The sequence below is a fragment of the Shewanella sp. GD04112 genome, assembly GCF_029835735.1.
In the GTDB taxonomy this organism is placed as follows: domain Bacteria; phylum Pseudomonadota; class Gammaproteobacteria; order Enterobacterales; family Shewanellaceae; genus Shewanella.
In genome coordinates this window covers 3,860,914-4,322,286 of sequence record NZ_JAOEAL010000001.1, presented here as the reverse complement: position 1 = coordinate 4,322,286, position 461,373 = coordinate 3,860,914, and the positions used below count along the sequence as shown (strand labels likewise).

Genomic DNA, 461,373 nt, shown 5'->3' with positions numbered 1-461,373 from the left:
CTGAAGAGTTTATTAACACTGTTGCGGCTATCGCTGGCACCTTTGGTGGTATTAACCTCGAAGACATCAAGGCGCCAGAGTGCTTTGTTATCGAGCGCGAATTAATTGAGCGTTGTAATGTGCCTGTGTTCCATGATGACCAGCACGGCACTGCGATTGTGACGGCTGCGGGTATGATCAACGCCTTAGAAATCCAAGGCAAACTGATCAGCGATGCGACCTTTGTGTGTATGGGTGCTGGCGCTGCTGCGATCGCCTGTATGACCATGCTGGTAAAATGTGGTGCAAACCGCGCCAACATCTACATGTTAGATACCAAAGGTGTTATCCATACGGGTCGTACCGATCTGAATGAATACAAAGCCTTGTTTGCAAACGATACTGACAAGCGCACTTTGCAAGATGTGATTAAAGGTGCCGACGTATTCTTAGGTTTATCTGGCCCGAACGTGATTGGCGCTGAAGAAGTGGCCATGATGGCGGATAAACCAGTGATTTTTGCCTGTTCAAACCCTGATCCTGAAATCAAACCAGAGCTTGCCCACGCGACGCGCAGCGATTTAATCATGGGTACTGGTCGCAGTGATTATCCAAACCAAGTGAACAACGTACTATGTTTCCCATTCATTTTCCGTGGTGCCTTGGATGTGCGTGCATCTTGCATTAACGATGAAATGAAAGTGGCTGCAGTACATGCGATTGCTGGCTTAGCCAAAGAAGAAGTCCCAGCGAGCGTGCTTAAGGCTTATCCAAAGGTGAGTTCATTAAGTTTTGGTCCTGAATATGTGCTACCAAAACCTATGGACCCACGTTTATTACCTCGCGTTGCCCGCGCTGTCGCGCAGGCTGCGATTGATTCGGGTGTTGCGGCAATCACTACGCTGCCACACTACGCCGATTAAGAGCGAGTTCGACTAAAACCCAAAAGAGGCTAATTAGCCTCTTTTTTGTTTTTACTCGGGATAAAAATTCTGCCATGTGAATGCTTTGAGCGGCGTTGAAAACCAATCCTTGGTTGCCTTTTGGCTTATGCTACTGAATAATCTTGAGTAGCATTTGTTTAACTCGTGTTAAGAGTGCACCGATAATTATAATAATCCTGCAGGATAGCGGCTCGATGAAATTCACTCGAATGTTAACTACAAAATTAACCAGTTTTTGGTTAATGTCCTTGGCCGCTATCGCCTTTGTCTTTTTACTCAGCGCCATGATGAGCTTTGTGCAGTTGACCTATAAGTTTCAACAGCAAAAAGTGACTGAGCTGGAATCCCTTTTGATTGAACATTACCAAACTCAACCCGATTGGGAGTTAGAGTCTTGGTTGCCACCTATGCTGCTGGCGTACAACGCCGTCGAATTCCGTTTGACCATGAAGAGCGAAGTGCTCTTCGCCTATCAGGGCAACGTGCAAACACAAAATGCCATGGTCTATACCCATTTGCTCGATCCCCAGTCGGGATTGAATATGACCCTCACGCTGCCACAACCCTTCGAGCATTACAGCGTCAGTTGGTATGAATTGCTTATTTTAGGCGTGGGCTTACTGGCGGTGATTGCGCTGGTGCGTTTTGGCCATGTGTGGTTTTCGCAGCAGCTAGATGGTATTGAAGAGCTTGCTCAGCGTAGCCGATTGATTTTGCAAGGTAAACACGAGCAAGCCCTCGCAACGCCGGGCAATGGTAAACCTAGGCTCATCAACCGAGCCTTAACTAAGCTGCTCGAAGAGTTGCAGGATGCCCATAAAGAGCGCGGCCGTTTCGATAAGTTTATTCGCTCCAACACTTTTTTAGATGCGCAAACCCGTATCGGTAATCGGTTGTTTTTAAACAACCGCCTCGACGCCTTGAGTCATGACCAAGGCATGGTGGCCCACGGCGTGATTTATCTGTTGGAGATGGACGACCTCGATTTACTGCAACAAGCCAAAGGGGAGAGCGCGGTTAAGGAGTTGCTCCATGCGACAGTTAACAGCATTAATTCTATTTTGCAGACCTTACCCAACAGTATCTTTGCACGCCGCTCCCATAATCAATTTGCGATTGTCGTACCCCATGTGTCTTTGATTGAGGCCGATCAGCTCGCCAGTAAATTACTCAAAGTCTGTTTGAGCCAACCTTTGCCCGACGATGTGGAGAATCAAGACAACTTTTATCATTTGGGCTGTGCTTACTTTACCGCCGGGGATAATGTTAATCAGTTGCTTGATGAAGCCGATATGGCATTACGCGCCGCGCAATTACAAGGTAACAGTAATTGGTTTATGTACGACAAGGGCGCGATTGATGAGGAGTTTGCTAAAGGCTCGGTGCGTTGGCGCAGCTTCTTAGAGAATGCCTTGGTTCAGCGGCGTTTTTATCCTTTTAGTCAGCCAGTGATGGATTCCGACGGCGTTGAGCATCACAAGGAAATCTTTACCCGGGCGCGGGATAATCAGGGCGCGTTAGTGCGGGCGACGCTCTTTATTCCCATGGCAAACAAATGCGGTTTGATGCCCCAGATTGAGCGGCAGATGATTGAGCGAGTATTAGGTTTGTTGTCGCAAGAAAAACATAAAAATCAAGTCTATAGTGTGAACCTGAGCCTAGATACCTTAATGAGCCGCGCCTTTACCCAGTGGCTTAAAACCACTCTGCTCGAATATCGCCACCTGACGCCACAACTGATTTTTGAGGTGTCCGAGGATATCGTTATCCAACACCAAGATAAGCTTAAGCCTAAGCTGGATATGATCCGTAAGATGGGCGCGCGACTGTGTGTCGACCATGTGGGTCAGCAGGTGGTGGGTACTTACTATATTCGCGAGTGCCATTTCGACATGATTAAACTGCATAGGTCGATTGTGCGCCACATTCATTTGCGCCCAGAAAATCAATTGTTTATCCGTAGTCTTATCGGTGGCTTATATCGCACCGAAGTGCAAGTCTGTGCCGAGGGAATTGAAGTGTTTGAAGAATGGCAAACCCTACAAATCCTCGGTGTGGGTATGGCGCAGGGCATGTATTTTAGTGAGCCGATTGAGGTGCAATAGCGGGGAATTTTTTCCTCTGCGTATGTGATCACTGTGGAAGAATAGGGCCGAAATGTCGGATTTCTCTATATAATTCACTGATTAGCGGCTAAACTAGCCTGTGCCAAAATTATGACGCTGGATATGATGGGTTTCACATTTTACAGGTGATGTGCTTTATCCTTATTTCAGTTTTGGACGTTTGTTATTCGCGCTCTTATGACTCAAGCTTTAACTTTATCGGAAGACAGGCATTTTTATGGATAAAGGACTTTTTGCTCGGTTAGCCTTTTGGCGAGCCAAACAGGCTGGCTCGGCGCTCGGTGTTTATGTCTGTGCCGATAAACTGTGGGTCTATGCTTCCGCGACTGAAAGTCTTGCAGAACAATGGGTTTCCTATGAGCTGCAACAGGATCTGTGGCAACAGGCCTTCGCCGAACTTGCCAATGCCTTTCCCCACGCATCTTTGCAAATAGTTCTCGGTAGTGGCCGCTATCAGTTGCTCGTGGCCGATAAACCGAATGTCGATAGTGACGAATTATCCCAAGCTTTACTCTGGTCGATCAAAGACATGGTTAATATCCCTGTGCCGCAAATTCACTTGGATTACTTTGAGTCGCCTCTACCGAGCAATAAGCTCAGTGTGGTTGTGGTCGATAAAGAAAAGTTGCGCGCTATGGTGCAGGCCATCAGCGATCAAGGTTTAAGTGTGCTAGGAATTAGCATCGAAGAATTAGCCATGACTAACCTGTTTGATGAGGATAATCAGGCGAGATTAGTCGTGAGCCATCATTCAGGGCAAGAGTTGTTGCTGACTGTGGTCAAGCAAGGTCAGCTGTATATGCAGCGCCGAGTGCGCGGTTTTACCGAGCTGGATAAGGCCGAAGTGGATGAGCTTAACTACGGACTGGCGGATAACTTAAGCCTAGAAATTCAGCGTTCTATGGATTACTTTGAAAGCCAATTGCGTCAGCCTCCGGTCGCCTCAATTGAATTATTTGCCGACGGCGCAGTGGATGCCTTGGCTAAGTTGGTATCGGCTAACTTTAACCAAGCCGTTAATGTCGTTAATAAGCGTGCCGTGGGCGCGAGCATGGCGGGATTAGCCTTTTGTGAACTTTCACGAGGTGCCGAGTGATAAAATCGAGAGTCAATCTATATTCTGCGGCATTATTACCCCCAAAGCAGAGCCTAACCTTTTCGAAATTAATGAGTTATACCCTAGGCTTGGTTCTGGTCTGCGCCATACTTGCGGCGTTTAGCTATTGGCAATTGGCCGAGTCTCAGCGGGCGCTAAGCCAAGCCTCGGCGCAAAAACAGCAATTCAATCAGCAAAAAGCGGAACTGGAAGCGCAAATCGCCGCCCGTAAACCCGATGCAGAGTTAGTCGCGCGCGTCGAGCTAGAGTCGCAGCAGCTCGAGTTAAAACAATTATTGATGAATGAGCTGGCACTGCGCTCATCCCTCACCAGCCGAGGCTTTGCGCCCGTGCTGAAGGATTTAGCAATGGTGGCCGATGCGAGTGTTTGGCTGAACCATATTGTGATTAACGAGCAGCACTTTATGTTTGAAGGCTTTGCCGATCATCCGCAGAGCATTCCTCAATGGGTGGGCAAGTTAAAGACAACGAACACCTTAAAAGGTCAGGCTTTTTCGTCTATGACCATGGATCGCGGTGAGGATAAACCGCTGGCTTTCACGCTAACGAGTGAGACCCCAGAGGAGCAGGCGCGATGAAAGCCCGATTTGAACAGTTAGCGCAAAAGTTTGATGTTCTCAGCCAGCGTGAGCGCGGGCTTATCGCTCTCGCCGTGTTAGTGCTGGTCGCCATGTCGGCCTATATGCCTATCGAGTCGCTGTGGAAACAACAGCACTCGACGGCGCAACAAGTGAAGGCGTTAGAGCAAGAAAACAAGATTTCGACGCAACAGATTGATTTATATCAGCAGCGATTGGCTATGGATCCTAATCAGGACTATCGTCAGCGTTTAAACTTGTTGCAGCAACAGAATCAAGAGATTGATGCTCAGCTCAATGAGCAGATGGTGGATATGGTGCCCGCCGATTATATGCCTGAGCTATTAGGTAATCTGCTTGGGCAGGTTCAAGGTATTAAATTACTTAAGTTTACCTCGGTTACGCCCGTGCCACTTCTTGCCGTGGGTGAAGAGAAAAAGCTGAATCTCTACAGCCATGGAATACGCATGAGCTTGGAGGGGGATTATTTTTCTGTGCTGCGCTTTGTTGAAGCGGTAGAGGCTATGCCCGACAAACTTTACTGGAAACGACTCGACTATAAAGTAGCCGATTACCCTAAGGGGAAAATCGATATTGAGCTTTATACCTTGAGTATCAATAAGGACTTTATCAGTGTCGCTAAATAAGCCTTATATTTTCATTGCATTATTGGGGTTGTCGGCCCACTTATCGGCCGAAACCTTAAGGGATCCGACCTTGCCCGGTAAAGGCTACTCGGCCGCCGGCGCCGTGACTCAGAACCAAAACAAAGCCCTAGTGCTTAACAGCATTGTCAGCTCGGGCAACACGGCCTATGCCGTGATCAACAATAAGATTGTGTCCGTGGGAGACAGCATTCAAGGGGTCAAAGTGGTGCGTATCACCCCCTCGTCGGTCTCCTTGTCTGACGGACGGAAATTAGCATTATTTCAAGCAATAATAGAGAGATAGGGAATAACACTCAGATGACAGCCATTAAATATATTACGCCTCTACTCTCACTTTGCCTTATGGCCTGCCAAACCACGGATAGACCGCAGCCCGTTGCTTCAAAAGAAGCGCTGGCCACCTCGATGCAAACCGCGAGTCAGCCAACGCCACCACCACCGGCCACTATGCCCGATGCGGTGCAGCGTGAGCTGAATGCCAATGCCATGATGGGTGGATTAACTCCGCCAATGGAAACAGAGCGTCGTATCGATGTGTCTGCCCATGATGTGGATGCAAGGGTGTTTTTCCCAAGCCTAGTGCAGGGCACTCCCTTTAGTGTGGCAGTGCATCCCGATGTGCAGGGCACGATTTCATTGTCACTCAAAGGCGTGACACTGAGTGAAGCCATTCAAGTGGTGGAAGATATTTATGGTTATGAGGTGAGCCGTGAAGGGCGCATCCTGCGCGTGTTCCCCGCGGGCATGCGGACTGAGACTTTCCCTTTAAATTACTTATACATGGAGCGTGATGGTCTCTCGTTGACCTCTGTGAGTTCTGGCCGGATCTCCGACAATAACAACTCGAATAACAATAACTCCAATAACAACAATTCGAACAACGGCAATTTTGGCAATAACAGCAACAATAACAATTCCAACAACGGTAATTACGGCAACAATAACAGCAGTGATAGCACTAACGGCACCTTTATTCGCTCGCGCACTAAGACCGATTTTTGGGGTGAATTGAAAGAAACCTTGAGTGCCATTATTGGTGACACTGGCGGTGGTCGTCAGGTGGTGGTGACGCCACAGGCGGGATTAGTGACTATTCGTGCCTATCCTAATGAGTTACGTCAGGTACGTGCCTTTTTAAATTCCGCCGAGAGCCATCTGCAACGCCAAGTGATCCTCGAAGCGAAGATCCTCGAAGTCACTTTGTCTGATGGTTATCAGCAAGGTATTCAGTGGGATAACGTATTGGGCCACGTAGGTAATACCAATATTAATTTTGGTACCTCTGCGGGCGCAGGCTTGAGTGATAAAATCACCGCTTCCCTCGGTGGCGTGACGTCCTTAAGTATTAAAGGCTCAGATTTCAATACCATGATTAGCCTGCTCGACACCCAAGGCGATGTGGACGTGTTGTCCAGCCCAAGGGTGACGGCATCGAACAACCAAAAGGCGGTGATTAAGGTCGGTACCGACGAGTACTTTGTCACCGACGTTTCATCAACCACAGTGGCGGGCACTACGCCTGTGACCACGCCTCAGGTAGAGTTAACGCCGTTCTTCTCGGGCATCGCATTGGATGTGACGCCGCAAATCGACAAAGACGGTAATGTGTTGCTCCATGTGCATCCTTCCGTTATCGATGTTAAAGAACAAACCAAGGACATTAAGGTCAGCAGTGAATCCTTAGAGCTGCCGCTGGCGCAGAGCGAGATCCGCGAATCCGATACCGTTATCCGCGCGGCTTCTGGCGATGTGGTGGTGATCGGTGGTTTGATGAAGAGCGAAAATACTGAAGTGGTTTCTCAAGTGCCACTGCTCGGTGATATTCCGCTCGTGGGCGAATTATTTAAAAACCGCAGCAAGCAGAAGAAGAAAACCGAGCTGATTATTATGTTAAAACCGACCGTTGTGGGCGGGGATACTTGGAAAAACGAGTTAGAGCGTTCTAAGACCTTACTCGACCGTTGGTATCCAGAAAATAAGTAAGCTTCCATGTATTTGAAGCACTTTGGACTCAGTCAAACGCCATTTTCGTTAACACCTAATACCGGATTTTTTTTCGGGTTATCCCCGCACGTAGAGGCGCTGCAAGTGTTGCAGACCGCCCTACAAACCGGAGAGGGTTTTATCAAAGTCACTGGCGAAGTGGGCACGGGCAAAACCTTAATCTGCCGTAAGTTGATTAATGAGCTGCCGCAGGGCTTCCATTGTGCATATCTTCCTAATCCTTATCTCACCCCCGCCGAGCTGCGCTGGGCGGTGGCCAATGAACTTGGATTAAAATACACCAGCGAAATCGATCAGCAGCAACTTACCGGACTTATCCAGCAGCAATTACTTGCTCTGAGTGCCCATGGTCACGCCATCGTATTAGTGCTGGATGAAGCGCAGGCCTTGCCCGATGAGAGCCTCGAAGCGCTGCGACTGTTTACCAATCTTGAAACCGAAAGCCGTAAGTTATTGCAAGTGGTGCTCTTTGGTCAGCCCGAATTGGATGAGCGATTAAAGCGCCAAGCCTTTAGACAATTGCGGCAACGCATCACCTTTAGCTACAGTCTGCGGCCGTTAACCTGGGATGAAACCGATGCCTACATCCGTTACCGCTTAGCGGTGGCAGGTTATGCGGGACAAGCCTTATTTGGCCCTAAACTCACCCGTAAGATCGCCGAGGCATCTCGTGGGATCCCAAGATTGATCAACATTTTAGCCCATAAAGCCCTGATGCTCAGTTTCGGCGAAGGCGCAACTCAGGTGCGTATGGCCCACATTAAGGGCGCGATACAAGATACCGAAGATGCCAGTCGCGGCTCACAAAGGTGGCCAGCGTATATGGCGATCGCACTGATAGCATGTGCAGCGGCAATTGGGGCATTACTGCTCTCTGGCGTTAACCTGCAACAGTTGTGGGGAGGTGTAGCATGAGTGTGATCAACAAGATGCTGCAGGATCTCGAAAAGCGCCAGCAGGGCCATTCCCTTAGCAATGTGGCTGTGCATCAGGCGCAGTATTTAGGGCGCCCCAATCCATCGCGCAAGTGGTTAGTAATCAGCTTAGTGTCGCTGCTGGTGGGCGGCTTATCGGTATATGCCTTTCAGGCGAGTTACGGCGTAAAGAGCGTCGCGGATGACAGTGTAAATCCTGTAGCGAGTGCGCAAACTCAGCCGGATAACGCCAGCCCACAGATAGATACGAGTCCTCTGGAAACAGAAACGACTAAGTCAACAGAAACGACGACACCAACTGAGCCAACAGCAGATATGGAACAAGTGAGTCCGCCGTCAACAGCAGCTCCTGCAAAGGGGATCTCTGCGTCAGCGGAATCTTCCCTAAGTGTGGCTCAATCTGCCCGTGTCAACGCGGCGGCCGTTGAGCCAACAAGTGAGCAGGCAACCGAATCGATTGCGGTACACTCCTCAACCGATACAGCTAACAAAGCGGTATTAACCCAAGAGTCGGCGCAGACCCAAAGTGAGTCACAACAGGTTACCGCTACAGCAAATCAAGCAGACGTTAACGCAAATCAGAGCGAAGTAAAAATAACTCAAACAGAGCCTAAGGCGAGTGAGTCAGTCGTGCCTGATGCGACTCAAGCTTCGAGCCAAGCTTCAAGCCCAGCTTCGGCTCAGGCTCAGTCAGCGGGGCAAATGGCGATTCGAGAAGTGAAGTTATCCCCAAGCCAACTCGCGCAAAAGCAGTTAGTGTTAGCGGCGGATGCCGAAAAGCAGGGGCAGCTGGTTAAGGCGATGGATTACTACGCTAAAGCACTCAAGCTCGATCCAAGTTTGCACGAGTCGCGCAAACAACTGGCGGCGCTGCATTATGGTCAAGGTGAGCTGGCGCAAGCAGCCGAAGTGTTGGCGCAGGGACGATTGCTTTATCCGCAAGAGTTTGAATTTGCTTTGCTATTGGCAAGGGTGCAACATGCTATGGGCGAGACAGATTCGGCTCTTGCTAGCCTTGCTCAAATCCCCGATAGCCATAGCTTGGCGAGGCAAAAGTGGTTAGCGCAAACGGATTTGGCCCAAAAACAAGGCCAATATCCGTTAGTTGAACAGGCTTACCGCAAGTTATTGCAGCAGGAGCCGCAGCAGGGGAAATGGTGGATGGGATTAGCCTATGCCCTCGATTCACAGCAGCAATTTGGTCCCGCCAGTCAGGCCTATCGCACCGCCTTAAGTTATTCAGGCCTGTCGACCCAAGCCACGGCTTTTATTGAACAACGTTTACAACAACTAGGAGATAGCCAATGAAACCCAGATTAAAGATGCGTTTGGGCGATCTGTTAGTTCAAGAATCGATTATTACCGAAGAGCAGCTACAACAAGCTTTGGGAGAGCAGCGCAAGACTGGGCATAAGCTCGGCCGCACCCTGATTGAGTTGCGCTCTATTACCGAAACCCAACTATTGCAATTTTTGTCGCAGCAGCTCAATCTGCCGCTGCTGGATATCAGCAAACGCCCCATCCCCGCCGAAGTGGTGAACCTTATCCCCGAGGTGCAAGCGCGGCGTTTTCGCGCCCTCGCGGTGGAAGATCGGGGTGATACGGTATTAGTGGCCATGAGCGACCCGGCGGACTTGCAGGCGCTCGACCATTTAGAAATTTTAATCGCACCGAAAAAGCTCAGTGTTGCGGTCGCCCCCGAACAGCAATTACTGCAAGCCTTCGATAACCTGTATCGTCGCACCGACCAAATCGCGCAAATCGCCGGTAAGCTCGAAGAGGAATATGCCGCAGATCAAATGTTTGATCTGGCGAGCCTGACCTCAAGCGATAGCGATAATGAAACCACAGTCGTTAAGCTGCTGCAGTCGATTTTTGAAGATGCGGTGCAAATGCGCGCCTCGGATATTCATATTGAGCCTGGCGAAAAAGCCCTGCGGATCCGCCAACGTATCGATGGCCAGTTACACGAGACCATTCTAAATGAGGTCAATATCGCGGCGGCCTTAGTCTTGCGCCTTAAGCTTATGGCTGGGCTAGATATTTCTGAAAAACGTCTGCCGCAGGACGGTCGTTTCCATATGGAAATTAAGGGCCACAAGATTGACGTGCGTATGTCGACTATGCCGATCTACCACGGCGAATCTGTGGTAATGCGTCTACTCGACCAATCCGCAGGCTTACTGACGTTAAACGAGACAGGGATGCCGCCGCATATTTTGGCGCGTATCCGTAAGCAGATTAAACGTCCCCACGGCATGTTGCTGGTGACTGGGCCTACGGGTAGCGGTAAAACAACCACCTTGTATGGCATCTTAAGTGAGCTCAATACTGCGGATCGCAAAATCATCACGGTAGAAGATCCGGTCGAATACCAATTGCCAAGGATCAACCAAGTTCAAGTTAACCATAAGATTGGACTCGATTTTTCGAACGTGCTGCGCACGACTTTACGTCAAGACCCGGACATTATCATGGTCGGTGAGATGCGTGACCAAGAAACGGTGGAGATTGGTCTTCGGGGCGCACTTACGGGTCACTTTGTGTTGTCCACCTTGCACACTAACGATGCGGTGACCAGCGCGCTACGTTTGCTCGATATGGGCGCTGCTAGTTATTTAGTTGCGAGTGCGCTAAGAGTGATTATCGCCCAGCGCTTAGTGCGCCGCGTGTGCCATAACTGCGGGGTGGAATATCAGCCTACGGTGCAGGAAAAAGCCTGGCTGAATAGTGTGAGTCGTCAGGACTTTTCATCGGCTAAGTTCCGCATTGGCACTGGTTGCCAAAGCTGTAACGGCAGTGGTTATCGCGGCCGTATCGGTATTTTTGAGATCCTCGAATTGGATGAAAAGATGATCGATGCGATGCGTACCGGTAACCCACAGGATTTTGCCCGTGCAGCCCTGCAAAGCCCTAACTTTACTCCGCTTGCCGAGTCGGCACTGCAATATTTGAGCGAGGGCATGACGACCATTGAAGAGGTGGCTAAGCTTGTTGAGGACGTGAGTGAATCGCAAGTACCACTCTCGCGGGATATTATCAGTCAGCAAGGCGTTGAGGCGTAATTATGCCGGTTTATCAATACCGTGGACGCAGTGGACAAGGTCAGGCCGTAACGGGTCAGCTCGATGCTGCCTCCGAGGGCGCTGCGGCCGATATGCTGTTAGCCCGCGGCATTATCCCGTTAGAAGTCAAAGTCGCTAAAGAAGCTAAGTCCTTTACCTTGGCGCAGTTGTTTAAGCGCAAAGTCGGCTTGGATGAACTGCAAATCTTTACCCGGCAAATGTACTCGTTAACGCGCTCGGGGATCCCTATCCTGCGCGCCATTGCAGGCTTATCCGAAACCGCCCACTCCCAACGAATGAAAGATGCGCTGAATGATATTTCAGAGCAGTTAACTGCGGGGCGCCCACTGTCATCGGCTATGAACCAACATCCGGATGTGTTTGATTCTCTGTTTGTTTCTATGGTGCATGTGGGTGAAAACACCGGTAAGTTAGAGGACGCTTTTATTCAGCTCTCGGGCTATATCGAGCGTGAGCAGGAAACTCGTCGCCGAATTAAAGCCGCGATGCGATATCCCATATTTGTATTGATTGCTATCGCGCTGGCCATGGTGATTTTAAATATCATGGTGATCCCGAAATTCGCCGAGATGTTTGCCCGTTTCGGTGCCGACTTGCCTTGGGCGACTAAGGTGTTAATCGGCACATCAAACCTGTTTGTAAACTACTGGCCCCTGATGCTGATTATACTGCTTGGAACCATTATTGGGATCCGTTACTGGCACCATACGGAAAAAGGCGAGAAACAATGGGACCAATGGAAGTTACACATTCCCGCCGTGGGCTCGATTATTGAGCGCTCGACCCTCTCCCGTTATTGTCGCAGCTTTTCGATGATGTTGAGTGCGGGTGTGCCGATGACGCAGGCGCTCAGTTTGGTGGCCGATGCGGTGGATAATGCGTATATGCACGACAAAATTGTCGGGATGCGCCGTGGTATTGAGTCTGGCGAATCTATGCTGAGGGTTTCCAACCAGAGTAAATTGTTTACGCCACTGGTGTTGCAAATGGTCGCGGTAGGCGAAGAAACCGGACAGATTGACCAACTATTAAATGATGCCGCCGATTTTTACGAAGGTGAGGTCGACTACGATCTTAAAAATCTCACCGCTAAGTTAGAACCGATTCTGATCGGAATTGTGGCTGCGATTGTATTGGTGCTGGCGCTGGGTATTTACCTGCCGATGTGGGACATGCTCAACGTAGTCAAAGGCGGGAAATAATGCCGAATCGAGAATTTAACTCAATTAGGATCAAATAGATGCAGAGCCAACAGAAGGCCGAAAGCGATCTATTACGTGTGTATGGGCGGCTCGTTAGCCTGACCTTGATCTTGATTATTCTCGCTGTGATTGGATTTAAATATTTTGCGACTATGCCACAACTGGCCGCCCGCAATGTGGAGTTAGAGCATACGCGCTTCTTAAACGTGTTGGCTATGGTGCGTTCTCAATGGTTGTCCCTTGGCAAACCGCCGCAAATGCGACTAGATTGGGAAGTGTTTAGCGAACAAAGCACAAATAATGAACAAACCTTTGTGATGATGAATGCGCAGGGTTGGCCACAACCTAGCCAGTTGGATGACCAAGCGTGTCAGCGATTGTGGCAACAATTAATGGGGCAGGAGCAGGGGGACGAATCCCTTATCGGCTCGTATTTTGCTAAGGATAATAGCTGCCGTTACCGCGCGCAAAATGGGGACAGTATCGGCTATCAGCTCAACTCTGGCAGGGTCATTTTTTTGACGTTTCCGTAAAATATTGTTAAGTAACGGGCTTTTTTAAACTGATTTAGCTGTTAGAATGGACTTTCATCAAGATAGGGAGAGACGAATGAAGACTAAGCAAGATGGTTTTTCATTGATTGAACTGGTCATTGTGATCGTAATTTTGGGTCTGTTGGCCGCAACCGCGATCCCTCGTTTTTTAAATGTCACCGATGATGCTGAAGATGCCAGTGTGGACGGAGTCGCGGGTGGTTTATCCACCGCAGTGAGTTTTGTGCGTTCACAATGGGAAGTCGATGGTCGCCAAAATAGCAGTGTGATCTTAGACGGTACCTCAGTGTCCCTCGACCCGCGTTTTGGTTATCCAACGGGCACCTCTGGTACCGATGCAACGGCGATGACCGATGCAAGCTGCCAGCAGGTATTTAATACTGTGTTGCAAAGTGCACCGCGTAACGTGCTTTATTCGCAGGATGCGCGCAATCAACGTTATACAGTGCGCGTTATCGATGGTGCGGGCGGAAGCTCAAATGCGATTAATGGCACATCCGTAAGCGGTTTAGACCTGTGTGTATATCACCAAGTGGCTTCACTGGTGCTAAACCAAACCACAGGTGTACCGACGCCAGCGCCAGATTTATCCACTACGGGCGCTAAAGGGGTGGTGTATAACCCAGGTACGGGCAAAGTATTAAGTTTCACTCAAACACCATTTACGCCTTAATTATTTAAGCGTGAATTTTACGTATTTAGAATTGTTATTACATAGGTAGTTAATGATGAAAAGACAACAAGGTTTTACCCTAATTGAGTTAGTCGTAGTTATTATTATTTTAGGTATTCTTGCTGTCACAGCAGCGCCTAAGTTTATTAATCTTCAATCTGATGCATACGCATCTACTTTGAATGGTGTCAAAGCGTCTTTGCAAGGTGCTAATTCGCTTGTTTATTCTAAGGCGGCGATTCAGGGGGTTGAGAGTAAGGATGAATCTAGCATTATCATCGATGATAAGGGTAATTCTGATGCGACTGACGATGTTAAAGTTAACGGTGTTTATGGGTATCTGAAGCAAGCAGCAGCTGATATGGTGTTAGTCCTTGATTTAGATACTACTAACGAGTGGGCTATTGTTGATGCGCCAACTGTCACAACGACACTTACATCGCCTGTGATTATTCATCCTAAAAAGTTGACACCTTCAGATACGGCAAAATGTTGGGTTGAATACAAACAGGCAGATTCTAGTAATCCTCCTAAATATCATGTTGAGTCATCTGGTTGTTAAGTAAGGGTTTTAAATGAAAAAGCAAAGTGGTTTTACCTTAATCGAATTAGTGGTCGTAATTATTATCCTAGGCATTTTGGCTGTTACTGCAGCGCCTAAATTTATCAATCTACAATCGGATGCTCGTGCTTCAACAGTGAAAGGATTAGAGGCAGCTATTAAAGGTGCTGATACCTTAATTAACTCAAAATCGTTAATTGCGGGCAATAATACCGTAGCAGGGGCTGAAACTGATGGCCCAACTGTAACTGTTGAAACTGGTAAAACAGTTTTGATTAACTATGGCCATGCAACGCCTGTATGGACAGGCTCTCTTGAGAACGCATTAGATATTAATGCTGCTGATAGTGGTACAACAACTGAGTGGTTATATGAGTTAGCTACTGACAGCATTTATTTCTATCCTCAAGGACAAACTGTTCCTGATGGGACGGCTACTGGTGGTCAATGTTATGTTCAATATGTGAATAATCTAGATGCATACGGTCCTATCACTGTTAATACTGTTGTATCTGGTTGCTAGATATATTTCCATTAAAAGGCCTGCCTAGCAGGCCTTTTTTTTAGGTCAGCAATCAATCGGAGTGTTGGCTGTAATAAAATGAATTTGCTAATTATTTCTTTTGTTTAGGCGAAATATTTGCCTTAAGAACCAAGTTGGCAGAAACTGAACCTAGAACCTAGAACCTAGAACCTAGAATCACGGCAAAGCGGACAATGCGTAGATTTTCCAGCGGCAGACAGTTTGGGTTTACCTTAGTCGAACTCGTGACCACTATTATCCTGATTGGGATACTATCGGTGACGGTATTGCCGCGCTTATTTAGCCAGTCATCCTACAGCGCCTTTAGCCTGCGCAATGAATTTATGGCCGAGCTGCGCCAGGTTCAGCAAAAAGCCTTGAATAATACCGATAGATGTTACCGCGTTGTCGTGTCGGCGACGGGTTATCAAGTGAGTCAGTTTGCCAGTCGAAATACCACTGGTTGTACGGGCTCGCCATTGTCTCCTAACCCTTTATCCAGCCAAGCTTTTCAGGGGGGCGCGCAGTTAGTGCTTATCAGTAACAATGCTAAGAGCTTTTACCTTGATTTTGATATCAATGGTCGAGCATCGCTTGCGTGTAATGGGCCATGTATCAATGTGATTGCCAATGATACTGTGGCGATTAATATCTCCAGCGAGGGCTATATTTATGCGAATTAATCCTCGGCTGTTTTCGATAAGCACATATCTAAAAGCATCCTCAAAAGCTAAACAACAGGGGTTTACCTTAATCGAATTAGTGGTTGGCATGTTAGTCATTGCCATTGCTATCGTGATGCTCAGTAGCATGTTATTTCCGCAGGCGGATCGCGCTGCCAAGACCTTGCATCGAGTCAAGAGTGCCGAACTTGCCCACTCGGTGATGAATGAGATTTGGGGTAAGCGTTATGATCAAAATACCAATGCCAATGGCGGTGTGCCTGCTTGCGGGAGTCCATTAGGGGCACCTTGCTCAAGTGTGACCAATTTAGGGCCATCGGAGTGGGAATGGCCGGATGAGGGCGAAGGGCGTAACGATTTTAACGATGTGGATGACTATCACGGCTTAACTCAAAACGCCACTATGCTCAATTCCAGCCAAACTTATGCAGAGGTGTATCCGAACTATCAATTAAGTGTCTCTGTCGCCTATGGTTCTGCACCCAATACCAAGTTAGTGACCATTAATGTGACTACCCCAGATAACGAAGTGATCACTTACAATCTGGTGAGGAGCAATTACTAATGGGCGCTTTATCCGCAAAGCGCATAGCGCGCTCCTCACGGGGTTTTACCTTGGTCGAAATGGTCACTGTGATCCTTATCTTAGGCATTCTGGTGGTGGGTGTAAGTAGCTTTATTATTTTCGGCACGCGGATTTTTGTGGAGTCAAGCTCGGTCGATCAAGTGCTAAGCCAGAGTCGTTTCGCCATCGAGCGTATGACTCGTGAGCTGCGCAGCGCCGTGCCTAACAGTGTGCGGCTCAATGGTAATGGCTTAACCTATCAGTGCGTTGAATTTGTCCCTATTGAGGCGAGTACCACCTATTTAGCTATGCCGATTGTGCCGAGTGCCGCAGCCCTAACGGGGACTGTGATTTTAGATAATGTGACCAGCAAGATTGCGGCTAACCAGTATGTGTGGGTTTATCCCTTAACCGACCGTGATGTCTATGACAGCACTAAGCTAAAACGCGCGCAGATTAACAGCATTAGCAGCGCCGCAAACCAAGTAACCTTGACCTTCACTGCCAATGCGAGATTTGCTGAGGCATCACCGCGGCAAAGGATCTATTTTGGTTCGAGCCCTGTGAGTTATTGTTTTGAAAAATCACCATCCAGCAATGAGTTAACCCTAAAGCGTTATACTGGTTATGGGTTGAATGTCAGCCAACCCACGCCTAGCAGCATGAGCGCAGGAGTGTTAATGGCGCAGAATGTGGCCAATGCATTGAACGACAGTGCCGATTTACCGCTGATATTAACGCCATCCAGTCTAGTCAATAATGCAATGGTGCATTTACAACCGCGATTTAATGTCAACGGCGAGACATTTCAATATCGACATCAAGTGCAGGTGATTAATGTCCCCTAACTTATTTAGCCTATCGCGCTCAGCATATCGTCAGTGTGCGGCTCACCGCCAAGGTGGCAGCGCCTTAATCATCGGTATTTTTGTCATTACCGTGATGTTTTTATTGGCCGCCGCCTTAATCAATATAGTGGAAGATGCCGATACCGGATTAACTCAAGAAGTGTGGGGAACTCGCGCCTTAGCGGCGGCGAACAGCGGTGCTGATGCGGCGCTGGCGCAATTATTCCCATTAAATGCCCCCGCTAATGCGACGGCGACATGTACCAGTGTTGCAAGCTCTTGGACGCCACCCAATGTGGTGGGGTTTCATGCCTGTAGCGTGAATTTAAGTTGTGCATCCTATTCCGTCGGTACTGTCACTCAGTTTCGGATTAATAGCAAAGCGGTATGTGAGAGTGGGGATACCCGAGTGAGCCGCCAAGTAGAGGTAGAAGCCCGTGGCAACTAAGCTATCAAAAATGATATTTAACAAAATAATAGCCAAATTCCCATTAATTCTTTTGCCCATAATCATGGCATTCACATCCCATCTGGTGAAAGCTGATTGGACTACAACCTTTATAGAAGGTGTAAACAATTACAGTAGAAATGGTTCAATTACCTTCAATAGCTCTTATTTATATAATGCACCTGATAATGCGCTCATTTGGTATAGCTATTTACCAACATATAACTATATTCAAGGTGGATACAACCTTGATACTTTATGCTTGACGACTAATAACTCCTATCGTTGGTGCCGAGCAGGAAATTATATTGCCAGTTTACCTTCTAATCGTATTGATTTCTCTCAATGTTCGTCTTCAAGTGCTGTAAATGTCGGCCCTCCAACATGGAATAATACAAAAATTGATATCGTTGAAGGTGAATATAATCGTATTTTACTGGAGGGCGGTTCTGATAAGACAATTCGTTTTGTTAGTGAAGGTGGCATATATAAAATGAAGTCCCTTACAGCTACTTCGGGTCGGATCGAACTGGCTGCAGGGCAATATTGGATTGAAACTTTATCTATTAATGACGGTGTAACTCTGGTCTTTCCATCAACTGGTACTGTGTCATTTTTTATTAAGAATAACTATAGACATTACAACTTAAACACCATTGGCCAGGCTGAAAAATTTCTCATTTATAGCTATTCAAATTTCACTCTCAATGGAGGGGCATCTCTTAAATCCTATGTTGTTGCAGAAGGAAATGCGGTGCTAGACGGTAGTTCTTATTTGGAAGGAGCTATTACTGCAAGAAATATAAGTTTAGGTGGCAACAGTAGTATTAAATTTGATGATAATGCTGCAAAGATTGATGTTGTTCCAAATTGTAATCCTGCGCCCGTTTTAGAGTGCTTTAACGATAACTTCTCTCAGAGTGCCTTAAGTAACGACTGGGTAGTATCCCGTAGTAGTGGTACTTTTACCCCTGCTATTGTCAGTGGTCGTATGCGCTTAACCGAGGCAAAATCCAATCAATCCACGGCCTCGACCTATCAAAGATTATTCCCCGCGGCCAATAACTTAGTTGAGATCCAGTTTGATCACTATGCCTATGGCGGTAGTGGTGCCGACGGTATCGCGTTGGTGTTATCAGATGCGGCCATCACGCCCCAGCCAGGCGCTTTTGGTGGGCCTTTAGGTTATGGCTTTAAACCCGGTATCAATGGCTTTGCTGGCGGTTGGTTGGGTATCGGGATCGATGAGTTTGGTAACTTCTCCGGTGAAGGGGGCGGTGGCAGTATTGGTCAGCGTCGTCAGTCGGTTGTCGTACGTGGCTCTGGGGCAGGCACATCAGGGTATAATTATTTGCGGGGCACCTGTAATGACGGCAAAAGTAATACCAGTAGCAACTGTTTATCTCCCACGGTCGATGGCAATAATGTCTCGCCTGCCCATAGATATAAAATCACAATCGACTCGCAGGTCTCGGGCCAGTCGATGGTGAAGATTGAGCGTAATACCGGATCTGGGTTTGTCACCTTAATCCCTGCTTTTAATGCCATAGATCAACAAGGACAAGCGGCGACGCCGAGTGATTTCTTGCTGTCGCTTACAGGGTCAACTGGTGGCTCGAATAATAACCATGAAATTGATAACGTTCAAATTTGTGCCTTGAGGTCTAATCCCGTTGGCGCGCAAATCGATCATTTTGAGTTTGACCATACGGGGCAGGGATTAACTTGTAACCCCGAAACTGTGACGATTCGAGCCTGCGCCAACGCCAGTTGTAGTCAGCTTTTTACCGATCCTTTAGCGGCGACCTTGTTACCCGAATCCGCCTCCGAAGGCATATGGATTGGCGGCAATCAGGTGAGCTTTAGCAATGGCAGCACTCAGTTGCAGCTAAGACGTAACACCCCTGGCGTTGTGACCTTGGGGGTGAAAGGTTCGAGCCCGACAACCAAACCTTTAAGTAAAACTCTTTGCCGTATCGGGAATGGGGGCTTGAGTGAAAATAACTGTTCACTTACCTTCGCCGACAGTGGTTTTGTCTTCGATGTGCCCGATAAATTGGCTAATAAGCCCGTTGAGGTGCTAGTCAAAGCGGTGAAAAAATCCGATGTGACAAAGCAGTGTGTTCCAAGCTTTCAGGACCAGACCAAGATATTGAATTTCTGGAGCAGTTATCACACCCCGAGTGCGCCTATCTCGCCAAAAGCCGTCACTATCAACAATACGGCCATTGGCACTTCAAGCGCCTCGCCTACGGCGCTGAATTTGGTGTTTGATACTAACGGACAGGCAAACATTTCAGTGAATTATCCCGATGCGGGCAAATTACAACTCGATGCCCAATATATCGGCAGTGGCAACGAGCAAGGCCTGGTGATGACAGGCTCGGATCAATTTGTCAGTGTGCCTGCGGGCTTGTGCGTCAAACCCATGGATGCCAGCGCCAATTGCCCGAGTGCGGATATGAGCTGTAATGCCTACCGTAAAGCGGGGCAGAATTTTGGTTTGACGGTCCAAGCAATGGCTTGGGAGAAAGACGGCGATACGGACTTTTGTTCGGGCAACTTATCTACGCCTAATTTTAGTGACCAAGCCATGACTCTGGCCAGTAAGGTCGTGGCGCCAAACATTGCCAGCGGCGGCCATGATGGCGTATTAGGCGTGGCATCCTATAGTCATGCTATCCAAGCCAATAACCTTAATAGCATCACCAATCAGACGATTAGCGAAGTGGGGGTATTCCAAATCGCGGCGCAGGCAAGCCCTAACTATCTCGGTGTGGCCAGCAGCTTAAATATTCCGATTGGCTATTCAGCCAATATTGGCCGCTTTGTGCCCGATAGATTTTTAGTGGGCGATATTTCCGTCTTACCCGCCTGCGGCAGTTTTAGCTATATGGATCAACCCTTCCCAATGTCGATGAGTCTCAAAGCCTTAAATATCGGCGGCGCGGTGACGCAGAACTATTTCCCACCATTCTCCCTTGCGACCGCCAAATTGGTGGGAGAGAACAATAACAATGGTATCGATTTACAGAGTCGCTTAAGTGCCTTGCCCGTCAACGCGGCGAGTTGGGTTCAAGGTGTAGCGACGGTCGATGGCGCTTACCGCGCTAACTTGAGCCGAGTGACCCCGAATGTGGCGACGAATCTGTATCAAGACGGTCCCTTCGAGCTGCTCGATATTGGCGTGCAGTTGATGGATAACGATCCTCGGCCAAATGGACTTTACAGCTATGTGGCCTCGCCTGATATGGATGCGGCAACGACGGGCAATTGTACCAACTGCAATGCCAAGAAAATCACCACGCAGATCTTACGCCATGGCCGGGTGGTGATGGACAATACCTATGGCCCCGAGACTGAAATCCTGAGGATGCCGACCCGAGCCGAATATTGGAATGGGGCTAATTGGGTATTAAATGGCGATGATAGCTGTACCATTGCTACCTATGGCCTAGGGTCGCAGGTGGATAATGCAGCCCTTGGCTATAACTTTGACCCCGATTTGACCACAGGACAAAGCATTAATCGCTCGGGCGCTTCATCGGCTTTTCAAGCGGGGCAATTTGATTTGCTGTGGCGAGCAGTGACCTCCAGCGGCAACTTATATCGCGGCCAAGTCACCGCGCCTTTAGATGTACCAACCTGGTTAGAATGGTATTGGAACTGGAATGGGGTCTCCCCAACCAGCTTATCCGATCCCCGTGCGAGTGCATTTTTTGGTCGTTACCGTGGTCATGACAGAATCATCTACTGGCGAGAGGTCAATTAAAGCGGTTTTCAGTTCGTTTTTGCTGAATTGGTTTTCTGCTTTGGTGATAGATCATGGCGCGATGGTTTTAGGGCGACGTTGCAAAGTGTGATACAGGGTAAAAATGCAAGAAACAGGTTTTACTAATGTTGCGAACTTGTATTGAGAGTGGTTTTTAACTGTTGGATTTTTCACCAATAAAGCGCTTTTTTCGATTAAATAGTGTTTTTGAGCGGCACATTTGAAAAAAAATCACTCCATTAGCGATTGTTAACCTCAACGGTCTTGTGGAATCAGGGTGGCATTGATAAAGTTAGCTGATTTTTCTTTTCTTCTGACTCCACAGAATACAGGCTAGTTACATGTTCAAGAAGCTGCGTGGCATTTTTTCTAATGATCTATCGATCGATTTGGGTACAGCTAACACCTTAATTTATGTTCGTGACGAAGGCATAGTCCTCAATGAGCCTTCTGTTGTTGCTATACGTGGTGAGCGTAGTAGTTCTGGTCAGAAATCTGTTGCCGCTGTCGGTACAGAAGCCAAACAAATGTTAGGCCGTACCCCAGGCAATATCCAAGCAATCCGTCCGATGAAAGACGGGGTGATTGCCGACTTTTATGTGACAGAGAAAATGTTGCAGCACTTTATCAAACAAGTGCATAACAACAGCTTTTTTCGTCCTAGCCCACGCGTTTTAGTCTGTGTACCGGTTGGCGCAACGCAAGTTGAACGCCGCGCAATTCGTGAGTCAGCCATGGGCGCAGGTGCCCGTGAAGTCTATTTGATTGAAGAGCCAATGGCCGCAGCAATTGGTGCGGGTTTACCTGTATCTGAAGCTACCGGTTCTATGGTTGTGGATATCGGTGGTGGTACCACTGAAGTCGCAATTATCTCCTTGAACGGTGTGGTGTATTCCTCTTCTGTACGCATTGGTGGTGACAAGTTTGATGATGCCATCATCAACTATGTACGTCGTAACTACGGCAGCTTGATTGGTGAAGCAACGGCTGAGCGCATCAAGCACACTATCGGTACTGCTTACCCAGGCGATGAAGTATTAGAGATTGAAGTCCGTGGTCGTAACTTGGCCGAAGGTGTACCTCGTAGCTTCACGCTGAACAGCAACGAAATTTTAGAAGCACTGCAAGAGCCATTGTCTGGCATTGTGAGTGCCGTCATGGTGGCATTAGAGCAATCGCCACCGGAATTAGCGTCTGATATCTCTGAGCGCGGCATGGTATTAACTGGTGGTGGTGCCTTACTGCGTGATTTAGACCGTTTATTGATGCAAGAAACTGGAATTCCAGTCATGGTGGCGGACGATCCTCTGACCTGCGTTGCGCGTGGTGGTGGTAAAGCCCTCGAAATGATTGATATGCACGGCGGCGATCTGTTCTCCGAAGAAACCTAATCTAACTTCGGTATGGGGCGGCTAATCACCGCCTTAGCTTTCCTATGAAGCCTATTTTTGTTCGTGGTATTTCGAACCAGTTCCGTTTAACACTGGCAATTATCCTGTCGGTGATTTTGCTTGCCGCAAATCACCGTCTCGAGCCTGCCCGTGAATCCCTTTCAACTGCTTTAAGCCCCATCCAATACCTTGCGAGTGTGCCCAGTGCGATCCTCGATTGGTCATCGGAGAGTTTTGCTACCCGCAATATGTTGGCGTTGCAAAATAAAGAGCTGTTAAGGCAACAATTATTAATGAGTGAGCGTCTGCAGCGCTTCGAACATCTGCGTCAAGAAAACGAGCGTTTACGCGCTCTGTTGGGGTCGCCTGCCTATCAGGACTCCCGCAAGATGGTGGCCGAAGTGATGGAGGTGGCCAGCGATCCTTCCCATCATTATGTGGTACTCAATCACGGCTCGCGAAGTGGAGTGTTTGTCGGTCAACCCGTAGTTGATGCCCAGGGCGTCGTCGGCCAGGTTGTACAGGTCAGTGAGATGACCAGCCGCGTGCTCTTGCTCTCCGATGTTTCCCACGGTTTACCCGTGCGAATTACCCGTAACGATGTGCGTTTAGTGGCTAACGGTACCGGTGAGCTCGATGAGATTGAACTGCGCCATGTGGCCAAGAGTACCGATATTCGCGTCGGAGACTTATTAGTCACATCAGGCCTTGGTAATCGCTTCCCCGAAGGTTATCCAGTGGCGCGGGTCATGGAAGTCTTAACCGAAGATGGACAGAGTTATGCGCGTGTCACGGCTCAGCCATTAGCGGCGCTCGATAGGATTCGTTATCTGCTGTTGATTTGGCCATCCCCTGATTCTGGCGTGACTTTGCCGAATCAAATCCCTGTGCCAGCTGCGGATCATCCGGCAGAAGACGCTAAGCCCGATGCGGGCAATGGCAATGCGAATCCTCAAGGTGCGGCTACTAATGCGAGCGCGCCTAGCAGTGCAGCACCTAATACCACAGCACCTAATACGACAGTGCCTAATACTGGTGCATTGCCAAGCAATGCTAATGGTGCATCGAATGCTGCCACCACTCAACCGCCAGCCGAGGTGCACTAATGAGTTTACAAGCTGCTAATGGCAGACTCGTGGTATGGCTGACCCTCTTTGTCGGGCTCCTGAGCCAGATTATGCCGCTGCCTTCGATTGTCGAAGCCTGGCGTCCCGATTGGCTATTGATGATCTTAATTTATTGGTCAATTGCGCTGCCCCACAGATATAACATTCTCACGGCTTGGCTGATGGGATTAGCCCTCGATATTCTGCTCGGCGCCACCTTAGGCGTGCGCTCGCTGGCCATGTCGCTGGTGATTTATATTGCGATTTTGCATTGCCAGCGTTTACGTAACTTCCCTAAGTGGCAACAGTCGCTGGTGGTGATGGTGCTGATCGTTATCTATCACCTAATCATTTACTGGGTCGAGTTTGTGATGGATGGCGCTAAGTTCCATACGGATCTGTTTTTACCCGCACTATCGGGGCTGGCATTCTGGCCATGGATTTTTTGGATTTTACGTCGTGTTCGACGTCATTATAAGGTTCGTTAGTCGTGAATTTAGTCTTAGCCTCAACCTCGCCGCGCCGTAAAGAGTTATTGACTCATATTGGTTTAGGCCGCGCCGAGTTTCGTTTTACCCAAGTGGCACCGGATATCGACGAAACCCCGAGGGCAGGTGAGTTACCTCGCGACTATGTACAGCGCCTCGCGGCCGAAAAAGCCCAGGCAGGGCTTGCATTATGCTCAGGCATGTCACAGCCTGCCGTATTAGGTTCTGATACTATCGTCGTGCTTGAAAACGAAATATTAGGTAAGCCTGTAGATGAAGCCGATGCCAAACGTGTGCTACGCGCACTTTCAGGTAAGGCGCACACTGTGATGACAGCTGTGGCCTTAGCAAAGGCTGACCATACCTCTGTGCGTTTAGTTGAAACTTTAGTGCGTTTTTGCGAGCTGTCGGACGCGGATATCGATGCCTACGTTGCCTCAAAAGAGCCGATGGATAAGGCGGGTAGCTATGGGATCCAAGGTTTGGGCGGTTGTTTTGTCGAATCTATTGAGGGCAGTTACTCCTGCGTTGTAGGCCTACCTTTGGTGGAAACCCGTGAGCTGTTATCCGAGGCGGGAATACGCTAATCGACAGACTGGGCTACTCGCTAACGGAAGTCATCCTCGGCCTTAGTTGAGTATCCGCAAGACAAACATCTGTGATATTGGTTTTCAGGCTTATAACATACTGAGATTAATTTAATTTCCCTAATGGGGTGAGTCGTGAATACCGGTCGCTTAAATCCGAATAAAGTTCAGCGCAAGATGGGTTCAGAATTACTGATTAACGTAACCCCATCTGAGGCTCGTGTCGCTCTGGTTGAGCATGGGGTGCTGCAAGAAGTCCATATTGAGAGGCGCATGAAGCGCGGTCTAGTGGGCAATATTTACAAAGGCAAAATCAGCCGTGTGTTGCCCGGCATGCAAGCCGCCTTTGTTGATATTGGCTTAGATAAAGCCGCGTTTTTACATGCCTCCGACATAGTTCCGCACACCGAGTGCGTGGCCGATGTGGAAAAAGGCCATTTTGTGGTCCGTGATATCGCCGAGTTGGTTCGCCAAGGGCAAGATATTATGGTGCAGGTGGTAAAAGATCCGCTCGGCACTAAAGGTGCGCGCCTGACCACTGATATCACCCTGCCTTCCCGTTATCTGGTGTTTATGCCTGGCTCAAGCCATGTTGGGGTATCCCAGCGGATTGAGCTGGAAGAAGAACGTAGTCGCCTTAAGAAAATCACTCTGCCTTTTGTCGATGAAGACGGCGGCTTTATTATCCGCACCGCCGCCGAAGGCGTGGGTGAGGATGAACTTGCCCAGGATGCGGCCTTTCTGCGCCGGGTATGGTCTAAGGTCTCCGAGCGTCGTCAGCGCCGTGGTGTGGCACTCTTGTATCAAGATCTCGCTCTACCAGTACGCATTGTGCGCGACTTTGTGGGAACCGAATTAGATAGAATTCAAGTCGATTCGCGCCGCACCTTTGCCGAGCTGCAAGCCTTCGCCCAAGAGTTTATGCCGGAAATCGCCGACAAGATTGAGCACTATTCTGGGCCTGCACCAATTTTCGATCTCTACGATGTGGAGAATGAAATCCAGCGCGCCCTAGGTCGCAAGGTCGAGCTCAAATCGGGTGGCTACCTGATTATCGATCAGACCGAGGCCATGACCACGGTCGATATCAATACCGGCGCCTTTGTCGGCCACCGTAATCTTGAAGAAACTATCTTCAACACTAACCTCGAAGCCACTCAAGCCATTGCGCGGCAACTGAGGTTGCGTAATCTCGGCGGCATCATCATTATCGACTTTATCGATATGCTGAGCGACGAGCATAAAACGCGGGTACTCAATAGCTTAAATAGCGCGCTCGCGAAAGACAGAGTCAAGACGAATGTCAGTGGCTTCTCGGGGCTAGGCTTAGTCGAAATGACCCGTAAGCGCACCCGTGAGAGCTTGGAGCACGTGCTGTGCGGCGAATGTCCTGCCTGTCAGGGCACGGGCAGCATGAAAACGGTTGAAACGGTTTCTTATGAAATCTTCCGTGAAATCATTCGCTTGAATCGAGCCTATGATGCCGATGAATTTTTGCTTTACTGCTCGCCCGCTGTATATAACAGCTTAAGTGGCGATGAAAGTCATCTGGTCGCCGAGCTTGAGGTCTACATAGGTAAACGCATTCGCCTGCAAAATGAGCCCATGTATTCCCAGCACAAATACGACGTGGTGATGATGTAGTGGCAACGCTTTTTACTACGAAAAAACTCAGCCGTTTTTGCTGGCAATTACTGGCGCTGATCTTAGTCTTGTTTGCCCTGACGGTAAGCTTGATCCGCGGCTTATTGCCTCAAGTAGACGGTGTGCGTCAGCAGTTAGTTGAGTATGTAAAAAGCGAATATCAAATTGATGTGCAGGTTGGTGAGTTATCCGCCCAGTGGCAGGCCTTTGGCCCAGCGGTGACGGTCGATAATCTGGTGATCCCACCGCAGGAAAAACTCCCCGTTACTGTGCTGGTCAAGAACGTCCAAATTAAATTGGATTTTTGGCAATCGCTGCTAACGACCAGCCCGCGCATCGAAGATGTGAATTTTGATGGCGTTCATATTGCCCTCGATATCGATAAATTGTCGGGTAATAAAGCGCAGGGCGCGACCAATCAAACGGCGCAAACCGATTGGCTGTATAAGCTACTGTTAAAGCAGCTCGAGCGTTTCTCGCTGACGGATGCCTCGGTGCAACTGTTGAGCTTGCAGCATGAATATCGACCCATCCATATTCGCCACCTTAACTGGCGCAATAGTGGCGAGCGCCACCGCGGCGCGGGGGAAATTTACCTCGATAACAATGCTTCGGTAAATGAGTCCCTCAGTTTGCAGCTCGATATTCAGGGTGATGCAACTGCGCCAGATACCCTGAAGGGACAAATCTATCTCGCGGCTCAGTCCTTAGATTTGGGCGAATGGGCATCGCGCCAACCTAATCCCTATGATCCTAGCCAAAAGTTACCCTTAGAAGGGGTGGTCAATCTTAAGGCGTGGTTTGATTTTGCCCACCGCAGTTTAAGTGCTGGACTGGTGCAGTTTGAACCTAGTTGGTTGCAGTGGTCGATGGAGGATGCACCGCAAAAGTTTGAAATCCAGTCCGGCAGTATTAGTTGGGTTCCCAAGGATACGGGCTGGGAAATCAGCAGCACCGATCTTAACTTTGTCACTAACGGCGAGCATTGGCCCGATCTTAAGCTCGCGGCCAAGCAGCAAGATGATGCCTTTTATGCCTATGTGAGCCGCTTGGATTTACCGACCTTATTTCCACTCTTACCATTATTTCCGGGTGTCGATTTAGCCGTACTTGAGCAATGGTTCCATCTCGCGCCCGAAGGCAGTGTTGGGCCGATTCGCCTCTATCAAAGCGCCAAGCAACCCTTACTCGCCAGTACGCATATCAAGCAATTGCATTGGCAGAAAGTTGAAGGCATACCTAACACCAACCCATTAGACATTAAGTTGCAGTGGCAGAATGACAGCTTAGTGTTTTCGCTACCTGAACAGACCTATACCCTCGATTTTGGCGATCAATTTTCAGCCCCTCTAGTGCTGCATGGCGCTGAGTTAACCGGTGCCTTCGATACTCAAAGGGCGACCTTATCTGTGCCTGAGGTTCTGCTCGAAAACGACGATATTGGCGTGTCTGCCGCCCTAAAACTGGATTTTAGCGCCGAAGCCAGCATGTCACTCGCCGCCAATGTGGCCGTTAAAAATGCCGCTAATGCGGATAGATACTTCCCTGTCAAAGCCATGGGCGAGGCGCTGGTGGAGTATTTGGATGGCGCTATCAAGGCGGGTCAGAGCCAAAATGCCCAGGTGTTATGGCAGGGCGCCCTAGCGCATTTTCCCTTTGAGGATAATAGCGGAGTATTCCAAGCGGCCTTTACCTTAGATAACGCCGAGTACCAATTTCAACCGGATTGGCCAGCAGTCACTGAGCTTTCCCTCGACGCCTTATTTGAAAATGCCCGCATGGATATCTGGGTTAACCAAGGCAAATTGATGAATGTGGTGGCCGATGGCGCCCATGTATTTATCCCCGAATTAGGCGAGCATTCGCTGTTAAAAATTCAGGCCGATCTTGCCACCAATGGTAGCGCCGCCACCCAAGTGCTGCAGGCATCGCCGCTCGCCGATACTGTGGGCAAGACCTTAGGCGTCGTGCAAGTGCAGGGCGCGGTGACGGGGAATTTAGATATCAGTATCCCCTTATACGAGGGTGAGGCCGAGGATATCCGTGGTCAAATAGCCTTTGATAACACCCCCGTCTTTATTGCCCAACCTGGCTTACAGCTCAAGGCCGTGACGGGCACAGTGCAGTTTGCAAATGAGATTGTTGAAGGCAAAGGCATTAAATCCCGCCTATTTGAGCAGCCCTTCGAGTTTAGTTTTGCCACTAAACCCGAGGGCAAAGACTTTGCGCTAAATGTGGATATGAAGAGCCGTTGGGATCTCAGCCGTTTGCCACAAGAGTTGCAAAATCCCTTGAGTGATTTTTACCAAGGTAAATTCGCTTGGGGCGGTAACTTGAATATGGTGTTCGACGATAAAGGTTATCAAATTCAAGCCAATGTGGGCTCGGATCTGGTTGGTGCCACCTTGAAATTACCGGGCGCCTTTGCCAAACCCGAAGATGAACCAAGGCCCTTAATGGCGGAATTTTCTGGCGATCAACAAAGGGCAACGCTAAGGGTAAAACTGGATAAACAGGCCGAGTTTATTGGCGGCTTCGAGGCCGAAAAGGGCACTCAATTTAGCTATTTTGACTTGTTATTGGGCCGACTCTTCGATGCGGCCGAGGTACCTAATACCGAGCTTGGGCATATCAAGATTGATGTGACCAGTGGCAAGCTCGCCAATTGGTTACCTGTAATTAATGCCTTTGTCGGCACAGACAACAAGCCCACTCGCACTGGTATTTTAGTCGAAGAGGCGAGCCACTCGACTTTGTTCCCCTCGGTGGTTGGGATCGATGCCAATATCGGCAAGTTTGATTTATTAGGCCAAGGACTGACAGAGCTTAGATTGAGTGCTAAGCCGAACGAACATGGCTGGCGCTTCGATGCCAAGGCCAGCGAGTTTGAAGGCTGGGTCGATTTTTATCCCAACTGGATGACCCAAGGATTAAAAGTTAACGCCAGCAAGTTTTATTTCTCCCCCGAAGTGAAACCCGAAGGGGAAGCGGATTTCGCTGCGGATCAGGTGCTCACTAATTTACCGCCGGTTGCCGTGAATGTGGATGATTTTCGCTTTTTCGACAAAGCCTTCGGGAAGCTGGTCTTGCAGGCGAGCCCGCAACCTTTGGGCTATCGCATTCAGACCCTATCGTTAACGACGCCAGAGGTGTCCTTACAGGGCAACGGCATTTGGCAGCAGCAGAATGGTCAAAACCAAACTGAATTAACGGTGAGCTTAAACGCCAGTCAGTTTAATTATTTGAGTCAGCAATTGGGCATCGACCCAGGTGTGAATGAGGCGCCTTTGAAGGTGAATGCCGAGCTTAAGTGGCAAGGTGCGCCCTATGCTTTCTCCCTCAATACCTTAAACGGCAAGGTGAAGTTTGAGCTGGGTAAGGGGCATTTATCTCAGGTGAGCGATAAGGGCGCGCGGATATTCTCCTTGTTCAGCCTCGACTCCTTAGTACGTAAGTTATCCTTAGATTTCAGTGACGTGTTCGGCCAGGGCATGTACTTCAACTCCTTTAGCGGCAATCTGCAAATCGATAATGGCGTGGTTAAAACCACGGATACCGAAATGGATGCGATTGCGGGCAATATGAAAGTGCGCGGCTATACGGACCTCACCAGCGAAAGCTTAAACTACGATATCCGTTTTGTGCCACAGCTGGCGTCGAGTGTGCCGACCGTGGTGCTGCTCAGTACCAGTGCGTGGACGCTGGGGCTTGGCGCGTTTGCGCTGACCAAAGTGCTCGAACCTGTGATTGAGGTGATTTCGGAAATCCGCTTCCGAGTCACTGGCACTATGTCCGATCCTGTGGTGGAAGAGCTCGAACGTAAGAGCAAAGAGATTGAAATCCCCGAGTCGATTCTGCCTATGGTGGGGGGCGAATTGCCTGCGCCAACCGAGGGCGCAGACCCTAAGAATGATGCGGTGCCCGTCAAGAATAGCGCTCCGACTAAGACAGACGCTACGCCGCCCGTCGAGCCTGAAAAAAACAATGAGCAGCCTGCGCCAGGTGCTGATAAACCTAAAGAGGAACCAGTAAAAGCGGTCGAGGAAGAGGCATTGCCTCAAGCGCCAACGCTCCCCAAGGTAGAACCTTTAGAGTCATCCCAAGTTGAACCCGAACAGCCTAAGCCAGTGAGCCCCAAGATGGTATTGTCGATAAACACAATTCAAGGAGATAGTCATGCGCATCAGCCTGTTGCAATGTCAGAGCAGTCGCGACGTCAGCGCGAATCTGTTGTTTATCGAATCGCAGCTTGAGGAATTAACCCGTGAGCGCCTGCAATGGGACAAAGATGCCCCGCATTTAGTGGTGTTACCAGAATGCAGCCTGCTGTTTGGTGGCCATGAGAGTCAGCAACTCGCCTATGCGGGCGACAGTCATCTTAGCCCGTTAAAATCTGCCTTAAGTGCCTTAGCCGCCCGTTACTGCGTGTATATGGTGGCGGGAACCATCCCTGCGCTGGCGGAGGATGGACGCGTCTACAGCCGTTGTTATCTGTTTGATGATAAAGGTGATACCTTAGGGCAATACGATAAGCTACATCTGTTTGATGTGGATGTCGCCGACGGCACTAAGCAATACCGCGAGAGTGAAACCTTCTGCCCCGGCAATCATATCAGCGTCATCGACACCCCTTTTGGCAAAATTGGCTTGACCATCTGTTATGATTTACGCTTTCCGGACTTATTTAGGGCGCTGCGTCTCGCGGGAGCCGAGATTATTACCGTGCCTTCGGCCTTTACTAAGGTCACGGGAGAAGCCCATTGGCAGGTGTTATTACAGGCCAGAGCCATTGAAACCCAATGCTTTATTTTGGCTGCCGCCCAATGGGGTGCCCATAACGAAGGTAGCCGCGAAACCTGGGGGCAGAGCATGGTGATAGGCCCTTGGGGCGAGGTGATTGCCGAGCAGAAGACCGGTACAGGTTGGGTGCATGCCGATATCGATGTGACCGAGGTGCACAGCATTCGCAGTAAAATGCCTGTGGCGCAACATAATCGCTTTACTGCACCGAACCTTAAGCCTTGAACAGATCAAGCCTTGAACAGATTAAGCCTTCAACAGATTTAGATGAAATAGACTCACAGCGAATTTAAGTTATTTTAAAAATGAGTGAGTTGCCAATTTTAGCCAAGCTTTCAGAGAGAACCGCGATGCCTTTTTTAGCACAAGTAGAGCAAAGTTTATTAAAGGGTGGCTTAGCCCTCGATGGGTTACAGAGTTATTTAAACACCATACATCAACATAAAGTCGATTTTTCCGATCTCTATTTCCAAGGCAGTCGCCACGAATCTTGGGTGCTCGAAGATGGCATTATTAAAGATGGTAGCTTCCATATCGAACGCGGCGTCGGTGTACGTGCCATCAGCGGCGAGAAAACCGGTTTTGCCTATGCCGATGATATTACGCCAGCGGCATTAAGCGCAGCGGCCGAGGCGGCGCGTGGTATTGCAGGGGCGGGTGAGCAGGCCAAGGTGCAGGCTTTCAAACGTCAACAAGCCTTAGCGCTGTACGATAGTCTCGACCCTATCGCCGCCATGGAAGAAGTGAAAAAAATCAACCTACTGAAAGAGGCCGATGCCTATATCCGTAGCCTCGACAGCCGCATTATCCAAGTGGTCATTAGCCTAGCAGGTGTGCACGAAGAAATACTGGTTGCCGCCAGTGACGGTACTTTGGCCGCCGATATTCGCCCGTTAGTGCGCTTTAATTGCAGCGTTATTTTAGAAGAAAATGGCAAGCGTGAACGTGGCAGCGCCGGTGGCGGTGGTCGTCACGATTACAGCGTGTTTATGGTGACGGATGAAACCGGTTTACCTATGTGCTTTGCCTTCGCCCGCGAAGCGGTGCGTCAGGCGCAAGTCAATCTGAATGCCATCGATGCGCCAGCCGGAGAGATGCCTGTGGTACTGGGTAATGGTTGGCCGGGCGTGTTACTGCACGAGGCCGTGGGTCATGGCCTAGAAGGTGACTTTAACCGCAAGGGCAGCAGCGCCTTTAGTGGTATGGTCGGCGAGCAAGTGGCTTCGAAACTGGTGACTGTCGTGGACGATGGCACGCTTGCGAATCGCCGTGGCTCACTGAGCATCGACGATGAAGGCGTACAAACCCAGAGAACCGTGTTAATCGAAGACGGTATTCTCAAAGGCTATATGCAGGATAAATTAAATGCTCGCCTGATGGGCGTGGCACCGACGGGGAATGGCCGCCGCGAATCCTATGCGCATCTGCCTATGCCTCGGATGACTAACACTTATATGACGGCAGGCGAGTCTGATCCGAGCGAGATCATCAAGTCGGTGAAGAAGGGCATTTATGCGCCTAACTTTGGCGGCGGTCAGGTGGATATCACCTCGGGCAAGTTCGTGTTCTCCGCTTCTGAAGCCTATCTGATTGAAAATGGTGAAGTGACTCAAGCGATTAAGGGCGCTACCCTGATTGGTAATGGCCCAGAGGCCATGAGTCAGATCTCCATGGTGGGTAACGACATGGCCCTAGATAAGGGCGTTGGTGTGTGTGGTAAGGATGGTCAAAGCGTGCCTGTGGGTGTCGGTCAACCGACCCTCAAACTTGACCGTTTAACCGTTGGGGGTACGGCATAACCCGCTTGTTTACTGTCTAGGCAGCACTTAAGGCGGTGGGTTCTAGCCGCCTTCCATGATGGATGTTATCATTTGCAAAGGAAATTAGAGTAACTACTCTAGAGGTGTTAATGAAACTATCACGTTTGGCATGGCTGTGTTTATTGCCTTTGCCCTCGCTATTGCCGTTAGCGGCCAATGCCCAGCCCAGTAGCTTTACTGAGGCTTGGCAGCAAGTGCTTAAGGTGAGCGATAAACTCCAGGCCCAATCCCAAGAGGTTAATCGCGCCAAGGGCGAGCAAGAGGCGGGCGAGAGTTTAAATCTGCCGTCCCTCAGCCTGAATGGCAGTTATACCCACCTCGAAAAACCAATCGAATTAGATTTAAGGGATCTCAATCCCTTAGCCTCGCTTGACCCAGCGACCTTGCCTCCCGCACTTGGCGGCGCCTTGGCGAGTATTCCGGGTTCATTATTTGTCACGCCTTTTACCGAGCAAGATATTTTCCGCGCTAGCTTACAGGCTATGTGGCCAATTTATACTGGCGGCCAGATCACCGCGGCTCAAGGTATTCATGCCGCCATGGTGGCCGAGAAGCAACAGGAATTACAGTTAGCGACCCGCGACTTATTTACTCAGTTGGTTGACCGTTATTATGCCGTCGATGTGACTCAATCCCTCGTCAGCACCCAAACCGAGCTGGTGGCCTCCTTAACTAAGCATGTTGACCACGCGCTAGCGCTGGAGCGCGAAGGGCAAATTGCTAAGGTCGAGCGCCTGAATGCTCAAGTTGCCCTAGATAACGCTAAGGTCAATTTAGGCAGCGCCCGCCGTCAACATGAAATGGCTGTGATCGCCCTATCGCGCATGTTGCAGCAGAGCGATGTCAGCACTAACTCACCTTTATTTGTGTTGCCACAGGCGCCGTCATTGGGGGATTTGACCCAAGTGACCCTGAGCCAGCATCCTGCACTTAAACTGCTGGAGGCTAAAGAGGCGCAGGCGAATGGTTTGGTTTCCTTAGAGAAAGGTAAATACCACCCGACTGTATTCCTTTTTGGTAATTACACCTTATACGAAGATGACAGCTTATTTTCTAAGGTGGAGCCGGACTGGATGGTGGGTGTCGGCGTAAAAGTGCCCTTGCTGAGTCGCGATGGCCGCAGCGGTAAAGTGGAAGCGGCTAAGAGTGCCTTGCTGCAAGCCCGTTACACTAAGGCGCAGACCCGCCAAGACTTAAGTTTGCTGCTAGACCAAAGTTACCGCCAGTTATTGCAGGCTGAGGAAGAGGTCAAGGCACTGAATACCTCACTCGAACTGGCGAGTGAAAACCTGCGTTTAAGGGAAATTGCCTTTAACCAAGGGCTGTCCACTTCTATCGACAGGGTCGATGCCGAATTAAAACTGAGCGCCGTTAAAACTCAGCAGCTTGGCGCCAGTTATCGCTATGTGCAAGCCTATGCCAGATTAATGGCCATCAGTGGTCAATTAGATGAATTTATCGGTCGCAGTGCCACAGGCGCTCAATCGCAGGAGATTATCAATGCGCGCTAACAGAATCCTTGCCCTAACGGCGTTGGTCGCATTAGGCCTTATCTTAGCCTATGGACTCAAACTGGCTTACAGCCCAGCGCCGAGCCTGTTACAGGGGCAAATTGAAGCCCGTGAGTATAATGTATCCTCTAAGGTGCCAGGACGGGTAGAGCAGGTGCTTGTGCGCCGTGGCGATAGCGTCAGCGAAGGCGATTTGTTATTTGCCATTCATAGTCCAGAACTGGATGCCAAGTTGATGCAGGCTGAAGGCGGTCGCGATGCGGCCAAAGCTCTGCAACAGGAGGCGAATAACGGCGCCCGTACCCAAGAGGTGATGGCGGCTAAAGAGCAATGGCTCAAGGCGCAAGCGGCGGCAACGCTGGCGAAAACCACCTATACCCGAGTGGAAAATCTCTTCAATGAAGGGGTTGCCGCAAGACAAAAACGGGATGAAGCCTTTACTCAGTGGCAAGCGGCCAAGTACACAGAGCAGGCCGCATTAGCCATGTATCAAATGGCCGAAGAGGGTGCGCGGGTCGAAACCAAAGCCGCAGCGGCGGGTAATGCTCGTATGGCCGAGGGCGCGGTGAAAGAAGTCAGTGCCATCATGGCTGACAGTCAAATGCGTGCGCCTAAGTCTGGGGAAATCAGCGAAGTATTGTTGCAAGCGGGAGAGTTGGCACCGAGTGGCTTCCCTGTGGTCAGCCTTATCGACATGCAGGACGCTTGGGCAGTATTCCAAGTGCGTGAAGATCAACTCAAACGTTTTAAAAAGGGTGATAAACTGCCATTAACCATTCCTGCGCTGGATAAAACCGTGGAGTTCACCGTTGCCCATATTAGTGTGATGGGCGACTTTGCGACTTGGCGTTCAACCGAAAGTGGCCACGATTTTGATATGCGCACCTTCGAGGTGGAGTTGCGCCCAACTGCGCCGATCCCCGATCTGCGTGTCGGTATGTCTGTGCTGCTCAGTGCTGAGTAACGATTGTGGCCAAGTCACCGAGTGAGCAAACGCATGTGAGCGAGCCTAAGCCGTTGAATGGGCCTCAGAATGCGGCGCATCCAGCATCCTCTGGCTTTCTGGCGCAGTTAGTGGCACTCGTGCGCCGCGAGCTTAGGGCGCTATGGCGCGATCCTTGGCAACTGGCCCTGATCAGTTATATCCCGCTGCTGGGCATCTTGTGTCTCTGGTGGTTATTTAGTGCTGGGCTACCACGGCAATTACCCGTGGCGATTGTTGACCAAGACCACAGCCAGCTGAGCCGAATGTTGACCCGTCAACTCAAAGCCAACCCTGTCACCGAGCCGCGAAGTTTTACCGATCTCCCCTCGGCTGTTGCGGCTATGCAGCAGGCGCAGGTCTACGCCGTAGTGGTGTTTCCCCATGATATGAAAAAGGATTTACTCACAGGTCATAAACCAACAATCGATGTGCGTTACAACAGCCAGTTTTTGCTGGTGGGTAAGCTGTTGTCGAGTCAAATTCAGTTGAGTCTAGGCGATGGATTGTTGCAGGTCGCAGGCCTTAAGCAGCTGATGACGGGCACGCCAAAATCCCAAGTGGCGGTGAACTTAAGCCCAGTGAAAAGCCAAACGACCGCACTGTTTAACCGTAACAATAACTACATAGGTTTTTTAGTGCCGCCGGTATTGGTCGCGCTGTGGCAGTTATTATCCATGTTGGTGATGGCCAACAGCTTAAATCGCGAGTTGCAACTTAATGCCGCGCATTCAGAGGAGGGGCTCTCCAATCGATTGACCGAGCATTTTTGGCCTAAAGTGTTGGCTAAAATCCTGTTATTTACCCCGATATTGATGCTCCAAGGCGGGTTTATCCTCGCTTGGTTGTATCTGTATCTGGCTTTGCCTTTTGCGGGCAGTTTAGCACTGCTGCTATTTGCTCAGTTGTTCATGCTGCTGGCGGTGTGGAGCCTTGTGTTGTTTATCTTTGTGCTGATGCGTGATAGCGCGCGGGTCATCAGTTTTTGTACTGCGCTGTTTGCGCCAGCCTTTGCTTTTATGGGGATCACTTTCCCCACCCATGAAATGCCGCAACTCGCCCAGTGGTGGCGACTCATCATGCCATCGAGCCATTATATTGAGTCCCATGTGAGCGTGGTGAGTTATGGCGCGGCGTGGCCGACGGTAGCGCAGCAATTGAGTAGTTATTGGGGTTTTATCGGTTTATTGCCGCTGATTTCTCTCTTGGCTCACAAATTACTGCCGATGACGGTAAAAGCTCAGGCTGAAGCGGCGGAATACCACGCGGCGCCTCTGCCTGCGAAGGGGCAATAACATGAATTTATGGCAGTTAGTGCTGACAGAATTAAAGGCGATTGTGAGCGACAAGGCGATTGCCGTGACCCTATTCGGCGGAGTGCTGTTTTATTCGGTGCTCTATCCCTTGCCTTACTTGCACCAAGTCCCAACAGAACAACAGCTTATCGTGGTGGATTTAGACCATTCCTCCCTGAGTCGTCAACTTATTCGTCATGCGGATGCCAGCGCTAAAATCCAAGTCATAGGCCAAGTGGGCTCCATTACCGAGGCGAAGCGTTTTATCGAAACCGGCAAAGCCCATGGTTTATTGGTGATCCCTGAAGGATTTCGCCGCGACTTGCTGCTGGGCAAGGGCGTGACCTTAAGCTACGGCGGTGATGCCAGTTACTTCTTGATTTATTCGGCGGTGGCCGAGGGACTTGTCAGCGCGGGAATGGATGCGGGTAAGCAAGTGCAATTAATTGGAATGCTCGCGCAGGGGAAAAATCCGAAAGAAGCCGAGCAAAACCTGAATTCGCTGCACTTAAACAGCGTGCCTGCCTTTAACCCTAGCCTAGGTTATACCCCCTACGTGGTGCCAGGGCTGTTCTTACTTATCCTGCATCAAACCTTATTGATTGGAACCGGGATCCTCGGTGCGGGGCAGTGGCGCAACCGCAGTTATTGGCAGCAGGTGTCGCCGCTGCAATTGGTCTGCGGTCGTATTCTCGCCTTTATGTTGATTTATATGGTGTTTACCAGCTTTTATGTAGGGTATTGCTACCACTGGTATAAGGTGAGTATTCAGGCGAGTCTTGGTTTAGTAGCGCTATGGTTGCTGCCATTTTTATTGGCGACGGCGGCGGCTGGGGTTGCGATGAGCACGCTGTTTAGCCGCCGTGACCTACCGACTCAAGTATTGCTGTTGATTTCTATGCCGATTCTGTTTGTCTCCGGCTTTGTCTGGCCGATTGCATTAATTCCCGAGCCTTTGGTGCTGGGCTCGCAGATAATTCCTGCGGTGCCTGCCATTATGGGGATGTTGGAGCTGAACCAAATGGGCGCAAGCTGGGCGAGTGTGCTGCCAAAATGGTTACAGCTTTGGGGCTTGTTTGTGCTGTTTTTTGGTCTTGCGATGTTGGGGATCAAACGTCGGGCGCGGGCATTGGCTGAACTCAGTACATCTTAGACGGCGCTGTTATTCGTACCGACAGAATACTGATTTTTATGTTTGTATTAAATTTGTTATTGGATATTAGGCAGATATAGATATAATCGTCCGGCAAAAAATTAAACAGGGGCCGTTTAATTTCGAAGCAGTTGCTTCATTTTTTATCGCATCAAAAGGAAGATGAAATGCGTAAAATTACTTTACTCTCTTTGGCCATGGGTACTTGTCTGTTGGCCGCCTGCGCCGCTAAACCTCCCATCGTTGCACAAGAAAAAACCGTTGAAGTCGATGGTATCAACCTCGTCTTTGGTGGTAGCTACGATACTGAACGCAAAAATATTTCACTGTCGGTGAATGGCGACTCAGTGATGAAAGGCACTTTCCCACCTTACACGCCAACCCAAAACCTCAGCGGTAAATACAAGGGTTACACCATCTCTAGCCAATGTTATTTCGGCTCAGTGCTGAGCAGCCAAGGTGGCGCATTTGGTGCGATTGCTGGGGTGATCCAATCGACGAAATCTAGCTCTGGCGATAAATGCGACATGCTGGTTAACGGTAAAATCGTCGAAAGCCTGTACTTCTAAGCATCCCACATATCGCTACATGGCCCCTGTATCTTGTATTTGCCCCATGGTCATCACAATGACCATGCCGGGGTAAGTCTCTTTGCTAAAGTCTCAAGAAAATAAGTCCTCCTCACGCGCCACTAGGGTTGAGTTTATTCACGCTGTTCGACTCAACACGCGGGCATTTTTACATATCTTTGCTCTCTTTACCGTACAGACGACACAGATAGGCAACTTAATGCCCTTATTGGGTTGTCTTCGACTCTGTTTTGGGGGAGAATGCGCGCCGCAAAAATAACCGGGGTATTCAGTATCCCGGTTATTTTCTTTTTGTGTGTATAGGTTTTAAACCAATTGAGGCCGGTAAACATCCGGAAATGATATGAGGTTCGTTTGAACCTACTTTACTGAGGACAATTCAATGGGGCTGTTGTTTACCGGATGTTCGGTAGTTGCCGTAAATCAATCTGTTGCGTTTGCAATTCCACCTGCTGCAAAAGGAGGTTGTATATGAGCCAACAAAATCCAGGCTTAAAGCAAAGCCTTAGTCTGTGGCAAGTGGTTGTGATGGGATTAGCCTATCTCACGCCTATGGCCGTGTTTGACACCTTTGGCATTGTCTCCGAGATCACCTCAGGCCATGTGGCCACCTCTTACCTGCTCGCGTTAGCGGGGATCCTGTTTACCGCCTTTAGCTACGGTCACTTAGTACGTAAATATCCCTATGCGGGCTCGGCCTATACCTATGCGCAAAAAACCTTTAGCCCGAATGTCGGCTTTATGGTGGGCTGGTCATCGCTGCTCGATTATATGTTTATGCCGATGATCAATATGTTGCTGGCAAAGATTTACCTCACGGCCATGTTCCCTAACGTCGAGCCGTGGATTTTTATCTTTGGTTTAGTCGCTGTGATGACGGTATTAAACCTGAGGGGCATAGATTTAGTGGCGAATTTTAATGGCGTTATCGTATTCGCCCAGATTGCCATTATCTTAGTGTTTATCGGTCTAATGGCCCACAGCCTGTCCCTTGGCGAAGGCGAAGGTGTGATTGCCAGTGTACGTCCATTCTATTCCGAAGAGATAAGCCTTGCGCCGCTGTTTACTGGCGCGACCATTCTGTGTTTCTCCTTCTTAGGTTTCGATGGCTTAAGTTCGTTGAGTGAAGAAACCAAGGACGCTAAGCGAGTCATCCCCCGCGCTATCGTGCTAACTGCTTTGATTGGCGGCGTGATTTTTGTCAGCGTGTCCTATTTCTTGCAGCTGTTTTTCCCAGATATTTCTCGCTTCCAGCAGTTAGATGCTGTGCTGCCTGAGATTGCCCTGTATGTGGGCGGTAATTTATTCCAGTCAGTGGTGCTGGTGGCAACCACCATTGCGGTGTTGGCCTCGGGCATGGCCGCCCATGCGGGTGTGGCACGTATTCTCTACGTGATGGGGCGCGACAATATGCTGCCCAATAAAGGCTTTGGCTATATTCACCCCAAATGGCGCACGCCAGCATTTAACGTGATTCTGGTGGGATTACTGGCGCTTTCTGCGGTGTCCTTCGATCTCGAAATGGCATTGGCGCTTGTCAACTTCGGGGCGCTGGTGGCTTTTACCTTTGTGAACCTGTCGGTAATAGTGCAGTTTTATATCAAAGAGAAACGTAACCAATCCTTGAAAGAGCACTTGCAGTACTTCGTCTTACCTTTGTGCGGCGCGGCGACGATTGGCGTACTGTGGCTTAATCTTGAACCTCAGTCCCTAGAGCTTGGCTTAATTTGGGCGGCAGTTGGGATCTTGTATTTGGCACTGCGAAGCCTGCGTTTACGCAAGGCGGTAGAGTTACAGAATTAACTCGCAAATTGAGCTAGAAAGTAAAAGACCCGCTGTTGCGGGTCTTTTGGTTTTTACAGTGTCGGCACGGTAAAGCTGAGGGAGGTCTTAACTTGCTTGGGCGTAGTGGTCACTACGCTGATTTGACTCCCCGCAGAGGCGGTGAAACTGAGTGGTGTGCCTAAGCCATTCTTGCCGGTGAGAGTGTTGGCTACCTCAATGGTATCTGGCGTACCGTTACAATCGACGCAGAGCTCGATTTGGGTCTTAGCAGGCATAATTTGTTTGGCATTGTCATGTACAAACACCACAAACTTAGACTCGCTACCTGCGGCAACGGGTTTAATATCATTAACGCCTGCGAGTAACACACCGTCTTGCTGCACACTGATATAAGCCTGCGAACCAGACATGCTTAACACCAAAGCCTTACGCACATAGGTTTTGTTGGCTTGACCAGTGCCACAGAGGCTGCCTTCACATTGAGGGCCGTTAAACTTGCCATCGGCGGCGGGATAGGTCTCGCGGGCGAGGTTATCGAAATAAGGTTCACCGCTGTCGCGGCTAAAGTTTTCATTATCATCGCGAAACGCCGTTGGTAAGTCGCTAAAACCGCTATTGTGGAAGGTTTCCACATCCATTCCATTGCCGCTGCAGTGAGTTGCTACACCATTGAATAAGCAGGCGTTAGTGATAGCGCCACCATCGGCACTATCAAACTGATTGTTGCCGTTAGTGTCGAAGAAAGTTTCGTGACCCAAGGCGTAGGCCAAGATGGTAATACGGTGATCTTGAGGGCGATAAGCGCCTGAAGTCCAAGTCACGCTACAGGCGCCATTTTGCGTTAGGCAGCTTGGGGCGATTTGGCCACCTTCGGTGTTGAAGTTAACCGTAGTATCATCGGGCGCTGGGTTACCAAAGCTGTCCGACAGTCTGGCGGTAATAGTCGCGGTTTCACCGTCATAATCGCCCGCTTCGGGATTAAATATCGTCGTCGAAAGACTAAAGCCAAGTTGCTGTGGCAGGCCAGTATTAACCGTTAATTGCTCAGATTGGCTAGTGATCACTTCCTTGGTATCGGCATCCACTGCGCTGGCGACCACGCGAACTGGGGTTGGCACAGTACCCGAAAGCACACGTACACTGGCGATACCTTGGGAGTTTGTCAGGCTCTCTGCGCTGGCGCTGCCATTGGCAAAACTTAAACCGCCGACCACAGTATCTAAGCTAAAACTAACCTTTTGCTGCGCGGCTGGCTGGCCATTGGCGCTGGTGACTTTAAAGCTCACCAGTGATGATTCGCTCGACCCAGTCCCACCTGCGCCTTTAATACGAATTTGGTTGGGCTCGGCCGCTTCAAAGCTCAGACTGGCTAAGGTTTGACGTTGAAGCGTAAAGGGGAAGTTCGCCGTCAGCGTTTGATTACCCACGACTGTGGTCGCGACGATTTGATCGTTACGCTCGCTATTCCCGCTGCAACTGGTGTCTTGGAAGGTCGAGCTGGCATTGCCCGATAGCGTCGTGACAGGCGAGTCTAAGCTCGCATTATTACTGCTGGTGCAGTCAGAGCTGAAACTGATGGATGACGGCGTCTGTACGCGAGTGACAGTGCCATCACTAGCCTCTAACACTAAGCTTGCGGTCACGCCAAAGCTGCCGCCGGCGCTGATTTTATAGCTGCCATCGGCCTGCGCCGTTAACGTACTGGCCAGTTTTCCTTCCGTAAAACTGCCGCCATTAAAGGAGCCTAATTTTAGAGTGCCGGCTTCGTTAACTGCATCTTTGCTGAGCACTTCATACAAGCTGCTGCTTTGTAGCGATTGCCCTTGATAATCCACCGTTACCGTTAAGGCGTTGGCGCCTAATTCGGTGGCACTTGGGGTATAAGTGACTTGGGCAATACCTTGCTCATCGGTTAGCGCACTGGCCGGGGTTAAGGTCGCTGACCCCGCACTGAAGCTGACCTTAGCATCGGCAATACCTTTACTCTCGGCATCGAGGAAAATGGCTTGCAGTTGTACGGCTTCATCAACTTTAAAGCGAGTCACTACATTCGCGCCGCTTTGAATACTGGCGCTCAGTTTTGGGGCTATGGATGCGCCAGTGCCGTCGATAGTGCCTGTAAATTCAAAGTTGCGAGTCGCCGATAGCGCTGTGCTGGAATCACTTGGGGTGGTGGTTGCCGTAATCGTTCCTGCATTGATAAGCAAATCTGGATTACTCACAATAACAATGGCTTCACCATTGCTATCCGTGAGTTTGCTTTCCGGTGTTAACGCCCCAAGGTCGGTCGTAAAGTTAACTCTCTGGTTGCTGACCTTTGCAGAACCTTTGTTTAACTTGGCGACAGCACAAAAACCTGCGTCTTTAGGGAAACTTTGAAGTGAGGTAAAACTGCCGCATTGACTACCCGATAAGGTTTTAAAGTCGATAGACAGTTTGTAAATACCGTCGCTGGCATCTGTGCCACCGTTGTCTTCGTCAGAGGGGCCGTTACAGCCCCAAAGTCCAAATAAACCAATAGAAAGCAAAGTAAGATTGCAAAACGTGTTGCTAAATCGCATAAGCAAACATCCTTGTTGGTGCTGAGTTAATTAGTCTTGGATTTCGCTGCGTAGGTATTTAAACAGCTCTTTTGATGATTTGGACTCAGGGCCTTTTGCCAACTCTTTCGTGGCTTGGCGCACTAAGGTACGCAGCTTCTGTCTGTCCAACTGTGGGTAATGTTCCACTAAGGTTTGAATTTCGCTGTCGCCTTGGCTCAGTAAACGCTCGCGCATTTTCTCGAACATTTGCAGCTTAGCGGTTTCGTTGTTGTTTTTGTTCAGTACGATAGCGAGCGCGGCTTTAATCGGCTCCACATCGACGTTACGCATCAACTTACCGATATATTGCATATGGCGGCGATAGGCTTCGGTCTTCGGCTTAATCTTATGAGCTTGCTGGATGCTGTCGTATAAGTGCTCGTCCAGCTCGATTTTATCTAGCTGGGTCTTGCTGAGCGACACCAATTCCATACCGACTTTTTGAGCAGCTTCGCAGTCACGCTTGTCCTCGGTTTTGCTGACATACTCTTCGTCACTGTCATAGGGTTGTTTAAAATGCTCTGAATCACCAACAATCTTCATATAGATAAAACCTCAGTTAAATAACGGCCTAATAATAACATCTCCCGCCAAAAATCGCCTAACGAAAGCGCGTGCGCCATGGCTGAGATTGACGAAATAAGCGCGCAATAAATAATGAGAATGGCATGGGTGTTTGTTATGCTAACGCCATTGCCGACAACGAAAGAGTAGCTTTGTGTCTTTGAACAGAATCGATAGTGAATTGGCCGCGCTGAAAGATGCGGTTGCCGTGGCCCTCGAATATGCCAATAAATTAGGGACAAATGCCGCCGAAGTGGCGATCAGTAAACAACAGGGATTATCGGTTTCAACCCGCTTAAAAGAAGTGGAAACGGTTGAATTTAATAAAGATGGCGCCCTAGGGATTACGGTTTATCGCGATGGTTGCAAGGGCAGTTCATCGACTTCCGATCTCAGCCCTGAAGCCATTGCCTTGGCGGTGAAAGCGGCGGACGATATCGCCCGTTACACCTCGGCCGACCCCTTTAGCGGTTTAGCCGACAAAGCCTTAATGGCGACCGAGATCCGCGATCTTAAGCTCTATTATCCTGAAGATATTTCTCCCGACGAATTAGCCCAATTGGCGATTCGCGCCGAAACCGCGGCGCTCGATGCCGATCCGCGCATCAATAACTCCGATGGTGCCAGCGCAAACGCCCACACTTCGGTCAAGGTTTACGGCAATAGCCACGGCTTCTTAAATGGTTATTGCAGCTCGCGCTACAGCTTAAGTTGCAGTGTGATCGGTGAAGACAGCGACGGCAGCATGCAGCGGGATTACGATTACACTATCGCCCGTAAATTCAGTGAGATGTTATCTCCCGAATCGGTTGGCTTGAAAACCGCACAAAAGACAGTGAGTCGTTTAGGTGCGCGTAAGATTGCGACTTCGCGTTTACCTATTCTGCTTTCGCCTGAAATCGCCACAGGGCTCATCGGCCATTTAGTCGGCGCGATCAGCGGTGGCAGCCTGTACCGTAAATCCAGCTTCCTGTTGGATGCGATTCACACCCAAATCTTCCCCGATTGGTTCAACATTGAAGAACAGCCGCATCTGCTGGGCGCGCTTGCCAGTGCCAACTACGATAGCGAAGGTGTAGCGACGCAAGATAGACGCATCATCGACCGGGGTATGTTAGAAAGCTATCTGCTGACCAGCTATTCGGCGCGCAAACTAGGCTTAACCAACACAGGTCATGCGGGTGGCATCTACAACTGGACGCTGGCTCACACCGGCCAAAGTTTCGATGAGCTAGTCAAAGGCATGGGCACTGGCTTGATTGTCACTGAAGTGATGGGCCAGGGCGTGAATATGGTAACGGGGGATTATTCCCGCGGCGCTGCCGGTTTTTACGTTGAAAATGGCGAAGTGCAGTTCCCCGTCGAAGAGATCACTATCGCGGGCAACTTGAAGGATATGTTCCGTGGTATTCAGGCGGTCAGTAAAGACTTCGATTTACGTTCGTCTATCCGCACCGGCGGGATCTTATTATCCGAGATGAAGGTTGCGGGTAACTGATTGAGTTGACCCAATTGAGCCATTCAGTCTAACGGTTCGGCGTTAACGGAATGAGCTTTAAACAAAAGGGCAAATGCAACTGCATTTGCCCTTTTGATTTTATGTCGTTCTACTTTTTAGAAGCGATAGCTAGCATTAGAAGCGATAGCTAGCACCTAATTCAAATGAGCGACCCGAGCCTGCGACTTGGCTAAAGCCACCACTGCTATCAGCCTTAAATTCGGCAAGGTTGACACCACCCAGCGGTAGTTCGTAGTAAGTATCAAACAGGTTGTTGATCGCAAAGGTTAAACTCAGCTCTTGCCATTTGATACTGCTGCTTAGATTTAACAGCGAATAGCTGTCGGTCTCATTTTCTAAGCGGCGATCATCGACCTTATCCTTAGTCGCTACCCATTGCCATGACAGGCGGTTTTCCCAATCACCTAGTTGATGGCTAAGGGCTAACTCGGTTTGTAGCGGTTTGATTTGATAAAGCGGCTCGTTACCCTCATCTCGCTCGCCTCGGGTGATATTCAGCTTGCCCTGCATCTGCCATTTACCGCTGTCGGTATCGGCTAATAGGTAGTTCGCACTCAACTTAGCGCCATATAAATGGGCATCTTCGTTGGTAAATTTAAGGATATTGCGTTTACCGTTGGCAAGGCCACTACGGTTAAAGCTGCCAATCACCTCGGCATCAATATAGTCTGTCACTGCGCTATACCAAGCCGTGGTCGAGAATTGCCATTCATCGCCCGCAAACTTGTAGGCCGCGCTCAGGGTGTGCGCCGTTTCAGGCTTTAGATTGGGATTGCCCACATAACCGTTACCGTCGCCATACCAGCCGATCATTGTGGTTGCCATCACGCCACGGCCCCAGCTGTAACGCTCATACAGGTTTGGCGCGCGGTTTTTACGGGCTAAGCCAAATTCCAATTGTTGTTTGGCCGATAGCTGATAACGCGCCAGCAGCGTGGCGTCGATAAGGTTATCGTCTCGGCTTCTATCCATAGCATTAAAGGCTTTTGCGGCTTCGGCATCCATATTCGGCATGCCCATCATGGGCATATTGCTGTAGGCCTGCACTTCGCCCGTATCAGTGGTGACATATTCATAACGCACCCCGGCAGACAACCACCAGACTGGCGTGAGGTTTTGCTGCCACTCGCCATAAACTGCGGCGCGGCGGCGTTCACCGTCGTTGATATTGATATAGTCATTGGGGGCCATCATAGTGCCGGGCACTGCTGGCCAAGTATCATCGAGTTGATAGTTATAAAATTCCTGGCCGACGAGTAACGTGCTGTTATCGCCCATAGGTAAGCGCCAATGCAGTTGGTAGCTGTAATCGCTGCCTTCAGTGTTCATCGGCATCTTGCCGGTTTTTTCCGGAGTGAAGAAGCCCATTTCATGCTTCACACTGTGCCAGTTTAACTGGGCGCTAAATTCACCGTCGTTGTCTAAATCACGCAGATAACGGACTAGGGCACCGTAACTCTTGTTATCTGTCATATCCATGTATTGGTTCGGGAAACCTTGGAAAGGGATCGCCTGATGCGTTAGCTTAATCGCCAGTTGTTGTTTGTCATCACGCCATGCCGCTGTTAACGCATGGTTTTGGGCACGATAGAGGGTATCGAGCACTTTATCGCCGTGACCATCGTGGTAGCTATTGGCATCTTCATAGGCGCCTTGATAGCTGAAACTTAAGTTCTTACTGGCAATTCCAGCCTTAGCGCCGAGTAAGAAGGCATCGCTGGTGCTGCGGTATCCCGATGAAATCTCGCCGCTTTCGAAGCTGAGGTCTTCGCTGTCGCTAAATTTAGGATTCAGGCTATTAACCTTAATCACCCCGGCGATATTGTCACCGCCCGCACTGACAGGGGACACGCCCGCGACCACTTCTACCGAGCTGATTTGATTAGCGGAAACGTAGGAAAGTGGTGGGTTCATTTGGTTGGCACAGGAGGCGGTGATATCCGCGCCATCGACTAACACTTTAATGCGATCGCCCATCATGCCATTCAGCACGGGCAAGGCGGAAACGCCGCCCGCTTCGGAGAAATCCACGCCTTGGTCTTTCAGCAAGGCATCGGCCGAGCCTAAGGTGTTACGGCCAATACTCTGTTCGCCATGGACTTGAATACGTTCAATTTGCGTCTGATTTGTCTCGTCGGCCATGGCCTGTGAGGCAACCGAAGCGCCTAATGCTAAGGTCAGTGCGCTGGCGATTGCGGAGCATTTAAAGCAGTGGGGGATAGTTGAAGTATTTGCAGCCATCTTATTGTCTTCCATTCACTCGGATAAATTGCGCTGCATTATAAAGATCATCACAGTGTGACAGGTGCGGCATATTGTCGCAGAGCTTATAAAGACAAAGCTGAAATAACGGCCTTAAGTGCTCGCTAGCGCCAAGATGAAGATAAGTTAGCGCCAAGGTGAGGATTACAAGCGGCGCGGTTTAACACGCCCTTGGATTAACCGAAGTGATTGAAGTAGATACGCTGGGTTTCCCCTTCGGCGTCCATGGCGGCGAGTGCCTTGGCAAACTCATAGGCCTTTGAATCTTCGGCGAGTCTGTTGGGGCTGTTATCTGGGCTGACGGGTAAGTCTGCTCGGTAATTGGGGTTATGTTGCCCGCGAAAATGGCGGCTTTTTTTCGAAAAGCCCAGATACATGGCCTGAGGCTGCTGGCAGCAATTGGGGTGCAGCTTAAATTGGCTCATGTCCCGCTGTTTAAGGTAGTAGCTGATGGTGGCCTGATCGTAGATAAAAAAATCCCCTTGGCTGGCAAGCAGGTAATCTAAGGCCTTAGGCACATCGAGTTCTGGCGGTTTACGTACCGACATGGTTTCGGGGAGGCCGTTAAAGTCGTAGCTACCGGGGGCGATTAACAGTGTCATCCCGCTTTGGGACAACTGCTCTAACGAACGTATATCGGCGGCTCCTGCACGGCTTATGCCGATGGCGCGCTCCGACAGGCCATTAGGAATAAAAAAGGCAAATTGAGCGCGCTCCTCACTAAAACTCAGGCCTGGGTAAAAGTCGATATTACCGAGTTTTAAATCCCGCAAAATCCGCATCTTAGGCGCGCGGGTGATCCTGAGTTTGCAACCAATCCGCTCGGCGGCGGCTTGATAGATATCGTGGTAAAACCCTTGGTTATTGGGTTCGTGTTGGATAAAGGGAAGGCGCTCACTGGTGCGATAACCCATGGTAATGATGCACTCAGAGCTTGAAAAAGCCTGCGCTAAGCTGGGGAAGAGGCTGAGTAATAGGAAAACGAGGCTAAGTAAGGGCCGATAAATAACTGCAAATTGCAAAATGATCTCCTTATCCCGTGATTACAAAGGGTAATCTTGCCGCCAATGGGCGAGCTAAAAGTACAACTAAGGCGAAGGCTTGTTAGCCTAATGTATTATTTTTATTGAATTAATCTATCATACTTTTTGATAATAAAAAGCGTGATTCTTTGCACTACTGCACAAACTCTGTACATCCTGCCATATTGCGCTATAGTGTCGCCGCAGGTCGAGTGAGGTGTATTTGGCCTGTATGAAATTAATTGAGGAGTTCCTATGGCAAAGCTTAAAGAGACTAGCGTGCTCGAACATGAAAATGGTCGCGGCACTATTACCGACAACGCACTCAAGGCAGTGGTGACGAGTTCACTGTTTAGAATGCGCACCGAAAAGCCGAAAAAGGGCAAAGGGTCTTACAACCGTAAAGCAGCAAACCGAAAGGGGTATCAGCACAGGGGCGATACCCCTTTCGACTTTATGGGAGTTTGCCTCACTGGAGCCTAGTGTAGACCCCTTAACTTTACTCGCGCTGATTTGTTTTTCCCTTATCTCTGCTCGATTTCTCTTTGATGCTTATTCTGTAAACCTTTAACGCGCCATTCTCGAACTTATCCCTCGACTTATCTGCTGTGCCATTTGCTGCTGATATCCTTCAATGCCTATCACTAGGTCGGTAACGATTGCCCATAAAAAAGCGAGCCCCTTGACTATTAGTATTAATATCAGGGGCTCGCTATTGATGCTTTTAATCCGGCGAATCGAATGCGAAGGGCAAGCGCTTAGCGCGAATGCCTAAGCCTAGTGTTTAAGCCGAGTGCTTAAGCCTCGATATCATCTTCAGCGTCGGCGTCGACTAACTCGGCCCACAGATCGTGCTCGTCCGAGTGAGTGATTACAGCGCGAACTAACATGCCGGGTTCGAGTTCGGTTTCACCGTTGATAAAGACCATGCCGTCGATTTCTGGAGCATCGGCGAAGCTGCGGCCAATGGCGCCTTCTTCGTCTACGTCATCGATCAGAATATCCATAGTGCGGCCAACGAAACAGGCTAAACGCTCGGCGCTGATCTCGGCTTGGACTTCCATAAATCTGTGGTATCTGTCTTCCTTCACGTCTTCGCTGATAAGTTCAGCGATGGTGTTGGCTACAGCGCCTTCTACTTCTGAGTACTTGAAGCAGCCTACGCGGTCGAGGCGCGCTTCACGCAGGAAGTCGAGCAGCATTTCGAAGTCTTCTTCGGTTTCGCCTGGGAAGCCCACGATAAAGGTTGAGCGGATCACCAAGTCTGGGCAGATTTCGCGCCAGCGTTGGATGGCTTCTAACTGACGGTCAACACGGCCTGGACGCTTCATCATCTTCAGGATGCGTGGGCTGGCGTGCTGCATTGGAATATCTAGGTATGGCAGGATTAAACCTTCGGCCATCAAGGGGATCAGATCGTCAACCCATGGGTATGGGTAGATGTAGTGTAAACGTACCCAAGCGCCCATCTTGCCCAGCTGGCGAGCAAGGCTAGTGATGTCTTGCTTCACTGGCATACCGTTCCAGAAGTCGGTGCGACCGCCCTTGTCTTTGCCGTAGGCAGAGGTGTCTTGGCTAACGACTAAAATTTCTTGCACGCCCGATTCAACCAAACGCTTGGCTTCATCTAATACGCTACCCGCTGGGCGGCTGTCTAAATCGCCACGCAGAGCAGGGATGATGCAGAAGGTACAACGGTTATCACAACCTTCTGAAATCTTTAAATAAGCATAATGCTTAGGCGTTAACTTAACCCCAGTTTGTGGGATTAACGAGGTAAATGGGTTGTGCTCTGGTTTTGGCACGTACTTGTGTACATGCTTTAACACGGCTTCGTAGCTGTGTGGACCCGTGATTTCGAGCACGTCAGGGTGCACTTCACGGATTTGGTTTTCCTTGGCGCCTAAACAGCCGGTCACGATCACTTTGCCGTTTTCTTCTAGGGCTTCGCGCACCGCATCTAAGGATTCTTCAACCGCCGCATCGATAAAGCCACAGGTGTTGACGATAACCAGATCGGCATTGTCGTAGCTGTTGGTGACTTCATAGCCGTCGATGCGTAATTGGGTCAGAATGCGCTCTGAGTCCACTAGGTTTTTTGGGCAACCCAAAGACACGAAACCGATGCGATTCCCTGTAGCAGTAGAATCAGCACTCGCTGCTTCTAATGTCTTGGCTGGGGTCTCAAGCGTGGTTGTTTGCTTAGGATTAAAAGTTTCAACTGTCATGGTGTCTCGCTGATGCTGATAAAAGAGCGCCGTAAAAAGAGCGCGGATTATACCTGAAGTGATTAAAAGGTACAGTGTCTTTGGGTGAAAAGTGTACAGCCAAGAGTGCGTTTCTACCAGTTGCGGCGCGGCAGAGTCCGTAGCTTAGTTATCCCGCCGCATTTCATCTTGGATGAATGGCTTTAAGGTTTGAATGGCCCTGTGCACTGCCGCTCGCCACCGATTAAAAAATTTTCAAAAAAATTAACCCTTTTTATTTTTGCCTGCGTTTATAGGGGTAGTTTGCATGATGCGTGGCTATCGCAACGGACGACAAATCGGGCTGTTACATATTGGTACAGCGAGTCGCACTTTTAACCGATAGCCGCCGCGTCAGAACCACGGCAGTCTCGCCTTAAATGATTTAGTTGGAGTTAACAATGAAGCATTCTCTTTTAGCTGTATTAGTGGCTGGTGGTCTTTTTTCAGGTGTGTTTACTGCAAAGGCGATGGCCGCCGACGTAGATTTTCCCCATATCGAAACCATGGGCGTAAGCCAAATTCAGGTTGAGCCGGATATGGCAGAGCTTAATGTCGAAGTCGCCGTTACTGAGAAAGAGGCCAAGGCCGCTAAGGATAATTCGGATGCCGCAGTGGCGAAATTTATCGCCCGTTTAACCGCTGCGGGCATTACCAAGGAGCAAATCCAAAGCGCTAACTTAAATCTGCAGCCGCAATATGTGTATGCCCAGGATAAGGCGCCAGAGCTGAGTGGTTATACCGCGAGTCGCCAAATCACAGTTACCATTAGTGATTTAGCCCGCTTAAATACGATTTTGGACTCCGCCTTAGAGGAGGGGATTAACAGGGTTAATAATATCGCCCTTAAGTCGAGCAAAGAGGCCGAGTATGTGGCCAAGGCGCGCCAAGCGGCGATTGTCGATGCTAAACAAAAAGCCGAAAGCTTAGCCAAGGGATTTGGGGAGAACTTAGGTAAGGTGTGGCAAATTCGTTATTACGATCAACGCCCTGTGCAGCCCGTAATGTTACGGATGAATGCCAAGGCCGATGCCATGGGCGCCGCCGAAAGCTATCAATATGGCCAAGTGACTATCGAAGATAGAGTCGAAGTGGTTTATAAACTCAAATAAAACCGCGATGTGAGTATGACTCTCTATCGCAATGGGCTGCTCAACTGAGCAGCCCATTTTTATATGCTTGGCCGTAAAGGCATATCCCACTCAGCGAGCCGAGTTGAGAAAACGCCAGTCCCATCTTTTATCCTAGTTCGCTGTTTTATTGAATAAAATGGATTCTCGCGTTTTGCTCTCGACTCTAGGGCGGAATTGCGTGTATCGGTTCTAAGCCAACTGATATATCATGCGCCACCCTTAATTGCCTATGGCTCCTGTTTGCCGCTATGTCTTCTAACGCGCTTTATACCGATCTCTCCGGTTATTACGATCTCATGTGCTCCGATATCAACTATCAACAACAGAGTGCGAGCATCCATCGATTGCATCAGTTCTTAGGCAATAATGGCAAGCAACACCTCGATTTAGCCTGTGGCACTGGCCCGCATGTAAGGCATTTTATCGACCTTGGCTATCAGTGTCGTGGTCTTGATATTAATCAACCCATGCTCGATATGGCCATGCGTCGCTGCCCTGAAGCGCAGTTTAATCTACAGGATATGACCGCCTTTTATCTTGAGCAGCCAGTGGATTTAATTACCTGTTTTTTATATTCCATTCATTACAGTGCGGGCATTGAGCGCCTTAAGAGTTGTATTGCCAGTGTGCACCGCGCCCTGAATGACGGCGGGATATTTTGTTTTAACTCGGTTGATAAGTACCGCATCGATAACCGCTTATCGATTAAGCATTTTGCCGAGTTTGAGGGGCACCATTTTGCCTTTGAATCTGGCTGGCATTACAGTGGTCAAGGCGAAAACCAGTCATTAAACCTGAGTATTGCAAAGAGTCACCAGCCTTTTACTCAACAGACTGATTTAGAAGGGGATACAGATATATCTGCGCATCAGACTGAGTTATGGCAAGACCAACATACTATGGTCGCGACCAGTTTTGCGGAGCTGCAAGCCTTACTCGCGCCATATTTTGAAGTGCATATCTTTGAACACGATTATGAAAAAATCGTCCCATGGGATTTAAGCTCAGGTAATGCGCTGTTTGTCTGTGTGAAGATTTAGCCTTGGGTTGAAGGTAGCAACTGGGCGGTTAGCTTTGGCTGCTCTGATTTACACCCATATCCCATCTTTGCCTTTCACAATTTTCCTGTGAATAACTGTAGTCATTGCGGCCTAACGGCCGAGGTGAATCAAAGTCGTGGGGCTTCACCCCACACCCGACCAAGGAGGACTGCTCGTCCTATCCTCCTTGGATGCTCCAAGACGCCCCTAGCGAAGTTACATGCATTGGTTAGTGGCTTCGTGCTTATTCGAAAATCGCTAACGCTTCCGATGGGGCGTCCCTTCCCCCCCGAAAGCTACGCAGACGTCCTGTCTGCGTCACGCGCTATCCATTTAATAAAGAGTCTTCAACGCCCTTTAGCAACTTCTGAACTTTTGATGCTCTGATTTTAGCTGTGAATCTAAAAAGATTTATGTGTGTCCCATCTATTTCTATTTGTTATATATATCTATATGTTGCATTTCAGATAGTTAACTAAAGTTGATTTCCACAGTTCGTCGTAGAGTTTAGGATTTAGATTCGAAATTTTAGTTCCGTATTTGGTCATATAATCTGGGGTATAGTGTGGCATTCCTTTATTTATCAGATACGAACAGGCTTTGGCTTTTTCTTCAGAAGCCAAAAATTGGCTTAAGTAGTTTTCAAAATTATGTTGTTCTAAGGCGCTCAGCGTCCAAATAGAATCTTTCATGACTATATCGATAATGCCATGAGCTGTTTTATCATTCACTCTTAATGTATCAAAATAGGCATATGCACTTGCTGAAAAATAGTTATAAACGGCTAAGTCGTATGACTTGTTATTTATACAGGTCGTAAGCGAATGATATAAAGTAACGGGGGTCATCTCTGTGGTTATTTCTTCAGTATTAAGGCAACTTGCATTACCTTCTATTTGTGCATATTGTGGAACTATAGTTAGTTTTTCTTCTTTTTTTTCGGAGGGTATACACGAGGGAATTGGTGTTTCATTTAATACTCTAATATCCCAATCAGTCGAAATGCCAGTACGGTGTTGAGCTGATATTTCATAGCGAATGCACTCCTGAGCTACTAATGGGTATACTTTGGATTCTAATCCCTTCCCTCTTGCTGGGCCGGTTGTTTTTATGTGGATAGAGTGATAACCCGGTTTAATATTTTTCGAGGCTGTTCATAATTCTGTGTCAGGTTAATTTCACAGATCGATATGGTTTTCTAAGCGCCCCTCAAAATGGATTGAGAGCTGTGATAGCGTCAAATTCCAATTTTGGATGGGGTGAGTCCAGCGCTCAGAGGCCTTCAATATACCCGCGTAAAGCAGCTTGAGTAAACTGTTCTCGTTAGCAAAACCACCTTTGGTTTTAGTTAACTTTCTGAATTGGCGATGCACGGCTTCAACAGCATTGGTGGTGTAGATGGCGGTCCGAACGTAGTCAGGGTATTTGAAATAAACCGATAGCAGTGCCCACTTGTTGCGCCATGACTTAATCACTACAGGGTATTTATCACCCCATTTTGTCTCCAGTTCATCCAGTGCCATCTCGGCCGCATTCAAGGTGGCAGCCTTATAAACAGTAAGCGGTTAATGAACCAGTGAAGCCCTACTCAATTCCACTGAGATCAACATTCCATGGCATCAGATCCGACATATCATCGGCGATTGAACGCTTTGGCAACTCCGTGAACAGGTGCCGGAAGTAATAATAGGGGTTGATGTCATTCGCCCGACACGTCATGACCAAGCTATACAGATTGGCACTGGCTTTCGCACCACCGACTGACGTTGAGAACATCCAGTTTTTTCGCCCCGTCGTGAACGGCCGGATATCCCGCTCTGTCACATTGTTGTCGATGCTGATATGTCCATCTTCCAGGTAGGTCAGCAGCTTAGGCCACTGATTCTTGGTGTAGGTGATGGCCTGGCCTAATGCTCCTTTGGGCAGCACATTCAGGCTATCGAGCCACGCTTTGAAGTCATTCAATATGGGGAGGCTTTCTTGCATCCTCAGCTGTTGGCGGGCTTCGGCCGACAGCGTTTTGGCTCGCTTTTCTATCCCATACAGTTTGGCGATAAAGGCCAGGGCCTTTTCGGGTTTCCCTGCCTTTTTCGAAGGGGATGCCTTTTGAGCATCGGTGAACTTGCGGCGCACATGCGCCATGCACGCGGCTTGAGTGACACCGTCTACCGTGTCATACGCACTGTAACCATCTGACAACAGATAACCATGGTAATCACCAAGGAATTCGCGCACACAAGCGCCTGCTCGGCTGGGGTGATAGTCGTAGATGACGACGGGATTGGGGGTGAACTCGCCGCTGCGATAAACCCACATATAGGATTTGGACTGGGCCTGTCTGTCTTCTTCTCTGAGCACTTGCACCGTGGTTTCATCGGCGCAGATGAGGGATTCTTTTAGGAGCTGCGCTTTCATTGCATCGATAATGACCTGCACTTTACTGCCAAGCTGCACACACCAGTTGGCCAAGGTGGCGCGACTAATATCTATACCCGAGCGGTTCAGGATATCTACCTGACGGTAGAGCGGCAGTGCATCGACGTATTTGGCGGTGACCACGGCGGCGAAGGCCTCGGCACTGCCAAGGCTTTTAGGGAGCATACTCGCCGGTTTTGGAGCTGTGACCACTTTGCTGGTTTCGGCTGTTTGCTCGCAGTGGCGACAAGCATATTTGGTGCGCTCATGGCGAATGACACTCACTCGCTGAGGTAGGATTTTCAGGGTTTCGCTGATTTCCTTACCGCATTCATGTAAAGGCGCATCACAGCAGTCGCAATACGGCGCATTTAAGGTATGGGTTTGCACCTCGCGTTCAAGGTCAGCAGGCAGCGGTTTACGACCCGTTTTTCTGCGCTCTTTAGGTGAGGAAGGCAACGCGTTTTGCTGTTCAGCTTCGTTGAACGTTCCTTTGGCGACTTTTTCGCTTTGGGCAGCGAAGCGTTTGGATTTGCTGAGGTTGAGCTGCTCAACGAGCAATTGCACCTGCGTTTTGAGGGCGGCGACTTCCTCCTCTTTGGCCTGCAACAATGCATCCTTGGCAAGAAGCATGGCCTTGAGTTGTTCTATATCATCGGGGTAGTCGGTCACTGGGCATCATCTACAGCATTGTATGGTGCCCAGTGTGACGGTTAAAAAGGATCGTTCAAGTGCAAAATTACGATCAGTGTCTAGCATCACACTTCTAGCCCATTTAAAGGCCGATGGGCTTTGTTGTTCTCGAGTGACAGCCCAGAGAGCAACCAGTGAAGTTGCGGTTTGCTAATGACAATCACGCCCTGGGAATTCGGGCGAGGCCATTTGAAGGTACCGTTCTCCAAACGGCGATAGTAAAGCCAAAACCCGTTGGTATCCCAAAACAAGATTTTGAGTTTATCGCGTCCGCGATTACAGAATATAAACCAGGCCTCGCTGAACGGGTCCATGTCGAGTTGTTCGGCGACAATGAGCGACAGACCATCGATAGACTTTCGCATGTCGGTGACACCGGAGACCAGAAAGACCTTGCCGGAGGGAGTCATTGCAAGGCATCCACCCAGTGTTTGATCTGAGCGGTACTCAGTGTTGTTGGTAATTCAGCGCGAATACCATTGGCAAAAGTAATGATCACCGACTCAGCCTTCGTCTCTTCATATTCATTGAAAATAATAGGCTGAAGTGTTTGCGTTGCGTCAGGAGAACGCAATCGCTTAGACCAATAGTAGAAGGTTTGATAACTGATGCCGCTGTCTGCACAGAATTGCTTGATGGAAAGCGTGCTTTGTTTTTGTTGCTCAACAACTGTTGCCCAATGGGCGCGCTTTTGCTCTTGGTTCATAGTGCCTCCGATGAAAAAGGCACTATGTCAAAGTATTGGTATTATTGGTATGTGGGGTTTATTAACCGCTTACTATAAACACACTTTAAATCGGCCATGAAGGCTTTTTGGTGCTTGGACGCGACATACTTCATTGAGTTGCGAATTTGATGGATGACGCACAGCTGTACTTCCGTCTGTGGATATATGGTTTCAATCGCTTCAGGAAAGCCTTTAAGGCCATCCACACAGGCGATGAGGATGTCTTTCACCCCACGGTTATACAGGTCGGTTAGTACGCTTAACCAATGGTGAGCCCCTTCATTATCAGACAGATATAAGCCTAATAGCTCTTTCTTGCCTTCGACGTTAAGGGCCAGAATGGTGTAAACCGCCTTGCTGATAAAGCGACCATTCTCTTTGATTTTATAGTGAATCGCATCGAGCCATATGACGGGGTAAAGCGGCTCTAGCTCGCGTTCCCGCCATGCCTGAAGCTCAGGTAGTAACTTGTCAGTAATGGCGTTCACCGTGCCGTTGGACACCGACATGCCGTACATGTCTTCGATATGTGCACGAATATCTTGATAGCTGGTGCCTAATGAAAATAAGCCAATGATTTTACGCTCCATTTCATCGGTAAGCTGGGTTTGGTGCTTTTTGACTAATTGAGGCTCGAAGGTGCCCGCTCTGTCTCTGGGCGTGTTCAACTCAAAGTTACCAATGGGGCTTTTAACTGTTTTAGTGGTTTTACCGTTTTTACGATTAGCGCCTTCAGTGCTCGCCAAATGGCCATCCAACTCTGCGGCTAAGGCCGCTTCAGTGAGTTGCTTAATCAAAGGGGTTAAGATGCCATCCTTGCCGGTGAGGTCTTTACCTTCACGCAGCGCTTGAATGGCAGCATTGATATCAAAAGTAGGTGTGGTCATAAATCATCTCTTTTTGGTATAGCTTAAAGAAATGACACAGAAATTTGAACACTACCTATTTGAAGGCATTCAGATTACTGGAGAGTTGGTGGGATTAAGCATTGGCATGTAAGTGACCGTTGACGGTATGGTCACTCATTCACATCCATGTGATCGCAACATTCGCACTTCCGTATGTATCAGATGCCGTCGTCGAGCCCTCATGGATACTGCTTTTTTAAGATATAGGCGGCGTGTCACTGGAATGACAGTGCTTAATTATCAGCGTTGTATTGGTTAAGTGTTTAAATGACTCAAACAAAAAGGCGCCTAAGCGCCTTTTCTACATTTAGAGGTTAAGGAAAACTCCCTACCCCATCGAAATCTGATTAAACAATCAGATCATACTCTTCACGTAGGATCTTAATAATATCTGCCTTTGGATTGGCTGGCAGCGGAATTGCCGCGCCAGTCACCTTCTCGGCGATGCCGGTGTAAGTGCGTGACACATCCATCATGGCCTCTAATGGCAGGGCATTATCACGGGCGAGGGCTTCGCGCTCAGGCATTCTGTCTTTGTTGAGCAGAATATCTGGATCGGGGAAGTGGTTCAGCAGGAACTGACGGAAGCCTTCCTTAGAGTTTTCAAGGATTTTACCATCGCGGTAGGCGGCGCCGTCCCAAATGCGGGATGAATCTGGGGTGCCGACTTCATCCATATAGATCAGTTTTGAGTTGCCGTTTTTATCGGTCACATAACCAAACTCGAACTTGGTATCCACAAACACTTGGTCAAGGTCGGCCAGTGCTTTAGCGATCACCTTAAAGCCATCTTTTAACAGCTTCTCGTACAGGCCGATATCTTCTACCTTTTCAAAACCAAAGGCTTGGTAGTTGGCTTCGATATCGCTGCGGCTGATATTCACATCATCCTGCGCGGGCACACCGGGGATCCCAGTTAAGATGCCTTTGGTCGAAGGGGTGATCAGCAAATCAGGCAGTTTTTGATCTTTCTCTAAGCCTTCTGGCAGTGTGATACCGCAGAATACGCGCTCGCCCTTAGAGTAGGCGCGCCACATTGAGCCAGTAATGTATTGGCGGCAAATGGCTTCGACTTTAATCGGGCGGGCTTTTTGGACTATCCAAACGAAGGGATGCGGAATATCTAAAATGTGGCTGTCGGCTAAACCGTTTTCGGCAAATAACTTAAACCAATGATTAGAAATGGCATTTAATGCCGCGCCTTTACCTGGAATGCCTTTTAATCCGCCTTCACCGTGGAAGATGCAGTCGAAGGCGGAGATGCGATCGCTAATCACCATAATGGCAAGCGGCGTATCTTCGGGCACATTGTAGCCCTTGGTTTGAATTAAACGGCGGCTGTCGGCGTCGGTTAGCCAGTAAACGCTACGTACCTTGCCGCTATGGACTGGGCTGTCGGTGCGGATGGGGAAATCGTTGTTTACGGCTAATACGGAATCAGCAAGACTCATGACGAGTATTCCTTTGGATAGAGAGTGTAGGGACGAGTTTTTTATTCGTTGCGGTGTGCTTAAGCCGTAAATGCTTTGCCACCTTTTTATTATTGACCAACAACTTATCGCTAAGTGCGCACAAGAGATTGGTGAGGTTAAAACGTAAAGCGAATAGGATATTTTCGGGCGATAGACAGGAGAGAGAAGGTCGGGATAAGGGGTAAAAATAGCACGCAGAGCAAGGTTGGCGCCAGAGAGAATCTGGTCTGTTCAAGCGGGGAAACCCCGTGCCATTTTGCTCGAAAAGGCTAACCATTAATCCGAGAGAACCTTGTTAGACAGCCGCGAAAAGTGGCGCCATTTTACCTTTATTCGCAAAATTTTCCACGGCTATTTATGCACATCTGTGCGGCGTGTCGGGGTAAATTGGGCAGGGGAGCAATGCGGCGGCTGAAAATACTTCCCATGGAATCCGAGCAGAGGAATCGCCAACCTTGAGTTTATAGTGTGACTCGCTAAGCCTTAGAATGGTATTAATCCCAATATAGGCATGCAGTTAGCTCTGTAAATCGGGTTAGCATAGGCGGTCTGAATAAAGGTCGTGGCTAAGCACGATATACAGCGTGGCCTTGCGTTAACGCCCATTTTTTGTGAATTGAAAAACACAGTTTGCCCATCAGCCCTTAGCCTAAGGCAGAGGGCACAGTAGAGGTAGTCAATGACAGATGTAAAAACGCCGATGATGGCGCGCGCCGCTGCCGAGGGGCGATATTTTTTCTCGCAGCAATTTATCGCCTTGGCCGAAAGCCAAACCCAGTGGCAGGAGTTGGAGTTTGAAGAGTGCGAGTTCCACGATTGCCAGTTTAGCGATAGCACATTCCGTAACTGTAAGTTTATCGATTGCCGTTTTGTGGGCTGTAATTTGAGCCTGCTCAAGGTGCCCTTAAGCCAATTTAACGGTGTGCGTTTTGAAGAATGTAAGTTGGTCGGCATAGATTGGACCCGCGCCGCTTGGCCGAGATTATCCTTTGCGGCGCCTTTTAGCTTTAGCGCCTGCATCTTAAACGATTGCTCTTTTATGGGGCTTCAGCTCGATGAAATGGTGCTCGAGGGCTGTAAGGCGCAGGATGTGGATTTCCGTGAGGGCAAGTTTAATCGCGCCAACTTTAGTTACAGCGATTTTCGCCACAGCTTATTTGGTCGTACCGAGTTGATGGAGGCGGATTTCTCCGAGGCGACCGATTACGATATCGATATTTTTAACAATAAAATCAAGGGCGCTAAGTTTAGTCGCGACGAAGCGATTCGCCTATTAAATGGCTTAGAGATCACCTTGGTTGACTAACTCCCTTAGGCATTGGCCTTGCTTATGCCTAACTCCCTTTCAACCATTCCCCTCTGGGGGTGTTGTACTGGGCGAAACGCTTACCTCATACTCCGCGCGCACACGGCCATTCTAAATATGGGAGTGGTTTTTGAGGGTTTTTGAGAACTTTTTAACTTACCAAAGCCGCGAGCCAGTGCGCTGACTTAGTACAGGCTTAGTACAGGTTTAGGCCAAACAGGCTTATTGATCTTATTCACGATTTTTTAGAACAATTTTAACTTTTAGTTGCCGCAGATCACACTCAACTTGGCCATGTGGTTTACCACAATATCCGCCTCTTCCTTTCGGGATAACAATCACCCTGAAACAGCAAAATGCCAGCGTTTCTTAAGGCATTGGCACTAATAACTAAAAACCTGTGAGCGAATTTAGTCTTTAAACCGCAGTGGTAAGCCAAAGCCTAAGTTTGCGTGTGCCAAGTGGTGCATTAGGGTGGATGAGTGTGATGGAGGTAACCATGATTGAGCTTAATAGGCGAACCTTTTTAAAGGGCGCAGGGGCCAGCGGTGCAACATGTGCATTGGCTAGCCTGTTGCCGGGCAGCTTAGCGGCATTAGAGAGCAAGCAGCTAAAAGGAATGGGCAAAGACATTGCCAGTATCTGTGAGATGTGTTCGACTCGCTGCCCGATTTCGGCGCGGGTGATTGAGGGCAAGAACGTCTTTATCAGTGGTAATAAGGCGGCCAAATCCTTTGGTGGTAAAGTCTGTGCCCGGGGCGGCGCTGGCCATAGTTTGCTTTACGATCCACAGCGTATCGTGAAGCCACTCAAACGAGTGGGTGAGCGCGGCGAGGGCAAGTGGGCCGAGATCTCTTGGGATGAAGCCTATCAACTGATTGCTGATAATCTTAACAAAATCAAACAAGCTTATGGCCCTGAAGCCGTGGCGTTTTCCTCTAAGTCCGGTTCGCAAGAAAAACATTTATTCCATCTCGCCACCGCCTTTGGCAGCCCGAATACCTTTACCCATGCCTCAACTTGCCCCGGTGGTTACGAGATTGCCGCTAAGGCCATGTTTGGCACTAAGGTGAAGCGCGATTTAAGTAACTCCAAATACATCATTAACTTCGGCCATAACTTGTACGAAGGCATCAACATGTCCGAAACCCGCGGCATGATGGCGGCGCAAATGGATAAAGGCGCCAAGCTAGTGGTGTTCGAGCCAAGATTCTCCATCGTCGCCGACAAAGCCGATGAATGGTATGCGATCCGCCCCGGTACCGATGTGGCGGTGGCTTTAGCCTTATGCCATGTATTGATAGAAGATAATCTCTACGACAAGGCCTTTATCGAGCGTTATGTGGAAGGGTTTGATGCCTTCGCCGCCGAAGTCAAAGCCTATACCCCTGAGTGGGCCGAAACCATTTCCGATGTGCCCGCCAAAGATATTCGTCGTATCGCCCACGAATATGCGGCCAAGGCACCCCATGCTGTGGTGGATTTTGGTCACCGAGCCACCTTTACCACCGAAGAGTTTGAAATGCGCCGGGCCTTGTACGCTGCCAATATTTTGATTGGTAATATCGAGCGCAAGGGCGGTATCTACCTAGGTCAAAAGCCTGGCGACTATAACAAACTGGCGGGAGAAAGCGTGGCGCCCGTATTAGGTAAGCCCGGCGTAAAAGATATGCCTAAGCCTGCGGCGAAACGTATCGACCAAGTGGAAGAGCAGTACGCCATGATGTGGTCATCGGGCGGGATTTATCAAACGATTCTCGATGCGACCTTAAGCGCCGTGCCCTATCAATTACATGGCTGGGTGATGTCCCGTACTAACCCAATGCAAACCATGACCGACAGGGCGCGTGTGGTTGAAGCCTTGAAAAAGCTCGACTTTGTTGCCGTGTGCGATGTGTATATCAGTGAAACCGCCGCCTATGCCGACGTCATTTTACCCGAGTCGACTTACCTTGAGCGCGATGAAGAAATCGCCGATAAGTCGGGTAAAAATCCCGCCTACTATGTGCGCCAACGGGTGGTGGAAACCTTGGGTGACACTAAACCTTCATGGCAAATCTTTAAGGACATTGGCCATAAGCTCGGGCTAAGTGAATTCTACCCTTGGGATAACATGGAAACCCTGCAACTGCTGCAGGTGAATCGCGATACCGCACTGCTACGCCGCATCAAGGATGAAGGTTTTGTCAGCTTTGGTAAGCCCATCATGCTGCGCGAACCTAAGATGGTGGCCGAGTTTACTAAGGCCTACGCCAATGCCAAACCCGTGGATGAAGACGGCACCTACGGCAGTTTACTCAGCTTTAAAACCCCAAGCGGCAAGATTGAATTGACCTCGGCCAAGGTCGAGGCCATGGCGCCAGGACGCGGGGTGATTAAGTTCCGCGAAGTGCATTTGAAGAAAGCCGACGAGCTGTACTTTATCCAAGGCAAGGTCGCCGTGCATACCAATGGCGCGACTCACAATATCCCTATGCTGGCTAACCTGATGTCGGATAACGCCATTTGGGTGCACCCCGTCACGGCGGGCAAGTTAGGGATCAGCAATGGCGACCCGATTCGGTTAACCAGCAGTGTGGGTAGCGAAGAAGGCCATGCCTTAGTCACCCCGGGCATTCGCCCCGATACCGTATTTGCCTATATGGGCTTTGGCTCTAAAAACAAAGAGTTGGTTAGAGCGACTGGTAAAGGTATCCACTGCGGAAACTTACTGCCCCATCAAACAGCCCCTGTGTGTGGCATGAATATTCATACGACAGGCGTCACGCTGGCAAAACGCTAATTGGAGGCTCAAATGACGAAAAGATATGTGATGGTGCACGATGAGAACAAGTGCATCGGCTGCCAAGCCTGTAACGTGGCCTGCCGCAGTGAAAATGGCGTCCCCGAGGGCGTGACTCGCTTACAAGTGCGCGTAGAGGGCCCCTTTGGCGAGATGCCACACCTGCACTTTAAGTACCACAGGGTATCGTGCCAGCAGTGTGAAGATGCGCCTTGTGTGAAGGTGTGTCCAACGGGCGCGGCCTATGTGGGTGAGGATGGCATTGTCTCAATCCATGGCGATAAGTGTGTGGGTTGTATGTACTGCGTGGCGGCGTGTCCCTACAAGGTACGTTTTATGAATCCCGAAACCAAAGTGGCAGACAAGTGCAACTTCTGTAAGGACACGCGTTTGGCCCGGGGTGAAGAGCCTGCCTGTGTGACTGTGTGTCCGACCGATGCCTTAGTCTTTGGCGATGCCAACGATCCACAGAGTGAGGTGGCTATGCTACTCAACACTAAGATCACTTACCAAGATAAGACCCATTTAGGCACTCAGCCTAGGGTATATCGCGTTCCTACCAAAAGAGGGGGGATTTGATTATGAACAATACTTGGGGCGATATGGCGCAATATGATCCCGTCACTTGGCATTGGATCATCGCCGTGTATCTGTTTATGGCGGGCTTATCCGCCGGAAGTTTGCTGATTGGCATTGGCCTGCGTTGGTTTAATAAGGAGCAAGCGCAAGGGGAGACGAGTATTCTCAAGGCCGCAGCCATTATTGGCCCAGTGGCCATTTGCCTAGGCTTGGCATGTTTAGTGTTTGATTTAACTAAGCCTTTCCACTTCTGGCTGATTTTAATCAACTATAACTTCCAGTCTGTAATGGCGATTGGTGTCTTAGCACTACTGGCTTACTCCCCCTTGGCATTTGCCTACGCGATTCTTGTGTTGCGCGATGAGCTGCCAAAGTGGGGCTTAGGTTTCCTCGTGCCTATCGCTAAGCTGCTGATGCCCTTTAGAAAGCTGATTGAAGTGCTGCTGTTTATTCTCGCGATTGGCGTGGGTGCTTATACTGGCTTCTTAATTTCGGCCATGAATGCCTATCCGATGTTGAACACTGCGGTACTGCCAGCGCTGTTTTTAGTCTCTGGTTTATCGGCGGGCGCGGCGGCTAATGCGGTGCTGGCGCTGGTGATGTTCAAGACCGATAGCCACGACAAGACCTTAGCCAAAATGCATGGCTTAGAGCTGCCAGTGATGGCAATCGAAATCATGTTCCTGTTTATGTTGTTCTGCGCCTTGTATTTTAAGGGCGGAGCGGCGGCTGCGGCGCTGGCATCACTCACCTCTGGCGTGTGGGCGAGCGTATTCTGGATTGGCGTGGTCGGGATTGGTTTTGGTATCCCACTGCTATTTATGCTGTTGCCGACCGCGACGCGCCACAGCAAGGGGGCGATGATCATGGTGGCCTGCGCCAGCTTAACCGGCGTGTTAGCACTGAGACACTTTATTGTGTATGCGGGACAAAGCTATCTAAGTTAGTGTTTTGGTTAACGGCAATATCTATGGGGTGAATCATTTATCCCTTGCAAGCAAAAAGCACCGATTAACGGTGCTTTTTTTATGGGGGCGATTAGCAGGATTTCATTGCGGTAATTATTGCGGTAATTATTGCGGCAATAGCTCAATCACTGATTTCACCGTGAGCACTAAAGCACTGATAGCGCATAGGGCTAAGGTTGCCATCTTGGTCTTATGTTTATCCACACTCCCCACCAGTTTGCCCGCCACTAAATAGCCTAAAAACACTGAGGGCAATAGCATGAGTGATAACCACAAATGCTTGATTTCGAGTAGGCCCGTCACCCCAAGAATGACCAGGGCTATGGTCGAGCTGAAGATAAAGAAGGCCGACAGTGCGGCGCGAAATTTGGAGGCATCCTTACCCGCCAACAAAATCGCCATCGGTGGGCCACCAATGGCGGCAATATTACCAAAGATCCCCGAGACCACGCCCGCGCCAAACAGGGTTGCTTTGTTCACGGGGAGAGTCAATTTATACAGGCTCAGCACCACGGCGACTGCCACAATGCCAGCAATCGCTAGACCAAGAATCGGCTGCGGCGCAAACAGTAGCAGGCTGGCACCGATAAAACCTCCGGGTACACGACCGATTAGCGCATACTGCAAACCATTGAATTCTAAATGGCCGCGTTCACGCAGTAGGGTGAGTAGGGCGATGGAAAACCCCATCACAATCACGGGGGCGGGCACTAATTCGGGGTCGACAATATACAGCAACGGGCTCGCCACCACGGCAAGGCCAAAGCCTATCAGACTCTGGGTGAGGGCACCTAAAAACACAATCACAGACGCCATGGCGAGCGTTTGTGGATCTATCAAGGAGAACATAGGATTCCATCAAAACAAAATAGGGATCGTTACTCTAACCCATCAGGCAAGATGAGTATTAACGATCCCTAATGATAAGTAGGATATTGGACGCTTAAGCGTTACTCCATATCTTCCCACTCGATCCCCATTTCGTCCATCAACCGTTTCGCTTCGGCGGGAATGCTGTCTGGGCTATCTTTCGACAGATCGGCATCATCAGGCAGAGGCTGGCCGGTGTAGGCATGCAAAAATGCTTCACACAAGAGTTCGCTATTGGTGGCGTGGCGCAGGTTGTTCACCTGACGACGGGTACGTTCATCCGTGAGGACTTTTAGCACTTTGAGCGGAATAGACACAGTAATTTTCTTTACTTGTTCATTCTTCTTGCCATGTTCAGCATAGGGGCTGATGTATTCCCCATTCCATTCAGTCATTGACTCACCTGTTATAACGCTAAATTCGGGGCAGATTTTAAACCCTTACAGATAACAGTCAAATTATTGCTACTATTTCTTAGTGATTGCAAACAGATTTCTTTATGTTTAGACGTCTAAACGTCTTAACGCCTATTGACGATGCCACTGGGCTTAGGTACATTTAGACGTCCAGACATCTCTTTGCGAACTTAGGAGTTCCCGATGACCGCAGGCAAATTAGTGACCGAACGTCAATTAGCCACATTAGCAGTGCGTCAGGGTATCGAAAGTGATACTCAGTATGGCGCGGTGGTGCCGCCAATTTACCTGTCGACTAATTACGCCTTCGATGGTCATAAAAATCCTCGCGAATTTGATTACAGCCGTTCCGGCAATCCTACCCGCAGCATCTTAGGTGATGCCTTAGCTAAACTGGAAAAGGGCGCAACCGGTGTGGTGACTTGCACTGGCATGGCTGCCATTACTTTAGTGACTACCTTGCTCGGCCCCGATGACTTACTGGTGGTGCCCCACGATTGTTACGGCGGTTCTTACCGTTTATTCACTAACTTGGCTAAAAAGGGCCAATTTAAACTGCTGGTGGTCGATCAAACCGACGCCCAAGCGCTCGAGCAAGCCATCGCCCAACAACCTAAGATGGTGTGGATTGAAACTCCATCAAACCCTCTGCTGCGAGTCGTCGATATCGAAGCTATCGCGAAGGCGAGCCACGCCGTAGGTGCTTTAGTGGTGGTGGACAATACTTTCCTCTCGCCCATTTTGCAGCAACCGCTGTTACTCGGTGCCGATATCGTTATCCACTCCACCACTAAGTACATTAATGGTCACAGCGATGTGGTGGGCGGCGCGGTGATCGCCAAAGATCCTCAACTCGGTGAGACCTTACATTGGTGGTCAAACACCTTAGGCTTAACTGGGTCTGCCTTCGACAGTTATCAAACCCTGCGCGGTCTGCGTACCTTGGCCGTACGCATTCGCGAGCACCAAAGCAATGCCCAGCGTATTCTGGACGTGCTGACGAGCAGCCCTTTGGTGAGCAAAGTGTATTATCCAGGCCTTGCGGATCACCCCGGTCATGCCATTGCCGCCAAGCAGCAAAAAGGCTTTGGCGCTATGCTGAGTTTTGAGCTTAAGGGCGGCGAAGCCGAAGTGGTCGCCTTTTTAGATGCCTTAAGTTTATTCAGCGTGGCCGAGAGCTTAGGTGGCGTTGAGAGTCTCGTGGCCGTGCCCGCGACTATGACCCATAGGGCGATGGAGCCCCAAGCGCGTTATGAAGCTGGCATTAAAGACACCCTATTACGTTTGTCGGTTGGTATTGAAGATGCCGACGACTTAGTTGCAGATATTCAAGCAGGATTGGCCGCCGTTGCGGCTTGTCAGTAGAGGAATTCGAGATGGCACGTTGTCACTTACATAAATTTGGTGGTTCCAGCTTAGCCGATGCCGATTGTTATCGCCGAGTCGCCCATATTCTGTTAACCCATGGTCATAGTGATGATCTGGTGGTGGTGTCTGCTGCGGGTAAAACCACTAACTTTTTATATAAATTATTGTCCCTGCGCGATAGCAACCAATTATGGCAAGAAGAGTTGCAAGTTCTTATCAGCTATCAGCAAGGCTTGATTGAGCAGCTGTTATCCAATGAGCAAGCGCGGGATCTGCGTGAGCGTTTAACCACGGATAAAGCTCAGTTAATCAGTCTGTTATCTTTAGATTCCCGTAATGATTACCAAATTAACCATGTGGTGAGCTTTGGTGAGCGTTGGTCGGCGCGCCTGATGGCAGCGCTGCTGCGTGAATCGGGCGTGGCCGCAAGCCATGTGGATGCCTGCTCGATTCTTGTGGCCGACGAGGCCGCCGTACCGCAAATTCGTGTGCAAGAATCCCGCGCCAAAGTGCAAGCCTTACTGGCCGCGCATCCTAACGAGCGTTTAGTGATCACAGGTTTTATCTGTGCCAACGAGCGTGGCGATACCTTGCTATTGGGTCGCAATGGCTCTGACTTTAGCGCCAGCTTAATTGCCAGCCTTGCCGACATTGAGCGTGTGACCATTTGGACCGACGTTGAAGGGGTATTTAACGCCGATCCGAATAAGATCAACGATGCGAAATTACTCAAGAGCATGTCCCTCGCCGAAGCAGACCGCTTGGCGCGCCTAGGCTCGCCTGTTTTGCATTCGCGCACTTTGCAGCCGCTGTTTAACACTGAGGTGAGCCTAGCCGTACGTTCAAGCTACGCCTCCCATACCGATTTTACCCTGATTGCTCCCCACAGCTCCTCGGCGAGTGCGCCCGTGGTGACTAATCTAAACGCCGTGGTGTTGTTTGGTTTTAAGATCGCGGGCGATGTGGCTAGTCTGCTTGAGCAATTAGTCGAAGCAGGATTAACGCCACTGGCCCATTGGTTATCGGCGCATCAACGACTCGAGCTTGCCTATACCGCTGAAAACCAAAAACAAGTACAAAAGTTATTGGATGCGCAGGCCGAAGCCCTCGGCATTAAAGATCTGCAAATTAATACTGAACTCGGTTTAGTGGCGCTTGTGAGTGCCGATGCCGAGCATTATCGCCGCAGCTTTGCCCGTTTACTGAGCCGCGACGCTAAGCCCTTGTTCAGTGGTGACTTAAGTTTGGTGACCTTAGTGCCACAGTCGCAGGTTAATCTGCTGACGCAAAAAGTGCATCGCCGCTGCGCCGGTCCGCGTAAACGCATTGGCGTATTGCTGCTGGGTGTTGGCAATATTGGCGAGGCGTGGGTGAAGCTGTTTAAGTCAGTTTCTCCCTCATTAAATCAAGAGCTTGAAGCGCGTGTCGAACTCGTCGGTTTGGTAAGTTCCAGCAAAGCCCTGATCAAGTCTACGGCTGTGGATTTGGAAAACTGGCAGCAGGAATTCGATGCCGAGGCAACACCTTGGCAATATGAGCACTTATTCGAACAATTAGAACAACTTAACTGCGATGAACTGATTGCATTAGATATCAGTGCCAGCGCCAGTTTGACCCTACAATACCCAGAGTTTTTCGAGCGCGGCATCCATATGGTCAGCGCGAACAAGCTTGCGGGTTCTGGCCCGCTGCCGTTCTACCGCGAGCTGAAGGAGCAACTCGGTTATCGCCGTCTATTCTGGCGCTATAACGCCAGCTGCGGTGCGGGCTTACCTATTCAGCACGCCTTAAACGATTTGCGTAACAGTGGAGATACGGTTGAGGCCGTCGGCGGGATTTTCTCTGGTACCCTGTGTTGGTTATTCGAGAAATACGATACCAGCAAACCCTTCTCGGAATTAGTGGTTGAAGCGCGTGGCCTAGGGATTACCGAACCCGATCCCCGCGACGATCTCTCTGGGCGCGACATGCAGCGCAAGCTACTGATTTTGGCCCGTGAAATCGGTCTGGAAATCGAGCTTGAGGATATTGAACTGCGCTCCCTAGTGCCAGCCCATTTAGCGGATATTCCACTGGAGCAATTCCTTGCCCGTATCGCTGAGCTGGATGATGAATTGCAGCAACAATACGGTGCGGCCGCAGAGCAAAACAAGGTGCTGAGATATGTCGCCTCCTTGGACAATAGCGGCGCGGCCCTGAAAGCCGAGGTGGGATTACAGTGGATTGATGCGAATCATCCCTACGCTAACCTCACGCCTGGGGACAATGTGTTTGTGATCCGCTCTGCTTTCTACCAAGGTAATCCGCTGATTATCCGTGGACCGGGTGCGGGGCGTGAAGTGACTGCCGCAGCGGTGCAATCGGATCTGACGCAGATCTGTCGTGATCTGCTGCAAGAGTAGTCATAAACCTAGACACTTGAAGAAGTTAGCCTCCATATCTTCAAGTTGATTCGGCCAATATTCATAGACGTAAAGGACTCATTCGAGTCCTTTTTTTATTGGCGAGGATCAGGACTAAAATCAAGGTGGTCAACGAGGGATAAGAAAATGCCAAAAAGGGGGATTTTTTGGCTTGACTTAACGGCCAGTTTCTCTAGTATATGGACATATAGACGTCCAAACGTCCATATGGATTAAATTACTGCATTTATAAGTCGTACCAGCGCGATGGAGCGTCGCACTTGGGCGGTTGAGGAAATACACATGGCTTTTCATCACGCACAACATTCACATTCGCTAAACCAAAGTTTGTCTGAACTTAATGGCGATATTAATGTTTCTTTTGAGTTTTTCCCGCCATCAACCCCCGAAATGGAACAGATCCTGTGGAACTCTATCCGCCGTTTAGAGCCGCTGAATCCTAAGTTTGTTTCAGTGACCTATGGTGCCAACTCGGGCGTGCGTGACCGCACCCATGGTGTGATTGAACGTATTCAAAAAGAAACCAATCTGGTTGCCGCGCCGCATTTAACCTTAGTGGATGCCAGCGACGAAGAATTGTTAGATCTGGCGAAGCATTACTGGAAATCGGGGATCCGCGACATAGTGGCACTGCGTGGCGACTTGCCTGCGGGCAGCCCGAAACCGACTCGCTTTGCGGCGGATTTAGTGCGCTTACTGCGCTCAGTGGCCGACTTTGATATTTCGGTTGCCGCTTACCCAGAAGTGCATCCAGATGCGGCTAATGCTCAGGCCGATTTGATTAACCTCAAGCGTAAAATCGATGCCGGTGCGAGCCGTGCTATTACCCAGTTTTTCTTCGATGTTGAATCTTACCTGCGTTTTCGCGACCGCTGCGTTGCGGCGGGAATTGATGTCGAAATCGTCCCCGGCATTTTACCCGTGACTAACTTTACCCAGTTAAAACGCTTCGCGGGCATGACCAATGTAAGTCTGCCGAGCTGGTTGCATAAGCAATTTGATGGCCTAGAGAATGATGCGGGCACGCGTCAGCTGGTGGGGGCTAACGTGGCGATCGATATGGTCAAAGTGCTATCCCGTGAAGGTGTTAAAGATTTCCACTTCTACACCCTTAACCGCGCCGAGCTGACCTATGCGATTTGCCATACCTTAGGGGTTCGCCCAAAGGCGGTATAACGCAGTAAACATCCATAAAAAAACGCCGCTATTTAGCGGCGTTTTGTTTTTGGCTAGTGACTAATTCCTAAATCTTAAATTGGGAGAGCAGAGTCGTTAAGCGCATTGAAAGCTGCGCGAGTTCATCCCCGCCCGCGCGGTTTGCACTGAAGTTGCACTCGGAAAAATTGTTTTTAATCTCATAGGTTAATGAGATTGATGTCACCATCTTCTGCGTCTATTCCCCCCTCCCCAAGCGATATTACTACCGCCGTTTCATACCGTTTTGCGGATTTCGTGGCAGCGTGCACAGATCTTTTTTTCGTGGCGAATATTTACTTAGCCTGCTAACTAAGTATAATGCTTAGCAGGCTAAGTAAATGAGTAAGCATGATGCAGAAAGAATTAGAGCGATTAAAGGAGTTATCCCTAGCGGAACATTTAGGCCGCTTGCACCGACTATGGCGCACTGTGGCGGATGTGGAATTAGCACCACTCGGGTTAACTCATCCTCGTTGGACGGCATTGTGGAAGTTATTGCGTCTGGGCGACAACGTGAGCCAGAAGGTGTTGGCGGATGCGCTGGAAATTGAATTGGCTTCTTTGATGCGCACGTTAGGGCAGCTTGAGGAACAAGGTTTAGTCGAGCGTCATTGCTGCACTAAAGATAAGCGCGCGCGAATCGTATCGCTAACGCCCGCGGGAAAGGATGTATTAAAGCAAGTCGAAGCGCGGATTATTCAAGTGCGCGCAGAGTTGTTGGCTGGGATCAGCGCCAGCGAGCTTGGTGAGTTTGAACGCATCATTAGCCTAATCAGTGATAACGCCTTAGCCAAGTTGGCTAAGAGCACAGAAATTCTTGAGTGAGAAATAAGATGACACCGGATCAACAATTTGCCCGCCTCGTAAAAATCGCCATGCTCGGTTTTGTGGCTGTGTTTGGCTATTTTATGTTTGCCGACGCTATGATGCCCTTGACCCCACAGGCCATGGCAACCCGTGTGGTAACTAAGGTGACCCCGCAGATCAGCGGCAAGATTCAAACCATTAATGTGAAGAATAACCAAGTGGTCGCCAAGGGCGATTTACTGTTTCAAGTCGACCCAGCACCCTTTGAGTTAGCCGTGTCTCAGGCAAAATTGGCCCTAGAGCAAGTGCGTCAGGACAATGCCGAGCTAGATGCTTCGTTGTTAGCCGCCAAGGCGGAAGTGAATGCCAGTACCACTACGGCTCAACTAAAACGTCGCGAAGCCAAACGTTTAGATGCACTGTATGCCACCCATGGTGTGTCGCAGCAGCAACGGGATCAGGCCGATAGTGATGCGGACGCCGCCGAGGCGAATCTGTTAGCCGCTAATGCTCGTCTCGATAAACTCAAAGTCAGCCGTGGCCTCTATGGCGAAGAAAACCTAAGAGTGCGCCAAGCGAAAAATGCCTTAGAGCAAGCTGAGCTGAACCTGTCTTACACCCAAATTCGTGCCGACCAAGATGGGGTGGTGACCAACCTGCAACTCGAAGTGGGCAGTTTTGCCGCAGTAGGCCAGCCGCTACTCGCCTTAGTCTCTGATAAATTAGATATTATTGCCGACTTTCGTGAAAAGACCTTACGTGGCGTTAACGCATCTTACCCAGCATTAATCGCCTTCGATGGTGAGCCAGGCCGTTTATATCGCGCTCAAGTGAGCAGTGTCGACGCCGGTGTGAGTGCGGGGCAGTTTGATGCCAATGGCCGCTTAGCTGCGCCGCAGGAGTCCGACCGTTGGGTGCGCGATGCGCAGCGCTTAAGACTACATTTAGTGTTAGACGACGATGCGATGAATAATCTGCCAGCAGGTGCGCGTGCCACTGTGCAATTACTGCCTGACAATACGCTGTTTAGCCTGCTAGCCAAGGTGCAGATTAAGGTCATTAGCCTGCTCCATTACATCTATTAATCTCAAGGCCATTCGCATGTTGTTACGCCACAACCCTTTAACCACCAATGACTTACGCCAGTGTTTGCGCATTGCCACTGGCGGCACCATTGGCTTTACCCTCTGTAAGCTCTTTGGGTGGAGTAATGGGGTATTTTTTACGGTAACCCCAATGTTATTGCTGGGACTCGTCCCTGTGATGAGTGGCCATGCGATGCGGCAGTTACTGGCCTCATCGGCCATGGCGGGGCTTGAAGTCGGCTTACTCGGCGGTTTCTTCGGTAGTCACCCCGGATTGATGACGCCGATTGTCTTTTTACTGTTTTTATATCGTTTTGCGGCTATGTCCCGCGGTAGCCTATTTCTGTTTGGTGCCAATGGCGTGCTGAGTTTGAGCATTATGCTGCATTTTGCCAGCTATCCGGGCACAGATCTCAATGACTTAATCTTTAGTAATTTCTGGGCGACGGGATTGTCTGTGGTTATTGCTTATCTGATGACGGCACTCTGGCCGGATGTCGAGCCTCGTCCTGCCTACAAACCCGGTCCTAAGGCGCCGCACCGTATGCGCCACGAAGCTTTACTCGGTGCCAGTATTGCCACGCTCTCTTTCTTAGTGTTTCAAATTTTCGATTTGCGTGACTCCATGTCGGCACAGGCGACCACGCTGTTACTCCTGTTCCCCATGCATTGGAACGGGGCGCTGGATTATGCCCGTAAACGTGCGCTGGGCACTCTGCTTGGGGTGTCGTTTGGGGTGATGGTGCAACTCTTCCTCTACGATTGGTCCGGATTGTTGATCCTGATTGTGCCGCTGCTGTGGGTTGGGCTTATGTTGTTTGCGCAGGCCCATGTGAAGGAGGCGAGTGGCTCAGGGGTTGGCTTTGGTGCCATGACCACCTTAGGGATTTTGTTTGGCCAATACTTAACCCCTGGCAACGACCTAATTTTTAGTGCGCTGTACCGGGTGAGCAGTATTTTTGTGGCGATAGTGGCGACGTTATTCCTCTGTTACCTGCTTCATAAGTTATTGAATAGCTTTGAAGCGACTCGATTTGGTTATTAAGAACTTAATATTAGATTTTTTTAATGCTTGTTCAGTGGAGATTCGAGGAGTAAGGTACAAACTCGTTTAGTGTGGGCTAAACGTGTGAACGCACCACTCAATTATCTCTTTATAACGACCTAGGTTTAGGACTTGGCTATCACTAGAGCCGCTTAAGTTCTACTCAAGGTATGTTCAAGGATAGAAAATGAATATTAAAATTAGAACATTAGCCAAAGGCATCACGCTGATCTACGGCTGTGCCTTGACCTCTGTAGCCATAGCCAATCCAACCGCAGTCCCGCCAGCGGGACAAATCTGCGTGACCTGTCACGGCGCCGAAGGCGAGGGCATAGAACCCCTCGGCCCTCGTCTCGCGGGACTCTCGAAAGAATACATCACCACCCAATTACAACATTTTCAGGCCGGTGTGCGCCAAAACGCGACCATGATGCCGATGGCGATGACATTGCAAGGTGATGGCATCGAGCAAGTGGCGAGTTACTTCTCCGCCAAATCACCTAAGACTGAGGTCAAGCCGGTGATCCGTGGTGAGCAGGTGACCTTTAGCGACGATACCGCGCGCTTAGCCTATCAAGGTGATTGGTCTCGCGGCTTACCTGCTTGCGTGACTTGCCATGGCCCCTCGGGTTTAGGCGGCGGCCTGTTCCCACGTTTAGCGGGTCAGCAGGCCAGTTATATCAAGACGCAACTGTTGGCGTGGCAAGCTGGCACTCGTAAGGGAGATGTGGACGGCATGATGGCCAATGTGGCTAACAAGCTGACCGCCGCCGAGGTGGATGCCTTAGCGAACTACTTTGCGAATTTGAAATAAGGAGCCGGCCATGAAATCTTCTGCCATCTTACTATTGGCCGCAATGGGCGTGCTGACTGCTCAAGTGCAGGCTGCGAATGAGTTACCCGATAAACAAGCGCCACTGCCCTCAGTCCCTAAAAATCCTGATCAAAGTTATTTAACCCCAAGACCCTTAAGTGCGATTCCCGAAGGGGCCTTCGGCGATAAAGTACGCGCGGGTTATCAGTTATTTGTGAATACCCAGCAGCTGAGAGATAAGTATGTGGGTAACGAGCTTAACTGTGCCAACTGCCATATGGATGCGGGCCGTAAGGCGAATGCGTCACCGCTTTGGGGCGCCTATTTTGCGTATCCCGCGTACCGTAAAAAAGACGATAAAGTAAATACCTTTGAAGAAAGGGTACAAGGCTGTTTTAACTATTCGATGAACGGTAAAGCTCCCGCTGCGGGCAGCCCCGAGCTGGTCGCGCTATCTGCTTATGCCTACTGGTTAGGGATGAGTGGTTTAATGGATGCGGCTAACCTTGATGGCCCAGTGCCAGAACTCAGCGATGCCGAATTGGTAAAAGGCGCCAAACGTGAGGATTTCCAGCTGCCTGACACGCTAGCCAAAGCCATGACAGTGGATCAACGCGCAAATCTGCCTGGCCGTGGTTATCCTGAGATCCCAAAACCTGAGCTCGCGTTCTCACCCGAGCGCGGTAAAGCCGTGTATACCGCTCACTGCCAAGCGTGCCATGGCGCCGATGGTCAAGGCCAAGCGATTGCGGGTGTTTACTCTCTGCCGCCATTATGGGGTCCTAAGAGCTACAACTGGGGCGCAGGTATGCACAGGGTCAATACGGCCGCATTCTTCATTTATGAAAACATGCCCTTCGCTAAGAGTATGCAGCTGACTAATCAACAGGCTTGGGACGTTGCGGCTTACATTAACTCCCATGAACGGCCACAGGACCCCCGCAATAAGGGCGATGTGAAACAAGCGCAGGAGAAATACCATAACGACAATGACTACTACGGTGTCGAAGTCGATGGCAAAGTGCTTGGCACCGCCTCTTATCCGGTGTTTCCGAAAAAGTCTTAGTTGAGTCGCTTTGATTCACTGTTCTCGCGGTGAAATAAAGCGAGTGAATTAGTTAGGCAAAAAGCCAGCAAGTTTAAAGTTTGCTGGCTTTTTTATTGGGTAAAATGTGTTGGGGAATTTTAATTAAAGCTGTTTAATATCAGAGTATTAGACAATGCAGATTTAGCTTGTGAGCATCGGGTTAGTGTCAGCATACATGCTCAGCATATAGGCTTGTCATGGCATTCGCTCACCGACTCGCAGCTAGTCCATCCGTGGATGCTCGACCGCCCCGTCCATGGGGCGGACGGTCGTCTCGCTAACCACCATGACGCGCCTTTCGGACATCAGTGTGGTCTGTTGATTTCAAAACCAATCTTGAATACATGAAACGTATCGAGGGAGTTGAACCCTCTCTACGTTTTCTAAGAAGCTGATTTACGCTGGTTTTTGGTCAAAGGAAACAAACTCTTGTTACACCTTACTGTATAAATCTTTTGTTAGAAAGAACAAATGAATGCTCCGAGCCTTTCATCCCATTTCGTTAACTTCTCGGTATGTGAGGTTTCTCTACCAATTTGGTAATTTTAGTTTGTACCTTGAATGCTTTTGGTGCTAACCTGCTGAAGTTTCGATGTTATTTTTAAAATAGTCTCTTTAATCATAATGTACTCCATGATTTATAAGGGACACTGGCTGCCAATTGTGCTGTTTTAAGGAGAAAAAATGCGTTATTTGATCCCTTCATTAATTTCAGTTTTGCTCACAGGTTGTGCGACAACCTATAAAGCTCCACTCATTCAAGATAAAAATTACTCCGCTATGCATCAATCTACTCAAGCCGATACTTTGGCAAAAGCTAAGAGAGCATTATTACTCGATGGTTTTCAAATCCAATCAAGTGATGATAATGCAGGCTTTATCTCGACTAGTTCTAAAAATTGGAAGTTAACTCCAGATCAAGCTAATTGCGGAACTACAATGGGCATCGACTACTTAAAAGATAACCGCACGAAAACCTCTGTAGCATTCAATATTATTGTGGATTCTTCAAATATAGTGATTCGATCCAACATTCAAGGTGAATATAAACCAGGTGCAGTTGACCAAGACATAACGCTAACTTGCGTTTCAAAAGGAACAATTGAACAGGAGCTTGGTAAAAAAATATTAAATTAAACAATGCGATATGCATTCAAAGTTAAAATTTTTGTAGGGATATAGTTAAGCAGATTTACCGTAAATTTCTAGGAATCAGGAGGATTCAATGAACAAATCAATAGATTGGTTTTGTCGTATAGTAAGGATAGCTGGAGTTAACTTTCCGGTAGCAGCATCATTTGTTCAGATACAAGCTGAACTAGATAATGTAGAAATATCCAAACGCATCGAAAAACTAGAAGATCCAATTAGCCATTTACATGAAGATATTCGACAGGTATCTCGACTACTTTATGCAAAATTAGTTGAAGAAGATTCGACCGACCTCAATTTCAACGAAGATTTTTATCTAAAGTATTCTAGACCTTTAGCCACATTGAATCAGTCAGGTTATATAAGACTAAACAATGCATTAGGATCAAGAATTCCAGTTAATATAGATTTGATTGACCCATCATTTATCCTATATTTGACTGCCATTGCAGGTAATAGCGAAATGATGGGGTATTTAATAAAAATCGTTGATGAATGCTCTTTTGGTCAGTGGCTAGATGGCAAAAAACTAAAAGAAGAACTCAAAATTCCTAGCAGTGTAGTACACGCTGTTTTTGAAGTTTATGAAGCTAAGGGTTACGGTTTACTATCTCGTGAACTCAACACATGCATGTATAGGGGGAATTGCTAATAATCTATTAAAAGCTAGATTAGCTTTACCATCTAAAGTTCATTCAAGATAATTAACTGTGCTCAGCATGTATGAATCAGTGAATACACTTTCCATAACGCAGGAATGCGGCTTATTGAGCTAAATAAATAGACCAAATATGATTTTAGTTAGACACCACTTGATGAATACCGTCTATTAAAGGGCAATAAAAACTTAGGTGTTTATTTGCACGCTTAATCGATATGAGTGCCTTGATGATGGAATGATTATTCCAACGTTAATGAAAAAACATTATTATTTCTGCGTTATCACTCCTATACCATAAGGATTACCGTGCCTAAGTACTTACCAGAATCTCATTTAGATGCCGCGCAGCTGTGCCCTTTATGCCAAGGGGCGAATCTGTGTGCTATGACTCTTGGCACCGAGATCAGTGACTGTTGGTGTGCTAAGCAGGCGTTTCCGAAGTTGACTCAATTGCTATCTGGCGATTTGGCGGCAGGCTTATCGACAGGCGATGCAGCGGGGCTGAGTGCCGATAAGTTAGCGCAACTATTATCGCAGCCTGCGACGGCTTGTATTTGTGAGACTTGTTTAAGCAGGATAAAGCGCGAGCTAACGGTTTCTATTTCAGAAGATAAAAACAGCCCATCGGGATTAGGCGATGGGCTGGGATATGAGGTGAAATAGCGGGCTATTAATTGATGGTGTAATCCAGTTGTACGCTACTTTGTGCTTCTACGGCTTTACCATTTTCAAATTTGGGTGCGTAACGCCATTTATTTAAGGCTTCGATGCTTTCTTTTTCAAATAAAGTGCCACCCTTAGAGGCTAAGATTTCAGGATTTTTCACAAAGCCATGTTCATCAACGGTAAATTTAAGTTGAACCCAGCCGCTTTTACGTTTTTGGACATAGGATGCAGGGTATTTAGGCGTAGTGCGAAACAGCGGTTGCTGTTCCTGTGCATCGGCCCAAGGGCGCATTTTACCGATAGCAATACAGTGGGCGGTCGATTCGTCACGCTTTCCTTGGCGCTCATAAAGTTCGACTAGATAAGCATGGGCGCTTAACGCATAAGGGTGGCTGTAGTTAAGGGCTTCAAACTGCTTAACCACCTCTAAAAGTAATGGAATCGCCTTGTCATCATGCTTTTCTGCATATTCAATAGCACCGACGACATAGGTAGCTTTGACTCTGTCGAGGGCATTTTCGGGCTGGATTTCTTTGTAAGTTTCGTAGGCCTCGAAGGCATAGCTTCTTACGCTTCTTGTGTATAGCTCAGTATTGGATAAGCGGTTAAAAGCGGCCATTTTTACATCGGCGATCAGTATCTTGTTATCGGATTTTTCAGCAATTGTGATTGCATCAAGCAAATCATTTTTCGCATCTTTGGCTTCGACGGCGGTTTGTGCTGTACCAAGTAAGGGATCGATAAGCTCAAGCGCTTCTTTACCATAATGAACTTTATAATTTGTGAGAGCGAGTTGATATAACTCATTCGCCTTCGCTGTTTGTGGCAAATTCTTTTCTGCAAATGGGTAAGGGGCGACTTGCTTCTCTATTGCACCAGCCCAGTTCATGGCGAGGTTAGCTAAGTCGACACTGTCCTTGCCATATTGAGCTTCACCTAGTTCGAAGGCCCTTTGGGCACTGGCTTCTATTTGGGTGTTATCACCTTGTTTGAGTGCGGTTTGGTAGTCACTGTAGGCTTGGGAAAAAGTGTTTTCCGAGGCATTTAAGGGTAACGAAGTACTTAAGGCTAAAGCAAATAGACTGGCTAAGGGTAATATTTTTCCGTCTAACATCTTGTATATCCTTATATTTAGTTCCATCGGATAGTACAAATGTTTCACTCTTGATACAAGCTTGTTTTCGCGCTGTTGGTCAGTGGGGGATTAGGAAGGTAAGCATTTGCCTACCTTCTGACTTTGCCGATTGGTTTGGTACTCTTTAGTGCGTGACTTATTTAGTTACGAACTGCAAACCAAATTGACCTAACTCGCCGTAGTGGAATTGGCAATGCTGATTGAGCGGCAGATCTAACACTCCCGCATATGAGCCTGTGATCACATACTGTCCACGGGTTAAGCCAATCCCTTGGGCAGATAAGAAGTTGACCAACCAGTAGAGTCCGGCCTTAGGGAAACCATTTGGATGAACCGCGGCTTTTTGCAGCGTTTCACTTGCTTGCTGTCCGCCAGTGGCGATTTCAACACTCAGGGCGAAATGGCCTGTTTCAGCCGAGGTTGAGATTTCTGGCCCTAACCACAAGCCTTGATTGACTAAACCATCGGCGAGGGCATCGAAGTGGTTGGCTTCGCCTGGGTTTTGATAACGACTTTTGATCAGTTCTAAGGCGAGGCGCGTTTTACCTAGGGCGGCGTCGATTTCTGCTTCCGAATAAGGCGTGGCTCGTGGTGGTAAATCGCTGCCAATTTCAAAGGCGAGCTCGGGTTCGACACGGGCAAGCCCTTTGCTCGAAGGGTAAAGTGGACACTCAGCGGTTTCGATATACACATCATGTTGATAGATAGGTGCTACCACGGTTTTTTCGGCGGTTGGCAGTAGGCACTTCCACCCCGCAATCGGGTTGCCTTGGTCGCTAAACTGCTGCGCAATGGTCTGCTGGATGGCAAAGGCCTGGGGGAAATCTTTCGGTCTTAGCGCTTCTTGCAACAGCGCACCCGCTTCACCTTTGGCGCGTCGCTGGGCGAGTTCTTGTGCTGCTGCGTTAATGGACTCAAGCTGTGTTTTAGCGTCTGTCTGTGACATGTTCAATCCTAAATAACTTATTTTAAAGGACTTATGCAGAGTCGTTTATGTCGCAATCACTGAGCGCATAAGGCATAACTCGACTCTGCAAATCCAATCTGAGCTAAAAGAGAAATTGCGCTCAATATACCTTTTTGTGCTGCTAAAGGCTTGATAAAACTTATCTTGAAATGCTCTGCATTTATCGCCAGTCAAGATTGATTTAGTGTCAGCTTAACTATCCAATTCGGCTGGAAAGTTAATCGCTTTTTAGGCTAGATCTTAGCGTGCCGCGGTGCCAGAATGGCGTTCCTTTCTGCGGTACTACTGGGACTTTTCCGTGAATCAAAGCCACTCTGGATCCTTGGCAACTAACCATGCTCAATTAGGATTGTTGTTTATTTCTGTCGCCGTGTTGTTTTGGGGCATTCTACCTATAGCGCTTAAGCTGTCGGGGAGTTTTATCGATCCTGTGACTTTGACTTGGTTCCGTTTTTTAGTGGCGCTCCTCGTCAGTATTTTGGTTCAGTGGAGCGCGGGCAGTTTAAAGCAGTTTGCGGCGCTCGATGCCAAGGTTTGGCTCAGGCTTATCCTCGCCGGACTGTTTTTAATGCTTAACTATGTGTCATTCGTGTATTCCCTCGACTATCTGGCACCGGGGGCAGCGCAGCTTAATTTTCAAACCTCGCCATTTTTCCTCGCCTTTGGCGGCGTGTTATTTTTTAAAGAGCGCCTCAATGCGGTGCAACTCAGTTGTTTTGCTAGCTTAGCTTTAGGGATGTTAATGTTTTTCCATCCTTATTTAGATTTTTCTGCAACTGATAACCATGAGATCTGGCTTGGGGTGATGATAGTGCAGTTTTCCGCATTGTCATGGACTACCTATGCGCTGCTGCAAAAGTCACTGTTGAACCGTTTGTCCCCCGCCAACGTACTCTTAGTCATCTACGCCTTAGGGATCTTTGCGATGGCGCCCTTTAGCGATTTTAGCCAGTTTGCACAAATGGATAGCTTCGACTGGCAAGTGGCGCTGTTTTGCGCCGCCAATACCTTGATTGCCTATGGTTGCTTCGGGCAATCGATGAAGTACTGGCCGACGGCACAGGTCAGCGCCATGCTAGCGTTAACGCCGGTATTTAGCTTTAGCGCCACGGCATTAGTGGTGAGTATCGGTTGGTGGCCTGATGTATTTAAGGCCGATAAATTAGATGCACTATCGCTATTCGGCATAGGTGTGATTATTGTGTCAGTGATGGTGGTGCAGTTACTGCCCCTGTATCGCCAGCGCCGCGCACGACGTTTGCAACCCGCTTCACAGACCACTGAATAGGTACCCGAGTGATAACACGCCTGACTGATATTCAACTTGAACAGATCCGCGGGGTGATCTTCGACCTCGACGGCACGCTTGCCCATTCAAACCCTGATTTTAAAGGCTTAAGGGCGGCATTAGGTATTGGAGCGGGGACCGATATTCTCGAGCATATACATAGCCTCGACACCACGATGGCTAAGATGCAGGCGCTGGAAATTGTCCATGACTACGAGCTGGAAAGTTCGCGTCAGGCGAGCTGGATTGAAGGGGCGCAGGCGCTGATTGCCTTTTTAAAGACACGGCAACTTCCTCTCGCGATTTTGACCCGCAATATGCCCGAGGCGGCGAAAATCACCATCGAAAAACTCGGTATTGATATTCCTTTAGTGCTGACCCGTTACGATGCCGAGCTAAAGCCACATCCGCAGGGTATCCACTTGATTTGCGAGCAATGGCAGTTGAATCCAGCGGATATCTTGTATGTGGGGGATTATCTATTCGATCTGCAAACCGCGCAAAACGCCGGTAGCCGCTGCGCCCTCTATTGCCCCGAAGATGTGCCCGACTATGCCCAAGCGGCGGATTTGCTCATCGCTAATTATCAGAGCCTTATCGACGCTTGGGCATTAGTCATGCCGAGAGACTCTGTCCGTTAACGGGTGAAATGGGGCGTTGAACATTGAGCATTATTTAGTTGGATGTGTTCGATGTGAATGCATCTTGTTTATCTTGCTTAAGCCCAAGCCGAATACTGTCGAGCAATGCCACTAACCAGCAGAGCAAAAAGCCATAGAGCAGTTCATTGGCATTGGCCATGGTGGTTTGGGTTTGTTGGGTGATTTCGGCGGATATCACGCCGACATCTAAGGGTAAGCTGCCATTTTGGATCTCTAAGGCGATCACTTGTGCCACTTGATAGATTTGCATGAGGAGCAGCATCAGGCTGATAACAGCTAAGCTGAAAAACACCAGCGCTGAACGTTTATGTTTAAGGTAAAAATGGCCGCTGCCGGGGGCGATAAAAGCGGATAACAGGCCTGCGGTAAGGGCTTTTTTCATCGAAATACACTAATTGTGTTGCCAAAGACTAAGGCGACACTAATAGACCTATTGGCTTAAGTGCAAGTTAATTCGGAAAAATGATAGACAACAAAAAAGGAGCCTAGGCTCCTTTTTTAATGCGTTTGTTTAAATCTGCTTAACCTAACGACTTAGGTTTGGCGATTACTCTTCGCGTGGTTTACGTGGTCTACGCTCGCCGGCAGGCTTGTCTGAACGTGGTTTGCGATCAGCAAATGGCTTGTCACCAGAGGCTGAACGTGGTTTACGCTCGCCCATTGGACGGTCACCACGTGGACGACGGTCGCTACGTGCGCCACGGCCTGAATCTACGAAAACTTGATCGCCAGCTTCACGGATGTTCAGTGGCTTGCCACATACGCGCACTTTCTTCAGGTGCTGCAGCACTTCTTTTGGCATGCCGTCTGGCAGGTCAACGGTAGTCACTGCATCATATAGCTGGATGGCACCGATGTAGCGACTGTCGATGTTAGCTTCGTTTGCAATAGCGCCAACGATGTTGCCCACACCCACGCCATTGTCACGACCCACGTCGATAACATAACGGCACATCTTCAGATCTGGGTTATCTTTTAATGCTTCTGCAGAGCCTAAGCTTGCTGGCATTGGACGTGATTCACGGCTACGACGTTCACCGCGCTCGCCACGTTCAGCACCACGTTCACTGCGCTCATCGCGAGTACGTTCTTGAATTGCGGGTAATTGCAATGGGCGTTCTTGCTGAACTTGGTGCAGCAGGGCTGCGGCCAGCAGATCGGTATCCACTTCCAGTTGTTGACATAACTGGGCAACGGCTTCGCGCATAAAGTCCAGATCTTGTGTCATGGTTTGCGCTAACTGCTCACCTAAGCGAGATAGACGACGCTCTGCAACTGTCTCTGGGCTTGGCACTTTCATTGGTGAAATACGGCTGTTAGTTGCGCGCTCGATGGTGCGCAGCATACGCATTTCACGGCTGGTGACGAACAGAATCGCCATACCTGTACGGCCAGCACGGCCAGTACGACCGATACGGTGTACGTAAGCTTCAGTGTCGTAAGGAATATCGTAGTTCACTACGTGGCCGATACGCTCAACGTCCAGACCACGGGCCGCCACGTCGGTCGCGATCAGAATGTCTAACTTACCGCTTTTCAGCTGTTCAACCGCGCGCTCACGGGCTTGCTGGTTCATATCACCGTGCAGTGGTGATGATGCGTAGCCGCGGGCTTCGAGTTTTTCTGCTAATTCAACGCATGAGTTACGGGTACGAACGAAGATGATGATACCTTCAGTATTTTCAACTTCTAGTACGCGTACTAGGGCTTCTAACTTGTTGTGTTGAGACACTTGCACGAAACGTTGCTCGATAGAGTCAACAGTGGTGTGGCTCGCAGCGATGCTGATGTTAGTCGCATCTTTTAAATGCTTGTTAGCAACACGCTTGATTTGTTCTGGCATAGTGGCCGAGAACAGTGCAAGTTGGCGCTGCTCTGGGGTGTGTTCCAGAATCCATTCGATATCGTCGATGAAGCCCATTTTTAACATTTCGTCGGCTTCATCGAGAACCAGGGCTTGCAGGGTTTCCAGCTTTAAGGTGCCACGGCGCATATGGTCCATAACACGGCCCGGTGTACCCACGATAACCTGTGGACCACGCTTAAGGGCGTTTAATTGCTGGTGCATGCTTTGACCGCCGTAGATTGGCAGTACATGGAAACCTTTCATAAATTTCGCGTAGCTGCTGAAAGCTTCAGCAACTTGCACCGCTAATTCGCGGGTTGGTGCTAATACAAGGATTTGTGGAACAGCTTGGCTGGTCACTTTGTTTAGCAGGGGCAGAGCGAAGGCACCAGTTTTACCTGTACCTGTTTGAGCCTGACCTAAAATATCTTTGCCAGCCATTAATGGGTCGATACTGGCTGATTGGATTGGCGTTGGGTTTTCGTAACCTAGCTCGTCAAGAGCACGCAACAAATTCTCGGACAAGCCGAGTTCACGGAAAGTTCTTTCACTGGATGACATTGGGTTGTAGCCTTGTGGATGCGCCCGGATTGGCGCTTAAGTTTCACAGACAGAAAATCAACCCCGTGTCGATTTCCCGCACCGAAAACGCCAGATTATAGCAGCATTTTAGCCGCTTTACCAAGTGACTCTCGGATAAATACAGGGTTTTGCGTGGATTTTTTTGCCAAAACTGAGCAAGAAACGCGCCACTTCGCTTAATTTTTCAAAAAGTCACCATTGAGTCGTAGGATTTCGAAGGCGGATTCCGTTACCGCTGCGAGAAACACATAATCCAAAGTGTCGGGGGTATCTTCCGGGGTGTGATATTGCGGATGAGTCGGGACGCCAAAATAGAGCCAAGGGATCTTAGCTTTATGGAAAGGATAATGATCCGAGGCTCTGAGCCAATCTGTGCTCTGGATGCTTCGTCCCACGGGTTTGGGATGGCTTAACTTAATGCAGAGGCGATTACTCGCGTTTAGCATCGGCCTAAATTGCGGAAATTGATAGAAGTTGCGGCTACCCTCGAGGTAAATGGCGTAGGGGCGGCTCGGGTGGCCAATCATATCGAGATTGAGCATCAGTTCAAATTGCGCCTCGGGCATGCGCTGCTTGAGTTGCTCAACGAGGGCCGTACTGCCAAACAGCCCTGGCTCTTCGGCATCGGTCGCGACAAACATTAAGTTAATGTTGGGCAGCGAATTGGGGGCGGCGCTTAGCTGCGCTTGCCAGTGGGCGGCGAGAGCCAACAGGGCGGCAACACCTGAGGCGTTATCATCGGCGCCGTGGTAAATCTTGCTGCCACTCATGCCGAGATGATCGTAGTGAGCCACCACAATGCGCCATCGATGAGTGGATTGGCGTGCGGGGATTAACGCCACCATATTGCTTCCCGTCTCTTGGCTAAAAAGCGTGGCATATTCGAAGGGAACCTCGAAAGTTTCTCCCCAAGGAGTAAGCCCAAGTTGTTGATACTGGCTGTGCAGATAGTCGCGTGTCTTGGCGGCGCCTTGCGTTTGGGTTTTACGCCCCATTAATTCTGCGGCGCTGAGTGTTGCTACTGTTTGCTTAAGAGCTTCTGGTTCGGCCCAATTCAATCGAATTGCCTCAGGTGAGCAAGTGTATTCGGCGGGTTGATTGGAACAGGCGGCAAGGCTTAAACATAAGCTAAGGATAAACAAGCGCAATAAGCTCAAGCCTATACGGTGAGACTGGGGGCGAGTGATTGCTATGACTGGGTGCGCCAAATTGCCCATGGCTATCCTTAAAATTGGCAATAGGATGATCAATCCTAAGCCTAACAGGGATTTAGCTTGGCTGCATGGGCCGTAATGCTGAATCAGTCTAAGACGCGGATCTCGGGGGAGAGTGTCGCCTCTTGATGGCGGCTTAAATGAAAGTGCTCCAAGCCAGAGACCAAATGGGTTCGTGAGCAAATAGTAACTTGGGCGTTTTTGGTGAGTCCGCCTTGATCTAAGGTGGTGATCCGGCCATCGGGCAAGGCGAGCAGGCTACTATTGGCTGAGCTATCTAACACTGTCACTTGTAAACGTGTGGGTTGACCGATAAGCGGATCGACAGCGGCGATAACCAGCGCCACAAGCGTTAACCCCAAGCAGGCAATCAGCAATACATTAGCGCGACTTAAGCTCGTCAAACTCGGGCGATGCGTTGGCAATATGTTCTCCTCGATTGATAACGGCGAATGGCCGACCTGGGATGGTTCTATACAGCAATAGGGTGTAATCACAGCGCCTTGGTGATGCCCAAGGCGCTGTTGACACTTAACATTATGACTGCTTGGCTAGCTTAGCATCCCGCTCCAGTAGCGGCTTTAAGAAGCGCGCGGTATGGGATGTCGGATGCTGCGCCACGTCTTCTGGCGTACCAGTTGCTAGGATAGTACCGCCGCCACCGCCGCCTTCTGGACCTAAGTCGATAATCCAGTCTGCGGTTTTAATCACATCCAAGTTATGCTCAATCACCACGATAGTATTACCGTGGGATTTGAGGCGATGCAGTACATCGAGCAGCAATTGGATATCAGCAAAGTGCAGACCCGTTGTCGGTTCATCCAGAATATACAAGGTCTTACCCGTATCGCGCTTAGAGAGTTCCTTCGCGAGTTTCACCCGCTGGGCTTCACCGCCCGACAGTGTGGTCGCGCTCTGGCCTAAACGTACGTAGGACAAACCAACATCCATCAGGGTTTGCAGTTTACGGGCAATGGCTGGCACGGCATCGAAAAACTCCCGCGCATCTTCCACTGTCATTTGCAGCACTTCGTGGATGTTCTTACCTTTATAGCGCACCTCTAAGGTTTCGCGGTTATAGCGTTTACCCTTACAGGCATCGCAAGGCACATACACATCGGGCAGGAAGTGCATTTCGACCTTAATTAAGCCATCGCCCTGACAGGCCTCACAGCGACCGCCTTTCACGTTAAAGGAGAAACGGCCCACCTGATAACCACGGGTACGGGATTCCTGCGTTGCGGCAAAAATCTCCCGAATAGGCGTAAAGATGCCAGTATAAGTGGCGGGGTTAGAGCGCGGAGTACGGCCAATTGGGCTTTGGTCGATATCGACCACTTTATCGCATTGCTCCATGCCGACAATACGATCGTAAGGTGCTGGCTCATCGACTGTGGCACCGTTGAGTTGCTTATGGGAAATTCTAAAGAAGGTATCGTTAATCAGCGTCGATTTGCCTGAACCCGATACTCCAGTAACGCAGGTGAATAGGCCTACCGGAACCGTTAAGTCGACGTTGCGTAGGTTGTTGCCACGGGCGCCATAAAGCTCAATCACTTGTTTGGGATCGTAAGGCGTACGTGGGGTGCTAATATGGATATTGCGTTTGCCCGAAATATATTGACCTGTGACGGACTCGTCGCAGGCGACAATTTTCTCAATCGGACCGTCGCAAATCACTTCGCCGCCGTGTACACCAGCGCCAGGGCCGATATCGATAATATGATCCGCAATACGAATCGCATCTTCATCATGCTCCACCACAATCACTGTATTACCTAAATCCCGCAAGTGGATTAAGGTCTGCAATAACCGCTCGTTATCCCGTTGGTGCAAGCCGATAGATGGCTCGTCGAGCACGTACATCACACCAACGAGTCCTGCGCCGATTTGGCTGGCGAGACGAATACGCTGCGCTTCACCGCCTGATAGAGTTTCGGCCGAACGCGACAGACTTAAATAGTTGAGGCCGACGTTAACGAGGAAGCCTAAGCGATCGCGCACTTCCTTCAGTACTTTCTCGGCGATCTGTGCCTTTTGGCCGCTGAACTCGAGTTTGTCGAAGTATTCGAGGGCTTCACCTATCGACCAAACAGTGAGTTTGGGCAGGTTAAGATCGCCAATAAACACGTTACGGGCTTCTTCACGCAGGCGCGAGCCGCCACAGCTTTGGCAGGCTTGAGTGTTGATAAACTTGGCTAATTCTTCGCGTACCGCGTTGCTTTCGGTCTCGCGGTAGCGACGGTCCATATTATTTAGGATGCCTTCGAAGGGGTGATTACGCACCACCACATCGCCACGGTCGTTGATGTATTTGAAGGCGATGCTGTCTTTGCCTGAGCCGTAGAGGACGATTTTTCTTACCTTATCCGACAGCTGTTCGAAGGGAACTTCGACATCGAACTTATAGTGGTCGGCGAGTGAACTCAGCATCTGGAAGTAATAGAAGTTACGTCTATCCCAACCACGAATCGCGCCGCCCGCAAGGGATAACTCAGGATTAGTGATCACTCTGTCTGGGTCGAAAAATTGTTGTACCCCTAAACCATCACAGGTTGGGCAAGCGCCCGCCGGATTGTTAAAGGAGAAAATCCGTGGCTCAAGTTCGGCCATCGAATAACCGCAGTGCGGACAGGCAAAATTTGCTGAGAAGATTAATTCTTCTGTGGTGCTTTCATCCATGCTGGCGACCACGGCAATTCCGCCGGAGAGTTCGAGCGCGGTTTCAAAGGATTCGGCGAGACGTTGCTGGATATCGCTGCGGACTTTAAAGCGGTCGACCACCACTTCGATGGTGTGCTTAACGTGTAAATCGAGTGCTGGTGGATCGGTTAAGTCGCAGACTTCACCGTCGATTCGGGCGCGGATATAGCCCTGCGCCGATAAACCTTCGAGTAGTTTAACGTGCTCACCCTTACGACCGTTGACCACGGGCGCCAGCAGCATCAAGCGGCTGTCTTCGGGCATTTCTAACACTTTATCGACCATCTGACTCACGGTTTGCGCCGCAAGCGGTTGGCCGTGAGTAGGGCAGCGCGGTTCGCCCACACGGGCAAACAACAGACGCAGATAGTCGTAAATTTCGGTAATAGTCCCGACGGTGGAGCGCGGGTTATGGGACGTCGATTTTTGTTCGATGGAAATCGCCGGGCTCAAGCCTTCGATATGGTCGACATCGGGCTTTTCCATCAAGCTTAAGAATTGGCGGGCATAGGCAGAAAGAGACTCAACGTAACGTCGTTGGCCTTCGGCATATAAGGTATCAAATGCTAGGGAAGATTTGCCTGAACCCGATAACCCTGTGATAACGATTAACTTATCCCTTGGGATAGTCAGGTTGATATTTTTGAGATTGTGGGTCCGTGCGCCGCGTATTTCAATCTTATCCATCTATCGCTCAAGTCTTATGCTTAAAAAAATGAGCCTAAGTATCGCACAGTTCGGCGGCCGAGTTTAGTCGATTCTGTGATCTTGCTGACACGCCCAATGGGCGCGGTTGTGGGGCCGGTATTGCTAATAAAGGTGATGCAGTTAGCGGATTAACGAAGATTAATCCGTCTATCGGCGGTGAACTTAGCCAAGTTCTGTAAGCATCGAGTTAACTATTTGTAGCCAATGGGCTTTTAGATAAGCCTTAAAAATAAAGGCCTAAGCGTACGCTAACGTGCGAGCGTCAGCATTGGCGCGGGGCAAAACCCGCTGTTTTACACTCTTGGCGTGGGCGGTTTTTCCTTTTGAGCAAACGCTTTTGGGTGTGTTAACATGCGCCCCCTAAAAGACTTCAATCCAGGGCAAAATCATGGGTAACAACGGACTTTCAGGAACCGAGAAAAAAGTCGCGTTTTCTTTAGCCAGCGTATTTGGTTTACGTATGATGGGCTTGTTTATGATCATGCCCGTCTTTGCACTCTATGGTCAGCATTTAGAAGGTTTTTCTCCCCTTTGGGTGGGGATTGCCATTGGTGCCTATGGCTTGACTCAGGCCGTTTTGCAGATCCCGATGGGGATTTTATCCGACAAGTATGGTCGCAAACCTATCATCCTCGCTGGCCTGGTATTGTTCGCCATCGGCAGCTTAATTGCCGCCAATGCAGATACCATTTACGGCGTGGTATTTGGCCGCGCCGTGCAAGGTATGGGGGCGATTGCCGCCGCCGTGTTGGCCTTAGCGGCGGACTTAACCCGAGATGAGCAGCGCACTAAGGTGATGGCCATTATCGGCATGTGTATCGGCGGATCCTTTGCCCTGTCGTTACTCGTGGGCCCGATTGTGGCGCAGCATTTAGGCTTATCGGGTTTATTCCTGCTAACCGCTGGCCTTGCGGTACTTGGCATGTTGATTGTGCAGTTATTAGTGCCGAATCCGATTTCCCATGCACCTAAGGGCGATACCTTAGCCGCGCCCGCCAAGCTCAAGCGTATGTTGACCGATCCGCAGCTGTTTAGGCTCGATGCGGGTATTTTTATTCTGCACTTAGTGTTAACTGCGGTGTTTGTCGCCTTGCCACTCGATTTAGTCGATGCTGGTCTGGTAAAAGAGAAACATTGGATGCTGTATTTCCCCGCGTTTGTGGGCGCATTCTTCTTGATGGTGCCGTTAATCATCATCGGGGTGAAGCGTAAGAATACTAAGGCAATGTTCCAGATTGCTTTAGTGATCATGATGTTTGCCCTTGCGGCGATGGCGATTTTTTCGAACAACCTCTGGGTATTGAGCGTAGCGGTATTGCTGTTTTTTACCGGCTTTAACTACCTTGAAGCGTCGCTGCCGAGTTTGATTGCGAAATTCTGCCCCGTAGGCGAAAAAGGCTCGGCCATGGGGGTTTATTCGACTAGCCAATTCTTAGGCGCATTCTGTGGCGGTATGCTTGGCGGCGGTGCGTTCCAGTTAGTCGGCGCCGTGGGCGTGTTTATCGTCGCGCTGGTATTAATGGGCGTTTGGTTATTATTGACCCTAGGGATGAAAAATCCTGTGCTGCTTAAGAGTTACACCTTAGAAGCCGCCGTGAAAGATAAGGCCCAAGCGCGGGATATGGCGTCGCAGCTGTCACAATTGATGGGTGTGGTCGAAGCGATTGTGGTGCTAGACGAGAAAGTTGCTTATCTCAAAGTTGACGAGCATTTCGATTTAAGAGAAGCCCGAGCTGTGTTAGGCTCTGCTCAATAATATGTGTTATTGCCGCGAGTTTTAGGGAAGCGGATTTTCCCTTGCGGCAACAATTATAAACAACATACTGAATTAATAGATTATTTAAAGAATCGCAGGAGATTTCAATGGCCAGTCGTGGTGTTAACAAGGTAATTTTGGTTGGCAATTTGGGACAAGATCCAGAAGTACGTTACATGCCAAACGGTAACGCAGTCGCTAACATCACAGTAGCGACCAGCGAATCGTGGAAAGACCAACAAGGTCAACAGCAAGAGCGTACTGAATGGCACCGTGTGGTTCTGTTTGGCAAGTTGGCTGAAATTACGGGTGAGTACCTGCGTAAAGGTTCACAGGTTTACCTCGAAGGTAAACTGCAGACGCGTAAGTGGAAAGATCAAAGCGGTCAAGATCGTTACAGCACTGAAGTGGTTATCGACCAAAGCGGTAGCATGCAAATGTTAGGTGGTCGCAATCAAGGCCAAAGTCAAGGTCAAGGCCAAGGTGCACCTATGGGTGGCATGCAACAAAACGCGGGTTACCAAGCGGCACCGGCTCAAACTGCGCCGGCGCAAAACCAATACGCGCCAGCACAGCAAAGTTACCAAGCACCTGCGCAGCAGCCACAATCTGGCTACAATCAGCAGCCAGCTCAGCAAAGCTATGGCCAGCAACAGCAATCCCATGCTCAGCCACAGCAAGGTGGTTATGCGCCTAAGCCTGCTGCACCAGCGTATCAAGCACCAGCGGCACCTGCACAACGTCCTGCGCCACAGCCACAGCAAAACTTTACCCCAGATTTGGATGATGGTTGGGACGACGATATCCCGTTCTAATTTTCCTACTTTTACAGTGTAAATAATCGTTTTTTAAAAGCCCTGCCATATTGTGCAGGGCTTTTTGTTTATATATGGCTTGTCTGTCCTTGAATAATTTTCTTTACGTAGTTGTTAACAGTTGTTGCGGTTTAGGGTAGATTGTTTGGGTCCACTAAAGGGCTTGAACTTTTGAAAATAAATTAACGTTATGACGACTACTAAAAGAAAGGAATTCTTCCATGGAAGATGTAATAAGTCAGGAAAATAATCCATTAAAAAGTGATGAAAAACAAATAACAGTAGATAGCAATATTCAGAGAATACCACTGTTTCACGTTTCTCTTGCTAAATTGACAATTATGTTTGTTGCCACCTTTGGTCTATATCAAATTTATTGGTTTTATAAGCAATGGCAGGCATTAAAAGCGTATTATGATTTAGATGCATGGCCTATTGCTCGATGCATTTTTACGGTATTTTTTACACACTCTTTGTTCGTTTATGTTGATGAATATATTAAAGAAGATAATAGAAGCTATCGTTGGAGTCATTCAGCTTTAGCGACAGTTTACGTTTTACTTATCGTAGTCTCTAGTATTCTTAATAACATTGAAGTTTTACCAACATTTTTTATTTTAATTTCTATTTTTATACCTTTAGCAGTTTTGTATCCATTGTATGAAGCTCAAAAAGCAATTAACTTTGCGCTTGAACCTTTAGACTATGAGGATAATTCAAGTTTAACTTGGTTGAATTGGATCTGGATCGCTCTTTTTGGTTTCTATTGGGCTATGGTTATCTATGCATTAACTGTGTTAGTCAGACTTGCTTAATTTAGAATAGAACAGGCTTTAATTAAGCCTGTTCTGAATTGCCAATGTGTGACAGTGTGGCAGAGGAATATTTTATAAAGTTAACCACGAGTTTTTCCTCATATACTTTCAAGTACTAATATTATTTTTTCTTATTAATTCATGGTTTTGATATTTTTGGTACGGTGTAAGGTATTGATTTTGTGACTTAAAGCATTTTAGCGGCTATAGTAAAAAGTCAATTTATCAGTACTGAGGTAAGCATTTTCTCCGGTTAATGAACCCAATTTGGGGGAGAAAATGAATTTTTATGAATCATTTCAAGCGAATCCAGTTTAAACACCTGTGGCTATGGCTGCTATTTATCAGCGTGGCCTTACCCTTAAGAGCGGTTGAAGCGCCTTTATGGCCTGAGTCGGCCGATTTACCCTTAAGTCAACGCGTGCACACAGGCACCCTGACTAATGGGTTGCACTATCTGTTGGTAAACAACAAAACTCCCGAACAGGCAGTTATCGTCCGTATGCGGGTCGATGTGGGATCTGTGATGGAAACGGATGCCGAGCAAGGTCTGGTGCATTTTTTAGAGCATATGGCATTTAATGGCTCTACCGGGCTCGCGGCAGGGGAGATGATCCCGACCTTACAACGCTTAGGCTTAAGTTTTGGGGCCGATACCAATGCGGTGACTGAATTTCAGCAGACGGTTTACCAGTTTAATCTACCGAGCAATAGCCAAGATAAAGTCGATACGGCCTTGTTTTTAATGCGCGAAATCGCCGGTAATCTGTTGCTTGATCCCGCGCTTATCGAGCGTGAAAAGGCCGTGGTCTTGTCTGAACTGCGTGAGCGTAGCAGCGCCGATTTAGAAAACTATCGCCACCAGTTAGCCTTTTTAATGCCGCAAACAGTGCTGTCGCAGCGCTTCCCCGTGGGGGAGGCGACGAGCATTAAAAATGCGAACCGTGAAAAGTTATTATCCCTCTATCAACGTTTTTACACGCCGTCCCGCACCACCTTAATTGTGGTGGGCGATATTGATGTTGGTCGTATCGAACAAAAGATCAAACAGCAATTTACCGACTGGCAAGCTGCGCCGCAGGCCGCAGGGGTAAAAGCGCAATCTATCGGTGTGGTACAAGCCAAATCTAAGATAGAGGCGAGCGCCTTCTTCGATCCAAGCCTGCAAACCTCGGTTTCTCTGGGGTTGTTAAAGCCTCAACAGCCTAAAGCCGATACCATTGCCCAGCGAGAGCAGGAGATTTTATTAGAGCTTGCCCATGGCATTTTATACCGCCGCCTAGAATCGCAATTACTCCACAACCAAGGCCTGTACGGCGTTAATCTGCAAATTGGCCCCGAGTATGGTATTGCCTACGGCACTCAAATGACGCTGGGCACGCAGGAAAACAACTGGCAACAGGGTATTAGGCTATTGGAGCAAACCCTGCGTCAGGCGCTTGAATTTGGCTTTAGCCAACAGGAAATCGACCAACAACTTAAACGAATGCATAAGGGCTATCAGCTCAATGCCGCCGGTAGCAACACTATTCACAGCGTGAACATTGCCGAAAGCCTAGTGAATGCCGTAGCGAGCAGACGGGTGCCCGTCGAGCCTGAGTGGCAATTGGCATTGTTTGAGACACTGATGCCAAGTATCACGCCGCAAAAACTGCAGCAGTTGTTTCAACAGACTTGGAATGGCACGCCTTATTTGTATTTAACCAGTAATAAGCCCATTGATAATGCTGAAAAACAACTATTAGCCGCCTACAACGCGAGTCAAAAGCAAGCAGTAAAAGCGCCTGAAACCAAAGCTATTGCAGAGTTTGCCTATAGTCAATTTGGTGAGCCGGGGCAGATTGTTGCCGATCAGCGCGATGCCACAACAGGGATCCGTAAGATACAGTTTGCCAATGGTGTACGCCTTAATATCAAGCCAACGGATTTTAATCAGGGCTTGGCGTTAGTGAGCTTAAACATAGGTTTTGGCGAGGTGCCATTCCCCGAGTTAGACGGTTTGTCCTATCTGTTTAACAGCGCCTTTGTGCAGGGCGGCTTAGGCTTACATGACTGGGACAGCATGCGCGATATTTTTGCTGGCCAAGATATCTCAGTCAGTTTGAGTCTGCGTGAGCAGAGTTTTGGCGGCGAGATCAGCACCAATGCTGCCGAGCTTCGCACTCAATTAGGCGTGCTGACGGCATACTTAGTCGACCCCGGTATGGATAAGCAAGCCGAGCAGTTATTCCGTGAGCAAGTGATTGCCGAGCAACAGAGTATTCATAGCAATCCACAATTGGAGTTTTCGAACCAGTTTGCCCGTATTGCCCATAATGGGGATAAACGCTATGGCTATGGTAATCCAGAGGAAATCCTCAAACGTCAGTTCGTTGAGCTCGCGCCTAGCTTCCATTCTGCCGTGCAGCAGGGGGCGATTGAGCTGGCAATTGTGGGCGATGTGAATGAAGACAAAGCGATTGCCGAAGTGGCGCAAACCTTAGGAGCCATTGCCCGTCAGCCGATCGCGAAGGGGCAGACGATTGTGCCCGTGTTTCCCAAAGTGCCCGCACACATGAGCCTGATGCATTATGGTCAGGTCGATATGGCGGCGCTGGCGCAGGTGTGGCCGACCACGGATATGAGCAATCTTCGTGAGCAGATTGGTTTAGGCTTACTCGAACAGGTTTTGAGTATTTTGCTGACCGAGAATGTGCGTGAAAAAGCCGGCGCGAGTTATTCTCCTTCGGCATTCTCATATAATGATTTAAATCCAACGGGTTATGGCTATCTTGGCTTATTTAGCGTGACAACTAAGACCATGTTGCCTGAGGTGGCTCAGTATTACGCCGCCGCGGTGAAGCAAGTCCAAGCGCCTGCTGGGATCAGTGAAGATTTACTCAATCGCGCCCGCCAACCTGTGTTGGAGTGGATGCAGATGGCGTCGCAAAATAACAACTTTTGGCTCGATTTAGCCTCAACCGCCCAAAGCCAGCCGGAGCGTTTTAGCGCCTTTAATCAAAGGTTGGCACTGGTGCAACAAATTACGCCTGCGGAGCTAAGCCAGTTGGCGCAGAAATACCTCAAGGATGATAAACGCTTAACTATCGAAACCTTACCTGCACCCGCCACGGCGCAGTAATGAGCCAAGGTTTGGCGCCATAAAGCCTTATGACTTTTAGGCGCTAAGCCGTGGCATCTTGTGGTTATCGAATCTAAGTCGCTTCTTAAACCAATCGTAAGCGGTTAATAAACCCCACATACCAATAATACCAATACTTTGACATAGTGCCTTTTTCATCGGAGGCACTATGAACCAAGAGCAAAAGCGCGCCCATTGGGCAACAGTTGTTGAGCAACAAAAACAAAGCACGCTTTCCATCAAGCAATTCTGTGCAGACAGCGGCATCAGTTATCAAACCTTCTACTATTGGTCTAAGCGATTGCGTTCTCCTGACGCAACGCAAACACTTCAGCCTATTATTTTCAATGAATATGAAGAGACGAAGGCTGAGTCGGTGATCATTACTTTTGCCAATGGTATTCGCGCTGAATTACCAACAACACTGAGTACCGCTCAGATCAAACACTGGGTGGATGCCTTGCAATGACTCCCTCCGGCAAGGTCTTTCTGGTCTCCGGTGTCACCGACATGCGAAAGTCTATCGATGGTCTGTCGCTCATTGTCGCCGAACAACTCGACATGGACCCGTTCAGCGAGGCCTGGTTTATATTCTGTAATCGCGGACGCGATAAACTCAAAATCTTGTTTTGGGATACCAACGGGTTTTGGCTTTACTATCGCCGTTTGGAGAACGGTACCTTCAAATGGCCTCGCCCGAATTCCCAGGGCGTGATTGTCATTAGCAAACCGCAACTTCACTGGTTGCTCTCTGGGCTGTCACTCGAGAACAACAAAGCCCATCGGCCTTTAAATGGGCTAGAAGTGTGATGCTAGACACTGATCGTAATTTTGCACTTGAACGATCCTTTTTAACCGTCACACTGGGCACCATACAATGCTGTAGATGATGCCCAGTGACCGACTACCCCGATGATATAGAACAACTCAAGGCCATGCTTCTTGCCAAGGATGCATTGTTGCAGGCCAAAGAGGAGGAAGTCGCCGCCCTCAAAACGCAGGTGCAATTGCTCGTTGAGCAGCTCAACCTCAGCAAATCCAAACGCTTCGCTGCCCAAAGCGAAAAAGTCGCCAAAGGAACGTTCAACGAAGCTGAACAGCAAAACGCGTTGCCTTCCTCACCTAAAGAGCGCAGAAAAACGGGTCGTAAACCGCTGCCTGCTGACCTTGAACGCGAGGTGCAAACCCATACCTTAAATGCGCCGTATTGCGACTGCTGTGATGCGCCTTTACATGAATGCGGTAAGGAAATCAGCGAAACCCTGAAAATCCTACCTCAGCGAGTGAGTGTCATTCGCCATGAGCGCACCAAATATGCTTGTCGCCACTGCGAGCAAACAGCCGAAACCAGCAAAGTGGTCACAGCTCCAAAACCGGCGAGTATGCTCCCTAAAAGCCTTGGCAGTGCCGAGGCCTTCGCCGCCGTGGTCACCGCCAAATACGTCGATGCACTGCCGCTCTACCGTCAGGTAGATATCCTGAACCGCTCGGGTATAGATATTAGTCGCGCCACCTTGGCCAACTGGTGTGTGCAGCTTGGCAGTAAAGTGCAGGTCATTATCGATGCAATGAAAGCGCAGCTCCTAAAAGAATCCCTCATCTGCGCCGATGAAACCACGGTGCAAGTGCTCAGAGAAGAAGACAGACAGGCCCAGTCCAAATCCTATATGTGGGTTTATCGCAGCGGCGAGTTCACCCCCAATCCCGTCGTCATCTACGACTATCACCCCAGCCGAGCAGGCGCTTGTGTGCGCGAATTCCTTGGTGATTACCATGGTTATCTGTTGTCAGATGGTTACAGTGCGTATGACACGGTAGACGGTGTCACTCAAGCCGCGTGCATGGCGCATGTGCGCCGCAAGTTCACCGATGCTCAAAAGGCATCCCCTTCGAAAAAGGCAGGGAAACCCGAAAAGGCCCTGGCCTTTATCGCCAAACTGTATGGGATAGAAAAGCGAGCCAAAACGCTGTCGGCCGAAGCCCGCCAACAGCTGAGGATGCAAGAAAGCCTCCCCATATTGAATGACTTCAAAGCGTGGCTCGATAGCCTGAATGTGCTGCCCAAAGGAGCATTAGGCCAGGCCATCACCTACACCAAGAATCAGTGGCCTAAGCTGCTGACCTACCTGGAAGATGGACATATCAGCATCGACAACAATGTGACAGAGCGGGATATCCGGCCGTTCACGACGGGGCGAAAAAACTGGATGTTCTCAACGTCAGTCGGTGGTGCGAAAGCCAGTGCCAATCTGTATAGCTTGGTCATGACGTGTCGGGCGAATGACATCAACCCCTATTATTACTTCCGGCACCTGTTCACGGAGTTGCCAAAGCGTTCAATCGCCGATGATATGTCGGATCTGATGCCATGGAATGTTGATCTCAGTGGAATTGAGTAGGGCTTCACTGGTTCATTAACCGCTTACAACCAATCAGCCCCCGTCATCTCAGTATCACGGGGGCTTTTTTATTGAGTCGGTTTTAGCATCTGCAATACCGATTTGTGTAATTAACATGTCGATGATCAATGCGAGGTGTAGGACAACTTCTTTTGGGGATTTTCGCCTAAATGCGACTCTCGCCAGCCGATGCGATGGAGGTGAGCTGCAATGGTGCCTTGGCAATTTGTATCAAAAAACCCTGCTAAAAATGTGATTTGTATCAACTTTGATGTCGTTGCTGAAATGTTTGTTAAGTGTTTGAGTTTGTGAAATATTTGTTTAAGTTTTAAGTGGAAATTGCCGTTGTTGTCATTGTATAACTGCGTAGACTGAACTGAATTTTTTGTCTGCTAATGAGGGATACGATGCTCAACAATAAACTAAAAGGATTCGCGGTTTTAACCTTCGCCTGTTTGGGCGTGACCGCTTGTGGTGGCTCCGATAACAACAAAGACGAGGACACCTCGAAGACCGATACCTATGTGCAATTTTACAATGCCTCTGTGGGGAGCACGGCAACTGCACTGAAGATTGGCGATAAAACCTATGAGAGTGTGAATTACGCCGATGCCATGCCAAGGTTCACGTCGACACCCGGTGTGAGTGCCGTTGAGGTAATGGGTAAGGATGCGTCGAACAAAGATATTTCGCTCTATAAAGAGGATATCGATTTAAAAACCGCAACGGATCACTTCTTCGTCTTACATGGGGATTTTGCCTCGCCATCGCTGCTGAATATCAATTACTCCCGCACTGAGTTAGATAAGCAAAATGCCGAAGCGGACAAGAGCAAAATGCAATTATTGATCGCCCATACGGCGATGGATGCGCCGGCCTACGATGCCTATATTGCCAAAGCCGATCAAAGCTTTGCTGATGCTGTGATGCTAGGCAGTGTCGCCTACGGTGAAGTTTCGACACCGCAGATTTTGGACACTGGGGATTACAAGGTTTACCTCGCTCCCGCGGGAACCACCAACGTGAGCTATACCACGGCGAGCATTAACTTTAAGACTAAGGTGCCCTATAAGTTGATTTTACGGGAAAGTTTTGGCGCTTCGGATGCCAAAATCAGCTTAGATAGCGTGGATTCGACCACCAATGTGCGTAACCATGTAGCCCTCGAAAGCAGTGTCGATTTTAGGGTATTCAATGGCTTGGCTGAACATAATGTCGATGTCAAAGTCGTGAGCAACAAGCAAGAAGCCTTATTTAGCAATGTGGCTCCCTTTGGCGTGACGGCGTATCAAGGCGCTGAGTTTAATGACTTTGGCGTGAGCGTGTTTGACCATACTAGCCAAGCTAAACTGCTCGATAATGTCCTGATTACCCTTAATCAGGACGAGATCAAAACCATCTTTATCTACGAACAAGCTACCGAAGAAGGTAGCCAAGTGAAGGCGATGGAGATGAAGCAAACGCAAACGCCGAGTCCCTACAGCTTTAAGTTTGATATCGTCAGTTTTGCCGACAAGAGTAACCTGACGCTGTACTTCTTAAAGGCGAACGACACCATTGAAACCGCAGCCTATAAGATCAGTGCGGTTAACCCTACTGCGCCGCAGTCGTTAGTAGTGCCAAAAGGTGAGTATTCTATCAAGGTGATTGCGGTAGAAAATGGCACTAAGACAGTGGTTTATGCATCAGAGATGATGGATTTTAATAACGAAGATAATGTCACTATGGTGCTGAACAAGGACGCTTCAACCAGCTTTGGCTATAACCTCGTTAAGCTTTAATCGCTAAATAGATTAGGGCAATAAAAAAGCACTACCTTGGTAGTGCTTTTTCGTCTTGACCGTCTTTATTCCGACAGTTTTAGCTCTTGGCCAGGCTTAATAATGCTCTTGGCATTGAGTTGGTTCCACTTCATTAAATCCGCGAGCTTCACTTTGTTTTTGCGCGCGATTTTATCTAACGAGTCACCGGACTTTACCTTATAAGTGCTGGCTTTCGCGGCGGGCTTGTCAGCGGTTTTACTGCTGGTTTTAGCCTTAGCCGATTGAGACGTTGTTTGAGCTTTGCTCTGTTTTGGTGTCTCGCTCGAGGCGTTATCTTCGCTTATCATCGGCGTTAACAGGGTTAACTCTTGACCGATTTTAATTCTATCGGAGCTGAGGTTGTTTGCCTGCTTTAACTCTTTGACTGAGATATCAAATTTCGCTGCAATTGTGCCCAGGCTATCGCCGGATTTCACAATGTAACTTTGGCTGTCGTAACGTTTTTGCGCGGACAACTGGTGCTGATTCTCTTGATATTGGCCGATGTTTTCAATCGGCAGGGCGATTTGGTATTTGCCCTTACTTGGGATCACGCTTTGGCGATAACCTGGGTTATAGGTTTTAAACTCCGCCTTAGTGAGTCCCGCGGCATTGGCGATTTGGCTGAGTTCAACGCCGTTAGGTGCAGGTAAACGCTCCAAAAATGGGCGGTTGGCAATCGGCATTACTTTGAGATTGTAATGGCTAGGTGCGCGGATAATTTGAATAAAGGCCAGCCATTTAGGTACGGTTTGCACTTGGCGAGCAGGAATATTCAGCGACCAGAAATCCGTGGGTTTGCCTTTAGCTTTGTTTCTATCGATAGCGGCTTTGATCACTAGCTCGCCACTGTTATAACCCGCAACGGCATTTATCCAGTCGTTACCTAAGGTGTCGTGCAAGTGCTGTAAATAGTCGAGTACGGCATCGGTCGAGGCCAGCGCATCTTTACGGCCATCGTAGGCCGAGTTGATGGTCAGGCCAAAATTACGTCCCGTGGCAGGGATCATTTGCCAGAGTCCGGCGGGGCCATTTGCCTGAGCGAGCGGGTTATAACCACTCTCAACAATCGGCAGGAGTGCCAGTTCGAGCGGCATGTTGCGGGCTTCGAGTTGGCTGACAATATAGTATAAAAATGGCTCGGCGCGCTGGGTCACCTGAGTCATAAACTTTTGCTTATCATCGAAAAAGTTACGCTGCTTGCGGACTTCGGCATCGTCATGCACATCAATGGTGCGGGCGTGTTGAATTTTTTCCCACACATCGGCGTAACGCTCGTCGATAACTTCCGTTTCAACATGCTGAGGTTGTGCTGTCTCTTCACTATTGCTCTGGGCGTCAGGCATGGTAGCCGCATATTCCGTAGGCGACGTTTGCGCCGACGTGGTTGCGCAGCCGCTTAGCTGGCCCATCAAAATGGCGACCACGAGCGCAGCTAAGGCATGGGGTTGGCGAAAGGTTTTCCGCATGATTGTCCTGTAATCTGTGATGACTTGGTATTCCATGATTTGGCACATGCTAATCTGTTTTCGCATTTGTGAATAGCTTTGCTTAAAATTTGACCGCATTGGTTACGTTTAGCTTTGGCGCTAAATACGCTAAGATAGCGGCGGTTTTTTATTGCAGTGGATGAGAGAGTGCAGACGTTAGCGCAGTTAAAAGCGGGACAATTACAAGGGGTTACCCGTTTACAGTTGGTTGAAAATTTAACCGAGTTCCCGCAGGAGATCTTCGATTTAGCCGATACCCTTGAGATCCTCGACTTATCCAATAACCAGCTCAGTTCACTGCCTGAAGATTTACATCGCTTAACTCATTTGAAGATCTTGTTTGCTTCCAATAACCGCTTTGAAGTGCTGCCCGAAGTGTTAAGTCAGTGCCCCAAACTGGAGATGATTGGCTTTAAGGCGAATCAAATTCGTTCGGTTCCTGAGGCGTCATTGCCCTTGCATACCCGCTGGTTGATCTTAACGGATAACCAAATAACCGCCTTGCCCGAACGTATGGGGCAATTGTATCGCCTGCAAAAATTAGCCTTAGCGGGCAATCGGTTAACCTCGCTGCCAGCATCCATGGCCCAATGCCATAACCTAGAGCTAGTGCGTTTGTCGGCAAATGCTTTAGCCGCGCTGCCGAATTGGTTGCTTAAGCTGCCTAAACTCACTTGGCTGGCGTTTGCGGGCAATCCCTTTAGCCATACGCTAGTCGACCCCCATGCCGATGTGGCTAGTGTGCCCAATGTGTCATTAGCGGATATCGCCCTCGGTGACAAATTGGGTGAGGGCGCCTCGGGTATTATTTATCAGGGGCGTTGGTTAAATTCTGCGATGGTTGCCGCCACGGGGACTGAGCAGATCGCGGTTAAGCTATTTAAGGGCGAGGTGACCAGTGACGGTTACCCTGCCGATGAATTGGATTGTTGTTTAACCACGGGCGAGCATCCAAATCTCATCAAGGTCTTAGCGCATATCAGCCAGAAGGATCAACTAGGGCTAGTGATGGCGTTAATCCCCCAAGGATTTTCTAACTTAGGCTTACCGCCCTCCCTAGAAACCTGCACCCGCGATACTTTTAAGGCGGGCAGCGAATTCAGCCTTAAGGACATAGTTAAGATAGCCTTGCAGTTGGCCGAGACTCTTGCGCATATGCACGCCCAGCAAATCAGCCATGGGGATGTGTATGCGCACAATATGATGATTAATCGGCAGATGGCGCTATTGTTCGGTGACTTTGGCGCTGCTTCAAACTTGGCCAAGCTATCCCAATCCGAGCGAGAGGCGATGGAGGCCATAGAGGTGCGGGCTCTAGGTTGTTTGATTGATGATTTGTTGCCCTTCGCTAATCGCTTGGAGGACGAGGGGCTGCACGCATTGCTGCTGCAGTTAAAAGCGCAATGTATGCAGGCCGACTTCGCCAGTCGCCCACGTTTTAGTGAGGCGACCAAGACATTGGCGGCACTGAGCTAAGCTCACACGGGTGTTATGCCTAAAATAACAAGGGTGGTTCCATTGGTGAAAACCGATGTAGAGACATTAAAGCAAGGGCGATGGTATCTCATCAGCAATGGAGAACTGGCATTATGAGGTTGGTTCCTAAAGTAGCGGTGCTCGGGCAGGGCCTGACCCTGGGCCTCATCTTGAGTTTGAGCCTGCTGAACTCTGCGCCAGCTTGGGCGGGCTGGTGGGATAACCTGTGGCTACAGGAGTTACCCGTCGACCAAACTAAGCCGCCAAAGACTGCGCAACGCTTCGAGTTTACGGGAACCTTACCCGCCCACACCCAGCTAGAATTAGTTGGTTATTACACTTCATCTGTGTGTACGCGCAAAGAAATTCGTTTCCCAAATGGTGATATTGCCAACCCCTATCGCGCCACGCTGAATAAGAGTTCGGTTCTGCGACAGGCCATTGATACGACCGACAATGCCAAACCTTTTAACCTGACGTTAGCCCTGCAAGGGGGTGGAGATTGCGATTGGCAATTAGAGGATTTAGTCCTCGACCTTACCCTGCAGCCAAGTCATCCCATCTGGCAAAAGGTTAAGTCATTAAAAGATGACTATTTACATACGTCACCGCTATTAACATCGAGCGAACCAGCGACCAAAGCCTCGCCCCATGATGGCTTTTATTTGAGTCAGGAGCTGACTATCGAGCCCGTGCTTGCTGGCAGCGAAGAAGATACCAATCTGGTAGCGGCGTTGCCGCTTAGTCTCAATCCCGTGTATTACCCTGTGGTGATTTACAGCCCCAAGACCGACAGCCCCTTTGAGGTAAAGCTTAAGAGTAATCTGCAATCGAGCAGCCGTTTATGGTCAAGCGCGGCGACACAAATGGTGCGTTTTGATAAACAGCCAGTGCTGCGGGTGCAGTTTAATCCCGAAATTCTGCCAGATTATCAAGTGAATGTGTGGCGTCAGCCTGAGCATATCTCGGTTCATTATCCCGATGGCACTGAGTATCGTTATCCGCGCGGGGATGTTCATCTGTATGCCTATGGCAAGCCTGAATCTATGCTCAATACCTTAAGTAAGAGCAGCAAGGCCGAAGATAAGCGATTGTTAGCACATATCTATTGGGCTGGTCATGCGCTGGCGAAGGATGAAGAAAAAGCGCGCAAATACTACCGAGAGGCGGCCGAGGGCGATGACTTGATTGCGATTCAGTGGATGCAATCACAGGCAGCCTATGCGGGCGAGGTTGAGCAGAGCCGTTATTGGCTACAACGCGCGGCAAGGCTTGGGGATGTCGAGGCCAAGTTGGAACTGATTCGTCAGCCATTTGAGACCATACTGCAAGGCAAACCGAATACGGCCGAGGCGAAAAGCGTCCAAGACAGCGCTTGGGAGCAGTTAAATCAGTTGGTTAATCAAGGTGTTCCCGAGGCCATGAGTATGATGGCGCTGTACCAAGCATTGCCTTGGTCGCCCTACCATGATGCAACGGCAGCGTTAACTCACTATCGTATGAGCGTGCAGGCTGATCCAGCCTTAGCCCATAGCGCGGCCAGTGATTACTATTATTTGCTCGAGGATTTTGAACAAAGCCAAGAGTTTTGGCAGATTGCCGCCGAGCGCGATCTCTATGTCGCCGCCGAGTATGCGGATATTCTGTTAAAACCCGCCATGCGCGATGCGCACAATGCCCGCCTCTGGCTCGAAAAAGTGGTTTCGCAGGGTGATAAACAAGGTATACAGCGGGACGTGTTGGGTCGTGCCTATTTTCAGCTTGCGAGCCTACTCGATGCGGGCGAAGGTGGCAGCGTTGAGCCAGAGCGTGCCCTTGCGCTCTATCAGCACAGCATTGAACTGGCTAAATCCTTTACGAATGATTACGAAGCTAAGGCCAAGGCTAGAGCACAAGCGTTGGAAAAGCTTTGAGAGTCATGTCTGTTTTAGTGTTTGAACTTGGGATAGTCTAGCCCTATCGTCGCTATGATTATCGATTTATCCCCATATCCAGCTATGCCTTAAATGGCTGCTAACGAGCAATGAAGACTGCCTTGTTAGCGGCAGTACTCTGTATTCTCCTAGGAGCACGTTATGTCCGAATTACCCCATGATTACACGCATATTTATCTTGAGCAGCCCGGCGAGCCTGAGGTGATGCAGCTGACACGCTCGCCATTGCCCGTACCGAGTGCTGGCCAAGTCTTGATTCGTAACCGCGCAGCCGGGGTGAATGGACCCGATATCAAACAAAGGATGGGAATGTATCCACCACCACCTGGGGCATCGCCGATTATTGGGCTGGAAGTCGCGGGGGAGATCTGCGCCTTGGGCGACGGCGTGACTCAATGGCAGTTAGGAGATAAGGTTTGTGCTTTAGTGCCCGGCGGTGGCTACGGTGAGTACACCTTAACCTATGCTGAGCATTGTTTACCTATTCCACAGGGCTTTTCTGAGGTGCAAGCGGCGGCGCTGCCCGAAACCTTTTTCACTGTGTGGGGCAACCTCTTTATGCGCGCGGGACTCAAGGCGGGTGAAACCGTGTTGATCCACGGTGGCTCGGGTGGCATTGGCAGCACGGCGATTTCCCTCGCTAAGCATCTTGGTGCGACCGTGATTGCGACCACGGGGCAGGATGCTAAGCGCGACTATTGCGCCGGATTAGGCGCCCATCTAGTGGTGAACTACAACACCCAGAACTTCGTGGAAGAAGTCATGGCCTTTACCCAAGGCAAGGGCGTCAATGTGGTGTTTGATATTGCTGGTGGCGACTTTATCAACTTGAATCTTCAAGCATTAGCGCTAGATGGCCGCATGGTGTCAGTGTCGACCCAACGTAGCGGTAAGGCAGAGGTGAACATTCTGCAGTTGATGGCCAAACGTATTGTGTGGACGGGATCAACCTTAAGACCGCAGAGCGTTGCGGCAAAAGCCGAAATCGCCAAGCAATTAAGTGAGCAGGTTTGGCCTTTGCTCGATAGTCAGCAAATCGTGCCGCATATCTGTGCCACCTTTCCACTGGCCGAGGCGGCCAAGGCCCATGCGCTGATGCAGTCGGGAGAACATAGAGGCAAAGTCGTATTAACCTTGTGATCCTACCTGGCTACATCTGTGTAAACGCACTCGCCTCAATCCTTTGATGGAGGCGGGCTGCCGAATTAAAACTTGCTGTGATGTTTTTTTAGACTAAAGTCGTTAATGACAAAATTTTTTAGAGACTTTGGCCGAAATTAATGCGTAATAAGTGAAAATTTCATGGTATGAGGCATTGATTATCGGAAATATTCTGTAAAAATACCCAGTTGAAAACGTCAGAGACTTTCCGGCGCGATTCGTGGATCAAAGCAAGCGACGCTTCGCTTATTCAGACTAAAAAACTCATAGTGTATGTGTTGATTTAAGGGTATTGGCATATATGTATAACACAGCAAAGAAACAGGTTTGGTATGGTGAGCTGAGAACATCGAAGGGCACCGCGATTGTCGTCCATGACAACCAGCTGCCAGAGGCTTCCCCTGGACGAATCTACCTCTACAATACCGAACGTGATGCTATTGTTGAGTATGTAGAAGACATCGTAAAAGTGAACCTACATGACTTAGATGATGCAGCGGTAAAAGCGGCTGAAGCTAAGTTTAGCGGCGCATGGAAAGCAGCTCGAGCTCAATTTATGGGCAAGCATCAAGCTCGTATCGACCTGAACAATGTCAAAGATTCAGGCCCAGTCCGTAAGGCTAAAGCTGAAGTTGAGCCTGAAATTGAAACCGATGCCATTGGCGCCGATTTTGATGAAGATTGGGGCGATGATTTCGACGATTAACACTGAGTTTGCCTAGGGCAAATTTGGTTAAGGTAAGGAATAAATCACTTTATTCCTTACCAGCTTTTCCTTCCTTTATTCGAAAAACCTATCCCAAAACGCATTCATTTTAGCCTTCAATATCAAATTGATAGCGGCTGATATGATGGTAGATTTTCCCCGGTACTAACCAAGCGTCATCACCCAGTAGGGGTTGATTAGGCGAGTCAGGTAATTTTTGCGGTTCAATACACACGCCCTGATAGGCATTCAAACTTTGTTGGTTTCGCCCTAGGGTTCCCGCTAAAAAGTTCGCGCAGTAGAGCTGCACGCCGGGCTGATTGGTAAAGACTGTCATGGCGCGACCACTGACGGGGCTCGATAGGCAGCCAAAGCGGCGCAGCGCGCCATCGGGATTGTCCAAGAGATAACAATGATCATAACCTTGGGTGCTGGCCAGCGCCGGATCTTGGAGTTTGTCCCCAAGAGTAACGCCTTGAGTTAAATCGAAAATACTGTTTTTGACCTCGGCAATTCCCGTAGGCACGCCCACCTCATTCATGGTGAGGTAGCGCGTCGCATCGATTTGCATCCGATGTTGATGATTATTCGGCAGGCCGTCGAGGTTGAAGTAGGAATGCTGCGTCAGACTGACGGGGCAAGGTTTATCCACCGAGGCGAGGATTTCCACATAGAGATTATTGGCTGCGAGGCGATAGTCTAACTGGACAGTGCAATTGCCGGGGAACCCCATGTCGCCATCAGGGCTGACTAACGATAAACGCACACCGTCGGGAAGTTGGCCTAAGTGCCAGTTTTTTCGATTAAAACCTTCGCGGCCGCCGTGCAAGCAGTTGCTGGCCTGATTGATATCCAGTTGATATTCATGCCCTTGATATTGCATCTTGCCCATCGCAATTCGGTTGGCAAAGCGCCCTGCGATAGCGCCAAGGTGGGCGTTTTGGGTTAGATAGTCTTCGGCACTGTCGCAGCCAAGCACGATATTGGCGCGTTGGCCCTGTTTATCGGGCGTCCAAAGTGAGCGAATAATGCCACCTAAGCTGAGCACTTCTAAGGCGATGATGCCATTGTCTATCCGCACACGTTCGATTTCACCGCCGCGGGGATCGGTCCAAGGATCGAGTACACTGAAACGCACCATTTAGTTTCCCTCTAATGTGATTTAACCGCTTGATTTTGCCTCTTAAAAACAACAAATACCATAGGATTCAAGGTTGAATTCGTATGGTATTTGTCTGGAAGAATGGATTGAGCGTGATTGACGGACTAGCTGTCGATGCGACCCGCGCCCGCGCTCGCCGAGCAGAGATACACAGTGGCATCGATTCCAGTCTGCTCATAAAATGCATGCTCGACCGCCGAGACTACGGCATCGGTGAGTTCGTGATCCACTAGGGCGACAACACAACCGTCGGTCATGCGAATGCCGCCACGCTCTCCAATCACTTGGCCGACTATGTCCACCAAAGTGTCAAATTCGGGCAGTGTCACCTCAAAATCATCCCGCAGGGATTGATGGGACTGTGCCATTAACAAACTGAATTTAGATAGATTATTTTGCTCTAGCGCCCGAGCAGCACTCTGAGTGCGTTTGTTTTCGGTGACGACGTGTTTGGCACGGCGATACAGGGTGTCATCCAATTGATCTTTAGCACTTTCGAGTTGGCGCAGGTCGAGGTGACGCAGGGCATCGAGGCCAAAAAAGTCGGCAGCCTGTGCGCATTCTTCACGGCGTTGTTGATTTATCGCCGCCAGACGTTGTTTCTCGATATGGGCATCGATAATGATCAGGCTGAGGTTTTCAGGGATCGCAATAGGCTCGCTATCCAAATCTAGACAATCGATGAGCAAGGCATGATCCGGTTCGCCCATGGCGCAGATCATATGGTCCATAATGCTGCAAGCCGATGATACATAGCGATATTCACCGCGCTGAGCGAGTTGTGCTACCGCCATAGGAGATAAATGCAGTTGGCTGCTGTCGCTGATGGCGGTGCCAAAAGCGACGACTAAGGCGCCAGAGGAAGACAGACCCGCAGCTAATGGCACATCGCCGACAACCGCTAAGTCTAACCCTTTGGCGATAAGCCCAGTGTTGGCCATGGCTACTGTCAGGCCTTTGAGATAATTGACCCAACCATCTTCGGGATTGATTTCGGTGTCTTTACCGAAGCTCCATTCCTTGATTTGTCCCGGAAAGGCGTCGGCAACGGCGCGAAACTTATTGTCCTCTCGGCGCTTAACGGCAATCACAGTATGAAAATTAATGGCGGCGGGCAACACGAAGCCGTCGTTGTAATCCGTATATTCACCGATCAAATTAACCCGACCTGGGGCTTGGTATAAATCATCGGCTTTAGTGCCAAAGGTTTGGACAAATAACTTAGTGGCGCGCTGCGCAGGGTTCGACATGCTGAGAAGACTTCCAAAAAAGCTGAGCTAAATTGCGTTCTTGTCTTCGATTTATATCACGACTAACTCGGCCTTGTAACTGAGATTTTGTAGGGTATAGACGATAGTCTCGTTAGGGAAAATCGATACAGAACAAGCAACCGATTAGTTCTGTGTAGTGCATTACCGCAATTATTTGATTTTGATTGTTTTTAACATTTTGAGGGGAAAGATAAGTCGGCTCAGGAGGTTTGATTTCCTGAGCCAACATCAGCCTAAATAAGATGATTTTTATTCAAGGCTAGATTAGACCGAACCAGAGGTCGCGTTAGCGTTGATTGGTGACTTGTCGGCATTGGCTTCGGCCTCTGCGCGGGTTTCTGAATCGGGTAATAATTCATGGATCACATGGTCGACAAAACCCGCACCCGCCGCTTCGTACAAGTTATACACGCTGTGTACGCCAGAGGTTCTCAGTGAGGCGGCATCATCGCCATATTGTACGATGGCGCTGAGTTTACCTTGATAGTTCAGCTTCTTAAGCTGTTCAACGGCGAACAGATTACCCGCATGGTGCGGCATGGCCAGTAGCACTAACTCAAGATTTGGCGCTCTGTCGAGCTTCTCCCAAAAGTCGGTATCCGCGGCGTCACCTTGCACTACGTTGCGGCCATTGGCACGGTGTAAATCCACCAGTTCCTGCTTGTGTTCAATCCCGAGGATTTCACCATCGAAACGCGCGCGCAGTTCATCGTAGGCTCCGCTACCAATGCGGCCCATACCTAAGATCAAGAAGCGGGGATTACCAATGGCAATCGGTCGGTCTTCGGGGTGCAACGGGGGCTTCTCGAGTCGAATCAGACGTTGTTGGAAACGTTGATAAATATTGCCCACGGTAGCGTTGAGTGGCGCCGCAAATAAGAAGCTGAAACTTAAGGCGACCGCGATAATCACCAGCCATTGTGGTGGTAGCCAACCTTTGCTGGTGGCAACGGCGGCCACGATAAGGCCGAACTCAGAGAAGTTACCTAAGTTGAATGAGGCCAGCATAGAGGTGCGTGAACGCAGCTTGAATCGTGTCAGTAAGTAGACGAATAACAGGATTTTTAACGGCACTAATAGCACTAATAAGGCCGCGAGTACTACATCAGATACTGTGGGTAAGCCGTTGAGGCCAATGGTTAAGAAGAAGGCGACAAGGAAGAGTTCTTTAAAGTAGAACAAGGATTTGGCCAGCTCAGAGGCCTTTTTATGCCCCGCGAGTAAAATCCCGATGATCAGCGCGCCGAGATCCGGTTTGAGGCCGACGGATTCAAATAACCAAGCGCCGACAACCAGCGCCATCACTAATCCAAATAGCACTAAGAGTTCGCCGTGACCGACACGGTCGAAGGCTTTGTAAATTAGCGGTTTTGCCAGAGGCAACAGCAATAATGCCAGCGCCCAGACAGACGGAATTGCGCCCTTAGAAATAGTTAAGAAAACGACGGCAAAAATATCCTGCATAATCAGGATACCAATGGCGACACGGCCATAGAGGGACTGCACATCGCCTTTATCTTCCAATACCTTAATCGCGAATACCGTACTGGAGAAGCTGAGCGCAAAGGCGATTAATGACAGCTGTGCCACGCTCAAACCGTCGAGCTGGCTTAAGCCAATCAGGCCGAGGATTTTGAGGATGGGAATAAACAGCACCATGGAGAGCACTAAATGTATGCTCGAGCCCGCCCACACTTCGGCCTTAAAGAGGCTACGAATATCGAGTTTAAGACCAATGGCAAACAATAATAAGGTGACACCGAGATTAGCGAGTTCTTGCAGCAGCGGCAGGCTTTCTTTCTCAATACCAAAAACAAAGAGTACAAAGCCTGCCACTAAGTAGCCGATCAGGGGAGGCAGCCCTATGCGGCTAACCAGCATGCCGCAAATAAGTGTAATGATAAGAATAGCCGGTTCCATAATGCTCCAATCTAAAAAGTCCACGTTAAACAGGGATTGTATAAGAAATCGATGACAGCGTGATAAAAAAGCGGACTTTTAATGAAAAAAGTCCGCTTTTTATTGGTTTTACGCTAAAACGGCGCAGTGATAAATTGGCGTTTTAGCTGAGATTATTTCACTAAGTGATCTAAATGGGCGGCAAATTCCTTCGGTCCCATAAAGCCAGTCACTCTTAGATCTTCCCTCTGCTCACCTTGCTCGTTAAACATCAGCAGTGTAGGTAGGCCCAGCACGTTGTATTTCTCTAGCAGTGCGACATCTATGGCATCGCTCTTAGTCACGTCGGCCTGCAATAACACTATCTTGTTCATCCGTGCTAATACTTCGGCGTCCTTAAAGGTGATGGCCTCAAACTCTTTACAGGCCACACACCAATCGGCATAAAGATCCAGCATCACAGGTTTGCCCGCCGCTGTTGCTGCGGCGATTTCACGGTCTAAATCTTCAATAGATTTAATGCGTTTAAAGCCGTGCTCCTGCTCGGTTGTCGCCACTGTGCCCATTGACGTATGGGTAAAGCCAAACTGGCCCATGACAGCTTGGAAACCGTAGGAGAAACTGGCCAACAGCGTGAGTGTCAGTAGCACTGAGCGCACGGTTTGTTTCCAGTTGAAGGCGCTGAGTTTGTTTTGGTGCATCAGGTAACCGGTGAAGCTAATGCCCCAGAGTGACCAGAGCACATCGGAAACCACACCAGTCCAAATGCGGCCAAGCATCACAATCGATACCGCAATCAGGAGGAAACCGAACACGGTTTTAATGATGTTCATCCAAGCGCCAGCGCGTGGCAGTAACTTACCACCCGAGGTACCAATGATGAGTAGCGGCACACCCATACCCATACTCAGTACGTAGAGCGCGAGGAAACCTTGTAATAAATCGCCGGTTTGTGCCACATAGACTAAGGCGCCTGAGAGCGGGGCCGTTGTGCAAGGTGAGGCCACTAATCCTGAGATCACCCCCATCAAAAACACGCCAACTAAATTGCCGCCCTTTTGATTGTTGGAAATTGAGTTCATCTTCTCCTGCCAACTAGAAGGCAGTTTGAGATCGTACAAGCCAAACATGGATAAACTGAGTACAAAGAACAGGATAGCTAAAAAGATCAGCACGGCGGGATGCTGTAGCGCCGCTTGGTATTTCATCCCCGCAGAGGCAACCACTAGACCTAAAATCGAGTAGGTGATCGCCATACCTTGCACATAGGCCATCGACAGGGTGAAGGCCTTAGCGGTTGATAGTTTTTGCCCTTGGCCTACAATAATGCCCGATAGGATAGGGTACATAGGGAAGACGCAAGGCGTGAGCGCCAGACCAATCCCTAGGCCGAAGAAGATCACTAAGGTCCAGAGTAAACTGTCGTTAGACAGCATCTGGCTTAGGCTGTCCTGCTGAGTAATAGGTTGGCTTGGGGCGCTGCTAGTTTGCTTAGCGTCAGCAGAGGCGGCAGGTTCAGTCGTTTCGTTGCTGTCTGCGCCAGTTGCAATATTCCCATCATTGGCCGCGACAGCCTTTAGGGTCACGTCCCGCTTGGTCGGTGGATAACAGAGTTTACCCTCGGCGCAGCCCATAAAGGTCACGGTTAAGGTGCCGTTATCATCGGCTTGTTTCAGGCCAACGGGAATATCGATATAGGTGTAGTAAACCTCTTGCTCACCGAAATATTCGTCGTTGTGGGGCTTACCCTTTGGCAGGTCGATGGTGCCAAGTTCGGCGCCATTGACGCTAAATTTGAGCTTATCCCGATACATATAGTAGCCGTCGGCAATGACCCAATTGAGGGTGACCTTATTACCTTCTTGCTTAAAATCGAAGGCAAAGGCTTGATCGACAGGCATTAACTCGGGTTCGCTTTTTAGAAAACCAAAGCTATTGGCGAAGGCGTTGCCACTTAGGGTGAGAGGCGTAAAGAGCAGTAACGCGGTGAAAACAAGGCTAAGTAGTTTTTTCATGGCTGAGTGTTATCTTTTATCCAATCTAAGTAGGCTGGTAGCCCGTGAGTCACGGGTACGGCAATAATTTCAGGCACTTGATAAGGGTGGAGTTGAAGCACAAGCTGTTCTAACTCGGCATAGCGGCTTTGTAAACATTTAATGTGTAAGCTAATTTCTTGCTCCTCACAGATTTTTCCTTCCCATGCATAAATGGAGCGGATCGGCGCCGAAATATGTACACAGGCGGCGATGCGCGCTTCCACTAAGGCACGTGCAATGCGCTTTGCTTGAACTTCATCTGGGCAACTGGTGCTGACCACAAGATATTGAGCTTGCATGGTGTGAGGTATCGTCCCTTAACAATCTTAAACTTCGCTTAAGCCTATTAGGCTAAGCTACTTTACGTGTTTTTATGGTCTCATACATTAACCGGGTAATAAAAGAGTGAGCTAAATATCAGAAGTTTCACTCCCTTACCGACAGCGCCAGCCAAGAGACTTGAATTAAGACCGGATAGCCCCCATTTAGTTTTCAAGTAAGCGAGATAAATCTGAGGTCGGTATGTTTTTAATCCTGTTTTTATTATTTGTGCTGATCCCAGTTATCGAACTGTCAGTGTTAATTCGCGTGGGCGAGGTGCTCGGCACTTGGACCACTATTGGTCTGGTGTTATTTACCGCCGTGTTGGGTGTGTCCCTCGTGCGTAGCCAAGGGCTGAGCACGCTGATGCAAGTGCAGCAAAAACTCACGCGAGGCGAGGCGCCAGGGCAGGAAATTGTCGAAGGCATGATGTTAGCCATGGCGGGTGTATTGCTGGTTATCCCTGGCTTTGTGACTGATTTTATTGGCCTATTATTACTCACACCCTTAACGCGCCGCCCGATTGCCGCCTTAGTGTTTAAGCGTATGCAGCTGCGCGTGGTGTCTGGTTTACAGGGCGGAATGCGCGGCGGTTTTGGTACGGGTCCATTTGGACCTCATTCAGGCTCACAGTCGAATCCATTTGGCCAATCCCCCTTTGAGCAACATACTCACTCCGACGGCAATGTGTATGAAGGGGACTTTGAGCATAAGGCTGATCCGAGCGATAAACGCCCCGAGAGTCATCAATTGATCGACCAAGACCTTGATGCGAAAGCGAATGAGCCTAAAGACGCTCAGCCAAAAGATCCAAAACCTTAGTTACATATCCCGACAGCTAAGCTGTACTCAGGCATTATTCTGCAAGCTCCCATGGGTAACCCTCTGGGAGCTTGTTTTTATTTGGGCTTTGTCGCAATAGTCTGCGGTGGATCACTTGCCTCACCTTTGCTTCGATTTAGGGGCGTACTATAGTAAACCTCGAACATATTATTCATGGAGGTTGAATATGCACTTAACTAAGTTAAAGCTGATCTCGGGATTGTTGTCTGTCGTAACTTGCTCGCTGATCACCTATAGCGCCGTGGCAGGGCCTTTAGATCCAAATTGCGACCCTGAAAAAGTTGCCAAGAATGCCGCGGTCAAGGCTACTACTGGCGTGAGTGGTCGCTGTACTCCCGAGAAAGCCGCCGAGCGTACGGCGAAAGATGCCAAGGATGCCGTTGGGGATGCTAAGGATAAAGTGACGGATTCGGTCAGTGATAAGGTCGATGATATTAAACCCGACGATAAGCTATCCGACAAAGCCTCCGATGCGCTAAAGCAAGATAAGCACGAACACGACAAGCACGATAAGAAAGAGGGTGTCGATGCTAAGAAAGTCGTGAAAAAGGTCGTCAATTAACGCCGGGCTCGATAGTCATTCACTCTTACCGCGCCTAGATTTTATGCTAACCAAGCTGAAATCTAGGCGTTTTTGTATTCGGCTTAAGTGGATAATCAAGAGAAGGAAAGGGCCAATCGATGAGCAATACTACATCGATCGGCCACGCCGGGAAGCGTTTAGGGAGAGTGACGTGCTAGTTGGTGCTCGCCACTGCATTCGGTTTGATGTTAAAGGCCAAACTGTACATCACTGGCAGCACTATCAGGGTCAGTAATGAGGCAAAACCTAAACCAAAGATGATAGTGATCGCCATCGAGCCGAAAAAGGCGTCGGGGATCAGCGGGATCATCCCGAGCATAGTAGTGATCGCCGCCATTAATACGGGGCGCACACGACTCACACTCGAATCGACAAGGGCGGCATAGGCGGGTTTACCTTCACCGAGCTCGAGGTTGATTTGATCAACCAACACAATGCCGTTTTTAATCACCATGCCCGAGAGGCTCAGCAGGCCTAGCAGCGCCATAAAGCTAAAGGGGGCATCGAAAATCAATAATCCCGCCGAGACACCAATCAAGGCCAGTGGCACGGTAAACCAAATCACTAAGGGCTGACGCACAGAGTTAAACAGGAACACTGTGATTAAAAACATCGCCAAGTAACCCATAGGAATCGAGCTAAATACCGCGGTTTGGGCTTCGCCTGCAGTCTCATACTCGCCGCCCCATTCGAGGTGGTAACCAGCGGGAAGACTGATGGCTTCAACCTTATCCTTCACTTTACGCAGCACAGAATCGGCTGTCTCATCGCTGCCAAGCTTTGGATCGGCCAGAACCGCTAACATCCGCATCCGGTCGCGACGCTTCACCAACGGGTTTTCCCACTGGGTTTCGAACTGGCTCACCACTTGGGTGGCTGGCACGAAGGTGTTGTGCTCGGTACTCCAAATTTGCAGTTTCCACAGGCTGTCGGCCTGTAAGCGCTCTTCGGCGGGCGCACGGGCAACGATAGGCAGCAAATGGCTGGTTTCACGGTACAGGCCAATCTGTTTGCCGCTAAAGTTGATGAGCAGTGCGTTATCCAGATCTTGCTTACTGATCCCGGTTTCCCTCGCCTGAGCATTTTGCAGCTGCGGGCGGATCAGCGGCACTTGATTGCGCCAGTCATGGCGAACACCGTCCATCGTTGGTTCTGCATGGAAAATCGCTTCGGCCTGCGCGCCTAATGCACGCAGCACTTCGGGGTCATCACCGTAGAAACGAGCCTCAATCTTCGCGGCGGGAGACGGGCCGTTTTCCATATTCTTGAATCGATATTGCGCCTGCGGGAATCGTTTATTTAACTGTCCTTCTAACTCAGACATATAGACTTTGAGCGACGCTAAATCCTCCATCTCGATGATCAACTGGGCAAAGGCGGGGTAGCCTTTCTCGGGTTGATAGGGCAGGACGAAACGCTGCGCACCTTGGCCAATCACTGTGGTTAAGTGTTTTAGGCCGCTGTGTTGTTCCTCGGCTTGCTTGAGTAGCATCTGCTCAATATCGGCGGTAAAGCGTTCTGTGCCTTTGATATCCGTGCCTTCAGGCATCCAAATATCCACAAAGAAGATTGGCGTATTTGACGCTGGGAAGAACACATTTTTGATATGCCCAAAGCCAATTACCGCAGTAACGAGCATGGCACCGACCAAGAGAATACTGGTGAGCCTAAAACGCAGGGCAAAGGTTAAACTCGCGCGGTATAAGCTAAAGAACCAGCCCTTGTATGGGTCCTGTTCTTCATCGTCTGCTGGTGCATCTTTAAAGAGCAAGTGGCAGAAGAAAGGTGTCAGGGTGATCGCAGTAATCCAACTGATAAATAAAGAGATCATTAACACTTGGAACAGGGAGCGACAAAACTCACCGGCGGCATTTTGTGATAAACCAATCGGCGCAAAGGCGATAATCGCGATCACTGTGGCGCCAAGTAGCGGCCACTGGGTTTGCGACACAATTTGTTTTGCGGCTTCGAGGCGAGTCTTACCCCGGCGCAGGCCAATCAGAATACCTTCCGTCACCACAATGGCGTTATCGACCAGCATACCAAGCGCGATGATCAGGGCGCCGAGGGAGATGAGTTGCAGCTCAATGCCCAGTACTTTCATCACGATAAAAGTGCCGAGAATGGTCAGCAGCAGGATTAATCCCATCAGTAAGCCAGAGCGTAAGCCCATAAACAGCAATAGCACGGCAATAACGATGGCAATCGATTCTAATAGGTTGATTAAAAAGCCATTAACTGTGTCATCTACCGCCAGACTCTGGTTATAAACCGTGTCTAGGTTCATCCCAATCGGCCGCTGTGATTCTAGCTCGGAAAGGCGCTGGCTAACGCTTTTACCCACTTCAACCACGTTAACGCCGCTTGAGAAGGAAATCCCCAGTGATAAAGCTGTCTCGCCACGGTTGTGATAGAGCACACTCGGGGTCTCGTCGTAATCTTTCTCAATATTGGCAATATCCCCTAAATAAATGAGTTCGGTGCTACCCGGTGGGCTGACAATCAGACGCGCCAGATCCTGCACACTGCTGAATTCACCCGTAGGGTGGATACGAATGCGATTATCGCCAACGACTAAACTCCCGGCGTTGGATACTACGTTTTGGTTGTTGATAAGACCGTAGATATAGTTTTGATCTAGCCCCAGTGCCGAGAGTTTTTGCTGTGATATTTCAATCACCACTTGCTCGGTTACACTGCCCGCGACTGAGACTTTTTTCACCCCTGGCACTAGCACTAATTCGCGGCGCAAATAGTCGGCATAGTTGGTTAATTCGCGGTTGCTGTAATCCGGGCCTGAGAGGTTAAACAAAATCCCATAGACGTCGCCAAAGTCGTCATAGACCTTGGGCGAGGTGCTGCCGGGGGGCAGTTGTCCTGCGGTATCGTTAACCTTACGGCGCACTTCATCCCACACCTGTGGCAGGCTGGTTTTGTCGTAGGTTTCTTTAATCTCAATTTGGATCTGCGACAGGCCTGCACTGTTGATTGAGGTCACGTGCTTAACCGCATCGAGCTGCTGTAATGCATCTTCGAGGGGCAGGGTCACCTCCTCTTCGACTTGCTCGGGGGATGCGCCCGGGTAAGCGGTGATCACTAGGGCTTCTTTAATGGTAAATTCGGGAAATTCTAATTGCCCAAGGCCCGTAAAACTGACGCCGCCACCCACGAGTAGCAGCAACACAAACATCCAGCTGATGACTTTGTGGCGAATGGAATACTCAGCAATATTCATGAATTACACTCCGCGCTGCCAGCGTAGTGGTTTGACTTTCATCCCGTCGGATAACTGGGAAACTCCTGCACTCACAATCAAGTCGCCCTTGTTGATGCCGCCTAAGACTTCGATGCCTTGAGTAGTGACACGCCCTAAGGTGACGGCTGTGGGTTTCACTTCACCCGACTGAGACTGATACACCCACACTTGAACTTGGCCGTCTTGGTCGCGTTTATCGATGGCGGTGACTGGCACTATGGCCGACGCGGTTTGATCTGGTGTTTTTACTAAGGCGAGGGTTAACTCGGCGCTCATGCCAGGAAGTAACTGAATATCTTTAGGTTGCGGTAACGAAAACACCACTTCATAGGCCTGAGTACCCGGGGTCACTTGGGTCGAGTATTCTTTGAATTTCGCATCAAACTCCATGTCTGCTAATGCGCTAAAACGCACCTTAGCGGTAAAGTTTTGCTGCTGAATATAGTTGTTTAGGCTCGCCGCCATCGCTTCGGGGACTTGAATGCTGACATCAAGCAAACTGTTGTTTTGCAGCGTTAAAATCCCTTGGTTGGCCTGCACAATTTGGTGGTTATCCACTAAACGTTTGGCCACAGTGCCACTAAAGGGAGCGATAAGCTTGGTATAACTTAACTGGTCACGGGCGGCGGCTAAGGCGGCTTTGGCCGATTTAAGTTGCGCTTGGGCGCTATCAAACTCGGCTTGAGAGATTAATTTGCGTTTGAGGAGTTCGGTTTTACGCTGAAAATCCGCCTCTAAGAGCTCATGATCCGCTTCGCGGGTCATTAAATTGTTATAGGCATCCCTGTCATCGAGTTTAGCCAACAGGCTACCTTGACGGATCTGTTGTCCTTCCACTAATGCCAGAACCGTCAGTTCGCCGGAAATTCTAAAGGATAATTCAGCGCGGCTATTAGCACTGACGCGCGCCGGAAACGTCCTTAAATTTCCCCCTTCGAGTTGCTCAACTTCAAAGAGTTTTACTGGACGAATGGCACTCGCCTGTACCGAGCTTTCCGCTGGAGTGCAAGCTGTGAGCACGGCTGGCAATAAAGCCGCTAGGGGAAGCAGTCGATATGATTTCATGGTCAGGGAGTCCTCGATAACAATTTATCAGCATTTTAGGGACGCGAAGATAACAGCTAAATTTGTTGCAATAAACGGGATACTTTGGGATTATGAGTCCCACATAATGAGATTGAAATTAAGTTAAAAATGAAGACAGAGGACTTAGCGTTATTTCACCGCATAGCCGAAACTGGTAGTTTGATCGAAGCTGCTGATTTGCTTAACTTACCTAAATCGACCGTGAGCCGCCGTTTACAGGCGTTGGAAGATGAACTGAATATCAAGCTATTCCACCGCCAGAGTCGCTCGATGACGCTGACCTCAGCGGGAAGCCATTTTTACCATAGATCGCAAAACATTTTGGCGCAGCTCGACGAAACCCTGTTTGAGATGACTAACGAAGATGCTGAGATCAGTGGCCATCTTCGCATTCAAATGTTTCCTATCCACAGCATGAATGTACTGATGCACGCCATTTTCCGCTTTATGGATCTGCACCCTAAGTTGACCGTTGAAGTGATCAACAGCGCTGAATCCGTGGATATGGTGAAGAATAACCTCGATGTGGCCTTTGTGGTCGAGCCTGCATTGGACACCTTAGACCTAGTAGTGCGCCCCATCTTCACCACAGATCTGCGCTTTTATGCCAGTCCCCAATACCTCGCCGAGCACGGTACGCCGCGGACGCCACAGGAGATTGAGTCCCATAACGTGGCCTTGTTTAGGCTATCGAACGGCAAAATCTTCAATGAGTTATGGATTGGTGCCGAAGAAGAAGTGCGGGTCAGAGGCAATTTCTGCTCTAACAGTGTCGAAGTGGCGGTGGAGTTTGCTCTACAAGGCCGAGGCATAGTGTATGCCCCGACCGAAGTGGTGGTCGAGCATGTGTCTAACGGCCAATTAGTCACCCTGTTACCCGAGATTGACCCACATCCCGGGGAATGTTATTTGGCTTATCCTTCAAGACGTTATGTTAGTCTTGCCTGTCGCCGCTTTATCGACTTTATCATGCAAGAGTTGGCGCCAGAGGGCGTGCCGACCAATATGAGTGCCGAAGGTAATTTGGGGCGTCGCTCCTGCAAACCCTCGGAAGAACCGTTCCCGCCGAATGATGTCCGTTTTCGCCTGAAACACGCAGTGTAATCAGGTATCTCTCAATGGTTAAGTTGCCGAGAATACTGTAGCTGTGTGTGCAGTATGTGTGGCCACTTAGCCAGCGCCAGCGACGCAGCAAATAGTCGCGGTTTGTGCCTTGATATTAGCCTGTTTTCCTTAACTTTCCTTAACGGCCGCGACCTTAGCTGCGGCCTTTTACGCTAAATCTTGCAGAGTTAGATAGTGTCGGCGGTTGTGACCTTGGTCGGCTCGCAAATACGCTGCGCAAGATAGTAACAGGCAATCCCCATCAAGAGATTCGTTATCGGCAGCGCCAGCAATAAGCCTTTCACGCCATCGATATAGGAGCCCAGCGCCGCCAGCGGCAGCATCAGCAGCACTAAGCGGCACAGGTTAATCACTAACGAGCTCATGGGTCTATGGTACGCATTGAGCGCCGTGGCAAAGATAATCACTATGCCCAAGGGGCCGTATGCGCAGGGCAGCACCAGAATATAAAAGCTTAACCACTCTAACACCTGCGGATCGGTGCTGAATAAATGGGCTATAGGCTGGGCCAAAAACGCCAGCGGAATATAGAGTAAAGTTTGGAATACTAAGATAAATTTCAGCGATAACAGCAGTGCCTGTTTGGCCCTTTGCGGCTGCCCAGCACCGAGATTTTGCGCGATAAATGGCATTAAGCTTGATGAAAGCGCCATCACTACAATCAAGAGCACCGATTCTAAGCGCGTGCCCGCACCAAAGGCCGCGACGGCGCTGTGGTCGATATGCGCAAGCATCGCCATAATCACCGCATTGGCGAGTGGGTTGATTAAATTCATCAGTGCCGCGGGCTGGGCGATATGGGCGAGCTTACTCCAGTTGGCGCGCATTCTATCTATATCAAATGCCGCCCACTCCAACATATTGCGCTTAATCATCAATAAATAACCCGAGAGCGACAAGGCGACCAGCCAGGAACACAGCGTCGCTATCGCCGCGCCTTGGATCTCTAAGCGCGGAAACGGCCCGATACCGAAGATTAATAAAGGATCGAGAATTAAGTTGATGATCGCCGCCAGCGCCATAATCATCGCGGGGGAGCGGGTATCTCCGGTCGAGCGTAATCCCTGATTCCCCACCATCAATAACACCAACAGTGGCGCGCCCACATACCAATACACCATATAGTCGTGGATCAGCGGCAGACTGGTGTCATTGGCACCAAGCAAACTAAATAGTGGCTTAATAAAAATGCTACCTAGGGCGGATAAACTGGCGATCAGGATAAAGGTCAGCAGCAGTGCATCGTGCAAAAACACTTTGGCACGAGGGGCATTACCCGAGCCAATCAGCCTGCCAAGGTTGGTCGATACGCCAGCGCCAATCCCAATCGCAATGCTGGAAATAATCAAGGTCACCGGAAAGGTAAAACTGATCGCCGCTAAGGCTTCTGTCCCTAACTGGCTGATAAAAAAAGTGTCAGCGAGGCTAAAACCCAGAATGGTCATAATGCCAATCAAGTTAGGGAGGCTCATGTTGAGCAGTACACGACCAATTGGCGCGCTAAGCAGCCCGTGTCTGTCTTGCATGGGGAAATGGTGCCTTGTTTGCGAGCGGAGGCGGAATTCTAACAGGATTGTGCTCGCTTGAAAAAACTGACATCAAAAAAATGAATTTTTTTTTGTAAAGGCACTTGGATCTGGCGGGGGCTAACCCCATATCACAGACATCAAAGGGGACGGCGAATACGCTTCCTCTTTTTCATCACAAAATCGCCTCGATTGTTGGGCATTAAATCATTAGGAGAGTTCATAGATGAATATTCGTCCATTACATGACCGCGTAATCGTTAAGCGTTTAGAAGTTGAATCAACTTCAGCGGGTGGCATTGTATTAACTGGTAGCGCCGCTGAAAAATCGACTCGCGGAGAAGTACTGGCAGTAGGCAACGGCCGTATTCTCGAAAATGGCACTGTAAGACCACTGGATGTGAAAGTAGGTGATGTAGTGATCTTCAATGAAGGTTACGGTGTGAAGAAAGAAAAAATCGACGGTCAAGAAGTCTTGATCCTGTCAGAAGCTGACCTGATGGCCATCGTAGGTTAATCCACGACATCAATTCGACATTCCAATTAATCATCAAAAATTTAAAGGATACTCAATATGGCAGCTAAAGAAGTTGTATTTGGTAATGACGCACGCGTAAAAATGCTGGCTGGTGTAAACATTCTGGCTAACGCAGTGAAAGTGACCTTAGGCCCTAAAGGCCGTAACGTGGTATTAGACAAGAGCTTTGGCTCACCACTGATCACTAAAGACGGTGTGTCTGTTGCAAAAGAAATCGAATTAGAAGACAAATTCGAAAACATGGGCGCGCAAATGGTGAAAGAAGTTGCTTCTAAAGCCAACGACGCCGCTGGTGACGGTACCACAACTGCAACCGTTCTGGCACAAGCCATTGTGACTGAAGGCTTAAAAGCCGTTGCAGCGGGTATGAACCCAATGGACTTAAAGCGCGGTATCGATAAAGCCGTTGCTGCAGCCGTTATCGAGCTGAAAAACCTTTCTCAAGATTGTGCCGACTCAAAAGCTATCGCTCAAGTAGGTACTATCTCTGCTAACTCTGACGAGTCAATCGGCCAAATCATTGCGACTGCAATGGAAAAAGTCGGTAAAGAAGGCGTGATCACCGTTGAAGAAGGTCAAGCACTGGAAAACGAACTGGACGTAGTAGAAGGTATGCAGTTCGACCGTGGCTACCTGTCTCCATACTTCATCAACAAACCAGAAACGGGCAGCGTTGAATTAGATCACCCATTCGTACTGTTAGTAGACAAGAAAATCTCTAACATTCGCGAACTGTTGCCAATCCTTGAAGGTCTGGCAAAAACCGGCAAGCCATTACTGATCGTTGCCGAAGACGTTGAAGGCGAAGCCTTAGCAACGCTAGTTGTGAACAACATGCGCGGTATCGTAAAAGTGGCTGCGGTTAAAGCCCCAGGCTTTGGTGACCGTCGTAAGGCAATGCTGCAAGACGTAGCGATTTTAACTGGCGGAACTGTAATCGCTGAAGAAATCGGTTTAGAGCTTGAAAAAGCAACCTTAGAAGATTTAGGTACTGCTAAGCGTGTTGTGATCACTAAAGACAACACCACCATCATCGATGGCAACGGCGAACAAGCGCAAATCGAAGCGCGCGTAAGCCAAATCAAGCAACAAATCGAAGAATCAACTTCAGACTACGACAAAGAAAAACTGCAAGAGCGTATGGCTAAATTAGCTGGCGGTGTTGCGGTAATCAAAGTCGGTGCAGCGACCGAAGTTGAAATGAAAGAGAAAAAAGCTCGCGTAGAAGACGCGCTGCACGCAACTCGTGCTGCGGTTGAAGAAGGCGTGGTACCAGGCGGTGGTGTTGCTCTGGTACGTGTAGCTTCTAAGATTGCTGACGTTGAAGTGGCTAACGAAGACCAAAAACACGGTGTTGTTATCGCTCTGCGTGCAATGGAAGCGCCACTGCGTCAAATCGCAACCAACGCAGGCGAAGAAGCATCTGTTGTGGCGAACAACGTGAAACACGGCAGCGGTAACTACGGTTACAACGCGGGCAACGACACCTACGGTGACATGTTAGAAATGGGTATCCTTGACCCAACTAAAGTGACCCGTAGCGCACTGCAATTCGCAGCGTCTATCGCAGGCCTGATGATCACCACCGAAGCAATGGTAGCTGAACTGCCAAAAGCTGATGCGCCAGATATGGGCGGTATGGGTGGTATGGGCGGAATGGGCGGCATGATGTGATCCTAGCTGGTTAAAATCGTTTATAGCTGCGTTACTTTGTTACTCGTGTAGAAAAACACTACACGTCGCAACAAAAAGCCTTGCTCTAAAACGATTTTTCCTGCGCTAGATTAGCAAAAACATCGGCGTCTTTAGCTTAATCGCTTAAAACCCAAATAGTGATAAAAGAAATGAAAACCCCGATACTGGCAACAGTATCGGGGTTTTGTTTTTTGGTGCTGACTGCGCCAGAGTGCCTGATAATTTCTTTTTGTATTTGTGTTGCTAATGGCTTGCAGCAGCGCGGCTAAGTTCAATATTCCCTAATTGTCTGCCGCAGGCTCTTGCACTGTTACACCAGTGACACGCCGTACTGATGTTTAAACAAGAGTCTCCCTGTAGGCTCTTCTAAAACATTCATGTTTTAGAAGGTCATTGGTGCAAAAATGCTATATCTGGTGCAACGGTTTAGATTGGTTTTTTGCATCCGAAGCGGGGAGAAGAGTTAAATCAAAGTCGTGGGGCTTCACCCCTGATTATTTATCAAGAGTCGACCAAGGAGGACTGCTCGTCCTATCCTTCTTGCCTATTGTTTTCACATTAGCCAAGACGCCACTAGCGAAGTTACATGCAGGGCTTCGTGCTTATTCGAAAATAGCTTTATTTAGTTATCAAAATTAATTGCGGTCAAATTCTATAAATGCAAACAGCTTTTACTTTTTATGAATATGCTAAAAAACATACAAAAGTTTTTTATTTTTTGTTAGCATTGAGTGTAGATTTTTAGGACGAGTAAGTATTCACGGATGATACGAAAGATTACCCTTCTTTTGGTTATGGTGCTGTCTGTATTTTGTGGTGCAGTGCAAGCAAAAGCCATCTATAGATTTAACTCATCTTTGGATATTCAGCGTCAATACACGACTCAGATTATTCGTGAGCTCAGTGAGAGTGAAATCGAAGTCATTGTATTTGATTCCAATATGAAGCTTTTGTCACATAAGATTGTGACTGGAAATATGCCCGCAAATCTTTGTGCAGACAAGATTCTCACTGAAGACGTGACACGTTTTGGTCATGCTTATAAGTATTGGTTTAGCGAGCAGTTGCAGTACTGTGAAATTGACCCGAAAGCATACCCCTATTCATATGATGCTGTCCTTTCTGAACAAGATATTGAACCCAGCATTATTGTTTTACATATTCCAAATGATATTGCCGCAGATCTTGAATTACCTGAGGGAAAACTCATTCAGTATATTTTTCAGCTAATACCTATAGCTGAATTTTCGTCTTTATACCCTGCAATTTCAACACGGTTAACGAAGAACGGAACACTCGTTGTGAAAGAGGGTAAATACACCTTCCAACTACTATTACTTTCTAAAGGAGATATGAAGTGATACAGGAAAATAAACTAAGCAAGGTCGCAATCTGTGTAGTATTCGCTTTAACATCCAGTTCTGCTATGGCTGCAAACAGCTGGTTATCACGTGTAAACACTGTTACTGAACAGCAAGAAAAATCCATTGTTTCTGCTAATCATATGCAAGCTGTTTCAGCAATGAGTTCTGATTCATCGAATGCTGTTTTCGATATTACTGTATCTTTGCACAATAATCCCAAAGGTAATGAGCAGAAGGCTTACGAAGAGATTTTAGGTTATTTTGCAGATGGGGTATGTGAGCAATCCAATGGTGAGCATAAGCTCGGAAAAATAAGTATCTTCAGAGAAAATAAGCATAGATCTAAGTCGGATATTATTTGGGGCGACCGTGAATGGCCGCGTGCCAATACAGCGGGTTTTGGCGCCAATGGTATGCATATTTGGTTTGGTGATGTGTTCCCTAATGGGGCGGGACAAGGTAAAGACCACAACATGCTCACCGATCCCCTCGGAGCTGGCTATACCTTAGCGCATGAGTGGGGACACTATGCCTACGGTGTATATGATGAATATAAAGGTAATGCTGTTTCTGGGGCGGCAAATGCAACGCTCAGCACAGATATTGCCACTGATTCCATTATGAGTAATCAATGGCAAGCGAGAAACGGTGATATGAAATGGTTGAATCATTCGACCGCCAACAATATTGGTGATGTTAACCGTACCGCACAGGGGCGAGTCTATGGAAAGAGCGCTTGGGAAGTACTCACTCAGGATGTGAAAGATGACCCTAAATCTGGTCGCAAAACAGCCCAGCCCACTCGCACTCGATACACCACGTTAGCGAATAATGCACCCGATGCTAGCAACCCAGTCAAAACTGAGTTACCTGCAGCTCAGTCTAGCTGTCGTGATCAGCTGAAGTTTGTGTGGGTGGAAGGTGATATCGATATGCAGATCGTGATGGACAGATCGGGTAGCATGTATGGTTCGCCGATTAATAACGCAATTCAAGCGGCGAAAACACTTGTAGATGCTACCGCAGAAGGTAGTACTGCGATGGGATTGGTGACCTTCTCCAGTCGCTCAAGCGTGAAGCAAGATTTTGCTGTGCAACAAATTCCTAAGCCGGATACTGGTATTAAACAAGCTCTGAAAGCCGCAATTGATAATATCTATGCCAGCGGTTCAACTGCACTATTCGATGGTAGCTCCCTTGCTCTTGATAATTTAATGACTTACCAAACCGCTGCTGCTAGTGGTGCTCCCGGTGTTGTTTTCGTACTCGCTGATGGTGACGACAATGACTCCATCAAAACAGAAGCTTCAGTCATCACTGCCTATCAAAATGCGAATGTGCCTATCTTTAGTTTTGGTTATGGTTCAGCTTCGCCTACAGGTCCTTTAGTGACTATGGCGAATGCAACGGGTGGGAAATACTTTTCTTCACCTACGACACTTGCGGAAATTATCGATGCGTTTTTACAAGCAAATGCCATCGCCACTGATAATCAAAACTTAGTGTCATCAACGGTTAATGTGGCAAATAATGCGAGCGCTACTCAGGGGATTCATATCGATTCTGGTTTAGATAATGTGAACATTTTCGTAAACCATAAAGGTAATGCCTCAGACCTACAACTCATGCTAAAAGACGCCTCAGGCAATCATGTAGCTGGTGTGTCGTTTGAGTGCGTGACGGTATCAGGCGGACAGTCTTGTAATGTCAATGTGCCTAATAGCGTTATTGCTTCGCTCGGTCATGGTGAATGGCAACTTGAGTTGAGTAATACAAATGTCAATCGTTCACTGGACGCGACAGTCAATGTGAGTGCAGAACCTAGTCTTGCGGGGAGTTATACCGTATCAGTTGAAGGTTTTGCAGGTAATGCAGTTACTTATCCAAGTCCGATGATTTTAACGACGGCGTTAACCAAGGATAAACTGATCACTGGTGCTAACGTTCTGGCGACCATCAAGGATCCGATGGGCAACACGACAAATCTGGAAATGTTTGATAATGGGCAAGGAGGTGATGCGGTCGCTGGTGACGGTATTTACTCAGCAGTTGCGCCATACAATCAGAATGGTATTTACCAAGTCGAAGTGAATGTTGATAACAAGGATAGCAAGGCGAGATATACCGCCACAGGCTTATTTACACCAACATTGGACGGCTCAGAGCCAGTCCAAGAAGCGCTACCAACCATCACAGAGAACTTTGTACGTATTGCGAAAACTTCATTAGTTGTTAGCGACGTGCCCTATTATGACAGTGATGACAGTCATCATACTGCAATAAAACTCGAGACGACGAATGCTGGCATCAATGGAGTGATTGACCGTGCTGGTGACCTTGATTTCTATGTCTTAGAAAACATTGATATGAGTAAAGATCTCGTGGTGCGCGTGACTGATGCTAGCTTAGGTATGAAGCCTAAGTTAACTGTGTACAAATCAGACGCGTCTACGGCAATAGTGGATAATGTCACCCTAGCAACAAATCCATCCGCGACAAATTATGTGTTCTCAAAGTTAGCGAAGTCTGAATTGGAATCGACTCTATATGTTGTTGTTAGCCATGAAGATGACACTGCGGCTACGGGAGGATATCAAGTCAGTGCGGGTGAACCGTTAAACACTGACGTTCCACCAAATAATGCGCCAGTGGCTAATTCAGATACAGTGACTATTTGGTCTGGCCAAAAAGTGACTATTTCACCATTGGCCAATGATACCGATGCTGATGGCGATACTGTTGTTATCGAGAGCGTGACGACGGGAGCAACTAAGGGAGCTGTTGCGATTTCAGGTAATGTTATCAACTATGACTCAGGTAGTGCTTTTGCAAATGAAACACCCGGTTCAACTGTATTAGACAGTTTTGGCTATATCATTACCGACAATAAAGGTGGCTTTGCAGAATCAACCGTTGATATCACCATCAAAATTAATACACCACCCACAGCGATGGCTGATGCTGTCAGTGTGAATGAGAATGCAACTGTTACCATCTCCCCATTAACCAATGATACTGATGCTGACGGTCATACTTTTACCCTCACAGCTAAACAAGCTAGTTTGAAAGGTAAACTGACAGATAATGGCGATGGTACGTTTGTCTATGATCCTAATGGTCAGTTTAACGGCTTGGCAAAAGGTGAAACAGCCAACGAAGTATTTAGTTACACTATCACCGATGAAATTGGTGCAACAAGCACGACGGAAGTGACCATTAGTGTTGTGGGTATTAATGAAGCACCTGTTGCTGTTGCTGACACTGCAGTAACGACTAAGTCAGGGAACATACAAATTGCCTTACTTGCAAATGACACTGATGCTGATGGGGATACGCTTACTATCACAGCAATCAATGTTGGCGCGTTAAAGGGTAAAGTTACCAATAACAATGATGGCACAGTGACTTACAGCCCTAATGGACAGTTTGGTCACTTATATCAGGGGCAATCCGCAACCGAGACTTTTACTTACACTATCTCGGATGGGGATGCAGAAATAACAGCCTCTGTAACGGTAACTATTAATGGCGAAGGCCAAGCGCCTGTTGAACCCGAAAAAGAAGGTTCATCAGGTGGTAGCTTGTCGTGGTTTGCATTACTACTCGCCCCATTCGCATTCATGCGTCGTCGTGTTAAATAACACGTATTAGTATGCCGCCAAAAGCAAGCTTAACCGCTTGCTTTTTTATTGCTTGAAATTTGATTTTGGGGTTCGGGCTTCTGTTTCAATATAAAGGTCAGTCAGAAGGTGTCTGAGGCGTAATCGAAATTTTGGTACCTATGATTAACAGTCATTTATTCACTATTGCTGATATAAAGCTTTTATCTTGGCTTTTATTTCTTCTCTGATTTTTTTATGCAGGGGATTTTTAATTTGTCGTTTGTGATACACCAAATGATAGGGAATTAAATCGGTATTAATGGGGCAAGTTAATATTTGCAGATTTAATTTTGCTGCCCATTGCTCGGCAAAGGAGCGAGCGATAACGGCAATTGAATCACTCTGAGAAATATTCAAGGCAATGCTGGCAATCGAATGACAGATTAATGCCATTTTGCGTTCTTCAATGGGTTCGTTGGCAAAGAGTTCGAAGCCGCGGATCTTTTCCCACGTGCCGCTGTAAAACACATGCTCTTCACGATAAAAGGCGTCTTTTGTGATGCTTTGCTTAATCCGTGGATGGTCTTTTCGGCAAATCACCACTAAGGGCTCTAAGAGAATTTCCTCCACCAGAAATGCACTGTCTCGGGTCAACATACTATCGACAATAATGTCGGTTTTCTCTTGGCGTAGGTGTTCAAACAGCTGGTTTTTCTCCGGCGGGGATTCTTGCAAATTAATGTTATCAATGGGGAATAAGGTGTTTATCAGCGACTCATTACAGTAAACATTAAACTGCTTTCGCATATTCATCGCATTTTCGATGATGCTAAGGGCTTGGCGAAATGCGGGGATCAATTGTTGCCCTTTACTGGAGAGTTCGATTCCTCGACCTTGCTTGATAAAAAGGTTTTCGCCATAGCGATTTTCTAAGCGTTTAATTGCGGCGCTGATTGCGGGTTGCGTTAATTGTAAATGTTCAGCGGCTTTAGTGTAGGACTGGCATTCGGCCACGACTAAAAAGGTGCGCACTAAATTTAAATCCATAAATTTAAACCCATAATCTTCAATTCATAAATTTGATTTATGTATCTTAAAACATTTTGATGATTGTTTCTTGTACAAATTAGGTCTAGCCTGAGTGGGATGTTTATTTTTTGTGAGAGATGAGATCACCCCCAACCGTAAAAATGGAGTCTTTATGAGTACAGGAAAAAAACGCGCTCAAATAAGTTTGTGCTAAATGCCTGCACACTTGCTTTGGGCGCCGCGTCAGTGACAGCCTATGCTGCAGATAAACCAAATATTCTGGTAATTTTTGGTGATGATGTGGGTTACTGGAACTTAAGTACCTACAACAATGGAATGTTGGCATATAGCACGCCCAATATTGACAGTATTGCCGCAGAAGGAACTAAGTTTACTAACTTTTATGCTCAGCAGAGTTCTACCGCGGGTCGTAGTGCCTTTATTACTGGCCAGATGCCTAAGCGCACAGGTCTATCTAAAGTCGGTATGCCAGGCGCCCCCGAAGGGATTAGCGAAAAAGATCCCACCATTGCAACTATGTTAAAAAATTTAGGTTATGCAACGGGTCAATTTGGTAAAAACCACTTAGGCGACCGCGACGAGCATTTGCCGACTAACCATGGTTTCGACGAATTCTTTGGTAACTTGTACCACCTCAATGCCGAAGAAGAGCCTGAAAACGTCGATTATCCTAAAGATCCCGCCTTCCGTAAGAAGTTTGGCCCACGCGGCGTCATCCATTCTTATGCCGATGGCAAAATCGAAGATACAGGTCCACTAACCCGTAAGCGTATGGAAACCGTCGATGGCGAGTTCCTCGATGCGGCCGAAACCTTTATCGAGAAGCAAGTTAAGGCGGACAAACCCTTCTTCACTTGGTTTAACACCACGCGTATGCACAACTATACCCACGTGCCTGACTCCTATGCCGGTAAAACCGGTGCCGGATTCTATGCCGATGGTATGAAGCAGCACGACGATGAGGTGGGTAAATTACTGAAAAAGATCAAAGATCTGGGTGTAGATGATAACACTATCATCATCTACACTTCGGATAACGGTCCAATGGTCGACATGTGGCCTGATGCGGGTATGACGCCCTTCCGCAGTGAGAAAAACACTGGTTGGGAAGGGGCATTCCGTGTGCCTGGCATGATCAAATGGCCTGGACACATCAAGCCTGGAACCACTAAAAACGGTATGGTCTCTTTGGAAGACTTTTTCCCAACCTTAGTCGCCGCAGCGGGCGGTGAAGGGGTTGAGAAAGAATTACTCAAGGGTAAAAAGGTCGGTAAACAAACCTACAAAGTGCACCTCGATGGTTACAACCAACTGCCTTACTTCACCGATAAGACCCAAGAGTCAGCTCGTAAAGAGTTCGTCTACTGGAGTGACGACGGTGACTTATTGGCATTGCGTTACAACCAATTCAAGTTCCACTTCATGATCCAAGAACATGAAACGGGCTTTGCGGTTTGGCAATATCCATTCACTAAGCTGCGTGTACCTTTGATTTTCGACCTCAGTGTCGATCCATTCGAGAAGGGTGACAAAGGTATGGGTTACAACACTTGGATGTACGAACGTGCATTCTTGTTAGGCCCTGCCATGGCTAAAGTTGCTGAAGTGATGGAAAGCTTTAAAGAGTTCCCACCGCGGATGGAAGCTGGTACGTTTGTTCCTAGATAAACAAGCTGTTTTTTAAATAGAAATTGGCTGACGTTCATGTGAACGTCAGCCAATACAAGGAAGTCTGCATGGCGAAAACTTCAATGCGAGCATCAACGATACTCGATGTTGTACCGTTAAAATCAGCTGCAAAAGCACTTGGAGAGCATCCCGATTACCAACGTCGTTTCCACGTGATGGCTAAACCCGGTGGGGCGAAATGTAACATCGATTGCCAATACTGTTTTTATCTGCACAAAGAAGGCTTATTGCATCAGCCTAAGCAACCAGAGATGGATGATGCAACCCTTGAAGCCTTTATTAAAGGTTATATCGAAAGCCAAGATGGCGACGAAATCGTATTCTCATGGCAGGGTGGCGAGCCGACCCTGTTAGGCGTGGACTACTATCGCAAGGTCGTTCAGCTACAGAAAAAATATCAGCCCGTGGGCGTTAAAATTGAAAACGATCTGCAAACCAACGGCATTCTATTAAACGATGAGTGGTGCCAGTTTCTTGCCGAACATAATTTCCTCGTGGGTTTATCCATCGACGGTCCCGAAGAACTCCATAACAAATATCGTGTGACCCGCAGCGGCAAGCCAACCTTTCATTTAGTGATGGCTGCGGTCGAAAAACTCAAACAATACAAGGTGCGTTTTAATGCTTTAGTGACGGTTAACCGCCACAACGTAAAGTACCCGCTCGAAGTTTATCGCTTTGTCACCAAAGAGTTGGGCGCGACCTATATCCAGTTTAACCCTGTGGTCGAACCTAGCGATTTTAAAACCACGGCACCACAGTTTTGGAACAGCAGCATGGTACCCACGGTTGGCAGCGAGCTGGCAAAGCCTGGGCATCCTATGTCGGTGGTGACGGATTGGTCAGTCGATGCCGATGACTGGGGCAAGTTCCTTATCGTCACCTTTGAAGAGTGGATCAACAACGATCTTGGCCGAGTGCTGGTGAACCTGTTTGAGACGGCGGTTGCCCAAGTGATGGGTAAACCGGCGCAGCTTTGTATTACCGCTGAATTTTGCGGTAAGGGCTTAGCCATTGAACATAATGGCGATGTCTTTAGCTGTGACCATTATGTTTACCCCGAATATAAGATTGCCAATGTGCGAGAGCGTCCCTTAAATGAAATGGCGTTCTCAACTCGGCAATTAACCTTTGGTATGGCGAAGCGCGACTCGTTACCCCAATACTGTAAAGACTGCCCTTATCTCAAACTCTGTTGGGGCGAATGCCCTAAAAATCGCCTGCTGAAAACCCCAGATGGGGAGGAAGGGCTCAATTATCTGTGTCCAGGGATTAAAGCATTTTTCGATTATTCGTTGCCAATTCTGACGGGATTGGCCGTATTGCTAGGACAACCACATGGAACCAATGGCTAACACACAAACGCGTGCCCACGGGGATATTCTCGCCTTAATTGAACAGGTTGAATCTCAAGTCGTAGGGCAACGCACAGTGATCCGCAGTCTGACTTTGGGCCTACTGTGTAGCGGCCATGTGCTGCTCGAAGGTTTGCCCGGAACGGCAAAAACCCGCTCGGTTAAAGCCTTGGCCAATGCCTTGGCGATTTCCTTTGGCCGGATCCAGTTTACACCGGATCTCTTGCCCTCCGATGTGACGGGCACTGAGGTGCTTCACGAGGCTGAGGGTAAATCGACACTCAGGTTTCAGCCGGGGCCAGTGTTCAACCAAATCGTGCTGGCCGATGAAATTAACCGTGCCCCCGCCAAGGTGCAGGCGGCGCTGTTAGAGGCCATGGCCGAAGGCACTATTACCGTGGCGGGGCAAACCCATGTGCTGCCCGAACTCTTTATGGTGCTGGCGACGCAAAACCCCATCGAGCAGGAAGGCACCTATCCGCTGCCCGAAGCGCAGATGGACCGTTTTCTGATCAAAGCTTCGGTGGAATACCCTACAAAAGAAGCCGAGCGTGACATAGTGCGCCTCGTCCGCAGTGAGGAAAACGGCGTGTTTAGCGCCGAAAAACCGCAAACCATCACCATAGATCCCACCAGTATTCTCAAGGCGCGGCAGCAAATTGCGGCCGTGACGCTATCGGATATGGTGGAGAACTACATTATCGATTTAGTGATGGCGACGCGCCAGCCCGAGCAATATCCCCAGTCTAAGTTAGCCAGTTGGCTGATGATTGGCGCCAGCCCTCGGGCATCGATTGCGTTGGACAAATGTGCCCGTGCCTTGGCTTGGCTCAATGGCCGCGACCATGTGCTGGTGGACGATGTGCGTGAGGTGGCGATTTTAGTGTTGGGCCATAGGTTGAGCCTCTCCTACGAGGCATTAGCGGATGGGGTCAATCAGCGCGATCTGGTGCATGAACTGCTCGATGTGGTCAGTATTGGATAACGGCTATGGCGCTCGCATCTCTGGCCGCATCCTCTCGATCTCAGTCGTCCCTATCCTCTGCTAAGCAAGAGGATCCCCGTATCTATGCCAGTTTACCGCAGCTGGTGCGATTGCAGGGTCAGACGACGCAAATCAAACTGCTTAGCCTGCGATACTCTCGGGCGCACCTTTCTGGCCGTTATCAATCGCACCAGCGGGGACGCGGGCTGAACTTTGAGGAGCTGCGCCACTATCAACTGGGTGATGATATTCGCCAAATGGATTGGAAGGTTACCCAGCGCACGGGTAAGCCCCATGTGCGCAGTTACACCGAAGAGAAAGATCGCCAAGTGATCCTCTGCGTCGACCAACGTAGCTCCATGTATTTTGGCTCGGTGAGCCATATGAAATCCGTCGTGGCAGCCGAAATTGCGGCCTTAATGGGCTGGCTCGCGCTGGCCAATAATGACAGGGTTGGGCTGTTGATATCCGCGACTCAGCAGCTGCATTGGTGCTCGGCAAAGCGTGGTACGGCGCATTTTTTAATGGGATTAGATAGGCTTATCCAAGCCAATCATTCTCTGAGCGCGGCGAGCCGAGATAGCAAACGGGTAAGTTTCGCCCAGTGGATGCAAATCTTAAGTCAGCGCAGCCTCAAAGCCGCAACGCTAGTGATTGTCAGCGACTTTGCCGATGCCGATAACCAATCCCTCAAACAGTTAAAGTACCTGCAGCAGCATAATGATGTGCTGTGTATTTTTATCTCTGATCCGATGGAAACCCATGTGCCCGAGGATAGTGTTAGCAGCACTTGGGTGGTGGGTGATGGCCAATATCAGTTGGCATTACAGAAGGGACAACAAACGGCCGAGGTGAATAAGGCGCTGCAAAAACAATATCTTGAGAAACAAACCCAACTCAAAAATCTGATGGCAATGCAGCGTATGCCCTTTATTGAAATCGGCACTCAAGGCGATCATCTGCTGCAACTGGCTCGTACCCTGAGTGATATCCAATGACGGCAATCTTACTGTTTGGTGCAACTCAGTCTCCTCCCAGCAGCTACATGCTGAGGGAGTTAAAAGACGTGGCTCAGCCCGATCCTGTGAGCTGGTGGCCACAGACTCTGGGCTGGCAAATATTGCTGCTGGTATTGCTGCTGTATCTGGGTTATCGCCTGTATCTCAAGGGGATTTTCTGGTGGCGAAACCGTTACCGCCAGGAGGCGATAACGGCCTTGCTGAGTCTGTCGGCGGAGGATCCGCATTGGCCGACGCAGATGATGAAGATTATTAAAATCGTGATGGTCTACTTAGAGCCGAAAAATGCCTCCCTCTACGGTGCTCCCTTGCTCGAGCAGATGGGGCGTTACCATACGAAGGCTCACCTCGCGAACGACGAATCGTTTCAGCAGTGGCTAAAATGCCTTGAAGATCCTAATGCCGCTCGCCCCGATTTTAGCGCTGTGCGCCAAGGGCTAAGCCAGTGGTTAAGCGGGCATCAATTGCCGGAGGCTCGCCATGGATCAGCTTGAGTTTGCTTATCCTTGGGCGTTTATCCTGTTGCCGCTGCCCGTGCTGGTGTACTGGTTTGTGCCCGCGTACCGTAGCCGCGAAGACGCAATCAAAGTGCCGTTCTTTACCGAAATCCTTCGGGCATTGAACGAGACTCCCAAAGTTGCCGCTGGCCTGCTCAGCCCGAAACATTGGCAGCGGGGCATGCTGATCCTCTCTTGGCTGTTGATTGTCACCGCATTGGCTAAACCCAGTATCCTAGGTGAAGTGCAAACCCGCGAAGCCTTCGGGCGGGACGTCCTCATGTTAGTGGACTTGTCTGGCTCGATGGATGAGGCGGATTTTACCACCGCCGATGGCAGTACCTTAACCCGCTTAAACGCGGCGAAAAACGTCTTAAAAACATTTATCGCCAAACGCAGTGGCGACCGGTTTGGGCTGATCTTGTTTGGGGATGCCGCCTTTATCCAAACGCCATTTACCGCCGATCAGCAGGTGTGGTTAAGCTTGCTAGAGGAAGCGCAAACGGGGATGGCGGGGCAGAGCACCCATCTTGGCGATGCGATTGGTCTTGGCATTAAAGTGTTCGAGCAAAATCCGCAGCCATCGGAGCAGCAGGTGATGATAGTGCTGACCGATGGTAACGATACTGGCAGCTTTGTCGAACCCGTGGATGCCGCCAAGATTGCCGCCGCGAGAGGCATCAAGATTTACACTATCGCTATGGGCGATCCAACCCATGTGGGCGAGCAGCCAATGGATATGGAGGTGGTTCAAAGGGTGTCGCAGCTCACTCAGGCGCGCGCCTTTATTGCTATCGACCAAGCGGAATTGGATAAGGCGTATCAGCTGATCGATAAGCTAGAGCCGCAGCAATACAGCAGCGCCAGTTTCCGCCCGAAAATTACCCTGCATTACTATCTGATTGCCATTGTACTCGCCTTACACTTGTTGATTTTCAGTTGGATGACGCTGCGGCAAATGTTCAGCCGCACCGAGGTGGCCAATGAGTGATTGGCATTTAGAACTGCAAATGTTGGCGCAGTTTCATTTTATTCGGCCACTCTGGTTATTGACCCTCATTCCACTCGCCATTGTGCTGATGCTGCGTTGGCGCCGGGATGATGTGCAGCAGCGGTTGGTATTTTTTCCCAACCATTTGCGCAGTGCGCTCACGCTGAATCAAGGCGGTTGGCGCAGTCAATTACCTTTGAAAATCTTAATGTTATTGCTGTTATTGGCGGTGATTATCTGTGCGGGACCGACCTGGGAGCGCGAAGCGTCGCCCTTCGGCGAGGACGATGCCGCGCTGATGGTGTTGCTCGACAGCAGTGAGAGCATGAAACAGCAAGACGTGGCGCCGGATAGACTCAGTCGCGCTAAACATAAGATCTTGGATTTAATCGCGGCGCGAAGCGGCGGTAAGACGGGGTTGATGGTGTTTGCGGGCAGCGCCCATGTGGCTATGCCCGTTACCAGCGACGCTAAGGTGCTGCAGCCTTACCTTGAGGCGATCAGCCCTGAGGTGATGCCGTTATCGGGCAAGGCGGCGCAAACCGCACTGAGTCAGCTCGCTGAGCAATTACCCGCGAATGCGGGCAACAGTGTCTTACTGCTCACCGACGGCGTTGACCAACTCACTATCGATGCGTTTGAGCGGTATTTTACTGAGCAGTTTGAGAATCCTCCCTATCAATTGCTGATCTTGGCGATCGGCGATCCCGATGTTCAATCGCAGGTGCCAGTGGATGTTGATTCCCTTGCCAACTTGGCCGATAGCACGGGCGGCAGTCTGTACCGCATGACAATCGATGATGCGGATATTCAGGCACTTGAGCGCAAAATTGAGCGCTTTAGCATGCTAAATAATGACTCCAGCATGCCTTGGTTAGATGAGGGCTATTGGTTGCTCTGGCCCTTAGCCTTGCTCAGTTTGCTGTGGTTTCGCCGGGGCTGGTTGGTGAAGTGGAGCCTAGTGTTAGCGTTAACGCTACCGAGTATTGCGCCGCAACAGGCCTATGCCGAAATCACCGTTTCTAAGGCGGCCACTGAGCCCCAAGTGACACAAGTCAGCTTTGCCGAGCGGAGTTGGCAATGGTGGTTGGATCTGTGGCTAACGCCGGATCAACAAGGCGCACTCTGGTTTAATAGGGGCGAATTTGCCAAGGCGGCAGCGGCTTACCATTCGGTGCTCAACAAGGGCATCGCCTACTACTATGGCGGCGAGTATAAGCTCGCCCACTCGGCCTTTATGCAGGTACAAACCGATCTTGGCGCCTATTACGCCGCCAGCGCATTAGCTCGGCAGCGGGAATATATCGCGGCGCGTAAGCTATTGAGGACGCTGGCGAAAAAGCAGGATATTACTCCCGAGCTCAAAGCCGATATCGAGCATAATCTTAAGGTTATCCAAGGGCTTATCGATGAAATCAATCAAGCGAGCGCCTCCCAAGCCAACAGTATGGGCGATCAGGAAACCTCTATCGAATTGCCGGACGATCAGCCGCAGACCGCCGAAGGCGCCGATGAACAAACCTCACAGGATAAAATGCAGTCGCAAAACCTGACGGCGGAGCAGATGTTAGGCGATCCTAAATTGGCCGAAGTCTGGCTTAAGCGAGTCGAGGCTAATCCCGAACAATTTTTGCGGGCGAAGTTTCAGCTGCAAAATCTGCAACCTAAGGGCGAGCAGAGCACTGATAACGCCAAGGGAGGATTGCAGCCATGAGTCATGCAATCAGTGAACTGAGCAGCGACAAAACGCTATCTGGCAGCAGAGTGCGAGTGCCGATAAAGCCAGTCATCGGCGGTGCGAGATTGATGGCCATAAGAGTCATCGCGTTGATGTTCATCACTTTGATACTGAATGGTTTGTTGCTCGCAACCCATGCGCAGGCGGGCGATGCCCTACCAACCGAGCCCGCCACCGCGGTCAAAGTGAAGGCGTGGTTGGGTGAAAAACCGGATGCAACCCCCGATGGAACTGAAAAGCTATGGGCGCCGACGGAGCAGATATTGTTGCAGATTGAGGTGTCGACCAACCGCTGGTTTACCTCGGGCACTCAGATAAAGGGCATTGAAATCCCCAATGTGTTAGTGAAGCAACGCAATACCTTTGCCGTTAACTATACCGAGCAGGAAGACGGCCAGACTTGGTCGCGGCAGCGCTGGGAAATCGCCCTCTATCCACAAACCAGCGGTGATTTTAGCGTGCCAGAAGCCACAGTCATTACTCAGGTGGCTGGCGTCAATGGCGACAAACAAGCTGTCACGCTTACAACCCCTGCGATGGGATTTCGGGTGGCTCTGCCCAGTGCCGAGCTTGCCAGCACAAAGGCTTGGTTTGCGGCATCGGACGTCAAAGTGCAGCAGGAGTGGAGCCCAAATGAGGCTGAGGTGCTCAAGGTGGGGGATAGCCTAGTGCGCACCATTAATATTGAGGCCAATGATTCCCTATCTGTGTTGCTGCCCAATCTTATGCCGGCGCAAGCTTCTCCCGATTGGAAGCTGTATCCCAGTTCTCCCGAGCTGGTGGATAAACAAAGCCGTGAAGGTTATGTGTCGAGCCGAATCGATAGCCAAACCTACGTGTTGCAACATGGCGGCGATGTGAGCTGGCCCGAGTATCGACTCTGGTGGTGGAACACCCAAAGCGGTCAGTTGGAGCAGATAGTGTTGGAAGGGAAGAGTATTAAGGTCAAGCATACCCTGAGTTCTTGGTTGAAGTACCACGCATGGACACTGTTCACCCTGCTGTTAAGCGCGGCGATATTGGGGTTATTGATACGCTGGGTGAAAGCGTATTACCAAACCCATCCTATTCCTGTGTGGTTAGTGTTTTACCGCGCTCTGCGCCGCGGTGAGTGGCAAACCTGTCGAGCACTCTTGTACCGACGCTTACGTCGGCGCAAACAATTACTGGCGATGACAGCGGCATCCACTGAGCCCGATTGGCAGGCTGCTGCCCTGAGGTTACAAACCCATTCGACTCGTCGGGCGGATTTTATCTATCTCTGGAAGCGCATTAAGCAAGTCCGAATGGGGTTAGCTTTACCTAAGGCCCTCGTCGCATTAGAGAAACAACCCTTACTAACCGAAAAAGTAGCCGCTGGAAAAGTGTTATCCGAACCCAAAGCCTCTGAGTCATAGAGGGACATTACAGATAGTAATAAGGAGATACCCTGTGAGAATCATACGACTATACCGCAATTGGATGTTGTTACTCGTTAGTATGTTGCTGGTGGGGCAAGCTTACGCGGCCCAGAGTGACCCTTTGGCATCTTGGAACGATGGTAAGGCCAAGGCGGCCATTACACAGTTTGTGCAGCAAGTGACGGATAAGAACTCCCAATATTTTGTGCCAGAAGCCGAGCGGATCGCGACCTTCGACAACGACGGCACCCTATGGTCTGAACAGCCCATGTATTTTCAAGTGTTGTTTGCCCTCGACCGCCTCAAAACCCTAGCCCCAAGCCATCCCGAATGGAAAACCGAGGAACCCTTCGCCAGCGTGCTTAAGGGCGATGTGAGCAAGCTGCATACCGAAGACTTAGTGAAAGTGATTTATGCGACCCATTCCGGAATGAGCACCGATGAGTTCGATGCCATAGTGAAGGATTGGATTGCCACGGCCAAGCACCCCACCACAGGGAAAAAGTACACCGAAATGGTGTTCCAACCTATGTTAGAGCTGCTGGATTACCTGCGTGCTAATGGCTTTAAGACCTTTATCGTTTCCGGTGGCGGCACGGGTTTTATGCGGGCTTGGGTGGAAGGCGTTTACCATATTCCCCCTGAGCAAGTGGTGGGCAGCACCTTTGAGACCGAGTTCAGCTTGGTTGACGGTAAGCCGACATTAAAACGCATGCCAAATTTCTTAGTGAACGACGATAAAGAAATGAAAGTGCAGGAAATATATGAACGTATAGGCCGCAGACCCATAGCCGCTTTTGGTAATTCGGATGGCGACTTGGCCATGTTGCAATGGACCGCGGCGGGTGACGGCCTACGCTTACCTATGTATATCCACCATACCGATGATAAGCGTGAGTGGAAATATGATCGTGACTCTCATATCGGTCAGTTAAACAAAGGCTTAGATGAGGCAACGGCCAAAGGCTGGCCCATGGTCGATATGAAAGCCGATTGGAAGCGTATTTATCCCTAAGGCTTCTGATTGTCTGATGGGCTCTTAACCTCATCTTCTGAAAACAGTTCGTCGTGAATGGGTTTATCCAATCGGGATAAGCCCATTGTTATTTTTGCGCCCTAGCATCCACCTAAGGAGTATGGCGCGAGCACGCTATCTTCCCTAGAGTAGGCTAACTGAGATTGGATAACACAGGGATTGAATAAATGAATGATGAACAATACGAGAAGGGGCTGGAAGTGCGCCGCGCCGTGATGGGCGATAGTTTTGTCGATAAGGCCTTGAGCAGTGCCACGGATTTTACGCGTCCATTACAGGAGTTGGTGACAGCGAACTGCTGGGGCGAGGTTTGGGTGCGTGAGGGGCTTTCTCGGCAAACTCGCAGCCTCGTGACCATAGCGACGCTTGCCGCGTTAAAGGCATCGACCGAGTTAAAAGGCCATGTGCGCGGCGCGTTGCGTAACGGTTGCACAGTGGAAGAAATCCAAGAAGTGCTTTTACATTCAACTATGTATTGCGGCATGCCATCGGGCATTGAGGCCTTTAGGGCGGCAAAAGAAGTGATTGAAGAGTGGCAGGCTGAGCAGGCCAAGGTGTCGGGGCAGTCTTAATGTTTGCCCCCTGTGGCTTGTATCCTTTGAGTCATCAGGTGTCGAACCATCACCTGATGTGTGCGTACTTAGGATACCTTGCCAGAACGAGGGGATACTATTCGCTCGATGTTCAATGTTCGATGTTCAATAAGTGTGGCCTGAGTCTTTGCCCGAAGCTTGCGGCTCATACTCAGGCCAACGCTTGTTAGAGTCGTGGATCCGCCGATTGACTCTCGACTTGGCCGATAACCGTGATGTCACTTAAACTCGAGAGTGTGCCCCACTGCTGAATCGTCATCATGCCAGTGATTTCCTGCGCGGTGAAGCTCAAGCGCAGCCCGTCTTTGCGGTAATCCTGCGGCAGGTTTTTAGGCAATATTTTTTGGCCGTTGTCGGCGATAATGCCCCAGAATCCACCTTCTAAATTCATATACCTCACAGTGCCTTGCAGCATTACGCCTTCTCCTTGGGGTGAAATACTTGGCTTGATAAAACCTTTATCAGTCGACGTGTGAAGCTGCGGAGTGTCGCGCTTATCCACAGTGACCGTTTTTTCTTCGGTGGTCACTTTTGGGGGCGTGTCAGTTTGAGCTGCACTTGTTTGTGCCGTGTCCGTTTTGACAGAGCTTTGCGCGGCGGGTTTGTTCACATTCGGCGGATTTTGCGCCTGAGTCTGCTCTTGGCAACCGAGCAACAATACGGGCAATAGTAGTGCTAATAGGGGAGTATGTGGGCGCATCTTGCTTCCTCGTTGTCACTTTTAACCACTATGGCATGTCACAACACTCTAGCAAAGATTGTCCGCGAGGGGCGATAAGGTTTTTATATCTTTATGTAACAGCGTGGGATAGGAGATAAAGGTAAAGCGAATGTCGCTTTACCTTTTTAAGCCAGTGGGCAGGGCGATATTACTTTTGTAGCTGTGCCTTGGCGGCTTCAACCTTAGCGAAATCGAGACCTAGCTCGAGTACGGCTTCTTTGATTAACGCAGGATTTTGCATTACCAACGCCATCAGTTGCTGCAGTTTTTCGGGCGGGATCCCAAGCTGACCAATAATGCCCATCGCCATGAGAGGATTATCGGTTAATGCTTGAAAAAGCTTGTTAATTTTTGCATCAGTGACATTGTGTTCTTTTAAGATGGCAATAATGGGATTCATTGCAATACCTTGTCGAAGTTAACAGAAAACGGCGGCCATTTTATCACAGTTACGCCTAAGTGGTGGTACGGCCGTAACGTCACGGCTTATTTGCTGTAAACCTGATACCGCATGGATTGCCCTAAGCCGGTATTTTGATAATCCTTTCATAAATTAACAATCGTTAATCTATTTTGGCGATTCCAATCATCGATTTTAATAATTTCATATAGTTAGCACGCAGCACTACACTTTCTGACATCGATTGTGGTGACGGTTTCATGCATTACCCGAGATTTACACAACGAGACATGGGGTTGATGTTTGCCCTAATGCAGCAAACAAACGACACACATCTGTGCAGGCAGATATGTCCTTAACGAGAAGAAATAGGTAATTATCATGAAGAAAAGCACTATTCCAAGCTTGTCAGCGCTGACTTTGGCTATGTCGTTGGCATTTGGTGGCACCGCTATCGCACAAGAGCAAGTCACGGGTAATCAATTTTGGTGGCCTGAACAGCTAAACTTAAGCCCGCTACGTCAAAATGCAGTTGAATCAAATCCTTATGGTAGTGACTACCACTACGCTGAAGCTTTTAAATCCTTAGATCTCGACGCCGTTAAAAAAGACATCAAAGCCCTGATGACAGAATCTCAGGATTGGTGGCCATCAGACTATGGTCATTATGGTCCTTTCTTTATTCGTATGGCGTGGCACAGCGCGGGTGTTTATCGGATTTTTGATGGCCGCGGTGGTGCAGCCGGTGGTCAGCAACGTTTCGAGCCATTAAACAGCTGGCCAGATAACGTGAACTTAGATAAGGCGCGTCGCCTGCTGTGGCCTATCAAACAAAAATACGGCAGCAAGATTTCGTGGGGCGACTTAATGGTGCTTACGGGTAACGTGGCGCTGGAGTCTATGGGCTTTAAAACCTTTGGTTTTGCCGGTGGTCGTGTCGACGACTGGGAAGCGGAACAGGTGAACTGGGGTTCAGAGAAAGCGTGGCTCGATATCAAACGCCGCAATGAAAAGGGCGAACTGGCTAAGCCAATGGGCGCGACCCAAATGGGCTTAATTTATGTAAACCCTGAAGGCCCGAATGGTGTGCCAGATCCATTAGCCTCGGCGAAGGAAATCCGTGACACCTTTGGCCGTATGGCGATGAATGATGAAGAAACCGTGGCGCTGATCGCGGGTGGTCACACCTTTGGTAAGGCACACGGCGCGCATGATCCCTCTAAATGTGTCGGTGCCGATCCCGCCGCTTCCGGTGTTGAGGCACAAGGTTTAGGTTGGAAAAACAAGTGCGGTAAAGGCCACTCGGAAGATACAGTTACCAGCGGTTTAGAAGGCGCTTGGTCTGTTAATCCAACGGCGTGGACCATGCAGTATTTAGAAAACCTCTATGGTTTCGATTGGGTACAAACGAAGAGCCCAGCAGGCCATATTCAGTGGATCCCTAAAGATGGCAAAGGGGCTAACTTAGTACCGGATGCCCATGATAAATCCAAGCGCCATGCGCCAATTATGTTCACTAGCGATATTGCGCTGAAGGAAGATCCAAGCTATCGCGAGATCACCACTCGTTTCCTTAAAAATCCAAAAGAGTTTGAGCTGGCCTTTGCTAAGGCATGGTTTAAGTTAACTCACCGCGATATGGGACCCAAGGCAAGGTACTTAGGTGCCGATGTACCTGCGGAAATGTTGATTTGGCAGGATCCTATCCCAGCCCTTGATCACTCTGTAATCGATAACGCCGATATCAAAGCCTTAGGTAACAAAATCTTGGCTTCTGGCTTAACGGTCCCCGAATTGGTGAGAACCGCATGGGCTTCGGCCAGCAGCTTCCGCGGTACCGATATGCGTGGTGGTGCAAACGGCGCGCGCATTCGTTTAGAGCCTATGATGAACTGGCGGGCGAACAATCCTAAAGAGTTAGCTAAGGTGCTGGCTAAATTGGAGAAAGTTCAAAAGGACTTCAACAGTTCACTGACAGGTGGCAAGAAGGTTTCGCTGGCCGATGTGATTGTTCTGGGCGGTAGCGTGGCGGTCGAAAAGGCTGCGAAAGAGGCGGGTGTGACTGTCTCTGTGCCATTTACTCCAGGACGTATGGATGCGACTCAGGCGCAAACCGATGTGTCATCCTTCGCGGTTCTTGAGCCAACCGCCGATGGTTTCCGTAACTATTATTCGAAGGACAGCAGCCATTCTCCTGCCGAGATGCTGATTGAACGTGCGAACATGCTCAATCTGACCGTGCCAGAAATGACTGTGCTGGTAGGTGGTCTGCGTGCCTTAGATGCCAACAGCGCTGGCGTGAAACACGGGGTGTTTACCGATAAACCTGGCACCTTAAGCAATGACTTCTTCGTTAACTTGCTCGATATGTCGACCAAGTGGAGCAAGTCAGAGAAGCAAGAAGGTATCTACGAAGGGCAAGATCGTAAGAGCGGTAAACTGAAATGGACCGCGACTCCCGTCGATTTAGTCTTCGGTTCGCACTCAGAGCTGCGCGCCGTGTCTGAAGTGTACGGCGCTCAAGATGGACAAGACAGATTCGTGCAGGACTTTATCAAAGCCTGGAATAAGGTGATGAACGCCGATCGCTTCGATATCTAAGCGGCGTTGACTCTGGGTTTTATCACCCGTGAGTTCAACTATCATAAGTCCATCCGTGCCCTGTGCATGGGTGGACTTTTCTCTTTCTATCCTCATTTAACTTGAAATGAGTTTTCGCTGAAGACCTCGCTTGTTGGCCTTAGGCGTTTCCTTATGCCGCTTTGCCAAGTAGTATCGGGGGAAATCTCTTTACAGTGAAACGAATATGCTCTCAACATCTCGCCCCCATTTGGCAAGGCCACAGCGCCGCTCACGTATGCCCACTAGTTTGGGGCTGCGGCAACAGGGTTTTACCGGTGTTCAAGTCTTGTTGATGATACTGGTGACCATAGTACTCACCGTGGGGATTACCTTTTTTGTCGTTCGCAGTTATATCTTCCCTAAACCGTTGACGCCTGTGAGTTTATCAACCAAAGAAGAGGCCAAGCTTGAGGATAAACTCAGTCAGTTAGGTTGGCAGCCAGAGCGTAAGGCCTCGACTCAGGCAAAGGCTCCGACTAAGTCGTCCTCGAGTGACGATTTACAACCCGAACCCTACCACGAGCGCGCTGAAGATCGGCAAGTGAGTTTTAGCGAGCGTGAAGTCAATGCCATCATTGGCCGTAATCCCGACTTTGCACAGCGTATTGCCATTGATTTCTCAGATAATTTAGCCAGTGCCAAAATCCTCGTGCCGATCCCAAGGGACTTTCCTGTGATGGCGGGGGAGATTTTACGGGTCAATGCTGGGCTCGATATCCATCTCGATGCCAATCGTCGTCCGAGTGTGTCTTTGGTGGGCGTAAGCTTGATGGGCGTACCTATTCCTAATGCTTGGTTAGGCAATATGAAGAATGTCAATCTTGTCAGTGAGTTTGGCGACAGAGGCTTTTGGAATGCCTTTGCCGACGGTGTCGAAGATATTCAAATTCGCGAGGGCGAGTTGTATATCAAATTACGCCCCTAAACCGTTTTATATCTGTCCCTTTGCATAAAGTCGAAGGGACAAAAACGATAACAGCTTGTTAGACTTGGATAAAAATCATCCCAAAGGACGTATTCAATGCAGCATCACACCACAGACTCTCAGGCGATAGCCGTTAAGGGATTACGCTACGGCCGCGGTAATGAACTGTTAGTGGTTGAAGATTGGCAGTTAATGCCTGCTCAGCATTGGGCGATTTTTGCGACCGACAGCTATAGCGGCTCACTGCTTGGGCGAATATTGGCGGGGGATATTCAGCCCGATGCGGGACAAATTACCGGCTTGCCCGCGCGAATTGGCTGGGTGTCACTCGGTTTGCAACAGGCGCTGCTGGAGCGGGAATTAGAAAAGGATGAACTCGATTACGGTTCGACGGTCGAGTCACTGGTGCAGGAATGCTGCCTTCACGATGAACACTTGGCACCTATTTTACTGAAAGTCGAGTTAACGCATTTAAAGCATCGCGGGTTTCGGCAGTTATCGACCGGTGAAACCCGGCGGGTGATGTTAGCGCGGGCGCTGGCAACTGAGCCTGAATTGCTGATTTTAGATGACCCTTACGCAGGGCTGGATATCGCCCATCAACTTAGCCTGTCGCAGCTGCTGGTGGAGGTTGCTGAACATACGCAGCTACTCATTATCACCTCACGCCAAGAAGAATTGCCACCCTGTATTAGCCATGTGGCGCTGTTTAATAGCGATATGCTCAAATCGGGTCAGCATGTACATCAACTGAGCGCGCCCATGTCGATTGAACAGTGGCAAACACATCCTGTGATGGCACAGCTTAATGCGCTTTCGGCCAGTCGCAGCGCCGAACTTTTGGCATTGATGGAGCGTCAACGTCACAATGCCGAGGCGTTTGATCCCATAGTCGACATTAAAAACGGCAAGGTCGAATATGTCAGCGGCTTGATTTTTAAAGGGGTGAATTGGCGGATTCGTGCGGGCCAGCATTGGCAAGTGCGAGGACCCAATGGCTGTGGCAAGAGCACTCTGCTCGGGCTGATTTTGGGCGACCATCCCCAGTGCTACAGCAATGACATTACCCTCTTTGGCCGACCCCGTGGCAGTGGTGAGAGTATTTGGCAGATTAAACAACGGATTGGCATAGTGTCGTCGGCATTGCATTTACAGTACCGCGTCAGTTGCTCGGCGCTCGATGTTTTGTTATCGGGTTTTTACGATTCCATTGGCCTGTATCACAAGCCCACTAAACCCCAATTGGATCTGGCCAAGGAATGGTTAGCGATATTGCATATGAGCGAGTTTGCCAGCACGGGCTTTAAAAAACTGGATTACGGCCAACAGCGGCTATTGCTCATAGGTCGTGCCTTGATTAAACAGCCGTTATTGTTGATTTTGGATGAGCCATATCAAGGGCTCGACTTTATCAATCGCACCTTAGTGATGCGGGCTTTGGACATGATTGCCGAGCACCATCTTAGTCAATTGCTCTATGTCTCCCACCATAGGGAAGATGCTTTACCCGCCATCAAGAACTTTGTCGATTTTATCAAGCAGGATGAAGGTTATTCGGTGGAGGTGAGTTATGGAGCTGATTCATAAGCGATTTCATCTTTCGAACTAAAACTTATCATTTCTATAAACAAAACTGTGATGACTCCCTCGGTTTAGATGCCCTAAATGACAATAATAGTTTTTGGCGTACGCCAAAAACTATTCGAGGTGAACAGACTATTACTTTCTGTGCACCGACATTTGCCCTGAGGTGCAATCATAGATGCCAAGACCCAAAAAGTGCCGTCAATTATCGAGTTGCGTGCCCTGTAGCTTATTTAAACCTAATGGCATACCGGCGGCTAACTTACCTCAGATCCTCCTCGCCGCCGACGAGTTCGAAGCCCTAGAACTTGGCGATGTTCAGCGTCTGAGTCAGCTTGAGGCCGCCGCTCAAATGGGGATCTCACGGCAAACCTTTGGTTATCTACTTGCCAGTGCCCGTAAAAAAGTGGCGACCGCTGTCACCCAAGGGCTGGTGCTGAAGTTACCTGTTTCAAACGATAAGGACCCAGTATGATTATCGCCCTTCCTATTAGTCGTGGACGGCTTGCCAGCCATTTTACTAAGGCGCAGCAAGTGAGCTTTTACGATGAAAATCATCAGCTTTTACTTTCTATCCCTAATCCCGCCCTTGGCGGCAATTGCCAAGATAAAAAAGCCTTGTTAGATGCCATTCGCGCCCAGAAAACCGATATTGTGGTGGTGCAACATATTGGCGAGCGGATGTTAGGTAAATTGCTTGATGCCGGGATTAGCGTTAGCCAAGGGGATAATCAACTCTCGATAGTGGCTCTGCTCGCCCAGAGTCGGGACGTGAACTTGCGTTTAACTGCGGCATCACAGGGGCGTGCATCCCTAAAACATCTAGCCAAGGGTGGATGCTGTGGTACTAAAGGGGGCTGTGGTTGCAGCGGTAAAACCACTAACGCTAAGTTAAGTCCGGCAACGATGGGATTATCTTGCTTGACGCCGCCAATCTCTGGCTCGCCCATTCAGTACAGTGGCTTTAGACAGTTACAAAAATAGCGCTAACCTAAGGCTGGTTCTCATCGATTAATCCATAGGGGCGGGTAATCGCCCCTTTGAGCTCGCCGAGGGAAAACACCTTCGAAAAACGCCCAAAGCTTTTGCCGTAAAATACCGTTTCTACCACTGGCAAACTAAAGACATGGTAGCTGGCGGCAATCTCACCTTGGGCTTCACAATCGATATACGCCAGCACCATTTGGGGAAACTCCCTCGCCAACAAATCCGCAATCTGAGGCTTAAGGGCCTGACACACACCACAGCTTGGCGCCCCAAAGAGGAGTAAAACAGCCGCATAATGCTTTAGTAGAGTGTCGAGTTGCTCGGACGTTTCAATGGTATGGATTTGGGCGTTAGGCATGGAGTGTCCTGTGGAATACGGCTTACAAACTGATGGGGATAACCATCCCAAGCTTACTACACTGCAACGGCTAAATGTACTCAGAGCTGACAGGTGAAGCATAAGCCGTGCTGAGCTTTTCAACTCAGCGACTTAGTTTTTATTTGGTGTTGAGTCAGAGCCGGTATATCGCCTTCATGCATATTAAAACAAAGACTGACTGCACCATTGGCGCTCGCAGGGGATCCCATCGCCATCACCATCCATTTGGGTATTCGGACAGTTATTGATGTAAAACGTGGCTTCGGCGCAGGAACTCATTTGGCTGCAATGGGTTTTACCTGCCTCGCAGCGAAATTGAGTTTTAGGCGCTGATAGCGGCTGGGTTTGAGGCTCATACAGGGGCGTTGTTTCTATCTCTGTGTTATTAGGGCTCTGAGCTATCTCAAATTCGGTATATTTTTTAAAACCAAATATCCCGATGCCAAAGATTAATAACAGTGGCAGCAGGGTATTTGATAGGGAGCGACTCGGGGGATTTGAATTGCGGCGTGGGCTTTTACTGGTGTTAGCTAATACGGCGACCCCTTCGATAGAGGCCTTGATGGCTTTCACTTTGCCATCGTTTTGTACTTCGGTGCGATACAGAATGCTATCGCCAACCTGAGGTTTTCTCGCCATGTGCTTAAGCACGGTAATATGGATAAAGACGTCTTTACCCTGTTGTTCCGGTTGAATAAACCCGAACCCTTTTTCATCGTTCCAACGAACTAAAATGCCTCTTTCCATGAGTTTGCTCTAAGTGCTTTATTTGCGTTCTTTATATGTGGGATTGACCTTAAGGTCAATGATGATATTTGAGATGAGACAGAGATTATTGCACCAGCTTGTTGGCTTTTTTAACCACATACATGGCTTGATCCGCATAGTTGATCAGGCTCTTGGCATCGGTGCCGTGGCAGGGATAAATGGCCGAGCCTATGCTCACTCCAATATGCAATTTATGTTTATGGATAATGTAAGGTGCCGTGAGTGCTTGGGTGATTTTGCGGATCAAAATGGGCACACTTTCCTCATTGGGTAAGTGTTCCAACAGAATCACAAACTCATCACCGCCGAGACGAGTGATGGTATCTATTTGCCGAATGCTGCCTGTGAGCCGTTTCGCCACTTCCTGCAATAACTTATCGCCGACATCGTGGCCAAACTCATCGTTGACTGGTTTGAAGTTATCTAAGTCGAGAAACAGAATGGCAAAGATCCCATCGGATCGCTGCGCATGCACGATCGCCTGCTCCAATTTAGTATGGAATAACACCCGATTGGGAAGATTGGTGAGGGCATCGTGGTGGGCAATGTGGCGTAAATGTTCTTCTTCTGCTTTGCGCTCAGAAATATCGGTTATCACAATTACGAAGTGAGTCAGTCGGTTATGCTCATTCCGTACCGTGTTAATCCGCACACTTAAGGGCAGATAACCCGATTGGGTTTCCTTGATTAGTTCACCCTGCCATTGCTCCCCCTGTTGTAACAGATTGCACATGGCCTGATAGGCATCTTCGTTCGGATGCCCCGTATTGATAAAGCGTGAGGCATCTTGATGTAAACTTTGCTCAGTCAATCCGGTTATATCGGTAAATGCCTGATTGATAGAGATAATGCTCATCAGCGGATCTGTGATTATGATACCGTCCGTGCTGGCATTAAACACGGTTGCAGCCAGTCTCAGTTTATCTTCGGCCTGCTTACTGCTGGTCAAATCCATAAAATAGGCGACCCCTTCCTGGGTGCTGCTATTTAAAAAGCTTGCACCAAGCATGACTGGCACATGGGCACCCGTTTTACTAATAAGCTGTTTTTCATACTGATGACAGTGGCCAAGTTCGATAAGCTCGGCGATTGCGATGTTATCCCTCGCCTCAAACTCAGGTGGCGTGAGTGAGCGCCAGTTGATCAGACCCGCGGCTAAGTCTTCACGGTCAAAACCTAACATATTGAGAAAATGATCATTGGCATCGTGGATGGTGCCATCGAGCTGCCATGAAATAATGCCTATGGTGTCGGAGTTTTTAAGACTGCTAAATCGTGACTCACTGATTAATAGCTGTTTTTCAGATTTTGCAATGTTACGGATGATCTGCCTGCTGGCCAAAATACCTATGCTGATAAAGAGTAAGACGACTCCTAAGCTGATTAGCCAGGTAATGCGTTTTACCCAGCGAGCGCCTTCGCTAAGCACTAAGGAGAATTCAATTTCTAAACTGAGTAGTTCTTCATTTAACTGGATAAGCTGCTGGCGATATTGGCTAAGGTCTGGTGGACTGCCACCAAATTGGGAAACCTCATCGTGCATCGAGTCTGCCAATAACATCATAGTGTTAAATCTTTCGTCGGCGAGGGTCCAAATCTCTACTGCCCGTTGCATATAGTGAGTGCGGTTAAAATGCCGAAAAAACCAAATTAAAGATTCAGTATCCCTTTCATCATTCAAACCTTGGATAAAGCCTTCTTTGGCCTTTAACTCATCTATTGGCGAGGCGAGTAGGGCCTCGCGAGCTTGCCTGTCGCCTAGCATCACAGCCGTTGCTGCAAGATAACGTTGATAGTCGACTTCGTTTTTGTTGTAGGAATAGTGGATAAGGTAAAACGTGGCATCTTTTTGCGCTTTGGCCCAGAGTCCTTCGCCCCTGACATAGGTGCGCACCCCATCGAAAATATTGCCCTGAATATAGACGAGGACGACGAGGGTGATACAGATCCCGATAAACATGCCAATAATCAACAGTACCTTAGCGACGGTAGAGCGCGACTGTTGCTGCAATGTACCTATGAGTTGCCTTAACTTGCCACTCATCCTGAACTCCTAGCGCCACGGCTAGGTTGGCGAGGAAAAGATAGGCGCATGTTAAGTTGAAGATGGTTATTAACCTGTTGGTTTTTCATCTGTTCCTTGGATAGTCTTTATCGCAGTAGGCGATAGTGGTCCCCATAATTAACTAATTTGGTCTCCCTATTTCGCAGAATTAAGTATGACTGTAGCAAAGGCTAAAGCACTTTCAAGTTAACCAAATGAAATACTGTAATTTATAAGCGAGTTACCTATTGTTCGTGGGCAATGCTTTGGTCGATTTCAGTATGGGCCTGCCGTTTGTAGCGTTCGAACAGACCTTCCTGCTTCATTTGTTTGAGGGTCGCGCTGAGTTTCACTGCCAATGCTTTATGGCGTTTATGCAGGTAACCGAAGCTGATGAGTTCCTCTAACTCGCCCACGGGGTGAATTTTACTGTGTTGGAATTCAGCATGTTGCAATACGTTTTCCCCAATCGCTTCGGTATCTATGTAGATATCGATTCTGTCTCGCTGCATACGACGAAAGGAATTGATGGGGGAAGAGGAAGTGGTTAGCCGATCCGCTGGCACCAGTCCCTCAAGTTTCTGCTCGATATAGAAAATTCCTCGATAATATTCAATTCGGTAAGGATGGTTGAGCAGTGACCCCCAGTCTGTTAGTTGGATATTGGGGTTGATGGCATAGGCGGTGAGTTTACTTTCGAGTATGGGTTCTTCTACACGAATTAAATTCTTATATTTCAACCCGTAGGCAAATACTCTGGCGGGTTCCCCATCGACTTTCCCTGTATCGGCCATCATGCTGGCGCGTATGGGCGGAACCACTTGATAACGAAATTGATAACCTAGGCGAGCAAAGGCCTCGGTATAAATTAATTCGCCCCAGCGAAAATACAGGTTATCGGAGGGATCTTCATAAAACGCCATGGTGATAGTGGGCAGATTGCCTGTGGTGAGTGTCTCGGCACTGGTGTCGTCGTTCGCCTTAATGGGCAAGCACAAGGCCAGACTCAATGATATCCCCAGCAGCATCTTTAACAGATAAGCCATGTTTCCCTCGGCGTGACTAGGTGTATCCATACGGCATCCTTAACCTTTTTAATTGCTTAAAGTATAGCCAGTCCTACTTTTTCGGTTCAGGGATTTTTACCTCTTGTCGATTGCATCCATGGCCGAAGCAATGGCGCGAGTGGCACTAAGCAGGGAATAACTGTGATCTCGATACGGACATTTTGTCCTTTTGCTCATAATAACGTGCGATATGGCACATAAATTTGAAACATAACTGCTGGTGGTGATTTTTTATTCAGCAGAGTTTGAGCTCGATCCGCTTTTATGCTGTGAAGACAGTGTTAAATCCGCGTCATCAACTCGTTGACTCGGGAAACACTCAATGAAACTAAAACAATACATTTTAAAAACACAGTCAGCTACAGCCTATTTAACCAGCGTATGTTTATTGCCACTTTGCGGCTTATCGGCCACAGTTCTGGCCGATGATCTGGATAAAATCGAGCGTTTAGAAGTGCGTGGCAGGCAAATTAATACCTTAGGCCATAGTACTTCGGCGTCGGAAGGGATAGTGGGGGCGGCGGAAATCGAGAGTCGCCCGCTACTGCGCACGGGGGAGATCCTCGAGTTTGTCCCCGGGATGATAGTCACTCAGCACAGTGGTTCGGGTAAGGCGAATCAGTATTTTCTGCGCGGCATTAACTTAGACCATGGCACAGATTTTAATACCCGTGTCGAAGGTATGCCGGTCAATATGCGTACCCACGGCCATGGTCAAGGTTATACGGATCTTAACTTTTTAATTCCCGAGTTATTAGGGGAAATCCGTTACGCCAAAGGAGCTTATTATCCTGAAGTGGCGGACTTTTCTGGCGCGGGTGCGGCGCAAATTCTGCTCGCCGATGAACTCGCTTATCGCCAAGTTGGGGTGACCTTAGGGGAATACGGTTATCAACGGCTGGTGGCCACTCAGGATATGAAGACCGAGGTCGGCCGATTTATTTTAGGGACAGAATTGCAGGCTTACGATGGCCCTTGGAGTGATATTAAGGAAGATGTAAGCAAGATCAATGTGGTAGGCCGCTATCTTACTAAGCTCAATGGCGGGGACTTTAGCCTCACCATGATGGCCTACGACAATAGCTGGAATTCGGCGGATCAAATTCCGGCGCGGGCGGTGGAGTCTGGGCTGATTGATTTTTACGGTTCACTCGACACCGATGTGGGCGGTGAGGCCAGTCGCTACAGCATTTCGGCGAATTATGACGCCGGCAACTGGCAGGCCAATGCCTATGCCATTCGCTCGACCATGGATCTGTTTTCAAACTTTACCTACTTCTTAAACGATCCCATCAATGGCGATGAATTTGAGCAGGTCGATGAGCGCACCATTTGGGGCGGCGATATTAAACGCGACTGGCAGATGAGTCTGGCGGGGACACAAGTCAATTACAGCCTAGGTGCCGATGTGCGCTACGACGATATTGGTGCCGTGGGTTTATATAACACTAAAGCACGGGAACGCCTCAGCACTGTGAGGCTCGATGAAGTGCAGGAACTCTCTACGGGATTATTTGGCAAGCTGGAGTGGTTGCCTGCTGACCAATGGCGTTTAAATTTAGGCTTGAGATATGACTATTTCGATGTGCAGGTCGATAGTGATAATCCTCTCAACAGCGGTGATGCTTCCGATGGCATGTTGAGCTTAAAGGCGGGCGCTTCCTACCTAGTAAACGATAATCTGGAACTCTACATGAATGCGGGGCAGGGATTGCATTCTAACGATGCCCGCGGTGCAACCATTAAGGTCGACCCTGTCACGGGCGATCCGGTTGAAAAGGTCGATTTGTTGGTGCGCTCCAATGGCGGGGAGTTTGGGGTCAAATACTATGACCGTGACTTTATTAACTTCTCGGCGGCGCTTTGGTATTTAGAACTCGACTCTGAACTACTCTTCGTCGGCGATGCGGGCAATACCGAACCAAGCCGCGCCTCTGAGCGTTACGGCGTTGAAGTCACGGCCTATTATTGGCTTAACGATGATTTGAGTTTAGATATGGAACTGGCCTGGACCCGTGCCCGTTTTACCGAAAATGAACTCGATGAAGGCAAATATGTCGATGGCGCAGTGCCCTTTGTTGGCAGTGCGGGCATTACCTACCGTCCCGATGCCGATGGTTGGTATACCAGTGTCAGGCTGAGATATTTAGGTGAGCGAATTCTCGATAGTTTTGATGAGCATAAAGCCGATGACACTACCTTAGTGAACCTTGCCCTGGGTTATCAGTTATCTGGCTTCGATACTAAGCTCGAGCTATTGAATATTTTTGATAGCAAAGACCACGATATCGATTATTTCTACGAGTCTCGCCTAGCGGGTGAGCCAGCAGAAGGCGTGGAAGACTTGCATTATCATCCTGTTGAGCCGCGCATGGTGCGGGTGAGTGTCAGTTATCGTTTCTAACTTGAGTGACCATTCTTGAGTGACCATTGCTAGCACCAGCCGATACGCTAAGTTTATCCCGTAACTTGGATCAACTTAGCGTTTTCTATTCTGTTTACTGCAATCATTTCGACATCTTGTTGCAATAAAAACGCCATTAAAATCACGCCAGTTCGTCATATAAAGCATTGAAAATGTGGGCGCCTCTTAAGGGAATACCCTCATACACTCAATAATAAAATCGGTGATGAACGTGATGAATATTAAACGGATCGCTGCAGCTATCTCCTGCAGTTTAATGACGGTTGTAGCCCACGCTGCAGTCTTACCCGCAACTCAAACTGACAGTCAGTGGTTTAAAGACAGTGCAGCCAATGTTGCGGCTAAAGCGCAGGTTGAAACCAAGAAAACAGCTAAAAACGTGATTCTTTTTGTCGGCGACGGCATGAGTATTTCAACCTTAACTGCCGCCCGTATTCTGCAAGGACAGCAGCAAACGGGTAACCAAGGCGGTGAAGAAAACTTCTTAAGTTTCGAGCAGTTTCCCCACACGGCGTTAGTGAAAACCTACAACACTAACCAGCAAACGCCCGACTCCGCAGGTACCATGACCGCCATGGCGACTGGGGTGAAAACCAAAGCCGGTATCATCTCGATTTCTGACACCAGTTTACGTGGTAACTGTTTGTCTTCGAAAGGTAATGAACTCGTTTCTCTGGTTGACCTTGCCAATGCTAAAGGCTTATCGACCGGGATTGTAACGACCGCCCGTTTAACTCACGCGACGCCTGCCGCGACTTACGCTAAATCGCCAGAGCGTGATTGGGAAGGCGATTTTAACCTGCCAGCCGAAGCCGTTGCGAATGGCTGTACCGATATCGCCAGCCAATTGGTGATGCGCGATGAGGCCAACTCACTTAGCGTTGCCTTGGGTGGCGGTCGCAGCTACTTCTTACCGAAAGAAGTCACTGACGGTGAGAACAAAGCCGGTAAACGTAAAGACGGCAAAGACCTGACTAAAGCGTGGGTCGAAAACTTCAGCAAAGCGGCTTATGTGTGGGACAAAAAAGGCTTCGATGCTATCGATGCCGCCAATACCGATCACTTACTTGGTCTCTTTAACCCATCCCACATGGAATACGAAGCAGACCGCGCCGATGACGTTGGTGGTGAGCCATCACTGTCAGAAATGACCGCGAAATCCCTCGAGATTTTAAAGAAAAACGATAAGGGCTTCCTGCTGATCGTGGAATCGGGTCGTATCGACCATGGTCACCATGCGGGCAACGCTAGCCGCGCCTTGACCGATGCGGTTGAGTTATCTAACGCCGTGAAAGCCGCAGTAGATGCAACCAGCAGCGATGACACCCTGATCATGGTAACGGCTGACCACAGCCATGTATTTACCATTGCAGGTTACCCAAAACGCGGTAACCCGATTTTAGGTTTAGTCCACGATGTGGATGGTTCGTTAGCCCTCGCTAACGACGGCAAGCCTTACACCACGCTGGCCTACACTAACGGCCCTGGCGCAGTGGTTGGCGTGCGTGACGACTTAACCTCGGTCGATACTCAAGATAAAGACTTCATGCAACAAGCACTTATCCCAATGGAAAGTGAGACACACGCCGGTGAAGACATCAGCTTACACGCAATGGGCCCAGGTTCGAATCTGGTGCAGGGCGTGATTGAGCAGAACGTGATCTTCCACATTATCAACCAAGCCCAGCAGCTTGGCGGCACTAAGTACTAATAGGTCGGCTGCGACCTACAGTTCTCACTTTTGGAGTTAAAAATGAATAAGAAATTACTGGTACTCGCAATCTCTGCCATGCTGGGTTTAGCCGCATGCGGTAGCGATGGTGACAATGGCGCGGCAGGTACGCCGGGTTCGAATGGTTCTAACGGTTCCAATGGCAGCGACGGTAAAGACTGGACCGCAGTCAACCAATGGTATGTCGATGCCCAGGCACGTGTGACTAAGGCCGATGGCCTGAGCGTTAACAACGATGTGGGCGCGGCGAAAAACGTGATCCTATTTGTCGGCGATGGCATGGGTGTCTCGACTATCACTGCGGCGCGTATTTTAGAAGGTCAATTAAAGGGCAAGACGGGTGAAGAAAACTCTTTATCCTTCGAAACCTTGCCTTACGTCGGTCTATCTAAGACCTATAACGTCGATGGTCAAACACCAGATTCTGCGGGCACTATGTCGGCGATGATGACTGGGGTGAAAACCGATGTGGGCGTGATTTCACAGGCAGAAGGCGTAGTGCGTGCTAACTGCGCATCGACTAAAGACCAAAACTTAGTGACATCACTGGAGCTGGCCGCCATGGCGGGTATGTCGACTGGTGTGGTGACTACGGCGCGTTTAACCCACGCAACGCCTGCGGCAACCTATGCACACGTGCCAGAGCGTGACTGGGAAGCTGACTCAAACCTACCAGCCGAAGCCGTGACCAATGGCTGTAAAGATATCGCCGCGCAAATGCTCGACTTTAACTATGGCAACGGTTTAAACGTGATGATGGGCGGTGGCCGCCGCAGCTTTATCCCCAAAACCTTGATTGATCCAGAAGGTAAAGCAGGCAAGCGTAACGATGGTCGCGATCTAACTGCCGAATGGTTAGCTAAGTACACTAATGCGGCTTACGTTCAAGACAGAGATGGCTTCCTCAATGTGGATGTGAAGAGCACTGACCATTTATTGGGTCTGTTCAACTCATCCCATATGGAATACGACTACGACCGCACCGAAGCGGGCGTAACGGGTGAGCCATCGCTCGCAGAAATGACTGCCAAGTCGATTGATATTCTTAAGAAAAACACCAAAGGCTACGTGCTGATCGTCGAAGCGGGCCGTATCGACCATGCGCACCACGCGGGTAACGCTGCTCGTGCCCTGTACGACACAGTTGCGTTATCTGAAGCAGTTCGTGTTGCGATGGAAAAAACCTCGGCAAACGACACTCTGTTAATGGTGACGGCTGACCACAGCCATGTGTTTACCATCGCAGGTTATCCAACCCGTGGTAACCCAATCCTAGGTTTGGTGAAGACTAACGATGCGAACGGTATCGCCGAAGTGACTAACTCAACTGATGCTAACGGCTTGCCTTATACAACAGTAGGTTATGCCAACGGTATGGGTTATGCGTCATTAGCGACGGGTGGCGATGAGCGTTATAACTTCCCAGTGGATTCAGGCCGTAAGGACTTGAACTTTGTGGATACGCAAAGTGCAGGTTTCCATCAAGAAGCGTTAGTGCCATTAAGCGATGAAACCCATGCGGGTGAAGACGTGGCGATTTTTGCCCGTGGCCCAAGCTCGGATCTGGTTCAAGGTACGGTTGAACAAAACCATATCTTCCACGTGATGAACCGTGCGGCAGACTTAGTCGCGAAAGCGGAAGCTGCAATGGCGGCGAAGTAAGCCAAATGCCGATGGCGGGCTGTCCTGCCATCGGCTTTTATCTAACTGTCCGTAAAGACGTTAGTCAGTAATGCGAGTTATAAAATTAGCGTGTAAGTGAGAAATAACATGAACAAACTCCTCTTAGTTACTCTGGTATCGACATTAGCCTCCCCTGTGATGGCCTTAGCCACTCCCGTTAGCGCAGCTTCTGCAAATCAGGCCAATGCACAATGCGCAACACTTGAGGCCAGCCATTTAAAAGCCCAGTACCAAGTCACCAATGCTAAGGGGCAAAGCTGGCAGATGACCCTGCTAAGAGACGGACAAAATTTTATTATTCAACGGGATAACACCACCTTTGAACAATGGGCACCCAATGGCGAATATGTGCGTTATTTCCCCGTTGAAAAACGCTCAGTCACCTATCGCAAGGGCGACTTAAGGGCGCTAAACATTCAGCACGACCGCGATCAGTTGTACCATGTAGTGTCTCCAGCATTGCCTGCTAACTTGGCAAAAACTGAGCTAAAACAATTGCCTTGTTTTGCTGCTCAAGGCTTTGTGGGTAAGGTGAATGGCATGGACAGCCAGCTCGACTGGATTGCCAGCATTGAGCTGCCACAGCAATTTAATTTAGGTGAAGTTTTAAGTTATCAGTTGCTCAAGGTTGAGCCCTACAGCCACGAAGCATTCGCTGCTTTAACCCAGAATTATCAAGACATTGACTTTGCCGATGTAGGCGACAGTGAGTCCGACCCCTTTATCGCTAAGATGATCAACCAAGGCTTTATCGAACACGGTAGCAGTGGTTTTTATAACAGTGAAGGTCATGCCATTGAGGCGCAAGGTGGCCACGGTAGTCATTCGCACTAATCCAGCATGTTGGTTTTCACAAAACGCCCGCATTCGGGCGTTTTGCATTTTTGGGGAGGACGCTGCAATATTTTACTATTCCGACCAAGATCTCGGCGGCTAGAATGAGTAGTATCTAAAGTTGTGTTTGCAGAGTGAGATTAAGCTTGCCCTATGAGCCGTGTGACTCCCGTTGAAAATATCAATTACTGGCGCCATCCCAGCCTCTCGGGCATTGAACTGAGTCAGGCGGAATTTACGCATTTCAGTTTTGATAAACACGTGCATCTGGATTATCACTTAGGCGTGGTGACCCAAGGGGCGCAGCAATTTATCAATAAGGGCAGTCGTTATCAGCTCGGGCAACATGGGCTGTCGACCCTCAATCCCGATGAAACCCATGATGGACAAAGCCGCGACGCCGAAGGTTATCGGGTTAAGGTGATGTCGATCCCCGTGGAGTATATGAACAGTATTAGCCAAGAGATGGGGCTCAAGGCCCATTTCTTTAATGCGCCCATGGTGGATGATCCAGCTTTATATCAATACTTTATCCAGCTACATGATGTGCTTATCCAAGGTCAATGTTCTGAGCTTGCGGCCGAGTCGCACCTGCTGAACTTTATGCAGCTGTTATTGACGCGCCATCCCACGGGAATGCTGAATTTACGGCAGGATAGGGGGTTATCATGGCAGCAGTTAAATCGCATCAAACAGAAAATTCACGATGAGCCGTGGCAAAACACTCAGCTTGAGGCGCTCGCCGATGAGGTTAACCTGAGTAAGTTCCAGTTTTTACGCCAATTTAAACTGGCGACTGGAATGACACCCCACGCCTACCTGAAGCGAGTGCGATTAGAGTTAGCGAAAAAGTCCTTAACCCATGGTGCCTTAGTGGCAGATGTGGCGCAGCAGTTAGGCTTTTTCGACCAGAGTCATTTAAATAAGGCGTTCAAGCAGGCCTTTTTACTCTCACCCGTCCAATTTCAGCGGCGCATGCTTTAATACGGTTGGTATAATTTGTCTCGGTAAATTAGCCGTGTGCAATTTCTTACAATGCAGATGCTACAGGCTTGGGCATACTAACGTTCTTATCTGTTTTGCGGAGCCCTATTGATGGATGTATCCCTGTTAGTCACCTTAGCCGTTATTCATTGCGTAGCCTTAGTTAGCCCTGGGCCGGATTTTGCCATTATGGTGAAGATTGCTACGTCGCAGCCGCGAAACACCGCAGTCGCCACGGCGGCGGGAATATCGGTGGCGATTTTAGCCCATACCATTTTGAGTTTAACTGGCGTCAGCTTAGTGATTAAAAGCTCCCATACCTTGTATCTGTTAGTGCAATTGCTGGGCGCTTCGTATTTGGCGTGGATGGGATTTGGTGCGCTTAAGGCTGCGGTGGCTTTTTTCAGTAAACCCAAAACCGTATTGAACGGCGAGGGCGCAAATCCCTCTGGATTTGAAACAACATCGGAAACTAGCGTTGATATGCCCACTGCGGGTGCGGTAAACACTTTATCACCCAAACAGGGTTTTATGAGGGGACTTTATACCAATTTATTGAATCCCAAAGCCTTAGTGTTTTTCTTAACCTTGTTCTCCGCCTTGATCACCCCGAGCGTGACACCCGTGACTAAATTCGCTGCCGCGTTAATGTTATTTGTGTTGTCACTGCTCTGGTTTGGCTTTCTGGCGTTGATGCTCTCTAAAGCCAAGGTGCAGCAAAAACTGCAACGACTCACGCCTATTATCGATGGGGTGATTGGGGTGATCTTTATGTCGGTGGCGGTAGCGATCGTGTCTAATTTGCTGCTGGCCTAACGGGGTGATAGAGAGGCTGTGATTCGGCTTTTAACACATAGGCTTGGGTGGGATTGTTTATGTTTATCCCTCCTTAGCTATGGTATCCTTGCCAAGTCTTAATTTGGATGTTTTTGACTTTAAAGGAATAAATCATGTCTTGTCGCCCGTTTTATCAAGGTTTTTCAGCGGTTAACCGACCCTCACGTTTAGGGCTTTATACGGGCTTGCTGCTAGGGAGTCTTAGCATTGCACCCCAGGCTTTGGCTGCCCTAGAGGCGGAATACGTGCCGCAGGTGCAAGCCTTGATTGATGCGGCCAAGGCGGGTGATCGTCAGGCGATTGCCGAGCAAATCTCTTATCCCCTCCAGCGGGAATACCCACTCCCCGATGTGCAAAATCCACAGCAATTGCTGACGAGATTTCAGCAAGTCTTTGATAGCAAGTTGCTGAGTCAAATCGCCAATTCGACCACAGAGAATAACTGGGAGACTATGGGCTGGCGCGGCATTATGCTCGATCACGGCAGTGTCTGGTTGGATTTCGATGGCAAAATCTCGGGTATTAACTACCAAAGCCCTGAGGAAACCAAGTTAAGGGATGAACTGATCGCGCAGCAAAAAGCGATGCTACACGAGAGTGTGCGCGAGTTTGCTAGCCCAGAGCTGGCGTGGGAAACCGCGCGATTCATCATTCGTGTCGATGCCCTCGACCGTCAGCAATACCGTTATGCCGCCTGGGCAAAAGGCAAATCCATGAGCGAGAAACCTGATTTAGTCCTCAAAAAAGGGAAGTTAGTCCTCGATGGTAATGGCGGTAATCATTCCTTCCAGTTTAAAAGCGGCCCCTATCTCTATGTCTGTGATGTGATAGTGCTCAGCGCCGAAGAAAGACCCATAGGTGAGCTATTGGTTTACAAGAACGACAAACTGTTGGTGCAGGAAGCCGTGGTTAAAGCGCTATAGCCTAATGGAGCCAATCACTTAAGGCTGATCTGGGAGGGAATTCTGGATTAGCTGTACTGTCTTTTTATCAACACTGGATTAAGGTTTGTTGTCATGATTAATCCCACTAAAATCGCCATGTTCAGCAGTGCCATAGTGCTGTTGTTTTTACTGACAGAATGTCGCCAAAATGAGCAAATTCCCCTATGTGGCCACGTCGAAGGTACGCCAATCGATACTAGCTTTGATGGTGGCCTCGATAATAACGATCGTACTCTTGCATCAACCTATTGCTTAAAAATCAAAGCGCTTTACGATAAAAGTGATCGCCAGACGAAATGGTTTAGCAGTTCGCCTTCCATCGCCGTGATGAACGCCTTGGGTTATCTTAAGCAAGATGATGCCAACAACAGTGGCGATAGCTATGCGATGACGTTTAACGTGCAGGAGGAGTTTGTATTTGGCCCGAGCCGAGGGGAATATGCCCTGTTTCGTCAGGACGGTAAAGGCGTCATCTTACCCGGCACCGAAGCAGCAAAGGGTCATGAGGCCAAGATTGGTGTCGATGGACAGTTTGACCGCTGGTGCCAAAAGTTGGCTTCACTCGAATTTGGCGGTAAAGACAATTGGCGCAGGCCAACAGAGCAGGAGTTAAACACTCTCTATGGGTACGGCGAGAGTCGCGCAGCCTATCAACGTGCGCAGTGGAGCTCGACGATTGACTCTTGGTCTAGCACTGTCAATGAGACGGAATTCGTGGCCGGCATTATCTCTGTCGCCCCTAGCGGCTATAGTTCTCGCAGTTATGCCAATAGTGCCAACTATGCCGTTTGTGTTGCCGCGTTTTGAATACTAAAGAGAGCTTGAATAAGCTCTCTTCTCGCCTTATTTAGTCAACCTTATTTAATCAATTTAATCAGCGCCTTAAATCTATCGCCCTGAGCTTCATGTTGCAGTTCAAACAACAGTGACTCCACATTGGTGAGTGTGGCTCCCTTGGCGGTCATCATCTGAATGCCCAGCTGTTTATTGTCAACGCTGCGGGAAGACACTGCATCGGCAACGAGATGCACCGAGTAGTGCTGGTCGAGCAGATCGCGGCAGGTTTGGTACACGCAAACATGGGTTTCTATCCCCGCAAGCAAGACCTGTTTGCGCCGAGTTTGGGTTAATGCATTGGCAAATTCATCACAATACCAACCACTAAAGTGCTGCTTGGCAATGGGCGAGCCAGTTCTTTCGAGCAAGGTTTTTAACTTTTCGCTGGTCGAGCCAAGTTTGGCGGGCAATTGCTCGAGCCAGAGGATGGGGATTTCAAGCAGCTGTGCGCCTTGGATAAGTGTACTCAACTGCTGATGAAGCTTGGCTGAGTTATCCATGATCTGAGCGAGCTTTCCCTGCACATCGACGATAACGAGTACACATTCTTCGGGTTTTAACATCGGGCGTTCCTTCTGCGCGGGTGGAATAAAGGCATCGTTTAGCGATTGCTCTGCTTGTTTCGTGAATTGTTTGTTTTTTGCACTGTTAGTAAACCCTAATTGGGCAGCCTCACCAATAGGGCAAAGGTCGAATATGGCGTGCACTTAAATTGCTCACTAAAAGAGTGCGTCGCCCTCACGCTTGCACAAGTCTGGTGCATTTTTAATCGATTAATTCAAGTGTATTCTTTATTATTTATTTAAAATCAATTAATTAAAATTCTGGCCTAATGATTGAATTATCTTGGCTACAAGTTAATAACAATCGCGTTTTTGGAGGTCAGGATGAAACTAGTCAGCGCTATCATCAAGCCATTTAAATTGGATGATGTCCGTGAAGCTATCGCCGGTATTGGTATTGAGGGGATGACGGTGACCGAGGTTAAAGGTTTTGGCCGTCAAAAGGGGCACACAGAGTTGTATCGTGGCGCCGAGTATCAGGTGGATTTTTTGCCAAAAGTAAAACTAGAAATTGCCACTAAAGCAGAAAATCTCGACATGCTGATTGAGGCGATTACCAGTGCGGCTCATACGGGAAAAATTGGTGACGGAAAGATTTTCGTTATCGACTTAGAACATGCTATCCGTATTCGTACGGGTGAACTCGACACTGAAGCGCTATAGGGGGCGGAAGATGGAAGAACTAACAAAATTAGGCGTGACAGTCTCTGAACTGCGCTTTGCACTCGACACCTTTTATTTTTTGATTTCAGGCGCTTTGGTTATGTGGATGGCGGCGGGTTTTGCCATGCTCGAAGCCGGCCTAGTGCGCTCTAAAAATACCACCGAAATTTTAACTAAAAACGTGGTGTTATACGCGATTGCCTGTGTGATGTACCTATTGATTGGCTACAACATTATGTACGTCGACAATGCTGAAGGCGGTTGGTTGCCTTCACTCGGTACGCTGATTGGTTCACAAGCCGACGATGCAAACCATGCCTTGGAATCTGACTTCTTCTTCCAAGTGGTGTTTGTGGCAACGGCGATGTCGATTGTCTCTGGCGCCGTGGCGGAGCGAATGAAGTTATGGGCTTTCCTGTTCTTCTCCGTGGTGATGACAGGCATTATCTACCCAGTTGAAGGCTATTGGACTTGGGGTAAAGGCTTTATCTCTAGCTTAGGTTTTGTAGACTTTGCAGGTAGCGGTATTGTGCACATGACAGGTGCTGCAGCGGCTATCGCTGGGGTGTTACTGCTCGGTGCTCGTAAGGGTAAATATGGCCCTAACGGCCAAGTCAACCCAATCCCAGGCTCTAACCTGCCAATGGCGACCTTAGGGATGTTTATCCTGTGGATGGGCTGGTTTGGTTTCAACGGTGGCTCACAATTAATGGTTTCAGATGCGGCTAACGCTAGCTCTGTCGCTAAGGTCTTCGTAAACACTAACACCGCGGCCGCTTTTGGTGCTATCTCTGCCCTAGTTGTGTGCAAAATGATTTGGGGTAAAGCGGACTTAACTATGATCCTCAACGGCATTCTGGCGGGCTTAGTGGCGATTACTGCGGATCCGCTGTCGCCTTCGCTGCTGATGGCGGGTGTGATTGGTGTGGTGGCTGGTGGTTTAGTCGTGTTCTCTATCGTGGGTCTGGACAGAATCAAGATTGACGACCCAGTGGGCGCGATTTCTGTGCACGGTGTTGCGGGTTTCCTCGGTTTGATGTGTGTACCCTTATCGAATGCCGACGCGACTATCACAGCGCAATTAACTGGCGCAGCAATTATCTTCGCATGGGTATTTAGCGCGTCGTTTGCGGTGTGGTTTGTACTCAAGATGACCATGGGCATCCGTGTTACAGAGGAAGAAGAATATAACGGTATGGATGCGTCTGACTGTGGTATCGACGCTTACCCAGAGTTTGTGACTGTCAAAAGTGCGGGCTAACTGGTGTTGATATGACTTGATGCCTCTAAGGGATAAGAGGATAGTAAAGCAGAGCCAAGTGCTCTGCTTTTTTTATGGGTCTTCGACTGCCATGCTGATACCACAAGGAGTGAACAATGCGCTTATTCTTTGATTCCACTGCACCACTCAGACGCACCTGTTTGCTTGGGGGGATTCTGAGTGCACTCTTAGCCTTGCCCGCTTTTGCGGGGCAAGTCGTAGTGACTCGCTCGGATGAGCCTTTCGATGCCTTTGCCGTGCGCGACCAAGTGCTAAAAGATTATGAATGGCAGGAATCCTTGAGAAGGCAGGAGCAAATTCAAATTTTGCAGGCTCTGCCACTCGGTTGTATCGCCCAGGTAAAGCCTTACCCTTACTTTACTTGTGGTCAGGATAACTACCGCCCCTATCGTTATCAGCAGCAGGATGTGTATATCAAGGTTGACCCTCCGGGGCAGCGTTAACTTTCAAGTTGCCGCAATCCTTTGTGGCAGGCCGTTATTTTTTGTAACCATTTTATGACGTCTTTTTGGCCAAGTGTAATAAGCTCAAATAGGAGCCTTATGGTCTGGGGGACATCTCATGATACAACTGCGCACCATCTCTAGCGGCATAATCTGCTCATTATTACTTTTACTCTTATGGGGTTGCAGCTCGACAGCCCCAAAACCTAGCGATGATGAAATTGATGCCCTATTTGCAGATCCGTTGTTTAAATCTGTCAGTAATATTCCTAGCGTCGAGGATATTTTTAGCCTTCCACCTTCTGTGGCCGCCGATGTCAGGCGAGCCTACGACCGTTACAGCTTATCGACGAAAAATCCTGTCGCGGTGCATGAATGGTTAGCCAGTTATATCAATGCCAATCAGCTCGGCGGTCACAGCGATTTTCACTATCAAGATAATTTGACTCAAACCGCCAGCGAAACCTATGCCCAGCGCGCCGGAAATTGTATGTCGTTGGTGGTGATGACGTCGGCTTTAGCGGATGTGTTTAAAATTGGCACTGAGTTTCAGGATATTGCGATTGAACCCGTGTGGGACAAACAGGGCGAGTTCTATCTGATCAACGGCCATGTCAATCTACGCTTGTTACCCGCCGAGAGCGTACACACAGTGTATGTGTCGGCCCATGCGATTCTGGTCGACTTTATGCCCGAGCGAGCTCTGCGAGGCTACAACAAAGTGCAAATCAATCGCCAGACCTTAACCAGCATGTTTTATAACAATATGGCCGCTGAATCTCTGGTCGAAGGGGATTTAGACCGCGCCTATGCGCTGATTAAAGCCGGCTTAAAATCTGGACACTTTATTCCTGCGCTCAACACCTTAGCCGTGATTTATCGCCACAAGGGCGATGAAAAGCGGGCAGAACAAGTCTATCGCTATGCGCTCAAATATGATGCCGATGATATGACGACGCTTTATAACTTGGCGGTGATTTTAGGTGATCAGGGCCGTTTAGAAGAGTGGGCGCAGGTCAATAAAGTGTTGGAGTTAGCGCGTATTCGTAATCCTTATTACTACTACGATATGGGCGAACAGGCCTATGACGAACACCAATACAGCGAGGCGCTCGCTTGGTATCAAAGGGCCGTGGATAAAGCCGATTATCGGCATGAGTTTTTCTTTGGCCTGTCACGCACCTATTGGGCGCTGGGCGATGAAAAACGTGCCAAACTCAATATGGAAAAAGCGATGGCACTAAGCCGCGAAGCCACAGATAAACATCGCTATCAGGCAAAACTGCAGGCCATGCAGCAACATTAATCCTTTACTCAACCTCCTTTGTTTGCGTTTGACTACTGGCAAAGGAGGTTTTTTATTTTTGGCTTTCGCTAGCACTTTGGTTTTTCGTCAAACACGGCATAGACTTCAATGCGAGTATCATATTGAAATATTTGAATTTGTATTTTTTAAAAATATGTTAAAACAAGACGTTATAGCTGATTTTTTGAAATGGAGACAACTTGGTTGCATTAACGGCGCAGACTGGATAAATTGAACTCAGTATTGCAGTTGAGATCCCCTATTGCAGCGATAAAAATAGCCTAAACACGAGAGTTGGAGCAGTAAATTATGTATTACCAAAATGATGACGTTCGCATTAATGAAGTCAAAGAGTTACTTCCACCGATTGCGATTCTAGAACGATTTCCTGCCTCCGAAAACGCTGCTGCAACTGTGTTTAACGCCCGTCAAAGCATTCATAACATTCTCGCTCGCCAAGATGATCGTTTGTTAGTCGTCATTGGTCCTTGCTCAATCCATGATCCTAAGGCCGCATTGGAATATGGCCAGAGACTGGTTGCGCTAAGAGAACGTTATCAAGATCAGCTCGAAGTGGTGATGCGTGTTTATTTTGAAAAGCCGCGTACCACAGTGGGTTGGAAGGGGCTCATCAACGATCCTTATATGGATAACAGCTTCAAACTGAACGATGGTTTGCGTACCGCGCGTAAACTCTTGGTCGATTTGAATGACTCAGGCATGCCTACCGCGGGTGAATTCCTCGATATGATCACCCCGCAATATGTGGCGGATATGATGTGCTGGGGCGCCATCGGTGCACGCACCACAGAATCGCAGGTACACCGCGAATTGGCCTCGGGGCTGTCTTGCCCTGTAGGCTTTAAAAATGGTACCGACGGCACGATTAAGGTGGCAATCGATGCCATCGGCGCCGCGAATGCGCCGCACCACTTCTTATCGGTAACCAAATTTGGCCATTCGGCGATTGTGTCGACCAAAGGTAATCCTGATTGCCATATCATTCTGCGTGGCGGCCGTGAGCCTAATTACAGTGCCAGCCATGTGGCGCAGATCAGCGAACAACTGAAAAAGGCCAAGCTGGTCGACAACATAATGATCGACTTCAGCCATGCCAACAGCAGCAAACAATATCAACGCCAAATGGAAGTCGCGAACGATGTGGCCGAACAATTGGCTGCGGGTAATAAGGCGATTTTCGGTGTGATGGTCGAAAGCCACTTAGTGGAAGGGCGTCAGGATCTGATTGAAGGCCAGGCGTTATGCTACGGTCAGAGTATCACGGATGCCTGTATTGGTTGGGACGATACCGAGCGTTTACTCGCAGTGTTAAATCAGAGTGTTATCGAACGTCGTCAGCGGGTTTAATCGGGTTTAAGACCAAAAATAAAGGCGCTATCCCGGCGCCTTTATTTTTATTATTTCTTGCTCATTTCGGCTAAGTATTCGTTAGCTTTGGCCAAGCTACCAAAAGCAGCAATCAGGTTATTTCTGCCTTTGTCCTGAATTTCTGGATTGCCTGATTCGATCATCATCCACACCCAAGTTTGGATCAGTGGTAATGGCGGGTATTGAACTTTAGCTGAATCCAACATAAAGCATCCTTTGATCTTGATTTATTTGAGTTATCTTTAATGTTATCGCAGAACGAGTGCGGAACTTGTTTGTACACACGGATCTGCGGCCAGATGTTTGCAAATCCTGCTGCTTGAAATCTTTAGTCCGAGGGACATTTTGGGTAAAACCGACAAAATAATCAACAGTCGAACCCTTGATGTTCTGGCCTATTTTAACGGTTACTGTTCTGATAAAGCCAAGCTTGTTTCAGAATTTTTTCACCTTAATATTCGCTTTGCGAACTCTCTGAGCGTAAGTCGTTAGCATGACATTTTTATTTCGGTAAGCCAGAGATATTTTGCCAAGCGGGCCGCTTTTTGTCTGTCAGAAAAATCTGATTGATTTTATTCAAACTTTCCCTGTTTGGTTTCGCCTTAACGTGCGCCATGCTGCTACAATTGAGCGACTTTGGCAAAGGTTTAGACATATGCGCCCAACACTGTATTTTGAAGGTCCCATCGATAAGCTCAATTGGCATGTGGTTAAGTTGCTCTGGCCTTATTTGCTCGAGTACAAGGGCCGGGTGGCGCTAGCCATGTCGTGCCTTATCGTCGCTAAGCTTGCCAGCGTGGGCTTGCCCTTTATTCTTAAAGACTTAGTCGATACTTTGGATGCCAATAAAACCGCGCAGGCCTTGAGTGTGCCTATCGGATTAGTTTTAGCCTACGGCGCAGTGCGGCTATTAACAGTGATCACGGGTGAAATCCGCGACACCCTATTTGGCCGTGTCACTGAGCGGGCCATTCGCCGATTGGGTCTCGCGGTGTTCGACCACCTGCATCGACTCGATTTGGATTTTCACTTAGAGCGGCGTACGGGCGGCTTATCGCGAGATATTGAACGCGGCACCAGTGGTGTGAGCTTCTTGATGCGCTTTATGGTGTTTAACATAGTGCCGACCCTGCTAGAAATCGCCATGGTTATTGGTATTTTCTTTTTTAATTATGGCATTGCCTTCGCCGCTATCACTTTTACCTCTGTGATGGCCTACATTTGGTTTTCGGTGGTGGCGACTGAGTGGCGCACCGAATACGTCCGCGATGCGGCCAAGGCCGACTCCCTCTCCAACACCCGCGCCATCGACAGCCTGCTCAACTATGAAACCGTGAAGTATTTTAATAATGAGAAATATGAATCGGACCGTTATGACCAAGCCTTAGACCAATGGGAAGTGGCTAAACGTAAGAATCGTTTGTCACTATTTGCCCTCAACGGTGGCCAAGCGCTGATTATCGCGTTAGCGATGACGGCGATGATGGCGTTAGCCGCCTATAAGGTGACTAATAATGAGATGACCTTAGGTGACTTTGTACTGATCAATGCCTTTATGATGCAACTCTTTATGCCGCTCAACTTTTTAGGATTTGTCTACCGTGAAATCCGCGGAGCCTTAGCCAATATCGAGCGGATGTTCAGTTTGCTCGATAAGCACCCTCGCATAGTCGATAAACCCGATGCCTTAGACTTTGAGCCTAAGCGCGGTGAGCTCAGTTTTGAGCATGTGAGTTTCAGCTACGATGACAGACCGATACTGCGCAACGTTAGCTTTAAGGTGGCGGCGGGGAAAAAAGTCGCGGTGGTTGGGGATAGCGGCGCAGGTAAATCTACACTCATCAAATTGCTATTCCGTTTTTACGATGTGGAGCAAGGGCGTATTTTGATTGACGGGCAAGATATTCGCCAATTAACCCAGGATGCATTGCGCCGCGCCATTGCCATAGTGCCGCAGGATACAGTGTTATTTAATGATTCCTTAGTGGAGAACATTCGTTATGGCCGCCCCGATGCGACGGATGAAGAAGTGCGCCATGCCATCAAACTCGCACATTTAGAGCATTTTATCGCGTCGCTCTCCCAAGGTTGGGATACCAAAGTGGGTGAGCGGGGCTTAAAGCTCTCGGGCGGGGAGAAACAGCGCGTGGCCATTGCGCGGGCGATTTTAAAAGGCTCTCCTGTCTTAGTGTTTGATGAGGCTACATCCTCTCTCGACAGCCGTTCGGAACAGGCGATTCTGTCGGCACTGCGCGAGGTTGCCAAAGGGCATACCAGCTTAGTGGTGGCGCATCGGTTATCGACCATAGTCGACGCAGACCAGATCGTGGTCTTAAGCCAAGGGGAAATTGTCGAGCAGGGGAATCATCAGTCTTTACTGGCTCAGGATGGTCTCTACGCTAAGTTGTGGCGCATACAAAATGAGCAACAACAGCTTTCGGTAGAAGTGTAACAGCGTTGGGACAATTCAGTTTTTATTCAGGTTCGGCTCTCTATACTCGAATCCAAGCAAATAACGATAAGAGGTGCTTGGCATGGAAAATATGGCATTAAGAGTCAATATTGAAGGCAGAGAAGAGAAAGTAAGCACAGATTGGTTTGCGATTATGGCAACCCTTAAAAAGCGCGGTGTGGATTATGATTCGCTACAACGCATTCACGCAGAGTTAAACGCAGGCCTTAAAGTGACCACAAGACGTTTAACGCTAGCAAAAATGAATCAAGAACTTGAGTTAGCAGGGATTATTCGTAGAACTAATGAATATAACGCGGATGTTCGTGGTCTGAATTAAGCGATGAGACAAACGAAATAGGGAATATAAGAAATTATATTCCCTTTGGTTTTCCTGCCTTCCAACCTTCACATAACAGATTGAATTTGGTGGTCGATTCGTCAATTTTAGTGAGTCGAATCACTTGGCCTTCACGAAAACACACTAATTCGCCTTCGATCTCAGTCAAGCGATTACAGCTCTTACAGCTTGTGCTGGCAGTTTTACTGTCTGGCATATGGCTTACAAAGCTTGCTTTCACAGTGTTTCCTTAACTTAATATGCAGTTGTTTAATCTCAAGCGTGTATCACGGATCTTACCCCTTTTGTGATACGCGTTCAAATTACCTTTTGCTAAATTAACTTTAGACGAAAGTCGTACAAAATGCATACAGTGTCAAGTTAACTATTGATTGATATGGGAATAGTATTTATCCAGCGAAACCGACAAACCACTCTCGAGCACAATCCTCACATGGGACGGCTTGAGCTGCCTTGGCTCTGTCACGCCACAGGAGTGGGCGATAAGGGCTAAATCGTGGTGTAGGTTATGGTTATAATTAGCCACACGAGTCGATTTGTCTCTAGGATCAAGACCTTGTTGGAGTTTCTTATTATGGGTCGTGATACCCGTCGGGCAGGTATCCTTGTTGCATTGCAGCGCTTGAATACATCCGAGGGCAAACATATTGCCACGGGCCGAGGCGATAAAGTCCGCACCTAAGGCGAGCGCCCAAGCGACCCTCGATGGCACAATGAGTTTGCCTGAGGCGATCACTTTAATGCGTTTACGCAGCCCTCGCTGAATTAAGATATTGACTAATATGGGTAAACTCTCTTTAAGGGGCAAGCCCACATAATCCATTAAGGGTTGAGGGGCGGCGCCCGTGCCGCCGTCAGCACTGTCTAAGGTAAAAAAGTCGGGGGCAGAGGCTTCGCCACGGCGCTCAATTTCATCGCAAAAATCTTCGAGCCATTGCACGTCCCCAAGTACGGCCTTAATGCCAGTGGGCTTACCCGTGACCTCACGTACTCTGGCAATCATATCCAGAATATCGCCCACATTTTTAAACTCGATATGACCATTGGGGCTAATGGAATCATGGCCCTGCGGGATACCGCGAATTTTGGCGATCTCCTCGGTGACTTTTATCCCCGGCAAGATACCGCCCTTGCCTGGTTTGGCTCCTTGGCTCATTTTGATTTCAAACATTTTAACTTCGGGGTGGGCGGCGATTTCTTTGAGCTTGTCATCGTCTAAATGGCCGTGCTCATTACGTACACCGTATTTAGCGGTACCAATTTGAAAGACTAAGTCGCAGCCACCTTTTAAATGGTAAGGGCTTAAGCCACCTTCTCCGGTATTTAACCAACATCCCGCCTGCGCTGCGCCGTGGGATAAGGCGGTGACTGCAGGGCGTGACAGGGCACCGAAGCTCATGGCGGAGATATGGCAAATGGCCTTAGTGGTGTAGGGTTCACGGCAATGGGGGCCAATGGTTTGAGGCAGAATTGGCGTGATATCTTCATCTTGAGTAGGAAAGGCGGTATTCATAAACATGATGGCGCCCGTGCTGTCTAGCGGGCGTGTCGAGCCAAAGGCGATGGTTCTGTCGACGTTTTTCGCGGCTCGATATACCCAGCTCCGCTCGGCGCGGTTAAAGGGCAATTCTTCCCTGTCCTGTGCGAAAAAGTATTGTCTAAAAAACTCGCCTTGTTTCTCAAATAAATACCGAAAGCGACCTATCACAGGGTAGTTGTGGCGCACGGCCTGCTTGGTTTGTAGCTTGTCGGCGATATACATATACACAATCGCTAGAACGACAAAGCCCACTAGGATTAAAAATAGCCCTGAGAAGAGATCCAGTCCCCACATAAACCAATTCAATTCTTGCATCTTGTTATCCTCTATTCGTGTCCATAACGGGTGGAGATAAGGCTCGCTGGCTGTCCATCATGGATGGAGAGTAAAAACAGCTGGCTGTAATCATCTTCCGCTATGGTGGGGATTTCTGGGCCGCCAAGAGCCTTGATGATAAGTGGGACGGTATTGGAATGCCCCGCGATTAAGCTGTTACCTTTCACGGCATGTACTTGTTCAACGATTTGCTGGATATGGGCTTCGAGTGGTTTTTCGGCTGCGACTACAGTAATAGGCAGATGCCGCTCCGAAGACATAGGCAACAAGGTTTGCTGAGTTCTTTGATATTGGGTCGCGATCAGTTGCGAGATCTGCGTCCTTTGCAATGCGCTAACCAGCGCGAGGGCACGTGCATGGCCATCATCTGAAAGGGACGGATCGCCTGCTGGAGCGTCGGCTTTTTCGGCATGCCTTACCAAAATAATCAATCGATTATCGGCAAAAGCTTGATTGATGGGGCTGAGTCCTATGCTGGTAAAGAGTAACAGGCCTAACAGTAGAGTGTGTGATAGCCGAAGTTTATTTAAGCGGATGGTTCGCAAGGAGTGAGTAACCACTGCTAGCCATTGGGGAGTTGCCATGCCGTATATCCTTATCTGATGAGCGCATGCAAGTGCGACGCTGAGGCGAATAGATTCATTATGGGTATCATTGCCTTAGATTGTGATGGTACTGCAATTGAGAAAAATACTAAAGTTGCTCAAATTTTGGTCGATAATAGAGTCACCCCAAATTGAATGGATTTTGTATCATGGAAATCAACAACCCTGCGCAGGTACAGACGCCTTCTACGCCCCATAAGAAGTATGCTGACAATGCCGCTGCTAATAGTGAAAAGACGAAAAATGTGGAAGCGCCCGGAAAACAAACTGCATACCAAACCAGTAAGCAGCTAATGAATCAGGCTATTTTGTCGGCACAGGAAGAAGTGAGTCTAAAATCCGGTGATCAATCCATGGCGTTACTTTATCGCGCGGCAATTGAAGCGATAGATAAAGAATTAGCGACTTCGATGGGGCCAAATGCTACTCAAACTAACTATGACAATCAGGTCGATTATTCTCCCGAGGCGACGGCCGATAGGATTGTGAGTTTTGCGACGCAATTTTTTAGCATTCACCAACAGCAAAATTCGAATATGAGTCTAAATGATCAGCTTGACAGTTTTATGAGCATCATAGGTGGCGCTATCGATAATGGCTTTAAGGAGGCGCGGGATATTTTGTCCGGCCTTAAAGTGCTGCAAGGGGATATTGCTGATGGCGTCGATAAAACCTATGGATTAGTGCAAGAGGGATTGCAGGCCTTCCGAGATAGCTTCAATAAGAAACCTGATGAGGCACAAACGGCTAGCGCATAATGTCCCGCGCTTAGCACTCAATGTTGTTGCCATTTCCCTTGTCTTAAGCCCCTTGCAATAAGGGGTTTTTGTTGCGCAGAGAACAGTCTATGCTAGGGGTCTATTTAACGTTTTGCTTGAGGGCGAGTTATGTGGACTAGGGGACGTGTTATTGAACGTATTGATTGGAGTGATAAATTATTTTCGCTGCGGATAGCGGCCGAACTGGCGCCCTTTATTCCGGGTCAATTTATTAAACTCAGTCAGCTGCAAGATGATAAGCGTGTCGCTAGAGCCTATTCCCTGGTTAATTCCCCCGATAAACCCTATGCCGAAATCTTGGCTGTCGCCGTAGAAGATGGCCAGTTATCCCCACAATTACAAAATCTTGCCATCGGGGATGAAATCGAGATCACTCCCACAGCCACAGGCTTTATGACTTTAGATGAGATCCCTAAGGGAGCAGGGCAAGGCCGTCACTTATGGCTGTTAGCCACGGGCACGGCCGTGGGGCCATTCTTATCTATGCTCGATACGGCAGAGCCTTGGCAGCGTTTCGAAAAAGTCGTGCTCGTCTATGGTGTCCGCGAAGCTAAAGATTTAGCTTACCTTGATAAATTAAAGGCTTATTCGGTGCAATATCCTGATCAGTTTATCCTGTGTTTAACCGTCACCCGTGAAAAGCTTGACGATGCACTGCAATGTCGTATCCCCGATGGCTTAGTCTCGGGGGAGATTGAGGCTAAAGTCGGTTTAGCGCTCAGCGCGGCGGATTCACAGGTGATGATTTGTGGTAATCCGGGGATGATCAGTGGCGCGCAGGCCGCGTTGCTTGACAAGGGGCTCGCAAAGAATTTACGCCGCGCTCCGGGACAAATTACCGTCGAGAAGTATTGGTAATCGGTTGAGTGTTAATGACAAATAATTAGTCTTAATCGTTTTAATGTCAGTCATATAGAAGGATTTTTTGATGAAGTTGCTCTGCTCCCTCGCTTCACCCTATGCTCGCTGTGTTCGCACATTAATCCGTTATTTAGGGATTAAGGATATCGAAGAAGTCTTAGTCAATCCGATGGAAAACACCGCCGAGCTGCTCGATGTTAACCCGCTTGGGCAGATCCCTTGCCTCATCACCAACGATGGTGTGCCTATCTTCGATAGCGAAGTGATCATGCGCTATTTAGACGCCGAATTAGGTGAGCAGCAGATGTTCGGTGGTCAAGTGAATAATTGGGTATTACAGTGCCAATATTCGATGATCAAAGGTCTTATCGATAGCGCGGTAAAATTGCGCCAAGAACAAATGCGTGAAGAGGAAGGGGTGAGATCGGCCTTTTGGACATCGCGTTTTGAGCAAGCGCTGCTGCGGGGTTTGATGCAAATGGAACACCAGAGTGTGATCACTCAGGCAACGATTCAGGCGCCACAATTAGCCTTAATTTGCTTATTAGATTATGTGGATTTCAGACATCCAGAGCTTGATTGGCGTAAAGTGGCTCCCGCGACCTCGCTCTGGTTTAGTGAGATGCGCGATCTCCCCGCGTTTGTGGAAACTCGTCCAGCGTAAAAGGCATTAGTGGTCTGTTGAGCGGCGGCCTCTATGGGTCTCACGGCGATTATGTTCACCAAACGCGCCGTAGAGATCCTTTGTTATGCCGTAATCAACTCTGCGGTCGTTACCCGTTTGGCGTCTATCATCATAGTGTTGATAGCGGCACTGACAATTGGCCATAGTGCATTCTTCCATCGGGAGTTCTGGGGCTTCCTTTGACAGAAAACGTTTCCCTTTTAACTCATCTACCTGATCACAACAACTACCGTCATTTTCGATGCTGACACAATGGAAGCGCCTTTCTTGCCCAGCAAGCCGTTGATTTTTCTTTTTCGCGTTATCCATGAGTTTGACAAAATGCTTGCGCTTTTTAGGCCCCCGTTTGAGCACCATAAACGCGAGTAGCGCTATCACGACGACAAGCAGTAGTAACGCGCTTAACATAACACCTCCTCACGTATTTTAAGCGAATTAAGGTTCAGTTTAGTTTGGTTTGAGATAATCTCCAGTTTTAAGTTTAATTTCATTAAAAACAAAAAGTTAATCAATCTATTGCTCTGGTTCATTTGATCTATTACTCTTGCGCAACTGATAACTATTATCATTAATAGTCTTAAGAATTGACTCACGCTTGATGTCATCATTTTGAGGAGAAATCGCTAATGAAATGGGTAACTTGTGCCGCTTTACTTGGGTTAATGTCGGTTGCGCAGTCTGCACATGCGGATGAAAAATTAACGGTTTATTCCTATCGCCAAGCGTTTTTGGTTGAGCCTATTCTGAAGCGTTTCACCGATGAAACTGGCATTGCTGTGAATGTGGTATTTGCGAAAGACGGTATTGCCGAGCGTATCGCCCGTGAAGGCCGTTTATCCCCTGCGGATTTAGTGTTAACTTCAGATTTCTCTCGCTTGGTCGAATTAGTCGACAAAGACCTGACTGCTCCCGTGAAAAGTGAGCAGCTCAATAGCAATATCCCCGCGCAATACCGCGATCCCGATGGACAATGGTATGCCTTAACGATGCGTGTGCGTAATCTCTATACGGCAAAAGATCGCCTCGGCCCACAAGCCATCAGCTACGAAGAGCTGGCCGATCCTAAGTACAAAGGCAAGATCTGTACGCGCAGTGGTAAGCATCCTTACAACATCGCCTTAGTCGCGTCGATGATCGCCCACCACGGTGAGGCCGACACTAAGACTTGGTTGCAAGGTGTGAAAACCAACTTAGCACGCAAGCCTCAAGGTAACGATAGGGCGCAGGTGAAGGCGGTTAAAGAAGGCTTGTGTGATATCGCCATCGGCAATAGCTACTACTACGGCAATATGCTGCAAGATCCAGAGCAAAAGAGCTGGGCAGAGGCAGTGGCGATTAACTTCCCGAATCAAGCCGATCGCGGTGCCCATGTGAACGTTTCTGGTATGGTGCTGACTCGCCATGCGCCGAATAAAGACAATGCCATCAAGTTGATGGAGTTCCTGTCTGCGGATGTGGCACAAAAAGCCTATGCCGAAGTAAACATGGAATATCCGGTGAAAGCCGATGTCGCGCCTTCAACCTTAGTCGCCTCCTGGGGTGAGTTTAAATCCGACCAATTACCGATTTTCAAGCTGGCGGAATACCACCAAGCGGCGGTGAAATTGTTAGATGAAGTTCAGTTCGATCTCTAGTTGAGCGGTTATAGCGACTAGAAATAGTAAAAGTGAAAAGTGCGCCTTAATTGGCGCACTCACTTAGGTTAAAGGATCCACATGATTTTAGGATTAGCCAGAAGCTGGTCGCTTACTGGTTATGCCATAGCCGCGCTACTGGTGTTACCCCTCTTTGCGTTAATTCTTCAGGCGGCGCAGCCCGATGAGGCCGTCTTTGGTCATCTGCTCTCCACTGTACTACCCACCTATATCTCCAACAGCCTATGGTTGATCCTGTGGGTGAGTATTGGCTCACTCTTGCTGGCACTGCCCTGCGCTTGGTTGATGGCGCGCTGTGAGTTTGTCGCTAGGCGTTATCTGCAATGGGCCTTATTGCTACCCTTGGCCATGCCCGCCTACATAGTCGCCTACGTGTATACCGATTTACTCGATTACGCAGGACCTGTGCAAACTTGGCTTCGCTCAGTGTTTGGTTGGAGTTCGCCGCAGGATTACTTTTTCCCCGATATCCGTACCTTAGGCGGCGCGGCGTGTGTGTTGTCGCTGGTGCTCTTTCCCTATATTTATCTGTTGGCGCGCACCGCGTTTATGGAGCAATCCCTAAGCTTGGCCCACGCATCGAGGATTATGGGCTGCTCGCCGTGGCAAAGTTTTTGGCGTTTATCCTTACCTATGGCAAGGCCAGCTTTGGCCGTGGGCGTGGCTTTAGTGGCGATGGAGACGGCGGCGGATTTTGCCACAGTCAACTACTTTGCCGTGCCCACCCTGACCACGGCCGTGTACGACACTTGGCTGGGCTATGGCAATTTGACGGCGGCGGCTAAGCTCTCGGCCATTATCCTCTTGGTGGTGTTTAGTTTGATTGGGGTAGAGCGTTTTGCCCGCCGCAAGCAGCAGTTATTCCAAAAGCAGTCCCGCATTCAAGCGAGCGATTTATATCGGCTCTCACCGATGCAAACCCTGTGTGCCCTCGGCTATTGCATCACCTTGTTACTGCTGGCCTTTGTACTGCCAAGCGGCATTTTGCTCTCCTATGCCATCGATTATTTTGAGCAGAGCTGGGACCCGATTTTCTGGCAATTGAGTGTGAATAGCTTGAGCCTCGCACTCATCACTAGCCTAGTGTGCTGCGCGATTGCGTTGATATTGATGTTTATTCGCCGCGTGAGCCCAAGGTCGAGCGATGCGCTGCCATCACGCTTGGCCTCGACTGGCTATGCCTTGCCTGGCACAGTGCTGGCGATTGGCGTGCTGGTGCCGTTAACCCTGCTCGATTTTGCGATCAATGATGCAGCAAATTGGTTGGGGATGACTGGCCCAGGGCTCCTGCTTACGGGCAGTACGGTCGCACTGGTTTTTGCCTTTTGTGTGCGCTTTGTGGCTATCGCCATCGGCAGTGTGGAGACTAGTTACAAACGTATTTCGCCGTCACTGGACATGGTGAGTCTGACCTTAGGGCAGAGCCCAAGACGACTGCTACAAAGAGTGCATCTGCCGCTGCTCACGAAGGGCTTATTTGCCGGGGCGCTACTGGTGTTTATCGAAAGCATGAAAGAATTACCGGCGGCATTGTTGCTGCGGCCTATAGGGTTTGAGAATCTCGCCACCTATGTTTTCCAGTTTGTCTCAGACGAAAAGCTTGAACATGGCGCCTTGCCCGCCATTGTGATTGTGCTCGTGGGCTTAGTCCCACTGATTTATTTAAACCGTTCCTTGGAGCAAGATAGCCGATGACCAGCACCCTCAATCTTCATCAAGTTCATAGCGATTATCAGGGCCAACAGGTACTCAAAGGCTTAGATTTAACCCTTGCTCAAGGTGAAATCCTTGCGCTGTTAGGCCCAAGTGGCTGCGGCAAAACCACCTTGCTCAGGGCGGTGGCTGGATTGCAGGCCATCAGCCAAGGTGAAATTCAAATTAATGGCAAGACCGTCAGCGGTGCGGGGCAATTTGTGCCGAGTGAGCAACGGGGGATAGGGATGATCTTCCAAGACTATGCCTTGTTCCCCCATTTGACCGTCGCCGAGAATATTCTCTTTGGCGTAGCAAAATTAACGGCTACGCAGCGCCAGGCACGCTTGGATGACATGCTCGCCCTAGTGAAACTCGAAGGCTTAGCCAAGCGTTATCCCCATGAGTTGTCCGGTGGGCAGCAGCAGCGGGTGTCGATTGCCCGCGCGCTTGCGTATGAGCCGCAATTACTGTTACTCGATGAGCCTTTTTCGAATATCGATGCCCAAGTGCGCCACAGCATGATGGCGGAGATCCGCAGCATTCTCAAACAACGTAATGTCAGCGCGGTATTTGTAACCCACAGTAAGGACGAGGCCTTCGTCTTTGCCGATACCTTGGCCATTTTTAACCAAGGTGTGATAGTGCAGCATGGCCGCGCCGAAAACTTATATGCCGCGCCCAATAGCCGTTATGTGGCGGATTTTCTGGGCAGTGGTAACTATCTACCCGCCGAAGTGATCGATGGCCATAGTGTTGCCACCCCGATTGGTGAGCTGCGCAGCCTGACGCCCTTGTCGCAATCCCATGCTTTCAATGGCCAAGTGTTTTTGCGGCCACAGCAATTGGCGCTCAGCGCCGATGATGCGGGGGTGGGCACTATTACCGAGCGGCGCTTCCTCGGAGCATTTTGCCATTACTGGGTGAAAGTCGAGGCGGCGTCCCACGCCCATTATGTCGAAGTGCGTAGCCAAATCATGCAGTTGAATGTCGGCCAGCGGGTGGTGTTAAGCACTGAGCCACATTCCCTAGTGCTATTTGAATCTTAAGCAGACCGCCGAGGATATGTCACTGTATCAGCATAAAGTATGACATTTTTGCTTACGTTTAACTTGGGCAAAAAAACGCTAGATTGCTGATATTTTCAGCCTTCCTTGTTACCTTAATTCCTCCAGAGTGGGAGGAATTATGATAAAAACAATAAAATCAATTTGTACCTTAGTCACAGTGGCGACAGCAATGTCGTCATCGGGAGTGTTGGCCATGGATAGGATCACGGGTAAAGCCTTTGCGACGCGCTCAGAAGTGTACGCCACCCATGGGATGGCGGCGACCAGCCAACCGCTAGCGACTCAGGTGGCGATTGATGTGTTAAAACAGGGCGGCAGTGCTGTGGATGCGGCGATTGCGGCTAATGCCATGCTGGGCTTAGTCGAGCCTACAGGCGCTGGGGTTGGTGGCGATTTATTTGCCATTGTCTGGAGTGCTAAAGATAAAAAGCTCTATGGCCTCAATGCATCGGGTCGTAGCCCCAAATCTTTAACCCTAGAAAAGCTTAAATCCCTCGGACTAGATTATTTACCGCCTTTTGGGCCGCTGCCCGTGTCGGTTCCCGGTGCGGTGGATGGATGGTATGAGCTGCACGATAAGTTCGGCAAACTGCCAATGGCCGATAATTTAGCGCCAGCGATTCGTTATGCCCGCGAAGGTTTTCCCGTTTCTGAGCTTATTGCCTATTACCTTAATGGCAGTGGTAAAAAACTCGGTCAATTCCCCGGTTTTAAAGAAACCTATATGCCCAATGGCAAAATGCCTGCGGTAGGGGAAATATTTAAAAATCCTGCATTAGCAAACACCTACGAGAAAATTGCCAAGGGCGGTCGCGATGCATTTTATAAGGGCGATATCGCCAAGAGCATAGATAAATACATGAAGGCGCAAGGCGGTTTCCTCAGTTATGAAGACCTCGCCAGCCATACTAGCGACTGGGTTGAACCCGTATCGGCCAACTACCGTGGCTACGATGTGTGGGAGTTGCCGCCCAATGGGCAGGGGATTGCTGCGTTACAGATCTTAAAAACCATGGAGCCCTTCGATGTTGCGGCCATGGGCTTTAACAGCCCCGAATATGTGCATTTATTCGTAGAGGCTAAGAAACTCGCCTTTGCCGACCGCGCGAAATTCTATGCCGATATGGCCTTTAACAAAGTGCCAGTGAAGGAATTGATTTCGCAGCAATACAATTACGATCGCGCCAAACTTATCGACTTAAACAAGGCGGCTAAGAGTGTCGATGCGGGGAATCCTGCGCTGCAACATGGGGATACTGTGTATCTGACGACGGCGGATAAAGACGGCAATATGGTGTCGCTAATCCAGAGTAACTACCGCGGCATGGGCTCGGGTATGACGCCACCGGATCTCGGCTTTGTATTGCAGGATCGCGGGCAGATGTTCGATCTCACCGAAGGTCGTTTCAACACTTATGCGCCGGGTAAGCGTCCCTTCCATACCATTATTCCCGCCTTTGTGACTAAAGACGGTAAACCTTGGTTGAGTTTTGGGGTGATGGGCGGCGCAACACAGCCGCAAATGCACGCGCAGATCATTGTTAATCTGATTGATTTTAAAATGAACTTGCAAGAAGCGGGCGATGCCCCCAGAATTTTGCACACAGGTTCGACCGAGCCTACGGGTGAGGTGATGAATGACGGCGGCTATGTGAGCTTAGAATCAGGCTTCCCCGTTGAAACCCGCCGTGAGCTAATTAAGAAAGGCCATGTGCTACGCGATGGGCTCGGCGATTTTGGTGGATATCAAGCCATTGGTTTTAATGCCGAAACGGGCGTTTACCGCGGCGCATCAGAGAGCCGTAAAGATGGTTATGCCGCAGGTTACTAAGGCATAATTCGCCTTTGGCGTTATGAGCGCCGAAACTTGCGTAAGACGAATTGACGAGGCGTAATGGCCTCGTCAATTTTTATATTCCAGTCTACAAACGTGTTTACATTACAAAGACGGACAAACTGTGCGTTACTTAATGTCATTTTCAGGTAAAGTTGCGGATAATATTGCCGAAAATGAATCGACAAAAGGGTGATAACCAGATGGATATTCAAAATATGCCGCGTGAACAGTTGGGTGTGTGTGCAGAGGGAAACTTACATAGCGTCTATTTGATGTTTAATGCGAGCGACAACGATAACGTTGAATCGCAATTGCGTCCCTGTATTGCCAACGTTGCGCAGTATATTTATGAGTTGACGGATCAATACTCCGACAGCGCATTCAATGGTTTTGTGGGCATTGGTGCCAACTATTGGGACAGCCTCTATCCCGATGCTCGCCCCGAGATGCTCAAGCCATTCCCAGCAATGCAAGCGGGTAACCGTGAGGCGCCAGCGATCGAATACGATCTGTTTGTGCATATTCGCTGCGACCGCTATGACATTTTGCATTTAGTCGCCAACGAAATCAGCCAAATGTTCGAAGACTTAGTCGAGTTAGTCGAAGAGGAACGCGGCTTTAGATTTATGGATAGCCGCGACTTAACAGGCTTTGTCGATGGCACCGAAAATCCTAAGGGGCGTCATCGTCAAGAGGTTGCCTTGGTCGGGGATGAAGATCCTGAATTTAAGGGCGGCAGCTACATTCATGTGCAAAAGTACGCCCACAACTTGAGTAAGTGGCATAGATTACCGCTTAAGAAGCAAGAAGATATTATCGGTCGTACCAAGCAAGACAACATCGAATACGAGTCGGAAGATAAGCCATTAACCAGCCATATCAAGCGGGTCAACCTCAAGGATGACAACGGCAAGTCGATTGAGATTTTGCGCCAGAGCATGCCTTACGGCTCGCTCAAGGAGCAAGGGTTGATGTTTATTTCAACCTGTCGCACCCCAGAGCACTTTGAGAAGATGCTCCACAGCATGGTGTTTGGCGATGGTGTGGGTAATCATGACCACCTAATGCACTTCACCAGCGCCTTGACGGGTTCTTCTTTCTTCGCCCCAAGCTTAGATTTTTTGATGCAGTTCGATAATTAAGCCTTCGCAAACCGCGATTCAACGCACTGAGCCTTAAAGCCTCAGTGCGTTTTGTTTGTGGGCTTAACTCGCCGTCGTCCACTTACTGAGATCCTGCTGCCACTGCTGGGCGGTAAAATCGATAAAGGCGCGCACCAGCGCTTGTTGATAACTGCGGGAGAGATACACAGCCCAAAGGGTTTGCCCTGGCGCCGTGTATTCGGGGAGCACTTCTTGTAGTTGGCCGCTGGCCAGATAGGGATTGGCTAAGTCGCAGGGCAAGTAGGCAATGCCATGCCCGCGCAATGCGGCGCTGACAAGTACTCCCATTTCATTGGCCATCAGATTCCCCATAGGTTTAATCAGCTCACTCTGTTGCTCCTTGAGTAGCTGCCAATGTTGCTGTGAGCTATGGATAAGGCAATTATGGCTGAGCAGATCGTTAGGGACGGTTAGTGGCTCGGCTTGAGCCAAGTAACTGGGCGCGGCGCACAGCACGGCATCTATGCTCATCAGTTTGCGGGCAATCAAATTCTCATCGGGTTGCTCGGTATAGCGCAGTGCCACGTCCACCCGCTCATCCACCAACTGGGCAAAACTGTCCGACATTAACAGCTGAATATTGACCTTAGGGTGTAATTTTATAAAGCGATCGACCACATCAAACAGACTGTGCTGCCCAAGCCCGACGGGCGTAGCAATACGAATACTGCCAACTAATTCGGTGTTATGACTATGGGCGCGGCTTTCCATTGCGGCGACTTCGCTCAGCACCCGCTGACAATATTGCAGGGCTTCTTCCCCCTGCAGAGTGAGGCTGACGCTGCGGGTCGTGCGGTGCAATAAACGTAAACTCAGCCACTGCTCAATTTCTTGAATATGACGTGATACCTGTAGGCGACTGAGATCGAGGTGTTCTGCGGCCTTAGTAAAGCTGCCACAGTTGGCCACTTCGATAAAGCTACGCATTGCGGCGATTTTATCCATATATAATTACATCCATTAGTATCTCAATCTGAAACAATCATGCTCATTTATCGATATTTATCACGTGAAGTGTCGCAAGTAAACTGGTCTCAATTTAAATCAGTAGCGAGACTTATCAAATGAAAATTGCAGTATTAGGCGCATCAGGTTGGATTGGCGGAACCATTTTTAACGAGGCGCTGAGCCGTGGCCATGAAGTGGTTGCCTTAGTGCGTGACCCAAGCAAGCTTGGCGAAACAGCGGCTGAAGTACGTAGTGTCGACCTGACTTTGCCATTGGAAGCCGACACATTTGCGGGTGTCGATTTAGTGATTGCCGCAGTGGGTGCACGCGCCGAACAGAACCATGGCATAGTCGCGAAGACAGTCAATAATCTATTAGCCGTGTTACCACAGGCAAAAGTGCCTCGTCTACTTTGGGTCGGTGGTGCGGGGAGTTTAGAAGTGGCGCCGGGAGTGACCTTGGTTTCAAGCCCAGACTTCCCGCCCGCTTATAAGGATGAAGCCTTGGCTCAAGGTGAGGCATTGAAGGCATTTCGCGCCGCCAATACTATGGTTAACTGGACTTTTGTCAGTCCAGCGGCAGAAATTTACCCAGGCGCCAGCGAAGGTCCTTACCGTTTAGGCGGCGATAGCTTCTTTACCGATGCGAATGGTCAGAGCAAGATTTCAGTGGCCGACTACGCCAAAGCCATGCTCGATGAAGCGGAAAACGCGGCTCATCCCAATCAAAGGATCAGTGTGGCCTACTAAGGCTGACGATCTTAGAACTACCGGCTAAGTCGACGAACTAAGGTTTGTAAGCTCGGGGTGACGAGTCTTTGTTCTAAGTTCGCGTCATCAAAGCCAACAGATAGGTCTTATGCTGTAACGTAATCGGGACACCAGCCCAGAAACAAGGGCAATGTTGGACTGAAAAGCGTACAGATAAAAGAGAACAGGTCAGCAAGCTGACCTGTTTTTTTATTCTGCGTAGTTGAATAAAGATTTGATGGTTTCCAAGGTATCGGCGATATCTTGGATGCTGGATGGACAAATAAAGATAGTGTCGTCTCCGGCAATGGTCCCCAAAATCCCTTCAGGCTTACCGATGGAATCCAATAAACGGGCAATTAATTGCGCTGCGCCAGGGCTGGTGCGAACGACAATCATGGCTTGGTTATGGTCAACATCGAGCACTAAGTTTTTTAATGGGCTGCCTGCGGTAGGCACGCCTAGTTCGGCGGGTAAGCAATAAACCATCTCCTGCTTAGCATTGCGGGTGCGTACTGCACCGAACTTGCTGAGCATCCGAGACACTTTCGATTGGTTAATATTGCTAAAGCCTTCTGCTTGTAAAGCGGCGACAATTTCACTCTGGGAGCCAAAACGCTCCTCTTTTAAAATCGCCTTAAAAATTCTAACAAGGTCATCCTGATTCTTGGTCGTTTGCATAGTCTTATTCTTTATTCAAAAAAACAGGCGTATTTTGAATAGTTTTGGTCAAAGTGTCAACAAATAACCATTATGGCTGAATAAAAATGCAGTTTACGGATGGCTGGATAGCCGTGTTGTCGCTATTGATATTGGACTAGAGTAAATATTCAACATTGGAATGCTCAGTTTCGCTAAAACTTTGTCTCCACGACTAAGGGATAATTGAAATTAACGTGACATTCCAGTAATGTGACGCCAACGGAAATTAGATCCATGTCACACATATCCGAGAAATAACGGAGATAACTATGAAAGTTGCTGTACTTGGTGCTGCTGGTGGTATCGGCCAGGCTCTCGCCCTACTGTTAAAAACTCAATTACCTGCGGGTTCTAAACTGTCTCTATACGATATCGCACCGGTTACTCCGGGTGTTGCGGTTGACTTGAGCCACATCCCTACTGCGGTTGAAATCAAAGGTTTTGCTGGTGAAGATCCAACGCCTGCACTGGAAGGTGCTGACGTTGTTCTAATTTCTGCTGGTGTTGCGCGTAAGCCTGGTATGGATCGTTCAGATCTGTTCAACATCAACGCAGGTATCGTTCGTAACCTGATCGAAAAAGTGGCAGTGACTTGCCCTAAAGCCTTAGTGGGTATCATCACTAACCCAGTAAACACTACTGTTGCTATCGCAGCAGAAGTGTTGAAGAAAGCCGGTGTTTACGACAAGAACCGTCTGTTCGGTGTGACGACTCTGGACGTTATCCGTTCTGAAACTTTCATCGCTGAGTTAAAAGGCTTAAACGTTGCTGACGTTAAAGTGAACGTCATCGGCGGCCACAGCGGCGTGACTATTCTGCCATTACTGTCTCAAGTGGAAGGCGTGACTTTCTCTGATGAAGAAGTCGCTTCTCTGACCAAGCGTATCCAAAACGCGGGTACTGAAGTGGTTGAAGCTAAAGCTGGTGGCGGAAGCGCGACTCTGTCTATGGGTCAAGCGGCTTGCCGTTTCGGTATGTCTCTGGTTCGTGGTCTGCAAGGCGAAGCTAACATCGTTGAATGTGCTTACGTTGACGGCGGCAGCGAGCACGCTGAATTCTTCGCTCAACCAGTGCTGTTAGGCAAAAACGGTATCGAAAAAGTACTGCCTTACGGTGAAGTGAGCGCATTCGAAGCTAACGCCCGTGATTCTATGTTAGATACGCTGAAAGGCGATATCAAACTAGGCGTTGATTTCGTTAAGTAATCTATCTGGATTATGAGAGAACGGAGCCTAATGGCTCCGTTTTTTTATGCGCTAAAATTGAGTCCCTACTTGGGGCAAAGCTACTTAGGCAGTTGGCATTGATTGTCACAGCGCGCCTTGCCCGTCAGTAAGTAAGAGATGCGGTATCTGTGCTTGGCGAATCTCAGGTAGCACCAATCCGCGATAGGTTTGATAAGCGGTAAGCGTAGCACTTGTACCCAAGGGCGGGTTCCCGTTAATCCCCAGGCTTTGCAGGTGACATCGAGCCCAAGCAAAATCTCTCCTGTCGCCGTTTCACCATGAAGAATGGTGTTGGCATACTCTTTATCGATATAGCCGAATCGAGAGCTAAAATGCTCGGCATTAAGATCCACAAGTTCGATGCGATCATCGAGATCGCGCGCTTTAAGCTGGCGCATTTCGGCGCTACATAAAGGGCAATTGCCGTCGTAAAAAATTCGCAGTTCCATAGGGCTTCCTCGATTAAGCTCGCCTCGAGTATACGCGGGCGCCATCATTTTAGATCTAAATCGTGAAGCCTTTCATACCTTAATGATTAGGCGCAAGACAATAAAGACAGTAACATTCTGCGTATTACACTGTTTTATTGATGATTTAGCTAACTAGATTTGCCCTGCATTTAACGCATAGCTTAGTGCTTGGCAAATAACAGGATGGATATGACAGCTCCCATTATTATCACTGGCGTGGGTAAACGTATTGGCTATGCCCTCGCGAAACACTTGCTCGCCCAAGGGCACAAGGTGATTGGCACCTATCGCAGCCATTATCTTAGCATTGATGAGTTACAGTCTTTGGGCGCGACTTTAATCCAATGCGATTTTTACGATAATGCGCAGCTCCAAAACCTGATTGAGCAATTGAGCCAATACCCCAAAATCCGCGCCATCATCCATAACGCTTCTGACTGGCTGCCAGACAACAGCCCAAGCCTTGCCGCCCATGAAGTCATGCAGCGGATGATGCAGGTGCATGTGAGCGTGCCCTATCAAATGAACTTGGCCTTAGCCTCACAGCTGCGAGCTGGGGCCGAGGGTGAGATTGGCGCCAGCGATATTATCCATTTCACCGACTATGTGGCCGAAAAGGGCAGTGCCAAGCACATGGCTTACGCGGCCAGTAAGGCGGCGCTGGATAACTTAACCTTATCCTTTGCGGCGCAATTAGCGCCCGAGGTCAAAGTGAACGCAATTGCTCCGGCGATGATCCTCTTTAATCCGAGCGATGATGAAGCCTATCGGCAAAAGACCTTGGCTAAGGCCATCTTGCCAAAAGAAGCTGGAAATCAGGAGATTATCGCCTTAGTGGATTATCTCTTGGCGAGCCGCTACGTCACTGGTCGCTGCTACAATGTCGATGGTGGGCGGCATTTAAAGTAAAGCTGCGTGATAGCAGTGAACTTAATCAAGTACTGGGTTTAAAAAAGTAACTGGATTTAAAAAAGTCGCTGGATTTAAACGAATAACTCGGTTGATTCGATTAAACGGCCTAGTCGAATTGCCATTCGCTGCTTGGGGTAATGATAAAGGGCAAAGGTACATCCCAATGCTCGCAGGGCAGGGCTGTCACTTGCTGGCAATCATGGGCGTAACCCATGGGTAGAGGTTTACCTTTGCTATGCCAATTGGCTAGCGTTCTGTCGTAATAGCCGCCGCCCATGCCCATACGATTACCTTTGATATCAAAGGCAACCAACGGGGTAATCACCACATCCAGTCGCTCAATTGGCATAACGCTACGCACATCCAACTTAGGCTCTAAAATACCAAATTGATTCGGCAGCATTGGCGAGTCGGCGTGGTAATGCAAAAACAATAATTGCCCTGCATTGAAGGGGTGGAGCCGCGGCAGATAAGTTTGAATGCCCTGCTGCCAAAGTGCCTCGATAAGCGGGGCGGTTGCCAGTTCGCCATCGTGGGTGAGATACAGCGCGACATGCTGGGCATTCAGCGCGCTCAGTTTTTCGAGCATTCGCCGACTGGCGGCAAGGTTAGCCTCGGTTTGCACCTCGGTCGAAAGCGAGCGGCGAGCCAAGCGGATCTGTTTGCGTAATTCGGCGCGGCTTAGATTTGGGTTGAGAGTGGTGGTATCGATTTCAGACTGAGTGCCGTGTGGCCCATTGGCTGTTGGAACCGAAGTGTTCGAGACAGGCGAAGTGATAGACATAAATAAGATGCTCCCCAGAATGCCGCTACCGGTGTAGCCCTTGAACCGTAGGTTCAAGGCGGGTAAATGATTACCTCCTAAGGCTTCTCGGTACGAGCCGAGCATGCTCAATGTCAGTAAAGCATTCACCCTGAGATCAAAATTATCGGCACAGGGACATTACCAGTTGGCCTGCACCCCAGGGAGCAAAAACGGTATTGAATCGCTAAAATCTTGGCTTAAAAAGTATAGGCCAGTTTAGCCATTCACTGTGCAACTCTTCTCAGATTGATGGTGCGTGGCACCGAGTGGCACAGTCTAAATCTATTTGGTTGAACGCTCAACTAAGGCGTTTTCCAAGGTTGACTGCAACAGGCTGATGCGGTCATCCATTTGTTTCATATAGTGCTTATTCTTTTGCTTTTCTTGGTACAACTCGTGTCCAATATTCAGCGCCGCCATAATGGCAATTTCTTCGCGGCTTAAGCTATTAGTGCGATTTTTTAAGGTAGTTAGCTGCTGCTCAACCCCTTGCGCCACAACGCGTAGGGCATCTTCCTGACCTTTCGGGCAGGCGATAGAGTAGGTGCGCCCTAGCAGGGTGATTTCAACTGCACTATTACTCATTCGAAGATGATCCTTTCGTTGGCATCGATAGGGCGGACTATATAGGGCTGATATTAAAAGTGCAAGGTGAGCCGCCGATGGATTGCACATTCGCCGTTTTGTTTGCTGCTTGTGTGAGCAGTTGCCGGAATTTTTATCTTCGCCCCCAAGAATGCCGGATCAGAGTTGGTTCAAGTCTTTATCTCTGCTAGCATTGCTGCTGGAAAATTCTGATTGGAACCTGATATGGCGACCCCTCCTTCGTTACGTATCGACAGCTTAAAAATCGCCCTCGATGCGGCTGAAATTGGTCAGCATCCCGTGGAAGTGCACGGTGCCCTTGTGGGGTTAATCTGCGGTGGCGTAGATCAAACTGGCGATCTGTGGATTAAACCTTTATTTGACCTGATGAATGATGGTCAACCTTTACCAGCGCCTCTGCATCAATTGGTGTGTGAGCTATTCCAAGACTCGGTTGCCCGTTTAGGCGACTTTGAGTTTGGCTTTATGCCACTGCTTCCCGAAGAGGAAGAGCCGTTAAGTCAACGCGTTGAAGCCTTATCACTGTGGACGCAAAGCTTCTTAACCGGCATCGCGATTATCCAGCCAAAGCTGAATAAAGCCTCGGCCGAAGTGCGTGAAGTGATCAAAGATCTGGCCGAGATTGCTCAGGTTGAGTTTGACGTGACCGAAGATGAAGAATCGGAAACGGCTTACACGGAGTTGCTGGAGTTTGTCCGCATTGCCGCCATTTTGTGTTACTCCGAGTTTGGCCCAGAGCCGAGCCACGGAGAGGGCGACGATCCTGCGGTGATCCACTAATCGTAGAAAGATAAAGGCGGAGCGATTCCGCCTTTAATGAGTTTTAAATCTAACATCCTGATGGCGAAACGCTTTTAGCCATGCCATAGCTTGAATGAGAACCCCATGACGGTAGCAGAGCACATGGATAATTCAGTTCAAAATGTCGATATTGCCATTGTTGGTGGCGCCATGGCGGGGGCGACCCTCGCGCTGGCCTTAGCGCGTTTGTCTGGCACTGAAAAACCTTTATCTATTGCCTTAATCGAGGCGCATCTTCCCGATAATAGCCACCCCGGCTTTGACGCCCGTTCCATCGCCATTGCCCATGGTTCCATCTTCGAGTTATCCCGTTTAGGTTTATGGCCGAAACTGGCGCATTTAGGCACGGCGATTAAGGATATCCACGTATCCGATCGCGGCCATTTTGGGATGACGGAACTCAACGCCAGTCAGTTCCACTTGGATGGGCTGGGCCAAGTCGTCGAGCTGGAAAGAGTCGGCCAAGTGCTCTTTAGTGAGCTTCATAAAACTCAGGTTAAGCTCTTTTGCCCTGCCAAACTGTCAGAGTTAATTCCGGCTAACGAGAGTCACACCCTAGTGCTCGATTCCGGCGAGCGGATTTGCGCCAAGCTGGTGGTTGCGGCCGATGGCTTGCAGTCTAAGGTGCGCAGCAGTTTTAATCTGCCCATCACTCAAGTGGCGTTTGAGCAAACCGCGATTATCGCCAATCTACAAACCGATAAGCCGCATCAGCACTGGGCTTATGAACGCTTTACCGAGACTGGCCCACTGGCATTATTACCGATGGCTGATAGCCAAGGACAGCCGCGTTTATCCCTCGTCTGGGCGCTTGACGATAACCGCGCTCAAACGATGCTCACAGCGCCCAAGGCCGAGTTTTTAGCTGCGTTGCAGCAAGCCTTTGGCTATCGCGCTGGGCAGTTTATCGACGTTAGTGAGCGCCATGCTTATCCGTTAAATCTGTCCTACATGCCAAGGCCGATTCACCATAGATGCGTGTTTATCGGTAATGCGGCGCAGACTCTGCACCCAATTGCAGGGCAGGGGTTTAACTTGGGTCTTCGGGATGTCGTCAGCCTGCTCGATGTGCTGCAACGCGCGCTGGCGCAGGGTGAGGATATCGGCGGTGTCGCCGTTACCCATGGCTATTTGCAGGCCCGTGAGGCGGATAGAAACAGCACTATTCGCAATATTGAATTTTTAGTCCGTGGCTTCTCTAACCAATACTGGCCCTTGGCCCTTGGGCGTAATCTGGGATTGCGTCTGTTATCTTGGTTCCCGCCACTGAAAACCCCCGTTGCGCAGAAGGCGATGGGCTGGAAATAATCATTACTGGTATCGCAACGCGAAAAGGATGTACCCATGTTAAGTTCACAAGCCTATGACATTGCCATTGTGGGTGGCGGCATGGTGGGACTCGCCACCGCGATAGGATTGGCGCAGGCCAACTTGAATGTCGTCGTGATCGATGCCCAAAGCACCCAAGCCGTAAGCGGTGAGCCAAGGCTTAGGGTCAGCGCCATCAACAAGGCGAGCCAACGTTTGCTCGAGCACCTCGGCGCTTGGCACTATGTCGATGCCAGCCGCGCGACGCCCTATCAAAAAATGGCGGTATGGGATAAAGACGGCTTTGGTAAAATCGCCTTCGATGCCAGCAGCATCAGTGAACCTAGCCTTGGCGCCATTATCGAAAATGATGCCATCAGCTACGCCCTCGCCAAGCGTGCCAGTGAATTTGACAATATCACCCATATCGAAAACCAACGCATAGAGCGTATCGCCTTTGGTGAGCGCGAAGCTTGGTTGACCTTAGCCAATGGCGCCGAGGCTGACATCGAGAGCGTCAGTGCCGCACTGGTGATTGCCGCCGATGGTGCTAATTCTTGGGTGCGCGAACAATGTAAGATCCCGTTAACCTTCTGGGATTATGGCCACCATGCGATCGTGGCGACCATTCGCAGCGAAATGCCGCACCTTGCCACCGCCCGCCAAGTGTTTTTGCAGGACGGCCCGCTGGCCTTCTTGCCCTTATATGAAGAAAACCTCTGCTCCATCGTCTGGTCAGTGCCGCCAGAGCGCGCCACCGAGTTACTCGAGATGGCGCCAGAGCAGTTCGAGCGCAATCTTACCGCCGCCTTCGATGGCCGCCTCGGCATTTGTAAGCTTGAGAGTGAACGCCAAGCCTTCCCATTGCGGATGCGCTACGCCCGCCATTTTGCCCGCCACCGTTTAGTGCTCGCGGGGGATGCGGCCCACACCATTCATCCATTAGCTGGCCAAGGGGTAAACCTAGGCTTCCTCGATGCCGCCAGCATTATCGAAGTCATCGGCGAGCTACACGAGGCGGGTAAAGATATCGGTGATTATGCCCAGCTGCGCGCCCTTGAGCGTTGGCGCAAGGCGGATGCGATGGAGATGATTGCGGCGATGGAAGGCTTTAAGCGCCTGTTCGAGGGGAGCAATCCCCTTAAAAAAGCCATTCGCGATCTGGGACTCAACCTCGTTGATAATGTCGCTGGGCTGAAAACAGTGTTCATGCAACAGGCCATGGGCAATAAGTCCTCACTCCCCAAGTTATGTCGCTAGCCTCGGTTGCGCTAATGTAATCATAATTGCTGATAATATCAGCGATTTGATTGCAGGCTGCGCAAATCTCGCTTTCGTATGTAAAAAAATTACATGTTAAAGATGAGAAAATCTAATGACACTGGCTTCGGATTAGAAAAATCTCCTGTATACAAATTTGTGACGCAAGGTATAATTTCGCCGCATTTTAGACCCTAGTACTTATACCAATCACGATAAATATCTGATCAATTCAGAGCAAATCAGGCGTTGCAGTGACAGACGCATTGATACAGAAAGAATCACCTTTCAAATTGATGCATCGTGGAAGTGAAATGCCGATTAGCCAGATATTTAGCCGGATTTGTATCACCCTACGCTAGGCAGAGACCTGAAAAAGGCCGCAAAAAAGGGATAACAATGGCTAATAAAACTGTTCTGTTTAACAAGCACTTAGAATCAAACGCTAAGATGGTCGACTTCCACGGTTGGGATATGCCCCTCAACTATGGTTCACAAATCGAAGAACACCACGCCGTGCGTCAAGACGCAGGGATGTTCGACGTGTCCCACATGACTGTGGTTGATGTGACTGGAACCGACGCTTGTGCATTCCTCCGTAAGTTGCTGGCAAACGATGTGGCCAAACTTAAAGTTCCTGGTAAAGCCTTATACGGCGGCATGTTAGATGACAATGCCGGCATCATCGACGACCTGATCACTTACTACCTGACCGACACTTTCTACCGTGTTGTCGTCAACAGCGCGACCCGCGAAAAAGACTTAGCGTGGATCGCCAAACAATCCCAAGGTTTTGATGTCACTGTGACTGAGCGTCCTGAGCTGGCGATGATCGCCGTTCAAGGTCCTAACGCTAAGGCCAAAGCCGCCGCCGTATTCAGTAGCGAGCAAAATGCCGCCATCGAAGGCATGAAACCTTTCTTCGGTAAGCAAACCGGTTCTCTGTTTATTGCCACCACAGGTTACACAGGTGAAGTGGGTTACGAGATCATCGTGCCAGAAACTGAAGCCGAAGCCCTGTGGCAAGCTCTGTTAGATCAAGGCGTTAAACCATGTGGTTTAGGCGCTCGCGATACATTACGTCTCGAAGCTGGTATGAACCTCTACGGCTTAGATATGGACGAAACCATCAACCCGCTGGCCGCCAACATGGGTTGGACCATCGCATGGGAGCCAACTGACCGTGACTTTATCGGTCGTAAGGCGCTTGAAGCCCTGCGCGATGCGGGTACCGACAAATTAGTCGGTCTGGTGATGGAAGAAAAAGGCGTGTTACGCCATGATATGCCAGTATTTTTCATCGATGCAGCGGGTGTTGAGCAGCAAGGCGTGATCACTAGCGGTACTTTCTCGCCAACATTGGGCTATTCTATTGCGATGGCGCGTGTTCCTAACTCGATTGGGGATACGGCGGAAGTCGAAATGCGTAAAAAGCGCGTGGCTGTTAGAGTAGTAGCGCCAAACTTTGTGCGCAACGGTAAACAAGCATTTTAAAAAAACGGAACAAGGAACAAGAACAATGAGCAATATTCCGACAGAACTGAAATACGCCTCTTCACACGAATGGATCCGCAAGGAAGAAGACGGTAGCTACACTGTGGGTATCACTGAGCATGCTCAAGAGCTGTTAGGTGACATGGTTTTCGTTGAGCTGCCAGAAGTGGGCGACACTGTGACTGCAGGCGACGACTGTGCAGTGGCAGAATCAGTGAAAGCGGCTTCTGACATCTACGCGCCAATCTCTGGTGAAGTGATTGCCGTCAACGAAGCACTGGAAGATTCTCCAGAGCTCGTAAACAGCGACGCTTACGGCGAAGGCTGGTTCTTCCGCGTTATGCCTTCAGATGAATCTGAAGTTGACGCTCTGCTCGATGCAGAAGGTTACCAAGCTGTCATCGACGAGGAATAATCGTCGACGCTAACGAAGCCCCAAGGGGCTTCGTTTGTTTTAGCGCAAGTTTGACATAACAATAGCCCGTTTATCAGTACCCTACAGTTCTGAGCTACGGCAAATCTGGAACAAGGTTTATCATGACCAAGCAAACCCTCACTCAGTTAGAACAGCACGATTTATTCTTACGTCGCCATATCGGCCCGGATAGCAGCCAACAACAAGAAATGTTGAACTACGTTGGTGCTGAGTCTCTGGACGATCTGACTGCGCAAATCGTGCCTGAGTCGATCCGTTTAAGCCAAGAGTTGAGCATTGGTGATTCCTGCGGCGAAGCCGAAGGCATTGCTTACATTCGTGGTTTAGCCAAACAAAACCAAGTCTTCAAAAGCTACATTGGTATGGGTTACTACGGTACCCAAGTACCTAATGTGATTTTACGTAACGTCTTCGAAAATCCAGGTTGGTACACGGCGTACACGCCCTATCAGCCAGAGATTGCTCAAGGCCGTTTAGAAGCCATTCTAAACTTCCAACAAGTGTCTATGGATTTAACCGGTTTAGATTTAGCCTCTGCTTCACTGCTGGACGAAGCGACTGCTGCCGCCGAAGCGATGGCGCTGGCTAAGCGTGTGTCTAAAGCCAAAAAAGCCAACATCTTCTTCGTAGCCGATGACGTATTCCCACAAACCTTAGACGTAGTGAAGACTCGCGCTGAGTGTTTTGGTTTTGAAGTGGTGGTAGGTCCTGCCCATGAAGCAGTAAACCACGAACTGTTTGGTGCCCTGTTCCAGTATTCAAACCGTTTCGGTCAAATCACTGACTTCACAGACTTATTCGCCGAATTACGCGCGAAAAACGTGATTGTGACTGTGGCTGCCGACATCATGGCATTAGTGTTACTCAAGTCACCGGGTGCCATGGGCGCCGACGTGGTCTTCGGTAGCGCGCAGCGTTTCGGTGTGCCGATGGGCTTTGGTGGTCCACACGCGGCCTTCTTCGTGGCCCGTGACGAGCACAAACGCTCTATGCCTGGCCGTATCATCGGTGTGTCAAAGGACACCCGTGGTAACCGCGCACTGCGTATGGCGATGCAAACTCGTGAGCAACATATCCGCCGCGAAAAAGCCAACTCAAACATTTGTACCGCGCAAATTCTGTTAGCGAACATGGCGTCTTTCTACGCCGTATTCCACGGCCCACAAGGCCTGAAAACCATCGCATCACGCATCAACCGCTTCACCGATATCTTAGCCGCTGGCCTACAAGCTAAAGGCGTGAGCTTAGTGAACAACACTTGGTTCGATACCATCAGCATCAAAGGCTTAGACGTTGCAGCAGTCAATGCTCGCGCGCTGGCCGCTGAAATGAACCTGCGTTTCGATGCTGACGGCATCGTTGGCGTGAGCTTAGATGAAACCACTATCCGCACCGATATCGAAGCCCTGTTCGATGTGATTTTAGGTGCTGGCCATGGCTTAGACGTTGCCGCATTAGATGCACAAATCGTGGCGCAAGGTAGCCAATCGATCCCAGCCTCTTTAGTGCGTGAAGATGCGATCCTGAGCCACCCAACCTTCAATCGCTACCAAAGCGAAACCGAGATGATGCGTTATATCAAGCGTCTCGAAAGCAAAGACTTAGCACTGAACTACTCAATGATTTCATTGGGTTCATGCACCATGAAGTTAAACGCTGCGGTTGAAATGCTGCCTGTGAGCTGGCCAGAATTTGCTAACATGCACCCATTCTGCCCACTGGGTCAAGCCAAGGGTTACACTCAACTGATTGAAGAACTGTCTTCATGGTTAGTGAATGTCACAGGTTATGATGCCGTGTGTATCCAACCTAACTCTGGCGCACAGGGTGAATACGCGGGTCTGCTGGCGATTCGTAAATACCACGAGTCTCGCGGCGAAGCCCACAGAAACATCTGCTTAATCCCACAATCTGCCCACGGCACTAACCCAGCATCTGCGCAATTAGCTGGTATGCAAGTGGTTGTGACTGCCTGTGACAAGCAAGGTAACGTGGATTTAGAAGATCTGAAGGCCAAAGCGGCTGAAGTGGCAGAAAACCTGTCATGTATCATGATCACTTACCCATCGACCCACGGTGTGTACGAAGAATCTATCCGCGAAATCTGCAACATAGTGCACCAGCACGGTGGTCAAGTGTACTTGGACGGCGCCAACATGAACGCCCAAGTTGGCTTAACCTCACCAGGCTTTATTGGTGCCGACGTATCGCACCTTAACCTGCACAAAACCTTCGCAATTCCACACGGCGGCGGTGGTCCAGGTATGGGCCCAATCGGTGTGAAAGCACACTTAGCACCGTTCGTCGCGGGTCACGTAGTAGTGAAACCAGGCCGCGAAAGCGATAACAACGGTGCAGTATCGGCAGCGCCATACGGCAGTGCTGGCATTCTGCCAATCAGCTGGATGTACATTAAGCTGCTCGGTTCAAACGGCCTGAAAAAGTCGACTCAAACCGCGCTGTTAAACGCTAACTACGTGATGAAGAAGCTGTCTGAACACTACCCAGTACTGTTCCGTGGCCGTAACGATCGCGTTGCGCACGAATGTATTATCGACCTGCGTCCAATCAAAGAAGCCTCTGGCGTGACCGAAATGGATATCGCTAAGCGTCTGAATGACTACGGTTTCCACGCGCCAACCATGAGCTTCCCAGTAGCGGGCACGCTGATGATTGAGCCAACCGAATCTGAGTCTAAGGTTGAACTGGACCGCTTTATCGACGCTATGGTGTCAATCCGCGCCGAAATCGCTAAAGTTGAAGCCGGTGAGTGGCCAGCGGACAACAACCCGCTGCACAATGCGCCACACACTATGGCCGATATTATGGATCCAGCGTTTGATTCACGCCCATACAGCCGTGAAGTGGCCGTGTTCCCAAGTGCCGCGGTGCGTACTAACAAGTTCTGGCCAACCGTGAACCGTATTGATGACGTGTACGGCGACCGTAATTTGTTCTGTGCATGTGTGCCGATGGAAGACTACGAATAAGGGCTGAATAGTACGTTATTCAGGTCTAACGTTTGATGAAAAGCGAACCCTTAGCGGTTCGCTTTTTTATTGGTTAGTTTTAACTCTGCGGAGTTCAGTGCTGCGAATGGGCTATTTTGTGGCTTCTGGCAACTGTACTTCCCAATTGCCTGCCGCAGGCTCTCGCACTGTTACACCAGTGACTCGCTGTAAATACATCCCTGTAAGCTCTGCTAAAACATCCATGTTTTAGAAGGTCACTGGTGCAACAATGCCAGTTTTGGTGTAACCATTGAATGATGAGTTATACCTGTTATGTCATTCTTTTCTCTTAACGCTCTTGTATGGGGTGTACTGATGCAACAATGTCAGCTCTGGCTAACCATTTAGTGAAGACTTATGACTGTCCTGTTTCACAGGATTAATTTAATAGTAATTAATTTAATATATCCATGGTTTCATTAATATAACATTCAAAATCTCCATTGTATTTTTCAAGAAGTGACCTTTGATGGGTATTATTACCAATGCAAATTAGATTTGCCATATTGTTGAAATGCTCTTTGTTATATTTTTCTGCCGAATTGGCATTGTTCTTTGAATCTGCAATAGTAATTATTATTTGGTGAGAAATGGAAGAGTGTTTTTTGATAAACTCAAGGATCTCATTCTTGCTGTCATCTTCAAAATCCCCTTCAAATATAGCATCTAGAGAAAATGGTAGAACATGTACGTAATCAGTTTTTTTTATGATTTCAACAAATGAAAAGTTGTAGGCTAATAATGTTTTTAGTAGTTCGACACCTTGTTTTGGAAAGGCTGGTATCTCATATAATAAATAAAATCGTTCGTCTTCAAATGGTTTTACTTTTAACTCTTTAATATATTTTTCAAATTTTGATTTAAATGTGTAGTTGAGGATTTTTCTCTCTTCATTTACGGCTTTATCAGTCTTGAATTTAGCTAGTTCAGCATCTATATTGTATATTTTTGATGTGATTTCTCCAAGTTTCATATTGAGTTCACTTGACAGTTTGATGTTTACCTTGTTTTTTAGCCAAGAATCTAAATTGATGTTGTTTACATTGTACTCTAATAATTCGTAATAGTCGTTTTCAACAATTTTTTTCTTATCATTAATTTCTGTTATTATAGAGTTTAATTTTCCTTGTGAATCCTTTAGCTCTGAAATGTTTTTAGTTAGTTGTTCTATTTGTTTTTCTGTGTCATTAATGTTTTGTAGGTAACTATACGTATCCTCAATCGAATGAGATAAATCGTGAAGACATGTTGGGCATTTATCTTTTGCAATAATGTCATTATTTAAACTTCTTTTAACTCGTCTAAGTACTTTTCTACTCTCTTCTAGGAGCGTTACCTTGTTACATATAGAAATGTATTCTTTTTCCAACTCAATTAGTTTTGACTTGTTTTCTTTGTATGGATCTATATATTCCATTGTTCTTGCGGTAAAAACTTCATCCTTTAGTTTTGCCAACTTAATCTGTATATTATTAGTGTCTATCTTATGAAGTAGTCTTGATTCAGCTTCTAGATCTTTCTTTTCTTTATCCAACCTACTTTTTTCTAAACGGTCATAATTATTTATAATTCCCAGGTAGTAATCAAAAAAATCATTTTTAAAGTTTCTAACAAAATCTAAACCTCTAAAAGATTTGTGACGATATACCCAACCTACATCTTGCGCTATATAATATGGTAAGAACATAGCTTCTATTGAAGCAGGTTTGTATTCATTTTCATACTCTAGATGTAAAGTGAATCCAAATAAATTAGATAGGAAAACTTTTAGTTTTATATGTTCTCTAGAATTGTTACTCCCAATACCTATAAATTTTACAGGGGGATTTTTATCAATCTTAATGGAAACTATTTCATCATCCCTTACAATTGATACTTTAGTTTCGTTATGGTTTAACATTGTGAAATCTAACCTAAAAATAACATCTTCATCAAGTAATTCTGCAAGCTTTCTTTTTTCATCATTTATACCAAATGTGTAGAGAAGTGCTTGTATGAAAGTGCTTTTTCCAGATGTGTTTTTCCCATGAACTATATTTATTCCGTCAATGAAAGATGTGTTGAAGTATTTTTGGCTTTTATTGCTGAATGCAAAAAAATTATTGTATTTTATTAAAGTTCCCAATTTTAATCATCCATTTTATTTATTGTTTCAAAGTAAGCTGCATACATTGTGGCTTTTAATGTTTGATTGTCTAAATTTGATTTTTTTTCGGTGATAAATTTTTTGAACAACTCATCAATGCAATCATCTTCATTATATCCGTTGCAACTTAGATAGTTGTTTTTCACAAATTCTAATATTTTTTGATGTTCAGCTTCATCTTTGCTTTTAAATAAGTCAAATGCTAAGTCGAATTTCATTTCGAACGATTCACGCTCAAATGGTTTTACTTCTAATTTCTCACTTATTTCTCTTTTGTGATCTCTCCAAAATTGAAAAGCTTTCGATTTTGTAGTTATAACTCCGATTGCATTACTAATGTCTTGACTGTGTATTTGTTTTGTAACGTCTGAGAGACGAGCAATACTTTTTTGATTATAAGTTAGCTCAATCTTTTTAAATAATCGAAATATAGAATCTAATGCAGCCTTTGAATCACATATTTTTCTTTGAAAGATGTCTTCAAGTTTACTTCTTAATTGGTTTTCTTGTTCTTTATTTGTTTTATTAAAGTCTAAATATAAGAACTTTAAATTTTTAAGTTGTTCACATAGTTTTTCTTCATTGTACAGTACAGAAATTTCAAGCTTTTCTGTAATCGCACATTTTATCATTGGGTCTAAGCCATTATAAACAATTTCAGAATTCTCCTCATTGACCATTTGAGAGTAAGTTTTACTTTTTTTACTTACATCTTTAACTTTAGTTGATAGCTCTATTGTTGTATTTGACGAAAAGTAAAGGTCATGGATATAGTTAATTGATTTAGGATGACTGTCAGATAAAAGTGATTTACCTACCTTAAGTATCTTCACTATTATTTCTGCAAGTTCAGGACTAATTTTCCAGTTGCCACTAGATTTTTTTTTGGATTGATAAGTTTCTACTTTAACAGCTTTCCCATGGTCATCTAGATAACAAAATATGATGTCATCCAGATGTTCAATAGATAGAAAATATTTCGTACCTTTAAATTTTTTATCGTAGTTATCTAATATAATGAATAGAGCCATGTTTCTCTGTAAAGCAAATCCTTGTTGCGCTCTGACTCCAGCATTTGTACTTTGATCGATCAATGTTATTTCCTTGAGTTTATTTTTATTCTTACCAACTGACAAACTTGGACTTATTTTTAAAGTGAATTTTGTATTTATTTTTTCTTTCTTTGCCTCATTTCCCAACCTCGCTTTTACTTAGACATCTTTGGGCGACTTGGTAGATGATGGTGTCGACCTGTTGCTGGGTAAGATCTTGGGTTTTCAGTTTCCGGATCGTTCCGACTAGAAGTTTGTGGCTGATAATCGGGAACGGTGGTTTCGATTGACTGGTGACAAACCAGCCGGGGAATACTAGGGCTGGGGTGGCGGCGACGGGGGAGCCTGTGGCTTTGGTTAACCATTGGCTGACCCACTTGGCCTGACGTTCGGCCTGTTCTATGGGTTTGGTTTCAGTCCATGAGGGGAAGTTTAAGCGCCCGTCTTTATAAAATACTTGATAGCCTTTTTTGTCAGAGCCTCCGCCATTGCCATTGGTTTGGCGTAGGTCTTTATTGCGCTTATGGCGGCCTTTGGTTTCAATGGCGAATACGCCATTTTTGCCGATGACGAGGTGGTCGATATTAAAGCCGTCGGCTTGTACATCGTGAAACACTTGATAACCCAAGGCTTGTAAGCCAATCAGTTCATTGGCGGTGGCGATTTCGGCCGTATGCCCTAGGCGTAATTTGGTGAGTTTGGAAAAGTTTTTCCACGTTTTAAAGCTGCAATAGCTTAAGCCCATTAACGCAGAAATACTTAACATCCAAGGGAATTTGCCTGCTGCGATATGTGCTTGAATGCTGTTGAGTGCAAAGGGGAAGCAAAAAATCATGGCTCCCATCATCATGTAACCCATTAAATCTAATTGCAGATCTTGGATTTGCTTTTGTAAGCCATAGGCGGGAATGCGGATTAGCTGCTCACGATCCACGGGCAGGGTTAGCGTTGCATCGCGGTATCGAAGAAACACATGCAACACTCCAGCTCCGACAAATAGGCTGGATAGAATAATTACAACGGATAATAGATTGCTGCCGAAATCTGCCATTTACATCCTTGAAATAGAAAGGTTTATCGTTCATTCCATAACGCACACATGATTAATGTGCTTGATACCTTGGTGGCAGAGGAGGCTGTTAAGAGTGGGGCGGCATGGTACAGATTGGCTGCTTTGTCCTTAAATAGCGTGCTCGATAGTGGCGTTCGAGTGTGGCTCTGCATTTCCCTTAGTGGTCACACTTTAACCCGCGCTATGCGGTTTAATCAATGCGTTTTATCACAAAAGCTTATTTTAAATAACAACTTGTGAATACTTGGGGAGAGGTATTGGGGGAGGCTTTGGTGTTACCTAGGACAAATAAAAACGGCCAATTGAATTGGCCGTTGTTATTATCCATTAAGTCGTTGGTGCTTAACGGTAAAATGCTTCTACTGTGCCTTTGATGGTTAACAGCAGAGGTTGACCGCGACGGTCTAAAGATTTGCTTGGTACTTTAACCCAGCCTTCGCTGATGCAGTATTCTTCGACATCGAAACGTTCTTTACCGTTCACGCGGATACCCACATCGTATTGGAAGACTTCAGCTACATGGTGGCGGCTGCGTGGGTTAACCGAAAGACGATCCGGTAATGCGGGTTGTGAAGTTGTGTCAGTCATGGTTGTCATCTGTAGTGAACAAAAAGTGCGTTATTGTAGGCAATCCCGCCGCCTTGCTCAAGGACTGTTGTTGTCAGTCTGTGACGCCTAAGCCGCTATCTTGGGCGAGCGGCACTTGCGTGAGTTGTTGCATAAGCTTGTATCGTCTTTTGTTCGCACCCGCCGCAGGGTAAACTCTGCGGCGTTGGTTTAAGGCATCGCGCATAAGGCGTTACGCTTAAGGCTTAGTGCTTACAACTTATAGCCGTGCCCCGTTATTCTTCCATATTCGACCCAAGGCCCAATAGTTAACTTGCCATGCACGATGATATTAGTATTCCCTTGCCATCACTTATCCATCGCATCGGCCGCGAGGCGGTTAAGCGGGCGCAGGCGATTGCTGTGCAAAAGGGCTGCGAGCTTAAGCGGGTGCGCCGCTCCCGTAATTGGAGCATCACAGGGCAGGCTATCGCGATTCAAAGCTGTTGCGTCGAGTTAACAGCACAGAGTGATATTGCCGAATTTGCCTTTATGATCAAAAAGATCGACAGCGGCTTATTACAACACGCCGATAAGCTTGAACCACTCGGCGCAAAATTGGTTCGCCTGATCAACCAAAACCCCGCCATTACCTTGGGCGAACTGATGCAGCAAACCCAATGCACGATGAGCGAGGCACGCCTTGCCCGCTTCGAGGCCGAACTCTAATACCGAGCTTTGATGCCGAGTCCTGATACAGAACTCTGAGGGCTAACTCTGAGCTTAGGCGGGATCATTAGCAGGCAGAACCCAAGAAAAAGGCCTCAATTGCTTGAGGCCTTAGGTGGTTAACGATAGCGATTTATACCGAATCGACTTACGCCGACCGCCAATATCACGCCTTAGGCGTTAAATCCTAAATTGACCGACGAGTTTGCCGAGGTTAAGTCCTTCCTGCGACACGGTTTGGCTCACGCTCGCCGCCTCTTCGCTGGAGTGCAGCAGCTCATTTACAATCTCTTGAATGGCGAACACGTTGCGGTTGATTTCTTCGGTCACTGAGCTTTGCTCGGTCGCCGCCGTGGCAATTTGGGTACTCATATCATTGATGGCGGTCACCGCCGAGGTCACTGAGCCTAAGCTTTCGGAGATGGCGCGGGACGAATCCACCGAGCGTATACAACTCTGCTGACTCTCTTCCATGGTTTTAACCGCTAAGCTCACCAGCTTGTGCAGCTCAGATAGCATCTCGTTGATTTCTAATGTGCTTGATTGAGTGCGGCTGGCTAAGTTACGCACCTCATCGGCCACCACTGCAAAGCCGCGACCCTGTTCACCGGCGCGGGCGGCTTCAATCGCGGCGTTTAATGCCAGCAGGTTGGTTTGCTCGGCAATGCCGCCGATCACCGAGAGCACACTATTAATTTTTTGCGATTGTTCACTCAAGGATTGAATGTTGCTGGCGGCATTATTGATTTGCGCCATCAGTGCCGAAATCTCCTCTAACGAGGCATCGACGCAGCGCTGGGCATTGGCCACATCACCCGTGGCGGCATGGGTCGCTTCGGCGACTTGGGTGGTATTTTGCGCCACTTCACTCGCGGTGGCGGACATCTCTGTAATGGCGGTAACCACTTGATCCGTTTCATTGTTATGGCTGATAAGCTGGCGCGACATCACCTTGGTTTGGTCATGAATCGCATTGGCCGCGGTTTTGACCTTAGCGGTGGCATGGGCCACATCGCCGATAATGGTTTGCAGTTTATCGACAAACAGGTTGAAGGAGCGGCCGAGTTGAGCAATTTCATCGTCGCCCTTCACCGCGAGGCGCTTGGTTAAATCGCCTTCGCCTTTGGCGATATCGTTTAAGTTATCGGCCATATTTTTAATCGGTGTGACCATGCGATGAGCTGTCAAAAGGATTACTGCGGCGGTAATTGCCGCCAGTATCAGCGCAATTAATAACACCCCAAGGGATTTACTCATCATTTGTTCATATGCGGCAGCGCGGTAGTCCTCAACCACTGCATCGATATCATCAACATAGACCCCTGTGCCGAGCATCCAATCTGTGCCTGGGATCATCATGGAGTAGCCGATTTTTTCGATTTGCTCGTTGGTATTTGGCTTTTGGAAATAAAACGAGAAATTACCGTCACCGTTTTTTGCGGCATTGAGTAGGCCTACAATGATCTTGGTGCCGCGGGGATCGGTCATATCGATTTTATTCTGCCCCTCGAGGTTGGGCATGACCGCATGGAACAGGTTTTTACCTTGTGAATCATAAATAAAGAAGTAGCCCGAACTACCAAAGCGGATATCACGCAGGGCTTGGTTAACATTGCCCTGTTCTTTCAACGATAGCTGGTATTGCACTATGCCTGCGGCGATTTGGGTGGCTTCTTTGATTTGGGTTTTACGCTCACTAATTAATTTTTCTCTAAATGCGGTGACCTCATCGGCAAGTGCCGACTGTTCTACATGGTAAGAAAGCGTCATCAGTACAATGAGAGTTAGGATTAAGGGGAACAGTGCAAGTAGGAGCAATTTGTTACGTAAACTGAAATTAGACATGCTTAACAACTCCGAAATAAGCCTCTTTAATTGCAGGGAAGTATAACGAATCCCCAATACTCTTAAGTGCTTAAGTTAACAAAAATCTAATGTAACCGACAAAAAACCTTAATGATATTTGACTTAAGGATGAGGACGGCTCGCAGTACTTCGTTGATCTTAATCAAAGCCTAAATAAGCCAATGCGCTCATTATATTAGTTAATCTTTATGCATAGGCGGCACGGCGCTGATTTGAGTGGCTAAGCGTTGCGACGCACGCTTAATCAAGACGACGCACGCTTAATCAAGACGACGCACGCTTAATCAAGACGACTCAAGCTTAATCATGACGCGCAACTAAAGGCAGGACTGTGACTAATCAAAGGCTGATAACGCTGTTAAAAATCTGCATTGGCCTTGGGCTGTGCCTGATTATGCTTGGGATTTATCTGCATAACTTTAATCAAACCGTCGAAGCCATGGGCGTTAAGGGAATTATTATCAGCGCCGTTTGCGTTGCCGTTGGCATGGCGTTATCCCTGCCGACAAAGATGTATCTCACCTTTTTACTGGTTAAGCGTGAGGCGGATAAGCAAGGCAGTGCTGAGCATTAACCCTTGGCTAAATCACAGTGAATGCCGCAATAAATCCTACTCTGCTGCTTGCTGCCCATGGCGTAAAAATTCCGCTGGTGTTTTTTTAACATAATTAACCCAAGACTAATGGGCGAAAAACACCGATAATTCCCCCCAGACGATAGCGCCCAAGGGCAATGCTGTGCGGTAACGAATACGATTACCGCGTTTGAGCATATTGAGTGGAAAAATTCTAATGGAAATCAAAGTTAATTTTCTCGACAACCTGAGACTCGAAGCCAAGTTCGACGACTTTACGGTCACGGCCGATCAGCCCATCCGTTATAAGGGCGACGGCTCGGCGCCGAGTCCCTTCGACTATTTCTTAGCTTCTTCGGCGCTGTGTGCGGCCTACTTTGTGAAGGTATATTGTAAATCCCGCGATATCCCAACGGACAATATCCGCCTGTCGCAAAACAATATTGTCGACCCAGAAGATCGCTACAACCAGATTTTCCAGATCAATGTCGAATTGCCCGATGATATTTCGGATAAAGATCGCGAAGGTATTTTGCGCTCTATCGACCGCTGCACAGTAAAGAAAGTGGTGCAGACTGGCCCAGAGTTTAGAATCGAAACCGTCGAAAACCTCGATGCCGACGCCAATGCCATGTTGATGGGCCATCCCGGCGACGACAGCAGCACCTATATTTTGGGTAAAGACTTACCGCTAGAGCAGACCATTGCCAATATGACCGGCATTTTGGCTGAGCTGGGGATGAAGATTGAGATCTCCTCCTGGCGCAATATTGTGCCCAATGTGTGGTCACTGCATATCCGTGATGCCGCATCGCCTATGTGTTTTACCAATGGCAAAGGTGCAACCAAAGAGAGCGCGTTGTGCTCGGCCCTCGGTGAGTTTATCGAGCGTTTAAACAATAACTTCTTCTATAACGATCAATTCTTTGGGGTTGAGATCGCGAACAGCGAGTTTGTGCATTACCCCAACGAAAAATGGTTTGCCTTAGAAGAGGATGATTCGCTGCCAGCGGGCCTGTTAGACGACTACTGCCTCGAGATTTATAACCCCGATGAGGAGCTGTGTGGCTCGCATCTTATCGACACTAACTCGGGCAATAGTGACCGTGGCATTTGTGCGATTCCTTACAAGCGTAAATCCGATGGTGAGACTGTGTACTTCCCATCGAACCTGATTGAAAACCTGTTCTTAAGCAATGGCATGAGTGCGGGTAACAATATCAAAGAAGCCGAAGTGCAGTGCCTATCTGAGATCTTCGAGCGCGCGGTAAAACGCCAAATTATCGAGCAGGAAATCGTTCTGCCAGACGTGCCTATGTCGGTATTAGAAAAATACCCCAGCATTCTTGCGGGCATTAAGGGCTTAGAAGAGCAGGGCTTCCCTGTAGTAGTGAAAGACGCCTCCTTAGGCGGTCAGTTCCCGGTGATGTGCGTGACGCTGATGAACCCGAAAACCGGCGGCGTATTCGCCTCTTTCGGTGCCCACCCAAGCTTTGAAGTGGCATTGGAGCGCAGCCTGACCGAATTACTCCAAGGTCGCAGCTTCGAAGGCTTAAATGATGTGCCAAAACCGACCTTCAACAGCATGGCGGTGAGCGAACCTGAAAACTTTGTCGAGCACTTTATCGATTCTACGGGAGTGATCTCCTGGCGCTTCTTTAGCAGCAAGCATGACTATGAGTTCTGCGAATGGGATTTCTCCGGCACTAACCAAGAAGAAGCGGACCGCTTATTCGGCATTCTAGAAGAGCTGGGTAAAGAGGTGTATGTTGCCGAATTTACCGAATTAGGCGCATCGGCTTGCCGTATTTTAGTCCCTGATTACTCAGAAGTTTATCCAGTTGAAGACCTGATTTGGGATAACACCAACAAGGCGCTGGATTACCGTGAAGATATTCTGAATCTGCATTCCTTAAGCACTAAGCAATTGGTCAATCTAGTCAATCGCTTAGAGGAAAGTCAGCTGGATAACTACACCGATATTCGCACTTTGATTGGTATTGTGTTTGATGAAAACACCGTTTGGGGTAAGTTGACGATTATCGAACTTAAGATCCTGATTTATTTGGCACTCGGCGCGCATGAAGAGGCACAGGAATTAGTCGGTGAGTTCCTGCAATTTAACGACAATACCGTGAAGCGCAATCTGTTCTTCCAAGCAATGAGCGCGGTATTGGAAGTGACGCTGGATGAAGATCTTGAACTCGAAGACTTTAGCCATAACTTTACCCGCATGTTTGGCGCGGAAGTGATGGAACAAGTGGTCGGCAGCGTTACTGGTAAAGTCCGTTTCAGCGGTTTAACTAAGACCAGCATGCAGCTCGAAGGGATTGAGCCACATTTACGCTTAATCGAAAGCTATAAGAAACTGCACGCCGCCCGTAAGGCCAAAGCGGCGCAATAATCGCAACGCGAAGCGTGTGATGTATATAAAAAAGCGAACCTAGGTTCGCTTTTTTATTGGTGATTTGTCGGGGCGATGCGGCATCAAGCACTATTGGCGATAACGCGGTTTTTGCCATCCCGCTTGGCTTGATAGAGCGCGGCATCGGCGCGTTTTAGGGTGTCTTCATAGGATTCATCGCCCGCTTCTATGCTGGCGACACCTATGCTGACGGTGGCAAATAATCCCTTTACAGAGAGTTGCTGCAATGCCTTGAAGCAGCAGTCACAGAGGTATTCGGCAAACACTATGGCTTGGTCATGGTCAACTCCGGGCAGGGCAATCACAAACTCATCGCCACCAAAACGGTAGGCGCTGTCGGTTTTGCGAAATTGTTGTTGGCAGGTGTCGGCGACTGCCATGATAACGCGATCGCCCGCTTGGTGACCCAGTTGATCGTTGATCCGTTTTAGGTGGTCCAGATCTAAGACTAAGATCGAGGCCGGAATACGGTGGCGGCTAAAGGTGTCGAAGAGTAGTTGTAAATCACGGTCTAAGCGGCGGCGGTTATAGAGCCCTGTCAATTGGTCGGTATCGCTTAACTGCCGCAGTTGTAATTCCAGTTTATGGCGCTTGGAAATATTACTGGCGACCCAGAGGACGACGGGTTCGTTATTCACCAGAAAATCTAACGCCTGAATGCGCCCCTCAAACCAGATGGGTTGCGATGGTCCTTCATCGGGTAAGCCTTTGACATCCTTATTACTGAGCTCATATTCCTCAATCAATAATTTACGGCTATCTAAGGCTTGCTGAATAATACCGAGGTAGTAAGTGGTTTTTTCGTCGTTGAGTACATCGCTCAGGTAAAGGCCGACTAATCCACTGCCGTCGTGGTAATAACGCGCATCTTTACCGCCAAACACGGCAACATAGCGGCCGCTTTGGGACAGGATAAACGCCGGATCGGGTAGCGCGTCCAGCACTAAAGCCATTTGCTCAATACTGACCATCAAACAAGCTCCCCACAAAGGTTATCTGACTTATTCAAGGCTTTGACACTTGCTAAGAATGTCATCATTCGCCATTCAGTCTATGGTAAGAATTTAGCTTTTTTTATGGCGAAAACAAACCTTAACCACATGGTATTCGTGTTTATGTTCGACTGGCCGGTGAGAAGCAAGCAGGGCACGAGAGAATTAATTAAATTGGACTTAGGGTGTAGACTCTAGCCCGTATCAATTTAATGAGGGATGAGTATGCGCACGGCTGATGATTTTATTCAGTATTTAGAACTTGAGCAGCATGTTGAGGGCGGTTATTACCGTTCTTCCTATCGCTCAGAATCGGCCTTCGATCCGAGTCGTCAGCTATGGAGCAGTATTTATTTCTTACTGAGAACCGGCGAAGTGTCGCATTTTCATCGACTCACGGCCGATGAAATGTGGTATTTCCATGCGGGTCAATCGCTGACGATTTATATGATTTCCCCTGAGGGCGAGCTGACCACGGCGCAGTTGGGGCTGGATTTAGCTGCGGGCGAAAGGCCACAGTTTTTAGTGCCTAAGGGCTGTATTTTTGGCTCGGCCATGAATCAACCAGGGTTTTCGCTGGTGGGCTGTATGGTGTCACCGGGTTTTACCTTCGATGACTTTGAGTTATTTAGCCAAGAAGCTTTGCTGGACATGTATCCGCAGCATCAAGATGTGATCCACAAACTGAGTCGGCCAGAGACGAAATAGCGTCGTTTGATCATTGCGTTATCATGCAATGAGTTGTTCGTTGAATGGATTCGGTAGCCGCATGCCCCGCATTAAGGCATGCGGCTTAATCAGGTTAAGCGCGAATAATATGGGTTACCTGCACCATGGCATCCCGCGCCGATTGACTGACTCCAGCGAGTTGGAAGAAGCCGTGGATCACCCCTAAATAGCGGCGGCAATGGGCATTTACGCCCGCATCTAATAGGTTACGGAATAGCTGTTCACCCTCATCTAGCAAGGGATCGAATTCGGCGGTAATGATATGGGTTTCGGGTAAACCTTCTAACTCTTGGCTGCGAAGTGGGCTGGCTTCGACATCGGTTCTGGGGTGCCAATCGAGGTACATGTCAAAGCCCGTGAGCAGGGTGTCGCGGTTGATAATGTACTTGTCGCCATTGTCTATATAACTCTGACTTTTGGCGGTCGCATCCAACATAGGATAGATAAGCACTTGTTTTTTAGGTAACCATTGCCCTTGTGCTTTTAACCGCAGACAAGTGACTAAGGCTAAATGACCACCGGCACTGTCGCCCATCAGGCTGATATTGGTGTTATCGCCGCCCCATTGCTGGCAATGTTGCTGCACGAGATTGGCGGCATTGAAGGCATCGTCATGGGCGGCGGGGTAGACATGTTCAGGGGCGAGGCGATAGCTGACCGCCACCACTAACGCGCCGGAATCATTGGCGATTTTACGCAGTTGCTGATTATGGGTGGCGATGCCGCCACTGACAAAACAGCCGCCGTGATAGTAAATGACCACGGGTAAGTTGTTGTCCGCCGAGGGCTTAAATAGGGTTAATTCTATGCCCTCAAGGGATAGGGTTTTGACCTCAAATACCGCTTCCGGCTCGCCAGCCAATACCGTGCTGGCGATATACCCTTGGCGACGTTCCTCAAGGCTTTGCTCGCGCACCGAAGGGCAACCTGCGGCGATAAACTCGCTCACCAATTGTTTAATTCCGTCTTCTAAATAGAGTTGGCTCATGTGCAGTTTCCCTGAATATATTCGGTGAGCGCTTATCGCCCCTTGTGGTCGGCAAAGTGTATCGGCTCAATATTGAAAAGGGTAGTGTGTATTGGCTGATTTGCTATTAACTCCATCTATTTCAGTTGATTAACACTTGTTGATAAAAGCTTGTTGAGGGAAGCATCGCGAATGAATACGGTTGCAGCGGTCGGTTTGGTTGTAATGAAAGATTGAGCACAATCTAAAAATGTAAGAAAATTACCGTTCGCCAACCTTGGCGTGTTATTGCTATTTCACTTGTCTTCCAGCGGTAAGGATAGAACGTGGCCAAATCAGCTAAAACCCTGCAACAACGCATGGGCATCGTCGCCCTCACTTGGCCGATTTTTATCGAAACCTTGCTGCAGTCCTTACTCGGGATCAGCGATATTTTTATGCTGAGCCATTATTCCGATAATGCCGTCGCCGCAGTGGGGCTCACCACCCAATTGATGTTTTTTATGATGGTGATGTCCATGATGGTCAGCACGGGCGCCAGCATTCTGATCAGCCAAAATAATGGTGCCGGGCAGACGCAGCAGGCAACCGATATTGGTGTGGCGAGTGTGGCCTTAAGCTTAGGCTTAGCCGTGATGATGGGGGCATCGATGTTTTTCGGTGCCCACGGCATTATCGGTTTGTTTGCCCTAGAGCCTGAGGTCGCAGGCTATGGTTATGACTATCTGCTGATCTGCGGCAGTTTAAGTATTGGGCTGGTGATGAACATTGCCTTTGCCGCCATCTTACGCAGCTACGGTTTTACCCGCTCGGCCATGTTAGTCACCTCCTGCACGGGATTGATGAACGTGCTGGGTAACTATATTGCCCTCTATTCTCCCTTTGGGTTGCCGGTTTATGGGGTGACTGGCGTGGCGATTTCGACTGTAACCAGCCAGATTGTCGGAGCCTTGATTATGTTGGCGGTGATCCACCGTAAAGGTATCCCGCTGCCGATGCCAAGGTTAAAGTTATTGCCGCGCAGCACCTATTGGAGTGTGATGCGCATAGGTTTGCTCAATGCGGGTGAAATGCTGTCCTACAACGTGGCGCAGATGACCATCATCTATTTTATCAGCCAGATGGGCACACTCTCGCTGACGGCCTATACCTATGGTTTGAATATCAGCCGCTTTATTTACTGTTTTGCGGTGGCGCTTGGGCAGGCATCGCAAATTCAAACCGGTTACTACGTCGGTAAACAATGGTTCGATGAGATTACTGTGCGGGTGCAAAAATATTGCCTTGTGGGCTTTATTGCTTCCCTCTCCATAGTGTTAGCCTTTTATTGGCAGCGCTTTACCATAGTGGGCTGGCTGAGTGAAAACCCTGAGGTCATTCAACTTACCGCACTCCTGCTATTGGGTTCCATCGCGCTCGAAACTGGCCGAGTCTTTAATCTGGTGATTATTTCTGCATTAAAAGGCGCGGGGGATGTGGCGTTTCCGGTGCGCGTGGGCCTGTTTAGTATGTGGGGAATTGGCGTGCTATTGGCTTGGTTCTTTGGGCTGCATTTAGGTTATGGCGTGCTTGCCGCTTGGCTTGCCGTTGCGGCCGATGAATGGGTGCGAGGCTTGATTATGGTGCACCGTTGGCGCTCGGGTCGCTGGCAGCGTTTTACCCGTATTCCGCCAGCAACGCCTGTTTCTTCACGTTAATCGCTTGGTTTTAAGCGCTCTATTTAAAGACTGCTCGGGGCTTATTGCTGGCCCCATTTACCCGATTTCAGCTGTTCATTTTTAAATTGTAGATACCTTGAATGCCCTGCATCGGTTTCGATTTCCATTGTGCTGTAGGGGGCAAAAATAGCCCCTGGAATTTGGCATCCATTCGTGAGGACGTCCTCTAATGAGGGCATAAAACATTCTTTAAACGGATCAAAATGGATTCTATAACTGGCATAGCCGCGCGTAACAAAGCGTTCTGTGATGGTTTGGAATAGCTGTCCAAAAGGCGTGTCTAACCTCTGTGGCGTGGAGTAATAAAAGCCTTGTCCGTACCAGTAGAGCAATAAAGCGGTACCCGCATCGCAGAGTGGGTGTTCGATAATCGCCCTCACCATATCGGGATCATGGTCATCCCAATTCAAGTTACCCGCGACAAAATGCAATTCCTCCATACTTTGTAAGTCACTGATACAGATGATGTGTGTCGCCGATTTGCCAAAGTAGGCGCTGTATTCATGTAAAGCGTCATAATCGGGATCGGCGAGCAATTGGGCGAGGCGGTCATGGTTGGCGATACAGCCTAATTCGGCGCATTCATAGGCGCGGATAAATTGTTCTTGGGTTAATAACTTAGCCACGGGCGTCCTTGGGATTGTTAAATAATGACTCTCGCCAGCCCTGATAACTGCGGGCCAGCGAGAAAGAGTGAGGATGTTAGGTGCTAAGCTTGCTGTTGCAGCAGGGTACGACAGAGCTTAATAAAGTCGGAAGAGGTAACAATCCCTAATACTTTCTTATCGTTATCTACTACGGGTAAGCAGCCGAGTTTGTTGTCGATAAAGTATTCTACCACCACGCTTAAGGGCTCATCGGCGGTTAAGTGCTGGCAGTCTTTGTCCATCACAGTGGCTATGGGGGTGTAGCGTTCTTTGCGATCCAATGCGCCTTGGCCGTATTTGTTCAGCATAGACAATACGCTGGCGATCATCTTCTTATGGGTGAGCACACCGACTAAGGTGCCGTCGGTTTCAGATATCACAGGTAAATGACGCACGCCGCGGGTTTGCATTAAATGGTGGGCATCTTTCAGGCTTGCACCATCGCTGATGCAGATGACCTCAGTGCTCATAATGTCGCTGACTTTCATCCTATAAATTCCTTTTTTAACAAGGCTCAGGTTTGATGCTCGACGAGCCAAAATCTGAGCGATTTGCCACTGATCCGATGTTAGCAGCTTACTCATGGCTTGTGCCAGTGCTGTACAAATAAAGTACGCTATCCAGTATAAGCTTATGAATTAAAAGAAATCATAAAAGGCTGACAAAGATGTCACAAATGTGTAACAGTGATGTCTCACAATCGGGGCCTCATTAGACCTCATACCAGTGAAACCTCATCTTATAAGGGAATAATAATAATGAAACGAACCGTGACTCGTCGTGATTTTTTAGCCATGTCGGCCAAAGGCATTGGTGCAGCAGTGATCTCCTACGGCCTAATGGGGTGTAGTGACAGTGATAATGATAAATCTGTTCCTGCGCAGTTTTTACATGGGGTAGCCAGTGGTGACCCCGCGCAAGACGCGGTGATCCTCTGGACCCGTGTGACGCCTGATTCTGCTGGGGATGTTAAAGTCAGCTGGCAAGTGGCCAGTGATGCAGCATTCTCACAATTAGTGACCACAGGGGAGATGGTCACCAACGCTAACCGTGATTACACGGTTAAAATCGATGCCCGTGGTTTACGTGCGGGACAAACCTACTTCTACCGCTTTATGACGGGCGGAAAAACCTCTGAGGTGGGTAAGACCCGCACTCTACCCGAGGGTGATGTGAGTTCGGTAAAACTTGCCGTCATGTCATGCGCTAACTTTCCTGCCGGCTATTTTAACGTGTATGAATTGGCTGCGGCGCAGGATGACCTCGATGCCGTGGTGCATCTGGGTGACTATATCTACGAATATGCCCGCGGCGGCTATGCCAGCGAACATGCGGCAGAGCTTGGCCGTGAAGTGTTGCCCGTCAACGAACTGCTGACCCTCAGCGACTACCGTACCCGTTACGGCCAATATCATACCGATGCCAGCCTGCAAAAATTGCACGCGAAAGTGCCTTTTATTACGGTATGGGACGACCACGAAGTAGCAAACGATACTTGGCGTGATGGCGCCGAGAACCACAACGAAGGCGAAGGGGATTTTGCGGTTCGCAAAGAAGCCGCACTGCAGGCTTACTTCGAGTGGCTGCCAATCCGTCCATGGCGCGAGGGTAACCATGAGGAGATTTATCGCAGTTTCAGTTACGGCAACTTAGTCGACTTACATATGCTGGATACGCGCGTCTTGGCCCGCGATAAGCAGCTCGATTATGCCGATTATATGGATGCCAGCACGGGCGCCTTCGATGGCGAGCGTTTCCGCGCCGATGTGACATCGACCACGCGCACTATGTTAGGGCTGACCCAGTTACTTTGGTTACAGGGCACCTTATTGCAAGCCACGGGCACTTGGCAGGTGTTAGGACAACAGATCCTCATGGGCAAGATGTCTCTACCTGCGGCGATTGCAACCCAGCAAATGAGCATTCCACAATATGCCATGCTTGGGGCGCTGGCGAAGTTAGCCGCCCGCGCTGCGGCAAATGATCCAACCCTAACGGCGGCAGAATTACAGTACTTGCAGGCTAATCAAGCCCTGTTAACGCCAGAGGTGATTGCCCTGCTGCAACTGCCATCAATTCCCTATAACTTGGATGCATGGGATGGTTATGCCTATGAAAGGGAAGTGATTTTAGGCACGGCTAAATCGAAAAATCACAACCTAGTGGTGATTGCCGGTGACACCCATAATGCCTGGGCGAATGAGCTTAAAGATGTAAACGGCGATACCGTTGGGGTTGAGTTTGCCACAAGCTCGGTATCATCACCTGGTTTGGAATATTACTTAAATCTACCGGCGGAACAGATCCCCGCGACCGAGGCTGCGATCGTCGAGTTGGTGCCAGATCTTAAATACACCAACCTTAAAGACCGTGGCTTTATGACCTTAACCTTCACCAAGGAAGCCGTGCGTAGCGATTGGCATTATGTCAGCACGATTCTGGCGAAGGAGTTTGAAGAGTCGAGTAGCCGCAGCTACAGCGCCATGACTAAGGTCGGTGAACCTATTATCAACCCTGTGAGCTAACTTAAGCGCCACACTTTGCTTTGAGCCTGTGCTCGTTCCTTGTTGGCCACCTTTGGGTGGCCTTTTTTGTCCGCTTTTTGTTAGTTCCGTCCTAAAAATGCAAAATAAACGGCCGTTCACCTGCAACTTATGACTATAACTGCAGCACGGCGGTTTTTTTTGGTATAAAATTCGCTCCCAAAATTCGGCGGCTGCCTACACTTGCTAGGACTCTTATGAAGAGAATGCTGTTCTCGTGTTTTGGACGCCGAACAGACCTTACAGGGTAAAAGCTCTCGCTTTAACACCTAAAATCAATAATTAAGATGGGGATCGGTGTCATGTCAGAAAAATATTTCGTTACCGCACAACAACTGCTCGAAGATTCATTTCTATTAGCTTCACAGGTTTATGAGAGTGGATTCCGTCCGCAGTTTATCGTGGGTATTTGGCGTGGCGGTGCTCCAATCGGGATCGCGGTACAAGAGTTTTTCGACTTTAAGAAGGTTGAAACCGATCATATCGCTGTGCGTACCTCGTCTTACTACGGTATTGGTACCGACAAGCAAAGCAAAGAAATCAAAGTCCATGGCCTGCATTACATTGTTGAAAATGCGAATGCTAGCGACAGCTTACTGATTGTGGACGATGTGTTTGACTCTGGCCGCAGTATCCACGCGCTGAAGGAAAAGTTAAGCCAACTGATGCGCTTAAACATGCCGCAGGATATTCGTATCGCTTGCCCTTATTACAAGCCAAAAAATACCGCAGTGCCTTTAAAGCCTGATTACTATATCCATGCCTCTGAAGATTGGTTAGTGTTCCCACACGAAGTGACAGGCTTAACGCCGGAAGAAATTGCCGAAGGTAAGGGCGATTTAAAAAATATTCAGCATCTTTTTAAGTAAAAAGAATCTGTTAATAAAAAGCGTTAGCAGTTTTTGCTAACGCTTTTTTGTTTCTCGGTTTTGAAATAGAGCCTATTGTTTTGGCCTATAAATCCATGCAGTTGGCATAGTAAGTGACAGTCGCCGGCCAGTCCGAAAACACGCCAATCACGCCGACATCTTTGGCGAGTACATCGAGCAGCTCATAGGTATCGCCTTCATTATCAATGGCATCTGTGATGCTTTGATAATACCAACCGCCGCCATCTTTCAATAATCCTGAGCGCTCTAAACTCCAAGTGATGATCTTAAGTCCCGCTGCTTTCGCGGCTTTGGCATATTCCGATGGAATGATTTTTTTATCCGCATCTAAGGTCACTAGCACCCAGAGTGGCGGCGCGATAATCTCTACGCCTTGGGCTTTAAGTTCCGCCATTGAGGGCGACCAGCTGGAGGAGTCCTGTGGGTCAAAGCCCGTATGAATATCATATCTATCATCAAGATATACCGCTTGTTTGCCAAACTCGGGGGCGTTAGCAATCCAGTATTTTACATCTTCTAAATTAAAGGATTGGGGGAATACTTGAGAGGCATCGACACTTGCCGCAGTATATTCATCGAGCATCTTCTGGGCGTACTCCTGCTGAGTAAAACCGTCGAAGGGCATAGCGACACTGGCGGCTTTTAGCTCTGGGGTCATTTTGACGCCAGCCTTTTTAAACATCTCAATACTCTCTGCGTGGGTCATCAGGGTACCGTTGCCCGCATAGAGATCGGTGCGCCACTTAGGCGTGGCATTGATAAATTCCTCGACATTGGTCGCCTTGGGATTCTCACCCTCCATCTTACCCTTTAACATTTTAAATTCGGCGAGGGTGATATCGCTGGTGCAGCAAGTTGCTGTGGCGGCGACGCCATTGGCCGCATCGGCAGGGGTAAAGGGGACTGAGCATTTGTTGGCAAGTTCGGGAATGGCCAAAATATTGGTTGTGCTGGCGAGATCGCACTGGGAGTGGCGACAGACTAAGGCTTTATCCGCGGTAAAAGTCACATCACACTCGACGATACCCGCGCCAGAGTCGATGGCCGCTTGGTAGGATTCTTTAGTGTGTTCAGGGAATTGCATCGACGCGCCGCGGTGACCAATAGAAAAATCACTACGGTAGAAATGATCGGTTTCGCACTGGGCTAAGTGGGTCTTTAAGCTGCTGTCCTGCATTTGGCGCACTAAAAACAGTGGTCGCTCACCGACTTGGGCGGGCACCATTTTCGCTGGTGGCGGTGCAGTCTCGCTATCTTTGTTATCGCTGTTACAGCCTGCTAGCAGGGCCGTGCTTGCCAACAGCATACAGAGTGTTACTGAGGAGGTATTCATCATCTTTCCTAAATTATGAATGACTTATTAATAGGGGCCCTCACACTCTAAAATTGCTATATGACTAAATTTACTTATTTTTATGACCAAAACAAGAAAAGATACCGTCCGCCAGCCGCTTTTGCGCTAGCTTGATATTGAGCTTAGGACTAAGATTAGGGCGAAAAATCATCTGGCAGGCGGGGTTATATTGGGATGCCGCGACTCACTGAGCCAGCTGAGCATGAAAATTTTCTCGTAAGCGATCTTTCTTTGCCGAAATCAAGTAAACTGCGCTCCTTTTGTTTTATGATGGCGTTTGTATCGCTTGATAAGACAAACGTGGCAAGCATCATTTAGGAAATAGAGCAGAATGAGCAAGGGTAAAAAATACGATTTTCGCGTCACTCAAGCTGAAAATGGTTGGAAGACGGAAATCACCCGTCGTATGACGTCGACTAAGACGGTAGTGTCGAAAAGCCATGACGGTTTTGCGACCGAAGCCGAGGCACAAGCTTGGGGTCAAGCCGAGCTGCAAGTGTTTTTAGGCACGCTGGCTGAGCGCAACAAGCGTCGCTCAGAGAAACAGGCTAAGGCCAAATTAGCGGCGGCTTTAGCGGCTGAAGCGGCAACCGATGCCGATGATTTTGATGATGAAGACGAGTTCGGCGAAGAATAACTCGCTCGAAGAAGACATCTCGAAACAAAATCCTCGAAGGCAAACTGGCTTGTGAGCCAATCAGCATTCAACAAAAAAGCGGACCCGAGGTCCGCTTTTTTGTTGTCTCACTTAAGGTATTCCCTTAAGTGAGCATTAGGCAATGGAATTAGCCTTGGATCTTAAAGCTACCTTGCATAATCGCCCAGTGGCCTGGGAAGCTGCAGAAGAACTGGTAAGCTTCAGTCGCGCTCATGCCCGCAGTGCTAAATTTTACAGAAGTTGATTCGCCGCCACCCACTAACGCAGTGTGAGCGATAACACGGGTATCACCGGCTTTAACGTAAGCTGCATCGGCGCCAGCGCTCATACCATCGGTCGCAACGGCAGACATATCAGCGGCTTTAGTTAATACCCAGTTGTGGCCCATAGCTGCTTTTGGCAGCGTGCCAGTGTGCGTTAGTGTGAGGGTCACTTCCTTACACGTTGCAGGAACAGACAGCTCTTTAGTGTCAAATTGCATAGCGTCAGTCGCAGCAATCTTGAGTTCACATTCGTTAGCACTCGCTTGGCTGGCGACGAATAATCCTAGGCCGAGTAAGCTAGCGCTAGTCATATTACGTAAAGTGGTGCTTTTCGCTTTCATCTGGTACTTCCTTATTCTGAACAAGGTGGGTCGAGCCGTTTTGGCTCGAACATGCGCTTGCCAGCATAGGCTGAATTCATTAAATGGGAATGAATTCGGTATGTAAATTATGTATATAGTACTTTTGAATGAAAGAGGTTGAGTGCGACAATTTGCCGCACTCATAGGCTAACGTTGGACTTCGTGGCGATAGGGAATCGCGCGCTGGGCGCCTTCTCGGGTAACGGTAATGGCCGAGGCAGCATTGGCAAACCCGACGGCCGCGGCAATTGACATGCCTTCACTTAAACCCACCACTAAGGCGCCATTAAAAGTATCGCCCGCGGCAACCGTATCTATGGCTTGCACTGTCAGCGCCGGAATTAACCCGGTAAAGCCAGCACTGCTGATAAACGCGCCTTTACTGCCTAAGGTTATGACGACAGTTGCAACGCCCTGCTGATGTAGCCACTGTGCGGCAAGTTCGGCATCTTCTTCATTCTTGACCTCAATGCCTGTAAGCGCTTCGGCCTCGGTCTCATTGGGAGTAATGATGTCGACCCATTTGAGGTAATCCAACTCCTGACTGGTTGCAGGCGCAGGATTCAGCACTGTGGTAATACCGAGGCGCTTGGCGGTTTGCAATGCGTGGTGAACCGTCTCCATCGGCGTTTCGAGCTGGATCAGTAAGAATTGGGCATTGGCAAACAGGGCGTAATGCTTCTCTAGCTCGCTCGGGGTGAGATGGGCATTGGCGCCCGCGGCGATCCCGATGGAGTTCTCCCCATTATCGCCGACAAAAATCAGCGCCGTGCCCGTACTCATATTGGCGACTTGGGTAATACCTTCGGCCTTAATGCCATCCTTGAGCCAGCTTGTACGCATGTCATTGCCGACACTGTCTTGGCCGAGATGGCAGATAAATGCCACTTCCGCATCCGCTTGGCATAAACGGGCACAGGCTACCGCCTGATTCGCCCCTTTGCCACCGTGTTCCAAGCGATAGGCTCGGCTCATTAAGGTTTGGCCGGGAACGGGCAAATACTCAAAGTTCATCACATGGTCGGCATTCGCACTGCCGATAACGAGGATCTGGCTCATGGAAGGTTCACTCTTAAGTTTATCTGCGATTGAGATAGGTTGGTGTGTAGGCCGCTAAGCTGTCAACTAACAAGTCAACAAAGCCCTGTCTATCAATGCCGAATAGCACTGTCGCATTCGCGGATTTGCCTGTCAGTTGATAGCGGTCGACTACCGTCATCCCCAGTGTTAACTCGCTTTGGGTTTCAATGCCGACCCAGCAGTCTTGGGCATCAAACAATGCGGGGTTAAGTAACCAAGCGATAGTGCAAGGGTCATGCAGCGGCGCGCCGACAAAGCCCCATTTAGGATCTCTATGGTAAATCATAAAGAAATCCAACAACTCGGCGACACACTTAGCCACGGGATTCGGAATAGCGCGAATACGTTCGATATCTTCATCCATGATCTGTGCCTGATGGGTAACATCGAGGCCGCACATGGTGATGGGAATTCCGGATTTAAAGACGATATCGGCCGCCTCTGGGTCGACAAAAATATTAAACTCGGCGGCGGGTGTCCAGTTACCAACCCCGGCGGCACCACCCATCAACACTATGCGCTCAATCTTGGCGTGTAACTCGCCATGGCTGGCGAGTAGCAGCGCGATATTGGTGAGCGGCCCAGTAGGCACTAATGTTACTGGCTTATCGCTTTGGCGGATTTTCTCGGCCATCAGCTCGACCGCATTCACGGCTTGAGGTTGAAAACTCGGTGCAGGCAATGCCGGGCCATCGAGCCCTGTTTCACCGTGAACGTTGTCGGCAATCATCAATTCACGGCTTAAGGGTTTAACCGCGCCGCCCGCGACCGGAATATCGCTGCGATTGAGCAGGGTTAAGATCCGCAGGGCGTTATTGAGGGTTTTATCAGGGGTTTGGTTGCCGGCGCTGGTGGTCACGGCCAGTGGGTTTAGCTCTGGATGGGCGAGGGCTAAAATGAGCGCGATAGCATCGTCATGGCCTGGATCGCAATCCAAAATAATCGGACGACTCATACTGTTACTCCTTTAAACAGCGGGAATGGAAACGTAGAATAGCATGCTCAAGTTTGCAGGCTAGGATGTGGCCGAGTCTTTAGGGCAAACTGTGAGCTTTTTCTGATTTCTATCAATAAGCTGCTACAATAGCGCCCCGCTTTAGGCAGAATCAAGTTCTCTAATGCCTTACCGATCATGGAATGATAAGGAAGTTCTGGCGTGTTGATGAATCGCAGTCAATTAACCTCGAGTGCACCCACGCGTTTTTGGGGCTGGTTAGCAATACTCTTGACCTGTGTCCCTCTCCTTTTGATGAGTGTTGCCGCGCTATTCCTCTGGGAAGGGGCGCAAAAGTGGTTTCTGGTCAATCAGTTGCTGGAGCGTGGCGATGTGGCCATTGGTCGAGTGATTGAAACTGCCTATCGCAGTGAGCGCAGTTCGACAGGAATTTATAACCAAAGATTGATTTGCTTGGTTGAGTATCGCACCGCCGAAGGCAAGCTCGTCCGTCAATGGGAGCTCGATGGCGTGAATTGCCAAGCGACCTATCAATTACGGCCGCCGCAGGGCGACACCCCAGGCGCATTAGTGCCCAACTACGGGCAAAGTGTTGTGCATTATCTTCCCGAGGCGCCAACACGGGCGAGCGCCGATCTCGAATTAACCCGCGATCGCGCCAAGCTAGATTTGGGCTTTGGTATCGCAGGTATATTAGGCAGTTTGCTGGTCGGTTATTTCTGTTTGACGCTATTAAGGATCCGCTGGGCCGAGTCCCGTTATGTGCCAATGATTAGGCGTTTAGGGCGGCAACAGGATTACACCGGGATTATCCATTTGCTCGAAACCTATCGCCAGCATCCTGCTGCGAATATCCTAGTCTGGGAAGCGGCTGAGCATATAGGTCATTGCCCTGAACACTATCCGCGTTTGGTCGATTTATTCGAACAAATGCAATCTTCACCGAGAAAAAAAAAGCTGGAGTCGGTAGATGAATCTATTGCGATGATAAGCTTTTATCGCTTGAGTTCATTAGGATTTCACGACTTAGCGCTGGCGATGCTCGCCCGTAATAAACAGGCGCTGTCGGCTAAAACCTTAGCCAGCTTTGTGCTGATGACGCGCACTAAGCAGTTGCCCTTTGCATTGGAATTAACCGCAGAAAAGTTAGCGGCATTGAAGGCGCTGTGTGAGGCCAAAGTACTCACATTCGGCTTGACGGATGAAAAGCAATGCCAAGTCGATTCTGCGCTGCACCTCGATTATTTACTCTACTTAGTAACATTAGTGCTCGACAATACCGTACTGAACCGCCAAGTGGGGCGCACAATCGGCCCAGTTCAACGGTTGATCTTAACAGCCTTAACACAGGCGCAGGCGTTCGATACTCTCAGCCAAGACAGTGCACAGGCGCTAGATAAACAAATTCAAGTTCTCTTAACCCGTATCGATTCGCGTCAGGGTTTTGGGTACGAACTTAAGCCGCTACTCGAGTCGATAGCAGCTAAGTTAGCACAACCCATTCAGCAACCCGCGTTTTCAGTAAACAAAATTTCAGCAACCAAAGTTTCAGCAAAACAGGGAAATAAGTAATGCAGTCTTATCCTATATCACGCCCCTTGGCATTGGTGGCTGCCTTAGTGGCGTTGCAATTAACCGCCTGTAGTCAGCCTAAACCCGTAGCCGTAGTCGAAAATGAAAAGGAATCCTTGCTGCAATTTGATAACGGCAAGCTTATCCAGTTTAAGGAAGAGGCAAATCCGAATTACCGCCATATTCCCTGCGATTTACCCGCAGTTGAGACTGTGGTGACCAACAGCACGGCCTTCGCCGCATTAACTAACTCGGATGAGGTGATCACTTGGGGCGACAGTTTTGCCGGTGGCGATAGCCGTGAGGTGACGCCAGAGCTCAAGCAAGTGAAGCAAATTGTCCCAGTTAAAGATGGGTTTGCTGCGCTGCGCCAAGATGGCACTGTGGTCTATTGGGGTAATGCGGGCAAGTTGAGTCTGGACAAGGTATTGCAAGCGCGCATGACCAATATCACTAAGCTATTCGCCAACCGAGAGGCCATAGCCGCCCTCGACGCCAATGGTAAGGTACATACTTGGGGCTACGGGCCTTACGGCGGCAATAGTTTGCAGGTGCAGGATGAGTTAGTCGATGTGGTCGATATCTTTGCTAAAGGGCGCAGTTTTATTGCCCTGAAAAAAGACGCCAGCGCCGTAGTTTGGGGGGAGGTTGAAAGTTCGACCAATATGAAGAAGTTGCAGTCGCAGCTGACGGATATTAAACATATCGAATATTTTCAAAATACCTATGCCGCCTTAAAAAAAGATGGCTCAGTGGTGAGTTGGGGCTGGCGCAGTGATGCTTATCCTATCCGCAGCGCGCTTAAGGATGTAGCAAGTCTCACGGCAAACAGTTGCGCGTTTGCGGTGTTAAGTCCAACGGGGGATGCCCATTTCTGGGGCGATGGCATTAACTGTGGCGTCGATTGGATCAAGAAAACCGATATCACAGGCGTGAAGGATATTATCAGCGTTGGCCCGGGATTCTTGCTACTGCGTGACAACGCCACGCCGCAAATTCTCGCCGACGATACGGATTACGCCTATCTGTTTGGCTTTCATCATGCTCAAGAGATCCTCGACAAATATTGGCAGCAAGGCAGCAAAATTACCCTAGGTAAGTCCTCCTTTGCCTTTACGCGCCCCGACGGCAAAGTGGTACCCGTCGGTTATCGGGCTGACCTTAAAAATGTCGAGCAACTGATTGAACGCATTCCGCGCCTCACTTGGTTAGCGCAGGCAAATGATGGTTTTGTGGGGATCAGTGAAAAAGGAGAATGGGTCTCTTGGTCGATGAATCTGGGAATGTTTGATAAATCGCCGGTACAACCTGCCGACTCCTTGGTGGTTAAGCCGCTGGAATTTACCCCCGCTGCCCAATGTGAGACCCCAGAGCAACGGCAGGCGATTTTGAGTCAGGCAAGGCCGCAGCGTAAAATCAATTGGTCATTTGACTAACTCATTGTTGGGCATGTAGGGCATTTCTCAGCTGGTGAAGGTTCATTCACCAGCTTGTTTATCCCTCACCGACCTATCTTTGGCTGCTATTTGCTGTTTTACAGTTGTTATGACTGTATAAGTATCATTTTGTTTTGCTTTTTAACTGTTATCTTATTTACATCTTCGCTAGAATGCTGGATGTTTTCTATGCAATTTCATATGTCGTATTAACCCATAACAATGCGATACAAGGATGATAATAATGAAATGTATACCCCATATGCAGATGAGGTTATGGCAGGGCGCGAGCGTATTGATGCTATGCAGCCTAATCGGTTCTGAATCCGTTGAGGCGAAATTGGATATGCCTCGCCATGAGAGCAGTGCTTCCCATTCCCATGTGCTCCCCGTCTTTAGCCAGCAATTAGGATTTAACCTGCCAGAGGGGTGGCGCAAAGCCTACCATGAAGAACGTGCGGGCATGTTTATGGCGGAATTTGTGCCGGAGCAGGAGGCGCTCAATCAATGGAGTGCGCTGTTTTGTGTGCAAGGCTTTAAGGATATGGCCGAAAGCGTCAGCCCGGAGCAGTTTTTAGATGCGATGGCCGAGACTTACCAAGCCTCCTGTGACGGTGAGGTGGTTTACCAAAAGCTGGGGGATACCCAAGTGGATGGTCACGACGGATTTCAAGCCATTCTTGGTTGTACCACTATGCCGAATCTCCATGGCGCGACTCAATTTAATCCAACGGCCTTTACCTCTCATCCCCAGGGCGAAATTGGTTATTACACTGTAGTGAGTGGCGACAAGGATTTGTATTTGCTGCATAAATCGATGCGTGGTGAGGTGTTTTCTGCCGATAAACCTCCTCTGCAAGCCGCCAACAGTGCCGACTTTATCTCTGCCTTAGCGCCCTTTTCCTTAAAGTAGTTGTCAGTCGATAGACGGATGATCATGGACTTTCATCCGTATAGACGTCTATAATGCGCGCGCTCAGGCTTGATATGCCACGAGCCTTGTTGGGCGTTAACTGGTTTTTTCGCCCTATGAACCTCATTTTTAGTCAACCTTCTGTGGTGCTTGCGACGCATTCGTCGCGAGATAATCGGGAAGCCAGTGAAATTCTGGCACTGCCCCCGCAACGGTAAAAGGTGAGAGACGACCGCATTCGTTAGGTAGCTCAAGATGAGCCAGAGAATCGAGTGTGCAAAGGTCAGTTTCGCGTTTATCTCTCGTTGAGATAGACATAGCCTAAGTCCGGAGACCGGCCCTAAAGGTGTTTTTGAGATTTCGGTGGGCAGATCTCAAAATGCGATAGTGACTGTCAGTATTTGTTACTGAATCAACGGTATCGTGGCGCCAATGCCCCGTTTTCCTTGCAGGAGTTAAAGGTAAAATGGGAACACATCCAACTAAAATCGCGCTGCTGATCGGCAGCCTTTGCAGCTTTTCTGTTATCGCCCCCGCCGTGGCGGCCGATGATGCCAGCGTTGCCAAAGTCGATGAGCATATTGTCGTCATTGGCCGTTCAGACAAGACCCCCTTAAATATTGCCGCTAATGTGAATGTGATTGATGCCGCTGCGATTGAGCAGAGTGGCGCAACCAGCTTGACCGAAGTGTTACGTGGTCAAAGCGGTATTCAGCTATCCGACAATAACATTGGTACTAGTTTCGCGATGCGTGGCTTTAGCGCGAGCTCTGCGGTTAACAACACCTTGATTTTGCTCGATGGTCGCCGCTTAAATAATATCGATATCGCCGCGCCTAGCCTGAATGCGATTCCGCTCAATTTAATTGAGCGTGTTGAAATTCTATCGGGCAGTGCCGGCGTGCTCTATGGCGACCAAGCGGTAGGCGGGGTGATCAACATTGTAACTAAATCGCCTGAGAATACGGGCGGCAGCGTGCAATTATCCGGCGGCAGCTTTAATACCTACGAAGGTCGCGGCGATGTGTCGGGCGCCATCAATAAAGATTGGCACTATTTCCTGACCGGTAGCTACAACCAAGGCGATAACTATCGTAAGCATAATGCCAATGAAACTGGCTCTATCTTAGGCCGTATTCAATATAAAACTGCCACAGATTCTTTCTTCGTTGAAACCAGCTATTACGATGATGACCGCGAGAATCCTGGGGCGTTGACCCCTAAGCAGTTCAAAGAAAATCCACGTCAGTCTTCTAATAGCAGCGAATATGTTCATGAGATGACCACTGCGGCGCGCAGCGGTTATCAGCATCAGCTTAACCAAAACTGGGCCTTGGCGGCGGATCTGGATTACAGCGATACCTTAGTGAGCTCATTAAACTGGGGGGCGGGTAGCCATAATACTCGCTCGCTGCTGATGTTTAGTCCTAAAGCGCTTGCTAATTACAGCACCCGTCAAGGTGAGCTAAATCTAGTCACAGGTTTGGATATCAGCCGCGGTAAGGCAGAGTTTGACTCTATGGCGCGCAGCAACGTGCAGGAAATGCAGAGTGCTTACCTGCAAGCCACAGTGCCATTAAGCCACACCTTAAGCTATGTGGTGGGCGGACGTTATGCGCGGGTGACCGACGATCTGGTCGATGGCAATGTGTATCCAAACGGTATCGATTTAGATGAAGATGCGACCGCATTCGAGTTCGGTTTAAATTACCGTCCGAGCGCCGAGCACAGATTCTATCTGCGTGGTGATGAAAACTTCCGTTTCGCTAAGGTCGATGAGCAAGCTTACACCCCGAAAGATGTGTATGGCTTAAAGCCGCAGACGGGCCGCTCCTACGAGGCTGGTTGGGATTGGACTGTTGCTAGCCAAAGCCTACGCGTCAGCCTATATCGTCTCGATTTAGAAGATGAAATCGTCTTCGACCCGAGTGCTGAAAAACCTGTTGGTGGCAGCTTCCAAGGCGCCAACGTCAATGCCGATGCTTCACGTCGCTATGGCGCGAGTGCCGATTGGGATTGGCAGGTCACTCAAGCCCTTACCTTAGGTTTGGAATATAACTATATCGATGCCGAATTTACCGATGGGGTGAATGATGGCAAGCAATTGTCTTGGGTGGCTGAGCATACGGGACGCGGTTACGTTAGCATGGATTTTGCCGAGCATTTCCAAGTGTTTGCCGAGGCGATTTACACGGGCGATCGTTTTATCGAAGGCGATAACGCTAACCAAGGCGATAAATTATCTAGCTATGTTTTAGGTAATCTGGCCCTGAACTATACCCGTGACGCTTGGTTAGCGAGCCTGCGTATCGATAACCTGTTTGATAAAGAGTATGTCAGTTCTGGCTATTATGCTGGTGGAGAATATGACGGCTATTACACGGGCCGAGGTCGTGATATTCGCTTGACTGTGGGTTACCGCTTCTAAGCTTGAGACTAATCGTTAATCTATATAAGGCCAGACTTAGTCTGGCCTTATTATTTCCGTTGTTTGGCTATACGCAGAGAAAAATCCATTTTCTCGGTGTATTCTTTATAAGTTCGCCCTATATTCAGATAGCCTAAGTCGTTGCTTGTGCTGTAGATCACTGCATCTAAAGCATAGTCACAATTATTCTACGACTTAGGGCTGAAATTCTTTGTAGTTTGGGTATGATGTGAGCGGTATTCGAACCATCTTATAGCAAATTAACAGGTGTAAAGTGTCTTATGACAGATCTTGAGCAACAGGTTTTTACTCAAGTGAGAGCCATCATAGCGAATGAAGAGCAAGTGATCGGTCGCCGTGGGATCTTAATTCCACTCAAAAAAGCGATCCTTGCCGAAGGCGACATTCGTAATGTGATCGATATTATTTCGAGCGATCCCGCATTAGCTGCCCACATGTTGATGCGCAGTAATTCGGCGCAGGCTTCAGGCGTCGTAAATCCTAAATCTCGTTCCTTAAAAGACGCCCTGATCCGTTTAGGCCAGGTCAATATTTATCGTTATGCCTTCACCTTCTACTTGAAAGAACGCCTCGATGAACTCCCCCAACCCTATAAGAAGTTGGTACAAGGTTATTGGAAACTCACGGAAAATATCGCTACCGACGCGGTCGACAGCCTAGTCGATATGCCGGATGTTGAAGTTGATCCCGATGAAGTACAAACCTTGGCGCTGTTTAGCGTATTCGGGCAAATCATTGCCTTAACTGCTTTTGCATACTTAAATGCCAGCTCTGAGCAATCTTTCCCGTTAAGCGTGATTAAGTCATTGATTGATAATCAGCAGCAGACCTTAACCATCGAAGCCTTTGAGGCTTTAGATCTCGATCAGGATCTGCGCCAAGAGTTTATGATCGCCCATAATCTGCGCCAGACCCGTAATCAAAATTCTCCCGGGTTGATTCTACGCCGTGTGCTCTCGATGCGCGGCATGTTACTCAACCCGCTCTAGGCATGTACCTTTAATAAAAAAGCCTGCAATTGCAGGCTTTTTTTATGCTGATTTACGGCACTAATTGGATTTTTGCTGACGCGCTAAGCCTTCGCTTGCCACCAGTTGCAGCCAGTTTTGCACTAAGGCCGAGTTCGCGCTGTGGCGGCGATAGGCACCAAATAGTGGGCGCTTTAAGCCTTCTTGGCCGAGTTTAACGGCGGCGAGGCTCAAGCCATGTCCCTCATTGATTGACCAGTTGGGCAGGGCGGCGATACCGTCCTTACAGGCGATGCGTTGCAATAGCATCATGGTCAAATCGCAGGTCTTTTGTTCACCCGCCTCAACACCTGCGGGTTCTAAAAAGTGGCGGTAAATATCTAAACGCGCCAGTGGCACTGGGTAGCTGATTATGGGTAAACGCGCCAATTGCTTAGGCGTAACATAGGCTTCTTTCGCTAAGGGATGATCCTTGGCAACCACTAACTTCACTTCAAAATCAAACAAATGCTGATAGGCGAGCGAGTGCCCAGGCACGGGATCCGAGGTCAGCACTATATCGAGTTCGCCCATTTCTAAGGCATTGAGCGAATCGAACAGGTGACGGCTCGACAGATCTAACTCGGCCTGCGGATGATCTTGCCTAAATTGCTCCATCACTGGCATTAACCAGCGAAAACAGCTGTGGCATTCAATCCCCACTCTGAGTTGATTGGTCTCTGTCTCTAGGCCATTTTTCAGATCCGTTTCCGTCTCTAACACCTTAGGCAGGATCTCCTCGGCGAGGTGCAACAGGCGTGCGCCTTCCTGAGTAAAAGAGAGGGGTTTGCTTTTACGCACAAAAATGGGCGAGTTAATTCGTTGCTCTAACTCCTTAATTTGATGGGAGAGAGCCGATTGAGTGACAAAACGTTTTTTGGCTGCGCCCGCCAAGCTGCCACTTTCCTTCAGTGCCATTAAGGTTCGCAGATGTCTTAGTTCGATCATGATCACTCCAAGTGAATTTCGCTCATGTTGTGCTTGAAATCAATTCGGTTGCTGGCATAGAGACTATCACAATAAACTTCTAGACGTCCAGACGCCCATTGTGATTTATCTAGGCTTAAATGCGAAAAGTTGCCAAGAAAACACCATCAGCTGGGTGCTAGTGCCGAATATGGCTTATCTCAAATAAAGGAAGATATGGTATGCAATTAAACAGTCTTGGTTTTCCCCGTATCGGGCGTCGTCGTGAACTGAAATTTGCCCTCGAAAAATACTGGCGTGGTGAGAGCACTCAAGCTGAACTGCATGAGGTGGCCAAGGAGTTACGTCGTACCCATTGGCAATGGCAAGTCGCCGCAGGGATCGAGCAAGTACCAGTGGGTGATTTTGCCTTTTACGATCAAGTGTTAACCCTGAGTGCAACCCTTAACGCCATCCCAGATCGCCACCGCGGCGAGGGTGCTATCGATCTTGATACCTTATTCCGCGTTGCCCGTGGCCGTGCACCAACTGGCACCGATGCGCCAGCCTCGGAAATGACGAAGTATTTCAACACTAACTATCACTACTTAGTGCCAGAGCTTAAGCAAGATCAAGTGTTCTCTATCGCCTATGAGCAGTTTTTTGATGAAGTGGCCGAGGCACAGGCGCTGGGTTATCAAGCCAAGCCCGTATTGTTAGGCCCTGTGAGTTACTTGTATCTGGCCAAAACCGTGGGTCAGGATTTCGATAAACTCAGCCTATTGCCCAATCTGTTAAAGGCCTATGCCGACATTCTTGCGCGTTTTGCCGCGCAGGGCGTGACTTGGGTACAGCTTGAGGAGCCAATCCTAGCACTCGAATTAACCGCCGATTGGCAAGCGGCGATTAGCGAAGCTTATCAAGCGCTTAAAACGGCTCAAGTGAAGATTTTACTCACCAGTTACTATGGCAGCATTAGTCATCATCAGGCGCTGGTTTCCGCGTTGCCGGTGGCGGGTCTGCACCTCGATTTAGTGACTGCCCCTGAACAATTGGCCTTGTTTGCCAATGCCTTAAGATCAGATCAAATTCTCTCAGCGGGTGTAGTTAATGGCCGTAACGTGTGGGCGGCAGAGGTTGACCTGATTGTCGAGCGTATCGGTAGTGTTGCCCGAGACTTATGCTCACAAGACGGCGCGCGCCTATGGATTGGCACCTCATGCTCACTGCTGCACAGCCCTGTGGATTTAGAGGTAGAGACAACCCTCACGCCAGCGTTACGTCAGCAGCTCGCATTTGCTAAGCAAAAGCTGTTGGAACTGGCCAATGTGCGCCAATTGTTACAGGCTCCAGAGTCTGTTGCCGCCAAAGAGATAGTTAACACTTGTTTGGCACGCCGTGAGGCTAAGGCACAGGCTGCGGATGCAAAAGTGATCGCCCGTGTCGCTGCGCTCACCCAAGCTGACTATGAACGTGTGAGCGAATTTACTGAGCGCCAAGCGGTACAGCAGCGCAAGTATCGTTTGCCATTGCTGCCCACGACCACGATTGGCTCATTCCCACAAACGCCCGCCATTCGTGGTTTACGTAGCCGCTGGCGCAAAGGGGAGTTAAGCGATGCCCAATATACCGAGCAGTTGCAGCAAGTGACCCGCGATACCATCGACCGCCAACTTAAACTCGGTATCGATGTGCTAGTACACGGTGAGGCCGAGCGTAACGACATGGTGGAATACTTCGGCGAGCAGCTCGAAGGCGTGGGCTTTACCAAAAATGGTTGGGTGCAGAGTTATGGTTCTCGCTGCGTTAAGCCGCCATTGATTTATGGTGATGTGAGCCGCCCGAAAGCGATGACAGTAGAGTGGGCCGAATTCGCCCAAAGCCTGACGGACAAACCCGTCAAAGGTATGTTAACGGGTCCGGTGACGATTCTACATTGGTCGTTTGCCCGTGAAGATATCAACCGCGATACCATTGCCACCCAATTGGCGCTGGCGATTCGTGATGAAGTGGTGGATTTACAAAATGCAGGCATTGGCATTATCCAAATTGATGAACCAGCCTTCCGCGAAGGTCTGCCATTAAAGCAAAGCGAGTGGCAAGCTTACTTAGATTGGGCAGTGAATGCCTTTAAACTGAGTGCGGCGGGTGTTGTGGATGAAACCCAAATCCACACCCATATGTGCTACAGCGAGTTTAACGACACGATCGCCGCCATTGCCGCCATGGATGCGGATGTGATCACCATCGAGACCTCGCGTTCACGTATGGAACTGCTCAACGCCTTTGAAGATTTTGAATATCCAAATGAAATTGGCCCAGGCGTTTACGATATCCATTCGCCAAATACGCCAAGTGTTGAGGCCATGGTGCACCTTATCGAAAAAGCGGCGCAAAAAGTGCCTGTGCGCCAACTCTGGGTTAACCCCGATTGCGGCCTGAAGACCCGCACTTGGGATGAGGTAGAACCCGCGTTGAAGAATATGGTCGATGCGACCCGCGAACTGCGTCGCCGCCTTGGCTAAGCGCGTGTAATATCCGCAATGAATGCCTCTTTGGCATAGCGTAATAAAAGCAGGGATACCTAAGGTATCCCTGCTTTTATTGGTGATTTGAAAAGGCATATTTGAATGCGCACTTGAGCCTACTGTTTAATGGTGCTTATTCGCTAAACATCATCTCTGGGACATGCTCAGGTACCACCAATTCGCCTGCGGTGAGCTTGATAATTTCCTCGACACTCACGCCAGGCGCACGTTCGAGCAGATGAAATTTGCCTTCTTTGATTTCGATAAAGGCCAGATCCGTCAGCACTTTTTTGATACAGCCCTTACCTGTTAGCGGCAGGGTGCACTCGGTTAATAGCTTAGATTCACCGTGTTTTGAGGCGTGGGTCATGGTCACAATGATATTGTCGGCGCCGGCGACAAGATCCATGGCGCCGCCCATGCCCTTAATTAATTTGCCCGGGATCATATAGGAGGCAATATTGCCCTGAGTGTCGACCTCAAAGGCGCCTAATACGGTGAGATCCACATGGCCGCCGCGGATCATCGCAAAGGACTCGGCCGAGTCGAAGAGGGCGGCGCCCCTTGCCATAGTCACGGTTTGTTTTCCGGCATTGATTAAGTCGGCATCGACCTCTTCCATGGTCGGAAAAGGCCCCATCCCTAACAGACCATTTTCGGATTGCAGCATCACTTCAATGCCTTCGGGAATATAGTTGGCCACCAGTGTGGGGATACCAATACCGAGATTCACGTAATAGCCATCTTTGAGTTCTTGGGCGACGCGCTGGGCGAGTTGTTCTCTTGAAAGTGCCATAACCAAATCCTATTTGCTGGAGGGACGGGTAGTCAGTTGCTCGATACGTTTCTCGAAGCTGCCTTGGATAAGTCGGTCGACATAGATGCCGGGCGTATGGATTTCATCGGGATCTAATTGACCCGGCTCGACAATTTCCTCCACCTCCACCACGGTTATCTTGCCCGCTGTGGCGGCAAGGGGATTGAAGTTACGGGCGGTTCTGCGAAAGACTAAATTGCCGAAGGTGTCGGCCTTCCAGGCTTTGACTATGGCAAAGTCGCCTGTAATGGATTCTTCAAGAATGTAATGGCGACCATTGAATTCTTTGACTTCTTTACCTATTGCGACGTCAGTGCCATAGCCTGTTGCGGTATAAAAAGCCGGAATGCCCGCGCCCGCCGCCCGCATTTTTTCCGCCAGCGTGCCCTGCGGTGTGAGTTCGACTTCCAGTTCGCCAGACATCATCTGCGCCTCGAAGTTGGCATTTTCACCCACATAGGAGGCGATCATTTTTTTGATCTGTTTATCGAGCAGTAAGATCCCAAGCCCGTATTCCGTGGTGCCGCAGTTATTGGAGACGACGGTCAGGTTTTTTGTGCCCTTGTGTTTGATTTCTTTGATGAGATTTTCAGGAATACCGCAAAGGCCAAAGCCGCCCGCGATCACCGTCATCCCATCTTCGAGTCCCGCTAACGCATCGGCGTAGCTGGTAACCACCTTATTCAATCCAGACATGGAGTGCTCTCTTACGCTTGCTGAAAGTGTGGCGCTTACTATTACCCAATTTCTCGGGCGCTCCTATGGTACTAAGGTGCCAAATAAAACCGCGGCCAATTGCCATATTCTAATGGTATTGAGTCTGGGGCATTGGGAATGTGCGCCCCGCGATGCCTGTGTTCAAGGCATGGATAAAGGACTGTGACTGGATTTTAAAGCATCGGGAGACAAGCAATATGGCGGTTGAACACTCAAGCTTAAAGGGCAAGGTAGGGCTGATCACCGGCTCCACCAGTGGTATTGGTTTAGCAACGGCCCATGTGTTGGCGGAGCAAGGTTGTCATCTGATCCTGCATGGATTAATGCCAGAAGCCGAGGGGCGGCGCCTTGCGGCGGAGTTTGCCGAGCAATATCATATTCACACTTATTTCAGTAACGCCGATCTGCGGGATCCCGAGAGCATTCATGCTTTTATGGATGCTGGCGTTAAGGCATTGGGTAGTATTGATATTTTGGTGAATAACGCCGGTATTCAACACACTGAAAATGTTGCGCATTTCCCCATTGATAAATGGAACGACATTATCGCCATTAACCTATCCTCGGCATTTCATACCATTCAACAAGCCGTGCCTGCGATGGCCGAAAAGCGTTGGGGCCGCATTATCAATATCGCCTCGGTGCATGGCTTAGTAGCCTCGGTCAACAAGGCGGCCTATTGTGCGGCTAAACACGGGATTGTCGGCTTAACCAAAGTCGTGGCTATCGAGTGCGCCGAGCAGGGGATTACCGTCAATGCGATTTGCCCTGGCTGGGTGGATACGCCGCTGATCAACAAGCAGATTGAGGCCATCGCCAGCAATAAGGGTTTAAGTTACGACGAAGCTAAGTACCAGCTCGTCACGGCAAAACAACCCCTGCCAGAGATGCTCGACCCACGTCAGATTGGCGAGTTTGTGCTGTTTTTATGTAGCAGTGCGGCGCGGGGAATTACGGGCGCATCGCTGGCTATGGATGGCGCCTGGACCGCGCAATAGGTTTGGTATTGACTGCGACAGTCCAACATTCATTTTCACTTGCTTGTTAAGAAGTTAATAACAAAGGCGAACCTTATAGTTCGCCTTTTTACATTGGCTTGGGTGGATGGTGTGAGCGGCCACTGACAGCAAATAGCGCATTATCCTGTAAATTCTCACCAATGCCCTGCATAGCACTATTCAGCGAAAGCCGTCTTAAATGATAAGATAGGCGCCAGAATGTTTATCAGGTGAAAACTCACCTAGTGAAGACGTGGCAATTTTGACCTAACGCGCCGCGTGATGAATGCGGTTATTCGATTTATTTATTTGATTATGTTAGGTGTATTTCTATTCTGTCGTCCTAAACGGGGCGTACACCCTTATAGATTTGAGCATTACTGGAGACAAAACTCATGACAAACGCGAATGTGGATGCCACGCAGTTAACGACTAAGCCATCAGCAGATGGTTTTTATATGCCCGCCGAATGGGCGGCGCAGCAAGCCGTATGGATGATTTGGCCATATCGTCCTGATAACTGGCGCTCTGCAGGTGCTTATGCTCAAGCGACCTTTGCTAAGGTGGCCGATGCTATTGGTGGGGCAACTCCCGTTTATATGGGTGTGCCTCAGGCCTTTTTAGCAGAAGCTCAAAAAGTGATGCCTTCCCACGTGACTCTGGTCGAAATCGACAGTAACGACTGCTGGGCTCGCGACACTGGACCTACTGTGGTGGTTAATGCCGAGGGCGAATGCCGTGGTGTGGATTGGGGCTTCAATGCTTGGGGTGGCCACAACGGTGGTCTGTATTTCCCATGGGATAAAGACGAACAGGTTGCCGCACAAATGCTCAAGCAACATGGTTTTGCCCGTTATAGTGCGCCGTTGATCCTCGAAGGTGGCTCTATCCATGTCGATGGTGAAGGCACCTGTATGACTACGGCCGAATGTTTACTTAACGCCAACCGTAACCCAGAACTGACGAAAGAGCAGATCGAAGCCTTACTGCGTGACTATTTGAATGTTAAGCAGTTTATCTGGTTGGAAGAGGGCGTTTATATGGACGAAACCGACGGCCATATCGACAACATGTGTTGTTTTGCGCGCCCTGGTGAAGTGATCCTGCACTGGACCGACGATGAAACCGATCCACAATACCCACGCTCGAAAGCCGCGTTGGACGTGTTGCAAAACACGGTTGACGCCCAAGGTCGCAAGTTAAAAATTCACCTGCTGCCACAACCGGGTCCTCTGTATTGCACCGAAGAAGAATCAAAAGGCGTGACAGAAGGCACTGGCGTACCGCGCACTGCGGGCGAGCGCTTAGCGGGTTCTTATGTGAACTTTTTAATCACTAACGATCGTATCGTATTCCCACTGCTTGACCCTGCAACCGACGATATCGCCGCGCAAAAACTTCAGGAAATTTTCCCTAAGCACAAGATTGTGGGTGTGCCCGCGCGGGAGATTTTATTAGGTGGCGGCAATATCCACTGTATTACCCAGCAGATCCCTTCTGGAAAGTAAGTACACCAAGGAGAACAGTATGACGCTTGATGTCACTGTTATTGCACCACAATTGGCTTTCAGCGGGAGGGCGTAAGATGTTTGAAGTGACCGAAGTTTCCATTGCCGAGCTGCGTGAAGCGCTCGAATCTGGCCGCACGACTGCGGTTGAGTTGGTGAAATCCTATTTGGCTCGAGTGGCGGCTTACGATGGGCCTGCCACTGAGACTAAGCTGAATGCGTTAGTGGTGCACAATCCCGATGCGCTGAAAGAAGCCGAGGCTTCAGATGCGCGCCGTGCCCGTGGCGAAACCTTAAGCCCGCTCGATGGTATTCCTTACACCGCTAAGGACAGCTATTTAGTGAAGGGATTGACGGCGGCGTCTGGCAGCCCAGCATTTAAAGATTTAGTGGCCCAGTACGATGCCTTTGCCGTCGAGCGCCTACGCGCCGCGGGTGCTATTTGCTTAGGCAAAACCAATATGCCACCGATGGCGAATGGCGGCATGCAGCGTGGTCACTATGGCCGCGCCGAAAGCCCCTACAATGCGAACTATCTGACGGCGCCCTTTGCCTCGGGCTCATCCAACGGAGCGGGTACAGGAACAGCGGCAAGCTACTCGGCGTTCGGTCTTGCCGAAGAGACTTGGTCGAGTGGTCGTGGCCCTGCGTCTAATAACGGTTTGTGCGCCTATACGCCGTCTCGCGGGGTGATTTCGGTGCGTGGCAACTGGCCATTGACCCCAACCATGGACGTGGTCGTGCCTTATACTCGCACTATGGCGGATATGCTCGAAGTGCTGGATGTGATTGTGGCCGATGACCCTATCACCCGTGGCGACCTCTGGCGCTTGCAACCTTGGGTTCAAATCCCTAAAGCGTCTAGCGTTCGCCCAGAATCCTATCTGGCACTCGCCGCCAGCGCCGACACCCTTAAGGGGAAGCGTTTTGGCGTACCGCGCATGTACATCAACAAAGATGAACTCGCAGGTACCAGCGAAAACCCAGGTATCGGTGGACCAACGGGACAACGCATTCATACTCGCCAATCTGTTATCGATTTGTGGGAAGCGGCGCGTAAAGCCCTAGAAGCCGCCGGTGCGGAAGTGATTGAAGTCGATTTTCCGCTGGTGTCTAACTGTGAAGGCGACCGCCCCGGCGCGCCGACCGTGTTTAACCGCGGCATAGTGACGCCCCAATTCCTCCATGATGAATTATGGGAGCTTTCGGGTTGGGCGTTCGATGAATTCCTGCGGGCGAACAACGACCCTAAACTCAACAAGCTTGAAGATGTGGTGGGACATTTGATATTCCCCCATGACCTCGGCACCTTGCCAAACCGTGAGGGTGACTTAGCGGCGGGCATGGAAGAGTATGTCAATATGGCCAAACGCGGCCTGAAATCCTATGACCAGATCGACAGTATTCCCGATGGTCTGCGTGGTTTAGAAAAGACCCGTAAACTGGATCTCGAAGACTGGATGGACGGACTTAAGCTGGATGCCGTGCTGTTCCCGACCGTGGCCGATGTTGGCCCCGCCGATGCCCATGTGAATCCGGCCTCAGCCGATATCGCTTGGAGCAATGGGGTTTGGGTAGCAAACGGTAACCTTGCGATTCGCCATTTAGGCGTGCCGACTGTGACTGTGCCTATGGGCGTAATGGCCGATATTGGTATGCCAGTGGGATTAACCTTCGCGGGCCGTGCCTACGATGATAACAATCTGCTGAAGTTTGCTGGCGCGTTCGAGTCAACGGGCAATAAGCGTATGGTTCCGCCGCGTACACCGCCGCTGAGTCAATAAGCTTTACGCCGTAAGACTGAGAAATACAAAACGGGATGGGTAACAATACCCATCCCGTTTTTTTCGCGTTAATCTCTCATGCGTTATTTATCAAACCTATTCCAGCGTTAGGATTCTACTTTAACCATGTACCGCACTATCGACCTCATGCCTTTTGGTGTACTCAGAGCTAAAGGAAAGTCCAAAGTTTGGCAAACCTCATTGTCGATTCCCTACCTCGGGGGAGACTTTCAACTGGTTATTCATGGTGAGGTTAATGGGCCTTCGGCCAGTCAACGCACGGCCCTCACATTACTTATCGAGCCGAGCGAGACGTTGCGCGATGAAATAGCGGCTAAAGTGGTCGAGTTTATTCATGCTTGTAATATCGTGCCTGTTGAGTTCAGGGTTGATGTTGTCACTGTATGGTCATTGCTCACTCCTGAGCTGATTGAGGTTCACACTAGTCACGAGTACGCCTATGGTGAGGGTGAATTGGGAACTAATGCTATATCAATTGGTTACCTTACACCTTGGACGAATGAACAATTAATCCAAGTGCCATTTTTAAATGGGAAAATTGGCGTGATTTATAGCGAGTAATTTGGGGTATAGCTGTATTTTTTAATGATGTCCTCCCGCTAATGACTACTTAAAAAATAAGCACCTACAAGCATATCTTGGGTGTAGGTGCTTTGAGGGAGAGTTTGAATGGGCGAGCTAGCGAGTGTTAGCGGTTATGGGCTCAGCTAAAAACGCGGCAATCATACGGTAGGTCGCAAGGCATTCTTCTGTAACCAAATCCTGCAGCAGCATATAGGCGTGGATCATGTCTTCAAATTGATGGTGCTGCACCTGCACGCCAGCCGCCGTTAAGGCGTTGGCATAGGCAATGCCTTCATCCCGCAGAGGGTCGCAGCCCGCGGTAAATATCAAGGTGCTAGGCAGTTTGGCGTTGAACTCGCCATGTAAGGGGGAAGCTTGTTTGACTCGCTCGGCATCCTTAGCCACTTCTTGAAAATATTGCTCGAAGTACCATTGCACCCTCGGGGTTTCGAGCAAGAAACCCGCACCATTACTCTGATAGGAAGCGCTCGCCATAGTGTAATCCACGCTGGGATACACCAAGATCTGTTTGGCGATGTTAAGTGTGCTGTCGCTGAGGCTGCGTTGGCTAAGGCTAGTGCATAGCGCGCCACCGGCACTGTCACCCATGATGCTCACACCTTGTTGGTATTGCACCTCAGTCAGCACGCTTTGATAGTGGCGCAGGGCATATTCGCAGTCTTCAAGTCCCGCCGGATAGGGATGTTCGGGCGCGAGGCGATACTCAACACTGATCACCACACATTGAGCGATACTGGCAAGGTGACGACAGATAGGGTCGTATAGTTCCACACTGCCGCACATATGGCCGCCGCCGTGAAAATGTAATACCACGGGTAGCGCTTTGTTGGGCGCAGGGCTATAAACTCGGCAACCAATTTCCCTGTCGCCATGCTGCGCATCTTTAACTTGCCATGCCTTATCGGCGATATAACTCACCTCAGGCTTAGCACTCATCAGGGCCGCGAGTTTATTCAAGTTTTCCCGCAGCAGTTGTGGGCTGTATTGAATATTTTGCTGTTTCGCGAGGGCGATATTCTGGTTCGCTAACTCAAGAAAATCAGTCAGTTTTGCTGAAGCGGTACCGCGTGGGGAAACTTGCATGCTTACTCCTTAGCTTGTCCGGTTTCGGGGAGAAAATAGCTGCCAATAAACACAGTGGCGCTTAACAGAGTGATCAGCACAAACGAGGCAAAGTAACTGCCTTGGTTGATATCAACTAGCTTGCCAAACAGCCATAGCACTAAGGTCGAAATCAGATAGCTGATGGACCAAAACAGGCTAAAAATCACCGTGATTTTTTGACTGGTCATCTTAGGTAACTCGTGGGGAATCGAGACTAAAGCGGTGACGGGTAAAAAGATGCAAAAGCCTAAGACGATAGCGCACAGGGTTTGCAGCCAAGGCGCCGAGCCGAAGGAGAGCCCTAACACGGTTAAGAAAATAAGCAGGCCGCTGAGGCGAATAATCGGCAGGCGCAGGGGCTGTTTACGGCTGTAGAGTATCCCCGCTATGGTGCCGACAATCCCAAAACCAATCACCCACTTACTCTGGCTGATGCCCGCCTGCGGATAAAAGGTGAATAGGCAAATATAAAAGGATAATAATCCCGAGTAGGTGAGGGCATAGGCCCAGTTAAAGCCGTCTTTTAAGCCATCGAGATAGGAGTATGAGTGGGTGTTATCTTGTTGTGCATTGGCTTGATGGCTAGGGGCTTGTTCAAACTTCACCAATAACCAGAGTAGCGCCAGTACCAGACTGGCCAGGGAAAACACCAACAGGCTTTGTTGCCAACCGCCGCTGATGGCGTTGATGCTCGGCATGCCCCAAAGCACGATAGCAGTGCCCACATTAAAGGCCACCGCGTTTAATCCATTGATCACTGGGCGTTCTTCGGGGGCGAACCAGTGCATCACAATCGGGTTGAAATAGACAATCATAAAGGCGCCGCCCAGCCCCATTAAAAAGCGGCTCACCAGCAGTAACTCATAGTTTGGAGCGAAGGGTGTCATGATGCCTGTGACTATCAATAACGCCGCGACTAAAAACGCATACTTCACCCCAAATTTGAGGGTGAGATAGGCCGCAGCAAAGGTGCCGACAATTTTGGCTAAGGTGACAGCGCCGCTCAATAAACTGGCGGAGGCATAACTCTCGATATGCATCGAGGCCATGATGTTATTCATACTCGCGGTGCCGCCAACCCATGCCATTGCAAATAAGACGTAACTGGTAAAAACCAAGCCTTCTACGAGATATTTATGGGTAATTTTTATCGGCATAGTTGTTTAAAACCTCGAGTCAATATTGGCCGTAGGTTAGCCGATGGGGGGGGATAAATAAGTACTACCTTAGTGCACCGTGCTGTTATCAAGTGTTTAACAATTTGTTTGTCTAGTGTAGTTTGGCTGGGTGTATACAGGTTGATTGGGGAATATCTTGCTGGCGTGGTTGTCTGTTGATACTTGGTGGATCAGCGTTATATCGATTGTCTATTTGGCTGTGCTGTTTATTGTCGCCCAATGGGGGCAAAATCAGGCGATTGATCAATGGCGTAAACGCCCTTGGGTGTACAGTTTATCCTTGGGGGTGTGTTGTACTTCGTGGGCGTTTTACGGCACGGTTGGGCAAGCGGCGACCACGGGCGCTTGGTTAGCGCCCATCTACATAGGTTCGATAATCTGCCTAGTATTGGCGTGGCCTATGTTGATGCGCACATTGCAGATCATCAAAAGCCAAAACCTGACCTCGATTGCCGACTTTATCGCCTGCCGCTTCGACCGCTCGCCTAAAATTGCCGCCAGCGTTGCCATGGTGTCCCTCTTTGGCACTATTCCCTATATCGCGCTGCAACTGAGGGCGATAAGTACCAGCTTCGACCTCTTAACGGGTACCTTTCAGTCTGGGATCAGCACGGCGTTTATCGTTACTATCGTGTTGATTATCTTTAGTATCTTATTCGGTACACGGCAGCTTTCGGCCAGTAAACAAAATCAAGGGTTGGTTCTGGCGATTGCCTTTAGCTCTATCGTTAAGCTGTTTGCGCTCACCACGGTTGGGTTGTTCGCGACTTTCTATGTGTTTGATGGTTTTAGTGATTTGCTCGCTCGGGGTCAGCACTTACCGCCGAGTTCTGAGGGGAATTCACTCTATTTTGTGCTGTCACAAATTCTGCTGGGCGCCATTACCATCTATGCGCTGCCACAGGAATTCCACATGATGATGATTGAAAATCATCATGCCAAAGAGTTAAAAGCCGCCCGTTGGATGGTGCCACTGTATCTGCTGCTGATTAATGCCTTTGTATTGCCTATCGCGCTTGCGGGGCAGATTAGCTTTCCCGGCGGCAGTGTCGATGCCGACACCTACGTGCTGACCTTACCACTCTTCTATCAGCAGGCTTGGCTTGGGGTCTTGGTGTATATTGGCGGCCTTGCGGCGGCAACGGCCATGGTCATTGTGGCGGCGATTGTACTCAGCACCATGATTTCGACCGAGATTTTGACTCCATTGCTGCTGAGATTGCCGAAATTTAGCTCGCAACAGACACCGCAGCTTGCGGGGATATTGCTCAATTTACGGCGGATATCGATAGCGGCGATTCTGCTATCGGCCTTTGCCTTCGAGCGTTATATCGATCAGCAGAATCACTTGGCCAGCATTGGCTTATTATCCTTTGTGCTGCTGTCGCAGTTTTTTCCCGCCGCCGTGGGCGCGCTCTATTGGCGCCGCGCCACCACCCAAGGGGCCTTTTGGGGCATGTTGATGGGCAGTTTAGTCTGGCTCTATACCTTGCTGCTGCCCGCGACCTTTCCCGATGCACTCTGGGTCACCCAAGGCTTGTTGAATATTCCATGGTTAACTCCAACCGCGCTATTTGGCCTGACGGGGCTGGATAATATCAGCCACGGCCTACTGTATAGTTTGCTCGCGAACGTCGGTTGTTTTGTGCTGATTTCGTTGCTGAAAGAGCAGAGTGTGGGGGAGGTGCTCCAAGCCGATGTGTTTGTTAACCGTAAACAGGTGGCGCTGGAAAGGCACCTCTCGGTTGAGGATCTGGCGAGCCTATTACACCGCTTTATCAACAAGGAAGAAGCCGATGCCCTGCAGGCTAGGGCGAAAGTACTTGGTTCGGAATTGCAATTAGCCACACGGCGCGAGGAGCTGGTGGATTACACCCGTCTTAAGCTGTCGGGGGTACTAGGGTCTGCCTCGACGCGGATGGTGATGAATGCCGCCTCACGCTCCCAGCAAGTACCGCTGGAGGATGTGGTCAGCATAGTCGATGAGGCCAACCAGATCTTCGAGTTTAACCGCGAGCTGCTGCAATCAGGGGTAGAAAACATCGAGCAGGGGATCAGCGTAGTCGATGCCGATATGCGCCTAGTTGCATGGAACAAACGCTATATTGAATTGCTTGATTATCCTAAAGATTTGGTAAAAGCTGGTATACCGATAGAGACGCTGCTGCGGTTTAATATCGAGCGCGGCATTATTGTGGGTGATGAGGCCCATGAGCTGGTGGAAAAACGCCTCGCCCATATGCGTAGCGGCAGCCCACACCATTTCCAGCGCACTATGCTCGATGGCAAGGTACTGGAGATCCGTGGTCAAGCCATGCCGGGTGGCGGCTTTGTCAGTACCTTTACCGACATTACCGCCCATATTCAGGCCGAAAAAGCCCTGCAACTGGCTAACGAAAACCTCGAAAAGCGGGTCGAAAGCCGCACAAGGGAACTCGCTAAAGCCAAGGCCGAAGCCGAGGCGGCTAATAGCAGTAAGACACGCTTCTTAGCGGCGGCGAGCCACGATTTAATGCAGCCCTTTAACGCACTCACTCTGTTTACCGAGATGCTCAAACAGCGGGTGACGTCGACCGAACTCAAGGATCTCGCCACCCATATTGAAGCCTCCCTAAATGTGGTGGAGAGCCTGTTATCCGATCTGGTGGAAATCTCCCGCCTCGATAGCAGCAGCCTTAAAACCGAGCTGAGCCAATTTGCGCTCAATGATTTACTCTCAACCTTAGTGAATGAGTTTAAAGCACTTTCCGCCGAGCAGGGCATAGATTTTTCCTATCAGTTCTCCTCCTGTTTAGTGCAAAGCGATCAACGTTTGCTGCGACGGATTATTCAAAATTTCCTCTCCAATGCGTTCCATTATTCCCCTGCTGGCGCGGTGAATCGGCAAACGCCGCTGTCGCTCAATGCCAGCGCGGCTTTGCCTAAGCTATCACAAGCCGATTTTGTGCCTAAGGTGCTGCTGGGTGTGAGGCGGCTCGAACATAGCCTGCTCATTCAAGTATGGGACAATGGCCCCGGCATTCCTCAAGATAAACAGCAGGCGATTTTCGGCGAGTTTGAGCGCCTCGAACAAACGCGGGAGATCCCAGGGCTTGGGCTGGGACTGGCGATTTGCGATCGCATCGCTAAGTTACTCGGGCTTAAGATTAGGTTGCACTCAGAGGTGGGTAAGGGCACCTGTTTTAGTGTTGAAGTGCCGCGCGTATTCGCTCAGGCTAAACCCAGTAATCCCAGTAATGTGGTTAAGCTACGCAGCGAAGAGGAAGGCGTAAACGATAGCTTTAATATCAGCGTGTTAGTCATAGATAACGATGAGTTAATGCTAAAGGCCATCTCCTCATTGCTGTTAGGCTGGGGCTGCCATGTACTCACTGCACGGGATAAAGCAAGTGCCGAGCAGCAACTTGCGCAGCAGGTGTTGCCGAAGCTTATCATTGCCGATTACCACTTGGATGATGACCAAAACGGTGTCGATCTGGTGCAAAGCTTACTCACTCATCCTGTGTTTAGTAGTCAGCGTCCGACCTGCATTATCTGCTCGGCAGATCCGTCTGAATCCGTGCGACAACACACCAGCAGCGCACAGTTCAGTTTTGTGCGTAAACCCGTTAAAGCCACCGCCTTAAAACGATTAATTAAGCAATTGTCTTAACTCTGCACTATCGTGGTTCTGGCATTAATAAATGCGGATAAAAAAAACAGTGGCTTAGTGCCACTGTTTTTCTTTAGGTTTGAATTCTGGAGCCTAGGTTAGTTAGGCGCTGATCGGCGGTTTATCGTTGCTGGTTATCATCAACTGTTGGAAGACTAAGCCTGCCTGAGTGCGGTTGTAGACTTCGAGTTTAACCAGTATCGCCGACACGTGTTTCTTTACCGTGGTCTCTTTAATATCAAGATCATAGGCGATCTGCTTGTTTAAGCGTCCATTGGCAATGCTGGCCAGCACTGTGTACTGCTGTGGGGTTAATTGCGCCAGTTGCTTCGCTAAACGTTGATGCTCGGCAGCGGTTTGCTGATCGACATTGATATCCGTGTGTTCCGGTAGCCAGACTTCCCCTTCGAGCACAGTAGCAATCGCGGTGGAGATCTGGGTTAAGCTGGCGGATTTGGGGATAAACGCACTGGCGCCAAAGTTAATGGCCTTACGGATAATCTCGGGCTGATCATCGGAGGACACCATGATCACCGCGATATCGGGAAAATGATTCTGTAGTAGAGTTAAGCCAGTAAAGCCCTCATTGCCGGGCATATGTAAATCGAGAAAGATCAGTTCAATATCAGGATTATTCTCAACGAGCGTAATTAATTCTTGAAAGTTTTCTGCTTCCAATACTTCCGCTGTATTCACATTCTTGAGAACAGCTTGCGTTAAGGCTGTACGAAATAATGGATGATCATCAGCAATGGCGACTTTTATCTGAGACATAATCCGTTCCCTTTATTTTTTAACCAAGTTTAATCCTATTGGAAATTAATGCTAGATAATATTTAAAGCCGTTAAATTAATAACCGACTCATGGGAGTCGGTTATTATTATGCGTCAATAACATTATATTCTAGAAATTATAGCCAACAGTGAGAGAGATAGTCTCTGGATCGCCATAATAACCAATTAATGTATTGTCACCACCTAAACCTGGAATATATCCGCCATTACCATCTGGGGTGACGAAGGCGTAGTTACCGACCAGATATTCTTCGTTAGTGACGTTTTTCCAATGCAGACCCGCTTGCCAGTGACCGTCGTTGCTGTACCAGTTCAAGCCGAGGTTTAACAGGCCATAGCCGTCTTGGCTCAACAGGTTATTTACTACGGCTAAGTCGTAGTCGCTGCGATAGTAGTAGTTACCATTGGCCACAAAGCTGCCGATATCCGTGTCGATATTGTAGCTAAATCCAACGTTTGCCGTGGTATCAGGGGTGTTGGTGATAGTGTAAGTGTCGCTGATATCGATGCGGTTTCCATCGCTATCGTAGGAGATCACTTCCTCGAAGCTGGCATCGATTAAGCCCAGAGTCGCGAACAGATTCAATGACTCAGTCGCGGCGTATTCCACTTCGAGTTCTAGACCCGTGGCCGTCGATTTACCAATGTTGCCTAGACGTTGGTTAAGATCGGACGCGTTTTCACCGGGTAATACGGTCACGAACTGTCTGTCTTTATGGTCTAAGTAGAAGGCGGTTGCGTTAACTCGCAGCCTGTCAAACCATTCACTCTTTATACCCAGTTCATAGGAGTCAACGACTTCTGGGTCTACTGCGGGTTCTGGTCCCGTTGCCCTTGGGTTAAAGGTGCCCGACTTGAAGCCCTGTGAATAGCTGGTAAAGAGCATCATATCGTCGCTGAGTTGGTACTCTAAACCTAAGCGTGGATTGAGTTTCGACCAGGTTTCCTCATCATCTAACACCTTAGGAATACTGGCGTTGATGGCATCTTCATCGCGAACATATCCTGGGATCCAACCTGTTTCGGGATAAAGCGTCGTAAACATGATGCCGTTATAGACAGTGGCATCCTTCGTTTCGCGGGTATAACGCAAACCTGCGGTCATCGACAATTTATCCGTGATGTCGTAAGAGCCCTGAGCGTAGGCGGCATAGCTTTCACTGTTGTTGCAACCACGAACTTCACGAGTAAGACCACCATAAGCTTTGTAATATTCATACAGGATGGAATCGAACATCCCGCAGGAATCGCCTTTAAAGTAATAAAGGCCTGATACGAGTTTCAAATTATCGCCGTCGTAGTTAGCTTGGAATTCCTGACTAAATTGCTCGTCATCGTAGATGGCTGGAACGTCCAAAATACGCAGGCTGGTGTTGTCAAAGTCGATGTTGGTGGGCGAATAGCTTTCGCGGGATGAGGTCACGGATTTCAGTGTCCAATCATCGTTCAAGCCGTATTCAATGGTCAGCCCCCAACCTTCGGTTTCCACTTTGTTCCAGGTTGGCATACTGGTGTAAGAGTCGTATTTGCTGTCTGGTACTGGGGCATCGGTCAGGACACTGGGGAGCATGCGGTAGCCCCCCTTTGAATTCGACTCATCTGTGGTTTTATCGTAGTTGAGGCGCATAAACAGATCGTCGGTTGGCGTGTATTCTAAGCTCACACGGCCCGCCATAACATCTTTGTTATAGTTTTCAGTATCTTGATCTGGTAATGCTGAGGTGATGAAGTCACCATAACCATCGCGATTTAAGCTTGCGAAGGCGCCACCAATATACAGCTTGTTATCAATTAAAGGTAATTGACCTGCTATTTTGTAGTCTTGCTGGTTGTAGCTGCCGATGGTGGCATTGAGGTTTAACTCAGCGTCACCGCTCATCTTCTTGGTCACGTATTTGACCGCGCCGCCGATGGTATTTTTACCATAGAGGGTGCCCTGTGGACCACGCAGTACTTCGATACGTTGCACATCGAGGATATCGAGCACCGCGCCCTGTGGGCGGGCGATATACACATCGTCGATATAGATACCGACGCCGGGCTCATAGCCCCAGAGCGGATCTTCTTGACCGACACCGCGAATAAAGGCCGTGAGGGTAGAGTTAGTGCCACGACTGGATTGCAGCGTGGTGTTGGGTGAAAATTGCTGGATTTCAGTCATCACGCTGATGCCATTTTCCGCCAAATCGTCAGCACTGACCGAGGTCACTGCAACAGGTACGTTTTGCAGGCTCTCAATGGACTTACGAGCGGTGACTTCAATGCGTTCTAAGGTAGCTTGCTTCTCCCCGGTGCTATTTTCATCCTCAGCAACAGCATATTGTGCTGCCAATGCAGATGAGATAGCTAAAGCAATGCAACTCATTTTGATAGTATTCTGTTTCATACAGATTTCCCGTTGTAGTATTTATTTTTTAAAGGTTGGTACTTACTACTATTTTTCTGATTCACATTGACTCTATAGTAATTATTTAAAATTTAAATCGGTACTATAGTAGTATGTGTTTTTAACTCATTGTTTTTATTTTTATACCGATACGTTGAATATCGATACTCAAGGTTTATTTATTATTAAACCCTATATTCCCCAAAGATTGATTATTTCTGGCATGCTGCTGATAGGAGCTTTTAGTAAAAAGTCTCCCGTGTTTCCACCGTTTTTAATATCTGGATTAACGGCAATGCCATGGCCCATATTATTTATTTCGACTAACGAAATAAGGTTATTGCCACTCGTATCGGACCAAGTGCTAACACTATAGTCGGCATATTGTTCGACTCTTGGTGTTTTATTCGCTTGGGTCAGTGCGACCCACTGGGCCGAGAGTTGTTTGGCATTTTCAGGATTCACCACCACATCATTTTGCCCTGTCCACACGGTTAAGGCGGGCCAGTGTTGTTGGTTTGGGTGCACTTGTTTGGCAAAACTCACCAGTTCTTCAACAGACTCTGCTGGGCCCTTTTTCATGCAGGAAATGGCTTTGGTCAGGTTATCGGCGCAGGGGTAAGGCAGGCCTGCGATCACCGCGCCTGCGGTGAATAAATCGGGATAGTTAACCAGTGCGGCGCTGGCCATGGCGCCACCGGCGGACAGGCCAATCACATAAACTCGCTTTGCGCCGGATTGGGATTGGGCTTTGGCTATCATGTTTTTCAGCGATAGCATCTCGCCGCTATCCACCTGAGTATCCTGCGCTGAAAACCAGTTATAACAACGCTTTACATTGTTATCAAAACTCTGTTGTGGCACCAGTAAGCTAAACTTTTTCTCTTGGGCGAGGGCGGTTAAACCGCTATTGTTGGCCAGTTCCACGCCATCCTGCACACAGCCGTGCAGCAGCACTACGAGCGCATCTTGGCTTGGGCCTTCGGGCGATAAATAGGAGGCGGTTAACTCACCGGGATTGGCGCCAAATTCGCTAAATGCCTGATATTCACTCTGGGCATAGGCTGGGGTGAATAACAGTGCGCTGAGGCAAGTGGCAATGAGTGTCAATTTGCGCATAGGAGTGCTTCCAAGTTCATGATAGTGAGAACTTGCTGAATTTTGCGGCGCCTGACAATGGCACTTTAGTTCCAGAGCTTGATGCTGCCCTGCGTTCATTAGCCTGTTATGGCGGATACCAATAAGGTTGAGGCAATAACCCATCGCAAACGAATCAGGACTCGTTTGTGGGAATTGTTACGGCCGTGATCTCTGTTTCAAACTTCTACACAGATATTTGCAAATCTTTACCTGATATCGACATTTCCTTCGTCTACTGCGCTGAGCTAACTCTATATACTGACTGCACTATTTTTCCTCCCGCAAGATATACGCTTGCGCCCATTGGCATTGATGGACACCCAGATTCAGATGAAAAAATCCTCAAAGCGTAAACTCATATTGATCTTAAGTGGCTTAGTCCTCCTCGGGGGCGGCGCTTATTTTCTGCTGCATAAACCCGAGGCGGCCCCAAGCTATGTGACTGAACCCGTTAAGCGCGGCGACATTGAAAACTCGGTGCTCGCTAATGGCATGTTGCAGGCCTCCAAGTTGGTGAGTGTGGGCGCGCAAGTCTCGGGGCAAATTCAGAGTCTGCCTGTGGATCTTGGCCAAGAGGTGAAAAAGGGCGACCTTATCGCGCAAATCGACAGCCTTGCCCAGCAAAACAACCTGCAAAATGCACTGGCTTCCCTTAAAAGTATCAATGCCCAGTACCGCGCTAAGCAGGCGCAAATTCATCAGGCAAAACTCGAATATACCCGTCAGCAGGAAATGCTTGCCGATAAGGCCAGCTCCCGCGCAGACTTTGAAGCCGCCGAAGCCACGCTGACGGTTTATCAAGCTGAGCTTGAGCAGTTACAGGCGCAAAAACAACAGGCTGAGATTAATGTCGACAGTGCCAGAATCGATTTAGGTTATACCAAGATCACCGCGCCCATGGATGGCACGGTCGTTTACTCTGCGGTTGAAGTGGGCCAAACCGTTAACGCCAATCAAACTACGCCAACCATAGTTGAGATGGCGCAGCTCGATACCATGACGGTCAAGGCACAGATCTCCGAGGCGGATATAGTCAATGTGCATCCGGGGCTGGCGGTGTACTTTACGATTCTTGGTCGTCCCAACCATCCTTATCGCGGCACCCTAAGGGCGATTGAACCCGGCCCCACCTCCATGGATGGTGACGATAGTAATATGAGTTCCAGCGATTCGGACGCCATCTACTACCACGGCTTATTCGATGTCGAAAACCCCGACCGTACCCTACGTATTGGCATGACGGCGCAGATCTCGATTGTGCTCGCTAAAGCCGATGATGCGTTGTTAGTACCATCACAGGTGCTACGAGCTAAACCGCGGGATAAAGCGGCATCGGCAAGCGATCGCAAATCCCGTGGGCCGCAGTATCAAGTGCCAGTGCTGGTGAATAACCAAGTGCAATATGTGGATGTGACTGTCGGTATTAATAACAAAATCAATGCCGAAATCCTGTCTGGCCTGAACGAAGGCGATCAAGTGGTGCTCGGAATGCCCGCCGACGGTTCGACCATGAAGTTCCGTGGCCCACCAATGAGGTTTTAAGCGTGAGTAAGCCATTACTGGAAGTCTCAGCTTGTTACCGCAGTTTTCAGGCGGGTGAGCAACAACTGACTGTACTCAAAGATATTAATCTTTCCATCGCCCGTGGTGAGATGGTGGCGATTGTCGGCGCCTCGGGTTCGGGTAAGTCGACCCTGATGAATATCTTGGGCTGTTTAGATAAACCCTCAAAGGGCTCGTACTTTATCGATGGCCAAGATACCTCGCAGATGGATGTGGATGAACTGGCAAAGCTGAGGCGCGAGCATTTTGGCTTTATTTTCCAGCGATATCATTTGCTTGGCGATCTTAATGCCGTGGGTAACGTCGAAGTGCCCGCCGTGTATGCGGGTAAAGATCGCTTAGAGCGTCGGGAGCGGGCGGAAAGCTTATTATCGCGTTTGGGTTTAGGTGAGCGCCTCGACCATAAGCCGAATCAGCTCAGCGGCGGCCAGCAGCAAAGGGTGAGTGTGGCGCGGGCGTTGATGAATGGCGGCGATGTGATCCTCGCCGACGAACCGACTGGCGCCTTAGATAGTCACAGCGGCGAAGAAATGATGCGGCTGTTACAGGAGCTGCACCGCGAGGGCCAGACCATCATTATCGTGACCCACGATATGCATGTGGCCCAGCATGCCGACCGTATTATCGAGATTAAGGACGGGGTGATTATCAGCGATGAGCCTAATCCCGCCTCCAATATTGCGCCTGTGCCTAAGACCGAAGTGATCCCCGCCAAGACTAAGGCACGCACCCGCGTGGCGGCATGGGACAGATATGCCGAAGCCCTGAAAATGGCGCTGCTGGCGATGTCGACCCATAGATTGCGCACCTTTTTAACTATGCTCGGGATTATTATCGGTATAGCCTCCGTGGTGTCTGTAGTGGCGCTGGGGGAAGGCTCGCAGCGGGAAATCTTAAAGAGCATTAGTTCGATGGGCACCAATACCATAGACATTCGCCCCGGCTCAGGCTTTGGTGATAGGCGCTCGGCAAGGGTGCGAACTTTGACCGCAAGCGATGCCAACGCACTGAAAAACTTACCCTATGTCGATAGCGTCACCCCGAGCATTGGCTCGAGTGCGACTGTGCGTTATGGCAATAAGGCGGTCACGGCGACTGTGAATGGCGTAGGGCCAGAGTTCTTCCGTGTTCGAGGCTATGAGCTTGCCCAAGGACAGTTTTGGGACGATGACAGTGTTAATGCGTTAGCCCAAGATGCGGTGATCGACGAGAACACCCGTAAACAGCTGTTCCCTAACAGTAGCGGCGCTATGAATTCTGCCATCGGGGAAGTCATCTTCCTCGGGGATTTACCGGTGCGGATTATTGGTGTGACTCAGCCTAAGGAAAGCGCCTTTGGTAATAGTGATGCCCTCAATGTGTGGGTGCCTTACACGACGGTTTCTGGCCGTATGGTAGGTAAAAAATACTTAGATGGCATTACCGTGCGACTCGATGAGTCGGTGCCGAGCAATGCGGCGGAGCAGGGCATTATTAGCCTGCTGAAGATGCGCCACGGCACCCAGGATTTCTTCACCATTAACACGGATACCATTCGCCAGAATATCGAGAAAACTACCGCGACCATGACGCTATTAATCTCGGCCATTGCGGTGATTTCCCTCGTCGTGGGCGGTATTGGGGTGATGAATATCATGCTAGTGTCGGTGACCGAGCGCACCCGCGAGATTGGTGTTCGCATGGCGGTTGGGGCGCGCCAGAGCGATATTCTGCGGCAGTTTTTAATTGAGGCCGTGTTGGTTTGTCTGTGCGGCGGCGCGCTTGGGGTGGCCTTGGCCTATTTGATTGGCGTGGTGTTTGCCCAAGCGGGAGGCAGTTTCCAGATGATTTATTCGACGACTTCTATTGTTGCCGCCTTCGCCTGCTCTACCTTAATCGGGGTGTTGTTTGGCTTCCTGCCCGCTCGTAATGCGGCGCGTTTAGACCCTGTTGATGCCCTAGCGAGAGAGTAACTGAATGAATAATCGAGTTTTAACGCATCAAAACGAAGTAAGCCGCCGTGTCGGTTCAACGCTCAAGCTCAGCGTGATTGCCATCAGCATTGCGCTGCTGTCAGGTTGTGGCGCGCTGATGCGCTCCGACTTTGAACCGCCTGCTTTACAGGTGCCTGAGCAGTGGCAGCACACCCAAGTGAATGGTCAAGTGAGCCTAGACCCTTGGTGGCAGAAGTTTAATCAACCCGAATTGGATCAGCTGATTAGCCAAGTGCTCAGCAGTAATAATGACCTGACGCTCGCCACCTTAACCTTGCAAAAGGCGCGTTTACAGGCGGGGTTAGCGCGGGATGATCTGTATCCACAGCTCAGCTCCAATAATACGGCCTCGGTGAATAAACCACTGGAGGGCGGCAGTTCGAGCAAGGCATTTCAGGCGAACCTGTCGGTAAGCTATGAGGTGGATCTCTGGGGCAAAGTGTCGGCCAATATCGACCAAGCTCAATGGACTGCGCTGGCAAGTCTCGAAGATAGGGAGAGCACGGCGCAGAGTCTCGTCGCGACGACGGCGTCACTCTATTGGCAGATTGGCTATTTGCATCAGCGGATTGAACTGAGCAATAAGAGTATTGAACACAGTCGGCAAACGCTGGCGTTAACCCAGCGCCAATATGCCTCGGGCGCTGTGACAGAGCTGAATGTGCTCGAATCCCAACGCAGTTTAGCGGGGCAAGAGGCCTCCCACAGCCAACTGCTGCAACAGTTGGTTGAAGCCGAGAATGCTCTGGCGATCTTACTCAATCGTGCCCCGGGGCAAGTGGCGGTTGAGATCAAGCAATTGCCGGACAGTGCGGTGCCTGAGGTTGGCGTCGGCATTCCCGCCGACTTGGTCGGCCGTCGTCCCGATGTGAAGGCGGCCCTGTATCAATTGCGCTCGGCGCTCGCCAGTAAGGATGCGACCTATGCCAGTTACTTCCCAAGCTTGAGTTTGACTGGCAGCGTAGGGGAGTCGACCTCAGAGCTAAAAGAGCTATTGCGTAATCCCGTGGGGAGTTTAGGTGCGGGCTTAGTGCTGCCTTTTTTGCAATGGAATCAAATGCAAATCAACAATGATATTGCCGATATCGACTATCAATCGGCCATCGTCAGCTATCGTAAAACCCTCTACAGCGCCTTCGAGGATGTGGATAACGCCATCTCGGCCAAGCAGCAATACGCTTACCAAGGTGAGAAGCTTGAGCTGCAATTTAGCGCCGCCGCCCAGGCCGAAGCCATTTATGAGAGCCAATATCGCCATGGTGCTATCGGCATTCAAAATTGGATCGATGCGCAGGAGAATCGCCGCAGCGCCGAGGCCGCATTGCTGGAGAATCGCTATAACCAATTAACGGCCCAAGCGACACTCTACCAAGCCTTAGGTGGGGGCGATATAGCGCCGCCATTAGCGGATAACTAATTGAATCATTCATAAATAAAAAACCGCGATGCCTAAGGCTATAGCGGTTTTTTATTATCTCGCTTTTATCTTAATGCGAGTCGTGATTAGCTGCGCAGAATATGCAGTGGCAGGCTTAACATATCATCGCCCGTGCCCGCTAAGTGCCAGATAATGCCGACGAGGGCGGCAACGGTGACCAGATACCAAATGGTCGAGAAAATCTGCCCATATCTATCTAGCGGCAATAGGTGGCTTTGATGGCGGGTACGCCACTCGAACACTATCTCTAAGCTACCGATAAGCAATAGGAAACCGAGCAGGGCAAGGCCCAAGGTATAGCTGATATACACCCCAAAGGCGGCGCCAATCACACAGGCGATTAAGCCCATGATGCTGTTCATCGAGAAGCTAATGCTCTTTAAAATATGGCCGCCATCGAGGGGTAAAATCGGCAATAAATTAAACAGGTTAAGTAGCGCGTTAAAGGCCGCAAGCCCCGCAAAGAAGACATTGTCCGTCATGTGGTAAGCGATAAGCGAGCCTATCGACATCAACAGGCCGAAGGTTGGCCCCATAATCGAGATGACCACATCCTGCCAGCGGGTGTTAATCTTTTCATCGCTCAGCGCGAGTCCGCCCATAAAGGGGATGAGATAAATCCCTTTGGTTTTCATCCCAAAATACTTCATCGCGCGGATATGGCCGTATTCGTGGAAGACCAAACAGGCGATAAGCGCCAAGGCAAATTGGAAGGAAAACAGCCAAGAATAGGCCGCCACACTCGCGCCTGCGAGCACCACTTTAATTACTTTGGCACTCTTGAGCAGCTTAAAGCCGAGGGAGGCTAAGCCGACAAAACTGATTTTTTGTGGATTAGTCACGGGGATTTCAGGGGTTTGACGCTCGATATCTTTCTCGGTGCGAGTGCCTTGGGCTATCACTTCCTCATCGACCAACAGGCGGTAATCGAATCGAAACGGCTGCCAAACCACGTCGGTCTCGAGACGTACCAAGATTTTGTGTTCTAAAACCTGTGTTTCGCCGGTATCGCTGGCCAATTGGCTCTGGTGCTGGGTGAGTTCAAATTCATGGACTTTGAGGCCGCCATTTTCGACCGATGCGGCTTTTTGTGAGACTAAGGTATTGTCCCAAAAGAGTTGTTGCCAACCTGCGAGTGAGCCTTCCAAACGCAGCAATTTGCCTAAGCAGTCAATCTTAAGTAGTTCCAATTTAGGGTCCGTTTGTATGTGTATCCGAATGATGCCCAGCGATAATTTGGCATATAAATATCAATCGCTTTGGGCAAAACGGCCTGAGCCGTGTATGACAAATTATGCCTGTGAAATGTGACTGAGGATATTAGCTTTTAGGATCATCTTAATTTTTATTGTGATCGCTCGCGATTTCTTTGAGCTGGGTTAGTCATCTAAGCTGCGAACGATTTCCATCCCTTGGGCCAAGGTGGTGAAGGCTAACTTAGCAACGCAGCACTGGCCTATGGCATTGGCGTGCTTTTGTACCCATTTGATAAAGTCGGTAAGCGGCAATTTTTGCTCTTGTTTGAGGAGCTTAGGTAGCTCGCCTATGGGATCTTCATGAATGGTGCTTGGAGTGGCGCGGATCAGATATTGATTACCGAGACTGTCGAGTAACAGATCCGTGTCGACAAATTGATGCTGATACAGGCAGGCAAGTTCTAACCAATCCCGTTGATGGGCGAGGTAGAGTAGTTCGTCATTTTGAGTGAGTTTGACTACCGCAGGCCATTCAATGTCTGCCATTTTCACTTGAGTCATGCGCAATCCCGTAGGCTTTTTATGTGCTTAGCCTTTTAGCCGACAGAGTCTGTGCTAAAGGGCTGTATTGAGGTCAGTATGCCACCGACCTAGGCGAAGATGAAAGGCGTTGGGGGATTTTCTCTGGCAAGTCGCCTAAATGGGGGAGCATGGCGGGCAGCAAAGCATTCAGGCTAAGCATTCGCGCTAAGAGTTCACTCAATGGAATGAACCCTTAGCGGGTGTTGATGATTGCCCTGTTAATGGCTTGCCGCTTGCGCCTTAGGTTTAGCGTTGTAATCGAAGTTAATCTCTTGATTCAGATTGGTGATTGAGCAGGTACCGTGTTCGCGGGTGGTTCTGTGATTGGCTTGACCAATATGGAACTTGGCATTGAGGAATACGTGCTTAATCACATCGATACGATACTTGTCGTAATAGGTTTCGACTTCTTGCTTGAGGCTATCGAACTCTAATTCTTCGCGAGAACGTTCAGCTAAGATGCGATTCTTCTCATCGAGCATCATCTTGATCTGTTCGATCATGATAGGGTCGCTCTGCCATTCGGATTTCGGCGGCAGTTTTTTCAGGCGAGCCTCGATATCCAGCGTCGCCACCACCATAGCATGCACGCTCTCCTCCAGCTGCTTGAGATTCTGTTTGAGTTCGCCCTGTTCCATGGCACAGTACACTTCGGTTTTGGTGCCTGCGGTTGCGCCTATCACGACGGCGGTGAGGCCCTTTTCGGCATGCACGACACCACCCACTAAGTCACCACGGCGGCCGCTCTGATCGCTTACAGTGAGCGTGCCTGCGGTTTTGGTATTACTGTGGAGTAATTGCTTAGTGATCAGGATATTACCCTTAGCCGTTAACTGGGAATATTGCACGAACTGGGCGCTGATCTGCCCCTGAGCCGTGATATTGGTGGAGAACTCATTCACTCTGACTTGGCGACCAATCACGCCCTTGCTCACCGTAATATCGCCATCGGCCTCGAGAGTTGCCGAATCGACAAAGCCCATCACGGTAATATCGCCTGAGCTTTTAACCATCATGCCTTCGTGCACATCGCCTGTGATTAAAATACTGCCTTTAAAGTTGATATGGCCGGTACTGATATCCACATCTTTAAGTTGCAACACATCGTCGACATTCATGCCAGTACGGGTTTCAACGGGTTGGCCTGCCACTGTGGCGATGAGTTTATTGGGGTCTTTCGGGTGGAAGTCGGTACCAGTACCCGGTTGTAATACCAGATCTTTCCCCGGTTTTTGCTTAAGGACTTCGCCTTTAATGTTATAGCCGGGAGACCCTTCGGTCGCGGGATGCTTAATCATTAGCAGATCGTTGGGCTTGACCATGATCATCGCCCCGAGATTACGCATATCCACAGTACCGTCTTCCCGCTCCTGCGGCTGCAATAGGCGTTCACGGGCGAGGGAGACTTTACGCTCCAGCACCGCATTTTGACCATTGATCGCGGCCTTACCCTGAGCGATTTCACTCTGGCAGCTTTCACCCGGTTTTAACTTGGTCATTTTTTGCAGCAAGGTTTGGATCTTAAGCTTACTTAAGCCCATGCAAACATTGTCTTTTTTAAGCTGCGTGAGGATTTCGGGTAAATCGACGGCTTTACCTCCCCAAGGGGCGGTTAAGATCATGGTAGCTTGCATTTTATCTTGGCTGAGCTCAATTTTTACGCTGCCATCGCGGCGCTCTGCCAATACGGCAAATAGCTCGTATTTACCATCTTCTTGATGGCATAGGGAATTGGTTTGCGCGATAACTTTATCTATCGCAGGCTCGAGTGGGAATAGGGCGGCGAACTCTGGCACGGACAATAAACGCATCACATCATCACGGGTAATGGGACCGTGTTCATTCGGAATTAAGCGTAATTCCGCCTTGGTTTTATCGCTGCTTAGCTCAAGAAGTTCAGGGGCCAACATAGAGCACTTCCTATCCATTTGTTTTATTTTTGTTTTAGTAGCTAACCTGAGTATAACAGTAGAAACTTTGCTCAAAGAAGCCTTTTCGGCACGAAAAGGTGTAAATGTTGGCGTTTTGTTGCTTATAGTCTATGTGTTGATTTTTAAATAGATTTTTATCGGAGTTATAGGCGGTAACTTAGTGTTATCTTTGGTTTTTTGCCTGTGCGCCAGCATGAGCCTAAAACTGCGCAATGTTTGCATGTAACAAAAAATTAAACTTTACAACGCTGCCCCGTATGTTAGGGACAGCACCACAGGGGTAAAACCCTCGATAATTTAGCGCTTACTGCATTTGATAGCGTTCACAAAACCATAAAAATCTTATCTAGTAGCCGCTAGTGCTCGGCTTGGCCGCGCGACATTATTGAGGTGTTCTTAAGGGGAAGGTTTCTATCCAGATGGAGCGGCGCGTTAAAATCTTCGAGTAATCTAACTTAGGGGCAAAGTGGGCTAGGTGCTTTGCTTCCATTCGTGAGGTTAGGCATAAATCGCAGGGTCAGGATTCAAAATTCTATGGCGTAACATTTGATTACCCCTTTTCTATTCTTGTGTTACGCCCCCATGAGTCAGTTCAAATAGGGGGGCTTTATTGCTTGGCCATGTCGGTTTTTCTATGGGGGACTCAAAAGTTGTCAGCCAAACTTCAAGCTCACCGGAGCCTGATAAACACCCCATGTAGGAGAAACTCATGCCGCTATCTATCATGTTATTGGCAAATTGAACTGCCTCTTCAAGCGAGCCTTCTTCCTTGTTATGGGTGAAGGTTTCGTCGTCCCACACCCAGTTAATAGGTGATCCATCTTCATCACAAGCAAGGTATCTTACGTTCTCATAACCTTCGCTAGCTGCTGTTAATGAATCCAGAAAGGTTTCTCTGATTTCTGAGAATCTCTTTTTAAATTCTTCAATGCCGATATTTTTACTAATAATGTGCTTCATACTTGCCTTAGAGGTTAATGCCCTAATAACCGTTATGCGTCCGAGTTTATTAGCTTGTTAGGGGGTTATTGCTGAGCCAATCAATTCTCTGAATCGAGCTTCCAGCGTAGCTTTCAATGCAGGAAACTCACTAGCAACGCTAGCTGCTTTATCTTTGTCATGTAGTAACTTTTTTAATTCATTAGTTTCCATTTCAGTCAAACTCTGTAGTGATAGTTTTCTATACTCTAACGTGGAATTGAAAACTTCAATTTGAATTCGAATTATCGTTGCAACTACATCTTCTGGTTATAGTATTCTATTCTCATCAAAATATTCGCTGAACTCTGCCCAACTTTTTACAGCATAAACTAGGTAATTTTGACTAACCTCTGTTTCCATCATTTGAATAGATAATTTTAAATTTTTATCTAATTTAACTAATAGTCTGTAAATATGTAAAACAGCATCAGCTTGTTTAGAAAAAATACCACTATAAGCAACTTGAAGTGTAATGCGTTCTTTTTCAAGCTTAGATTTATACGCCTCTAGCTCTTCATTTACATTGGCTTTTACATCCGCTTTAAATCGCTCAATATCTTTATTAAGCCATTGGGTAATTAATGACTTAGAAAGATATCCAAGTACTCCAAGTAAGATTACATTTGAAGCGATCGTGGAAATTAAAAAATCTGTCATAAATACTCCATACCTCCTAACATTTTATTCATGCGCGTTTACATCGTTGGATCAGTGAAAACGCGCACAGTTAACTATCTGTATGCAAAGAACTTATCAGCTTTCTGCCGCTTTTCATATAAGTAATCCATCTGGAAAAACGCGCATGTGCGTTTTTCAAACCTATTAACTAAAAGTCGGTCTCTATAGTTAGTTGATTTTATAGGATTTTATTTTTGTAGTAGGAGTTAATGCGCACTGATATTGTCTTCAAATTATTCAAAAATACCTCAATTTAAATATGACTATACCCATACATTGTTAGTCGATTTCTGGTAAGGCCAAACATAGGCAAATAGATGAGAATTTGTATCGCAATAGGAGTGAGAATTTTCGATTGAGCTAACGAGCCGAAACACGAAATATGGCCGTGTTTTTATATCCATATAAGTGCGGCATTTTAACCTATCAGTTTTTACCTTCTGCTTTAGTTGCGTTGATTAAGTGCAAACCTTATTTCTGCCGGTGGTTTTGGCTAGATAAAGGGCGGTGTCGGCTCGTCTTACGACATCATAGGCCGTTTCATCCGCTTGCTCGACGGTCGATAAGCCAATGCTGGCGGTGACATTTTTTACGACAGTGAATTCGGTCGTATTAATGGATGTTCTTATTTTTTCGGCCAAGGTTAATGCATCACTACTATCAGTGCCAGTCAGTATAATTAAAAACTCTTCACCACCGTAGCGCGCGACTAAGTCGGCTTTACGTACCGATTGCGCTAATAACTTAGCGACTTCGACCAACACAATATCGCCCGTCTCATGCCCATAGGTATCGTTAATCTTTTTGAAATGGTCGATATCCACCATCAGGATCGAATAAGCCAATCCAAAGCGTTTAAGTCTCGTAAATTCGCTGTCGATATGTTCGGCGGCCGAACGACGATTGTGAAGATCCGTCAAGGGATCTCGTCGGCTTAATCGTTCAAGCTCTTGATTGGCCGATTCGAGTTCTTTGGTGCGCTCTAAGACTTTATTTTCTAAGGTCTGATTCATTTCCATTAAGCTCTTCTCATGGCTCAATAGCGAGAAGGTCATCTTTTGAATGGCATCAATTAAGAATGAGATTTCAATCAAACCATTCGATTTGGGGAATTTGACTTGCTCTTTGCCCGCTTGGATCTCTCTGGTGACGGTAATTAATCGCTCGAGCGGTAAGCTCATTGAAATCGACATGCGGTAGACAAACCACAGGCACAGCAAGACCGCAATGACGCTCACCCAGAGAAGTTGGCGTTGTAGTTCGGTGGTCTCTTGCAGGGCAATATTTTTCGGGATGCGAACGACAATGCGCCAGCCCAATTGATCCATCAAGGTTGATTTTAGTGTGGTCACACCCGTTAAATATTCATGACCATCAGGCCATTGAATAAGCTGACTGCTGTTGTCTTTGGGGAGTAAATCCTGAGGAAGGTGCTGATCAGCCGAGGCTTGCGGGTACAAAATCCCATCGTCACGGCTTACGATTTGCACATCTATCCCTGTCTGTTGCTTGCTTCTTGCGAGCGCCGATTCAATCACAGTGTTAACCCATTTCCAGTTTGAATGGGTGGCAACGACGCCAAGCAAGTTGTTATTGGTATCAAACACTGGGGCCGCAAAATCGATTAGGCGCAGAGGATCATTTTTATCGATATTTAACACTTTGGCGAGCAATACGGCATCGTGTACATCGCCAATAAACACGCCTGTCTTGCCATTAATAAACCATGGGCGTTTGGATACGTCATGGCCTTCAAGCGTGCCATCGGCCGCGTATTGGACGACGCCATTGATATCGGCAAACCCAAGCCATGAGTAGTATTCGTAGGAAGCTTTTATATTATCGAGGTTTTGGCGGATCTGTGGATAGTTAGCGCTAGCGCCTGAAAAGAGCGCGCGTTTACTCAATAGCGATATTTCTCGGGCACGTTCGTCAATGTTGTTCGAGATGGTTGTTTCAATCGAACGGCCAATCATAGTTAATTGATTGGCATAGGCATTGAGCAGTTTGTCTGAGGTAATGGAAGATAAATAGCTGGTAAAACCAAGACAGAAAATAAGACTGATCCCACCGAAGAAAAAGGTTAATCGGTATCTGAGTGAGTTGAACCAGTTAAATTTGCTCAAAATGCTTAGCCTCATACTCATATTGGGAGCCGAGACTTATCATATCGAGGCTGCCCCAAAAATTCCAAATAATTGATTGTATTGGCTGCAATTTCCCATAGCTAAGTTGAGGCTTAACCATAAAGGATATTGGAAGGTATCGAGGCTAAGGGTGTTACCCCACTCACAATCGAGCGGGGCGAAAGATTAGGCCTGTTGGAAGGAATAGAGTTTGTACTTGTTGTTCTCTGCTGGCACGGTTAATTGGCCGAACTCGGCGGCGATGGTGTCCGAATAGGGTAGGTGGCGGTTAGCGACGATTTGCCAAATCCCTTTAGATTGTAATTGCTTGGCGCTATCGGCGACAAAACTTTGGGCAATGCTGGTCGTGCTAGCAAGGCCATCGTGGAACGGGGGATTGGAGATAATACCGTCGAATTTTCCACTGGTTTGCGCTAATCCATCGGACGGATAGACCTTGGCCGTCATGCCGTTTGCCGCCAGCGTAAGTTCGCAGGAGGCCAGCGCCATGGCATTGATATCAATACATTCTAGCGACAGTGTCGGTTGTGCCTTTAACAGTGCAGCGGCAATCACACCGGCGCCGCAGCCAAAATCCAGTACTCGCCCAGAAAGCGTTGGCAGATGCGACAGCAATAGCTCTGTGCCTTGGTCTAAATGCTTCTCGCTGAACACACCGACTAAGTTGCAGATGGTGATATTGCCCTGCGGGGTGGCGAGTTGATACTGGCTAGTCCAATCGCTGAGTTTAATCGCGGGCGCAGTATCGATTAGGCTGCTGCCAAAGAGTAGGCAATGGCGCGCGTTATCGAGTTTGACTCCAGTGGCAAAGTATTTCGGCAGCAGTTTGACTAAGGATTTAACCCCGCCTTTGTTCTCACCCACGACTAAGAGTTGACCATCTGCCACTAAATGCTGAGCGGCCAGATTAAACAAGTAGGGCGCTAACGGCTTAGCCTTAGGAAAGTACACAATCACAGTGTCGTACTTATCCTGGTGGGGCAGTTGATGGCCAAAATAGCAGCGCAGTTTGGCATTCGCCTGCGGCGCTAAATGCAGGTAATGATGGTAATCCAAGGCGAGGGCATCGACGGACTGGGCGACATCAAGCAGTGCTTTGGGCAATGAGTCTGCCTCATGGTTTAGCACTAAGACTTTATGTTGGCTCAGGGTTTCCTGATTGCGGATAATGACTTGCGATGGATTTGTTAACACTGCATGGCTACCGTAAAAAATAAGTGCGGGCATTATACCCCTTATTCGGCTACGAGCCAGCCTGCAAGCCGCCGACTTAAGGGATGCAGCAAAACAGCGCTCACTCGAAACGGTGTGGAATGAAAGCCAATAAAAAAGGCAACAGTGTTAACACGGTTGCCTTTCATCTATTAGCTAATCGCAGCAAATTAGCCCTGAGACTGCACTGGTGCTAGTTCTGGTGCTGGAGCAGGAGTCGATACCTGTGCGGTGGCTTTTGGCTTTTTAGGCTTAGGTAACAGGCTAAAAATCTTATTGGCGATATCTGTGTTGTCTTGATGACCGTTAAACAACTCAGAGGCTGGGCCTGCGGCAAAGACTTGCACGTCAGTCCCCGTGTGGCCGCCGGTTGTCCAACCCGTATCGGTACGTTTATCTATCACATGGCGAATCGCAACGGCCATGGTTTCTAAGCCCTGCATTCTGGCAACATTTAACTTAGTTACTTCTTCTTCGGTCAATTCAAAGCCTAGCCCGCGGGATAGGTCTGCTTGCCAAGTGTCACCACCAAGAGCGGCTTGGGCTAAGGTATCTGAGCTTGCCGAGATATTACGTAGGATCTCTGGATTCCAGTTGTAGTTGCCATCGGCGCCAATCGATAACCCGCCAGTATTATGGTCGGCGGTGATAACCATTAAGGTATCGGGATTTTGGCGTACGAATTGCTCGACGACTTCAATTGCATTGGCAAACTCATCCATTTCGCCCATGGCGGCGGCGATATCATTGTTGTGTCCCGCCCAGTCGATAAGGCTACCTTCGACCAGCAGCACAAAGCCTTGCTCATTTTGCGACAGTAAACTGAGGGCTTTTTGAGTCAAGGTGCTGAGTTTTTTAGCATCTTTTTCATCAATCGCCCAAGGCAGTTGCACCTCGGCAAACAAACCCAAGACCTTAGGCTGGGTAATGCTGGCCAGATCGTCAAAGCGGGTAATGTGTTGATAACCCTTGGCGGTGAACTGGGCTAACAGCTCTGGAGGAAAGTACTTTTGCCCGCCACCTAAAAACACATCGGCGTTGGTTTCGAGATAACTTAATGCCAGTGCGTCGTAGTTTTTACGGCTCTCGTTATGGGATAAAAAGGCCGCTGGCGTGGCATGGTTAATCTGCGACGTAACCGCCACACCCGTGCTCAAGCCTAAGGTTTTGGCCTTTTCAAAAATGGTAGGCAGGGGTTGTTTTTGCGTATCGACTGAAATGGCGCCGTTATAGGATTTGACTCCTGTTGCGAGGGCAGTCGCTGCTGCGGCCGAGTCGGTGACATAACCACTCACGTTAGCGGGATAAGTGCTCGCCATGCCAACCAATAAGCGGTCGAAGACGGTTTGTTCGACTTCTTCGGTATCTGGATTGTCCTTGTAATAACGATAGGCGCTGGTATAGGAAGGCCCCATGCCGTCGCCAATCATGATCACAATATTTTTCGGGCGTGAGGGGGCTTTTACTGGGCCTGTCTCATTCGCTCCCGCTTCAACTGCCAGTGCGGAGGTGGAGAGCCATAAACTCATACCAAGCAATAACAGTGGCGCTTTGGTGAAACTCATATCAGATCCCTAGAAGTCGTAGGCGCTCTGTGGGCGCCTTCAATGAATAATATTATCTTGTAGGTGTACAAGCTTACTGGGCAAGACGGGCTTCGATGGCATCGAACAACATGCCAGTAATGTCCACATCGAATGCCGCTTGGATTTCACGGATACAGGTTGGGCTGGTGACGTTAATCTCGGTCAGCTTGTCACCAATCACATCCAGACCCACAAAAATCAGGCCGCGTTTTTTCAGCTCTGGGCCAATGGCGCGGGCGATTTTCCAATCTGAGTCCGATAACGGCTGGGCAACACCGCTGCCGCCTGCGGCCAAGTTACCGCGGGTTTCGCCTTTTTTCGGAATACGCGCTAAGGCGTAGGGCACGGGCTCACCGTCCACCACCAGAATGCGCTTGTCGCCCTTGGTGATTTCAGGAATAAAAGCCTGCGCCATGGCGTATTGGTTGCCGTATTGGGTCAAGGTTTCGATGATCACCCCAAGGTTAGGGTCGTCCTGCTTCACGCGGAAAATCGAGGTGCCACCCATGCCGTCTAATGGCTTGAGGATGATATCGCCCTTGGCTTGGTGGAACGCGCGGATGCGATTGGCATCGCGGGTCACTATGGTTTCTGGCGTAAATTCGCTAAACCATGCGGTGAATAGTTTTTCGTTGGCATCGCGTAAGCTTTGCGGTTTATTCACAATCAGTACGCCTTGCTCTTCGGCGCGCTCGAGCATGTAAGTGGCGTAGATAAATTCGGTATCGAACGGTGGGTCTTTACGCATTAACACCACGTTCAGCTCGCTCAGCGGCGTGTCTTGGGCGTCGCCCAGTTCGAACCATTTATTGGCATCGTTGATGACCTTTAATGGACGCATATTGCCCATGGCTACGCCGTTGACCATGGCGAGGTCGGCCATTTCCATATAAAACAGTTGGTAACCCCTTTCCTGCGCCGCCATCAGCATGGCAAAACTGGAGTCTTTCTTAATGTTGATCTCACTGATGGGGTCCATCACTATGCCGAGTTTTATCATTAATCTGTTCCTTATTGATTGCCGTCGCAGGCAAAAAGCATTTATGGATTAGCCAGTAATCGATTCGCCAGGCAGTGTGTTACCCGCTGGCATTTAACCATTTTAGATTTAACCTAAGTCACCGAATCTAAGTTGCAGCGCGGTAATCGCCGTGAGTGAGGCGGTTTCGGTGCGCAGCACTCGGGGGCCGAGTAACACATCGGTAAACTGGTAGGTTTCCGTCATGGCGATTTCTTCCGCCGATAATCCCCCTTCGGGGCCGATCAGCAGGCGTACACGGGTATGGGATAAGTCTAAGCCATTGATACCGTGCGCCGCCCTTGGGTGCAAGTTGAGTTTGAGTGCGCTGGTCGGTTCGCTGCACCATTCCTGTAATTCCATGGCGGGGCGAACGATGGGCACTTGGCTACGGCCAGATTGCTCACAGGCGCTGTTCACAATCTTTTGCCACTGCTGGATTTTCTTTTCGAGACGCTCACCCGTGAGCTTGACGCCGCAGCGGTCAGAAAACAGTGGCGTAATGGTATTCACCCCTAGTTCAACGGATTTTTGAATGGTGAACTCCATCCGATCGCCACGGGAAATCACTTGGCCTAAATGCAGGTTGAGGGGCGATTCCGATGGATTAGCCTCACAGGAGAGCACTTTTACCGTGACCGATTTTTTACCCGCATCGACAATTTCAGCAAGATAATCATTACCATCGCCATTAAACAGGCTAATGTGTTCGCCACTGCCCATACGCAACACTTTGCCAATATGGGCTGCGCCATCCTCATCTAAATTCAGCTGTTGATTTACGGCTAATGGTTGAGGTTGATAAATTCTTGGAACTCTCATTGTCGACCTTATTCGGCTAATTGTTGGCGCAGTGGCGGCGCATTGCAGGCATTCTGCACAAAGGGATTATGATTACCTTGGATCTGCGCTATGGCGTTATCGCGTTTGCATTCAATAGTATCAACTGGATAGCTTTTATCCCATGCTTTGAACAATTTTAATTGCTGCGAGGCTATTTTAAGGCCGTAGGTTTGCTGCATATACAGGTAAGTACGGGCAATCTTGCCACGGGCATTGACGGGCGGCTGTGCTTGGCGATTCTTAAAGTCGATGACCATAGTGCATTGACCATATTGGTCGGCCTTACCGTTCCATTGGCTAAAACGGAAGTTGCTGCGATCGCCGTTCACTTCACCAATCGCGGGCACCAGATTGTGCATGTCCGCTTCCATTTTATTGAATTCTTGGCTGTTATCGGCGCAGTTTTTACGGCCGCCCTTTTGCCAGCATTGTAATTGATGGCCAAATTCCCATGCTGGAACTATATGTTCCCACTCGATACGGTTGGCGCGGGTCTCTTGTTTACGCACTTGATAGCCGCAGCTGTTGAGATCTGGCTTCCAGGATTTGCCCTTTATTTGGATATCACAGCCACAATAAAAACTGACCGCGGGCAGGGTGCCTTGGCGACTGCCTTGATATAAGGATTGGGACAAGACCTTGGCTTGGCTAAAACTATTGGGGTGTGAAGGAGAGGCGTGGACTGAGGCCGAAACCGCCAGCCAACTGAATAGGCACAGCAAGGCTTGCCGAGACCTTAAGGCTATCTTGACGTTGTTCAATATTTATCCCAAAAAGTAATCTGTACTACGCGAGCCTGTGGCTCGTCTCTTATGCCTGAATGGTAAGGGAAATAGCGCGCCTTATGCAAATCGCTCGTACTTTTGGCCAAGGATTTGGTGTATGGCGGATTATTCGGCGGCTTCGATAAAGGTGAGGTGGGTATGGCAGCGTTTGCATAGATAACGGGTTTCACCACGTAACACTTTATTATGGCGACGGATGCTCAGCTTAACCGGACCGCAGGCACAGCGGTACTCAAAGTCTTTCCCTTTAACCGACTGAGTATCGAAACTGTGGGTGGTATTGGGGCTCACCTTAAACAGCTTGAGCATGATGGATTGCCACTCGCGGCCATGGGGCTTGGTTTTGCCAAAGAGTTGGAAACAGAGCAAATGGCTGATTTCGTGGGGCACTACTTCGGCTAAAAAGGCTTCGCTGTTTTCCCTGAGTAATACGGGATTAAAGCGCAGGCGATTCTGTTGCAAATGGGCCGTGCCCGCACTCCGTCCCCGCAGGGTAAATTGAGTCAGCGGCCGCGCAAATGGACGCTTAAAGTAGATTTCCGCCTGCTGGTAACAGTCTTCGATGCGTACCAAGATTTGTTGCTGCAGGGGTGTCAGTGGCTTTGGCTGGCGTTGTGGCGTGGCCGAGTTAGCCGCCGTTGCTGAGGTGATACTCGTGGATGAGATGGTTTTACGGCGCAGGCTATTGAGTAGGGATCTCGGGTTAAACATAGACTTAGGCGTTAACTCTTATTTTGCAAAGCATCAATTAAACAACTCATCTAGCTATCGCACGACATCTATTACGATTTGCTGAGTTCAAAGCTCACATGCTCAGAGCCCTCATTCAAGGCGACTTGCAAGCGTTCGCATCATAACGAACGCTTGCTGACAATGCCAGTATTGCGACTGTTACAGGCTCGCTGCGGCCTGCATCACCATAGTACGCACTTGCTCGACGATGGCTTGTTCAGTGGCATTGTCGTAGCCCTTCACCCTTGGAGTGTGGATATGGCCGACCTTGGCAGGGCTGTTGAACTTTTGCTGTAACACAATGGCGCGATAAGAAATCTCGTTTGAGAGATACCCACCGCCAGAACCTTCGACCGAGGTTTCATTTTGCAGCTCGCTTAGGGAGCTGGCATTAAATTCGCCGCGCGCTAGTGTGGTCACTGTATGGTTGTCGTTGACTTTCCATTGGCCGTCTTTGACCTGCATGGCGGCGACGGGCAGTGAAAACTCAACAAACTCAGGGCCGATAAAGTCTTTACCATTGAGTTTGGGGGCGACAGGCGCGGTTTTGCTTCCGCCTGTGTACAGATTTTGGTTATCAGGTGCGGCGGCGCTACGGTTACGGCCGGGGAAGCGTTCAATATCAAAGTCACTGCGGCCCATGCTGACGGTAAAGACAAACTGGGTTTTAGGATCGCGATAAATCGGGCTAAGTAGTGACTCGATAATGCCTTGGTCAAAATCCTCGAAGCGCACTGGGATCATCGCGGTTTCGATTTGGGCTTTTTTGCCGTTGATATCAAACCTAAAACCATCGAGGGCGAGGGCGACCAAGCCTGAAGGATTGCTCTGGCTGATGTCTTTATCGAGGAAGAAAGGGTCGAATCCTGTCAGGAAGATTTTTATCTGCACATCATCGCCGTATTGGATATCGCTAAAACCGCGTGATGCCTTTTCGACGGCGCTGGCTAAAATATTCTGTTGCCAATCGGCCATTTTGAAATTGGCACTATTGCTCTTGATGCTATTTAACATTGAGAGCCGAGCCCAGTAGAGGGATCTGTCGTCAAAGTGCCCTGACTGCACATCACGCACCGCCTGTTGCCACAGTCTATGCCCCTGACGAGCGGCAAGTTGGGTTGCATCGCGTTCATTCTTCTGTGCGGAAAGCTGAGTCGCCAAGCCTTCGTCCAAGGCTTGATAGCGGTTGACCACTTCTGCCATGGTTTTTTCTGCAGTGGGAATGCGGGAAACTTCCACATCTCCTAGGAGTTGTACTGCACCTGCGGTTTGCGCCACTGTGCTGGCGAGGATAAAAACGAGGCTGGGCTTTAACATTGGCGTTTCCTTTTTATTTTAATCACTTATTTTGCTGGAAAAGGGCGATGTTCCTAAGGCGTTTGGGTTTGCTTCATCCTAGAGAGGATGTAACTTATGCCAAAAAGTCACAATGATTGTTTTGAGTATAAGAGTTTACCTAGAGTGATTCGAGGATCTTATTCCTGTTTTGCATATTGAGGTCGGAGCGCGGGCGTTAATCTGTGTTGAGTGGCGAGAAACGCGGGCATAAGTGCCTGCCTTATTTTTGCCACAATTGGTCAGCAGTTTGCTAGGGAAAGCCCGCCAAGACGGTGCTACTCTTAGCGCCTCATTTTTATGGATTTATTGCATTAGGCAAGGGGACATTATGCGTGCGTTAGCCTTATCGGCTGTGTTGATGGTGACAACGATGATTGGCATGCCTGCGGTGGCAAAGGAGTGGCAAGAGAACAAGAGTTGGAATGCTCACTTTAGCGAACATAAAACCCAAGGCGTGGTTGTGCTTTGGAACGAGAATACACAGCAGGGTTTTACTAACGATCTTAAACGGGCAAACCAAGCATTTTTACCGGCATCGACCTTTAAGATCCCAAACAGTTTAATTGCCTTGGACTTAGGTGTGGTTAAGGATGAGCATCAAGTCTTTAAATGGGATGGACAGACGCGAGATATCGCCGCATGGAATCGCGACCATGATTTAATCACCGCGATGAAGTATTCGGTTGTGCCTGTTTATCAAGAATTTGCCCGCCAAATTGGCGAGGCCCGTATGAGTAAAATGCTGCACGCCTTCGATTATGGCAATGAGGATATCTCGGGCAATTTGGACAGTTTTTGGCTCGATGGTGGCATTCGGATTTCGGCCATCCAGCAAATCGAATTTTTACGCAAGCTGTACCACAACAAGTTGCATGTCTCGGAGCGTAGTCAGCGTATCGTTAAACAAGCCATGCTGACCGAGGCGAATGCTGATTATATTATTCGGGCGAAAACCGGTTATTCAGTCAGAATTGAGCCGAAAATCGGTTGGTGGGTGGGTTGGGTCGAACTCGATGATAATGTGTGGTTCTTCGCGACCAATATGGATATGCCAACTTCGGATGGTTTAGGACTGCGTCAAACCATCACTAAAGAAGTGTTGAAGCAGGAAAAAATTATTCCCTAGAAGTGGTTAGCGGCGCACTTTAGTGAAATAGCCGTCATATAAGCTGTAAAGTTATATGGACAAATGCTCATGCTTGGTGTGCTTCAACCTAATGGCTCATATTTCATTCGGTCAGGCCCCATCGACTTAAGCTTCGCGCGTTAACCGTCAGCCTGAGCATTAGCATTTTATTTCTAAACGTAAAAAGCCTAGCCGATTCGCTAGGCTTTTTTGTTATCCCTGAAAATAGGTGCTCACAATGGTGGTGTGAGTAAAGGAGTGGCGTTGTTAAAAAAGGAGAAGACAAGCGTCTAGCCCATCAAGGATTGCAGGCTTTCTTGGCTACTAAAGCGTTTGACGAAAAAGTCCAAGAAGGCACTGATATTAGTGGCTAATTGGCGGCGGCTGGAATACACCCCGTAGACCTTAAAGGGCTCAATTGGCCATTCTTGCAGTATGGGCACCAGTTGACCATTCGCCAATTCCGTCTTGCAGGCGGAGTTAGACAGCATAGCAATGCCAAAGTCATCGAGGGCTAACTGTTTGACCATTATCGGGCTATTAACCCTGACCTTACGTTGAAAATTCACCATGGTCTTACGCGCGCCTTTACCTAGGGGCCAAATGGGCGCGGAGCGTGATGTCCCGAGTAAGATGCCACTGTGCTCGCTTAATTCCTTTGGCGTTGCAGGCGTGCCTCGGGCTTTTAAATAGGCAGGGCTTGCCACGAGAATGGGTTGGCGCTCGAACAGTAATCTTGCAACAAGATCAGAGGATTGCAGTGGCCCATATTTGATAGCTATGTCATATCCTTCACCCACTAAACCGATATCGTTGTCGGTAAACTGGACATCCAATTCCACATTGGGATATAAACGCATGAATCCGCTACAGAGGTTAGCGATTAATTCTTGGCTAAAAGAGACTGGAATAGCTATCCGTAATGATCCTGACACATCATCATGGGTACTCTCGATAACCGCCTTGGCCGCTTCCACCTCATTGCGAATGGAATCACAGTGTTGATAAAAGAGGGCCCCGACTTGAGTCAGGCTTAAGTTGCGGGTGTCGCGTTGTAATAATCGCACGCCAAGTTCTTCTTCGAGCTGCGCGATTTTGCGACTTATGGTGGATTTTGGGTGGCCGGTTTCACGTGCAGCTTGGGAGAATCCCTTCGCTCTAACTACGGCTGCAAATAGCATCATACCGTTTAAATCTGGCATGTTTTTCCCACTGTCTCATATTTGGAACATAGCGTCTTATGCAGTTTAATGGCATTTGGCGGGATAACAAAGTTATATTTATTGGCTAAAAATTTTCAGAGGCTAAAGCAGAGGATCTTTTGATGACCAGCAATAATCAGCCCACACACATGACTCAAGCCCAAACGCCCGATCCGCTTTTTTTACAAGCCGAGCATTTGGCAAAAGATTTTTCTCTGTTTCCTAAACACAGTAAACAGAGCTTATCAGATGAAATTAAAGGTCTTTTAAACGATGACGCCATTCAGTCAAATTTAAAAGACTTGGCATCTTTAGATGTCGATGGTTACGTCGCAAAAGTGATCCAGCCGACCCAAGATAAAGGTCGTCCTGGTGCAAAACGTATCATTGCTGACCTAAAAGGTCGCTTGATTACCGAAACTCACTTGGGTTCTTTCTACAGCGCTGAGGTCGAGCTGAATTTCGGTTCACGCACTCGTCGTATCGGTTTTATTGCCCAAGAGCGTACTACGGCTAACGGCGCGTGGATGCCAGAGCATCACTATGCAGCCTGTAAAGCGATTCGTCATTTCGCCGAATTGTCTATGCCTATCGTTTACCTCATCGACACCCCAGGGGCCGATGCGGGCGAAGTGGCCAACAGCCAAAACCAAGCCCATTCTATTTCTAAGGCGATCGCTGAGAGTGCCAACGTTGACGTGCCAACAGTCGGTATCGTTATCGGTGCGGGTTACTCGGGCGGCGCGATTCCATTAGCGGCGGCTAACATCCTGTTATCGCTGCGCGATGGTATTTTCAACACGATTCAGCCACAAGGTCTGCAGAGTATTGCGCGTAAGTACAACCTTTCATGGCAGGAATGTGCTAAGTCTGTGGGCGTGTCTCCAGAAGAGCTTTACACTGCGGGTTGTATCGATGGCATCATCGATTTCTCTCCAGGTGACCGTGACGAGCGTCAGCACAACTTACGCCGCGCTATTATCAGCAGTATCGAAGCTGTTGAACGTGCAGCCATCAACTTTGTGCGTGAATCTAAAGATTTACGTGAGCACTATGACCGCAGTCTAGCGCGCTTCCTCAGCCCATCTAAAAACCTGATGGCGTTAGAGTTAAACGCAGAATTGGCCGTGGCAACTAGCCCAACCAACCATCACAACCTGTTTGGTAGTGCTTACCGTTACCTGCGTTATTTAACGCTGCGTAGCCGCATTCATTCAATCTCTCAGGAGCAATACGGACGTTTGTCACGTGTTAGCGTGCCTGAAGGTGACTTGTTAGCTCGTATCCAGCAAGAGCAAGACCGTGTATTCCAAGCTTGGTTATCAAGCCCAGATAAGCTGGTTTACGATGAAGATCTAAACAAGCTGTGGGCGAACTTTATTGCTAAGCGCGATGAAGTGTCTACCGAGCGTAACATGCTGACTCGTTTGATTTTGGGTGAACCAAAAGAGAACTACAAAAAAGCACGTAAGGCGCTGCTATTTAACATCGGTTGGTCTTTATATCACCGCTGGAAGAGCAACGCGGCAAACAACTTCAAGGGCTTAATCCAGCACCTTGAAAATCTGCCAAAATCAGTGACTCAAGCCAAGTGGCCTGAACTGAATCAACTGACTGTGCTCGATGTGGTTGTGAATGACGAGCTGCGTGAAGACTTCATTTGGCAATGTCATAACATCCTGATCTTTAACTCACTGTACGACAACGTTGTGGGCAGCTTAGCGTCTATCGCGAAAGAAGCCATGATGTCTAAGAGCCTGTCTCGTAACTCTGTGAACAACCTGCTGCACAAGTCAATTGACCATGCGCTGTCGACTCAGGATACCGCTAACGACAAGGCGAAATTCTACAAGTGGCTTAAGTACTTTATGGGCCAATCTAACCGTGCTGACTTATTGGTGCGTGTAGAGCAGTGGAAGAGTGTGGGCTTCCCACAACTTAACGACAGTTTATTCGTTATCCTGACTTACTTCTTCGAGCGTTTACTGCCTGAATACTTCGACAGTGAAAGCGATAACAGCAAGTACACTGGCGCGATTAACCCTGTGCGTATTGGTCGTCGTAAGGACTTCTGGAACCGCTTGACCATGGGTTATCAGGACTTACTGATCCAAAAAGTATTACGTGACGAAAAACGTACCGGCAAGATGACCTGGGAAAATGTGATTAAGCAATTCTTCACTCACTTTGAAGAAATCAATGGCGACAAGATGTCGGCTAACTTGCTTAACTTCCCTGGTTTCCGTCTCTCAATCGAAGATGCGTTAGACAAAGGCATTCGTCCTTGCGGTCTGATCACGGGTATTGCTGACTTTAAAGAAAAAGGTCAAAAAGTCCGTGTGGGTGTGGCAGTGTCTAACACCGCATTCCAAGCGGGAGCCTTCGATATGGCGAGTGCTGAGAAATTCTCTGCGCTGCTGATCGAGTGTGCTAAGCGTAAGCTACCTGTTGTTTGCTTTATCAGCTCAGGCGGTATGCAGACTAAAGAAGGTGCTGCGGCACTGTTCTCAATGGCTGTTGTGAACGACCGTATCACTCGTTTTATCCGTGATAACGAATTGCCAGTACTGATGTTCGGTTTTGGTGACTGTACCGGCGGTGCACAGGCGAGTTTCGTGACTCACCCATTAGTGCAAACTTATTACCTGTCTGGTACTAACATGCCATTCGCGGGTCAAATGGTGGTTCCAGCTTACTTGCCTTCGACTTCGACACTGTCTAACTACTTGTCGAAAGTACCAGGTGCAATGGCGGGCTTAGTCCACAACCCATTCAGCGAAACCTTAGATAATCAATTGGCGAGCATCGATCCTCTGATGCCAATGCCAACGGCGAAGATCAATGACGTGATCATCAACGCCCTATCAACACTGGTTGTTGAAGCGCCTGTTGAAGAAGAAGTGATTGTTCAAAACGATCCACGTAAGTTAATGAAACCAATTAACAAAGTATTGGTTCATGCCCGTGGTTGTACCGCGGTTAAGTTGATCCGTAAGGCTCACGATAACGATATCAATGTGGTATTAGTGGCGTCAGATCCTGACATGACCGCCGTACCTGCGGATATGCTGAAAGATTCAGACAAGTTAGTCTGCTTAGGGGGTAACACCTCTGACGAAAGTTACCTGAACGCTTACTCAGTACTGAAAGTTGCCGAATACGAGCAAGTTGATGCACTGCACCCAGGTATCGGCTTCCTGTCTGAAAGCCCACAATTTGCGGCATTGTGTGTGAACAATGGGGTTAACTTCGTTGGTCCTAGCGTGCATTCAATGACGACTATGGGTAACAAGTCGAACGCGATTAAGACTTCACAAAGCCAAAACGTACCAGTAGTACCAGGTTCACACGGTATTCTGACGAACGCTGAGCAAGCGGTGAACGTGGCCAATGAAATTGGTTACCCAGTGCTGCTTAAAGCGGTACAAGGTGGTGGCGGTAAAGGTATCCAGGTCGTTAAACGTCCTGAGGATATGATTGGTTTATTCCAAAAAACCTCTACCGAAGCGGCTGCGGCCTTTGGTAACGGCGACCTGTACTTAGAGAAATATGTCACCTCACTGCGTCATATCGAAGTGCAGTTACTGCGTGACAAGTTCGGTAATGCCAAGGTGTTAGGTTTACGTGACTGTTCGGTTCAACGTAACAACCAGAAAGTGGTTGAAGAATCTGGCTCAACTATGCTGCCGGATGAACTGAAGAAACAAGTACTGGATTACACCCGTGCATTAGGTGATGCGACCGATTACATGGGCGCAGGTACAGTTGAGTTCATCTATAACTTAGATGCGAACGAAGTGTACTTCATGGAAATGAACACCCGTCTGCAGGTTGAGCATCCAGTGACGGAAGCGACTTCGGGTATCGATATCGTAAGTGCGCAGTTTGATATCGCAGCAGGCCGTTCAATCGAGAACCTTGAGCCGAAGGAAATCGGTTACGCAATGGAAGTACGTGTGACTGCTGAGAAAGCGGCGCTCGACAGCCAAGGCGTACTGCAACTGGTGCCAAATCCAGGCAAGATCACTGAGTGTGTATTCCCAGATCATCCCGATGTGGAAATCATCTCAATCGCTGCCGAAGGTAAAGAAGTATCGCCATACTACGACAGCTTAATTGCCCAGGTGATTATGCGCGGTGAAAACCGTGAAGACGTGATTGCGAAACTGCATGCTTACTTAGACAGCGTAGTGCTGAAGGGTATCGCGACTAACATCCCGTTACTGAAGCTGATTTTAAGTGACGGTACCTTCAAAGAAGGCGTATACGACACTAACTACCTGCCACGTTTCATGGCTGAGCTCGACATTCCTGCGCTGATCGCTGAAATGGAAGCTGCTGCCGAAACCGTGGGTGTAGACACTGAGTCACTGCGTGTTGGTGAAAGTAACGAGCTGAAAGTATTAGCCCAAGGTGCAGGTATCTTCTATACCTCTCCAGCGCCAGGCGAACCTGATTTCGTGAAAGAAGGTGATATTGTGACTGCAGATCAGACGCTTGCGTTAACTGAAGCGATGAAGATGTTCTCACAAGTGAACTTAGCCGGCTTCAACCGTCAAGGCGCTGTGCTGTACCCTGAAGATAAGAAGTATCGCATCGAGCGTATTCTGAACAGCAATGGTCAGCAAGTATCTCAAGGTGACTTACTCTTCGTGGTATCGCCTGTAGAAGATTAATCAGTAAAGCAGTCTGCTTAAACGTAAGCGGTTAATAAACCCCACATACCAATAATACCAATACTTTGACATAGTGCCTTTTTCATCGGAGGCACTATGAACCAAGAGCAAAAGCGCGCCCATTGGGCAACAGTTGTTGAGCAACAAAAACAAAGCACGCTTTCCATCAAGCAATTCTGTGCAGACAGCGGCATCAGTTATCAAACCTTCTACTATTGGTCTAAGCGATTGCGTTCTCCTGACGCAACGCAAACACTTCAGCCTATTATTTTCAATGAATATGAAGAGACGAAGGCTGAGTCGGTGATCATTACTTTTGCCAATGGTATTCGCGCTGAATTACCAACAACACTGAGTACCGCTCAGATCAAACACTGGGTGGATGCCTTGCAATGACTCCCTCCGGCAAGGTCTTTCTGGTCTCCGGTGTCACCGACATGCGAAAGTCTATCGATGGTCTGTCGCTCATTGTCGCCGAACAACTCGACATGGACCCGTTCAGCGAGGCCTGGTTTATATTCTGTAATCGCGGACGCGATAAACTCAAAATCTTGTTTTGGGATACCAACGGGTTTTGGCTTTACTATCGCCGTTTGGAGAACGGTACCTTCAAATGGCCTCGCCCGAATTCCCAGGGCGTGATTGTCATTAGCAAACCGCAACTTCACTGGTTGCTCTCTGGGCTGTCACTCGAGAACAACAAAGCCCATCGGCCTTTAAATGGGCTAGAAGTGTGATGCTAGACACTGATCGTAATTTTGCACTTGAACGATCCTTTTTAACCGTCACACTGGGCACCATACAATGCTGTAGATGATGCCCAGTGACCGACTACCCCGATGATATAGAACAACTCAAGGCCATGCTTCTTGCCAAGGATGCATTGTTGCAGGCCAAAGAGGAGGAAGTCGCCGCCCTCAAAACGCAGGTGCAATTGCTCGTTGAGCAGCTCAACCTCAGCAAATCCAAACGCTTCGCTGCCCAAAGCGAAAAAGTCGCCAAAGGAACGTTCAACGAAGCTGAACAGCAAAACGCGTTGCCTTCCTCACCTAAAGAGCGCAGAAAAACGGGTCGTAAACCGCTGCCTGCTGACCTTGAACGCGAGGTGCAAACCCATACCTTAAATGCGCCGTATTGCGACTGCTGTGATGCGCCTTTACATGAATGCGGTAAGGAAATCAGCGAAACCCTGAAAATCCTACCTCAGCGAGTGAGTGTCATTCGCCATGAGCGCACCAAATATGCTTGTCGCCACTGCGAGCAAACAGCCGAAACCAGCAAAGTGGTCACAGCTCCAAAACCGGCGAGTATGCTCCCTAAAAGCCTTGGCAGTGCCGAGGCCTTCGCCGCCGTGGTCACCGCCAAATACGTCGATGCACTGCCGCTCTACCGTCAGGTAGATATCCTGAACCGCTCGGGTATAGATATTAGTCGCGCCACCTTGGCCAACTGGTGTGTGCAGCTTGGCAGTAAAGTGCAGGTCATTATCGATGCAATGAAAGCGCAGCTCCTAAAAGAATCCCTCATCTGCGCCGATGAAACCACGGTGCAAGTGCTCAGAGAAGAAGACAGACAGGCCCAGTCCAAATCCTATATGTGGGTTTATCGCAGCGGCGAGTTCACCCCCAATCCCGTCGTCATCTACGACTATCACCCCAGCCGAGCAGGCGCTTGTGTGCGCGAATTCCTTGGTGATTACCATGGTTATCTGTTGTCAGATGGTTACAGTGCGTATGACACGGTAGACGGTGTCACTCAAGCCGCGTGCATGGCGCATGTGCGCCGCAAGTTCACCGATGCTCAAAAGGCATCCCCTTCGAAAAAGGCAGGGAAACCCGAAAAGGCCCTGGCCTTTATCGCCAAACTGTATGGGATAGAAAAGCGAGCCAAAACGCTGTCGGCCGAAGCCCGCCAACAGCTGAGGATGCAAGAAAGCCTCCCCATATTGAATGACTTCAAAGCGTGGCTCGATAGCCTGAATGTGCTGCCCAAAGGAGCATTAGGCCAGGCCATCACCTACACCAAGAATCAGTGGCCTAAGCTGCTGACCTACCTGGAAGATGGACATATCAGCATCGACAACAATGTGACAGAGCGGGATATCCGGCCGTTCACGACGGGGCGAAAAAACTGGATGTTCTCAACGTCAGTCGGTGGTGCGAAAGCCAGTGCCAATCTGTATAGCTTGGTCATGACGTGTCGGGCGAATGACATCAACCCCTATTATTACTTCCGGCACCTGTTCACGGAGTTGCCAAAGCGTTCAATCGCCGATGATATGTCGGATCTGATGCCATGGAATGTTGATCTCAGTGGAATTGAGTAGGGCTTCACTGGTTCATTAACCGCTTACGCTTAAACGTAATACCCGCCAATTGGCGGGTATTTTTTTATCCTAATGAATGTTGCATAGACAAACCCTTAGGCTATTTCCATACTCAAATTAGGGCTTATTGGTATTATCTTAATATCGCGTATACACTTTTTTGACTTTGTCTGATTGATAGCGGGTCGAATCGAGAGGTGCCATGGGTTGCAGATACTGGGTTTTACTCCTTTGTTTATGCTCTCCATTATCTGGGAATGCCGAGCGTTTGGCCTCAACTTACCTCAATGCTGCTGAAGAGGCTAACCATGCTACCCAGTTGGTGCGTTATTGCGTCGACCCCGATTGGTTGCCCTACGAAGCGATTCGTGATGGCCAGCACGTGGGGATTTCGTCGGATTATATTCGATATATCGAAGCCCACTCGTCGTTAAAGTTCAGCTTGGTTCCCACGACATCTTGGACACAAACCTTGCATTTTCTGCAAACGGGGCGCTGCGATTTAACCCCGTTACTCAATAAGACGGCGACTCGAGAGCAGTTTTTACATTTCAGCCATGTGTATTTTCGCTCCCCCAATGTTTTAGTGTCGCTCAAGGAGCAACCCTTTTTACAGGGCTTTGAAAACATCGGTTCACGCACCTTGGCAGTGCCCGATGGCTATCGTCTTGCCGAGTATATTCAGCATTACTATCCCAATGTTCACACCATTAAAGTGGCGAGCGAGCCTGCGGGGCTTGAGGCCGTGCTTGAGAAAAAAGTTGATCTCTTTGTCGGCTCGATGTTTTCGGTCAATGCCTATATTCAGCAGACGGGCTTTAATCATCTTAAAATTGCCGGCTGGGGCGGCCCTGAGGATGAACTGCGGGTCGGAGTGAGCTTGGGGCATGAGGCGTTGCTGCCGATCATCAATCAGGTATTGGATAATGTGGACGAACTGGAGCGGATCCGGATTTATCAGAAGTGGAACAATATCACCATTATCGATGAAACTAACTATCTGCTTATCTATCAGGTCATTGCTGGCACTCTGTTGGTGATATTTTTACTCGCGACTCGCACTTATGTTATCAGCCGTTACAATCGACGTTTAACCGATAAAAACCAGCAACTTGAGGTTTTACGTTTGCAATTAGAGCAAAGTAATGCCGAGCTTGAATTTTTATCCACCCATGACCCACTCACTAAACTCTACAATCGGCATTACTTTAACCGCCAGTTTGTTCACGAACATCGCGCCGCTGTCTCCATAGATGGCGCTATTTGTCTGGTGATGTTAGATATCGATTTTTTTAAAGAGATCAATGACACCTTAGGCCATGCGATTGGGGATAAAATTTTAATGGAGTTGTCTTCGGTGTTGCAGCACTGCGTGCGCGAAAGCGATGTGGTGGCGCGCTGGGGCGGGGAAGAGTTTGTGATCCTCTGCCATCAAACATCGCTTGATGCCGTTAAATCATTGTGTCAGCGGATAGCTCACGCCATCAAAGATTATCATTTCAGTGGTGATGTGCGGCTCACCTGTAGTTTTGGGATTGCCAAACTTGCGGTCAATGAGCCCATGCAGTCATGTTTTGAACGGGCAGATAAGGCGCTATATCAGGCTAAAGCGTTGGGACGGGACCAAATTTGTGTGGATGAGACGCACCTCTAGTGCGTGCCGAGCGTGGTGAATAGACTGTATTCCTCAGTACATAGCGGATTTTATTCAGAAATCGGCTATTTATCCTAGAAAACCTGCGTCATCGAACCGATTTTAACGGGAATATTGCCCATAGGCGCATCGTCTGAGGGCTGGATTTTTGCGATTAATGAACCGTTAAAGCATGGAAAAACATCAATATCAGCAAAACCACGCTTATTTTTAAGGTTTTTAGTAATTGATTGATAAATGAGCTAAAAATTTTTATTTAATTGTTTTCACATATTTTTCTTATTTTTTTTTAATTTTTTCCGCGACTTTATCGTGAAAAATTGCAAGAGCCATTTGCGAAGAGCGGGGTTCCAATTTACAATATGCGCCTAAAATAATCTGATGTGCGGTGTGTCGGTGGTTTGTCGCATACTCCGTCTACTTCTTAAACTAATCATTAAAGTTGAATCATGACCGAATTATCCAAATACAGAAACATTGGTATCTTCGCTCACGTTGACGCGGGTAAAACCACGACCACCGAGCGTATTCTTAAGCTAACTGGTAGAATTCACAAAGCTGGTGAAACCCACGACGGTGAATCTACAACAGATTTCATGGTTCAGGAAGCTGAGCGCGGTATTACTATTCAATCAGCAGCAGTAAGCTGTTTCTGGAAAGATCACCGTTTCAACGTTATTGATACCCCTGGGCACGTTGACTTCACAGTTGAAGTTTACCGTTCTCTGAAGGTTCTTGACGGCGGTATCGCTGTATTCTGTGGTTCTGGTGGTGTTGAGCCGCAATCAGAAACTAACTGGCGCTATGCTAACGAATCTGAAGTTGCTCGTATCATCTTCGTAAACAAGTTAGACCGTATGGGTGCTGACTTTTTACGCGTTGTGAAGCAGACTAAAGACGTTTTAGCTGCTACACCATTGGTTATGGTTCTGCCAATCGGTATTGAAGATGAGTTTAAAGGTGTTGTTGACCTGTTAACTCGCCAAGCTTACGTGTGGGATGAAACTGGTTTACCAGAAAACTACTCTATCCAAGAGATCCCTGCTGACATGGTTGACTTAGTTGAAGAATACCGTGAACAGCTAATCGAAACGGCTGTTGAGCAAGATGACGATCTGCTGGAAGCTTACATGGAAGGCGAAGAGCCATCTATTGAAGACCTGAAGCGTTGTATCCGTAAGGGTACTCGTACTATGGCATTCTTCCCAACATTCTGTGGTTCAGCGTTTAAGAACAAAGGTATGCAACTGGTTTTAGACGCGGTTGTTGACTACCTGCCAGCACCAAACGAAGTTGATCCACAACCTTTAACTGACGAAGAAGGCAACGAAACTGGCGAATACGCAATCGTTTCTGCTGACGAGTCTTTAAAAGCATTAGCGTTCAAGATCATGGACGACCGTTTCGGCGCCCTGACCTTCGTACGTATTTACTCTGGTCGTCTGAAGAAAGGTGACACCATTCTTAACAGTGCAACTGGTAAGACTGAGCGTATCGGCCGTATGTGCGAAATGCTTGCAAACGATCGTATCGAAATTGAAGCAGCTGAAGCTGGTGACATTATCGCTATCGTGGGTATGAAGAACGTACAAACTGGTCACACTCTGTGTGATGTTAAGCACCCATGTACTCTGGAAGCCATGGTGTTCCCAGAGCCAGTTATCTCTATCGCAGTAGCGCCAAAAGATAAAGGCGGCAGCGAGAAGATGGCTATCGCTATCGGTAAGATGATCGCTGAAGATCCATCATTCCGCGTAGAAACTGACGAAGATTCAGGTGAAACCATCCTTAAAGGTATGGGTGAACTGCACTTAGACATTAAAGTGGACATCCTGAAGCGTACTTACGGTGTTGAGCTGATCGTGGGTGAACCACAAGTAGCATACCGTGAAACCATTACTCAAATGGTTGAAGACCAATACACCCACAAGAAACAATCTGGTGGTTCTGGTCAATTCGGTAAGATCGAATACATCATCCGCCCAGGTGAGCCAAACTCTGGCTTCGTGTTCAAGTCTTCAGTTGTTGGTGGTAACGTTCCTAAGGAATACTGGCCAGCAGTTGAGAAAGGCTTCGCGAGCATGATGAACACTGGTACTATCGCTGGCTTCCCAGTGTTAGACGTTGAGTTCGAACTGACTGACGGTGCTTACCACGCAGTTGACTCTTCAGCAATCGCGTTCGAAATCGCTGCTAAAGCGGCATTCCGTCAGTCTATTGCTAAAGCTAAACCACAACTGCTTGAGCCAATCATGAAAGTTGACGTGTTCAGCCCAGAAGACAACGTGGGTGACGTAATCGGTGACTTAAACCGTCGTCGAGGCATGATCAAAGACCAAGTTGCTGGTGTAACTGGTGTTCGCGTTAAGGCTGACGTTCCGTTATCAGAAATGTTCGGTTACATCGGTACTCTGCGTACAATGACTTCTGGCCGTGGTCAGTTCTCTATGGAGTTCTCACACTACAGCCCATGTCCAAACAGCGTTGCGGACAAAGTTGTTGAGCAAGTTAAAGAGCGTAAAGCTGCTGAAGCTAAGAAGTAATTCTTAACCTTCTAAGTTAACTTCTCAAATAAAGACCGCTGCTAAGCCTAGACTAGCAGCGGTTTTTTTATGGGTGAAATTTAAGAATAAACATAGTGAAGCCTAAGGCTTAGTCCAAGTCCAAGCCTTGAAGGGGTTATTTAACGCAGTGCTTTCTGTTTACTCAATTCCAGTAACGCATTGGCCGCAGGAGTTAAAGGCAGATTTTGTCGCCAGATAAGGGCTAAATCCCAGGTCATCGCCGGTTGCATAGGTCTAAACACTAACTTGCTGGTACTGAGTTTTTGGCAAATAGGTTCGGGTAAAATGGCCAGTCCCATATCGGCCTCGACCATGGCGGCGAGAAAGTCCCATTGACCACTTCGAAACGCGATATTGAGTTGCACTCCCGCCTTACGACTCAGGCGATTGATTAGCTTAGCCAAGGAAAAATCTTCGTTGTAGAGAATAAAGGGATAGGGCTCAAAATCCTGCCAGCTGAGGTGTGATTTAGCGGTAAGTGGATGCCCATCGGGCAAACAAGCGAGTAGGGGATATTTGGTCAAAGGTTGGTTAACCAGCTCGGTCTCATGGGTGGTTGGCAGCGCAGTAAAGGCGATGTCTAAGCTGTTATTCAGCAGCGCTTGTTCACAACCAAACCCGCCGTATTCATACATTTGTAGTTCAACGCCGGGATAGCGTTTCCGGTAACTGGTAAGCAGCCCGATAATTAAACTGCTCATCATAGGGCAGACGCCTAATCTTAATCGTCCCGTCTTTAGTCCGCTTAAGTTGCTCATGTCCTCCTGCAATCTATGCCATTGCCCGAGAATTTCCCGCGCGCTGTGCTCAAACAGTTGTCCCGCTTGGGTCAGCTCAACCTTTTGATTGTTACGTATCAGCAGCGTCTCTCCTAAGCTCTCTTCGAGCCTTTGGATGATCTTGCTGAGCGTCGGCTGGGTGATAAAGCATTTTTCCGCGGCTCGAGTGAAGTTTTCCGTTTCGACGAGGATCAGAAAACATTGCAAGGTCTTGATTGGAATATTCATGCTTAAATGGAATCCATTGTATGGCGTTAATTCATTTTACTGATGATGGCCTAAGTATTACTTTGAGCTCGTTAACAGAAAAGGGGAATTACCAATGAAATCCACATCGAGTTTATGGGTAGGTGCTTTGTGGCAGGCGGCGATGCCTGAAGCAAAGAATGTGCAAACAGCTAAAGCGGTGCAAACTAGATTAACGGCTCCAGCGGGTGATTTGCATAAAGCAAAACAACAAGTAAACCCAGCCTAGGCTGGGTTTTTACTTTTAGGTCGTTTCTTGTTTGTATCCTATTACCGCCAGTTTTCTTTCTTCACTCCTATCTTATTGCACGGTTGTTTAGTCCTTGCATTTCACTTTCTGCGTCTAACTCTTCAGTATTAGCTGCGCTCTTAACACTATGCTTTAAACACTTAGCGGGCAAAGCTTTGAGGTGTTATTGCTGAAAATAAAAAGCCACTGGCTTAGCAGTGGCTTTTGTGGGCAGGGAAGTGCTGTGTTATTGATTTGAGAACTTGTTCTCGACTAAAGGCGCTTTGTTTTCTGCCTGTGCAACATGGCACTGGGTGCAGAAATAGTTATGGCCATTGAGCGTGCCCCTATCGTCGATAACGTGGGATTTTGCCACTGGCGTAGCCTTCATCCGTGGGGCTTTATCCCAGCTGTGGCAGGTTAAACAGCCATTCTTATCCATAGTGATTTTGTAATCATCCTTATGGGGAATGAGTGGCGGTTGATCGGTAAAGCTGCGCTCTAACGCCTTGCCCCGACTTGGGTAGACGGGCATGGCATCGGCGGGGCGAATATCCGTTACCGCGCTATCGCCGGCGAGGGATTTAATGTTTACGGGTGTGGCTTGCGTGTCTGCTTGTTGGCCTGAGCAGCCGCCGATGGCTAATACAATCGCAGCTAAGGTGAGTATTTTTTTCATTGGTCATTCTCCGCCTTGGGGGCAATGTGTTGACGAATTGGTGAAGTGGTTGATGGCGACTGACAATCGGTCGAATCGCCTGGACTAAGTTGAGCCTGAGTGGCCGTAAAGCGTGTTTGATAGCGAAATACGCGTTGTGCGCAGACATCGATACAGCGGCCGCATTGGGTGCAGTCTGGGCTAGTGATCACCGGGTTTTGTCCTTTTAACGCCGGCTTTAATACCTGGCGCTCTGGGCAAACGCTAAAACAGTCCATGCAGTTATCACAGGCACTGGCTTTGCTGGCGACGATTTTGATGGGGCTCCATTTGCCGATTAAGCCAAACAGGGCGCCTGTTGGACACAGGTGACCACACCAAGCGCGCTCGGCGATAAACAGATCCAGCAGAAATATCGCCGCTAAGATCCATAAACCACTGAGACTGCCAAATAACACGGCGCGATAGACTAAGGGGACTGGGTTAACCCATTCCCAAATCAAGTTGCCCGTGAGCAGTGGCAATAACAGCACGAGTGCCAGCAGGTAATAACGTAAATTGCGCGGTAACTCGCTGGTGCGAGGAAGATTCAATTTACGTCTGAGCCAGCTTGCGGCATCGGTAACCAGATTGACTGGACACACCCAACTGCAAAACACCCGGCCACCGGCGAGGGCATAAAACAGTATGACCAAAGCTGCGCCTATCAATAGACTAAGCTCGGGAATATGCCCGCTTGCCAGCATTTGTAAGCTCACCAGTGGATCGGCAAAGGGAATGGTATCGAGCAGTAAACTGGCCGATAAATTTCCCTTAAATAGCCAAACTCCCAGAAGTGGCCCCAGTGCAAATAGGCCTAATAAGCCTAATTGCACTGCGCGGCGTAGCAGCAAATATTTGTGTGCGCCAAACCATCCGAGTTCAGCAATGGCTGCGGCATGTTCGCCTTGCATGTGAGCCTTAGCTTTTGAGTTCACCGTCTGGTTATTCATAGACTTGTTACTCATAACGTCAGCCCCTTATTCAACATCTCTAAGGTGGTTTCCTCGGTGTTGATATAAGTGTCATGCGCCGCCGCTTTACCGAGCGCCAGAGCGGTCGGTAACACCTTAATCGCGGCCGTGTCGAGCACACAGGCATGCTCGCATTTACCGCAACCCGTGCAGGAATCGCTGTTGACTGTGGGTAAAAACATGGCGTGGTGATCGCTATGTTGATTGCGTTGGCGTTCTAAGGTGATGGCGTTGTCGATTAACGGACAAACCCGATAACAGACGTCACAACGTAATCCCTTAAAGTTCAGGCAATTTTTCTCATCTATCAGTACCGCAACCCCCATCTTAGCATCGCTAATTTGCTCAAGTTGAGGATCAAGCGCGCCCGATGGGCAGGCTTTGATGCAGGGAATGTCCTCACACATTTCGCAGGGAATGCGTCTTGCGGTAAAGAATGGCGTGCCAGTGGCGGCGCCATCAAACCAGCGTGCCAGTGATAGGGTGTCGTAGGGGCAAGCCTCGACACACAAACCGCAACGCACACAGGCGGAGAGAAAATCACTTTCTTCAAGGGCTCCCGGCGGTCTGCAAGCTTGGGGGGCGAGTTGGCCTTGGCTTTTTGCCGTGGCCGTCAAGCCTAATCCCACGAGCCCCATCACGCAGCCAGCCTTAGCCGTCGTGGCCAAAAACTGGCGACGGTTGACTTGCTTGACTGTGAATGGACTCTTCACTTGCTGACTCACCTTAGCACTCCTTAATCGCTTTCAAATACGCTTATCGCTATCAAATGAGGGCTTAGGCCTTCATCACTTTTACGGGACACTTCTTAAAGTCAGTTTCTTTTGACAGTGGATCGGTCGCATCCAGAATCAACTTGTTAACTAACTGACGCGCATCGAAGAAGGGCATAAACACCACGCCGCGTGGCGGTTTGTTACGGCCTTTGGTTTCGACACGGGTTTTGACCTCACCACGGGGAGAAGCAACTAGCACTTCATCACCACGTTGCAGACCTCGGGCCTTAGCGTCTTCAGGATGCATAAAGATTTGTGCATCGGGGTAAGCGCGGTACAGCTCAGGTACACGGGCGGTCATCGAACCTGTATGCCAGTGTTCGAGTACACGGCCGGTAGACATCCACAGATCGTATTCTTCATTTGGCTCTTCTGCCGCAGGCTCGTAGGGCAGGGCGAAAATCACCGCTTTGCCATCGGGTTTACCGTAGAACTTGTAGCCTTCACCTGCCTTCACATAAGGATCGCTACCTTCAACGAAGCGGCGCAGGGTTTCTTTACCTTCGACCACTGGCCAGCGTAGGCCGCGGGTTTCGTGATAACGGTCAAAATCGGCTAAGTCATGGCCATGGCCGCGACCGAAGGCGGCGTATTCTTCGAAAATGCCTTTTTGTAGATAGAAACCAAAGTGCGCGCTTTCATCGTTTAAGTCGCCCTTACAATCTGTGGTTGGGAACTTGTTGATGACACCGTTGGCAAACAGCACTTCATAAAGCGTTTTGTCAGCATATTCTGGTTGTTTAGCGATAAGCTCAGCAGGCCATACTTCAGACACTTTGAAGCGTTTTGAGAACTCGACTAATTGCCATAGATCCGACTTAGCCCCTTCAGGCGCTTTGACCTGTTGATGCCACATATGGGTACGGCGCTCGGCGTTACCGTAGGCACCTTCTTTCTCTACCCACATGGCCGTGGGCAGAATAAGGTCGGCAGCCATGGCGGTGACGGTTGGGTATGGATCGGATACCACGATAAAGTTTTCTGGGTTACGGAAACCGGGGTAAATTTCATCGTTGATATTCGGGCCCGCCTGCATATTGTTGGTACACATGGTCCAATAGCAGTTGAGCTTGCCGTCTTTGAGCATACGGCTTTGCAGCACGGCATGGAAGCCAGGTTTTGGCGGAATGGTGCCTTCAGGTACCTGCCATACTTTTTCTGTGATGGCGCGGTGTTTATCGTTGGCCACTTCCATATCCGCAGGTAAGCGGTGGGCGAAGGTACCGACTTCACGGGCAGTACCACAGGCCGAAGGTTGACCCGTTAATGAGAATGGGCTGTTGCCTGGAGTGGCGATTTTACCAGTGAGTAAGTGGATGTTGTAGAGCATGTTGTTTGCCCACACGCCACGAACGTGTTGGTTGATCCCCATGGTCCACAGACTCATGACTTTGACCTTAGGATCGGCATAGGCCTTAGCTAAGGTTTCTAATTTTTCAGGCTCTACACCACTCATTTTCGCCGCATATTCCAGCGTGTAAGTGCTGACGAACTTAGCGTATTCTTCGAAGCTGATAGGGCTAGACTTACCATTGCCTGGGTTTTTGGCTTTCTTCTCTAACGGATGATCTGGACGCAGACCATAACCGATATCATCTACACCGAGGGCAAACTTAGTATGTTTAGTCACAAAGTCGGTATTCACGGCTTTGTGTTGAATGATGTAGTTAGCGATAAAGTTGAGGATCACTAAGTCTGACTGTGGACGGAACACCATAGGGTTGTCCGCTAAGTCGAAGCTGCGGTTCTCGAAGGTGGATAGCACGTGTACGCGGCAGTCTTTGTGACTTAAACGGCGGTCGGATAAGCGAGCCCAGAGGATCGGGTGCATCTCGGCCATGTTGGCGCCCCAGAGCACAAATTGGTCGGCAGCTTCTAAGTCATCGTAACAGCCCATCGGCTCGTCGATACCGAAGGTACGCATAAAGCCACCTACGGCCGATGCCATACAGTGGCGGGCGTTAGGGTCGATATTATTGGTTAAGAATCCGGCCTTATGTAATTTAGAGGCGGCATAACCTTCCCAGATGGTCCATTGGCCCGAGCCGAACATACCGACAGAGGTAGGGCCCTTAGTGGCGATGCTGTGTTTCCACTTAGCGGCCATAGTATCGAAGGCGACATCCCAGCTTACTGGGGTAAACTCGCCTTCTTTGTGGTATTTGCCGTCTTTCATGCGTAGTAATGGCGTGGTTAATCTGTCCTTGCCGTACATGATTTTCGACAGGAAGTAGCCCTTAATACAGTTCAAACCACGGTTTACTGGGCTTTCAGGATCGCCCTTAGTGGCGACGACTTTACCCGCTTTGGTTCCGACTAATACGCTACAACCCACACCGCAAAAACGGCAGGGGGCTTTATCCCACTTAATGCTATCTGACTCGGCGGCTTCGACCATTTTCACGGGAAGCGTGACGCCAACGGCCGTGGCAGCGGCAACCGCTGCGTTAGCCTTGAGAAACTCGCGGCGGCTAATGCTCATAGTGTTTCCTCACTCTCTTGTTCTAAGGGTTCTACTTGGTGGTAAATCAAACTGGCGGATAACACGCCGGACAGGGCATTGATGGCTTCAACATTGTCGAGAATGGCTTTTTGGCTATTGCCTTCGAGGGTAATAACGAACTTGCCCTCGGGGGAAATGGCGTGGATATCGCAGCCCTTTAATGCGGCAATATCGGCCTCAACCTGTTGTAAGGCATAAGGGGCGGCATGTACCACAAGACTGGTGACATGGTATTCCTGACTCATAGCGGTACCTTTATCTTGAGATTCATTCAGTTGTTTTCGATAAACATCGCGACAACTCAATGTGGATAACTGTGAGTCTAGACCTGATAAAAAATGTGGGTATACCTCGCAAGAGGTATTGGCGGGGATAGTCGATCGGGATCAAAGTTTTGCGCGTGATCTAACTCTCAGTTTGAAATTTACACAATCCCTATCCCTTTGGAGAGGGAGCCAGCGAGTAAGTTAAGCGTGAGCATTGGCTCTATAAATATTGCCATTGCTTGAGCAGGATGACTGCGGGATTAGCATTACCTTCGCCTAAGTCGGCAGCGCCTAAGGCATTGTCATAATGGATTTTTCCATTTCCGGTCGCTGTGATGGATTTGCCCCTCACCGAGCCGAAAATCTCTGGGCCGCCGGGGAGATTAACCTTAGATTTGGGGGCGTAGAGCGCGGCATAAATTGGCACATTACCGCTGACGGTGACATCCTTATCCGAGCCAGAAAAAATAGACAGTGGCGGCTTGTTGCTATCGGTCAGGGTTTGTCCCTTAATGTTGTTACCGTTGTTTGTCCCCGCCGTAAAGGCGACTTCACCGCCCACAAACAGTGTAAGGCTAGAGCCCGGGGCAATATTTAGCTGATTCGAACCACTCATCTTAAAGTCACCATTGACTATCAGGGTGACATCGCCGCCACTGATATTGAGCACCCCATCGGCACTCATGACTAAGCTGTCGAGGTTAAATACTGGGGTGTCACTACCGAAGATGTTTTCTGACGTGGGGGTAAGGCTCGGGAAATAATCACCTTTCCAGCCGAGTTCGGTCTTACTCGACCCCGATGGCGTGATAGTGACATTGGCGTTTGAATCAATCCTGCGCGCGCCGTTATTTGGCATCTTAAAGCCGCCCATCACAGCGCCAATATCCAATGGGTCGCAGGATTTTGTCGGCACGGGTGGCACATTAGGGCGCGCGTTGACTAGGTTGCCAATTTGGCTGTCTTGATGAAAGTTGCCGTCGCCACCATATTGCAATGTGCCATTTACCTGGGCTTTGGGCGCCGTGGCGGCATTATTATTGGCTTTGACCGAACCTTCCACCGTGCCGCTGTTGGCCAAGTTAAAGTTATTGCCCGCCGCGACATTCCCGCCTATGGTCCCAGTGCCCAGGGTGACATCATTATTGGCTTGAATGCTGCCGTGGATATCCGACGAACCGGTGAGGGTGACGCTGCCCGTGGCGCTGACATCGCCGTAAATTGGCGCGTTGCCCGTGAGCGTAATATTGGCATTGGGCTCAATGGTCGTGACATTGCCTTTGCCATGCTGATTAAGCTCACTGCCTCCTTGGCCATTACTGATGCTATCGCCATAGGCGCCTTTGCGGGAATCGTAGCCATCGATGCTACTGCTACCGGTAAGGTTTAAGCTTTCGCAGGACACAATCGCATCATTGAAAATCGTATTTCCGTGACTGCCCTGCAGTGTGAACTGGGCGTTGAGTTTGGCCTCACCCTCTAAATGATTGCCACGACTGTCGAGGCTAAGATCGGCCCCGGCGATTTGACCGTTTTCGAGGGCATAACTGCTGCCTTCGAGGCTGCCATCGGCTTCGGCGGGGAGTTGCTCATAAAGGGTTTGCAGGCCTTGATTGGGCGCACGCTGCAGCTGAGTCTTGAGTTGGTTGTAACTCTCGTGCATTCCCTGTTCGGCGAGTAGCTGCGCATTGACCTGCTTGTGAAAGTTACCACTCAGTCGCTCTTGTACTAGGTTATCCCTGAGGGACGTGACCACCAGCAAACTCGCTAACAGACTGAAGACTAAGACGATAAGCAGTACCGCGCCATGTTCCTTATTGCCTAGAGCTGGTCTTAGATTGTCCATTATGGCTTCCTTGCTTTATGGGTTCTGTTGGCTGTTGAGGGCTTGTTGCCATAGGGATTTACGCAGGGCGATATCGAGCTGGATCCCTTGGCCATATTGCGCGGGGAGTTTTTCGGGCTTGAGTACTACAGTCACCAGTTCGCCATTAAGTGCAAAACGGGTCGATTCTAGCCCTGTGAGTAACACCTGAGCGCCATCGCCGTCGTCGCAGCTCAGATTGGGGGCGTCAAAACGGTAGGTTTCGTTGTAATCGCTGGTTTTGCTGGTTCCTAGGCAAGTTAAACTCGGCTGGGCTGGGGATGCTGCAACTGCGAGCACTAACTCATTCGCGCTGAGGGATACGATATTTGATGCACGTTTGACGCTCTTGCTAAGGCTGAGGGTGGCGTATCTCAGCGCATCGGCAGCGTTTTCGAGGCGTTTACTTTCTTCAACAGTGGCCTTGAGCGGGGCGAAAAAGTTGACCACGGCCAGCATAATAATCAGCCCAAGCACCATAGCGATCATCAGCTCTGATAAGCTAAATCCCGCTTGCTGTTTTTTCGCGCTTAAGGACATAGCTACACCTGACATAAGTGCGGAAAGCTGGCGTTGAGGCTCACACTGTTATTGTCCTCAATGCGGCCGTCCTGCCAAGTCACAGTGATGGGCATAGTGTCTTGATAAGTGTTCGGTAGCACTAAGGTGTAACCGCTGGGGATATCTTGGCTAAGACTGGCCCTAAAATTGACATCCTCAAAGCGTGCGGGTTGGCGCTGAATATCGCAGATCCTCGGCCAGATCCTTTCAATGGCATTCTGCGCTTGAATGGTGGCGACCGTATACTGGAAGCTATTGGTCGCATGCTGCAATGAAGATAACTGAGCTTTGCCGAGCGACAGTAGCGAAGTGACCGAAACCACTAATGAAATCAGCACTTCGGTCATGGTAAAGCCTTGTTGTTTCTCACTCAGTGTGACTATGCGCATGCCGCCTCCTGTAAATAACTTTGCCCGCTTGGCAATATGCACAGATTGAGCGTTTCGCCTTGGGTGTTTTCGAGGCTCATCTGGGTTTTGGTGGTGTTGCCTGTCGCATTGATATTGAGGGTGTTAAAACCATCGATGCTGACGCCGCGGTTAGATGGGCTAAAGACCTTAAGTTGTTCCTGATTGCTGATAACTAGCCAGCGTCCATCTTCTGTCGCTTCCAGAGTCACCGCCTGATTGCGTTTGATGGCTTCGCCACGGGCGAATTTATAACTGGAGATCAGTTCATTCGCCGTGCTGGTGAGGCTTTCTCTGGCGATCAGATCCCGATAGGAAGGCAGGGCGATGCTCGCCAAGATGCCTATGATGGCAATAGCGACCAGTAATTCGACTAAGGTAAACCCTGCTTTAGTGTGACTTACCATCTTAGTGGGTCCAGCAATGGGTTGCAGGGGCGCGTACACCTTTATGGTCGAGGCTTAAGGTGCCGCAGGAATCCGACTGACGACTGGTGGGGACGGCCTTGAGGCTAAAACCTAATTTATCCGCCGTGGGCGTGTAGCTAAAACGGTAATAGGCACTGTTGGTTAAACTCTGCGAAGCGGGATACAGGCCGTTGCGGGAATAATGGCGCTCTAGCGCTTGGGCGCTACTGACGAGATATTGCTGCGCATCGAAGCGTCGGCCTTGTTTCAAGTACTCATTAAACGAAGGAATCGCAATGGCGGCAAGAATGCCAATAATGGCGACGGCGATCATCAGTTCAATCAGGGTAAACCCTTTACGTAAAGCGCTCATTCACCCCTCCCTGTGTTATTGAACTGAATAGAATCGTCCGTGATTACGATGGCTATCTTGTTGTTTTGATTGTTTTGACAACGTTGTCATAATAATTTATTGGGATTTCAATCGAAATGCAATCACTGAGTGAAAATTCAACAGCATTTGCAATCGATAGTATGAGGATAATGCGTGTTAAGTCGCTGTTTTTGATATGGAGATCACATTAGAACTGAGCCAGACTTATGGAAATTAATAGCCCGTCAGCTCCATATAACCCGTGCCGCTATGGCTGCCTTTAAGCTCAATTGGGCCTTCCCAATACTGGGTGGATAACGCCATGGCGCTATTGGGATTTAAGGGGGAAATGCGAATGTCGATTTGCTCGCTTGGGATTTGCACTTGCCAGCGGATCGGGTATTTACCCGTGCTGGTGGTTTGCCACTCGAGTGGCGTCATTTTTATCCCATCTGGGGTATCGCGGGAATTAATGTTGCGTCCGGTGCCATCGGCAAACATTCGTCTGGCGCTGTAAAAGGCCGATTGCGCTTTATCGGAGGATTGTTCCCTGAGCTGAAATAACATCAGCGCCGAACCATCATCTAACCTAAGAGCAAACCAATCCCAGCCCTGCTGGCTCTTATTTAAAAACTGCGAACTCCATTCTCTATCTAGCCAGCCTTGGCCTGTGACTTTTTCGACGCGGTTTTCCACTTGGCCATTGGTCTTGATATGGCGGGTGATTTCGCCGTGAATCGTGATAAAGGGTTGGCTGTAGTAGTAAGAGGCGACCTTGCCGTCGCGACTCTTAATGCTGTAACCCTTATCTCCTTGATATTGCAGTGGCGCTTGACTGTTAAGCTCGAGTTGATAACTAAAGTCGTCGGTTGCAACGCTCAAGGTTGCAGGGAATAACTCATTCGATTTACTGCGCCATTGCCAATTATCGAGGCGAATTTGGTAGGGATTTGCGCTTACCCCTGCAAGTGATGGATGCGCCCGCGACCATTTTTCATGGGCGAGGTGAGAAGTGCTGGAGGTGAGTGCGCTATGGGCAAAATAAAGCTGTTCAGTCGCCCAAGTGGACTTAGGATTAGGTTCCACGTTTTGCGGTTCAGAGTGCTTAGGTTTTAGCGCCACCCTAAATTGCGTCCATTGGGCGCCAAGTTGCTCGCCATTCTCAGTGGTTAAATTGGCGGTGAGATACCACCATTCTTGACGAAAATTCTGGTGGGCGAGGTGATCTTGAGGAAATTGAAAGCGGTTTCCTGGCGTCACCTTAGCAAAGCTTTGGCTATCTGCGCTTGCTTGCCCCAGTAAAGCCCCCATGGATTGAGGCTCGGTCGTTGAAGGCGCATTATCGCAGCCGCTTATTGTCGCAAGCAGTAAGCCACCTATGACACTCTTCAAGATAAAGCCTGCGCTTGTGCTGATCTTAAATCGCGTTGCAGACGCTAATGTATTAACGCGCCAAGCCTTGGTTTGATATACGCGTGCGTTCATAGGGTTTCCTGCTGCAAACTGGCGATTAAGGGCCTGCGGGTTTGCCAGTAAAGCGGTAAGAGTACGGCTAAGGTGCAGGTCACTAGGGCAATGAGGATGGCTTTTCCATAGGCAAACCAATCCCAAATCATCTTGATTGTCCAGCCGAAGGCCTGCAGGGTGATTTTATCAATCAATAAATAGCCGAGCAGTGCGCCTGTGGGCATGGCCATCAGGCAAGTGATGACCACGACCAGCAGCATCTGGCTGAACACCATAGTCCGCAGCTTACTGCGACTCACCCCAAGGGAATACAGTCTTGCCAATGGCGCTTGCCGGGATTGAGTTAACATCAAGCAGGCGCTAAATAGCCCTATGGCCGCCACCAGCAAAGTTAAGCTATTGAGCACTAAGGTGATTGAGAAGGTGCGTTTAAACATGGCAATGGCCTGAGCCTTGATCTTGGCTTGGCTGTAAATTTGCGCCTGCGCTAAGCCCAATGTAACGGCCAATTGCCCTTGCAGTTCATCTAGCTCAGCCTCGCTGAGTTTGCGCTGAGTCGCAGTGGTTTGCTCTTCTGGCTCGACAGAGTGGAAACTGGCCGCAAGGCTAATGGGTAACACGGGTAGCTGCGCCCGTTGCCATAGCTTATGGCTGATGATGAGTTCATTGCGGGTATTGCCGTGGTCGTAATAAATCCCCGCGATTATGACGGGATTGTTGGCGGTTTTGTCCAGTACGTTTAACGCCACAGTATCCCCGAGTTGCAGTTGATACTTAATGGCCATAGGTTCGCTGACTAACACGTAATGTCCGTCGAAGTAGGTTTGCCAGAGATCCGGCAAGCTTTCTTTGAGTGTGCTGGTGTGTTGAATCGATGCATCATCGCGGCTAATCAGGTTGACGGGTATGGTTTGCGCTGCCCCTTGGGTAGAGGCTTCCGCCTCCACTTGCCATTGCTGATACAGGCCACTCAGGCGGGGATCTTGGCGCAACTTATCACGCACTTCGGCCATATGGCTGGCGCTGGGGCGCAGGTATAAATCGGCATGCAGACGGGTTTCTAACCAACTTCTTAGGGTTTGCTCGAAGCTACCGACTAAGGTGTTCATCGACACATTGGCGCTCAGTGCCAGCAGTATCGCCATCATGGCGAGGGACAATGGCGCGATAAGCTCTCGGGTTTCGGCGAGAAGATATTGTTTAAGCCCGGGACGAGTTAATGGCAGCAGCAAGCTGACGCCCCAGTGCAATACTTGTGGTAATAGCAATGGAATCGCGACGGCGAGCATACCCAACAATACCAAACTGGTGTTATAGCTGTGGCTGAAGGGCATGAGTATTGCCGCGAGCGTGAGCAGGCCGCAAGCTAAGAAAAACTGCCTGCCATGGGTTTTGTTGTGGGCCTGCGTTTGTTGATAACGATTAGCGCCTTGGGCGAGGGATTGGCGAGTTAAGTCGAAATATAAGGGTAAACAGGCGGCTAGGGCGGCGACTAAAGTGAGGGCTATCGCCTCGGCCAACCAACGCCATTGCCAAATTCCTGGCAACAAGTGGGCGCCGTAGAGCTGCTCTAAGGTCATAGCGACCATAGGTTGCAACCAGTGACTGAGCTGTAATCCTAAGATAAATCCCATTAACGAGCCCAATACTACCAACAGCAGCAACTCGCCAAGCAGGGCCAGCATGACTTCACGCCGCGCTAAGCCCTGTTGCAGCAATTGGATTAATAGACGTTGGCGTTTCATCAGGCTGTAACGCACGCCGTTATAGGCAATAAACAGCCCGACCACAAAGGCTAACATGCTCATCGCATTGAGGTTTAAATGAAAACTGCGGGTAAGCGCCATCAAGGCTTGGCCTTGGTCCTGTTGACTGTAACTGGCGCGAAGCGGCGTAATCCCTTGGGTATCGAGCCGCTGCTTTAAGGCGGGGAGCTTATCCCTGTCACTAAATAGAGCGATATAGCTGAGTTTGCCTTGCATTCCGAGTAACGTTTGGGCGAGGGAAATGTCGGTCAGAATTGCACTGCCCAGTCCCCAGCTATCATCGATACTGATGACCTTAAGCTTGTCGGGCGCAAAAGATGCGGGCGCGAGGGCGAGTTGACCATTGGGTGCAATTTTATTGGCAAGGCTCTGACTCATGACCACTATCGGCTCACCACTCATTAAATCGGCGAGCGGCAGCGCTCCCATCGACATCCTTGGATTGGCTTCTTGCTTTGTGCTGGTGTCGTGCTTTTGTCCCTCTTTTGGGCTTAGGCTCGCCGTCAACGCGGCGACGATATCGCTGCCTTCAATTTGCCAAAACTGACCGTTCATGCCCGCCACTCTGCCACTGACAACCGCAAGGCTTTGGCTGATGCCCGCTTGCCTTAGGCTGAAATACACGGATTCGTCGAGGGTTTCTTGACCTATGGGCGCGCTTAAGAGCACATCGGCCCGCTGGCTCAAGAGTTCTGTGGCCTCACTGTAGCTGCGAATAGCATTATCATTGGTGGCTTTAACCCCGATAAGCAAAGTCACGGCGAGGGCAAGCCCGAGCAAAATCGCGCCCGCTTGCAGCGGCGCGTGGCGATAATGGGCGAGAAAGACCCTTAATACCCAATAGATCCGCAGCCATGTGCGGTTTCTGCTTGGGGTTTTGTTGCCACTTGCCTTAGGGGTTAATGCTGGACTCATCATCGACTTAACCGGAGATAGACACAGAGGCGTGGGAAAGATGCCAGCGTTTGTGCATAAAGGCGGCGCATTCTTCACTGTGGGTAACCATTAAGATGCTGGTTTGGCTTTCTTTGGCCAGTTCGCACAGCAGTGACATCACCTGTTTGCCCGATTCATCATCGAGGTTGCCCGTGGGTTCGTCGGCCAGCAGTAAACTCGGGTTGTGGGCTAAGGCTCTGGCGATAGCGACCCTTTGCTGTTGCCCGCCTGAAAGTGCCTCGACCTGCCGATTGAGCAGTGAAGCCAGCCCCAATTTGTCGACGAGATAATCGCACCAAGGATTCCAACTGGCGCCGTTGAGATTGAGTGAAAAACCTATGTTGTTTCTCACATTGAGCGGAGTCAGCAGATTAAATTGTTGAAACACCACGCCCAAATGGTTGCGCCTGAACTCGCTCCAGTGTTTGTCTTGCCAATCTTGGGTGGATTGATGATTCAACACTATCTGGCCGCTGTCTGGCGTTTCAAAGCCTGCGATCAAATTTAGCAGTGTGCTTTTACCGCTGCCGCTGGGGCCCGTGAGTGCGATGGTTTCGCCGCGATGCAAGGTTAAATCGACGGCTTGCAGTACGGTATGGCGCTGCTCGCCGTCGCGAAAACTTTTACTCACTTGGATAAGTTTGGCTACTTCTGACATTTATCCTTCCACTCTGGCAACATTTAGCCCGACTAAAGATAAAACATTTTATCTTCTGATAGATACTGCTATTTGGCCCTTAAGGTTCACTTTGCATGGATTCAGACTTAGGTTTTATGCTGTTTAAATTTTCTGCAATTGTGGTTTTAGAACCCCATTCTGTGAGCGAATGGGCTTGAGCTATTTTTGTGTTTGTTGCATGCTGTGCGCCCTGTTAAATCGATAGCGGACTATCGATTTAACAATCCGTTCGGATGAAGGTAGCAGGAGAGTGGGGAATTAACCCCACACCGACGAGGCAACTTTGTTTGGGATCTTTCCCGATACAAAGCACTCTTTCAGGTGCCGCAAGGCGTGGACTGTTACTGGACGAGCCTCTGGAGAGACTACCGATTGCGTTAAGTCGCGATAATAGGTGGCGCCGAAGGCGAAAGTAGGTGCGTCGATGGATGCATTCTGCGAAACGCTCAGGCAAAAGGACAGAGGAGAGGATGACTGCACGGTCCCTGTCGTTTGTCTTTTGGACTTTTTCCCTGTCTTTATTGGCTGGGTGATAGTCTTTCTTTAGGCTGGCAGCGGTGCGTCACAGCCATTTCTTTTCCTCCTCCTTTATTAATTTAGTTGTTTAATAATTGAGGAATATCATGAGTTTTCAAGCTTTACTCAGTAGCCTGAACGGTATCGTTTGGGGACCCGTTACCCTGTGTTTACTCGTAGGTACGGGCATCTATCTCACCTTGCGTTTGCGGCTTATCCAAGTGTTTCGTCTACCAATGGCTCTCGGTTTATTGTTTAAACCCGCCAAAGGGCATGGGGATCTTTCTTCCTTCGCCGCCCTGTGCACGGCACTCTCGGCCACCATTGGTACGGGCAATATTGTCGGGGTGGCAACCGCGATTAAGATGGGTGGCCCAGGGGCATTATTTTGGATGTGGCTGGCGGCCTTCTTTGGCATGGCGACCAAATATGCCGAATGTATGTTGGCGGTAAAATACCGCACTACCGATGCGCGCGGACAAATTGCGGGCGGCCCTATGTATTATATCGAGCGGGGTTTGGGCATACATTGGATGGCAAAATTGTTTGCCCTGTTTGGTGTGGGAGTCGCGTTTTTCGGTATTGGTACTTTCGCCCAAGTGAATGCGATTAGCGATGCCCTGACCATTGCCTTTGAGGTGCCCACTTGGGCCACGGCATTGGTGCTCACCCTGTTAGTCGCGGCGGTGACCTTAGGTGGGGTGAAGCGGATTTCCAACGTGGCGCAAAAGTTAGTGCCAGCGATGTCGATTGGTTATGTGCTGGCTTGTGTATGGATTTTAGTGAGTTTTGCCGAATCGATTTTACCCGCCTTGCAATTAGTGGTGGAGTCGGCCTTTACGCCTGTCTCGGCGGCGGGGGGATTCTTAGGCGCAACTGTGGCGCAGGCGATTCAAATGGGGATTGCCCGCGGGGTATTTTCCAACGAGTCAGGCCTCGGTAGCGCGCCAATTGCTGCCGCGGCGGCGAAAACCAATGAGCCGGTCGAGCAGGGCTTAGTCAGCATGACGGGCACCTTTTTCGATACCATCATCATCTGCACTATGACAGGGCTGGTACTGATTATCACCGGAGTCTGGAGCGGTGATACTGCAGGTGCTGCCATGACGAGCGCGGCCTTCAGCCTAGGTGGCTCGGCGGTCGTCGGTCAATATTTAGTGACTATCGCCTTAGTCTGCTTTGCGTTTACCACGATTTTAGGCTGGCACTACTATGGCGAGCGCTGCTGGTATTACTTAGTGGGCGAGCGTGGGCTGCGAGCTTACCAAGTGCTATTTTTAGGTTTGATTGCAGTGGGGGCTTTTATCAAGCTGGATGTGATCTGGTTATTGGCCGATACGGTAAACGGTTTAATGGCGATACCTAACCTGATTGCGATTATTGGATTAAGGCACGTCATTATTGCTGAAACCCAAAGCTATTTTGTTCGGACATTCACAAACCGTACACTAGACCCAATTTATTAATGTTGTGAAAACAATATATTACTTCACATTATTTTAACTTTGGGATTATCGCCGCAGGGTTCTTCGTTTACTTTAATAGATGCTGTTCGAAAAAATAGCACATTGAGATGAGAACTTTGAGGCGACGCCATGGACAGAAGTAAACTCCGCACCTTTCGCAGCAAGATCCTATCCCATATCGCGCTGCCACTGATCTTAATCATGGCCGGCGTGTATGGCATTAATTCTTGGTTTAATTACCTGTCTGCCGAGCGCAAGCTATACGACACCTTAGCGCAGGAGTCGAATCATTCAGCCTATCGCTTACAGCTATTGTTTGAGCACGCGCAGGCCAATACACAAGGTGTTGCGGATTTTATTGGTTTCATCTCCAATAAGGAGGGCATCAATAATAGTGAGAAAATCAAACGAGTGCTCACTAATCGCCTCGAACGTAACCCCGATTTCTACGGCTCCGCCGTCGCCTTTAAACCTTATACCTTCCCCGATAAAAAACTCTTTTCCCCCTATGTTTACCGCGATGGTGACAGTTTCCATTATCTAGATATTGGCGCCGAAGGTTATGACTACACCGATGGCTCTTGGGATTGGTGGTCTAAGGCCATTAATCAACCGGGGGGCTATTGGTCTAAAGCCTACTTTGACGAAGGTGCGGGTAACACCCTGATGGTGACCTATTCCGTCCCTTTTGGTCCTGAAAACGATTACTTTGGGGTGGCGACGGTCGACTTAGCCCTCGATAAATTGCCCGAGCAATTGGGGGTTCAGCCAAGTGAGTTAGTGGTGCTGGATGATCAAGGGCGGCTTATCTTCCACAATGATAAAGAGAAAGTGCTCGCCGTCACCTCAGCCGAATGGCTCGATAGAAACACTCGCCGCAATAGTGACTTTTGGGCGCTATTGGATAAGGGGGTCAATGGCCAAGCCCGGTTTGTGGATGACAAGAACATAGTCTACCTCGCTAGTGTCGCTTCGGTCGCTAAGCTCAAATGGCGCGTCATTGTCATGGTGCCCGAACATCAGTTGTTTACCACGCTATTAGATGATGTGGCTGCGGTGGTGCTTAACCTCAGCTTGCTCACGCTGTTATTGATATTGACCTGCTATATCGCCGCTAAACGTTTGACTCGGCCGCTTGAGGCGTTGGAATCGGGCATTTTGGCCTTCGGTCAGGGTAAGGCCCAACAGTTAGCGATCCCCAAAGGCGCTGTGAGTGAAATAGTCACCTTAAGCAGTACCTTTAACCAGATGGCAGAGCTTCTCGCCGAACGTGAACAGGCGATTTTAGACTCCCGGGGTAACCGCTTCGCTCGGCTGATTGATGGTATGAGCGATAAGTCCTTCTACTGTTCGCTCGACCCTTCAGGGCAACTGGCACAGGTGAGTGAGGGCGTCACTAAGGTCTTAGGCATGTCGCCCGAGCTGCTCAAGCGTAAGTACCAACGACTCTTTACTGCCAATCCCTTAAATGAAAAGAATTGGGAATACACAGACTTGGCTCTGAAGGGACAAAACGTTCCCTCCCACCAAGTGGAATTGCAGGATGCCAATGGCCATCCACGTATACTCGAGCTCTTTATGCAACCCTTGGTTTCGGATACGGGCGAGCTGATGTCGGTGGAGATGTTATTTACCGATGTGACGGAGCAGTTCTCCGCCGCCGCTTGGTCCAATGCCGTGCTCGAAGCGGCGCCAGAGGCCATGCTAATCGTGGACCAAATGGGGGTTATTGTCTTCAGTAACACTCGTTGTCAGCTCCTCTTTGGTTACGATGTTAACAGCATGTTGGGGTTACAGGTTGAGTCGCTTTTACCCGAAACCATGCGCAGCAACCATGCCCGCGACCGCCTGCAATTTTTACGCGAAGGCCGCGATCGCCCTATGGCCAATGCGCGCCATGTGAGGGCGCTCAAAGCCGATGGCGGGGAGTTTTTCGCTGAAATCGCCTTGAGTATTTTGCCTGCCGATCATGAAGGTCGCCGCCAAGTGGCAGCATCGATTCGGGATATGACCCAGAAGTTAGCGGTGGAGCAAAAAATTCGAGACAGCGAATTAAGGTTCCGCGGCCTGGTGACCAATATTCCCGGCGCCGTCTACCGCACTCGCATCGGTGATGTGTGGGTGATGGAATATATCAGTGAAAACATTGCCGAAATTACAGGTTATGCCGCAAGCCAGTTTATTGAGAGCCGCCAACGAACCTTCGCCTCGCTGATCTTGGAAGAAGACCGTGAGCTCTGCCATCAGCATATCGATAGGGCGCTGGCGCAGCAGGAAACCTTTGAGGTGGAATACCGCATCCGCCACCGCGATGGCAGCGTGCGCTGGGTACATGAAAAGGGTAAGGCAAGTTACACCGATGAGGGCTTCCCACTGTGGTTCGACGGCAGTATCGATGATATTACCGAGAGTAAGCTGGCATTGGTTGAGCTTGAGAGTTCGCGTCAGCAGCTAACGAATATCACCGAATCCATCCCTTGTACCGTGTACCAATTACGCTGGGTTTCCGCCGCGGATCGCACTTTTACCTTCCTCTCTGGCGCGGCCTTCCATATGTTAGGGCTGCACCGTGATGAGTTACTGAGCGACTTTAATATCATCGCCGAGCGGATTTTTGATGAAGAGCGCCCCGAAGTTGTGCGCGCCTTAGCGGGCAAGAGTGAGGACAAATTGCAATGGGTTCGCGAGTTCCGTTATAGCCATCCTAATGGCAGCCTTCGTTGGATGGAAGCCGGGGCGAGTGGTCATTACGACGAAGATGGCGCCATTATCTGGAATGGCTATGTGATGGATATTACCGAGCGTAAGGCCATCGAAGAAGAGTTAGCGGTCAGCGAAGCGCACTTTAAGGCGCTATTCGATGGTTCTACTATAGGTATTGTGAACGTCGATGCAAAAGGGGTGATCCTCGACTGTAACGACCAATATTGTGAGGACATGGGCCAATCCCGTGAGTCCCTCTGTGGCATGTCGATTTTCGAGGTCTTAAGCCTACAGGATAAAGAAGCGGCTAAGGCGCAATTTAAGGAGTTAGCCGAAGGTCGAGTCAACCATTATCGTGGCGAGCGCAGCTTTATTCGCCCCAATGGTGAGCCGCTGTGGATGACGGTCAATGTGTCGGCGCTGTTCAATAGCCAGAAACAGTTTGAATCGGCTGTGGTCAGTATGGTCGATATGACCGAGTTAAAACTCTTATCTAACGAGCTGTTAGTCGCTAAGGAAGAGGCCGATGCGGCGAGTAAAGCCAAGGGCGACTTCTTGGCCAACATGTCCCACGAAATCCGTACACCCATGAATGCGATTATCGGTATGTCGCAGCTTTGTTTGCAGACAGATCTCGATAAGAAGCAGAAAAATTATGTGGAGAAAATTGAGCGCGCCTCAAAATCCTTGCTCTCCATCATTAACGACATCCTCGACTTCTCCAAAATTGAAGCAGGTAAGTTAGATATCGAATCGGTTCCCTTCCAGCTCGATACCATGCTGGAAGATCTCAGCGATATGTTCTCCGAGAAGGCGGCCCATAAACAGCTTGAACTGTTGTTTGCGGTGGCGCCGAATGTACCTAGGCACTTGTTTGGTGATTCGCTGCGCCTAGGACAAGTGCTGATCAATTTGATGAACAACGCGATTAAGTTTACCGAGCGGGGCGAAGTGTTGTTATCGCTCAACTTGGTTGAGCAGCAAAATGATGATGTGGTGCTGCGCTTTAGTGTTCGCGATAGCGGTATCGGCTTAACCGCCGAACAACAGGCTAAATTGTTTAAGTCCTTCAGTCAGGCCGACACCTCGACAACCCGTAAATATGGCGGCACAGGCTTAGGGCTGGCGATTTGTAAGCAGTTAGTCGAGCTGATGGGCGGCACCATTGGGGTTGAGAGTCAATTCGGCCACGGCAGTACCTTCTACTTTACCGTTAAGTTGCAGATTTCTAGCGGTCAAAAGCTAACGGTCGCCCAAGAGCTCGAAGGCATGCCGATTCTGGTTGCCGACGACAATGCCACCGCCCGTGACATTATGCGTACCACCTTAGAAAGCATGGGCTTTAGGGTCGATACGGTGCGCTCCGGTGAAGAAGCGGTGACACGTTGTATCCAGCAGGAATATGCTGTTGCCCTGATTGACTGGAAGATGCCAAATCTCGATGGGCTCGAAACGGCTAAGCAAATCAAACAACAGGCGAAGAAGGCGCCGCGGATCTTGATGGTGTCGGCCCATGCGACCCAAGAGTTCTTAAGCCAAATTGAGGCGTTGGGCTTGGCGGGCTATATCAGTAAACCCATCAGCGCCTCGCGGTTACTCGATGGCATTATGAATTCTCTGGGCCGAGCTGGCGTCCTGCCTGTCAGACGTAATAGTGAGAGCATAGATCCTAAACTCCTGTTGCCGCTTAAGGGCAAGCGTATCCTCTTGGTGGAGGATAACGAGATGAACCTTGAGGTGGCCACCGAGTTTTTAGAGCAAGTGGGGATTATTCTATCTATCGCCACCAATGGTCAAATCGCGCTCGATAAGCTGGCGCAGCAGAGTTTCGATTTGGTATTGATGGATTGTCAGATGCCAGTGATGGACGGTTATCAGGCCACACAGGCGCTGAGAAAACGCCCCGAACTTAATGAGTTACCCGTGATTGCGATGACGGCTAATGCGATGGCGGGTGATAAGGAAATGTGTCTAAAAGCAGGGATGAACGACCATATCGCTAAGCCGATTGAGGTCAACTTACTGTATCAAACCCTGCTCAAATATTTAGGTGGCGGCGTGCCGCCAGCCGAGGGTGATGCACCGAGTCAATTAGTTGAAATCCCTGTTAAACCTATCAACTTAGATTCAGATTCAGTCGTGAAATGGCCCGAGCATCCTGAGCTGGATATCGACAGGGGGCTACAGTTAGTTCAAAACTCTACCCGTTTGTATCAAAGGAGCTTCGATCGTTTCGTTACCAGTCAGCGTAATGTGGTGGATCTCATCAATAAAGCGCTCGCCAATGACAAACGTGACGATGCCGTGCGGATGGCGCATACCTTGAAGGGGCTCGCGGGTAACTTAAGCTCTAGCAAGCTGGTGGAATTAGCCCGCCAACTAGAGTTGCACTTAAGTGAGAAGAGCGAATACCAAACTGAGTTAGACCAAATCCAAGCGCTAGTGGCGTCGATTTGTGATGCCATTGAGCGGGTCAAGCCGCAGTTTGAGGAGTCGACTACATCGACGAGCGAACAACTCTCGCCAGAGGCGCTAGTCACCGCCTTAAAACAGCTGCGACAAAGCCTAGAGGATGCTGACTCAGATGCGGTGGCGCAAATCGATGCGTTAAAACCTCAGGTGAGTAGCAAGTTATGGCTGCAGCTCAGCCCAGCCCTGACTATGATTAATCAGTATCAGTTTGATGAAGCAGTGGATTTGATTGATGAAGTGCTTGCGGAATTAACCTAAAAACCGGTCAAGAGAGTGCGGTATTGGCCATTGATAAGCCACAGGATAAGGTGAAAGTGTTGATGGATAAGGCAACAATATTGGTCGTCGATGATACACCGGAAAATATCGATATTTTAGTGGGCATACTCGGTGAGGATTATAAGGTCAAGGTGGCGATTGATGGACCAAGAGCGCTCGCCCTTGTCGCCAAAACCCTGCCGGATTTGATTTTACTCGACGTAATGATGCCTGGCATGAACGGCTATGAAGTCTGTAAGCTGCTTAAGCAGGAGCCTTTAACTTGCCATATTCCGGTGATTTTTGTGACCGCCTTGTCTGAGGTGGCCGACGAGACTCAAGGGTTTGAACTCGGCGCCGTCGATTACATCACTAAGCCTGTGAGTGCTCCCGTGGTAAAAGCACGGGTGCGAACCCATCTGGCGCTATACGATCAAAAACGCCTGCTAGAACAACAAGTCAAAGAACGCACCCAAGAGCTAGAAGAAACTCGCTTCGAAATTATCCGCCGCTTAGGTCGCGCCGCCGAATACAAAGACAACGAAACGGGCCTGCACGTTGTGCGTATGAGCCACTATGCACGGATGCTGGCCGTTAAACTGGGCTTGCCTAGCACCTTCTGCGAGCTGTTGTATAACGCGGCGCCCATGCATGACATAGGGAAAATCGGCACGCCCGATGCGGTGCTGAAAAAGCCCGGTAAGCTTGATGCCGATGAGTGGGAAATCATGCAACAACATGCTGCCATTGGTGCAGAGATCATTGGCGAACATGGCGATCCACTGCTGCAAATGGCGCGGCGCATCGCCTTGACCCACCATGAGAAATGGGACGGTTCTGGTTATCCTAATGGTTTGTCAGGGGAAAATATTCCGATTGAAGGCCGGATTGTGGCGATTGCGGATGTCTTCGACGCCCTGACTTCGCGCCGTCCTTATAAGGAGCCTTGGACAATCGAAGCCACGGTCGAGTTACTCGAAAGCCAAGCGGGCAAACACTTTGACCCTAAGCTGGTGGAGGAATTTAAGCAAATTCTGCCCGAGGTGGTGGCGATTCGAGATACTTATATCGAGCATTAAAAGCAAAAGGCGCCTAGGGCGCCTTTTTCAATACGACTCGTTTAGAAGCTAGGCTTCTTCGAGCGAGTAGGGTAATGCTTTAATGTGTAAGCTGGATTGCTCATCGTCGGCAAAGCGCAGCTTGGCATCGTTCGCGGTATCGTTTGCCAGCACAGCGGTGAGCAGTACTTGATTACCACGCTGTACGAACTCAATAATTTGCCCGCCCTTGCGATAGCCATCTTCCAATTCGATCTCGAGAGCACTTTCCAAATTGATGTCTGAGGAAGTCGTGCCGTGGAGAATATAGAGCGCGCGCTTGTTACCGCCACGGTATTTCATCCGAGCCACAGTTTCTTGGCCCATGTAGCAGCCTTTGTTAAAACTGATGCCGTTGATAGCCTGTAGGTTACACATCTGCGGCACATATTGATTAGCATGGCTTGGCGCTAGGTTAGGGTAGCCTGCTGTAATTTCTAAGGCTTGCCAAGCGCTGGCATCAAACACTGTGTGCTCGCCCACTAAGGTAGTTGCCGCCTCTGGCTGCAGAACCAGAATAAAACGATCCGCATCCTTTAAAATGGCGCCATGTTCGACCAGTGTAAGTTCTTCAGTGATTTCCCCAAAGTGTTGGGTCACAAATTGTGTTGCTTGTTCGCCTGCTACGCCGAGTAATGTCCACTCAGCCGTCGCATTTGTCAGGGTTGCCTTGCTAAATACGGCATATTTTTGCAGTTGTGGCAGGTCGAGCTCTAGGGTGTCCTTTGGCATCAGCATCAACAGCGCATCTTGGATGGCGAAGGTGCGGAAGCTGGCGAGCATCTTACCCTTAGGATCGCAATGTGCGCCCCAGCGCCATTGGTTGGCTTCGAGTGAGCTGATATCCGTGGTGACTTGACCATGGATAAAACTGCGACCCTGTTCGCCGACCACTTTGATGAGGCCGAGGTGGGATAGGTTGGCGAGCATAAGTGGAGGCATTGAGGCGTCCAGATCCCAAGTGGGTGTCGAAACTGCAATAGTCATAGCGGAGATCCTGAAAATGAAGACGATGCAAGAGGCTAGATTGTAGCGGAATTAAGCGGCGCTCAAAAGCATAAGGCGCACATATCTTGAATGAAATGTGCGCCTTATAAATACACTCAAGCTGAGTGCGTAAAGCCTTAGAACAATACGCGGGTGCGCAGTGTGCCTTCAATGGCCTTAAGTTCGACCAGTGCTTCCTCGGCTTGGTGAGTATCGACTTCCATCACCACATAACCGATTTCAGCTGTGGTTTGCAGATACTGAGCGGCAATGTTGATGCCTTTTTCAGAGAAGGCTTTGTTGATTTTGATCAGCACGCCAGGACGGTTTTGGTGAATGTGCAGTAAGCGCGAAATGCCTTTGTGCATTGGCAGCGACACTTCAGGGAAGTTAACCGCAGAAACGGTCGAACCGTTGTCTGAGTATTTGGCTAACTTACCAGCCACTTCGATACCTATATTTTCCTGGGCTTCGGCAGTGCTGCCACCCACGTGCGGGGTCAACAGCACATTGTCTAAGCCACGCAATGGGCTGATAAATTCATCATCATTCGATTGTGGCTCGACGGGGAATACGTCGATTGCCGCGCCTGAAAGGTGACGCTCTTTAAGAGCAACTGTCAGGGCATCGATATCAACCACAGTGCCGCGTGAGGCGTTGATAAAGATGCTGCCTTTACGCATAGCGGCAAATTCCGCGGTGCTGATCATATCTTTGGTTTGCGCTGTCTCAGGGACGTGCAAACTGATCACATCGGACTGTGCCAGTAATTGTTCCATCGAATGGATTTGCTGGGCATTGCCTAATGGTAGTTTGTCTTCGATATCGAAAAACACTACGCGCATGCCTAAGGTTTCAGCCAAGATCCCAAGCTGTGTACCAATATGGCCATAACCTATCACACCTAAGGTTTTGCCACGGACTTCGTAACTGCCGGCGGCCGTTTTCATCCAGCCACCACGATGGGCGATGGCATTACGTTCAGGAATGCCGCGCATCAACATGATGATTTCGCCTAATACCAGTTCAGCCACGCTGCGGGTATTGGAAAACGGTGCGTTAAACACGGGGATACCGAGTAATTCGGCGGTCGCCAGATCCACTTGGTTGGTACCGATACAGAAACAACCAATCGCAATCAGTTTTTCGGCACGCTTCAATACATCAGCCGTTAATTGGGTACGGGAACGAATACCAACAAAGTGAGCATCTTTGATGGACTCGAGCAGGGCTTCATCACCTAAGGAGGCTTTGTGATACTCGATATTGGTGTATCCAGCACGTTCAAATACATCGACCGCAGATTGGTGGACGCCTTCCAACAACAGGATCTTGATCTTATCCTTGTCCAGCGAATGTTTCGCCATGATATGGGTACCCTCTAATTAATTGAAATTGTTCTGTGTGATATGCTGACAGCCTTGGCCTTCCAAAGTAGCACTTTTTTTGCTCACTGTGGAGGGCTAGATGGCTAAAGTTAATATTCTAGAATTAGAACAATATCGCATAAGAGGAAGGAACATTGAATAACAAAATCATTTGGTGCGGTATTTACCTCTCAGTTTTAATATGGTCGGCGATAAAACCCGCAGATCCATTCACCTGGTGGCTCGAAGCCTTGCCCGCATTAGTGGCCGTGCCCTTGCTCTTTTTTACCCGCAAGGGTTTTCCGCTGACGCCCTTAGTGTATTTTTTGGTGCTGGTGCATTGCTGTGTGTTGTTTGTTGGCGCGCACTATACCTATGCCGAAGTGCCACTGTTCGATACGATTGCCCAGTGGATGGGCACTGAACGCAACAACTACGACAAGGTCGGGCATTTCGCCCAAGGTTTTATTCCTGCCATGTTAGCCCGTGAGATTATGTTACGTAATCAAGCCGTTAAACCTGGCGCATGGTGTGCCTTTTTAGTCACCTGCTTTGTGTTGGCCTTTAGTGCCTTCTACGAACTGATCGAATGGTGGGTGGCCGCCGCGACGGGCGAAGGCGCCGAGGCTTTTTTAGGCACTCAGGGTTATGTGTGGGATACCCAATCGGATATGTTTTTAGCCTTGATAGGTGCCATTGTCGCGCTAATCAGTTTATCCCGTGTGCAGGATAGGCAAATCGCGAAACTTATCGGTCACGCGTAAGCGCGATAGTTCACAGCTCACAGATAAATCCCTCCTAAGAAAGACTGCCTTAGGAGGGATTTTTTATTCCTTAAACTGTCATCTTTCGTTGTTAGTTTTTTGTTTAAACTTTCGATTGAGACCCCTATAGACTAAGGTGTACACCTGACATACTTAGCTCAAGCCCTAGGATTAATCACTATTTATCGATAACGTTATGGTCTGTTAGTCGAACTTACACCATAAAAAGAGTGATTATTTAGTACATTTGGGTGATGGCATTCATGCGGTAACTAGTCAAAATGGGTTATGTTAATTAATTGTACTTTGTGTACATTTGCCCTCTTCAGTTCAGCATTAGGCTATAAAAACTAAATACTTTTCAGGGAGAAGAGTAAAGTGAATACTATCAACGAGTTAGTTTTTCTGCATCAAGTGGCAGCGCCTTGCCATTTGGCGATACTGGCAGAATCTATCGGATTAAAAACACGGATTGTTAAACAGGCTTCCGAGCTAAATTTAGATAAAGGGCAACGCAGTTTTTGTCTTATCGCCCAAAAAGGCGCAGCCTTAGATAATAAAGGCATTCCGCTGTTGGCCTCACGGCTGGTGCCCCATGTTCCCGTCGCTTTGTATCAAGTCGAGCGTAATTCCTTAGACCAAGAGTCAGCCATGTTGCTGGGGATCCGCGGTTTGTTATTTGCGGATCAGCGCATGGATTTGATGCTAACAGGGCTGCGCAAAATGGTGGCCGATGAGCTTTGGTACGACAGAACCTTACTCAGTAAGATGTTTCGCCGGGTGGTGCAAAAGTTGGATGGGCAAAATGATATGCCCGCCGATACCGTTGCCATGTTGCAAGCGCTAACGTCAAGGGAGCGAACCATTATTCAGTTTGTCTCTAGCGGCGCGCGTAATAAGGAAATCGCCCATCGACTCTGCATCAGTGAGCATACGGTGAAGGCACATATTTCTTCTATTTTCCGTAAGACCCAGTCCCGCAATCGTGTCGAGCTATTGCGTTGGGCTCAGACCTATCAAACACATTTTGAGTTTTGCAGTTAAGCTCAAAGCTTACGCCTTAAATGCACTAAGGTGAGTTGCGAGTGAACTGGACCGGTGATTTACATCGGCAAGGTAAGACGAGCGGCAACTCACTTTTGTGCTTTATACGCAAACAAAAACGGGAACATGATTCATGTTCCCGTTTTTATTGGGCCGCCTACAGCAGACGGCCTATCGATAGAGATTAGTACTGAACAACGGTCGCAACGTTCATATCACCAGTTTGGTTAACGCTGATGCTGTTGCTGTTGCCTGCTTGCGAACCAACAACTAAGTTGTCATTACCAGTTTGGGTAATCATTAGGCTGTTGTTATCACCACGCACACCAAATGAGCTTGATGCGAATGAAGTGCCGCTATCGCCACCTACCCAGTTACCGTTACCCGCTTGAGTGATTTGAGCTGAGTTTTCATCACCTTCGATGATTAAATCGATAAGGTTCAAATCACCACGGTGTTGCAGTGCAGTCACATCGGCGTTGTTGTTACCCGTTACACTGATGATAGTCTCGTTTTGATCACCATCTTGCTCAACATCTACTTCGTTGTCGTTACCCACGGCATCCACATAAGCGAAGTTCGCATCACCTTCTTGGCTGATTTCGATGCTGTTGTCTTCACCTGTTGCGAAGGCAACCAGTTCGTTGTTATCACCCTTAGAAGATAGGTCGAAATCGTTGTCAGTACCGTAAGCACCAAAGGTTGCGAAGTTAGCATCACCACGTTGTTTTAAGTCAACGTCGTTGCTATCGCCCCATACTTGGAACTCTGCACCGTTGCTGTCGCCACGTTGCTTGATAGTAATGTCGTTGTCGTTACCTTGAATGTCGGCAACTAAAGTATCGCCTACAGTGTTGCGGTTACCGTCTTGAGCGATATCGATGCTGTTGTCATCACCCGTGGTCATTGACAGGTAAGCAGTGTTGCTGCTGCCTTCTTGTTTCATGGTGATGTCGTTCTCGCTACCCGCTAAGGCGTAAACGAAGCCAGTATGGCTTTCACCCTTTTGATAGATATCGACGCTGTTGTCGTTACCCGCGATGCCTTTAGCCGCACCAAAGTTATTGTTACCAATCTGTTCAACCGATACGTCGTTGTTATTGCCCACGTTAGCTGTCAGGTCGAGTGCGATTAAACCCGCTTGGTTGTTGCTACCGTATTGCTTGATGTCGCCATCGTTGTTATCGCCTTGAACGCGGAATACTGCGAGGTTGGCATCGCCTTCTTGTTCTACAAAGGCACTGTTTTCGTTGCCAGTGATTTCAACGTAGCTTTCGTTCACTTCACCTAATTGGTTCACAGAAACCAGGTTGTCGTTACCAGTGATGTCGTTGCTGCTTTGGTTGAAGAAACCATCCTGCGCTACTTCAGCTTCGTTGTTATTGCCAGTGACGTTAACTGATGCAACATGCCAATCCGTTTGTTGAGTCACAGTGACTTGGTTGGCATCACCCGTTGAGTTAACTTGCGCTTCATGCCACACACCGTCTTGTAATACGGTGGCAACTTGGTCGTTACCCGTTTGAGTAACTGCTGCAGCGTTAATTAACCCAGTTTGCGCCACTAAGGTGTCTTGACCTTGGCCAGTTTGTTCAACGCTGATGTCGTTAATGAGACTGGCTGCAAATGCCTGGCCACTTAAGCCCGTTGCAATAGCTAGCGCAATGAGTGATTTTTTCGCTTGTGATTTCATGTGACTCTCCCTGTTTAATACTGAGTTATTGAGATTGCAGCACCATCTGCAATCTGCTGGATCGAAAAATTGCCGCTTCCTAGTTGGTTCAATTGCACCAAATTGTCATTGCCAATCTGGGTGATTGAAGCCGTGTTTTGAGTGCCGACTTGCAGTAGTTGGACTTCATTGTTGGAACCAATCTGTGTCACAAGCGAAACGTTGTCGTTACCTGCTTGCGTCGCATAGGCGCTGTTATCGCTGCCCGACTGGATCACTATCGCTTGGTTTGCCGTACCTTGCTGCACTAGGTCGATAAGGTTATCGCGCCCAGAACGCTCAATGAGCGCCTGCAGGGTAATGGGCAGTTCACTGACATCCGCCGCTTGGCTGGGTGTCAGACAACTACATAACAAGATGAGCAGTACCAAAAAGCGTGTTAATAGACTTGGCACAAGTGACTCCTTGTATGTATAGGTGTTTTGGCGGGCTGAAAAACACACCAACCAATTCAGGCATCAAGGTACGAGTCATAGGGCCGAGAGACAATTGGCCGAAAGGGTATTTATTTGTTGGGGAACAATAGCCAGCTAGGTTGGATTAACTTTTGTTAATCCTATGATAAATCAGTTTATTGTCTATTTACGCGCCGTACATCTTCCCTTTTAACCTACCAAGTCGGTCTAGTAGTTAAGTCGTATTTCGCTGTGGGCGGCTTTTTAAAGTTGAAACATTATGGCAACAATTTACCGGCAAACATGCTGGATGTTCGTCGCTATTATCCAATCAATTTTGAGCGGAGGCTGCGTAATTGCGGTTCCAGAATTTCAACGTAAAGGACTATAGGAAGCTCAATATGTCGATAAAACTCTCACCACTGGCGTTAGCAATTGCAGGAGCGATGACACTGTCAGCCGTGCCCGCTATGGCAAAAGATGCCCCTGTCTATGAAAAAGATGCCATTCTCGTGGTGTATAAAGACAATGCGACGAAGGCGGAGCGCTCGGCGGCTCAGCGTTTAATTCGTGGCACCTTAACCGATGCCAATGCGGACGGTGTCGATGATAAGTTCCAGCATTTACTCAATGGCAAACTGGCACGTTTAGCCCTGCGTAAAGGCGCCAATATTGAAGATGCAATTAAGGTGATTAGCCGTCATCCGGCGGTGAAATATGCCGAACCTAACTATATTCTCAAGGCGATAGGCACGCCTGATGATCCAAGCTTTGCTAGCCTGTGGGGCATGAATAACACGGGACAAAACGGTGGCACCGTCGATGCGGATATCGATGCACCAGAAGCGTGGGAAATCACTACCGGCAGTTCGGATGTGGTGATTGGGGTGATTGACACTGGGGTGGATTACAATCATCCCGATCTACAGGCCAACATGTGGGTGAATGCTGGCGAGATCCCAGATAACGGCATCGACGATGACGGCAACGGCGTGATCGACGATGTTCACGGTTACAGCGCGGTCAACAATAACGGTAACCCAATGGACGGCAACGGCCACGGTACCCATGTATCTGGCACTATTGGCGCTAAAGGCAATAACGGCGTGGGTGTCGTTGGGGTGAACTGGGACGTTAAAATTGCCGCCTGTCAGTTCCTCGATGCCGATGGTTATGGTTCTACCGCAGGCGCGATTGCCTGTCTGGACTACTTTACCGATCTTAAGGTTAATCATGGCGTTGATATCAAAGCTACCAATAACTCTTGGGGCGGCGGCAGTTTTAGCCAAGCCTTAAAAGATGCGATTGAAGCGGGTGGTGAAGCAGGCATTTTATTCGTTGCAGCAGCGGGTAATGACGCGGTGGACAATGATGCCAGCCCACATTATCCCTCAAGCTATGACTCGGATGTGGTGTTGTCTATTGCCAGTACCGACCGTAATGACCGTATGTCAGATTTCTCACAGTGGGGCTTAACCAGTGTTGATATGGGCGCGCCTGGCACGGCGATTCTGTCAACCATTCCAGGCGGTGGCTATGCCACTTACTCTGGTACCTCAATGGCGACGCCCCACGTGACAGGTGCGGCGGCACTCGTGTGGTCATTAAATCCAGATCTCTCGCCAGTAGAAATGAAATCCTTACTGATGGCGTCGGGTGATGCGAATGCGGACCTTACTGGTAAAACCGTGGCAGGGACTCGCCTCAATGTGGCAAATGCCTTAGAGCAGGCAAACCCATCTCCTAGTTATAAGTTTACCGTATCGCCAGCATCGCAATCGGTCGAAGCGGGCAACACGGCAAGTTATAACTTTAGTGTCGGTAGTGTGGCTGGATGGGAAGGTGATGTGGCTCTTAGCGTAGCCGTGTCTCCAGCGCTTGAAGGCGTATCCTTATCAGCCTCAACTGTTTCAGCTGGTAGTTCATTTACCTTAGATGTTGCGACAACGGCGCAAACTGCTTGGGGTGATTACAGCATCACAGTAACAGGTACCGATGGCACCATTGAAAAGTCTAAAGTCGTTTCACTGAATGTGTTTCCACAGGGATTAAATGACTTTAGCTATGGCAATGAAAACGCTGTTGCTATCCCTGATAACAACGCTAATGGTGTGGTGAGCACTATCGACGTGACCGACGATGTGCAGATTTTTGGTGTGACCGCCGATGTGAATATCAGCCACACTTGGATTGGTGATTTACGTGTCGTGTTAACCTCTCCAGCGGGCACCGAAGTGGTTCTGCATAACCGTGAGGGCGGCAGCGCCGACAACATCGTTAAGAGCTGGGACTTAAGCGCGTTTGACGGTGAAAATGCCCAGGGTACTTGGTCATTATCTGTTGACGACAATGCGGGCGCAGACACGGGCACCCTGAATAACTGGGGCTTAGTGATCAGCGGCTTAGGTGAAGCCTCTCCCGCGGCACCTGTTGCAGGTTTCGAGTATGCGGTTGAAGGCTTAAGCGTCGCCTTTACTAACACCAGTACCGATGCAAACGACGATATCGTGAGCTATAGCTGGGATTTTGGTGATGACACAAACTCTAGCGAAATGAACCCAAGCCATGTGTTTGTTGCCGCGGGTACCTACAGAGTGTCGCTTACCGTGACTGACGCCATGGAGCATAGCAACACTGTGACCATGGAAGTACAAGTGTATGAGCATAGCATCAGTGCCGCTGTGACTCGTGCGTTAGTCTCTCGTCGTGGCAGCGCTATGGTTGACCTCACATGGGATAGCGCCTTAGGTGAAAGCGTCGCCCTGTACCGTGATGGCGAGTTAGTGGCCACGACTGAAAACGATGGTAACTACCGCGATCGCTTCACAACGACGGCATCGAGTGTGACGTACCAAGTGTGTGAAACCACAGGCGCACTCTGTTCTGCGGCGGTTGTCGCACAGTTCTAATGAAGCCATAAATTAACAAGGCGACCCTAGGGTCGCCTTTTTTGTTCTCTAGACTCGAAAGCTAAGGTTTTTCTTTCGCTTCCTCAGGTTCGGTTTCGGCGGAAATTTGTGTTTTCCTGTCGGATAACTGCTGTATTGCTTGAGTGTTATTTGAGGTTAAGCCATTAAAATGATCGTTAATTTTATTGAGCTGGCTGATGTATTCAGGGTCATCCTTTTCCTTATGTTGCCAGTAACGCTGCCGCTCCAGCTTTTGTAATTCACTGGCCCTTAGGATTTCGAAATAGCTGTTTTCCTGCTTTAGCCGATACAGTTCGGCATCGAGCAGTTGCAGCAATTTTTCCTTAGAAATCGTTTGGCTATTGAGCAAGGATTGCAGCGGGTCGACAGGCGTCTCGCGTTTGTCTGAATCGGTTTCCGTGGTGATCCCTAGCTGATACTCAATCTTATGTTGGCTATATTCCTGCGGGCAGGCGGTTTGGCTAAAGACGACCTTATCGTCCTTGCGACATTTATAGACGGTATTTGCAAGTGCAGTTGTAGGAAGTAGCACGCAAATAAGAGTCACTATGAGTCTTGCCATTCGACGACAGATCCTTTGTATCCGCGATGATGAATAAAATACGTATTGCTACTGCGTCAGATTGAAGCTGAGTCTGCGTGTTCTTTAAACTCTAGCAGCTATATATCCGAGGGGCAGAAATACTTGTTACTTAGCATTAACAACCGTGAATACTATGGCGTAACTCAAAGAATAAAACCAGTTTTTTGACGATGGAATTTTTTTGACACTCAATAAATTGAGGCGCGTCTGCGCAGAACCGCACAAATAAAAAAGGAGCCTAAGCTCCTTTTTCATGATGCTAAAAAACCTTAGCGGTCGAAGCGCAGATTATCGATAAGACGCGCTTTACCTAAGTAAGCGGCGGCCAGAATCACTAGCGCTTGGTCCGCAGCTTCAGCATGGGCCAGGGTGGTAGCATGGCGAACTTCTAAGTAATCCGGGGTAAAGCCTGCGGCGATAAGGCTCGCTTTAGCTTCCGCAGTGACTTGTTCGATGCTCACGCCTTGCTTAATGCCTTGCGCCATGGCATCGATGGCTTTTTTCAGCGCCGGCGCCGCGGCTTTTTCTTCCGCTGTCAGGTAGCCATTGCGTGAACTCATGGCTAAGCCCGAGGCTTCACGAATGGTCTCCACACCAATAATTTCAATCGGCAGTGACAAATCTTCAACCATAGTGCGGATCACTAACAGTTGTTGATAATCCTTGTTGCCAAAGAAGGCGACATCGGGCTGCACTATGTTGAACAGTTTGCAGACGACAGTTGCAACGCCACGGAAGTGGCCGGGACGACTGGCGCCGCAGAGTACATCGGAAATTCCCGGTACTTCGACATAGGTTTGCTGCGCCAAACCTTTAGGATAAATAATCGCAGGCGTTGGGGTGAACAGCAGCTCGGCGCCCGCGGCGGTCAGCGCTTGGCTGTCGGCCTCTAGGGTGCGCGGGTAGGCATCGAGATCTTCGTTCTGCCCGAACTGCATAGGATTCACGAAGATTGATACGACCACATGGTCGCATTTCTTCGTCGCTTCTTTCACTAAGGTGATGTGTCCCTGATGGAGATTGCCCATGGTAGGCACAAAGGCGACGGTCTCGCCCTTGGCACGCCATGCTCGCACTTGAGTACGAATATCATCGATATGGGCGCTAGTGATCATTAACTCTTACCTTGCTAAAACTTGAAATAGTCGTCTGTGTGCTTAGCACTATTTAGCTCAATGAGTGCTAGCACGCTTAGTTAAACGTGTGATCAGCACTTGGGAAGGTGCCATTGGCCACTTCTTCAATATAAGCGCGTACCGCCGAGCGGATTTCACCGGTTTGCTTAAGGTAGTTCTTTGAAAAACGTGGAATATAACCACTCGAAATACCGAGCACGTCGTGCATTACCAGGATCTGACCATCTGTCGTGGCGCCTGCGCCGATGCCGATCACAGGGATAGTTAATGCTTGAGTGATGGCGGTGGCGAGTGATGCCGGAATACATTCAACTACTAACAGCTGCGCGCCTGCGGCTTCTAAGGCTTTGGCTTCATCGAGAATGCGCTGGGCATTTTCAGCATCGCGGCCTTGTACTTTAAAGCCACCAAAAACGTGTACCGATTGCGGGGTGAGGCCCAAGTGGGCGCAGACAGGAATACCGCGCTCGGTCAGTTTAGTCACGGTTTCGAGTAACCAGTGACCGCCTTCCAGCTTGACCATATTAGCACCCGCCTGCATCAGTGCAGTGGCGTTTTCCATGGCTTGTTCTGGCGTGGCGTAACTCATAAATGGCATGTCGGCGATCAGTAGTGAGCGCTCGATACCGCGACGCACACAACGCGTGTGGTAGGCGATTTCGGCTGTCGTGACGGGCAGCGTATCATCGTGGCCTTGCAGAACCATTCCCAAAGAATCGCCGACCAGTAGCACATCGATGCCTTCGCCGTCGAACGCACTGGCAAAGCTGGCATCATAGGCTGTCAGAGCGGTGAATTTTCTACCTTCCTGTTTGTATTTCAACAGGGTTGAGCTAGTAACTTTAGACATATGGGTGATCTTCAAACCAAATAGAAGTGGTGTTATAAGCTAACTGGGGGCTGACTTCAATGATCATTGCCCAGTAGTTGTAACTCGGCCAAGAATTTTTCACTGATAAGGCTGCGTAGCGGCGTTTTACAGGGTAACACCAGATCCGGTGCTATGGCCGCCAAGGGCACTAGCACAAAACTACGCTCCTTCATGCCGTAGTGCGGCACTTTGAGTCTGGGCTCATCGATAATGGCATCGCCATATAAGAGTAAGTCGAGATCTAAGGTTCTGGGGCCCCAACGTTCTTTACGGACGCGGCCCTGAGTGTTTTCAATCTCTTGCAGTGCATCTAACAGGTCGATGGGCGCCAGAGAGGTCTCAAAGCTGGCAACGGCATTGATATAGTCGGGTTGCACTACGTCCCCCATGGGGGCGGAGCCGTAATAGGGCGATACCTTGAGGCTTTGATTTTCAGCTAAGGCGGACAAGGCCGCAACGGCATTGTCCAGCTGAGCTTTAGGATCTTCAAGATTAGCCCCGAGGGCGACAAAAACCTGAGTCATTATTCGGCGGCTTTGGCTTTCGCGGCACTCGGGCGACGGCGACGGCGCTGTGGTGAATTGCGGTTACGGTTACCCGCCGCTTTGTTACCACTGCGGGCGATATTCAAACGCTCGGTCTCATCCGCTTCAACAAACTGTTGCCACCATGCTGCACTCTTGGCGACATTGCCACCTTCGACTTCGCCGCGCAGTAACAGCAAGTCGTAGGCCGCTCTAAATTTAGGGTGCTCTAGTAGTTTAAAGGCGCGAGTGCCTTGGCTGCGATCGAAGCGTAATTGCAATTGCCAGATGTCTTTGGCAGGCGTGCTAAACCGGCGCGGAATACTGATGGTTTGGCATTGCTGCTCAATCACATCACCCATGGCGGCAAAAAACGCATCGTATAAGGTCAGGCCGCTCTCGACCGCAATATCTTCGGCGCGTTGGCGTAGTGGATACCAGAGGATCGCCGCATAGAAGAAGGACGGAGTGACAGGTTTATCTTCGTTCACGCGCGCGTCCGTGCTCTTCATGATGGCTTGCACCATCTTCATCGCAGGGCCTTTAGGCGCATCTTTTAATTGGGCGTCGACTTGCGGGAAGAGCGGTGCGAACAGCTTATATTCCTGCATCATCTCAAAATTGGCCATGGCTTTGCCGGCGAAGAAGAGTTTGAGCACTTCTTCATACATGCGGGCGGCCGGAATATCCTTGAGCAGTGGTGCTAACTGTTTGATAGGTTTAGCGGTCACTTCATCAATCGCCATGCTGAGCTTAGTGGCAAAACGCACAGCCCTGAGCATACGCACTGGATCTTCACGGTAACGGGTTTCGGGATCGCCAATCAGCCTTAAGGTGCCCGCCTTAAGATCTTCCATACCGCCGCCATAGCTGCGGATAGAGTAGTCGCTGATATCGTAGTAAAGGGCGTTGACGGTAAAATCGCGGCGCTCTGCGTCTTCATCGATTTCGCCATACACGTTATCCCTGAGCAAACGCCCTTCGGCATTGGCTTTAGAAATCTTTTCATTGCTGTCGCCATGGTGGCCACGGAAGGTGGCCACTTCAATCACATCGCGGCCAAACACAATATGGGCGAGGCGGAAGCGGCGTCCGACTACGCGGCAATTGCGAAACAGCTTTTTAATTTCTTCCGGCGTCGCATTAGTAACCACGTCGAAGTCTTTCGGTTCGAGTCCGAGGAGTAAATCCCGTACGCCCCCACCGACTAAATAGGCCTGAAAACCTGATTTATTCAATCGGTATAATACCTTAAGTGCGTTTTCGCTGATCTGCTTGCGGGAAATCGAATGCGCATCCCGAGGCACGAGCGACAAGCTTAAGCCGCCTGAAGTGAGTTCTGGCGTTTGGGGTTCAATCTGAGCTGGAGTCGGAGCGGTCGTTTTAGGCGCGTCTTCAAATAGCTGCTTGCAGAATTGGCTGATACGGCGAAAAATGGGACACCTCGGAATGTATCTGTTATGTGATTAAAAATCTGGCGGCTATGATATACCAATTGCGCACCGATGGGTATATCGCGATTTTTGAGCTATGCCACGACTTAGCACAGCTAAAATGATGCTTTTTGGCCGCAACTCGCCCCACGGGGTTAAGGCGCTATCAAGATTTCCCGCTGTTTCGGAATGGCCGACAGTTGAAACTGCGCTACCGCTTGAGCCAGCATTTGCGGCGCCGTTGTAGGCTCCACTGGCGCTTGGCCTAAAAAGGCGAGGGCGGCATTAAGGCTCGCCTGTGGATGCTGTTTATCGATAGCCTGCGCATGGTTTTGTTTCGATAGCTTAAATCCCGGCGTCAAGCAGGCTAAGGGTAAGTGCAACCACTGCGGCGCGCTTAGGCCAAAGGTCTGATACAGGCTTAATTGGCGACAACTGGCTTCGATTAAATCATAGCCCCGTACTACTTCGGTAATGCCTTGATAGGCATCATCCAGCACCACTGCCAGTTGATAGGCATACAGGCCATCGCTGCGTTTGATAATAAAATCTTCCGCGGCAAAGGCATGGTCCACTACGACTTTTCCCATCAGGTTATCGCTAAATTCGGCGACGTGTTGTCGATTTACAATGCGGATTGCACCCGATTGATGTGGTGTGGCTAACTGATGGCAGCGACCATCGTAAATCCCGCCCATGGCTTGGATCTGTTTACGACTACACTGGCAAAAGTAGGCATTATCTTCGGCGAGTAACTTGTCTAGCTTGGCTTGATAGGCCTCGGTGCGCGCACTCTGGTACAGCACAGTGTCATCCCATTCGAAACCGTATGCTTCTAAGGTACGTAAAATATCATCGGCTGCGCCCGCAACTTCCCGCGGTGGATCAATATCTTCAACGCGAATTAACCACTTTCCCCCTAATGAGCGTGCCCGCAGATAACTGCCTAGGGCGGCGATAAGTGAGCCAAAATGCAGTGCGCCCGAGGGCGAAGGGGCAAAACGGCCAACATAGGGTTGCAAAGTAGAAGTGTTGGAAGAGTGAGTCGCCATCATAGGAATGTGCAGGAATAACCAGTCAAAGTGGCTGTATTTTAGGGGGATACGAACAAAAAAGCGAAGTGAAACGAGAGGATGTTAATGCAAGACGCACAAGCAAGTAGGCGGGGAAATCCCCGCCCGAGATGGCCGATTAACCCGCCATTTGCTTCTCTTTGATCTCTGCAAGCGTTTTACAGTCGATACATTGATCGGCCGTTGGACGCGCTTCGAGACGGCGAATACCGATTTCGATACCGCAGGTTTCACAGAAGCCAAAATCGTCTTCTTCGATTTTTTGCAGGGTTTTCTCGATCTTCTTGATCAGTTTACGTTCTCTGTCACGGGCACGCAGTTCGAGACTGAACTCTTCTTCTTGCGCTGCACGGTCTACAGGATCAGGAAAGTTTGCTGCTTCGTCCTGCATGTGACTCAGAGTACGGTCGACTTCCTCACGCAACTGATTGCGCCAAGCTTCAAGAATGATCTTGAAGTGACCCAGTTGCTTAGCGTTCATATACTCCTCACCCGGCTTTTCCTGGTAGGGACTTACACCTGCGATAGCGAGTACGCCAAGTTTTTTGGTGCCTTCAGGCATAACGCATCTCCTGTCATCATTTGCGTTGTAGGGCGTCCTTAAGAACGGCCGCTATCTATATCAGAATCTTCACATTGAGGCAAATTTTTCATTTCACCTTGGCAGAATTTTTTGATTGCCTTCGCTAATTGAAATGAAAATGCATTTTACTGAATCTTAACATCATACCCGGACTGGACAAGCGTGGGCTAGATGTATCTCACTGGCAGAAATCTCACAGCGATAAGCTAGGACTTCTACTCCCGATAAAACAGCCTTTTTCAACAGGTTAGCATATTCTGGGTCGATATGTGCCGCGGGGGCCACGCTGTGGATGTCTGTGTGTTGCACGACAAATAGCAAGACGGCTCTATGCCCAAGGCTGGCCATGTGCATTAATTCCCGCAGATGTTTTTGGCCGCGAAGACTCACCGCATCGGGGAAATAACCTTGGCCATCCTCAAGCAAAGTACAACTTTTGACTTCAATATAACAGGCGGGTTTTTGAGCAGCCTCAAGCAAGATATCGATGCGGCTGTTTTCATCGCCGTACTTCACTTCGCGGCTTAAGCTGTCGTAGCCTGTAAGTTCGGTGATGACACCTTTATTAAGCGCTTCCTCGACTATGGCGTTGGCATTGCCCGAATGAATGCCGATAAGGCCACCCGTTGGCGTGGTCATCAACTCCCATGTATGGGCATATTTACGTTTAGGATTATTAGAAGTCGAAAACCATACGGTTTCACCGGGGAACAGGCAGTTACGCATTGAACCGGTATTAGGGCAATGCAGGGTGATTTCAGTGCCGTCTTCGAGTTGAACATCGGCGAGAAAACGTTTGTAGCGCTGGAGCAATTTTCCCGATTTCAGTGCTGGACTAAAGTGCATGCTATAACCTGTAGCGAGGTGATTTGGGCGCCCAAGACTAACAAATTTCGCAAATGTTTACAGATTTTACCTCGGTAACTTAGGCCGATGGCTTTCAGTCCTTGCCTGCTAGCAGTAAACTGCCGCCAACCCCGTTGTACTTTGTATACCCCAAAAGCCTGAGGATGCAGGACCTCTCACCTCAACTTGCATGGGGATAAGCGCAAGAACAAATTAAAATAAGGACCCCTCATGAGTGAACTTAAAGTGACTGAAGTGATGAGAGTTGAGTTAACCAAAGATACCCCTGCCGTCCATTGGGGCAAAGCCGATGTGACCTTCAATGCCGAAGGCGCATTAGTCCACTTAGGTGGTGGCGATGAGCTGCGCCAAATTCAAATGGCGGCGCGTAAGTTACGCAATCAAGGGATCAGCACTGTCGCCCTAGCAGGATCTCTTTGGGATCTGAATAGCCAATGGGTTTTCGCCCAAGGTTTTGCCACAGCCAAACCCGGTTACAAGATCCAATGGCGTGGCGATGACGCAGTACAAGCCGAGTTACAACGTCGCTTAGAAGTGGCGACATTTGCCCGCCAACTGATCAATGATACTCCTGAAAATCTGTCTCCGGTGAAACTGGCGCAGCAAGCGGCCAAATGGTTAGCCGAACTCGGTGGCGCTAAGGTGAGCTACCGTATTATTGAAGGCGAAGCATTATTAGAAGAGCAGTGGATTGGGATCCATGCCGTAGGCCGTGGCAGTGAGCGTCCACCAGCGATGTTAGAGCTAGACTTTAACCCGCTGTCAGCCGATGCCCCTGTATCTGTTGCCTTAGTGGGTAAAGGGATTACCTTCGACTCTGGCGGTTACAGCATTAAAGCCTCTGAAGGCATGCTGGGTATGAAGTGCGATATGGGCGGCGCCGCCACCGTGACGGCCGCTTTAGGTTTAGCGATTAAATCGGGTCTGAACAAACGCGTTAAGTTATTTCTCTGCTGCGCTGAAAACCTGATCAGCGGCCGTGCCTATAAGCTGGGTGATATCCTCACCTACAAAAATGGCGTGACAGTTGAAGTGGTTAACACCGATGCCGAAGGGCGCTTAGTGCTGGCCGATGGCCTGCAAGCGGCTTCTGCGACGGGTGCTCCTTTTATTATCGACGCGGCAACCTTAACTGGCGCAGCTGTGATGGCGGTGGGCTCTAACTACAACGCGATTTTCTCGCCACAGACTGAAGTGTTACAACTGGCGCAGCAAAAAGCCTCGACAGTGGCCGAGCGTGTATGGCCATTGCCACTGGATCCTTGGCACAAGGACATGTGTCCATCGGCCTATGCTGACACCGCAAACAGCCGCCCTGTGAAAGGTGGTGGTGCTGGCGGCGCTTCTAATGCGGCGGGCTTCCTGTGGCGTTTCGTTTCGCCAGAAGCCAAGTGGTTACACGTGGATTTAGCGGCTGCCTTCGAAGATTCGGCTTCTGCACTATGGGGCGCTGGCGCGACTACCCACGGCGTGCTGACCATCAGCGAGCTGATTAAAGGCTAAGTTTGCCTTTGCGACTGCAGCTTGCCTTTGCGGCTTAGCTTGCGAGTAGCGCTTCTTATTGTATTAAAACCGCCTTCGGGCGGTTTTTTATTGCATAAAATTAAAGGGTGGGCAGTATGAGTCTTTATATGTTTATTTTATGATTCAGCGTATTAGCGGTTGGCTATGGTTATGGCCATAGCTAGGGCTAGGGCAATTTATCGGGATGACTATGCTAAGGATACGTAAGGCGACGCAATTAGATGCCAAGGCCTGCTGGGATATCCGCAATGCGGCGATTAATAAAGGCTGCGCCGGATTTTATTCTCAAGATGACTTACAGATTTGGACTCAGGGTGAATTGACTGAATCTTTTCGTCGTATGGTGGGCGCACATTTTTATGTGGCTGAAATCCTTAATGAAACAACCCAAGAACCGGCTGTGGTGGGCACCATCATGTTGGATGAACCCTATGCTCAAGTTGAGGCGCTGTTTGTCTCTCCCGAGGCGATGGGCTTAGGTGTTGGTAAGTCGTTACTGCAATTTATTGAAACAAAAGCGTTTAATCTCGGCCTTGCCCAATTGCGATTAGAGTCGACCTTAAATGCGGTCGAATTTTATCGCCGCTGTGGTTTTGGTGGTGAAGGCCTAGAGGAAGACGCCGTCTATTGCTCACCCCGCGGTATCGCCTTGGATTGTCGAGTGATGTACAAAAACTTAGGGCGCTTAACAGCTCGCAGTTAACTGGGCACAGATTGAAAATCTGGGGTGATAAAGCTTCGAAGGATTATTGAAGTTGAATGAACTGCTTAGACTTAATGCAAGATGGGTTGCTGGCACACCCAAGGGAATCAATAGATCAAGCATGGATGTGGAATTAACTACTACGACTAAAAGCTTTGATGGGGTTGCTGACATACTTGAGGGAATCAACAGATCAAGCATTTAGGTGGAATTAACTGCTAAGACTTAACGCAATATGGGGTTGCTGACATACTCAAGGGAATCAACAGATCAAGCGTGGATGTGGAATTAACAGCTAAGACTTAACGCAAGATGGGGTTGTTGGCACACCCAAGGGAATCAACAGATCAAGATAGATCAAGCGTGGATGTGGAATTCACTTCTAATACTTGTTTTGAAGGGTTGTTGGCACACCCAAGGGAATCAACAGATCAAGATGGGGGAATTAACTCCCAAGAGTATGCCAACTATCGTTCTTTCGCCTGAAATCCCGATGCCAACAAGATTAACTTCAATGGCTTAAATCAAGCTTAATCTATTGCTCAAAAAGGCTTTATTTCATTAGCCTTTAGTCAAACGTTAACTCTATCTCAGTTCGCCTGCGGGCTATTAAGCTGCTGGCGTTTTTCCATTAAATCTTTAATCAAGGGTGTGAGGATCAGCTCCATTGCGAGGGACATTTTGCCGCCCGGCACCACTAAAGTGTTGACCCGTGACATAAAGGAGCCTTGGATCATGCTCAAATAATAGGGGAAGTCGACGTTGTTGATGCCGCGAAAACGGATCACCACAAAGCTTTCATCTAGGCTTGGAATATCTTTGGCGCTAAAAGGGTTAGAGGTATCTACCGTCGGCACCCGTTGGAAGTTGATATGGGTACGGGAAAACTGTGGCGTCATATGCTTAATATAATCGTCCATGCTGCGCACGATTGAGCCCATGACTTTTTCGCGGCTATGACCTCGCTCCGAGGTGTCACGAATGATCTTTTGGATCCACTCTAAGTTAACGATAGGCACCATGCCGATCAGTAAATCCACATGCTGGGCCACGTTGGCATCGCCCGTGACTACGCCACCATGTAAGCCTTCGTAATACAACATATCGGTGTTTTCAGGCAGTGGACGCCATTGAGTGAAGGTGCCCGGCATTTGGTTAAAAGGCACAGCCTCATCGAAGGTATGTAAATAGCTGCGGGTTTCGCCTTGGCCCGTGGCGCCGTAATCGCGAAAGCATTGCTCTAGGCGGGCAAAGTTATTGGCCTCGGGGCCAAAGTAACTCAGATTGCGATTCTCAGCCTGGGATTTACGGATCATCACTTCCATCTCTGCGCGGGTATAGTGATGAAAACTATCGCCTTCAACAAAGGCGGCATTAATCCCTAGCTGGCGAAAGATATGGCTAAAGGCGGTTGTAGTTGTGGTGGTTCCTGCGCCGGATGAGCCTGTAACTGCAATAATCGGATGTTTTGCTGACATTTTTTCTACCTAGCTAGGAACCTAAAGAGCCGCTCATTGGGAGCGATAAACCGTATAAGCTATTTATACGGCACAGGGATACTGGTGGTCAATCTTGCCGTTTTGCCACTTGGTCGGCGTGGCGAATGGCAAAGGATTCATCGTCCTCGCTGTATTCCAAGACGAGTTTGCCTTGTTTAAGTGCTTGTTGGCATTGCACTATTGCGGCTGATAGTTCTTGCTCATCTAGGCTAGTAAAACTACCATCCTCCACTTGGCCTAACAGATATTCGCGGATCAAATTGGCTAACGTCTCTTTGGGAAGCTGGAGTAAAGCATCGTAGGGGATAAGCATTAGGGTTCCTTAAGGTGCCGATGAAGCATCATTGGCGAGTAAAAAGTCTAAAATGCGCCGCTCTAGATAATAGAGCGGCTTCCAAGGTGTACCGCCCTCAATAAAACCGACATGGCCGCCATGGGCGTGTAACTCATATTCCACATGCTCGGAAAGCTGGTTGGGATGTGGGATAACAGCATCCGTCATAAAGGGATCGTCCTTGGCGTGTAATATCAGCGTTGGCTTAGTGATGCACTTGATAAAGGGGAGACCACTGGCGCGGGCGTAGTAATCTTCAACGCCCAAAAATCCATGGAGTGGTGCGGTGACTTTATCGTCAAAGTCATAAAAAGTATTGAGATTAGCAACTTGCATAGGGCTCAATGCCATCACGCCTGCAAGATCGGGGTCAGCAAGCTTTTGATTGACCTTATGTTGTAACTGTTTGATTAAATGGCTTTGATAAACCTTGGAAAAACCATTTTCTAAGCGTTTGGCACAGGCCGATAATTGCAGCGGCGCCGACACAACCACGGCGCGACTCAACAGGCTATGCTCTTGATATTCGCCTTGATATTTGGTCAGCACATTGCCGCCTAAGCTGTAACCCACTGCTAATAAAGGTGATTGCGGGTACGTTTGTTGTAGCTGGCTTAGGCTAAACTGCAGGTCGTCGGTATCGCCACTGTGGTAGCTACGGGCGAGGCGATTGGTTTCCCCTGAGCAGCTTCTGTGGTGGTGAACCACAGCCGCTAATCCTTGCTCTTTACAGGCTTGCAGAATGCGTCTGGCATAATGGGACTGGGCACTGCCCTCTAACCCATGAATGATGACCACAATGGGTTTGCCGACTTGGGGCTTTGCTTGCCAATCTAAATCGATAAAATCGCCGTCGGGAAGCTCGAGTCGTTGTCGCTCAAGCACAGGTTTGGCCACTTTAGTGAAAACGGGCAGAATAGTTTGTACATGGGGACTTTTGGCCCACCAAGGCGGATTAAAAACGTTTGGCATGGGATCTTATCTTGATATCAACTATTGCTGAAAATTAAAACGTGTGTTTAATTTAGATTCGCGGTCATTGTAGCACAATAATTTAACACTTAGCGTCTTGGGGAGACATAGATGAATAGACGTACCTTTTTACTGGGCGCGTTTGCCGGTACGGCGGCGATTGCCTTGGGGGTAAATCTCTACTCTCCCGAATTCAGCCTCCCCGATGAAGGCGAAGGAAAAGACTATCGTTTGTTATTCGGAGTGTTGTTACCTGTGATGCTCGATGGGGCCTTGCCCGATGTGGCAACCCATAAGCTGGCGGCGCAAAATCGTACCTTAGATGCCATTAAGCATTCGATTGATGTCTTACCCGACGAGCAGCAGGCAGAGCTGTTCGAACTGCTGGATATGCTGGAAAATCGTCTCGGCTTACTGCTGCTAACCTCAAGTATGACGCCACTCTTGATGCGTTCACCCAGCGACTTAACACAAATGTTGGAAACCTGGCGCCACAGTTACTTTGCGTTATTGCAAACGGCTTATTTAGGCCTGCGGGAATTAGTGATGGCCAGTTATTACGCCTGTCCCGAGCATTGGAGCCGACTTCACTACGCCAAGCCTGAATTGTTCAAATAAGCTGAATTTATAATAATAACAATAATGTAAGAATGGAGTATTCCAAGTGGCAATCATAGATCCCATAGTGACAGGCTTAAATTCCGGTTGGTTACATACCGACGCCAGTCAACTGCGAGAGAACCAGCAATTTGAAGCCGATGTGGTAATTGTGGGTACGGGCGCAGGCGGCGGTGTGGCGGCGGAGATCCTTAGCCAAGCGGGGCTTAGTGTGATCATGATTGAAGCGGGGCCGCTTAAATCCTCTAGCGACTTTAATATGGAGGAGCGGGTCGCGTACCCTAATTTGTATCAACAGGCGGCCGCGATGAAAACCGCCGATAAGGCGATTGGTATTTTTCAAGGTCGCGCCGTGGGCGGCTCGACCACCATCAATTGGACCACCTCGATTCGTACTCCGAAGGAAGCCTTAGCCTTTTGGGCGCAGCATAAATCCGTTGCGGGTCTCGACCCCGACGCTCTGGCCCCTTGGTTCGAGCAGATGGAGCAGCGGCTTAATATTCACGAATGGAATTATGAACCTAACCGCAATAATGGCGCACTCAAGCAAGGCTGCATCAATCTAGGTTGGGATTACACCGTCATTAAGCGTAACGTGGCGGGCTGCTGGAATACTGGTTATTGCGGCATGGGGTGCCCAGTTAATGCCAAGCAGTCGATGTTAGTCACGACTATCCCGACCGCATTAGAGAAGGGCGCACAGCTTTTTAGCCGTGCCAAAGTCGTTAAGATTGAACACCATAATGGCCAAGTGTTTGCCCTCAAGGCGCAGGCGCTCGATGTTAATTTACGGCCGACGTCGGTCGAGCTGTTATTCAAAGCCAAACACTATATTTTAAGTGCTGGTGCTATCCACACGCCGACCTTAATGATGCGCTCCGAGGTGCCCGATCCCTATCAGCTGTTGGGCAAACGAACCTTTTTACATCCCACTGTGCTCTCGGGTGGCATCTTTGCCGATGCGATTAATGCCCACAGCGGTGCGCCACAATCTATCTATTCCGATGAATTCGTTTGGAAAAACGGTTCCGATGGCGAGTTAGGTTACAAGCTTGAGGTGCCGCCGGTGCATCCGATTTTGATCGCCTCTAAAACCTTAGGTTACGGCGTGAGCCACGCCGAATTGATGGCGCAATTTAATCAGCTACAGGTCACTATCGCCTTGATCCGCGATGGTTATCATCCCGATAGCCAAGGTGGGCAAGTGCATCTCACCTCGACGGGCTTTGCCTTGGATTATCCGCTCACCGAGGCCTTTTGGCGTGCGGCGCGGCGGGCGTATGCCAGCATGGCCGAATTGCAATTCTCGGCGGGGGCATTAAAAGTACTGCCCATCAGTGATGGTATGCCTTATCTGTCGTCATGGAAGGAGGCGAAAGAGAGCATTGCGCAAATGGATTTAGCGCCGCTGCGGACCATCGTCGCCTCGGCGCACGTGATGGGCGGCTGCCCCTTTGGCGAGGATGAAAAGCTCTCTATGGTGAATAGCTATGGTCAGTCACATTATCTGGATAATCTGTCGGTGATGGACGGTTCTATCTTCCCGACCAGCCTCGGGGCAAATCCGCAGCTGTCGATTTATGGCATTACCGCGCGCAATGCCACAGCGTTGGCGCAAAAGCTGACCGATGGCCGAGAGCCGCAATAGCGTGGAGTCTGTATGCAATCTATAGCATCCTTGGAGGGCGGCTGTTTATGTGGGGCGATTCGTTATCGGATTGAGGGCAAGCCCTTCGACGCCGATTATTGCCATTGTCGCATGTGCCAAAAAAGCATTGGGGCCGTATTTGGCGCCTGGATGGACTTTAAACTGCATCAGGTAACTTGGCTTAAGGGCAAAGTGACTGAGTTTGCTTCATCAGAGTGTGTGAGACGCGGTTTTTGTGCCCACTGCGGCTGCTCGCTGACCTACAGGCACACTGAATATCCCGACTATCTCACCCTGACGATTGTAAGCTTAGATGATCCTGAACTGGTGCAGCCTAATTACCATATTTACACCGATGAGCAACCAAGTTGGCTCAAGATTGAGGATAATTGCGTGCGTTATCCTCAGGCTCGGACTAAGTAAGCTAACGTTTGGTCTATTAAGGCGCGATAAAATTTAGCGAATTTACATCGGCTGCGGATAGGCCAAACAGGGTTAGGTAACTCACCAGGTTGGTTTGTACGCCAGTTGGCAATAATCCATTGACGGCATTTAAAATTGTGCGCTGCGCCTTACGTTCCATCATCAGCTCAACATCGAGCATTTGCTGGTATTCTTCTTCATTCAGGCTGGCCTTGGCGAGACGGCGCAAACGGCGATAGGGGGTAAGAAACTTTTCGTCCCACTCCCAAACAGCATTCACCAGCTGTTGCCATTGTTCGGTCGTATACTGTCGCGGACCCGCCACATCAAGCGTAAGATCTAAATATTGCGCCAGCAATAGTAAATTCACGTTCACTTGATTGTTATCCTGTAGCTCAAGGCAAAGTTGCTTATTTTGCCCGTAGCTCATGTCACACCAATGCCAAATTTGGCTGTCTAGCGGGGTTGCATCCGACATACGGCTTCCTTGTATGTTAGGCGATAGAGGGCAATTACTGCCCCATTAGCTCAAGTTCCATTGCATCTATTTCTTCTTGTAACTCAAGCCATTGCATTTCACTTTCTTCTAGCGCTTGTGTCAAGCTGGTACGCTCACTGAGTACCGAAGTTAGCTTGGCTTTGTTGTCTTGATCATATAATTCGCTATCGGCCAGTATATGCTCCAACTCGGCGAGACGCTCACTGAGCTTTTGCTGATCGGTTTCAAGCTTCGCCTGCTTGCGTTTAAGTGGTGACACCTTTTGGCGCAGCTCTGCCTCTAACCGCTTTTGCTGTTTCTTATCGACGGCGGGCTTGGCATCGTCACCATTTGCGGTGGAATTTGCACTAGCGGCCTTAGCGGCATCGAGTAACCATTGGTGGTAATCCTCTAAATCGCCATCGAAGGCCTGCACTTGGCCTTGATCAACCAGATAGTAATCGCTACAGGTTAAGCGCAGCAAGTGACGGTCGTGCGATACAATAACCATTGCGCCTTCAAAGGTTTGCAATGCCATGGTAAGCGCATGGCGCATCTCTAGATCTAAGTGGTTGGTCGGTTCGTCGAGCAGTAATAGGTTAGGACGCTGCCACACTAATAAGGCCAATACTAAACGCGCTTTCTCGCCACCCGAGAAGGGACGAACCGGCGAGAGCGCCATATCGCCATGGAAGCCAAAACCACCGAGGAAGTTACGTAACTCCTGCTCACGGGCATTTGGCGCTAGGCGCACCAGATGTTGCAGCGGCGTATCGTCTAGGCGTAAAAATTCGATTTGGTGCTGGGCAAAGTATCCGATATTCAGGCCGGGATTTGGCTCATACAATCCGGTCATCGGTGACAGTTGTCCCGATAACAGTTTGATTAATGTCGATTTACCCGCGCCGTTGCGCCCTAAGAGGCCAATACGGGCGCCGGGGACTAAGTTCAAATGCACTTTGCTGAGAATTTGCTTGTCGCCATAGCCCACTGCCACTTGTTCCATTTTAATCAATGGATTGGGCAGGGCTTCAGGTGGGCGAAACTCCATATAAAACGGGCTATCGGCCTGGGATGGCAACAGTTCAGTCATTCTTTCCAGCGCCTTTAAGCGGCTCTGCGCTTGCTTGGCTTTACTGGCCTTGTAGCGGAAGCGGTCGACGAAGGACTGCATATGCGCACGTTCTTTTTGCTGGCGCTCATAGGCGACCTGTTGCTGCGCCATACGTTCGGCACGGATGCGCTCAAAGGCACTGTAGTTACCTTTGTAATAATTGAGTTTTTGATTCTCGACATGGACGATTTCATCGACAATCTCATCGATAAAATCCCTATCGTGGCTGATTAAAATCAGCGTGCCTTGATAGGACTTAATCCACCCTTCGAGCCAGTACATGGTATCTAAGTCTAAGTGGTTGGTCGGTTCGTCGAGCAGCAGTAAGTCGGAGCGGCACAGCAACGCTTGGGCAAGGTTGAGGCGCATCCGCCAGCCCCCCGAAAAGCTTTTCACTGGGTTATTTTGCTCGGCTTCGCTAAAGCCTAAACCTGCCAGCAAGGCACCTGCGCGGGCGCGAATGGCGTAGCCGCCAATGGCATCGATTTTTCCGTGCAAGGTGGCAATGGCATGGCCATCATTGTGTTCTTGCGCGATATGCAAATCGGCCTCAAGCTGGCGATATTCTTTATCACCATCAAGTACATACTCAAGTGCAGAGACTTCCAACGCGGGTGTTTCTTGGGCTACGGTGGCGATTTGCCAACCCGAAGGCATACTAAACTCGCCTTTGTCTAAGCTTAGGTGACCCATAATTAATGCCAGCAGTGAGGACTTACCCGTGCCATTGGCGCCGACTAGGCCGACCTTATGGCCGGGATAGATGGTCAAAGAGGCTTCGTCGAGCAGGGTTTTGCTGCCACGGATTAATTGCGCTTGGTTGATGCTGATCATTAACTACAACTTGGTCATATCATGAATGAGTAAGGCAGTGATGATAACGTACAAGCCGATGGCAAACCACAACTTAGGCCGAGTTGCTGAGGATTTCTTACACTTTTTACAGCATCTTTTGGGCGAATGTGGTGGCGGCTTTTAAGGCGATTTTATGATGAGTGACAAAGCGAGTGTACGACCGATTTGGCAAATCCTTCTTGAGTGAATCCCGCAAGATGCTAACGCCTGCTCATATCTTATGGCATCACAACTTGGTTTAAAGGCTGGCAATAGCTGGGCACTGTGGCAAAATAGCGGCCAATTTCAGGCTCACGCTTTGGGTTTTCTCAAGCGAAGCGGAGTCATCTTCTGATCCAACTGAGCTGGTCAGTGCATAAAGGTATTAGCATGACAACCAAAATCAAAAAGCGCTTCGTAGCTGGCGCAAAATGCCCAAAATGTGGCGCCAAGGACAGCATTCTGCTGTTTAAAGAAAACGGTATCGAAACCGTAGAATGCACCGACTGTGATTACCGCGAACAACAAACCGATGTGAAAGTCACCGAAAAAGCCACAGGTGCCGTGATTGGGGTGTTTAAGCCTGACTAGTAGCACTTTTATATGCGTGTTTTTTGCTAAGTAACGATTAAAAGCTGATCCCAAAAGTGTGTTTTGCAGTTCAAAAAGGGAATTGGACAAGTAAAGCTCTGCCTATAGAAAAGTTGATGGTTCGACTTAGAAGTTATGCATATCTTCCTTTTGTAGCTTCCATGCGTTAATCAAAATCAAAGTCGTGGGGCTTCACCCCACACCCGACCAAGGAGGAATGCTCGTCCTATCCTCCTTGGATGCTCCAAGACGCCCCCAACGGAGTTGAAAGCCCCTTGTGCTCATTGACAAATTTGCTATCGCTTCCGAAGGATGCGTCCCTGCACCTGCGAAAGCTAGCTCGCCATCCATGGCGAGACTCACGCAATTTGTCTATTCGCCCTGCGGTAACTCCGAGGGGAGGTGTATTCCTTGGAGTTTTGAGTCGTTAGAAAGCGATTCATCTGCAAAAAATAAGCGTGAAAGAATGGGAAAGATAAAGCGATATCAATTAATTACCCATCAAACTTTATGAAAAATCGCTACCGCCAAAAAGCAAATTCCTATAGCATCATTTATACCAATTGACATGGATTTGGCTGCGGCCATATTTGAGATTTAGTGAACAAGCGATTTATGCTCTGCAAACAGCGCAGCGCATAAATACTAAGTCGTTATATCGCTGGTGATGTATGCGTAAAACTCTGATTTTTTTCTTTGCGCCATATGGGCATGCTATTGCACTGCTACTTCAGTTTCTTTTTCTGAGAAGACTATTGGGGCTGAAGAAGCCGAAAAATTAGGATTTCATCGTTTAATAGTTGGCAAAAGTGACTCTTGGAACGATGGCTGGATCTTTTTTGTTTATCCGGAAGTCGATGCCAACGGAGACAAAATATCTGAAGTTTGCCTAGATATTTACGAGAACTCTGAAAAGTTAGCTTTTTCATGTGTCGAAATGAAAAGTTCTGAAATAAAAGGGTTTAATCGTTCAGATATTGAAGTTAGCAAGCAAAGATCTGTTTCTGTGGATGTCAGCATCACATATGGAAGCGAAAGATATTTAGTTAAAAACGTCATATCTTTGCCGGGCAAAGATTATGAAACCTTTAAAAAACGATATAACAAATAAATGTTATCGCCAGCAAAAAGCGCTGGCTGCGACGTCAACCCGCTGCGTGGCTTTCCTCGCTAAATTTAGGCGTTATAAATCTAGGTAAATATGGAAGTAGCCGAAAAAATAATTGATCAATTAGAATTAACGGGACACGATTTGGAGGGGGAAATATCTTTTCCTGTTTTAGGTGAAAGTGTTTTGTTTACTATAGGGTTATCTGGTTCTGGTGAAATAGAGCAGTCGCATAAAGATTCTATCAACTGGCTTTACAATAATATCGAACTTGAGTTCCCTAAAATTGAGGAAGCAATTTTCCAATATTACCAGAGAGTCTTACCTGATTATCATCTTGGTTTAGGGGAGTATGCCGACGAGCTAATGCCAAAGCTATCCGCACCTAATCAAGTGTGGAACTATGTCACCGAACCAGGAGTGTTCATGTTTCCTGAAGATGAAGGTGGAGAACTTCATTTAGAGTATGAGTGTACCTTCGATGTAGAGCATGGTTTAAGAGTCGTACTTAAAAACGGAAAAATATTAAGGGTTGGCTTAGAGTAATCGATTTATAACAAGGCCATTATGGTAGTTGGACGCAAAACGCTTGGCTTGCGTTCCTTCGTCGCTAAGTTTAGCCAAGCATTTGTGCGCCTCATATGGCGGCGTTAACAGTACAAAACAATGAGTATCGAATATCCACTCAAACCAAAATCAACAAGCTACCTTGAGCAAGGACGGTTTTGGGCTGTGCCTCTTGAACAAGGTGGTTTTGGCTGCGGCGTGGTACTAGCTAAATTATTGCGTCAAGGTAAAACCGATACACGTTTGTTCTTTGTGGGCCTGTTAGATTGGTTTGGCGAGGCACCGCCAACATTAAACCAAATCAAAGGTGCTAACATCATCGAAACTGGAGCCGCACATATAAAAAGCATTACTGAAACAGGCGGTGTAATTATTGGCTCTGGTTATAACGTAGTAGGCATTGCAAGAGAAATCGAAAAATCCGATTTCATTAGCACATGGGGTTACAACGTGATTACAAGGCTAGCCGAAAGGTACGTAACAGTTAACAAGTCAAGCAAGCAGGATGACGTAACCAGCGTCCCTTCTTGAAGCGTTATCACCATAGATGTTTTAATCTGCAACTCAAAAATTAGAGTTGGGAATCTATCACGCTTTTGTCCCAAAGCCTGTTGCGTAAGGCTTTTAAATCTACAGGTTCCGCTAATGTCAAAAGGTGAACCATGGTGATTAGCGAGACGACCGTCCGCCCCATGGCCGCTTTTTGGCGTTCATGCCATCGCGGCATTTGTGAATCCATTCACATCATACGGGGCGGCCCTGCATCCACAGACGGACTTGAACAACATCCTTGTTTAAAGGCCAGTTCGCCATCCATAGCTCTCGTTCATAGGTTCAGCAACCCTAGGTAGGTTTCCATTCACCGTGTCGGTGAGTGAACATCATGGCAAGCCTGCATGAGTGGGTATCAGCAAGCTACCGTTCCATTTTTTCGAATGTTTAGACCGTGATTTCGCGTTATTCTTTTGCAAATTTCCTTGTTATTCTGCCTCCATCAGCATTGCCACTGTTTCACGCAGTCACTTCTAACATCAAGTGATCGTGAGTGCACGGGCTAATGCCTTACGAGTTAGGAGCATAAAATGAAAGTCTTAGGTCAGTTTTCTGCTAAACCTGCGATGGATGGCGACGGGGTGAATATTCGTCGTGTGGCGGACTTTATCACGACCCATTTTGATCCGTTTTTGATGATGGATGAGATTAAATCCGATGATAAACAGGATTTTATTGGTGGCTTTCCACCGCATCCGCACCGTGGAATGGAGACCTTTACCTACATCCGTAAGGGTGGCTTTGAGCATCGCGATCAGATGGGCAACGTCAAAGCGATTCGTGCTGGCGATGTGCAGTGGATGAGCACGGGTTACGGCGTGGTGCATTCCGAAATGCCGCTGGCCGATGCGCTTAATGGTCTGCATGGCTTCCAAATTTGGGTCAATATGCCGGCTAAGGACAAACTGCGCCCCGCGACTTATCAGGATACGGCTTCAACCCTAAGTGTTGAAACCACGAATGACACAGGCGCTACCCTTAAAGCCTTGGCGGGGGATTGGGCATTTGCGGGTAAAAGCGCGATCAGTGCCACCATCCAAGGATTAGCGGGCGAGGCGGCGATTGCCGACTTGATGATTAACGCCAATGGTGAGGCGCAGCTCGATTTATCCAAGCATGAGTTTGCCGCCCTCTATCTTTACCAAGGTGGCTTGAGTAAGAGCGAAGGTTCACGGTGGTCATTCAATGAAGGCCAGTTTTTAGTGCTCGATAGCCAAACGCCATTGCAGCTCAAGGCCGATGAACGCGGTGCTGGCATGCTAGTGTTTGTGGGTAAACCGATTCGCGAAAAAATCGTCCAAATGGGGCCGTTTGTGATGAACACCCAAGCGGAAATTCAGCAGGCGATTCGCGATTATCAAGAGGGCCGCTTTGGCAGTATCGCCTAAGTCTCGATTGCGTGAAATCTTGACTCCTGACTTGAAAACACCGCTATTACAAAGCTTGTTTTTCCGTAAGTCACACCCACTAAGCCCTGCCAACGCAGGGCTTTTTGTTAGCGCGCTTCTTATCTATCAGAGACTTCAAAGCAGGCAATTAAGCCTGCTTGGATAGTTAAGCGAAAGACTTCAGGAAAAGAGCGCGCTTTATTGCTACAATAGCCGAGCTTTGGATGGTGCGGATAAGACTGAGCATGGCAAGTTGCCAACTTAGCCTTATTGCGCGAATGGCATGGCTTATTTAAAGAGCTAGTTTAAAGGCTTTAGTTAAAAGCTTAACCGCCAGAAATAAAGGCCTAAAGAAATGGCTAAACGCCCCAAAGCGATAAGCGTATTTAATCAGTAACACTATGCAATTTCAGTGACTTGCCTGAGTTTATGCCAGCGCGGGTTACCCACCACAGGATATTCGCCTTGAGCAATTCAGACACTCAGCCTTCAATGGCTTTCTCGACTCTTAAGCTAAAACCCGAACTGCTTGAGAACCTTACCACTATGGGCTATCACGAAATGACGCCAATTCAGGCGCAGAGTCTGCCAGCCATTTTAGCGGGCGAGGATGTGATTGGTCAGGGTAAGACGGGTTCGGGTAAAACGGCGGCCTTCGGGTTAGGTCTGCTGAACAAGTTAGATGTGAAGCGTTTTCGCATTCAAACCTTAGTGCTGTGTCCGACCCGCGAACTGGCTGACCAAGTAGCGCAGGAGATCCGCACACTGGCGCGTGGTATCCACAACGTAAAAGTGCTCACCCTCTGTGGCGGAGTGCCTATGGGGCCGCAAATCGGTTCGCTCGAGCATGGCGCCCACATAATCGTTGGTACGCCGGGGCGGATTGTCGATCACTTAGAGCGTAACCGTTTAGATCTAAGTAACCTGAATATGCTCGTGCTTGACGAAGCCGACCGTATGTTAGAAATGGGCTTCCAACCTCAGCTCGATGCGATTATCGAGCAGTCGCCACGCGAGCGCCAAACCTTGCTGTTTAGTGCAACCTTCCCCGAGCAGATTCAGTCGATTGCCAAGCAAATTATGTACGACCCTGTGATGGTGAAAGTGGCCGTGACCCACGAAAAGAGCACCATTGAGCAGCATTTCTACCACTTGGATGACGACAAAGCGCGCATGCAGGCGCTGCAATTATTGCTGCTGGATCGTAAGCCCGAGAGTGCGGTGGTGTTTTGTAATACCAAGCGCGAAACCCAAAAAGTGGCCGATGAACTGAGCGATGCTGGCTTTAGCGTTATCGCCCTGCACGGTGATTTAGAGCAGCGTGACCGGGATGAAACCCTGCTGCAATTTGCTAACAAGAGTGCCTGTGTGTTGGTCGCAACCGATGTGGCTGCCCGTGGCCTCGATATCGACGCACTGGACGCGGTATTTAACTACCATGTGGCATATGATACCGAAGTGCATATTCACCGTATTGGCCGTACCGGCCGTGCGGGCAGTAAGGGCGCGGCTTTTACCTTCTTTAACGATCAAGATGGCTACAAAATTGCGTTATTAGAAGAGTACTTAGAGCGCGATATTCAGAGCGAAGCCTTACCATCTTTAAGTTTGCTGGGCACTGCGCCCAATGCACCAACTATGATCACCCTGCAAATCGATGGCGGTAAAAAAGAGAAGCTTCGCCCCGGCGATATCCTCGGTGCCCTCACTGGGGAGAATGGTATCGAAGGCTCGCAGGTCGGCAAAATCCTTGTGACCGATTACCGCGCCTATGTGGCGGTGAATCGTAAAGTCGCTAAAAAGGCGCTGAGCAAAATCACCAGTGGCCGCATTAAAGGCAAGTCCTACCGCGCGTGGTTAATGAAATAACCTGCAGTTAAGTGAATAAAAAGCGAAGCCAAATGGCTTCGCTTGTTGCTTTATGGCCTAGGGCTAGAAGTTATAGGTGACGCCCAGCATCAGGTTGCGCCCCATTAACGGCGCATAATCCTTGAGTAGGGAAGTATGAGGGCGGGCCTCCTGATTAAGCAGGTTGGTGCCTTTGAGATAAACCAAAATATCGCCGCTTGAGGTATACCAGCGATAAGTGGCAGCTGCGTTCACTAGGGCATAGCCTGCGGTTTCGGTCTCATTGTCGGCGGTGTCGGTTTGGCGGGCATAGCCTATGGCGCCTAACTCTGCGTGCCACTGCTGCAGATCGAAGTTTACTGTCGAGCCGACACGCATTGGCGATATTTGCGGTAAGTTACCGCCATCAACGAGTTTGCCGCGGGTGTAATCGCTAAAGAGCCCGAGTGACCAGAGATCATTAAATGGAATCGTTGCCTGCGCCTCGATGGAGTAAAGATCCGCATCGCCTTGAGTATATTGATAAACCGGCATGTCGCCCTCTTCATCGCTGTTGACCAGATCCGAGGCAATCAGTCCAGTGTTGCGCTCATAGTAGAAGTTATTGACTCGGTTATAGGCGAAGCTGAGTGAACCTGTCCATGCGCCGTCCAGCTTACGCAGCGTGAGGTCGATATTGTTGGCGACTTCCTTATCGTTACTGCCGCTGTTGGCAACGATTTGGCCATTCTCTAGGCTAAATTGCGATCCAAGCTCAAAGCTTTGAGTCGCATCGTGTGGCCCGTAGCTGTAAAGCTCTTCGGCAGTGGCCGAGCGTTCGGCGCGGGTGAGTGATAGGCCCAGATTGTAGGAAGGGGCGAAGTCCCACACTACGCCTGCCGACAGCGTCACATTATTATCAGTTAAATCATTAGGTTGATACTCTTGTTCACCATTAAGCGTGTCGAGCTGCATGCTATCGGGCGCGAGGCGGTAATGCTCGAGGCGACCGCCGAGTTCAAAGCGAAAATCCCCCAACTTACGTTCTTGCACGATAAAGGCGGCGAGTGTGTCTGTTTTACTGTCGGGGGTGAGGGCTTCGTCGCCTTCTACCGCAAAGTCGCGGTGCACCGCATGTAGCCCCAGAGTGCCTTGCCATTCGCCCCAAGGATGATTGTTTAGGCTTAAACGTGCTTCGCTCTGCTTGTTGAAAAAAGTGGTGCCAGCAACGCCATCTTCTTCCTCGGCGTGTTGATAATCGCTATAGGCAGCGTCGAATTTTAACTTACTAAAACCAGCAAAGGGGTCGAGTAGCCCGCTATGTAACTGCCAAGCGGTTTTTTGTAAGTCGATGGTGATATTGGGGGCATCGGCCTCTCCACGGCTGGGGATGCCGTAGTTGGATTCGGTGCGCGCGCCGGAGACGCTAACAAAACCCGAATCCCCCGTATAGCCAACACCTGCGGCGTAATCATCGAGTTTGAGTTGGCTATTGGCTAAGGTGCCGTGGGTGCTCGGCATATCGGCAATGGCATTACCGGGAATATCGACATCTTCGGTTTTTCTGTGGGTGCCATCCAGATGCCAGTTAAACTGCCCATTACCGCCGTTGAGTTCGCCATTATAGGTTTGGCCATTATTGGCGCTGTCATAGCGAGCGCCAAAGTCCCCAGTCACTTCATCGACTGGGGTTTCGCTATAGCGGGTATCGACCACATTGACGACACCGCCGATGGCGCCATTGCCATAGAGTAGGGTGCCCGGACCGCGAAGAATTTCAATCTGCTGCGCCGAGGCGGCCTCGGAGGTCACGGCATGGTCCGCCGATACGGTAGAGGCATCGCCAACCGACAGGCCATTTTCAAGTACTTGCACTCTGGGGCCACCCATGCCGCGGATAATCGGCCGACTGGCGCCCGCACCAAAGTGAGAAGCCTGTACACCGGGGAGTTTTTCTAAGGTGTCGCCCAAGGTGGGTTCGGTATTGAGCTTGAGTTGATCCTCGGTCAACACGCTGATGGGCGTGGTGCTTTCAAGGGCCGAGCGGGCGAGGGGCGATGCGGTTACCACGATATTTTCCATCGGGGTTTGGCTCAGCGCCACATCTTGAATAAGTACCGCCGTCGTTGAGCTAATCTCTTGATCGCTATGTTTAAAATTCGCATGACTCACATGCAGATGCAGGTGACTATTATCGGCAACCTTGAGTTGATACTGGCCTTGGGCATCCGTAGTTGTGCTGTTACCACCGTCAACACTGACGCGGGCATTGGCGAGCGCGTTACCTTGTTGATCAGTGACTTGGCCTTGAAGCTCTGCGGCCATAGCCGATGAACACACGCTCGCGACCGCAAGCGCTATTGAAGATAGTGCAAGTTTCATTGTGCCTTTCCTTGTAGATAAGCAAAAAATTAATGTTTAAGTTTTTGAATTTGCTTTCTAAAAGGGAGGAGCGCGCGCATCAACATGGCGAATGTGGGCTAAGCTGGGGGCTTGATAGGTGGCAGTGGCGCGATGATCGGCGTGTTGCAAATCCAGCGGTAGCACGGGCATAGATGCCGGACTTGCACTGGTATCATGGCCAAAATCGCAGACAATACAATGGGTGTGTTCATGTTCCAGACTGTGTTCGGAGTAATGGGTCAGCGCAAAGCACTGGGTAACCAGTAGCCATACACTGAGCAGCAACCAAGGCCACTTTTTATGAGTCCGAAATTGATGATAAGCCATTATTGTTATTGGTTAAGGTTCAGCCGTTAGTCTTATCGGGAAGCGCATATCCCTGTTTAAATGAGCTAAAGTTTGCGTCTGCGTCAGGCAACCTGAGTCGCTGATGCAGGCCCATTCGCTTTAGCCTTATCTAATCCACAAACTGACCTTAATTGATTTACATTGACCGAGTCTAGTTAACTTTTAGTTATAAAACTGGCTCAGTGGCAATCTAAGGTAAAAATCGCTTGCTGGCAGTGGCGGCACTTAAACTTGTAGATGGCCGGGTTGCCACCCTTTTGGTAGCTAGATAAGAGTTTTTGCCATAGGTCATGGTTGGGCAGGTATTCGGCTAAAAAGTCTTCTAATGCTTCGCCTTGCAAGGCTTGTAAATCAGTGAGTTCGGCATCGCCATGAAACTCGCAGGCATCATTACAGTGGGATTGCCAGACTTCCTGTTGCCATGAGACATACCCCGGTGTTCTTTCTGCCACTTCCTTCACGATGGCGAGATCCAGCCCCGCGTCGAGTAGCGGATAATCGTCGACAAAATGGCCATTAAATTTGTCTGCGGCGCTACCATCGGCAACGCACCAAGGGCAAATCGCTTCAACATTGTCCCTGCAATACATTCCTGAGCTGCAGATAAATCCCCGTGCTTGGCCACAGCATTCGCAGGTCGCATCGCTTGCGATCACGGCGCCAGTATCAAGGGGATGAGGGTGATAAGTAAACTGAGGGAAATCCATTTCAACTCCTAAGTGAAGAATAACGCGATTAAATCGCCAAGCTGATTATCATTGAGCTGCGTGGTTGATTCAATAGTTTATTCAATGAGATAAGCACTTGGCTGGTACTCTCTGTGCCACTTAGTTAACACTAATTCTGTTTTTACTTGGCTATCGGCTAAGTCTTTTACACTGTTATTGGCATCTTTTGGCCATGGGATGATTAGGGCTCAATTGCAATAAATCCCAACGGTTGCCATAGAGGTCCTCGAACACGGCAACGGTGCCGTAATCCTGCTGCTGCGGCTCACGAATAAAGCGGATCCCAATGGACTGCATATAGTGATAATCGCGCCAAAAATCATCGGTATTTAAGAACAGAAACACCCGGCCGCCAGCCTGATTCCCGATAAAGGGTGCTTGCTCCGGTTTAGAGGCCTTGGCTAACAATAAGGCGGTGCCAATGGAATTGGGTGGGGCTACCACGACCCAACGTTTATCTTGTTCGGGTTGATAGCTGTCTTCAATCAACTCGAATTTGAGTTTATTGACATAAAAATCAATCGCCTCATCGTAATCTCTTACGACGAGCGCGATATGGACAATGGCTTGTTTCATCTTGAGTGCTCGACTTTTACTGTCTGATAAACCGCTATTGTATGGCTATCGCTGCGGTTAGGGTACAGCTCTGATGGACAATCAATCTGTGGCTCAAGTGAGTGGCACTTTGGCCACTCACTTTAGAGGCTTATTTAAAAACGCAATGTAAGAGCTCATTGTTAGCGCTCTCTTTTTAGAGCAAAGAGCAAAGAGCTAAGGGCAGGGCAATCTAAATTGATCTGAGAGGGCATTTAGACGGCTGAGTAACTCAGGGGAGAGGCTGACTTTTAAGCTGTCGATATTCTCTTTCAGCTGGTATAAATCGGTGGCGCCAATGATGTTTGAGCCAACAAATTTACGCGAGTTAACAAAGGCTAACGCCATTTGCGCGGGCGAGAGATTAAACTCACGGGCTAAGTCTACGTAGGCAGCCGTGGCATCGAGTGCCATTTGTGATCCTGTATAACGGGCGAAGCGTTTAAACAGGGTTAAGCGCGCGCCTTCTGGCCATTGGTTATTGCAATATTTGCCGCTCAAGGCGCCAAAGGCTAAGGGCGAATAGGCCAGCAGTGGCAACTCTTCGCGGTGGCTGATTTCACTCATGCCAACCTCAAAGCTGCGGTTGAGTAGGTTATAGGGGTTTTGCACTGTCACTATGCGCGGCAGGCCATGTTTTTCCGCCAGTTGCAGGTACTTCATCAGTCCCCAAGGGGTTTCGTTCGACACGCCGATATAGCGCACTTTGCCTTGGCGAATGACTTCGGCGAGGGCTTCGAGGGTTTCGAGGATTGGCGTTTGCTGCTCAATCTCTTGCTCGTCGTAAAATAATTCCCCGAAGAAGTTGGTATTGCGATCCGGCCAATGTACTTGGTAGAGATCGATAGTATCGATTTGTAGGCGTTCGAGTGAGGCATCGACCGCTTGATGGATGTTGTTCCAGTCCAGCGCCATGTTTTTGCGAATATAGTCACTCTTGCCACCCGGTGCGGCAATCTTAGTGGCGATCACTAGGTCATCACGGTTGCCACGGGCTTTAATGTATTGGCCCAAAATGCGCTCGGTTTCCCCTTGGGTTTCCGGCTTGGGCGGCACAGGGTACATTTCCGCAGTGTCAATAAAGTTGATGCCACTGCCGATGGCGTAGTCTAGCTGTGCGAAGGCTTCGGCTTGGGTATTTTGTTCACCCCAAGTCATAGTGCCTAAACAGATTTTGCTCACCTCGAGATTAGAATGCGGTATGCGTCTGTATTCCATCTATTTCTCCTACGGAAACTATCTTAGTTCGAGGCTATCAAGCTTTTGCTGTAAAGCAAAGGTTAATAGGGCGTCAAACATTTTACTGCAGTAAAAATAACCAATGCTCGAAAGTCGGAAACCGCAGTGAGGTTGCGGGGCTGGCACCTTGGATTGCACACGAACTCGCCACCGACTTAGTGTTTTAGGCTTTTGTCAAAAATTTGGGTTGAAAAGGGAGATTTTTGTCAGTTTTTATCTAGTTAAGTCAAAACTAAATCAGAAATGCAGGAATTATGAATTATTTGTTATAAAACTACATTTGCAACTTTAGGCTGTAATTGATGTGAATCTATGTCACAGAATGGCGCGAATTTACGTATATTACTTACGAAATTGCGGCGGAATGTGACGCCAATATCGGATTATCTGTTAACAAACATCTACCCTAAATGTATCTAAAAATTTTCATGGTTGATATTTGTGATGGCAGATTTTTCAAACCAAGTTATAACGATCAAAAAAGGCCTCGACTTGCCGATTTCGGGTGAGCCTAGGCAGATCATCGAACCCGGTAACAGGCCATCCCAAGTGGCCTTGTTGGGTGAGGAGTATGTTGGCTTAAAACCGACTATGTTGGTGGAAGTCGGCGATAAGGTCAAAAAAGGCCAACCTTTGTTTGAAGATAAAAAAACAAAGGGCGTGCTGTTTACCGCTCCCGCCAGTGGTGAGATTGTTGCAATCCACCGTGGTGAACGTCGGGTGTTGCAATCCGTGGTGATCCGTTGCAATGGCTTAGACGCCGATGAGCAGATCCGTTTCGACATTCACACCGATTTACAGGCCTTATCTGCAGATGTGGTTAAAGCGCAACTGGTTAAGAGCGGCCTGTGGACCGCACTGCGTACTCGTCCTTTCTCCCGCGTTCCCGCACTCGATGCCAAACCCGCAGGCATTTTCGTGACGGCGATGGATACCAATCCACTCGCCGCCGATCCTAGATTGATTATTGCTGAGCAGAGCGATGCCTTTAAGGCGGGCTTAGCGGTACTGAGTCATTTAACCGAAGGCAAGGTTTACCTTTGCCAAGATAAGGGCGAGACCTTAGTCGGCGCTGACTTACCTAAAGTGCAAGTGCGCCGTTTTACTGGGGTGCATCCCGCCGGATTAGCTGGGACTCACATTCACTTTACCTTACCCGTCAGTATTGAACGTCAGGTGTGGCATATCGGCTATCAAGACGTTATCGCCTACGGCAAGCTGTTTCAAACCGGTGAACTCTATACCGACCGCGTTGTGGCGCTGGGTGGCCCGAGTGTGCTTAACCCGCGTTTACTGCGCACTCAGTTAGGTGCAGAGCTGAGCGCCTTAGTGGCCGACGAAGTGAAACCCGGTAACAACCGTGTGGTATCAGGCTCAGTGTTATCTGGCCATACAGCTAGGGGCGTACATGACTTTTTAGGTCGCTTCCACAACCAAGTATCGGTTCTCGCCGAAGATGCGCAGCACCAAGTATTGCCTTGGGTGCGTGGTGGTTCGGACAAGTTCTCTATCACCCGTGCGGTGACTTCCCGTTTATTTGGCCTGACTAAGTCCTTCGAATTTACCACGCATCAAGGTGGCTCTCACCGCGCCATGATGGCCTTTGGTCAGCTCGATCGCGTTATGCCTTTAGATATTTTACCCACTCTGCTAGTGCGTGACTTAGTGGTGCGAGATACCGACGAAGCACAAGCGTTAGGCGCATTGGAGTTAGATGAAGAAGATTTAGCCCTGTGTACCTTTGTGTGCCCCGGCAAGTATGACTTCGGTAAAGAGTTACGTGCCTGTCTAGATGTTATCGAGAGGGAAGGTTAATGACGACACAACCTAAAAAACATGATTTACAGGACGCCCCTGATTTGCAGCAAGAGTATTACGCCACGGGTAAATCGATGAAGGGCTTTGTGCGCTCATTGGTGATCGCCAGTGGTCGCAGCACTAAGGGACAAGTACACGTACGTGACGCCATTGACGTAAAACGTACCATGACCTTAGTGGGCCTTTGTTTATTACCCGCCATTTTATTTGGCTTATATAACGTAGGCTTACAGGCTCAGCTCGCACTAGCAAGTGGCCTAACGACGCCAGAAACCTGGAAACTTGCACTGTTTAATGCCTTAAGCGGTGGCTTAAGTGCCGAGACGGGCGTGATTGGCCTGTTCCTCTATGGCTTAAGTTTTTATCTGCCGATTTACTTAACGGCCTTGCTGACCAGCCTGTTCTGGGAAGTGGTGTTTGCCAAGGTGCGTCGCCAAGAATTGCACGAAGGCTTCTTCGTCACTGCCTTGTTATTTACGCTGATTTTACCCGTTTCGATTCCACTCTGGTTGGTGGTGATGGGGATTAGCTTTGGGGTGGTAATTGCCAAAGAGCTGTTTGGTGGCATGGGTTACAACTTCCTTAACCCCGCATTAGCAGGTTTGGCGTTTATCTATTTTGCTTATCCTTCTGAAGTGTCAACCGTTAAGCAACTGGTTGCTGTAGATGGCTTTTCAGGTGCGACTGCCTTAGCGCAAGCCGCTGCAGGTAAGCTGCAATTTGCCGATTACGCTTGGTACAGCGCCTTTAGCGATCCTAACTGGTGGAATAATTTCTTCGGCTTTACCGTAGGCGCGATTGGTGAAACCAGCACGCTTGCTGTGCTGCTCGGAGGGTTATTACTGCTTATCACCCGTTTAGCCGACTGGCGCATCGTGGTGGGTGTGATGTTGGGCATGATTGCCACTGCAACCTTGTTCAATGTTATTGGTTCAAGCACTAACCAGATGATGGCAATGCCTTGGACATGGCACTTAGTCACGGGCGGCTTTGCTATCGCGATGATGTTTATGGCGACCGATCCAGTGACGACCTCTTATACCCGCCAAGGCAAGTTTGCCTACGGCGCCTTGATTGGTTTTATGACAATCCTTATCCGTGTGGCTAACCCCAAAATGCCAGAAGGCGTGATGTTAGCCATCCTGTTCGCCAACCTGTGGGCACCGCTGTTCGATTATCTGGTGGCCCGTGCCAACATCAAACGGAGAGTAAAACGTCATGGTATTTAAGAAAGATACTGTGGTGGGGACCATGATCTTCACCATCACGCTCTGCCTTTTGTGCTCCTTTATGATTACTGGCACCGCAGGCGTGTTGAAAGAGCGTAAGCTCGCAAAAAAACGCGATGAGTTACAACGTTATGTGTTGATGGCGGCCGATGTAAATATTGGACAAGGCAATGAGTTTAGAGAGATTTTTGCTAAATCCGTTAAGCCATTATTGATTAATCTCGACACAGGCAAAGTGGACTCCGATGCCAATGTACTCGACTTTGACGAGCGCATGGCGGCGATTAACCCAGAAACCTCAAGCGCCCCTAAAAAAGATATCGCCAAAATCAAGACCCGCGCCAACGATGCCCGCGTGTTTAAGGTGTTCGATGACAGCGGCAAGTTATCCAGCGTGGTCGTGCCTTTCTACGGTAAAGGGCTGTGGTCGATGATCTACGGTTACGTGGCCGTCGAGCCTGACTTTAATACCATTAAAGGCATGGTGGTTTACGAGCACGGTGAAACCCCAGGTATCGGCGACTTTGTGACTGACCCACATTGGTTATCCCTGTGGAAGGGGAAACAACTCTTTGATGAAAAAGGCAAGTTTGCGATGCGCCTCGTGAAAGGCGGCGCCAAAGAGGGCGATGTGCACGGGGTTGATGCTGTGAGTGGCGCGACCATGACTGGCCGTGGCGTGCAGCGCGCAATGGAGTTTTGGTTTGGCGTCGAGGGTTTCCAAACCTTCTTCAACCAATTAAAAGCATCGGCTGAGCAAGGTGAGTTGGGAGGTGCAAAATGAGCAACAGTTTATCCATGCGGGACATGCTAGCAGGCCCTGTATTTGCCAATAACCCAGTGGCGATGCAAGTGCTGGGCGTATGTTCGGCGCTGGCGGTGAGCAACTCCATGCAGACGGCCGTGGTGATGACACTGGCGGTAACCTTCGTTCTGGTGTTCTCTAACCTTATCATCTCCGCCATTCGCAACTTTATCCCTAACAGTGTGCGGATTATTGCCCAGATGACGGTCATTGCCTCCTTGGTGATTATCGTCGACATGGTGTTGCAGGATGTGGCTTACGAGCTGTCTAAGCAACTCTCTGTATTCGTTGGATTAATTATCACTAACTGTATCATCATGGGCCGCGCAGAAGCCTTTGCGATGAAGTATCCACCTCACTTAGCCGTGGTCGATGCCGTGGGGAACGCGGCGGGTTATGGCTTGGTGCTGATCAGTGTGGCCTTTGTGCGTGAGCTGTTAGGCACAGGCAATCTGTTTGGTCATAGCGTGTTGACTACGGTTGAAAACGGCGGCTGGTACTTACCTAACGAGATGTTTAAGTTGCCACCAAGCGCCTTCTTCCTGATTGGCCTGCTGATCTGGAGCATTAACGTGATCCAGCGTAAACGCGGTTAAGGAGCGGATATGGAACACTATATTAATCTGTTTTTACAGGCCACATTCTTAGACAACATGGCGCTGTCGTTCTTCCTCGGTATGTGTACCTTCTTAGCCGTGTCTAAAAAGGTGTCGACCGCCTTCGGCTTAGGCGTTGCGGTTATCGTGGTGATGACCTTAGCCGTGCCCTTAAACCAACTGATCTATGTGAAGGTGTTAGCACCGGGCGCATTGGCTTGGGCGGGCATGCCTGGTATCGACTTAAGTTACCTGCAACTGATCACCTTTATCGGTGTGATTGCGGCCTTAGTGCAAATCCTTGAAATGTTTTTAGATAAATACATTCCAAGCCTGTATGACTCCCTTGGGATCTTCCTGCCACTGCTCACCGTAAACTGCGCGATTTTTGCCGGGGTGATCTTTATGGCTAACCGTGATTACAACTTTGCCGAATCGGCGGTGTTTGCCATGGGGTCGGGCACGGGTTGGGCGCTGGCGATCGTGATGCTGGCAGGGTTGCGTGAGCGGATGAAGTTTCATGCGATTCCCGAAGGCTTACAGGGGATTGGTATCACCTTTATTACCACAGGGTTGATGGCACTTGGCTTTATGTCTTTCTCGGGGATCTCGCTGTAACGCGTGGCTGAGAAAGTGAAACCGCATTCTGTTTAGAAAAAGGGTTATCGAATGGAAATGGCAATAGGCATAGGCATGTTCACCTTAGTGGTGTGCCTACTGGTGATAGTAATCCTTATCGCCAAAAAGAAATTAGTGACTACTGGTGAGATCACTATCGGAATTAACGACGATGCCGAGAAAAGCATTAAAGTTACCGCAGGCGACAAACTGCTTGGCGCCTTAGCGAGCAAGAATATTTTTATTCCCTCGGCCTGTGGCGGCGGCGGTACTTGCGGCCAGTGCCGGGTGAAAGTTAAATCGGGCGGCGGTGATATTCTGCCGACAGAACAAGGGCATATCACTAAAAAAGAAGCCAAAGAAGGTTGTCGTCTCGCCTGCCAAGTGGCGGTGAAAACCGATATGGAACTTGAGCTGGAAGAAGAAATCTTTGGCGTGAAGAAGTGGCAATGTGAGGTGATCTCAAACGATAACAAGGCCACCTTTATCAAAGAGTTATTGCTAAAACTGCCCGAAGGTGAAGACGTACACTTTAAGGCGGGTGGTTATATCCAAATTGAAGCGCCAGCCCATGTGGTGAAGTATGCCGATTTTGATATTCCGGCTAAGTACCGCGACGATTGGGAAAAATACGGCCTGTTCGACTTAGTCTCCACCGTCAATGAAGACGTGCTGCGCGCCTATTCAATGGCGAACTATCCCGATGAAAAGGGTCGCATTATGCTTAACGTGCGGATTGCGACGCCACCTTCAGCCAATGTGCCACCGGGTAAGATGTCTTCTTATATCTTTAACCTCAAGGCGGGGGATAAGGTGACCATTTCTGGCCCATTCGGTGAGTTCTTTGTGAAGGATACCGATGCGGAAATGGTATTTATCGGCGGTGGTGCGGGCATGGCACCGATGCGCTCACATATTTTCGATCAGCTAAAGAGTAAAAAGACCAAGCGTAAGATGAGCTTCTGGTACGGTGCCCGTTCGACCCGTGAGGTGTTTTACCAACAAGATTTCGATGCATTAGCGGCTGAAAATGACAACTTTGTCTGGCATGTGGCGCTGTCGGAGCCGCTACCAGAGGATAACTGGACGGGTTACACAGGCTTTATCCATAATGTGATTTACGAAAATTACCTTAAACATCATAAGGCACCAGAGGATTGCGAGTACTACATGTGTGGTCCTCCAATCATGAACTCCTCGGTGATCCGTATGCTCGAAAGCCTAGGGGTTGAGCCTGAAAATATCCTGCTCGATGACTTTGGTGATTAAGTAGTCAGTGGAATAGAAAATCGCGTTAGGCAGAGCTAGTACAGCTGAGTCTAACGCGATTTTTGTTTATTGCTTATTAGCGTTTTTATGTTCAAAGCCTCTAACAATGACATATGCGATAAGGGCAAATATAAATACGATAAGGTACATCCATGCAATACTTTGCAACGTTTCAATAATCGTCCGATAAATCTCAATAGTCCAACGTTCTAGTGTTAGCTGAAGAATCTCTATATCTTTATGTCGAGCGGTAATATAACGCTCTAAATCATAAATCCTAACGCCACCAGAGATGCCCACAACATATGTGGCAAAAATGATGTATTTTTGCCAAGCGGCACTGATTGAATCTTGAATAATTCGAGAAAATATTTCGCCCAATGGTTTTTTGAAAATTGAAACAACCAGAAATGAAACGGTTATAGATAGTGCAAAGGTAATAAACAGTAATGTAAAAAACATGCTCTCTCCTTAGAACAGATATTTAAACCGAAAACTTTGCCAGCCATTTAAAATCAACAACATAATCTGCTTTAGGTTTGCGTTCAAGCAAATAGCTAAAAAGACAGGACAAGCATGGATCTTTGGGGATTAATAGTTTGTACTGTTGCTACTGGAGTTCACCTCCCCTGCGAAGTCGCCGCGGGGTGTTGGAATAAATTGCGTGAGTCCGGTCATGGATGACCGGCTAGCTTTCGGGGTACAGGATGTACCATCGGAAGCGATAGCAATTTATCCATAAGACCAAGGCTAGTAAACAATGCATGTAACTTCGCTAGGGGCGTCTTGGAGCATCCAAGGAGGATAGGACGAGCAGTCCTCCTTGGTCGGGTGTGGGGTGAAGCCCCACGACTTTGACTTTGCTTTTAAAAACTCAGCCTAGGATGTCATTGCTAATTCCAAACACAGCACTACTAAAAAAACTTGTGATAAGCTGGCCGCTTTCTAATCAGACAGTATTTGCTAATTAAGTTAAGGATAACCCATGCGTTTGAGTGTTATCGGCTCCCTGCTATCGGGGTTGTTATTACTCCCAAGTGCCAATAGTGTTGGTGAGTCGTTTGAAGCTGCGATTGTGTCGGAAAGCGTGCAAGGCGGTCAGTCAGTTAAGCTTGAAAGCCAAACTGCATCTTCAGAATCTAAGCTTGGGGAGATTAATAGCTTAATCCAAGCGGCGATAATGGATTCGCCGCAGCCATTTAGCGGTAGCGTTATTCTACTCGAAGAGGGGAAACCACTGCTTGAATTACAAAAGGGCGAAGGTATCAATCAAGATTCGCGTTTTGTGATGGCATCGCTCTCGAAACAAATTACCGCAACGCTAGTGTTGCAAGCACTCGATGCAGGGAAACTCGATTTAAATCAAACGCTAAACCATTACCTTTTTGGCGATCTTGACGCGGAATCTAAGGCGCTAAAAGCCATTGATGCGAATGCCAATGCGGGGGCTTTGAATCCCAACCGATATGACGAACGCATTACTTTGCACCAACTGCTGAACCATACATCGGGTGTCGATAAACTGGGTAAGGCTAATCGATTCGAGCCTGGTAGCCAATTTGAATACTCTAATTTGGGTTATTCACTGCTTGGGCAAGTGCTCGAGAAGGTGAATCATCAATCCTTTACCGAGCAGGTGGCGCAATTTGCTGCGCGGTATCAACTCAATGGCTTAAGTGCCGAGCAGGGCAGCCTTGAGGCGATTCAAGCCAAAGTGCCGAGCTTGGCGGTGGGATTGCAGGAAAGCGAAGTGATTGCACCTTCTGAGCTTGTGATTGATGAAGCGTTATTGCCCGCGGGGGGATTAATTGCCTCGCCAGCCACTTATGCCGCCTTTCAGCAGCAATTACATGCTGGCAAGTTGATGAGCCCAGAGAGTTATCAGCGGATGACCACTGCTTATATCGAATTGCCATTTTTGTGGCCGAATATGCGCTACGGTTATGGGATAAGGATCAATAAGGACAATGACTTAGTCGAATATAGCCATACGGGTTATGTCTCGGGGTATATGTCGATGACGCTGCATTATCCCGAATATAATCTGGACTTAGTCATGCTGGAAAATCTCTCCTTAAACCTTAACGACCGTAACCGGGTATTTGAACTGCATAATCAAATACGTCAAATCATTCGTAGTCATTTACTGTTGACGACATCATCTCTGCATAAGGTTTAAGTTTGTCACTGTGTCTACTCAATAGACGTTACGTTTGCGGGAGTAACGCAAACGCGCAATGCTGGGTCTGATGCAACCGTTAACGCTAATGACTTCGACAGAATAAGGCTCCACGATTTGTTAATTGGAGCCTTATTCTGGTTTCTTTCGTTGGAAGGGTCGCTTTGAATTACCAAAAGGGGTTTTTAGCCGCGCCTTAACTGCTGCAAATATTGGCACAAGGCTATTCATTCAGTTTAGCGTGCAGTGGCAATAGCATTGGGATCTCACAGGCGTCGTGACCAGTATTGCCAAGAGGCGCACTTAAGTAGTTAAACCCTAAGTGTTCGTAGAGCTTTAGGGCTTCTTTGAGTAATGCGGTGGTTTCGAGGTAGCAGCTCTGATAACCCGCTTCACGGGCGAAGTCTAAGACCTGCAGCGCTAAACGTTTGGCTAAGCCTTTACCGCGGATCTCGGGCATAAAGTACATTTTTTGCAGCTCACAAATACCTTCATTGTTAGCCAGTGGCGCTATGCCTGCGCCGCCAACCACTTGGCTTTCATGTTCTATCACCCAGTATTGGGCGCCCGGCTGCGAATAGATTTGGCTTAAACAATCTAAGGTTGGGTCGGCCACGCTATAGCCTTTATCCGCCGTTAAGCCGTATTCGGCGGAAACCGCACGGATCACTTGGGCAATGGCGGCATCATCGGCGGCGGTCGCTTCACGGATAAGGCAACCCGATTGTTGTTTGGCTTTGTGTATGGCTTGGTTGTATTGCATTAGGGCTTGCTCGATTTGTTGAATTTGCTCAGGGGTCAGCTGGGCCAAGATTTCTTGAAAGAGTTGATTTTGCTGGCTATCTAATTTTGCGAGCAGCTTTTTACCTGCGCTCGTGAGTTGTACGACGAGGCAGCGATTATCCCGCGGATGCATTTGGCTCTGGGCGAGGTTTTTATCGACTAAGTGCTTGATCGCGCGGCTGGCATTGGATTTATCTATGCTCAGTTTGCAGGCGAGTTCCTTAATGGTTTGCGGTTGATTGCCTATCTCAAACAAGGCGTGGGCCTGTACTGGGGACAGAGGTAAATCGCCAAAGGCCGCATTGAGCATGCCTAAGTGTCTGACCATATAGCGGGAAAGGTGTCTCAGTTGGCTAGATGAGCCGGGATCATTTGCCATAGTCGGATTGAATGCCATCAGGGTTAACCAAAGTTGAGCCATGCAAGCACTTGTGTGGGCTGGCAGTGGCTCAGTTCGAATCATTTAGTTGCAAGTTACAACGAAATTAGCGGGCTTTGCTCGGCTTTGCAATATTTCATTAACAAAATTTAAGGGTACAGCTCAGGATTTAAAAAGGGTGCCATGGCGAGAATGATCGCTTGGGTATAATTGCTCTCACGGGTGGCATGGCCGTGGGTGAGCAGGCCGATAGCGCCGCCTTTTTGTTTGATGTTGACCGTATTAAACAGTCTATCCATCACATGCCCCAACTCTTCACCCGCCTCAAGTGCCTGATAAACCTGCATAGGTAGCGGCAAGAGGGCGCCTCGGCCAATGCTCAAACGAGCTTGGTGGGCAATCGCAATATAGGCGAAGGTTGCAGGACCGAACTCGAAACAATCGACGCCGCCTTCCATCGCAAAGTAATAATCCGCCTCTACTTGTTGCTGGCAATAGTGGACACGGTTAACAGCCCCTTGGCGGGTGTCGCTATCTGTCATGGGCTGCGCGGGGACGCCCGAAGGCGCATCCATGCCTTGAGTTTGGATCTCATAGTCGGGGAAGAACAGCGCCATGGCATTGGCCGCCGCGTTAATTTTGACGGGGTTTTTCGAACCGACGATCACTTTGATAATGTTTTGTTGCATATAAGTTATTTATTTTGGTTTTTAATGTGGGCGCTCGTTTGAATCATTGCTTAAATGGTCGGAGGTGTCTCGCCTCTGGGTTTTCTATTTTGCCATATTCATCGCCTTGGCTCAGTAAAAAAGCGAATGCATGGGGAGCAAATAGCCAGAGTCGTGCATCAGGAAGCGACATACGACTATTGCTCCTTCAGTCAATTAGCTGATTTAAGCAGTAAAGCTATGTCATTGAAGGAACTAAAATTAAGAGATAATAATAATGAAATTCAACAAACTCATGATCGCGATGGGGATGGCCTGCGGCGTTATGCTCACAGGCTGTAACGACAGCGAAGATAGCACTCCACCTACCGAACCTGAAACCCAGCTGCAAACCTTTGCCCCCAACGGCTTACTCAAAGCCAATATTCGTCGAACTACCTACGGTGTGCCCCATATCCAAGCCGATAACTTAGAAAGCTTAGGTTATGGTAGCGGTTACGCGCAGGCTCAGGACAACCTCTGCGTGCTCGCCGATGGTTTTATTAAGGCCAACTCCCAACGCTCTATGTACTTTGGCCCCCATGCGTCGATTGATTTCACCACTGGGCAGCCCACCGCCGAAGACAATGGCAACTTAATCTCCGACTTTGCCTATAAAGCCTTAAAAATCCGTGAGCAAGCCGAGGCCAAATGGCCGCAGTTTAGCGAGCGCTCCCGTGCATTAATCCAAGGTTTTACCGCAGGGTATAACCAATACCTTGCCGATGTTGAGGCGGGTAAACAAACTGCCGAACCTTTCTGTGGCGGTCAGCCGTGGGTGAAGCCCATAGTGCCAGAGGATGTGGTCACATATCTGTTTTCCATCGCCCTGCTACCCGGTGCAGCCAACTTCCTCGATTTGATTTTTTACGCCAACCCAGGGGATGGGCAGGAGTATATGCCGCGCATCGTCGGGCCTGCACCAAGTCAAGAGCAAACCGCGTTTGTCAGCGATATGCAGTCTAAATTGCTTGCCCGTGCGGCGCGCATTACCACGCCCGAGACCAATCCACGGGATTTAGGCTCTAACGGTTGGGGTCTGGGTAAAGATAAGACCGAAAATGGTCGCGGCATGGTGCTGGGTAATCCGCATTTCCCACATACGGGCAACCTGCGCTTCTGGCAATCGCACATTACTATTCCAGGCCAATTGGATATGATGGGCGGCTCGCTGGTGGGCATGCCAGGCCCTATCAATATTGGGTTTAACAAAGACTTAGCGTGGACTCATACCTTCTCGACCGCCGAACATTTTGTGATGTATAACCTAGAGCTGGTCTCGGGCGACAGATTGCAGTATCTGTTCGATGGGCAGCCGATGCCGATCAATAAAGAGACTGTGTCTATCCTAGTGAATGCTGGCCCCGCTGGCATGTTAGTGGCTGAAAAGGATATTTACACCACGGCAAAAGGACCTATGGTCGAGGCGCCGCCTTCGCTCGCGCCTTTTGGTTGGGACGATGGCAGTGCCTTTATGATCCAAGATGCGAACATGGCGACTATGGATCCCGTCGATCATTGGCTCGCCATGAACTTAGCGACCAACAAAGATGAATTCCAACAAGCCTTTAAAGACTACGACGGGGTGATTTTCAACAATACAATGTATGCCGATAAAGAGGGCAACGCCTTCTATATCGACGACTCGACCGTGCCTGGTTTATCCGAGGCGGCGGTGGTGGTGTTAAAGACTTCGCCCGATATTAAGGCGGCAAAAGAGCAAGCTGGCTTTACCATTCTGCCGGGGAATACTTCGTTATTTAGCTTTAGTGGCCCAACCCCCTATGAGCGTGCGCCTAAGCTTGAGCGCAGTGACTTTGTGCAAAACTCCAATGACTCCTTCTGGTCTACGAACTTGAATGAGCCACTGACGTACTTCTCGCCCATGTATGGTCCAGAAGCTGGGCAATTATCGCTGCGTACCCGTATGGGCTTAACCCTAATGCAGGATGCGGCGGGCAGCGATGGCAAGTTTAATCTGGAAGAGCTCGAAGCCGCGGTATTGTCGAATCGCAGTTATTTAGCTGAGTTGGTATTGCCGGATTTGATTGCCCAATGTGAGGCGCAGGGCAGTACGCCTGTGGTGGTATCAGCGAGTTTATCGAAGGATCTCACCTCAGCCTGTGCGGCGCTCAAAGCCTGGAACGGTAAGCAAGATAACGACAGTAAAGGCGGCGCCTTACTGCGTGAGTTTGCCCATCAGTTCAGCCAAAAAACCATGTTGACCAAGGGATTCGACCCCGCGAATGCGGCGACCACGCCTAATACGCTTACCACAGACGGTAGTGCATTAGTGGCGCTTGCCCATGCGGCCTTGAATCTTGAAGCCGCAGGTTTTGCCTTAGATGCACCGTTAGGTGATGTGCAGTTTGTCGAGAAGTCACTCCCCGATGGCACTGCCAGCGGCGCGCGTTTACCTTGGCCGGGCAGCCATAACGCAGAAGGTGGATTCAACGTGTTTTCCACTAGTTTGTCGGGAGATGATACTCTGATCCCGCAGCATAAATACGCACCTTTGATGGACGTTGCCACGGGTAAGGCGATGGCCTCAGGCATGACGGCCAAGGGTTACCAAGTGCGTTACGGTTCAAGTTGGATGATGGCGGTCAGCTTTACCGATGAGGGTCCTGTCGCGCGCGGCATACTTACCTATTCGGAGTCGAGCAATATACTGTCGCCTTCCTTTACCGACCAGAGCAATCTGTATTCCAGCAGTAAGAGTTTCCGTCCATTACTGTTTAAGGAAGCCGATATCGCCCCTGCGGTGATTTCGACCACAGAACTGACGCTGCAAAAAGCCCAGTAATGGCTGAGTTGTAGTGAATAGATGGGCCCACTTAGGTGGGCCTTTTTTATTGTGCAAAGCTCGCTGTTTCAAAATGTAAAAATTTAACAATTTACACAGTGATCTCGATCAAGCTTTTATAGGGCTTAATTGAAGCTAGTCGCATTTAATGCATTTTTGCGACTTGATGCGGTTTTGTGGTTTTTATCGACAAACTGGCCGTGTCAACGCCTAGGTGCAGGGGTGAATTAACTGTACGTTATTGGTGTTTTTATGTGATCTTTTTGCTGCGTCATTGAAAATTTATTACATGAATTCATGGGCCTAGATCGCAAACCCTGTTTTATTTGAAATTTCATTACTTAAAATGGTGTTAGATCAACTTTTGCTTAAGCTTTTTCGCTATCCTTACGCCGAATTTTTTATGCGGTATCACCGTAAGGTAATTTTAATATGCAAAAAGATGCGATCAGTGTTCTCGAAACACCTCAAAGCACGCAAGAAAGCACAACAAGGCACTTACCATGGACGCGCCAAGACACCACTTGGATGCTAAGTTTATTCGGTACCGCTGTGGGGGCGGGCATTCTATTTCTTCCTATCAATGCGGGCATGGGCGGTTTTTGGCCCTTAGTCTTGATGGCCATCATCATAGGCCCAATGACCTATCTCGCCCACCGCGGCCTGTCACGCTTCGTATGTTCATCGAGTATTCCCGGCAGTGACATTACCCAAGTCGTTGAAGAACACTTTGGGATTGGCGCGGGCAAGGCGATTACGCTGCTGTATTTCTTAGCGATTTATCCCATTGTGTTGATCTACGGTGTGGGGATCACTAACACAGTCGACAGCTTTATCGTCAACCAGTTGGGCATGGCCTCACCACCACGTTTCCTGCTGTCAGGCGTGTTGATTTTCGGCATGATGGCCGTGATGGTTGCTGGTGAGCAATTTATGCTAAAGGTGACTCAGCTGCTGGTCTATCCGCTGGTGGGGATTCTGGCCTTTATGTCCATCTATCTGATCCCAGAGTGGAAAATGGATGCACTGCAAGTCGTGCCTGACACCGGCGCCTTTTTAGGCACTGTATGGTTAACCATTCCTGTATTGGTGTTTGCCTTTAACCATTCTCCAGCAATTTCGCAATTTTCGGTTTCCCTTAAGCGTGACCATGGTGTCAACGCGGCCCGTAAGGCCGATGTGATCCTGCGTAATACCTCGATGATGTTAGTCGGCTTTGTGATGTTATTCGTGTTCTCCTGCGTGTTATCGCTGTCGCCAGAACAGTTGGCTGAAGCTAAGGCGAAGAATCTGCCGATTTTATCTTACCTTGCGAACGTGCATGACAGTGGTTTTGTCAGCTATTTCGGGCCTTTCATCGCGTTTGTAGCGATTGTGTCTTCTTTCTTTGGCCACTACATGGGCGCGACTGAGGGCATGAAGGGCATTATCGTTAAGCAGCTGCGCTCAAGTAACAAACAAATCAGTGAGAACAAGCTGAACAAGTTTATCTTAGTGTTTATGTTTGCCACGATTTGGGCCGTTGCGATTAAAAACCCAAGTATTTTGGGGATGATTGAGGCGCTGGGCGGCCCGATTATTGCGGCAATTTTGTACTTAATGCCAATGTATGCTGTGTACAAAGTGCCGGCTCTGAAGGCTTACCGTAACCGCATCAGCAACGTGTTTGTGATTATTGCGGGCCTGCTGGCGATGACCGCTATTCTGTTTGGCTTGTTAAGCTAAGCTTGGAATCAAAAGTGGTTTGAAACGAAAGGATCGGGTGATGCCCGATCCTTTTTTTATTACTTTTCCTCGTACATCAGATAGTAACTCTGCTTCATCCCTAGCGCTTGGTAGGTTTGCTGAGCGGCGGTATTTTCCTGCTCCACATAGAGACGGAAACTCGCGGCGCCACCATTGGCTTCGGCCAGTTGTTTCACTTCAGCATAGAGCTTGCCATAAATCCCCTGACGGCGATTCTGTGGACGAATATAAACGCTTTGGATCCAGTAATAATCTTTGGCGCGCCAGTCGCTCCACTCGAAGGTAACCATCAGCGAACCGACAATGTCGCCATCGATTTCGGCCACCAGATAAAAGCCTTTCTCAGGGTGATTCAGTAGGGTATTGACGCCTTTAATCAGGGGCGTTTCGTCTAAGGCGAGGCCTTCGGTTTCCTGCGCCATTGCCTGATTAAATTGAACTAGGGCGGTGAGATCTTGCACTTTGGCTTTACGGATCAACATATAACAACTCCTCGGCGGTTAGTACCTCTACCGCTCTTGTGTATGGGGATGACGCTTATGCATCGGCTTTTATTCGGCGGCACACTTTAGCACGGAACCGTTTAGAAGAACGAGTGAGCAGCGTTTCAAATCCTGCTTTAATCACGGCTAATTTTTGTACGACTAAAGTCTAATCTGCTAGGCTTGAATAAGGTTTTCACCCTAAGGGAGTGGTGCGATTATGGCATTCGTAAAATCAACTCGTCGCTTTAAACCAAGGTTTTTACAACCCTATGATGTGCAAAAAGATCTTCAGATTAATCATGGGATGCACTTTGTACTTACCTTAATCACTTTTGGACTATGGGGGCTGGTTTGGTGGTATTTGATCCTCAAATCGCAGGGGGATAATCAGTCACTCTTCAGCGGTTTTGACGATGACTATTGGAGCTACCTTATCGAGTGCGAGCAGCCGCCCGCATCCCTTTATCGCCAACGTTTTGCCGCCTCAGTCAATTCGGTGCAATTTGAAGCCTAGGCTTTGCCTTCGCTGGATTTTGCAGCGGTTGGCATCAACGTGATATAGATCATCCTTAGAATTTTATCCCTTATGTTAGACTCGGCGGCTGGCTAATTTAAGTTAGTCCCGCCAAGGATAAGGCTCAGCCCTATCATCATTTCAAACTCAAGGTTATAAACATGTCAAAACAAAGGTCATCAGCCCTAGGCCGGATCTGGTCTTCCTGGATGTCAGTGCCCCTGTGGCTGCAAATTTTCGTTGGTATGGTGTTGGGGATTGCGGTGGGCGTCAGCTTAGGTGAGCAGGCTTCTTACCTGAAACCTATTGGCACCCTGTTTGTGAATACCATCAAGATGCTGATTGTACCTTTAGTGTTTTGTTCATTGATTGTCGGTGTGACCTCGATGGAAGACACCGCCAAAATGGGCCGAATTGGGTTTAAATCCTTTGCGTTTTACCTGTGCACCACCGCGATTGCGATTAGCCTAGGTTTAGCCGTGGGCTATGTGGTGCAACCCGGGGCGGGCGTGCCTTTACTGCAACACGAAGCGGTACAAACGGCGAAAGAAGTGCCTTCGGTGATGCAAACCCTAATAGACATAGTCCCCACCAACCCAGTTGCCGCCTTGGCGAGTGGTCAAATCCTGCAAGTCATTGTGTTTGCAGTGGCGCTAGGGATTGCCTTGGTCTTGATTGGCGACCATGGTAAGCCTGCGATCAAGGTATTTGAAAGCCTTGCCGAGGCCATGTACAAACTCACCGACATGGTGATGAAGCTTGCACCTTACGGGGTGTTTGGTCTGATGGCATGGGTCGCGGGCGAGTATGGCATCGATATGCTGTGGCCGCTGATTAAAGTGATTATTGCCGTATATATTGGCTGTATTATCCACGTGTTAGGCTTCTACAGCATAGTGCTGCGCCTATTTGCCAAGCTGAATCCACTGCATTTTTTCAAGGGGATCAGCAATGCGATGGCGGTGGCATTTACCACTTCGAGTTCGGCGGGTACCTTACCTGCAAGCATGAAATGTGCGAGCGAATATCTCGGGGTAAATAAGAAGATCTCTAGCTTTGTGCTGCCCTTAGGGACCACCATCAATATGGATGGTACGGCTTTATACCAAGGCGTGACCGCGCTGTTTGTGGCGCAGGCCTTTGGTATCGACTTAACTTGGGTCGACTATCTCACGATTATTTTAACCGCGACCTTAGCCTCAATCGGCACCGCGGGTGTGCCGGGTGCAGGCTTAGTGATGCTGACCTTAGTGCTCTCGACCGTGGGCTTACCCTTAGAAGGCGTGGCCTTGATTGCGGGGATTGACCGTATTCTCGATATGGCGCGCACCGTGGTAAACGTCTCTGGCGACTTAGTGGCGACGACTGTGATTGCTAAGTCGGAAGATGAGCTCGATGTTGAGCATTACAATGCCGACATGGTGCAGAGTGCTATGATTGCTGAGCAAAATGCCGCGAGTGAAAACGCCGCGACGAAAAGTTAATTCATCGAATAATAAAAAAACCGCCAACTAGGCGGTTTTTTATTATCGAAGCGAGCTTATTTAAGCTGGCTTAAGACGAGGACGGGCTTATCGTCGCTGCTAAGCAGTGTTAAACGCCCTTGCACTAATTTAGCTTTAGCGACCAATGGCAGGGCTTGCATCACTTTATGCTCCTGCTGCATCAGCGCATCGACACAGGCCTTCATCGTGCTGCCGCCAGGAATGATTTTTAGCGCCTGTCCCTGCTGGCTGTATTGACCAAAGAAGTTGTTGCAGCTGTTATTGCCAGAGAGTTTACCTTCATCAGCGAAGGTGATTTGCGCAGGGCTGTAATCCACTGTGGGTTGCCCTTGAACGGCTTCAATATGCCAACTTCCCTGTAATGGCACTGTGTCCTGATTGGCAACGTCAGTGCTCTGACATGCGGTTAAACCAAAAAGCAATGCGCTTAATAGAAATGTTTGTTTTAACATTGTCTCAGTTCCTTTTTCCGTATTCATGGCCATAGTGTACAAGTTTAGCGGGAGATAAAAAGAGGTTTATATGACAGATACCATTAAAAGTACTATGAATTTATTGAAGTTTTTACATTGGTTAGGTGTTTTGATGTTAGTTTGTGGACTTGGGATCTATATGTTGACCCAATGGAGTCTAGAAATCAGCGGTATGTTACTGATCTCAAGCCTCATTGGTTTAGGACTCGTATTGATGTCACCCTATCCCGTGGTGCTGTTTATCCAATGGGCGAAGCGTCAGGATGAGCTTCCTAAAGATTAATCCCGCGTAAAAGCTAGAGCTCGGCCGAGTCGGCGGCGGGATTATCATACTGCTCGGCATCGAACTTGGGCGCTTGATTTGCTTGGTTTGGTTCAGGCTCTGGCTGCATGGATTTCAGTTTGCAGCGCGCATCTTCCATCATGGGCGCTAACTTGGCCGTCGATTCTGGGGTAAAGAAGCTGTAACTGGCATCGAGTTTTAGATGGGGGTTTTGTTGTTCTAATTGTTTTTCGACCCGCTTCATAATGTGCAATATATCGCGCTCGCTATCGACGAAAGCTAACACCACAAATTGAGTCTCACTGTAATGGGCGGCCACATCGGCGGTGCGAATAGTATCTTGGACCAAATTGCCCAGCAGTCTATGGTGTTTCTCTTCTAAAGTATTTTCCGACGAATTTGCTTCTGTTAACTCGAAGAAGACGATTCCTGCGTGGGCGCCAAAACGGCGTCCTAGATTGAGTTGCCTAGGCGCCATCATCATAAAACCATAATGGTTGAGCATGCCGGTCTCTTGATCGCGCATCGATAGGGATTCAATGCGGTGGTTTTGGCATAACAGGGATAACTCCTGCTGCAATAAAATTTGGAACGGCTCGAGCATGGCGCTGTTGCTCGCGGGCTCGACCATATGGGGATTTAACACGCACAGCGAACCAAATTGGCTGCCGTCGGGCCAAGCGATAGGGCGGGAGAGAATATGTTGAATACCATCAAAATCCCGTGGCAGTTCGTCGAGCATAAAACGACCGAGATTAAGATAGTCTCCTTCCGCTGGACTATGTTTAAGTTGTTCAAACAGGGGAAAGTCGCTCGCAAACAAAGTACCCGAGGTAAAGAGTGGCGTTTCACTCACTGAGCTGACAATCACTTCAAAACCAGATTGAGTCATTTGCAGCACAAACACACTGGTGGCGCTGTAATAGCTTTTAATCAACTCGCATTGATGCATCCAGCGACCGAGATTGACTTGCTGGTGGTCACTATCGAGCAGGCTGACATTGGGGTTGATGGTTTCGGGCAACATGGTGGCGCCTAAAGGGCAAAAAATATGCCTTAAGTTTGGGAAACAACAGGATAATTTGCAAATCAATGGGCTAAAAAAACATCAGTTTTTATGCATCTATTATTGGGATGATTTAGGACTCCTGTATACTGGCGCGCCGCCAGCCACATTGCTCGCCAAATTGAGTTTAGATAATGACAGTAAATATACGCCCAGCTACGACGCAAGATATTGATTCTTTAGTTTTATTAGAAAGAACCTTCCTCAATGATGAACTGGCGTCTTCGGCGATGGGCTTGGAGGGGCAAGCCTTTGGCCGTAGTGAGCTGACCGAATTAGTGACTCGACATTGGGTGGTGGTGGCCGAGGATAAAGAGCGGATTATTGGTTATGTGATTGCCGGGCGTTGGGCCTTTTTCGAAACTTGGCCAGTTTATCGCACGCTCCTTAATCGCTTAGCTAAGGCCGAGTGGGACGGCCCTAAGTTAACGAAGCTGAATACTTGTCAGTATGGCCCCATTTGGATAGATAAACACTATCGAGGTCAGGGGATTTTTGAAGCGTTGGTGAAGGGGATTTATCAGCAACTTGCCCCTCATTTTGCCTATGCGGTGACCTTTATTGCCGAGGAAAACGAGCGTTCCTTTGCCGCTCATACCCAAAAGGCAACAATGCAAGTGGTCGATTTCTTTACCGTTTCGGCAAGAGATTACTATTTAATGGTGGCGCGCACTCAAGCTTAGTGAACATCCAGATTGACACTTGTTCTTGCTTGGAAACTCAGTATTTAGTGCATATCGTTATGAGGAATACTCTGTATCGACTATGGTTAGAGAATACTAATCAATATAAATGCTGCTATGAAGTTTGAGCTACGCCAATTTCTTGATAGAAGTTTTCTCATTTCGATACGTGAATCCTTTATCGCGTTACTGCCTTTTATTTTGATTAATTCGTTTCTCTCGCTGATTATTGCCTTACTCGATATCAGTATTCCGACTTGGCAAGGCTCTGCGTTTCATCAGGGAATTAGTTTTTTTTCGGTGCAACTTTCAAAGATTTTTCCATTACTTGCACTGATTTCTTTGTCTTTTCACTTCGCTAAATATCTGCAGCTGTCGGCAATTGTGGTGTGTTCTTTGTCGCTCAGTATTTTACTCGCCATTAATGCCCAAGATACGGGGAATGTATTTAATCTCGATTATGTACGCGCCATTTTGGCGGATCCGCGGATTGCGGTTTTGCCAATTATCTCTGCCTATTTATTACGTTTTTTGAGTGCATGGAAGGGGCTGCAACTGATTAAAGCGAAGGCGCTGAGTCGTTACTTAAAACAACATTTAAATTTATTCTTCCCTATAGTGATCGGTTTTATCGGTCTGTTTGCCATCGTTGCCGAAGCTTCTATCTTTTTAGAATGGTTATTTGCGCCATTTATAGAAGGGTTGCAACAAGCTAGCCTAGGTGTGCAACTGTTTATGCGGATCCTGCTCACTCATGTGCTCTGGTGTTTTGGAGTGCATGGCGATAACGCCTATCTGCTGCTAATTGGTGTCGATAATGGCTTAATGGAATTGGTGCCGCACCTGACTGCGAGCCAGTTTATGGACTTGTTTATTCTCTATGGTGGCAGTGGCGCGACGCTATCGCTGATCATTGCCATTTTTATCGGTGCTAAAGACAGTGCCACTCGGCATATTGCGAAAATTGCCACACCCTTTGCGATTTTTAACATCAATGAAATTCTGATTTACGGCCTACCGATTATCTTTAATCCGCGCTTATTAGTGCCGTTTATTCTATCGCCACTGGTTAATTTTATCTTGGCCTACAGTGCTATCCATGTTGGGATCTTAAGCTTTGAGGGGCACAGTTTCCCTTGGATCACACCGCCACTGCTCAACGCTTACATTGCCAGCGGGCACTTGAGCGCGGTGTTTTTCCAAGTGTTATTAATCGGACTTGGGGTATTGATTTATCTGCCCTTTGTACGACGTTTCTCCTTGATGTCTGAGCACTATGAGTTTGATAGTGAATTAATTAAACGTGTGCAGTTTCAAGCGGATATAGACCGTATGACGGAGCAGCATTATTCACAGCAGCAGTCCGAATCACTTAAGGCCGAATTAAACCTCGAGAAGACCATCAAAGAAGTCTTGGCGGGGGAGCTTCAACTACACTATCAGCCTAAAATTGCCTTAAGCACTAATCATGTTGTTGGATATGAGGCGCTTATTCGCCTGAAGGATGAGCATGGTAAGTTAAAGGGGCCGTATTTTATTGATGCTTTTCAGCGTGCGGGCTATTCCCATATCATCGACCGCTTTGTGATTAATACGGTTGCAGAGGATCTCGCTCGCTGGGAATTAGAAGGCTTTTACCCAAAAGTGAGCATCAATATCGACCCAAACAATATTACCGATCCCCAATTGTTGGCGACCATGAATGAAAGGTTAGGCAGCGTCGCCAACCGAGTCGAAATTGAGATGTTAGAATCGGCCTTTATGTTGGATTTAAATCGTATCGATAACAGCATGAAGCAGCTTAAACAACATGGGTTTAGCTTCTTCTTAGATGACTTCGGGACAGGGTTTTCTAGCTTAAGTTTACTGAGTCGGATCAATGTGGATGGGATTAAGCTCGACCGCAGTATTCTGGCCAATACCAGCGAGCCAAAAGGGCGTACCTTGTATCTGCAAATCTGTAAGCTTTGTAATAGTTTAGGCTTTAGTTTGATTGCCGAAGGAGTTGAAACCCCTGAAGAAGCCGAGTTTGTTAAAGCGGCGGGGGTGAGTTATGTGCAGGGCTGGTTATACGCCAAGGCGATGCCAGGACCCGAGGCTAAAGCCTTTTGGTTGGAGAGAAATAGTGAGTGATACCTTGGTCAGCAATCTGCTGACGACATACGCCAATGCCAATTTGTCGGCTTGGGATAATTTGCGAGTCTTGCTATCCGAGAGTGCGTTGCAGCAATGCGAAGCCCGTGGATTTGAAGTCGATTGCGACGACAGTCGCCCCCACTATTGGCTGCAGATTGAGGATTGTTGGCTCGATTGCGGTAGAACCAATGCCTACAGCACGGCTATAGAACGTTTAACACCAGAGGCCGTTCAAGGTGCAAGGATAATCGGCGTGCAAGACTGTGTACTGTTATCCGCCGCGCAGATAAACCTGCTGTGTATGCAAAACGCTCATTTTGACCACTGTTAATCCGAGTTATAGGATTAACCATTCCCCCGTCGGATAATTCCCTTGATAGCCAAAAGGAAGCCGTCCTTGCAAGTACCAGGCTAAACGTTCTTGGGTAAATTCTGAGAGCGTTGCATTGGCTAACAGTAAAGTGGCTAAGGTATCGGCATCATCTGACACCAGTGCGCAAATCTCAGCAACGGGTACTATTTTCCAGATTTCCAGATAGGCGGCTTTAGCGATTTGAGCGACGATTTCGCTAGAGACTTGGGGCTTTAATCTGTCGGCTTGCTGATGGTCGCTAACACATAAGCTTTCATAGGGTTTGGAGTAGGGCGGTTCGAAAAAACGGTCTGGATCCCTTTCAAGATGAGTGGCTATGTCTTCTAGGCTGCCTAAGGTTTTGGCCATGGGCTCGTTATGGCCCACCTTGGTCGCCCAAGAACAGGATTGGAGTTGTGCGATTAACGGCTTCATTGAGTCCCTGTCTTTTGCCTATAGTGAAAGCCATCTTGCTGATTATGATGGGGTTAGGCAATACATCCTAAGCATAAAAAAAACCGCCCTAAGGCGGTTTTTTACGAGCGAAAGCGTGAGCTTAATGCAGATTACAGACCAGCATCGGCGCGTAGTGCGTCAGCTTTATCCGTCGCTTCCCAAGGGAACTCGTTACGGCCAAAGTGACCATAAGCGGCGGTTGCTTGATAGATTGGGCGAGCTAGGTTCAACATTTCGGTCAGGCCGTATGGACGCAGGTCGAAGTGTTGACGGACTAACTTGATTAAGACTTCTTCAGACACTTTACCTGTACCGAAAGTCTCAACGCTGATAGACGTAGGTTCAGCCACACCGATAGCGTAAGACACTTGGATCTCACAACGGTCAGCCAGACCCGCAGCTACGATGTTTTTCGCTACGTAACGGGCAGCGTAGGCCGCACTACGGTCAACTTTTGATGGGTCTTTACCAGAGAAAGCACCACCACCGTGACGTGCCATACCGCCGTAGGTGTCTACGATGATCTTACGACCGGTTAAACCACAGTCACCCATTGGACCACCGATAACGAAACGGCCAGTTGGGTTGATGAAGTATTTAGTGTCCTTGTTCAGCCATTGTGCTGGCAGAACTGGCTTGATGATGGTTTCCATCACGCCTTCGATCAGATCCGCTTGGGCGATGTCTGGGCTGTGTTGGGTAGACAGTACGATCGCATCGATACCGACAATTTTGTTGTCTTCGTAAGCGAAGGTGACTTGGCTTTTCGCATCAGGGCGTAACCATGGCAGAGTGCCATCTTTACGCACTTCTGATTGGCGCTTCACTAATGCGTGGGCATAGGTGATTGGCGCTGGCATCAGAATGTCGGTTTCGTTGCTGGCATAACCAAACATTAAACCTTGGTCGCCGGCACCTTGTTCTTTTGGATCGGCACGGTCGACACCTTGGTTGATGTCTGGAGACTGTTTACCAATCGCATTTAATACTGCGCAAGAATCGGCATCGAAGCCCATATCTGAATGGACATAACCAATTTCACGAACCGTTTTACGGGTCAGCTCTTCAATATCAACCCAGGCAGAGGTGGTCACTTCGCCACCTACTAATACCATGCCAGTTTTGACATATGTTTCGCACGCAACACGTGCTTTAGGATCTTGGGCCAGAATCGCGTCTAGCACAGCATCAGAAATCTGATCTGCAATCTTATCGGGATGACCTTCTGAGACCGACTCAGAAGTAAACAAGTGCTTTGCCATAGTAGGAAAATCTCGTCGTTAGCAATCAAACGTGTAGAAGCATCTACATCTAGACGGCTATTTTAGTGGAATTTCCCTTGGTTGACACCCCCTAAACTAAATATTTGTGTGTAAAGTGAGGTAAGCCCCAAATCGGAGAGAGTTTGTGGCGCTGGAGTTTCTGCTCTAACTCAATGAATTGATAGTGGTATGTGGTTTTTGTTCCAGATGAGGTGGGTAAGTTGTCGCTGAGCTAAGCTCAAACCAAGGTTGTAGCCTTATCGTTATGGGGGGCAATGTAATAAAGGATATAACATATTTGAATTATTGTATTACAAATGTGTTTAATGTGTTTTAAGATGAATTCGCCTAAACCTTCAAAGGTGTAATCCACCAGACTGGACAGTGGAATGCAATTTTCGTTTGCGTCGCTTCGCTATGTAGGGGAAAATATGCGTCCAAATTGCCCGCTAGACCCCACAAATTAAGCAGGAGAGAGCATGTCTTCCCGTAAAGTACTCGCCAACGCAATCCGTGCGTTAAGTATGGATGCAGTTCAAAAAGCAAACTCAGGCCACCCTGGCGCCCCAATGGGCATGGCAGATATTGCTGAAGTGCTGTGGAATGATTTCCTTAAGCACAATCCGAACAATCCGAAATGGGTAGATAGAGATCGTTTTATCCTCTCTAACGGTCACGGATCTATGCTGATCTACTCTTTATTACACCTGACTGGCTACGACCTGCCTATCGATGAACTGAAGCAATTCCGTCAGTTACATTCAAAAACTCCGGGTCACCCAGAATACGGTTACACCCCTGGTGTTGAAACCACCACTGGCCCATTAGGGGCGGGGATCAGCAACGCTGTGGGTATGGCGATTGCAGAAAAAACCTTAGCGGCACAGTTTAACCGTGAAGGTCATGAGATTGTTGACCACTACACTTACTGCTTCCTCGGCGATGGCTGCTTGATGGAAGGTATTTCCCACGAAGCTTGTTCTCTGGCAGGTACCTTAGGCCTAGGCAAACTGATCGCATTTTGGGATGACAACGGCATCTCTATCGACGGTCATGTGGAAGGCTGGTTTACCGATGACACGCCAAAACGTTTCGAATCATACGGCTGGCACGTGATTGCTAACGTTGATGGTCACGATAGCGATGCGATTCGCGCGGCTATCGAAGCGGCAAAAGCGGTGACCGACAAGCCAACCATGATCTGCTGCAAAACCATTATCGGTTTTGGTTCACCAAACAAATCTGGCAGCCACGATTGCCACGGCGCACCATTAGGTGATGCTGAAATCGCTGCAGCCCGTGAATTCTTAGGCTGGCCACATGCGCCATTCGAAATCCCTGCCGACGTATACGCAGGTTGGGATGCTAAAGAAGCCGGTAACGCCCGTGAAGCGGCTTGGAATGACAAGTTTGCCGCTTACGCTGCTGCTTACCCAGAACTGGCTGCCGAATACGAGCGCCGTGTGCTGAAAGGTGAATTACCAGCTGATTTCGAAGCTAAAGCGCAAGCCTTTATTCAAGAATGCCAAGCCAAAGGCGAAGGCATTGCGAGCCGTAAAGCGTCACAAAACGCGATTGCCGCCTTCGGTGCGGTTCTGCCTGAACTGTTAGGCGGCAGTGCTGACTTAGCGGGTTCTAACCTGACCTTGTGGGCAGGTTCTAAAGGTATTCAAGAAGATCCAGCAGGTAACTACGTGTACTACGGTGTGCGTGAGTTCGGTATGAGCGGCATCATGAACGGTGTGTCACTCCACGGTGGTTTCATCAACTACGGCGCGACTTTCATGATGTTCATGGAATACGCACGTAACGCAGTACGTATGTCTGCACTGATGGGCATTCAAAACATCTTCGTTTACACCCATGACTCTATCGGTCAAGGTGAAGATGGTCCAACTCACCAACCTGTTGAGCAATTAGCTAACCTGCGTATGACGCCAAACATGGCGGTATGGCGCCCATGTGACGCGGCTGAAACCGCAGTGGCTTGGAAAGCGGCTATCGAACGTCGTCATGCACCAACATCACTAGTATTCAGCCGTCAAAACCTGAAGGCTCAAGCACGTACTGCTGAGCAGTTAGCGAATGTGGCAAAAGGCGCTTACGTACTGCAAGACTGTGCAGGTACGCCTGAGTACATCCTGATTGCAACTGGTAGTGAAGTGCAATTAGCGGTAGAAGCTGCGGCTGCGCTGTCCGAGCAAGGCAAACAAGTTCGCGTTGTTTCTATGCCATCAAACACTGAATTTGATAAGCAAGATGCCGCTTACAAAGAATCTGTACTGCCAAAAGCTGTGACTAAGCGTATTGCTATCGAAGCGGCCCATACTGACTTCTGGTACAAGTATGTTGGTTTCGAAGGCACTGTTGTTGGCATGACCACTTTTGGTGAGTCTGCGCCAGGCAACGTGCTGCTGAAGCACTTCGGTTTCACCGTTGAAAATGTGCTGAATGCTGCAAAATCACTAGGCTAATCGCTTAGGTGATGAGATTACCGACAAAAGGTTAAACTTTTGAAAGGTTAATCTGTATAATGCGGCCTGCAATCGTTTGCAGGCCGTTTTTGTATATGCAGTATTGTTAAGAGGAAATAAAGACCTCAATGATCCGAGTCGCAATCAATGGTTATGGTCGTATTGGCCGCTCAATCCTTCGCGCTTTATATGAGTCCGGAAAACGTCAGCAAATACAAATTGTCGCAATCAACGAGTTGGCTAAGCCCGAAGCCATCATTCATCTGACCCAGTACGACACTACCCACGGTCGGTTTCAGCCCAGAGTCAAATTAGTCGATGATCAGATGCTGATCGGCGATGACGTCATCAAAATTCTCCACGAACCGGATCCAGCTAAGTTACCTTGGCGCGAGATGGACATCGACATCATCTATGAAGCGACTGGCGCCATCTTAGATCGCAACAGTTGCGAGGCCCATATTCACGCAGGCGCCAAACAGGTCTTAATCAGTCACCCTTCTTCTGCCGATGTTGACGGCACTATCGTTTACGGTGTGAACCAAGACTTACTGCGTGCCGAGCATACTGTGGTTTCCAATGCTTCTTGTACGACCAACTGTATCGTGCCCGTCATCGATGTACTGGATAAACACTTTGGCGTGAAAAGCGGCGCGATTACGACTATCCATTCGGCGATGAACGATCAGCAAGTGATTGATGCCTATCATGATGACTTACGCCGCACCCGAGCTGCGGGTCAGTCAATCATCCCCGTCGACACTAAACTTGCCCGCGGTATCGAGCGGATTTTGCCGCATATGAAAGACAAGTTTGAGGCGATTTCGGTGCGCGTTCCCACGATCAACGTTACAGCTATCGATCTTTCGGTAACATTAGATAAAACAGTGGATATTGCCACCGTCAATCAAGTGTTAGAATTGGCCGCCAATGGACGATTTAACGGTATCTTAGGCTATACTGATGAGCCGCTCGTATCCTGTGATTTTAACCATGATCCGCGCTCAAGTATTGTCGATGGCACCCAAACTCGGGTGAGCGCAGGGCAGTTGGTTAAACTGTTGCTGTGGTGCGATAACGAGTGGGGCTTTGCAAATCGTATGCTAGATACCAGTTTGGCGATGATTGCAGCTAAACAAAGCTGAAGATAAGAATTTATACCAATGGGTTAAGCCTAGTGGCCAATTCGACGGGATGTCGAGTGCCGAGTAGCGACTAAGCTAACCGATTGATGCAAAAACCAGTTTGTTTTTTTGATTATAAAAGGAAGCGTTACCATGGCAATTATCAATATGTCAGATTTAGATCTCCAAGGTAAGCGAGTGCTTATTCGTGAAGATCTCAATGTGCCTGTCAGCAAAGGCGTCGTCACCAGTGATGCACGTCTGCGCGCCTCTCTTCCCACTATCGAATTAGCCCTTGCCAAAGGCGCGGCGGTAATGGTGATGTCTCACTTAGGTCGTCCAACCGAAGGTGAATACAACAGCGAATTCTCCATGCAACCTGTGGTCGATTACTTGGCCAAAGCTCTGTCTTGCCCAGTGCGCTTAGCGACCGACTATTTAGACGGCGTTGAAGTGGCGGTAGGCGAAGTGGTTGTGTTTGAAAACGTTCGCTTTAACAAAGGCGAGAAGAAAAACGACGAAGCCCTGTCAAAGAAAATGGCAGCCTTATGTGATGTGTATGTGATGGATGCCTTCGGTACCGCTCACCGCGCAGAAGCGTCAACCAATGGTGTTGGCTTACACGCTCCTATCGCCTGTGCAGGCCCATTATTAGCACAAGAATTAGAAGCGTTAGGCAAAGCCTTAGACAACCCAGCGCGCCCATTAGTGGCCATCGTTGGCGGTTCTAAAGTGTCGACTAAGCTGACCGTATTAGAAAGCTTATCTGGTATTGTGGACCAGTTAGTCGTTGGTGGCGGTATCGCCAACACCTTTATCGCTGCGGCGGGCCATAATGTAGGTAAGTCACTGTATGAGGCTGATTTAATCGATGAAGCTAAGCGCTTAGTGGCGAATGCCCAAAGCCGCGGTGGCGACATTCCAGTGCCTACCGATGTGGTTGTTGCGGGTGAGTTTAGCCCAACGGCCGCCGCGACCTTAAAAGCGGTCAATGAAGTGGGCGATAGCGACATGATTTTCGACATCGGCCCCGACAGCGCCGAAGCGTTAGCGAAAATCATCGAGTCTGCTGGCACTATCGTATGGAACGGCCCTGTGGGCGTGTTCGAATTCGACCAATTCGGTGAAGGCACTAAGCGTATCGCACAAGCTATCGCTGATTCTAAAGCCTTCTCTATCGCTGGCGGTGGTGACACCTTAGCGGCGGTCGACAAGTATGATATCGCCGATAAAGTCTCTTACATTTCTACTGGTGGCGGCGCTTTCCTTGAGTTTTTAGAAGGTAAAGAGTTACCGGCTGTAGCTATGCTAAAACAACGCGGTGCCTAACATTAAGTTAGGTATTGCGCCATCGCGGCAGGGCGCTGCGATGGCACTAAAACTTGATAAAAAAATTATAAAAAACCGCTCATTCTCTTAAGACGGCTAAGTTGTTCTTGAGTGATTGAGCATAAAAATCCATCCAAACGATAGCGACCTCGGTGACCTAACGTTGATGTGACAGTCACCCTATTATTGGAGTTAAAAAATGGCGTTAATTTCCCTACGACAACTACTCGATCACGCGGCAGAGCATGGATACGGTGTGCCAGCGTTCAACGTAAACAACCTTGAGCAAATGCGCGCCATCATGCAGGCCGCAGAAGCCACAGACAGCCCAGTTATCGTGCAAGCCTCTGCGGGTGCACGTAAATATGCGCGTCCACAATTCTTAAAATACCTGATGACGGCTGCTCTTGAGCAGTATCCAGATATCCCAGTCTGTATTCACCAAGACCATGGTACCGATCCTGATATCTGTCAGCGTTCTATCCAATTAGGTATGTCATCAGTCATGATGGACGGTTCATTAATGGCCGATGGTAAAACCCCAGCTTCTTACGAGTACAACGTTGATGTGACTCGTAGAACCGTTGCTTTCGCCCACGCTTGTGGTGTGTCTGTAGAGGGTGAAATCGGTTGTTTAGGCAGCTTAGAAACCGGTACTGCTGGTGAAGAAGACGGTGTGGGCGCAGAAGGCGTATTAAGCCACGACCAACTGCTGACCAGCCCAGAAGAAGCGGCACGCTTCGTTGCCGATACCCATGTTGACGCGCTGGCGATTGCAATTGGTACTAGCCACGGTGCATACAAGTTCAGCCGTAAACCAACGGGTGATGTACTGCGTATCGACCGCATCAAAGAAATCCATGCCCGCATTCCTAACACTCACTTAGTCATGCACGGTTCATCTTCAGTGCCACAGGAATGGTTACAGATCATCAACCAATACGGTGGTCAAATTCCTGAAACTTATGGCGTGCCATTAGAAGAAATCGTTGAAGGTATCAAACACGGCGTGCGTAAAGTGAACATCGACACCGATTTGCGCTTAGCGTCTACTGGTGCGGTACGTAAATACTTGGCCGAACACCCAAGCGAGTTCGACCCACGTAAGTTCCTGAAAGCCTCTATGGAAGCGATGGCAGACATCTGTACTGTTCGCTACGAAGCCTTCGGTTGTGCGGGTCAAGCTTCTAAGATTAAGCCTTTGTCTTTACAAGCAATGTACAAAGCTTATCAGTCAGGCGCATTAGATCCTAAGATCAACCTGTAAGCCTTAAAGCACTGTTAAAAGCCCGCTGATTAGCGGGCTTTTTTATGCAAAAAACCGTTGAATTTTCATTTTTTAATCGTAAATGTTAGTATTGCGCAGATTTTTTAGGGGATAAAACGCAACAGGAACGGATAAACATGAAGAAAGTACTGACCGCAGCGCTATTAATGACTGCGCCATTTATGGCTAATGCGGGAGCCGATTTTGTAAAAGGCGACAAGACATTCGCAGGTGAAGCCGAGTTAGGTGCAACCTTAACCACAGGTAACACCGATACCTCATCCTACAAGGGTCGCTTAAGCCTAAAACACGAACTAGGTGACTGGGAAAACCAATATCTTTTAGAAGGTTTGTACAAAGAAGATACAGGTGAAGTGACAGCTAAACGTTATTTAGCGGGCGCTCAAGGCAACTATAAGATGACAGATCGCAGCTATCTGTTTGCCAACGCTAACTATGAAGTCGACCCTTTTACCGGTTATGACTACACAGTTTCAGGCGCGGCGGGTTATGGTCACAGACTCTATGACACCAGCAAGACCTTCTTGGATGTAGAAATCGGTCCCGGTTACATCTATCAGCGCCTCGATTCAGAGCAAGCCCTGCTAGAAGGTACAGATTCGAATGACAGTGTGGTTGCCCACGGCGTGATCAACTTCGAAACTGAAATCACTGAAACCTCAAAATTCCAGCAACGTTTTGTGGCCGACTACGGCGATAAATTAGATGCGCGTTCAGAAACCTCGCTGACTGCCAATATTATTGGCGCCTTGGCGATGAAGTTTGCGATTATCGTGCGTTACAACAGCGAGCCGCTGGATGATAAAAAGAGCACTGATACCGAAACGAATATGACCTTGCTCTACTCGTTCTAATCAATGTGATTGATATCAATAAAAAAGCACCGAGAGGTGCTTTTTTATTGGCTGTTTTTGGACTAACTTGAAACAAAGTTAGTTAATTCTTTATTAGTTATGTCTGTAGTTATACAAAAATTAATGTTGTAGATGCCCTTGGTTATCGGGAAATGCATAGAAAGTTGCGTTTTGTCAAAATTTACAGAGCCCGAGCTATGGTAATTTTCGAACTAATTTCCCTTGCAGAGATCAACTTTGATGAAATTACAGCGGTGGTTTAAAAACAGTGGAGTGGTGCTCGCTAGCCTATTCTGCGTTGCAATATTGAGCGGATTCTCACCAGCAGTTTGGGCAATGACCGAAGGAACAGAACGGCTCGATTTAACCGCTGCATCAGTGGGGTATATTGCCGTATGCGTCTTCGTGCTCGCCTATATTTTGGTGATGGCCGAAGAGGCGCTGCACCTGCGTAAATCCAAACCCGTATTGGTCGCAGCCGGCATTATTTGGGGCATGATAGGTTTTGTGTATGTGCAAAATGGCATGTCGGAGGTTTCCGAGGCAGCCTTTAAGCACAATCTACTGGAATACGCCGAGTTATTACTCTTCCTATTAGTGGCGATGACTTATATCAACGCCATGGAGGAACGTAACTTATTCGATGCGATCCGCGGTTGGCTAGTCGGACGGGGATTTAGTCTGCGAACCGTGTTCTGGCTGACGGGGTTTATGGCGTTCTTTATCTCGCCAGTGGCCGATAACTTAACCACTGCATTATTGATGTGTGCCGTGGTGATGAAGGTCGGCGCGGGGCAGCGCAAATTTATTACGCTGGCGTGTATCAACATTGTGGTTGCGGCGAATGCGGGCGGTGCCTTTAGTCCCTTTGGTGATATCACCACCCTGATGGTGTGGCAAAAGGGCTTAGTGCACTTTGCTGACTTCTTCCATCTGTTTATTCCCGCCTTGGTCAACTTTGCCTTGCCTGCGGCGATTATGAGCGTGTTTATTCCACGTTATGTGCCAGAGCCAGAAAAAGAGCAGGTGTACACTAAACCCGGTGCTAAACGTATCGTGGCGTTATTCCTGCTGACCATTGCGACGGCAGTGTGTGCTCATTCCTTCTTCGGCATGCCACCTGTGCTTGGGATGATGACGGGTCTAGGCTTCCTGCAGTTCTTTGGTTATTACCTGCGTAAGACCTTCGATAAATCCGTTGCCCGTGAGCGTGCAAAGGCGGAATTACGTCAGGATAAACAACGACTACAACAACTTGGCAGCGTGGTGCCCTTCGATGTGTTTAGCCGGATCTCCCGCGCCGAATGGGATACCTTACTGTTCTTCTACGGTGTGGTGTTATGTGTGGGCGGCCTTGGCTTTATGGGGTATTTGAGCTTAGTGTCTGAGGCACTGTATTCCCATTGGGATGCAACCTATGCCAACGTGGCTATCGGTCTGTTGTCTTCCATTGTCGATAACATTCCAGTGATGTTCGCCGTGTTGACGATGAACCCAGAGATGGCACTCGGTCAATGGTTACTGGTGACCTTAACCGCGGGCGTTGGGGGCAGTTTGTTATCCATCGGCAGTGCGGCGGGGGTTGCCTTGATGGGACAGGCGAGGGGGATTTACACCTTCGGCGCCCATTTACGTTGGACACCTGTGATCGCGCTTGGCTATATTGCTAGCATTTTGGTACATATGTGGCTCAATGCAGCAATGTTCTAAAAACAAATGAAACACAATGTATCGTCGTTTGTTTTTAGCATTAAATGTTTTATTGATGTGTTTCACAGATTATTCATCTGACCATGTTAGGTGGCATTAAGATCACTGCGTTGTTTTAGCTCGAATTGTATACTCGGCCTCAAGTAAGATGATGAAAGAGGCCGAGATGCAAATAGGCGCTTGTTGGTTTAATGCACAGGAACAAGTGCTGGTTGATTCGGCTTCAGGACGCAGCTGGTTATTGAGTGCGGATGAATTTCAAATACTTTCTCTGCTGAGTGCACAGCGCGGCAAAGTCGTTTCGCGCTTGGAGTTACAGCAGGCGATTCGGCCGCAACTCAAATTATCTATGCGTGCCGATGACTTGCTCAATAGCACCATTCGTCGCTTAAGGTTATTTCTCGGTGACGATGCGGCGCATCTATTAGTTAATGTTGCTAATCAAGGTTTTATCCTTTACGCCACCCCTAGAAAACAATCCCGTACCGAGCTTAATTCGCCGCTTCTTAAACTAGGTATGCCGCAGTTTATGTTGCTGATGCTCTTGACCTTGGCAACCCTGTTTTGGGTTGGTTCTCGGATCTCCCACCCTACGAGCATCGCGCCCAATTATGCGACGCAATTGCCTATGCATAATGGTGATTTGTCAGAGATCCAATTCTATACGGGGCAGCCGACGGATCATTCGATGAAGCCATTAGTCGACCACTTTCTGGCACAGGTTTCGGCTTGTGCCGTTTTCCCTTGGCAATCCATCGCCGCCACAATCTCAACGGACCAAAAGTTTGTGAGTCTAGTGCTAAAAAATGAAGATGCCGATGGGCTGAGATTCGAGACCATCAAGATGATGTCCGAAGATTTTAATGCCGATGTGATTGATGAGTTATGGCTAAAAATGGTGGGGATTTGTGCTTAAATTTTCTGATTTAACGGCGAAAACCCATAGGTTTCGTTTATGGCATGTAGTTGGAATAATTGTCGTTTTATCCAGTATCGTGCTGGGCACTTACGCCATGAGCTTTAACAGTAAGCAACTCAATTTGAGTTGCCAAGCTAAGCTGTACCAATCGCCTTTTATGGCCGAATCTCTGCCTGCCTTTAGCCAAAGCTTAGCCCTCGATGTGGCGATAGAGGCTAATCACGCTAAGTTAAGTTATCGCTATGCACAGGATGGGCAAGACTTGGCTGCGCTGATTTACCGCGGCAAAGTCAGTGCCTTAGAGCCTGGCACTATGACTTATAAGCTGAATTTAGACCAAGCCAATTTAAAAATGGATCTACTGCAAACCGAAGTGCCCGATTTAATGCGTGCCGAGGTGCGAAAATCCCGTCAAGCCTTATTCGAGCAGGGCAGAATGAGTTTCGATATGCAGATTGTGGATATGGATACCTTAAATGATTTCGTGTTGATTAAGTTCTATCCCAGCGGGCATTTGTGGGCTTGTAGGAGTCATTAATGTCAGCAATAAAAAGGCATCCCATTGGATGCCTTTTTTGGGGGCGATGAAGGGGGTTTACTGTGTCGCTACTGAGGTGTCGCTTGAACTAATGTCAGTTCATTATTGGCCTTAGCACCATAGATCTGAATCGCGACCTTGATTTGGGACACGGCGCCGCTGGGGTCCTGTTGTTGCCAATCGAGACCCGCGATTTCGAACTGATATTGGCCATTCTTGACTTCGGTCAGTTGACCCGTACATTCTCCTTGGCTCTGGCAGCGATAACTTTGGGTCACATGCCAGCGTTTCCAAGCCTTAGGATTGGACGAGGCTTTATCCTTATTAGGGAAACCAAAGTAATAAATGTCATAGCTCTTGGCGGCGGTAATGGCCGCTTGGTTAGCATCGGTTAATGAGAACACTAAGCTGCCGGTGTTGGAGTCAAACTGTTCTACCGCCAGATTAATCTGAGTGGCCTCATCAATACTCACTGTGGTTTCGACCGGCGGCGGTGGCGGCGGAGGCGTGACCTCCTCGGATTTATCATCGTCACTACCACAGCCGACAAGGGCGAGTGTACCTAGGGTTAATGCGAGTAATGGGTATTTCATCACTGCCTCCTTAATTGAAGTGGCCAGTGTGGCACGTGGTGCATTCCATATCGGTTTTAACACTTGCCGCCGAACCTAAGGTGCTGGTGCTGCCGTGGCACACTTGGCAATCCTGCGCTTCCAGTGAGGGTTTACTGCCGGGGAGGGCGCCAATATTCTCGCCCTGATAGGCACGGTTTAGCAGTTCCACCAAGTAATAGGCCATAGAGGCCGATAGGCGATAGCAGCGCTCACCCTTCTTGGCGAAGGGCAGGCCAGAAGCCCGTGACCAGTTACTGATGGAGGAGTGGCACAGCACACTCATGGCTTTCGATGAACTGCCAACAAGGGCGGTTTTTTCCGCTGTTGAGCCGATACCTGCAACGAACTCAGGGGTCGATAGTGGCAAGGTGGTGTTTTCATAGTAGCGGAAGGTATTGGCGATAACCGCGCTATTCTGGCCGTTAATATCATCTAAGATGTTGACTAACATACCAATAGCGTTGAGGTTACCGCAAAGTGTGCCTTGGCCCGTGACGCCAGCAAAACCATAACCCGCGAGGGCGGTGGGAATGGTTTTAAATTTGTCGGCATCGGCACTATTAGATTGCGCTAGCATAGTGATAACCGAGTGAAACACTTGGTGCATACAGCCGCCACCTGTCTCGTAGGCAAGTTTTGCGGTTGCCATGGCATCGAGTGGCACATATTTGAGTTTTTCCCCGAGGGCTAATTGATATTGACCGTCGGCATTGGTCGCCGCAAATGCTGACGTACCCATTAAAGTTGCGCCCGCAGCCGCCGTGCTGATACCGATAATGCGAGTTAATGCTTGGCGTCGATTAATGCTCATCATGAATATCCTCTTTTATTAATTGCTTTTATTTATCAATCAGTAACCATTGGTTGATGGCATCATTCTAGAAACTACATCAATAAATAGTGTGATTTGCGGCCGGGGATATTTCGCTTTCTCAAATGGTTGGCGGTGGGCAAAGAACAATCGTTTTAGTCGATGCTTGCTAGGTGGTTTTGTGGTTCTGCTCGATTTCAATTTGCGGTAACGCACATTATTTGTGGCATTTATGTAAATTTACGCGGATTTATCACTAAGCTAGGGTGCTGCAAATGGTATTTATCGCTGTGAGCTGAAGCAGATTTTTGTTCTATGCTCATTTGCCTGCGGGGAAGCTCACGAAAATTAATTATTTAGCCCCTTGGGTTAACGGGATCACAGTAATCATTAGCAGGCTTGCATAGACTTAATTCGATGATTTTATAGGTTGGAGTTTGAATTATGCAGGTGGGGGGCTGTTGGTTTGACCGTGAGCGTGGCTTACTCGTCGAACAGGCTCGTGATGAATCTTGGCACCTTCCCCGTGCCGAGTTGCAAGTGTTGAGCCTGTTGGTTGAACATCAAGGCAAACTGGTCTCCAAGCATGAGCTGAAGACTGGCGATGGGGCGCATCCTCCTTTGACTGACACTTCGTTAGCGCGGGCGGTCTTTATGATCCGCTCCTTCCTCGGGCCCCAATATGAGGGGCTGATTGAAACCGTCAAGGGTCAAGGCTATCTGCTGCACTGTACCCAAGGGCAAAAGCTAAAAAGCTTGCGTTATCCTAGGCTGCAATCCTTACCTTGGTGGAGTGTGTTGCTGGTTTTTGGATTTATGCTCGCGATTTCAGGCTTTTATCTTAGCCGCATCGACCACAGCGTGCCGACGCAGCCTTTGCTCTCTACCGATTTGCCCTTAGCCTCGGGTCAACATATTCGGCTGCATTTGTATGCCAACTCGAAAACCAACAATACCCTATTGTTTGAGTTAGGCGATCGCTTAGGCCAAGGGTTGAGTCGCTGCGGCCATAGTGATTGGTCCGAAGTGTATTCCTCTCTCTCCCACGATAAACAGGTGCTCAACATTACTATGCGGGGTTATAAACTCGGACAATCGGTGATCCGCAACTTGAAGATCAGCGACTTCAGACGACCGAAGGAATTTATCGATGTGAACTGGCTACAGGAGGTTGGGATCTGTGGCTAAGTGGCTTAAGTGGACGATAAATCTGACTATACTCTCGGCGCTAATTGTCGCTTGCGGGGTGATTTACCTGCAATCTGTCTCCAATAAGGCGGTGATCTTAAATTGCAGCTCCGAACTCTTCGACCGCCATACGCAGCAAGTGGATGAGGGGAAATTCTACTTATTGGTCGATGTCTTAATCTCGGCGGGCAATGCGCAGATTAATTACCGTTACTTTAACCTCGATGGTTCAAGCGCGGGTGCGATTCTGATGCAGGGCGAGGTCAAGAGCATGGAGCTGAACCGCATGACCTACAATGTTTCAGTTAAAACCAAGACGGAATCCGAAGATATAGATAAAAAGTCTTGGCCCGAACATATGAAATACCTTTCCTACATCAGCAGCTTGCACTTTAGTGAATCTGGCAGACACAATCTCAGCATAGAGGTGCTCGATAGCGACACGAATCAAGACTATGCCGTTGTCTTATTCCAACCGAGTAACACGGTTTGTGGCTGTCGAATCGTCAATAGCCGAATTTAATCAGTGAATTTGCTGCGCTTTCGGTTTAGATTATATTTTCCATGGTGTTAATGCCGACTCTTCCATCTCAATCATAAGGTTGTTGTGTTTAAGATACGTGTCAAACAAGAAGAATCCCTGTCGATTAAGTTCAGCCATCAGATGGAAAAGGGCGATAATCGTCAGCTCGATCTCTATTTCTTTTTACCAAAGGAAATGGGCATAGGCGCGCACACCTTAAACGAAGAAGAGTATTATCACAGCGCGATTGTCGGACGCCGTTCCTACTACTCCGAAGGGCTGCACTTGCCTCTGGTGCAAGGGCGTTTCGCTAGTATGAACCGCCGCACCGTAGAAGAATTCCGACTGTACTTAAACCTGTTTGCCTACCAGTTTGCCGTCGCGGTTGAAAACGATGTCAAAGAACTCAATCGCATCGCCGATGTGGAGCACTTCTATCTGGCGCTCGATGAGCTGTGCGAGCAAGTGACGCAGCTGCTGAAAAAGTTTCGCCGTAATGAGCCGGGCGATCCTAAATGGAAATCCTATTTCGAGAACGCCGATAACTATCTTTCCTGGTTCTGCGAGCAGCAACTGCTAAAAGTGCTCGCCCATGCTACCCGCACCAGCGATTTTGCCGACATTCAAGAACGAGTCTTGACCCTGTGCCGCACCGAATGCGCTTATCGCGATGCCAACAACTATAACTCGGCACAGACCAAGCAAGACCCCAACCGAATTTCGAATAAGATGCTGTTATTGCAGCGCTTAATTCAGCAAGGTGTGGTACTCAAAGAAGAGTTAAAACCCTTAGGCATAGGCCTTAAAAAGTTTACGACTGGGCTGGCGACCGCATTGGTGATGTTGGTGGTATCGGCGCTGATCATAGAAGCGCAGGGCGTCTTTAGCGGCTTTACCATAGCATTGGTGCTGACGCTGGCAGTGATTTACGGTTTTCGTGAAATCTTTAAGGACGATGTGCGTAATGCCCTTTGGCGCTTTATTCAGCGTGGTCGGCCGCGTTGGAGCCGTATCTTAAGGGATACAACCAGTCAGTCGGTGATCGCTAAGCAATTAGTCTGGCTCGAATTTATGCGACAGCAGGATTTGCCAGAGAAGGTTAACGAAATCCTAAAACAACGGCACAGCCAGAATAAGGTCGATGCCGAAGTCCTGCATTATAAGATTGCCACTCGGGTAAATCATGGCGAGTTTCAGGCGGGCTACTCGACCATACAAGAGCAAGTGAACTTCAGTTTTGTGCCCTTTGCCCGCTACTTAGAGCGGGGCAAGGCCAAGATTTATAAGGAACTTGAGGGCAAGATCAGCCATGAGTCGGTCGAGCGTCGCTACCAAGTGAATCTGATTTTAGTGCTGCGGGACGGCCGCGAAGAGCCTGAATACGCGCGCTACAAAATCACCATGAACCGCTCGGCTATTATCGAGATCACCCAAAGTAAGTTACCCGATTCTTTTAATCCGCCCGCTAAGGCTGACGAGTAAAGGCTTGGCCGATATTCTGATCGTTATTCTGCTTCGCCCGTTTGAGCGCCACCTCGGCATTGCTGAGGTATTGCTCTAGGCTTTGTCCTTCCTGATAGCTGGCAATCCCAATGCTAATCCCTTCACCTAAGCCATTGCTGTTGAGCTTTTCTATGGTATTTAGGGCGAAGTGATGCGCCGCCGTGGCATCGGTATCTGGCAGTAACAACAACAGTTTACCGAGTTGCCAGTGAAGGATTTGGTAATGGGTAGGGATCTCGAGCAAGAGCTGCACTTCCACTTCCTGCTGACGCGTCTCGAGTTGGTCGATATCACTCATATGGCTGAGTAAACCCTCGGGGTTGATATCCATCACTAGCAGGCTTGAGTGGTTGCGGCTTTGGGGGGAAAGCGATGCAAAATAGCGTTCTAAATCGGTGAGATGCTGCAAAATGGTGCTGCGGTGCGGCACAAAGCTGCGCGGCTCGGCGCCCCTTAGGCTATCGGCGGCTTGCTCTAAGGTACAGATGATGTAATCAATCTCACCGTCGGCGGCCACATGACCCTTTAAGGTGGCCTGTAAACAATTGGAATGGCGCAGATTGGGTGAGCAGAGGATTTGCCCTTGCCATTGGCCTTGCATGCTGATCTGAGCGGTGATCCGCTGCCACTGGTTACCCAGATCGTTGGCGAGCAGTGAGGCTAAATCATGATTCAAATCGCCATTAAGCTGCATCAGTTGATCGAATACTGGATTGATTTTTATCAGCTTACCATTGGCGTCCGTCAGCGCTGTGGCCACAGTCGTATCGCAGAGTAAGTCGCTTAAGAAGGCTTGATTCTGGCAATCGATCATGGCGCTAATATCTTCAAGGGAGACTAACAGATGCGGTAAGCCGCGCCCCAATCTCGGCGCTTGGCGTACGCACACGCTAAGTCTTGAGCCCTTATCATTGTCTAGCGACAGCTTGCCTTGCCACTCACCTTGTCTATGCACTTGGTCGAGCATTTGCGCGTGGGTCAGGTCGTCGAGATTCAGCGCGCGCTGCAGGCTGCGGTCAGTGAGCTCATCCTGCGGCACTTGAGTCGCCTCGGCCGCCTTAGGGTTAGCACTGATAATTCGTGCCTGCTCATTGGCGAGGATAAAGCCGATATCATTGTTAAATAATGCATTAGCCACATCGATACTGTATTGGCGCGAGCGATACTGCAGGCGGTACATATGGCTGAGTAAGATCACCCAAGCGGCCAGTAAGGTCAGGATTAGCGCGGCGACGATGACGATGTTCTGCCATTGGGAAAACTTAGAGGCGATATCATCGTTACGAATATAAGAGAGTAAAAAGTACTCGCGGCGCAGTTCTGGCTGGTTAGTTAACTCGACTTTGAGGTACACGAAGGTGGCATCTTCGCCATGGAACTGGCCAAAGTTGCTCATCGACATTTCCCGCCACAGCGCCGGATAACTCTGGCGTAAACTGGCCCCTAAGGTATCGGGAATATGGGTTAAGGGCGCGAGTTCACTTACACCGGCATAGAGCAACCCTTGGGTATCTAACACTAGCATCGGTGATTTATTGCTTGAAAATGCAGGCTTTATCGCTTCTAGCATCTGCACAATCGAGTTGTAGGTAATCAAATAACCCATGGAGCTTTGATCGGGTTTCTCAAGCCAAGTCATTTGATACATATAGGGTTCGAGCATGCCATTGAGGGGCACAAACTCTAAGGGTGAGGTAAAGACTTCTTTGCCACCTAAGTTGCGGCTTGAGCCTAACAGGGCGGCAGGTAGCGCGTCCTGACTGAAGTTTGAAGGTGTCGCAAACTTATAATTACCTTGGGGATCGAACAGGGCAATCCCGAGGAGTTCGGGAATATGCTGTACTAGCTCCTGCCAACTTGCCTGTAATTTCTGTTGAGACGAGGCCGTTGGATTTTTGAGGTACTGCTTGAGTAATTCGTCTTTGGCAAATAGCTGAGTGCGAAATTGCTGGAAGGCGACCTTATCTGTGATCAGCGTGCCTATGGTTTGTAGTTCGCTATATCTTTGGGTTGCCCATTCTTCCTGTAACCGACGTTCACCTAAGGTAATGATTAAGTTGGTTAAAATAATCATACCTATCACCAGCATTGATAACTGGCTCGCGACAGCCAACAGGCGTTGGTGAGACCAATGCAGCCCTTGGGTCAATGAAAGTAATGGCGCGAGTGGGTGTAGGTTAGGGTTCTTTTTCAGCATGGGCCGATTTAGGGTTGATTAACTGTTAATTAGGCTATGTTAACACGAATGAAATGTTACGACAGTGGCAAGTTGCTCGGCGACTCTGTTATCCCGAGCAATGCATCAACCCCAAGGCGACTGAGCGAAAAAGTTAGCCGAGTGCGCCTAACACTCTGTGCTTAAACTCGCAGCCCGAGGCGAGCACTTGTTCGCGGCAAAGATCGATGTCGACCCCTTCTAATCCCTCAATCGCCGAGACTTGTACCCGCTCGATATAATGGGGTGCGAGGGCGATAAAGGCATTCACGGCGGCGTAGGAACCTGCCAGTTTTGGGCGGCAATGTTGGTTATAGGCGGCTTCATTGTCGGCGTTGAGGGAAATGGATAATCCATCCACGCACTCCGCTAACTCGGGCAGAATGTTGCGTCTGTGAACTAGGTTGCCTAAGCCATCGGTATTGACCCGCACGCGGCCGCCACGGCGTTTGATTTCTTTAGCAACGGCCAGCAGGGTCGGCAGATTCATCGTTGGTTCACCGTACCCGCAGAACACGTATTCCTCAAAGTCTTCCACCTCGCCTAACAGCGGGATAATTTCCTCCGGCTTGGGCTGGTGGGTCAATGCCAATTGATACTCGTGAATTTGTTTACTGCCATTGTGTTTAGGACAGAAGGCACACCGCAGGGTGCAGCGACCCGTGATATTCAGATAACGACTCCTGCGAATATCATAGACTAAGGTTTCACTGGCGCAGGTTTCATTTGTGCACACTTCCGCCGTGGTGTTGCCATTGGCTAAGGTTTCAGTGGCTTTAATGGGGGCGGGATGGATTGGGGCAGAATGTGAGTTTGGCATCCGATCTGTTTTCATACTATCGACTTTATTGGCATCTTGGCGGTCACTTAGGTTGAGTGTAACGAATGCGATCCTTGATAACTGCCACCTAGATCGCACAACGCGCTTTACTCGTTAGGGGAAACCAGAGATAAAAAAGAGAGCCTAGGCTCTCTTTTTATGGGTGACTATGATGACGGAACGACCACTAATCCTGTTTATAGTCAGGTTCATTAAAGGCGTCTAAGGACACCTTGTGGGTCTCATTGGTATGTAAATGTCTCTCCTGCGATGTTTTTGGACGCCACCACCAATGGTAGAAGCGGCTTCCAACGCGTTTCGCATCATCGAGAATGATGTACAGTAAAGGCACCAAAATTAAGGTCACCACAGTCGAGAACAGGATACCGAAGGCAAGGGAAGTCGCCATAGGGATCACAATCTGCGCCTGTAGGCTGCGCTCAAGAATAATAGGCACAAGACCGACGAAGGTGGTCAATGAGGTCAAGATAATCGCCCTGAAGCGATAACATCCTGAATCTACCGCCGCTTGTCTGACCGATTGCCCTTGTTCCCGCGCACGGTTTACAAAGTCCACCAAGATCAAGGAGTCGTTTACCACTACCCCGGCGAGCGCGACGATACCACAGAGACTCAAGACGCTCATGGCAAGACCTTGGATCAAATGCCCAAACAACGCGCCGATAATCCCGAAGGGGATCACTGACATAATGATCAGTGGCTGGCTGTATGACTTAAGCGGCACCGCCATTAAGGCATAAATGGTAAACAGCGCAAAGAAGAAGCCCTGCATTAGACCGACCATAGCATTCTGTTCATCCAAACTGCCGCCATCGAGGGTGGTTTGGATTTTAGGATACTTGGCCTGTAACTGCGGCAGGAAATCCTTTTGTATTTCAGTAACAACCTTAGAAGGTTCCACCTTGTGTTTGTTGGCATTCGCAATAATGGTAATTGCCCGCTTGCCATCGACACGGGTGATTGAGGCGTAGGATTCGCCTTTTTCAACCTCGGCAACGGTAGAGAAAGGTACCGACTTGCCCTGCGGCGTGCGGATCAACATATTCTCGAGATAGCCAACGGTACGGCGCTGCTCCAAGGGGTAGCGCACCATGACCTTGATTTCTTCTTTATTACGCAAAATACGTTGTGCTTCATAACCATAGAAGCCATAACGGACTTGGCGAGCTAAATCAGACAAGGTTAAGCCAAGCGCTTCGGCCTCGGGGCGGATCTTTAAGCGGATCTCATGGCTGCCCGAAGAGAAGTTATCGGCAATATCATACACACCTTCGTAGGTGGCGAGCTTTTGCTTAAGCTCGCGGGCGGCTGCTGATAATTCTTCGAGATCGCTCGAGGTCAATCTAAAGGATATGTCACCACCGCCACCGCCGTTCCCGCTGGCGTTGAAGTCGAGCTTCTTCACCGACAGTAATTCTGGCAATTGTTCGCGCCATGCGGCGGCAATAGCCTCGCCATCCACTTCTCGGTCTTCGCCCTTGGTCAGTTCGGCAAAGATAAAGGCGGAGGTGCGCGAGCTCATGTTGATAAAGCTATGCTTCACCACTTCGCTGCCGTTGTCCTTCTCCATTTTAGCGTTCATCTTGTACAGGGCTTCTTCAATATCCTGTACCACCTTGAGGGTGTTCTGCTCTGAGCTGCCTTCATCCATTTCTAGCTGTACTTGGATAAAGTCCGATGGAATGTCGGGGAAGAACACCCAGCGCACTTTGCCGCTGGCGACTAAGGCTATGGATAAAATCAATACTCCGATAAAGGCCGCGACGACGTTGTAGCGATGTTGGATACAGCGCTCGAGGAAGTTGCGGTAACTGTGGTGAATAAAGTGCTGAACACGATTGTTAAATTTGTCCTTGAAGCGACCAAAGAAACCCGTGGGTTCACCTGGTTTTCTGAACTTCATGTGGGCTAAGTGCGCTGGCAGGATAAATTTAGATTCCACCAGTGAAAATGCCAGACACATGATGACCACCATGCCGATGGATTTCCAAATAATCCCCATGGGGCCAGAAACCATCAACATAGGAATAAAGGCGGCGATAGTGGTTAATACCCCGAAGGTGGCGGGCATGGCCACTTTTTGCGCCCCGCGGATCACGTTATCAATCGAGTGTCCGTGCCGCTCGACCTCACTGTAGGCGCTTTCACCTATCACAATCGCATCGTCGACCACTATCCCCAAGACGAGAATAAAGGCGAACAATGTCAGCATGTTGATGGTCATGGAGAAAGGTTCCAACGGCATGATGAGCATAGTGCCGAGGAAACACACGGGTAATCCCATCATCACCCAAAAGGCGAGTTTGAGATCGAGGAACAGAGCTAAGATCACAAACACTAACAGGGCGCCATAAAACATGTTCGACATCATCATGTTCAAACGGCCCTTGAGGTAGTGGGTTAAATCTCCCCAAGTGTCTAATTTTGCATTGGCTGGCAGAGTGGCTCGGCGTTTCTCTACGTAGTCTTTGACCTGTTGAGCGATGTCGAGGGCGTTTTGATCGTTAACGCTGGTCACTTCAATAATGGCCGCTGGCTTGCCGTTGAAGCGGGTGTACTCTAAACGTTCTTCAAAATCGTCCTTAATGGTTGCCACCTGAGGCAACATCACTCGGCTACCATCGGCGCGGGTAGTGACGACGATATTGGCAAAATCATCGCCAGTATAGGCTTGGCCTTTCGTTCGTAGCAGAATGTCGCCATCTTCGGCGCGGATCGAACCGCCCGGCAAGTCGATAGAAGAGTTTTGCACCGCCAAGGCGACTTGCGAGAAGGTTAAGCCGTATTCCCGCAGCTTATCTTCTGAGACTTCGATACCGATTTCATAGTCGCGCACACCCGTGACTTTCGCGCGGGTCACGGCGGGAAGTTGGGTCAAATCATCACGTACCGATTTAGCCAACTCCTTCATATCGTGCAGCGACATATCACCGTAGACCGACACCCAAATCACGTTGTTTTCGGGTTCGATTTTATAGATTTGCGGTTTTTCGATGTTCACCGGAAAGGTGGAGATCGCGTCCAATCGTAACTTGGCTTCGTCGAGCACGGTTTGCACGTCGTAGTCATCTTCGACTTCGACCGTGATGGCGCCAACCCCTTCACTGGCAACCGAAGTGACTTTTTTAATCCCGTTGATATCTTGGATGGCTTCTTCAATCTTGATGTTGATGCCTTCTTCGATTTCCTGCGGCGCAGCGCCGGGATAAGCAACGGTAATGCTCAATAAGTTAAGGTTAAAAGAGGGGAATACCTCTTTATTAATCAACACTGTGCTAAATAGACCGCCAATCAGCAGCGCCCACATTAACAGGTTGGCTGCCACGCTGTTGCGGGCAAACCAGGCTAAGATCCCTTTTTGAGTATCCATTAGTTCACTCCAGCGGCCGCAAGACTCGACTCAGGAGCATCTTCCTTAGGTGTGGGGGTCTGCACCGGCTTGGCATCTTCACCTATGATTTTGACCAACTGGCCATTCGCCATATTGCTAAAGTGAGTGATGGCAACGCGCTCACCGGTTTTTAAGCTGTCCTTGATGAACACATTTTCAAGATCGCTACGCACGACATTCACATGGCGCATCTCGACAATATTTTGCTCGTTAATTAAGGCCACATGCTCGTTACGCACCACGTGGCGAGGCAGTTTAACTATGCCATCGACGGTGCGGCCCTTAATCACGGCATTCACAAAGCTGCCGTATTTCAGCGGTAAACTGCCTTGGGTTTTATGCTCACGTAGGTAAGGGTCTTTAATCTCGGCGACGAGGTAAACCATGCGGTTATCGGCATCAATCACGCCTTCGCTACGAATAATATTACCCATCCAAGTGTTTTCCTTACCCGCCAAAGAGGCGCTTAAGGTGACTTGGGTATCGGGGTGATCGACGGATTCCAAATAGGCTAAATCATCGTTAGAGATAGGCAGACGAATTTCGGCAATGCTAGTGTCGTACAGTTCACCCAAATTAGTGCCTAATGTCACGTACTGACCTAAATCGACATTTCTGGCCTTGATAATGCCATCAAAGGGCGCGCGGATAACCGTGCGCTCTAAGTTACGCTGGGCGCGTGCCAGTGCGGCCTGGGCATATTTAACGTTGGCTTGCTCTTTTTTCAGCTGTGGAATACGTAACCCCAGCTCTGGCGGTAAGCCTTTGTCGTAGCCTTTAAATTCGATTTTAGCGACTTCGCCACGGGCGATTTCTTCATTGAGCGCCGCGGTTGCCTGAGCCAAGGTGGCTTCGGCTTGCATTAAATCGGCTTCGTAATCCGAAGGTTCGATTTGGGCTAATTGGTCGCCTTTCTTCACTATGCCACCAGCCACAAATTGCGGCGAAATGCTCAGCATCCGCCCTTGGACTTCGGTCACCAGTTGCGTCTTATATTTAGGGGTAACCACGCCGTAGGAAGGAAGATTAAGCGATACCGTTTGCTGCTCAACCTGAGTGACATCGACGATAGGTACTGGCATTTCTTCAGGTTTTTGTTCGGGGGCTTCCTTAGTTGACATCAGTGCTATCGCACCAACAACAAATAACAGCAGTATAAACAGAGGAGATAATCTCCTGAGTAAAGTTTTCATCATATGATTGTTACATCCGTGCTAAATCGCTTAATGCGCCTAAAGTATCAGAGTCGAGCGGCGCAATAAATTTATTTTTGTAAATAAAATGTGTCTAAAGGTGATGGCGCGTTTTTACGGTACGCCACCTCTTTTTTGGCCGCCGATAAGCATATGGAAGATAAGAGTGTTTGGGTCACTCCGTTTGCATTTGTTATAGCGATTTTTTGCGGCGGGCGAGCATAAAAAAAGCCGCATTATGCGGCTTTGGGGAGGGGTTAAGCTTGCTTCTTGCGGGCAATTTTAGTGGCCTTTTTCGCTGCCTCTTTCTTGCTGGTTCGCTTGGCCGCTTCTTTGGCTTTCACCTTCGCTTTTTTCTTGGTCGGTACACGCGCTTCTTTGTGCTTAGGACGCAGTTCCTCAATAATACGGCGCTTAAGCGGCTGCTCGATATAACGCTCAATCTTACCGACAATGCGCATATCGTGAGCTTCGGCTAATGAAATCGCCGTTCCTTTCGCGCCCGCGCGGCCAGTACGGCCAATGCGGTGGATGTAACTATCGGCAGAACGTGGCATGTCAAAGTTAATCACATGGGTGATATCGTCGATATCGATACCACGAGCGGCTACATCGGTTGCCAGTAACACATTCACTTCGCCTTTGGTAAAGCGGCTTAAGGCTTGGAAGCGTTTCTTCTGTTCCATATCGCCACGCATAAAGGCGCAGGGAATACCGGCTTTCAGCAACTGACCTTCGAGGCTAGAAACCACATCGCGAGTCTTTACGAATACGATGGCGCGTTTAACTTCTTCCTGTTTGAGCAGATGGCACAGCAGGGCAATCTTATGTTCTTTATCATCGGCAAGGTGGATCCATTGGTGGATCTTGGCCTTTTCTTTGCGCGGAGCGTCGACATCGATTTCGATAGGATCGTTAAGCACTTCGCGGGCAAAACGGATAACGCCGCTGCCTTCGAGGGTGGCCGAAAACAGCATATTTTGCTTACGACCTTGGGCTTCCATGGCAATGGCCTTCACCACGGCGGAGAAACCCATATCGAGCATGCGGTCGGCTTCGTCGATGATCAATATGTCGACCGATTCTGCGCTGAATTTGCCTCTATCTAAATATTCCATCAGACGACCAGGAGTCGCGACCAGAATATCGATATTGTCTTTTAGTGCTTCTTCCTGCGGACCATAGGGCACACCACCAGTGATGATGGCGATATTCAGCCCTTGGCCTGTGGCTAAGTGGCAGGCATAACGGTGAATTTGGCTGGCTAACTCACGGGTTGGCGTCAGGATCAAAATTCGCGCATGGCCAGAATAGCGACGGGGAAAGTCGATTAAGTGTTGTAACGCAGGCAATAAGAAACTGGCGGTTTTACCTGTACCCGTCGGGGCGCGCGCCAAAATATCCCGCTGCTCGAGGGCATGTGGCAGGGTTTCTTGCTGGATGGTGGTGGGCGACAGGTGCCCCATGGCTTTAAGTGACTCTAATAAGCTAGGGTCAAGCTGAAAATCTTCAAATTGCATGCGCGGCGTCTCGACGAATAATAGCCAAGCATTATAAAGGTTATAACCGTTAACTTAAATAATTTAATCGGGAGAGGGTTTACTTTTCCGTGCTTTGGCCGATGCAGTGCGGGTCTACTCACTTCAAGGCTAGTTGGTGGCGGCTGTTGGGAGTGGATTTTACCGTACTCTATTGCATTTGAAGGCAGACATTTTGCAAAAGATGTATAAGATAAAGAGAACATTGTAAAAAATTGGCTGTTGTTGAGAGAGTTCGAAGGATTGATGGGATGTTAGCTGGAGTCTTAACAATAAATTGTGCCTATGGTTGATGAGTGCATCCCATAGTACCCAAGCGTTAGCCCTGCTTGGATTGGCGTATTCGAATGTTGGTTACGATTAGGTTTTACGTTTCTAAAACATGGGCTTGGAACATATGGCTTTTGATTGGTTATCGCAGTTTTTTATTTCTTCCCAAGACAGCCTATTGCTGAATGTCTATTACAATCCCCTGCTGGTCACTATTTCCATTCTGATTGCGATTTTTGCCGCTTTTATGGCCTTTCAGGTCACCTCCCAAGCGGTGCAGAGTCAATCGAGAGCGCGGCAACAGATCATGTTACTGACGGGGTGCGTCGTCCTCGGCGGTGGCGTCTGGTCGATGCATTTTATCGGAATGTTGGCCTTCGATTTATGTTCGCCCGTGACCTATAACTTTGGGCTCACGGTACTATCCCTTTTGCCTAGTATTGGTGCCTCATGGGTGGCGCTGAATTTGCTCTCTAAGCCGAGTTTTCAACTTTCCCAAGTGCTGATTAGCGGCATCTTAGTGGGCGCTGGGATTGGCACTATGCACTATGTGGGGATGGCGGCCATGGAGATGGCACCATTACTGCGTTATGACCCATGGATTTTTGCGCTGTCTATCGTAGTCGCCGTGCTACTCGCCATTATTGCGCTGTGGGTGCGCACTGGGCTGAATCAGCTTATTTCCTCCAACATGAATAGCATTAGCTGTAATTTTATCGCCAGTATCGTGATGGGACTGGCGATTTCGGGCATGCATTACACTGGCATGGCGGCGGCGCGATTCGTTAAACCAGAAGGTTTGGAGCTGAGCGAGCAGACCTCGGAAATCTCATTTTATCTGGCGCTCGGCGTCTCGGTGATCACCACTGCAATTATCTGCTTAGTGCTGATTGTGAATGTGATCTTTAAGTATAAAGACCTGTCTTTACTCGCAAAATCCAATGAAGACCGCATGCGCGCCATGATGAATACCGCCGTCGATGGCATTATCACAATCGATGGCCAAGGTATCATAGTGAATGTGAACAAGGCGGTGACCACTATTTTAGGTTGGTTGCCTGCTGAACTGCTTGGGGCGAATGTGAAAAAAATCGTCCCAGAGGCGATTCGGTCGCACCACGATGGCTATTTAGCTAGGTATGCACAGACCCGTGAAGCGCAGATTATTGGCACGGGGCGAGAGGTCGAAGCGCAACATAAGGCGGGTCATTTAGTGCCAGTGCGCCTGAGTATCGGCCATGTGATGCAGGGCAAAGCCCATTACTTTGTCGGTTTCATCTCCGATCTCAGCCAACGCAATGAGATGGAGCAAGAGCTTAAAAACAATGAGGCCAAGTTTCGCTCGCTGATCACCAACATTCCAGGCATTGCCTATCGCTGTAAAAGCACCGAGGGCTGGCCTATGGTATTTATCAGCGACGCGGTGCAGAACATCACTGGCTATCCTGCCGAAGACTTCGAACTTCCCCATCCGAAACGTTTCTTCTCGGATCTCTATCATCCGGACGATATTGATACCATTTACGCCCAAGCGCAGCCGCCGACCTTTTCGATGGAATATCGCATTATCCGCGCAGATGGCGGGGTACGTTGGCTGTTTGAACACGGCAATTACATCCTCGATGAAACCAGCAAAGAGGTGTGGATTGACGGCTTCCTGATGGATATCACTGAGCGTAAGGAGATGGAACAGGACTTAGTGACGGCAAAGAATAATGCCGAGCAGGCGGCAGCGGCGCGTGCGGCCTTCTTGGCCAATATGAGCCATGAGATCCGCACGCCAATGAATGCCATCATCGGCTTTAGCGACATTTTGTTGGAGTCTGTATTAGATGTTGAGCAGCAAAAACAGCTCTCTACCATCAATCGCTCCGCTAAATCTTTGCTGCACCTACTCAACGATGTGCTCGATAGCGCCAAGCTCGACAAGGGTAAACTGGAATTAGAAAACCGAGTGTTTTGCTTAACAGATGAAATCGATACCGTGATTTCAACTCTGTGGTTGCAGGCGAAGAAGCAGCGTTTATCCCTCGAGGTCGATGTTGCGCCGACGATGGCGGCAAACTTTATCGGCTCTCCGGAGCGTATCCGCCAAGTGCTGATCAATTTGATTGGCAATGCGGTTAAATTTACCTGCGAGGGGACGGTGACGGTCAGAGTCTTTGCGCAAGGCACGACCCAAGACACAACTCAAGTCACCTTCGAGATTATCGATACTGGAATTGGTATGTCGCCTGAGCAGCTTAATCGGGTATTTGAAGCGTTTGCCCAAGCCGATGCCTCCATGAGCCGCAAATACGGAGGCACTGGGCTTGGGACGACCATCAGTAAGCAGTTGGTCGAACTGATGGGCGGAGAGCTCACCGCCGAAAGTACTTTGGGCCAAGGCAGTACATTCCGCTTTACTATTCCCTTACAACCTAGCTCTGAGCCACTATCGAACCAGCGCACCGACAATGGAACATTACCGCCCCTGACGCTACTCGTTGTCGATGATATTCAGCAGAATATCGATCTCCTGTCCGTATGGTTAACCCGTCAAGGGCATAAAGTGATCACCGCCCGCGATGGTGAACAGGCGCTGCTGCGGATGCAAAAAGCCGACATCGATATCACGCTGATGGATCTGCAAATGCCAGTCATGGATGGTTTGACGGCGGCGAAGATGCGCCGTGAGCAAGAAGTCGCATCTCAATTACCCCGTATGCCAATTATTGCCTTAACCGCGAGCGTGTTAGAGCAAGATAAGAGCGCCGCCGAGCAAGCCGGTATGGATGGCTTTGCCAATAAGCCCATCGATTTTGTGCTGCTGACGCGGGAAATTGCCAGAGTGTTGCAGCTTAATCTGCCTCAGGCCGAGTTTGTCTCTTCGCAGCCTGCTAGCACGCAATTAGTCGATGAAGCCAAGGGGGTGAAATTGTGGGGCTCTAAACCGCAATTTATCAAAGAGTTGATGAAGTTTATTGCCCAATGGCCAGAGAAAAATCAAGCGCTACAACAGGCGATAAATACCCAAGATACTGTGACCATTAAGCTCTTAAGCCATAGTTTGAAAGGCGTCAGTGGGAATTTGGGTCTATTGCAGTGGATGGCGCACTTTGGCCAGTTAGAGCAGTTGGCGCAAGCTGAGTCGCTCTCGCGTGAAGCCATGGAGGCCATTGTTGCTAAGGTAAGCGACTCCCTCGTCGAGATTGGGGATTATATCGAGGGCACCACAATGCCAACGGCCAGCGCCTCCGCCGTCCATGTGGGGACAAGCGATCCAGCAGAATTATTAGCGCATATTGATGCCTTGCTGGCATCGATTGCGCACCATAGTTTTGAAGAGTCTGATCTTGAGGCGTTTACCGCTCGTATTGATGAACATCTGCGCCTTCATGTGGCCATGATTACCGAAGCCTTAGACAACTTTGATTTTGATATTGCCCATAACGAATTGACCGAGTTACGGCGTACTATCACCGCGAATAAGGAGTAGCAATGCAGTCTACATCTGAACATAAGAAAACCTTATTGTTGGTGGATGATGAGCCCGTTAACTTACGGGTGCTCAAGCAAGTTTTACATCAGGATTACCATCTTATCTTTGCCAAAAGTGGCGAAGAGGCCCTGCGCCTCGCGCAAACTGAGCTGCCATCGCTGATCCTACTGGATATTATGATGCCCAATATGACGGGGCTAGAAGTCTGTCAGTTGCTGAAAAATATCCCAGAGACCAAGTCGATCCCTGTGATTTTTGTCACCGCTTTGAATGATGAGCACGATGAAGCGGCGGGCTTTGCCGTGGGCGGGGTGGATTATATTGTGAAGCCGATTTCGGCCACCGTAGTCAAAGCGCGGGTGAAAACCCATTTATCCTTAGTGCAGGCCGATGAATTGCGCCGCACTCGCTTGCAAGTGATCCAACGTTTAGGTCGCGCCGCCGAATATAAAGATAATGAAACCGGTACCCATGTGCTGCGCATGAGCCATTATTCTAAAATTTTGGCCTTGGCCTACGGCCTGAGTGAGGCGCAGGCGGATGATTTATTACACGCGGCGCCCATGCACGACATAGGTAAAATTGGTATTCCCGATAGCATTATGCTCAAACCGGGTAAGTTGACCGATGAAGAGTTTGCCATTATGAAAACCCATCCCCATATTGGCGCCGAAATTATCGGTGAAGCGGATTCCGAGCTGCTACGGTTAGCTAAATCCGTCGCGCTGACTCATCACGAAAAATGGAACGGCACAGGTTACCCTAATGGATTGAAAGGCGAAGCCATTCCACTAGAGGGACGCATAGTTGCCCTCGCCGATGTGTTTGACGCCCTGACCAGTAAACGCCCCTATAAAGAGGCTTGGTCAGTCGAGAAGACCATGGACTATATCCAGGAGCAGAGCGGGGTGCATTTCGACCCCGAGTTGGTGCGCTTATTTACCGATAACTTAGATAAAGTGCTAGAGATTAAAAATAAATGGATAGATAGCTGATATTAGATTAGCGACAAAAGATAAGGCTCTTGCTGGGAGCCTTATCACTCGTTTGAATTACAGTTTTAGATAAAAATCTTTGGTCAGGGCAATCATTTGCTCGGTATAGCGGCCATCTTCCCCGCGTAGGGTGAGCTCTGTGTATTGGCAGGGTTCATCGTGACTTTTAGTCTGCGCAGTCTTAGCCAACAGCAGTAATACGCGATTGGCGGCCTTATTCTCCACACTACTAACCCTCACTTCCTGCACAAGATAAAGTTCAGTCTGTTCTAGGCAAGTCTTAAAGCGCGTCATGCTTTGGATGGGCAAAATAAGGCTGGCGTAACCCTCAAGCGATAGGCACTGATTTATCGCCTCGAGTAAGGGCGTAAAGCCTAAGGTGTCAGTGTGGCGCGCCATCGCCCTATGTTGCTCGTTTGCCTTGGGGCCATGTTCAAAGTAGGGCGGGTTACAGATGATATGGTCGAAATGCCCTTGATACTCAGGTTGTTGGCAAACGTGCTGAATATCGCCATGTATAAGCTGGTAGCGCTGCGCCCACGGACTTTGCGTCATATTGTATCTACAGGCCGCTGCGGCTTTTTCTTCTAATTCGACAGCGGTGATCTGCCCTTGGCTACGCTGCGCCGCCATTAAACTTAACAATCCACTTCCCGCACCAATATCGAGAATATGCTTAGCCTGCGACAGGGGAGCCCAGGCGCCTAATATTACGCCGTCGGTGCTGACGGGCATGCCGCAATTAAGGTCGTCAATGTGGAATTGTTTAAAGGTAAATGCCATGGGAATTACATCATTAAGTGAATAATAAAGATATCGCCCATAAGGGCTGGCGTTATTTTAAAGGGCATAACGCATATTCGCTAAGATTTTTGTGCCTGATACAAATAAGTTCATTCTTCCATTTAGATCTAGTTTTTGTGTTTTTTATGCTGTTTTGAGTCGAAGTTCACTAAATTAACGGTTTAATTTATTACCCCGGTAACGCATTGTTAGCAGTTAATTAGCATTGAAGGGCTTTTTTAGGTGAAAACAATCTTGTCTGTTGTATTGGCTTTTAAATTCTGATATTAGTTTCGCCCCCATTTTTAATCAATTTTATGATTAACGGATAGGTGAACGGGTTTTTAGGTGAATAAATCGGCAGTGAAGCCAATTTTTAGTTCATTTTTGTTTATAAACTCAGCAGATATCGCACATATTTACCACGGAATTGTGTAAACATAGATTTGCACTCCGGATGGGCTTTGTTTTAGCTATGGCTAATCGACACATAATCACTTAAGTTTATTAAAAACAATAAGACAAGATGGGGCTTTCCGTGCAAGACAATCAGATGAGTATCGGGGATACATTAGGCTTAGGTTTTATGACCTTCGCGTTTTTTTTGGGGGCGGGTAACTTAATTTTTCCACCCTTTGCGGGCATGTTGGCCGGGGAGAATATGCCCCTTGCCATGTTAGGTTTTCTCATCACTGCCGTAGGTTTACCTTTAGTCGGGCTCATTGCTGTTGCTAAGGCTCAAGGTAAGGTTATGGCAATGCTACCAGTGTTTGCGGCAACTGCATTGGCTATCGCGATTTATATCATTATTGGACCTGCGTTTGCGGCGCCACGTACGGGCCTTGTGGCCTATGAAATCGGCGCTAAGCCCTTTATCGACAACACTAGCGCGACCATTATGCTCGGCAGTTTGTCGCTTAATTTGTCGCAACTTATCTATACCCTGTGCTTCTTTACTGTGACTATGCTGCTGGCATTGTTCCCCGGTAAATTACTCGACAGCGTCGGTAAGGTATTAACGCCTATCCTGTTGTTATTGCTGGTGGGGTTAGCCCTGTCTGTGGTGTTTTTGCCCGCTGCAGAAGTTGGCGTGGCCGTGGGTGACTACCAAAACCATCCGCTAACCAAAGGTATCCTCGAAGGCTACAACACCATGGATACCCTAGCATCTTTGATGTTTGGTATGTTGATTATCGATCTGCTGCGTAAAAAGGGGATCGACCAACCTAGCGCGCAGACTAAATACTTGATCCGCGCAGCCTTTATTGCGGCGGCAGGGCTTGCTTTTGTTTATGTATCTCTGTTCTTTTTAGGTGCGACGGCGGGTGATATTGCCGTGGGTGCGAAAAACGGTGGCGAGATTTTAACTAACTATGTAACACGCGAGTTTGGCAGTTTAGGTACTGTATTGCTGTCTACCGTTGTGACTCTAGCCTGTTTAACCACTGCGGTCGGTTTAGTGAGTGCCTGCTCAGAATTTTTCAATGAGCTGATGCCAAAGCTGTCTTACCGTTTCTTAGTGGTTCTGCTGAGCGCCATCTGTGCCTTAATCGCAAACGTTGGTCTGTCGCAGTTAATTACTATCAGTATTCCGGTGTTGATGGCGGTTTACCCTGTGGCGATTGCCTTAGTGGCGGTGACCTTCTTGACCGAATACTTCCCGCGTCCACAGTTTGCCCATCGCGCGGCACTGTCGGTAGCCTTGCTGTTCGGTATTTTCGATGGGATGAAAGTCGCGGCGAAAAGCCTCACTGGTGAAGACGGTAAAGGCGTGACTGAAGCGGCGCAAAGCTTTATCGATCTCGTCAGTGGTATGTCTCCTACGCTGTCTATCCTGCCACTGTATGAAGAGGGCATGGCGTGGTTATTACCAACACTAGTGGTGATTGTGCTCTGTTTAATCATTCGTGGTAGCGGCGCGAAAACTGTTAGCGCGGCATAAACAAGGCGCTGCCAGAAGCAGAACAATTGAGTTAATATCAACGGCGTATCCTTAGAATACGCCGTTTTTTATGGAGTTTTTGTGGCTAAAACCTATCAGTGCGATCCGCTTATCGATGCCTTTCTCGATGATCTTTGGTCCAGTAAGGGCTTAAGTGATAACACCTTGAGTGCCTATCGCACCGATTTACGCCATTTTGACCGCTATCAACAGAGCCAAGGCCTGCGGTTAATCGAGGTCGAGCAAGCCGATGTGCGTGCCTATTTAGCCTACCGAGTCGAACAACAATTTGCCCGCACCAGTAGCGCACGTTTACTCAGTAGTTTACGGCGCTTTTACACTTATTTATTGCAGACCAAACAGATTGCTGGCGATCCTATGGCGCTGATTGAATCGCCCAAATTGAGTCGGCAATTGCCAGATTCTTTAAGTGAGTCACAGGTCGATAGATTGCTGGCCGAGCCCAATGTGGACGACCCCGTCGAGTGCCGTGATAAAGCCATGCTTGAACTCTTATACGCCACAGGATTGCGGGTGAGTGAGCTGGTTGGGCTCACCCTGGAGCAGATGAGTTTGCGCCAAGGTTTAGTGCGGATTGTGGGTAAGGGCGGTAAAGAGCGGTTAGTGCCCATGGGCGAGCTGGCCATTACCGAGGTTGAGCGTTACTTAAGTTTTGCGCGCCACGAACTCTTGGGCAATATTCAGTCCGATGTGGTATTTCCTTCGAAGCGGGCACAGATGATGACAAGGCAAACCTTTTGGCATCGGATCAAGCTCTATGCGAGCCGCGCCGGCATCGAAACTGAACTTTCACCCCATACCCTGCGTCATGCCTTTGCCACCCACTTACTTAACCATGGCGCCGACCTTAGGGTGGTACAATTACTCTTAGGTCACAGTGACTTATCGACGACTCAAATTTATACCCATGTGGCGCGAGCGAGATTACAAGAGTTGCACCAACAGCATCATCCTCGCGGTTAAGTTTATCCTTCACAAAACCTCGAATGGTTGAATTTAGTTACAGTATAAATTTGCATTCTATCTAGCTTGTCTGTAACTTTTTGCCCCCATACAGGGTCTAATAAGATGACCCATATGTCGCAGTAGCGATTTACTTAATAGGAAGTCCCATGAAGTTGACCCGAGCATTATCTTTAGTTTTCGCGCTTGTTGTTGCGCCTCTGGCCAGCGCCGCTACGGCGACCACTCCCGACACAGCTGCGATTAAGCAAAAACTCAGCGAGATGTTAGACGTTGAAGTGATTTCAATGCAGGATTCACCTATCGAAGGTTTATATCAAGCCATGACCAACCGTGGCGTGCTTTATATCAGCCGCGATGGCTCAAAACTGTTCCACGGTAATTTATACGATATTGATAAGGGCATGAAAAACCTGACGGAAGCGGCGCTTGCAGGCCCTCGTCTGGCGATGATGAAGCCGCTTGAAGATCATATGCTGGTATATAAAGCCAAGGATGAAAAACACGTTGTGACTGTGTTTACCGATGTGAGCTGTGGCTACTGCCGTAAGTTACATAGCCAAATGGCCGACTACAACAAGCTTGGCATTACCGTGCGTTACTTAGCCTTCCCACGTGCTGGTGTACCATCTGCCAATGCCGATGAGATGCAGGCTATTTGGTGTGCTAAGGATCCATTAAAGGCCATGACAGAAGCTAAGGCTGGCAAAAAAGTATCCGCCGCGACCTGTGATGCCAAGATTGCCGAGCAATATGAGCTAGGTACCAGCTTTGGCGTTAACGGCACGCCTGCAATCGTATTGGAAGACGGTAATATGATCCCAGGATATCAACCACCTGCCGATCTACTGCGTACTTTAGAAGCTCGCAAATAATCCGGTTTCGGATAAATTTATCCCATTAAAGGTGAGCTTAAGGCTCACCTTTTTGTTATCTTAGCCCCATGATTGCTTAAGAGTTTGCTCCCTTGATCCATAAGATAGTCCGTCGCCCAACCGTTGATGATAGCCATTTACCCGCTCACCTTCCGCCGTTATTAAGACAGCTTTACGCCCGCCGTGGTGTTATGCCCAACGAATGCGAACTGGTGCTCAAAGGCCTGCTAAGACCCGATACAATGAAGGGCTTGGAGCCGGCCGCTAAGTTGATTGCCGATGCGATGCAGCAGGATAAGTCGATACTGATCGTCGGCGATTTCGATGCCGATGGCGCTACCTCGACTAGCGTGTGTTTGTTAGCGTTACGGATGATGGGCGCGAGCAAGGTCGATTATCTGATCCCCAATCGTTTCGACTACGGTTATGGTCTGAGTCCTGAGATTGTCGCCGTGGCGGCATCCAAACAGGCAGAATTACTTATCACTGTTGATAACGGCATTTCCTCGATTGAGGGTGTAGCTGCCGCCAAAACCTTTGGCATGCAGGTGGTGATCACCGACCATCACTTACCCGGCCATGAGTTACCGGCGGCCGATGCCATAGTGAATCCCAATCAGCCGGGTTGTCAGTTTGCTAGTAAATCCATTGCTGGCGTCGGGGTCGCCTTTTATCTGATGACGGCGCTTAGGGCAGAGCTGCGCACTCGTCATTGGTATCAAGCCCGAGGCATTGCCGAGCCCAACCTAGGTACTCTGCTGGATATTGTTGCCCTTGGCACTGTGGCCGACGTGGTGTCGCTCGATGCCAACAATCGTATTTTGGTCGAGGCGGGATTGCAGCGGGTACGCAGTGGTCGATGCCGCGTAGGCATTACCGCCTTACTCGAAGTGGCCAAACGTAATCCTGCTCGCATTGTTGCCTCGGACTTTGGCTTTGCCGTAGGGCCAAGGCTCAATGCCGCCGGCCGGCTGGATGAAATGGCGCTAGGCGTTGAAACCCTGCTGTGCGAAGACATCATGTATGCAAGGCGGATGGCGGCAGAGCTCGATAGTCTCAACCAAGAGCGTCGTGAGCTTGAGGTCGGGATGCAGCAAGAGGCGCTGAAAAGTCTTGAATATCTAAAGCTTAATGAAGAGCAACTTCCGTGGGGTATTGCCCTCTTTCAAGAGGATTGGCACCAAGGGGTTATCGGAATTCTTGCCTCACGGATTAAAGATAAATACCACAGACCCGTTATCGCCTTTGCCGACGCGGGGAATGGTGAAATTAAAGGCTCGGCGCGTTCTATCAAAGGCTTGCATATGCGCGATCTGCTGGAGTTGGTTAACTCGCGTCATCCTGGGCTTATCAGCAAATTTGGCGGCCATGCAATGGCGGCGGGCTTAACTTTAAAGTCTGGTGGCTTCGCAACCTTTGCTAAAGCCTATGATGATGCGGTGCGTGAACTGTTAAAGCCTGAGCAGCTCACGGGTGAGCTTTGGTCTGATGGCGAATTAACGCCGACGGAACTTACCCTCGAAATCGCCCAGTTACTGCGTAATGCGGGACCTTGGGGTCAGTCCTTCGAGGAGCCATTATTCGATGGTTATTTTAAGATTATCCAGCAGCGGATTGTGGGGGAGCGCCACCTTAAATTAGTGCTTGAAACCCCATGCAGTACCGTGATGTTAGATGCGATTGCCTTTAATGTGGATTTACACACTTGGCCCGATGCGACGATTCAACATGCGCGCATCGTCTATAAGTTGGATGTGAACGAATATCGCGGTAATTTCACCCTGCAGTTGATGGTCGAGCAAATCGAGCCAATGTAGTCAGTGATTGCGGGGAAGTAAGATGAAAAGGAGTTCAGTTGAAGCCGTTATCGGATAAAAAAATTCGTCAGTTACTCAAGCGTTTCGCTTGGATATACGCGGCATGTTTGAGTATCCCCTTTCTGTCAGCGCTTTTGACGACCAAGGAACAGGGCCAAATGCTGATTATCGGCATTTGGCCTGCGGCTTCACTGCTTTATTTTTTGGCTTATCGTCATCTCGCCCATTTATTTAAATATGAAATCAATCGCCACTTGGCATTTACTAACCATGGCGGTGGCACTCTGGCGGGAGCCCTGTATTCATTAGCTAAATTAGTGTTATTTGCCATGGCTTTCATGTTATTGGTAAGCGTCAACAACAGCTAAATCGAGGCGAGTCATGGAATACCGGGTCAGTACAGCGCAAACGGAAATGGATTTTGAGCTTATCCATGGTTTTATTTCCAACAGTTATTGGGCGCAGGGTATGCCGCCTGAACTCTTACGCAAGGCGCTTAGTAACAGTTTATGTTTTGGGGTGTTTGATCAGGATAATCAGCAGCTTGCCTTTGCACGACTGATTACCGATAAAGCCACCTTTGCCTACCTTGCCGATGTGTTTGTCCTCGAATCCCACCGCGGCTTAGGTTTAAGTAAGATGATGATGGCAGCAATTATGGAACATCCTGATCTGCAAGGATTAAGACGCATAATGCTCGCCACCCGCGATGCCCATGGACTCTACGCCCAGTTTGGTTTCAAAGCGGTCGATACACCAGAAACCTTAATGCAAATAAGGCTTGAGAGCCCCTACCTGTAGAACAGGATTGTTAGCACTATCCTCGTTGAAATAGTCATATTTAAGATAAGGAAATCCAGATGACAACAAAAACAACACCTACAACATCGCAAGATTCGGCCAAGGTAAAAGGGCCAGCTTCCTATTTTCCCTCAATCGAGAAAACCTATGGACAGCCGATCTCCTATTGGATGAGTTTACTTGAAGGACTCGAAGGCAAAAAACACATGGAAATGGTGAGCTGGCTTAAGGCGGAATATCAACTCGGTCATGGACATGCGAATGCACTAGTGGCTTATTTTATCAATGAAAAGAGTCGATAGTGGTTCCTAGCATGACACAATTACACTATGCCTATCTTGCCAGCTTTGCTGTTTCTTCCGCTTTTTTGAATGGGTTACTCGAGGGACAAGCGACTTGGGTGAAAGTGCTTTGCTTAATCTTGTTGTTTTCAACCCTCGTATTTGCCAGTTTATACCATGGTTTAAAGCGGTCGATAAAATCAAAAGACTCGAAATAAATGCTATTAAAAACAAAAAGCCAGCATCTGCTGGCTTTTAAGTCATAGGAATAATCGTTAACGATTAGGCCGCTTTAGTTTCTGTAGTCTCGGTACTGTCATCGCTATGGCGAATTAAGTAATCAAACGCACCCAATGAAGCATTCGCGCCGCTACCCATGGCGATGATGATTTGCTTGTAAGGTGAGTTAGTCACGTCACCTGCGGCAAATACACCTGGGATAGAGGTTTGGCCGCGCTCATCAACGATGATTTCGCCGCGAGGAGTCAAATCCACAGTGCCTTTTAACCATTCGGCATTGGGCACTAAACCGATTTGTACGAAGATACCAGCCAGCGCGATATGGTGGATTTCACCCGTTGCACGGTCGGTGTAGTTCAGGCCGTTTACACGGGTACCGTCACCAGTCACTTCAGTGGTCATCGCTTGGGTAATGATATGGATATTACCCATTGACGCCGCTTTACGTTGCAATACGTCATCGGCGCGCAGTTTGCTATCAAACTCGAGTACTGTGACGTGCTCAACGATGTTCGCTAAGTCGATGGCCGCTTCGATACCCGAGTTACCGCCACCGATAACCGCAACACGTTTACCTTTGAATAAAGGACCGTCACAGTGTGGGCAGTAGGCAACACCTTTACCACGGTATTCCTTCTCGCCGGGTACGTTCATTTCGCGCCAGCGGGCGCCTGTTGCCAGTAGAACGGTACGGCTGCGCAGTTTAGCACCGCTTGCCAGTTCGAGTTCGAATAAACCATCGCTCGCCAGTTTAACGGCTTTTTGGTTATCCATGATGTCGACTTCGTAGTCACGAACGTGGGCTTCAAGGTTTGCCACCAGTTTTGGACCTTCAGTCGCTTTAACCGAAATAAAGTTTTCGATACCAACAGTCTCGCTTACTTGGCCACCGAATTTGTCGGCAACCACACCAGTGCGAAGACCTTTACGGGCAGCGTAAATCGCAGCAGCTGCGCCAGCGGGGCCACCACCGACGACTAAGACTTCGTAAGGGGCTTTTTGGCTGAGTTCTTCAGCTTTACGGCTGGCAGCGCCAGTATCGAGTTTATTTAAGATCTCACCAATGCTGATTCGACCCGCGGCAAATACTTCACCGTTTAAGTACACAGACGGTACGGCCATGATGTTGCGGCTGGCCACTTCGTCTTGGAACAGGGCGCCGTCGATCATCACGTTGGTGATGTTCGGGTTGATCGCCGCCATCATGTTCAGCGCCTGAATCACGTCAGGACAGTTTTGGCAGGTCAGTGATACATAGGTTTCAAACTCATATTTGCCTGGCAGATTACGGATCTGCTCAATGACGTCATCGCTGAGTTTGATTGGGTGCCCACCCGTGTGTAGCAGGGCTAACACGAGTGAGGTAAATTCGTGGCCCATAGGCAGACCAGCAAAGCTAATCTGAGTATTGAGATCGGTGTTAACCACTGTCATCGCTGGCGTACGAGAGCCTTGAGCTTCTTTGAGGCTCACTAAAGAGGAAAGGCTAACGATGTCATTGGCTAAGCTTTTTAATTCTTGAGACTTCTTGCTTTCATCTGCTGACACGACAAGTTCAACTGGTCTCTTGAGGTTTTGCAGATAGGTTTGCAGTTGATTTTTTAAATTCGCATCTAACATGATGACTCCAAAATCCTTGAAAATGAAATAATTGAAAACGCGAGGGGGGCCAACCTAGAACCTTGCAGGGGGCGGTTCTCTCTTCCTATTTGGCACCGCAGTAGCGTTGGCTGCATTTACTCACCCCAATCACTTAGATACTAAGCTCATGGGGATTCGTGCAATTGCCGTCTTACTGCGCTGCCAACTAGCTTGAGATACTAGGTTGGCGGGGTTGACTCTTGTTAGGCTAGATTAGATTTTGCCTACTAGGTCTAAAGATGGTGCTAAGGTTTCGTCACCTGGTTGCCATTTAGCTGGGCAAACTTCGCCATCGTGAGTTGCAACGTACTGAGCGGCTTGGATCTTACGAACCAGTTCAGACGCGCTACGGCCGATACCTAGGTCATGGATTTCAGCAACTTTCACTTGGCCTTCTGGGTTGATAACGAAAGTACCACGCAGTGCTAAACCTTCTTCTTCGATCATCACACCGAAGTTACGGCTGATCACGCCAGTTGGGTCAGCCAGCATTGGGAAGTTGATCTTCTTGATGGTGTCAGAAGTATCGTGCCATGCCTTGTGAGTGAAGTGAGTGTCAGTAGAAACTGAGTAAACTTCAACGCCCATAGATTGTAACTTAGCGTAGTGATCCGCCATGTCGCCTAATTCAGTTGGGCAAACGAAAGTGAAGTCTGCTGGATAGAAGAATACAACTGACCATTTACCTAACAGATCTTGTTCAGTTACAGGAACGAACTCACCATTGTGGTAAGCAGTGGCTTTGAATGGTTTGATTGTGCTGTTGATAATTGACTGAGTCATTTTATGCTTCCATTTAGTTGATTATGGTGAATTAAGTACGAGTCACTTAACTTGTGTCCCGTTGATGTGAAGCATATTACCCAGCCCAGAATGATAAATATAACGCATAAAAACTATCATCCTAATCGGTTTTGTCGAATTAAGCAGGTTTGAGAGGCAGGATTAATCGATTTTGCAGTACTGGCGCGCGTTGGCGGCTAATTGATTGTTTACTTTAATGAAGTGGTAAAAGAGCAGGGCAATAAAAAAGGGATATCGACGATATCCCTTAATCTAGCATTCAAACCTGCCATAGACTTGGTTTGAGCGTCACAATATCGCGTTAGTTTTGCGCCTTAGGCTGAGTTAACCAAGTGCTGAGCAGGCGCACGCCATAGCCAGTGGCGCCTGCTGGCACCACGGCGGTATCGGTGGCGGTTAAGGCATTGCCAGCGATATCGAGGTGAGCCCAAGGTTGCTCACCCGCAAAGCGTTTGAGGAACATGGCGGCAGATGATGCTCCCGCGCTGCCTTCTTTACCAGTATTCTTCAAATCGGCGATGGTGGATTTCAGCTCATCGTCGTAGGCTTGATCTAACGGCAAGCGCCAGACTTTTTCACCCACCTGTTGACCGGCAAAGGTGAGCTGCTGCACTAGCGGCTCAGAATCGGTAAATAATCCCGCATACACACTACCCAGCGCGCCCACTTTCGAGCCTGTGAGGGTCGCCACATCGACGATAATCGAAGGGCGGTAATTCTCACGGGCATACCAGAGACCGTCGGCTAACACTAAACGGCCTTCGGCGTCGGTGTTGAGCACTTCAACCGTGAGGCCTTGGGCGGTTTTAATCACATCGCCTGGGATCATTGCATGTCCCGATACCATGTTTTCCGCCATCGGCATAATCGCAACTAGGTTTACTGGCGCCTTTTGAATGGCCATGGCCTTGACAGTGCCGAGCACGGTCGCCGCGCCCGCCATATCGGACTTCATCCGTGCGATAGAGGTGCCAGTGGCCTTAATATTGTAACCGCCAGAGTCGAAGGTAATGCCTTTACCCACCAGAGCAATAGGCGCTTCTTTGCTACCGGGCCAGTGGGCGACGACCAACTTAGGTGGACGCTCGCTGCCTTTACCCACCGCGGCTAAGGCGCCGAGGTTTAAGCGTTCAATGTCTTTGGCTTCGAGTACTGTGACTTTTACACCGAGGGACTTAAGCTTACGCGCCTCGTTAGCAAAGCTTTCGGGATACATAATACCCGCTGGCGCATTGGTGAGATCCCGCGCTAAAAACACACCCGCTTCGATAGCTTGTAGATTCTTATGGTGTTTTTGGTTTTGGCTTAAGTCATCAACCCCAATTTGATAGTTCTTCTCGGTGCGATTGCTGGCTTTAAATTGAGTGTAGCGGTAGCTGCGCAGTTCAATGCCATGGGCCAGTTCGGAGCCGAACAGCGGCGCGTTACTTAAGCCTTGGGTAAGCACACGCACTGTAGCTTGGGGGACGGTTTCAAGTTTGGCGGCAATATTGCCACCTAAAGTGTTGATTTCACCCGGTGTTAAGGTCTTAGCATCGCCAATTCCAACCAGTAACACCCGCTTAGCGTCGATTTCGCTCGGGACTAGGATTTCTAAGATTTCACCGCGTTTACCCGCAAAACTGTTGTCGGCGACCGCAAGGTTGAGTTGGTCTTGAGTCGATTGAGGTAAAAAATCGAGACTATAGGTTGTCGAATCAGCGCTTTGGAACAGCACTAATGTGTCGGAATTGAGTGAGTTACGAGTGTCAAAACTAAAGGTTTCGGCGTTAGCATTGAGAGAGTTAAGGCACGCCAGCGCCATAACGCTTAACAAAAATTTATTCTTATTTTTCATGGTGACAGCTCATATCAATAGGGAGTGAGAAGCATAGCAAAGCTGAGTCTTAGGGTTAACTAATTTAAGCCATTTGACTGAGATTAATCTTAAATCCAAGGGCCAAAGCGAGTCAGTGAACGTTCAAGGGCAAAATCCAGTTGTTGTGACAGGGATTGCGCCTGACTTTTCAGCGCCGACGCGCCCAAAGATTGTGGTGTTTGGCTGGCAAAAATCACCCAGTTGCCCCCGCTGGTGAGGCAGGCATGCACGTGGGCAAAATGGTGCTGCAGATCGGCGAGCAACTCGCGATTTTGGCTGTGTTCCTTCCAGCAGTTCAGCACTAAATAACCGTTGGGTTTAATCAGTTGTGTGCACTGCTGAAGAAAAGTAGGCGAGAGCTGCCCCGTGTCGACCCCTTTGGCACTGTAGATATCGGCAAAAATCACATCGACCTTTTTATGCTCGGCCGATGCCATAAAGGCGACGGCATCTTCGTTGATTAGATTAAGCTTTTTGCCAATCGGTAATTGAAAGTAACGCTTGGCAAGTTCAATCACCGCTGGGCGAAGTTCAACCGCAGTAAGTTTGATTGCGGCATCGAAGCGGCGCAGGGCATGAATGAGGGCGCCGCCACCAAGGCCGAGTACGATGGCGCTTTTCGGTTGGCAAAATAACAACACCAGTAGCATGCCTTGCACATAGGTATGTTGTGGGATGTGCGGGGCGGTTTTAAGAATTTTGCTCTGCTCATCGTTGTCGCCAAAGGACAGCACGCGGGTATCACCATAGTCGAGCACGCGGATCGGTCCTAGGGCATCTTGGGTTTCGTGTAGCAAAGTGGCGTCGGCCATAGTACTTATTACTCTATTTGCGTTGGGCTGATTTGGGACTCTATAACTGCTGGTGCAAAAAAGTTAGAATTCAGCTGGTTTCGTTTTTTAAGTGGCTATTATGACAAATCAAATCCTGCTTGCCTGTATTTATCTTGCGGTGTTTCTCTTTTTGCAGCGTGCCTTAACTCAATGGGTGAAAAAACTCTCATTGATGAAGCAGGTGAGTGCCGCCCGCACCAGTCTTGTCACTCGGTTTATTTCCTATGTGATGTTTTTTATCACTCTGTCTTTGATGGCGGTGTCCCTCGGCTTGGGTTATCAGGACGTGTCGCTGTTTGTCTCATCTGCGTTTGCGGTGATGGGCGTCGCCTTAGTCGCTCAGTGGTCGATACTAAGTAATTTAACCGCTGGTGTGCTGATTTTCTTTGTGTTCCCGTATCGGATTGGTGAGCGTATTCGGGTAGTAGATAAGGATGAAGATATCAGTGGCGTGATTATTGAAATCGCGCTGTTTCATGTACTTATCCTTAGAGACAATGGTGATACCATCACCTATCCCAACAATTTGATGCTGCAAAAGGCGGTGTTGAAGCTGGCCGATCAGGCGCCGCTCGCCGAGCGCCAAGCGTTGCTGGATGGCAAAAAGAAACTCGACCTCGAGTAACTATTCTCCTTTATGTGCGCCGCAGCAGTACATTTATTAGCAAACTGTTGTCGGCGCGTCGCGAACTGATGAGATTTATTATCTTCCCGTGAGCTTTACTTGCTTGAAGCGCTTTTCATAACAAAATCAGCGTACTTGCTTACATTCACTCCATTTTGTTTACTTGGGTTTGTGCCCCGTCGCACGGTTTAGCCCTGTCTAATCCTTAGAATTCGTGTTTTTGTTTTTACCAAGGGAACGAATCGAATGAAATCTAAACTCTTAGCCGTGACGATTGGCGCGCTGTTAACCACACAATTAACAGGTTGTATGGGACAAATGGGTCTGAGCCAAATGGTGACTAAGGGCAACTTAAGCGCGGTGGATAACCGTTATGGCCGTGCGGGCTTATTTATTCTGTTAAGCCCTGTGTATGGTTTGGCGGCAACGGGCGATCTCTTTATCGTTAACACTATTGAGTTTTGGACGGGTAAGAACCCGATCACCGATAAATCCCCTGCGGTCGTTGATATGCCTGTGGACGCGATTTTTAAGGTAAATCCCCATGTGAGTGATGAGCTGAAATCGGCGCCCGTTAAACTGACTCAGGCGCAAATTGCCTATCCCGATGAGCACACTGTGACCATGACCTTAGCCTACGAAGATGGCAGCACTCAGTTATTGTCGGGTCGTAAATCGGGGGATGATGTGGACTTCTTCCTCGACGAGACTTTTATTGCCCGCGTGAGCAATCAAGAGCTGCTGGCCTATAGCCAAAGCCGTTTACAAGGGCAGATAAGCCCTGAGGTGTAAAGATTTAGAGGCTTAGGCTCAGAGTTAAGCATTTCGCTAAGCCAACCCATTAATTACGATTGATTAATGAGTTGGCTTTTTTCTTTCGTTTTATCTCATCTCAATACACGGTGAAAAAACGCCACGGATTGTTGATACATTTGCAGCGCCAGCGCGGGATCGTAGCGTTCACCCTCATCACGCATAAAGGCATGCTGAGCATTAACCTCTAACCAACTGAAATTGCGGTTTTTAGCCATCAATTGTTGGTGGATCAATACCCGCCCTTCGGGTGATACATGGGGATCTTGCTTGCCAAACACTAACACTAATTCCCCTTGAATATCGCCGCTGCGACTCAGTGAGTCATTGCCATAGGCACAGGGCAGGGTATTGGAATGAATGTCGGTCGGATAGAGGCAAAACGCCCCCAAAATCTCGGGATTGAGTGCGGCGCGGTAGGCTAAGTGGCCGCCAATACACACGCCCATACTGCCGACTTTACCGGTGCAATAACTCTGCTGACGGGCAAAATCGATAAGGGCTTGGGTGTCGCTATCGTGTTGCTCTAAGGGTTTGGCAAATTTATCGGCATTGCCTTTATCTTTACCCGCATCATCATAGGCCAGCACTGTGCCGATCGGATTTAGCTCATGGAAGACTTCTGGCACTAACACCACAAAACCATGGCCTGCGAGAATAGTCGCGCTGCGGGCGATGGGCGCGGTTTGCTGAAAAATCTCAGAATAGAAGAGGATGCAGGGGAATTGCCCTGGGGCATCTGGGCGATAGACATAAGTACGCATCGGCCCTGTGGGCGTGTTGATATCCTGAGTTTGCTGAGTCACTAACATATTTAGTTTCCTCTGTGAGGCTTCAATGTTGAAGCCTCACTTTAGCAGTCAGGTATGGTTCTGTCAGTTAAAACAGTTCGTTACCAGAGCGCTCGCCCGCGAGTAGGGCTTTGACATTGCTCAGGGTAGTGTGTGCAATCGCGCCCAGCGCCTCTTCGGTGAGGAAGGCTTGGTGACCGGTAAAAATCACGTTGTGACAGGCGGATAAGCGACGGAACACATCGTCTTGAATGATTTGGTTCGATTTGTCCTCGAAAAACAATTCTTTTTCGTTTTCATACACATCAAGCCCTAAGGAACCAATCTGGCCAAGCTTTAAGGCTTCCATCGCATCGAAGGCATTGAGCAGACCGCCGCGGCTGGTGTTGATCACCATGACGCCGGGTTTCATCTTGGCAAAGCTTTCTTTATTCAGCAGATGGTGGTTATCGGCGGTTAATGGGCAATGCAGGCTGATAATATCGCTGTTGGCGTAAATGGTATCCAGATCCTGATATTCCACATTGAGCGCTTCGACCGCAGGATTTGGGTAAGGGTCAAAGGCTATGACTTTACAGCCAAAACCGAGCAATACCTTAATTGTGGCGACCCCAATCTTACCTGTGCCTATTACGCCAACGGTTTTGCCAAACATGTTAAAACCGACCAAGCCTTCGAGGGAGAAGTTTGCATCACGGGTGCGTTGGTAGGCCTTATGGATTTTCCGGTTTAAGGTCAGCATTAAGGCGACAGTGTGCTCGGCCACAGATTCGGGGGAATAAGCGGGTACGTTGACCACTTGCATGCCTAGGCGTTTGGCGGCGACTAAGTCGACATTGTTAAAACCCGCGCAGCGCATGGCAATGATTTTCGTGCCACCTTTGGCAAGCTCGACCAACACTTCTTCACAGAGGGAGTCGTTAACAAAGGCGCACACCACCTCAAAACCTTCGGCAAGCTTAACGGTTTGCATGCAGAGGCGATAATCGAAATACTCAATTTGCGCACCAAATGCGGCATTTGTACGGTTAAAATGCTGCATGTCGTAGTGTTTTGCGCTAAAAAATCCAATTCTCATTTCAATCACCTAAAGGTTACATTGTTACTGGCACTGAGTGTATGTGACTCGGCGACGTTTGTCCTCTGGTGATGAATTTGCCCCGTAAAAAGAGTGAGCTTTGTCATCAATTGCACAAAAAATCATAAAAAAAGCGAGCCCCTGACGGCTCGCTTGTACTGATAAGCTTGAAGATTCAAGCTGGGCTCAAATGGGTCGTGCTATGTGAGCCTTAGGTTAGTCCCTTAACCTAGAAACGTTTGATACTAGTGGTCTTTCGCGTATTTAGCGGCAGATGCACCCGCGATACGGCCGTAGGTCACGATATCAGAGATGGCGTTACCACCTAAACGGTTAGCACCGTGAACACCACCAGTCACTTCACCTGCAGCGTATAAACCGCTGATAGGTTTACCGGTTTTTTCACTCTTCACTTCGGCTTGAGTATCGATAACGATACCACCCATAGTGTGGTGAACCGCTGGTGCGATTTCTAAAGCATAGAAAGGCGCAGTAGCGATTTCACGTGGCAGGTTTGGACGCTCGAATTGCGTGTCTTTACCTGATTTCACAAAACCGTTGTAAGAAGTGACGGTTTTCGCCAGTTCAGCGGCTGGCACATCGAGTTGTTTCGCTAACTCTTCGATGGTTTTGCCTTCTTTAACGATGTTCAAGTGAACATAACCTTCGATGGCTTTTAAGCTCTTACGGATAGAGTCATCGAATACGAGGTAAGCGCTTTCGCCTTTCTGTTGCAGAATCGCTGCAGACGCTTTATCACGGGTCGTGATTTCGTTCATAAAGCGGTTACCGTCACGGTTAACCACGATAGCACCGTTACCACGTACCGCTTCGGTGATCATCACACCACCGGCTGGTGAGTAAGTTGGGTGAGCTTGGATGTATTCTAAGTCACGAGTAGCTGCGCCCGCTTGCAGCGCAACGTCTAAGCCGTCACCAGTTGCACCCGGGTGGTTAGTCGCTTTAAAGCCTTTTAATTTAGGATCGTACTTAGCGACGCGATCGTTGTTTTTCGCAAAACCACCAGCAGCAATCACGACTGCATCGGCTTTGATCACATAGTAGCCAGTGTATTCACCTTTCACTAAAACGCCGGTCACTTTACCGCTTGCATCTTCAAGGATGCGAACAACACGGCTGTTTAAACGAATGTCAGTACCACGTTTAACGGCGTTGTCCCACAGCACTTGTGCAACGTGTGCGCCCACACCCGCACCACCAGTTGGACGGTGACTGCGGTTAACGCTTGCGCCACCCATACGGCCCACGTCAGTCATGTCGGCACCCATAGAGGTTAACCAATCGATAGAGTCTGAAGAGTTGTTGGCCAGAACTTTCACTAATTCAGGATCGTTGATGTTACGACCACCTTTCATGGTGTCGTCGATCATGATTTGTTTCTTATCTTCGATACCTAACTTAGCCTGTGGCTTAGTTTCTGCAGCGTTCATACCGCCAGCAGCCAGTTTAGTGTTACCACCTGGGATAGGTTCTTTTTCTAACAGGATCACTTTCGCGCCAGCATCACGGGCTGAAACGGCGGCAGCAAGACCTGCACCACCCGAACCGATAACCACGACGTCAGTGGTTTCTTTCACGCCAGCGGCAATGGCTTTATCTTGAGCCGCTTTGTCTGCATCAACTGGCACAAACTTGCGTTCCCACTTGCCGCCAAATGGCATATCGAAGCCGAAGCTGTGGCAAGCGTCACAATAAGTAACTGATTTTTCGTGGCCTTTATGGCAGCTGGTACAAGCGATTTCACCAATTAAGTGAGATTTGTGCGGAGAAACTTTATCTTTTGGCGCTGCTGCAGCCAGTTCTTTTAAATCACCGTGGCAGCTAACGCATTGGGCATTTTCATGGGTCAGGTTGTCGTTGGTCACGCCACCTTTGTCTGATACGTGGCAGCTATCGCAGCCGCCCATTTCACCGTGAAAATCGGCTAGTACTTCTGGCGCGGCATAGGCTGTGCCTGCCATTGCACCAGAGATCAGCATGGCTAGTGCTGTTTTTTGAATCTTTCTTGTGAACATAATCGTTCCTCCGCCGTACATTTCATCTACTTAATAAGGGTTATTCATCATGGCGTGATATTTATATTTTACGTAGCTCACGCGCTTTTAGAGTATTCTCCACGAACAAAGTTACCACTATCTAAAGAGGTATATGCGTGCTTAGGTCACATAACGATTGTTACAGTGAAAATTACATAATTGAAATGTGCAATATGGCTGAAAATATTAACGAAATTGAAGTTAATCACTCAGTGAATACGGTATAACTTGCGTGAGTTAACATATTTTGATGGGCTAAATTATCATTGCTGAATTATTGTGGGAAAATAATGCGTTGTACGGATGCTTTATTTTAACGTGCTAATTTATATGGTTTATTTTCGGTTTGATTATTTAGTGTAAATATTCGAATATTTATCCTGTGAGTATTCAGTAAATAATCAAATCTCACCAGTGTTTTTTGAGAAAATATAATATATTTTTTCCAAAATGTTACCTGAGTGGTTCTAAGGGGTTAAATCTATGGCAAGGCAGCAGATGTCTGAAAAACGTTTTTGGGTACAGCGGCTGAGTAAAACAACCCTAAGAGCTTTACATATATTGGGGATTGCTGGAGCGGGCGGCGGAATATTACTTTCCGTTGAGAAATCCCTGTGGCTCAATTATTGGTATCTGGCGATGATTACCGGCAGCATATTGATGTTGTGGGAAATTATTCGAGATTGGCGTTGGTTAATTCAGCTCAAGGGGGTGTTAACCCTCGGGAAATTAGGGCTGCTTTGCCTGTTTGTGCCGCTTGCCAACTACAAGCCAGAACTGTTTATCTTAGTGTTATTTTTATCTGTGATAGTATCCCATGGCCCATCGGGGCTGAGGCACTATTCGATAGTGCATCGCAAACAGATAGACACTAAAAAAGAGATAAAGGGATGACACACGCCACACTCAGCACGGCCTCGAGCTTAATTACCCAGTTTTCATGGCCTGAGCTTACAGGGCTTAAGGTATTGGATTTAGCCTGCGGTTCGGGCCGAAATGGTCTGTGGTTTCTCTCCCAAGGTTGTGAAGTGACCTTTATCGACCAGGATTTGAGTGCCTTAGCCGAGCTGACACACGACAAAGCACATCAATGGCAATGGAATTTAGAAGACGGCAGTGCGCCTCCGTTACCCCAAACATCTTTTGATATTGTATTAGTCTTTAATTACTTACATCGACCACTGTTTCCGCAAATCGCTGCGAGCCTAAAGTCCGGTGGGCTGATTGTGTATGAGACCTTTACTTGGCAACAGGCGCAAATTGGTCGACCTCGCAACCCTGATTTTTTACTGACAGAGAACGAACTGCAATCCGTATTTGCTAACTGGCAACCTTTGCATTACTTTGAAGGTCGGTTAAGCGATGCTGCGGGTACTGAAAGTGCCAAGGCGCAGCTGATCGCTCGAAAACCCTAGACGTCACCCCAACGCAGGGCGACTGACCATATCAGTATTGAAGAAGTGTAAGAGGCCAGGATGTTCCCGTATCCAGAGCAGTATCGTGTTGCCACGCCACCTTTAACCACGGCGCTGATGGTGGCTTGGGCGCTGTTGAGTCACAGCCTATTAGCCGATGCCAGCCCTTTGGCCCTGTATCCGTTATTTATGTTGTTCCCTGTGGTGATTGGCCTACATCTGTATTTAATTTGGCTGGCAAAGGGAATGAGTCGGCTGGATCAATGCTTCTACGCCTTAGTGCATATTCCACTCGCGTTTGTGGTGTGGACATTCACCATTATGCATGTCAATGGTAATGCCTTTTCTTAGGGCTGAGTCGGGTAGAGCCTTAGGTTAGCCCGCTTAAATGGCAAAACTTCATTCAAATGCCTTAAACAAAAAAAGCGCCCCGATATTCGGGGCGCTTTTTTATCAATCTCTTGCGGGTGCTATTGCGAGTGGCTTAGGCCGTCGTGTTGATATTGTGGCCGGTATTTCCCACGGGTTGAGGTGCGGCTGCGTTAATTAAATCAACGGCAATTTGACCTTCCGCCTTTTGCTGCTCTTTGGCTAACTGCGCCACTTTAACGCCAACGGCACCATTTTCTAAGTTAGGCGTGATAGCTTGGGTGTTCAGTGAAATAGACATAACTAACCTCAATTGAAAGCTGAGTCTTTGTATCGGCAAGCTCAGGTTTTACTTTAGTCCTTTATCCCAAGTTTGCCAATCCAAAACCCAGCTAATGCTTATGCCGTTTTATTGGCTTTTGCTGTGAGTAACTTGCGACTGAGTACTATGATGGCAGTCAAGCCCAGTGAGCCTAGAATTAATCCCAGCGCCAGCCCAACACTCTGCAGCGCCGTGGGATCTAACACTAGCGCGACACCCATACCAAACATCATCACACCGGACATCAGCTTGAGTGCTTGACCCTCTTTTTCGGTCAGTTTGCGTTTACCTAAGGTAGCGCTAAACACAATCACAATAATCGCGAGAGGAATTACATAGACAATATTGTATAAAACCAAATACATATAGCGCTCAATGTCCGGCAGATTATGCATGGATAGCACGCTGGTATAAATCATCGGGAAGCCCGCAGTACAGAGTAGCTCGTAGGCATTAGCCAAAATGGCCAGCACGGTAGAGCCGACAATCAGCGCGCCTAGGCTGCTGGAGTTTGACAGTTTGCCCATGCGTTTGATAAGGCTAGTGCGGTTTTCAGCCGACATTGACAGGGTGACATCACCCTTAGTGAAGAAGTAATCCTTCACGTTTATTGTGCCTGCGATCAAGGCTAAGATCCCCGCGGCTAGAATGATCATCCCGCCATCACTACCAGCACCTAACAGCTGGAAGATGTTTAGCCAAGCCGTCATAAACAGGAAGTAAATAAAGCCTGAGAAGAACACGAAGATACCGCCAACTAACAGCATGCGGCTGCGACTCTTAGCGTTAACCATAATCGACAGTAAAAACAGCAGCACGAAGAAGGCGCAGGGGTTAAAGGCATCGACGCCCGCCAGCACTAAGGTTAGCAGGGGAAGTGACATGCTCTCGGGTGTGACTACACCCACAAGTGGTAACTCAACGGGTTGCACTTCGGCTTGGTCAGTACTTGCAAGGCTGGTGGCATCACAGGTGCCTTCGCCAGAGTCGGTTCCACAGGTGCCAAACAGGGGCTCACTATTGGTGGGCGCAGCAGCCGTTGTCCCTGTGGTTGGCATATCCGCTTCACTCAGCTGACCGCCTAGGGATAAGTAACAGTTCTTCAAGCGATTCACTAAAAACTCACCTGTTACCGCCTCGCTGGAATAACCGACAATGGCTTTCTCGCAGCTGGCCATATAAGGCACTGAGCGAGCCTCTGTCGTGGTTTTGGAGGCGATATTTTGCCAAATATCCTGCACGCCAGGGGCTGAAACCATATGGGATTCGAGTTCTATCCAAGGATATTTCTGTGGCAGTGAGTCGATAAAGGGATGGGCCTCGGCGCAGTGCGGGCAGGTTTTCGACCAAAAGAAGTAGAGCTTGATCTTCAGCTCACCTTGGGCGTTCATATAATGCCAAGTTTGGTCCGCATTATTGGCTTCTTCGGCCCAGCTTGGTGTGCTCAGCATGGCCAGTGCAAGGGTGCATAGCAGAGCGAATTTGGTTAAGTATTTAGTCATGGCGCCTCCACAATCGTGGGGTTATAGGTATTTAAACGGTTCTCTGACTACTACTCTACTGAATTCAATCCCCTTGATTAAATTGAGCATTAAGAAATGTTAGTTAACTCGCGATTAGCTGTTTTTTGGGAAGTTAGGCAGGTTTATGGGAAGGGCGATTCGCGGCAGATAACTAAAAAGCACCCTGAGGTGCTTTTTAGACGATAGTGACTGTTGTCTTATGGGCTTAGTTTAACGCCGCGCCATTAACACTCAGTTTGACATCGATATTATTGCGTGTGGCGTTGGAGTATGGACACACTTGATGGGCATGACGTACTAAGGCTTCGGCCTCGGCTTGGGGAAGGTCAAGATTCACCTCTAGGGCGACGGTTAAGGCAAAGCCTCCCGCATCATTGGTGCCAATACCTACCACAGCGCTGACTGGCGCTTCAGTAATAGCTACTTTGCCGATTTTGGCGACGTGTAAAATCGCATTAGAGAAACAGGCCGCATAACCCGCTGCAAACAGTTGCTCAGGGTTGGTTGCTAATCCACTTCCGCCCATCGCCTTTGGATAGGCGAGTGCAACATCGAGTAAACCATCATCGGTACTGACTTGGCCTTGGCGACCGGCTCTGGCGGTAGCTCGAGTTTCATATAATGTTTTCATATTTCGTTCCTCATAGTGATAAATAGTAATTTAAATTGTGCGCAATTCAATTGTGATAAACTATAATTCGATTTTTACCCTGAATGCAAGTATATTGTGCGCAATATATTTAAGTTTTTTGGTAAGACTATGCCTAATTCAGAGTTAACATCCTTAGATAAAACGTCGGATACGGCGGAAAATACCCAAGCAGACAATGCCTTATGTTTAGAGAATCAGGTGTGTTTCTCTCTTTACAGCGCAGCCAATGCCATGGTGCGCGCCTATCGTCCTATGCTCGATAAGTTGGATTTAACCTATCCCCAATACTTGGTCATGCTAGTGTTGTGGCAGGAGCAGGGGATCAGCGTGAAGACCTTAGGGGATAAATTGTTCCTCGATTCGGGTACGTTGACGCCTCTGTTAAAACGTTTAGAGTCGAAGGGATTGGTGAGCCGTGGACGCAGCGACCAAGATGAAAGGGTTCGGGTATTGTCTCTGACAAGTGCCGGGCAGGCGCTAAAGCTTGAGGCGAGTGAGATCCCGCATCTGATGCGCTGTAAAATCGGTGCTGAGATAGAAGATCTTAAGGCGCTAAAATCCATGTGTGACAAAGCCTTAAAGCAATTGCACGCCAGTATCGAATAGTGTGAAAGCCAATCTGTGATAGCAAGGGAGTGGAACATGGATAAACGCACCATCAAGGCGTCGGGATGGATAAAGCCGATATGAGTTCATACGATATTGCAATTATCGGTGGTGGGATCAGTGGTGTCGGTATCGCCCAATACGCGGCGGCGGCGGGGTATTCGACCCTGCTTATCGAAAAAGGCGAGATTGGCGGCCAAACCTCGGCCAATTCCAGCAAGTTAATCCACGGTGGGTTGCGATATCTTGAAAGCGGGCAAGTGAACTTAGTGCGCAAATCCTTGCAGGAGCGGCGCCATCTGCTCGACTTCGCGCCCAGCTTAGTCAAAGCCATGCCTTTTTACATTCCCGTCTATCAAGACAGTCAGCGTAACCCTTGGACAATTCGGGCGGGCTTGAGCCTATACGCGCTACTCAGCGAATTTGATCCACTTGGCCGCTTTGTATCTATTCCCGCCGTGCATTGGCATCGTTTTAACGGGCTTAAACTCCAAGGTTTGAAGGCCGTGTTCCAGTATTGGGACGCGCAAACCGACGATAAATTGCTGACCCAAGCGGTGGCGCGTAGTGCCGAGGCATTGGGCGCCCATGTATATGCCGAGGCGGAGTTTTTACAGCTTAATCATCTGGGTGAGCAGATTGACCTAAGCTTTCGCCATCGCGGCGAAGTGCAGCAGATTGAGGCTAAATTGGTGATTAATGCCGCTGGTCCTTGGGTGAATGAGGTGATTGCAAAGGTGTCACCGCCATTGGCAGGAGTCGAACTTGATTGGGTGCAGGGCGCGCATTTACTGCTGGATTTACCCGCCCCCGACGGCATCTTATATTTAGAATCTTGCTTCGATAAGCGGGTGATTTTTGTGATGCCTTGGTATGGTCAAATGCTAATTGGCACCACGGAAACCGAGTTAACATCCTTAGATTCACCGCCCCAAGTAACTGAGTCTGAAATTAATTATCTCTTAGGCATTTATCGGCACTACTTTCCTCTGTCGCCATCCATTGATGAACTCAAAACCAAGATAGTGCAGACCTTTTGCGGCGTGCGGGTATTACCTAAGCAAGCGAGCTCTGCCTTTGAGCGCCCAAGGGATACCCTAATGCAAACCTCAGTTTCTCATCCGAGATTACTGAGTCTCTACGGCGGAAAGCTCACAACTTTTAGGAGCACCTCGGCCGAAGTGCTTGAGTGGGTTGAACAAAAACTCGGAAAACGCACTCCCATCGCCGATATAGATAGCCTGAGATTAAGTTAATCTGAGCCGGACTATCGGCCAATGCTGCACTTCAAGGTGATTTTTCGGCGCAAAAACGCTAAAGTGTGGCGCTTTTTGACTGGGGCCTTAATGTGTTTGTTATGCTTCAGTTGTCATCCAAATTTCACTCGCCATCTCAATAGATAAGATAGACGGGCACTGCTGTGGGTACGATGCTGTGAGTACATTAGTACAATGTGGGTATTTTGAACGAGGCCAATGCCAATCCTGTCGCCATATTAAGCTCCCTATGGCGCAGCAACTGGCGGCCAAAACCCTAGAATTGCAGCAATTGTTAGCGCCTTTTGTCGATAAGACCGAACCGCAATTTTTACCACCGGTTGTGGGTGACAGCAGCGGTTTTCGTAACAAGGCGAAAATGGTCGCCTTGGGCGCAGCCCATGCGCCTGTGTTGGGGATTGTTAGTCCCAGCGGCGAAGCGGTGAGCCTGTGTGACTGCCTGTTGTATCCTACTGATATGCAAGCCTTACTCCACCGTTTAGAGCGCTTTGTGCAGCAGGCGGGCATTCCGCCTTACCGTGTCGATAAGGCCAAGGGCGAGCTTAAATTTATCCTACTGACGCGCAGCCAAGTGCGTGGCGAGTATATGTTGCGGTTTGTGCTGCGCTCGCGGGATGCCATCGCCCGTATCGAGCGTGAATTGCCAGCGCTGATGGCCGAATATCCGCAGATCAAAGTCGTCTCAGTCAATTTGCAGCCTATTCATATGGCCATCTTGGAGGGTGAGGAGGAGATTTTCCTAACCGAAAACACTCGCCTCGAAGAGCGCTTTAACGATGTGCCTTTGTTTATTCGCCCCAAGAGCTTTTTTCAAACCAACCCGCAGGTGGCGGCAAAGCTGTATCAAACCGCCCGTGAGTGGGTGGCCGACTTCGCACCAGCTTCACTTTGGGACTTATTTTGTGGTGTGGGCGGTTTTGGTTTGCACTGTGCAGCTAAGGATATCCCATTGACAGGGATTGAAATTGAGGCCGAAGCCATTGCCTGCGCTAAGATGTCGGCGCAGTTGATGGGGCTGGATAAAGTGCAGTTTATGGCGCTCGATTCCACTGACTTTGCCAAGGGCGATGCGGCGCAAACTAAGCCCGAGTTGATTGTTGTTAACCCGCCGCGCCGTGGGATCGGCGAGTCTCTGTGCCATTCCTTAAGTGAGTTTGCCCCTAAGGCGATTTTGTATTCCAGCTGCAATCCTAAAACCTTAGCCAAAGATCTCGGCCATATTCGAGGTTATCGGTTAACTAAGGTGCAGTTGTTCGATCTCTTTCCCCACTCGGATCATTTCGAAGTATTAGCCTTATTAGTGAAAGACTAAACCTCAACACGCCATTACTCGGCGTCAGTGTCGGCTTTAGGCGTTAAGGCATCGTCCCAGCTAATGCTGATTTCGGCGCCGCCTAAGGCCTGTGAGCGGCTTAACTCCAGCGTGCCATAATGCCAAGTGGCAATTTTCTTAACGATATATAGCCCTAAACCATAGCCACTGGTATCGCTTTGCTGGCTATCCCGCTCGAAGGCCGCCACCAGTTTTTTGCCTTTGCCCTCAAACCCTGGACCATCATCCTCGACACTGAGCCGATTTATGCCACCTTGCTGATGGAAGTGGACATGGATGTCATGTTGGGCGAAACGCATGGCATTTTGGACTAGGTTTTGAATCGCAATCGTCATCGCAATCGGGTCGAAGTGGGCCTGCTGCGCCTCATAGTGAAACACAATATTAAACTTAGGTTGGTAGATAGCATATTTGTGGGCCAATTTTTCCATAAAAAATTCAATGGATTGTGATTCTTGGCTGAGGGTTTCTTCCTTATGCTCTAGGCGAGCAAAAGACAGATAATTCGCTGCAAGTTGTTCAATATCATCGATATCTTCATTTAAGCGGTTAGCGTAATTAGCATCGATTTGTGGCCGAATAATTTCCAGTGCAAAGCGCATTCGCGCAAGAGGCGTGCGTACCTCGTGGGAGATGGTGCGGGACAGCTCCTTATGCATCTGGATAAAGTCGACGATTTGGTGGCTAACACTGTTAAAAGCCTTAGCAAGCGGGAAAATTGCCGAGTGTTTATGGATATCCTGAGGTCGTTTACGCGGGGCTTGGCCAAATTCGATAGCTGCCTGCTGCAAATGGTTAAGATCCCGAAATACCGGCCAGATCCACCAGAGGGCAACCAAGCAGAGTGATGAATATAATCCCAATAAAATCAAACTTGTATTGCGCTCCTTCGGCACAGGTGTTTGCACTGGGCCTAGCACTAAGATATGGCTGCTATCCTTATCGAGGCGATAATAATAGAGCTCATTACTGCTATGGCGCAGGGCGATTGTCGCCCCCTGTTGCAGTGAGGATTGCAAATTGTCTGGCAGCGAGAGAGAGGCAACGGGAATGCGCTTTATCTTAGGTAGTTGCTCATCATAATTTTGCAGCAGGTCGTCGACGTCGATTTGGTAGTTGTATTCGTCGTGGGCGAAATGTTCGGCGAGCTGACCAAAGCTCCAGATCACGATTCCGCAGGACAGCAGTAAAAAGATAAACAAGCGGTAGAACTGAAATTTCATTTGGATTAGGTCCGACCTTGGGTTGGCAAGTAATTGAATAAATAACCTTTCCCATGAATAGTCGTTATGGCCAGTCCCGGTACATTCAGCTCATCTAAACGTTTACGCAGGCGGCTGATTTTTAAGTCGATAGCCCTGTCTAAACCATCATATTCGCGGCCCACGAGTTGTTCGAACAAAAACTCCCGCGATAACACTTTGCCGGCGTGCAGGGCGAAGATCCACAGCAGTGAAAACTCCTTAGTGGTAAAAGATAAGGCTTCATCCCCCAGATTCACTTGCTGTAGGTTGGGGTCTAAAAATAGGTCGTGTAACTTAAGTTTACTGCGGCTACTGCTGGATTGCTGTTTGCGCAGGTTGGCCTTAATCCGCGCCAGCAGTAAAGGCGGTACTACGGGTTTGAGCAAATAATCGCAGGCGCCAAGATTTAATCCTCGAATCTGATCGGCATGATTATCGAGCGCCGTCAGGAAGATAATCGGACAGGGATAACTCGCGGCTAGCTGCGGGTAAATACTAAAGCCATCTTGCCCTGGCAGCATGACATCGCAAATGATCAGGTCAAACTCATCGGTATCCCGACGGATCAGCGCGTCTTCAGCATTATCTAAATGGATAAGCTTGTAACCTTCATGGGTTAAATAAGTGCAGACCAGTTCGGCTAGAGGTTGGTCGTCTTCAATTAACAGGATTTGCGATAAGGGTTCAGGCATTGGCGCGCTTGTCATAATAAGTTCCAGTTCAGTCCACGACGTCTTCTGGGGTTGGCGGGTTCAAACTTAGCGACTTTGACTAATGCGGTGGTCACTAAGCTATTGTTTTTAGGATCCCTGAGTTCGAACAAGGTATCTTTCGCTAAGGTCAGTTGTATTTGGTATTTAAAATCGAGCCGATCTTGAAAGCAGGCGATAGCAACGGTTTCTGTCGTGAGCCATACACAGAGTGATTGCGGAATATCCGATTGATATTCAATGAGTAAGTCTAAGTGGCAGTCGGGCTTTTCTAGTGTCACTGCACAGGTATTTGGCGTGATCCTCAGTTCGTCGGCGAGGCAAGATAGGCTGACGAAACAAGCAATCATTAAGCTGCAATAGGTGCAGTAGGTGAGCCACAGCGAATTGGAATGGTATGCCTTAGAAGTCATAGCTAATTCCAACAAATCCAGAAACATAGCCAGCTTTATCTATCAATACGCTGTCAGTGATTTCTTGTCCTAACCAAGTATATTCGAGTATAGCCACAAAATTAACGCTGTCGAAAATGGGCACATTGACCACGCTGCGGGCATGGTAATTGATGGCGGCTGAGGGTTGATATTTGGTTCGCAGCGGGCCTTCTTCCTCTTTAGTGAGCTGATAGTAGTAGCCGACGAGGTTTTCACTCTTTCGAATTGCCCCAATCTCAAAGCCGAGCGCCCCCCATGAAAACGCCTGACTGCGTTTGAGTCTAAGCTGGATCTCATTACCTTGGTGAACGCCAGTAATATCGTGGAAGTAACCTAGGCTGATATCGAGATAGGGCGTCACCCAAGTGGCATTGAGTCCACCTAGGTAGGAAAGATTGCGTTCAATTTCCTCGAATTTGACGACTTTAGGATTGATGGGCTGCTTCACTGGGGTATAACCTAAAATATCACTCAGTAATAGTTTATTCAGTCCATCGAATTCGTAGAAAAAACCGTCCTCATTAAAACGCGTCTGTAGGTCGACAATAAAGCTTTCTGACTCGTACAGGCTGTAACCTAAGGTGAAGTTTTCGACATAAAAGTTCTCACCGTAGTAATACCAAGTGGGCAGTATCCAAGTGTTGATATTTTCAACTTTTGCCCTTGGGTTTTCGAGTGCGCCATAACCTGCGGCAAGGGAAATCTGCCAGTCTCCGGCGGAAACTGTTTCAATTTCTTTAGCTTGCAGTGTGGTGCACCAACTCAGTAGTAGTACGAGTGGTAAACATTGTTTTCTGACGTTAACTGTCACTTCTTAGATAATCCCCAATGTTGTTTAAATGCATTGCTAAACCGCATTAAGACGAGCCTCAGCCTATCATTTTGTTCACAGAATTTAAGCATAATTATTCATGGTGCTACAAAATGCTACATCTTTGTCGGTAAGCTTTTATGTAATCGATATGTTTTTGTTGTGTTAATAAATTGTACAAAATGCTACGTAAAAGTGTTGCTGTTTTCTCCAGCTTGAGTGCTTAGATGGTTGGCCGCTAGGCAGCTTGTCCGTGATAAACGGCTTGCGATAACAATAATGGAGAAAGCAAAGTGAAGCTTAAAATACTAACTTGTACTATTGCTGCCGCCCTTTATGGTGCTGGTGCTATGCAGGCTGCTGCTAGCATAGGCGATGTACATCAACTTAAAGGTTTGCAGTTAACACCAGAACAAATTGCAAAGTTAAATGCTCCCCAAGCCGAGATCGATGATTCGGCACAAGGGGTTGGACTCAACCTTCAAATTACCCCTCAAGCTAACAAATTCGAATATGAGGAAGGTTTGACCGGTGAGCAGATCTACATCGTTCGCTTAAACCAAAAACCACTGGCACAAGTGAGTACGGAACTGTTTGCTAGCACCAATGCCAGCAAAACCGTTGCGAAATCGTCAAGCCAAAAATTATTCGTTGCTGGACAACCTGCAAGTAGCGCGGTAAAGAACTACCGTAGCCGCTTACTCGATAGCCAAAGACAAGTGATTGCCGATATTCAATCGACCGTCGGTGCGCGCCAAGTTCGCCAACAATTTACTAATGCGGTGAACGGTTTCTCGATGGCGATGACACAGGAAGAGGCGCAGCGTGTGTCTCAGTTAGCCAATGTGTCTTCGGTGCGTCGCTCGAAAAACTATGAGCTATTCTCGGATGCGGGCCCTGAGCTTATCCAAGCCGATAAGATTTGGTCGGGTGAAGCGACTGAAGCCGTGCCTTACAAAGGTGAGGGGATTATTGTTGGTATCGTCGATACCGGGATTAACTCAGATCACCGCTCATTTGCTGCTGTCGGTGAAGATGGCTATAAGCACAGCAACCCTTGGGGCGCAGGTAACTACATTGGTGACTGTACCAAGAGCGGTTTTGAAACCATGTGTAACGACAAGTTAATTGGCGTTCGCTCATACCCAGTTATTACCGATAACTTTACCAACGGTGCCTATGGAGCAACTCGTCCAGCCGTGGGTGAAGACTATCAAGGCCACGGTTCACACGTTGCTTCTACCGCAGCGGGTAACGTACTGTTCGATGTCGACTATATTAGCCCCGATGGCGGTAAAGCGGTATCCGATGGTTCTGTGATTAAACCTAAGTTATTCCCCCGTATGAGTGGTGTCGCGCCCCATGCGAACATCGTCGCTTACCAAGTGTGTCATCCGGATAACCAGCTGAATGCAGGTTGTCCAGGTGAGGCGCTGATTGCCGGTATTGAAGATGCGATTAACGATGGCGTTGATGTCATCAACTTCTCCATCGGTGGCCAAGATTCAAACCCTTGGGTAGATGATGTGGAATTAGCCTTCTTATCTGCTCGCGAAGCCGGTATTTCTGTCGCAGTGGCGGCGGGTAACTCAGGCCAACCAGCGGGTTATAAAGAATATTTTGGTCTGATTGACCACGCATCACCTTGGTTAATGAACGTGGCGGCTAGCACCCATGCCCGTGAAGTGGAAATTGAAACTAAGCTAACGGATCCTATGGGCGGCAACGAAGCGCCAAAATGGAGCGAAATTGTTGGCGGCGCGATTAACAGCGCGTCTGTGACTGGCATGGTGGTCAATGCTAAGGATTACGGCGATGAGTTTTGTGGCACGCCTTTCCCTGCTGGTACCTTCGACCTTAAGGATGGCGACGGTAACCCAACTGATGTAATTGTGGTTTGTAAGCGTAACAGCTTAAGCGATGCCAACGGTATTGCGCGCTCAGCTAAGGCTGACAACATCAAAGCGGGCGGCGCCGACGGCATGATCATGTATAACTATGCTAACGGTGATGCGCTGGTGCCAACGGCTTCTTACTCAGTTCCGAGTATTCATATTACTAAGGAAGAGTGGGACGGTCGTTACGATAACGGCATGGCGGGTTATGGTTTAAGTGATTGGTTGGCTAAGGGCAGCAATCATGTATTGACCATTTCTGATACGCAAATTGAGCGCACTTTAGATCCAGAGCGTGCCGATTGGTTAGCGGCGTTCTCCTCTCGTGGCCCAAGCCCATCAACGCCTGAAGCCTTAATCCCTGCGGTTGCGGCTCCTGGCGTGAACATCTATGCGGCCTTTGCCGACGAGCATCCATTCAGTGCCTCACCATCATCGGGTGACTTTGCCTTCTTAAGTGGTACCTCAATGGCATCGCCGCATGTGGCGGGTTCGATGGCGTTATTACGCCAAGCTCAGCCTAGCAGGAGCGCGACGGAAATCCAGTCTGCCTTAGCGATGACGGCGGAGAATAAAGTCCGCTACCACAGACTCGACGATCCTAAGGGCGATGTGGCATTAGCCTCAACTTACCGCGCGGGTACTGGCCGTATCAACGTGGCCAATGCGGTGAATGCGGGCTTTGTGATGGATGAAACCGTCGATAACTTCAAGGCGGCGGATCCACACAATGGTGGCGCGGTTCATAAGTTGAACATCCCACAATTAGTGAACTTCGAATGTAAGCCTAAGTGTCAATGGATCCGTACCATTAAGGCGACCAAAGACGGTACTTGGAGCGTCACTAACGGTGATGTCATCAACTGGAGCGTGGATTCACGTTCACAGTTAGTCCAAAACGGTGTGTCGATTAAGGTGTCACCAAGCGAGTTTACCTTAGCGGCGGGCGAGACCATGGATATCGTGGTTGAAGCATCAATCATGGATACCCAAGACTGGTTTAGTAACGCCGAAGTTGAGCTGCATTCAAACCTGATCTTCACCGAAGCGAGCGGCAAAGCCTCTGAGGCGCATTGGCCTGTGGTCTTTAAATACGACAAAAACGGCATGCCAGGACGCTTAAGCGCAGTGGCTCACCGTAACAATGCCAATGCTGTGATCAAAGGTATTGATTTACCTGAGGGTGACAACATCCATGGTCGTATCTTCAATCCAGTGAAAGCGGATGTGAAAACCGTGGTGCTGCCAAAGGATGACGATGGTAACTTCCCTTGGGCAAGTAATACTGATTTAACGATCCCGATGGATCAGCGTCTCGACGAAGCGACTCATGTGGAAATGATTGATGTGCCTGCCAATGCGCGCCGTTTAATCGTCGAATCATTCGGTACGACTAAGTCTGCGATTATCGAGAATTTAGACAAAGGTAACCTCATTGTTTACGTCGGTAAGGACTATAACGGGAACGGTAAGGCCGATCCTTTCGAAGAATTGCTCTGCGTGTCTAACCACATCCAATACAACAACTTCTGTAATATTAACCAACCAGAAGAAGGTCAGTATTGGGCGTTGTTCTACAACCCAAGAAAAGGCACTGCTGCGAACAGCTATTACAATGCGATGGAAGAAACCTTCCAATATGCGACGACCATCGTTACCGATGACGTTGCGAGCGATATGAGTGTTGAAGTACCTGCGAGCAATGGTCGCGATCCTGTTGATATTAAAGTCAATTGGGATATGCCAGAGATGAAAGAAGGTGACGTGTACTACTCGCTACTGGACTTCGGAACCTCAGAGGTGAACGCGGGTAACATTGGTAAAGTTGCCTTTAAACTCGAGCGCGGCATCGATGATGTGCACTTAGACGCCACCCAAACGGCGGCGGTTGCGGGTGACCAGATTCCATTTACCTTCGAGGTACAACCTAACGATACCGGTGTTGACCGTGCATTTAGCATAGTTGCGAACATTCCGGCTGGATTAAGCCTACGCCCAGAAGATGTACTGACTTCTTCAAGCGCCATAGTTAAGGATGTGAAACTGGAAAATGGCAAACTCACTATCAGTGGTATTCAACCCGATACCAGCGATCTTGAGCCACGTTACAACGTCACCACTAACATTGATGACGCTATGTGCCGTACGCCAAACTTTGGTAACAAGAAACCGGGCGGTTATGTGAACTTAGAAGAGTTTGCTATCTACCCAATCTTCAGTGGTTTTGCGCCTGTTGAGTATGGATCTAACGGTAAAGCGTTGAGCGGTAAGGATAATAACATCCTATATCGCAACGGTATTACCTTACCAATTAGCACTGTGTTTGGTGGTACTTATGATCGTTTCCACCTGTATAACAACCAAGACCAAATCAACATCTATAAACAAAACTCACTGGATATTCGTGGCCACGGTATTGTGTCCTTATTCCAAGGGCAGCCATTCTTCTATCCGTACCATGACATCTTCCCGTACAACAGCTTCCCATACGCCGCTATCGGTATGCTGTGGCGTGGATTTGGCCTAGGTGCTGGTGCGACTCAAGATATTCTGAGTGCGCCATTGGTTAATACATCAGCTGAACGTGCGGGTATCTCTATCGCGAGTACTCAAACGGGTTGGGGTATCTTGGAATACGATAATGCTCGTTCTTACAAGCCATTAGGATACGATGCAAACCGTGTTTACCAATGGGAAGAGAAGGACGATAGATTCGACTTCGAGCTTATCTTCAACGTGAACACCCGCTTCGGTGACGGTGAGTACGAGATGATGATGGCCTACGACAATATCAACTTCGGTTCACAAGATGGTCGTGGCTCTATCGGTCTGCAAGGCTTCCAAGGTGGTCTATATGCCTATGGCCCACTGCAGAAATATCTCGGTGAGCAATACGCCTTCGATAACCTGAAGGACAAAATCAGCAATGGTCTTGTGATTTGTTACGACTACGTTGGCCCAGAGTCATCACAATTTGAAGTGACGGCTTGGACGACAGTTAAAAACACTGCTGCAGGCCAAGTGCTGACGGTTGATGCGGTTAGCCAAGTCGATGGTATGGCTGATATCAATATGAGCCACAGCGTGACTGTGCCCTCTAACATCAGCATTGGTGCGATTGCCGACCAAACGATTGCGGAAAACACGAGCTTAGAAGGTCTGAAGGTTGTGTTTGCCGACGAGCAAAACAGCGTGAATAAGATCACCGTAACGGGTGAGCACATCAGCGCTGTGGTAAATGGCAACACTTCAGGTTCAACCATCACTATTACACCAGAAGCTAACTTCCACGGCGACGTAGAAGTCACAGTGACTGTGAGTGATGTGGAAAACCCAGCCGATGCAGCGAGCACCAGCTTTATGCTGACCGTTGAATCCGATGGTGTTGAACCGACAGTGCCTGTAACACCGACTACACCAGAAACACCGTCTGAAGAAAGCAGTGGTGGTGCTTTAGGTGGTTTATCTATGCTACTGGCTCTCGGGGCATTGATCAGAAGAAGAAAAACTCACTAATCATGGGTTTGACTTCCTAGTCAATTGATATTTATCCTGAATTTAGGATGCCGGCAAATGGATTTTGCCGGCTTTTTTGTTTTGTGATTCTATTCGAAACGACAGTGTGATGGTTCAATCCATACCTACTCTGGTTTGTTGTATTTCGGTTTATTCTCTCTGCCAGCCTGATATATCTCATTACTTAATTGCTTTTGATACAAAAATAACAATTAAAACAATGTCTAAGATTTTGGCTTAGTGTGATTCTCTGATTCTTCGTTTGTAATCGATATGTTTTGTTTTTATTTGATGTTTTTCAAAGAAAAATACTGAGCCGCTATTGTTTGTTTGCCAAAAGTTTCCTATTTAGCTTTGTTTTTGTGTACAAAATGTTACGTCAAAGTGCTGAGTGTTTTAATTCGTTGGTGTTTAGATTAGGGCGCCACCAGGCAGTTAGGTCGTGTGATAAATGACCAACTACAACAATAATGGAGAAGCAAAGTGAAGCTGAAGTTAATAACTTACACTGTTGCTGCCGCCCTTTATGGTGCTGGTGCTATGCAGGCAGCTGCAAGCATTGGCGATGTACATAAGAACCAAGTACAAAAAATTAAAGGTTTGCAGTTAACACCTGAACAGATCAATGAATTAAACGCTGAGCAAATCAAAGCCTCTGAAAACACTCAAGGCGTAGGTCTCAACATTCAAATCAATCCTCAAAGTCAGAAGTTTCAATACGAGGAAGGTTTGACTGGCGAGCAAGTTTATATTGTCCGCTTGAATCAAAAGCCATTGGCGCAGGTGAGTGCAGAGCTGTTAGGCACGGCTAACGATTCTGCGAGAGCGGTTAAATCTTCTAAATTGTTTGTGGCTGGTCAACCTGCAAACCGTGCAATACAAAACTACCGCACTCAACTGCTAAACAGCCAAAAGCAAGTTTTGGCTGATATTCGGTCTAATGTAGGTGCGCGTCATGCTCGCCAACAGTTTACTAACGCGGTAAACGGTTTCTCTATCGCAATGACGCAGGAAGAAGCGCAGCGTGTTGCAGAGCTGCCTAATGTTGCTTCAGTTCGTTTATCAAAGACCTACTCATTACAGTCTGATGCAGGTCCTCAGCTGATCCAAGCTGATAAAATTTGGAACGGTGAATCGACTCCTGATGGCCTGCCTTATCAAGGTGAAGGCATTATCATGGGTATAATAGATACTGGTGTAAACACGGATCACCGTTCGTTCGCCGTACAAGGCGATGATGGTTATAAACACATCAACCCTTGGGGAACAGGAACCTTCGTCGGTGACTGTACTAAGGCTGGTTTTGAAACCCTATGTAACGATAAGTTAATCGGTGTGCGTTCTTACCCTGTGATCACCGACAGCTTTGCTGATGGCTCTTTTGGTGTGGTACGCCCTGCTGTGGGTGAAGACTACCAAGGTCACGGCTCACACACGGCGTCAACTGCGGCGGGTAACGTATTATTAAACGTGGATTATGTCGCGCCTGAAGCCGCGAGCCAAGCGTCTGACGGTACAGTGATCAAGGCAGGTTTATTCCCTCGCATCAGCGGTGTGGCGCCGCACGCTAACATCATCTCTTATCAAGTTTGTCTTCCTGACAACGATTTCGGTGCAGGTTGTCCTGGCGAAGCTCTGGTTGCGGGTATTGAAGATGCGATCAAAGACGGCGTTGACGTTATCAACTTCTCTATTGGTGGTCAGGAATCCAATCCTTGGGCAGATGACGTTCAATTAGCTTTCCTTGCAGCCCGTGAAGCGGGTATCTCTGTTGCTGTCGCCGCGGGGAACTCAGGCCAATATAATAGTGCTGCAGAATACTTCGGTAAAATTGACCATGCTTCTCCTTGGCTATTAAGTGCCGCAGCGACAACCCATGATCGTGTAATCGATATTACCACTAAGCTGGTTGAACCTATTGGTGGAGCAACAACTCCAGCATGGAGTGAAATCACTGGTGGTGTGATTAACAAAGAATCTGTGACTGGTCACGTGGTTATCGCTGCAAACTTCAAAGATGAATTCTGCGCAAACCCATTCCCAGCAGATACCTTCGTTTGGAAAGATGCCAATGGTAATCCTACCGATGACAAAGTGATCGTCGCTTGCCGTCGTAATGACACGAAAAGTTCTACAGGTATTGCCCGTAGCGTTAAGGCTGATAACGTCAAGGCTGGCGGTGCCGATGGTATGATCCTGTACAACTTCGCTAAGAATGAAGCGATTGTACCTGCGGTATCTTATTCAGTACCTGCTATTCATATCACTCAAGAAAATTGGGGAACCGCCAACGGCAGTGGTCTTTATGGTTGGTTGAACAAAGGTACTGGCCATATGCTGACCATTACTGCAACCGATATCGAACGCCGTTTGGATGCAGCTGAAGCAGATTGGTTAGCTCCATTCTCATCACGTGGTCCAAGTACTTCAACGCCTGAAGCGCTAATTCCTGCGGTTGCTGCTCCTGGTGTGGATATTTACGCGGCTTTTGCTGACGAACATCCATTCAGTGCTTCATCTGCGTCAGGTGATTTCACCATCATGAGTGGTACCTCTATGGCGTCGCCGCACGTTGCGGGCTCTATGGCGCTGCTGCGTCAAGCGCACAAGGATTGGACTGCGACTGAAGTACAATCGGCACTGGCGATGACGACGGAGAACAAAGTTCAATATCGCCGTCTGAATGAAGCAACTGGTGATGTTGAACTCGCCTCAACCTACCGCGCGGGTACTGGCCGTATTAACGTGAAAAATGCAGTTAATGCGGGTTTCGTGATGGACGAAACCATTGAAAACTTCAAAGCGGCCGATCCAAATAACGGTGGTGTACTGCATAAGCTGAACATTCCACAGTTAGTTAACTTTGAATGTAAGCCTAAGTGTCAATGGATCCGTACCATTCGTGCGACTAAAGACGGTACTTGGAGCGTGACGAACGGCGATGTGATCAACTGGAACATGGATTCACAGAATCAAATTGTTCAGAACGGTGTGACCATTAAAGTGTCTCCAAGCGAGTTTACCTTAGCGGCTGGCGAGACTCAGGATATCGTGATTGAAGCCTCAATCATGGATACCCAAGATCCATTCAGTAATGCTGAAGTAGAACTGCACTCGAACCTGATTTTCACTGAAATCAGCAATAATGCTCCTGAAGCCCATTGGCCAATCGTGTTCAAGTACGACAACAACGATATGCCTTCAAGTCTTAAGTCAACAGCACACCGTAATAATGCTAGTGCTATGATTAAAGGCATTAATTTACCTGAAAGCGATAACATTCACGGCCGTATTTTCCAAGCTGTGAAAGCCGATGTTAAAACGATAATCCTGCCGAAGGATGATGATAAAGTCTATCCTTGGGCTAGCACTGGTAGCGAAGGTCTTGACCCCGAACAGATTATTGACGAAGCGACCCACGTTGAGATGATCGAGGTGCCCGCGGGTAGCCGTCGTCTGATCGTTGAAACCTTTGGCAGAGCCAAGTCTGCGTTAGAAGGTGATTTCGACATCGGTAATGCCAATATCTATGTGGGTAAAGACTATAACGGCAACGGCCAAGCCGACCCGTTTGAAGAGTTGTTATGTGTGTCAAACGACTCACTGTTCAATAACTTCTGTAATATCAACGATCCAGAAGAAGGGACTTATTGGGCAATTATCTACAATCCAAGAAAGGGTAAATCGACGAATAACTGGTATGCCGGCGTAATGGAGACCTTCCAATATGCTGCGACAGTAGTGAGTGGCCAAGTTGCTAACAACATGAGCGTCGACGTACCTGCCAGCAATGGCACAGAGGCAGTTGCTATCAACGTAAACTGGGATATGCCAGAAATGAGCGAGGGTGATATTTACTACTCGTTAATCGACTTTGGTACTTCTGCAGTTAACGCCGGTAATATTGGTAAAGTTGCCTATAAATTGGAACGTGGTGTTAACGATGTTCATTTAGAGGTTCCTCAAACTAAGGCGTTAGTGGGTCAATATGTTCCATTCACCTTTAAGGTTCAGCCTAACGATTCAGGTGCAGACCGTGCATTTACTATCGAAGCGAATATCCCCGAAGGCTTAAGCCTGAAAGCGGAAGAAGTATTCACTTCATCTAGTGCTACCGTTAAGGATATTAAAGTCGAAGGTCGTAAGCTGACCATCAGTGGTGTTCAACCGAATACACTCGGTAAGTACGCTCAGTACAATATCACTACGAACATCGAAGACCCAATGTGTAAAACACCAAACTTTGGTAACGAAAACCCAGGTGGCTATGTTGACTTAGAAGAGTTTGGTATTTACCCAACATTAAGTGGTTTCGAACCAACCGAGCTTGGTAGCAATGGTAAAGTCACCACTGGTAACACTAACAATATCCGTTACCAAACGGGTAACGTGTTACCGATTAAAACCTTGTTTGGCGGTGCATATACCGGTTTCCACTTGTATAACAACGCTGAAGAGATGAACGTCTGGAATGACAACGCCATCCAGATCCATGGCACAGGTATTGTGACTCTTTACAATCAGAAGTTCTTCTACGGCTGGCATGACATTTTCCCATATTTGAATGCACCATTCTCGAGTATGGGGGTGTTGTGGCGCGGTACGGACTATAGAGGTACAAATTCGGATCTGATGAGTGTGCCAAAAGTAGTCACAAGCAAGGAAATTGCTGGTATCTCTGTTGGTAGTACCTCTGATGGTTGGGCAATTATCGAGTACGATAATGCACGCTCTTACGGTCAATTGGCTAACAATGCTACGACCAATGCTAAGCAGTGGGAAGAGCGTGACGATAGATACGACTTTGAGTTGCTGTTTAATGTAAACACCCGCTATGGCGATGGTGAATACGAAATGATCATGGCCTACGACAATATCGACTTTGGTACTCAAGATGACCGTGGTTCTATTGGCGTACAAGGTTTCAAAGGTCCCTTAAGTCTGTTAGGCCCTGCTAATGGTTACAAAGGTCAGCAATTCGCTTTCAATGGTCTGAAAGACAAGATCCATAATGGCTTAGTGATCTGTTACGACTACGTTGGCCCAGAGTCATCACAATTTGAAGTGACGGCTTGGACGAAAGTCGCGACAAATGCACCAGGTAAAGCTTTAACTGTGGATGCGGTCAGTCAGGTTGATGGTATGGCGAATATCAGCATGTCACGCACAGTCACAGTACCAAGTAACATCACTGTGGCTCGCATTGCTAACCAAACGATTGCGGAAAACACGAGCTTAGAAGGCTTGAAAGTCATTTATGCCGACGAGCAAAACAGCGTGAACAAGATCACCGTAACGGGTGAGCACATCAGCGCTGTGGTGAATGGCAACACTTCAGGTTCAAGCATCACTATTACACCAGAAGCTAACTTCCACGGCGACGTAGAAGTCACAGTGACTGTGAGTGATGTGGAAAACCCAGCCGATGCAGCGAGCACCAGCTTTATGCTAACCGTTGAATCCGATGGGGTTGAGCCGACTACGCCACCTGTAACACCTGACCCTGACACCAATAAAGATAGCGGTGGTGCTTTAGGTGGTTTATCTATGCTACTGGCTCTCGGGGCATTGATCAGAAGAAGAAAAACTCACTAATCATGGGTTTGACTTCCTAGTCAATTGATATTTATCCTGAATTTAGGATGCCGGCAAATGGATTTTGCCGGCTTTTTTGTTTCTATGGCTTGGCGCTCTTTCGTTATAGCAGTATTTCCTTTTCATCAAAATGTCTTTTTAATGGCATAATCTCGCTTATTTTATGCATCGAAAGGCAAATCATATGCTGCAGATATTCTTACGTTTTTTAACCCTTGGGCTGATGAGTTTTGGCGGGCCTGCGGCGCATATCGGCTATTTTCGACAAACCTTTGTCAACGAACTCGGTTGGCTTGATGATAAACGTTATGCCAGCTTAGTGGCTTTAAGCCAATTTATGCCGGGACCCGGCTCAAGTCAGGTCGGTTTTGCCATCGGTTACCATAGGGGGGGACTGCTCGGTGCCATAGCCGCCTTTGCCGGATTTACCTTGCCTTCCTTTGTATTGATGTATCTGCTGGCCGTAACCACCGCCGCTTGGTTAGGTAACGATTACATGCAGGGCATAGTCCATGGCTTAAAACTGTTGGCTGTGGTCGTGGTTGCGGATGCTGTGCTGGCGATGTTCAGCCAGTTTTGCCAGCGTAAAACCGCGCGCTTATTGATGCTTGGCAGCGCCGCGAGCATACTGATTTTCCCGTTCTTATGGACCCAAATTGCGCTGTTAATCCTTGCCGCGCTCTTAGGCTTATCATTCTTGAGTGCGACCGAGAGTGAGTCTCAAAAACCTGACCCCATTCGTTTGAACTACCTGAGCTTAGGCATATTTATCGCCTTGTTTGTGGGGAGCTTTTGGGCTTTAGATCTTGGCGTTGAAGCTGGGATCTTTGGTGAGTTTTATCGCGCTGGCAGCTTAGTCTTCGGTGGCGGTCATGTGGTGTTGCCGTTGCTTGAGACTGCGGTCGGCGATTCTCTGAATAGCGATCGCTTCCTCACTGGCTATGCCTTTGCTCAAGCCGTGCCTGGGCCTATGTTCACCTTTGCGACCTTCCTTGGCGCCGAGATGATGCTTGAGAATCCCTTTGTCGGCGCGGCTATCGCAACTCTAGCTATCTTCTTACCGGGATTTTTATTGATGCTGGTGGGCTTAAAGAGTTGGCATGCAATTGCCGCCAGACCCAAGATTGCCGGCATGCTTGCCGGTGTCAACGCCTGTGTGGTGGGATTACTTGCGGCGGCGCTATACCAACCCGTGTTTACCCAAGGGGTGTTATCTGGTGTAGATATGGCCATAGTCTTGCTCGGTTTTGGTGCGTTAAAGCTCTTCAAACCGCAGATGCTGCTATTGGTTTTAGGCTTTAGCCTGTGTGGTATCGGATTGATATTACTTGGTTAAGCGAATGACCTCCTAAAGTTGGCGCCTGAAATTAATACGATATTTGTTAAGTTAAACGCAAAGATATTGCACTGTTTTGGCTATACTTCATAAATATAAAAAAATATAAGCTCGATCACCCTGGAGTAAGCAAGCATGTCGAATTTAAGCCTGCGTAATAAATTACTGCTGTTGTCTTTGTTTCCCCTCATTTTGACCCTGTTAGTGCTCATGACCGTTTCCTACTATGTCGAACAAGAATCCCTCGCGGAAGAAGTAGTGACCTTTAGGACTAAACTGGTTGGCGAACGTAAACAACAAATCAAAGAAGCGACCGAAATTGCCGCCGGGATCGTGCAATATCAACTGTCCCTCAAGGATCAAGGCAATGTGAACCAAGCCCTGCGTGATATTCGTTTTGGCAGCGCTGGTTATTTCTTTATTTATGATTCCCAAGGTAAAAACATTTTCCACGCCTTAATGCCGAATCTCGAAGGTCAAAACAAAATCGATATGACAGACCCTCGCGGTACTAAGATCATCGTCGGTTTGTTGGATGCGGCCAAACGCGGCGACGGTAACTTTTCCTATTACTATCAAAAGCCCAATACCAACGAGCAAATCGAGAAGATTAGCTACGTGATGATGGTTCCGGGTACCGACTGGATGCTCGGTACTGGGGCCTATATCGACGATATCGAAGCCGTGGTGGAGGATTACCGCCAAACCGTGACCGAACAAATGGCCGATAAATCCTTCATGATCCTGTTAATTGCTCTCGTGCTGACGGGGATCACGGCCTTTATCATTATGGTTGCAGCCCATCGTATGGTGGTGCCGATTAAAAATATGGCGGATAGTCTGAACGATATCGCCAAGGGAGAAGGGGATTTAACTAAACGCTTAAGCGTGAAGGGCGAGGATGAAATTGCTCAGTTAGGTCAAGCCTTTAACTTATTCGTCGATAAGCTACAAACCATTATTGGCGATGTGGCCAACGCCACGGCTAAGGTGAAATCCGCCGCGAATGCGATTCACGACCAAACCAAAGTGATGTCGAGCCAACTGCTGAGCCACAACAACGAGACAGACCAAGTGGTGACGGCCATTACCGAGATGTCCTCTACCGCGAGTGAAGTGGCGCAAAATACCACCCAAGTGGCCGAGGCGACCCAAGCTGCTACAGGTGATGTGGCTAATGCGCAGCGCTGCGTCGATGCCTCACTCGAAGAGATTGCAGGTCTAATGGCGCAAATTAATAATGCCGCGGGCAGCATTAAGTCCCTAAGCGAGCAATCGCAAAAGATTAACAGTGTCTTGTCTGTGATTGGTGGCATCGCCGAGCAAACCAACCTGCTGGCCCTTAACGCGGCGATTGAAGCTGCCCGCGCCGGTGAGCAAGGGCGTGGCTTTGCCGTGGTGGCCGATGAAGTGCGTAATCTTGCCAGCCGGACTCAGGCAAGCACCTTAGAAATCAATGAAATGCTTTCAGAACTCCACAAGCTGGTGGCCTTGGCGGTAAAAACCATGGACGAGAGCCAGCAGAGCTGCGTGCGCTCGGTGGATTCTTCCCGCGCTATTTCGGAAAGCTTAGGCTCGGTGACATCGGCAGTGACTGCGATTAACGATATGAGTACCCAAATTGCGACGGCGGCGACCGAGCAAAGCTCTGTGACCGAAGAAATCAACCGTAACGTTTATGCCATCCAAGAGATCGTTAACGAGCTGCTCCACTCCAGTGAAGATGCGGCCAAGGTGAGTCAAACCGTGTCTCAGGAGGGGATTAACCTGGGTAAATTAGTAGGGCAGTTTAAGATTTAACTCGGCTAATTAAGCAAGTTAATTAAGCAATTAATTAATTTAGCGAATAAAAACGGGAGACAGTGTCTCCCGTTTTTTATGTTCATCTTTGGGCTTAATTTTATGCTTGCTATGCAGCCCTAGGCTGGTTCACTCATCTTTGCAGTCACCTTTTCAGCCCTGACTGCACAGACCTTATATTCGGGAATATAAGCTACAGGGTCGAGCGCATTGATGGTGAGCTTATTCGCCGCTGCTTCCACAAAATGGAACGGCAGGAACAGCACGCCCGCTTGGGCGCGTTTAGTCACAAAGGCATCGATTTCAATCTCACCGCGGCGGGTGGTGAGGCGAAGTTTATCGCCGTTATGGATCCCCAGTTGCTCCGCATCATAGACAGAAATCATCACCTTAGGCGCGCCGAGTAGATCCAGCCCTGGTGTTTTACGGGTGAGTGTGCCCGTGTGGAATTGCTCCAATAGCCGTCCCGTCGACAGCGTCAGCGGATACTCGTTGCAGGGCATTTCAGCAGGCAGGCGATAACTGACGGGGGTAAATAAGCCTAAGCCTCGAGTGAATTGGCTTTGGTGCATAATCGGCGTCCCGGGATGGGTTTCATCCGGACAGGGCCATTGAATCCCTTGGGAGATTCGACCTTCTGCATTGGCACTTAATCTGTCCCAGCGAATACCGCGATACTGCGGGGTGAGCTCGTTGATCTCGCCCCAGATAGCTTCTTCGTTGGCATAATCCCAGTTAGCGCCCATGGCATTAGCGACCGCTTGTACTATCTGCCAATCGGGCAAGGCTTCACCCGGTGAGGCGAGTGCTTGCTCGAGTCGCTGTACCCGACGCTCGGTATTGGTAAAGTGACCGCGTTTTTCCACGAATGCGGCGGCGGGCAAGACCACATGGGCAAGCTCGGCCGTCTCGGTTAAAAAGATATCCTGCACCACCAGAAACTCGATTTGGCTCAAGGCATTAAGCACATGGGCTTGGTCGGGGTCGCTGAGCACGGGATTCTCCCCCATCACATATAAGGCTTTAATGTTGCCCTTGGCAATATCGTGCATCATATGGGTTGCGGTGACGCCAATTTCCCCCGATAACGGCGTTTGCCAGTGGTTTTCGAAGCGCATTCTGGCATGAATATCCGTGACCTTTTGATAGCCTGTGAAGTAGTTGGGTAATGCACCCATATCACAAGCCCCTTGAACGTTACTCTGGCCGCGAAGTGGGTTAATCCCCGCGCCTGACACACCAATATTGCCGCAAAGTAGCTGCAAATTAGAGATAGCCGTGACGTTATCGTGCCCAGTCGTATGCTGAGTGATCCCCATGGCGTAGTAAACCGCGGTCTTTTGCGCCGTGCCTATGGTGCGCGCGAGGCGGGCAATGTCTTCGGCCTTTACGCCCGTGATGAGCGCCGCGTTTTCGAGGGAGTAATCCTCCTTGGCTAACTCCGCATAGAGGGCCTCAATGCCTTCGGTACGCCGGGCGATATAGTCTTTATCCTGCCAATCGTTACGAATAATTTCCGCCATAATGGCGTTGAGCAGCATCACATCCGTCCCCGGTCTGTGGGCGACATACAGCTCGGCCTTTTCGGCAATGCCAACCCGCTTCGGATCGGCAACCAGCAAACGCGCGCCGTGCTGCATCACCGCCTGCTGAATTTTCGAGGCGATAATCGGATGGGCGCAGGTGGTGTCTGAACCTAAGATAAAGATGACGTCCGAGTCCTTAATGCTCGGAATATCATTGGTCATTGCGCCGCTACCAATACTCTGCTGCAAGCCTGTTACCGTTGATGAATGGCATAGGCGGGCGCAGTGATCGATATTGTTGGTGCCAAGAACACTGCGAACGAACTTTTGTAGCACAAAGTTATCTTCGTTGGTGGCTTTGGCCGAGGCGAGGCTGGCGAGGACATTGCTGCCATCTTTTTGTTTTATCTCGGTTAAGCGTTTTGCCACATAGGCGATGGCTTCGGGCCAGCTACTCGGTTGCAGCTCGCCGTTTTTACGTATTAGTGGCGTAGTGAGACGTTTGTCGCTGTGAATAAAATCGAAGCCAAAACGCCCCTTAACACACAGCATGCCTTGGTTAACGACCGAGTCCTTATTGCCTTCGATATGGCGAATGCGATTGGCGCTAGGGTCGATTTTAAGGTCGAGGCGACAGCCCACGCCGCAGTAAGTACAAATCGTCGAGGCTGTTTTTAACTCTGTGCTATCGCCTTGGCGTTTATCCCGCGCATCGACCAGTGCGCCCGTCGGACAAACCTGTACACAGTTACCACATTGCACACACTGGCTATCGGCCATGCTCGCACTAAAGCCAACTCTCGGCGCGCGGCGCTCCATGTGTTGAGTCATTTCCTGCGGCAGCGCCTGATAGGAATCTTGGCTAAATTGGATGGCGCAGTGACCGCTCTGCTGCTGACACACATCGACGCATTTACCGCAGCTAATACAGCGATTAGCATCGAATTGAATAAAGGGTGCGCTCTTATCAACACTGAAATGCCGTGCATTTTCAGTGGCTAAGCTTTTGGCCTCGACACCATAATCCGTGGCGTAATCCCTCAGCTTACAATCAGTATTGGCCTGACAGGCGCACTCGAGGCAACGAGCCGCCTCTTGCATGGCGGCATCTACGGGAAAGCCTAACTCGACTTCACTGTAATTCAGTAACCGTTGCAGCGCCGTGAGTTCGGGCATCTTCAAGCGCGGCTGACGCGGCGTATGGGGATAAAGCGTTGACCCTGCTTTTGAGCTTGTTTCGGTTTGCTTAAGGGCGTTTGGAATGAGGGCGTTTGGAATGGTTTTGACCGAGTTAAACTCATGGGCATGTAAATCGCAGCTAAGGCCGATTTTTAGCATCTTATCAATAGCGATGGCCGCTTTACGGCCATCGCCAATCGCGGCTACGGCAGTCGCTGGGCCGCGGCGGGCATCGCCCATCACAAACAGTTTTTCTACCCCCGATGACATGGTTTGCTCGCAGCCTATCAGGGTGTTCCAGCGGCTCAGCGCCAGTTCGCCATGCCTGAGTTGCCCTAAAGGATCCTGCATAAAACTCAGATCTGGCGCTTGGGAGACGGCGGCGATAACGGTATCGAAGGCCTCGGTAAAGGTTTCCCCTGTGTCCACGGGCGCGTGTCTGCCCGAGGCATCGGCTTCGCCGAGTGCCATTTTGCTGAAGGTGACAGCTTCTATCTGTCCATTGGCATCGCTATGATTTTCAATGGGATTGGTTAAGAAATGGAATTTGACGCCTTCAACTTCGGCCTCATGTACTTCGTAGGCTTCGGCGGGCATTTCGGCGCGGGTACGGCGGTAGATTAAGGTGACATCGCAGCCTTCGCGCACGGCGGTGCGGGCGCAGTCGATGGCGGTGTTGCCGCCACCAATCACGGCGACTTTTTTGCCTAACTTCAATTGTTTGTCGAGGCAATGATCCTTAAGAAAATCCACCCCAAGGTAACAGCCCGCAAGTTCTGAGCCTTTATAGTTCATCGGCACCGCCTTTTGGGCGCCGATGGCAAGGCACACAGCGTCGAAATCGGCGACCAGTTGGGCTAAATGAATTTCATGGCCGAGGCGAGTATCTGTATGAATGGTTAACCCATTGCGGCATAGCAGCTCGATTTCTTTATCGAGAATCGCCTTAGGTAAACGGTATTCGGGGATCCCATAACGCAGCCAGCCGCCCGCCTGGGGCATAGCTTCAAAAATCTCAACACTATGCCCTTGGTTTGATAGGTAATAACCGGTACTTAATCCTGCCGGGCCCGCGCCAATAATGGCAATCTTTTTGCCCGTATCTGCGAGGCGTGTTGGTTGATAACTGCCGCCTTGTTCATCGTCGGCCAAGTCTAAATCGGCGGCGTGGCGCTTAAGTTGACGAATGGCAATGGGGTCATCGACGAGGCCGCGGCGGCATTCAGTCTCGCAAAATGCGGGGCAGACTCGGCCAATCGACAGCGGCAGCGGCAGGGTGTCTTTAATGACTTTAATCGCTTGGGTATGGTCGCCTTGGGCAATGTGGTAGAGGTAGGTTTGCACATCGACGCCCGCGGGGCAGGCCTGCTGGCAGGGCGCCTCACAATCGGCAAAGTGGTCACTTAAAATTGTGCTCAGTGCGGCTTGGCGCTGTTTGGTTAAATATGCCGATTGGGTGATGACCTTCATGCCCGCTTCGGCGGGCGTTTCACAGGCTTTTACGCAGCGCAGGCTGGCATCGGTGTTTTCGATTTGCACTAAGCAGAGGTTGCAGTCCTGTTTATTGGCGTTAGGCGCTGCGCCTAATTGCCGTGTCGCATCCGTTGGTTCGCACAGACTCGGAATGGCTATGCCCGCCTTACGGGCCGCCTGTAATAGGGTTTCGCTCGGCTCGGCCGTGACGCTGTGATTGTCGATGTTAAGTTCTATCATCCCAAGGCCTTTTATATTTGTAGGGTGCTTGCTGCATTGGCGTAAAGCGGCAGGCTTAAGGTGGGTTTGAGTATAACTAGAGCGCTTTAGAAGACGCTTATGGGCTGGGGAAGTTTGACGCTAAATTGCCGCTGTCATCACAAACCCGTATCAGACTGTGCGCTGATGAAGGTTTACTGGTGGAAAGTTGTGATTTGCTTGGTGTTTTGCATTTGATTTATCTGTATCTTGCTTAATCCTTTGAGGTTTTTAGTGATTATCACTGTTTAGCTTGCTCAAATTTATGTTTGAACGCGGCGTGAAACGGGTTATTTCATGTAGGATCACAGTCTTAACTAGGCTTTGTCTGTTAATCTGCTGGCGCCAGCGGTGCTTTTTAGGCTGATAAAATCGCCCTGAAGTGTCAACACGCCCTAGGTTTACAGCCGTTGTTAGGTTAAAATGCGCGGTTGCAAATACTGTTAATCGCCGCCTCCTTTGATGGAAAATCCATTGAAACGGCAAAAATAAAGCGAAGTTGAAAATCCATGTTTGAAGTTAATCCAGTAAAATTCAAAATTAAGGAGCTTGCCGAGCGTACGCAGCTTCTTAGGGGGTATCTTTGACTACGATGCTAAGCATGAGCGTCTAGAAGAAGTCAGCCGTGAACTTGAAAGTTCTGAGGTGTGGAACGAGCCAGAACGTGCTCAAGCCCTAGGTAAAGAGCGCGCCAGCCTCGAAGCCGTTGTCAAAACTATCGATGATATGGATGCCGGTCTAGAAGACGTTGAAGGTCTGCTAGAGCTTGCCATCGAAGAAGAAGACGAAGACACCTTCAATGAAACCACCAAAGAGCTGGATTATTTAGAGAGCCGTTTGGCCGAACTCGAATTCCGCCGTATGTTCTCTGGTCAACATGATGCCTCCGATTGTTACTTAGACATTCAATCGGGCAGTGGCGGTACTGAGGCGCAAGACTGGGCCAACATGGTACTGCGTATGTACCTGCGTTGGGGCGAAGCCCACGGATTCAGCCCTGAGCTGATGGAAGTCACCGACGGTGACGTCGCCGGTATTAAGGGCGCGACCATTAAATTCACCGGTGAGTATGCTTTCGGTTGGTTACGTACCGAGACAGGCGTGCATCGTTTAGTGCGTAAATCGCCATTCGACTCATCGGGTCGTCGCCATACCTCTTTCTGCTCGGTATTCGTTTACCCCGAGATTGATGACGATATCACCATCGATATCAATCCTGCTGACTTACGTATCGACGTATACCGCGCCTCGGGTGCGGGTGGTCAGCACGTTAACCGAACCGAATCTGCGGTACGTATTACCCACTTACCGACCAACACGGTAGTGCAGTGCCAGAACGACCGTTCACAGCACAAGAACAAAGATTCGGCGATGAAACAGTTAAAAGCCAAACTGTTCGAATTAGAAATGCATAAGCAAAATGCGGAAAAACAAGCCGCCGAAGATGCCAAATCTGACATCGGTTGGGGCAGCCAGATCCGTTCTTATGTATTGGATGATTCCCGTATTAAAGACTTACGCACTAGCGTGGAGACGCGCAATACCCAAGCGGTACTCGATGGCGATCTGGACAAGTTTATCGAAGCCAGTTTGAAATCAGGGCTGTAATTAATTCAAAGGTATAGACGAGAAATAAGATGACTGAACAAGTACAAGATGAAAACAAACTGATTGCCGAGCGTCGTGCCAAGCTAGAAAGCATTCGCCCGAACTGCAGCGCTAATGCTCACCCTAATACTTTCCGTCGCACCCACAAAGCGGCTGAGTTGCAGGAAAAATACGGTCAAAACACTAAGGAAGAACTCGAAGCCTTAGGTTTTAAAACCAGCATCGCTGGCCGTATCATGGCAAAACGTGGCCCATTCCTGGTGATCCAAGACGTGTCTGGTCGTATCCAAGCTTACGCTGAAAAGGGCGTTCAAGCGGATCTGAAAGACCGTTACCAAGGTCTGGATATCGGTGACATCATCGGCGTAACCGGTCAGTTGCACTTGTCTGGTAAAGGCGATCTGTACGTGAACATGGAAGAGTACCAACTGCTGACCAAAGCACTGCGTCCTCTGCCAGAAAAATTTCACGGCTTAACCGACCAAGAAACCCGTTACCGCCAACGTTATGTGGACTTAATCGTTAACGAAGAATCTCGTCAAGCCTTCGTTATGCGTTCAAAAGTGGTTGCTGCTATCCGTAACTTTATGATCAAAAAAGAGTTCATGGAAGTTGAGACCCCAATGATGCACGTGATCCCAGGCGGCGCTTCAGCCCGTCCATTTATCACTCACCACAATGCGCTGGACATGCCAATGTACCTGCGTATCGCGCCAGAGTTATACCTCAAGCGTTTAGTGGTCGGTGGTTTTGAGCGTGTGTTCGAAATCAACCGTAACTTCCGTAACGAAGGTCTGTCGCCACGCCATAACCCAGAATTCACTATGATGGAATTCTATATGGCCTATGCAGACTACAAAGATCTGATGGACTTAACCGAAGAACTGTTAAGCTCTATCGCGATTGAACTGTTAGGCAGCGCGCAAATGCCATACGGCGAGCACACTGTTGATTTCGGTGGCCCATATGCCCGTTTAAGCATGTTAGAAGCGATTCAGAAGTACAATCCTGACAACGCGACTATCCAAGCCATGACTTACGAGCAAGTGAAAGATCTTGAATTCATGCGTGAACTGGCGATCAGCCTAGGCATCAAGATCGAGAAGTTCTGGACCTGTGGTCAGCTATTAGAAGAAATCTTCGGTGAAACTGCTGAATGGCAGTTAATGCAACCGACTTTCATCACTGGCTACCCAGCGGACATTTCGCCACTGGCACGTCGTAACGATGACAATCACTTCATCACCGACCGTTTTGAATTCTTCATCGGTGGCCGTGAAGTGGCTAACGGTTTCAGCGAGTTAAACGATGCTGAAGACCAAGACAGCCGCTTTAAAGCGCAGGTTGACGCGAAAGACGCGGGTGACGACGAAGCCATGTTCTACGATGCAGATTACATCACTGCACTGGAACACGGTTTACCACCAACAGCGGGTCAAGGTATCGGTATCGACCGTTTAGTGATGCTATTCACTAACACTCACACTATCCGTGACGTGATCCTGTTCCCAGCGATGCGTCCACAGGCCTAAGCCTGATTGGGGTTGTTGATTAAACACCAACCCCAGCATTTAGCGAACAATAAAAAACCAGCCATTAGGCTGGTTTTTTATTGGCCAAAGCATAAATAATGACTATTTCGCCAGTTTACATTCTTGAACGTTTTTCATGCCTTCGGTATCTGAAACCGCTTTTAATCCAGCTCCACCAACAAAGACACCCATCTTGATATATTGCTCGAAGAAGTAATTTTTACCTCCTTCGGTTTTTACGGTTAAATTGTTTTCGCTGAATTCAGATTCAGTCGACAACATTTGTTCACCCGGCTCAACTTCCTTAAAGAAATAAACTTTGTTAGCCGACTCTCCAATGAGATCACCGTTAATATAGATATTTTTCTTTAGTGCCTGTCCAACAAAGCTATTACGGTAAACATAAATACCACTTTTATTGTCTGCTGGTTTTTGGAATGTTTTTAATTTTGCATCTTCTTCTTTTGAGGCCATTGGTACTGTTGCGCAGCCAGAAAGGAATAGGCAAGCAGCCAATATTGGCGTAAGCAGTTTTTTTAACATCATCAATCCCTAATTTTGAAATAATAAAAACCAGTGGTGTCCACTGTAGACATCAACTCGTTATCAGGAATAGTGTTGCGTGGGGAGACAAAAACATCATCCTGACACGAGTAAAGGTTACCGCATACGGTTAATTGCCAGCCTGAAAATGTTTTTAAATCAGTAAGCTAAACGTACTATTCCTGATGTGGCGAAATATAACTTAAGTTGTATCAATGAGCCATTGGTTTGTAGCTTAAATTGATGGAATGTGTATTTTTGTGATCTTGGTGAGAGGGGCTTTAGTTGAAGGAATCTTCTGCTGGTTTTTATTTGAGCTATCGAGTCGTCCATACCAATATCACATCTTGGTCAACTTAATATGAAATGGTATGGACAACTTCTTTAGTGATGATTTATTGATAGGCACCGCTAGCATAATGTAGCTCATAGCTATGGCTATATATTTCGAGGATATTGCCAAAGGGATCTTCCATATAAATCATGCGATAGGGTTTCTCGCCCGGATAATAATATCTCGGCTCTTTCATACGTTTCTTACCGCCAGCGGCGACAATTTTTTCGGCAAGTTCTTCAAGGTTGGGATCTTGCACGCAGAAATGGAATACGCCAGTTTTCCAATATTCAAAGTTGTTCTCAGGGTTTACTTGATTCGCGAATTGGAATAGCTCGACACCAATTCGGTCGCCCGTCGATAAATGAGCAATCTTAAAAGAACCCCAATTAGGACCAAATACATCGGTGCACATCTCACCGATTGCCGAGTTGTCTTCAATAATTTCTGTTGGCGGCATGATCAGATACCAGCCGAGTACCTCAGTGTAAAACTTAACCGCTGCTTCGAGATCGGGAACCGAAATACCAATATGCGAAAAGGTGCGTGGATAAGGTGTATTCATATTAACTCCTAGTGCGAATGTTATGTGCCCAAAAGCCGAATCATCACAGCTTCAGTGGCGATGGAGTCAGTTTATGATGTTCGATTGACAATTAAAAATTATCAAATTTTCTTGTTTTGATAATTTTTGTTTATTATTAATGGGAGAAATGAGCGATAGAGAGTGCATATGCTGAATCAACAATGGCTGCAGACCTTCGTGACCCTGATTGAGGTCGGGCACTTTACTCAGACGGCTAAAAAGCTGTTTATGACTCAACCAGGCGTTAGCCAACATATTAAAAAGTTGGAAGAACAAGTGGGTGTGTCCCTGATACTGCGACAGGGCAAGCGCTTTGAGTTGACAGAGGCGGGCAGCATTCTCTATCAACATGCCCGTGAATATCGGCGAGCCGAAACAGAGCTGTTAGCGCGATTGCAAATCGACGATCGCTATATTGGAGAGTGCCGTTTTGGCTGCTCGGGGGCGATAGCAAGTTTGCTCTATCCGCATTTTCTAGAGAGACAAATTCAGTACCCCGGCTTGAATGTGATGTTAGAGGCGGCACCGAACCAACGCATAGTGTCGGGCATTTTAAATAACCAGCTCGATGTGGGCATAGTCACTAAGCGCACAGATGAAGCTGAGCTCAGTTATCAAGCCATAGGCTATGCGGAGTTAGCCTTAGTGCTGCCAAGCCAGTATCAAAGTATGCCGTTAGACAAAGAACGCCTGGAACATATTGGTTTTATTGATCATCCCGATGGACAATATTATCTGCAGCAAGTCCTCAGAGCCAATTTTGGCGAGGCTGAAGCGACACTCAATGCCCGCGGGAGTCAGCGATACGCGAGTGGCATCGCCCAGCAGATCCCACGCAGGGGATATGTTAATCAGCTCAATCAAATCTTACTGCCAGTCGCTAAAGGCATTGGTTTTACTGTGCTTCCTTTAACTACGGTTAACGCCTTTATACCTAGGGAGAGTCTATGGGCGGTAGAACTTGAGCAAAAAGTGCAGGAGTCGTTGTATTTAGTGCATAAAAATACTCGGCCTTTACCTTCTCGCTTTGAGGCATTTATTGAGCTGGCGATTCGTCTGATAGCTAACGAGTCACAACTAAAAAGTCTCTCCTAATTGCAGTTGTTTGGATGGTCATACTGAAAATGACATTGTTTTTAGTATTGATAATTGCTGATTGAATTTTTATTGGTATTAAGTACTTAATTAGCGAAAGTTTTAGTGAATGAAAATTCAGAAAATTTCTGCAAATTTAGGCTAAAAAGTGCTGATATTACAGATAAAAGTCGATTGGGATTCTATTCCTTTTTCCACAGACCTTTTATACTTAGCTTCAACCTTGTGCGTAGCACATTCGACTTATCTAACGACTCAGTGAAATCTACATGAAGATCCCTTCTCTGCTTGGTAGTTTTATCTTGGTATGCAGCAGTTTAACTGTTGCCGCGACAGCGCATTCTGCCGATTCGGCCTCTGTCACTACAAAAAGCACCGCCACGGCGAAAAAAGCCCCTGCAAAACAGCAGGAGGTGGCCGCCAATAGTGCGCTGGTGGTGGATCTAAAAACCAACGAAATTCTCTATTCTAGTAATCCCGATGCTGTAAGGCCGATTGCCTCTGTGACTAAGCTGATGACCGCCATGGTGACCTTAGACGCTAAGTTGCCTATGGATGAAAAGCTTGCCATCAATATCAACGACACTAAGGAAATGCGCGGTGTGTATTCTCGAGTGCGTATCGGCAGTGAAATCAGCCGTAAAGATATGTTATTGCTGACATTAATGTCATCAGAAAACCGTGCAGCGGCGAGTCTTGCCCACCATTATCCCGGTGGTCATAAGGCCTTTATTAAGGCGATGAACGCTAAGGCAAAAGCCCTAGGCATGAAGAATACTCGCTATGTGGAGCCGACTGGGCTGTCAGAGAAAAACGTTTCGAGTGCCCGCGATCTAGTAGTGTTGCTCAAGGCCAGCGAAGGTTATCCGATGTTAGGTCAGTTAAGCTCGACCGAAAAGAAAACCGTCACCTTTGGCAAACCTAAGTACAGCCTCGATTTTAGAAACACTAACCGTTTGGTTTACAAAGATAACTGGAATATTCACCTCACTAAAACTGGCTTTACCAATGAGGCTGGCCATTGTTTAGTGATGCGTACCGAAATGGCGAAACGCCAAGTGGCCTTTGTGGTGCTCGATGCCTATGGTAAATACACCCATATGGCGGATGCCAACCGTTTACGAAACTGGTTAGAAACCGGCAAAGTGACTCCGATCCCTGCCGAAGCTAAACAGTATAAAAAGCAGCGCAGCCAGCAGCAGTTTGCCAAAGTCAGTGAGACCTAAGCAGGCGTTAGTTGCTTATCCATTCAACAAAAAGGCCAGAATCGTTCTGGCCTTTTTGTTGGCATTTGCCTAGCACTTTTGTTGTAGAGGATTGATTGGCTTCACTAAAAACCAAGCAAACATCCCGCTAAGGGTGCGTTGTGCGGTGATACGCCGTATCATTGGCGGGATTTTTCTCTCAAGGATGATATGCGTGTGGCGTTAATCTTAAAAAAACTCCAGTTGATCTATGTGCCCTTTATACTGCTCTGCCTACTATTTGTTTCAGGCTACAGCTTGCTCCATTGGTTGTTGATTATTGAGTTCCAACGGCTGAGGATTGACGAATCAATTATCAATTTCTGGCTGCCGCTGATATTGCCTTGGCCCTTGCTGTTTTTCTATTTAAGGCCGAGGCTTAAGTTATTCCGCTTTACCAAGAGCAATAGCCGTTTTATCTATTTTGTGATTGCCGTGCTGTTGCTGGCGGTGCCTACTATCGTGGCGCAGGAATACCTTAATAGCGCAACGGGCAAGTTGACTCAACTCGAGTCCATCAATGCACTATTGCACCAGCCGCAGACCAAGTATTACCAATTAAATCAGTTTTATATCGATAAAAAACACATAGGCGTGCAGCGTAATATTGAGCCCATAGGTAAGGGCAACAGTGAGCTGCGTATGAGCCTGTATATTGCGATGCCGATTTTCGCTAAACGCAATGAGAGTTGGCGGGTCGGTGCTAAGGCCTTGGCATGGTATGGCAAAGTTTATGAGAAAACGATCAGTAATCGACTCGAACAGCAGGAGAAAGAATCGCTATTTCAGGAATTTATTCATCAGAGTCAGCAGGAGTTTAATGCCTTAAACCCGGATGACTTTATCTATCTTGACCGTATAGGCCCGTCGAGCCGCTACACTCAACTACTCACCGCAGCCCAAAAAAGCTCAGTCTACTTCGAGGGTTATCAAACCGTCTTGATGCCTGTGAATCAACCCTTCGAGGCGCGTAATGGCCATAAATTGGCGTGGATTTTTGCTTGGTTAAGCTTTGGGGCCATTCTGTGGTTGTTGATGAGTCTGATGCTAAAACTGGATGAGACGCAGGCGTCTAAGCCCTTGGCTGCGCAGCTGAGTATGGAAAAACCTAAGGCAGAGCTCTATGGCTTTTTGGCCGAATTAAAACCTCGGCAGGGCTTTGTTATGACGCCTATCTTGCTCTATATCAACACCTTGATATTTGTATTGATGGCCTTTGTCAGCCAGCACCTTATCGCCTTACCAAACAGTGTGTTACTCGATTGGGGGGCTAACCTTCGGCAGTTGGTGCTTGAGCAGCAAGTCTGGCGTTTAATCAGTAATGTGTTTTTGCACGGCGGCCTGATGCATTTGGTTTTTAACTTATACGGGCTGTTTTTTGCGGGGATGTTTTTGGAGCCACTGCTGGGCAAATGGCGTTTACTCTGGGTCTATCTGTGCTGTGGTTTAGTGGCGAGTATGGCCAGCATAGGCTGGTATGAGGCGACGATCAGCATAGGTGCCTCGGGCGCCATCATGGGGCTATTTGGGGTGTTGATCATCTGGATATGGTTGGGTTTATTGCCCTTGGCGGACAATATGTCGCTCGCCCTGAATCTGACCCTATTCGTTACTGCAAGTCTTGTGATGGGACTCTTTGGCGGGGTGGACAATGCCGCGCACCTGAGTGGTTTGGGCAGTGGGCTGCTGCTTGGGGGCTTGCTACGCCCAAACAAGGTGCAGTCGCAGGCCAATAAAAAGCCGAGGTAAACCCTCGGCTAATGGGTTTTCCTATTGAATGTAAGCGGTATTTAGGCGTGCTCAAACATCAGGAAGAGGTACACGATAAACAGCACTATATGGGTCGCCCCATGGAGTGCATTGGTTCGACCGCTGCTAAAACTGACTTTGCAGATCATTAAACTGGTGGCCAATAGCACCATATCCGCTGCAGATAGGCCTAGGTGGACTTCTTGGTCGATAAGAGAGCCAATAATCAACACCGCGGGTACGGTAAGCGCAATAGTGGCGAGTACTGAACCAAAATAGAGGTTCATCGCCCGCTGCAGTTGATTGTTGAGTGCAGCTTTAAAGCCACCCACGGCCTCTGGCGATAAGATCAAACAGGCGACAATAAAGCCACCCAGTGCTGGCGGCGCACCTAGAGAGGCCACGCTGTAATTGATTGGCATCGCAAGGGTTTTGGCGAGTAGAATCACCACCAGCAAATAACCAATCAACAGCACTGTGTGGTAGATATTGCTGCGCAGTATGCCGTGATGCTCTTCGTGGTCCTCATGGTCGGCATCGACAAAGAAGTGGCTATGGCTCTTGGTTTGGATCACTAAAAAAATACCATAGAGCAAAATCGAGATGATGATCAGCATCCAAGACATAGGTTTGGACATGCTGCCAATGGTGCCACCCTCGGTAAAGTTAGGTAGCACTAAACAGAGCAGGGCGAGGGGAATAATCGCCACTAAATAGGATTTCACCCCATCCAAATTAAAGTGCTGGGTATGATAGCGCCAACCGCCAAGTAAGAGGGTGAAACCGACTAAACCGTTGATAATTAACATTACCACGGCAAACATGGTATCCCTTGCCATCACGGGGGTTGGCTCGCCCGTTAACATTACCGAAGAAATCATCACGACTTCGAGCGAAATCACCGACAGAGTTAAAATTAAGGTGCCATAGGGGTCACCGAGCTTGATGGCAAGCGCGTCCGAATGACGCACCACGGAGAAAATCGCCCAAGTCACTACTCCGAGCAGGGCGAGTGAAACGGGAATATAAGTTGAGAGTGCTGTGCCATCGGCCAGCAAGCTATCGCCACCCATTTTAAAGAATACTAAAGTGAGTATTCCGAGCAGCAGGGCAAATTCGTCTTTGATAAATGTCTTCATAGGCAGTTGATCCAAAGCGGAAAAAGGCCGTTAGTATAGACATTGGTTATGGCACACTTTGCATGAATAATCCTTTAGATTTGGGGTTAGGCATAAATTTTTGAGCGAGATCGCTTTTTTATTCCAAACCCCAGTTCTCGATTAATACCTTTGACTTAGTCGATGTTGTGCGCAGATTCAGGCAAGCCGCATGCTGGCTAAGTCAATGTCTTAGCCATGGTGCTCGGTATTGATCAACTTGCCGAGCTGATCGTAATTATTCCAATCTCCCGCTTGGCGATCGGCAATATAGCTGCCCTCACTGCGTTTTTCGCCATTGGGCCAAAATTGTTGCCACAAACCTTCTTTACGATCCCGTAAAAAGCTCCCCTGTTCGGCCAGTTTGCCATTGGTGTGGTAATAGCTGGCATCGCCTTCCTTCTGACCCTTCAACCAAGTCTCAGTCAGTTTAGGTTTGCCATTTTGATGGTATTCCCTGCGCTCGCCGTCGAGCTCGCCTTTAGTGTATTGGGCTTCGAGTTTGAGCTGGCCGTTGCTGTAATACTCTTTGCTGCTGCCCTGTTGTTGGTTATCTAAAAACTCGCTGCTGGCGGCTAAAATGCCATCCTCATACCAGCTTTCCCACAGACCCGTTTGCTTGCCTTTATCCATAGTGCCGCTGAGTTTGAGCTGGCCATTGTTAGGATAATATTCGGCATAGGTGCCTGTTTTATCATTGTTATCAAAGGTTTCTAAGCGATAAACCACTTGCTTAAAGCTGTAGTACTCGCTGGTGCCATGGCGCTTATTGTCCTTCCAATGGGTTTTCTGGCTGATATTGCCCTCAGGGATCGCGCCGTAGGTTGGGTCTTTGGCTTCGTAGCGGTAGTCAATCCAGAGACCGGTTTTTTGATTATCCTCATATTGGCCGGTGACGCGGCGGCGACCTTGATAATATTCGGCGTAGTCGCCATTGAGTTTGCCGTTAACAAAGCTCTGTTCTTTCTGTTTTTGCCCCTGTTGATATTGGATCCACAGCCCTTCTTTTAAGCCTGCTTTATATTCACCTTCCTCATTAAGATCGCCATTGTAGTACCAGCGACTAAAGTGGCCATCGAGGGGATAGCTATTGCTGTTATCTGGTTTTGTGCGGGCGTAGTGGGCGAGTTCTCTGGGCTTGCCATTGTCGTAAAAGGATTCGTACTTACCAACCCAAGCGCCTTCGATGCGCTCACCGCGCTCATTCACCGAGCCATCTTCATAGTAGGATTCGGAGCGGCCAGTGAGTTTGCCATCGACATACACATCTAAGCTGCGTAGTTGGCCATTGGTGTGGTAACGACGAAATTCTCCGTCCCGTTGACCTAGCTTCCACACCTCTGCGGTTTGCAGTTTTCCGCCGTTATAGCGCTCAAATAATCCATCCTTTAAGCCCATGTTGTAGCTGCTTTTTTCGATAAGATTACCGTCCGCATCATAGCGCTCAGAAGGGCCATGCAACGGATATTGACCATTATCGGCCAGTTGCGAGTCTTGATAGGTTCGCAGCTCTTTAAGTTGGCCGTTGGAATGGAAATACTTTTGCGTGCCAGCGAGCATATCCTGCTTGTAGTTCAAATCGCTGGTCAGTACGCCCTCAAGATTAAAGTATTGCTGGCGTCCCTCTAGTACATCGTTGAGGTATTGCTCCTCCACTTGGAGTTTACCCAGTTCATTGAATTGCTGACACTTACCATGGCGCAGTCCCGCCTGATAGTGGCACAAGCTCGCCAGTTCGCCACTGGGATAAAAGGTGCGTTCTTCACCCTCGAGTTTATCGAGATTAAATTGGCTGGCACTGGCCTTAGTGCCATCGTCGAAAAAGGTTTCCCATAAACCTTGGCGGCGACCGTCAGCATCAAAACGCCCATGAACGACCACTTGGCCCTCGGCATTTTGCTCGAGATAGGGGCCAGAGAGTTGGTTATTAGCGTAGGTTTGGCTTTGGGAGAGGGTGCCGTTCTCATAAAAGCTTTCCCATTTACCGTGGCGAAGGTTATCGAGGTAGCTTTCTTGCGCCTGTAATTTGCCACTCGGGAAGAAACGTTTTACCTGAGACTTTTGGCCATTTTTATAGAGGGTGCTTTGGGTAACATTGCCCGTGGCGTTAAATTCCTTCCATTCGTCAACGGGGACTCCCTTGGCAAATTGCTGCTCCTCGGTTAGGTCGCCATCTAAGTCGAACAGTCGCCAGGTGCCATCTTGGTAACCCAGTTGATAGTTACCTTCGACGATTCGGCTGTTATTAGTATGAAATACCTGCCATTTCCCATTCGGTATCCCCTGCGAAAATTGCCCTAAGGTATAACCTTGGTTATCGCGAACGATGGCAATGTCGCCATTTAAGGGCATGCCAGTGGCGAGATTGTAATAGCTGGGAATGCCGTCCTGCTGGCGAATTTCGACCATCATGGAGGAGAGGTTTTGCGCCGCCTGTGCATGGACGCCGACTAGGCTAGTTGCGGCAATGGCGAGGCTAATAAGGCGAAATGGCGTGTTGTACATGCTGATCCTTTGCTCTGGGTCTTAGGGCCGCACAATGGCGACCAGTATAAGAATCCTAACGTTTATAATACGTTAATGCTGTGCACTTTGGCTGAGTGCACAGCGAGTTAGTGTACGCGAATGGCGTTAAGCTAAACAGCTTACAGCCACAGGCTTGAGTTAATAAAAAGGAAACACGCTATCTTCAACGGGTAAGACGGGCGGCGGTGTTTCCTGATTTAAAAATTGGCCGTGATTGTAATGATTAATCACCTGTATCGAGCCATTATTCTCAAACTGGTATTGCTTACCATGCAAGTTACCTTGGTCGTCATAGTTGGCTATTTCGAGCACATAATCCTCGACTGTACGCAATTCCCAGTGGCCGACTTGCTTACCCTGCTCAAAACGGCCATGCCAAGAGCGTCTTTCAGGATTCGGCCTTGGGCGATATTGGAATTCATTATCGGTGAATACCCAATCGCCTTGGCGCAGGTTATTACGATATTCGCCTTTTTCATACACTTGGCCATTACTGGCGTAACGCTGGACTAAACCATCGGGCTTGCCATGTTTAAAGTGCATAGATTCAAGCAACTGGCCTGAATTGCTCTTGTTAAGGTATTCACCGTGGAGCTCACCATTATCATCGTGGCTATAGGTGAGGGTGGCGTCGTCCTGATATTTCTTCCAAGTGCCAGCTTGTTTATCCTTGGCATACTGACCTTGCTCTACCAGCTGACTTTTGCCCGTGGCAGGCTCAATTTTCACCGTCTCATAGGCGCCTTCACGCTTACCCGCCTGATAATATTCGCGGGTGAGGGTGATGACATCGTTGTAGTCGAAGGATTTGATCTGTAAGCCATTCAATTGCTTATTGAGTCGCTCTTGGCGCTCGATTAACAAGCCTTTTTTAAAGGTTTCAGAGAGCGACCCGTTTTTGAGTTTGTCCTCTTCGTGAGTCTCAATCAATTGGCCGTCGCGATAGCGCTGCTGTTTGCGATAAACCCAGCGATTACCTTGGTATTTGCTGTCGGTAGTGCGTTTAATCTCACCCTTGTCATCGTATTCGATAACCTGGATGACATCGCCCTTATCGTTGGTGACTTCCTTTAATTTGAGCTGGCCATTTTCAAAATAAGTGAGCTGCTCACCGACCTTAAAATTCTGTTGATATTGAAAGTGCTGCTCTACCTTGCCATTGTCAAAATAGCTAAAGTAGTCGCCGTGTTTTTTATCCTTAAACCACTCTTGGGTGGAGATGACTTGCCCATTTAGCCCCCAAGTGGTCTCTGTGCCTTGCAGTAGCCCATCAATCTTATGTTCCTCTCGGTTGAGTTTACCTAGATTAAAATATTGGCTGACACAGGTGGGGTCATGGCAGATTTTGGCGGTGACTTCTCCTTCGGGGCTAAAATTTTCGCTGATACCGACGGCTTGGCCATCTTTATAGGTGGTTTTGTTGCGGATATTGCCGCCATTCCAATAACCCGTTTCTTGGCCTTGTTTTACACCATTTTCATAGTGCGACTCAGTATATAACTGGCCCGTGGCAATGTACTTTTTGATTAGGCCATCGAGCTGACCTTGCCCGTTGCGAAAGCCCTGTTCGTAGGGGTTTCCATCGTCGAAGTAACATTGATAAGGCCCGCGAAATTGCTCGCTGGTGAGTGCCTTGCCGATATTTTTATCGGCAATGGCCGTTGAGCAGAAAAGCCTATTCTTTTCTTTGTAGTAAACCTCGACCTTATAGTAGCCATCAGTCAGATCAACGGGTTGCTCAAAATAGTACAGCGCTTTTTTCTCATCCTTGATGACATTCCAATGGGCATCGAGTAATACCTTCTCTGCATTGGCATGGGTACTGATGAGGGCGAGTGCTCCTAGGAGCAGTTTTACAGTAAATGGACGCATAACCGCTCCTTAAGGCAAAGGTTTAAAGGTGAATTCATAGGGAATATCGACGGAATCTTGGGAGATAGTCATATAACTCACCTTAGCGGCGGCGCCTGTGACACTTAAATAGCGGCCATCTAACAGTACTTCATCAATCCTATACTCTGTCTCTTCGGGCAAACGAATCGTTAGTGGCTTGCCTTGAGCATTCTCGACTCTGATGTAATTGGGTAAATCTTTACTCGGCTCCTTGCCATAACCCGTATCGGTCAGCCAGGTTTGCAAATCGATTAACCAAGGGCGTTCGGTGACGGATTGCGCCAAGGTTTGCCAGCGGATATCGCCTTTGCAATGGATAGTGCCTTGAATGCGCCTATCGTAGAAGTACTGGCGCACGCGGTCGGGCGTCATCAAATGGTAAGCCGCGCCTTCGGGTCCATTGGGCACAAACTGCCAAGTCACCGCCTGTGTACCTTCATTAAAACCTTGTGCTATCTCGGGCTTACAGGCCGTCGCTAACGCAGCAGACATGGGGATATATAAGTTGTGACCGTTTTCAGTCGCCGTTTTTATATCCTTCACCGCACTGATTTCAGGCTTTGCCTCTGCCAATTTATCCGAGAAGGAGTCGCCCATACTGACGCTGCCAAACTCACTCAGGGGATTGGCAAGATTTTGGTTGTACTCAGCTTCGGGCACAAAACGGATTTGCTTGCTTTGAGTGAGCTCTGGCTGGGGTTGACTCGTCACTAGCACTAGGGTTTTTGGGATTTCGTCTAACTTAAGGAGCAGTGCGCTGGTCGTCTGTTGATGACTCTCATCGGCACCAGTCAACTCCGCTAGCAGTTCTTTATCGGTCAGGGTGAGCCACTCGGGATATTCAGACTCGGGGCGGGCATGGGCCATTTTGCCTGTTAACTGCTGAAGACCGAGGTGGATCTTGTGGCTGTTGCTCTGCTTGATGACCACTTTAAATAGCTTAGCGTTGGCATCTAGGGGCTGAATCGTGAGGCTGGCATCGCCAAAGGTATAGGCCGCTGCGAGCAGTTCGTCCCAAGATTTTTCGATGATGTTATTCGCCTCGGGGATTAAGGTGAGCTTAGCGCTGATATAGCTCATCCGCTTGAGTTTATCGGCGGTGTTATCCCACCCCGTGGCGATAATATTGGTCGATGACTCAACGTTGCGGCTGAAATTGACCGCCGCCCCCGTGCTGTGTTGCCAGAAGTCGAGATCTAACGCTTTTCCGCTCTCATCAAAGGCGGTGATATCCTCATAGCGCATATTGCCGACCACATATTGCGGACTCATGGCATGCACAAAGCGCAGTTGGATCTCCTCGGGAGTATCGCTGCCCCAGTCGCCAATACTATCAATAATCCCTTGGTGATCAGCTAATAAGGATTGGATAAATGCCTTGTCGGTAGGCTTATATTCCCGCGGCACATCGCTGATGGGATAAAGCTCCTTTTGCCTATCATCAATATCCCGCTCGGTATCGTAGTTGTCATCTGCATACCAAAGTAGGCTCATCACATCGGGGCGATCCTTAGGCGCCATAACGATGCGCTGGATAAAGGTTCTTCCCCGCTGTTCATCCTGTTTAAATAGCGCCATGCTCTCCAACCAACCGGTTTTACGGTTAAGCTCGAACTTGCCATAGACCTTAAGGTGACTGTTTTCGCCCAGTTGCTGTTTGTTCTGTAACACCGCCAGCAATCTATCGTCGCTGACTTGCTCAACCGTCCAGATTAACCGCTCATCCATTGGGGCGCTGGTGCTATAACCCACGCGGGGCTCAAGCTGCACGGGCAGGGTAGGCGATTGCTCAAATAGGGACTTAAGGCTCGTCCAGCGGTTAAATAGCTCGGCGATATCCTTCTGATTTATCTGGGTAACGGGCGTGAGCCGATTGTTGTCACCATTTTTCAGCTCGAGATTAAAGCCCGCTTGAATGATGGAGGTGAGCTCTTTGCCACTGTTTTTTGGATCGATATTGCTGATGGGGATAGGCAGGGCGTGATCGCTTAATTGCATCAGGCTCGGCTGAACGAAGAAGTGGGCATCATTGGTCAATGGGGTGGTTAAGCTGGTCGCTTTACCCTGAGCATCCTGCAACTGGTAATTCAGTAGCACGCGCCCTTGCATGTTCTTTTGGGTTTCGATACCGTCATTAATGCTGAGGGTCGAAATCACCTGATATTCGCGTG

General features: G+C 48.9%; 376 protein-coding genes, 1 other RNA gene, 1 pseudogene and 2 riboswitches (2 of these 380 cut by a window edge). Of the genes and pseudogenes, 220 read left to right on the top strand and 158 right to left on the bottom strand.

Going from position 1 to position 461,373, the window contains the following annotated elements; translation table 11 throughout:
• The 34 genes from N7386_RS18955 to N7386_RS18790 all read left to right on the top strand — a co-directional run.
• A protein-coding gene (locus N7386_RS18955) for a malic enzyme-like NAD(P)-binding protein (protein ID WP_011624983.1) crosses the window boundary here: on the top strand, positions 1-902 show its 3' portion. The gene continues 343 nt to the left of window position 1, outside the view; 902 of the gene's 1,245 nt are visible here — the last part of the coding sequence; the start codon falls outside the window, past its left edge; its stop codon occupies positions 900-902.
• A gap of 215 nt (positions 903-1,117) precedes the next feature.
• Positions 1,118-3,028 (top strand): RNase E specificity factor CsrD, encoded by a 1,911-nt coding sequence (gene csrD, locus N7386_RS18950; RefSeq protein WP_126512037.1) that lies wholly within the window; start codon positions 1,118-1,120, stop codon positions 3,026-3,028.
• A gap of 238 nt (positions 3,029-3,266) precedes the next feature.
• On the top strand, positions 3,267-4,145 hold the full coding sequence (locus N7386_RS18945; RefSeq protein WP_279770357.1) for an MSHA biogenesis protein MshI: 879 nt from the start codon (positions 3,267-3,269) through the stop codon (positions 4,143-4,145).
• A complete protein-coding gene (locus N7386_RS18940) occupies positions 4,142-4,744 on the top strand; it encodes a PilN domain-containing protein (RefSeq protein ID WP_279770355.1) in 603 nt (200 codons plus the stop codon). The genes N7386_RS18945 and N7386_RS18940 overlap by 4 nt, the downstream gene beginning before the upstream one ends.
• Positions 4,741-5,391, top strand: a complete 651-nt coding sequence (locus N7386_RS18935; RefSeq protein WP_279770353.1) for an MSHA biogenesis protein MshJ — start codon at positions 4,741-4,743, stop codon at positions 5,389-5,391. The genes N7386_RS18940 and N7386_RS18935 overlap by 4 nt, the downstream gene beginning before the upstream one ends.
• Positions 5,378-5,695 carry an MSHA biogenesis protein MshK gene (locus tag N7386_RS18930; protein WP_279770350.1) on the top strand — a complete coding sequence of 106 codons (318 nt, stop codon included), beginning with the start codon at positions 5,378-5,380 and terminating at the stop codon, positions 5,693-5,695. The genes N7386_RS18935 and N7386_RS18930 overlap by 14 nt, the downstream gene beginning before the upstream one ends.
• Before the next feature lie 14 nt (positions 5,696-5,709).
• Entirely contained in the window at positions 5,710-7,395 is a 1,686-nt protein-coding gene (mshL, locus tag N7386_RS18925; RefSeq protein ID WP_011624217.1) for a pilus (MSHA type) biogenesis protein MshL, read from the top strand.
• Between the two features lie 6 nt (positions 7,396-7,401).
• Positions 7,402-8,331, top strand: a complete 930-nt coding sequence (locus N7386_RS18920; protein ID WP_086902244.1) for an AAA family ATPase — start codon at positions 7,402-7,404, stop codon at positions 8,329-8,331.
• Positions 8,328-9,659: a tetratricopeptide repeat protein gene (locus N7386_RS18915; protein WP_279770347.1), complete on the top strand. Its 1,332-nt coding sequence runs from the start codon at positions 8,328-8,330 to the stop codon at positions 9,657-9,659. Before N7386_RS18920 ends, N7386_RS18915 begins: the two co-directional genes overlap by 4 nt.
• Positions 9,656-11,416 carry a GspE/PulE family protein gene (locus N7386_RS18910; protein WP_279770345.1) on the top strand — a complete coding sequence of 587 codons (1,761 nt, stop codon included), beginning with the start codon at positions 9,656-9,658 and terminating at the stop codon, positions 11,414-11,416. The genes N7386_RS18915 and N7386_RS18910 overlap by 4 nt, the downstream gene beginning before the upstream one ends.
• 2 nt (positions 11,417-11,418) lie before the next feature.
• The gene (locus N7386_RS18905; RefSeq protein WP_089066852.1) at positions 11,419-12,639 is read left to right on the top strand and encodes a type II secretion system F family protein; all 1,221 of its coding nucleotides are present in this window, start codon (positions 11,419-11,421) and stop codon (positions 12,637-12,639) included.
• A 38-nt stretch (positions 12,640-12,677) separates the two neighbouring features.
• A complete protein-coding gene (locus tag N7386_RS18900) occupies positions 12,678-13,172 on the top strand; it encodes an MSHA biogenesis protein MshF (RefSeq protein WP_089066853.1) in 495 nt (164 codons plus the stop codon).
• 76 nt (positions 13,173-13,248) lie between these two features.
• Positions 13,249-13,866 carry a prepilin-type N-terminal cleavage/methylation domain-containing protein gene (locus N7386_RS18895; RefSeq protein WP_279770342.1) on the top strand — a complete coding sequence of 206 codons (618 nt, stop codon included), beginning with the start codon at positions 13,249-13,251 and terminating at the stop codon, positions 13,864-13,866.
• A 52-nt stretch (positions 13,867-13,918) separates the two neighbouring features.
• A complete protein-coding gene (locus N7386_RS18890) occupies positions 13,919-14,428 on the top strand; it encodes a type II secretion system protein (protein WP_279770341.1) in 510 nt (169 codons plus the stop codon).
• 13 nt (positions 14,429-14,441) lie between these two features.
• The gene (locus N7386_RS18885) at positions 14,442-14,951 is read left to right on the top strand and encodes a prepilin-type N-terminal cleavage/methylation domain-containing protein (RefSeq protein ID WP_279770339.1); all 510 of its coding nucleotides are present in this window, start codon (positions 14,442-14,444) and stop codon (positions 14,949-14,951) included.
• Between the two features lie 194 nt (positions 14,952-15,145).
• Positions 15,146-15,634 carry a prepilin-type N-terminal cleavage/methylation domain-containing protein gene (locus N7386_RS18880; RefSeq protein WP_279770337.1) on the top strand — a complete coding sequence of 163 codons (489 nt, stop codon included), beginning with the start codon at positions 15,146-15,148 and terminating at the stop codon, positions 15,632-15,634.
• Positions 15,624-16,199, top strand: coding sequence for a type II secretion system protein (locus N7386_RS18875; protein WP_279770335.1), 576 nt, complete (start codon positions 15,624-15,626; stop codon positions 16,197-16,199). Before N7386_RS18880 ends, N7386_RS18875 begins: the two co-directional genes overlap by 11 nt.
• Positions 16,199-17,047 carry a type II secretion system protein gene (locus N7386_RS18870; protein WP_279770333.1) on the top strand — a complete coding sequence of 283 codons (849 nt, stop codon included), beginning with the start codon at positions 16,199-16,201 and terminating at the stop codon, positions 17,045-17,047. The genes N7386_RS18875 and N7386_RS18870 overlap by 1 nt, the downstream gene beginning before the upstream one ends.
• Positions 17,037-17,495, top strand: coding sequence for an MSHA biogenesis protein MshP (locus N7386_RS18865; protein WP_279770332.1), 459 nt, complete (start codon positions 17,037-17,039; stop codon positions 17,493-17,495). Before N7386_RS18870 ends, N7386_RS18865 begins: the two co-directional genes overlap by 11 nt.
• 10 nt (positions 17,496-17,505) lie before the next feature.
• Positions 17,506-21,267, top strand: coding sequence for a DUF6701 domain-containing protein (locus N7386_RS18860; RefSeq protein ID WP_279770330.1), 3,762 nt, complete (start codon positions 17,506-17,508; stop codon positions 21,265-21,267).
• 341 nt (positions 21,268-21,608) lie between these two features.
• Entirely contained in the window at positions 21,609-22,658 is a 1,050-nt protein-coding gene (locus N7386_RS18855; RefSeq protein WP_011624203.1) for a rod shape-determining protein, read from the top strand.
• Between the two features lie 44 nt (positions 22,659-22,702).
• Positions 22,703-23,764, top strand: a complete 1,062-nt coding sequence (gene mreC, locus N7386_RS18850) for a rod shape-determining protein MreC (protein ID WP_279770328.1) — start codon at positions 22,703-22,705, stop codon at positions 23,762-23,764.
• Positions 23,764-24,252, top strand: a complete 489-nt coding sequence (gene mreD / locus N7386_RS18845) for a rod shape-determining protein MreD (protein WP_011625002.1) — start codon at positions 23,764-23,766, stop codon at positions 24,250-24,252. Before mreC ends, mreD begins: the two co-directional genes overlap by 1 nt.
• 2 nt (positions 24,253-24,254) lie before the next feature.
• Positions 24,255-24,839 carry a Maf family protein gene (locus N7386_RS18840; RefSeq protein ID WP_279770326.1) on the top strand — a complete coding sequence of 195 codons (585 nt, stop codon included), beginning with the start codon at positions 24,255-24,257 and terminating at the stop codon, positions 24,837-24,839.
• 177 nt (positions 24,840-25,016) lie between these two features.
• Positions 25,017-26,483, top strand: a complete 1,467-nt coding sequence (rng, locus tag N7386_RS18835) for a ribonuclease G (RefSeq protein WP_279771070.1) — start codon at positions 25,017-25,019, stop codon at positions 26,481-26,483.
• Positions 26,483-30,736, top strand: a complete 4,254-nt coding sequence (locus N7386_RS18830; protein WP_279770324.1) for a YhdP family protein — start codon at positions 26,483-26,485, stop codon at positions 30,734-30,736. Before rng ends, N7386_RS18830 begins: the two co-directional genes overlap by 1 nt.
• On the top strand, positions 30,660-31,508 hold the full coding sequence (locus N7386_RS18825) for a carbon-nitrogen hydrolase family protein (protein ID WP_208660229.1): 849 nt from the start codon (positions 30,660-30,662) through the stop codon (positions 31,506-31,508). The genes N7386_RS18830 and N7386_RS18825 overlap by 77 nt, the downstream gene beginning before the upstream one ends.
• Positions 31,509-31,633: 125 nt before the next feature.
• Complete coding sequence (gene tldD / locus N7386_RS18820) at positions 31,634-33,082, top strand: metalloprotease TldD (protein ID WP_041408898.1); 1,449 nt, start codon at positions 31,634-31,636, stop codon at positions 33,080-33,082.
• A gap of 110 nt (positions 33,083-33,192) precedes the next feature.
• Positions 33,193-34,614 carry a TolC family protein gene (locus N7386_RS18815; protein ID WP_279770320.1) on the top strand — a complete coding sequence of 474 codons (1,422 nt, stop codon included), beginning with the start codon at positions 33,193-33,195 and terminating at the stop codon, positions 34,612-34,614.
• Positions 34,604-35,578 (top strand): efflux RND transporter periplasmic adaptor subunit, encoded by a 975-nt coding sequence (locus N7386_RS18810; RefSeq protein WP_011625009.1) that lies wholly within the window; start codon positions 34,604-34,606, stop codon positions 35,576-35,578. Before N7386_RS18815 ends, N7386_RS18810 begins: the two co-directional genes overlap by 11 nt.
• Before the next feature lie 98 nt (positions 35,579-35,676).
• Entirely contained in the window at positions 35,677-36,891 is a 1,215-nt protein-coding gene (locus N7386_RS18805; RefSeq protein WP_279771068.1) for an ABC transporter permease, read from the top strand.
• A gap of 1 nt (position 36,892) precedes the next feature.
• Positions 36,893-38,044 carry an ABC transporter permease gene (locus tag N7386_RS18800; protein ID WP_279770319.1) on the top strand — a complete coding sequence of 384 codons (1,152 nt, stop codon included), beginning with the start codon at positions 36,893-36,895 and terminating at the stop codon, positions 38,042-38,044.
• A gap of 167 nt (positions 38,045-38,211) precedes the next feature.
• Complete coding sequence (locus N7386_RS18795) at positions 38,212-38,613, top strand: hypothetical protein (RefSeq protein ID WP_086902227.1); 402 nt, start codon at positions 38,212-38,214, stop codon at positions 38,611-38,613.
• A gap of 492 nt (positions 38,614-39,105) precedes the next feature.
• Positions 39,106-40,437: an APC family permease gene (locus N7386_RS18790; protein ID WP_279770317.1), complete on the top strand. Its 1,332-nt coding sequence runs from the start codon at positions 39,106-39,108 to the stop codon at positions 40,435-40,437.
• A 53-nt stretch (positions 40,438-40,490) separates the two neighbouring features.
• Here N7386_RS18790 and N7386_RS18785 read toward each other — a convergent pair whose 3' ends face one another.
• A complete protein-coding gene (locus N7386_RS18785) occupies positions 40,491-42,980 on the bottom strand; it encodes an Ig-like domain-containing protein (RefSeq protein WP_279770315.1) in 2,490 nt (829 codons plus the stop codon).
• A 30-nt stretch (positions 42,981-43,010) separates the two neighbouring features.
• The gene (yjgA, locus tag N7386_RS18780) at positions 43,011-43,544 is read right to left on the bottom strand and encodes a ribosome biogenesis factor YjgA (protein WP_011625015.1); all 534 of its coding nucleotides are present in this window, start codon (positions 43,542-43,544) and stop codon (positions 43,011-43,013) included.
• A gap of 175 nt (positions 43,545-43,719) precedes the next feature.
• Here yjgA and pmbA point away from each other — a divergent pair, with 175 nt between their 5' ends.
• A complete protein-coding gene (pmbA, locus tag N7386_RS18775; protein WP_011624186.1) occupies positions 43,720-45,063 on the top strand; it encodes a metalloprotease PmbA in 1,344 nt (447 codons plus the stop codon).
• 135 nt (positions 45,064-45,198) lie between these two features.
• Here the strand turns inward: pmbA and N7386_RS18770 are convergent, their stop codons facing one another.
• Positions 45,199-47,325, bottom strand: coding sequence for a TonB-dependent receptor (locus N7386_RS18770; RefSeq protein ID WP_126512016.1), 2,127 nt, complete (start codon positions 47,323-47,325; stop codon positions 45,199-45,201).
• A gap of 197 nt (positions 47,326-47,522) precedes the next feature.
• Entirely contained in the window at positions 47,523-48,368 is an 846-nt protein-coding gene (locus N7386_RS18765) for a transporter substrate-binding domain-containing protein (RefSeq protein WP_126512015.1), read from the bottom strand.
• Positions 48,369-48,623: 255 nt separating this feature from the next.
• Here N7386_RS18765 and N7386_RS18760 point away from each other — a divergent pair, with 255 nt between their 5' ends.
• Positions 48,624-48,851, top strand: coding sequence for a ribosome alternative rescue factor ArfA (locus tag N7386_RS18760; protein WP_011624183.1), 228 nt, complete (start codon positions 48,624-48,626; stop codon positions 48,849-48,851).
• A gap of 314 nt (positions 48,852-49,165) precedes the next feature.
• Here N7386_RS18760 and rimO read toward each other — a convergent pair whose 3' ends face one another.
• Entirely contained in the window at positions 49,166-50,596 is a 1,431-nt protein-coding gene (gene rimO, locus N7386_RS18755; RefSeq protein WP_126512014.1) for a 30S ribosomal protein S12 methylthiotransferase RimO, read from the bottom strand.
• A gap of 419 nt (positions 50,597-51,015) precedes the next feature.
• Here rimO and N7386_RS18750 point away from each other — a divergent pair, with 419 nt between their 5' ends.
• Complete coding sequence (locus N7386_RS18750; RefSeq protein WP_011624181.1) at positions 51,016-51,726, top strand: oxidative stress defense protein; 711 nt, start codon at positions 51,016-51,018, stop codon at positions 51,724-51,726.
• Positions 51,727-51,995: 269 nt separating this feature from the next.
• Complete coding sequence (locus N7386_RS18745; RefSeq protein WP_126512013.1) at positions 51,996-52,787, top strand: class I SAM-dependent methyltransferase; 792 nt, start codon at positions 51,996-51,998, stop codon at positions 52,785-52,787.
• A gap of 449 nt (positions 52,788-53,236) precedes the next feature.
• Here N7386_RS18745 and N7386_RS18740 read toward each other — a convergent pair whose 3' ends face one another.
• The 7 genes and pseudogenes from N7386_RS18740 to N7386_RS18710 all read right to left on the bottom strand — a co-directional run bounded on the left by N7386_RS18740 (position 53,237) and on the right by N7386_RS18710 (position 58,981).
• On the bottom strand, positions 53,237-53,635 hold the full coding sequence (locus tag N7386_RS18740; protein WP_126512011.1) for a hypothetical protein: 399 nt from the start codon (positions 53,633-53,635) through the stop codon (positions 53,237-53,239).
• A gap of 330 nt (positions 53,636-53,965) precedes the next feature.
• Positions 53,966-54,343, bottom strand: a pseudogene (locus N7386_RS18735) (transposase); the annotation flags it as partial.
• A 28-nt stretch (positions 54,344-54,371) separates the two neighbouring features.
• Positions 54,372-55,874 carry an IS66 family transposase gene (locus N7386_RS18730; RefSeq protein ID WP_088585867.1) on the bottom strand — a complete coding sequence of 501 codons (1,503 nt, stop codon included), beginning with the start codon at positions 55,872-55,874 and terminating at the stop codon, positions 54,372-54,374.
• Positions 55,875-55,960: 86 nt separating this feature from the next.
• Positions 55,961-56,305: an IS66 family insertion sequence element accessory protein TnpB gene (tnpB, locus tag N7386_RS18725; RefSeq protein WP_088585868.1), complete on the bottom strand. Its 345-nt coding sequence runs from the start codon at positions 56,303-56,305 to the stop codon at positions 55,961-55,963.
• Positions 56,302-56,601, bottom strand: coding sequence for a hypothetical protein (locus N7386_RS18720; RefSeq protein WP_088585869.1), 300 nt, complete (start codon positions 56,599-56,601; stop codon positions 56,302-56,304). Before N7386_RS18720 ends, tnpB (N7386_RS18725) begins: the two co-directional genes overlap by 4 nt.
• A gap of 41 nt (positions 56,602-56,642) precedes the next feature.
• The gene (locus tag N7386_RS18715; RefSeq protein ID WP_279770311.1) at positions 56,643-57,509 is read right to left on the bottom strand and encodes an IS256 family transposase; all 867 of its coding nucleotides are present in this window, start codon (positions 57,507-57,509) and stop codon (positions 56,643-56,645) included.
• 368 nt (positions 57,510-57,877) lie between these two features.
• The gene (locus tag N7386_RS18710) at positions 57,878-58,981 is read right to left on the bottom strand and encodes a phosphoribosylaminoimidazolesuccinocarboxamide synthase (RefSeq protein WP_126512010.1); all 1,104 of its coding nucleotides are present in this window, start codon (positions 58,979-58,981) and stop codon (positions 57,878-57,880) included.
• A gap of 700 nt (positions 58,982-59,681) precedes the next feature.
• On the opposite strand from N7386_RS18710, the gene N7386_RS18705 reads away from it, so the two are divergent.
• The 4 genes from N7386_RS18705 (at position 59,682) to nrfD (ending at position 64,616) form a co-directional block, all read left to right on the top strand.
• A complete protein-coding gene (locus tag N7386_RS18705) occupies positions 59,682-60,308 on the top strand; it encodes a pentapeptide repeat-containing protein (protein WP_126512009.1) in 627 nt (208 codons plus the stop codon).
• A gap of 499 nt (positions 60,309-60,807) precedes the next feature.
• Positions 60,808-63,090 carry a thiosulfate reductase PhsA gene (gene phsA / locus N7386_RS18700; RefSeq protein WP_126512008.1) on the top strand — a complete coding sequence of 761 codons (2,283 nt, stop codon included), beginning with the start codon at positions 60,808-60,810 and terminating at the stop codon, positions 63,088-63,090.
• A 12-nt stretch (positions 63,091-63,102) separates the two neighbouring features.
• Entirely contained in the window at positions 63,103-63,669 is a 567-nt protein-coding gene (locus tag N7386_RS18695) for a 4Fe-4S dicluster domain-containing protein (protein ID WP_011624174.1), read from the top strand.
• A gap of 2 nt (positions 63,670-63,671) precedes the next feature.
• On the top strand, positions 63,672-64,616 hold the full coding sequence (nrfD, locus tag N7386_RS18690) for an NrfD/PsrC family molybdoenzyme membrane anchor subunit (protein WP_126512007.1): 945 nt from the start codon (positions 63,672-63,674) through the stop codon (positions 64,614-64,616).
• A gap of 126 nt (positions 64,617-64,742) precedes the next feature.
• Here nrfD and N7386_RS18685 read toward each other — a convergent pair whose 3' ends face one another.
• Both N7386_RS18685 and metJ read right to left on the bottom strand, forming a co-directional pair.
• The gene (locus N7386_RS18685) at positions 64,743-65,486 is read right to left on the bottom strand and encodes a sulfite exporter TauE/SafE family protein (RefSeq protein ID WP_126512006.1); all 744 of its coding nucleotides are present in this window, start codon (positions 65,484-65,486) and stop codon (positions 64,743-64,745) included.
• 101 nt (positions 65,487-65,587) lie between these two features.
• Positions 65,588-65,902, bottom strand: coding sequence for a met regulon transcriptional regulator MetJ (metJ, locus tag N7386_RS18680; protein WP_086902215.1), 315 nt, complete (start codon positions 65,900-65,902; stop codon positions 65,588-65,590).
• Positions 65,903-66,124: 222 nt separating this feature from the next.
• Here metJ and metB point away from each other — a divergent pair, with 222 nt between their 5' ends.
• The 11 genes from metB to N7386_RS18625 all read left to right on the top strand — a co-directional run bounded on the left by metB (position 66,125) and on the right by N7386_RS18625 (position 78,225).
• A complete protein-coding gene (gene metB, locus N7386_RS18675; RefSeq protein ID WP_164717976.1) occupies positions 66,125-67,288 on the top strand; it encodes a cystathionine gamma-synthase in 1,164 nt (387 codons plus the stop codon).
• A gap of 11 nt (positions 67,289-67,299) precedes the next feature.
• Positions 67,300-69,693: a bifunctional aspartate kinase/homoserine dehydrogenase II gene (locus N7386_RS18670; RefSeq protein WP_126512004.1), complete on the top strand. Its 2,394-nt coding sequence runs from the start codon at positions 67,300-67,302 to the stop codon at positions 69,691-69,693.
• Positions 69,694-69,996: 303 nt separating this feature from the next.
• Positions 69,997-70,890, top strand: coding sequence for a methylenetetrahydrofolate reductase (gene metF / locus N7386_RS18665; protein ID WP_011624168.1), 894 nt, complete (start codon positions 69,997-69,999; stop codon positions 70,888-70,890).
• Positions 70,891-71,262: 372 nt separating this feature from the next.
• On the top strand, positions 71,263-71,736 hold the full coding sequence (slyA, locus tag N7386_RS18660) for a transcriptional regulator SlyA (protein ID WP_086902296.1): 474 nt from the start codon (positions 71,263-71,265) through the stop codon (positions 71,734-71,736).
• An 8-nt stretch (positions 71,737-71,744) separates the two neighbouring features.
• Positions 71,745-72,803 carry an HlyD family secretion protein gene (locus N7386_RS18655; RefSeq protein WP_086902212.1) on the top strand — a complete coding sequence of 353 codons (1,059 nt, stop codon included), beginning with the start codon at positions 71,745-71,747 and terminating at the stop codon, positions 72,801-72,803.
• A gap of 16 nt (positions 72,804-72,819) precedes the next feature.
• Entirely contained in the window at positions 72,820-73,848 is a 1,029-nt protein-coding gene (locus N7386_RS18650; protein WP_086902211.1) for a DUF2955 domain-containing protein, read from the top strand.
• A 187-nt stretch (positions 73,849-74,035) separates the two neighbouring features.
• Positions 74,036-74,662, top strand: a complete 627-nt coding sequence (locus N7386_RS18645; RefSeq protein WP_126512003.1) for a c-type cytochrome — start codon at positions 74,036-74,038, stop codon at positions 74,660-74,662.
• A gap of 10 nt (positions 74,663-74,672) precedes the next feature.
• On the top strand, positions 74,673-75,728 hold the full coding sequence (locus tag N7386_RS18640; protein WP_126512002.1) for a c-type cytochrome: 1,056 nt from the start codon (positions 74,673-74,675) through the stop codon (positions 75,726-75,728).
• 705 nt (positions 75,729-76,433) lie between these two features.
• Positions 76,434-76,886 carry a hypothetical protein gene (locus N7386_RS18635; RefSeq protein ID WP_126512001.1) on the top strand — a complete coding sequence of 151 codons (453 nt, stop codon included), beginning with the start codon at positions 76,434-76,436 and terminating at the stop codon, positions 76,884-76,886.
• An 88-nt stretch (positions 76,887-76,974) separates the two neighbouring features.
• Complete coding sequence (locus N7386_RS18630; RefSeq protein WP_126512000.1) at positions 76,975-77,553, top strand: hypothetical protein; 579 nt, start codon at positions 76,975-76,977, stop codon at positions 77,551-77,553.
• Positions 77,554-77,868: 315 nt separating this feature from the next.
• On the top strand, positions 77,869-78,225 hold the full coding sequence (locus N7386_RS18625; RefSeq protein WP_126511999.1) for a cysteine-rich CWC family protein: 357 nt from the start codon (positions 77,869-77,871) through the stop codon (positions 78,223-78,225).
• Positions 78,226-78,232: 7 nt separating this feature from the next.
• Here N7386_RS18625 and N7386_RS18620 read toward each other — a convergent pair whose 3' ends face one another.
• Together N7386_RS18620 and N7386_RS18615 are read right to left on the bottom strand one after the other, a co-directional pair.
• Entirely contained in the window at positions 78,233-79,342 is a 1,110-nt protein-coding gene (locus N7386_RS18620; RefSeq protein WP_126511998.1) for an energy transducer TonB, read from the bottom strand.
• A 157-nt stretch (positions 79,343-79,499) separates the two neighbouring features.
• Positions 79,500-80,309, bottom strand: coding sequence for a hydratase (locus N7386_RS18615; RefSeq protein ID WP_126511997.1), 810 nt, complete (start codon positions 80,307-80,309; stop codon positions 79,500-79,502).
• Between the two features lie 319 nt (positions 80,310-80,628).
• Between N7386_RS18615 and N7386_RS18610 the strand changes: the two genes are divergently transcribed.
• On the top strand, positions 80,629-81,618 hold the full coding sequence (locus N7386_RS18610) for a DMT family transporter (RefSeq protein ID WP_126511996.1): 990 nt from the start codon (positions 80,629-80,631) through the stop codon (positions 81,616-81,618).
• An 8-nt stretch (positions 81,619-81,626) separates the two neighbouring features.
• Entirely contained in the window at positions 81,627-82,259 is a 633-nt protein-coding gene (locus tag N7386_RS18605) for an HAD-IA family hydrolase (protein WP_126511995.1), read from the top strand.
• 34 nt (positions 82,260-82,293) lie between these two features.
• On the opposite strand, the gene N7386_RS18600 is transcribed toward N7386_RS18605, so the two are convergent.
• The 5 genes from N7386_RS18600 to uvrA all read right to left on the bottom strand — a co-directional run bounded on the left by N7386_RS18600 (position 82,294) and on the right by uvrA (position 89,312).
• Positions 82,294-82,662, bottom strand: a complete 369-nt coding sequence (locus tag N7386_RS18600) for a hypothetical protein (protein WP_126511994.1) — start codon at positions 82,660-82,662, stop codon at positions 82,294-82,296.
• Between the two features lie 165 nt (positions 82,663-82,827).
• Positions 82,828-84,687 carry a DEAD/DEAH box helicase gene (locus N7386_RS18595; RefSeq protein ID WP_011718375.1) on the bottom strand — a complete coding sequence of 620 codons (1,860 nt, stop codon included), beginning with the start codon at positions 84,685-84,687 and terminating at the stop codon, positions 82,828-82,830.
• A 197-nt stretch (positions 84,688-84,884) separates the two neighbouring features.
• Positions 84,885-85,925, bottom strand: coding sequence for a M28 family peptidase (locus tag N7386_RS18590; RefSeq protein ID WP_279770301.1), 1,041 nt, complete (start codon positions 85,923-85,925; stop codon positions 84,885-84,887).
• A gap of 83 nt (positions 85,926-86,008) precedes the next feature.
• Positions 86,009-86,347, bottom strand: a complete 339-nt coding sequence (locus N7386_RS18585) for a hypothetical protein (protein WP_279770299.1) — start codon at positions 86,345-86,347, stop codon at positions 86,009-86,011.
• 112 nt (positions 86,348-86,459) lie between these two features.
• Positions 86,460-89,312 carry an excinuclease ABC subunit UvrA gene (gene uvrA, locus N7386_RS18580; protein ID WP_279770298.1) on the bottom strand — a complete coding sequence of 951 codons (2,853 nt, stop codon included), beginning with the start codon at positions 89,310-89,312 and terminating at the stop codon, positions 86,460-86,462.
• Between the two features lie 409 nt (positions 89,313-89,721).
• Between uvrA and N7386_RS18575 the strand changes: the two genes are divergently transcribed.
• The 8 genes from N7386_RS18575 (at position 89,722) to N7386_RS18540 (ending at position 100,020) form a co-directional block, all read left to right on the top strand.
• The gene (locus N7386_RS18575; RefSeq protein WP_126511990.1) at positions 89,722-91,089 is read left to right on the top strand and encodes an MFS transporter; all 1,368 of its coding nucleotides are present in this window, start codon (positions 89,722-89,724) and stop codon (positions 91,087-91,089) included.
• 107 nt (positions 91,090-91,196) lie between these two features.
• On the top strand, positions 91,197-91,904 hold the full coding sequence (gene ssb, locus N7386_RS18570) for a single-stranded DNA-binding protein (RefSeq protein ID WP_126511989.1): 708 nt from the start codon (positions 91,197-91,199) through the stop codon (positions 91,902-91,904).
• A gap of 221 nt (positions 91,905-92,125) precedes the next feature.
• Complete coding sequence (locus tag N7386_RS18565; RefSeq protein WP_126511988.1) at positions 92,126-92,719, top strand: hypothetical protein; 594 nt, start codon at positions 92,126-92,128, stop codon at positions 92,717-92,719.
• 289 nt (positions 92,720-93,008) lie between these two features.
• Positions 93,009-95,840 carry a M16 family metallopeptidase gene (locus N7386_RS18560; RefSeq protein ID WP_126511987.1) on the top strand — a complete coding sequence of 944 codons (2,832 nt, stop codon included), beginning with the start codon at positions 93,009-93,011 and terminating at the stop codon, positions 95,838-95,840.
• A gap of 169 nt (positions 95,841-96,009) precedes the next feature.
• On the top strand, positions 96,010-96,309 hold the full coding sequence (locus tag N7386_RS18555; RefSeq protein ID WP_088585869.1) for a hypothetical protein: 300 nt from the start codon (positions 96,010-96,012) through the stop codon (positions 96,307-96,309).
• A complete protein-coding gene (tnpB, locus tag N7386_RS18550) occupies positions 96,306-96,650 on the top strand; it encodes an IS66 family insertion sequence element accessory protein TnpB (protein WP_088585868.1) in 345 nt (114 codons plus the stop codon). Before N7386_RS18555 ends, tnpB (N7386_RS18550) begins: the two co-directional genes overlap by 4 nt.
• An 86-nt stretch (positions 96,651-96,736) precedes the next feature.
• Positions 96,737-98,239 (top strand): IS66 family transposase, encoded by a 1,503-nt coding sequence (locus N7386_RS18545; RefSeq protein WP_088585867.1) that lies wholly within the window; start codon positions 96,737-96,739, stop codon positions 98,237-98,239.
• Positions 98,240-98,646: 407 nt separating this feature from the next.
• Positions 98,647-100,020 carry a DUF4397 domain-containing protein gene (locus tag N7386_RS18540; RefSeq protein ID WP_126511959.1) on the top strand — a complete coding sequence of 458 codons (1,374 nt, stop codon included), beginning with the start codon at positions 98,647-98,649 and terminating at the stop codon, positions 100,018-100,020.
• A gap of 65 nt (positions 100,021-100,085) precedes the next feature.
• On the opposite strand, the gene N7386_RS18535 is transcribed toward N7386_RS18540, so the two are convergent.
• The gene (locus N7386_RS18535; RefSeq protein ID WP_126511960.1) at positions 100,086-101,510 is read right to left on the bottom strand and encodes a LysM peptidoglycan-binding domain-containing protein; all 1,425 of its coding nucleotides are present in this window, start codon (positions 101,508-101,510) and stop codon (positions 100,086-100,088) included.
• Between the two features lie 168 nt (positions 101,511-101,678).
• Between N7386_RS18535 and N7386_RS18530 the strand changes: the two genes are divergently transcribed.
• The 4 genes from N7386_RS18530 (at position 101,679) to N7386_RS18515 (ending at position 106,808) form a co-directional block, all read left to right on the top strand.
• On the top strand, positions 101,679-103,007 hold the full coding sequence (locus N7386_RS18530; protein WP_126511961.1) for a leucine-rich repeat-containing protein kinase family protein: 1,329 nt from the start codon (positions 101,679-101,681) through the stop codon (positions 103,005-103,007).
• Positions 103,008-103,120: 113 nt separating this feature from the next.
• Entirely contained in the window at positions 103,121-104,920 is a 1,800-nt protein-coding gene (locus N7386_RS18525; protein WP_279770290.1) for a sel1 repeat family protein, read from the top strand.
• A gap of 162 nt (positions 104,921-105,082) precedes the next feature.
• Positions 105,083-106,081: an NAD(P)H-quinone oxidoreductase gene (locus N7386_RS18520; protein WP_279770288.1), complete on the top strand. Its 999-nt coding sequence runs from the start codon at positions 105,083-105,085 to the stop codon at positions 106,079-106,081.
• Between the two features lie 322 nt (positions 106,082-106,403).
• Positions 106,404-106,808, top strand: a complete 405-nt coding sequence (locus tag N7386_RS18515; RefSeq protein WP_011718360.1) for a hypothetical protein — start codon at positions 106,404-106,406, stop codon at positions 106,806-106,808.
• 109 nt (positions 106,809-106,917) lie between these two features.
• Here the strand turns inward: N7386_RS18515 and N7386_RS18510 are convergent, their stop codons facing one another.
• The 5 genes from N7386_RS18510 to cutA all read right to left on the bottom strand — a co-directional run bounded on the left by N7386_RS18510 (position 106,918) and on the right by cutA (position 113,475).
• Positions 106,918-107,949: a galactose mutarotase gene (locus N7386_RS18510; RefSeq protein ID WP_279770286.1), complete on the bottom strand. Its 1,032-nt coding sequence runs from the start codon at positions 107,947-107,949 to the stop codon at positions 106,918-106,920.
• Positions 107,950-108,074: 125 nt separating this feature from the next.
• Positions 108,075-109,220, bottom strand: coding sequence for a galactokinase (gene galK / locus N7386_RS18505; RefSeq protein ID WP_011625059.1), 1,146 nt, complete (start codon positions 109,218-109,220; stop codon positions 108,075-108,077).
• 285 nt (positions 109,221-109,505) lie between these two features.
• On the bottom strand, positions 109,506-111,161 hold the full coding sequence (locus tag N7386_RS18500; protein ID WP_086902167.1) for a cation:proton antiporter family protein: 1,656 nt from the start codon (positions 111,159-111,161) through the stop codon (positions 109,506-109,508).
• A gap of 152 nt (positions 111,162-111,313) precedes the next feature.
• Positions 111,314-113,155: a protein-disulfide reductase DsbD gene (locus N7386_RS18495; protein ID WP_279770282.1), complete on the bottom strand. Its 1,842-nt coding sequence runs from the start codon at positions 113,153-113,155 to the stop codon at positions 111,314-111,316.
• Complete coding sequence (gene cutA, locus N7386_RS18490) at positions 113,152-113,475, bottom strand: divalent-cation tolerance protein CutA (RefSeq protein ID WP_088210103.1); 324 nt, start codon at positions 113,473-113,475, stop codon at positions 113,152-113,154. Before cutA ends, N7386_RS18495 begins: the two co-directional genes overlap by 4 nt.
• Before the next feature lie 223 nt (positions 113,476-113,698).
• Here cutA and N7386_RS18485 point away from each other — a divergent pair, with 223 nt between their 5' ends.
• Positions 113,699-114,319, top strand: coding sequence for an FxsA family protein (locus N7386_RS18485; protein ID WP_088210104.1), 621 nt, complete (start codon positions 113,699-113,701; stop codon positions 114,317-114,319).
• Positions 114,320-114,506: 187 nt separating this feature from the next.
• On the top strand, positions 114,507-114,902 hold the full coding sequence (locus N7386_RS18480) for a hypothetical protein (protein WP_279770275.1): 396 nt from the start codon (positions 114,507-114,509) through the stop codon (positions 114,900-114,902).
• Positions 114,903-115,077: 175 nt separating this feature from the next.
• Here the strand turns inward: N7386_RS18480 and N7386_RS18475 are convergent, their stop codons facing one another.
• Complete coding sequence (locus N7386_RS18475; RefSeq protein WP_088210106.1) at positions 115,078-118,158, bottom strand: efflux RND transporter permease subunit; 3,081 nt, start codon at positions 118,156-118,158, stop codon at positions 115,078-115,080.
• Positions 118,159-118,161: 3 nt separating this feature from the next.
• Positions 118,162-119,244: an efflux RND transporter periplasmic adaptor subunit gene (locus N7386_RS18470; protein WP_086902162.1), complete on the bottom strand. Its 1,083-nt coding sequence runs from the start codon at positions 119,242-119,244 to the stop codon at positions 118,162-118,164.
• 129 nt (positions 119,245-119,373) lie between these two features.
• Between N7386_RS18470 and N7386_RS18465 the strand changes: the two genes are divergently transcribed.
• Positions 119,374-120,369 carry a LysR family transcriptional regulator gene (locus tag N7386_RS18465; protein ID WP_086902161.1) on the top strand — a complete coding sequence of 332 codons (996 nt, stop codon included), beginning with the start codon at positions 119,374-119,376 and terminating at the stop codon, positions 120,367-120,369.
• Positions 120,370-120,557: 188 nt separating this feature from the next.
• Here the strand turns inward: N7386_RS18465 and N7386_RS18460 are convergent, their stop codons facing one another.
• Positions 120,558-121,916 (bottom strand): MATE family efflux transporter, encoded by a 1,359-nt coding sequence (locus tag N7386_RS18460; RefSeq protein WP_279770270.1) that lies wholly within the window; start codon positions 121,914-121,916, stop codon positions 120,558-120,560.
• Between the two features lie 226 nt (positions 121,917-122,142).
• On the opposite strand from N7386_RS18460, the gene N7386_RS18455 reads away from it, so the two are divergent.
• From N7386_RS18455 to N7386_RS18440, 4 genes are all read left to right on the top strand, one after another.
• Positions 122,143-122,433, top strand: coding sequence for a co-chaperone GroES (locus tag N7386_RS18455; RefSeq protein ID WP_011071021.1), 291 nt, complete (start codon positions 122,143-122,145; stop codon positions 122,431-122,433).
• Between the two features lie 57 nt (positions 122,434-122,490).
• Positions 122,491-124,128, top strand: coding sequence for a chaperonin GroEL (gene groL / locus N7386_RS18450; protein WP_089066912.1), 1,638 nt, complete (start codon positions 122,491-122,493; stop codon positions 124,126-124,128).
• Positions 124,129-124,913: 785 nt separating this feature from the next.
• Complete coding sequence (locus tag N7386_RS18445) at positions 124,914-125,510, top strand: hypothetical protein (protein ID WP_279770267.1); 597 nt, start codon at positions 124,914-124,916, stop codon at positions 125,508-125,510.
• Positions 125,507-129,154 carry an Ig-like domain-containing protein gene (locus N7386_RS18440; RefSeq protein ID WP_279770265.1) on the top strand — a complete coding sequence of 1,216 codons (3,648 nt, stop codon included), beginning with the start codon at positions 125,507-125,509 and terminating at the stop codon, positions 129,152-129,154. Before N7386_RS18445 ends, N7386_RS18440 begins: the two co-directional genes overlap by 4 nt.
• A 162-nt stretch (positions 129,155-129,316) precedes the next feature.
• On the opposite strand, the gene N7386_RS18435 is transcribed toward N7386_RS18440, so the two are convergent.
• Entirely contained in the window at positions 129,317-130,162 is an 846-nt protein-coding gene (locus tag N7386_RS18435) for a LysR family transcriptional regulator (protein WP_279770263.1), read from the bottom strand.
• Positions 130,163-130,351: 189 nt separating this feature from the next.
• Between N7386_RS18435 and N7386_RS18430 the strand changes: the two genes are divergently transcribed.
• The 10 genes from N7386_RS18430 to N7386_RS18385 all read left to right on the top strand — a co-directional run bounded on the left by N7386_RS18430 (position 130,352) and on the right by N7386_RS18385 (position 141,447).
• Positions 130,352-131,833: an arylsulfatase gene (locus N7386_RS18430; RefSeq protein WP_279770261.1), complete on the top strand. Its 1,482-nt coding sequence runs from the start codon at positions 130,352-130,354 to the stop codon at positions 131,831-131,833.
• Positions 131,834-131,901: 68 nt separating this feature from the next.
• Positions 131,902-133,209, top strand: coding sequence for an anaerobic sulfatase maturase (locus tag N7386_RS18425; protein WP_011624122.1), 1,308 nt, complete (start codon positions 131,902-131,904; stop codon positions 133,207-133,209).
• On the top strand, positions 133,193-134,194 hold the full coding sequence (locus tag N7386_RS18420) for a MoxR family ATPase (protein ID WP_279770257.1): 1,002 nt from the start codon (positions 133,193-133,195) through the stop codon (positions 134,192-134,194). The genes N7386_RS18425 and N7386_RS18420 overlap by 17 nt, the downstream gene beginning before the upstream one ends.
• Before the next feature lie 5 nt (positions 134,195-134,199).
• The gene (locus N7386_RS18415) at positions 134,200-135,192 is read left to right on the top strand and encodes a DUF58 domain-containing protein (RefSeq protein ID WP_279770256.1); all 993 of its coding nucleotides are present in this window, start codon (positions 134,200-134,202) and stop codon (positions 135,190-135,192) included.
• Positions 135,189-135,707: a DUF4381 domain-containing protein gene (locus tag N7386_RS18410; RefSeq protein ID WP_089066922.1), complete on the top strand. Its 519-nt coding sequence runs from the start codon at positions 135,189-135,191 to the stop codon at positions 135,705-135,707. The genes N7386_RS18415 and N7386_RS18410 overlap by 4 nt, the downstream gene beginning before the upstream one ends.
• Complete coding sequence (locus N7386_RS18405; protein WP_279770253.1) at positions 135,694-136,701, top strand: VWA domain-containing protein; 1,008 nt, start codon at positions 135,694-135,696, stop codon at positions 136,699-136,701. Before N7386_RS18410 ends, N7386_RS18405 begins: the two co-directional genes overlap by 14 nt.
• Positions 136,694-138,415, top strand: coding sequence for a VWA domain-containing protein (locus N7386_RS18400; protein WP_279770252.1), 1,722 nt, complete (start codon positions 136,694-136,696; stop codon positions 138,413-138,415). The genes N7386_RS18405 and N7386_RS18400 overlap by 8 nt, the downstream gene beginning before the upstream one ends.
• On the top strand, positions 138,412-139,836 hold the full coding sequence (locus tag N7386_RS18395) for a hypothetical protein (protein WP_279770251.1): 1,425 nt from the start codon (positions 138,412-138,414) through the stop codon (positions 139,834-139,836). Before N7386_RS18400 ends, N7386_RS18395 begins: the two co-directional genes overlap by 4 nt.
• Before the next feature lie 34 nt (positions 139,837-139,870).
• Positions 139,871-140,854, top strand: coding sequence for an HAD family hydrolase (locus N7386_RS18390; RefSeq protein ID WP_279770250.1), 984 nt, complete (start codon positions 139,871-139,873; stop codon positions 140,852-140,854).
• Between the two features lie 188 nt (positions 140,855-141,042).
• The gene (locus N7386_RS18385) at positions 141,043-141,447 is read left to right on the top strand and encodes a carboxymuconolactone decarboxylase family protein (RefSeq protein WP_089066927.1); all 405 of its coding nucleotides are present in this window, start codon (positions 141,043-141,045) and stop codon (positions 141,445-141,447) included.
• A 187-nt stretch (positions 141,448-141,634) separates the two neighbouring features.
• Here N7386_RS18385 and N7386_RS18380 read toward each other — a convergent pair whose 3' ends face one another.
• Positions 141,635-142,168 (bottom strand): hypothetical protein, encoded by a 534-nt coding sequence (locus N7386_RS18380; protein WP_279770247.1) that lies wholly within the window; start codon positions 142,166-142,168, stop codon positions 141,635-141,637.
• A 169-nt stretch (positions 142,169-142,337) separates the two neighbouring features.
• On the bottom strand, positions 142,338-142,589 hold the full coding sequence (locus N7386_RS18375; protein WP_279770245.1) for a DUF2999 family protein: 252 nt from the start codon (positions 142,587-142,589) through the stop codon (positions 142,338-142,340).
• A 381-nt stretch (positions 142,590-142,970) separates the two neighbouring features.
• On the opposite strand from N7386_RS18375, the gene katG reads away from it, so the two are divergent.
• The 5 genes from katG (at position 142,971) to N7386_RS18350 (ending at position 148,704) form a co-directional block, all read left to right on the top strand.
• Positions 142,971-145,190: a catalase/peroxidase HPI gene (katG, locus tag N7386_RS18370; RefSeq protein WP_279770243.1), complete on the top strand. Its 2,220-nt coding sequence runs from the start codon at positions 142,971-142,973 to the stop codon at positions 145,188-145,190.
• A 205-nt stretch (positions 145,191-145,395) separates the two neighbouring features.
• The gene (locus tag N7386_RS18365; RefSeq protein WP_279770241.1) at positions 145,396-146,136 is read left to right on the top strand and encodes an arginine N-succinyltransferase; all 741 of its coding nucleotides are present in this window, start codon (positions 145,396-145,398) and stop codon (positions 146,134-146,136) included.
• A 96-nt stretch (positions 146,137-146,232) separates the two neighbouring features.
• Positions 146,233-147,723 carry an ATP-binding cassette domain-containing protein gene (locus N7386_RS18360; protein WP_279770239.1) on the top strand — a complete coding sequence of 497 codons (1,491 nt, stop codon included), beginning with the start codon at positions 146,233-146,235 and terminating at the stop codon, positions 147,721-147,723.
• A gap of 175 nt (positions 147,724-147,898) precedes the next feature.
• On the top strand, positions 147,899-148,195 hold the full coding sequence (locus tag N7386_RS18355) for a DUF134 domain-containing protein (protein ID WP_279770237.1): 297 nt from the start codon (positions 147,899-147,901) through the stop codon (positions 148,193-148,195).
• The gene (locus N7386_RS18350) at positions 148,192-148,704 is read left to right on the top strand and encodes a NifB/NifX family molybdenum-iron cluster-binding protein (RefSeq protein WP_279770235.1); all 513 of its coding nucleotides are present in this window, start codon (positions 148,192-148,194) and stop codon (positions 148,702-148,704) included. Before N7386_RS18355 ends, N7386_RS18350 begins: the two co-directional genes overlap by 4 nt.
• Before the next feature lie 7 nt (positions 148,705-148,711).
• Here the strand turns inward: N7386_RS18350 and N7386_RS18345 are convergent, their stop codons facing one another.
• The 4 genes from N7386_RS18345 to N7386_RS18330 all read right to left on the bottom strand — a co-directional run bounded on the left by N7386_RS18345 (position 148,712) and on the right by N7386_RS18330 (position 152,974).
• Entirely contained in the window at positions 148,712-149,065 is a 354-nt protein-coding gene (locus N7386_RS18345; protein WP_279770233.1) for a thioredoxin family protein, read from the bottom strand.
• Positions 149,066-149,248: 183 nt separating this feature from the next.
• Entirely contained in the window at positions 149,249-149,833 is a 585-nt protein-coding gene (locus N7386_RS18340) for an excalibur calcium-binding domain-containing protein (protein ID WP_279770232.1), read from the bottom strand.
• Between the two features lie 85 nt (positions 149,834-149,918).
• The gene (locus tag N7386_RS18335; protein WP_279770230.1) at positions 149,919-151,898 is read right to left on the bottom strand and encodes a sensor domain-containing diguanylate cyclase; all 1,980 of its coding nucleotides are present in this window, start codon (positions 151,896-151,898) and stop codon (positions 149,919-149,921) included.
• Positions 151,899-152,143: 245 nt separating this feature from the next.
• Positions 152,144-152,974, bottom strand: coding sequence for a hypothetical protein (locus N7386_RS18330; RefSeq protein WP_126511953.1), 831 nt, complete (start codon positions 152,972-152,974; stop codon positions 152,144-152,146).
• A 313-nt stretch (positions 152,975-153,287) separates the two neighbouring features.
• On the opposite strand from N7386_RS18330, the gene N7386_RS18325 reads away from it, so the two are divergent.
• From N7386_RS18325 to N7386_RS18290, 8 genes are all read left to right on the top strand, one after another.
• Complete coding sequence (locus N7386_RS18325; protein ID WP_126511952.1) at positions 153,288-155,369, top strand: TonB-dependent receptor; 2,082 nt, start codon at positions 153,288-153,290, stop codon at positions 155,367-155,369.
• A 235-nt stretch (positions 155,370-155,604) separates the two neighbouring features.
• The gene (locus N7386_RS18320) at positions 155,605-157,101 is read left to right on the top strand and encodes an alkaline phosphatase (protein ID WP_088210392.1); all 1,497 of its coding nucleotides are present in this window, start codon (positions 155,605-155,607) and stop codon (positions 157,099-157,101) included.
• 42 nt (positions 157,102-157,143) lie between these two features.
• On the top strand, positions 157,144-158,784 hold the full coding sequence (locus N7386_RS18315; RefSeq protein ID WP_279770225.1) for an alkaline phosphatase: 1,641 nt from the start codon (positions 157,144-157,146) through the stop codon (positions 158,782-158,784).
• Positions 158,785-158,892: 108 nt separating this feature from the next.
• A complete protein-coding gene (locus N7386_RS18310) occupies positions 158,893-159,639 on the top strand; it encodes a hypothetical protein (RefSeq protein ID WP_279770223.1) in 747 nt (248 codons plus the stop codon).
• Between the two features lie 153 nt (positions 159,640-159,792).
• On the top strand, positions 159,793-160,623 hold the full coding sequence (locus tag N7386_RS18305) for an AraC family transcriptional regulator (protein WP_011624100.1): 831 nt from the start codon (positions 159,793-159,795) through the stop codon (positions 160,621-160,623).
• A 111-nt stretch (positions 160,624-160,734) separates the two neighbouring features.
• Complete coding sequence (locus N7386_RS18300; RefSeq protein WP_279770220.1) at positions 160,735-161,439, top strand: LysE family transporter; 705 nt, start codon at positions 160,735-160,737, stop codon at positions 161,437-161,439.
• A gap of 134 nt (positions 161,440-161,573) precedes the next feature.
• Positions 161,574-162,383, top strand: a complete 810-nt coding sequence (locus N7386_RS18295) for a hypothetical protein (protein ID WP_279770218.1) — start codon at positions 161,574-161,576, stop codon at positions 162,381-162,383.
• Positions 162,384-162,476: 93 nt separating this feature from the next.
• Entirely contained in the window at positions 162,477-163,211 is a 735-nt protein-coding gene (locus tag N7386_RS18290) for a DUF1566 domain-containing protein (RefSeq protein ID WP_279770216.1), read from the top strand.
• 50 nt (positions 163,212-163,261) lie between these two features.
• On the opposite strand, the gene N7386_RS18285 is transcribed toward N7386_RS18290, so the two are convergent.
• Positions 163,262-163,804, bottom strand: a complete 543-nt coding sequence (locus tag N7386_RS18285; protein ID WP_279770214.1) for a hydrolase — start codon at positions 163,802-163,804, stop codon at positions 163,262-163,264.
• Between the two features lie 324 nt (positions 163,805-164,128).
• Here N7386_RS18285 and N7386_RS18280 point away from each other — a divergent pair, with 324 nt between their 5' ends.
• The 5 genes from N7386_RS18280 (at position 164,129) to aroG (ending at position 168,866) form a co-directional block, all read left to right on the top strand.
• The gene (locus N7386_RS18280) at positions 164,129-164,467 is read left to right on the top strand and encodes a P-II family nitrogen regulator (protein ID WP_011624095.1); all 339 of its coding nucleotides are present in this window, start codon (positions 164,129-164,131) and stop codon (positions 164,465-164,467) included.
• A gap of 10 nt (positions 164,468-164,477) precedes the next feature.
• Positions 164,478-165,728 carry an ammonium transporter gene (locus N7386_RS18275; RefSeq protein WP_011718316.1) on the top strand — a complete coding sequence of 417 codons (1,251 nt, stop codon included), beginning with the start codon at positions 164,478-164,480 and terminating at the stop codon, positions 165,726-165,728.
• Between the two features lie 116 nt (positions 165,729-165,844).
• On the top strand, positions 165,845-166,192 hold the full coding sequence (locus N7386_RS18270; RefSeq protein ID WP_279770209.1) for a hypothetical protein: 348 nt from the start codon (positions 165,845-165,847) through the stop codon (positions 166,190-166,192).
• A 118-nt stretch (positions 166,193-166,310) separates the two neighbouring features.
• Positions 166,311-167,498, top strand: coding sequence for a hypothetical protein (locus N7386_RS18265; protein ID WP_279770206.1), 1,188 nt, complete (start codon positions 166,311-166,313; stop codon positions 167,496-167,498).
• A 309-nt stretch (positions 167,499-167,807) separates the two neighbouring features.
• Positions 167,808-168,866 carry a 3-deoxy-7-phosphoheptulonate synthase AroG gene (gene aroG, locus N7386_RS18260; RefSeq protein ID WP_088210141.1) on the top strand — a complete coding sequence of 353 codons (1,059 nt, stop codon included), beginning with the start codon at positions 167,808-167,810 and terminating at the stop codon, positions 168,864-168,866.
• Between the two features lie 50 nt (positions 168,867-168,916).
• On the opposite strand, the gene N7386_RS18255 is transcribed toward aroG, so the two are convergent.
• A complete protein-coding gene (locus tag N7386_RS18255; RefSeq protein WP_011624090.1) occupies positions 168,917-169,093 on the bottom strand; it encodes a hypothetical protein in 177 nt (58 codons plus the stop codon).
• A 449-nt stretch (positions 169,094-169,542) separates the two neighbouring features.
• On the opposite strand from N7386_RS18255, the gene N7386_RS18250 reads away from it, so the two are divergent.
• Both N7386_RS18250 and N7386_RS18245 read left to right on the top strand, forming a co-directional pair.
• Positions 169,543-171,339, top strand: coding sequence for an ABC transporter ATP-binding protein/permease (locus N7386_RS18250; RefSeq protein WP_088210142.1), 1,797 nt, complete (start codon positions 169,543-169,545; stop codon positions 171,337-171,339).
• A gap of 82 nt (positions 171,340-171,421) precedes the next feature.
• Positions 171,422-171,679 (top strand): hypothetical protein, encoded by a 258-nt coding sequence (locus N7386_RS18245; protein WP_088210143.1) that lies wholly within the window; start codon positions 171,422-171,424, stop codon positions 171,677-171,679.
• Between the two features lie 34 nt (positions 171,680-171,713).
• On the opposite strand, the gene N7386_RS18240 is transcribed toward N7386_RS18245, so the two are convergent.
• The 3 genes from N7386_RS18240 to N7386_RS18230 form a co-directional block, all read right to left on the bottom strand.
• Positions 171,714-171,920, bottom strand: coding sequence for a hypothetical protein (locus N7386_RS18240; protein WP_011718310.1), 207 nt, complete (start codon positions 171,918-171,920; stop codon positions 171,714-171,716).
• Between the two features lie 144 nt (positions 171,921-172,064).
• Positions 172,065-173,555, bottom strand: coding sequence for an FMN-binding glutamate synthase family protein (locus N7386_RS18235; RefSeq protein ID WP_220053889.1), 1,491 nt, complete (start codon positions 173,553-173,555; stop codon positions 172,065-172,067).
• A gap of 11 nt (positions 173,556-173,566) precedes the next feature.
• A complete protein-coding gene (locus N7386_RS18230) occupies positions 173,567-174,160 on the bottom strand; it encodes a phosphoglycerate mutase family protein (protein WP_279770199.1) in 594 nt (197 codons plus the stop codon).
• A 170-nt stretch (positions 174,161-174,330) separates the two neighbouring features.
• Between N7386_RS18230 and N7386_RS18225 the strand changes: the two genes are divergently transcribed.
• The 3 genes from N7386_RS18225 (at position 174,331) to N7386_RS18215 (ending at position 176,485) form a co-directional block, all read left to right on the top strand.
• Positions 174,331-174,939: a DUF5610 domain-containing protein gene (locus tag N7386_RS18225; RefSeq protein ID WP_279770197.1), complete on the top strand. Its 609-nt coding sequence runs from the start codon at positions 174,331-174,333 to the stop codon at positions 174,937-174,939.
• Between the two features lie 129 nt (positions 174,940-175,068).
• Positions 175,069-175,818: a ferredoxin--NADP reductase gene (locus N7386_RS18220; RefSeq protein WP_279770195.1), complete on the top strand. Its 750-nt coding sequence runs from the start codon at positions 175,069-175,071 to the stop codon at positions 175,816-175,818.
• Between the two features lie 70 nt (positions 175,819-175,888).
• The gene (locus N7386_RS18215; protein ID WP_011718305.1) at positions 175,889-176,485 is read left to right on the top strand and encodes a glutathione S-transferase N-terminal domain-containing protein; all 597 of its coding nucleotides are present in this window, start codon (positions 175,889-175,891) and stop codon (positions 176,483-176,485) included.
• A 6-nt stretch (positions 176,486-176,491) separates the two neighbouring features.
• Here N7386_RS18215 and N7386_RS18210 read toward each other — a convergent pair whose 3' ends face one another.
• Complete coding sequence (locus N7386_RS18210; RefSeq protein WP_279770192.1) at positions 176,492-176,914, bottom strand: hypothetical protein; 423 nt, start codon at positions 176,912-176,914, stop codon at positions 176,492-176,494.
• 218 nt (positions 176,915-177,132) lie between these two features.
• Between N7386_RS18210 and N7386_RS18205 the strand changes: the two genes are divergently transcribed.
• The 5 genes from N7386_RS18205 (at position 177,133) to N7386_RS18185 (ending at position 183,902) form a co-directional block, all read left to right on the top strand.
• On the top strand, positions 177,133-178,140 hold the full coding sequence (locus N7386_RS18205; RefSeq protein WP_279770190.1) for a Fe(3+) ABC transporter substrate-binding protein: 1,008 nt from the start codon (positions 177,133-177,135) through the stop codon (positions 178,138-178,140).
• A gap of 81 nt (positions 178,141-178,221) precedes the next feature.
• A complete protein-coding gene (locus N7386_RS18200; protein ID WP_279770188.1) occupies positions 178,222-179,856 on the top strand; it encodes an iron ABC transporter permease in 1,635 nt (544 codons plus the stop codon).
• On the top strand, positions 179,853-180,902 hold the full coding sequence (locus tag N7386_RS18195; RefSeq protein ID WP_279770186.1) for an ABC transporter ATP-binding protein: 1,050 nt from the start codon (positions 179,853-179,855) through the stop codon (positions 180,900-180,902). The genes N7386_RS18200 and N7386_RS18195 overlap by 4 nt, the downstream gene beginning before the upstream one ends.
• A 139-nt stretch (positions 180,903-181,041) precedes the next feature.
• Positions 181,042-182,754, top strand: a complete 1,713-nt coding sequence (ggt, locus tag N7386_RS18190) for a gamma-glutamyltransferase (RefSeq protein ID WP_279770184.1) — start codon at positions 181,042-181,044, stop codon at positions 182,752-182,754.
• A 206-nt stretch (positions 182,755-182,960) separates the two neighbouring features.
• Complete coding sequence (locus N7386_RS18185) at positions 182,961-183,902, top strand: Dyp-type peroxidase (protein ID WP_279770182.1); 942 nt, start codon at positions 182,961-182,963, stop codon at positions 183,900-183,902.
• Between the two features lie 63 nt (positions 183,903-183,965).
• Here the strand turns inward: N7386_RS18185 and N7386_RS18180 are convergent, their stop codons facing one another.
• Complete coding sequence (locus N7386_RS18180; protein WP_011718298.1) at positions 183,966-184,868, bottom strand: LysR family transcriptional regulator; 903 nt, start codon at positions 184,866-184,868, stop codon at positions 183,966-183,968.
• A gap of 119 nt (positions 184,869-184,987) precedes the next feature.
• Here N7386_RS18180 and N7386_RS18175 point away from each other — a divergent pair, with 119 nt between their 5' ends.
• Positions 184,988-185,620: an NAD(P)-dependent oxidoreductase gene (locus tag N7386_RS18175; RefSeq protein WP_279770180.1), complete on the top strand. Its 633-nt coding sequence runs from the start codon at positions 184,988-184,990 to the stop codon at positions 185,618-185,620.
• A gap of 210 nt (positions 185,621-185,830) precedes the next feature.
• On the opposite strand, the gene argR is transcribed toward N7386_RS18175, so the two are convergent.
• Complete coding sequence (gene argR, locus N7386_RS18170) at positions 185,831-186,301, bottom strand: transcriptional regulator ArgR (RefSeq protein ID WP_011624073.1); 471 nt, start codon at positions 186,299-186,301, stop codon at positions 185,831-185,833.
• 290 nt (positions 186,302-186,591) lie between these two features.
• On the opposite strand from argR, the gene mdh reads away from it, so the two are divergent.
• Positions 186,592-187,527 (top strand): malate dehydrogenase, encoded by a 936-nt coding sequence (mdh, locus tag N7386_RS18165; protein WP_011718296.1) that lies wholly within the window; start codon positions 186,592-186,594, stop codon positions 187,525-187,527.
• Positions 187,528-187,607: 80 nt separating this feature from the next.
• Here mdh and N7386_RS18160 read toward each other — a convergent pair whose 3' ends face one another.
• Entirely contained in the window at positions 187,608-187,997 is a 390-nt protein-coding gene (locus N7386_RS18160; protein ID WP_279770177.1) for a DUF393 domain-containing protein, read from the bottom strand.
• A 210-nt stretch (positions 187,998-188,207) separates the two neighbouring features.
• Between N7386_RS18160 and folM the strand changes: the two genes are divergently transcribed.
• Complete coding sequence (gene folM / locus N7386_RS18155) at positions 188,208-188,927, top strand: dihydromonapterin reductase (RefSeq protein WP_279770175.1); 720 nt, start codon at positions 188,208-188,210, stop codon at positions 188,925-188,927.
• Positions 188,928-189,036: 109 nt separating this feature from the next.
• Here the strand turns inward: folM and N7386_RS18150 are convergent, their stop codons facing one another.
• The 3 genes from N7386_RS18150 to zapA form a co-directional block, all read right to left on the bottom strand.
• Positions 189,037-189,714 carry a 5-formyltetrahydrofolate cyclo-ligase gene (locus tag N7386_RS18150; RefSeq protein WP_279770173.1) on the bottom strand — a complete coding sequence of 226 codons (678 nt, stop codon included), beginning with the start codon at positions 189,712-189,714 and terminating at the stop codon, positions 189,037-189,039.
• 7 nt (positions 189,715-189,721) lie between these two features.
• Positions 189,722-189,902: non-coding RNA, 6S RNA (gene ssrS, locus N7386_RS18145), on the bottom strand.
• Positions 189,903-190,017: 115 nt separating this feature from the next.
• Positions 190,018-190,320: a cell division protein ZapA gene (gene zapA / locus N7386_RS18140; protein WP_011718292.1), complete on the bottom strand. Its 303-nt coding sequence runs from the start codon at positions 190,318-190,320 to the stop codon at positions 190,018-190,020.
• A 225-nt stretch (positions 190,321-190,545) separates the two neighbouring features.
• Between zapA and N7386_RS18135 the strand changes: the two genes are divergently transcribed.
• The 6 genes from N7386_RS18135 to gcvP all read left to right on the top strand — a co-directional run bounded on the left by N7386_RS18135 (position 190,546) and on the right by gcvP (position 198,630).
• Complete coding sequence (locus N7386_RS18135; protein WP_089066962.1) at positions 190,546-191,121, top strand: UPF0149 family protein; 576 nt, start codon at positions 190,546-190,548, stop codon at positions 191,119-191,121.
• Positions 191,122-191,226: 105 nt separating this feature from the next.
• Positions 191,227-192,450 carry a 2-octaprenyl-6-methoxyphenyl hydroxylase gene (gene ubiH / locus N7386_RS18130; protein WP_279770170.1) on the top strand — a complete coding sequence of 408 codons (1,224 nt, stop codon included), beginning with the start codon at positions 191,227-191,229 and terminating at the stop codon, positions 192,448-192,450.
• A 36-nt stretch (positions 192,451-192,486) separates the two neighbouring features.
• On the top strand, positions 192,487-193,710 hold the full coding sequence (locus tag N7386_RS18125) for an FAD-dependent oxidoreductase (protein WP_279770168.1): 1,224 nt from the start codon (positions 192,487-192,489) through the stop codon (positions 193,708-193,710).
• A gap of 399 nt (positions 193,711-194,109) precedes the next feature.
• Positions 194,110-195,204, top strand: coding sequence for a glycine cleavage system aminomethyltransferase GcvT (gene gcvT, locus N7386_RS18120; RefSeq protein ID WP_279770167.1), 1,095 nt, complete (start codon positions 194,110-194,112; stop codon positions 195,202-195,204).
• Between the two features lie 25 nt (positions 195,205-195,229).
• Positions 195,230-195,619 (top strand): glycine cleavage system protein GcvH, encoded by a 390-nt coding sequence (gcvH, locus tag N7386_RS18115; RefSeq protein ID WP_011071083.1) that lies wholly within the window; start codon positions 195,230-195,232, stop codon positions 195,617-195,619.
• Positions 195,620-195,741: 122 nt separating this feature from the next.
• Complete coding sequence (gene gcvP, locus N7386_RS18110) at positions 195,742-198,630, top strand: aminomethyl-transferring glycine dehydrogenase (RefSeq protein ID WP_279770166.1); 2,889 nt, start codon at positions 195,742-195,744, stop codon at positions 198,628-198,630.
• A gap of 415 nt (positions 198,631-199,045) precedes the next feature.
• Here the strand turns inward: gcvP and N7386_RS18105 are convergent, their stop codons facing one another.
• The 4 genes from N7386_RS18105 to N7386_RS18090 all read right to left on the bottom strand — a co-directional run bounded on the left by N7386_RS18105 (position 199,046) and on the right by N7386_RS18090 (position 203,509).
• A complete protein-coding gene (locus tag N7386_RS18105) occupies positions 199,046-200,776 on the bottom strand; it encodes a hypothetical protein (protein ID WP_279770164.1) in 1,731 nt (576 codons plus the stop codon).
• A 2-nt stretch (positions 200,777-200,778) separates the two neighbouring features.
• On the bottom strand, positions 200,779-201,996 hold the full coding sequence (locus N7386_RS18100) for a hypothetical protein (RefSeq protein WP_279770162.1): 1,218 nt from the start codon (positions 201,994-201,996) through the stop codon (positions 200,779-200,781).
• Entirely contained in the window at positions 201,986-202,900 is a 915-nt protein-coding gene (locus N7386_RS18095; RefSeq protein WP_279770160.1) for a nuclease-related domain-containing protein, read from the bottom strand. Before N7386_RS18095 ends, N7386_RS18100 begins: the two co-directional genes overlap by 11 nt.
• A 363-nt stretch (positions 202,901-203,263) precedes the next feature.
• The gene (locus N7386_RS18090) at positions 203,264-203,509 is read right to left on the bottom strand and encodes a DUF3297 family protein (protein WP_011624059.1); all 246 of its coding nucleotides are present in this window, start codon (positions 203,507-203,509) and stop codon (positions 203,264-203,266) included.
• A gap of 297 nt (positions 203,510-203,806) precedes the next feature.
• Between N7386_RS18090 and N7386_RS18085 the strand changes: the two genes are divergently transcribed.
• Positions 203,807-204,196 carry a ribosome recycling factor family protein gene (locus N7386_RS18085; RefSeq protein ID WP_279770158.1) on the top strand — a complete coding sequence of 130 codons (390 nt, stop codon included), beginning with the start codon at positions 203,807-203,809 and terminating at the stop codon, positions 204,194-204,196.
• Positions 204,197-204,376: 180 nt separating this feature from the next.
• Here the strand turns inward: N7386_RS18085 and N7386_RS18080 are convergent, their stop codons facing one another.
• Positions 204,377-206,041 carry a methyl-accepting chemotaxis protein gene (locus N7386_RS18080; RefSeq protein ID WP_279770156.1) on the bottom strand — a complete coding sequence of 555 codons (1,665 nt, stop codon included), beginning with the start codon at positions 206,039-206,041 and terminating at the stop codon, positions 204,377-204,379.
• A gap of 352 nt (positions 206,042-206,393) precedes the next feature.
• Here N7386_RS18080 and N7386_RS18075 point away from each other — a divergent pair, with 352 nt between their 5' ends.
• Together N7386_RS18075 and N7386_RS18070 are read left to right on the top strand one after the other, a co-directional pair.
• On the top strand, positions 206,394-206,636 hold the full coding sequence (locus N7386_RS18075) for a hypothetical protein (protein WP_126511924.1): 243 nt from the start codon (positions 206,394-206,396) through the stop codon (positions 206,634-206,636).
• 217 nt (positions 206,637-206,853) lie between these two features.
• Positions 206,854-209,040 (top strand): OsmC domain/YcaO domain-containing protein, encoded by a 2,187-nt coding sequence (locus N7386_RS18070; protein ID WP_279770153.1) that lies wholly within the window; start codon positions 206,854-206,856, stop codon positions 209,038-209,040.
• 83 nt (positions 209,041-209,123) lie between these two features.
• On the opposite strand, the gene N7386_RS18065 is transcribed toward N7386_RS18070, so the two are convergent.
• Positions 209,124-210,032 (bottom strand): GGDEF domain-containing protein, encoded by a 909-nt coding sequence (locus N7386_RS18065; protein ID WP_279771067.1) that lies wholly within the window; start codon positions 210,030-210,032, stop codon positions 209,124-209,126.
• A gap of 246 nt (positions 210,033-210,278) precedes the next feature.
• On the opposite strand from N7386_RS18065, the gene N7386_RS18060 reads away from it, so the two are divergent.
• Complete coding sequence (locus N7386_RS18060) at positions 210,279-210,761, top strand: cupin domain-containing protein (RefSeq protein ID WP_279770151.1); 483 nt, start codon at positions 210,279-210,281, stop codon at positions 210,759-210,761.
• A gap of 94 nt (positions 210,762-210,855) precedes the next feature.
• On the opposite strand, the gene N7386_RS18055 is transcribed toward N7386_RS18060, so the two are convergent.
• On the bottom strand, positions 210,856-211,770 hold the full coding sequence (locus tag N7386_RS18055) for an alpha/beta hydrolase (RefSeq protein ID WP_279770149.1): 915 nt from the start codon (positions 211,768-211,770) through the stop codon (positions 210,856-210,858).
• 305 nt (positions 211,771-212,075) lie between these two features.
• Here N7386_RS18055 and N7386_RS18050 point away from each other — a divergent pair, with 305 nt between their 5' ends.
• Complete coding sequence (locus N7386_RS18050) at positions 212,076-213,446, top strand: MATE family efflux transporter (RefSeq protein ID WP_279770147.1); 1,371 nt, start codon at positions 212,076-212,078, stop codon at positions 213,444-213,446.
• Between the two features lie 41 nt (positions 213,447-213,487).
• Here the strand turns inward: N7386_RS18050 and N7386_RS18045 are convergent, their stop codons facing one another.
• Together N7386_RS18045 and N7386_RS18040 are read right to left on the bottom strand one after the other, a co-directional pair.
• Positions 213,488-214,093 (bottom strand): DUF4274 domain-containing protein, encoded by a 606-nt coding sequence (locus tag N7386_RS18045; RefSeq protein WP_279770145.1) that lies wholly within the window; start codon positions 214,091-214,093, stop codon positions 213,488-213,490.
• Positions 214,094-214,176: 83 nt separating this feature from the next.
• Complete coding sequence (locus tag N7386_RS18040; protein ID WP_011624048.1) at positions 214,177-214,602, bottom strand: CBS domain-containing protein; 426 nt, start codon at positions 214,600-214,602, stop codon at positions 214,177-214,179.
• Positions 214,603-214,872: 270 nt separating this feature from the next.
• Here N7386_RS18040 and N7386_RS18035 point away from each other — a divergent pair, with 270 nt between their 5' ends.
• Together N7386_RS18035 and N7386_RS18030 are read left to right on the top strand one after the other, a co-directional pair.
• On the top strand, positions 214,873-216,639 hold the full coding sequence (locus tag N7386_RS18035; protein ID WP_279770143.1) for an alkaline phosphatase D family protein: 1,767 nt from the start codon (positions 214,873-214,875) through the stop codon (positions 216,637-216,639).
• 320 nt (positions 216,640-216,959) lie between these two features.
• Positions 216,960-217,526: a phosphoribosyltransferase family protein gene (locus tag N7386_RS18030; protein ID WP_011624046.1), complete on the top strand. Its 567-nt coding sequence runs from the start codon at positions 216,960-216,962 to the stop codon at positions 217,524-217,526.
• 85 nt (positions 217,527-217,611) lie between these two features.
• On the opposite strand, the gene N7386_RS18025 is transcribed toward N7386_RS18030, so the two are convergent.
• Positions 217,612-218,880: a glycerophosphodiester phosphodiesterase family protein gene (locus N7386_RS18025; protein ID WP_279770141.1), complete on the bottom strand. Its 1,269-nt coding sequence runs from the start codon at positions 218,878-218,880 to the stop codon at positions 217,612-217,614.
• A 352-nt stretch (positions 218,881-219,232) separates the two neighbouring features.
• On the opposite strand from N7386_RS18025, the gene N7386_RS18020 reads away from it, so the two are divergent.
• Positions 219,233-219,538: a DUF3622 domain-containing protein gene (locus N7386_RS18020; protein ID WP_011625141.1), complete on the top strand. Its 306-nt coding sequence runs from the start codon at positions 219,233-219,235 to the stop codon at positions 219,536-219,538.
• 148 nt (positions 219,539-219,686) lie between these two features.
• Here the strand turns inward: N7386_RS18020 and azu are convergent, their stop codons facing one another.
• The 3 genes from azu to rihA form a co-directional block, all read right to left on the bottom strand.
• Positions 219,687-220,163 carry an azurin gene (gene azu / locus N7386_RS18015; protein ID WP_279770140.1) on the bottom strand — a complete coding sequence of 159 codons (477 nt, stop codon included), beginning with the start codon at positions 220,161-220,163 and terminating at the stop codon, positions 219,687-219,689.
• A gap of 168 nt (positions 220,164-220,331) precedes the next feature.
• Positions 220,332-221,243 carry a ribokinase gene (gene rbsK, locus N7386_RS18010; RefSeq protein ID WP_279770138.1) on the bottom strand — a complete coding sequence of 304 codons (912 nt, stop codon included), beginning with the start codon at positions 221,241-221,243 and terminating at the stop codon, positions 220,332-220,334.
• Between the two features lie 19 nt (positions 221,244-221,262).
• The gene (rihA, locus tag N7386_RS18005; protein WP_279770136.1) at positions 221,263-222,219 is read right to left on the bottom strand and encodes a pyrimidine-specific ribonucleoside hydrolase RihA; all 957 of its coding nucleotides are present in this window, start codon (positions 222,217-222,219) and stop codon (positions 221,263-221,265) included.
• A 207-nt stretch (positions 222,220-222,426) separates the two neighbouring features.
• Between rihA and N7386_RS18000 the strand changes: the two genes are divergently transcribed.
• The 5 genes from N7386_RS18000 to N7386_RS17980 all read left to right on the top strand — a co-directional run bounded on the left by N7386_RS18000 (position 222,427) and on the right by N7386_RS17980 (position 229,578).
• A complete protein-coding gene (locus tag N7386_RS18000) occupies positions 222,427-223,791 on the top strand; it encodes a hypothetical protein (RefSeq protein ID WP_279770134.1) in 1,365 nt (454 codons plus the stop codon).
• Positions 223,791-225,227, top strand: coding sequence for a hypothetical protein (locus N7386_RS17995; RefSeq protein WP_279770133.1), 1,437 nt, complete (start codon positions 223,791-223,793; stop codon positions 225,225-225,227). Before N7386_RS18000 ends, N7386_RS17995 begins: the two co-directional genes overlap by 1 nt.
• Positions 225,228-225,471: 244 nt before the next feature.
• A complete protein-coding gene (locus N7386_RS17990) occupies positions 225,472-226,140 on the top strand; it encodes a hypothetical protein (RefSeq protein ID WP_279770131.1) in 669 nt (222 codons plus the stop codon).
• A 127-nt stretch (positions 226,141-226,267) separates the two neighbouring features.
• Positions 226,268-226,498, top strand: a riboswitch (cobalamin riboswitch).
• A 108-nt stretch (positions 226,499-226,606) separates the two neighbouring features.
• Positions 226,607-228,568 carry a TonB-dependent receptor gene (locus tag N7386_RS17985; RefSeq protein WP_011718264.1) on the top strand — a complete coding sequence of 654 codons (1,962 nt, stop codon included), beginning with the start codon at positions 226,607-226,609 and terminating at the stop codon, positions 228,566-228,568.
• 281 nt (positions 228,569-228,849) lie between these two features.
• Positions 228,850-229,578, top strand: coding sequence for an HDOD domain-containing protein (locus N7386_RS17980; protein WP_011718263.1), 729 nt, complete (start codon positions 228,850-228,852; stop codon positions 229,576-229,578).
• Positions 229,579-229,638: 60 nt separating this feature from the next.
• On the opposite strand, the gene N7386_RS17975 is transcribed toward N7386_RS17980, so the two are convergent.
• On the bottom strand, positions 229,639-230,544 hold the full coding sequence (locus N7386_RS17975) for a LysR family transcriptional regulator (RefSeq protein WP_088210175.1): 906 nt from the start codon (positions 230,542-230,544) through the stop codon (positions 229,639-229,641).
• Positions 230,545-230,744: 200 nt separating this feature from the next.
• Here N7386_RS17975 and metE point away from each other — a divergent pair, with 200 nt between their 5' ends.
• Positions 230,745-233,027: a 5-methyltetrahydropteroyltriglutamate--homocysteine S-methyltransferase gene (gene metE / locus N7386_RS17970; RefSeq protein ID WP_279770128.1), complete on the top strand. Its 2,283-nt coding sequence runs from the start codon at positions 230,745-230,747 to the stop codon at positions 233,025-233,027.
• Positions 233,028-233,163: 136 nt separating this feature from the next.
• Here the strand turns inward: metE and N7386_RS17965 are convergent, their stop codons facing one another.
• Entirely contained in the window at positions 233,164-233,826 is a 663-nt protein-coding gene (locus tag N7386_RS17965) for a 3-oxoacid CoA-transferase subunit B (RefSeq protein ID WP_279770126.1), read from the bottom strand.
• A 9-nt stretch (positions 233,827-233,835) separates the two neighbouring features.
• A complete protein-coding gene (locus N7386_RS17960) occupies positions 233,836-234,543 on the bottom strand; it encodes a CoA transferase subunit A (protein WP_220053854.1) in 708 nt (235 codons plus the stop codon).
• A 140-nt stretch (positions 234,544-234,683) separates the two neighbouring features.
• Between N7386_RS17960 and N7386_RS17955 the strand changes: the two genes are divergently transcribed.
• From N7386_RS17955 to N7386_RS17940, 4 genes are all read left to right on the top strand, one after another.
• Positions 234,684-235,562 (top strand): 3-hydroxybutyrate dehydrogenase, encoded by an 879-nt coding sequence (locus tag N7386_RS17955; RefSeq protein ID WP_347815254.1) that lies wholly within the window; start codon positions 234,684-234,686, stop codon positions 235,560-235,562.
• A gap of 395 nt (positions 235,563-235,957) precedes the next feature.
• Positions 235,958-237,070 (top strand): agmatine deiminase, encoded by a 1,113-nt coding sequence (aguA, locus tag N7386_RS17950; RefSeq protein WP_279770124.1) that lies wholly within the window; start codon positions 235,958-235,960, stop codon positions 237,068-237,070.
• A gap of 77 nt (positions 237,071-237,147) precedes the next feature.
• Complete coding sequence (locus N7386_RS17945) at positions 237,148-238,854, top strand: amidase (RefSeq protein ID WP_279770123.1); 1,707 nt, start codon at positions 237,148-237,150, stop codon at positions 238,852-238,854.
• Between the two features lie 126 nt (positions 238,855-238,980).
• Positions 238,981-239,436: a hypothetical protein gene (locus N7386_RS17940; RefSeq protein WP_279770122.1), complete on the top strand. Its 456-nt coding sequence runs from the start codon at positions 238,981-238,983 to the stop codon at positions 239,434-239,436.
• A 117-nt stretch (positions 239,437-239,553) separates the two neighbouring features.
• On the opposite strand, the gene N7386_RS17935 is transcribed toward N7386_RS17940, so the two are convergent.
• Together N7386_RS17935 and N7386_RS17930 are read right to left on the bottom strand one after the other, a co-directional pair.
• Complete coding sequence (locus N7386_RS17935) at positions 239,554-240,543, bottom strand: alpha/beta hydrolase (protein ID WP_279770121.1); 990 nt, start codon at positions 240,541-240,543, stop codon at positions 239,554-239,556.
• Between the two features lie 2 nt (positions 240,544-240,545).
• A complete protein-coding gene (locus N7386_RS17930) occupies positions 240,546-241,721 on the bottom strand; it encodes an MFS transporter (protein ID WP_279770120.1) in 1,176 nt (391 codons plus the stop codon).
• Positions 241,722-241,878: 157 nt separating this feature from the next.
• On the opposite strand from N7386_RS17930, the gene N7386_RS17925 reads away from it, so the two are divergent.
• The gene (locus N7386_RS17925) at positions 241,879-245,394 is read left to right on the top strand and encodes a PAS domain-containing hybrid sensor histidine kinase/response regulator (protein WP_279770119.1); all 3,516 of its coding nucleotides are present in this window, start codon (positions 241,879-241,881) and stop codon (positions 245,392-245,394) included.
• Between the two features lie 102 nt (positions 245,395-245,496).
• Here the strand turns inward: N7386_RS17925 and N7386_RS17920 are convergent, their stop codons facing one another.
• The 3 genes from N7386_RS17920 to N7386_RS17910 all read right to left on the bottom strand — a co-directional run bounded on the left by N7386_RS17920 (position 245,497) and on the right by N7386_RS17910 (position 249,694).
• Entirely contained in the window at positions 245,497-246,168 is a 672-nt protein-coding gene (locus tag N7386_RS17920; RefSeq protein WP_011718251.1) for a response regulator transcription factor, read from the bottom strand.
• Between the two features lie 130 nt (positions 246,169-246,298).
• Complete coding sequence (locus N7386_RS17915) at positions 246,299-248,575, bottom strand: TonB-dependent receptor (RefSeq protein ID WP_279770118.1); 2,277 nt, start codon at positions 248,573-248,575, stop codon at positions 246,299-246,301.
• 192 nt (positions 248,576-248,767) lie between these two features.
• Complete coding sequence (locus N7386_RS17910; RefSeq protein WP_279770117.1) at positions 248,768-249,694, bottom strand: PHB depolymerase family esterase; 927 nt, start codon at positions 249,692-249,694, stop codon at positions 248,768-248,770.
• Between the two features lie 351 nt (positions 249,695-250,045).
• Between N7386_RS17910 and N7386_RS17905 the strand changes: the two genes are divergently transcribed.
• From N7386_RS17905 to N7386_RS17895, 3 genes are read left to right on the top strand one after another with little or no spacing between them, the layout of a single operon-like run.
• Positions 250,046-251,257, top strand: a complete 1,212-nt coding sequence (locus N7386_RS17905; RefSeq protein WP_279770115.1) for an efflux RND transporter periplasmic adaptor subunit — start codon at positions 250,046-250,048, stop codon at positions 251,255-251,257.
• Between the two features lie 2 nt (positions 251,258-251,259).
• Entirely contained in the window at positions 251,260-253,230 is a 1,971-nt protein-coding gene (locus tag N7386_RS17900; protein ID WP_279770113.1) for a MacB family efflux pump subunit, read from the top strand.
• 4 nt (positions 253,231-253,234) lie between these two features.
• Entirely contained in the window at positions 253,235-254,668 is a 1,434-nt protein-coding gene (locus N7386_RS17895) for an efflux transporter outer membrane subunit (protein WP_279770112.1), read from the top strand.
• Between the two features lie 86 nt (positions 254,669-254,754).
• On the opposite strand, the gene N7386_RS17890 is transcribed toward N7386_RS17895, so the two are convergent.
• The 14 genes from N7386_RS17890 to N7386_RS17825 form a co-directional block, all read right to left on the bottom strand.
• The gene (locus N7386_RS17890) at positions 254,755-255,879 is read right to left on the bottom strand and encodes a site-2 protease family protein (RefSeq protein ID WP_279770110.1); all 1,125 of its coding nucleotides are present in this window, start codon (positions 255,877-255,879) and stop codon (positions 254,755-254,757) included.
• A gap of 189 nt (positions 255,880-256,068) precedes the next feature.
• Positions 256,069-256,446, bottom strand: a complete 378-nt coding sequence (locus N7386_RS17885; RefSeq protein WP_011718244.1) for a DUF4144 domain-containing protein — start codon at positions 256,444-256,446, stop codon at positions 256,069-256,071.
• Positions 256,447-256,685: 239 nt separating this feature from the next.
• Positions 256,686-258,377 (bottom strand): FapA family protein, encoded by a 1,692-nt coding sequence (locus N7386_RS17880; protein WP_279770108.1) that lies wholly within the window; start codon positions 258,375-258,377, stop codon positions 256,686-256,688.
• 582 nt (positions 258,378-258,959) lie between these two features.
• Entirely contained in the window at positions 258,960-259,358 is a 399-nt protein-coding gene (locus N7386_RS17875; RefSeq protein WP_279770106.1) for a hypothetical protein, read from the bottom strand.
• A 57-nt stretch (positions 259,359-259,415) separates the two neighbouring features.
• Complete coding sequence (locus tag N7386_RS17870) at positions 259,416-259,550, bottom strand: hypothetical protein (RefSeq protein WP_279770105.1); 135 nt, start codon at positions 259,548-259,550, stop codon at positions 259,416-259,418.
• 96 nt (positions 259,551-259,646) lie between these two features.
• Positions 259,647-260,036 (bottom strand): hypothetical protein, encoded by a 390-nt coding sequence (locus N7386_RS17865; RefSeq protein WP_279770104.1) that lies wholly within the window; start codon positions 260,034-260,036, stop codon positions 259,647-259,649.
• 479 nt (positions 260,037-260,515) lie between these two features.
• Complete coding sequence (locus N7386_RS17860) at positions 260,516-262,183, bottom strand: diguanylate cyclase (protein ID WP_279770102.1); 1,668 nt, start codon at positions 262,181-262,183, stop codon at positions 260,516-260,518.
• Positions 262,184-262,369: 186 nt separating this feature from the next.
• Positions 262,370-263,398, bottom strand: coding sequence for a methyltransferase (locus tag N7386_RS17855; RefSeq protein WP_279771065.1), 1,029 nt, complete (start codon positions 263,396-263,398; stop codon positions 262,370-262,372).
• Positions 263,399-263,586: 188 nt separating this feature from the next.
• The gene (locus tag N7386_RS17850; RefSeq protein WP_279770100.1) at positions 263,587-264,981 is read right to left on the bottom strand and encodes an alkaline phosphatase; all 1,395 of its coding nucleotides are present in this window, start codon (positions 264,979-264,981) and stop codon (positions 263,587-263,589) included.
• A 73-nt stretch (positions 264,982-265,054) separates the two neighbouring features.
• Complete coding sequence (gshB, locus tag N7386_RS17845) at positions 265,055-266,002, bottom strand: glutathione synthase (protein WP_023266854.1); 948 nt, start codon at positions 266,000-266,002, stop codon at positions 265,055-265,057.
• 108 nt (positions 266,003-266,110) lie between these two features.
• Positions 266,111-266,842 carry a 16S rRNA (uracil(1498)-N(3))-methyltransferase gene (rsmE, locus tag N7386_RS17840; protein WP_279770097.1) on the bottom strand — a complete coding sequence of 244 codons (732 nt, stop codon included), beginning with the start codon at positions 266,840-266,842 and terminating at the stop codon, positions 266,111-266,113.
• A gap of 8 nt (positions 266,843-266,850) precedes the next feature.
• Complete coding sequence (gene endA, locus N7386_RS17835) at positions 266,851-267,627, bottom strand: endonuclease EndA (RefSeq protein WP_086017273.1); 777 nt, start codon at positions 267,625-267,627, stop codon at positions 266,851-266,853.
• Positions 267,628-267,753: 126 nt separating this feature from the next.
• Complete coding sequence (locus tag N7386_RS17830; protein ID WP_279770096.1) at positions 267,754-268,359, bottom strand: SprT family zinc-dependent metalloprotease; 606 nt, start codon at positions 268,357-268,359, stop codon at positions 267,754-267,756.
• A 180-nt stretch (positions 268,360-268,539) separates the two neighbouring features.
• On the bottom strand, positions 268,540-269,697 hold the full coding sequence (locus N7386_RS17825) for a hypothetical protein (protein WP_279770094.1): 1,158 nt from the start codon (positions 269,695-269,697) through the stop codon (positions 268,540-268,542).
• A gap of 349 nt (positions 269,698-270,046) precedes the next feature.
• Here N7386_RS17825 and blaOXA point away from each other — a divergent pair, with 349 nt between their 5' ends.
• Complete coding sequence (gene blaOXA, locus N7386_RS17820) at positions 270,047-270,844, top strand: OXA-48 family class D beta-lactamase (RefSeq protein ID WP_279770093.1); 798 nt, start codon at positions 270,047-270,049, stop codon at positions 270,842-270,844.
• Positions 270,845-271,134: 290 nt separating this feature from the next.
• Here blaOXA and N7386_RS17815 read toward each other — a convergent pair whose 3' ends face one another.
• Positions 271,135-272,046, bottom strand: coding sequence for a LysR family transcriptional regulator (locus tag N7386_RS17815; protein WP_011621492.1), 912 nt, complete (start codon positions 272,044-272,046; stop codon positions 271,135-271,137).
• Positions 272,047-272,168: 122 nt separating this feature from the next.
• Between N7386_RS17815 and N7386_RS17810 the strand changes: the two genes are divergently transcribed.
• The 6 genes from N7386_RS17810 (at position 272,169) to fusA (ending at position 283,245) form a co-directional block, all read left to right on the top strand.
• Entirely contained in the window at positions 272,169-276,722 is a 4,554-nt protein-coding gene (locus tag N7386_RS17810) for a biotin carboxylase N-terminal domain-containing protein (RefSeq protein ID WP_279770091.1), read from the top strand.
• Positions 276,723-276,818: 96 nt separating this feature from the next.
• Entirely contained in the window at positions 276,819-277,118 is a 300-nt protein-coding gene (locus N7386_RS17805) for a hypothetical protein (protein WP_088585869.1), read from the top strand.
• On the top strand, positions 277,115-277,459 hold the full coding sequence (gene tnpB, locus N7386_RS17800) for an IS66 family insertion sequence element accessory protein TnpB (RefSeq protein WP_088585868.1): 345 nt from the start codon (positions 277,115-277,117) through the stop codon (positions 277,457-277,459). The genes N7386_RS17805 and tnpB (N7386_RS17800) overlap by 4 nt, the downstream gene beginning before the upstream one ends.
• 86 nt (positions 277,460-277,545) lie before the next feature.
• Positions 277,546-279,048 (top strand): IS66 family transposase, encoded by a 1,503-nt coding sequence (locus tag N7386_RS17795; RefSeq protein WP_088585867.1) that lies wholly within the window; start codon positions 277,546-277,548, stop codon positions 279,046-279,048.
• 202 nt (positions 279,049-279,250) lie between these two features.
• Positions 279,251-280,702, top strand: a complete 1,452-nt coding sequence (locus N7386_RS17790) for a diguanylate cyclase (RefSeq protein ID WP_279770086.1) — start codon at positions 279,251-279,253, stop codon at positions 280,700-280,702.
• 449 nt (positions 280,703-281,151) lie between these two features.
• On the top strand, positions 281,152-283,245 hold the full coding sequence (fusA, locus tag N7386_RS17785; RefSeq protein ID WP_279770084.1) for an elongation factor G: 2,094 nt from the start codon (positions 281,152-281,154) through the stop codon (positions 283,243-283,245).
• A 140-nt stretch (positions 283,246-283,385) separates the two neighbouring features.
• Here the strand turns inward: fusA and N7386_RS17780 are convergent, their stop codons facing one another.
• Positions 283,386-284,273 carry a LysR family transcriptional regulator gene (locus N7386_RS17780; RefSeq protein ID WP_088210210.1) on the bottom strand — a complete coding sequence of 296 codons (888 nt, stop codon included), beginning with the start codon at positions 284,271-284,273 and terminating at the stop codon, positions 283,386-283,388.
• Between the two features lie 94 nt (positions 284,274-284,367).
• On the opposite strand from N7386_RS17780, the gene N7386_RS17775 reads away from it, so the two are divergent.
• The gene (locus tag N7386_RS17775; protein WP_011627178.1) at positions 284,368-284,520 is read left to right on the top strand and encodes a hypothetical protein; all 153 of its coding nucleotides are present in this window, start codon (positions 284,368-284,370) and stop codon (positions 284,518-284,520) included.
• Positions 284,521-284,767: 247 nt separating this feature from the next.
• Here the strand turns inward: N7386_RS17775 and napB are convergent, their stop codons facing one another.
• From napB to N7386_RS17710, 13 genes are all read right to left on the bottom strand, one after another.
• Complete coding sequence (napB, locus tag N7386_RS17770) at positions 284,768-285,199, bottom strand: nitrate reductase cytochrome c-type subunit NapB (RefSeq protein ID WP_279770080.1); 432 nt, start codon at positions 285,197-285,199, stop codon at positions 284,768-284,770.
• Entirely contained in the window at positions 285,196-286,185 is a 990-nt protein-coding gene (gene napH / locus N7386_RS17765) for a quinol dehydrogenase ferredoxin subunit NapH (RefSeq protein WP_279770078.1), read from the bottom strand. Before napH ends, napB begins: the two co-directional genes overlap by 4 nt.
• Complete coding sequence (gene napG, locus N7386_RS17760) at positions 286,182-286,916, bottom strand: ferredoxin-type protein NapG (RefSeq protein ID WP_279770076.1); 735 nt, start codon at positions 286,914-286,916, stop codon at positions 286,182-286,184. The genes napH and napG overlap by 4 nt, the downstream gene beginning before the upstream one ends.
• Positions 286,917-286,968: 52 nt before the next feature.
• Entirely contained in the window at positions 286,969-289,449 is a 2,481-nt protein-coding gene (gene napA / locus N7386_RS17755; protein ID WP_220056483.1) for a nitrate reductase catalytic subunit NapA, read from the bottom strand.
• Entirely contained in the window at positions 289,446-289,715 is a 270-nt protein-coding gene (locus N7386_RS17750) for a chaperone NapD (RefSeq protein WP_011718223.1), read from the bottom strand. The genes napA and N7386_RS17750 overlap by 4 nt, the downstream gene beginning before the upstream one ends.
• 241 nt (positions 289,716-289,956) lie before the next feature.
• Positions 289,957-291,582: a collagen-binding domain-containing protein gene (locus tag N7386_RS17745; protein ID WP_279770072.1), complete on the bottom strand. Its 1,626-nt coding sequence runs from the start codon at positions 291,580-291,582 to the stop codon at positions 289,957-289,959.
• A gap of 15 nt (positions 291,583-291,597) precedes the next feature.
• Positions 291,598-292,140 (bottom strand): prepilin-type N-terminal cleavage/methylation domain-containing protein, encoded by a 543-nt coding sequence (locus N7386_RS17740; RefSeq protein ID WP_279770070.1) that lies wholly within the window; start codon positions 292,138-292,140, stop codon positions 291,598-291,600.
• A gap of 2 nt (positions 292,141-292,142) precedes the next feature.
• On the bottom strand, positions 292,143-292,550 hold the full coding sequence (locus tag N7386_RS17735; protein ID WP_279770068.1) for a prepilin-type N-terminal cleavage/methylation domain-containing protein: 408 nt from the start codon (positions 292,548-292,550) through the stop codon (positions 292,143-292,145).
• On the bottom strand, positions 292,541-292,975 hold the full coding sequence (locus tag N7386_RS17730) for a GspH/FimT family pseudopilin (protein WP_279770066.1): 435 nt from the start codon (positions 292,973-292,975) through the stop codon (positions 292,541-292,543). The genes N7386_RS17735 and N7386_RS17730 overlap by 10 nt, the downstream gene beginning before the upstream one ends.
• Position 292,976: 1 nt before the next feature.
• Positions 292,977-293,348: a type IV pilin protein gene (locus tag N7386_RS17725; RefSeq protein ID WP_279770065.1), complete on the bottom strand. Its 372-nt coding sequence runs from the start codon at positions 293,346-293,348 to the stop codon at positions 292,977-292,979.
• A 234-nt stretch (positions 293,349-293,582) separates the two neighbouring features.
• The gene (locus N7386_RS17720) at positions 293,583-294,833 is read right to left on the bottom strand and encodes a lipocalin-like domain-containing protein (protein ID WP_279770063.1); all 1,251 of its coding nucleotides are present in this window, start codon (positions 294,831-294,833) and stop codon (positions 293,583-293,585) included.
• A complete protein-coding gene (locus tag N7386_RS17715) occupies positions 294,830-297,499 on the bottom strand; it encodes an ABC transporter permease (RefSeq protein WP_279770061.1) in 2,670 nt (889 codons plus the stop codon). Before N7386_RS17715 ends, N7386_RS17720 begins: the two co-directional genes overlap by 4 nt.
• A gap of 4 nt (positions 297,500-297,503) precedes the next feature.
• The gene (locus N7386_RS17710) at positions 297,504-298,175 is read right to left on the bottom strand and encodes an ABC transporter ATP-binding protein (RefSeq protein WP_220053819.1); all 672 of its coding nucleotides are present in this window, start codon (positions 298,173-298,175) and stop codon (positions 297,504-297,506) included.
• A gap of 367 nt (positions 298,176-298,542) precedes the next feature.
• Positions 298,543-298,668: riboswitch (glycine riboswitch) on the top strand.
• A gap of 151 nt (positions 298,669-298,819) precedes the next feature.
• Between N7386_RS17710 and N7386_RS17705 the strand changes: the two genes are divergently transcribed.
• The 3 genes from N7386_RS17705 (at position 298,820) to N7386_RS17695 (ending at position 306,690) form a co-directional block, all read left to right on the top strand.
• The gene (locus N7386_RS17705) at positions 298,820-300,178 is read left to right on the top strand and encodes a sodium:alanine symporter family protein (protein ID WP_126511881.1); all 1,359 of its coding nucleotides are present in this window, start codon (positions 298,820-298,822) and stop codon (positions 300,176-300,178) included.
• Between the two features lie 129 nt (positions 300,179-300,307).
• Positions 300,308-305,611: a PAS domain S-box protein gene (locus tag N7386_RS17700; RefSeq protein ID WP_279770056.1), complete on the top strand. Its 5,304-nt coding sequence runs from the start codon at positions 300,308-300,310 to the stop codon at positions 305,609-305,611.
• A gap of 62 nt (positions 305,612-305,673) precedes the next feature.
• Positions 305,674-306,690, top strand: a complete 1,017-nt coding sequence (locus N7386_RS17695; RefSeq protein ID WP_011718212.1) for a two-component system response regulator — start codon at positions 305,674-305,676, stop codon at positions 306,688-306,690.
• 48 nt (positions 306,691-306,738) lie between these two features.
• On the opposite strand, the gene ygfZ is transcribed toward N7386_RS17695, so the two are convergent.
• Together ygfZ and serA are read right to left on the bottom strand one after the other, a co-directional pair.
• Positions 306,739-307,695, bottom strand: a complete 957-nt coding sequence (gene ygfZ, locus N7386_RS17690; protein WP_279770054.1) for a tRNA-modifying protein YgfZ — start codon at positions 307,693-307,695, stop codon at positions 306,739-306,741.
• A 137-nt stretch (positions 307,696-307,832) separates the two neighbouring features.
• Positions 307,833-309,062, bottom strand: a complete 1,230-nt coding sequence (gene serA, locus N7386_RS17685) for a phosphoglycerate dehydrogenase (protein WP_279770052.1) — start codon at positions 309,060-309,062, stop codon at positions 307,833-307,835.
• Positions 309,063-309,217: 155 nt separating this feature from the next.
• Here serA and N7386_RS17680 point away from each other — a divergent pair, with 155 nt between their 5' ends.
• A complete protein-coding gene (locus N7386_RS17680; RefSeq protein ID WP_279770050.1) occupies positions 309,218-309,826 on the top strand; it encodes a DUF2238 domain-containing protein in 609 nt (202 codons plus the stop codon).
• 378 nt (positions 309,827-310,204) lie between these two features.
• Positions 310,205-310,870 (top strand): LuxR C-terminal-related transcriptional regulator, encoded by a 666-nt coding sequence (locus N7386_RS17675; protein WP_011621517.1) that lies wholly within the window; start codon positions 310,205-310,207, stop codon positions 310,868-310,870.
• Positions 310,871-311,054: 184 nt separating this feature from the next.
• Here the strand turns inward: N7386_RS17675 and N7386_RS17670 are convergent, their stop codons facing one another.
• Both N7386_RS17670 and N7386_RS17665 read right to left on the bottom strand, forming a co-directional pair.
• Positions 311,055-312,563 (bottom strand): curlin, encoded by a 1,509-nt coding sequence (locus N7386_RS17670; RefSeq protein WP_248967569.1) that lies wholly within the window; start codon positions 312,561-312,563, stop codon positions 311,055-311,057.
• Between the two features lie 14 nt (positions 312,564-312,577).
• A complete protein-coding gene (locus tag N7386_RS17665) occupies positions 312,578-312,997 on the bottom strand; it encodes a curlin (protein ID WP_011718206.1) in 420 nt (139 codons plus the stop codon).
• Between the two features lie 401 nt (positions 312,998-313,398).
• On the opposite strand from N7386_RS17665, the gene N7386_RS17660 reads away from it, so the two are divergent.
• Positions 313,399-315,906 carry a S8 family serine peptidase gene (locus N7386_RS17660; RefSeq protein ID WP_279770047.1) on the top strand — a complete coding sequence of 836 codons (2,508 nt, stop codon included), beginning with the start codon at positions 313,399-313,401 and terminating at the stop codon, positions 315,904-315,906.
• 61 nt (positions 315,907-315,967) lie between these two features.
• On the opposite strand, the gene N7386_RS17655 is transcribed toward N7386_RS17660, so the two are convergent.
• The 8 genes from N7386_RS17655 to sfsA all read right to left on the bottom strand — a co-directional run bounded on the left by N7386_RS17655 (position 315,968) and on the right by sfsA (position 322,976).
• A complete protein-coding gene (locus N7386_RS17655; protein ID WP_248967567.1) occupies positions 315,968-316,489 on the bottom strand; it encodes a DUF4124 domain-containing protein in 522 nt (173 codons plus the stop codon).
• Between the two features lie 290 nt (positions 316,490-316,779).
• Complete coding sequence (gene panC / locus N7386_RS17650; protein WP_279770044.1) at positions 316,780-317,625, bottom strand: pantoate--beta-alanine ligase; 846 nt, start codon at positions 317,623-317,625, stop codon at positions 316,780-316,782.
• A gap of 76 nt (positions 317,626-317,701) precedes the next feature.
• Positions 317,702-318,496, bottom strand: a complete 795-nt coding sequence (panB, locus tag N7386_RS17645; RefSeq protein ID WP_086903779.1) for a 3-methyl-2-oxobutanoate hydroxymethyltransferase — start codon at positions 318,494-318,496, stop codon at positions 317,702-317,704.
• Positions 318,497-318,552: 56 nt separating this feature from the next.
• Positions 318,553-319,041, bottom strand: a complete 489-nt coding sequence (folK, locus tag N7386_RS17640; RefSeq protein WP_220053814.1) for a 2-amino-4-hydroxy-6-hydroxymethyldihydropteridine diphosphokinase — start codon at positions 319,039-319,041, stop codon at positions 318,553-318,555.
• The gene (locus tag N7386_RS17635; RefSeq protein ID WP_258294297.1) at positions 319,041-320,348 is read right to left on the bottom strand and encodes a polynucleotide adenylyltransferase PcnB; all 1,308 of its coding nucleotides are present in this window, start codon (positions 320,346-320,348) and stop codon (positions 319,041-319,043) included. The genes folK and N7386_RS17635 overlap by 1 nt, the downstream gene beginning before the upstream one ends.
• A gap of 281 nt (positions 320,349-320,629) precedes the next feature.
• Complete coding sequence (gene gluQRS, locus N7386_RS17630; RefSeq protein ID WP_279771058.1) at positions 320,630-321,526, bottom strand: tRNA glutamyl-Q(34) synthetase GluQRS; 897 nt, start codon at positions 321,524-321,526, stop codon at positions 320,630-320,632.
• 139 nt (positions 321,527-321,665) lie between these two features.
• A complete protein-coding gene (gene dksA, locus N7386_RS17625) occupies positions 321,666-322,109 on the bottom strand; it encodes an RNA polymerase-binding protein DksA (RefSeq protein ID WP_011718198.1) in 444 nt (147 codons plus the stop codon).
• Between the two features lie 162 nt (positions 322,110-322,271).
• Complete coding sequence (gene sfsA / locus N7386_RS17620; RefSeq protein ID WP_279770038.1) at positions 322,272-322,976, bottom strand: DNA/RNA nuclease SfsA; 705 nt, start codon at positions 322,974-322,976, stop codon at positions 322,272-322,274.
• A gap of 231 nt (positions 322,977-323,207) precedes the next feature.
• Here sfsA and pepB point away from each other — a divergent pair, with 231 nt between their 5' ends.
• Positions 323,208-324,500: an aminopeptidase PepB gene (gene pepB / locus N7386_RS17615; protein ID WP_279770036.1), complete on the top strand. Its 1,293-nt coding sequence runs from the start codon at positions 323,208-323,210 to the stop codon at positions 324,498-324,500.
• 211 nt (positions 324,501-324,711) lie between these two features.
• Complete coding sequence (locus N7386_RS17610; RefSeq protein WP_089068892.1) at positions 324,712-325,224, top strand: GNAT family N-acetyltransferase; 513 nt, start codon at positions 324,712-324,714, stop codon at positions 325,222-325,224.
• A gap of 590 nt (positions 325,225-325,814) precedes the next feature.
• Here N7386_RS17610 and N7386_RS17605 read toward each other — a convergent pair.
• From N7386_RS17605 to N7386_RS17595, 3 genes are all read right to left on the bottom strand, one after another.
• Complete coding sequence (locus tag N7386_RS17605) at positions 325,815-326,702, bottom strand: phosphoribulokinase (protein ID WP_011071167.1); 888 nt, start codon at positions 326,700-326,702, stop codon at positions 325,815-325,817.
• A gap of 88 nt (positions 326,703-326,790) precedes the next feature.
• Positions 326,791-327,036 (bottom strand): YheU family protein, encoded by a 246-nt coding sequence (locus N7386_RS17600; protein ID WP_011621531.1) that lies wholly within the window; start codon positions 327,034-327,036, stop codon positions 326,791-326,793.
• Between the two features lie 9 nt (positions 327,037-327,045).
• On the bottom strand, positions 327,046-328,029 hold the full coding sequence (locus N7386_RS17595; protein ID WP_089067026.1) for a hydrolase: 984 nt from the start codon (positions 328,027-328,029) through the stop codon (positions 327,046-327,048).
• A gap of 111 nt (positions 328,030-328,140) precedes the next feature.
• On the opposite strand from N7386_RS17595, the gene N7386_RS17590 reads away from it, so the two are divergent.
• Genes N7386_RS17590 through N7386_RS17580 form a run of 3 tightly spaced genes read left to right on the top strand, consistent with a single transcriptional unit; the run spans position 328,141 to position 330,718 of the window.
• On the top strand, positions 328,141-328,647 hold the full coding sequence (locus N7386_RS17590) for a TAT leader-containing periplasmic protein (protein WP_089067027.1): 507 nt from the start codon (positions 328,141-328,143) through the stop codon (positions 328,645-328,647).
• Between the two features lie 46 nt (positions 328,648-328,693).
• Positions 328,694-330,295: a GMC family oxidoreductase gene (locus tag N7386_RS17585; protein WP_279770033.1), complete on the top strand. Its 1,602-nt coding sequence runs from the start codon at positions 328,694-328,696 to the stop codon at positions 330,293-330,295.
• Positions 330,296-330,307: 12 nt separating this feature from the next.
• Positions 330,308-330,718: a GFA family protein gene (locus N7386_RS17580; RefSeq protein ID WP_279770031.1), complete on the top strand. Its 411-nt coding sequence runs from the start codon at positions 330,308-330,310 to the stop codon at positions 330,716-330,718.
• A 16-nt stretch (positions 330,719-330,734) separates the two neighbouring features.
• Here the strand turns inward: N7386_RS17580 and N7386_RS17575 are convergent, their stop codons facing one another.
• Both N7386_RS17575 and N7386_RS17570 read right to left on the bottom strand, forming a co-directional pair.
• A complete protein-coding gene (locus tag N7386_RS17575) occupies positions 330,735-331,196 on the bottom strand; it encodes a DUF2390 domain-containing protein (RefSeq protein WP_279770029.1) in 462 nt (153 codons plus the stop codon).
• A gap of 34 nt (positions 331,197-331,230) precedes the next feature.
• Positions 331,231-333,144: an ABC transporter ATP-binding protein gene (locus N7386_RS17570; protein WP_279770027.1), complete on the bottom strand. Its 1,914-nt coding sequence runs from the start codon at positions 333,142-333,144 to the stop codon at positions 331,231-331,233.
• A 390-nt stretch (positions 333,145-333,534) separates the two neighbouring features.
• Between N7386_RS17570 and N7386_RS17565 the strand changes: the two genes are divergently transcribed.
• The 6 genes from N7386_RS17565 to dbpA all read left to right on the top strand — a co-directional run bounded on the left by N7386_RS17565 (position 333,535) and on the right by dbpA (position 339,219).
• Complete coding sequence (locus tag N7386_RS17565) at positions 333,535-333,735, top strand: YheV family putative zinc ribbon protein (protein WP_011621538.1); 201 nt, start codon at positions 333,535-333,537, stop codon at positions 333,733-333,735.
• A gap of 937 nt (positions 333,736-334,672) precedes the next feature.
• Positions 334,673-334,846 carry a hypothetical protein gene (locus tag N7386_RS17560; RefSeq protein ID WP_248967556.1) on the top strand — a complete coding sequence of 58 codons (174 nt, stop codon included), beginning with the start codon at positions 334,673-334,675 and terminating at the stop codon, positions 334,844-334,846.
• 90 nt (positions 334,847-334,936) lie between these two features.
• A complete protein-coding gene (locus N7386_RS17555; RefSeq protein ID WP_011627140.1) occupies positions 334,937-335,389 on the top strand; it encodes a hypothetical protein in 453 nt (150 codons plus the stop codon).
• 120 nt (positions 335,390-335,509) lie between these two features.
• Entirely contained in the window at positions 335,510-335,941 is a 432-nt protein-coding gene (locus N7386_RS17550; protein ID WP_279770021.1) for an Imm26 family immunity protein, read from the top strand.
• 551 nt (positions 335,942-336,492) lie between these two features.
• Positions 336,493-337,350: a pirin family protein gene (locus N7386_RS17545; protein ID WP_279770020.1), complete on the top strand. Its 858-nt coding sequence runs from the start codon at positions 336,493-336,495 to the stop codon at positions 337,348-337,350.
• Positions 337,351-337,842: 492 nt separating this feature from the next.
• Positions 337,843-339,219: an ATP-dependent RNA helicase DbpA gene (gene dbpA, locus N7386_RS17540; RefSeq protein ID WP_089067035.1), complete on the top strand. Its 1,377-nt coding sequence runs from the start codon at positions 337,843-337,845 to the stop codon at positions 339,217-339,219.
• Positions 339,220-339,282: 63 nt separating this feature from the next.
• Here dbpA and N7386_RS17535 read toward each other — a convergent pair whose 3' ends face one another.
• From N7386_RS17535 to N7386_RS17515, 5 genes are all read right to left on the bottom strand, one after another.
• The gene (locus N7386_RS17535) at positions 339,283-341,559 is read right to left on the bottom strand and encodes a TonB-dependent receptor (RefSeq protein ID WP_279770018.1); all 2,277 of its coding nucleotides are present in this window, start codon (positions 341,557-341,559) and stop codon (positions 339,283-339,285) included.
• 57 nt (positions 341,560-341,616) lie between these two features.
• Positions 341,617-341,865: a hypothetical protein gene (locus N7386_RS17530; RefSeq protein ID WP_279770016.1), complete on the bottom strand. Its 249-nt coding sequence runs from the start codon at positions 341,863-341,865 to the stop codon at positions 341,617-341,619.
• A 242-nt stretch (positions 341,866-342,107) separates the two neighbouring features.
• Positions 342,108-342,635 carry a CbrC family protein gene (locus N7386_RS17525; RefSeq protein ID WP_109286538.1) on the bottom strand — a complete coding sequence of 176 codons (528 nt, stop codon included), beginning with the start codon at positions 342,633-342,635 and terminating at the stop codon, positions 342,108-342,110.
• 174 nt (positions 342,636-342,809) lie between these two features.
• Positions 342,810-343,232, bottom strand: a complete 423-nt coding sequence (locus tag N7386_RS17520; RefSeq protein ID WP_279770013.1) for a VOC family protein — start codon at positions 343,230-343,232, stop codon at positions 342,810-342,812.
• 195 nt (positions 343,233-343,427) lie between these two features.
• Positions 343,428-344,468, bottom strand: a complete 1,041-nt coding sequence (locus tag N7386_RS17515) for an NADP(H)-dependent aldo-keto reductase (RefSeq protein WP_011718176.1) — start codon at positions 344,466-344,468, stop codon at positions 343,428-343,430.
• A gap of 465 nt (positions 344,469-344,933) precedes the next feature.
• Between N7386_RS17515 and N7386_RS17510 the strand changes: the two genes are divergently transcribed.
• The 6 genes from N7386_RS17510 to nqrF are packed head-to-tail and all read left to right on the top strand — an operon-like array spanning position 344,934 to position 350,824.
• Positions 344,934-346,304 carry a Na(+)-translocating NADH-quinone reductase subunit A gene (locus N7386_RS17510; RefSeq protein ID WP_011621544.1) on the top strand — a complete coding sequence of 457 codons (1,371 nt, stop codon included), beginning with the start codon at positions 344,934-344,936 and terminating at the stop codon, positions 346,302-346,304.
• Positions 346,304-347,536 (top strand): NADH:ubiquinone reductase (Na(+)-transporting) subunit B, encoded by a 1,233-nt coding sequence (locus N7386_RS17505; protein ID WP_279770010.1) that lies wholly within the window; start codon positions 346,304-346,306, stop codon positions 347,534-347,536. The genes N7386_RS17510 and N7386_RS17505 overlap by 1 nt, the downstream gene beginning before the upstream one ends.
• Positions 347,526-348,320, top strand: a complete 795-nt coding sequence (locus tag N7386_RS17500; RefSeq protein WP_088210250.1) for a Na(+)-translocating NADH-quinone reductase subunit C — start codon at positions 347,526-347,528, stop codon at positions 348,318-348,320. The genes N7386_RS17505 and N7386_RS17500 overlap by 11 nt, the downstream gene beginning before the upstream one ends.
• Positions 348,317-348,937: an NADH:ubiquinone reductase (Na(+)-transporting) subunit D gene (locus tag N7386_RS17495; protein WP_011071186.1), complete on the top strand. Its 621-nt coding sequence runs from the start codon at positions 348,317-348,319 to the stop codon at positions 348,935-348,937. Before N7386_RS17500 ends, N7386_RS17495 begins: the two co-directional genes overlap by 4 nt.
• Positions 348,938-348,946: 9 nt before the next feature.
• Positions 348,947-349,555, top strand: a complete 609-nt coding sequence (nqrE, locus tag N7386_RS17490; protein WP_011621548.1) for an NADH:ubiquinone reductase (Na(+)-transporting) subunit E — start codon at positions 348,947-348,949, stop codon at positions 349,553-349,555.
• A gap of 51 nt (positions 349,556-349,606) precedes the next feature.
• Entirely contained in the window at positions 349,607-350,824 is a 1,218-nt protein-coding gene (gene nqrF, locus N7386_RS17485) for an NADH:ubiquinone reductase (Na(+)-transporting) subunit F (protein WP_279770005.1), read from the top strand.
• Positions 350,825-350,890: 66 nt separating this feature from the next.
• On the opposite strand, the gene N7386_RS17480 is transcribed toward nqrF, so the two are convergent.
• Positions 350,891-351,286, bottom strand: a complete 396-nt coding sequence (locus tag N7386_RS17480; RefSeq protein WP_279770003.1) for a hypothetical protein — start codon at positions 351,284-351,286, stop codon at positions 350,891-350,893.
• 523 nt (positions 351,287-351,809) lie between these two features.
• On the opposite strand from N7386_RS17480, the gene N7386_RS17475 reads away from it, so the two are divergent.
• On the top strand, positions 351,810-353,003 hold the full coding sequence (locus N7386_RS17475) for a serine hydrolase (protein WP_279770002.1): 1,194 nt from the start codon (positions 351,810-351,812) through the stop codon (positions 353,001-353,003).
• A 223-nt stretch (positions 353,004-353,226) separates the two neighbouring features.
• Here the strand turns inward: N7386_RS17475 and N7386_RS17470 are convergent, their stop codons facing one another.
• Positions 353,227-354,207 (bottom strand): GNAT family N-acetyltransferase, encoded by a 981-nt coding sequence (locus N7386_RS17470; protein WP_279770001.1) that lies wholly within the window; start codon positions 354,205-354,207, stop codon positions 353,227-353,229.
• A gap of 107 nt (positions 354,208-354,314) precedes the next feature.
• Positions 354,315-354,854, bottom strand: coding sequence for an inosine/xanthosine triphosphatase (gene yjjX / locus N7386_RS17465; RefSeq protein WP_279769999.1), 540 nt, complete (start codon positions 354,852-354,854; stop codon positions 354,315-354,317).
• Positions 354,855-355,110: 256 nt separating this feature from the next.
• On the opposite strand from yjjX, the gene N7386_RS17460 reads away from it, so the two are divergent.
• Both N7386_RS17460 and N7386_RS17455 read left to right on the top strand, forming a co-directional pair.
• The gene (locus tag N7386_RS17460; protein ID WP_279769998.1) at positions 355,111-357,678 is read left to right on the top strand and encodes an acylase; all 2,568 of its coding nucleotides are present in this window, start codon (positions 355,111-355,113) and stop codon (positions 357,676-357,678) included.
• A 432-nt stretch (positions 357,679-358,110) separates the two neighbouring features.
• Positions 358,111-359,403, top strand: coding sequence for a serine/threonine transporter (locus tag N7386_RS17455; protein ID WP_011718165.1), 1,293 nt, complete (start codon positions 358,111-358,113; stop codon positions 359,401-359,403).
• Between the two features lie 59 nt (positions 359,404-359,462).
• Here N7386_RS17455 and N7386_RS17450 read toward each other — a convergent pair whose 3' ends face one another.
• Positions 359,463-359,906: a GNAT family N-acetyltransferase gene (locus tag N7386_RS17450; RefSeq protein ID WP_279769996.1), complete on the bottom strand. Its 444-nt coding sequence runs from the start codon at positions 359,904-359,906 to the stop codon at positions 359,463-359,465.
• Positions 359,907-360,126: 220 nt separating this feature from the next.
• Between N7386_RS17450 and N7386_RS17445 the strand changes: the two genes are divergently transcribed.
• Positions 360,127-360,423 carry a hypothetical protein gene (locus N7386_RS17445; protein WP_279769994.1) on the top strand — a complete coding sequence of 99 codons (297 nt, stop codon included), beginning with the start codon at positions 360,127-360,129 and terminating at the stop codon, positions 360,421-360,423.
• 161 nt (positions 360,424-360,584) lie between these two features.
• Positions 360,585-361,907, top strand: a complete 1,323-nt coding sequence (locus N7386_RS17440; protein ID WP_086903751.1) for a dicarboxylate/amino acid:cation symporter — start codon at positions 360,585-360,587, stop codon at positions 361,905-361,907.
• Between the two features lie 56 nt (positions 361,908-361,963).
• On the opposite strand, the gene N7386_RS17435 is transcribed toward N7386_RS17440, so the two are convergent.
• Positions 361,964-362,380, bottom strand: a complete 417-nt coding sequence (locus N7386_RS17435) for an META domain-containing protein (protein WP_011718162.1) — start codon at positions 362,378-362,380, stop codon at positions 361,964-361,966.
• Positions 362,381-362,450: 70 nt separating this feature from the next.
• On the opposite strand from N7386_RS17435, the gene N7386_RS17430 reads away from it, so the two are divergent.
• Positions 362,451-362,684 carry a hypothetical protein gene (locus N7386_RS17430; protein WP_086903750.1) on the top strand — a complete coding sequence of 78 codons (234 nt, stop codon included), beginning with the start codon at positions 362,451-362,453 and terminating at the stop codon, positions 362,682-362,684.
• A 13-nt stretch (positions 362,685-362,697) separates the two neighbouring features.
• Here N7386_RS17430 and N7386_RS17425 read toward each other — a convergent pair whose 3' ends face one another.
• Positions 362,698-363,711 carry a deoxycytidine triphosphate deaminase gene (locus N7386_RS17425; protein ID WP_086903749.1) on the bottom strand — a complete coding sequence of 338 codons (1,014 nt, stop codon included), beginning with the start codon at positions 363,709-363,711 and terminating at the stop codon, positions 362,698-362,700.
• 173 nt (positions 363,712-363,884) lie between these two features.
• Between N7386_RS17425 and N7386_RS17420 the strand changes: the two genes are divergently transcribed.
• The 3 genes from N7386_RS17420 (at position 363,885) to N7386_RS17410 (ending at position 366,900) form a co-directional block, all read left to right on the top strand.
• Positions 363,885-364,433, top strand: a complete 549-nt coding sequence (locus N7386_RS17420) for a GNAT family N-acetyltransferase (protein ID WP_279769990.1) — start codon at positions 363,885-363,887, stop codon at positions 364,431-364,433.
• Between the two features lie 117 nt (positions 364,434-364,550).
• A complete protein-coding gene (locus N7386_RS17415) occupies positions 364,551-366,566 on the top strand; it encodes an EAL domain-containing protein (RefSeq protein ID WP_279769989.1) in 2,016 nt (671 codons plus the stop codon).
• The gene (locus N7386_RS17410) at positions 366,559-366,900 is read left to right on the top strand and encodes a hypothetical protein (RefSeq protein ID WP_279769987.1); all 342 of its coding nucleotides are present in this window, start codon (positions 366,559-366,561) and stop codon (positions 366,898-366,900) included. Before N7386_RS17415 ends, N7386_RS17410 begins: the two co-directional genes overlap by 8 nt.
• Positions 366,901-366,906: 6 nt before the next feature.
• Here N7386_RS17410 and N7386_RS17405 read toward each other — a convergent pair whose 3' ends face one another.
• A complete protein-coding gene (locus tag N7386_RS17405; protein WP_279769986.1) occupies positions 366,907-367,356 on the bottom strand; it encodes a hypothetical protein in 450 nt (149 codons plus the stop codon).
• 131 nt (positions 367,357-367,487) lie between these two features.
• Positions 367,488-368,639: a methionine adenosyltransferase gene (gene metK / locus N7386_RS17400; protein WP_011621567.1), complete on the bottom strand. Its 1,152-nt coding sequence runs from the start codon at positions 368,637-368,639 to the stop codon at positions 367,488-367,490.
• A 479-nt stretch (positions 368,640-369,118) separates the two neighbouring features.
• Between metK and tkt the strand changes: the two genes are divergently transcribed.
• The 8 genes from tkt (at position 369,119) to N7386_RS17360 (ending at position 378,875) form a co-directional block, all read left to right on the top strand.
• Complete coding sequence (tkt, locus tag N7386_RS17395) at positions 369,119-371,113, top strand: transketolase (RefSeq protein WP_279769983.1); 1,995 nt, start codon at positions 369,119-369,121, stop codon at positions 371,111-371,113.
• A 128-nt stretch (positions 371,114-371,241) separates the two neighbouring features.
• Positions 371,242-372,258: an erythrose-4-phosphate dehydrogenase gene (gene epd / locus N7386_RS17390; RefSeq protein ID WP_279769981.1), complete on the top strand. Its 1,017-nt coding sequence runs from the start codon at positions 371,242-371,244 to the stop codon at positions 372,256-372,258.
• Between the two features lie 132 nt (positions 372,259-372,390).
• Positions 372,391-373,566, top strand: a complete 1,176-nt coding sequence (locus N7386_RS17385; protein WP_279769980.1) for a phosphoglycerate kinase — start codon at positions 372,391-372,393, stop codon at positions 373,564-373,566.
• A gap of 199 nt (positions 373,567-373,765) precedes the next feature.
• Positions 373,766-374,833 carry a class II fructose-bisphosphate aldolase gene (gene fba / locus N7386_RS17380; protein WP_011621571.1) on the top strand — a complete coding sequence of 356 codons (1,068 nt, stop codon included), beginning with the start codon at positions 373,766-373,768 and terminating at the stop codon, positions 374,831-374,833.
• Between the two features lie 137 nt (positions 374,834-374,970).
• The gene (locus N7386_RS17375) at positions 374,971-375,708 is read left to right on the top strand and encodes a DUF481 domain-containing protein (RefSeq protein WP_011718152.1); all 738 of its coding nucleotides are present in this window, start codon (positions 374,971-374,973) and stop codon (positions 375,706-375,708) included.
• Positions 375,709-375,948: 240 nt separating this feature from the next.
• Entirely contained in the window at positions 375,949-377,418 is a 1,470-nt protein-coding gene (gene nhaD, locus N7386_RS17370; RefSeq protein WP_011718151.1) for a sodium:proton antiporter NhaD, read from the top strand.
• Between the two features lie 166 nt (positions 377,419-377,584).
• Positions 377,585-378,334, top strand: a complete 750-nt coding sequence (locus tag N7386_RS17365; protein WP_279769977.1) for a helix-turn-helix domain-containing protein — start codon at positions 377,585-377,587, stop codon at positions 378,332-378,334.
• Entirely contained in the window at positions 378,327-378,875 is a 549-nt protein-coding gene (locus N7386_RS17360; protein ID WP_088210267.1) for a hypothetical protein, read from the top strand. Before N7386_RS17365 ends, N7386_RS17360 begins: the two co-directional genes overlap by 8 nt.
• A 68-nt stretch (positions 378,876-378,943) precedes the next feature.
• Here N7386_RS17360 and N7386_RS17355 read toward each other — a convergent pair whose 3' ends face one another.
• Both N7386_RS17355 and N7386_RS17350 read right to left on the bottom strand, forming a co-directional pair.
• On the bottom strand, positions 378,944-379,468 hold the full coding sequence (locus N7386_RS17355; RefSeq protein WP_279769975.1) for a hypothetical protein: 525 nt from the start codon (positions 379,466-379,468) through the stop codon (positions 378,944-378,946).
• A gap of 10 nt (positions 379,469-379,478) precedes the next feature.
• Positions 379,479-380,300, bottom strand: coding sequence for a cytochrome C (locus N7386_RS17350; RefSeq protein ID WP_164717971.1), 822 nt, complete (start codon positions 380,298-380,300; stop codon positions 379,479-379,481).
• A 444-nt stretch (positions 380,301-380,744) separates the two neighbouring features.
• Between N7386_RS17350 and N7386_RS17345 the strand changes: the two genes are divergently transcribed.
• From N7386_RS17345 to N7386_RS17335, 3 genes are all read left to right on the top strand, one after another.
• Entirely contained in the window at positions 380,745-381,488 is a 744-nt protein-coding gene (locus N7386_RS17345) for a helix-turn-helix domain-containing protein (RefSeq protein ID WP_011718146.1), read from the top strand.
• Complete coding sequence (locus N7386_RS17340) at positions 381,481-382,011, top strand: hypothetical protein (RefSeq protein WP_011718145.1); 531 nt, start codon at positions 381,481-381,483, stop codon at positions 382,009-382,011. The genes N7386_RS17345 and N7386_RS17340 overlap by 8 nt, the downstream gene beginning before the upstream one ends.
• Before the next feature lie 84 nt (positions 382,012-382,095).
• Positions 382,096-383,493 (top strand): hypothetical protein, encoded by a 1,398-nt coding sequence (locus tag N7386_RS17335; RefSeq protein ID WP_279769972.1) that lies wholly within the window; start codon positions 382,096-382,098, stop codon positions 383,491-383,493.
• Here the strand turns inward: N7386_RS17335 and N7386_RS17330 are convergent.
• The 5 genes from N7386_RS17330 to srmB all read right to left on the bottom strand — a co-directional run bounded on the left by N7386_RS17330 (position 383,477) and on the right by srmB (position 392,674).
• The gene (locus N7386_RS17330) at positions 383,477-385,711 is read right to left on the bottom strand and encodes a PAS domain-containing protein (protein ID WP_279769971.1); all 2,235 of its coding nucleotides are present in this window, start codon (positions 385,709-385,711) and stop codon (positions 383,477-383,479) included. The genes N7386_RS17335 and N7386_RS17330 overlap by 17 nt on opposite strands.
• A gap of 133 nt (positions 385,712-385,844) precedes the next feature.
• Positions 385,845-386,549, bottom strand: a complete 705-nt coding sequence (locus tag N7386_RS17325) for a TatD family nuclease-associated radical SAM protein (protein WP_279771056.1) — start codon at positions 386,547-386,549, stop codon at positions 385,845-385,847.
• Between the two features lie 187 nt (positions 386,550-386,736).
• Positions 386,737-389,940: an efflux RND transporter permease subunit gene (locus tag N7386_RS17320; protein WP_279769969.1), complete on the bottom strand. Its 3,204-nt coding sequence runs from the start codon at positions 389,938-389,940 to the stop codon at positions 386,737-386,739.
• Positions 389,940-391,157, bottom strand: a complete 1,218-nt coding sequence (locus N7386_RS17315; RefSeq protein WP_037430327.1) for an efflux RND transporter periplasmic adaptor subunit — start codon at positions 391,155-391,157, stop codon at positions 389,940-389,942. Before N7386_RS17315 ends, N7386_RS17320 begins: the two co-directional genes overlap by 1 nt.
• 254 nt (positions 391,158-391,411) lie before the next feature.
• Complete coding sequence (gene srmB, locus N7386_RS17310) at positions 391,412-392,674, bottom strand: ATP-dependent RNA helicase SrmB (RefSeq protein ID WP_109286512.1); 1,263 nt, start codon at positions 392,672-392,674, stop codon at positions 391,412-391,414.
• A gap of 400 nt (positions 392,675-393,074) precedes the next feature.
• Here srmB and N7386_RS17305 point away from each other — a divergent pair, with 400 nt between their 5' ends.
• Together N7386_RS17305 and N7386_RS17300 are read left to right on the top strand one after the other, a co-directional pair.
• Positions 393,075-396,440, top strand: a complete 3,366-nt coding sequence (locus tag N7386_RS17305) for an MHYT domain-containing protein (protein WP_279769965.1) — start codon at positions 393,075-393,077, stop codon at positions 396,438-396,440.
• 2 nt (positions 396,441-396,442) lie between these two features.
• On the top strand, positions 396,443-397,438 hold the full coding sequence (locus N7386_RS17300; protein WP_279769963.1) for a two-component system response regulator: 996 nt from the start codon (positions 396,443-396,445) through the stop codon (positions 397,436-397,438).
• A 57-nt stretch (positions 397,439-397,495) separates the two neighbouring features.
• Here N7386_RS17300 and N7386_RS17295 read toward each other — a convergent pair whose 3' ends face one another.
• Positions 397,496-398,221, bottom strand: a complete 726-nt coding sequence (locus tag N7386_RS17295) for a methyltransferase (RefSeq protein WP_086902653.1) — start codon at positions 398,219-398,221, stop codon at positions 397,496-397,498.
• A 526-nt stretch (positions 398,222-398,747) separates the two neighbouring features.
• Between N7386_RS17295 and brnQ the strand changes: the two genes are divergently transcribed.
• The 7 genes from brnQ to N7386_RS17260 all read left to right on the top strand — a co-directional run bounded on the left by brnQ (position 398,748) and on the right by N7386_RS17260 (position 404,942).
• Positions 398,748-400,163 carry a branched-chain amino acid transport system II carrier protein gene (gene brnQ, locus N7386_RS17290; protein ID WP_279769961.1) on the top strand — a complete coding sequence of 472 codons (1,416 nt, stop codon included), beginning with the start codon at positions 398,748-398,750 and terminating at the stop codon, positions 400,161-400,163.
• Positions 400,164-400,244: 81 nt separating this feature from the next.
• Positions 400,245-401,147 (top strand): site-specific tyrosine recombinase XerD, encoded by a 903-nt coding sequence (gene xerD / locus N7386_RS17285; RefSeq protein WP_279769959.1) that lies wholly within the window; start codon positions 400,245-400,247, stop codon positions 401,145-401,147.
• 149 nt (positions 401,148-401,296) lie between these two features.
• Entirely contained in the window at positions 401,297-402,022 is a 726-nt protein-coding gene (gene dsbC / locus N7386_RS17280; RefSeq protein ID WP_011621591.1) for a bifunctional protein-disulfide isomerase/oxidoreductase DsbC, read from the top strand.
• 92 nt (positions 402,023-402,114) lie between these two features.
• Entirely contained in the window at positions 402,115-403,839 is a 1,725-nt protein-coding gene (gene recJ, locus N7386_RS17275) for a single-stranded-DNA-specific exonuclease RecJ (protein WP_089067074.1), read from the top strand.
• A 38-nt stretch (positions 403,840-403,877) separates the two neighbouring features.
• Positions 403,878-404,207 carry a hypothetical protein gene (locus tag N7386_RS17270; protein ID WP_011718131.1) on the top strand — a complete coding sequence of 110 codons (330 nt, stop codon included), beginning with the start codon at positions 403,878-403,880 and terminating at the stop codon, positions 404,205-404,207.
• A gap of 13 nt (positions 404,208-404,220) precedes the next feature.
• A complete protein-coding gene (locus N7386_RS17265; protein WP_279769954.1) occupies positions 404,221-404,640 on the top strand; it encodes a GNAT family N-acetyltransferase in 420 nt (139 codons plus the stop codon).
• A 59-nt stretch (positions 404,641-404,699) separates the two neighbouring features.
• Entirely contained in the window at positions 404,700-404,942 is a 243-nt protein-coding gene (locus tag N7386_RS17260; RefSeq protein WP_279769952.1) for a DUF4287 domain-containing protein, read from the top strand.
• A gap of 261 nt (positions 404,943-405,203) precedes the next feature.
• Here N7386_RS17260 and ahpF read toward each other — a convergent pair whose 3' ends face one another.
• From ahpF to N7386_RS17240, 4 genes are all read right to left on the bottom strand, one after another.
• Positions 405,204-406,781 (bottom strand): alkyl hydroperoxide reductase subunit F, encoded by a 1,578-nt coding sequence (ahpF, locus tag N7386_RS17255; protein ID WP_279769950.1) that lies wholly within the window; start codon positions 406,779-406,781, stop codon positions 405,204-405,206.
• Between the two features lie 234 nt (positions 406,782-407,015).
• On the bottom strand, positions 407,016-407,585 hold the full coding sequence (gene ahpC, locus N7386_RS17250; protein ID WP_011718128.1) for an alkyl hydroperoxide reductase subunit C: 570 nt from the start codon (positions 407,583-407,585) through the stop codon (positions 407,016-407,018).
• 322 nt (positions 407,586-407,907) lie between these two features.
• A complete protein-coding gene (locus tag N7386_RS17245) occupies positions 407,908-409,443 on the bottom strand; it encodes a leucyl aminopeptidase (RefSeq protein WP_279769947.1) in 1,536 nt (511 codons plus the stop codon).
• Positions 409,444-409,532: 89 nt separating this feature from the next.
• Positions 409,533-410,276 (bottom strand): methyltransferase domain-containing protein, encoded by a 744-nt coding sequence (locus N7386_RS17240; RefSeq protein WP_220053770.1) that lies wholly within the window; start codon positions 410,274-410,276, stop codon positions 409,533-409,535.
• 100 nt (positions 410,277-410,376) lie between these two features.
• Between N7386_RS17240 and N7386_RS17235 the strand changes: the two genes are divergently transcribed.
• Together N7386_RS17235 and N7386_RS17230 are read left to right on the top strand one after the other, a co-directional pair.
• Positions 410,377-410,922, top strand: a complete 546-nt coding sequence (locus N7386_RS17235; protein WP_011718125.1) for a mechanosensitive ion channel family protein — start codon at positions 410,377-410,379, stop codon at positions 410,920-410,922.
• Positions 410,923-411,168: 246 nt separating this feature from the next.
• Positions 411,169-411,714: a DUF3332 domain-containing protein gene (locus N7386_RS17230; RefSeq protein WP_279769945.1), complete on the top strand. Its 546-nt coding sequence runs from the start codon at positions 411,169-411,171 to the stop codon at positions 411,712-411,714.
• 95 nt (positions 411,715-411,809) lie between these two features.
• Here the strand turns inward: N7386_RS17230 and N7386_RS17225 are convergent, their stop codons facing one another.
• The 3 genes from N7386_RS17225 to fccA form a co-directional block, all read right to left on the bottom strand.
• Positions 411,810-412,547 carry a dienelactone hydrolase family protein gene (locus N7386_RS17225; RefSeq protein ID WP_279769943.1) on the bottom strand — a complete coding sequence of 246 codons (738 nt, stop codon included), beginning with the start codon at positions 412,545-412,547 and terminating at the stop codon, positions 411,810-411,812.
• A 67-nt stretch (positions 412,548-412,614) separates the two neighbouring features.
• Positions 412,615-413,604, bottom strand: a complete 990-nt coding sequence (gene ldhA, locus N7386_RS17220) for a lactate dehydrogenase LdhA (protein ID WP_011621602.1) — start codon at positions 413,602-413,604, stop codon at positions 412,615-412,617.
• Between the two features lie 245 nt (positions 413,605-413,849).
• Positions 413,850-415,640 (bottom strand): fumarate reductase flavoprotein subunit FccA, encoded by a 1,791-nt coding sequence (fccA, locus tag N7386_RS17215; protein ID WP_279769942.1) that lies wholly within the window; start codon positions 415,638-415,640, stop codon positions 413,850-413,852.
• A 504-nt stretch (positions 415,641-416,144) separates the two neighbouring features.
• Here fccA and N7386_RS17210 point away from each other — a divergent pair.
• From N7386_RS17210 to N7386_RS17200, 3 genes are read left to right on the top strand one after another with little or no spacing between them, the layout of a single operon-like run.
• Positions 416,145-416,555: a hypothetical protein gene (locus N7386_RS17210; RefSeq protein ID WP_011718121.1), complete on the top strand. Its 411-nt coding sequence runs from the start codon at positions 416,145-416,147 to the stop codon at positions 416,553-416,555.
• Positions 416,552-417,076, top strand: coding sequence for a class I SAM-dependent methyltransferase (locus N7386_RS17205; RefSeq protein WP_279769940.1), 525 nt, complete (start codon positions 416,552-416,554; stop codon positions 417,074-417,076). Before N7386_RS17210 ends, N7386_RS17205 begins: the two co-directional genes overlap by 4 nt.
• Before the next feature lie 60 nt (positions 417,077-417,136).
• The gene (locus N7386_RS17200) at positions 417,137-417,427 is read left to right on the top strand and encodes a hypothetical protein (RefSeq protein ID WP_279769938.1); all 291 of its coding nucleotides are present in this window, start codon (positions 417,137-417,139) and stop codon (positions 417,425-417,427) included.
• A gap of 133 nt (positions 417,428-417,560) precedes the next feature.
• On the opposite strand, the gene N7386_RS17195 is transcribed toward N7386_RS17200, so the two are convergent.
• The 3 genes from N7386_RS17195 to N7386_RS17185 form a co-directional block, all read right to left on the bottom strand.
• Positions 417,561-417,746 (bottom strand): hypothetical protein, encoded by a 186-nt coding sequence (locus N7386_RS17195; protein WP_011718119.1) that lies wholly within the window; start codon positions 417,744-417,746, stop codon positions 417,561-417,563.
• 98 nt (positions 417,747-417,844) lie between these two features.
• Complete coding sequence (locus N7386_RS17190) at positions 417,845-419,269, bottom strand: cytochrome C biosynthesis protein (RefSeq protein WP_279769935.1); 1,425 nt, start codon at positions 419,267-419,269, stop codon at positions 417,845-417,847.
• A gap of 226 nt (positions 419,270-419,495) precedes the next feature.
• The gene (locus tag N7386_RS17185) at positions 419,496-419,921 is read right to left on the bottom strand and encodes an organic hydroperoxide resistance protein (RefSeq protein WP_279769934.1); all 426 of its coding nucleotides are present in this window, start codon (positions 419,919-419,921) and stop codon (positions 419,496-419,498) included.
• 129 nt (positions 419,922-420,050) lie between these two features.
• Between N7386_RS17185 and ohrR the strand changes: the two genes are divergently transcribed.
• From ohrR to rlmC, 3 genes are all read left to right on the top strand, one after another.
• On the top strand, positions 420,051-420,548 hold the full coding sequence (ohrR, locus tag N7386_RS17180) for a hydroperoxide resistance transcriptional regulator OhrR (protein WP_088210287.1): 498 nt from the start codon (positions 420,051-420,053) through the stop codon (positions 420,546-420,548).
• An 80-nt stretch (positions 420,549-420,628) separates the two neighbouring features.
• Positions 420,629-421,804, top strand: a complete 1,176-nt coding sequence (locus N7386_RS17175; RefSeq protein ID WP_279771054.1) for an FAD-dependent oxidoreductase — start codon at positions 420,629-420,631, stop codon at positions 421,802-421,804.
• A 178-nt stretch (positions 421,805-421,982) separates the two neighbouring features.
• Positions 421,983-423,137 carry a 23S rRNA (uracil(747)-C(5))-methyltransferase RlmC gene (gene rlmC, locus N7386_RS17170; protein ID WP_279769932.1) on the top strand — a complete coding sequence of 385 codons (1,155 nt, stop codon included), beginning with the start codon at positions 421,983-421,985 and terminating at the stop codon, positions 423,135-423,137.
• Between the two features lie 14 nt (positions 423,138-423,151).
• Here rlmC and N7386_RS17165 read toward each other — a convergent pair whose 3' ends face one another.
• The 4 genes from N7386_RS17165 to N7386_RS17150 are packed head-to-tail and all read right to left on the bottom strand — an operon-like array spanning position 423,152 to position 426,357.
• Positions 423,152-424,381, bottom strand: coding sequence for an ATP-binding protein (locus N7386_RS17165; protein ID WP_279769931.1), 1,230 nt, complete (start codon positions 424,379-424,381; stop codon positions 423,152-423,154).
• A gap of 5 nt (positions 424,382-424,386) precedes the next feature.
• On the bottom strand, positions 424,387-425,109 hold the full coding sequence (locus N7386_RS17160) for a response regulator transcription factor (RefSeq protein ID WP_279769930.1): 723 nt from the start codon (positions 425,107-425,109) through the stop codon (positions 424,387-424,389).
• Positions 425,106-425,525, bottom strand: coding sequence for a DUF3019 domain-containing protein (locus tag N7386_RS17155; protein WP_011718111.1), 420 nt, complete (start codon positions 425,523-425,525; stop codon positions 425,106-425,108). Before N7386_RS17155 ends, N7386_RS17160 begins: the two co-directional genes overlap by 4 nt.
• Positions 425,515-426,357 carry a MipA/OmpV family protein gene (locus N7386_RS17150; protein WP_088210290.1) on the bottom strand — a complete coding sequence of 281 codons (843 nt, stop codon included), beginning with the start codon at positions 426,355-426,357 and terminating at the stop codon, positions 425,515-425,517. Before N7386_RS17150 ends, N7386_RS17155 begins: the two co-directional genes overlap by 11 nt.
• Positions 426,358-426,650: 293 nt before the next feature.
• On the opposite strand from N7386_RS17150, the gene N7386_RS17145 reads away from it, so the two are divergent.
• The 4 genes from N7386_RS17145 to N7386_RS17130 all read left to right on the top strand — a co-directional run bounded on the left by N7386_RS17145 (position 426,651) and on the right by N7386_RS17130 (position 440,499).
• On the top strand, positions 426,651-431,768 hold the full coding sequence (locus N7386_RS17145; RefSeq protein WP_279769926.1) for a S8 family serine peptidase: 5,118 nt from the start codon (positions 426,651-426,653) through the stop codon (positions 431,766-431,768).
• Positions 431,769-432,251: 483 nt separating this feature from the next.
• Positions 432,252-437,363, top strand: coding sequence for a S8 family serine peptidase (locus N7386_RS17140; protein ID WP_279769924.1), 5,112 nt, complete (start codon positions 432,252-432,254; stop codon positions 437,361-437,363).
• Positions 437,364-437,547: 184 nt separating this feature from the next.
• On the top strand, positions 437,548-438,699 hold the full coding sequence (chrA, locus tag N7386_RS17135; RefSeq protein ID WP_279769923.1) for a chromate efflux transporter: 1,152 nt from the start codon (positions 437,548-437,550) through the stop codon (positions 438,697-438,699).
• Positions 438,700-438,834: 135 nt separating this feature from the next.
• Entirely contained in the window at positions 438,835-440,499 is a 1,665-nt protein-coding gene (locus N7386_RS17130) for a methyl-accepting chemotaxis protein (protein ID WP_086902671.1), read from the top strand.
• Positions 440,500-440,618: 119 nt separating this feature from the next.
• Here N7386_RS17130 and fdhF read toward each other — a convergent pair whose 3' ends face one another.
• Positions 440,619-444,917 (bottom strand): formate dehydrogenase subunit alpha, encoded by a 4,299-nt coding sequence (gene fdhF, locus N7386_RS17125; protein ID WP_086902672.1) that lies wholly within the window; start codon positions 444,915-444,917, stop codon positions 440,619-440,621.
• 527 nt (positions 444,918-445,444) lie between these two features.
• On the opposite strand from fdhF, the gene prfB reads away from it, so the two are divergent.
• Together prfB and lysS are read left to right on the top strand one after the other, a co-directional pair.
• Positions 445,445-446,543 (top strand): peptide chain release factor 2 gene (gene prfB / locus N7386_RS17120; RefSeq protein ID WP_161629216.1). Its coding sequence is split into 2 segments (ribosomal slippage): positions 445,445-445,519 and positions 445,521-446,543, totalling 1,098 coding nucleotides; the frame shifts between segments, so codons are not numbered across the junction.
• Positions 446,544-446,572: 29 nt separating this feature from the next.
• Positions 446,573-448,075, top strand: a complete 1,503-nt coding sequence (gene lysS / locus N7386_RS17115; protein ID WP_011621622.1) for a lysine--tRNA ligase — start codon at positions 446,573-446,575, stop codon at positions 448,073-448,075.
• Positions 448,076-448,177: 102 nt separating this feature from the next.
• Here the strand turns inward: lysS and N7386_RS17110 are convergent, their stop codons facing one another.
• Together N7386_RS17110 and N7386_RS17105 are read right to left on the bottom strand one after the other, a co-directional pair.
• Positions 448,178-448,618, bottom strand: a complete 441-nt coding sequence (locus N7386_RS17110; protein WP_041412771.1) for a DUF2846 domain-containing protein — start codon at positions 448,616-448,618, stop codon at positions 448,178-448,180.
• Between the two features lie 395 nt (positions 448,619-449,013).
• Complete coding sequence (locus N7386_RS17105) at positions 449,014-449,517, bottom strand: lactoylglutathione lyase family protein (protein ID WP_099456919.1); 504 nt, start codon at positions 449,515-449,517, stop codon at positions 449,014-449,016.
• Between the two features lie 168 nt (positions 449,518-449,685).
• Here N7386_RS17105 and N7386_RS17100 point away from each other — a divergent pair, with 168 nt between their 5' ends.
• The 3 genes from N7386_RS17100 to N7386_RS17090 all read left to right on the top strand — a co-directional run bounded on the left by N7386_RS17100 (position 449,686) and on the right by N7386_RS17090 (position 453,626).
• Positions 449,686-450,633, top strand: a complete 948-nt coding sequence (locus N7386_RS17100; RefSeq protein WP_279769917.1) for a LysR family transcriptional regulator — start codon at positions 449,686-449,688, stop codon at positions 450,631-450,633.
• 269 nt (positions 450,634-450,902) lie between these two features.
• Positions 450,903-451,859: a D-alanyl-D-alanine endopeptidase gene (pbpG, locus tag N7386_RS17095; protein ID WP_011621623.1), complete on the top strand. Its 957-nt coding sequence runs from the start codon at positions 450,903-450,905 to the stop codon at positions 451,857-451,859.
• Positions 451,860-452,048: 189 nt separating this feature from the next.
• Positions 452,049-453,626, top strand: a complete 1,578-nt coding sequence (locus N7386_RS17090) for a rhomboid family intramembrane serine protease (RefSeq protein WP_279769914.1) — start codon at positions 452,049-452,051, stop codon at positions 453,624-453,626.
• 41 nt (positions 453,627-453,667) lie between these two features.
• Here the strand turns inward: N7386_RS17090 and N7386_RS17085 are convergent, their stop codons facing one another.
• The 4 genes from N7386_RS17085 to N7386_RS17070 form a co-directional block, all read right to left on the bottom strand.
• On the bottom strand, positions 453,668-454,765 hold the full coding sequence (locus N7386_RS17085) for a calcium:proton antiporter (RefSeq protein WP_279769912.1): 1,098 nt from the start codon (positions 454,763-454,765) through the stop codon (positions 453,668-453,670).
• Positions 454,766-454,975: 210 nt separating this feature from the next.
• Positions 454,976-457,288, bottom strand: coding sequence for a hypothetical protein (locus tag N7386_RS17080; RefSeq protein ID WP_279769910.1), 2,313 nt, complete (start codon positions 457,286-457,288; stop codon positions 454,976-454,978).
• Between the two features lie 159 nt (positions 457,289-457,447).
• Positions 457,448-459,181, bottom strand: a complete 1,734-nt coding sequence (locus N7386_RS17075; protein ID WP_279769908.1) for a hypothetical protein — start codon at positions 459,179-459,181, stop codon at positions 457,448-457,450.
• Between the two features lie 9 nt (positions 459,182-459,190).
• Positions 459,191-461,373: the 3' portion of a hypothetical protein gene (locus N7386_RS17070; protein WP_279769906.1), read on the bottom strand. It continues 106 nt past the right edge of the window; the window shows 2,183 of its 2,289 coding nt (coding positions 107-2,289); its start codon lies off the right edge, out of view; the stop codon is at positions 459,191-459,193.

What these genes read in the sequence shown, in the direction of transcription:
- napH (WP_279770078.1), bottom strand. Translation starts at nt 286,185, where the DNA reads ATGAGTAACAAGTCTATGAATAACCAGACGGTGAACTCAAAAGCTAAG.
- tnpB (WP_088585868.1), bottom strand. Translation starts at nt 56,305, where the DNA reads ATGACTCCCTCCGGCAAGGTCTTTCTGGTCTCCGGTGTCACCGACATG.
- N7386_RS17945 (WP_279770123.1), top strand. Translation starts at nt 237,148, where the DNA reads ATGTTTGAAGTGACCGAAGTTTCCATTGCCGAGCTGCGTGAAGCGCTC.
- N7386_RS17405 (WP_279769986.1), bottom strand. Translation starts at nt 367,356, where the DNA reads ATGAAGCCGTTAATCGCACAACTCCAATCCTGTTCTTGGGCGACCAAG.
- N7386_RS18900 (WP_089066853.1), top strand. Translation starts at nt 12,678, where the DNA reads ATGCAGAGCCAACAGAAGGCCGAAAGCGATCTATTACGTGTGTATGGG.
- N7386_RS18380 (WP_279770247.1), bottom strand. Translation starts at nt 142,168, where the DNA reads ATGCGCCCACATACTCCCCTATTAGCACTACTATTGCCCGTATTGTTG.
- N7386_RS17315 (WP_037430327.1), bottom strand. Translation starts at nt 391,157, where the DNA reads ATGATGAAAACTTTACTCAGGAGATTATCTCCTCTGTTTATACTGCTG.
- N7386_RS18635 (WP_126512001.1), top strand. Translation starts at nt 76,434, where the DNA reads ATGCGTTATTTGATCCCTTCATTAATTTCAGTTTTGCTCACAGGTTGT.
- N7386_RS17505 (WP_279770010.1), top strand. Translation starts at nt 346,304, where the DNA reads ATGACGACACAACCTAAAAAACATGATTTACAGGACGCCCCTGATTTG.
- N7386_RS18715 (WP_279770311.1), bottom strand. Translation starts at nt 57,509, where the DNA reads ATGACCACACCTACTTTTGATATCAATGCTGCCATTCAAGCGCTGCGT.
- N7386_RS18520 (WP_279770288.1), top strand. Translation starts at nt 105,083, where the DNA reads ATGTCCGAATTACCCCATGATTACACGCATATTTATCTTGAGCAGCCC.
- N7386_RS17740 (WP_279770070.1), bottom strand. Translation starts at nt 292,140, where the DNA reads ATGTCCTTAAGCGCGAAAAAACAGCAAGCGGGATTTAGCTTATCAGAG.
- fusA (WP_279770084.1), top strand. Translation starts at nt 281,152, where the DNA reads ATGACCGAATTATCCAAATACAGAAACATTGGTATCTTCGCTCACGTT.
- N7386_RS18470 (WP_086902162.1), bottom strand. Translation starts at nt 119,244, where the DNA reads ATGAAATCATATCGACTGCTTCCCCTAGCGGCTTTATTGCCAGCCGTG.
- N7386_RS17580 (WP_279770031.1), top strand. Translation starts at nt 330,308, where the DNA reads ATGCAATCTATAGCATCCTTGGAGGGCGGCTGTTTATGTGGGGCGATT.
- N7386_RS17190 (WP_279769935.1), bottom strand. Translation starts at nt 419,269, where the DNA reads ATGACTAAATACTTAACCAAATTCGCTCTGCTATGCACCCTTGCACTG.
- N7386_RS17775 (WP_011627178.1), top strand. Translation starts at nt 284,368, where the DNA reads ATGAAATCCACATCGAGTTTATGGGTAGGTGCTTTGTGGCAGGCGGCG.
- N7386_RS18290 (WP_279770216.1), top strand. Translation starts at nt 162,477, where the DNA reads ATGATTAATCCCACTAAAATCGCCATGTTCAGCAGTGCCATAGTGCTG.
- yjgA (WP_011625015.1), bottom strand. Translation starts at nt 43,544, where the DNA reads ATGAAGATTGTTGGTGATTCAGAGCATTTTAAACAACCCTATGACAGT.
- N7386_RS17470 (WP_279770001.1), bottom strand. Translation starts at nt 354,207, where the DNA reads ATGGCTCAACTTTGGTTAACCCTGATGGCATTCAATCCGACTATGGCA.
- ahpC (WP_011718128.1), bottom strand. Translation starts at nt 407,585, where the DNA reads ATGACTCAGTCAATTATCAACAGCACAATCAAACCATTCAAAGCCACT.
- N7386_RS18425 (WP_011624122.1), top strand. Translation starts at nt 131,902, where the DNA reads ATGGCGAAAACTTCAATGCGAGCATCAACGATACTCGATGTTGTACCG.
- N7386_RS18275 (WP_011718316.1), top strand. Translation starts at nt 164,478, where the DNA reads ATGGAAGAACTAACAAAATTAGGCGTGACAGTCTCTGAACTGCGCTTT.
- N7386_RS18800 (WP_279770319.1), top strand. Translation starts at nt 36,893, where the DNA reads ATGAATTTATGGCAGTTAGTGCTGACAGAATTAAAGGCGATTGTGAGC.
- N7386_RS18320 (WP_088210392.1), top strand. Translation starts at nt 155,605, where the DNA reads ATGAATATTAAACGGATCGCTGCAGCTATCTCCTGCAGTTTAATGACG.
- mreD (WP_011625002.1), top strand. Translation starts at nt 23,764, where the DNA reads ATGAGTTTACAAGCTGCTAATGGCAGACTCGTGGTATGGCTGACCCTC.
- N7386_RS17440 (WP_086903751.1), top strand. Translation starts at nt 360,585, where the DNA reads ATGTCAAAACAAAGGTCATCAGCCCTAGGCCGGATCTGGTCTTCCTGG.
- N7386_RS17715 (WP_279770061.1), bottom strand. Translation starts at nt 297,499, where the DNA reads ATGATGAGTCCAGCATTAACCCCTAAGGCAAGTGGCAACAAAACCCCA.
- N7386_RS18600 (WP_126511994.1), bottom strand. Translation starts at nt 82,662, where the DNA reads ATGAAAAAAGCCCTTACCGCAGGCCTGTTATCCGCTTTTATCGCCCCC.
- N7386_RS18460 (WP_279770270.1), bottom strand. Translation starts at nt 121,916, where the DNA reads ATGCAAGACAGACACGGGCTGCTTAGCGCGCCAATTGGTCGTGTACTG.
- N7386_RS18090 (WP_011624059.1), bottom strand. Translation starts at nt 203,509, where the DNA reads ATGACTGACACAACTTCACAACCCGCATTACCGGATCGTCTTTCGGTT.
- N7386_RS18055 (WP_279770149.1), bottom strand. Translation starts at nt 211,770, where the DNA reads ATGAGCCAACTCTATTTAGAAGACGGAATTAAACAATTGGTGAGCGAG.
- N7386_RS17700 (WP_279770056.1), top strand. Translation starts at nt 300,308, where the DNA reads ATGGACAGAAGTAAACTCCGCACCTTTCGCAGCAAGATCCTATCCCAT.
- N7386_RS17355 (WP_279769975.1), bottom strand. Translation starts at nt 379,468, where the DNA reads ATGAAATACCCATTACTCGCATTAACCCTAGGTACACTCGCCCTTGTC.
- nhaD (WP_011718151.1), top strand. Translation starts at nt 375,949, where the DNA reads ATGAAATTACAGCGGTGGTTTAAAAACAGTGGAGTGGTGCTCGCTAGC.
- mshL (WP_011624217.1), top strand. Translation starts at nt 5,710, where the DNA reads ATGACAGCCATTAAATATATTACGCCTCTACTCTCACTTTGCCTTATG.
- N7386_RS18540 (WP_126511959.1), top strand. Translation starts at nt 98,647, where the DNA reads ATGCTCAACAATAAACTAAAAGGATTCGCGGTTTTAACCTTCGCCTGT.
- N7386_RS18785 (WP_279770315.1), bottom strand. Translation starts at nt 42,980, where the DNA reads ATGCGATTTAGCAACACGTTTTGCAATCTTACTTTGCTTTCTATTGGT.
- N7386_RS17080 (WP_279769910.1), bottom strand. Translation starts at nt 457,288, where the DNA reads ATGTACAACACGCCATTTCGCCTTATTAGCCTCGCCATTGCCGCAACT.
- N7386_RS17510 (WP_011621544.1), top strand. Translation starts at nt 344,934, where the DNA reads ATGGCAGATTTTTCAAACCAAGTTATAACGATCAAAAAAGGCCTCGAC.
- N7386_RS18480 (WP_279770275.1), top strand. Translation starts at nt 114,507, where the DNA reads ATGCACTTAACTAAGTTAAAGCTGATCTCGGGATTGTTGTCTGTCGTA.
- N7386_RS18340 (WP_279770232.1), bottom strand. Translation starts at nt 149,833, where the DNA reads ATGGAAAGAGGCATTTTAGTTCGTTGGAACGATGAAAAAGGGTTCGGG.
- N7386_RS18040 (WP_011624048.1), bottom strand. Translation starts at nt 214,602, where the DNA reads ATGAAAGTCAGCGACATTATGAGCACTGAGGTCATCTGCATCAGCGAT.
- N7386_RS18705 (WP_126512009.1), top strand. Translation starts at nt 59,682, where the DNA reads ATGACAGATGTAAAAACGCCGATGATGGCGCGCGCCGCTGCCGAGGGG.
- N7386_RS18245 (WP_088210143.1), top strand. Translation starts at nt 171,422, where the DNA reads ATGGAAAATATGGCATTAAGAGTCAATATTGAAGGCAGAGAAGAGAAA.
- N7386_RS17525 (WP_109286538.1), bottom strand. Translation starts at nt 342,635, where the DNA reads ATGGATTTCCCTCAGTTTACTTATCACCCTCATCCCCTTGATACTGGC.
- blaOXA (WP_279770093.1), top strand. Translation starts at nt 270,047, where the DNA reads ATGCGTGCGTTAGCCTTATCGGCTGTGTTGATGGTGACAACGATGATT.
- N7386_RS18915 (WP_279770347.1), top strand. Translation starts at nt 8,328, where the DNA reads ATGAGTGTGATCAACAAGATGCTGCAGGATCTCGAAAAGCGCCAGCAG.
- panB (WP_086903779.1), bottom strand. Translation starts at nt 318,496, where the DNA reads ATGTCTAAAGTTACTAGCTCAACCCTGTTGAAATACAAACAGGAAGGT.
- zapA (WP_011718292.1), bottom strand. Translation starts at nt 190,320, where the DNA reads ATGAGTAATAGTGCAGTTGAAATCACCCTGCTAGGGCGCACCTACTCT.
- N7386_RS17235 (WP_011718125.1), top strand. Translation starts at nt 410,377, where the DNA reads ATGACAAATCAAATCCTGCTTGCCTGTATTTATCTTGCGGTGTTTCTC.
- N7386_RS17475 (WP_279770002.1), top strand. Translation starts at nt 351,810, where the DNA reads ATGCGTTTGAGTGTTATCGGCTCCCTGCTATCGGGGTTGTTATTACTC.
- N7386_RS17670 (WP_248967569.1), bottom strand. Translation starts at nt 312,563, where the DNA reads ATGAAATCACAAGCGAAAAAATCACTCATTGCGCTAGCTATTGCAACG.
- N7386_RS18860 (WP_279770330.1), top strand. Translation starts at nt 17,506, where the DNA reads ATGATATTTAACAAAATAATAGCCAAATTCCCATTAATTCTTTTGCCC.
- N7386_RS17875 (WP_279770106.1), bottom strand. Translation starts at nt 259,358, where the DNA reads ATGAAGCACATTATTAGTAAAAATATCGGCATTGAAGAATTTAAAAAG.
- N7386_RS17940 (WP_279770122.1), top strand. Translation starts at nt 238,981, where the DNA reads ATGTACCGCACTATCGACCTCATGCCTTTTGGTGTACTCAGAGCTAAA.
- N7386_RS18565 (WP_126511988.1), top strand. Translation starts at nt 92,126, where the DNA reads ATGGAAGATGTAATAAGTCAGGAAAATAATCCATTAAAAAGTGATGAA.
- N7386_RS17850 (WP_279770100.1), bottom strand. Translation starts at nt 264,981, where the DNA reads ATGAGTTTCACCAAAGCGCCACTGTTATTGCTTGGTATGAGTTTATGG.
- dbpA (WP_089067035.1), top strand. Translation starts at nt 337,843, where the DNA reads ATGGCTTTCTCGACTCTTAAGCTAAAACCCGAACTGCTTGAGAACCTT.
- N7386_RS17735 (WP_279770068.1), bottom strand. Translation starts at nt 292,550, where the DNA reads ATGCGCATAGTCACACTGAGTGAGAAACAACAAGGCTTTACCATGACC.
- N7386_RS18790 (WP_279770317.1), top strand. Translation starts at nt 39,106, where the DNA reads ATGAGCCAACAAAATCCAGGCTTAAAGCAAAGCCTTAGTCTGTGGCAA.
- N7386_RS18285 (WP_279770214.1), bottom strand. Translation starts at nt 163,804, where the DNA reads ATGTTAAAACCCGAAGAATGTGTACTCGTTATCGTCGATGTGCAGGGA.
- N7386_RS17330 (WP_279769971.1), bottom strand. Translation starts at nt 385,711, where the DNA reads ATGCTGAAAAAGAACCCTAACCTACACCCACTCGCGCCATTACTTTCA.
- ygfZ (WP_279770054.1), bottom strand. Translation starts at nt 307,695, where the DNA reads ATGACTATTGCAGTTTCGACACCCACTTGGGATCTGGACGCCTCAATG.
- tkt (WP_279769983.1), top strand. Translation starts at nt 369,119, where the DNA reads ATGTCTTCCCGTAAAGTACTCGCCAACGCAATCCGTGCGTTAAGTATG.
- N7386_RS17545 (WP_279770020.1), top strand. Translation starts at nt 336,493, where the DNA reads ATGAAAGTCTTAGGTCAGTTTTCTGCTAAACCTGCGATGGATGGCGAC.
- N7386_RS17130 (WP_086902671.1), top strand. Translation starts at nt 438,835, where the DNA reads ATGTCGAATTTAAGCCTGCGTAATAAATTACTGCTGTTGTCTTTGTTT.
- N7386_RS17745 (WP_279770072.1), bottom strand. Translation starts at nt 291,582, where the DNA reads ATGGACAATCTAAGACCAGCTCTAGGCAATAAGGAACATGGCGCGGTA.
- N7386_RS17790 (WP_279770086.1), top strand. Translation starts at nt 279,251, where the DNA reads ATGGGTTGCAGATACTGGGTTTTACTCCTTTGTTTATGCTCTCCATTA.
- N7386_RS17605 (WP_011071167.1), bottom strand. Translation starts at nt 326,702, where the DNA reads ATGTCAGCAAAACATCCGATTATTGCAGTTACAGGCTCATCCGGCGCA.
- srmB (WP_109286512.1), bottom strand. Translation starts at nt 392,674, where the DNA reads ATGCAATTTGAAGATTTTCAGCTTGACCCTAGCTTATTAGAGTCACTT.
- N7386_RS18575 (WP_126511990.1), top strand. Translation starts at nt 89,722, where the DNA reads ATGGGTAACAACGGACTTTCAGGAACCGAGAAAAAAGTCGCGTTTTCT.
- N7386_RS17985 (WP_011718264.1), top strand. Translation starts at nt 226,607, where the DNA reads ATGGGAACACATCCAACTAAAATCGCGCTGCTGATCGGCAGCCTTTGC.
- N7386_RS18375 (WP_279770245.1), bottom strand. Translation starts at nt 142,589, where the DNA reads ATGAATCCCATTATTGCCATCTTAAAAGAACACAATGTCACTGATGCA.
- N7386_RS18560 (WP_126511987.1), top strand. Translation starts at nt 93,009, where the DNA reads ATGAATCATTTCAAGCGAATCCAGTTTAAACACCTGTGGCTATGGCTG.
- N7386_RS17590 (WP_089067027.1), top strand. Translation starts at nt 328,141, where the DNA reads ATGAATAGACGTACCTTTTTACTGGGCGCGTTTGCCGGTACGGCGGCG.
- N7386_RS18220 (WP_279770195.1), top strand. Translation starts at nt 175,069, where the DNA reads ATGTGGACTAGGGGACGTGTTATTGAACGTATTGATTGGAGTGATAAA.
- N7386_RS18345 (WP_279770233.1), bottom strand. Translation starts at nt 149,065, where the DNA reads ATGCCTAACGCCCAAATCCATACCATTGAAACGTCCGAGCAACTCGAC.
- N7386_RS18485 (WP_088210104.1), top strand. Translation starts at nt 113,699, where the DNA reads ATGTTTTTAATCCTGTTTTTATTATTTGTGCTGATCCCAGTTATCGAA.
- aroG (WP_088210141.1), top strand. Translation starts at nt 167,808, where the DNA reads ATGTATTACCAAAATGATGACGTTCGCATTAATGAAGTCAAAGAGTTA.
- N7386_RS18910 (WP_279770345.1), top strand. Translation starts at nt 9,656, where the DNA reads ATGAAACCCAGATTAAAGATGCGTTTGGGCGATCTGTTAGTTCAAGAA.
- N7386_RS18685 (WP_126512006.1), bottom strand. Translation starts at nt 65,486, where the DNA reads ATGTTCTCCTTGATAGATCCACAAACGCTCGCCATGGCGTCTGTGATT.
- gcvH (WP_011071083.1), top strand. Translation starts at nt 195,230, where the DNA reads ATGAGCAATATTCCGACAGAACTGAAATACGCCTCTTCACACGAATGG.
- N7386_RS17535 (WP_279770018.1), bottom strand. Translation starts at nt 341,559, where the DNA reads ATGAAACTTGCACTATCTTCAATAGCGCTTGCGGTCGCGAGCGTGTGT.
- N7386_RS18880 (WP_279770337.1), top strand. Translation starts at nt 15,146, where the DNA reads ATGCGTAGATTTTCCAGCGGCAGACAGTTTGGGTTTACCTTAGTCGAA.
- N7386_RS18920 (WP_086902244.1), top strand. Translation starts at nt 7,402, where the DNA reads ATGTATTTGAAGCACTTTGGACTCAGTCAAACGCCATTTTCGTTAACA.
- N7386_RS18360 (WP_279770239.1), top strand. Translation starts at nt 146,233, where the DNA reads ATGCAGCATCACACCACAGACTCTCAGGCGATAGCCGTTAAGGGATTA.
- N7386_RS17165 (WP_279769931.1), bottom strand. Translation starts at nt 424,381, where the DNA reads ATGAAATTTCAGTTCTACCGCTTGTTTATCTTTTTACTGCTGTCCTGC.
- N7386_RS17750 (WP_011718223.1), bottom strand. Translation starts at nt 289,715, where the DNA reads ATGAGTCAGGAATACCATGTCACCAGTCTTGTGGTACATGCCGCCCCT.
- N7386_RS17705 (WP_126511881.1), top strand. Translation starts at nt 298,820, where the DNA reads ATGAGTTTTCAAGCTTTACTCAGTAGCCTGAACGGTATCGTTTGGGGA.
- N7386_RS17240 (WP_220053770.1), bottom strand. Translation starts at nt 410,276, where the DNA reads ATGGCCGACGCCACTTTGCTACACGAAACCCAAGATGCCCTAGGACCG.
- folM (WP_279770175.1), top strand. Translation starts at nt 188,208, where the DNA reads ATGACAGCTCCCATTATTATCACTGGCGTGGGTAAACGTATTGGCTAT.
- N7386_RS17185 (WP_279769934.1), bottom strand. Translation starts at nt 419,921, where the DNA reads ATGAAAACATTATATGAAACTCGAGCTACCGCCAGAGCCGGTCGCCAA.
- N7386_RS17905 (WP_279770115.1), top strand. Translation starts at nt 250,046, where the DNA reads ATGAAAAAATCCTCAAAGCGTAAACTCATATTGATCTTAAGTGGCTTA.
- gcvT (WP_279770167.1), top strand. Translation starts at nt 194,110, where the DNA reads ATGGCTAATAAAACTGTTCTGTTTAACAAGCACTTAGAATCAAACGCT.
- N7386_RS18935 (WP_279770353.1), top strand. Translation starts at nt 4,741, where the DNA reads ATGAAAGCCCGATTTGAACAGTTAGCGCAAAAGTTTGATGTTCTCAGC.
- N7386_RS17975 (WP_088210175.1), bottom strand. Translation starts at nt 230,544, where the DNA reads ATGATCGAACTAAGACATCTGCGAACCTTAATGGCACTGAAGGAAAGT.
- N7386_RS18710 (WP_126512010.1), bottom strand. Translation starts at nt 58,981, where the DNA reads ATGAGTCTTGCTGATTCCGTATTAGCCGTAAACAACGATTTCCCCATC.
- N7386_RS18235 (WP_220053889.1), bottom strand. Translation starts at nt 173,555, where the DNA reads ATGCAAGAATTGAATTGGTTTATGTGGGGACTGGATCTCTTCTCAGGG.
- N7386_RS17865 (WP_279770104.1), bottom strand. Translation starts at nt 260,036, where the DNA reads ATGACAGATTTTTTAATTTCCACGATCGCTTCAAATGTAATCTTACTT.
- N7386_RS18305 (WP_011624100.1), top strand. Translation starts at nt 159,793, where the DNA reads ATGAGCCGTGTGACTCCCGTTGAAAATATCAATTACTGGCGCCATCCC.
- N7386_RS18595 (WP_011718375.1), bottom strand. Translation starts at nt 84,687, where the DNA reads ATGTCATCCAGTGAAAGAACTTTCCGTGAACTCGGCTTGTCCGAGAAT.
- azu (WP_279770140.1), bottom strand. Translation starts at nt 220,163, where the DNA reads ATGAAAGCGAAAAGCACCACTTTACGTAATATGACTAGCGCTAGCTTA.
- N7386_RS18150 (WP_279770173.1), bottom strand. Translation starts at nt 189,714, where the DNA reads ATGTCTATCACTTCGCCTGTCTCGAACACTTCGGTTCCAACAGCCAAT.
- N7386_RS18125 (WP_279770168.1), top strand. Translation starts at nt 192,487, where the DNA reads ATGTTAAGTTCACAAGCCTATGACATTGCCATTGTGGGTGGCGGCATG.
- N7386_RS18225 (WP_279770197.1), top strand. Translation starts at nt 174,331, where the DNA reads ATGGAAATCAACAACCCTGCGCAGGTACAGACGCCTTCTACGCCCCAT.
- ohrR (WP_088210287.1), top strand. Translation starts at nt 420,051, where the DNA reads ATGCCTAATTCAGAGTTAACATCCTTAGATAAAACGTCGGATACGGCG.
- N7386_RS18510 (WP_279770286.1), bottom strand. Translation starts at nt 107,949, where the DNA reads ATGGTGCGTTTCAGTGTACTCGATCCTTGGACCGATCCCCGCGGCGGT.
- N7386_RS17425 (WP_086903749.1), bottom strand. Translation starts at nt 363,711, where the DNA reads ATGTTGCCCGAAACCATCAACCCCAATGTCAGCCTGCTCGATAGTGAC.
- N7386_RS17100 (WP_279769917.1), top strand. Translation starts at nt 449,686, where the DNA reads ATGCTGAATCAACAATGGCTGCAGACCTTCGTGACCCTGATTGAGGTC.
- N7386_RS18215 (WP_011718305.1), top strand. Translation starts at nt 175,889, where the DNA reads ATGAAGTTGCTCTGCTCCCTCGCTTCACCCTATGCTCGCTGTGTTCGC.
- N7386_RS17110 (WP_041412771.1), bottom strand. Translation starts at nt 448,618, where the DNA reads ATGTTAAAAAAACTGCTTACGCCAATATTGGCTGCTTGCCTATTCCTT.
- N7386_RS18325 (WP_126511952.1), top strand. Translation starts at nt 153,288, where the DNA reads ATGAAACTAAAACAATACATTTTAAAAACACAGTCAGCTACAGCCTAT.
- N7386_RS18655 (WP_086902212.1), top strand. Translation starts at nt 71,745, where the DNA reads ATGACACCGGATCAACAATTTGCCCGCCTCGTAAAAATCGCCATGCTC.
- N7386_RS17565 (WP_011621538.1), top strand. Translation starts at nt 333,535, where the DNA reads ATGACAACCAAAATCAAAAAGCGCTTCGTAGCTGGCGCAAAATGCCCA.
- N7386_RS17885 (WP_011718244.1), bottom strand. Translation starts at nt 256,446, where the DNA reads ATGACTCAAGTGAAAATGGCAGACATTGAATGGCCTGCGGTAGTCAAA.
- N7386_RS18645 (WP_126512003.1), top strand. Translation starts at nt 74,036, where the DNA reads ATGAATATTAAAATTAGAACATTAGCCAAAGGCATCACGCTGATCTAC.
- tnpB (WP_088585868.1), top strand. Translation starts at nt 277,115, where the DNA reads ATGACTCCCTCCGGCAAGGTCTTTCTGGTCTCCGGTGTCACCGACATG.
- ldhA (WP_011621602.1), bottom strand. Translation starts at nt 413,604, where the DNA reads ATGAGAATTGGATTTTTTAGCGCAAAACACTACGACATGCAGCATTTT.
- N7386_RS17085 (WP_279769912.1), bottom strand. Translation starts at nt 454,765, where the DNA reads ATGAAGACATTTATCAAAGACGAATTTGCCCTGCTGCTCGGAATACTC.
- N7386_RS18495 (WP_279770282.1), bottom strand. Translation starts at nt 113,155, where the DNA reads ATGAAAAAACTACTTAGCCTTGTTTTCACCGCGTTACTGCTCTTTACG.
- N7386_RS17385 (WP_279769980.1), top strand. Translation starts at nt 372,391, where the DNA reads ATGGCAATTATCAATATGTCAGATTTAGATCTCCAAGGTAAGCGAGTG.
- N7386_RS18745 (WP_126512013.1), top strand. Translation starts at nt 51,996, where the DNA reads ATGTCTTCTAACGCGCTTTATACCGATCTCTCCGGTTATTACGATCTC.
- N7386_RS18405 (WP_279770253.1), top strand. Translation starts at nt 135,694, where the DNA reads ATGGATCAGCTTGAGTTTGCTTATCCTTGGGCGTTTATCCTGTTGCCG.
- N7386_RS18295 (WP_279770218.1), top strand. Translation starts at nt 161,574, where the DNA reads ATGTCTTGTCGCCCGTTTTATCAAGGTTTTTCAGCGGTTAACCGACCC.
- yjjX (WP_279769999.1), bottom strand. Translation starts at nt 354,854, where the DNA reads ATGCAACAAAACATTATCAAAGTGATCGTCGGTTCGAAAAACCCCGTC.
- N7386_RS18435 (WP_279770263.1), bottom strand. Translation starts at nt 130,162, where the DNA reads ATGGATTTAAATTTAGTGCGCACCTTTTTAGTCGTGGCCGAATGCCAG.
- N7386_RS17365 (WP_279769977.1), top strand. Translation starts at nt 377,585, where the DNA reads ATGCAAATAGGCGCTTGTTGGTTTAATGCACAGGAACAAGTGCTGGTT.
- N7386_RS18070 (WP_279770153.1), top strand. Translation starts at nt 206,854, where the DNA reads ATGGAAATCAAAGTTAATTTTCTCGACAACCTGAGACTCGAAGCCAAG.
- N7386_RS18445 (WP_279770267.1), top strand. Translation starts at nt 124,914, where the DNA reads ATGATACGAAAGATTACCCTTCTTTTGGTTATGGTGCTGTCTGTATTT.
- N7386_RS17300 (WP_279769963.1), top strand. Translation starts at nt 396,443, where the DNA reads ATGCAGTCTACATCTGAACATAAGAAAACCTTATTGTTGGTGGATGAT.
- napB (WP_279770080.1), bottom strand. Translation starts at nt 285,199, where the DNA reads ATGAAAAAAATACTCACCTTAGCTGCGATTGTATTAGCCATCGGCGGC.
- N7386_RS18535 (WP_126511960.1), bottom strand. Translation starts at nt 101,510, where the DNA reads ATGCGGAAAACCTTTCGCCAACCCCATGCCTTAGCTGCGCTCGTGGTC.
- N7386_RS18085 (WP_279770158.1), top strand. Translation starts at nt 203,807, where the DNA reads ATGCACGATGATATTAGTATTCCCTTGCCATCACTTATCCATCGCATC.
- N7386_RS18035 (WP_279770143.1), top strand. Translation starts at nt 214,873, where the DNA reads ATGAAACGAACCGTGACTCGTCGTGATTTTTTAGCCATGTCGGCCAAA.
- N7386_RS17695 (WP_011718212.1), top strand. Translation starts at nt 305,674, where the DNA reads ATGGATAAGGCAACAATATTGGTCGTCGATGATACACCGGAAAATATC.
- N7386_RS18750 (WP_011624181.1), top strand. Translation starts at nt 51,016, where the DNA reads ATGAAGCATTCTCTTTTAGCTGTATTAGTGGCTGGTGGTCTTTTTTCA.
- dksA (WP_011718198.1), bottom strand. Translation starts at nt 322,109, where the DNA reads ATGCCTGAAGGCACCAAAAAACTTGGCGTACTCGCTATCGCAGGTGTA.
- N7386_RS17595 (WP_089067026.1), bottom strand. Translation starts at nt 328,029, where the DNA reads ATGCCAAACGTTTTTAATCCGCCTTGGTGGGCCAAAAGTCCCCATGTA.
- sfsA (WP_279770038.1), bottom strand. Translation starts at nt 322,976, where the DNA reads ATGCACTTTAGTCCAGCACTGAAATCGGGAAAATTGCTCCAGCGCTAC.
- mreC (WP_279770328.1), top strand. Translation starts at nt 22,703, where the DNA reads ATGAAGCCTATTTTTGTTCGTGGTATTTCGAACCAGTTCCGTTTAACA.
- N7386_RS18500 (WP_086902167.1), bottom strand. Translation starts at nt 111,161, where the DNA reads ATGGAACCGGCTATTCTTATCATTACACTTATTTGCGGCATGCTGGTT.
- N7386_RS17520 (WP_279770013.1), bottom strand. Translation starts at nt 343,232, where the DNA reads ATGAAACAAGCCATTGTCCATATCGCGCTCGTCGTAAGAGATTACGAT.
- folK (WP_220053814.1), bottom strand. Translation starts at nt 319,041, where the DNA reads ATGACTCAGGTTTTTGTCGCCCTCGGGGCTAATCTTGAAGATCCTAAA.
- N7386_RS17325 (WP_279771056.1), bottom strand. Translation starts at nt 386,549, where the DNA reads ATGCCAAACTCACATTCTGCCCCAATCCATCCCGCCCCCATTAAAGCC.
- argR (WP_011624073.1), bottom strand. Translation starts at nt 186,301, where the DNA reads ATGCAAACGACCAAGAATCAGGATGACCTTGTTAGAATTTTTAAGGCG.
- metE (WP_279770128.1), top strand. Translation starts at nt 230,745, where the DNA reads ATGCAATTAAACAGTCTTGGTTTTCCCCGTATCGGGCGTCGTCGTGAA.
- N7386_RS18025 (WP_279770141.1), bottom strand. Translation starts at nt 218,880, where the DNA reads ATGAATACCTCCTCAGTAACACTCTGTATGCTGTTGGCAAGCACGGCC.
- N7386_RS18330 (WP_126511953.1), bottom strand. Translation starts at nt 152,974, where the DNA reads ATGGATACACCTAGTCACGCCGAGGGAAACATGGCTTATCTGTTAAAG.
- N7386_RS18555 (WP_088585869.1), top strand. Translation starts at nt 96,010, where the DNA reads ATGAACCAAGAGCAAAAGCGCGCCCATTGGGCAACAGTTGTTGAGCAA.
- N7386_RS18895 (WP_279770342.1), top strand. Translation starts at nt 13,249, where the DNA reads ATGAAGACTAAGCAAGATGGTTTTTCATTGATTGAACTGGTCATTGTG.
- N7386_RS17990 (WP_279770131.1), top strand. Translation starts at nt 225,472, where the DNA reads ATGAAATGTATACCCCATATGCAGATGAGGTTATGGCAGGGCGCGAGC.
- galK (WP_011625059.1), bottom strand. Translation starts at nt 109,220, where the DNA reads ATGTCGAACCCTGCGCAGCGCGCCACTAAGTTATTTGTCCAAACCTTT.
- N7386_RS17210 (WP_011718121.1), top strand. Translation starts at nt 416,145, where the DNA reads ATGGCAAGGCAGCAGATGTCTGAAAAACGTTTTTGGGTACAGCGGCTG.
- N7386_RS17075 (WP_279769908.1), bottom strand. Translation starts at nt 459,181, where the DNA reads ATGCGTCCATTTACTGTAAAACTGCTCCTAGGAGCACTCGCCCTCATC.
- N7386_RS18400 (WP_279770252.1), top strand. Translation starts at nt 136,694, where the DNA reads ATGAGTGATTGGCATTTAGAACTGCAAATGTTGGCGCAGTTTCATTTT.
- N7386_RS17910 (WP_279770117.1), bottom strand. Translation starts at nt 249,694, where the DNA reads ATGCGCAAATTGACACTCATTGCCACTTGCCTCAGCGCACTGTTATTC.
- tldD (WP_041408898.1), top strand. Translation starts at nt 31,634, where the DNA reads ATGCCTTTTTTAGCACAAGTAGAGCAAAGTTTATTAAAGGGTGGCTTA.
- ggt (WP_279770184.1), top strand. Translation starts at nt 181,042, where the DNA reads ATGATAAAAACAATAAAATCAATTTGTACCTTAGTCACAGTGGCGACA.
- N7386_RS17445 (WP_279769994.1), top strand. Translation starts at nt 360,127, where the DNA reads ATGGCATTCGTAAAATCAACTCGTCGCTTTAAACCAAGGTTTTTACAA.
- N7386_RS17870 (WP_279770105.1), bottom strand. Translation starts at nt 259,550, where the DNA reads ATGGAAACTAATGAATTAAAAAAGTTACTACATGACAAAGATAAAGCA.
- N7386_RS17915 (WP_279770118.1), bottom strand. Translation starts at nt 248,575, where the DNA reads ATGAAACAGAATACTATCAAAATGAGTTGCATTGCTTTAGCTATCTCA.
- N7386_RS18420 (WP_279770257.1), top strand. Translation starts at nt 133,193, where the DNA reads ATGGAACCAATGGCTAACACACAAACGCGTGCCCACGGGGATATTCTC.
- N7386_RS18095 (WP_279770160.1), bottom strand. Translation starts at nt 202,900, where the DNA reads ATGGCAGATTTCGGCAGCAATCTATTATCCGTTGTAATTATTCTATCC.
- N7386_RS18720 (WP_088585869.1), bottom strand. Translation starts at nt 56,601, where the DNA reads ATGAACCAAGAGCAAAAGCGCGCCCATTGGGCAACAGTTGTTGAGCAA.
- N7386_RS17965 (WP_279770126.1), bottom strand. Translation starts at nt 233,826, where the DNA reads ATGGCACTTTCAAGAGAACAACTCGCCCAGCGCGTCGCCCAAGAACTC.
- N7386_RS17295 (WP_086902653.1), bottom strand. Translation starts at nt 398,221, where the DNA reads ATGGCATTTACCTTTAAACAATTCCACATTGACGACCTTAATTGCGGC.
- nqrF (WP_279770005.1), top strand. Translation starts at nt 349,607, where the DNA reads ATGGAAATGGCAATAGGCATAGGCATGTTCACCTTAGTGGTGTGCCTA.
- aguA (WP_279770124.1), top strand. Translation starts at nt 235,958, where the DNA reads ATGACAAACGCGAATGTGGATGCCACGCAGTTAACGACTAAGCCATCA.
- ubiH (WP_279770170.1), top strand. Translation starts at nt 191,227, where the DNA reads ATGACGGTAGCAGAGCACATGGATAATTCAGTTCAAAATGTCGATATT.
- N7386_RS17460 (WP_279769998.1), top strand. Translation starts at nt 355,111, where the DNA reads ATGAAATTCAACAAACTCATGATCGCGATGGGGATGGCCTGCGGCGTT.
- N7386_RS18650 (WP_086902211.1), top strand. Translation starts at nt 72,820, where the DNA reads ATGTTGTTACGCCACAACCCTTTAACCACCAATGACTTACGCCAGTGT.
- metJ (WP_086902215.1), bottom strand. Translation starts at nt 65,902, where the DNA reads ATGACTGAATGGAATGGGGAATACATCAGCCCCTATGCTGAACATGGC.
- N7386_RS18255 (WP_011624090.1), bottom strand. Translation starts at nt 169,093, where the DNA reads ATGTTGGATTCAGCTAAAGTTCAATACCCGCCATTACCACTGATCCAA.
- N7386_RS18525 (WP_279770290.1), top strand. Translation starts at nt 103,121, where the DNA reads ATGAGGTTGGTTCCTAAAGTAGCGGTGCTCGGGCAGGGCCTGACCCTG.
- N7386_RS18265 (WP_279770206.1), top strand. Translation starts at nt 166,311, where the DNA reads ATGATACAACTGCGCACCATCTCTAGCGGCATAATCTGCTCATTATTA.
- N7386_RS18770 (WP_126512016.1), bottom strand. Translation starts at nt 47,325, where the DNA reads ATGGCTGCAAATACTTCAACTATCCCCCACTGCTTTAAATGCTCCGCA.
- N7386_RS18000 (WP_279770134.1), top strand. Translation starts at nt 222,427, where the DNA reads ATGAATCGCAGTCAATTAACCTCGAGTGCACCCACGCGTTTTTGGGGC.
- N7386_RS18300 (WP_279770220.1), top strand. Translation starts at nt 160,735, where the DNA reads ATGGATGTATCCCTGTTAGTCACCTTAGCCGTTATTCATTGCGTAGCC.
- epd (WP_279769981.1), top strand. Translation starts at nt 371,242, where the DNA reads ATGATCCGAGTCGCAATCAATGGTTATGGTCGTATTGGCCGCTCAATC.
- N7386_RS17725 (WP_279770065.1), bottom strand. Translation starts at nt 293,348, where the DNA reads ATGAGCGCTTTACGTAAAGGGTTTACCCTGATTGAACTGATGATCGCC.
- phsA (WP_126512008.1), top strand. Translation starts at nt 60,808, where the DNA reads ATGATTGAGCTTAATAGGCGAACCTTTTTAAAGGGCGCAGGGGCCAGC.
- N7386_RS17980 (WP_011718263.1), top strand. Translation starts at nt 228,850, where the DNA reads ATGACAGATCTTGAGCAACAGGTTTTTACTCAAGTGAGAGCCATCATA.
- N7386_RS18620 (WP_126511998.1), bottom strand. Translation starts at nt 79,342, where the DNA reads ATGTTAGACGGAAAAATATTACCCTTAGCCAGTCTATTTGCTTTAGCC.
- N7386_RS17225 (WP_279769943.1), bottom strand. Translation starts at nt 412,547, where the DNA reads ATGTTAGTGACTCAGCAAACTCAGGATATCAACACGCCCACAGGGCCG.
- ahpF (WP_279769950.1), bottom strand. Translation starts at nt 406,781, where the DNA reads ATGTTAGATGCGAATTTAAAAAATCAACTGCAAACCTATCTGCAAAAC.
- fba (WP_011621571.1), top strand. Translation starts at nt 373,766, where the DNA reads ATGGCGTTAATTTCCCTACGACAACTACTCGATCACGCGGCAGAGCAT.
- rimO (WP_126512014.1), bottom strand. Translation starts at nt 50,596, where the DNA reads ATGACAGTTGAAACTTTTAATCCTAAGCAAACAACCACGCTTGAGACC.
- N7386_RS18250 (WP_088210142.1), top strand. Translation starts at nt 169,543, where the DNA reads ATGCGCCCAACACTGTATTTTGAAGGTCCCATCGATAAGCTCAATTGG.
- rng (WP_279771070.1), top strand. Translation starts at nt 25,017, where the DNA reads ATGGGTTCAGAATTACTGATTAACGTAACCCCATCTGAGGCTCGTGTC.
- N7386_RS18455 (WP_011071021.1), top strand. Translation starts at nt 122,143, where the DNA reads ATGAATATTCGTCCATTACATGACCGCGTAATCGTTAAGCGTTTAGAA.
- N7386_RS18205 (WP_279770190.1), top strand. Translation starts at nt 177,133, where the DNA reads ATGAAATGGGTAACTTGTGCCGCTTTACTTGGGTTAATGTCGGTTGCG.
- N7386_RS18590 (WP_279770301.1), bottom strand. Translation starts at nt 85,925, where the DNA reads ATGGGCAATTTGGCGCACCCAGTCATAGCAATCACTCGCCCCCAGTCT.
- N7386_RS17265 (WP_279769954.1), top strand. Translation starts at nt 404,221, where the DNA reads ATGGAATACCGGGTCAGTACAGCGCAAACGGAAATGGATTTTGAGCTT.
- N7386_RS18415 (WP_279770256.1), top strand. Translation starts at nt 134,200, where the DNA reads ATGGCGCTCGCATCTCTGGCCGCATCCTCTCGATCTCAGTCGTCCCTA.
- N7386_RS17430 (WP_086903750.1), top strand. Translation starts at nt 362,451, where the DNA reads ATGACAGATACCATTAAAAGTACTATGAATTTATTGAAGTTTTTACAT.
- N7386_RS18270 (WP_279770209.1), top strand. Translation starts at nt 165,845, where the DNA reads ATGCGCTTATTCTTTGATTCCACTGCACCACTCAGACGCACCTGTTTG.
- lysS (WP_011621622.1), top strand. Translation starts at nt 446,573, where the DNA reads ATGACTGAACAAGTACAAGATGAAAACAAACTGATTGCCGAGCGTCGT.
- N7386_RS17780 (WP_088210210.1), bottom strand. Translation starts at nt 284,273, where the DNA reads ATGAATATTCCAATCAAGACCTTGCAATGTTTTCTGATCCTCGTCGAA.
- nrfD (WP_126512007.1), top strand. Translation starts at nt 63,672, where the DNA reads ATGAACAATACTTGGGGCGATATGGCGCAATATGATCCCGTCACTTGG.
- tnpB (WP_088585868.1), top strand. Translation starts at nt 96,306, where the DNA reads ATGACTCCCTCCGGCAAGGTCTTTCTGGTCTCCGGTGTCACCGACATG.
- N7386_RS17345 (WP_011718146.1), top strand. Translation starts at nt 380,745, where the DNA reads ATGCAGGTGGGGGGCTGTTGGTTTGACCGTGAGCGTGGCTTACTCGTC.
- N7386_RS17810 (WP_279770091.1), top strand. Translation starts at nt 272,169, where the DNA reads ATGACCAGCAATAATCAGCCCACACACATGACTCAAGCCCAAACGCCC.
- chrA (WP_279769923.1), top strand. Translation starts at nt 437,548, where the DNA reads ATGCTGCAGATATTCTTACGTTTTTTAACCCTTGGGCTGATGAGTTTT.
- N7386_RS17660 (WP_279770047.1), top strand. Translation starts at nt 313,399, where the DNA reads ATGTCGATAAAACTCTCACCACTGGCGTTAGCAATTGCAGGAGCGATG.
- N7386_RS18890 (WP_279770341.1), top strand. Translation starts at nt 13,919, where the DNA reads ATGATGAAAAGACAACAAGGTTTTACCCTAATTGAGTTAGTCGTAGTT.
- cutA (WP_088210103.1), bottom strand. Translation starts at nt 113,475, where the DNA reads ATGCAAGCTCAATATCTTGTGGTCAGCACCAGTTGCCCAGATGAAGTT.
- uvrA (WP_279770298.1), bottom strand. Translation starts at nt 89,312, where the DNA reads ATGGATAAGATTGAAATACGCGGCGCACGGACCCACAATCTCAAAAAT.
- N7386_RS17830 (WP_279770096.1), bottom strand. Translation starts at nt 268,359, where the DNA reads ATGTTTAACCCGAGATCCCTACTCAATAGCCTGCGCCGTAAAACCATC.
- N7386_RS17930 (WP_279770120.1), bottom strand. Translation starts at nt 241,721, where the DNA reads ATGCCGATAAAAATTACCCATAAATATCTCGTAGAAGGCTTGGTTTTT.
- N7386_RS17805 (WP_088585869.1), top strand. Translation starts at nt 276,819, where the DNA reads ATGAACCAAGAGCAAAAGCGCGCCCATTGGGCAACAGTTGTTGAGCAA.
- N7386_RS17560 (WP_248967556.1), top strand. Translation starts at nt 334,673, where the DNA reads ATGAAAAGTTCTGAAATAAAAGGGTTTAATCGTTCAGATATTGAAGTT.
- N7386_RS17825 (WP_279770094.1), bottom strand. Translation starts at nt 269,697, where the DNA reads ATGTTAAAGCCCAGCCTCGTTTTTATCCTCGCCAGCACAGTGGCGCAA.
- rsmE (WP_279770097.1), bottom strand. Translation starts at nt 266,842, where the DNA reads ATGAGAGTTCCAAGAATTTATCAACCTCAACCATTAGCCGTAAATCAA.
- N7386_RS17375 (WP_011718152.1), top strand. Translation starts at nt 374,971, where the DNA reads ATGAAGAAAGTACTGACCGCAGCGCTATTAATGACTGCGCCATTTATG.
- pepB (WP_279770036.1), top strand. Translation starts at nt 323,208, where the DNA reads ATGAGTGAACTTAAAGTGACTGAAGTGATGAGAGTTGAGTTAACCAAA.
- N7386_RS17105 (WP_099456919.1), bottom strand. Translation starts at nt 449,517, where the DNA reads ATGAATACACCTTATCCACGCACCTTTTCGCATATTGGTATTTCGGTT.
- N7386_RS18185 (WP_279770182.1), top strand. Translation starts at nt 182,961, where the DNA reads ATGGATATTCAAAATATGCCGCGTGAACAGTTGGGTGTGTGTGCAGAG.
- N7386_RS17480 (WP_279770003.1), bottom strand. Translation starts at nt 351,286, where the DNA reads ATGTTTTTTACATTACTGTTTATTACCTTTGCACTATCTATAACCGTT.
- N7386_RS18065 (WP_279771067.1), bottom strand. Translation starts at nt 210,032, where the DNA reads ATGGTCAGTATTGAGCAAATGGCTTTAGTGCTGGACGCGCTACCCGAT.
- N7386_RS18335 (WP_279770230.1), bottom strand. Translation starts at nt 151,898, where the DNA reads ATGAGTGGCAAGTTAAGGCAACTCATAGGTACATTGCAGCAACAGTCG.
- N7386_RS17350 (WP_164717971.1), bottom strand. Translation starts at nt 380,300, where the DNA reads ATGAGCATTAATCGACGCCAAGCATTAACTCGCATTATCGGTATCAGC.
- groL (WP_089066912.1), top strand. Translation starts at nt 122,491, where the DNA reads ATGGCAGCTAAAGAAGTTGTATTTGGTAATGACGCACGCGTAAAAATG.
- N7386_RS17815 (WP_011621492.1), bottom strand. Translation starts at nt 272,046, where the DNA reads ATGCCAGATTTAAACGGTATGATGCTATTTGCAGCCGTAGTTAGAGCG.
- N7386_RS17730 (WP_279770066.1), bottom strand. Translation starts at nt 292,975, where the DNA reads ATGGTAAGTCACACTAAAGCAGGGTTTACCTTAGTCGAATTACTGGTC.
- N7386_RS18905 (WP_089066852.1), top strand. Translation starts at nt 11,419, where the DNA reads ATGCCGGTTTATCAATACCGTGGACGCAGTGGACAAGGTCAGGCCGTA.
- N7386_RS18135 (WP_089066962.1), top strand. Translation starts at nt 190,546, where the DNA reads ATGGCGACCCCTCCTTCGTTACGTATCGACAGCTTAAAAATCGCCCTC.
- N7386_RS17305 (WP_279769965.1), top strand. Translation starts at nt 393,075, where the DNA reads ATGGGCTTGGAACATATGGCTTTTGATTGGTTATCGCAGTTTTTTATT.
- N7386_RS17200 (WP_279769938.1), top strand. Translation starts at nt 417,137, where the DNA reads ATGTTCCCGTATCCAGAGCAGTATCGTGTTGCCACGCCACCTTTAACC.
- N7386_RS18160 (WP_279770177.1), bottom strand. Translation starts at nt 187,997, where the DNA reads ATGGAACTGCGAATTTTTTACGACGGCAATTGCCCTTTATGTAGCGCC.
- N7386_RS18695 (WP_011624174.1), top strand. Translation starts at nt 63,103, where the DNA reads ATGACGAAAAGATATGTGATGGTGCACGATGAGAACAAGTGCATCGGC.
- N7386_RS17195 (WP_011718119.1), bottom strand. Translation starts at nt 417,746, where the DNA reads ATGTCTATTTCACTGAACACCCAAGCTATCACGCCTAACTTAGAAAAT.
- N7386_RS17090 (WP_279769914.1), top strand. Translation starts at nt 452,049, where the DNA reads ATGCGTGTGGCGTTAATCTTAAAAAAACTCCAGTTGATCTATGTGCCC.
- N7386_RS17450 (WP_279769996.1), bottom strand. Translation starts at nt 359,906, where the DNA reads ATGTTGATCCGTAAAGCCAAAGTGCAAGATCTCACCGCCCTAGTTCAA.
- panC (WP_279770044.1), bottom strand. Translation starts at nt 317,625, where the DNA reads ATGATCACTAGCGCCCATATCGATGATATTCGTACTCAAGTGCGAGCA.
- gcvP (WP_279770166.1), top strand. Translation starts at nt 195,742, where the DNA reads ATGACCAAGCAAACCCTCACTCAGTTAGAACAGCACGATTTATTCTTA.
- rihA (WP_279770136.1), bottom strand. Translation starts at nt 222,219, where the DNA reads ATGAGTCGTCCGATTATTTTGGATTGCGATCCAGGCCATGACGATGCT.
- N7386_RS18315 (WP_279770225.1), top strand. Translation starts at nt 157,144, where the DNA reads ATGAATAAGAAATTACTGGTACTCGCAATCTCTGCCATGCTGGGTTTA.
- N7386_RS17260 (WP_279769952.1), top strand. Translation starts at nt 404,700, where the DNA reads ATGACAACAAAAACAACACCTACAACATCGCAAGATTCGGCCAAGGTA.
- metK (WP_011621567.1), bottom strand. Translation starts at nt 368,639, where the DNA reads ATGGCAAAGCACTTGTTTACTTCTGAGTCGGTCTCAGAAGGTCATCCC.
- N7386_RS18475 (WP_088210106.1), bottom strand. Translation starts at nt 118,158, where the DNA reads ATGAATATTGCTGAGTATTCCATTCGCCACAAAGTCATCAGCTGGATG.
- N7386_RS18640 (WP_126512002.1), top strand. Translation starts at nt 74,673, where the DNA reads ATGAAATCTTCTGCCATCTTACTATTGGCCGCAATGGGCGTGCTGACT.
- N7386_RS18885 (WP_279770339.1), top strand. Translation starts at nt 14,442, where the DNA reads ATGAAAAAGCAAAGTGGTTTTACCTTAATCGAATTAGTGGTCGTAATT.
- gluQRS (WP_279771058.1), bottom strand. Translation starts at nt 321,526, where the DNA reads ATGGCGACTCACTCTTCCAACACTTCTACTTTGCAACCCTATGTTGGC.
- N7386_RS18870 (WP_279770333.1), top strand. Translation starts at nt 16,199, where the DNA reads ATGGGCGCTTTATCCGCAAAGCGCATAGCGCGCTCCTCACGGGGTTTT.
- N7386_RS17245 (WP_279769947.1), bottom strand. Translation starts at nt 409,443, where the DNA reads ATGAAAAATAAGAATAAATTTTTGTTAAGCGTTATGGCGCTGGCGTGC.
- ssb (WP_126511989.1), top strand. Translation starts at nt 91,197, where the DNA reads ATGGCCAGTCGTGGTGTTAACAAGGTAATTTTGGTTGGCAATTTGGGA.
- N7386_RS17575 (WP_279770029.1), bottom strand. Translation starts at nt 331,196, where the DNA reads ATGTCGGATGCAACCCCGCTAGACAGCCAAATTTGGCATTGGTGTGAC.
- N7386_RS17920 (WP_011718251.1), bottom strand. Translation starts at nt 246,168, where the DNA reads ATGTCTCAGATAAAAGTCGCCATTGCTGATGATCATCCATTATTTCGT.
- N7386_RS18385 (WP_089066927.1), top strand. Translation starts at nt 141,043, where the DNA reads ATGAATGATGAACAATACGAGAAGGGGCTGGAAGTGCGCCGCGCCGTG.
- N7386_RS18945 (WP_279770357.1), top strand. Translation starts at nt 3,267, where the DNA reads ATGGATAAAGGACTTTTTGCTCGGTTAGCCTTTTGGCGAGCCAAACAG.
- N7386_RS17155 (WP_011718111.1), bottom strand. Translation starts at nt 425,525, where the DNA reads ATGACTTCTAAGGCATACCATTCCAATTCGCTGTGGCTCACCTACTGC.
- metF (WP_011624168.1), top strand. Translation starts at nt 69,997, where the DNA reads ATGGCTTTTCATCACGCACAACATTCACATTCGCTAAACCAAAGTTTG.
- N7386_RS17205 (WP_279769940.1), top strand. Translation starts at nt 416,552, where the DNA reads ATGACACACGCCACACTCAGCACGGCCTCGAGCTTAATTACCCAGTTT.
- N7386_RS18030 (WP_011624046.1), top strand. Translation starts at nt 216,960, where the DNA reads ATGTCAGAAAAATATTTCGTTACCGCACAACAACTGCTCGAAGATTCA.
- N7386_RS18175 (WP_279770180.1), top strand. Translation starts at nt 184,988, where the DNA reads ATGAAAATTGCAGTATTAGGCGCATCAGGTTGGATTGGCGGAACCATT.
- rbsK (WP_279770138.1), bottom strand. Translation starts at nt 221,243, where the DNA reads ATGAGCCAGATCCTCGTTATCGGCAGTGCGAATGCCGACCATGTGATG.
- N7386_RS18210 (WP_279770192.1), bottom strand. Translation starts at nt 176,914, where the DNA reads ATGTTAAGCGCGTTACTACTGCTTGTCGTCGTGATAGCGCTACTCGCG.
- N7386_RS17880 (WP_279770108.1), bottom strand. Translation starts at nt 258,377, where the DNA reads ATGTTGGCCCCTGAACTTCTTGAGCTAAGCAGCGATAAAACCAAGGCG.
- N7386_RS17415 (WP_279769989.1), top strand. Translation starts at nt 364,551, where the DNA reads ATGAAGTTTGAGCTACGCCAATTTCTTGATAGAAGTTTTCTCATTTCG.
- N7386_RS17320 (WP_279769969.1), bottom strand. Translation starts at nt 389,940, where the DNA reads ATGGATACTCAAAAAGGGATCTTAGCCTGGTTTGCCCGCAACAGCGTG.
- brnQ (WP_279769961.1), top strand. Translation starts at nt 398,748, where the DNA reads ATGGGGCTTTCCGTGCAAGACAATCAGATGAGTATCGGGGATACATTA.
- N7386_RS18670 (WP_126512004.1), top strand. Translation starts at nt 67,300, where the DNA reads ATGGCACGTTGTCACTTACATAAATTTGGTGGTTCCAGCTTAGCCGAT.
- N7386_RS18280 (WP_011624095.1), top strand. Translation starts at nt 164,129, where the DNA reads ATGAAACTAGTCAGCGCTATCATCAAGCCATTTAAATTGGATGATGTC.
- slyA (WP_086902296.1), top strand. Translation starts at nt 71,263, where the DNA reads ATGCAGAAAGAATTAGAGCGATTAAAGGAGTTATCCCTAGCGGAACAT.
- N7386_RS18515 (WP_011718360.1), top strand. Translation starts at nt 106,404, where the DNA reads ATGTATAACACAGCAAAGAAACAGGTTTGGTATGGTGAGCTGAGAACA.
- N7386_RS18410 (WP_089066922.1), top strand. Translation starts at nt 135,189, where the DNA reads ATGACGGCAATCTTACTGTTTGGTGCAACTCAGTCTCCTCCCAGCAGC.
- N7386_RS17960 (WP_220053854.1), bottom strand. Translation starts at nt 234,543, where the DNA reads ATGTCTGGATTGAATAAGGTGGTTACCAGCTACGCCGATGCGTTAGCG.
- N7386_RS18855 (WP_011624203.1), top strand. Translation starts at nt 21,609, where the DNA reads ATGTTCAAGAAGCTGCGTGGCATTTTTTCTAATGATCTATCGATCGAT.
- N7386_RS18465 (WP_086902161.1), top strand. Translation starts at nt 119,374, where the DNA reads ATGAAGACAGAGGACTTAGCGTTATTTCACCGCATAGCCGAAACTGGT.
- N7386_RS18815 (WP_279770320.1), top strand. Translation starts at nt 33,193, where the DNA reads ATGAAACTATCACGTTTGGCATGGCTGTGTTTATTGCCTTTGCCCTCG.
- napA (WP_220056483.1), bottom strand. Translation starts at nt 289,449, where the DNA reads ATGAGCATTAGCCGCCGCGAGTTTCTCAAGGCTAACGCAGCGGTTGCC.
- gshB (WP_023266854.1), bottom strand. Translation starts at nt 266,002, where the DNA reads ATGATAAAACTCGGCATAGTGATGGACCCCATCAGTGAGATCAACATT.
- N7386_RS18825 (WP_208660229.1), top strand. Translation starts at nt 30,660, where the DNA reads ATGCGCATCAGCCTGTTGCAATGTCAGAGCAGTCGCGACGTCAGCGCG.
- N7386_RS18875 (WP_279770335.1), top strand. Translation starts at nt 15,624, where the DNA reads ATGCGAATTAATCCTCGGCTGTTTTCGATAAGCACATATCTAAAAGCA.
- N7386_RS18760 (WP_011624183.1), top strand. Translation starts at nt 48,624, where the DNA reads ATGGCAAAGCTTAAAGAGACTAGCGTGCTCGAACATGAAAATGGTCGC.
- N7386_RS18630 (WP_126512000.1), top strand. Translation starts at nt 76,975, where the DNA reads ATGAACAAATCAATAGATTGGTTTTGTCGTATAGTAAGGATAGCTGGA.
- N7386_RS18355 (WP_279770237.1), top strand. Translation starts at nt 147,899, where the DNA reads ATGCCAAGACCCAAAAAGTGCCGTCAATTATCGAGTTGCGTGCCCTGT.
- N7386_RS17710 (WP_220053819.1), bottom strand. Translation starts at nt 298,175, where the DNA reads ATGTCAGAAGTAGCCAAACTTATCCAAGTGAGTAAAAGTTTTCGCGAC.
- N7386_RS18200 (WP_279770188.1), top strand. Translation starts at nt 178,222, where the DNA reads ATGATTTTAGGATTAGCCAGAAGCTGGTCGCTTACTGGTTATGCCATA.
- N7386_RS17655 (WP_248967567.1), bottom strand. Translation starts at nt 316,489, where the DNA reads ATGGCAAGACTCATAGTGACTCTTATTTGCGTGCTACTTCCTACAACT.
- N7386_RS17160 (WP_279769930.1), bottom strand. Translation starts at nt 425,109, where the DNA reads ATGACAAGCGCGCCAATGCCTGAACCCTTATCGCAAATCCTGTTAATT.
- N7386_RS17555 (WP_011627140.1), top strand. Translation starts at nt 334,937, where the DNA reads ATGGAAGTAGCCGAAAAAATAATTGATCAATTAGAATTAACGGGACAC.
- N7386_RS17500 (WP_088210250.1), top strand. Translation starts at nt 347,526, where the DNA reads ATGGTATTTAAGAAAGATACTGTGGTGGGGACCATGATCTTCACCATC.
- N7386_RS17570 (WP_279770027.1), bottom strand. Translation starts at nt 333,144, where the DNA reads ATGATCAGCATCAACCAAGCGCAATTAATCCGTGGCAGCAAAACCCTG.
- N7386_RS18310 (WP_279770223.1), top strand. Translation starts at nt 158,893, where the DNA reads ATGAACAAACTCCTCTTAGTTACTCTGGTATCGACATTAGCCTCCCCT.
- N7386_RS17495 (WP_011071186.1), top strand. Translation starts at nt 348,317, where the DNA reads ATGAGCAACAGTTTATCCATGCGGGACATGCTAGCAGGCCCTGTATTT.
- N7386_RS18865 (WP_279770332.1), top strand. Translation starts at nt 17,037, where the DNA reads ATGTCCCCTAACTTATTTAGCCTATCGCGCTCAGCATATCGTCAGTGT.
- katG (WP_279770243.1), top strand. Translation starts at nt 142,971, where the DNA reads ATGAAGAAAAGCACTATTCCAAGCTTGTCAGCGCTGACTTTGGCTATG.
- N7386_RS18395 (WP_279770251.1), top strand. Translation starts at nt 138,412, where the DNA reads ATGAGTCATGCAATCAGTGAACTGAGCAGCGACAAAACGCTATCTGGC.
- N7386_RS17895 (WP_279770112.1), top strand. Translation starts at nt 253,235, where the DNA reads ATGAATAATCGAGTTTTAACGCATCAAAACGAAGTAAGCCGCCGTGTC.
- pbpG (WP_011621623.1), top strand. Translation starts at nt 450,903, where the DNA reads ATGAAGATCCCTTCTCTGCTTGGTAGTTTTATCTTGGTATGCAGCAGT.
- dsbC (WP_011621591.1), top strand. Translation starts at nt 401,297, where the DNA reads ATGAAGTTGACCCGAGCATTATCTTTAGTTTTCGCGCTTGTTGTTGCG.
- N7386_RS17420 (WP_279769990.1), top strand. Translation starts at nt 363,885, where the DNA reads ATGACAGTAAATATACGCCCAGCTACGACGCAAGATATTGATTCTTTA.
- N7386_RS18020 (WP_011625141.1), top strand. Translation starts at nt 219,233, where the DNA reads ATGAGCAAGGGTAAAAAATACGATTTTCGCGTCACTCAAGCTGAAAAT.
- N7386_RS18740 (WP_126512011.1), bottom strand. Translation starts at nt 53,635, where the DNA reads ATGACCCCCGTTACTTTATATCATTCGCTTACGACCTGTATAAATAAC.
- N7386_RS17995 (WP_279770133.1), top strand. Translation starts at nt 223,791, where the DNA reads ATGCAGTCTTATCCTATATCACGCCCCTTGGCATTGGTGGCTGCCTTA.
- N7386_RS17230 (WP_279769945.1), top strand. Translation starts at nt 411,169, where the DNA reads ATGAAATCTAAACTCTTAGCCGTGACGATTGGCGCGCTGTTAACCACA.
- fdhF (WP_086902672.1), bottom strand. Translation starts at nt 444,917, where the DNA reads ATGATAGAACTTAACATCGACAATCACAGCGTCACGGCCGAGCCGAGC.
- csrD (WP_126512037.1), top strand. Translation starts at nt 1,118, where the DNA reads ATGAAATTCACTCGAATGTTAACTACAAAATTAACCAGTTTTTGGTTA.
- N7386_RS18195 (WP_279770186.1), top strand. Translation starts at nt 179,853, where the DNA reads ATGACCAGCACCCTCAATCTTCATCAAGTTCATAGCGATTATCAGGGC.
- N7386_RS18230 (WP_279770199.1), bottom strand. Translation starts at nt 174,160, where the DNA reads ATGGCAACTCCCCAATGGCTAGCAGTGGTTACTCACTCCTTGCGAACC.
- serA (WP_279770052.1), bottom strand. Translation starts at nt 309,062, where the DNA reads ATGGCGAAACATTCGCTGGACAAGGATAAGATCAAGATCCTGTTGTTG.
- mdh (WP_011718296.1), top strand. Translation starts at nt 186,592, where the DNA reads ATGAAAGTTGCTGTACTTGGTGCTGCTGGTGGTATCGGCCAGGCTCTC.
- N7386_RS17610 (WP_089068892.1), top strand. Translation starts at nt 324,712, where the DNA reads ATGCTAAGGATACGTAAGGCGACGCAATTAGATGCCAAGGCCTGCTGG.
- N7386_RS18350 (WP_279770235.1), top strand. Translation starts at nt 148,192, where the DNA reads ATGATTATCGCCCTTCCTATTAGTCGTGGACGGCTTGCCAGCCATTTT.
- N7386_RS17935 (WP_279770121.1), bottom strand. Translation starts at nt 240,543, where the DNA reads ATGCAAGTTTCCCCACGCGGTACCGCTTCAGCAAAACTGACTGATTTT.
- N7386_RS17435 (WP_011718162.1), bottom strand. Translation starts at nt 362,380, where the DNA reads ATGTTAAAACAAACATTTCTATTAAGCGCATTGCTTTTTGGTTTAACC.
- N7386_RS17600 (WP_011621531.1), bottom strand. Translation starts at nt 327,036, where the DNA reads ATGCTTATCCCCTACGATGCTTTACTCCAGCTTCCCAAAGAGACGTTA.
- N7386_RS17455 (WP_011718165.1), top strand. Translation starts at nt 358,111, where the DNA reads ATGCAAAAAGATGCGATCAGTGTTCTCGAAACACCTCAAAGCACGCAA.
- N7386_RS17515 (WP_011718176.1), bottom strand. Translation starts at nt 344,468, where the DNA reads ATGGAATACAGACGCATACCGCATTCTAATCTCGAGGTGAGCAAAATC.
- N7386_RS17175 (WP_279771054.1), top strand. Translation starts at nt 420,629, where the DNA reads ATGAGTTCATACGATATTGCAATTATCGGTGGTGGGATCAGTGGTGTC.
- N7386_RS18180 (WP_011718298.1), bottom strand. Translation starts at nt 184,868, where the DNA reads ATGGATAAAATCGCCGCAATGCGTAGCTTTATCGAAGTGGCCAACTGT.
- N7386_RS17720 (WP_279770063.1), bottom strand. Translation starts at nt 294,833, where the DNA reads ATGAACGCACGCGTATATCAAACCAAGGCTTGGCGCGTTAATACATTA.
- fccA (WP_279769942.1), bottom strand. Translation starts at nt 415,640, where the DNA reads ATGTTCACAAGAAAGATTCAAAAAACAGCACTAGCCATGCTGATCTCT.
- N7386_RS18060 (WP_279770151.1), top strand. Translation starts at nt 210,279, where the DNA reads ATGCGCACGGCTGATGATTTTATTCAGTATTTAGAACTTGAGCAGCAT.
- N7386_RS17550 (WP_279770021.1), top strand. Translation starts at nt 335,510, where the DNA reads ATGAGTATCGAATATCCACTCAAACCAAAATCAACAAGCTACCTTGAG.
- N7386_RS18365 (WP_279770241.1), top strand. Translation starts at nt 145,396, where the DNA reads ATGCTCTCAACATCTCGCCCCCATTTGGCAAGGCCACAGCGCCGCTCA.
- nqrE (WP_011621548.1), top strand. Translation starts at nt 348,947, where the DNA reads ATGGAACACTATATTAATCTGTTTTTACAGGCCACATTCTTAGACAAC.
- N7386_RS18795 (WP_086902227.1), top strand. Translation starts at nt 38,212, where the DNA reads ATGCGTAAAATTACTTTACTCTCTTTGGCCATGGGTACTTGTCTGTTG.
- N7386_RS18810 (WP_011625009.1), top strand. Translation starts at nt 34,604, where the DNA reads ATGCGCGCTAACAGAATCCTTGCCCTAACGGCGTTGGTCGCATTAGGC.
- N7386_RS18615 (WP_126511997.1), bottom strand. Translation starts at nt 80,309, where the DNA reads ATGTCACAGACAGACGCTAAAACACAGCTTGAGTCCATTAACGCAGCA.
- N7386_RS18080 (WP_279770156.1), bottom strand. Translation starts at nt 206,041, where the DNA reads ATGTCTAATTTCAGTTTACGTAACAAATTGCTCCTACTTGCACTGTTC.